The 461,373-nt window shown below is 68.0% G+C and carries 391 protein-coding genes, 2 tRNA genes, 1 other RNA gene, 21 pseudogenes and 1 riboswitch (2 of these 416 only partly in view); of the genes and pseudogenes, 179 read left to right on the top strand and 236 right to left on the bottom strand.

The annotated features are described in order from the left end of the window. The 8 genes in view from G6N56_RS25700 to G6N56_RS25665 are tightly spaced (at most 47 nt apart) and all read right to left on the bottom strand, a layout consistent with a single transcriptional unit that may run on beyond the window. Positions 1 to 867, bottom strand: partial view of a hypothetical protein gene (locus G6N56_RS25700; RefSeq protein WP_085255052.1) — the 5' portion only. Its footprint begins 492 nt before the window's first position; only the first 867 of its 1,359 coding nucleotides appear in the window; its start codon is at positions 865 to 867; its stop codon lies beyond the left edge, outside the window. Continuing rightward, positions 857 to 1,999, bottom strand: a complete 1,143-nt coding sequence (locus G6N56_RS25695) for a sulfotransferase family protein (RefSeq protein ID WP_085255053.1) — start codon at positions 1,997 to 1,999, stop codon at positions 857 to 859. The genes G6N56_RS25700 and G6N56_RS25695 overlap by 11 nt, the downstream gene beginning before the upstream one ends. Positions 2,000 to 2,008: 9 nt before the next feature. Further along, the gene (locus G6N56_RS25690) at positions 2,009 to 2,893 is read right to left on the bottom strand and encodes a TIGR03619 family F420-dependent LLM class oxidoreductase (protein ID WP_085255054.1); all 885 of its coding nucleotides are present in this window, start codon (positions 2,891 to 2,893) and stop codon (positions 2,009 to 2,011) included. Between the two features lie 4 nt (positions 2,894 to 2,897). Next, positions 2,898 to 3,722 carry an IclR family transcriptional regulator gene (locus tag G6N56_RS25685; RefSeq protein ID WP_142280522.1) on the bottom strand — a complete coding sequence of 275 codons (825 nt, stop codon included), beginning with the start codon at positions 3,720 to 3,722 and terminating at the stop codon, positions 2,898 to 2,900. A 12-nt stretch (positions 3,723 to 3,734) separates the two neighbouring features. Next, a complete protein-coding gene (locus G6N56_RS25680) occupies positions 3,735 to 4,613 on the bottom strand; it encodes an LLM class F420-dependent oxidoreductase (RefSeq protein ID WP_085255056.1) in 879 nt (292 codons plus the stop codon). 15 nt (positions 4,614 to 4,628) lie between these two features. After that, entirely contained in the window at positions 4,629 to 4,835 is a 207-nt protein-coding gene (locus tag G6N56_RS25675) for a ferredoxin (RefSeq protein ID WP_085255057.1), read from the bottom strand. Between the two features lie 2 nt (positions 4,836 to 4,837). Next, positions 4,838 to 6,196: a cytochrome P450 gene (locus G6N56_RS25670; protein ID WP_085255172.1), complete on the bottom strand. Its 1,359-nt coding sequence runs from the start codon at positions 6,194 to 6,196 to the stop codon at positions 4,838 to 4,840. A 47-nt stretch (positions 6,197 to 6,243) separates the two neighbouring features. Further along, complete coding sequence (locus tag G6N56_RS25665; protein WP_085255058.1) at positions 6,244 to 6,873, bottom strand: TetR/AcrR family transcriptional regulator; 630 nt, start codon at positions 6,871 to 6,873, stop codon at positions 6,244 to 6,246. Between the two features lie 278 nt (positions 6,874 to 7,151). On the opposite strand from G6N56_RS25665, the gene G6N56_RS25660 reads away from it, so the two are divergent. From G6N56_RS25660 to G6N56_RS25645, 4 genes are all read left to right on the top strand, one after another. Continuing rightward, on the top strand, positions 7,152 to 8,408 hold the full coding sequence (locus G6N56_RS25660; RefSeq protein ID WP_085255059.1) for a cytochrome P450: 1,257 nt from the start codon (positions 7,152 to 7,154) through the stop codon (positions 8,406 to 8,408). Between the two features lie 123 nt (positions 8,409 to 8,531). After that, positions 8,532 to 9,302, top strand: coding sequence for an SDR family NAD(P)-dependent oxidoreductase (locus G6N56_RS25655; protein WP_085255060.1), 771 nt, complete (start codon positions 8,532 to 8,534; stop codon positions 9,300 to 9,302). Between the two features lie 54 nt (positions 9,303 to 9,356). Further along, positions 9,357 to 10,214, top strand: coding sequence for an enoyl-CoA hydratase/isomerase family protein (locus tag G6N56_RS25650; protein ID WP_085255061.1), 858 nt, complete (start codon positions 9,357 to 9,359; stop codon positions 10,212 to 10,214). A gap of 29 nt (positions 10,215 to 10,243) precedes the next feature. After that, positions 10,244 to 11,086: an SDR family oxidoreductase gene (locus G6N56_RS25645; RefSeq protein ID WP_085255173.1), complete on the top strand. Its 843-nt coding sequence runs from the start codon at positions 10,244 to 10,246 to the stop codon at positions 11,084 to 11,086. Between the two features lie 21 nt (positions 11,087 to 11,107). On the opposite strand, the gene G6N56_RS25640 is transcribed toward G6N56_RS25645, so the two are convergent. Continuing rightward, positions 11,108 to 12,298, bottom strand: a complete 1,191-nt coding sequence (locus tag G6N56_RS25640) for a phosphotransferase family protein (RefSeq protein WP_085255062.1) — start codon at positions 12,296 to 12,298, stop codon at positions 11,108 to 11,110. A gap of 135 nt (positions 12,299 to 12,433) precedes the next feature. On the opposite strand from G6N56_RS25640, the gene G6N56_RS25635 reads away from it, so the two are divergent. Further along, positions 12,434 to 13,432: a Rieske 2Fe-2S domain-containing protein gene (locus G6N56_RS25635; RefSeq protein ID WP_085255063.1), complete on the top strand. Its 999-nt coding sequence runs from the start codon at positions 12,434 to 12,436 to the stop codon at positions 13,430 to 13,432. 62 nt (positions 13,433 to 13,494) lie between these two features. Here the strand turns inward: G6N56_RS25635 and G6N56_RS25630 are convergent, their stop codons facing one another. After that, positions 13,495 to 14,142: a TetR/AcrR family transcriptional regulator gene (locus G6N56_RS25630; RefSeq protein ID WP_085255064.1), complete on the bottom strand. Its 648-nt coding sequence runs from the start codon at positions 14,140 to 14,142 to the stop codon at positions 13,495 to 13,497. Positions 14,143 to 14,392: 250 nt separating this feature from the next. On the opposite strand from G6N56_RS25630, the gene G6N56_RS25625 reads away from it, so the two are divergent. Further along, positions 14,393 to 15,016, top strand: a complete 624-nt coding sequence (locus G6N56_RS25625; protein WP_197746645.1) for a TetR/AcrR family transcriptional regulator — start codon at positions 14,393 to 14,395, stop codon at positions 15,014 to 15,016. A gap of 37 nt (positions 15,017 to 15,053) precedes the next feature. Here G6N56_RS25625 and G6N56_RS25620 read toward each other — a convergent pair whose 3' ends face one another. The 6 genes from G6N56_RS25620 to G6N56_RS25595 all read right to left on the bottom strand — a co-directional run bounded on the left by G6N56_RS25620 (position 15,054) and on the right by G6N56_RS25595 (position 21,568). Then, on the bottom strand, positions 15,054 to 16,163 hold the full coding sequence (locus G6N56_RS25620; RefSeq protein ID WP_085255065.1) for an NAD-dependent epimerase/dehydratase family protein: 1,110 nt from the start codon (positions 16,161 to 16,163) through the stop codon (positions 15,054 to 15,056). Between the two features lie 27 nt (positions 16,164 to 16,190). Next, positions 16,191 to 16,688, bottom strand: a complete 498-nt coding sequence (locus G6N56_RS25615) for a nuclear transport factor 2 family protein (RefSeq protein ID WP_085255066.1) — start codon at positions 16,686 to 16,688, stop codon at positions 16,191 to 16,193. A 90-nt stretch (positions 16,689 to 16,778) separates the two neighbouring features. After that, positions 16,779 to 17,720, bottom strand: coding sequence for a DUF7064 domain-containing protein (locus tag G6N56_RS25610; protein WP_142280523.1), 942 nt, complete (start codon positions 17,718 to 17,720; stop codon positions 16,779 to 16,781). 67 nt (positions 17,721 to 17,787) lie between these two features. Then, positions 17,788 to 18,468, bottom strand: coding sequence for a hypothetical protein (locus G6N56_RS25605; RefSeq protein ID WP_085255068.1), 681 nt, complete (start codon positions 18,466 to 18,468; stop codon positions 17,788 to 17,790). A gap of 425 nt (positions 18,469 to 18,893) precedes the next feature. Beyond that, the gene (locus tag G6N56_RS25600) at positions 18,894 to 19,997 is read right to left on the bottom strand and encodes an NAD(P)H-dependent amine dehydrogenase family protein (protein WP_085255070.1); all 1,104 of its coding nucleotides are present in this window, start codon (positions 19,995 to 19,997) and stop codon (positions 18,894 to 18,896) included. A 101-nt stretch (positions 19,998 to 20,098) separates the two neighbouring features. Then, positions 20,099 to 21,568, bottom strand: coding sequence for an aldehyde dehydrogenase (locus G6N56_RS25595; protein WP_085255071.1), 1,470 nt, complete (start codon positions 21,566 to 21,568; stop codon positions 20,099 to 20,101). Between the two features lie 228 nt (positions 21,569 to 21,796). Here G6N56_RS25595 and G6N56_RS25590 point away from each other — a divergent pair, with 228 nt between their 5' ends. Beyond that, on the top strand, positions 21,797 to 22,282 hold the full coding sequence (locus tag G6N56_RS25590) for a polyketide cyclase (RefSeq protein ID WP_085255072.1): 486 nt from the start codon (positions 21,797 to 21,799) through the stop codon (positions 22,280 to 22,282). 27 nt (positions 22,283 to 22,309) lie between these two features. Here G6N56_RS25590 and G6N56_RS25585 read toward each other — a convergent pair whose 3' ends face one another. Next, a complete protein-coding gene (locus tag G6N56_RS25585; protein ID WP_085255073.1) occupies positions 22,310 to 23,056 on the bottom strand; it encodes an SDR family NAD(P)-dependent oxidoreductase in 747 nt (248 codons plus the stop codon). A 91-nt stretch (positions 23,057 to 23,147) separates the two neighbouring features. Continuing rightward, positions 23,148 to 24,302, bottom strand: coding sequence for an amidohydrolase family protein (locus tag G6N56_RS25580; RefSeq protein WP_085255074.1), 1,155 nt, complete (start codon positions 24,300 to 24,302; stop codon positions 23,148 to 23,150). A gap of 210 nt (positions 24,303 to 24,512) precedes the next feature. On the opposite strand from G6N56_RS25580, the gene G6N56_RS25575 reads away from it, so the two are divergent. Both G6N56_RS25575 and G6N56_RS25570 read left to right on the top strand, forming a co-directional pair. Beyond that, the gene (locus tag G6N56_RS25575; RefSeq protein ID WP_085255175.1) at positions 24,513 to 25,358 is read left to right on the top strand and encodes a mycofactocin-coupled SDR family oxidoreductase; all 846 of its coding nucleotides are present in this window, start codon (positions 24,513 to 24,515) and stop codon (positions 25,356 to 25,358) included. A gap of 73 nt (positions 25,359 to 25,431) precedes the next feature. Continuing rightward, positions 25,432 to 26,208, top strand: coding sequence for an SDR family NAD(P)-dependent oxidoreductase (locus G6N56_RS25570; protein WP_085255075.1), 777 nt, complete (start codon positions 25,432 to 25,434; stop codon positions 26,206 to 26,208). Positions 26,209 to 26,544: 336 nt separating this feature from the next. Here the strand turns inward: G6N56_RS25570 and G6N56_RS25565 are convergent, their stop codons facing one another. After that, positions 26,545 to 27,498 (bottom strand): LysR family transcriptional regulator, encoded by a 954-nt coding sequence (locus G6N56_RS25565; protein WP_085255076.1) that lies wholly within the window; start codon positions 27,496 to 27,498, stop codon positions 26,545 to 26,547. Positions 27,499 to 27,619: 121 nt separating this feature from the next. Here G6N56_RS25565 and G6N56_RS25560 point away from each other — a divergent pair, with 121 nt between their 5' ends. The 6 genes from G6N56_RS25560 to G6N56_RS25535 all read left to right on the top strand — a co-directional run bounded on the left by G6N56_RS25560 (position 27,620) and on the right by G6N56_RS25535 (position 33,257). Further along, positions 27,620 to 28,495, top strand: a complete 876-nt coding sequence (locus G6N56_RS25560) for an SDR family NAD(P)-dependent oxidoreductase (RefSeq protein ID WP_085255077.1) — start codon at positions 27,620 to 27,622, stop codon at positions 28,493 to 28,495. A 1-nt stretch (position 28,496) separates the two neighbouring features. Beyond that, positions 28,497 to 29,660 carry a sulfotransferase family protein gene (locus G6N56_RS25555; protein WP_085255078.1) on the top strand — a complete coding sequence of 388 codons (1,164 nt, stop codon included), beginning with the start codon at positions 28,497 to 28,499 and terminating at the stop codon, positions 29,658 to 29,660. Continuing rightward, entirely contained in the window at positions 29,650 to 30,729 is a 1,080-nt protein-coding gene (locus G6N56_RS25550) for a DUF7064 domain-containing protein (protein WP_085255079.1), read from the top strand. Before G6N56_RS25555 ends, G6N56_RS25550 begins: the two co-directional genes overlap by 11 nt. A gap of 65 nt (positions 30,730 to 30,794) precedes the next feature. After that, positions 30,795 to 31,616 (top strand): mycofactocin-coupled SDR family oxidoreductase, encoded by an 822-nt coding sequence (locus G6N56_RS25545; protein WP_085255080.1) that lies wholly within the window; start codon positions 30,795 to 30,797, stop codon positions 31,614 to 31,616. A 27-nt stretch (positions 31,617 to 31,643) separates the two neighbouring features. Next, the gene (locus G6N56_RS25540) at positions 31,644 to 32,414 is read left to right on the top strand and encodes an SDR family NAD(P)-dependent oxidoreductase (protein ID WP_085255081.1); all 771 of its coding nucleotides are present in this window, start codon (positions 31,644 to 31,646) and stop codon (positions 32,412 to 32,414) included. Positions 32,415 to 32,858: 444 nt separating this feature from the next. Further along, the gene (locus G6N56_RS25535; RefSeq protein ID WP_158090709.1) at positions 32,859 to 33,257 is read left to right on the top strand and encodes a nuclear transport factor 2 family protein; all 399 of its coding nucleotides are present in this window, start codon (positions 32,859 to 32,861) and stop codon (positions 33,255 to 33,257) included. 401 nt (positions 33,258 to 33,658) lie between these two features. On the opposite strand, the gene G6N56_RS25530 is transcribed toward G6N56_RS25535, so the two are convergent. The 6 genes from G6N56_RS25530 to G6N56_RS25505 all read right to left on the bottom strand — a co-directional run bounded on the left by G6N56_RS25530 (position 33,659) and on the right by G6N56_RS25505 (position 40,940). Beyond that, positions 33,659 to 34,537 (bottom strand): LLM class F420-dependent oxidoreductase, encoded by an 879-nt coding sequence (locus G6N56_RS25530; RefSeq protein ID WP_085255176.1) that lies wholly within the window; start codon positions 34,535 to 34,537, stop codon positions 33,659 to 33,661. Between the two features lie 60 nt (positions 34,538 to 34,597). Further along, positions 34,598 to 35,845 carry an FAD-binding oxidoreductase gene (locus G6N56_RS25525; RefSeq protein WP_158090710.1) on the bottom strand — a complete coding sequence of 416 codons (1,248 nt, stop codon included), beginning with the start codon at positions 35,843 to 35,845 and terminating at the stop codon, positions 34,598 to 34,600. A gap of 260 nt (positions 35,846 to 36,105) precedes the next feature. Then, complete coding sequence (locus G6N56_RS25520) at positions 36,106 to 36,930, bottom strand: enoyl-CoA hydratase/isomerase family protein (RefSeq protein WP_085255084.1); 825 nt, start codon at positions 36,928 to 36,930, stop codon at positions 36,106 to 36,108. A gap of 802 nt (positions 36,931 to 37,732) precedes the next feature. Then, positions 37,733 to 38,566 carry a mycofactocin-coupled SDR family oxidoreductase gene (locus tag G6N56_RS25515; RefSeq protein WP_085255085.1) on the bottom strand — a complete coding sequence of 278 codons (834 nt, stop codon included), beginning with the start codon at positions 38,564 to 38,566 and terminating at the stop codon, positions 37,733 to 37,735. 257 nt (positions 38,567 to 38,823) lie between these two features. Beyond that, on the bottom strand, positions 38,824 to 40,017 hold the full coding sequence (locus G6N56_RS25510; protein ID WP_085255086.1) for an acyl-CoA dehydrogenase family protein: 1,194 nt from the start codon (positions 40,015 to 40,017) through the stop codon (positions 38,824 to 38,826). An 89-nt stretch (positions 40,018 to 40,106) separates the two neighbouring features. Beyond that, on the bottom strand, positions 40,107 to 40,940 hold the full coding sequence (locus G6N56_RS25505; protein ID WP_085255177.1) for an enoyl-CoA hydratase/isomerase family protein: 834 nt from the start codon (positions 40,938 to 40,940) through the stop codon (positions 40,107 to 40,109). Positions 40,941 to 41,031: 91 nt separating this feature from the next. On the opposite strand from G6N56_RS25505, the gene G6N56_RS25500 reads away from it, so the two are divergent. Further along, positions 41,032 to 41,481, top strand: coding sequence for a winged helix-turn-helix transcriptional regulator (locus tag G6N56_RS25500; protein ID WP_085255178.1), 450 nt, complete (start codon positions 41,032 to 41,034; stop codon positions 41,479 to 41,481). Between the two features lie 548 nt (positions 41,482 to 42,029). Here G6N56_RS25500 and G6N56_RS25495 read toward each other — a convergent pair. Beyond that, complete coding sequence (locus G6N56_RS25495) at positions 42,030 to 42,680, bottom strand: FMN-dependent NADH-azoreductase (RefSeq protein ID WP_085255087.1); 651 nt, start codon at positions 42,678 to 42,680, stop codon at positions 42,030 to 42,032. 125 nt (positions 42,681 to 42,805) lie between these two features. On the opposite strand from G6N56_RS25495, the gene G6N56_RS25490 reads away from it, so the two are divergent. Then, complete coding sequence (locus G6N56_RS25490; RefSeq protein ID WP_085255088.1) at positions 42,806 to 43,321, top strand: TetR/AcrR family transcriptional regulator; 516 nt, start codon at positions 42,806 to 42,808, stop codon at positions 43,319 to 43,321. A gap of 283 nt (positions 43,322 to 43,604) precedes the next feature. Here G6N56_RS25490 and G6N56_RS25485 read toward each other — a convergent pair whose 3' ends face one another. Then, positions 43,605 to 44,261: a CGNR zinc finger domain-containing protein gene (locus G6N56_RS25485; protein WP_085255089.1), complete on the bottom strand. Its 657-nt coding sequence runs from the start codon at positions 44,259 to 44,261 to the stop codon at positions 43,605 to 43,607. A gap of 147 nt (positions 44,262 to 44,408) precedes the next feature. Between G6N56_RS25485 and G6N56_RS25480 the strand changes: the two genes are divergently transcribed. Genes G6N56_RS25480 through G6N56_RS25470 form a run of 3 tightly spaced genes read left to right on the top strand, consistent with a single transcriptional unit; the run spans position 44,409 to position 46,869 of the window. After that, the gene (locus tag G6N56_RS25480) at positions 44,409 to 45,272 is read left to right on the top strand and encodes an alpha/beta fold hydrolase (RefSeq protein ID WP_085255090.1); all 864 of its coding nucleotides are present in this window, start codon (positions 44,409 to 44,411) and stop codon (positions 45,270 to 45,272) included. Then, entirely contained in the window at positions 45,269 to 46,348 is a 1,080-nt protein-coding gene (locus G6N56_RS25475; protein ID WP_197746644.1) for an alpha/beta fold hydrolase, read from the top strand. Before G6N56_RS25480 ends, G6N56_RS25475 begins: the two co-directional genes overlap by 4 nt. A 53-nt stretch (positions 46,349 to 46,401) precedes the next feature. Continuing rightward, positions 46,402 to 46,869, top strand: coding sequence for a nuclear transport factor 2 family protein (locus G6N56_RS25470; protein WP_085255092.1), 468 nt, complete (start codon positions 46,402 to 46,404; stop codon positions 46,867 to 46,869). Between the two features lie 128 nt (positions 46,870 to 46,997). Here the strand turns inward: G6N56_RS25470 and G6N56_RS28595 are convergent, their stop codons facing one another. From G6N56_RS28595 to pgm, 3 genes are all read right to left on the bottom strand, one after another. Beyond that, positions 46,998 to 47,288: a hypothetical protein gene (locus tag G6N56_RS28595; protein WP_158090711.1), complete on the bottom strand. Its 291-nt coding sequence runs from the start codon at positions 47,286 to 47,288 to the stop codon at positions 46,998 to 47,000. A 24-nt stretch (positions 47,289 to 47,312) separates the two neighbouring features. Further along, positions 47,313 to 47,385, bottom strand: a tRNA-Ala gene (locus tag G6N56_RS25460). Between the two features lie 148 nt (positions 47,386 to 47,533). Beyond that, on the bottom strand, positions 47,534 to 49,162 hold the full coding sequence (pgm, locus tag G6N56_RS25455; RefSeq protein ID WP_085255093.1) for a phosphoglucomutase (alpha-D-glucose-1,6-bisphosphate-dependent): 1,629 nt from the start codon (positions 49,160 to 49,162) through the stop codon (positions 47,534 to 47,536). A gap of 139 nt (positions 49,163 to 49,301) precedes the next feature. Here pgm and crcB (G6N56_RS25450) point away from each other — a divergent pair, with 139 nt between their 5' ends. Next, complete coding sequence (crcB, locus tag G6N56_RS25450) at positions 49,302 to 49,700, top strand: fluoride efflux transporter CrcB (protein ID WP_085255094.1); 399 nt, start codon at positions 49,302 to 49,304, stop codon at positions 49,698 to 49,700. Continuing rightward, on the top strand, positions 49,697 to 50,071 hold the full coding sequence (gene crcB / locus G6N56_RS25445) for a fluoride efflux transporter CrcB (protein WP_085255095.1): 375 nt from the start codon (positions 49,697 to 49,699) through the stop codon (positions 50,069 to 50,071). The genes crcB (G6N56_RS25450) and crcB (G6N56_RS25445) overlap by 4 nt, the downstream gene beginning before the upstream one ends. Before the next feature lie 10 nt (positions 50,072 to 50,081). Here crcB (G6N56_RS25445) and G6N56_RS25440 read toward each other — a convergent pair whose 3' ends face one another. The 3 genes from G6N56_RS25440 to G6N56_RS25430 are packed head-to-tail and all read right to left on the bottom strand — an operon-like array spanning position 50,082 to position 52,369. Beyond that, on the bottom strand, positions 50,082 to 50,711 hold the full coding sequence (locus G6N56_RS25440; RefSeq protein ID WP_085255096.1) for a GNAT family N-acetyltransferase: 630 nt from the start codon (positions 50,709 to 50,711) through the stop codon (positions 50,082 to 50,084). Between the two features lie 30 nt (positions 50,712 to 50,741). Continuing rightward, on the bottom strand, positions 50,742 to 51,434 hold the full coding sequence (locus G6N56_RS25435; protein ID WP_085255097.1) for a mycothiol-dependent nitroreductase Rv2466c family protein: 693 nt from the start codon (positions 51,432 to 51,434) through the stop codon (positions 50,742 to 50,744). A 17-nt stretch (positions 51,435 to 51,451) separates the two neighbouring features. Beyond that, the gene (locus G6N56_RS25430; RefSeq protein WP_085255179.1) at positions 51,452 to 52,369 is read right to left on the bottom strand and encodes an HpcH/HpaI aldolase/citrate lyase family protein; all 918 of its coding nucleotides are present in this window, start codon (positions 52,367 to 52,369) and stop codon (positions 51,452 to 51,454) included. Between the two features lie 562 nt (positions 52,370 to 52,931). On the opposite strand from G6N56_RS25430, the gene G6N56_RS25425 reads away from it, so the two are divergent. Then, positions 52,932 to 53,498, top strand: coding sequence for a hemerythrin domain-containing protein (locus tag G6N56_RS25425; RefSeq protein WP_085255098.1), 567 nt, complete (start codon positions 52,932 to 52,934; stop codon positions 53,496 to 53,498). 77 nt (positions 53,499 to 53,575) lie between these two features. Then, complete coding sequence (locus tag G6N56_RS25420; RefSeq protein ID WP_180150609.1) at positions 53,576 to 55,021, top strand: protein adenylyltransferase SelO; 1,446 nt, start codon at positions 53,576 to 53,578, stop codon at positions 55,019 to 55,021. On the opposite strand, the gene G6N56_RS25415 is transcribed toward G6N56_RS25420, so the two are convergent. Then, complete coding sequence (locus tag G6N56_RS25415; protein WP_085255100.1) at positions 54,997 to 55,398, bottom strand: DUF4267 domain-containing protein; 402 nt, start codon at positions 55,396 to 55,398, stop codon at positions 54,997 to 54,999. The genes G6N56_RS25420 and G6N56_RS25415 overlap by 25 nt on opposite strands. Positions 55,399 to 55,639: 241 nt before the next feature. Here G6N56_RS25415 and G6N56_RS25410 point away from each other — a divergent pair, with 241 nt between their 5' ends. From G6N56_RS25410 to G6N56_RS25395, 4 genes are all read left to right on the top strand, one after another. Continuing rightward, complete coding sequence (locus G6N56_RS25410) at positions 55,640 to 56,359, top strand: TetR/AcrR family transcriptional regulator (RefSeq protein WP_085255101.1); 720 nt, start codon at positions 55,640 to 55,642, stop codon at positions 56,357 to 56,359. A 95-nt stretch (positions 56,360 to 56,454) separates the two neighbouring features. Continuing rightward, positions 56,455 to 57,159: a TetR/AcrR family transcriptional regulator gene (locus G6N56_RS25405; RefSeq protein WP_085255102.1), complete on the top strand. Its 705-nt coding sequence runs from the start codon at positions 56,455 to 56,457 to the stop codon at positions 57,157 to 57,159. Between the two features lie 70 nt (positions 57,160 to 57,229). Continuing rightward, the gene (locus tag G6N56_RS25400; RefSeq protein ID WP_085255103.1) at positions 57,230 to 57,844 is read left to right on the top strand and encodes a DUF732 domain-containing protein; all 615 of its coding nucleotides are present in this window, start codon (positions 57,230 to 57,232) and stop codon (positions 57,842 to 57,844) included. Positions 57,845 to 58,006: 162 nt separating this feature from the next. After that, positions 58,007 to 58,522 (top strand): DUF732 domain-containing protein, encoded by a 516-nt coding sequence (locus G6N56_RS25395; RefSeq protein ID WP_142280524.1) that lies wholly within the window; start codon positions 58,007 to 58,009, stop codon positions 58,520 to 58,522. Positions 58,523 to 58,553: 31 nt separating this feature from the next. Here G6N56_RS25395 and G6N56_RS25390 read toward each other — a convergent pair whose 3' ends face one another. Further along, a complete protein-coding gene (locus G6N56_RS25390) occupies positions 58,554 to 58,931 on the bottom strand; it encodes a DUF732 domain-containing protein (protein ID WP_142280532.1) in 378 nt (125 codons plus the stop codon). Between the two features lie 110 nt (positions 58,932 to 59,041). Here G6N56_RS25390 and G6N56_RS25385 point away from each other — a divergent pair, with 110 nt between their 5' ends. Both G6N56_RS25385 and G6N56_RS25380 read left to right on the top strand, forming a co-directional pair. Beyond that, complete coding sequence (locus G6N56_RS25385; protein WP_085255105.1) at positions 59,042 to 60,541, top strand: flavin-containing monooxygenase; 1,500 nt, start codon at positions 59,042 to 59,044, stop codon at positions 60,539 to 60,541. A gap of 35 nt (positions 60,542 to 60,576) precedes the next feature. After that, positions 60,577 to 61,248, top strand: coding sequence for a M15 family metallopeptidase (locus tag G6N56_RS25380; protein WP_085255106.1), 672 nt, complete (start codon positions 60,577 to 60,579; stop codon positions 61,246 to 61,248). A 7-nt stretch (positions 61,249 to 61,255) separates the two neighbouring features. Here G6N56_RS25380 and G6N56_RS25375 read toward each other — a convergent pair whose 3' ends face one another. The 3 genes from G6N56_RS25375 to G6N56_RS25365 form a co-directional block, all read right to left on the bottom strand. Then, positions 61,256 to 62,788, bottom strand: a complete 1,533-nt coding sequence (locus tag G6N56_RS25375; protein WP_232069152.1) for a serine hydrolase domain-containing protein — start codon at positions 62,786 to 62,788, stop codon at positions 61,256 to 61,258. A gap of 139 nt (positions 62,789 to 62,927) precedes the next feature. Further along, positions 62,928 to 64,187 (bottom strand): formamidase, encoded by a 1,260-nt coding sequence (fmdA, locus tag G6N56_RS25370; RefSeq protein ID WP_085255107.1) that lies wholly within the window; start codon positions 64,185 to 64,187, stop codon positions 62,928 to 62,930. Between the two features lie 580 nt (positions 64,188 to 64,767). Next, on the bottom strand, positions 64,768 to 66,234 hold the full coding sequence (locus tag G6N56_RS25365; RefSeq protein ID WP_158090712.1) for an amidase: 1,467 nt from the start codon (positions 66,232 to 66,234) through the stop codon (positions 64,768 to 64,770). A gap of 391 nt (positions 66,235 to 66,625) precedes the next feature. Here G6N56_RS25365 and G6N56_RS25360 point away from each other — a divergent pair, with 391 nt between their 5' ends. After that, the gene (locus G6N56_RS25360; protein ID WP_163645172.1) at positions 66,626 to 67,489 is read left to right on the top strand and encodes a universal stress protein; all 864 of its coding nucleotides are present in this window, start codon (positions 66,626 to 66,628) and stop codon (positions 67,487 to 67,489) included. A gap of 36 nt (positions 67,490 to 67,525) precedes the next feature. Here G6N56_RS25360 and G6N56_RS25355 read toward each other — a convergent pair. Together G6N56_RS25355 and G6N56_RS25350 are read right to left on the bottom strand one after the other, a co-directional pair. Then, positions 67,526 to 68,809: pseudogene (locus G6N56_RS25355) on the bottom strand (IS3 family transposase). Between the two features lie 123 nt (positions 68,810 to 68,932). Beyond that, the gene (locus G6N56_RS25350) at positions 68,933 to 69,313 is read right to left on the bottom strand and encodes a hypothetical protein (protein ID WP_085255111.1); all 381 of its coding nucleotides are present in this window, start codon (positions 69,311 to 69,313) and stop codon (positions 68,933 to 68,935) included. A 153-nt stretch (positions 69,314 to 69,466) separates the two neighbouring features. On the opposite strand from G6N56_RS25350, the gene G6N56_RS25345 reads away from it, so the two are divergent. The 5 genes from G6N56_RS25345 (at position 69,467) to G6N56_RS25325 (ending at position 74,430) form a co-directional block, all read left to right on the top strand. Beyond that, the gene (locus tag G6N56_RS25345; protein ID WP_085255182.1) at positions 69,467 to 69,721 is read left to right on the top strand and encodes an SHOCT domain-containing protein; all 255 of its coding nucleotides are present in this window, start codon (positions 69,467 to 69,469) and stop codon (positions 69,719 to 69,721) included. Positions 69,722 to 69,735: 14 nt separating this feature from the next. Next, the gene (locus G6N56_RS25340) at positions 69,736 to 69,954 is read left to right on the top strand and encodes a hypothetical protein (protein WP_142280525.1); all 219 of its coding nucleotides are present in this window, start codon (positions 69,736 to 69,738) and stop codon (positions 69,952 to 69,954) included. An 88-nt stretch (positions 69,955 to 70,042) separates the two neighbouring features. Then, positions 70,043 to 72,595, top strand: coding sequence for a heavy metal translocating P-type ATPase (locus tag G6N56_RS25335; RefSeq protein WP_085255183.1), 2,553 nt, complete (start codon positions 70,043 to 70,045; stop codon positions 72,593 to 72,595). A 229-nt stretch (positions 72,596 to 72,824) separates the two neighbouring features. Then, positions 72,825 to 73,130: a copper-sensing transcriptional repressor RicR gene (gene ricR / locus G6N56_RS25330; protein WP_085255184.1), complete on the top strand. Its 306-nt coding sequence runs from the start codon at positions 72,825 to 72,827 to the stop codon at positions 73,128 to 73,130. Between the two features lie 556 nt (positions 73,131 to 73,686). Beyond that, on the top strand, positions 73,687 to 74,430 hold the full coding sequence (locus tag G6N56_RS25325; RefSeq protein ID WP_085255113.1) for a YoaK family protein: 744 nt from the start codon (positions 73,687 to 73,689) through the stop codon (positions 74,428 to 74,430). 113 nt (positions 74,431 to 74,543) lie between these two features. Here G6N56_RS25325 and G6N56_RS25320 read toward each other — a convergent pair whose 3' ends face one another. From G6N56_RS25320 to G6N56_RS25295, 6 genes and pseudogenes are all read right to left on the bottom strand, one after another. Beyond that, positions 74,544 to 75,014: a DUF1003 domain-containing protein gene (locus G6N56_RS25320; protein ID WP_232069150.1), complete on the bottom strand. Its 471-nt coding sequence runs from the start codon at positions 75,012 to 75,014 to the stop codon at positions 74,544 to 74,546. A gap of 116 nt (positions 75,015 to 75,130) precedes the next feature. Further along, on the bottom strand, positions 75,131 to 75,784 hold the full coding sequence (locus tag G6N56_RS25315; RefSeq protein WP_085255114.1) for a Bax inhibitor-1/YccA family protein: 654 nt from the start codon (positions 75,782 to 75,784) through the stop codon (positions 75,131 to 75,133). A gap of 221 nt (positions 75,785 to 76,005) precedes the next feature. Beyond that, positions 76,006 to 76,122 (bottom strand): annotated as a pseudogene (locus tag G6N56_RS29325) (enoyl-CoA hydratase-related protein); the annotation flags it as partial. A 254-nt stretch (positions 76,123 to 76,376) separates the two neighbouring features. Beyond that, positions 76,377 to 77,661: pseudogene (locus G6N56_RS25305) on the bottom strand (IS3 family transposase). A gap of 51 nt (positions 77,662 to 77,712) precedes the next feature. Then, positions 77,713 to 78,747 (bottom strand): annotated as a pseudogene (locus G6N56_RS25300) (DUF7802 domain-containing protein); the annotation flags it as partial. An 8-nt stretch (positions 78,748 to 78,755) separates the two neighbouring features. After that, complete coding sequence (locus G6N56_RS25295) at positions 78,756 to 79,685, bottom strand: metal-dependent hydrolase (protein ID WP_085255116.1); 930 nt, start codon at positions 79,683 to 79,685, stop codon at positions 78,756 to 78,758. Positions 79,686 to 79,874: 189 nt separating this feature from the next. Between G6N56_RS25295 and G6N56_RS25290 the strand changes: the two genes are divergently transcribed. Continuing rightward, positions 79,875 to 80,546 (top strand): TetR/AcrR family transcriptional regulator, encoded by a 672-nt coding sequence (locus G6N56_RS25290; protein WP_085255117.1) that lies wholly within the window; start codon positions 79,875 to 79,877, stop codon positions 80,544 to 80,546. Positions 80,547 to 80,590: 44 nt separating this feature from the next. Here the strand turns inward: G6N56_RS25290 and G6N56_RS25285 are convergent, their stop codons facing one another. From G6N56_RS25285 to prfB, 11 genes are all read right to left on the bottom strand, one after another. Next, positions 80,591 to 81,151: an ERG2 family protein gene (locus tag G6N56_RS25285; RefSeq protein WP_158090713.1), complete on the bottom strand. Its 561-nt coding sequence runs from the start codon at positions 81,149 to 81,151 to the stop codon at positions 80,591 to 80,593. A 194-nt stretch (positions 81,152 to 81,345) separates the two neighbouring features. Then, positions 81,346 to 81,713: a transfer-messenger RNA gene (gene ssrA / locus G6N56_RS25280) on the bottom strand. A 152-nt stretch (positions 81,714 to 81,865) separates the two neighbouring features. Further along, complete coding sequence (locus G6N56_RS25275) at positions 81,866 to 82,828, bottom strand: DUF8129 domain-containing protein (protein ID WP_085255119.1); 963 nt, start codon at positions 82,826 to 82,828, stop codon at positions 81,866 to 81,868. Positions 82,829 to 83,052: 224 nt separating this feature from the next. Next, positions 83,053 to 83,898, bottom strand: coding sequence for a maleylpyruvate isomerase family mycothiol-dependent enzyme (locus tag G6N56_RS25270; RefSeq protein WP_085255121.1), 846 nt, complete (start codon positions 83,896 to 83,898; stop codon positions 83,053 to 83,055). A 69-nt stretch (positions 83,899 to 83,967) separates the two neighbouring features. Continuing rightward, positions 83,968 to 84,813 carry an EamA family transporter gene (locus tag G6N56_RS25265; RefSeq protein ID WP_324616557.1) on the bottom strand — a complete coding sequence of 282 codons (846 nt, stop codon included), beginning with the start codon at positions 84,811 to 84,813 and terminating at the stop codon, positions 83,968 to 83,970. Next, positions 84,810 to 85,319, bottom strand: coding sequence for an SsrA-binding protein SmpB (gene smpB / locus G6N56_RS25260; protein ID WP_085255122.1), 510 nt, complete (start codon positions 85,317 to 85,319; stop codon positions 84,810 to 84,812). Before smpB ends, G6N56_RS25265 begins: the two co-directional genes overlap by 4 nt. A gap of 2 nt (positions 85,320 to 85,321) precedes the next feature. After that, positions 85,322 to 86,215 (bottom strand): permease-like cell division protein FtsX, encoded by an 894-nt coding sequence (ftsX, locus tag G6N56_RS25255; protein ID WP_085255123.1) that lies wholly within the window; start codon positions 86,213 to 86,215, stop codon positions 85,322 to 85,324. Beyond that, complete coding sequence (gene ftsE, locus G6N56_RS25250; protein ID WP_085255187.1) at positions 86,216 to 86,905, bottom strand: cell division ATP-binding protein FtsE; 690 nt, start codon at positions 86,903 to 86,905, stop codon at positions 86,216 to 86,218. It lies immediately after the preceding gene. A 44-nt stretch (positions 86,906 to 86,949) separates the two neighbouring features. Further along, positions 86,950 to 87,444 (bottom strand): Rv3103c family proline-rich protein, encoded by a 495-nt coding sequence (locus G6N56_RS25245; RefSeq protein ID WP_085255124.1) that lies wholly within the window; start codon positions 87,442 to 87,444, stop codon positions 86,950 to 86,952. Continuing rightward, positions 87,441 to 88,427, bottom strand: a complete 987-nt coding sequence (locus G6N56_RS25240) for a mechanosensitive ion channel family protein (protein ID WP_085255125.1) — start codon at positions 88,425 to 88,427, stop codon at positions 87,441 to 87,443. The genes G6N56_RS25245 and G6N56_RS25240 overlap by 4 nt, the downstream gene beginning before the upstream one ends. Further along, positions 88,417 to 89,538 (bottom strand): peptide chain release factor 2, encoded by a 1,122-nt coding sequence (gene prfB, locus G6N56_RS25235; protein ID WP_085255126.1) that lies wholly within the window; start codon positions 89,536 to 89,538, stop codon positions 88,417 to 88,419. The genes G6N56_RS25240 and prfB overlap by 11 nt, the downstream gene beginning before the upstream one ends. Before the next feature lie 173 nt (positions 89,539 to 89,711). On the opposite strand from prfB, the gene G6N56_RS25230 reads away from it, so the two are divergent. Then, the gene (locus G6N56_RS25230; protein WP_085255127.1) at positions 89,712 to 91,079 is read left to right on the top strand and encodes an FAD-dependent oxidoreductase; all 1,368 of its coding nucleotides are present in this window, start codon (positions 89,712 to 89,714) and stop codon (positions 91,077 to 91,079) included. Between the two features lie 6 nt (positions 91,080 to 91,085). On the opposite strand, the gene G6N56_RS25225 is transcribed toward G6N56_RS25230, so the two are convergent. The 3 genes from G6N56_RS25225 to G6N56_RS25215 form a co-directional block, all read right to left on the bottom strand. Then, complete coding sequence (locus G6N56_RS25225) at positions 91,086 to 91,289, bottom strand: hypothetical protein (protein WP_085255128.1); 204 nt, start codon at positions 91,287 to 91,289, stop codon at positions 91,086 to 91,088. 48 nt (positions 91,290 to 91,337) lie between these two features. Further along, on the bottom strand, positions 91,338 to 93,053 hold the full coding sequence (locus G6N56_RS25220; RefSeq protein ID WP_085255129.1) for a GAF domain-containing sensor histidine kinase: 1,716 nt from the start codon (positions 93,051 to 93,053) through the stop codon (positions 91,338 to 91,340). A 576-nt stretch (positions 93,054 to 93,629) separates the two neighbouring features. After that, on the bottom strand, positions 93,630 to 93,959 hold the full coding sequence (locus G6N56_RS25215; RefSeq protein ID WP_085255188.1) for a hypothetical protein: 330 nt from the start codon (positions 93,957 to 93,959) through the stop codon (positions 93,630 to 93,632). A 45-nt stretch (positions 93,960 to 94,004) separates the two neighbouring features. Between G6N56_RS25215 and hisN the strand changes: the two genes are divergently transcribed. From hisN to G6N56_RS25200, 3 genes are all read left to right on the top strand, one after another. Next, complete coding sequence (gene hisN / locus G6N56_RS25210) at positions 94,005 to 94,784, top strand: histidinol-phosphatase (RefSeq protein WP_085255130.1); 780 nt, start codon at positions 94,005 to 94,007, stop codon at positions 94,782 to 94,784. Between the two features lie 83 nt (positions 94,785 to 94,867). Continuing rightward, entirely contained in the window at positions 94,868 to 96,271 is a 1,404-nt protein-coding gene (locus G6N56_RS25205; protein WP_085255131.1) for an acyl-CoA dehydrogenase family protein, read from the top strand. A gap of 27 nt (positions 96,272 to 96,298) precedes the next feature. Beyond that, entirely contained in the window at positions 96,299 to 97,510 is a 1,212-nt protein-coding gene (locus G6N56_RS25200; RefSeq protein ID WP_085255132.1) for an acyl-CoA dehydrogenase family protein, read from the top strand. Here G6N56_RS25200 and G6N56_RS29320 read toward each other — a convergent pair. Further along, positions 97,503 to 97,595 (bottom strand): annotated as a pseudogene (locus G6N56_RS29320) (oxidoreductase); the annotation flags it as partial. The gene G6N56_RS25200 and the pseudogene G6N56_RS29320 sit on opposite strands and share 8 nt — an antisense overlap. Positions 97,596 to 97,711: 116 nt before the next feature. On the opposite strand from G6N56_RS29320, the gene G6N56_RS25190 reads away from it, so the two are divergent. From G6N56_RS25190 to nuoN, 27 genes are all read left to right on the top strand, one after another. Continuing rightward, positions 97,712 to 98,710 carry an acrylyl-CoA reductase family protein gene (locus tag G6N56_RS25190; protein ID WP_085255133.1) on the top strand — a complete coding sequence of 333 codons (999 nt, stop codon included), beginning with the start codon at positions 97,712 to 97,714 and terminating at the stop codon, positions 98,708 to 98,710. Between the two features lie 22 nt (positions 98,711 to 98,732). Further along, complete coding sequence (locus tag G6N56_RS25185; RefSeq protein WP_085255134.1) at positions 98,733 to 99,704, top strand: NADPH:quinone oxidoreductase family protein; 972 nt, start codon at positions 98,733 to 98,735, stop codon at positions 99,702 to 99,704. Between the two features lie 206 nt (positions 99,705 to 99,910). Next, positions 99,911 to 101,005: a homogentisate 1,2-dioxygenase gene (locus G6N56_RS25180; protein WP_085255135.1), complete on the top strand. Its 1,095-nt coding sequence runs from the start codon at positions 99,911 to 99,913 to the stop codon at positions 101,003 to 101,005. Further along, complete coding sequence (locus tag G6N56_RS25175; RefSeq protein WP_085255136.1) at positions 101,002 to 102,192, top strand: alpha/beta hydrolase; 1,191 nt, start codon at positions 101,002 to 101,004, stop codon at positions 102,190 to 102,192. The genes G6N56_RS25180 and G6N56_RS25175 overlap by 4 nt, the downstream gene beginning before the upstream one ends. Then, positions 102,192 to 103,397, top strand: coding sequence for a CaiB/BaiF CoA transferase family protein (locus tag G6N56_RS25170; RefSeq protein WP_085255137.1), 1,206 nt, complete (start codon positions 102,192 to 102,194; stop codon positions 103,395 to 103,397). The genes G6N56_RS25175 and G6N56_RS25170 overlap by 1 nt, the downstream gene beginning before the upstream one ends. Positions 103,398 to 103,402: 5 nt before the next feature. Further along, on the top strand, positions 103,403 to 104,287 hold the full coding sequence (locus G6N56_RS25165) for a hydroxymethylglutaryl-CoA lyase (protein WP_085255189.1): 885 nt from the start codon (positions 103,403 to 103,405) through the stop codon (positions 104,285 to 104,287). Then, positions 104,287 to 104,907, top strand: coding sequence for a TetR/AcrR family transcriptional regulator (locus G6N56_RS25160; protein WP_085255138.1), 621 nt, complete (start codon positions 104,287 to 104,289; stop codon positions 104,905 to 104,907). The genes G6N56_RS25165 and G6N56_RS25160 overlap by 1 nt, the downstream gene beginning before the upstream one ends. 10 nt (positions 104,908 to 104,917) lie before the next feature. Further along, positions 104,918 to 106,156 carry an acyl-CoA dehydrogenase family protein gene (locus G6N56_RS25155; RefSeq protein WP_085255139.1) on the top strand — a complete coding sequence of 413 codons (1,239 nt, stop codon included), beginning with the start codon at positions 104,918 to 104,920 and terminating at the stop codon, positions 106,154 to 106,156. Then, positions 106,156 to 107,151 carry a phosphotransferase family protein gene (locus tag G6N56_RS25150; protein WP_142280527.1) on the top strand — a complete coding sequence of 332 codons (996 nt, stop codon included), beginning with the start codon at positions 106,156 to 106,158 and terminating at the stop codon, positions 107,149 to 107,151. Before G6N56_RS25155 ends, G6N56_RS25150 begins: the two co-directional genes overlap by 1 nt. Further along, on the top strand, positions 107,148 to 107,495 hold the full coding sequence (locus tag G6N56_RS29315; RefSeq protein WP_142280528.1) for a DUF6285 domain-containing protein: 348 nt from the start codon (positions 107,148 to 107,150) through the stop codon (positions 107,493 to 107,495). Before G6N56_RS25150 ends, G6N56_RS29315 begins: the two co-directional genes overlap by 4 nt. A gap of 26 nt (positions 107,496 to 107,521) precedes the next feature. After that, the gene (locus tag G6N56_RS25145) at positions 107,522 to 107,911 is read left to right on the top strand and encodes a nuclear transport factor 2 family protein (protein ID WP_085255140.1); all 390 of its coding nucleotides are present in this window, start codon (positions 107,522 to 107,524) and stop codon (positions 107,909 to 107,911) included. A gap of 29 nt (positions 107,912 to 107,940) precedes the next feature. Next, on the top strand, positions 107,941 to 108,477 hold the full coding sequence (locus G6N56_RS25140; RefSeq protein ID WP_085255141.1) for a YceI family protein: 537 nt from the start codon (positions 107,941 to 107,943) through the stop codon (positions 108,475 to 108,477). 30 nt (positions 108,478 to 108,507) lie between these two features. Further along, positions 108,508 to 108,909 (top strand): Rv3143 family two-component system response regulator, encoded by a 402-nt coding sequence (locus G6N56_RS25135; protein WP_085255142.1) that lies wholly within the window; start codon positions 108,508 to 108,510, stop codon positions 108,907 to 108,909. 306 nt (positions 108,910 to 109,215) lie between these two features. Continuing rightward, a complete protein-coding gene (locus tag G6N56_RS25130) occupies positions 109,216 to 109,593 on the top strand; it encodes an NADH-quinone oxidoreductase subunit A (RefSeq protein WP_085255143.1) in 378 nt (125 codons plus the stop codon). Between the two features lie 8 nt (positions 109,594 to 109,601). Further along, positions 109,602 to 110,156 (top strand): NuoB/complex I 20 kDa subunit family protein, encoded by a 555-nt coding sequence (locus G6N56_RS25125; protein ID WP_085255144.1) that lies wholly within the window; start codon positions 109,602 to 109,604, stop codon positions 110,154 to 110,156. Next, positions 110,153 to 110,881 carry an NADH-quinone oxidoreductase subunit C gene (locus tag G6N56_RS25120; protein WP_085255145.1) on the top strand — a complete coding sequence of 243 codons (729 nt, stop codon included), beginning with the start codon at positions 110,153 to 110,155 and terminating at the stop codon, positions 110,879 to 110,881. The genes G6N56_RS25125 and G6N56_RS25120 overlap by 4 nt, the downstream gene beginning before the upstream one ends. Continuing rightward, positions 110,881 to 112,218, top strand: coding sequence for an NADH dehydrogenase (quinone) subunit D (nuoD, locus tag G6N56_RS25115; RefSeq protein ID WP_085255146.1), 1,338 nt, complete (start codon positions 110,881 to 110,883; stop codon positions 112,216 to 112,218). The genes G6N56_RS25120 and nuoD overlap by 1 nt, the downstream gene beginning before the upstream one ends. After that, complete coding sequence (gene nuoE / locus G6N56_RS25110) at positions 112,215 to 112,985, top strand: NADH-quinone oxidoreductase subunit NuoE (RefSeq protein ID WP_085255147.1); 771 nt, start codon at positions 112,215 to 112,217, stop codon at positions 112,983 to 112,985. The genes nuoD and nuoE overlap by 4 nt, the downstream gene beginning before the upstream one ends. Beyond that, the gene (gene nuoF, locus G6N56_RS25105) at positions 112,982 to 114,310 is read left to right on the top strand and encodes an NADH-quinone oxidoreductase subunit NuoF (protein WP_085255148.1); all 1,329 of its coding nucleotides are present in this window, start codon (positions 112,982 to 112,984) and stop codon (positions 114,308 to 114,310) included. Before nuoE ends, nuoF begins: the two co-directional genes overlap by 4 nt. 111 nt (positions 114,311 to 114,421) lie before the next feature. After that, on the top strand, positions 114,422 to 116,836 hold the full coding sequence (locus G6N56_RS25100; RefSeq protein WP_085255149.1) for an NADH-quinone oxidoreductase subunit G: 2,415 nt from the start codon (positions 114,422 to 114,424) through the stop codon (positions 116,834 to 116,836). After that, positions 116,833 to 118,095 (top strand): NADH-quinone oxidoreductase subunit NuoH, encoded by a 1,263-nt coding sequence (gene nuoH, locus G6N56_RS25095; protein ID WP_085255150.1) that lies wholly within the window; start codon positions 116,833 to 116,835, stop codon positions 118,093 to 118,095. The genes G6N56_RS25100 and nuoH overlap by 4 nt, the downstream gene beginning before the upstream one ends. Then, the gene (gene nuoI / locus G6N56_RS25090) at positions 118,088 to 118,633 is read left to right on the top strand and encodes an NADH-quinone oxidoreductase subunit NuoI (RefSeq protein WP_085255151.1); all 546 of its coding nucleotides are present in this window, start codon (positions 118,088 to 118,090) and stop codon (positions 118,631 to 118,633) included. Before nuoH ends, nuoI begins: the two co-directional genes overlap by 8 nt. Further along, on the top strand, positions 118,630 to 119,406 hold the full coding sequence (locus G6N56_RS25085) for an NADH-quinone oxidoreductase subunit J (RefSeq protein WP_085255152.1): 777 nt from the start codon (positions 118,630 to 118,632) through the stop codon (positions 119,404 to 119,406). The genes nuoI and G6N56_RS25085 overlap by 4 nt, the downstream gene beginning before the upstream one ends. Then, positions 119,406 to 119,705 carry an NADH-quinone oxidoreductase subunit NuoK gene (nuoK, locus tag G6N56_RS25080; RefSeq protein WP_008259456.1) on the top strand — a complete coding sequence of 100 codons (300 nt, stop codon included), beginning with the start codon at positions 119,406 to 119,408 and terminating at the stop codon, positions 119,703 to 119,705. Before G6N56_RS25085 ends, nuoK begins: the two co-directional genes overlap by 1 nt. A 10-nt stretch (positions 119,706 to 119,715) precedes the next feature. Beyond that, complete coding sequence (nuoL, locus tag G6N56_RS25075; protein WP_085255153.1) at positions 119,716 to 121,602, top strand: NADH-quinone oxidoreductase subunit L; 1,887 nt, start codon at positions 119,716 to 119,718, stop codon at positions 121,600 to 121,602. Positions 121,603 to 121,666: 64 nt separating this feature from the next. Then, complete coding sequence (locus G6N56_RS25070) at positions 121,667 to 123,247, top strand: NADH-quinone oxidoreductase subunit M (protein WP_085255154.1); 1,581 nt, start codon at positions 121,667 to 121,669, stop codon at positions 123,245 to 123,247. Then, entirely contained in the window at positions 123,244 to 124,860 is a 1,617-nt protein-coding gene (nuoN, locus tag G6N56_RS25065; RefSeq protein ID WP_085255155.1) for an NADH-quinone oxidoreductase subunit NuoN, read from the top strand. Before G6N56_RS25070 ends, nuoN begins: the two co-directional genes overlap by 4 nt. Positions 124,861 to 124,870: 10 nt before the next feature. Here nuoN and G6N56_RS25060 read toward each other — a convergent pair whose 3' ends face one another. From G6N56_RS25060 to G6N56_RS25040, 5 genes are read right to left on the bottom strand one after another with little or no spacing between them, the layout of a single operon-like run. Beyond that, positions 124,871 to 125,323: a hypothetical protein gene (locus G6N56_RS25060; RefSeq protein WP_085255156.1), complete on the bottom strand. Its 453-nt coding sequence runs from the start codon at positions 125,321 to 125,323 to the stop codon at positions 124,871 to 124,873. Then, the gene (locus G6N56_RS25055; protein WP_085255157.1) at positions 125,320 to 126,588 is read right to left on the bottom strand and encodes a DUF58 domain-containing protein; all 1,269 of its coding nucleotides are present in this window, start codon (positions 126,586 to 126,588) and stop codon (positions 125,320 to 125,322) included. The genes G6N56_RS25060 and G6N56_RS25055 overlap by 4 nt, the downstream gene beginning before the upstream one ends. A 7-nt stretch (positions 126,589 to 126,595) precedes the next feature. Beyond that, entirely contained in the window at positions 126,596 to 127,555 is a 960-nt protein-coding gene (locus tag G6N56_RS25050) for an AAA family ATPase (protein WP_085255158.1), read from the bottom strand. Next, positions 127,552 to 128,034, bottom strand: coding sequence for a hypothetical protein (locus tag G6N56_RS25045; protein WP_085255159.1), 483 nt, complete (start codon positions 128,032 to 128,034; stop codon positions 127,552 to 127,554). The genes G6N56_RS25050 and G6N56_RS25045 overlap by 4 nt, the downstream gene beginning before the upstream one ends. Then, positions 128,031 to 128,993, bottom strand: coding sequence for a DUF4129 domain-containing protein (locus tag G6N56_RS25040; RefSeq protein WP_180150413.1), 963 nt, complete (start codon positions 128,991 to 128,993; stop codon positions 128,031 to 128,033). The genes G6N56_RS25045 and G6N56_RS25040 overlap by 4 nt, the downstream gene beginning before the upstream one ends. A gap of 347 nt (positions 128,994 to 129,340) precedes the next feature. Between G6N56_RS25040 and G6N56_RS25035 the strand changes: the two are divergent. Both G6N56_RS25035 and G6N56_RS25030 read left to right on the top strand, forming a co-directional pair. After that, positions 129,341 to 130,406: pseudogene (locus G6N56_RS25035) on the top strand (IS110 family RNA-guided transposase). 14 nt (positions 130,407 to 130,420) lie between these two features. Next, on the top strand, positions 130,421 to 131,806 hold the full coding sequence (locus tag G6N56_RS25030) for a DUF222 domain-containing protein (RefSeq protein ID WP_085254688.1): 1,386 nt from the start codon (positions 130,421 to 130,423) through the stop codon (positions 131,804 to 131,806). 17 nt (positions 131,807 to 131,823) lie between these two features. Here the strand turns inward: G6N56_RS25030 and G6N56_RS25025 are convergent, their stop codons facing one another. Further along, positions 131,824 to 132,690, bottom strand: coding sequence for an SDR family NAD(P)-dependent oxidoreductase (locus tag G6N56_RS25025; RefSeq protein ID WP_085254689.1), 867 nt, complete (start codon positions 132,688 to 132,690; stop codon positions 131,824 to 131,826). Then, positions 132,687 to 133,337 carry a TetR/AcrR family transcriptional regulator C-terminal ligand-binding domain-containing protein gene (locus G6N56_RS25020; protein ID WP_085254690.1) on the bottom strand — a complete coding sequence of 217 codons (651 nt, stop codon included), beginning with the start codon at positions 133,335 to 133,337 and terminating at the stop codon, positions 132,687 to 132,689. The genes G6N56_RS25025 and G6N56_RS25020 overlap by 4 nt, the downstream gene beginning before the upstream one ends. A gap of 55 nt (positions 133,338 to 133,392) precedes the next feature. Here G6N56_RS25020 and G6N56_RS25015 point away from each other — a divergent pair, with 55 nt between their 5' ends. Further along, on the top strand, positions 133,393 to 134,535 hold the full coding sequence (locus G6N56_RS25015; RefSeq protein WP_085254691.1) for a phosphotransferase family protein: 1,143 nt from the start codon (positions 133,393 to 133,395) through the stop codon (positions 134,533 to 134,535). Continuing rightward, positions 134,535 to 135,650: an Rv3169 family protein gene (locus tag G6N56_RS25010; RefSeq protein ID WP_085254692.1), complete on the top strand. Its 1,116-nt coding sequence runs from the start codon at positions 134,535 to 134,537 to the stop codon at positions 135,648 to 135,650. The genes G6N56_RS25015 and G6N56_RS25010 overlap by 1 nt, the downstream gene beginning before the upstream one ends. Positions 135,651 to 135,757: 107 nt before the next feature. Here the strand turns inward: G6N56_RS25010 and G6N56_RS25005 are convergent, their stop codons facing one another. From G6N56_RS25005 to G6N56_RS24995, 3 genes are all read right to left on the bottom strand, one after another. Beyond that, positions 135,758 to 137,116, bottom strand: coding sequence for an LLM class flavin-dependent oxidoreductase (locus tag G6N56_RS25005; RefSeq protein ID WP_142280497.1), 1,359 nt, complete (start codon positions 137,114 to 137,116; stop codon positions 135,758 to 135,760). Positions 137,117 to 137,120: 4 nt separating this feature from the next. Then, entirely contained in the window at positions 137,121 to 138,389 is a 1,269-nt protein-coding gene (locus tag G6N56_RS25000; protein ID WP_232069393.1) for an MFS transporter, read from the bottom strand. Positions 138,390 to 138,490: 101 nt separating this feature from the next. Beyond that, positions 138,491 to 139,489, bottom strand: a complete 999-nt coding sequence (locus tag G6N56_RS24995; protein ID WP_085254695.1) for a TIGR03617 family F420-dependent LLM class oxidoreductase — start codon at positions 139,487 to 139,489, stop codon at positions 138,491 to 138,493. An 86-nt stretch (positions 139,490 to 139,575) separates the two neighbouring features. On the opposite strand from G6N56_RS24995, the gene G6N56_RS24990 reads away from it, so the two are divergent. Further along, the gene (locus G6N56_RS24990; protein ID WP_085254696.1) at positions 139,576 to 140,922 is read left to right on the top strand and encodes a flavin monoamine oxidase family protein; all 1,347 of its coding nucleotides are present in this window, start codon (positions 139,576 to 139,578) and stop codon (positions 140,920 to 140,922) included. Here G6N56_RS24990 and G6N56_RS24985 read toward each other — a convergent pair. After that, the gene (locus tag G6N56_RS24985; protein WP_085254697.1) at positions 140,917 to 141,873 is read right to left on the bottom strand and encodes an alpha/beta fold hydrolase; all 957 of its coding nucleotides are present in this window, start codon (positions 141,871 to 141,873) and stop codon (positions 140,917 to 140,919) included. The two genes, G6N56_RS24990 and G6N56_RS24985, sit on opposite strands and share 6 nt — an antisense overlap. A gap of 161 nt (positions 141,874 to 142,034) precedes the next feature. On the opposite strand from G6N56_RS24985, the gene G6N56_RS24980 reads away from it, so the two are divergent. Continuing rightward, a complete protein-coding gene (locus G6N56_RS24980; protein ID WP_085254698.1) occupies positions 142,035 to 143,378 on the top strand; it encodes a flavin monoamine oxidase family protein in 1,344 nt (447 codons plus the stop codon). A gap of 318 nt (positions 143,379 to 143,696) precedes the next feature. Here G6N56_RS24980 and G6N56_RS24975 read toward each other — a convergent pair whose 3' ends face one another. From G6N56_RS24975 to G6N56_RS24965, 3 genes are all read right to left on the bottom strand, one after another. Beyond that, a complete protein-coding gene (locus G6N56_RS24975) occupies positions 143,697 to 144,086 on the bottom strand; it encodes an STAS domain-containing protein (RefSeq protein ID WP_232069148.1) in 390 nt (129 codons plus the stop codon). A gap of 426 nt (positions 144,087 to 144,512) precedes the next feature. Beyond that, entirely contained in the window at positions 144,513 to 145,610 is a 1,098-nt protein-coding gene (locus G6N56_RS24970) for an AraC family transcriptional regulator (protein WP_085254700.1), read from the bottom strand. 41 nt (positions 145,611 to 145,651) lie between these two features. Further along, a complete protein-coding gene (locus tag G6N56_RS24965) occupies positions 145,652 to 146,833 on the bottom strand; it encodes a glycosyltransferase (protein ID WP_085254701.1) in 1,182 nt (393 codons plus the stop codon). Between the two features lie 179 nt (positions 146,834 to 147,012). Here G6N56_RS24965 and G6N56_RS24960 point away from each other — a divergent pair, with 179 nt between their 5' ends. Beyond that, complete coding sequence (locus tag G6N56_RS24960; RefSeq protein WP_085254719.1) at positions 147,013 to 147,915, top strand: chemotaxis protein CheB; 903 nt, start codon at positions 147,013 to 147,015, stop codon at positions 147,913 to 147,915. Positions 147,916 to 147,953: 38 nt separating this feature from the next. On the opposite strand, the gene G6N56_RS24955 is transcribed toward G6N56_RS24960, so the two are convergent. From G6N56_RS24955 to G6N56_RS24945, 3 genes are read right to left on the bottom strand one after another with little or no spacing between them, the layout of a single operon-like run. Beyond that, complete coding sequence (locus tag G6N56_RS24955; RefSeq protein ID WP_085254720.1) at positions 147,954 to 149,792, bottom strand: CheR family methyltransferase; 1,839 nt, start codon at positions 149,790 to 149,792, stop codon at positions 147,954 to 147,956. A gap of 53 nt (positions 149,793 to 149,845) precedes the next feature. After that, positions 149,846 to 150,604: an STAS domain-containing protein gene (locus G6N56_RS24950; protein ID WP_085254702.1), complete on the bottom strand. Its 759-nt coding sequence runs from the start codon at positions 150,602 to 150,604 to the stop codon at positions 149,846 to 149,848. Continuing rightward, positions 150,601 to 151,614, bottom strand: coding sequence for a chemotaxis protein CheB (locus G6N56_RS24945; protein ID WP_085254703.1), 1,014 nt, complete (start codon positions 151,612 to 151,614; stop codon positions 150,601 to 150,603). Before G6N56_RS24945 ends, G6N56_RS24950 begins: the two co-directional genes overlap by 4 nt. 136 nt (positions 151,615 to 151,750) lie before the next feature. Here G6N56_RS24945 and G6N56_RS24940 point away from each other — a divergent pair, with 136 nt between their 5' ends. Continuing rightward, positions 151,751 to 152,008, top strand: coding sequence for a DUF7218 family protein (locus tag G6N56_RS24940; RefSeq protein ID WP_085254704.1), 258 nt, complete (start codon positions 151,751 to 151,753; stop codon positions 152,006 to 152,008). 6 nt (positions 152,009 to 152,014) lie between these two features. Here the strand turns inward: G6N56_RS24940 and G6N56_RS24935 are convergent, their stop codons facing one another. Then, positions 152,015 to 152,584, bottom strand: coding sequence for a nucleotidyltransferase (locus tag G6N56_RS24935; protein ID WP_085254705.1), 570 nt, complete (start codon positions 152,582 to 152,584; stop codon positions 152,015 to 152,017). 159 nt (positions 152,585 to 152,743) lie between these two features. On the opposite strand from G6N56_RS24935, the gene G6N56_RS24930 reads away from it, so the two are divergent. From G6N56_RS24930 to G6N56_RS24910, 5 genes are read left to right on the top strand one after another with little or no spacing between them, the layout of a single operon-like run. Continuing rightward, positions 152,744 to 153,451 (top strand): glycosyltransferase family 2 protein, encoded by a 708-nt coding sequence (locus G6N56_RS24930; protein ID WP_085254706.1) that lies wholly within the window; start codon positions 152,744 to 152,746, stop codon positions 153,449 to 153,451. Further along, positions 153,448 to 154,389: an acyl-CoA dehydrogenase family protein gene (locus G6N56_RS24925; protein WP_085254707.1), complete on the top strand. Its 942-nt coding sequence runs from the start codon at positions 153,448 to 153,450 to the stop codon at positions 154,387 to 154,389. Before G6N56_RS24930 ends, G6N56_RS24925 begins: the two co-directional genes overlap by 4 nt. 7 nt (positions 154,390 to 154,396) lie before the next feature. Further along, entirely contained in the window at positions 154,397 to 155,170 is a 774-nt protein-coding gene (locus G6N56_RS24920; RefSeq protein WP_085254708.1) for a PIG-L deacetylase family protein, read from the top strand. Then, on the top strand, positions 155,167 to 155,793 hold the full coding sequence (locus G6N56_RS24915) for an SAM-dependent methyltransferase (RefSeq protein ID WP_085254709.1): 627 nt from the start codon (positions 155,167 to 155,169) through the stop codon (positions 155,791 to 155,793). The genes G6N56_RS24920 and G6N56_RS24915 overlap by 4 nt, the downstream gene beginning before the upstream one ends. A 58-nt stretch (positions 155,794 to 155,851) precedes the next feature. Next, positions 155,852 to 156,616 (top strand): endonuclease/exonuclease/phosphatase family protein, encoded by a 765-nt coding sequence (locus G6N56_RS24910; RefSeq protein WP_085254710.1) that lies wholly within the window; start codon positions 155,852 to 155,854, stop codon positions 156,614 to 156,616. Between the two features lie 12 nt (positions 156,617 to 156,628). Here the strand turns inward: G6N56_RS24910 and G6N56_RS24905 are convergent, their stop codons facing one another. Then, entirely contained in the window at positions 156,629 to 156,916 is a 288-nt protein-coding gene (locus G6N56_RS24905; RefSeq protein WP_085254711.1) for a DUF3349 domain-containing protein, read from the bottom strand. Between the two features lie 173 nt (positions 156,917 to 157,089). Then, a complete protein-coding gene (mbp1, locus tag G6N56_RS24900; protein ID WP_085254721.1) occupies positions 157,090 to 157,332 on the bottom strand; it encodes a microaggregate-binding protein 1 in 243 nt (80 codons plus the stop codon). Between mbp1 and G6N56_RS24895 the strand changes: the two are divergent. The 3 genes and pseudogenes from G6N56_RS24895 (at position 157,271) to G6N56_RS24885 (ending at position 159,933) form a co-directional block, all read left to right on the top strand. Then, positions 157,271 to 158,126: pseudogene (locus tag G6N56_RS24895) on the top strand (SDR family oxidoreductase). The gene mbp1 and the pseudogene G6N56_RS24895 sit on opposite strands and share 62 nt — an antisense overlap. Positions 158,127 to 158,344: 218 nt before the next feature. Then, positions 158,345 to 158,743 (top strand): heme-binding protein, encoded by a 399-nt coding sequence (locus G6N56_RS24890; RefSeq protein ID WP_085254712.1) that lies wholly within the window; start codon positions 158,345 to 158,347, stop codon positions 158,741 to 158,743. A gap of 134 nt (positions 158,744 to 158,877) precedes the next feature. After that, positions 158,878 to 159,933 (top strand): DNA topoisomerase IB, encoded by a 1,056-nt coding sequence (locus tag G6N56_RS24885; protein WP_085254713.1) that lies wholly within the window; start codon positions 158,878 to 158,880, stop codon positions 159,931 to 159,933. 104 nt (positions 159,934 to 160,037) lie between these two features. Here G6N56_RS24885 and G6N56_RS24880 read toward each other — a convergent pair whose 3' ends face one another. Next, complete coding sequence (locus G6N56_RS24880; RefSeq protein WP_085254714.1) at positions 160,038 to 160,331, bottom strand: glycosyltransferase family 2 protein; 294 nt, start codon at positions 160,329 to 160,331, stop codon at positions 160,038 to 160,040. Here G6N56_RS24880 and G6N56_RS24875 point away from each other — a divergent pair. The 5 genes and pseudogenes from G6N56_RS24875 (at position 160,330) to G6N56_RS24855 (ending at position 164,363) form a co-directional block, all read left to right on the top strand. Beyond that, positions 160,330 to 161,406: an NAD-dependent epimerase/dehydratase family protein gene (locus G6N56_RS24875; RefSeq protein ID WP_085254715.1), complete on the top strand. Its 1,077-nt coding sequence runs from the start codon at positions 160,330 to 160,332 to the stop codon at positions 161,404 to 161,406. The two genes, G6N56_RS24880 and G6N56_RS24875, sit on opposite strands and share 2 nt — an antisense overlap. Positions 161,407 to 161,414: 8 nt before the next feature. Beyond that, a pseudogene (locus tag G6N56_RS29670) lies at positions 161,415 to 161,531 on the top strand (carbamoyltransferase N-terminal domain-containing protein); the annotation flags it as partial. Continuing rightward, positions 161,527 to 161,769: pseudogene (locus G6N56_RS29310) on the top strand (SDR family NAD(P)-dependent oxidoreductase); the annotation flags it as partial. The pseudogenes G6N56_RS29670 and G6N56_RS29310, both read left to right, overlap by 5 nt. Positions 161,770 to 161,820: 51 nt before the next feature. Then, positions 161,821 to 162,309: pseudogene (locus G6N56_RS29305) on the top strand (UDP binding domain-containing protein); the annotation flags it as partial. A gap of 260 nt (positions 162,310 to 162,569) precedes the next feature. Beyond that, a complete protein-coding gene (locus G6N56_RS24855) occupies positions 162,570 to 164,363 on the top strand; it encodes a thiamine pyrophosphate-requiring protein (protein ID WP_085254716.1) in 1,794 nt (597 codons plus the stop codon). A 12-nt stretch (positions 164,364 to 164,375) separates the two neighbouring features. Here G6N56_RS24855 and G6N56_RS24850 read toward each other — a convergent pair. Together G6N56_RS24850 and G6N56_RS24845 are read right to left on the bottom strand one after the other, a co-directional pair. Further along, positions 164,376 to 165,044, bottom strand: a pseudogene (locus G6N56_RS24850) (UdgX family uracil-DNA binding protein); the annotation flags it as partial. Positions 165,045 to 165,060: 16 nt separating this feature from the next. Further along, entirely contained in the window at positions 165,061 to 165,621 is a 561-nt protein-coding gene (locus tag G6N56_RS24845; RefSeq protein ID WP_085254718.1) for a hemerythrin domain-containing protein, read from the bottom strand. Between the two features lie 582 nt (positions 165,622 to 166,203). On the opposite strand from G6N56_RS24845, the pseudogene G6N56_RS24840 reads away from it, so the two are divergent. Continuing rightward, positions 166,204 to 167,201 (top strand): annotated as a pseudogene (locus tag G6N56_RS24840) (sensor domain-containing protein). A 23-nt stretch (positions 167,202 to 167,224) separates the two neighbouring features. Beyond that, positions 167,225 to 168,196 (top strand): aldo/keto reductase, encoded by a 972-nt coding sequence (locus G6N56_RS24835; RefSeq protein WP_085256361.1) that lies wholly within the window; start codon positions 167,225 to 167,227, stop codon positions 168,194 to 168,196. Positions 168,197 to 168,209: 13 nt separating this feature from the next. On the opposite strand, the gene G6N56_RS24830 is transcribed toward G6N56_RS24835, so the two are convergent. The 5 genes and pseudogenes from G6N56_RS24830 to G6N56_RS24810 form a co-directional block, all read right to left on the bottom strand. Continuing rightward, complete coding sequence (locus tag G6N56_RS24830; RefSeq protein ID WP_085256365.1) at positions 168,210 to 168,968, bottom strand: SDR family oxidoreductase; 759 nt, start codon at positions 168,966 to 168,968, stop codon at positions 168,210 to 168,212. Positions 168,969 to 169,101: 133 nt separating this feature from the next. Continuing rightward, positions 169,102 to 169,293 (bottom strand): hypothetical protein, encoded by a 192-nt coding sequence (locus G6N56_RS24825; protein WP_142280652.1) that lies wholly within the window; start codon positions 169,291 to 169,293, stop codon positions 169,102 to 169,104. 157 nt (positions 169,294 to 169,450) lie between these two features. Then, on the bottom strand, positions 169,451 to 171,601 hold the full coding sequence (gene glgX / locus G6N56_RS24820; RefSeq protein ID WP_085256360.1) for a glycogen debranching protein GlgX: 2,151 nt from the start codon (positions 171,599 to 171,601) through the stop codon (positions 169,451 to 169,453). A gap of 168 nt (positions 171,602 to 171,769) precedes the next feature. Continuing rightward, on the bottom strand, positions 171,770 to 172,951 hold the full coding sequence (locus tag G6N56_RS24815) for a zinc-dependent alcohol dehydrogenase (protein ID WP_085256359.1): 1,182 nt from the start codon (positions 172,949 to 172,951) through the stop codon (positions 171,770 to 171,772). Positions 172,952 to 173,006: 55 nt separating this feature from the next. Continuing rightward, a pseudogene (locus tag G6N56_RS24810) lies at positions 173,007 to 173,561 on the bottom strand (GAF and ANTAR domain-containing protein); the annotation flags it as partial. Positions 173,562 to 173,922: 361 nt separating this feature from the next. Here G6N56_RS24810 and G6N56_RS24805 point away from each other — a divergent pair. Next, the gene (locus tag G6N56_RS24805; RefSeq protein ID WP_085256357.1) at positions 173,923 to 175,245 is read left to right on the top strand and encodes an NAD(P)/FAD-dependent oxidoreductase; all 1,323 of its coding nucleotides are present in this window, start codon (positions 173,923 to 173,925) and stop codon (positions 175,243 to 175,245) included. A gap of 9 nt (positions 175,246 to 175,254) precedes the next feature. Here G6N56_RS24805 and G6N56_RS24800 read toward each other — a convergent pair whose 3' ends face one another. Next, a complete protein-coding gene (locus G6N56_RS24800; protein ID WP_085256356.1) occupies positions 175,255 to 175,800 on the bottom strand; it encodes a DUF1360 domain-containing protein in 546 nt (181 codons plus the stop codon). Positions 175,801 to 175,917: 117 nt separating this feature from the next. Next, complete coding sequence (locus G6N56_RS24795) at positions 175,918 to 176,310, bottom strand: MerR family transcriptional regulator (protein WP_085256355.1); 393 nt, start codon at positions 176,308 to 176,310, stop codon at positions 175,918 to 175,920. 143 nt (positions 176,311 to 176,453) lie between these two features. On the opposite strand from G6N56_RS24795, the gene G6N56_RS24790 reads away from it, so the two are divergent. Together G6N56_RS24790 and G6N56_RS24785 are read left to right on the top strand one after the other, a co-directional pair. After that, positions 176,454 to 176,903 (top strand): Hsp20/alpha crystallin family protein, encoded by a 450-nt coding sequence (locus G6N56_RS24790; protein ID WP_085256354.1) that lies wholly within the window; start codon positions 176,454 to 176,456, stop codon positions 176,901 to 176,903. 91 nt (positions 176,904 to 176,994) lie between these two features. After that, positions 176,995 to 177,687, top strand: a complete 693-nt coding sequence (locus tag G6N56_RS24785; RefSeq protein ID WP_085256353.1) for a PAS and ANTAR domain-containing protein — start codon at positions 176,995 to 176,997, stop codon at positions 177,685 to 177,687. On the opposite strand, the gene G6N56_RS24780 is transcribed toward G6N56_RS24785, so the two are convergent. Beyond that, positions 177,640 to 179,061, bottom strand: a complete 1,422-nt coding sequence (locus G6N56_RS24780; RefSeq protein WP_085256352.1) for a WS/DGAT/MGAT family O-acyltransferase — start codon at positions 179,059 to 179,061, stop codon at positions 177,640 to 177,642. The genes G6N56_RS24785 and G6N56_RS24780 overlap by 48 nt on opposite strands. A gap of 196 nt (positions 179,062 to 179,257) precedes the next feature. Here G6N56_RS24780 and ppsA point away from each other — a divergent pair, with 196 nt between their 5' ends. Then, positions 179,258 to 181,654, top strand: a complete 2,397-nt coding sequence (gene ppsA / locus G6N56_RS24775) for a phosphoenolpyruvate synthase (protein WP_085256351.1) — start codon at positions 179,258 to 179,260, stop codon at positions 181,652 to 181,654. 160 nt (positions 181,655 to 181,814) lie between these two features. Here the strand turns inward: ppsA and G6N56_RS24770 are convergent, their stop codons facing one another. From G6N56_RS24770 to G6N56_RS24750, 5 genes are read right to left on the bottom strand one after another with little or no spacing between them, the layout of a single operon-like run. Continuing rightward, complete coding sequence (locus tag G6N56_RS24770; RefSeq protein ID WP_085256350.1) at positions 181,815 to 182,696, bottom strand: 3-oxoacyl-[acyl-carrier-protein] synthase III C-terminal domain-containing protein; 882 nt, start codon at positions 182,694 to 182,696, stop codon at positions 181,815 to 181,817. Beyond that, a complete protein-coding gene (locus tag G6N56_RS24765) occupies positions 182,680 to 183,780 on the bottom strand; it encodes a 3-oxoacyl-ACP synthase III family protein (RefSeq protein ID WP_085256349.1) in 1,101 nt (366 codons plus the stop codon). The genes G6N56_RS24770 and G6N56_RS24765 overlap by 17 nt, the downstream gene beginning before the upstream one ends. A gap of 25 nt (positions 183,781 to 183,805) precedes the next feature. Then, complete coding sequence (locus G6N56_RS24760; protein WP_232069146.1) at positions 183,806 to 184,834, bottom strand: Acg family FMN-binding oxidoreductase; 1,029 nt, start codon at positions 184,832 to 184,834, stop codon at positions 183,806 to 183,808. Next, entirely contained in the window at positions 184,812 to 186,326 is a 1,515-nt protein-coding gene (locus tag G6N56_RS24755; protein WP_085256347.1) for a bifunctional aminoglycoside phosphotransferase/ATP-binding protein, read from the bottom strand. The genes G6N56_RS24760 and G6N56_RS24755 overlap by 23 nt, the downstream gene beginning before the upstream one ends. A gap of 14 nt (positions 186,327 to 186,340) precedes the next feature. After that, a complete protein-coding gene (locus G6N56_RS24750; RefSeq protein WP_085256346.1) occupies positions 186,341 to 187,222 on the bottom strand; it encodes a universal stress protein in 882 nt (293 codons plus the stop codon). Positions 187,223 to 187,364: 142 nt separating this feature from the next. Here G6N56_RS24750 and otsB point away from each other — a divergent pair, with 142 nt between their 5' ends. Both otsB and G6N56_RS24740 read left to right on the top strand, forming a co-directional pair. Continuing rightward, positions 187,365 to 191,060: a trehalose-phosphatase gene (gene otsB, locus G6N56_RS24745; RefSeq protein ID WP_232069145.1), complete on the top strand. Its 3,696-nt coding sequence runs from the start codon at positions 187,365 to 187,367 to the stop codon at positions 191,058 to 191,060. A 134-nt stretch (positions 191,061 to 191,194) separates the two neighbouring features. Continuing rightward, entirely contained in the window at positions 191,195 to 192,016 is an 822-nt protein-coding gene (locus G6N56_RS24740) for a universal stress protein (RefSeq protein ID WP_085256364.1), read from the top strand. A 107-nt stretch (positions 192,017 to 192,123) separates the two neighbouring features. Here G6N56_RS24740 and fdxA read toward each other — a convergent pair whose 3' ends face one another. The 12 genes from fdxA to G6N56_RS24680 all read right to left on the bottom strand — a co-directional run bounded on the left by fdxA (position 192,124) and on the right by G6N56_RS24680 (position 203,312). Further along, complete coding sequence (gene fdxA / locus G6N56_RS24735) at positions 192,124 to 192,468, bottom strand: ferredoxin (protein WP_085256344.1); 345 nt, start codon at positions 192,466 to 192,468, stop codon at positions 192,124 to 192,126. 81 nt (positions 192,469 to 192,549) lie between these two features. After that, on the bottom strand, positions 192,550 to 193,434 hold the full coding sequence (locus G6N56_RS24730; RefSeq protein ID WP_085256343.1) for a universal stress protein: 885 nt from the start codon (positions 193,432 to 193,434) through the stop codon (positions 192,550 to 192,552). A 13-nt stretch (positions 193,435 to 193,447) separates the two neighbouring features. Beyond that, positions 193,448 to 193,969 carry a GNAT family N-acetyltransferase gene (locus G6N56_RS24725; RefSeq protein ID WP_085256342.1) on the bottom strand — a complete coding sequence of 174 codons (522 nt, stop codon included), beginning with the start codon at positions 193,967 to 193,969 and terminating at the stop codon, positions 193,448 to 193,450. An 85-nt stretch (positions 193,970 to 194,054) separates the two neighbouring features. Beyond that, positions 194,055 to 195,704: a GAF domain-containing sensor histidine kinase gene (locus tag G6N56_RS24720; protein ID WP_180150605.1), complete on the bottom strand. Its 1,650-nt coding sequence runs from the start codon at positions 195,702 to 195,704 to the stop codon at positions 194,055 to 194,057. Between the two features lie 267 nt (positions 195,705 to 195,971). After that, the gene (dosR, locus tag G6N56_RS24715; RefSeq protein WP_085256340.1) at positions 195,972 to 196,643 is read right to left on the bottom strand and encodes a hypoxia response regulator transcription factor DosR/DevR; all 672 of its coding nucleotides are present in this window, start codon (positions 196,641 to 196,643) and stop codon (positions 195,972 to 195,974) included. Between the two features lie 97 nt (positions 196,644 to 196,740). Then, positions 196,741 to 197,574 (bottom strand): universal stress protein, encoded by an 834-nt coding sequence (locus tag G6N56_RS24710; protein WP_085256339.1) that lies wholly within the window; start codon positions 197,572 to 197,574, stop codon positions 196,741 to 196,743. A 14-nt stretch (positions 197,575 to 197,588) separates the two neighbouring features. Beyond that, a complete protein-coding gene (locus G6N56_RS24705; protein ID WP_085256338.1) occupies positions 197,589 to 198,353 on the bottom strand; it encodes a universal stress protein in 765 nt (254 codons plus the stop codon). 63 nt (positions 198,354 to 198,416) lie between these two features. After that, positions 198,417 to 199,421, bottom strand: a complete 1,005-nt coding sequence (locus G6N56_RS24700; RefSeq protein WP_180150411.1) for a 1-phosphofructokinase family hexose kinase — start codon at positions 199,419 to 199,421, stop codon at positions 198,417 to 198,419. A 17-nt stretch (positions 199,422 to 199,438) separates the two neighbouring features. Next, positions 199,439 to 201,490 (bottom strand): erythromycin esterase family protein, encoded by a 2,052-nt coding sequence (locus tag G6N56_RS24695; RefSeq protein ID WP_085256337.1) that lies wholly within the window; start codon positions 201,488 to 201,490, stop codon positions 199,439 to 199,441. A gap of 103 nt (positions 201,491 to 201,593) precedes the next feature. Continuing rightward, positions 201,594 to 201,827, bottom strand: coding sequence for a hypothetical protein (locus G6N56_RS24690; protein ID WP_085256336.1), 234 nt, complete (start codon positions 201,825 to 201,827; stop codon positions 201,594 to 201,596). A gap of 188 nt (positions 201,828 to 202,015) precedes the next feature. After that, positions 202,016 to 202,285, bottom strand: coding sequence for a DUF1918 domain-containing protein (locus tag G6N56_RS24685; protein ID WP_085256335.1), 270 nt, complete (start codon positions 202,283 to 202,285; stop codon positions 202,016 to 202,018). Positions 202,286 to 202,328: 43 nt separating this feature from the next. After that, the gene (locus G6N56_RS24680; RefSeq protein ID WP_085256334.1) at positions 202,329 to 203,312 is read right to left on the bottom strand and encodes an Acg family FMN-binding oxidoreductase; all 984 of its coding nucleotides are present in this window, start codon (positions 203,310 to 203,312) and stop codon (positions 202,329 to 202,331) included. A 229-nt stretch (positions 203,313 to 203,541) separates the two neighbouring features. Between G6N56_RS24680 and acsA the strand changes: the two genes are divergently transcribed. The 7 genes from acsA (at position 203,542) to G6N56_RS24645 (ending at position 210,421) form a co-directional block, all read left to right on the top strand. Continuing rightward, positions 203,542 to 205,350, top strand: coding sequence for an acetate--CoA ligase (acsA, locus tag G6N56_RS24675; RefSeq protein WP_085256333.1), 1,809 nt, complete (start codon positions 203,542 to 203,544; stop codon positions 205,348 to 205,350). Then, entirely contained in the window at positions 205,347 to 206,324 is a 978-nt protein-coding gene (gene pdhA / locus G6N56_RS24670; protein ID WP_085256332.1) for a pyruvate dehydrogenase (acetyl-transferring) E1 component subunit alpha, read from the top strand. Before acsA ends, pdhA begins: the two co-directional genes overlap by 4 nt. Beyond that, positions 206,321 to 207,298 carry an alpha-ketoacid dehydrogenase subunit beta gene (locus G6N56_RS24665; RefSeq protein ID WP_085256331.1) on the top strand — a complete coding sequence of 326 codons (978 nt, stop codon included), beginning with the start codon at positions 206,321 to 206,323 and terminating at the stop codon, positions 207,296 to 207,298. The genes pdhA and G6N56_RS24665 overlap by 4 nt, the downstream gene beginning before the upstream one ends. After that, on the top strand, positions 207,295 to 208,497 hold the full coding sequence (locus tag G6N56_RS24660; protein WP_085256330.1) for a dihydrolipoamide acetyltransferase family protein: 1,203 nt from the start codon (positions 207,295 to 207,297) through the stop codon (positions 208,495 to 208,497). Before G6N56_RS24665 ends, G6N56_RS24660 begins: the two co-directional genes overlap by 4 nt. Before the next feature lie 6 nt (positions 208,498 to 208,503). Next, on the top strand, positions 208,504 to 208,767 hold the full coding sequence (locus G6N56_RS24655; RefSeq protein WP_085256329.1) for an acyl carrier protein: 264 nt from the start codon (positions 208,504 to 208,506) through the stop codon (positions 208,765 to 208,767). Between the two features lie 128 nt (positions 208,768 to 208,895). Further along, the gene (locus G6N56_RS24650; RefSeq protein WP_085256328.1) at positions 208,896 to 209,873 is read left to right on the top strand and encodes an Acg family FMN-binding oxidoreductase; all 978 of its coding nucleotides are present in this window, start codon (positions 208,896 to 208,898) and stop codon (positions 209,871 to 209,873) included. Between the two features lie 128 nt (positions 209,874 to 210,001). Next, the gene (locus tag G6N56_RS24645; protein ID WP_085256327.1) at positions 210,002 to 210,421 is read left to right on the top strand and encodes a pyridoxamine 5'-phosphate oxidase family protein; all 420 of its coding nucleotides are present in this window, start codon (positions 210,002 to 210,004) and stop codon (positions 210,419 to 210,421) included. Between the two features lie 110 nt (positions 210,422 to 210,531). Here the strand turns inward: G6N56_RS24645 and G6N56_RS24640 are convergent, their stop codons facing one another. From G6N56_RS24640 to G6N56_RS24590, 11 genes are all read right to left on the bottom strand, one after another. Beyond that, the gene (locus tag G6N56_RS24640; protein ID WP_085257952.1) at positions 210,532 to 211,938 is read right to left on the bottom strand and encodes a bifunctional lysylphosphatidylglycerol flippase/synthetase MprF; all 1,407 of its coding nucleotides are present in this window, start codon (positions 211,936 to 211,938) and stop codon (positions 210,532 to 210,534) included. A gap of 89 nt (positions 211,939 to 212,027) precedes the next feature. Further along, positions 212,028 to 212,510 (bottom strand): hydrogenase maturation protease, encoded by a 483-nt coding sequence (locus tag G6N56_RS24635; RefSeq protein WP_085257951.1) that lies wholly within the window; start codon positions 212,508 to 212,510, stop codon positions 212,028 to 212,030. Next, positions 212,507 to 213,799, bottom strand: coding sequence for a Ni/Fe hydrogenase subunit alpha (locus tag G6N56_RS24630; RefSeq protein WP_085257950.1), 1,293 nt, complete (start codon positions 213,797 to 213,799; stop codon positions 212,507 to 212,509). Before G6N56_RS24630 ends, G6N56_RS24635 begins: the two co-directional genes overlap by 4 nt. Beyond that, positions 213,796 to 214,563, bottom strand: a complete 768-nt coding sequence (locus tag G6N56_RS24625) for an NADH-quinone oxidoreductase subunit B family protein (protein ID WP_085257949.1) — start codon at positions 214,561 to 214,563, stop codon at positions 213,796 to 213,798. The genes G6N56_RS24630 and G6N56_RS24625 overlap by 4 nt, the downstream gene beginning before the upstream one ends. Further along, the gene (locus tag G6N56_RS24620; RefSeq protein ID WP_085257948.1) at positions 214,564 to 215,418 is read right to left on the bottom strand and encodes an FAD/NAD(P)-binding protein; all 855 of its coding nucleotides are present in this window, start codon (positions 215,416 to 215,418) and stop codon (positions 214,564 to 214,566) included. It abuts the gene before it with no gap. Next, positions 215,411 to 216,526 carry a 4Fe-4S dicluster domain-containing protein gene (locus G6N56_RS24615; RefSeq protein WP_085257947.1) on the bottom strand — a complete coding sequence of 372 codons (1,116 nt, stop codon included), beginning with the start codon at positions 216,524 to 216,526 and terminating at the stop codon, positions 215,411 to 215,413. Before G6N56_RS24615 ends, G6N56_RS24620 begins: the two co-directional genes overlap by 8 nt. Positions 216,527 to 216,602: 76 nt before the next feature. Beyond that, positions 216,603 to 217,181, bottom strand: a complete 579-nt coding sequence (locus tag G6N56_RS24610; RefSeq protein WP_085257946.1) for an Rv1733c family protein — start codon at positions 217,179 to 217,181, stop codon at positions 216,603 to 216,605. Between the two features lie 40 nt (positions 217,182 to 217,221). Then, positions 217,222 to 218,220, bottom strand: a complete 999-nt coding sequence (locus tag G6N56_RS24605) for an Acg family FMN-binding oxidoreductase (protein WP_085257954.1) — start codon at positions 218,218 to 218,220, stop codon at positions 217,222 to 217,224. Positions 218,221 to 218,348: 128 nt separating this feature from the next. After that, the gene (locus tag G6N56_RS24600; RefSeq protein ID WP_085257945.1) at positions 218,349 to 218,621 is read right to left on the bottom strand and encodes an Rv2628 protein family; all 273 of its coding nucleotides are present in this window, start codon (positions 218,619 to 218,621) and stop codon (positions 218,349 to 218,351) included. 135 nt (positions 218,622 to 218,756) lie between these two features. Next, complete coding sequence (locus tag G6N56_RS24595) at positions 218,757 to 219,911, bottom strand: cation:proton antiporter (RefSeq protein WP_085257944.1); 1,155 nt, start codon at positions 219,909 to 219,911, stop codon at positions 218,757 to 218,759. A 127-nt stretch (positions 219,912 to 220,038) separates the two neighbouring features. After that, positions 220,039 to 221,208, bottom strand: coding sequence for a cytochrome P450 (locus G6N56_RS24590; protein ID WP_142280806.1), 1,170 nt, complete (start codon positions 221,206 to 221,208; stop codon positions 220,039 to 220,041). 367 nt (positions 221,209 to 221,575) lie between these two features. On the opposite strand from G6N56_RS24590, the gene G6N56_RS24585 reads away from it, so the two are divergent. Then, positions 221,576 to 222,349, top strand: a complete 774-nt coding sequence (locus G6N56_RS24585; protein ID WP_085257942.1) for an alpha/beta fold hydrolase — start codon at positions 221,576 to 221,578, stop codon at positions 222,347 to 222,349. 7 nt (positions 222,350 to 222,356) lie between these two features. On the opposite strand, the gene G6N56_RS24580 is transcribed toward G6N56_RS24585, so the two are convergent. The 4 genes from G6N56_RS24580 to G6N56_RS24565 form a co-directional block, all read right to left on the bottom strand. Beyond that, positions 222,357 to 224,498: a PPE family protein gene (locus G6N56_RS24580; protein WP_085257941.1), complete on the bottom strand. Its 2,142-nt coding sequence runs from the start codon at positions 224,496 to 224,498 to the stop codon at positions 222,357 to 222,359. A 103-nt stretch (positions 224,499 to 224,601) separates the two neighbouring features. Next, complete coding sequence (locus G6N56_RS24575; RefSeq protein ID WP_197746643.1) at positions 224,602 to 225,480, bottom strand: hypothetical protein; 879 nt, start codon at positions 225,478 to 225,480, stop codon at positions 224,602 to 224,604. Then, entirely contained in the window at positions 225,477 to 227,249 is a 1,773-nt protein-coding gene (locus G6N56_RS29555) for a PecA family PE domain-processing aspartic protease (RefSeq protein WP_163645171.1), read from the bottom strand. Before G6N56_RS29555 ends, G6N56_RS24575 begins: the two co-directional genes overlap by 4 nt. Positions 227,250 to 227,790: 541 nt before the next feature. Then, positions 227,791 to 228,699, bottom strand: coding sequence for an alpha/beta fold hydrolase (locus tag G6N56_RS24565; protein ID WP_085257487.1), 909 nt, complete (start codon positions 228,697 to 228,699; stop codon positions 227,791 to 227,793). Positions 228,700 to 228,974: 275 nt separating this feature from the next. Here G6N56_RS24565 and G6N56_RS24560 point away from each other — a divergent pair, with 275 nt between their 5' ends. Both G6N56_RS24560 and G6N56_RS24555 read left to right on the top strand, forming a co-directional pair. After that, on the top strand, positions 228,975 to 229,409 hold the full coding sequence (locus G6N56_RS24560; RefSeq protein ID WP_085257488.1) for an SRPBCC family protein: 435 nt from the start codon (positions 228,975 to 228,977) through the stop codon (positions 229,407 to 229,409). A gap of 517 nt (positions 229,410 to 229,926) precedes the next feature. Continuing rightward, positions 229,927 to 230,325 carry a hypothetical protein gene (locus G6N56_RS24555; protein WP_085257496.1) on the top strand — a complete coding sequence of 133 codons (399 nt, stop codon included), beginning with the start codon at positions 229,927 to 229,929 and terminating at the stop codon, positions 230,323 to 230,325. Positions 230,326 to 230,376: 51 nt separating this feature from the next. Here the strand turns inward: G6N56_RS24555 and G6N56_RS24550 are convergent, their stop codons facing one another. Both G6N56_RS24550 and G6N56_RS24545 read right to left on the bottom strand, forming a co-directional pair. After that, positions 230,377 to 230,829: a sensor histidine kinase gene (locus G6N56_RS24550; protein ID WP_085257489.1), complete on the bottom strand. Its 453-nt coding sequence runs from the start codon at positions 230,827 to 230,829 to the stop codon at positions 230,377 to 230,379. A 339-nt stretch (positions 230,830 to 231,168) separates the two neighbouring features. Next, entirely contained in the window at positions 231,169 to 232,689 is a 1,521-nt protein-coding gene (locus G6N56_RS24545) for a wax ester/triacylglycerol synthase domain-containing protein (RefSeq protein WP_085257497.1), read from the bottom strand. An 895-nt stretch (positions 232,690 to 233,584) separates the two neighbouring features. On the opposite strand from G6N56_RS24545, the gene G6N56_RS24540 reads away from it, so the two are divergent. The 6 genes from G6N56_RS24540 to G6N56_RS24520 all read left to right on the top strand — a co-directional run bounded on the left by G6N56_RS24540 (position 233,585) and on the right by G6N56_RS24520 (position 240,750). After that, a complete protein-coding gene (locus G6N56_RS24540) occupies positions 233,585 to 234,388 on the top strand; it encodes a transglutaminase-like domain-containing protein (protein WP_085257490.1) in 804 nt (267 codons plus the stop codon). A gap of 173 nt (positions 234,389 to 234,561) precedes the next feature. Then, positions 234,562 to 235,029, top strand: coding sequence for a DUF5994 family protein (locus G6N56_RS24535; RefSeq protein WP_085257491.1), 468 nt, complete (start codon positions 234,562 to 234,564; stop codon positions 235,027 to 235,029). Positions 235,030 to 235,206: 177 nt separating this feature from the next. After that, positions 235,207 to 235,698, top strand: coding sequence for a DUF5994 family protein (locus G6N56_RS29905; protein ID WP_408632650.1), 492 nt, complete (start codon positions 235,207 to 235,209; stop codon positions 235,696 to 235,698). A 1,397-nt stretch (positions 235,699 to 237,095) separates the two neighbouring features. Then, positions 237,096 to 237,488, top strand: a complete 393-nt coding sequence (locus tag G6N56_RS24530; RefSeq protein ID WP_085257493.1) for a hypothetical protein — start codon at positions 237,096 to 237,098, stop codon at positions 237,486 to 237,488. Positions 237,489 to 238,248: 760 nt separating this feature from the next. Continuing rightward, the gene (locus G6N56_RS24525) at positions 238,249 to 239,883 is read left to right on the top strand and encodes a fatty acyl-AMP ligase (RefSeq protein ID WP_085257498.1); all 1,635 of its coding nucleotides are present in this window, start codon (positions 238,249 to 238,251) and stop codon (positions 239,881 to 239,883) included. A 63-nt stretch (positions 239,884 to 239,946) separates the two neighbouring features. Then, positions 239,947 to 240,750, top strand: a complete 804-nt coding sequence (locus G6N56_RS24520) for a GAF and ANTAR domain-containing protein (protein WP_085257499.1) — start codon at positions 239,947 to 239,949, stop codon at positions 240,748 to 240,750. A gap of 5 nt (positions 240,751 to 240,755) precedes the next feature. Here the strand turns inward: G6N56_RS24520 and G6N56_RS24515 are convergent, their stop codons facing one another. From G6N56_RS24515 to G6N56_RS24470, 10 genes and pseudogenes are all read right to left on the bottom strand, one after another. Then, positions 240,756 to 241,514 carry a GAF and ANTAR domain-containing protein gene (locus G6N56_RS24515; RefSeq protein ID WP_085257494.1) on the bottom strand — a complete coding sequence of 253 codons (759 nt, stop codon included), beginning with the start codon at positions 241,512 to 241,514 and terminating at the stop codon, positions 240,756 to 240,758. Between the two features lie 40 nt (positions 241,515 to 241,554). After that, the gene (locus G6N56_RS24510; protein ID WP_085257495.1) at positions 241,555 to 242,262 is read right to left on the bottom strand and encodes a GAF and ANTAR domain-containing protein; all 708 of its coding nucleotides are present in this window, start codon (positions 242,260 to 242,262) and stop codon (positions 241,555 to 241,557) included. A gap of 480 nt (positions 242,263 to 242,742) precedes the next feature. Next, positions 242,743 to 242,976 (bottom strand): hypothetical protein, encoded by a 234-nt coding sequence (locus G6N56_RS24505; RefSeq protein WP_085257500.1) that lies wholly within the window; start codon positions 242,974 to 242,976, stop codon positions 242,743 to 242,745. Positions 242,977 to 243,578: 602 nt separating this feature from the next. Next, a pseudogene (locus tag G6N56_RS24500) lies at positions 243,579 to 244,548 on the bottom strand (IS481 family transposase). A 100-nt stretch (positions 244,549 to 244,648) separates the two neighbouring features. Beyond that, positions 244,649 to 244,798, bottom strand: a pseudogene (locus tag G6N56_RS24495) (IS3-like element IS987 family transposase); the annotation flags it as partial. Between the two features lie 184 nt (positions 244,799 to 244,982). Then, positions 244,983 to 245,059: transfer RNA gene (locus G6N56_RS24490), tRNA-Met, on the bottom strand. Between the two features lie 66 nt (positions 245,060 to 245,125). Continuing rightward, positions 245,126 to 245,740 (bottom strand): DsbA family oxidoreductase, encoded by a 615-nt coding sequence (locus tag G6N56_RS24485; RefSeq protein ID WP_085257910.1) that lies wholly within the window; start codon positions 245,738 to 245,740, stop codon positions 245,126 to 245,128. Further along, positions 245,737 to 246,879, bottom strand: coding sequence for a glycerate kinase (locus G6N56_RS24480; protein ID WP_085257911.1), 1,143 nt, complete (start codon positions 246,877 to 246,879; stop codon positions 245,737 to 245,739). The genes G6N56_RS24485 and G6N56_RS24480 overlap by 4 nt, the downstream gene beginning before the upstream one ends. Then, positions 246,879 to 248,618, bottom strand: a complete 1,740-nt coding sequence (locus G6N56_RS24475) for an L-lactate permease (protein ID WP_085257912.1) — start codon at positions 248,616 to 248,618, stop codon at positions 246,879 to 246,881. Before G6N56_RS24475 ends, G6N56_RS24480 begins: the two co-directional genes overlap by 1 nt. Next, positions 248,618 to 249,988, bottom strand: coding sequence for an FAD-binding oxidoreductase (locus tag G6N56_RS24470; protein WP_085257913.1), 1,371 nt, complete (start codon positions 249,986 to 249,988; stop codon positions 248,618 to 248,620). The genes G6N56_RS24475 and G6N56_RS24470 overlap by 1 nt, the downstream gene beginning before the upstream one ends. Positions 249,989 to 250,294: 306 nt before the next feature. On the opposite strand from G6N56_RS24470, the gene G6N56_RS24465 reads away from it, so the two are divergent. The 4 genes from G6N56_RS24465 to G6N56_RS24450 all read left to right on the top strand — a co-directional run bounded on the left by G6N56_RS24465 (position 250,295) and on the right by G6N56_RS24450 (position 254,696). Further along, positions 250,295 to 251,143, top strand: coding sequence for a hydroxypyruvate isomerase family protein (locus tag G6N56_RS24465; RefSeq protein ID WP_085257914.1), 849 nt, complete (start codon positions 250,295 to 250,297; stop codon positions 251,141 to 251,143). Continuing rightward, a complete protein-coding gene (locus tag G6N56_RS24460; protein WP_085257915.1) occupies positions 251,140 to 252,024 on the top strand; it encodes a 2-hydroxy-3-oxopropionate reductase in 885 nt (294 codons plus the stop codon). Before G6N56_RS24465 ends, G6N56_RS24460 begins: the two co-directional genes overlap by 4 nt. Positions 252,025 to 252,029: 5 nt before the next feature. Beyond that, the gene (gene gcl / locus G6N56_RS24455) at positions 252,030 to 253,823 is read left to right on the top strand and encodes a glyoxylate carboligase (protein ID WP_085257916.1); all 1,794 of its coding nucleotides are present in this window, start codon (positions 252,030 to 252,032) and stop codon (positions 253,821 to 253,823) included. 93 nt (positions 253,824 to 253,916) lie between these two features. After that, entirely contained in the window at positions 253,917 to 254,696 is a 780-nt protein-coding gene (locus tag G6N56_RS24450) for an IclR family transcriptional regulator (protein WP_163645170.1), read from the top strand. Positions 254,697 to 254,702: 6 nt separating this feature from the next. Here the strand turns inward: G6N56_RS24450 and G6N56_RS24445 are convergent, their stop codons facing one another. Genes G6N56_RS24445 through G6N56_RS24435 form a run of 3 tightly spaced genes read right to left on the bottom strand, consistent with a single transcriptional unit; the run spans position 254,703 to position 256,228 of the window. Next, positions 254,703 to 254,867, bottom strand: coding sequence for a hypothetical protein (locus tag G6N56_RS24445; protein WP_158090766.1), 165 nt, complete (start codon positions 254,865 to 254,867; stop codon positions 254,703 to 254,705). Positions 254,868 to 254,900: 33 nt separating this feature from the next. After that, entirely contained in the window at positions 254,901 to 255,551 is a 651-nt protein-coding gene (locus G6N56_RS24440) for an HD domain-containing protein (protein WP_085257918.1), read from the bottom strand. 26 nt (positions 255,552 to 255,577) lie between these two features. Continuing rightward, the gene (locus G6N56_RS24435; protein WP_085257919.1) at positions 255,578 to 256,228 is read right to left on the bottom strand and encodes an HD domain-containing protein; all 651 of its coding nucleotides are present in this window, start codon (positions 256,226 to 256,228) and stop codon (positions 255,578 to 255,580) included. A 140-nt stretch (positions 256,229 to 256,368) separates the two neighbouring features. Here G6N56_RS24435 and G6N56_RS24430 point away from each other — a divergent pair, with 140 nt between their 5' ends. Then, on the top strand, positions 256,369 to 257,343 hold the full coding sequence (locus G6N56_RS24430; RefSeq protein ID WP_180150409.1) for a GlxA family transcriptional regulator: 975 nt from the start codon (positions 256,369 to 256,371) through the stop codon (positions 257,341 to 257,343). A 91-nt stretch (positions 257,344 to 257,434) separates the two neighbouring features. Here G6N56_RS24430 and G6N56_RS24425 read toward each other — a convergent pair whose 3' ends face one another. Continuing rightward, on the bottom strand, positions 257,435 to 260,416 hold the full coding sequence (locus G6N56_RS24425) for a UPF0182 family protein (RefSeq protein WP_085257921.1): 2,982 nt from the start codon (positions 260,414 to 260,416) through the stop codon (positions 257,435 to 257,437). Between the two features lie 71 nt (positions 260,417 to 260,487). After that, entirely contained in the window at positions 260,488 to 261,510 is a 1,023-nt protein-coding gene (locus G6N56_RS24420) for a YlbL family protein (protein ID WP_085257922.1), read from the bottom strand. Positions 261,511 to 261,588: 78 nt separating this feature from the next. On the opposite strand from G6N56_RS24420, the pseudogene G6N56_RS24415 reads away from it, so the two are divergent. Together G6N56_RS24415 and G6N56_RS24410 are read left to right on the top strand one after the other, a co-directional pair. Beyond that, positions 261,589 to 262,963 (top strand): annotated as a pseudogene (locus tag G6N56_RS24415) (zinc-dependent metalloprotease); the annotation flags it as partial. Between the two features lie 41 nt (positions 262,964 to 263,004). Then, positions 263,005 to 263,862 (top strand): cyclodehydratase, encoded by an 858-nt coding sequence (locus G6N56_RS24410; protein ID WP_085257924.1) that lies wholly within the window; start codon positions 263,005 to 263,007, stop codon positions 263,860 to 263,862. Between the two features lie 17 nt (positions 263,863 to 263,879). Here G6N56_RS24410 and G6N56_RS28490 read toward each other — a convergent pair whose 3' ends face one another. Next, positions 263,880 to 264,053: a hypothetical protein gene (locus tag G6N56_RS28490; RefSeq protein WP_169717548.1), complete on the bottom strand. Its 174-nt coding sequence runs from the start codon at positions 264,051 to 264,053 to the stop codon at positions 263,880 to 263,882. Positions 264,054 to 264,159: 106 nt separating this feature from the next. Here G6N56_RS28490 and G6N56_RS24405 point away from each other — a divergent pair, with 106 nt between their 5' ends. Further along, positions 264,160 to 265,503: a macrolide-binding ATPase MABP-1 gene (locus G6N56_RS24405; RefSeq protein ID WP_085257935.1), complete on the top strand. Its 1,344-nt coding sequence runs from the start codon at positions 264,160 to 264,162 to the stop codon at positions 265,501 to 265,503. On the opposite strand, the gene G6N56_RS24400 is transcribed toward G6N56_RS24405, so the two are convergent. From G6N56_RS24400 to G6N56_RS24395, 3 genes are all read right to left on the bottom strand, one after another. Next, positions 265,500 to 265,760: a WhiB family transcriptional regulator gene (locus G6N56_RS24400; protein WP_085257925.1), complete on the bottom strand. Its 261-nt coding sequence runs from the start codon at positions 265,758 to 265,760 to the stop codon at positions 265,500 to 265,502. The genes G6N56_RS24405 and G6N56_RS24400 overlap by 4 nt on opposite strands. 134 nt (positions 265,761 to 265,894) lie before the next feature. After that, complete coding sequence (locus G6N56_RS28485; protein WP_169717549.1) at positions 265,895 to 266,044, bottom strand: hypothetical protein; 150 nt, start codon at positions 266,042 to 266,044, stop codon at positions 265,895 to 265,897. A 178-nt stretch (positions 266,045 to 266,222) separates the two neighbouring features. Then, a complete protein-coding gene (locus G6N56_RS24395) occupies positions 266,223 to 268,322 on the bottom strand; it encodes an ATP-dependent DNA helicase UvrD2 (protein WP_163645232.1) in 2,100 nt (699 codons plus the stop codon). Positions 268,323 to 268,461: 139 nt separating this feature from the next. Here G6N56_RS24395 and mrx1 point away from each other — a divergent pair, with 139 nt between their 5' ends. Then, complete coding sequence (gene mrx1, locus G6N56_RS24390) at positions 268,462 to 268,713, top strand: mycoredoxin Mrx1 (protein WP_085257926.1); 252 nt, start codon at positions 268,462 to 268,464, stop codon at positions 268,711 to 268,713. Positions 268,714 to 268,803: 90 nt separating this feature from the next. Beyond that, on the top strand, positions 268,804 to 269,460 hold the full coding sequence (locus G6N56_RS24385) for a sensor domain-containing protein (RefSeq protein WP_085257927.1): 657 nt from the start codon (positions 268,804 to 268,806) through the stop codon (positions 269,458 to 269,460). Between the two features lie 4 nt (positions 269,461 to 269,464). On the opposite strand, the gene nudC is transcribed toward G6N56_RS24385, so the two are convergent. From nudC to G6N56_RS24360, 4 genes are all read right to left on the bottom strand, one after another. Beyond that, positions 269,465 to 270,388: an NAD(+) diphosphatase gene (gene nudC / locus G6N56_RS24380; protein WP_085257928.1), complete on the bottom strand. Its 924-nt coding sequence runs from the start codon at positions 270,386 to 270,388 to the stop codon at positions 269,465 to 269,467. A gap of 148 nt (positions 270,389 to 270,536) precedes the next feature. Then, positions 270,537 to 271,607: a potassium channel family protein gene (locus G6N56_RS24370; RefSeq protein ID WP_085257930.1), complete on the bottom strand. Its 1,071-nt coding sequence runs from the start codon at positions 271,605 to 271,607 to the stop codon at positions 270,537 to 270,539. Positions 271,608 to 271,700: 93 nt separating this feature from the next. Continuing rightward, positions 271,701 to 275,018, bottom strand: coding sequence for an ATP-dependent helicase (locus G6N56_RS24365; RefSeq protein WP_408632714.1), 3,318 nt, complete (start codon positions 275,016 to 275,018; stop codon positions 271,701 to 271,703). Further along, positions 274,982 to 278,143 carry an ATP-dependent DNA helicase gene (locus tag G6N56_RS24360; protein WP_085257938.1) on the bottom strand — a complete coding sequence of 1,054 codons (3,162 nt, stop codon included), beginning with the start codon at positions 278,141 to 278,143 and terminating at the stop codon, positions 274,982 to 274,984. Before G6N56_RS24360 ends, G6N56_RS24365 begins: the two co-directional genes overlap by 37 nt. Positions 278,144 to 278,308: 165 nt before the next feature. On the opposite strand from G6N56_RS24360, the gene G6N56_RS24355 reads away from it, so the two are divergent. Genes G6N56_RS24355 through G6N56_RS24345 form a run of 3 tightly spaced genes read left to right on the top strand, consistent with a single transcriptional unit; the run spans position 278,309 to position 279,607 of the window. Further along, on the top strand, positions 278,309 to 278,512 hold the full coding sequence (locus G6N56_RS24355) for an Rv3202a family protein (protein ID WP_085257931.1): 204 nt from the start codon (positions 278,309 to 278,311) through the stop codon (positions 278,510 to 278,512). After that, on the top strand, positions 278,490 to 279,302 hold the full coding sequence (locus G6N56_RS24350; RefSeq protein WP_085257932.1) for an alpha/beta fold hydrolase: 813 nt from the start codon (positions 278,490 to 278,492) through the stop codon (positions 279,300 to 279,302). The genes G6N56_RS24355 and G6N56_RS24350 overlap by 23 nt, the downstream gene beginning before the upstream one ends. A gap of 2 nt (positions 279,303 to 279,304) precedes the next feature. Next, positions 279,305 to 279,607: an MGMT family protein gene (locus tag G6N56_RS24345; RefSeq protein WP_085257933.1), complete on the top strand. Its 303-nt coding sequence runs from the start codon at positions 279,305 to 279,307 to the stop codon at positions 279,605 to 279,607. Positions 279,608 to 279,623: 16 nt separating this feature from the next. Here the strand turns inward: G6N56_RS24345 and G6N56_RS24340 are convergent, their stop codons facing one another. Both G6N56_RS24340 and moeZ read right to left on the bottom strand, forming a co-directional pair. Then, a complete protein-coding gene (locus G6N56_RS24340) occupies positions 279,624 to 280,478 on the bottom strand; it encodes a TIGR02569 family protein (RefSeq protein ID WP_085257939.1) in 855 nt (284 codons plus the stop codon). A gap of 146 nt (positions 280,479 to 280,624) precedes the next feature. Continuing rightward, on the bottom strand, positions 280,625 to 281,818 hold the full coding sequence (gene moeZ / locus G6N56_RS24335) for an adenylyltransferase/sulfurtransferase MoeZ (protein WP_232069143.1): 1,194 nt from the start codon (positions 281,816 to 281,818) through the stop codon (positions 280,625 to 280,627). Positions 281,819 to 281,994: 176 nt separating this feature from the next. On the opposite strand from moeZ, the pseudogene G6N56_RS24330 reads away from it, so the two are divergent. Further along, positions 281,995 to 283,198 (top strand): annotated as a pseudogene (locus G6N56_RS24330) (IS30 family transposase). Between the two features lie 106 nt (positions 283,199 to 283,304). Here the strand turns inward: G6N56_RS24330 and G6N56_RS24325 are convergent. Then, positions 283,305 to 284,339 carry a DUF3152 domain-containing protein gene (locus G6N56_RS24325; protein WP_163645169.1) on the bottom strand — a complete coding sequence of 345 codons (1,035 nt, stop codon included), beginning with the start codon at positions 284,337 to 284,339 and terminating at the stop codon, positions 283,305 to 283,307. Between the two features lie 190 nt (positions 284,340 to 284,529). Here G6N56_RS24325 and G6N56_RS24320 point away from each other — a divergent pair, with 190 nt between their 5' ends. After that, positions 284,530 to 285,213, top strand: a complete 684-nt coding sequence (locus G6N56_RS24320; RefSeq protein ID WP_085254192.1) for an HTH-type transcriptional activator FasR — start codon at positions 284,530 to 284,532, stop codon at positions 285,211 to 285,213. Here the strand turns inward: G6N56_RS24320 and G6N56_RS24315 are convergent. Beyond that, positions 285,200 to 285,475: a DUF3107 domain-containing protein gene (locus tag G6N56_RS24315; protein WP_180150407.1), complete on the bottom strand. Its 276-nt coding sequence runs from the start codon at positions 285,473 to 285,475 to the stop codon at positions 285,200 to 285,202. The two genes, G6N56_RS24320 and G6N56_RS24315, sit on opposite strands and share 14 nt — an antisense overlap. Before the next feature lie 201 nt (positions 285,476 to 285,676). Between G6N56_RS24315 and G6N56_RS24310 the strand changes: the two genes are divergently transcribed. Next, positions 285,677 to 286,426, top strand: a complete 750-nt coding sequence (locus tag G6N56_RS24310; RefSeq protein WP_085254193.1) for an MmpS family transport accessory protein — start codon at positions 285,677 to 285,679, stop codon at positions 286,424 to 286,426. Between the two features lie 6 nt (positions 286,427 to 286,432). Here the strand turns inward: G6N56_RS24310 and G6N56_RS24305 are convergent, their stop codons facing one another. Beyond that, positions 286,433 to 287,146: a ferritin-like fold-containing protein gene (locus G6N56_RS24305; protein ID WP_085254194.1), complete on the bottom strand. Its 714-nt coding sequence runs from the start codon at positions 287,144 to 287,146 to the stop codon at positions 286,433 to 286,435. 280 nt (positions 287,147 to 287,426) lie between these two features. Between G6N56_RS24305 and G6N56_RS24300 the strand changes: the two genes are divergently transcribed. Continuing rightward, entirely contained in the window at positions 287,427 to 288,932 is a 1,506-nt protein-coding gene (locus tag G6N56_RS24300; protein ID WP_085254195.1) for a DEAD/DEAH box helicase, read from the top strand. Positions 288,933 to 288,945: 13 nt separating this feature from the next. Further along, positions 288,946 to 290,187 carry an Rv3212 family protein gene (locus G6N56_RS24295; RefSeq protein WP_085254196.1) on the top strand — a complete coding sequence of 414 codons (1,242 nt, stop codon included), beginning with the start codon at positions 288,946 to 288,948 and terminating at the stop codon, positions 290,185 to 290,187. 77 nt (positions 290,188 to 290,264) lie between these two features. Here the strand turns inward: G6N56_RS24295 and G6N56_RS24290 are convergent, their stop codons facing one another. Further along, positions 290,265 to 291,065 carry a ParA family protein gene (locus tag G6N56_RS24290; protein ID WP_085254197.1) on the bottom strand — a complete coding sequence of 267 codons (801 nt, stop codon included), beginning with the start codon at positions 291,063 to 291,065 and terminating at the stop codon, positions 290,265 to 290,267. Between the two features lie 76 nt (positions 291,066 to 291,141). On the opposite strand from G6N56_RS24290, the gene G6N56_RS24285 reads away from it, so the two are divergent. Genes G6N56_RS24285 through G6N56_RS24275 form a run of 3 tightly spaced genes read left to right on the top strand, consistent with a single transcriptional unit; the run spans position 291,142 to position 293,344 of the window. Then, on the top strand, positions 291,142 to 291,753 hold the full coding sequence (locus tag G6N56_RS24285; protein ID WP_085254198.1) for an acid phosphatase: 612 nt from the start codon (positions 291,142 to 291,144) through the stop codon (positions 291,751 to 291,753). Beyond that, complete coding sequence (locus G6N56_RS24280) at positions 291,750 to 292,865, top strand: isochorismate synthase (protein WP_085254199.1); 1,116 nt, start codon at positions 291,750 to 291,752, stop codon at positions 292,863 to 292,865. The genes G6N56_RS24285 and G6N56_RS24280 overlap by 4 nt, the downstream gene beginning before the upstream one ends. A gap of 50 nt (positions 292,866 to 292,915) precedes the next feature. Continuing rightward, a complete protein-coding gene (locus G6N56_RS24275) occupies positions 292,916 to 293,344 on the top strand; it encodes a GNAT family N-acetyltransferase (protein ID WP_142280454.1) in 429 nt (142 codons plus the stop codon). On the opposite strand, the gene G6N56_RS24270 is transcribed toward G6N56_RS24275, so the two are convergent. Next, positions 293,296 to 293,757 (bottom strand): hypothetical protein, encoded by a 462-nt coding sequence (locus G6N56_RS24270; RefSeq protein WP_142280447.1) that lies wholly within the window; start codon positions 293,755 to 293,757, stop codon positions 293,296 to 293,298. The genes G6N56_RS24275 and G6N56_RS24270 overlap by 49 nt on opposite strands. Before the next feature lie 69 nt (positions 293,758 to 293,826). Between G6N56_RS24270 and G6N56_RS24265 the strand changes: the two genes are divergently transcribed. Beyond that, positions 293,827 to 294,801: a diacylglycerol/lipid kinase family protein gene (locus G6N56_RS24265; protein WP_085254201.1), complete on the top strand. Its 975-nt coding sequence runs from the start codon at positions 293,827 to 293,829 to the stop codon at positions 294,799 to 294,801. Positions 294,802 to 295,070: 269 nt separating this feature from the next. Continuing rightward, on the top strand, positions 295,071 to 295,325 hold the full coding sequence (whiB1, locus tag G6N56_RS24260; protein WP_085254202.1) for a transcriptional regulator WhiB1: 255 nt from the start codon (positions 295,071 to 295,073) through the stop codon (positions 295,323 to 295,325). Positions 295,326 to 295,383: 58 nt separating this feature from the next. Here the strand turns inward: whiB1 and G6N56_RS24255 are convergent, their stop codons facing one another. After that, positions 295,384 to 296,898, bottom strand: a complete 1,515-nt coding sequence (locus G6N56_RS24255) for a sensor histidine kinase (RefSeq protein ID WP_085254203.1) — start codon at positions 296,896 to 296,898, stop codon at positions 295,384 to 295,386. A 49-nt stretch (positions 296,899 to 296,947) separates the two neighbouring features. Beyond that, the gene (locus G6N56_RS24250; RefSeq protein WP_073876250.1) at positions 296,948 to 297,163 is read right to left on the bottom strand and encodes a biotin/lipoyl-binding carrier protein; all 216 of its coding nucleotides are present in this window, start codon (positions 297,161 to 297,163) and stop codon (positions 296,948 to 296,950) included. A 191-nt stretch (positions 297,164 to 297,354) separates the two neighbouring features. Between G6N56_RS24250 and G6N56_RS29900 the strand changes: the two genes are divergently transcribed. After that, positions 297,355 to 297,429 carry a 50S ribosomal protein bL37 gene (locus tag G6N56_RS29900; RefSeq protein ID WP_003416889.1) on the top strand — a complete coding sequence of 25 codons (75 nt, stop codon included), beginning with the start codon at positions 297,355 to 297,357 and terminating at the stop codon, positions 297,427 to 297,429. A 24-nt stretch (positions 297,430 to 297,453) separates the two neighbouring features. Here the strand turns inward: G6N56_RS29900 and rsrA are convergent, their stop codons facing one another. Together rsrA and G6N56_RS24240 are read right to left on the bottom strand one after the other, a co-directional pair. Continuing rightward, positions 297,454 to 297,756, bottom strand: a complete 303-nt coding sequence (gene rsrA, locus G6N56_RS24245) for a mycothiol system anti-sigma-R factor (RefSeq protein ID WP_085254204.1) — start codon at positions 297,754 to 297,756, stop codon at positions 297,454 to 297,456. Further along, positions 297,753 to 298,520, bottom strand: coding sequence for a sigma-70 family RNA polymerase sigma factor (locus G6N56_RS24240; RefSeq protein WP_232069142.1), 768 nt, complete (start codon positions 298,518 to 298,520; stop codon positions 297,753 to 297,755). The genes rsrA and G6N56_RS24240 overlap by 4 nt, the downstream gene beginning before the upstream one ends. A 189-nt stretch (positions 298,521 to 298,709) precedes the next feature. On the opposite strand from G6N56_RS24240, the gene G6N56_RS24235 reads away from it, so the two are divergent. Beyond that, positions 298,710 to 299,558, top strand: coding sequence for an SDR family oxidoreductase (locus G6N56_RS24235; protein ID WP_085254206.1), 849 nt, complete (start codon positions 298,710 to 298,712; stop codon positions 299,556 to 299,558). Positions 299,559 to 299,571: 13 nt separating this feature from the next. Further along, positions 299,572 to 300,057 (top strand): aminoacyl-tRNA deacylase, encoded by a 486-nt coding sequence (locus G6N56_RS24230; protein WP_085254207.1) that lies wholly within the window; start codon positions 299,572 to 299,574, stop codon positions 300,055 to 300,057. A 206-nt stretch (positions 300,058 to 300,263) separates the two neighbouring features. On the opposite strand, the gene G6N56_RS24225 is transcribed toward G6N56_RS24230, so the two are convergent. Continuing rightward, positions 300,264 to 301,139: a 3-hydroxyacyl-CoA dehydrogenase family protein gene (locus tag G6N56_RS24225; RefSeq protein WP_085254208.1), complete on the bottom strand. Its 876-nt coding sequence runs from the start codon at positions 301,137 to 301,139 to the stop codon at positions 300,264 to 300,266. A 155-nt stretch (positions 301,140 to 301,294) separates the two neighbouring features. On the opposite strand from G6N56_RS24225, the gene G6N56_RS24220 reads away from it, so the two are divergent. Continuing rightward, positions 301,295 to 302,650: a PE domain-containing protein gene (locus G6N56_RS24220; RefSeq protein WP_085254281.1), complete on the top strand. Its 1,356-nt coding sequence runs from the start codon at positions 301,295 to 301,297 to the stop codon at positions 302,648 to 302,650. Between the two features lie 5 nt (positions 302,651 to 302,655). Here the strand turns inward: G6N56_RS24220 and G6N56_RS24215 are convergent, their stop codons facing one another. Then, positions 302,656 to 303,417 carry an SOS response-associated peptidase gene (locus G6N56_RS24215; RefSeq protein ID WP_085254282.1) on the bottom strand — a complete coding sequence of 254 codons (762 nt, stop codon included), beginning with the start codon at positions 303,415 to 303,417 and terminating at the stop codon, positions 302,656 to 302,658. Positions 303,418 to 303,472: 55 nt separating this feature from the next. Here G6N56_RS24215 and aroA point away from each other — a divergent pair, with 55 nt between their 5' ends. Both aroA and rsgA read left to right on the top strand, forming a co-directional pair. Further along, complete coding sequence (aroA, locus tag G6N56_RS24210) at positions 303,473 to 304,768, top strand: 3-phosphoshikimate 1-carboxyvinyltransferase (RefSeq protein ID WP_232069141.1); 1,296 nt, start codon at positions 303,473 to 303,475, stop codon at positions 304,766 to 304,768. Next, a complete protein-coding gene (gene rsgA, locus G6N56_RS24205) occupies positions 304,765 to 305,751 on the top strand; it encodes a ribosome small subunit-dependent GTPase A (RefSeq protein WP_085254210.1) in 987 nt (328 codons plus the stop codon). Before aroA ends, rsgA begins: the two co-directional genes overlap by 4 nt. 88 nt (positions 305,752 to 305,839) lie before the next feature. Here the strand turns inward: rsgA and G6N56_RS24200 are convergent, their stop codons facing one another. Next, complete coding sequence (locus tag G6N56_RS24200) at positions 305,840 to 306,313, bottom strand: winged helix-turn-helix transcriptional regulator (RefSeq protein ID WP_085254211.1); 474 nt, start codon at positions 306,311 to 306,313, stop codon at positions 305,840 to 305,842. A gap of 97 nt (positions 306,314 to 306,410) precedes the next feature. Here G6N56_RS24200 and G6N56_RS24195 point away from each other — a divergent pair, with 97 nt between their 5' ends. Both G6N56_RS24195 and G6N56_RS24190 read left to right on the top strand, forming a co-directional pair. Further along, complete coding sequence (locus G6N56_RS24195; protein WP_085254212.1) at positions 306,411 to 307,592, top strand: thiolase family protein; 1,182 nt, start codon at positions 306,411 to 306,413, stop codon at positions 307,590 to 307,592. Between the two features lie 4 nt (positions 307,593 to 307,596). Further along, complete coding sequence (locus G6N56_RS24190) at positions 307,597 to 308,088, top strand: DUF302 domain-containing protein (RefSeq protein ID WP_085254213.1); 492 nt, start codon at positions 307,597 to 307,599, stop codon at positions 308,086 to 308,088. Between the two features lie 370 nt (positions 308,089 to 308,458). Here G6N56_RS24190 and G6N56_RS24185 read toward each other — a convergent pair whose 3' ends face one another. From G6N56_RS24185 to G6N56_RS24135, 11 genes are all read right to left on the bottom strand, one after another. Further along, positions 308,459 to 308,842 carry a hypothetical protein gene (locus G6N56_RS24185; protein WP_085254214.1) on the bottom strand — a complete coding sequence of 128 codons (384 nt, stop codon included), beginning with the start codon at positions 308,840 to 308,842 and terminating at the stop codon, positions 308,459 to 308,461. A 39-nt stretch (positions 308,843 to 308,881) separates the two neighbouring features. After that, on the bottom strand, positions 308,882 to 309,418 hold the full coding sequence (locus G6N56_RS24180) for a hypothetical protein (protein WP_085254215.1): 537 nt from the start codon (positions 309,416 to 309,418) through the stop codon (positions 308,882 to 308,884). Between the two features lie 70 nt (positions 309,419 to 309,488). After that, complete coding sequence (locus G6N56_RS24175) at positions 309,489 to 309,641, bottom strand: hypothetical protein (protein ID WP_158090676.1); 153 nt, start codon at positions 309,639 to 309,641, stop codon at positions 309,489 to 309,491. 298 nt (positions 309,642 to 309,939) lie between these two features. Continuing rightward, a complete protein-coding gene (locus G6N56_RS24170; RefSeq protein WP_085254216.1) occupies positions 309,940 to 311,436 on the bottom strand; it encodes a flavin-containing monooxygenase in 1,497 nt (498 codons plus the stop codon). Positions 311,437 to 311,509: 73 nt separating this feature from the next. Beyond that, a complete protein-coding gene (locus tag G6N56_RS24165) occupies positions 311,510 to 312,604 on the bottom strand; it encodes an AraC family transcriptional regulator (RefSeq protein WP_324616546.1) in 1,095 nt (364 codons plus the stop codon). Positions 312,605 to 312,623: 19 nt separating this feature from the next. Continuing rightward, a complete protein-coding gene (locus tag G6N56_RS24160; RefSeq protein ID WP_085254217.1) occupies positions 312,624 to 313,880 on the bottom strand; it encodes an acyl-CoA dehydrogenase family protein in 1,257 nt (418 codons plus the stop codon). A gap of 113 nt (positions 313,881 to 313,993) precedes the next feature. Further along, complete coding sequence (locus G6N56_RS24155; RefSeq protein ID WP_085254218.1) at positions 313,994 to 315,289, bottom strand: fatty acid desaturase family protein; 1,296 nt, start codon at positions 315,287 to 315,289, stop codon at positions 313,994 to 313,996. Positions 315,290 to 315,374: 85 nt separating this feature from the next. After that, entirely contained in the window at positions 315,375 to 316,523 is a 1,149-nt protein-coding gene (locus G6N56_RS24150; RefSeq protein ID WP_085254284.1) for a ferredoxin reductase, read from the bottom strand. Between the two features lie 188 nt (positions 316,524 to 316,711). Then, positions 316,712 to 317,194 (bottom strand): DUF6912 family protein, encoded by a 483-nt coding sequence (locus G6N56_RS24145; RefSeq protein ID WP_085254219.1) that lies wholly within the window; start codon positions 317,192 to 317,194, stop codon positions 316,712 to 316,714. A 32-nt stretch (positions 317,195 to 317,226) separates the two neighbouring features. Next, entirely contained in the window at positions 317,227 to 318,093 is an 867-nt protein-coding gene (gene ppk2 / locus G6N56_RS24140) for a polyphosphate kinase 2 (protein ID WP_085254285.1), read from the bottom strand. Positions 318,094 to 318,135: 42 nt separating this feature from the next. Next, positions 318,136 to 319,554, bottom strand: coding sequence for a WS/DGAT/MGAT family O-acyltransferase (locus G6N56_RS24135; RefSeq protein WP_085254220.1), 1,419 nt, complete (start codon positions 319,552 to 319,554; stop codon positions 318,136 to 318,138). A 191-nt stretch (positions 319,555 to 319,745) separates the two neighbouring features. Here G6N56_RS24135 and G6N56_RS29665 point away from each other — a divergent pair, with 191 nt between their 5' ends. Continuing rightward, complete coding sequence (locus tag G6N56_RS29665) at positions 319,746 to 320,315, top strand: Rv3235 family protein (RefSeq protein ID WP_085254221.1); 570 nt, start codon at positions 319,746 to 319,748, stop codon at positions 320,313 to 320,315. 8 nt (positions 320,316 to 320,323) lie between these two features. On the opposite strand, the gene G6N56_RS24125 is transcribed toward G6N56_RS29665, so the two are convergent. From G6N56_RS24125 to G6N56_RS24090, 8 genes are all read right to left on the bottom strand, one after another. After that, positions 320,324 to 321,481, bottom strand: a complete 1,158-nt coding sequence (locus tag G6N56_RS24125; RefSeq protein WP_085254222.1) for a cation:proton antiporter — start codon at positions 321,479 to 321,481, stop codon at positions 320,324 to 320,326. 3 nt (positions 321,482 to 321,484) lie between these two features. Beyond that, complete coding sequence (locus G6N56_RS24120) at positions 321,485 to 321,967, bottom strand: cation:proton antiporter regulatory subunit (RefSeq protein WP_085254223.1); 483 nt, start codon at positions 321,965 to 321,967, stop codon at positions 321,485 to 321,487. A gap of 83 nt (positions 321,968 to 322,050) precedes the next feature. Further along, positions 322,051 to 322,815, bottom strand: coding sequence for a methanethiol S-methyltransferase (mddA, locus tag G6N56_RS24115; protein WP_085254224.1), 765 nt, complete (start codon positions 322,813 to 322,815; stop codon positions 322,051 to 322,053). Between the two features lie 69 nt (positions 322,816 to 322,884). Next, on the bottom strand, positions 322,885 to 324,441 hold the full coding sequence (locus G6N56_RS24110) for an HD domain-containing phosphohydrolase (RefSeq protein ID WP_085254286.1): 1,557 nt from the start codon (positions 324,439 to 324,441) through the stop codon (positions 322,885 to 322,887). An 11-nt stretch (positions 324,442 to 324,452) separates the two neighbouring features. Then, positions 324,453 to 325,196: a hypothetical protein gene (locus tag G6N56_RS24105; protein WP_085254287.1), complete on the bottom strand. Its 744-nt coding sequence runs from the start codon at positions 325,194 to 325,196 to the stop codon at positions 324,453 to 324,455. Positions 325,197 to 325,287: 91 nt separating this feature from the next. Beyond that, entirely contained in the window at positions 325,288 to 328,119 is a 2,832-nt protein-coding gene (secA, locus tag G6N56_RS24100) for a preprotein translocase subunit SecA (protein ID WP_085254225.1), read from the bottom strand. Positions 328,120 to 328,226: 107 nt separating this feature from the next. Then, positions 328,227 to 328,928, bottom strand: a complete 702-nt coding sequence (gene hpf / locus G6N56_RS24095; RefSeq protein WP_085254226.1) for a ribosome hibernation-promoting factor, HPF/YfiA family — start codon at positions 328,926 to 328,928, stop codon at positions 328,227 to 328,229. A 358-nt stretch (positions 328,929 to 329,286) separates the two neighbouring features. Continuing rightward, complete coding sequence (locus G6N56_RS24090) at positions 329,287 to 329,919, bottom strand: ComF family protein (protein ID WP_085254227.1); 633 nt, start codon at positions 329,917 to 329,919, stop codon at positions 329,287 to 329,289. 144 nt (positions 329,920 to 330,063) lie between these two features. On the opposite strand from G6N56_RS24090, the gene G6N56_RS24085 reads away from it, so the two are divergent. Continuing rightward, positions 330,064 to 330,912, top strand: a complete 849-nt coding sequence (locus G6N56_RS24085) for a TIGR03621 family F420-dependent LLM class oxidoreductase (RefSeq protein ID WP_085254288.1) — start codon at positions 330,064 to 330,066, stop codon at positions 330,910 to 330,912. Between the two features lie 142 nt (positions 330,913 to 331,054). Here G6N56_RS24085 and oxlT read toward each other — a convergent pair whose 3' ends face one another. Further along, positions 331,055 to 332,323 carry an oxalate/formate MFS antiporter gene (gene oxlT, locus G6N56_RS24080; RefSeq protein WP_197746642.1) on the bottom strand — a complete coding sequence of 423 codons (1,269 nt, stop codon included), beginning with the start codon at positions 332,321 to 332,323 and terminating at the stop codon, positions 331,055 to 331,057. Positions 332,324 to 332,890: 567 nt separating this feature from the next. Here oxlT and G6N56_RS24075 point away from each other — a divergent pair. Further along, the gene (locus G6N56_RS24075; protein WP_158090677.1) at positions 332,891 to 333,028 is read left to right on the top strand and encodes a hypothetical protein; all 138 of its coding nucleotides are present in this window, start codon (positions 332,891 to 332,893) and stop codon (positions 333,026 to 333,028) included. Positions 333,029 to 333,214: 186 nt separating this feature from the next. Here the strand turns inward: G6N56_RS24075 and G6N56_RS24070 are convergent, their stop codons facing one another. From G6N56_RS24070 to G6N56_RS24020, 11 genes are all read right to left on the bottom strand, one after another. Continuing rightward, entirely contained in the window at positions 333,215 to 334,123 is a 909-nt protein-coding gene (locus G6N56_RS24070; protein ID WP_085254289.1) for an alpha/beta hydrolase, read from the bottom strand. A 281-nt stretch (positions 334,124 to 334,404) separates the two neighbouring features. Then, on the bottom strand, positions 334,405 to 336,159 hold the full coding sequence (gene lpqB, locus G6N56_RS24065) for an MtrAB system accessory lipoprotein LpqB (protein WP_085254229.1): 1,755 nt from the start codon (positions 336,157 to 336,159) through the stop codon (positions 334,405 to 334,407). 1 nt (position 336,160) lies between these two features. Next, positions 336,161 to 337,846, bottom strand: coding sequence for an MtrAB system histidine kinase MtrB (gene mtrB, locus G6N56_RS24060; RefSeq protein WP_085254230.1), 1,686 nt, complete (start codon positions 337,844 to 337,846; stop codon positions 336,161 to 336,163). Between the two features lie 13 nt (positions 337,847 to 337,859). Beyond that, positions 337,860 to 338,546, bottom strand: coding sequence for a two-component system response regulator MtrA (gene mtrA / locus G6N56_RS24055; protein WP_067925378.1), 687 nt, complete (start codon positions 338,544 to 338,546; stop codon positions 337,860 to 337,862). A 69-nt stretch (positions 338,547 to 338,615) separates the two neighbouring features. Next, entirely contained in the window at positions 338,616 to 339,260 is a 645-nt protein-coding gene (locus G6N56_RS24050) for a dTMP kinase (protein WP_085254231.1), read from the bottom strand. Between the two features lie 93 nt (positions 339,261 to 339,353). After that, the gene (gene ahcY, locus G6N56_RS24045; RefSeq protein ID WP_085254232.1) at positions 339,354 to 340,826 is read right to left on the bottom strand and encodes an adenosylhomocysteinase; all 1,473 of its coding nucleotides are present in this window, start codon (positions 340,824 to 340,826) and stop codon (positions 339,354 to 339,356) included. A gap of 105 nt (positions 340,827 to 340,931) precedes the next feature. Continuing rightward, positions 340,932 to 341,537, bottom strand: a complete 606-nt coding sequence (gene alkX, locus G6N56_RS24040; RefSeq protein WP_085254233.1) for a TetR family transcriptional regulator AlkX — start codon at positions 341,535 to 341,537, stop codon at positions 340,932 to 340,934. Between the two features lie 26 nt (positions 341,538 to 341,563). Continuing rightward, entirely contained in the window at positions 341,564 to 341,746 is a 183-nt protein-coding gene (locus G6N56_RS24035) for a rubredoxin (RefSeq protein ID WP_085254234.1), read from the bottom strand. After that, positions 341,743 to 341,916, bottom strand: a complete 174-nt coding sequence (locus G6N56_RS24030; protein ID WP_085254235.1) for a rubredoxin — start codon at positions 341,914 to 341,916, stop codon at positions 341,743 to 341,745. Before G6N56_RS24030 ends, G6N56_RS24035 begins: the two co-directional genes overlap by 4 nt. Continuing rightward, positions 341,913 to 343,154: an alkane 1-monooxygenase gene (locus G6N56_RS24025; RefSeq protein WP_085254236.1), complete on the bottom strand. Its 1,242-nt coding sequence runs from the start codon at positions 343,152 to 343,154 to the stop codon at positions 341,913 to 341,915. Before G6N56_RS24025 ends, G6N56_RS24030 begins: the two co-directional genes overlap by 4 nt. A 147-nt stretch (positions 343,155 to 343,301) precedes the next feature. Further along, the gene (locus G6N56_RS24020) at positions 343,302 to 344,801 is read right to left on the bottom strand and encodes an amino acid permease (RefSeq protein WP_085254237.1); all 1,500 of its coding nucleotides are present in this window, start codon (positions 344,799 to 344,801) and stop codon (positions 343,302 to 343,304) included. A gap of 90 nt (positions 344,802 to 344,891) precedes the next feature. On the opposite strand from G6N56_RS24020, the gene G6N56_RS24015 reads away from it, so the two are divergent. Beyond that, positions 344,892 to 346,310, top strand: a complete 1,419-nt coding sequence (locus G6N56_RS24015; protein ID WP_232069389.1) for an FAD-dependent oxidoreductase — start codon at positions 344,892 to 344,894, stop codon at positions 346,308 to 346,310. Positions 346,311 to 346,426: 116 nt separating this feature from the next. Here G6N56_RS24015 and manA read toward each other — a convergent pair whose 3' ends face one another. From manA to G6N56_RS23995, 4 genes are all read right to left on the bottom strand, one after another. Then, a complete protein-coding gene (manA, locus tag G6N56_RS24010) occupies positions 346,427 to 347,653 on the bottom strand; it encodes a mannose-6-phosphate isomerase, class I (RefSeq protein ID WP_085254238.1) in 1,227 nt (408 codons plus the stop codon). Between the two features lie 9 nt (positions 347,654 to 347,662). After that, positions 347,663 to 348,754, bottom strand: coding sequence for a TobH protein (locus G6N56_RS24005; protein ID WP_085254239.1), 1,092 nt, complete (start codon positions 348,752 to 348,754; stop codon positions 347,663 to 347,665). Beyond that, positions 348,751 to 350,148, bottom strand: a complete 1,398-nt coding sequence (locus G6N56_RS24000) for a phosphomannomutase/phosphoglucomutase (protein WP_085254240.1) — start codon at positions 350,146 to 350,148, stop codon at positions 348,751 to 348,753. Before G6N56_RS24000 ends, G6N56_RS24005 begins: the two co-directional genes overlap by 4 nt. 76 nt (positions 350,149 to 350,224) lie before the next feature. Beyond that, positions 350,225 to 350,686 (bottom strand): DUF3499 domain-containing protein, encoded by a 462-nt coding sequence (locus tag G6N56_RS23995; protein ID WP_085254241.1) that lies wholly within the window; start codon positions 350,684 to 350,686, stop codon positions 350,225 to 350,227. A 178-nt stretch (positions 350,687 to 350,864) separates the two neighbouring features. Here G6N56_RS23995 and G6N56_RS23990 point away from each other — a divergent pair, with 178 nt between their 5' ends. Further along, the gene (locus tag G6N56_RS23990) at positions 350,865 to 351,287 is read left to right on the top strand and encodes a metallopeptidase family protein (protein WP_085254242.1); all 423 of its coding nucleotides are present in this window, start codon (positions 350,865 to 350,867) and stop codon (positions 351,285 to 351,287) included. Between the two features lie 21 nt (positions 351,288 to 351,308). Here the strand turns inward: G6N56_RS23990 and G6N56_RS23985 are convergent, their stop codons facing one another. Beyond that, a complete protein-coding gene (locus G6N56_RS23985) occupies positions 351,309 to 351,644 on the bottom strand; it encodes a WhiB family transcriptional regulator (protein ID WP_085254290.1) in 336 nt (111 codons plus the stop codon). Between the two features lie 357 nt (positions 351,645 to 352,001). Here G6N56_RS23985 and cofD point away from each other — a divergent pair, with 357 nt between their 5' ends. Genes cofD through G6N56_RS23965 form a run of 4 tightly spaced genes read left to right on the top strand, consistent with a single transcriptional unit; the run spans position 352,002 to position 355,085 of the window. Beyond that, on the top strand, positions 352,002 to 353,003 hold the full coding sequence (gene cofD, locus G6N56_RS23980; protein ID WP_085254243.1) for a 2-phospho-L-lactate transferase: 1,002 nt from the start codon (positions 352,002 to 352,004) through the stop codon (positions 353,001 to 353,003). Further along, entirely contained in the window at positions 353,000 to 354,370 is a 1,371-nt protein-coding gene (locus tag G6N56_RS23975; protein ID WP_085254244.1) for a coenzyme F420-0:L-glutamate ligase, read from the top strand. The genes cofD and G6N56_RS23975 overlap by 4 nt, the downstream gene beginning before the upstream one ends. 2 nt (positions 354,371 to 354,372) lie before the next feature. Then, positions 354,373 to 354,549: a hypothetical protein gene (locus G6N56_RS23970; RefSeq protein WP_158090678.1), complete on the top strand. Its 177-nt coding sequence runs from the start codon at positions 354,373 to 354,375 to the stop codon at positions 354,547 to 354,549. Then, on the top strand, positions 354,546 to 355,085 hold the full coding sequence (locus tag G6N56_RS23965) for an NUDIX hydrolase (RefSeq protein ID WP_085254245.1): 540 nt from the start codon (positions 354,546 to 354,548) through the stop codon (positions 355,083 to 355,085). Before G6N56_RS23970 ends, G6N56_RS23965 begins: the two co-directional genes overlap by 4 nt. A 45-nt stretch (positions 355,086 to 355,130) precedes the next feature. Here G6N56_RS23965 and G6N56_RS23960 read toward each other — a convergent pair. The 4 genes and pseudogenes from G6N56_RS23960 to rfbD form a co-directional block, all read right to left on the bottom strand. Further along, a pseudogene (locus G6N56_RS23960) lies at positions 355,131 to 355,543 on the bottom strand (hypothetical protein); the annotation flags it as partial. A 128-nt stretch (positions 355,544 to 355,671) separates the two neighbouring features. Continuing rightward, positions 355,672 to 356,751, bottom strand: coding sequence for a mannose-1-phosphate guanylyltransferase (gene manB / locus G6N56_RS23955; RefSeq protein ID WP_085254247.1), 1,080 nt, complete (start codon positions 356,749 to 356,751; stop codon positions 355,672 to 355,674). A gap of 1 nt (position 356,752) precedes the next feature. Further along, positions 356,753 to 357,643, bottom strand: coding sequence for a glycosyltransferase family 2 protein (locus G6N56_RS23950; RefSeq protein ID WP_085254248.1), 891 nt, complete (start codon positions 357,641 to 357,643; stop codon positions 356,753 to 356,755). Continuing rightward, positions 357,636 to 358,542: pseudogene (gene rfbD / locus G6N56_RS23945) on the bottom strand (dTDP-4-dehydrorhamnose reductase). The gene G6N56_RS23950 and the pseudogene rfbD overlap by 8 nt, the downstream one beginning before the upstream one ends. A gap of 78 nt (positions 358,543 to 358,620) precedes the next feature. Here rfbD and G6N56_RS23940 point away from each other — a divergent pair. From G6N56_RS23940 to G6N56_RS23915, 6 genes are all read left to right on the top strand, one after another. Beyond that, a complete protein-coding gene (locus tag G6N56_RS23940) occupies positions 358,621 to 360,090 on the top strand; it encodes an LCP family protein (RefSeq protein WP_085254250.1) in 1,470 nt (489 codons plus the stop codon). Beyond that, on the top strand, positions 360,078 to 360,797 hold the full coding sequence (locus tag G6N56_RS23935) for a TIGR03089 family protein (RefSeq protein WP_197746641.1): 720 nt from the start codon (positions 360,078 to 360,080) through the stop codon (positions 360,795 to 360,797). Before G6N56_RS23940 ends, G6N56_RS23935 begins: the two co-directional genes overlap by 13 nt. Before the next feature lie 86 nt (positions 360,798 to 360,883). Continuing rightward, positions 360,884 to 361,165: a DUF1490 family protein gene (locus G6N56_RS23930; protein ID WP_085254251.1), complete on the top strand. Its 282-nt coding sequence runs from the start codon at positions 360,884 to 360,886 to the stop codon at positions 361,163 to 361,165. A 10-nt stretch (positions 361,166 to 361,175) separates the two neighbouring features. Beyond that, positions 361,176 to 363,308, top strand: a complete 2,133-nt coding sequence (gene ctpC / locus G6N56_RS23925; RefSeq protein ID WP_085254252.1) for a manganese-exporting P-type ATPase CtpC — start codon at positions 361,176 to 361,178, stop codon at positions 363,306 to 363,308. Positions 363,309 to 363,356: 48 nt separating this feature from the next. Beyond that, positions 363,357 to 366,485, top strand: coding sequence for a toll/interleukin-1 receptor domain-containing protein (locus G6N56_RS23920; RefSeq protein ID WP_085254253.1), 3,129 nt, complete (start codon positions 363,357 to 363,359; stop codon positions 366,483 to 366,485). A gap of 98 nt (positions 366,486 to 366,583) precedes the next feature. Then, a riboswitch (cobalamin riboswitch) is annotated at positions 366,584 to 366,762 on the top strand. 156 nt (positions 366,763 to 366,918) lie between these two features. Beyond that, on the top strand, positions 366,919 to 368,493 hold the full coding sequence (locus tag G6N56_RS23915; RefSeq protein ID WP_085254254.1) for a PPE domain-containing protein: 1,575 nt from the start codon (positions 366,919 to 366,921) through the stop codon (positions 368,491 to 368,493). Positions 368,494 to 368,497: 4 nt separating this feature from the next. Here G6N56_RS23915 and G6N56_RS23910 read toward each other — a convergent pair whose 3' ends face one another. From G6N56_RS23910 to G6N56_RS23900, 3 genes are all read right to left on the bottom strand, one after another. Continuing rightward, complete coding sequence (locus G6N56_RS23910) at positions 368,498 to 369,154, bottom strand: cation efflux transmembrane domain-containing protein (RefSeq protein ID WP_085254255.1); 657 nt, start codon at positions 369,152 to 369,154, stop codon at positions 368,498 to 368,500. Between the two features lie 182 nt (positions 369,155 to 369,336). Continuing rightward, complete coding sequence (locus tag G6N56_RS23905; RefSeq protein WP_085254256.1) at positions 369,337 to 369,699, bottom strand: YbaB/EbfC family nucleoid-associated protein; 363 nt, start codon at positions 369,697 to 369,699, stop codon at positions 369,337 to 369,339. Continuing rightward, positions 369,696 to 370,013: a hypothetical protein gene (locus G6N56_RS23900; RefSeq protein WP_085254257.1), complete on the bottom strand. Its 318-nt coding sequence runs from the start codon at positions 370,011 to 370,013 to the stop codon at positions 369,696 to 369,698. Before G6N56_RS23900 ends, G6N56_RS23905 begins: the two co-directional genes overlap by 4 nt. A gap of 167 nt (positions 370,014 to 370,180) precedes the next feature. Here G6N56_RS23900 and eccA point away from each other — a divergent pair, with 167 nt between their 5' ends. The 3 genes and pseudogenes from eccA to G6N56_RS23885 all read left to right on the top strand — a co-directional run bounded on the left by eccA (position 370,181) and on the right by G6N56_RS23885 (position 374,027). Beyond that, a complete protein-coding gene (gene eccA, locus G6N56_RS23895; RefSeq protein WP_085254258.1) occupies positions 370,181 to 371,992 on the top strand; it encodes a type VII secretion AAA-ATPase EccA in 1,812 nt (603 codons plus the stop codon). Positions 371,993 to 372,081: 89 nt separating this feature from the next. After that, positions 372,082 to 373,065 (top strand): annotated as a pseudogene (locus G6N56_RS23890) (MinD/ParA family ATP-binding protein); the annotation flags it as partial. An 11-nt stretch (positions 373,066 to 373,076) separates the two neighbouring features. Next, positions 373,077 to 374,027, top strand: coding sequence for an alpha/beta hydrolase (locus tag G6N56_RS23885; protein ID WP_085254259.1), 951 nt, complete (start codon positions 373,077 to 373,079; stop codon positions 374,025 to 374,027). Between the two features lie 55 nt (positions 374,028 to 374,082). On the opposite strand, the gene G6N56_RS23880 is transcribed toward G6N56_RS23885, so the two are convergent. Both G6N56_RS23880 and eccE read right to left on the bottom strand, forming a co-directional pair. Beyond that, a complete protein-coding gene (locus tag G6N56_RS23880) occupies positions 374,083 to 374,868 on the bottom strand; it encodes a DUF5336 domain-containing protein (RefSeq protein WP_085254260.1) in 786 nt (261 codons plus the stop codon). A gap of 19 nt (positions 374,869 to 374,887) precedes the next feature. Continuing rightward, on the bottom strand, positions 374,888 to 376,576 hold the full coding sequence (gene eccE, locus G6N56_RS23875; RefSeq protein WP_232069139.1) for a type VII secretion protein EccE: 1,689 nt from the start codon (positions 376,574 to 376,576) through the stop codon (positions 374,888 to 374,890). 117 nt (positions 376,577 to 376,693) lie between these two features. On the opposite strand from eccE, the gene eccB reads away from it, so the two are divergent. Continuing rightward, on the top strand, positions 376,694 to 378,199 hold the full coding sequence (gene eccB / locus G6N56_RS23870; protein ID WP_085254293.1) for a type VII secretion protein EccB: 1,506 nt from the start codon (positions 376,694 to 376,696) through the stop codon (positions 378,197 to 378,199). A gap of 2 nt (positions 378,200 to 378,201) precedes the next feature. Here the strand turns inward: eccB and eccD (G6N56_RS23865) are convergent, their stop codons facing one another. Continuing rightward, positions 378,202 to 379,692, bottom strand: coding sequence for a type VII secretion integral membrane protein EccD (eccD, locus tag G6N56_RS23865; protein WP_085254262.1), 1,491 nt, complete (start codon positions 379,690 to 379,692; stop codon positions 378,202 to 378,204). 84 nt (positions 379,693 to 379,776) lie between these two features. Here eccD (G6N56_RS23865) and eccCa point away from each other — a divergent pair, with 84 nt between their 5' ends. The 4 genes and pseudogenes from eccCa to G6N56_RS23845 all read left to right on the top strand — a co-directional run. Further along, complete coding sequence (gene eccCa / locus G6N56_RS23860) at positions 379,777 to 383,808, top strand: type VII secretion protein EccCa (RefSeq protein WP_180150405.1); 4,032 nt, start codon at positions 379,777 to 379,779, stop codon at positions 383,806 to 383,808. Next, on the top strand, positions 383,805 to 385,220 hold the full coding sequence (gene eccD / locus G6N56_RS23855; protein WP_085254264.1) for a type VII secretion integral membrane protein EccD: 1,416 nt from the start codon (positions 383,805 to 383,807) through the stop codon (positions 385,218 to 385,220). The genes eccCa and eccD (G6N56_RS23855) overlap by 4 nt, the downstream gene beginning before the upstream one ends. Positions 385,221 to 385,249: 29 nt before the next feature. After that, positions 385,250 to 386,593, top strand: coding sequence for a type VII secretion-associated serine protease mycosin (mycP, locus tag G6N56_RS23850; protein ID WP_085254294.1), 1,344 nt, complete (start codon positions 385,250 to 385,252; stop codon positions 386,591 to 386,593). Between the two features lie 381 nt (positions 386,594 to 386,974). Continuing rightward, positions 386,975 to 388,303: pseudogene (locus G6N56_RS23845) on the top strand (AAA family ATPase); the annotation flags it as partial. A 22-nt stretch (positions 388,304 to 388,325) separates the two neighbouring features. On the opposite strand, the gene G6N56_RS23840 reads toward G6N56_RS23845, so the two are convergent. The 15 genes from G6N56_RS23840 to G6N56_RS23770 all read right to left on the bottom strand — a co-directional run bounded on the left by G6N56_RS23840 (position 388,326) and on the right by G6N56_RS23770 (position 439,465). Further along, entirely contained in the window at positions 388,326 to 426,206 is a 37,881-nt protein-coding gene (locus tag G6N56_RS23840; protein WP_085254266.1) for a scabin-related ADP-ribosyltransferase, read from the bottom strand. A gap of 52 nt (positions 426,207 to 426,258) precedes the next feature. Then, the gene (locus tag G6N56_RS23835) at positions 426,259 to 427,602 is read right to left on the bottom strand and encodes a WXG100 family type VII secretion target (RefSeq protein ID WP_163645168.1); all 1,344 of its coding nucleotides are present in this window, start codon (positions 427,600 to 427,602) and stop codon (positions 426,259 to 426,261) included. A gap of 2 nt (positions 427,603 to 427,604) precedes the next feature. After that, positions 427,605 to 428,078 carry a YbaB/EbfC family nucleoid-associated protein gene (locus G6N56_RS23830; RefSeq protein ID WP_085254268.1) on the bottom strand — a complete coding sequence of 158 codons (474 nt, stop codon included), beginning with the start codon at positions 428,076 to 428,078 and terminating at the stop codon, positions 427,605 to 427,607. 23 nt (positions 428,079 to 428,101) lie between these two features. Beyond that, on the bottom strand, positions 428,102 to 428,863 hold the full coding sequence (locus G6N56_RS23825; RefSeq protein ID WP_163645167.1) for an ESX secretion-associated protein EspG: 762 nt from the start codon (positions 428,861 to 428,863) through the stop codon (positions 428,102 to 428,104). Positions 428,864 to 428,871: 8 nt separating this feature from the next. After that, a complete protein-coding gene (locus G6N56_RS23820; RefSeq protein WP_142280450.1) occupies positions 428,872 to 429,870 on the bottom strand; it encodes a beta-ketoacyl-[acyl-carrier-protein] synthase family protein in 999 nt (332 codons plus the stop codon). Continuing rightward, positions 429,867 to 432,035: a hypothetical protein gene (locus G6N56_RS23815; protein WP_142280451.1), complete on the bottom strand. Its 2,169-nt coding sequence runs from the start codon at positions 432,033 to 432,035 to the stop codon at positions 429,867 to 429,869. Before G6N56_RS23815 ends, G6N56_RS23820 begins: the two co-directional genes overlap by 4 nt. A 17-nt stretch (positions 432,036 to 432,052) precedes the next feature. Continuing rightward, positions 432,053 to 432,433 carry a hypothetical protein gene (locus G6N56_RS28585; protein ID WP_180150403.1) on the bottom strand — a complete coding sequence of 127 codons (381 nt, stop codon included), beginning with the start codon at positions 432,431 to 432,433 and terminating at the stop codon, positions 432,053 to 432,055. A 179-nt stretch (positions 432,434 to 432,612) separates the two neighbouring features. Beyond that, positions 432,613 to 432,897 carry a hypothetical protein gene (locus G6N56_RS23805; protein ID WP_085254273.1) on the bottom strand — a complete coding sequence of 95 codons (285 nt, stop codon included), beginning with the start codon at positions 432,895 to 432,897 and terminating at the stop codon, positions 432,613 to 432,615. 16 nt (positions 432,898 to 432,913) lie between these two features. Beyond that, positions 432,914 to 433,183 carry a hypothetical protein gene (locus tag G6N56_RS23800; protein WP_142280452.1) on the bottom strand — a complete coding sequence of 90 codons (270 nt, stop codon included), beginning with the start codon at positions 433,181 to 433,183 and terminating at the stop codon, positions 432,914 to 432,916. A 66-nt stretch (positions 433,184 to 433,249) separates the two neighbouring features. Beyond that, positions 433,250 to 434,077, bottom strand: coding sequence for an ESX secretion-associated protein EspG (locus G6N56_RS23795; protein ID WP_085254275.1), 828 nt, complete (start codon positions 434,075 to 434,077; stop codon positions 433,250 to 433,252). Continuing rightward, entirely contained in the window at positions 434,074 to 435,165 is a 1,092-nt protein-coding gene (locus tag G6N56_RS23790; protein ID WP_085254276.1) for a PPE domain-containing protein, read from the bottom strand. The genes G6N56_RS23795 and G6N56_RS23790 overlap by 4 nt, the downstream gene beginning before the upstream one ends. Before the next feature lie 52 nt (positions 435,166 to 435,217). Continuing rightward, positions 435,218 to 435,514 carry a PE family protein gene (locus tag G6N56_RS23785; RefSeq protein WP_085254277.1) on the bottom strand — a complete coding sequence of 99 codons (297 nt, stop codon included), beginning with the start codon at positions 435,512 to 435,514 and terminating at the stop codon, positions 435,218 to 435,220. 14 nt (positions 435,515 to 435,528) lie between these two features. Continuing rightward, complete coding sequence (locus G6N56_RS23780) at positions 435,529 to 437,040, bottom strand: hypothetical protein (protein ID WP_163645166.1); 1,512 nt, start codon at positions 437,038 to 437,040, stop codon at positions 435,529 to 435,531. Positions 437,041 to 437,052: 12 nt separating this feature from the next. After that, complete coding sequence (locus tag G6N56_RS29280) at positions 437,053 to 437,229, bottom strand: hypothetical protein (protein ID WP_232069138.1); 177 nt, start codon at positions 437,227 to 437,229, stop codon at positions 437,053 to 437,055. Positions 437,230 to 437,755: 526 nt separating this feature from the next. Then, positions 437,756 to 439,465 carry an AMP-binding protein gene (locus G6N56_RS23770; RefSeq protein WP_085255958.1) on the bottom strand — a complete coding sequence of 570 codons (1,710 nt, stop codon included), beginning with the start codon at positions 439,463 to 439,465 and terminating at the stop codon, positions 437,756 to 437,758. A 136-nt stretch (positions 439,466 to 439,601) separates the two neighbouring features. Here G6N56_RS23770 and G6N56_RS23765 point away from each other — a divergent pair, with 136 nt between their 5' ends. Both G6N56_RS23765 and G6N56_RS23760 read left to right on the top strand, forming a co-directional pair. After that, on the top strand, positions 439,602 to 440,519 hold the full coding sequence (locus tag G6N56_RS23765; protein WP_085255957.1) for a class I SAM-dependent methyltransferase: 918 nt from the start codon (positions 439,602 to 439,604) through the stop codon (positions 440,517 to 440,519). A gap of 14 nt (positions 440,520 to 440,533) precedes the next feature. Next, entirely contained in the window at positions 440,534 to 441,736 is a 1,203-nt protein-coding gene (locus tag G6N56_RS23760) for a CaiB/BaiF CoA transferase family protein (protein WP_085255956.1), read from the top strand. A 112-nt stretch (positions 441,737 to 441,848) separates the two neighbouring features. On the opposite strand, the gene G6N56_RS23755 is transcribed toward G6N56_RS23760, so the two are convergent. From G6N56_RS23755 to G6N56_RS23730, 6 genes are all read right to left on the bottom strand, one after another. Further along, complete coding sequence (locus G6N56_RS23755; protein ID WP_085255955.1) at positions 441,849 to 442,289, bottom strand: response regulator; 441 nt, start codon at positions 442,287 to 442,289, stop codon at positions 441,849 to 441,851. Continuing rightward, positions 442,286 to 443,800 carry a sensor histidine kinase gene (locus tag G6N56_RS23750; RefSeq protein ID WP_085255968.1) on the bottom strand — a complete coding sequence of 505 codons (1,515 nt, stop codon included), beginning with the start codon at positions 443,798 to 443,800 and terminating at the stop codon, positions 442,286 to 442,288. Before G6N56_RS23750 ends, G6N56_RS23755 begins: the two co-directional genes overlap by 4 nt. Before the next feature lie 71 nt (positions 443,801 to 443,871). After that, on the bottom strand, positions 443,872 to 445,062 hold the full coding sequence (locus tag G6N56_RS23745) for a PP2C family protein-serine/threonine phosphatase (RefSeq protein ID WP_085255967.1): 1,191 nt from the start codon (positions 445,060 to 445,062) through the stop codon (positions 443,872 to 443,874). 187 nt (positions 445,063 to 445,249) lie between these two features. Then, complete coding sequence (locus tag G6N56_RS23740) at positions 445,250 to 446,419, bottom strand: acyl-CoA dehydrogenase (RefSeq protein WP_085255954.1); 1,170 nt, start codon at positions 446,417 to 446,419, stop codon at positions 445,250 to 445,252. A gap of 72 nt (positions 446,420 to 446,491) precedes the next feature. Then, a complete protein-coding gene (purE, locus tag G6N56_RS23735) occupies positions 446,492 to 447,013 on the bottom strand; it encodes a 5-(carboxyamino)imidazole ribonucleotide mutase (RefSeq protein WP_085255953.1) in 522 nt (173 codons plus the stop codon). Then, positions 447,006 to 448,250 (bottom strand): 5-(carboxyamino)imidazole ribonucleotide synthase, encoded by a 1,245-nt coding sequence (locus G6N56_RS23730; protein ID WP_085255952.1) that lies wholly within the window; start codon positions 448,248 to 448,250, stop codon positions 447,006 to 447,008. The genes purE and G6N56_RS23730 overlap by 8 nt, the downstream gene beginning before the upstream one ends. 108 nt (positions 448,251 to 448,358) lie before the next feature. Here G6N56_RS23730 and G6N56_RS23725 point away from each other — a divergent pair, with 108 nt between their 5' ends. Next, complete coding sequence (locus G6N56_RS23725; protein ID WP_085255951.1) at positions 448,359 to 449,042, top strand: GtrA family protein; 684 nt, start codon at positions 448,359 to 448,361, stop codon at positions 449,040 to 449,042. Here G6N56_RS23725 and G6N56_RS23720 read toward each other — a convergent pair. Both G6N56_RS23720 and G6N56_RS23715 read right to left on the bottom strand, forming a co-directional pair. Then, positions 449,000 to 449,515, bottom strand: coding sequence for a PH domain-containing protein (locus G6N56_RS23720; RefSeq protein ID WP_085255950.1), 516 nt, complete (start codon positions 449,513 to 449,515; stop codon positions 449,000 to 449,002). The genes G6N56_RS23725 and G6N56_RS23720 overlap by 43 nt on opposite strands. A 19-nt stretch (positions 449,516 to 449,534) precedes the next feature. After that, on the bottom strand, positions 449,535 to 450,350 hold the full coding sequence (locus G6N56_RS23715) for a biotin--[acetyl-CoA-carboxylase] ligase (RefSeq protein WP_085255949.1): 816 nt from the start codon (positions 450,348 to 450,350) through the stop codon (positions 449,535 to 449,537). A 51-nt stretch (positions 450,351 to 450,401) separates the two neighbouring features. Between G6N56_RS23715 and G6N56_RS23710 the strand changes: the two genes are divergently transcribed. The 7 genes from G6N56_RS23710 (at position 450,402) to G6N56_RS23680 (ending at position 457,036) form a co-directional block, all read left to right on the top strand. After that, the gene (locus G6N56_RS23710) at positions 450,402 to 452,051 is read left to right on the top strand and encodes an acyl-CoA carboxylase subunit beta (protein WP_085255948.1); all 1,650 of its coding nucleotides are present in this window, start codon (positions 450,402 to 450,404) and stop codon (positions 452,049 to 452,051) included. Continuing rightward, a complete protein-coding gene (locus tag G6N56_RS23705; protein WP_085255947.1) occupies positions 452,048 to 452,308 on the top strand; it encodes an acyl-CoA carboxylase subunit epsilon in 261 nt (86 codons plus the stop codon). The genes G6N56_RS23710 and G6N56_RS23705 overlap by 4 nt, the downstream gene beginning before the upstream one ends. Next, entirely contained in the window at positions 452,305 to 452,967 is a 663-nt protein-coding gene (locus G6N56_RS23700; protein ID WP_085255946.1) for a Maf family protein, read from the top strand. The genes G6N56_RS23705 and G6N56_RS23700 overlap by 4 nt, the downstream gene beginning before the upstream one ends. Positions 452,968 to 453,198: 231 nt before the next feature. Then, on the top strand, positions 453,199 to 454,092 hold the full coding sequence (locus G6N56_RS23695; RefSeq protein ID WP_085255966.1) for a sulfurtransferase: 894 nt from the start codon (positions 453,199 to 453,201) through the stop codon (positions 454,090 to 454,092). Further along, positions 454,089 to 454,511 carry a SufE family protein gene (locus G6N56_RS23690; RefSeq protein ID WP_085255945.1) on the top strand — a complete coding sequence of 141 codons (423 nt, stop codon included), beginning with the start codon at positions 454,089 to 454,091 and terminating at the stop codon, positions 454,509 to 454,511. The genes G6N56_RS23695 and G6N56_RS23690 overlap by 4 nt, the downstream gene beginning before the upstream one ends. Positions 454,512 to 454,642: 131 nt before the next feature. Next, positions 454,643 to 456,445, top strand: coding sequence for an acetyl/propionyl/methylcrotonyl-CoA carboxylase subunit alpha (locus tag G6N56_RS23685; RefSeq protein ID WP_085255944.1), 1,803 nt, complete (start codon positions 454,643 to 454,645; stop codon positions 456,443 to 456,445). A 159-nt stretch (positions 456,446 to 456,604) separates the two neighbouring features. Next, complete coding sequence (locus tag G6N56_RS23680; RefSeq protein WP_085255943.1) at positions 456,605 to 457,036, top strand: STAS domain-containing protein; 432 nt, start codon at positions 456,605 to 456,607, stop codon at positions 457,034 to 457,036. Here the strand turns inward: G6N56_RS23680 and G6N56_RS23675 are convergent. From G6N56_RS23675 to G6N56_RS23660, 4 genes are all read right to left on the bottom strand, one after another. After that, the gene (locus G6N56_RS23675) at positions 457,007 to 457,795 is read right to left on the bottom strand and encodes an RNA polymerase sigma factor SigF (RefSeq protein WP_085255942.1); all 789 of its coding nucleotides are present in this window, start codon (positions 457,793 to 457,795) and stop codon (positions 457,007 to 457,009) included. The genes G6N56_RS23680 and G6N56_RS23675 overlap by 30 nt on opposite strands. After that, a complete protein-coding gene (locus tag G6N56_RS23670) occupies positions 457,792 to 458,229 on the bottom strand; it encodes an ATP-binding protein (RefSeq protein WP_085255941.1) in 438 nt (145 codons plus the stop codon). The genes G6N56_RS23675 and G6N56_RS23670 overlap by 4 nt, the downstream gene beginning before the upstream one ends. Before the next feature lie 375 nt (positions 458,230 to 458,604). Next, the gene (usfY, locus tag G6N56_RS23665) at positions 458,605 to 458,916 is read right to left on the bottom strand and encodes a protein UsfY (protein ID WP_085255940.1); all 312 of its coding nucleotides are present in this window, start codon (positions 458,914 to 458,916) and stop codon (positions 458,605 to 458,607) included. Between the two features lie 129 nt (positions 458,917 to 459,045). Next, positions 459,046 to 459,429, bottom strand: coding sequence for a hypothetical protein (locus tag G6N56_RS23660; RefSeq protein WP_085255939.1), 384 nt, complete (start codon positions 459,427 to 459,429; stop codon positions 459,046 to 459,048). A gap of 163 nt (positions 459,430 to 459,592) precedes the next feature. On the opposite strand from G6N56_RS23660, the gene G6N56_RS23655 reads away from it, so the two are divergent. Continuing rightward, positions 459,593 to 460,255 (top strand): TetR/AcrR family transcriptional regulator, encoded by a 663-nt coding sequence (locus G6N56_RS23655; RefSeq protein WP_085255938.1) that lies wholly within the window; start codon positions 459,593 to 459,595, stop codon positions 460,253 to 460,255. 34 nt (positions 460,256 to 460,289) lie between these two features. After that, positions 460,290 to 461,373 carry the beginning of an ATP-dependent helicase gene (locus tag G6N56_RS23650; protein ID WP_085255937.1) on the top strand. The gene runs 3,506 nt beyond the window's last position, so only the first 1,084 of its 4,590 coding nucleotides appear in the window; the start codon lies at positions 460,290 to 460,292; the stop codon falls past the right edge of the window.

The following is a 461,373-nucleotide window of genomic DNA, read 5'->3' as shown; positions in this document are numbered from 1 at the left end:
GTTGAAGTCGTTGCGCGGCATGAAGCTGACTCCGTCACCGTTGCGGTCTCCGTGCGCCTCCAGCACCACGTCGTAGAACTTGTTCCAGAACCGGGTTTGGTTGTCGACGATCTCGCCGACGCGGCGCAATGCCGCCACCACGGTGGCCGGCTCGAGCGCGGGCGGGTGCTCACCGACTTGATCCAGGCGGTGGATCAGCAGCTCGGGTGATTCCTCGCGCTCCCAGTCGTGAAACAACGCCCGGACTGTCACATGCTCGGCATAGAACGTCCTACCGGTCCGGCGCGAATTCCGCTGCGTGCCAATGAAGTTGCCTGTGTGCCCCGCCGGCCTCTCCGGCGCCATAAGAATCTCGAAGCGACCGTCCTCCCCCACCACCAACTCCGAGGAGTCAAGCGTGCCGGTGTTGCCGCGCACTCCCGGGCGCAGTTCGGCGAGGTCGCCGCTGTCACCGGCGTAGCCCGTGTGGGCCTCGATGATGAGGTACTGGGGCGCGGTCAGGCCGGCCGGGGCCCGTCTCTGCCCACGCCAGTGCCCCGAGTCCCGCACCCGGCCGGTGATCCGGTACGGATACCTGCCGTCGACGGGCGTCGAGAGGTACAGGGCGTCGGCGTTGTCGATGGTGGCCTTGTCGAGCACCTGCAGGCTGCGGCGGAAATAGGGGAAGGCGGGATCCCCGAAAAAGGCTCGCTCGGCGGCCGAGTGCACGAAGCCGAGCAGGTAGCGGTACCCCTCCGCGAGGTCGCGCGGACCCGCCTCCGGCGGCGCGTGCAACTCAGGGGACTCGAGCGCCTCCCGGGCGCGGCCCAGCCGGTCGATCATCTCGTCCCAGGCGCCGCGCAGCGCGTCGGCATGTTCAGCTGGCACGGCCCGACTCCCATCCGAAACGGTCGAACAGTGGAGCCAGCCGGGTGCGGATCTCGCCGGGCTCGAGCCCGAACTCCCCGAGGCTGTAGGTGTGTCCGGACCGGTATTCGCGGCCCCTTTCGACCGCCAGCGCCTCGTCTTGTTCCGGCACCATGTCGATCCCGATCTCGTCGTACACGCGCCGCATCGTGCCGGCCGGGTCCGTCACGAGGTCGCCGTAGTTCACGATCGCGCTGCGCACCTCGGGGTGGGCAGCCAATACGTCCAGCGGGTGCTGGTAGTAGTGGTACGACGAGTCCACGAACGACCGGAACGACTGCTGCATGTCCGACTCGGACCGCTTGCGGGCGGCCCAGGCGAACTGCATCAGCTTGAGGAAACTTGGAATCGTCTCGTAGGGATTACGCACCGGCACAACGAATTTGGCGTCAGGAAAGGTCCGAATCAAACTTTCTACCCGGCCGCAGTGGATCGGGGCCTTGGAAAGATGCTTCAGCCCAACACCGTTGAGCACCAACTGCCGGCGCACGCACTCCTTATAGAACCGCATGACGCGGCGCCGCTTGCGTTCGGGCCACCGGTCGTCGACATAGTAGAAGTCCAGGTCCTGCGCCTGGGGGTACTGCAGGACCCAGAATCCCGACGCGCACGACGTTGTCAGCAGAAACTCGTCCTCCTCCGGCGCGAAAAGCCCGGACTCGTGCACACTGTTGCTCTTGCTGAACAGGCGCTCATCCAACGCGTCGATCCGCTTGCGGAGCCGACCGCCCAGCCGCTGATCCCACCGCAGCACCGCCCGAAGGATCTTCTTCTCGAGGAGCGAGGGGAAGAACATCTCCCAGAGCAGCACGTAGGAGAAGCGGGGATCGTTGGCCATCATGCGGTGCAGATAGGTCGTTCCGCTGCGGGCGTGGCCCACCACGAAGACGGGCCCGCGGACGTCAGTGCGGCGCAGTGCGGGAAAGACGATCGGGTCAAGCGCGAACGTGACAGTGTGCAAAACGGCCAGGGCCGGTATCACGACGCACAGCGTGCGGTACTGGCGGCGGCGGCGGGCGGCGTCCCGCTCGCGACGGACCAGGCGGACCAGCGTCCACCAGGTGCGCCAATCAAAGTAGAAGAAGTTGTTCACCGTGCCGCCTCAGGGATTGACCTTGCTGATGATCTCGTCCGCGAACCGCTCCAGCCTTGCCAGCTTGTCCGCCAGCGACTGCATGTCATCCCCCTTGACGTAGGGGTTGCGGAAGCCGACCAGCACGTCCGTGACGCCAATGTCTTCCAGGCGCCTGCATCCGTCGACGGTGCGAGCGTCTGGGCTGACGGCATGAATCTCGAAGGCGTCGTTGGCTTTACCCGCCTCGGCGCGAAAGGAGCGCAGCTTCCCGAGCATCGACTCGAGCCCGTCGGTGGGGCCGCCGGCGTGCATCCACCCGTCGCCCCTCGTCGCCGCGCGGCGCAGCGCGGCCCCCGAATGGCCGCCGACGAGGAGCGGAATTGGCCGGCCGGGCACGGGACACACCTTCAGCGAGGGGATGTCGTAGAACCGCCCGTGAAACTCGAAGAACTCGCCGGATTCCAGCCCGCGGAAGATTTCGATGGCCTCGTCCATGCGTGCGCCCTTGTGGGCCGGGTCGACCCCGGCCATCAGATAGTCGTCGGGGTACGGGCTCGTCCCGATCCCGACTCCAAGGCCGAGGCGGTTGCCGGTCATCCGCGCGACCGAGAACGCCTGCTTGGCGGCCAGCACGGGCGCGCGAAGCGGGAACTTCACCACGAAGGTGTTGAAGCGGATGCGCTCGGTGATCGCACCGAGGAATGCAGCGAGGACGAACGGCTCGATGAACTCCTTGCCTTCGAGGAAGCTGCGGTCCCCGTCGGCCGTGTACGGGTAGATGGCATCTGAGTGCTCGGGATAACCGATGGAATCAGGGATCGTGAACCCGTCGTATCCTGCCGCCTCGGCGGCCACCGCGAGGCGCGGCAGGTACTCCGAACGGGTCATCACATCGGTGAACGTGAAGCGCATCAGCTCAACCCCCGCACTTCTCGCCGGGACCGGTGCAACTCGATTCGCGCCAGTCGGGAACGAGGCGGGTGCTTGTGGTCCGCGCGGCCGCAGCTACTACCGGGCCGATGGCCTCCAGCCGCATGTTCCGTCGGGCCGCCACCGAAATAGCGGCGACCACGCCTTGGGAGCCGAGTACTGGTGCAGCCACCGAACTGATTCCCATCGCGCACCCCTCGGCACTCGAGAAGGCCAGGCCGCGCCGTCGTCGCACGAGATCCAGCCGGCGATGTAGCTGCTCGATGCTCATTCCGTCACCGCAGGCCCGTCGGCCGTCGGCGGCGTAGCGCCGGTCGACGTCCTCGGGCGGCAGCTGGGCGAGCAACGCCCGGCCGGTGACGGTCTCCTCGGCGCCCAGCCGGGCTCCCACCTGGGACGGCACGCTGTGCGCTGCAACGCCCCCGACCTTGTCGAGGTAATGCACGAAGCTGCCCTCCAGAACGCCAAGGTGACTTACCGCTCCCGTCGTGAGGTTCAGGTCGGTCAGCACCGGGGACGCCGCCGCACGAACGTCGGTGTAGTCCACCGTGCACCCGTGAAGTTCCCGAAGCCTCGTTCCGAGCCGGAAACCGTCGGGGCCGTGCTCGAGCCAGCCCATTTCCACGAGCTGACGCAGGATGCGGAAGGTGGTCGAGCGGGGCAGTGCGGCGTGCTCGGCGACCTCCTCGAGCCGAGCGGATTGGCGGTGTGGCCCGAAAACCTCCATCACCTGAGTGACTCGTTCGACGACCCCGGACCGCGCCGCCTTGTCCGAGCGACGGACATCCGGTTGGGAAAGCAGCAATGTCATCGTGCGCCGCACCTAATGAGCCGCCGAGGCAGGGTCGAGCGTCGCGAAGGCGTCAAGCTTGTCCGACAGCCTGCCGACGTAAGCCTGTACCTCCGAGGTTGACTCGTCGGGTAGTCCGTACACCACTTCGGACACCCCGAGGTCGGCCCAGTGAGACAAGCGGGAGGCGTCCGGACCGTGGGTGTCGAGCACGACAATCCGCGGCCGTCCGCTGCGGCCGGCCGAATCCCATTCGGCGTGGAGCAAATTGACTGATATTTCGATGTCGGCATCCTGGGGCGTCGACATCCACCCGTCGGCATTCTTGGCGATCCATTTCAGATTCTTCTGGTTGCCCGCGGCCCCGATCAGTATCGGCAGGTGCGCCTGAACGGGCTTGGGCCACGCCCAGCTGGGGCCATAGCTGACGAACTCACCGCTGTACGAAGCCTCTTCCCTGACCCATAGCTCGCGCCTGGCTTCGATGTACTCGCGCAACATGGTTCGGCGTCGTCCCGCGGGCACGTTGTGGTCGGCCAGCTCGTCGAGGTTCCAGCCGAAGCCGGCGCACACCTCGACCCGGCCGCCCGAGAGGTGATCCACGGTCGCGATCGACTTGGCCAGGGTGATGCAATCGTGCTGCACCGGAAGGCAGACCGCGGTGGATAGCCGGATCTCGGTGGTCACCGCGCAGGCGGTGGCCAAGCTGACCCAGGGATCCAAGGTGCGCATGTAGCGGTCGTCGGGCAGGCGGGCATCACCGGTCGCCGGATGGGCGGCCCCGCGCCTGGTCGGTATGTGGCTGTGCTCGGGAACGTAGAACGTGGCGAACCCGCCCTTTTCCGCGGCCGCCGCCGCGTCCGCGGGGGTGATGCCGCGGTCACTGGTGAAGAGAACGGCGCCGAAATCCATGCAGGAGTCCCTTCTTCAGGCTTCCCGGTCATGGATGGACAGCGCACGAGTCGGGCACATGTCGATGGCACGCTCGATTTGGTCGTGCGCACCGTCAGGTGGTGCGGCGTCGAGGATCTCGACCCACCCGCGTTTGGGCACCCGGAAGTAGTCCGGCGCCTCGACTTCGCACATCGCGTGGCCCTGACACAGGTCCAAGTCGGCTTCAACTCGAAAACCCATTGCTATGCGACCTTCCGCCTGCGGTAGCTCACTTTGGCCGGGCGATCCAGCTGCACGACCATCTTCGTGTGATCGTTGCGGTAGGTCTCTGGGGGCTGAGCCATCTCGAACTCGTACTTGCGTAGGAGCACTGAGAAGATTGCCTTGATCTGCATGGTGGCGAAGGCCGCACCCACGCAGCGGTGCCGTCCGGCCCCGAACGGAATCCATGTCCAGCGGTTGACGATGTCGGCTTGTTCGGGCTTGTTGTAGCGGTCGGGAATGAAGGCGTCAGGATCGGGGAAATCCTCCGAGAGCCGGTTCGAGATGGCCGGCGATGTCGCGACGAAGTCACCGTCGCGGATTCCGTAGCCTTGCACCTCGAACTCGCCTTTCGCAACCCGCATCAGGATGATCAGCGGCGGGTGCAGCCGCAGCGTTTCCTTGACCACGTTGTCCAGCAGCGGGATTCGACGCAATGCGTGAAAACTGACCTCCTGGCCGTCGGCATACAACTCATCGAGTTCGGCTTGCACCTCGGCGTAGATGTCGGGATGGCGGATCAGCTCGATCAACGTCCATGATGAGGTGCCGGAGCTGGTGTGGTGACCGGCGAACATCAGCGAGATGAACATGCCGGTGATCTCGTCGGCGGAGAACCGGGGATTTCCCTGTTCGTCTTTGATCGTCACGAGAACGTCCAGCATGTCACGGTCGGCCTTGGTCTTCGGCGGGTCGGCCAGCCGCTGATCCATCGCTTGTTGCACCAGTGCAACGAGTTTCACGCGTGCCTCGTCGCGCAGGCGGAAGCTCTCGATCGGCAGGTACGGGTCGACGTAACACAGCGGGTCGGTGCCGCGCTCGAGCATGTGGTAGTACTCGGCGAATCGGTGGTCGAGTTGCTCGCGGAATTTCAGCCCGATCAGGCAGGCCGTCGACGTGTAGATGGTCAGCTCGGCGAAGAAGTCGAGTAGTTCGATCTCGCCCTCGTCGCCCCAGTCGGCGATCATCTTCTTGACCTCGCCCTCGATGGTGGCCGCATGGCCCTTCATCTGCTCGCCGCGCAGCGCCGAGTTGTGCAGCATCTCCTTGCGCCGCTCCGGGCTGGCGTCGAACACCACGCCCTTGCCGAAGATGGGCGTCATGAACGGATACGCCTCGGCCTGATCCAGATCCTCGTCGGCAGACCGGAAGAAGAACTCGTTGGCACGCGCGCCCGACAACAAGGTCACGTGCTTGTCGACCAGTTGGAACCAGCCGACGTCACCACATTCCTCGCGCACCCGCTGCATCAAACCGATCGGGTCCGTTCGGAATTCTTCGAGGTGGCCGTGCTCTTCCTCGCCACCGGAAACGCGCGGAACGGCTGTCGTCGTGGTCATGGTCAGGCAATCTCCTGTCGTCGAGCCGCGATGGCGGTCGATGTTGGTCATTGGGTCGCCGGATTCGGGTGTGCCGACGGTTCGAGAAGCCGAGAATTCATGACCAGCGCCACCGCGGTGTCGAGTTCGTCGGCGACCTTTCGGTAGCCGCCGGGCGTAGAGCGCGCGTGCATCATCGCCCCGGAGAACGTCATGTGCAGCGTGATCGCGACGTCGGCCGAATGACCCGGCCCCAATGAGGCCGCGATGCGTCGGCCGACCTCGCCGGCAATGCGCGCGCGCACCCCGTCAACCGCGATGTCATCGGCCATCAACGCTGTGGTGCACGCATCCGCGAGGCAGGGGGTGTCCGCAACGAGCAGCACGAGTTCGCGCAACTGCGCTTTGACACGGGTTTCGGCAGCGTCATTCACATCGACGAAGCTGCGCGCGTTGAGCAGAAGTCTCAGATACACCTCGGCGATCAGCGCGTCCTTGGACGGGAAATAGGTGTACGCCGTCGTTGGCGACACCCCGGCCGTCGCGGCGACCGAGCGCACCGTGAGCTCGGCATAGGGAGAGCGCGCGAGTTCCTCGACGGCGGCGTCGAGGAGCTTGCGAACGCTCTGCTCGGACCGCACGTTCTTGTGCCGCCGACCGCGATGGCGGGAAGCGTCGGCGACGGCTATTCCGGACACTTGTCCAGATTATCCTTCGACATTCGACCATGGCAAGACGCATTTAAATACGCTGTCATAAGCCCTAGCTGGATGTGAAGGCATGTGAACAGCGGCCGCTCAACGGGCCCGAGACCGCCGCGTCGCCGGGTTTATCCGAACACTTGTACATGTATTACGGCGCCTCGCCACCCTCGGACCCGCCGACGATTGCCAACTTACCTTACGCTTTGTAATGTAATTTTCAGAGGGTGCTGCGTAATTCGTCACCGTGCATCGAGGGCCAGGAGTGTTCCCGCATGACCACATCACCGAAGCTCCGTGACGGAGTCGCGTTCCCGGAGGGCTTTGACTTCACCGATCCGGCACTGATGGCACGTGGCATGCCAGTGGAGCACTTTGCGGCGCTGCGTCGCAGTGCGCCGGTGTGGTGGAACCCCCAGGAGCCCGATCGCGGTGGCGGCTTCCGCGACGGTGGCTACTGGGTTATCTCGAAACACGCCCACATTCGGGAGATATCCCGCGACCCGCAAGCCTGGTCCTCCCACGACAACGGTTGCGTGATGCGCTACTCAAATGACGTCCCACCAGAGGAACTCGAAGCTGCAAAAGTGCTGCTGCACAACAGCGATCCCCCCGTGCACACACGGCTGCGCAAGTTGATTTCGCGGATGTTCACTCCTCGCAATGTCACCGCCCTCGAGGCGAGTCTGATCGATTCGGCGCGGTTGATCGTGGCCGAGGCGGCCGCCAAGAAGGAGGGCGACTTCGTCGAGGACATCTCGCGTCGATTGCCGATGAAGGCGATCGCCGACCTCGTCGGCTTCCCGGCCGAAGACCATGATCGGTTGTTCGCGTGGTCGGACGCGATGATGGGCAGTGAGGACCCCAAGTATGCCGAGGATTCCAAGCAGGCGATGGTCGAGTTGATCGGCTATTCCTATGTCCTGGCCGAGCAGCGCAAACGAAAGCCGGCCGACGACATCATCACCCGGCTGGTGACGGCGGGCGAGGACGGTGACCAGCTCTCCGAGATGGAATTCGGTTATTTCATCGTCCTGTTGGTCACCGCCGGTAACGAGACGACGCGAAACGCGATCTCCATCGGCATGCAGGCCCTGCTCAACAACCCGGCTCAGTGGGAGCTGTACAAGACAGCTCGTCCCGTCACCGCCGCCGACGAGATCATCCGGTGGGCCAGCCCCGTCAACGCATTCCAGCGCACCGCCAGGCGCGATACCGAACTCGGTGGTGTGGTGATCCGTCGCGGCCAGCGGGTCGGGTTGTTCTACGGCTCAGCCAATTACGATGAGGACGTGTTCGATGATCCGTTCGCTTTCGACATCGAACGAAACCCCAACCCGCACCTCGGATTCGGAGGAACCGGACCGCACTATTGCATCGGCGCGAACCTCGCGCGCAAGGAGATTGCGGTCATGCTCGACGCCATTGCCGATCGGCTCCCCGACATCGAGATGATCGGCGAGCCGACCAGAGCACAGTCAGGATGGATCAACGGGATCGCCACGATGCCGGTGCGGTTCACGGCTGGCTGAGCGGCAGTTGCCCACCTCACCCTTCCGCCTGTTACCTTACACAATGTAAAGTAACAGACCTCCGTCGTTGACCGCTCCGCTTGCGCGGCGCCGCAGGCGACAGCCGACAGGCAGGACAAGGTTTTGCAGAAAAAAGCACTTCAGGCAAAGTTCGATCTGACCGGTAGAACCGCAATCGTGACCGGCGGAACTCGCGGAATCGGCCTGGCGATTGCCGAAGGTTTGATCGGCGCCGGCGCCAACGTCGCCATTGCCAGCCGCAAACCCGATGCCTGCGAAGCCACCGCTCAACGCCTACAGACGATGGGCGGCAAGGCGATCGGTGTGCCAACGCATCTCGGTGACATTCGGGCGATCAATACGCTCGTCGAAGCCACTGCGGGCCAATTCGGGGGTATCGACATCGTCATCAACAATGCCGCCAACCCGTTGGCACAGACCCTCGGCGACATCAGCCCGGAGGCCTGGGAGAAGTCCTTCGCGGTGAATCTGCAGGGTCCGGTCTTCTTGGTGCAGGCCGCACTTCCGTACCTGCGCGACAGCCGGCACGCGGCCATACTCAACGTCGTCTCGGTCGGGGCATTCATCTTCTCGCCATGGGTGTCGATGTACACGGCCGCCAAAGCGGCGATGGTTTCGTTCACCCGGTCGATGGCCGCCGAATTCGCCTCCGCAGGAATACGGGTCAACGCCCTGGCCCCGGGTTCGGTCGACACCGACATGGTTCGCAAGAACCCGCCCGAGTTCATCAAGGCCATGGAAGCCTCCTGCCTCATGCAACGCATTGCCCAACCCGACGAAATGGTGCCGCCGGCGCTTCTCCTGGTGTCCGACGCCGGCAGCTTCATCACGGGTCAGACCCTCATCGCGGACGGCGGCATGGCGGCCCGGTAGGAGTTGGACGAGTGACGACAACCCCGCCCCTGCGAGCCGTAAGAAAGAAGTCGAATGGTCGTCCGCGGAAAGTATTCAGCGTTCAACGTCGAAGCTCTCGACGACGGTGCCATCGCCCTATTGACGATCGACCGGCCACGCCGGGGCAACGCGCTGGATTCGCAGACGCTGGCCGAACTGCACCGCATACTGGACACCGTCAATGGGGATCCCGTGGTCCGTGCGGTCGTTCTCACCGGAACAGGTTCCGTCTTCTGCGCCGGTGCCGACATCAAAGCCACGCCGGGTGACTTCACCGACCATGAAGCAACTCCCTATGCGGCGATACACGCCCGCGCGGCCTCGGCCACGGCCGTCACGATGGCCGCCCAAGAACTCATGGCCTCCGCATTCGAGAAGATCCACCGGCTGCGTCAGCCCGTCATCGCGGCCGTCAACGGTGCCGCCGTGGGCGGCGGCTTCGCGCTGGCGCTGGCCTGTGACATTCGTTATGCCAGCCCGAGCGCCAGCTTCGGAGCGGTATTCATCCGCCACGGGGTATCGGCATGCGATATGGGCACCAGCTACCACCTGCCGCGGTTGATCGGCGCCTCGCGCGCAGCCGAACTCATGCTGACCGGCCGGGTGTTCGATGCCGCCGAGGCCACCCGGATCGGACTGGTCCTCGACCTCGTCCAGAACGAGGCGCTCGTCGAGCGCGCGATCGAAAAGGCCCGCGAAATCGCCTGCCATTCACCACTCGCCGTGTGGATGACCAAGGAGACGATGTGGCAGACCGTCGATGCACCCAGCTTGCGCCATGCGCTCGACATCGAGAACCGCACCCAGGTCATGTGTACCGCCACCGGCGACCTGGCGGATTCGTTCGCCGCGTTTCGTGGCGACGGCGCAACAAGTCCAAAGCCGCTATAGGAACCCCCCCACTAGTCAACGAGGTGAAAATGGCCCCGATCGTCAACTACGACAACAAGGTCGCTGTCGTCACCGGTGCGGCCACCGGCGTCGGCGCCGCTCTGGTCGAGCAATTACGCGCCGCAGGTGCCGCCCACATCGTCGCGCTCGACATCAAACCTTGCCGCGGGCCAGTGGACGAGACCATTCCCGTCGACTTGTCGGACCCGCTGGCCATCGACGAAGCGATCAGCAGGCTGCCCGAAACCATCGATGCGCTGTTCAACAACGCGGGTGTGGCCGCCACGCTGCCGACCGAGATCGTCATGGCTGTCAACGTCCTTGCGCCGCGTCGCCTGATCGATGGTCTGCAACACCGCATGCCGTCCGGCAGCGCGGTCGTCATCACCGCATCCTCCGCGGGGGGTGGCTATCAGCAGCACCTGAGGGATATCCAATCGTTGCTCGACATCGACGATTGGCAGACCGCGCTGGAATGGGTGCGCCAAAACCCCGCTCTGACCAACAACCCCTACGGTTTTTCCAAGGAGTGCGCCCAGGTTCTCACCCTGCAGTGGGCGATTCCCCTTGCCCGCAGGGGGATACGCATCAACAGCGCCTGCCCGGGCATCATCGACACCCCTTTGCTCGTCGATTTCAACACGTCAATGGGTGAACCCATCATCGAATGGATGGTCAGCCAAAGCGGTGGTCGCCGCGCCGCGCCCGCCGAAGTCGCCTCGGTGCTCGCATTCCTGGGTTGCGACGCGGCCGGCTACGTCAACGGCACCAACATGCTCGTCGACAACGGGTTCACCGCCGCCGTCCTGACGAACCAGATCGACTACGCCGCGATGCCACCGGTCGACGCACTGTTGAACGCCGGCCAGTAGCCGGCCCTCGCGGCTCGCCGTTCATGTCTCCGTCAGCGATGCGGTGTCGTGGTTGAAGTAGCTGCCGTCGAGCATCCCTTCCAGAGCGGCACGATGCATGATCATCTCATCCGGGTTTTCCGGCAGCTCCACCTGCCCGAAGGCGCTGGCACGCAATTGGACTCGAATCGTGATGATCGCTTGCCGCAGGGCGGCGTAGACGACGTAGAAATCCAAGTTCACCGGACGGTGGCCGGTGAACTCGGTGTACATGTCGGCGACGCGCTCGGAGCGCAGCATGTCCGGCAGCCCCGGCAGCCCCGCGCTGTGTGCGATGTCTTCGAAGAACCGGTGGAAGAAAATCATCCAGCCGATGTCGAGCTCGCGTGGCCCGAGTGAGGCCATCTCCCAATCCAATAAGGCGACCGGCGCAAAGTCGCGGTAGATGACGTTGCCGAGACGCGCGTCGCCCCAGGACAACACCGTTGCCGCAGCGTGGCCGCCCGACGGAGCCGTATCCGCGGGCCAATGCTCGTATAGCCAGTCGAAAGTGCGGTCGATCAACGGCGCGCCGCTACGACCGGCCCTGGCCCACTCGTAATAGGCGCGGGTGTGGCGGACATGGGCGGCCAGCGCGGTCTCGCCGGCGCGGCAGCGGTCGAGGAACGAGAAGTCGGCCGGGCTGGCTGCGTGCACTCGCGCCAGCTGCTCAATCGTGCCGTGCTGCAACCGTTCACGACTTGCCACGCTCGCCTCCGTGAGCCAAGAGGCGAAGTTGTAGGGCATCACATCGGGCGGAATCTGACCGTCGACATGGTCCATGACAAAGAAGGGAGCGCCCAACGGTTCCGGGTCCTCTTCACACCACAACACCCGTGGCACCGCCGGCGGATGGGGCTGGGCTCGCAGTCGCTGAAGGATCAGGTACTGCTCACCCATGTCGTACCGGGGGAATAATGGGCTGGCATGCGGTTGTGGTGCAATGCGAACCACCATCCGATGCGGCTGTCCGTCCCAGTCGGCGGCCACGACGAGCGTCTCGCTGGACATGCCGTTGGACGACGGCACAGCCGCCTCGACCACCTCGGCGCCGGCATGGCGGCGACGCAGCCAGCGCTCGAAGCCGCCGCGCAGCTGCTCGGGATCGGCTTGCGATGCGCGAGGTCGTGCCTGCTCGGAAGAGTCTCCGCTCACAGTCACATCCGTCCTGTCTTTCGTTTGGCGTCTTGGCATCACGCTCTCTGAGAGCGCACCGAACGGCCGAGTGGATTAGTTGACACCATATAAGGTAAATGTGCGCAAGGCTATAGACGGCGCCCTGCGGCCCGGTTAAAATGTGAGGATATACTCACAATTTGGAGGTGTGGCATGCCGGAAGCCCTGCCGATGCCGTCGGGGTGGTTCGCAATCGGGCTGTCGAGCGACTTTGCCTGCGGAGAGGCGAAACCCGCGCGCTGGTTCGACCAGGATCTCGTTGTGTTCCGCGCCCAGGACGGCACACTTGCGGCGCTCGACGCATACTGCCCCCATCTTGGCGCCCACCTGGGCTACGGCGGAACGGTCAGCGACGGGGCCGTCACGTGCCCGTTTCATGGCTGGCGGTGGGCGGCGGACGGGTCATGCCGATCGGTGCCCTACGGCAACCGCGTCGCGCCCAAGATGCGCATCCGGTCGGTCCCGGTCGCCGAACAGGACGGCGTCGTGCTCCTCTGGCGCGGGCCTGGCGCACCGACATGGCAGATGCCGCGGTTCGACGAGCACCGCTGGACCGCCCCGGTGGTCATGCGGCGCACCATTCGCTCGCACCCTCAGGAAATCCTGGAGAACACAGCCGATTTGGCGCACTTCCGGTTCGTCCACCTCACCCACATGATGGAGCCGACAACCGAAGTGCGGGCCAAGGGCAACGTATTCGAGCTGTCCGTCGAGTCAGCACCCGAAGCGGTCGAGCCCGCTGTCCGTCTGGAGGACGAGGTGCTCGTCGCGGGCGCAGTCTTCTGTCACGGGCCGGGCATGGCGGGAGCAACGATCGCAGCCAAAGAGGTGCCGATCCACGCCCTGCAGCGCCTTTACGCAACGCCGATCGGCAATGGCGAGATCAATCTGCTGGGCGTCGTCAACATTCGCATCGACGACGAATGCGACGAGCCCACCGCCGCGTCGCTGATGGATGTGCTCAGTTCGGCGGTGATCGAGAACTGGGACCGCGACATCGTGATCTGGGAGAAGAAGCGTCACCTGCGGCAGCCGGCGCTCAACCCGAAAGAGCGGGTGATCTGGACGTTCCGGCGCTGGTACGCCAGGTATTACGACAACGAGCTGCCGGCGCCATCCAACGAGGCCCTCGCCCAGGTGGCTCCGGCCTGATCGACCAGAGCGCCGTGATCGTTATCCGCCGGCCGCGGGCCGCAAACCCCCGCAACGCAGACCTATTTCACCACGGCGATGCCGTGCATTACGAGCGAGCACAAGTGGTCGATCAGCTCGGACTCGCTGAGGGCCGTGTTGATCAATGTGTGCAGCATGACGGCGCCCCGGATGGTGTCAAGCAAGGCGCTGCCGTCGACGTCGCGGCGCACAACGCCTTGGCGCTTGCCCCGCTTGATCAGCTGGACGTAGGTGCTGCGCACCGGAGCGATATACCGTTCTTCGATCTGGGCGACCAGGTCCGACCGGTTGTAGAGCTCGGAGGCCAGCCCGGGCAACCCGGCCAGGTAGGCCGGGTCGAGCTGTATGTGAACCATCGCGGTGATCAGGTCACAAAGAGCGACGGAGAATTCCGTGTCGTTGTCGATCTCGGGGGCCGGATAGGCCGCGCCGAAGATGACCTCCTCGACCAGGGCGAACTTGGTACCCCAATTGTCGTACATGTACGGTCGCGACACTCCGGCCCGTCGGGCCACTTCCGAGAGAGTCACCTCGTCATAGCCGCCGGCGATGAGAAGCTCACGGGTCGCCGCGATCACCGCCTCCCGGCGTTGCGTGTCACGGGGGCGACCGCGGCCCACCTCGAGGCTTGGCGAATCATCGGGCGCCGCATCCGCCGACTTCGCCGTAGCGTTCCGCCGTGACGCCATGTGCCCACAATACTCACGACCGGACGCGACTCACGATCCCGGCCGCGCTCGACGGTCCTCCCGCGTGTCGGCATGGGACCGGGATGCCCTTGACAAGACGGGCCGTCGACAATGGAGAGATGAATGCAGTGGCGCGCGTGCGGGTCTCGCCGGCACGCAAGTCGGGTGTTGGCAGGTCCCCGTGACGTCGATGGCTCCGTCGAACAAGTCGCCGCGGGGAACGCGAAGCGCTGCTCCGCGCCCCCGGCGCGTGGACCACGAGGGGCCGAAGCGGGAAGCCACGGCGATGCGCCGACCGGCGCGTCAACAACGGAGCCAGGCCACCCTGGAACGAATCCTGCAGGGGGCCGGCCACTCGTTCGACGAGGCCGGGGTCGACGCGTCGACGATGGATGCAATCGCCGAGCGTGCCGGCACATCGATCGGTTCCGTCTACCGGTTCTTCAAGGACAAGGATGCGCTTGTCATCACCCTGACCGAACGCTGGCGCGAACGGGCCGCCGACGTCTTCACGGACCTGCACTCCGACGAGCGTCTGACCGCCGATGCCGACGAAGTGCTGGCGGACTTCATCGCCCGCTTTGCACGCCTCGTCGCTGAAACACCCGGCGCCCGAGGGCTGCTCGTCTCGACGATCAACGCGGCGGAAACTTTGCCGGACCAGTCGTGGACGCCCCATGTCGAGCGCTTCATCGCCCGGTACGCTCCCGGTCTGCCGCCGGCCAGAAGACGCGCTGCCGCACAGACCTATCAGACCATTACTTTCGCCCTGATGGTCGACGCCGCACGGGCCGGTCGCGCCATGCGCGCGCGGCTCGTGGAGGCGCAGAGCGTCCTGACCGGTTATATCCGCCAACTGGCGGCGGAAAGCTGAGGTTGTGGCTGCCCGGCAACCGAAACGTCGGCGCGGATCAGTACGGGCTGCTGCCGGTGCGAGCCAGTACCTGCGGCCCGTACTTATTGCTGATGAGAGTCCAAGGGTCGGCGTACCGGCCGCGGCGTTCCAGGCGGCGCTGCAGGGACAGGGCCGCCCGCAGGGTCGGGCGGAGGGCGGGTCCCAATAGCGCCATCGTGCGCCGCCAACCTACGGAATCTCCTATCCAGGAGAGAGTTTCAGACCATTCTGTCCGTTGAAAATCAAGCAGCGCCTGCGACTCCGTGGTGTCGAACCATCCGGTGAAGCTCCAGCCGCGGTCGTCGTTGCGGTCACCCGGAAGACCGGCCGACGGACCGAGCCTGCCGAGGCCCATCGCCTCCATCATGTCGTCCTCCATCTGCCGTTGCAGCCCGACGTAGGACTCGTTGCCGCCGATCAGCAGCACCTTTCCGTTGATGGTGCGTCCTCGGTCGACGGCGTTGGCAAACGCGAGCCCGACATCACGCGCATCGGCAGCGTGCAGCCGGTTGTCCGCCGGGGTCGCCCGCATCAACAACAAGTAATCGGAGTTCAAGTTCTTCTGGGCGTCCGGAGACACGACACCGCCGAGCCTGAGCAACGCGTACGGCAGCCCACTGTCGCGAACAACGATCTCGGCCAGCACCTTGTCCTCGCCGTATTGGTCGATCGGATTGGTCGGAGTCTCGGCGGTGATCCGTTCCGGGTAGCGATACGGGTTGCGCGAACCGTACACCGCGGCGCTCGAAGCTTTCACGAACAGAGGCGCCCGACTCAGCTTTCTGGCCGCTTCCACCAGATTGCGGGTTCCCTCGACGTTGACTCGGCGGGCCAGGCCCGGGTTGCGATACGACGCCGGAGACAGCATCGCGGCCAGATGCACGATCGCGTCGGGGCGGCTGGCCTCGACGGCATCGCGCACCGCCGCGCCATGCGTCAAGTCCGCGTACACCGGCAACAGCGCGCCGCCCTGCGCCCGGCTAGCCAGCTCCTCCTCGGCGTGCCGGGACCTGTCGGTGCGCAGATCCATGGCGACAACGGTCTTTCCCCGTTTCAGCAGAATCTCGACGCAGCGTCTGCCCACTTGACCGAATGCGCCGGTTACCAGGACCGTGTCGGCGGCCATCTCAACGCCTCAATGACGGAGCGTCGCTCACTGTGCCCGACGGCCGGCAACCCTTGCGGCGGCCTGTTTCAGTCGCTCGGGGATACGCAGCGCGATCACGGGTGTCACGAGGTCCTCCCGCAGCCGTGTGAGCTTCAAAGTCTTGATGCGCCATTGGCCGTCAGCCTTTTCGTAGGTTTCGTGGTAATGGCCGTAACCGACCAGGTCGATTCCGGGCGCGAGCCGCACCACATCCTGGAGCGCCCAGACTCCCCGCGCCGCGGTTGGTGAGGTGAGCTCGATCTCCGGCGCGTGTACCTGATGGGCCGTGGGCTGCGACGGTTTGCCGATATTGCTTCGAACGAACGCGACGAACGCGTCGGCGCCCACGACCACCCTCCCACCCCCGTCCGTGGTGTCTCCGCGGAAGTCATCGGCGAAGATGCTGCGCCACCGAACCCATTCCTTGGTGTCAAGGTAGCGGCAGTAGCGGGCCTTCAGTCGTTTGATCGCTTCGATGTCCGCCAGCGCGACGGCGTCCTCCATTACGGTCCTTCCACTTGACTCACGCGAACGTGGATGCAGGGCTGGCATTCTGCGCCAACCGACCCACGCGGGGTGTTCGGCGGCTGGCTGTCAGCGCGACTGTACCCTGTTCCACTCAATCCACCCGACGCCCTTGCCTCCATCCGAGGTGGTGACCTTGACCCACGCGCGCGGGAAGTGACTGAGCTGACCGGTTGGCGAGACCAGCCGGACCGGTGCGTGGCCGCCGATCTCCACGGTGGCCTCGACCCCGCCTGGCTCCAAGCGGATCATGCTGGAGATCGGCAATCCGTTGTCGGCAAACGCTTCTTCGACTTCGGCCGCCTCGAGCTCTACCAAACCCGTGTCGGATTGCTGAACGTAACCGATGACCGTGTTGGCCAGGCCCGCCAGACGCGCATCGACGATGTGTAGATGCCGCCCGTCGTCGAGGTGCAATGCACACCACATCCACTCCAGGCCGCCCCACCAGTCGCGGACCCCCCAGGAGTGATCACGTTGTCCGGGAACGGCATCGAGTTCGATCGTGGAGTCGCCCCAGCGCACGGTTCCCGAGACGGTGCACGGGATCTCATAACGGGGGGTAAGCCGGTAGAGGTACGGGATACCGGCCGTCGTCCAGATCAGATCCATCGCAAGATCGATCTCTTCGGCGTCAACTGGGTTGCTGCGCAACAGCGTCGCCGGGTCCCGGTGCGCTTGGCCGCGTCCGCGTACTGATACGCGATATTTCTTGAGCGGCTCAATCGGTTCCAGCGTCAGATCTATGTTGTCGGTCTGTACCTTGGTGGGGTCGGCCGGCAGTGCCGCGTTGAAGTCCAACACCGCGAGCGTAGGCAGGTCGGGCCCACACACCAGCGCACATATCCAGGCAACGTCCTCGTTGGGCATGAGCCCCAGGCGAACCCATCCGCCGATCCCCCGCGTTGCGTCGGCGAAATCGAAGTACCAGCTCTCGTTCCACAGCGGCGCCGTCTCGGCGGGGTGGGGCCGCTCGTCGGATTCATTCGGCTGCAACGGCTCGACGGTCATCGGGTCGACGGCCAATCCTCGGCAGGAGACCGCCGGTCGACGGTCGCGAACCGCGCGTATCGGTTCATCAACAGCTGCTCCTTCTTGTCGTGGTGTCTGACAGCCGGCGTTCCGCGCGGCGCGTGACCGTGCTTTCAGATTTAATCGGGCGGTCGCACGCGACCGACGCAGGCGACGAAGGGCCACATTTGAACGCGCGTCGCGGCATTTGTGAGGACATAAACCCTGCCTCAGGCGATGACGCCGCCGAGTTGCACGTCAGGCACTGGAACCATTCCAACCATTCCGAGGGAGCGGTTGCCCGACCACCGGTCAGGGCTCCTAACGCTTCGGCTTTGAACACGCACGCGGCACGGGTCAGTCGATGGTGCATCTGGCCCATTTTGGGCACCGTGTGCACGACGGGATCGCCGGGCCAGAGCACTACCTCACTGCCGTGCTCCGCCGCGTGGTCGAGGTGACGGCGGACGCCCGCCCGCTCGCGGTAGATGGCCTCGCACACCGCGACCGTGGTGGCGACTCGCCCGCAGTCCTCACCCGGCTCATCATTGAAGGTCGCGACCCGCACGCCGAGGATGCGCAAGGGTCTCGGGTCTGAGCACTCGGGAAGCAGCGCCGTCACGTCCCAGCCGGCCATCACATGGTCGAACAACCACCCGCCCGTATGCTGCACCAAATCGGCCAACCGCGGCGCGATCACGTCAAGCCGATAGCGCGTCGCGGTCGAGACATCCGGCTCAGTGGTCACCAATGCTCCCTTCTACTGTTGGGTCGACTCAGGACGTCAACGAGCACTCGGCCCACAACCCGGTGGACGATCGAATCAGCTCGCGCGGAATGACTTTCGAGTGAGAGACGATCTCACCGGGCGCACTCCTTCTGTTGCCCGCGCGTGGCGAGCGTCGCCATACATTATCACTACAAGACGTAAGAAAAATAGCGATTTCTTTCGACGTCGGGAAGCGACTACGCAGAAAGGCCAGGGTGGGACACGTTGCGATCAGGAACTTCTCGATGCCTGCAGGGAGCACATCGCACGATATAAGCTGCCCAAGGCCTTCATCCTCGTATCGAAGATCGTGCGCTCTCCGGCCGGCAAGGCCGGCTACCGCTGGGCCGAGGCCGCGACGGCTGACGCTTCCTGGGCGCGCTCCGCCGGACGGGTGCGACATGTCAAAGATCTGCCGGCGCGAACCGCCCCGCGAATGCCCGGAGCGGTAGGTCGGCGCTCGTGATGCATCCGGGAGGCGCCTCGACGACCGCGCGGATGGAGTTCAACGCCGGCATGCCGGTGACGGTCATGCCGACCGATGCGAACGCGTCCGGACCGGAGAAGTCGGCGCCGGGCCGCGGGAGGATGAGCTGCTTGCTGTAGATGACCGGGTCGGCGTCAATCTTGGTGATGTAGCAGCCCTTCACATCGATCCGCGGCTCGGTCCGGGGACTCATCGCCAGCTCGATCACCGACTCGATGCGAGGCACGCCGTCGACCTTGCCGATGTAGCGCAACCGGCACGCGCCCAGCGTGCCCTTGGCCATGAAGTACCAACCGAGGTCGATGTCCTCGGTGCATGCGCCAAGGACATATTCGAATTCGGGCGGCCCATCGAGTTCGACGCCGAAGCAGTCGGCAAGCAGGTAGACACCGTCGGCGTAGACGCGGCTGCCGATCTCGAGCATGCGTGGCACCGCCGGATCATCGACGGGCCGGGCGAATCCGCAGTTGTCCCAGGAACCGACCGAGTGATGGCACGACGCGTCCGTCGACTCGGTGACGCTGACATACCTTATCTCGGCGACGTCGCAGCTATGGATGACGCCGAGAATATGGCAGAGGCCGGGGTTCATCCCCGTGCCATAAAACGTTGCGCCACCGCGCCGGCAGGCCTCCTCCAGCACCGTGCTGGGTGCGTTGCCGGACGGGTGCGGGTAGTTCTGGTCACGGTGGTGGCCGGTGATCCAGTCGGCGGTGGTGACGATGTTGATGCCTGACTCGAGGACCCGTTCGTAGAGGCCGAAATCCGGGAACACGCCGTGAAACGTCATCACATCGGGCCGGGCGGCGATGATTTCATCGACCGAACCGGTCGCGATCACGCCGGTTGGCGGCAACCCCACGATCTCGCCGGCGTCCCGGCCGATCTTCTCGGGCGTGTAGCAGTGCAGACCGACGAGGTCCAGGTCGGGATGACGCGCGATGCGGCGGATCATCTCCGTGCCCAGATTGCCTGTGGCGACTTGGAATACCCGGATACTCCGCTGCGTGTGGGATGCCATGCTTGGTGTCTCCTATCGTCGATGAACAGAGCGAGGCCACCTCGCGCGAAGGCCCAGAATCCCTGCGCGACAGCTTATTCGGGTTCCGGCCCAGGGCTGAGTTAGGGTGCGTAACCGGGTGGCAGCAATACGCTCTTCGCCTGGGTGTATTGCTCGATGCCCTCCGGACCGTTCTCCCGGCCGATGCCCGAATTCTTATAGCCCCCGAACGGGGCGCCGGGATCGAAGGCGTACATGTTGACGGCGTAAGTGCCGGTGCGGATCTGCGAGGCGACCTTCAACGCCCTGGCGTTGTCGGTGGTCCAGACGCTGCCGGCCAGCCCGTAGACCGAGTCGTTGGCGATGCGCACCGCTTCCTCCTCGGTCTCGTACGGGATGATCGCCGCAACCGGGCCGAAGATCTCCTCCTGCGCGATGACCATCGAGTTGTCGACATCGGCGAACACCGTCGGCTCCAAGAACCAGCCGCCGTTGAGGCCCTCGGGCCGCCCGCCCCCCGTCACGATTCGCGCGCCTTCTTCGATGCCCTTTCTGATGTAGCCCTCAACGCGCTCACGCTGCTTCTCGGAGATGAGCGGCCCGATCATCGCGGTGGGGTCATCCGGCAACCCGATGCGCATCCCCGCAAAACCGGTCGACACCTTGTCGACGACTTCGTCATAGCGTGACCGTGGTGCCAGGATGCGCGTCTGCGCGACACAGGCCTGCCCGCAATTCATCAAGCAGGCCAACAGCAGCATGGGCATGCTGGAATCCAGGTCGGCGTCCTCCAGGATGATCGCCGCCGACTTGCCGCCGAGTTCCAGCGCACATGGCTTGAGCCTTTCTGCCGCGATCTTGCCGATTTCCCTGCCAACAGCCGAGCTGCCGGTGAACGTGAATTTGTCGACCTCCGGATTGGCGGTCAGCGCCCGGCCCGTATCCGGACCGCCGGGAACGATCGACAACACGCCCTCGGGCAGTCCGGCGTCAGCGAACATGTCCGCCATCGCGCACACCGACAGCGGTGTTTCGGCCGCCGGCTTGAGCACGACGGTGCAGCCCGCGATCAACGCGGGGGCGACCTTGTTGGCCGCCAGGAAGAGCGGCAAGTTCCAGGCGGTGATCGCACCGACCACGCCGATCGGCTCGCGCACGACGAGGGTCCGCCCGTAGATACCGTCGCGTATCTCGCGCCACCTGAAGTTTTCGGCCGCACCCACGTAGTACTCGAACGCCGACATGGCAGCGCCGTACTGCATCATGTCGATCGTCGTCGGGGGCTGACCCGTCTCGGCGGAGAGGAGGAACTTCAGCTCGTCGGCGCGTTCCTCCATTTGCTTCACGGCCGCGGCCAGCACCGCGGCGCGCTCCTGCGGCAGCATATTTGGCCACGGGCCCTCGTCGAAGGCCCCGCGCGCGACGGCGCACGCGGCGTCGACGTCGGCCCGGCCGGCCAGCGGGACCTTGCCCACCACTGCGCGGGTGGCCGGCGAGTGCACTTCGAGGACGTCTGCCGTCGACGGCTCGGTCCATCTGCCGCCGACGAAGAGCTTGTCCCACTCGCTCTTGAAACCGGTGCTCGGCATCATCTCCTCCTCCCAAACGACACGTGGCCCCCCGTATCCAACAACCGAGGCCGCGGCGGAAGGCCGATATGTCCCACCCAGCGAGAGTCCCCCCGCCGCCATCGCAACGGCACCCCTACCTTCGGAGGGGGACTCACGAAGCGCTCTGGTGCGCACAACGACTGCGACGTCACCCGCTTCCGTCCGATACGCGACACCGCTTCAGATAGCCCGATCGATGGGAGAACACGAGTGGGCAAGGACATCTCGCCGGGCGAATTGCAGGAGTTCGTCGCCGGATTCTGGCACCATTACGACGAATGGAACGCTGAGGAAATCGCCGCCCGGCTCGCCGACGGCGTTCACTACACCGGCCGCAGCGATACCGGTGCCAGCCCGTTCGAGGACATGCTCCACGCGGATCTGCGCGGCCGCGACGAAACGATGGCCTGGCTCACCGAGCACCGCACCCAAACCCCGTACCCGTTGCGCCACAACAGCACCAATGTCTTTCGCACCGGACGCGACGGAGACGTCACGAACGCGCGCTGCTACATCTTCGTCACCGTCACCAGTAACTCGGTACCGGTCCCCGCCTCGAGCGGGATCGTCAACTTCGCGGTGACCCCGGGACCGGCCGGATTGCAATTCACCTCGTTGGACGTCGTGCTCGACACCCAGGATTCCGCGATTTTTGGATCCCTGTCCTCCGCTGGCATCGAGACAACGGGCACCTGACGGCGCGGACACCCACCGTCCGGGCTCCTAGATCGCCAATTGCCCGCCGTTGAGACCGATGGTTTGACCGGTGATCCAGGACGCTTCGTTGGAGGCGAGGTACACGGCGAGCGCTCCGACATCCGACGGTTTGCCGAGCCGACCGACCGGAATCATCTGCGCGAGTTCAGCAACGGAAGGGTCATCGAGCACCAGGCCCAGCGATATGGTGTTTGCAGTAATGCCCTTGTCCGCGTTCTCCACCGCGAAGTGCCGCATGAACCCTGCCGCGCCGGCCTTTCCCGCCGCATAGGGCGATACGCCGATGTTCATCCCGGTCTGGCCGGCGCCGGAGGAGATCGTGATCACCCGGCCGAACCCGCGCTTGATCATCGATCCCACCGCCATCCGGCAACAGTTCATCGGCCCAAACAGGTTCACCCGGACGATGGGATCCCAATAATCGGGATCGAGGTCGGCGAACGCCGCCATCCGCATGGGTTCGGTCGGTCCGCCGGTACCGGCATTGTTGACAAGGATGTCGACGGGGCCGAACTGACTGGCCAGGTCGTCAAACCCCGCGCGGACCGCATCGAGATCTGTCACGTCGAACGCCACCGGAATCGCCCGACCACCCGCGGCGCGGATATCTTCGGCCACCTCCTCGGCGCGGTCTTGGTGAAAGTCGTTGACCCCCACCGCGGCCCCCTGGGTAGCCAGGGCCAGAGCGATGCCGGCACCGACGTTGCGCCCAGCGCCGGTGACCAGGGCGACGCGGTCTCTGAGTTCAAACACTTTCGTCTACCCCTCACGCTTGCACCGCCAGTGCGCGGTAACACTACAAACACCGCGGCGCCCCGCTGACCGGACTCTCATTCAATGGGACTCAGACGGGCAGCGGATCTCCCATCCGCGCAAAGCAATCGAGGATGTTGCCGCCCAGGAACTGTTCCTGTTGAGGACTGGTCATCTTGGCCAGCGACGGTGAGAACAGAGCGCGGGGGGCCCGATTGCCCTCGCCGTGCGGATAATCCGAGGAGAACACCAACATCTCGGCGAGGCCGGCGAGATCGTCGCCGATCGGATTGGGGTCGCCCAGACCGGGCAGCGGGGCGGCACGCACCTGCTGGCGCACCATCTCCCCCGGCGTCCGGTCAAAGCACCACGGGCCGGCGAAGCCCAGCAAATCGCAGCGAGTCACGAAATACGGCAGCCAGCCGACGCCGATCTCCTCCGTGATGACCGTCAGCGTGGGGTGCCGCCCGAACACGCCGCCGTAGACCATCGACGCGAGCAGCATCTCCGCCGGCTGGTGTCGCATGGCGTTGGCGAACCGGAAGAACCCGCCCAGCCCGCTGCCCCTCGGGTTGTTCCAGCCCGCGTTACCCCACCCGCCGCTGAAGGCGGCGGGCGTCATGCCGACGTGCAGCACCGCGGCCATGCCCAGATCGGTCGCCGCCGACCACACCTTGTCCCAGTCGGGATGCGCCGGTGACATCCCCGAGTGCGGTTGCGCGCGAAGCCAAAACGCGCGGCTACCCAGCGCGCGCATCCGGGTCAGTTCGGCAATGGCGTTGTCCACGTCGGACCAGTCGACCATCGTCACCGGCGACATCCGGTCCGTGTAGCCGTGCAGCCTCTCGGCGTGAAAGGCGTTGCACAGTCGCATCGCCTCGCCGCTGCGCTCGCCGAGGAAATAGGACAGAATGCCGATGGCACCGGGATTTATCAGCGCGAAGTCGATGCCGGCTTCGTCGAACCAGGCCAGCCGCTGGTCGGGGGTCATCGACTCGAAGGGCGGCTCCGCCACGTTTTCCAGCGTCGCAATCTCGGAACTCGCCCGGTTTTCGGCTGGCAGGAACGCGCCGAACTCTTCTATCGGGGGGACGTCGCCGAGCGGAGTGACGTTGTAGAGGTCGCCCACGAGCGTCTCACACATGTACTGGGCGGCCGTCGGGATCACGTCCCGAAGGCCATACAGGGGATGTTCCTCGGGCGTGACCGCAACCTCGAAATGGCAATCGACGTCGATGACCTTCATGGCTACCTCGCTTCAGCATGAGCGACAGGCCCACAGGTTACATTACACATTGTAAGTTAACTAGTGGCGCGCGTAAGTGCTGACGCGCTGCGCCGGTCGTCCGATACGTCCGAACCGGTGACCATTGCCGAGAAGATCCCTGATATGGAACGGTTCCGGTTGGAACTCGGCCTCGGCAAGGGCTGATCGATGTCGCTGGGAAAGGTCACCATGCAAAACGCCGTTGGCAGGGTCGCGGGCAAGGTCGCGCTCATCACTGGGGCAGCGCGGGGTCAAGGTCGAGAGCACGCGGTCCGACTCGCCGAAGAAGGCGCCGACATCATCGCCATCGACGTGTGCGCCGACATCGACGGCGTCAACTATCCGGGTGCTACGGAAGACGATCTCGACGAGACCGATGCGCTGGTTCGGAAAACGGGCCGGCGCGTCGTGACCGCCCGGGCAGACGTGAGGGACCTCGAGGGCCTCCGCGCTGCGGTGCGGCAGGGAATGGACGAACTGGGCCGCCCCGACGTCGTCGTCGCCAACGCCGGCATCAGCGGCAGTCCCGCACCGGCGGCGCTGATCGAAGAGGCCGCCTGGCAGACGATGCTCGACATCAACCTCACCGGGGTCTGGCACACCGTCAAGGTTTCGGTGCCGCACATGTCGGATGGCCGCGGGGGGTCCATCATCCTGGTGAGCTCGATGCTGGGACTGCGTGGCGGCGGGTACATGGCCCACTACGCCGCGGCCAAGCATGGCGTCGTCGGTTTGATGAACTCACTCGCCAACGAACTCGCGCCGCAACGAATTCGAGTGAACTCGATTCATCCCGGCAACGTCCTGACGCCGATGATCGACAACGAGCAGTTCCGTCGCACCCTGAGGCCGGACCTCGCCGAGCCCACGATGGACGACGCGGCAAAGATCATCGGACAGTTCCACATGCTGCCGGTGCCGGTGATCGAGGCGCGTGCCGTCAGTAACGCGGTGTTGTTCCTCGCCTCCGACGAGTCGGAGTACATCACGGGAGCGGCTTTGCCCGTGGACGCGGGGGCCGTCGCAAAGTTCTGAGCCGGCGCGCCCGCTCGGCGGGCAACCGCCCGTCGACGGGCTGCGACCCCATTGCGGGCTAGGGTTGTCCGCTGTGGATATCAACGGAGGTAGTGCAATCGTCACAGGCGGGGCGTCGGGCATCGGCGCGGCTACCGCGCGTCAATTGGCCGACAGGGGCGCCCGAGTCGTCATCGCCGACCTGCAGGCCGAGCGTGGAGAGCAACTCGCCCACGAGATCGGCGGTGCGTTCGTCACCGTCGACGTCACCGATACTGAGCAGATCAAGGATGCCGTCAACACGGCGATGGACCTCGGGCCCCTACGCGCGCTTGTCAATTCGGCGGGCATCGGGTGGGCACAACGAACCATCGGCAAGGACGGCGAATTCGCCTCGGCACACGACCTGGACGCCTACCGGAAAGTGATCGCGATCAACCTGGTGGGCACGTTCGACTGCATCAGGCTGGCCGCCACCGCGATGAGCCGGCTCGATCCGACCGACACCGGCGAGCGCGGGGCGATCGTGAACATGACCAGTGTCGCGGCGTTCGACGGGCAGATCGGCCAAGCGGCCTACTCGTCGTCGAAGGGCGGCGTGGTCGGGCTGACTCTGCCGGTGGCCCGTGACCTCTCCGCCGTGGGGATCCGGGTCAACACCGTGGCACCCGGCCTCATCGATACGCCGATCTACGGCGAGGGCGAACACGCCGAAGCCTTCAAGGCCAAACTCGGGCAGTCGGTCCTGTTCCCCCATCGGCTCGGCCGGCCCGAAGAGCTGGCGTCGATGGTGATCGAACTGATCACCAACTCGTACATGAATGCCGAGGTGGTCCGCGTGGACGGTGGCATCCGGATGCCACCGAAGTAGCGAAACCGCTCTGCGGTCAAAGGTGGAGCTGAGGGGCTTCGAACCCCTGTCCCCCACACCGCCACGAGCGGGCATACAGAATGACCAGGCAGGATGGGCCGTAAATGGCCCCGCACGCGACGTAGCCGGGTAGCAACTGTCGTCGCCGTTCTCGTCAAGACCGTCGTCGGATCGAGTCACCACCAACGCTAACGATTTGCCGCTGTCCAGGGCCGCCGCCTCGGCGGACTATTCGAGTGACCGCCCGCCTCGCCGGTGACTCCCGTCCGCCTTCGCCGGACCCGATGGCGGACTGAGCGCAGAGAGCGGACACCGTGATGACACCGACTGTCGGGCTTATCCAACGTTTGGGTTCCAGGGTTGTGCGGACGTCAGCTCGGCGGTCCAGTGGCCGGCTTTGATGAGGGCGGCGACTTCCTCGCGGATGGTGTTGCCCAGCTTCACGGTGAGCTCGCGTGGCAGTCCCAACTGTGACGTCGCTGCCACGCCAAGGTGCTGTGTCAGCCGCGGCTCGCAGATCGGAGCGAACCGCAAGCGGGCATCGTCGACTTCGCGACGGCAGGCCGACAGTGGAAGGACGCCGTAGACGAGGCCCGCTTCGATGAGCCTCTTGGCGACTTGCAGCGAGTCGGTGCTGGTGCGGTAGCTAATGTTGACTTTCGTTCGCAAGGCGGCGTTTTGCAGGAGTGTTGCGACACCGGAAGCGGAGCGTGGGATCACGAGCGGCAGTGCGACGACGTCAATGAAGGTAACGGGCCGGGTCGGGTCGAGCTTCGAGTGGGCTCCACCGATGAGAACAAGGTCTTCTGTCAGCATCTCGCGGTAGAAGACTCGCTCGTCGGGCACCGGGTTGATCAGCGCCACGTCGACCGCACCCTTCAACATCGCTTCGACCAGCTGATCGGTGCTGCCCACCGTCACCGAGAAAACAGCGGTGGGAAAGACGGTGTTCAGGCTGTTGATCAGCGGCACCACCAGCACATCGACCGTTGTCTCTGGCAGGCCGAGGAGCACGTTGCGCTCGAGCCGCGCCAGCGGTGACCCCGCGTATTTCACCGCGAGTTCGAGCTGACGCAGCGGCGCGGCGGTCGAGGCTCGTAGTCGTTCGCCCGCCTCCGTGAGCTCCACCCCCCGGCGGGTCCGCCGGAACAGAGCGACTCCCAGGTCGTCTTCGAGCAGTTGGAGCTGCCGGCTCAACGCGGGCTGGGCGATTCCCAGCAGCCCGGCAGCTCGGGTGATCGAACCCTCTTCAGCGATCCGAAGGAAGTACTTCAGCCGGTGGGTGTCCATTGTGCTTCGAGATATACCAGCCATCTGAAAGAGGCATGACTGAACGCCGCAATCGGTATTACCTTCCCAGCTACTCGCCGCCTTATCGTCGGCAGTCAGGTGGACGGTGAGAGGATTCCCCATGACGGTCGAGGACGACGCCGCAGCGATCGCAGCTCTCAATCTGGACAGCTTGCCCAGACACATCGTGGACAAGCGGGTCACCGAGCTGATGGACCTGTCCGGCAAGAAGGCATTCGTCACCGGCGCCGGTGGCGACGGGCTCGGTCAAGCCATCGCCAATCGGCTGGCCGGCCTGGGAGCTGACGTTGCGCTGATCGGGCGGACTCTCGAGAAAGTCGAGCGCCGGGCCAAAGAGATCGAACAGCGGTGGGGTGTGAACGCGTTTCCAGTGAAGGCCGACATGTCCGACTGGGATCAGGTCCACGACGCGGTGCGTGTCGCGCGCGGCGAATTGGGCGGCTTGGACATCATGGTCAACAACCCCGTGATGGTCGTCGGCGGCCCGTTCGAGAACCACAGCAAGGAAGACATCGACCACACCGTGCTGGGCAGCCTGACCATGATGATGTACGGCGCTCATGCCGCATTGGAATTCCTTCTACCCCAGGGCTCGGGCAAGATCATCAACATCGGATCGGTCGGGGGGCGCATCCAACAGCGCGGACTCGTCGTCTACAACGCGTGCAAGTCCGGCGTCATCGGATTCACCCGCAACCTCGCCCACGAAGTGGCGCCACGCGGTGTCAACGTGCTCGGCGTCGCGCCGGGAATCATGATCAAACCGGAGATGATGCAGTACCTGCTCGACCCGCAGACTGACCAGCACCGAGCCGGGCGGGGCGCAATCCTGGAGGCCATCACCACCCAGGTGCAGCTCGGACGGGCGTCACTACCCGAAGAAGCAGCCAACATGGTCGCCTTCTTGGCATCGGAAGCCGCTGACTACCTCTGCGGGCAAACGATCGACGTCGCCGGTGGGCAGTGGATGAACTGAAGTGGCCACCCTCAACGAGATCAAGGACGCGGCCGTCGCCCAAACCGGGCTGAATCACCTCGGCGACGACTCTTTCGAAGAGGGTCTGACGATCCTGTTGACGTCGCTACGTGAGGAAGCACGCCTCAACGCGCGCGGCGAGGCCTTCATCTACGGCCGGATCACTGGATATCTAGGACAGCGTCTGCAAGTCGAGGACTGGTACCGGCGCCATCCGGAGATCGATGACGGGCCGATTCTGGCACCGGTCATCGGACTCGGACTACCCCGCACCGGGTCGACGGCGCTGTCGATGCTGCTGGCACAAGATCCCGGCGTGCGATACGTGCGACGGTGGGAATCGTCGCAGCCCTGCCCCCCACCATCCACCGTGCAGGGCGTCGACCCCCGCATCCCGCCCGACAAAGGCGAAATGTTGGGCACTCGTTATCACGTGCCCGCGGACACCCACGGACCGATGGAGTGTCACGAGCTGATGGCCCTCGACTTCAAATCGCACATCTTCCAGTCGTTCGCGCAGATACCCACCTATTCCGCGTGGTTGGTCGAGAAAGCAGACCTCGAACCCACGCTGGCCTACCAGCGCCGAGTGATGAAGCTTCTGCAATGGGGTGAACCCACCAAAGAGTGGCGGCTCAAATGCCCGTCACACGTACTGTGGCTCAACGCGGTCGACGCCGCCTTCCCAGACGCCCGATACGTGATGACCCACCGTGATCCGACCGATGTCATCCTCTCGGTGGCCGACCTCTACGCCGACATCATCGGCTCCTTCACCGATCACATAGACCGCCCCTACATTGGCCGGCTCAACGTCGATCACTGGTCGCTGGGCATGGACCGGGCACTGGAGTTTCGGGCAAGTCGAGCCGATAAAAACTTCTACGACATCGACTTCCGCGCGATGCAGGCAGACCCCATCGGTGAGGTCACCGGCTTATACCGCTGGCTCGGGAAACCCGTGACCGACGAATTCACGAACAGGATGCAGAGCTGGTGGACCCACGCCGCGGCGGAGCGTGAACCCAGTTCGCGCGCCGACTCCGACGAGTTCGGCATCGACTTCGACCTGGTCCGGCCGCGCTTCGCCCGCTACGTCGAGCACGCCCGCCGCTGGACCACCACTCACCCGCCCGCCAGCCGAGGGGAACGCAATGTCGATTGATCTCACCGGCGGCATCGACCGGTCTCGCGAATACGTGTTCGCGCAGCGCCCCGACAACCCGGAAATGCGTGACTCCGTGAGCTTTTGGACCGTGGACGACCGCGGACAGATCGGTCTGCCGCGCATCGGAATCGAGGCTGTGGCCGCCAATTGGGACAACCACGAAGCGCAGATCAACGTCGCCTTCCCCGACGGCCGCGTGTATCGCCTTCGTGAGAACGGCCCGTCCCTTCCGCCCGAGGCGCTTGACGGTAAGCCCACCGTGTTGGGTGGCGCCGGCCTGGTATTCCACTGCGTCGAGCCGTTTCAGACATGGACCATGAGTTATGAGGGCAAGGCCGTGCAGACCTCGTCGGCCGATCTTCTCACAGGCAAAACCCACGGGCCGCACGTCGATGTCGCATTCCACGTCGAGGCGAAAATGGCGGTGCCGCCGTGGATCCAGGGCACCCTTCAGCGCGACGCGGGCGACAGGATCAAGAATTCGGTTGAGGGTGCCCTGATGGGCGGCCCACGCTACGAACAGCTTTTTCGGGCCACCGGCACGGTATCTATCGCTGGTGACACCCAGGACTTCACGGGAAGTGGCTTACGAATTCGACGGCAAGGTGTGCGCAAGCTGGCCGGTTTCTGGGGCCATGCCTGGCAGTCCGCGCTGTTCCCCAGCGGCAAGGCATTCGGCTTTATCGCCTACCCGCCACGCCCCGACGGCGAACCGACGTTTAATGAGGGCTACATCTTCACCGGCGACGGCGATTTGATCCCCGCGCGCGCCGTGCAGGCCCCATGGCTCACCCGGTTGCAGGCACTTGGCGAGGACGTGTCAGTGGTCCTCGAGACAGCTGACGCCACCGTGCACATTGAAGGCGAGACGGTGTTCTCCACCCACGACATCCACCACAATGACGGCACCTTCTCGGTGCGCGCGATGAAACAAGAGCACTCGAACTTCCCGGCGCTGCAACAGGCGGGCGTCCGCTACCACTGGGACGGCGAACAGACCTACGGCATGCTCGAACGCTCCAACCCCATAGAGAATATCGATCTCGGTGACAGGCATGGTGACTGACCAGCCACCACGGGCGGATTGTCATCGGGCTCAGCACTCGCAACGCCGGAAAGGACACGCTGGCAATGGAATCGCGGTTGGCAGGCAGGGTTGCCCTAGTTACCGGCGCCGCCAGAGGCCAGGGCAGGGCCCACGCGCAACGGCTCAGTGCCGAAGGCGCCGACGTCATCCTTGTGGACATCGCGGGGCCGTTACCGGCCAGCGTGCCCTACGACTCCCCGACGCCTGACGACTTGGCGGAAACCGCACGGCTCGTGACATCCAACGGGTGCCGCGCCGTAGCTGCGAAAGTCGACACCCGCGACCTCGAGACGCTGAGTGCCGCCGTCGATAACGCCGTGGCCCAGCTCGGCGGGCTGGACGTCATCGTCGCCAATGCCGGAATCTGCTGTCCCGCACCATGGGATCAGATCACCGCCCAAGATTTCCAAGAGACCATCGACACCAACGTCGTTGGGACCTGGAACACCGTGATGGCCGGCGCACACCACATCATCGACGGCGGGCGCGGAGGCTCCATCATCTTGATCGGATCGGCCGCGGGAGTGAAGATGCAAGCATTCATGGTGCACTACACCGCCAGCAAGCATGCCATCACCGGCTTGGCGCGGGCCTTCGCCGCCGAACTCGGCCGATGTCGCATACGGGTCAACAGCCTGCATCCTGGTGCGGTCGCAAGCCCGATGACGACACCCCCGATGCGCGCAGCTTTGCAGGCCGCGACGGACGCCTACCCGCATCTGCAAGGCCTGCACAAGCCTCTACTCCCCGAGGGCATCGCCCAACCGGAAGACATCGCAGACGCCGTCGCCTGGCTGGCCTCTGACGAATCGAAATTCGTTACTGCAACCGCCGTTTCGGTGGACCTCGGCGTCGCCTACTGCTGATCCCCCGAACACGACAGAGGGAGTGAAATGCGCGGGCTGAGTGGCAAGACGTTCATCGTCGCCGGGGGCGCCACCGGTATCGGCGCCGGCACCGCCGAACGCCTGGCCAGTGAAGGAGCATCGGTCGCGGTCGCAGACATCAACGTCGCCGGGGCGGACGCCACCGTCGAGCGGATTACCGCGGCCGGTGGGCGGGCGATTGCGGTCGAATTCGACCTCGCCGACCAACAATCCATCGAGAAGCTCGTCGACCGGACCATCGCCGAGTACGGCCCAATTCACGGCCTGCACAACGTCGGTGCAGACCTCTCCGAGAACAACCTGGGCCGCGACACCACCGTGCTCGATACCGACCTCGACGTCTGGCACCGCACGCTGGACGTCAACCTGCTCGGCTACGTCCGCACCATTCGCGCGGTGCTGCCCCACCTCTTGGACCAGGGCACGGGCAGCATCGTCAACACCTCGTCCGGCGGCTCCCTGGGCACCGATCCGATGCACGTTGCCTACAACGCCACCAAGGCGGCCGTCAACCAGCTGACCCGGCACGTCGCCAACAACTGGGGCGCCAAGGGCATCCGGTGCAACGGGGTCATGCCCGGACTGGTGATGGGCGAGACCCAGGTGCGACAAAACGATCAGCAGATGCAGCAGATGTTCCTGATGGCCGCCAAGACCACCCGGCTCGGTCGTCCCGCCGACCTGGCAGCCATCACGGCTTTCCTGCTCTCCGATGAAGGCGAGTGGATCAACGGCCAGGTCTGGTACATCGGCGGCGCATCCCACATGCGCCAATAACCCAAGATTGCGCGAATAGACATCACGCGTCGCCACCCCCAGCCGCGAAAATCCACGCGGGCAAGACTCAGCGTCGTCCATAGCGAGGCCGACTTGATGACAGACTCAGCAACCGTCGACGAGATCACCTGCTCCGCACACATAATCAACAACCGTCACCAACGCGTCGCGCGGGTACAACTAGGCCCTGTGGGCAAGCTTTGCGACCCAGCCGTGGGAATAGACTTGGCGGTTAGTTCGCTTGTACCGGAGGCGGCGACCGGGACCGGATCTGCTTTCAGGAAATAGCAAGAGGCACCGGCACGTGCGGCGCTGTAGCTCGTTAAACCGAAGTTATGCAGTGGATCTTCACGTCGACAAACTTGCGAAGGTGGTAGTTGGCATGATGTTTGACTTCAACGCCCAGTACGTCGCTACGCGGCGGTCATGTGCAAGGAGCGCTGCATGATCAGCGCACGAGAATTGATGCGCGCCCACATTCGTAACCTCCAGAACGACTTCGCCGCGTGGCGCGCGCTCTTCGCCGACGACGCCGTGATGGAGTTTGCTTTCGGCGCGAGCGCAGGTGTGGCTAGTCCTTGCCGGGGCATCGATGAGATTGCCGCGAGCGTCAAAGGCTTTCTAGACTCGGTCCAGGATTTTAAGATTAGCGGAGTGATCATTTATCAGATCGAGGGCGATGACGCTGTCATCGCCGAGTTCTCAGGGACAGCCAACGTCGCCGCAACGGGGCGAACCTATAATCAAGACTATATTGTGTATCTACGTGCCCAAGACGGAAAAATCATCCACGTCCGTGAATATTTCGACCCCGCACGTACTGTCGCCGCATTCAGGGCGTGATCCGACGCTTCGCGTCGGGAACGAGAGACCGATGACGGGCGGTCGTCGTGGCCCCATAGCCGGGAAAGCTTACCGGTTTCCCAGGGGACTGGAGCCAGGTCGCGCTGAGCGCTCGACGATGTTTCGGTGTCCGACTTTCGCTATGTTCCCGACCACTAGGCACAATAATCGCCAGGAGATGCATCGGGCGTCATGAATCATGCTGAGTTATAACATAATTCGGAATAGCGCGCTGACTTCGATGCGATGAAAGTCGCACGGGTTCCGGTTCAGGACGACTCTCGGAAACGACTACAGACTCTCGCGAAGTAACTGACTGAAGGCGTACCGGGGCGAAACCAGGCTGTTAACAGCGAGATTTCGAGCGCATGCCTCCGCTGCACGCGCCCTGATCGATGGTCTCATTCTGACGAGTGGTGGAGGTCGAGAAGGCGCGTGATTGACGCTAGGGCGTCCAAATGTTCATCGGTTGAGCGCAGACCTGCATTCATCGTGTTGATCGTCACGTGACTGGCACCCGCGGCTCGCCACGCCTCGAGCTGACGATCGACATCATGGGGATCGCCATTCCACTGCACGCGTCCTTCCATTCTTATGGTGGTGGGGTCGCGGCCTGCCTCGATGGCGCTGTGCTGGATGACGTCTCGGGCGCTGTTGAGTTCTTGCCCAGGCTGCACGAGCGGGAACCACCCGTCGGCACAGCGGCCGACCCGCCGGTAGGCCCGCGGTGAGGTGGCACCCAGCCAAACCGGAATAGGGCGTTGCGTAGGTTGCGGAGCCAGACCCGCGCCCGTCACCCTGTGGTACTCCTCATGGAATGTGACACTGGGCTGCGTCCACAACGCGCGTAGCAGTCCGATCTGTTCCTCGATTCGACGCCCCCGATTAGTAAAATCGGCTCCGAGAGCCTCATATTCCACAGCGTTCCAGCCCAGTCCGACGCCCAGCCGCAGCCGGCCGCCGCTGAGCACGTCAACTTCGGCGGCCTGCTTAGCCACCAATGCCGTCTGACGCTGTGGCAGTATCAAAACGCCAGTGACCAACTGCAGCTGGGTGGTGAGCGCTGCTATATAGCCGAACAAGACGAACGGCTCGTGAAATGTGCTGTCAACGTCATACACGCCGTCCCAGCCAAAGTGAACTGCCGGATCAGCACCCAGCACGTGCTCGTAGGCCAGCATGTGGTCAAACCCCAGCGCTTCCACCTGTTCGCAGTAGGTGCGAACGCTGAGAGGATCGACGGCAATTTCCGTCTGTGGGAATATCACTCCAACCCGCATGGTCCCTCTCTCTGTCACTTGCGCATCTCTCTTGTGGTCGGTACGCGACGTCAGGTCGCCTCAGCTCCCCGAACGTCGCGGCAGCGGATTTCCAAGGAAAACGAAATCGGGATCGTATCGCTGCTTCAGCTTTCGAAGTCGATCCGCGTTTGGGCCGTACGCGTGAGCAATCTGTTCGTGGTCATCAGGGTTGAGCAGGCTCGGGTATCCGCCGGGCAGCGCCTCTACAGCCAATTCGTTCGCCAAGCGGTCGGCCCAAGCGCGGTGGGGCGCAGGGCTGTCAGCGGGCTCCCATCCCGGGGCAATTTCGACCAAGTGGTGTCTCTGGCGCTGACCAAACGCAGTGGACTCGACGGGAATGCGAGTAGCGGCACCGTGAAAATCATGAATGTAGACACTCGCGGACGAAGAGGGAATGAAGTTCCCTGCATCGATGAGCGCCGCGATGGCACCGGGTGTGAAGGTGCGCAGCGAGCGAGTGCGCACCGCGTAATGACGCCCAGCGACCATGCGGGCGTCGAATGTCGCGATTAGGTCCGCATAGTTCATAGTGGTGACCTGTGACAACAGCGGCGTGCCGAAGTGATGCAGTGTTTCGATGTGCTCTCCGCCACTGGACTCCTCGCCGCTCCAGACCGGGCACAGGAACAGAGTGGGATTACCGTCGGGATCACCGAGAATGCCTGTCGCCACGCTCAATTCGTCCGGTGCCGTCGGCATCACATCGTTGAGCCGGCTCCAGACGTCGGCCGCCTGCGCCCAAGGATAGACAATCAAACCTCCCAGCACCGTTGTCATCTCGTGCAGCTGCAGCGTCGCCGACGTCACCACTCCGAAATTGCCGCCACCGCCACGGATCGCCCAATACAGGTCGGGTTCATGCTGAGCACTGGCCATTACGCGACGCCCGTCGCCTAATATCACCTCGGCGCCAAGCAAATTGTCCAACGCCAATCCGAAACGACCGCTCAGCGGCCCATACCCACCGCCGAGTGTGAGCCCCATCATCCCCACCGTCCCGCAAATGCCGGTCGCGACAACTCCACCCTGCCCGATCGTCGCTGCGATCACGTCGCAGGCAAGAACGCCACCACCCACGTTCACCGCGCCTCCGTTACGGTCGACGTCGACGCGCTTCAGATCGCTCAAATCAATGACCAATCCCTGATCGCGTACAGACCGCCCTGCCACGTCGTGCCCGCCACCAAGGACTGAAAGTCCTACACCGTGCTCCACTGCCGCGCGGACAGTCAACGAGACTTCGTGTGCGGATGCAGGGCGAACAAGGATCGCCGGTGCCGCGGTCACGGCCCCGTTCCAAAGCCGTTGACACACCGCACGTGCCGCCGGCGAGACCACTCGGTCGTCAGGGAGCCGTCGTCGCAACTCCGCCGCACACGCCACGATCGGCGATACGTTAGTCACTCAGCACCTCTTTTGTCCCGCCGTCTAGGCCTTGGCGTCCATCGGCTGATTTGTATCCGCCTCGCTAAAGACGGCCAGCCTGGGCCGTCGGGTCGGTAGTTGCCCACGACCGCGTTTGCACCTCAGTCGCCCGCGGGGCGACTCTACGAACCCAGAAGGCTGCCTAGGTCGTTCTCGAGTTCACCGCGCTGCTGGAGGCCATGCGCAATGAGATCAGCCAGCCGTGAGCGAGTGGCTGGCCACTCGATGGTGCGGTAAAACTCGGCGAGACTGTCGGCGAGATCGCTGCCATCGGACACCGAGGCCCGGTTGTTGACTAACTTCTTGGCAAGGGCCTGAGCACCGGGCGGGAACGACGCTATCCGACGGGCGAGCCGGTCGACGAACGACGAGAGATCGGCGTCCGGGATCGCGCGATTGATCCAGCCGTACTTCTCAGCTAGGACTGCGTCATAGTCATCACTGCCGACGATGACCTCCAAGGCACGTGAGCGGCCCGTCAGCGCGGTTAAAGCTTCGATCCCGCCGCCACCGGGTACCAGTCCGCAACCGACCTCCGGCTGACACAAAATGGCACGCTCGATGCTGGCGAAGCGTAGGTCACAGGCCAATACAAACTCGCTTCCGACACCACGCGCTCGCCCTCGAAGCTCAGTGATGCTGATGAACGGTGCGCGCCGGAGGCGGTAGGCGATATCGGGCCACGCCGGCAGACCCGTCGGGCCCGGGTCGTTTGGCACTTCGTGAGCACGGACTACGTCGAAATGAGCGATGAAGTAGTCCTCATCGGCACTGTCGAACACAACCACCCGCAGGTTCGGATCGGCCTCGAAAGCGTCCATGAGCGTTCGAAGCGCTTTGATCATTTCGGGATCAAGCAAATTGAGCGGTGGGTTGTCGATCGTGACCCGCACGTAACCGGGGGCCGCTTCCGTTAGGCGCAGTGGGCCGTTGTTGTCTATGGACATGACAGCAGGCTACCAGATACGTTCGGACTCGTATCAAGTTGTGAAATAACAGTTTTAGCGGCGTCCATCGGCTTTGAATGACGTCAATTGGCTACTTCGATCGCACCGTTGAGCGTTCACCGCACAACTCCCATCGAGGCACCGATACCACGTATTACATTGCACGGCAGTGCCTTTCGCCAGCCAAGGCAGATCGCACTTCGGTGTCGACACCGGCGCCAATGCGCCGGTCGCCTACCTGACGACGTTGATCCCTTGTAACCCAAGGCTTTAGGGAGCCCGCCCAGGACTTGGGATCAACGGTTACGCCGCACTTACATTTTCTGAGCGGGGTAATCACCATCCGCTATAACTCGCTATGCATGCGAGTTCCGGTGCCGCGTTGCGGTGCCCTTGGCGTCATCGGACGGGAGGCACCTCGGCAGTCGGCAGCGACGTTCGTCAGCACGGCACACGTCGCATGTTCTGTCCGCAGCGCTTTGCACTCGAACCAGGCTTGGTGCCCTTTCAATCGTTGAAGACTTCCTGGAGCTTCTCACCGCGAGTCAGCGGCAAACACGACACTCATCTGCTCAGGTGCTTAAACCATCGTCGAGGCCTCGTTTTCCACCTGGACCAGGTCCTCGGCGCATTCCGCGCTCCCTCGGGCTTTTAACGTGAAGTTGCGCAGCATCCTTGACATCAGCTCGACTTCCGTCACGCCACCCTCTCCGCCGCGCGCGGTGTGAATCTCGTTGACTCGTCGTTCACATCTTTGTGCGCGATCAGCTCCATGGCTGTCCGGGAAGTGTCTCGACGGCGCTCACTTGAGGAGAAGCCCTGCGTCCAATGGCAACGTGGTGCCGGTGACATAGCGACCGGACTGGTTGCATAAGTAGACCATCGCCTCGGTGACATCAGAGGTTTCGATTGCCTCCACCGGAATCAAGTTCCTGAATGCCGCCGCGAATTCTGGATGCTCGGTGGCGTACGTCCCCACCGCGTCGTTTTGGATCATGGTTGTGGCGACCCCCGTCGGGTGGACCGAATTGACTCGGATATTCTTCTCCGCCAAGGTAGTTGCAAAGTAGCGCATCAACCCGATCACACCGTGCTTTGCTGCTGTGTAGCCTGCCAGGCCTGGGTTTCGCGTATTGAAGCTCCGTCCCAGCGATACAAATCCTGCCGCGGAGCTGGTGATGACGATCGCGCCTCCGTCACCGTGCTTTAGCAGCCACGGCAGAGCCGCTTCAACCGTAAAATAGACGCCGTTAAGCATGACGTCGATTGCATCGAGGTAAGCGTGCATCGTCGGCTGCGTGGGGCCGAGACCCGAACCTATGCCCGCGTTGGCGATGACAAAGTCGAGCCGGCCGAGCTCGTCAACAGCGTTGGTGAGCACCGACTGAAGACGTGCGAAGTCCCGCACGTCGGCAGGCTCGGCCACGATCCGGCGTCCCGTCTTCTCGACTAGGTTGATCGTCTCATCGAGATCCTCACGTGTAGCCAAGGGATAGTGCACGGTATCGATCTGTTCACAGATGTCGACAGCGATAATGTCGGCGCCTTCTTCTGCAAACCGCACGGCGTGACTACGGCCCTGCCCCCTTGCAGCGCCGGTGATGAAAGCAACCTTCCCCTCGAAGCACCCTGTCATGAAAAACCCCTTTGCTCGAATTACGGTGAACAACGCAACTTGATGTCCTGATGCGGTCACCTCGTTGGTAGCCTGCGAGCTAAAATCCCTTCTTGGCTCGATCAACGTTTCGATCCAGGCGGTCGTTCAATGCTGCAGAGCTCGTTGCGGCACTTGTCTTCTGAGAAATCCTTGCTGGAGCCGGTCACCCGGCTTGCTGTTCATCCGCTGAGTGCGCGACATGGCACATACCTACTCCCGAGATCATGTGGCGTTTGTCAAACCATCGGCGCCACGCGTTCCTCGATGCCGAGAAGTGCCTTGCCGTACACCTCATAACCGACGACCGCATTGAGGGCGGCATGCCGCGCGGCTGTGTTGGCGTCTCGCCAGAACCGCTGCATCGGATTGGCCTCGGCGAAGCTGGCGGCTCCGTGGACATTGAGTAACGTATTGAGCGCCTTCAGCACTAGCTGAACAGCGTGCGCGCATTGTGCTCGCATGCGCGCGCGTGCGCTGTACCCGACGGAGCGACCTTGGGCCGCCGCAGTGTCGAGCTGATCCGCCACATCGTAAGCGTGCAGGCGTGCGCTGTACAGCTGCATTTTGGCCTCCGCGATCTGGATCTGCACACCGGTGGAGTCGCTTTGGCGCGGAAAGACGGTGTTATGCAGCGGTTTACCTGCCGCATTAGAGCAGACCAAATCTAGTGCCGCTTGGCCCACGCCAAGCAAGGGGCCTACCAGGCCCGACGCCCCGATCGGTCCCAGCGGGAGGCGATATAGCGCCGTGTCGGCGGATGGTGAATTCTCGGTCAGGGCATCCAGGGGAATCATCCTGTGCTTTGGTACGAACAGATCCCGTGTTACCAGGGTGTTGCTCGCGGTTCCACGCATCCCTACCACATGCCAGGTGTCCTCCACCGTGAACTCGCTTGCCGGCATCAGGCAATAGGTGCCGGTGGTTTGGCCGGATTCGTCGGTAGTCGCGGCCGTGACCGAGAACCAATCCGCGTGTGTGCAGCCGGACGCGAAACCCCAGCGACCGCTGACATATATCCCGTTCTGTCCCATGCGAGCCGGAACGGGCTCGCTGCCCCCGGCAAGGCGCGCATCCGGATTAACGCCAAATATCTCGCTTTGCAGCTTCTGTGAACCTCGCGCGACCACCCACGCCGCAGTCGCGTTGACGGTCACCACCCACGCCGCGGACGCGTCCGCCTGGCCGAGAATCTCGGTGACAGCCAGTAGCGTTCGTTGAGTCGCCTCGTAGCCCCCGAACCGCATTGGTTTGTGGATGCGAAACATCCCGGCTTCAGTCAGGGCACTGATCACCCGATCGTCGAGTCTGCGGTTGATCTCCCCGGTCGTAGCGTGCGCTTGGAGCAGCGGCTTCAGCTCTCCTGCTCGGGATACCAAATCCTGGTGAACCGGCACGCCGACGGGGTCGGCGGTCGCTGATTCCTCAATCATGAGACCTCCATCATGTTGCAGTGCACTGAATTTCGGACAGAGATCGACGTTGCAAGCATGGTTTGGTGTTGCGCGATAGTGTGTTTGCCTCAAGTTCGGTTACGGGCATGGATAGCGATCTGCTTTCCAAGGTCGCGCTCGACGCCATCGGCTTGCTGCAAACCGTGTGCGAATAAGTCGCGAATGAGCACTTGGGCGTCCGGCCGGCCAGCCGTCTCGAAGAATGCCGTCAGAGCCGGGGCCAATTCCGCCGATTCAGGCAGGGTGGGGCCGTCGACGAACTGCTTGGTACGAGCTATCGCGGTCTGGTCGAATCCGGCGATACGCCAGGCGAACGCATGAACCTCGTCCTCAATGTCGGCATCGGGTATCACTCGATTGACGTAGCCGTACTGAGCAGCCCTAGCAGCATCGAGGTCCTCGGCGCCCAAAAGGATTTCTAGTGCACGCCCCCGTCCGACAAGACGGCTCAGCCGAGCCATCGGCCCTCCACCGGGCACTGCGCCGACGCCGACCTCGAAGTGCCCGAGAATAGCCCTCTCCGAGGCGAACCGGATATCGGTCGCGAGCGCGAACTCGCTCCCTGCGCCGCGCGCACGACCTCGCAGGACGGAGATTGTCGCGACGGGAAGCTTGCTCAAGCGCACCAGATTGTCGAGATAGGGGTGTAGGCCAGTTGGCCCGGGCGGCATGGCAGCTAGACGTGTCTTGTCTGCCAGCAGATCCCAATGGGCCATGAAGAAATCTGGGTTGTCGCTGCGGAAGACCATTACTCGCAGCTGAACGTCATGGGTGGCGAGATCTACGAGTTCGCCGAGCTGGTGAATCGTGTCAACGTCTATGAGGTTCACGGGTCCATTGTTGAAGGTGATTCGCCAGTATGCCGGCGAGACAGTGTCGATGGAGAACTGGTCGCTGCTCACAACGAACACGATAGGCGACTGACTTTAATTTTGCAATCCAGTAGGTTAGGGTGGTTGATAACACAGCGGCGAGTGAGAGTAGGTGGAGCACATGGCGTCGGCCGTCCTTGGCGACGAGGTGGTCTGTTCGGTGGAGCGAGCAGTCCATGTGCTCGGTGCACGGTGGACGCCGCTGATCCTGCGCGAGCTCTACTACGGATGCACCCGCTTCGATGAGATACGGCAGCGCCTGGGTATCGCCACGAACCTCCTCACGACTCGTCTTGGCGACCTCGTCGAGAGCGGTGTGATTGAACGGGTGCCGTACAAGGATGGGCACGCGCGAACGCGACACGAGTATCGCTTGACCGCTGCCGGTCGTGACACCCTTCTTATCCTCGGGGCATTGCAACAGTGGGGCGATCGGCACCAGCCGCGCACCAAGGGGCCGTCGGTTCTGCGGCGCCGGCGGGGCGGTGGCGGTCAGCTACGTGTGGCGTTTGTGGATGAGGAAGGTCGTGAAGTTGCGCTTGACGACGTTGAGATGGTCCCGGCCAATTGACTTTTCGGAGAGGTGAGGCAGCCTGCTAGGCGGATCCGCCGACTTAAATGGAAGCAGGCTGCACTACGTCAACGGTGGTATGGGCGACCCATTGGCGGTTCTGTCTGGTTAGTCGCGAACCTGGTGGCAGTTTCACAAGATCGTGCCGGCATGCGCCCGGCAGCATCGCGTCATCGCTGTCGAGTTGCACGAAATGGGCGGCCCAACAAACCAGTACCCGCTATGACGGGAAGAGGACGACCCGCGAAGTTTACGAGCTACGTACCTGCCCTCGGCTACGGGGTGGGGATCGCGGTGAGGAGCGGCTACTCGCAGGCGTGTTCCGCTTCCTCATTGACATCCGACGGACCCGCAAAGCGATCCAGCGGTGAGTTCCCTCCCATTCTTTCTCCGTGCTCGTGGGGATGGCCTTGCGCTCCAGGACCCTCTGGCTGAAGTTGCCGCAGGCTTGCCTGTGCCTCGGCAAATCGCCCGATAACGCCGACCCTGCAGAACTTCGACTATGTGCGATCAGTTCTGTTCTCCGCGCACGGGCGATGACCAGATGCTCAGGCCGTCGGTTTCAGCACCTGATGCCTGTCGGCGGTGCCCAGTTCGACCGCGCGCCGGTTGGCCACTTCGAGATCGCCTGCAGGATCCGCGGTGAGCATTGAGGGCTGGAAGCGCAGCTCGTCGATCTCGGTCACGCCGGCCTGATTCAGCCAGGCGCGCAGATAGGTGGAGTGGTAATCCACGCCGAAGGCCGCGGGAACGCCTTGCGCGTAGACGCCGGAGGTCAACACAAGAGTTGCGTGCTTGTTCTCGAGCAGCCCGTAGTAGCCCGTTTGCGGATCGAGCCCCCACAGCAAGCCGGGCTGGTGGATGAGATCGATGTAGTGCTTCAGACGATAGGGGATGCCACCATTCCACATCGGCACAGCAAAAAGATAGCGATCTGCGGAGATGAAACGTTCAGCGATCTCGACAACCTGATCCCATGCCGTCTGTTGCAAATCTGGACCGCGCCCGGCGATGACGTTCATCTTGGCCGCTGCCTTTTCGCCGTCAAAGGCTGGGAGGACGGTGTCCCACAACTCAAGCGTGTCGACTTCGATATCTGAGTTCTTGGCGCGTAAAGCGTTCAGGTAGGAGGTGGCGATCTGGATCGACTCCGAATCGGCCTTGCGCGGCGAGGCCTGGATGAACAGCAGCTTGGTCATTGTAATTCCCTCACGATCGGACATCGGCTCACTATCTATCTATCGATAGATAGTTGACTGGCTCGCTCTCAACGTAGGGGGTGGAGCTACGCTTGTCAACAGCTATCTATCGACAGGGAGGCTGGGTGAGCGACACCGCAGCGCGGCTGATGGATCTTGCCGAAGCTCACATCCGTGATGCTGGCTACAACGGATACAGCTTCCGTGATTTGGCGGCAGAAGCCGGGATCAAAAGCTCCAGCGTGCACCACCATTTCCCCACCAAGGCCGCACTGACCGCCGCTGTCGCACGCCGCTACACCGACAGCGTGCTGGCTGCGGTTGCGGAGGCAGCTGACAAAGAGGGGTCAGATGTCATCTGCGTCTATCGTGACCTCTTTCGGACGGCACTTCTGCGGGACGGACGGATGTGCCTGGGTGGCGCCCTAGGCGCCGAAGCCGGTGGCCTGCCGCCCGAAGTGGCCCATGAAGCTCGCGAATTCTTCAGCCGCCTGGCCGGCGACCTTGCCGCCCGAGTCGGCGGTTCGGACGCCCGGGCACGCGCCCTGCACGTCCTCGCCACGCTCGAGGGGGCCATGATTCTCGCACGCTCCCTCAACGATCCCGGCGCCTTCGACAGCGCCACCGCCGGCTTGACCTGACGCCATCCGCTCGGCATACCCAGACGACGTGCGGCTGCAAATACAGTCAGTCAGGAGAGGCGCGCGGTTGCCCACGCAGGCAAACCTAAGCACCTACACACCCGACCATCTGCGCGCTGTCGAATACGAGGTCAATGACCGCCCCCGCCACATCATCGAAGACCACAGTCCCGCCGAACTTTTCACCGCGCCGCTAATGTCATCAGACCATTAACGGTTGCGACATTGACCAGAAGTCACCCCGGAATTACCGCTCAGGTTTCGGCCGGAACCGGCACGCAATTTAGGATTGCTTCAACTTCTCGCGGTACGCCGACTGCTTGGCGCGGTTCCCGCACACCGCCATACTGCACCACCGGCGCGCACGCGTCTTCGTCTTATCGAGGAAGACCAGCGTGCAGGCAGGTCCTGCGCATCGTTTGATGTGAGAGAAGTCTGCTGAGCAAACGGCATCGGCCACCGCATCAGCAAGCGGCAGCAGTAGCGACGCAGGTGAGTCCCACCTCCGCATCAGTATCCGCTCGAAAGCCACCCCATCGCTGTCCTCCACGTGCGCGGGGCTCTCCGGAGGGGTCTGGCTTCGCATCGCAACCAGGCGGTAACTGTCGTCCCGCTCGAGCAACGCGTTCAACGGCGCCAGGTCGCCCAACGCCGCGCGGGGCAAAGCTGCACCACGGTACTTCTCGACGAAGGCACGGAACCATTCGCGGAGCTCACGCGCCTGCGCCGCGATGTTGTCGAGTTCGCCCGGCCTCGCGATCGTCCGGATCAGCTCCGATGTTTGCGAGTCCAGCAGCTGCGACTGCTCCAGCCAAGCAATCAAGCCTTCGCCATCAGCCAACCACTCAACAACTGTTCCCTTCGGGCTGGCCCGCGAGTTCAAGAAATCGAGTCCCAACGAATCGGCGACGAAGAAGGCGGGAGGACATACGGACGGCATCGGCGAGCTCGCAAGGGTTCGGTAAGGACATCAGACCGCTGAGAGTAACCAGCAAGTCTCGGGGTTGACAAGTTACTATAGCAAAAGTAACCTCTTATTTTCGACCTAGCAGGTTACTCCAACACGTGCATACAAGGACCTCCACCCGTGACCAAACTCCGCTACCGCACCGTCAACGTCGATGGCATCGAGCTCTTCTACCGCGAGGCCGGTAACCCCGACGCGCCCGCGCTCCTACTGCTCCACGGCTTTCCCACCGCGAGCCACATGTTTCGCGATCTCATTCCGCTGTTGGCGCCACATTTCCGCGTCGTTGCGCCGGATCTTCCCGGCTTCGGCCAGACCTCCCGCCCACCGCGCGATGAATTCACTTACACATTCGACGCCCTCGCCGACGTGATTGATCACTTCACCGAGATCGTTGATTTGCCATGCTTCGCGCTCTACATCTTTGACTACGGCTCACCCGTTGGTATGCGGCTCACGCTTCGCCACCCTGACCGCATCACTGCTCTGATTTCGCAAAACGGGAATGTCTACGAAGAAGGACTGAGCGACGAGTGGAACCCGATCCGGACGTATTGGGATGAGCAGAGTCCGGAAAACCGCGCCGCTCTGCGAACGCTTCTGACGCCGCAAACCACCGCATTTCAATACCTGCACGGGGTCGGCGACCCCTCGCTGGTATCGCCGGATAGCCGCACCCTCGATGACTACTATTTGTCTCGACCGGGGGTCGACGACATACAACTCGATCTGTTCCTGGACTACGCCTCAAACGTTGCGCTGTACCCGAGATTCCAGGAATATTTGCGGAACTGGCAGCCGCGAGTCCTCGCAGTGTGGGGGCGCACCGATCCCTTTTTCCTGCCCGCTGGCGCAGCAGCGTTCCGCCGTGATGTTCCTGAGGCCGATGTGCGGTTCTTCGATACAGGTCATTTCGCGTTGGAAACGCACGCCCGGGAGATTGGCCATGCGATTGTGGAGTTTCTGACCAAGGCTCCGGCGTGACCATCCGACCCAGGCGCCGCCCCGCGTGGGGGAAGAAGGCGGCACGCGATTGCGGTGCTACTGGGCCCCCAGCTGCCACTATCCGGCTGTTTGCGCCTCGGCTGCCGACGGTTCTGAAAAATCTTGCCGGGGTCAAGCACGCGCTCATAGCAATAATGGCCTCGGCATTGACAATGTCCGGCTGTGAAGCCGACGTGGCAACGATAGGTCCGACTCAGCCGACGCGGTACCATTCTTCATCCATCGACGGATTGTCGATCTTCTATCGCGAAGCTGGGCCGGCATACGCCCCGACAATAGTGTTGCTTCACGGTTTCCCGTCATCATCCCGGATGTACGAACCGTTATTCGCCCGGCTATCGTCAAGATTCCACCTTATCGCACCGGACTATCCTGGATTCGGTCATAGTTCCACTCCTCCCGCCACGTCGTTCGCGTATACGTTCGATCATATAACCGAGATCGTCGAGAAGTTCACTGAAGGAATTGGGCTGAAACGGTACGTCCTCTATATGCAGGATTACGGCGGCCCCGTTGGTATACGGCTTGCAATTCACCATCCCGAGCGAGTGCAGGGGTTCATCGTACAAAATGCTGTTTTTCACGCGGTAGGTCTCGGCCCCTTGTGGCGTAAGCGCGAAGAGTTCTGGGCTAACCGAGCCGCCAATGAGACCGAATTCCGGGCGACGTTTCTTTCTGCCGAGACGACGCGTCAACGTCATATCGGATCGAATCCGTGTGCCGACACCATCGACCCGGACCGATGGACCGACGAGCTCGAATTTCTATCGCGTCCTGGCGAGGCCGATATTCAAACGGACCTGTTTTATGACTACCGCACCAATGTTGCTAGCTACCCACGCTGGGGTGCATGGCTGCGCCAAAATCAGCCTCGGTCGTTGGTGGTCTGGGGCCGATACGATCCATCGTTCCGAGTCGACGAGGTGTCTGCTTATCAGAAAGACGTGCCAGCGACCGAGACGCGCCTCCTCGATGCCGGACACTTCGCGCTCAACGACCGCCCAGACGAAGTCGCACAGTTGGTTGCCGCATTCCTCGACGGAATCTCGAAGTAGATTGCGTAATGGCGTGAGCCGAAGAGACGAGTCCGCGCTTAAGAGTGTATTAAATGGAAACGTCCCCGACCAATAGCTATCTCGGACAAGAAAAGGACATCATGTCGACAATTACGGACAATACTGCATCCAACAAATCGGTGAATCTGGTACAGCGCTTCTACGCAGCGTTGGCGCATGGCGATACACCCGGGGTACTTACCCTACTTCACGACAACGTTCATTGGACTGAGGCTGAAAGATTCCCGTACTATAGCGGCACCTGGGTTGGACCGCAGGCCGTTCACTACAATTTACTCAAGCGGCTTGCAGAAGATTGGGAAGTATTCGACGCCAAAGCAGACGATTTCATCGTCGAGGGCGCACGCGTGGTGTCGTTCGGGTCTTACTCCGGTGTTTACAAGAAGACCGGAAAATCACTGCTGGCGCCATTTGCCCATCTTTGGGCGGTCCAAGACGAGAAAATCGTTAGCTTTCGTATGTACACAGACACCGCAAAAGTGCTCGACGCCATGCAGTGAATGGTTCTCGGAAGCACGCGGCTCAGATTGTGGTCCTGACGCGGGAGGCAGCATTGGTCGGGTGGCTGGCCAGGTTATGGAAGCGGCAACCCGATGGTTGCGAATCCTGGGCTCGTCTGGCGGAGTGTTCACAACCCAACCCACAGTTCCGCATCCGCCACGACACCATCGACCAATTCGGCAAACTCACCCTGCGCCACGGCAGCCACCTGCACCACCTGGGCATCGGCCGCACCCACGCCGGTACCCCAGTCTTGATCCTGGTCACCGACCACACCGTCACCGTCATCAGCAAAACCGGCCACCACGTCCTGAGCAGCCACACCATCGACCCCAACAAAAACTACTGGCGCAACCAAAACAAAAACCCCGGCCGATGGCCGGGGAATCTGTAACCCATGACGCGACTCATCTGTCACCTATGACTCGACTCATCACAAAAGTGGAGCTAAGGGGATTCGAACCCCTGACCCCCACACTGCCAGTGTGGTGCGCTACCAGCTGCGCCATAGCCCCAAGTCGTGCCAATCGAAGCTACACCACCGGCACCGAGCGTTCAAAACCGCAGGTGAGCGCGCCGACTCGGCGAAGAGCTAGCGCGGGTGATACCGCTGCCCAGAGTCGGTCATGCCTGTCACAGGGGCCGACGTAGCCCGAACGCCCCTCACCCGATGACCTGATTGACCACCTCACGAGCCATCCGCTGCACCTCGGCCAGGTGTTCGGGCCCGTTGAACGACTCCGCGTAGATCTTGTAGACGTCCTCGGTGCCCGACGGGCGCGCGGCGAACCAGGCGTTGGCGGTCGTCACCTTCAGCCCGCCCAGCGGCGCCCCGTTGCCTGGCGCGGCGGTCAGCTTCGCCACGATCGGCTCCCCCGCCAGCTCGGTCGCGGTGACCTGCTCGGGCGACAGCCTGGCCAGCCGCGCCTTCTGGTCACGGTTGGCGGGCGCGTCGACCCGCGCGTAGTACGGCGTGCCGTACTCGGCGGTCAGCTCCCGGTAGCGCTGCGACGGGCTCAGGCCGGTGACGGCCAGGATCTCCGAGGCCAGCAGCGCCAGGATGATGCCGTCCTTGTCGGTGGTCCAAACCGATCCGTCGCGCCGCAAAAACGACGCCCCCGCCGACTCCTCGCCGCCGAACCCGATGGTGCCGCCGATCAGGCCGTCGACGAACCACTTGAAGCCGACGGGCACCTCGACCAGCTTGCGGCCGAGGCCGGCCACCACGCGGTCGATGATCGACGAGCTGACCGCGGTCTTGCCCACCGCGATGCCCTCCGGCCACGACGGCCGGTGGGTGTACAAGTAGTCGATGGCCACCGCCAGGTAGTGGTTCGGGTTCAGCAGGCCCTCGTCGGGGGTGACGATGCCATGGCGGTCGGAGTCGGCGTCGTTGCCGGTGGCGATCTGGTAGCGATCCCGGTTGGCGATGAGCGAGGCCATCGCGTCCGGCGAGCTGCAGTCCATCCGGATCTTGCCGTCGTGGTCGAGCGTCATGAACCGCCACGTCGCATCGACCAGCGGGTTGACCACCGTCAGGTCCAGCCGATGCCGCGACGCGATCTCGGCCCAGTAGTCCACGCTGGCCCCGCCGAGCGGGTCGGCGCCGATCCGCACCCCGGCCGCGCGGATCGCATCGATATCGACCACGTTGGGCAGGTCGTCGACATAGTTGCCGAGGTAGTCGTGCCGCTGGACGGCTCCCAGCGCGCGGGCCAGCGGCACCCGCTGGACCCCCGAACCGTCCCGCAGAATCTCGTTGGCGCGCTTGGCGATTGCGTTGGTGGCGTCGGTGTCGGCAGGACCCCCGTTGGGTGGGTTGTACTTGAAACCACCGTCGGGCGGCGGGTTGTGCGACGGCGTCACGACGATCCCGTCGGCCAGCGCGTGGGTGCGGCCGCGGTTGTAGGTGAGGATGGCGTGGCTGATCGCGGGCGTCGGCGTGTAGCGGTCCCTCGAGTCGACGACGGCCACCACGTCGTTGGCGGCCAGCACCTCCAGCGCCGACACCCACGCCGGCTCGGACAGGCCGTGCGTGTCGCGCCCGATGAACAGCGGCCCGGTGGTGCCGTGCGCAACGCGATACTCGACGATCGCCTGGGTGATCGCCAGGATGTGGGCCTCGTTGAAGGCGCCGTTGAGCGCCGAGCCGCGGTGCCCCGAGGTGCCGAACACCACCTGCTGGGCGACGTCGTCCGGATCCGGCTGGATCGAGTAATAGGACGTGACGAGATGGGGCAGATCGACGAGGTCTTCGGGCTGGGCCGGCTGACCGGCACGCGGGTGGGCCATGGCTACCAATTGTGCCCGGGCGACTGACTTCTGACGTCTCCGGTACGTTACTGACTTCTCAGGTACTTCCCGGGTTCACCGGCTGGTAAGCCTGGCACTTAGGCTGCTTCCGACCGCCCGCACACGAAGGGACCCGCCCGTGGCAAACCGCGACTACCGCGAGTTGGCGGCGGTCTTCGCCGGCGGGGCGGTGGGCACCCTGGCCCGCTCCGCCCTGAACACCGCCGTCGTCCGCGACGCGGAACACTGGCCCTGGTCCACGTTCACCGTCAACATCGTCGGCGCCTTCCTGCTGGGCTACTTCACCACACGATTGCTCGAGCGCCTACCGGCGTCGAGTTACCGGCGCCCGCTGCTGGGCACCGGATTGTGCGGCGGGCTCACCACGTTTTCGACGATGCAGGTCGAGACCATCGAGATGCTCGAACACGGCCACTGGGCCATGGCGGTCGGCTACACGGCCAGCAGCCTGGTGGTGGGACTGCTGGCCGTGCACGTCGCCAGCGCGCTGGTGCGGCGAGCGCGGGTACGCGGATGACGATCACGACGGCTTTCGTCTGGACCGGCGTCGCCGTCGTCGGCGGCCTAGGGTCGGTACTGCGTTTCCTGGTGGACCGCACGGTCGCTCGGCGCGCGGGCCGGTCCTTTCCATTCGGCACCCTGACGGTCAACATCACGGGGGCCGCGCTGCTGGGCTTCCTCGGCGGCCTGGCGCTCAACAAAGAGGCCGCCCTGCTGGCCGGCACCGCGTTCGTAGGCGCGTACACCACGTTCTCTACGTGGATGCTCGAAACCCAGCGTCTGGGCGAGGAGCGCCAGACCTGGGCGGTGTTGGCCAACATCGTCGTCAGCGTCGCGCTCGGTTTGGCGGCGGCCTTCCTCGGGCAGTGGGCCGCGCAGCAGATCTGACCGCGGCCCGTCAGGGCTGGCGCGTTCGGGGCACGTCGCCGGGCGTGAGCGCCAGCGCGTACAGCGCCATCCGGCGATTCGACATGTCGTGCTCGCCGAGGAACACGCAGCCGGCGCGCTCGCAGAACCGCCGCGCGGTCTTGTTGCGGTGGTCGGGGTCGAACATGATCCTGCGGCACAACGGATCCTGCGACAGCACGCTGGCCACGAAGTGCGGCAGCATGAAGCCGGCGATTCCGCGGTTCACGAACTCCTCGTCGGCGATGGCCGCGTGTATTCCGAGGTCGTAAGGGTCGGCCTCGTACCGGGTGGCGATGGAATCCTTTGCCGCGCGGTACAACTCGATGTAAGCGTGGTCTTCGCCCTCCTGGCTGGCCACGAAAGGCCGGGAGTAGTCGCCGTCCAGCTGGGCGCGGAGGTAGCGGCGCCAGCGCTCGGCCGGCCACGCGGATTCCCAGGCCTCGACCAGGACGGGGCGGCTCATCCACTCGGCGATCATCTCGGCGTCGGCGTCCGGGTCGGCGAGGCGGAAAGCGTAGGGTTCCGGCACATCCGCAGCGCTGGGCGGCGGCGGGACACGGCGGACCTCGTCGCTGATATCGGTCAGTTCGCGCGGCAGGATCACTTCGGGGTCGCTCATGACACCGCGGAGCCTACCCAACCCGATCGGTCAGTTGCCGGTGAGGCGCCCGACGTCGACGACCGCGCCGCGATTGATGCTCACCCAGTCGCGCCCGTCGAGGTACGGACGCAGGCTCCGGCCGATGCGCTCGGCGTCGGCGGGCGTCTTGGGTCGCTGAAGCTCGTACACGTGCGGGAGATCGACCATGCCGCTCACCACGTTCCACAGCTTCAGCGCGTCAGGCCCGGTCGGCGGGTCCACCAACACCGGCCCGAAGAGGCACTGCCCCGACACGAACAGCGTCGGCACGCCGTAGCCGCTGGCGTCGACGACCCGCTGGTGGTCGGCGCGGACGTCGTCATGCGTGGTCGGGTCGTCCAGCGCCGCATCGAAAGTTGCCGCTTCGTCGACGATGTCGGTCAGCAGGCGCCGGGCCACCGCGGGGTCGTGCGGCTTGCCGCCCAGGGTGTGCAGTTCATGCCCGATCGCGGCGTACCACCGATCCAGCAACGCCATGTCCGTACGGCGCAGCAGCGCGCCAATCCGCATCAGTGACCAGCCGTAGGACCACTCCCGCTCCCAGGGGTGCTTCTTTCCCTCCGGCCGGTTGATCTCTTCGAGGCTGAAGAACCGCCAGTTGATCGTGATGCCGATCTGGTCGCGAACATCGCGGATCCACACTGACGTCTGGTACGCAAACGGGCACATCGGGTCGAAATGAAAGTCGACGCTGACACTCATCGGATCCGACCTTTCGATCAGTAGTGATAAGTGTCCGAGGGGGCGGGCGAGTGCACTTTCTCGTCCTCGAATTCGGACACCTCGATGCCGTAGGCGCGGGCCAGTTCGAGGATCTTGGTGGCTCGCGCGATGCGAGGCAGGTCGGACCCGTTGCGGATCTCTCCCCCGTCCCGCTCGAACTCGGCGAAAAACTCCTTCGCCCAAGCGATCTCGTCCTGCGACGGCGACAGGCCCTCGTTGACCACGGCGCACTGGTCCGGCGTCAGGCAGATCTTGCCCGTCATGCCGAATTCGACCGAAACCGCCGTGGCCTCGATGAGCTTCAGCGCGTTGGAGCCGATCGTGGGCCCGTCGATCGCACTGGGCAGGCCGGCCGCCTTGGCGGCGATGGTGAAGCGTGACCGCGTGTACGCCAGGGTGGACGGATCCTCCCCAAAACCGGTGTCCCGGCGGAAGTCTCCGATCCCGAACGCGAGGCGAAAGGTGCCCTTGGCCGCCGCGATCTCGGTGATGCGCTCGAGCCCACGCGCCGTCTCCACCAGCGCGACGATCGGCACGTCGGGCAGTCGCTTCGCCGTCTCGGTGACGTGGTCGACCGATTCGACCATCGCCAGCATCACACCGCCGACCGGCGTACCGGCCAGCGCCGCCAGGTCATCGGCCCACCAGGGGGTGCCGAAGCCGTTGATCCGCACCCAGTCGGTGTTGCCCCCGGCGAGCCAACGCACGACGTTGTCACGGGCGCCCTGCTTGTCTTTGGGCGCGACCGCGTCCTCGATATCGAGGACGACGACATCGGCGCGGGAGTGCGCGGCCGACTGGAACCGCTCGGCGTGCGCACCGTTGACCAGCAGCCAACTGCGGGCCAGGACGGGGTCGAGCCGGGAACCGATGTCTTCGGGATCCACGGCGTGACTGTCGACGTGTTCATACATTGCGTGATCTGTGGCCATCTTCATTCCGTCGGTGCTACTCGAGTTCCCTAAACCGTAGTCGCACGGCGAAACGGATGGTCACGACGCCCCGGTGATCAGGGCGAAGCCCCGGCACTGGAGACCCTTGGCGAATTGTCCAAGGCTCGTTCGATCAATTCGCCGGCGGGTAGACCTTGCCCTGCAACGCCGTGGCCGTCAGCCGCGCGTTGTCGCCGCGAGCTACCGGAACCCGGCTCCGAAATCCGTCTCGGTCAGCCGTTTCTGCCGCCGGGGCGCTTTTGTTCGGTGGTGCAGGCGTTGCCAATCCGCCGAGATTGCCGTGAGGGCCGCACTCCGCCGCGGATCACCACCACCACGGCAATCTCGACGGCAACGAAGCTGACGCTAATTCCACTGCTTCTCAATAGGATTCGCCGTCGATCGCCAGCCACTTCACCGTTGAGCCCCTCGCCGCGCCAATGCGTTTAGACCCGGCTCGACCGGGTACTTCTTTGGCGGAGCGGCGCACAGCCCAGCGTCCGCGCATGGCCCCAATCCCCTGATGCAACGGGAGGTATCGGCGATGGCCGAGATGATGATCGAATCGCCCGACGAAGTCGTCGCGTTCCTCAAAGCGCAGCACAACCTGATCGAGGACATGTTCGACGAGGTCCTGCACGCATCGGACCCCCAGGCCCGCGAAGAGCCGTTCGTCAAATTGCGGCAGCTGCTGGCGGTTCACGAGACGGCCGAGGAGATGATCGTGCACCCGCGGGTGCGACGTGAGGCCGACGCCGGTGACGCGATAGTGGACGACCGGCTGACCGAGGAACACCAGGCCAAGGAGCTGCTGTCGCAGATCGAGCAGCTCGACATCGCGTCGCAGGAGTTCGTCGACGAGATCACCAAGCTGCGCGACGCCGTGCTCGACCATGCCCGTCAGGAGGAGAGCGAAGAGTTTCCGGTGCTGTCCCGGAAGCTGGACGATGACGACCTCAAGCGGATGGGAACGGCCGTGCGCGCGGCCGAGGCGATCGCGCCGACGCGTCCACATCCCGGCGTCGAATCGGCGAAGCTGAATTTCGCCGTCGGGCCGTTCGCGTCGATGCTCGACCGCGCCCGCGACCTCATCGGACAGGCGTTCGGCTAACCACTTCGGCGGCGGCCGCGCGTCCGTAGTCTGGGTGAAGCGTCCGTAGTCTGGGTGAAGTGAGCGTTGCACCGGATATGAACCTGGCTCTGCAGGATCGGTTCTTGCGCGACCTGCCGGAGATGGCGGTGCGCTGGCAGGCCGAGACCCCGCCGGACGCGCGGTTGTTGGTGCTCAACGACCGGCTGGCCGCGGAGCTCGGCCTCGACACCGAGTGGCTGCGTAGCCCCGACGGCCTGCGGTTCCTGGTCGGCAGCGCGCTGCCGACCAGCGCCGCCCCTGTCGCGCAGGCCTATTCCGGCCATCAGTTCGGCGGGTTCGTCCCGCGGCTGGGTGACGGCCGGGCACTGCTGCTGGGCGAGCTCGTGGACCCCGCGGGGAGCGTGCGCGATATCAGCCTCAAGGGGTCCGGGCCGACGCCGTTCGCGCGCGGCGGCGACGGCCTGGCCGCCGTGGGTCCGATGCTTCGCGAGTACGTCGTGAGCGAGGCGATGCACGCCTTGGGCGTGCCGACCACGCGTTCGCTCGCCGTCGTCGGCACCGGCCGGGCGGTCCAGCGCGAGGAGACCCTGCCGGGCGCCGTGCTGACGCGCGTCGCCTCCAGCCACCTGCGGGTCGGCAGCTTCCAGTACGCCGCCGCCACCGGCGACGTGGACCTGCTGCGCCGCCTCGCCGACCACGCCATCGCCCGCCATCATCCCGGCGCGGCGAGCGCGGACCGCCCTTACCTGGCGTTCTATGAAGCCGTGGTCGCCGTCCAGGCGTCGCTGATCGCTCGCTGGATGCTGGTCGGGTTCGTCCACGGCGTGATGAACACCGACAACATGACGATCTCCGGTGAGACCATCGACTACGGTCCGTGCGCGTTCATGGAGGCCTATGACCCGGACACGGTCTTCAGTTCGATCGACTTCTGGGGCCGGTACGCCTACGGCAATCAGCCGCTCGTAGCCGGGTGGAACCTCGCCCGGTTCGCCGAGACGCTCCTCCCGTTGTTTTCCGACGACATCGATGACGCCATCGCGCTGGCCGAGGCGGCATTCGGCGTGTTCGAATCCCGGTACGACGCGGTCTGGTTCCCCGGCATGCGAGCCAAGCTGGGCTTGCGGGCCGATGTGGAAGCGGCGGCGGCGATGCCGTTGATCGACGAGCTGTTCCGCCTGCTGAAGGACGGCCGCGTCGACTACACCTCCTTCTTCCGGCAGCTCGGCCGAGCTGCGCGTGGGGACGCCGAGCCGGCGCGCGGGCTGTTCATCGACCTCGCCGGCTTCGACGAGTGGCTGTCCCATTGGCGGGCCCTGGGCCCGGACGCCGCCGCGATGGACCGCGCCAATCCCGTCTACATCCCACGCAATCACCTGGTCGAGGAGGCTCTGACCGCGGCGACGGCCGGTGATCTGCGTCCGCTCCGGCAGCTGCTCCGCGCCGTGACCGGGCCTTACGACGAGCGCTCGGGACTCGAGCGCTACGCCGGTCCGGCGCCGGAGGACTTCGGCGCCTACCGGACCTTCTGCGGCACCTGACTCGGCTGCGGGCCTCGTCGCGCGGCTCCCCAGAGACCAACTCCGATGCCGACGACGGCACCCCCTAGGCCGATGAACCGCTGGGACGGCCTCAACTGGTCATGGACGCTCAGCCCGCCGATCAGGTCGGCCGCGTCCGCGCCTCCGGACGCCAGGAACCAGCCCCGCGTGTTGCGGCCCCGGAGGGCCGCCGCAGCCAGCAGGCCGCCGATCAGCGCGTCGCGGTACCCCATCGATCGCAACAGCAGCCGCGCAGTCGGCGAAGGCGCTTCGGGATCGCCCCAGAGCCGGTTCGCGCCCAACGGGTCGACAAGAAACGAGATGCCCGAGGCGAGCCGAATGCCGCCCGCCAGCAATGCCGCCCGGTCGATTGCCATAGCTGCAGCCTAAGCCCGGCCCGGGCACCCGGGCCGCAGGTTCGGCCCATTTCGCACACCGCGTCGGGATGCTGTCGCCACCCGTTGTGCAAAGTTATCGCCGAGCAGCAAAACCCGGTCCGCAAACTCGAGCACCAGGTGTCGCTGGTTGATCGGTGCCAACCGGCAGCGATCCGAACCTGCCACCCAGTCTTATGAAAGTGCCTATCCGAGAACGGTTCGCCTATTACCTTGATTACCTATGACGGAACAGGGGGATCCGCTCTCTTGTCGGCGTCCGCATGCCGGCCATCCGCCCGGGACGCGACGAAACAAACTGGCTCCAGATCCGGAGGTGCGCCGCGCCATCGTGGCCGCGGCAGCGAAATCCGTTCGCGAACAAGGGGTTCGGGGTCTCAGCATCGCGGCGGTGCTGGAGCACGCGCAGTTGAGCACCCGGGCGTTCTACCGCCATTTCGAGTCGAAGGACCAGCTGGTCGCGGCGGTGTTCATGGAGATGACGCGCGTCGAGGTCCAGCGGCTGAAAGCCAAGATGGCACCGGCGGCCGACCCAGTGGAGGCCGTCACCGCGTGGATCGACGGGCGGCTTGATCTCGCATTCGACGAGACCATCAAATCGGAACAGCGCCAAGCATCTTTGGAGGCTCAGGAGAAGATTTTCTCCTCCCCCGAGCTGGTATCGCCGTCCTACATGGCGATCCTCGACCCGCTGATAGAACAGCTCGAGCGTGGCTTGGACCTCAGGATGTTCCACGACATCATTCCGGCGACCGCCGCCAAGTCGATAAACGGCGTGGTCTGGGCCGCCACGCAACGGCAGTGGGCAAGCGGCCACTGGGAGCCCCAAGAGGTCCGGGAGCGCGCCCTGCGATTCTGCCTGCGCGGCCTGGGCGTGGCACCGCAAACAATCGAGGGCATGACCTCGACGAAAGCATGCGCCGGCCGGGCGCGAAACGAATGAATGCCCGGCGGCGATATGTGAGACGAAAGTCAGCGAACATTTGTCGGCCGTGAAAAAATGATTGCCTGAATGGCTCCGGGGGTAATAGGCATCACATGACGCAGCGGTATGACCGGCCCGATTCCCGCCAGGGTTACCTCGGCGGGGGTGCACCACGTCGACGGGCGAAGCTCGCGCCCGATCCGGACGTGCGGTGCGCGATCCTGGACGCTGCGTCGAAGTCGGTTCGCGAACAGGGCATCCGCGGGCTCAGCGTCGCCGCCGTCCTGGAACAGGCCCGGCTGAGCACCCGCGCCTTCTACCGGCACTTCGAGTCCAAGGACCAGCTGGTCGCGGCGGTATTCACGGAGATGACCCGCGTGGAAGTGCTCCGGCTGAAAAGGAAGATGGCCGCCGCGGACAACCCGGTGGAGGCGGTGACGGCCTGGATCGACGGCCGATTCGACCTCGCCTTCGACGACAACACCGAGTCCGATCTGCGGCGGCTGTTGCTGGAGGCCCAGTCGAAGGTGTTCACCTCGTCCGAGCCGGTGTCGGCCCCATACCCGATGATCTTCGAGCCGCTGATCGAGCAGCTGCAGCAGGGGCTGGATCTCGGCGTGTTCCACGACGTCATGCCGGCAACGGCCGCGAAGTCGCTGCACGGCGTCGTCTGGGCGGCCACCCAACGGCACCGGGGGACGAGTCACGACGAACGCGCCGAGACCCGTCGACGCGCGCTTCGGTTCTGTCTGCGAGGGCTGGGCGTCTCGCCCGAAACGATCGACGCGCTGACCGCGGAGCGGGTGGCCGCGGGCTGACCAGAAAGCGACTCGCCGCGGGCGGCGCGCGGAGACAGACGGATGACTGCCGGATGGCTACCATGGCCCCATGGCCGAGCCGGTCCCGGCTTCTGACGAAACCGCCGCAGTCAACGCTTCCGAGACCGTTGCCGTACCCAACCCGGCGTCGCCGGGTAGTGGTGGCCTCGCGTGGTCACGCGACGATGACGAGGAGTCGCCCCCTCAGCCGGCGGTCGAGCGCGAATCGTGGGTGACGACGTGGCGGAAAGCCGGCGCTTTGCTCCTGGGTGGCCTGGTCCTGGCGGGCGCGATCGTGGTCGGGTTCTGGGTGCTGAGCCCGGACAACAAGGGTTCGCAGGCGCCGCCTAGCGCGTCACCTACGCCGACTGCCGGCGCCTCGCCGACGGCGACCGCTTCGCCGTCGGCGGCCTCCCCCTCGTCGATCCCGTCCACACCAGAGCAGGACAACAAGTACGTCCAGACGTTGAACGACCGGGGCATCTCGTTCGCGAACCCGGAGGCGGCCATCTACAACGGCAAGATGGTCTGCGCCGACATCCGCCAGGGCATGACGGTGCCGCAGATCGTCGATGCGTTTCGGGCCAGCAACCCGGCACTCGGCGCGGATGCCGACGCCTACGTGGCCATTTCCGTGCGCGCCTACTGTCCTCAAAACGGCAACCTGGTCAGCGGAGTGTCCTGACATCGCCTCGCCGGTCGTCGTCGAACGCGTATTGAACTGCGGGAATCAAACCCCGTCGATAATGATTGGACTTGGCGCGACCCGCCCGAGCCGACCTGGTCGGTCGGCATCCACACCAGGCACACTCCGCGCGATCGCACCGCAGCCAAAAGGAGACAGCTCATGACTGTCGGAGACAACAGCGCCCCAGTCGGGTCGGTGCCTCGCCCTCAACCGCGGCCGGTGCGCCCGCCCCCGTCGAGGAACCTCGGCAATGTCGTCGCGGCGGTGTTCCTCGCGATGGCCGTCCTGTTCGCGCTCGGTGTCGTCGCCACCTACTTCCTGCGCGATCGGACCGCGACCTCCCCCGGACCGCAAACGATCACGGTGACCCCGGGGCCAAAGGGTTCGGGCGACGGAGCCGACGGCCGGTTCTTCTCCTCGCTGGCCATCTACGGCATCGCCGACAACGGCAACGACGCCGTACGGCAGCGGTTCATGGAGTTCGGCCACCACACCTGTTTCTCGCTCTTACCGCCGCACCCGCAGGCGCTGGACTCGACCGTCACCGACATCATGACGGCGGAGAACCAGGACGTCGCGTCGGGGAGTCCGTGGTCGCCCCAGTTCACCCACGACGACGCCGAACACCTCGCGGAGGCCGCCATTGGCGCCTACTGCCCCAGCGTCTCGAGGTAGCCGCCCCCCAAGGTGGTCGCTCCAGACGGCCTCAGCCGACAGGTGGCGCCGGCCACGGGAATTCGGGAATGATGGGCGACGACGTCGGGGATGGCGGTGCCTGCGTGACCGGTTCCCCGAGGTGCTGGGGGCAGTAGACGCTGGTCGCGATCGTGGTGAACCGGGCGGCGTCGGGCATCGAAAGCCCCGGGTTGCTCGCCGAGACGTCCTGGATGACGTTGGCTTTGAGCTGACCCTGATCCATCAGGTCGCAGGCCTGCTTGCCGATCGAGATGGCGGTGGGCCCGCTCTGATAGGGGATGCCCGCCTTGTCGAGCGCGGAAAGGAAGCCGGCGTCGGGGCCCGGATCCGCCTGTGCCGAAGCGGCGAAGCTGACCGTGAAGACAAAGCTCGCGAGCACCACAGGCATGCGCACCGTTACATCCTCGTACATGCCGGCGCCCGCGTCTTCCCGACCCCATCAGAAGTCAAGCCGGCAAAGGGATCGCGCCCGAACTGCGCGCGTGCGACAGTTCACCGGTGACGAGACGTGTCGCCGTGATCGGGGCCGGACCCGGTGGACTGGTTGCGGCGCGCTGGCTGCTCTCGCGCCGGCTCGAACCGGTGATCTTCGAGCAGGGACCGATGCTGGGCGGCCAGTGGACGGGGCTCGCCGGCCGCAGCGGGGTGTGGCCGACCATGCACACCAACACGAGCCGGATCCTGACCGCCTTCAGCGACCTCGAGCCCGAGACACGCGCCGTCTTTCCACCGAACCGCGCGATTCTGGACTATCTGCACCGCTATGCCGACGCATTCGGCCTTGTGCCGCGCATCCGGTTCGGCACACGCGTCGACCTTCTCGCGCCGGACGGCGCCAGGTGGCTCGTCCGGCACGGCGGCGTCGAAGAGACCTTCGACAACGTCGTGGTGGCCACCGGTCGCTTCCACGCCCCCGCCATCCCCACCGTGCCGGGGCTCGACACCTTCACCGGCTCGGCGGGAGCGATCGCGACCTACGACTACCGGGGGGCCGACCCGTATCGCGGCAAGCGCGTCCTGGTGGCGGGCGGCGCGATCAGCTCCCTCGAGATCGCCGCCGAACTGGCCCAATTCGGCGCCGCGCGCGTCGTCGTGACCCAGCGGCGGCAGCGGTACGTCCTGCCGAAGTTCGCCGCCGGAGTCCCCTCCGATCACCGGGTTTTCACGCGCTACGGGACGCTGGCGAGCGGGGTGCTGCCGGCCGCCGAAGTCGATCGGCAGCTGAAAGAGATCGTCGTTGAGGCGGGCGGCAGCCCGGAGCAGTACGGTGCACCGGCGCCCGCGGATTCCCTGTCGGCCGCCGGGCTCACCCTCAGCCAGTACTACCTGCCGCTCGTGGGAGAGGGCCGAATCGCTGTGCGGGCGTGGGTGAACGCCGTCGAAGGCACGACCGTGACGTTCACCGACGGCCATGCAGAGCAGTTCGACGGGATCGTGTTCGGCACCGGATTCAAGGTTCGCCTGCCGTTTCTCGATGACGACGTCCGGGCCGTTCTCGACCTGGACGACGCGCATCTGGACCTCGACCGGCATACGTTTCATCCCGACCTGCCGGGGCTGGCGTTCGTGGGCATGTGGGACCAGTCGGGCGGATACTTTGTGCCGCTGGAACTTCAGGCCCGGTGGATCGCGTACGCGTGGGGTGGCACCGTCCCGCCGCCGCGTGAGGCCGACCAGCGGTCGGCCATCGCGGCTCATCGCTCGGCGCGAGGGGCGTCGCAGAAGACCCGGATGAACCTGGTCGCGCTCACCTTTGCGCGAGCCGCCGGGGTCGAGCCCCGGCTGGAGAACTGGCCGCAGCTGCGCCGGGCGTTGCTGTTCGGCCCCTTGGCGCCCAGCAGCTTTCGGCTCGAGGGCCCTGATGCGCTGCCCGACGCGCCGGCCCGGTTCCAGCGTGATGCCGCAGCCTTCCGCGCGATTACGTCGAACGAGCTGACCGATCGGGAACGCAAGCACCTGGCCGCCCTCGCGCAAAGTGAACGGAAGCAACCACTTTGACGCCCTTCGACCGCCAGCGTGCCGTGGCGGTGGCAATGGCCGCCGCCTCGGTCACCCTGGTGCAGTGCGCCCACGGGCCGCCGCCCCGTACCGCTACACCCGCACCGTCCGTCACGGCCTCACCGTCGGCCGGAGCCCCGCCGGCACCAGCCGGAGCGACGGTGGAGCCGGTCACGGCCGCCGAACTCGGCGCGAGCTGGCGGCCGGGTTGCCCGGCCGGCCCGGGGCAGCTACGACGAGTCACTCTCGCCCACCTGGGCTTCGACGGACGGGCCCACCGCGGCGAACTGATCGTGAACGAGGACCTCGTGCCGGAGGTGACCGCGATCTTCGAAAGCCTTTACCGGCTTGGCTATCCCGTCGACAAGATGCGCACGGTCGAGAAGTATCCCGCCGCCGACGACGAGGCATCGATGGAGGACGACAACACGTCGGGCTTCAACTGTCGCGAAATTCCGGGCGCCGGACGGTGGTCCCAACACGCCTACGGCCGGGCGATCGACCTTAATCCCCTTGTCAACCCATGCATCTACACCGGCGGCGCGTTCGAGCCGCACAACGCGTCCGCCTACATCGATCGCCGCCGCGCCGATCCGGGGCTCCTGCACGAGGGCGACGCCGCCGTGCGCGCCTTCACAGACCGCGGTTGGCGGTGGGGCGGCAGCTGGGCGTCCCCGATCGACTACCAGCACTTCGAGCGACCCTGAGGCCGGGTCAGAGATGCAGGGCACGCGCCGTCGCCGTCGCGACCTCGCCGCGCAGGTCGGACATGGGCGGGCTGCCCCGCGTGTGGATCGAATTCGCGAGCAGAACGAGGTAGGTATTCGAACCCGGGTCCATCCACAGCGAGGTTCCGGTGAAGCCGGTGTGGCCGAAGCTGCCGATCGGGAAGATCACGCCCCGCGCCGTGGACTGGCCCGTATCGATGTCCCAACCGAACCCGCGCAGGTTCTGCCCCGGGATCGCGGGGTAGCGCGGCGCGAGTAGCGGATCGGTGGTGTTCGGTCTCTTCGCGGCGGCCGCCCGGGCCGCCGCATTGGCCGCCTCAAGCTGCTGCGGCGTGTGCCCCGGCTGTTGCGGGGTCGTCATCAACGCCAAAGTGTCTGGCGCCAAAGGAAACTGGCTCGGGCGGCCGGCGAGCCGGTCAAGCAGGGCCTGCGCGAAGATGCCGACATCATGCGCGGTCGAGAACACGCCGGCGTGCCCGGCCACCCCACCCATGCGCCGCGCCGTCGTGTCCTGCACGGTGCCCCGCAGCAGGCGGTCGAGGTCGGGGTTCTTGCCGGGGTCGGCCCGGCCCTCCTCGTCGCGTGCCGTCGGTGCGATGCGCGGCAAGAGCGCGGTGCTCCACGTCCCCGCGGGGCAGGCGCCCGGGGCCGTGCCGCTGGATGCGGGAGCCCAGGCGATCGCGGCGCCGACCGTCGTGTGCGGGCCACACGCTTTGTCCGGTGGGAGGTAGTGGGTGTCCGTCATGCCGAGGGGGTCGAAGACGTGCTGCTGAACGTAGACGTCCAGGGTCTCGCCCGTGACCTTCTCGATGAGGGCCCCGAGCACGATGAAGTTGATGTCGGAGTAGTGGAAGCCCTGCCCCGGGCCGGATTCCAGCGGCGTGCTGAGCGCCCGGTGTATGCCTTCGGCCTTGTCGGCTCGGTCGAGTCCCCACGGGTCTCCCAGATTGACGTCCCCCGGTTCCCCCGAGGTGTGCGTCAGCAGCATGCGAACGGTCACCTTGGCGCGACGGGGATCGTTCGCCGCGTTGAAGCCGGGCAGCTGCTGCTGCACGGGATCGTCGATCTGCACCTCGCCTCGTTCGGACAGCTGCATGACGGCCGTCGCCGTCGCGATGGTCTTCGTCAGGGAGGCCAGGTCGAAGATGGTGTCCTCGGTCGCCGGCTCCGCGGGCGCGGGCGTCCCATCCAGCCCCGGTTCGCCCCCGAGCTTGCGCGAGCCGTAGGCCTGGCTGAAGGCGACGTTGCCGCCGTGCCCGATCTCCACCACCGCGCCTGGCAGCTTGCCCGCCGCGATCGCGCGGTCGATCAGCGCGGACACCGGCGCGAATTCGGTTGCGAGAGCGGGGCTGGGCGGTTTGGCTGCCACGGCGACCCGGGGTGCGGGGGGCTGTGGGTTTATGCCCGCCGCGGGACGTCCCGCCGCGCCACGAGAGCAGGCCGTGATGAGCGCCAGGAGGACGGTTCCGGTGGCGACGGCCTTTCGGAGCGGCCTGCCGAGCGAGCTGTCGTCGATCACATGTTCCCCGCCACCGCGTTCACGGCATCTTCAGATGATTGTCCCGACCCGATGCTGTGTCGGGCGGGCCCGGCTTGTCAAGCGATGGGCAACGCGCCACCCCTCACGCGTCGCTCCGACGCGGGCGGCCGAGCGGCTCTCAGTTTCCTGCCGCCGCCGTCGGCACACCGATTCCGGGATCGACTTGTACCGGCCCCTTGGCTGACGGACGGACATCGATGTCGAAGATCTCGGTGGGGATATACACCGTTGAACACGAGTTCGGGATGTCTACCACGCCGGACAGCCGTCCCTCGATCGGCGCCGAGCCCAGAATCATGTAGGCCTGGATCCGGCTATACCCGAACTTGGACAGATAGTCGATGGCATGCAGACACGCCCGCTGATAAGACAGGTGCGAATCCAGGTAACGCTGGACACCGTCGAGCGTGACCGATGTTCCCGAGAACGCCAGCCATTGGCTGAATTGGGGAGCGACGTTGCCGGGCATGAAGATCGCGTTCTCGCTGACGCCATACGTCTCCATTCCGCCCTTGATCAGATCGACGTGCAGATCCAAAAACCCGCCCATCTCGATGGCCCCGCAAAAGGTGATCTCGCCGTCACCCTGCGAGAAGTGGAGGTCGCCCATGGACAGGTTGGCGCCGTCGACAAACACGGGGTAGAACACCCTGGTGCCCTTGGTGAAATTCTTGATGTCCTGATTGCCGCCATTCTCCCGCGGCGGAGCGGTCCGCGCCGCCTCGGCGGCCACGCGGTCGAATTCCGCGCCGCGGAGGCTGCCGAGGATCGCAGAGTCCGGCAGGGGTGGCAGGGCTAGCGGGGGAACCCGGTCCGGGTCGGTGTCGATGAGGGCTTGTTCGCGGACGTTCCATTTACCCAACAGCTCCGCCGAGGGGGCGGTCCCCATCAGCCCGGGATGCACGATGCCGGTGTAGGAGACTCCCGGCACGTGCCGCGACGTGGCCACACCGCCCTGGAAATCCCAGATCACCTTGTAGGCATCGGGAAAATGCTCGGTCAGGAACCCGCCACCGTTTTTTGTCGCGAATACCCCCGTGTACCCCCAGCCCTGCCCCGCCAACGGCCCTGAATCCTCCTGCGGGATGGGCCCGACGTCGAGGATGTCGACGATGAGCAAGTCACCAGGCTTGGCGCCCTCCACAGCGATCGGGCCGCTGAGCACATGAACCGCGGCAAGCGGGGCATTCAGGATGTCCTCGGCGGAGTCGTCGTTTCGAATCGCGCCGTCGAACCATTCGCGGCAGTGGACGCGGAAGGTGTCTCCGGGTTTGACGTGTACCTGCGCCGGGATCGCCCAGTGCCACCGATTGTGTCCGACGATGCGCTGATCGGTGAACTTCTTCGTGGAATCGAGTGGAAACACTACCTGCGGCATAACCCTTCCTGACTGTCGTTGCTTCCGGATACCCGAACGGGCACAACGGGTTTACTTTCGCGGCGAGGCCACCTTTCCCCGTTTACGGCCGTGGCAGGTACCTCCAGGCGGGGTTTTGCGGTAACGGCGGAATGCGATCGCGGACTGGTGTTGGCGGCGGAACCGACACCATGTCTGGCACGTCGCGCGTCTTCTCCGCCCGGTCGATCGCAGCCAGCACAGCACGGGGGGCCAGCGAGAGCATGGGCGCGCGAAAGACCCGAGCCGCCTCGCAATTACACACCGGACACACGAATCTGGTTGGGGCCGTTCCTATTGGGCGGCACACGTCGAAGTCGCCGTCCTGGGCGCACCGGTACCCGTATGTGGCCATCAAACCATTGTCCGTTGGCCGGCGCCTGCCCGCAGCCCACGCCGCGACGCAGGGACGCCGGCGCAAACACGTTCGGCCAGGAACGCCCCGGTAAGCGGCCGAACGCATCGCACGCGGGCAACAAAAAGTCGTGCCCGCCGCATAGCGCTTGGCGCACGCTCAGCACCGGTCACGGGCGGCCTCCTGTTCGCCCTGCCGCCGACACGCCTACCACTTCCTCGTCTCACGTTCGATGGCCGCGGCGGCGCGGAACAACAGCGCCTCGCCGAACTCAGGGCCCACGAATTGCACCGCTATGGGAAGCCCTTGAGCTCCATGGCCGCACGGCACCGAAATCGACGGCAGGTCAGCATAAGTGAACGGGATGGTGTAGCGCCGGCCTCGGGTGAACTCGTCGGAGTGCGTGTCGAGGCGCGGCGCCACGGTCGGCATCGTCGGCGTCAGGAGGAGGTCGACGTCGGCGAGCGTGGCCCGCATGGGTGCCGCGTCCGAGAACCTCCGGGCGACCGCCGCGTCGTAGTCGGCTTGGGTGAGCTTGGTTGCCGCCTCCATGTCGGCGCGCACGGCGGGCCCGAAGATGCTCTTGTCTGGAGCGGGATCGTAGATGTCGCGCATCGCCTGCGCGAACTCCCAGCGCAGGATCGTGAACGCGGCGGCGAAGTCCAGCATCGTCGGAAGGTTCTCGATCCTCACGGTCGTGACCCGTGCGCCGAGGCGGTCGAGGACCGGCAGGGTGCGACGCACCGCCGTTTCCACGTCGGGATCGAGCCCGGTCAAGCTGAAACCCTCGATCAGCCCGATACGCAGGCCGGCGATGCCAAGGTCGCAAGCGGCCAGATAGTCCGGCTTGCCGGCGGGCCGAGAGTAGGGATCGCGCGGGTCCTGGCCCACCATGGCGCCGAGCATCACCGCCGTGTCGCGCACCGTGCGCCCCAGCGGGCCCGCGACATCGAAGCGGGGGGCGCGGGGAAACGCGCCGTAAAGGCTGACCAGGCCGTGGGTCGGCCGGATGCCGACGACACCGTTCCACGCGGCCGGGACTCGCACCGAGCCGCCCGTGTCACTGCCCACGCCGGCGGCGACGATGCCCGCGCCGACCGCCGCCCCCGTTCCGCCCGACGACCCGCCGGCCGACCGCTCCGGCCGCAGCGGATTGTGGATGTCCCCGTAGTAGCTGTTCTTGCCATCGATGCCTGCGGCGAATTCGTTGAGGTTGGTCTTGCCGATGCTGACCGCGCCAGCCTCCGCGAGTCTGGTGATCACGGCGGCGTCCTCGGTGGGGACGCGGTCAGCGAACACGTGCGAACCGACTGAGGTGAGGACGCCGGCGGTGGAGTAAAGGTCTTTGCACGCGATCGGAATGCCGTGCAGCGGGCCACGATCGGCGCCATGAGCGAGCTCAGCGTCGAGCCGCGCCGCCGCGTCCAGCGCCTGCGCGGCGGTCAGGGTGATGAACGCGTTCAGCCGTGCCTGCAGCCGCGCCGCCTCACCGAGGGCTGCGCGCGTCAGCTCGACCGACGTCACCCGGCCGGCGCGCAGCAACGCGCCGGCCTCCGCGATGGTGTGCGGACGCGGCGGGGCGGCGGCCGGAATCATCGAGAGTCCTGTCACGGCGACGGCGCCCGCCGCCGCGCCCCCAACCTTCAGGGCCGTCCGCCGGCTCACACGTTTCATGCCGTCAACGGTCCAGACGGCTCGACGCCCAACCCGCTCTCGGCTGCCGTGGCTGGGCTGCCCGTCGGCACAGCCCGACGAGACATGCTGCAGCGATTCACCATTCCACTCCCTCGTACCAGTCATTCCGCCTCATCGCCGGCAACTCTCGGCAAGGCGAGGCGCAGCCCGGCGTCCTTCGGTGGATCCAGAGTTGCGGGCAGGCACTCTGCCAGCCGGATGTTTCTCGGGTATCACGCCCGGGTGACCGCAGCCCTTCCCCAACGCACGATGTCAACCGGCTTCGCACGGTGCCTTTGGTCCCTCGGCTTGCATCTCTTCGGCCCTGACGGTGGCGGCCGCCCTGAGTGATCCTGCCCCTGGATGACCCAGCCGACCGGAAAGAACAGCAATGTGGCGACCACCACGCGGCGCGATCTTGGCAGGCGTTGACGGCTCGGCAGCCGCACTCAGTGCCGTCCGTTGGGCAGCCCGTGACGCGGCGCTGCGTAGGGCGCCGCTGGCTCTGGTCCATGTCGTCGACGCCCCCTTGCCGGAGTGGTTCACGGTCGCCGCGCCGGCAGGGTTCGGGCAATCACAGGAACGGCGGGCGCGCGATGTGATTGAGTCGGCAATCGAGGTCGCCAAAGAGAGCACCGGTGAGTCCGATCCAATCCCGATCGATAGCAACGTGTTTCGTTCGGCCACCGTCCCGACGCTCGTCGGTCTCTCCGCGGAGGTCGAGATGGTGGTGGTCGGACGTGGCGGTGCGTTGGCCCGCAGCTTCCTCGGCTCGGTGAGTTCGGCATTGGTGTATCACGCGCATTGTCCGGTCGCCGTGGTCCACGACGACAAGGCCGTGACCGACAACGGTGCACGGGCACCCGTCCTGGTGGGCATCGACGGCTCACCGGCATCGGAAGCGGCGACCGCCATCGCGTTTGAGGAGGCCTCGAGGCGAGGCGTCAGCCTGGTGGCCCTGCACGCCTGGACCGATCCCCGGGCCAAGGCGCCGTTCCAGGACGCCAAATGGGACGCTCAGCTCTCCGAGGAGGAGGAGACGCTCGCCGAACGGCTGGCGGGTTGGCACGACCGCTATCCCCACGTGGGGGTGCGTCGCCGAATCGAGATCGGTGATCCGGCACGCTGGCTGATCGATGCGTCCGAACGGACGCAATTGATCGTGGTCGGCAGCCACGGGTGCAGCCGGGTCAGTGGCAGGTTGCTGGGATCGGTCGGGGCGGCAGTCGTCAACAGGGCCAAGATGCCGGTGTGAGCCGTCCCGGTGAGTCCGGAGACTGCATTCGTTGAATCACCCTGCCTTTGGTGGGGTGCGTTTGTGATCGTAGTAGAGCGTCTCGACGGCCTCGGGAGTGAAGTCGTCGAGGTACTCGTGGGGGCGTTCGGTGTTGAACCAGACCACCCATTCAGCGGTCGCCAGCTCGACCTGGTTGACGTCGCGCCACGGCCTTGCCGGCGGATAAGTTCGTTCTTGAACGAGCCGACGGTGGTCTCGGCCAGCGCATTGTCCAGCGCATCGCCAACCGAGCCGACGGAGGGATCCACGCCCTCATCGATGAGCCGCTGGGTGAAGGCCACCGAGGTGTATTGACTGCCCGCGTCGCTGTGCGCAATCAGCCCGTGCAGACTGGTGGTGCCGTCCTGGGCGCGAGTGAAGAACGCATGCTCGATAGCGTCGAGGACCAGATCGGTGGTCATGGATCTGGCGGCCCGCCAGCCTAGGATCCGGCGGCTGTAGGCGTCGATGACGAATGCGACGTAGACGAATCCCATCCAGGTCGACACATACGTAAAGTCGGCCACCCACAACCGATTTGGCGCCGCGGCATAAAAGCGGCGGTCCACCAGATCCGGGTATCGCCGATGAGTGTCGTCGGCGATGGTGGTCTTGTGCTTGGATCCGTACCGCGCGCCCTCCCAACCGTTCTCGCGCATGATCCGCTCCACCGTGCACCGGGCGACATCGTGACCCTGGCTGCGTAGCCAGATCCACAACTTGCGTGACCCCAGCGTCTGGACGAACTTGCCCTTTTCTTGTCTTCCCGCGCCGCGGTGATGATCTCGACCAGCTCGGCGTCATGGATCTGCCGTCGTGTCGGGGTCTTGTTGATCCACTCGTAGTAGGTCGACGGGCTGATCGGCACGCCATGCTCAGACAGCACCGCACACATGGGCTCGACACCCCAGCGCAGCCCGGCCCCGCCGTTGGGGCCGGCCACCTGGTGGTCCTTGTGTTCGGCGATGAACCGGATCACCGTCTCCCGGGCCGGTCGAGCTCGGCCCCGAAGAAAATCGCCGCTGCTTTCAAGATCTCGTTGGCCCGGCGCAGCTCGGCAATCTCCTTGCGCAGCGCCTTGTTCTCCTCGGCCATCGCGGAGGTCACACCCGGCCGCTGGCCGGTATCGACCTCCGAGCGGCGGATCCAGGTCCGCAACGTCTCCGGTGTGCCGATCCCCAACATGCCCGTGACCGCCGTGATCGCCGCCCACTGCGACGGGTACTGCGGGCGCACCTCAGCGACCATGCGCACCGCACGTTCACGAAGCTCGTCGGGGTACTTGCTGACACGTCCCATAACCCAGATCCTCCCAAGATCGGGAGTCTCCGGAAACGCCGGGACGGCTCAGTGATCGTGGCGCGCCAGTCCTAGGGGAGCCGTTCGTTCCCGTCGGCTACCTGCGGTTTCCTTCGGGCGGCCCTATGGGCGCGGCAGGGTCGGCGCCGTCGTCGTAGGCGATTGCTGCGGACCCATCGGTCCACTCGGACCCGTCCCGCCGGGCCCCATCATGCCGCCGGGCCCCATCATGCCGCCGGGTCCCATCATGCCGCCGGGTCCCATCATCGGGCAGCTCCCGTCACGGTCGCCGTAATGGCCCCGGTGCCAGCCATGGTGGCCGTTTGAGGACGAGCCCAAGAAGAACCCGGAGAAGAAGATCACTGCGACAACGAACACGACTCCGGCGACGATGCCAATCCACGCCACCAGTTGACCCAGCCGGCTTGGCCCATCGGGTCGGTCATCCCGGGCTTGCTCGGTCACGGTGGCCGGTTTGGCCTCGGATTCGGGTATTTGCGTCATGTTCGAATGGTGCCATCCGCATACCCAACCGGGGTAGGGACTATTGGCCCTAGAAAGGGCACCACCGTATCTGGTGAGCTTACTGAAGGTGGCCGCAATGGCACGCTGAATTGCCTGGTGTTGCAAGAAAATACGTATCGGAGGATGCGGGCGATGATGTACGGCGGATGGATGTGGGGAAACGGCTGGGTTTGGATGGGCGTTGGGATGGTGTTGTTCTGGGTGGCAGTGGTCACCGCCGTTGTCTTTGCCATCCGCTACTTACTCGACTCGGGCCGCGCGAGCGGCGGCTCGCCTCGTTACGATCTGCCGCGCCCTGAGGACGTGCTCTCCGAACGGTTCGCTCAAGGCGAGATTGATGAAGACGAATACCGGCAGCGGGTTGCGCTGCTGCAGAAACGCCGATAACCACGATGGGCAGCTTGACGCGGCGGGCAGCGTTGGCCACGGTCGACACGTTGGGTGCAGGCGCTATAAGTCTGCAGAGCGTGCAGACGCTGTTGCGTCAGGCCAACAGCTCCCGGCGCCACCTCACCTTTACCCCAACGGGTGTGACCGCCGATGATCCCGCCCTCACCGACGTCATCCGCGCACGCGCGCCTGAAGTCACCGGGTTCGTGCAGCAGGCCGTGCCCGGATGATGGGCGGCTGCACGATGGATCCGGCGGCGGACGGATTGATGTGAGAAAGCCTGATTAAACGCTAGTCTCAGCTAACGAGGAGTTCATGGTGTCCAGCGTTGACATTGCCGTCCTGGTAGGCGCGGCCTTGGCGATCGCCGGGTTGGCGTGGTACTTCTTTGCCCCCCGCCGCGCCCACACGGCTGCGGTCAGCGACGGGGTACAACGAATCCAAGTAACGGTCCGGGGTGGTTACAGCCCCAGCGTCGTCGAAGTGCGCCAGGGCATTCCAGTGGAGATCGAATTCGACCGGCAGGAAACCGGGGATTGCAGCTCCCGGGTGGTTTTCCCCGATCTTCATTTGTCGGCGGCGCTGCCCGCGCACCAACGCACCGCCGTCACTTTTACTCCGCAACAAGCGGGTTCGTTCGGATTTGCCTGCGGCATGAACATGATCCACGGCACACTCGTCGTCACCCCCAACGGCCACGCCAGCGGATCCCCCGAACCTGAACAGCCCGACGCCGCCGCGGGTTACGCGCCAGCGAGCGGCGCCGGGCGGCGGCCGACGGCCGCGGACGTTGAAGCCTCCCAGGCCGAAGAACGGCATGCCGAGGTCGCCGGCCTGACTCGCCGGGTGGTGATCGGGGCGGTGCTCACCGCACCGGTGCTGTATGCGGTGATGGCTCAGCCGTTGGGCTCCCAGTGGGTGCCTGCCGTATTGCTCAACCAGTGGGTGCAGCTGGCATTGATCACCCCGGTGATGTTTTACGTGGGCTGGCCGATCCATCGCACCGGCTGGCTGGCATTGGCACATCGCAGCGCCGACATGAACACCCTCGTCACCTTGGGCACCCTCGCAGCCTACGGTTACAGCCTGCTGGTTATGGTCGCCTCCAGCGCCTTGCCGGCCGAAGCGCGCGACGTGTATTTCGAGGCCGTCGGCGTGATCCTGACGCTGATCATGCTGGGCCGGCTCTTGGAAGCCCGCGCCAAGGCGGGCACGGGTGAGGCCATCCGTGCCCTGCTCGGCTTGCAGGCTCGCACCGCCCGTGTCGTGCGTGACGGCGCCGAAACCGAGCTCCCGGTCGATGAGGTGATCGTGGGCGACGAGATCGTGATCCGGCCGGGCGAGAAAATCCCGGTCGACGCCACCGTCCTGTCCGGACAGTCCGCCGTCGACGAGTCCATGGTGACCGGCGAATCGATGCCGGTCACCAAACAAATCGGCGACACCGTCATCGGCGCAACCATTAACACCACCGGGGCGCTGCGGGTACGCGCGACGAAAGTCGGTTCCGACACCATGCTCGCCCAAATCGTCCGCATGGTCCAGCAGGCGCAGGCATCGCGAGCCCCGATCCAGCGCCTGGCCGACGCGATCTCCGCTTATTTTGTACCGGTCGTAATCGCCATCGCCATCGCCACTTTCGCGGTCTGGTTTGTCGCCGGACCCACACCCACGTTGACGCAGGCGCTGGTATCGGCCGTGGCGGTGCTGATCATCGCTTGCCCCTGCGCACTCGGGCTGGCCACCCCGCTGTCGATCATGGTCGGTACCGGCAAGGGTGCCCGCGCGGGCATACTCATCCGCTCGGCAGAAGCCCTGGAGACCGCGCACAAACTCGACACCGTGGTGCTGGACAAGACCGGCACCATCACAGCCGGCAAACCCGCCCTCACCGACGTCCGCGTCACGGGGACACTGCCGGAGAGCGAACTGCTCACGTTGGTTGCAGCTGCCGAAGCCGACAGCGAACACCCGGTCGCCGGTGCCGTGCTCGCGGGAGCTCGTGATCGCGGCATCATCGTTCCCGCCACGACGGCCTTCGACTCCATTACCGGCAAGGGGGTGCGTGCCACGGTCGCAGGCCATACCCTGCTCGTCGGCACCGCGACATTATTAGCCGAAAATGGCATCGCCTCAGCCGAACTCGACCACATCAGCGCCGATCTCGCGGCAGAAGGGAAGACCCCTCTGCTGGCCGCCGTCGACGGCCAGCCGGCCGGGGTGCTCGCCGTCGCCGATACCGTCAAGGACGATTCCATCGCAGCGATCGCCGCCTTGCGCAAGCTGGGTCTGCAGGTCGTGATGATCACCGGGGACAACGCCCGCACCGCCGCCGCGATCGCCCGCCAGGTCGGGGTCGAGCGGGTGCTGGCAGAAGTCCTACCCGAACACAAAGCCAGCGAGATCCGCCGTCTGCAGGCCGAGGGCCGCAGGGCCGGCATGGTTGGTGACGGCATCAACGATGCACCCGCCCTGGCCCAAGCTGATGTGGGACTGGCCATCGGGACAGGCACCGACGTGGCCATCGAAGCCGCCGACATCACCCTGATTTCGGGGTCACTGGCCGGCGTGGTCACTGCAATCCGGCTCTCCCGCGCCACTATGCGCAACATCCGACAGAACCTGTTCTTCGCACTGATCTACAACGCCATCGGCATCCCGCTCGCCGCAGGAGTTCTGTATCCGCTTCTGGGGCTGCGGCTTTCACCGATGATCGCCGCCGCCGCCATGGCCCTGTCCTCACTGTCCGTGGTCGGCAATGCCAACCGCCTGCGCCACTACCACATTGAGGCGCTGCCTCCGGCCGAACCGTCGACGATCGAACCCCAGGTAGAAACCGTTGCCGCCCATGCCGAATCAGTTGCCGGCTAACGGCGAGGAAGACGTCACATGCTCCGTGTCGGCAAGAGATAGCGTTGCACCCCGCATCCTTGGCTCGTGTCGGCGACCGCCACCGAACGTACGTTCGGCACGAGCTGCCACGCTCGCAAAAGAGCATATGTCATGTGCCCCTGCGGGGTACAGTGGCTGACGAGGCGACATTGGTGGCCAACCATACCCATGACCGCGCTTCAAAGTCGAGAACCACCCGATGACGGGCATGTTGGGGAGTCACGTGGGAGACACATATGGATATGGCGCGCACAAGGAAAGCTACGCCAAGCGACTGCGCCGAATCGAGGGTCAGATTCGCGGCATCGCGAAGATGATCGACGACGACAAGTACTGCATCGACATCCTCACCCAAATCAGTGCAGCCAGCAGTTCTTTGCGCTCCGTGGCGTTGAACCTGCTCGACGACCACCTGGACCACTGCGTAAGCCAGGCAATTGCCGGCGGAGGAACCGAGGCGGACGTGAAGCTGGCCGAAGCCTCGGCCGCTATCGCACGACTTGTTCGCTCCTGATCTGACAGGGCGCGGGCGACCCCTCAAGGCCAATCAGCCCCGGATGCCTGAATTGACGCAGATACCCTACCGGGGTATTGTATTGACCATGGACAAGACACAGATCTGCAACCGCAAATCCACCCGTTGCACATGCGGCGACTCCGCCTGCGCTCAGGCAGCCGGCTGCACCTGCGGTCGCCCCGATTGCAGATGCAACGACTGACCACCGCAGGCCTGGGCCTCGATTCGCCCGTCGGGTGCCAGGTTGACTCCATGGAAACGCCGCGCGCGACTCAAAGCCAGCCGCGCAGATAACCAAACCTCCCTGCGCGCTGATGCCCTCACAATGACCGGTTCCCCAGGGCGCTATGGCCGCGGTCGATCAGCGCAAACGCCAAAAGCTTTACCGCCGAGGCTAAAACGAGAGCAGCGTCGTGGACCAACGCGCGGCGCGACGACATGCCCCGCTCAGGAACCAGCCGACGAACCGAAAGGCCGAGTTGATGAACAACTCAATGCGCCCCACCAGGCTCGGGTCGTGGGTGACCCCTGGTCATTCGTAAGGATCACCCGTATGCGCGAGGGATTCGACAGCGAGACAAGGTTGTCCTGGATTCTGGCCGCCCTGGCCGGGCTAATCGGTGCCGTGGCGTTCACTCACTCCGCCGGGTACTTCGTGACCTTTATGACCGGTAACACCGAACGGGCGGCGTTGGCCTACTTTCGTGATCAACCCTGGCGCGCCATATCGGCGGTGCTGCTGTTGGCGGCCTTCGTCGGCGGCGTGGTGGTTGCGTCATTGTGCAGACGCCATCTCTGGGTTGGGCATCCCCATGGCCCGACGGTCCTCACCGCCTTGTCCTTGGGCGCCGCCACCGCCGTCTGCATCGCCACACACGGGTGGTCAGCAATGGGTGACCTCTCCTTCGCGCCAATTCTCTTTGTTGCGTTCGGAGTTGGCGCCCTCAACACTTCATTTGTCAAGGACGGCGAGGTGTCAACCCCGCTGAGCTACGTGACCGGCACCCTCGTGAAGATGGGCCAGGGCATTGAACGTCATATCAGTGGCGGCTCGGCGGCCGCGTGGCTGGGATATCTTCTGCTTTATATAAGCTTCATCGTCGGCGCAGCTATCGGTGGGTCTATTAGCTTGGTTGCAAACGGATCTCAGATGTTGGCGATCGCCACCATCGTGTGCGCTCTAACCGCCGGGTACACGTTTTTCCATAGCGACCGCCGTGCCCTTTTGAAGGAATCAGCTGGCAGACATCCATCTCGCCATTCATCGCCCAGAATGATCCGGAAGAAGTCGAGTTGACCGTCGGACGCTGAGTTGAAGTCGATGAACCGAACACGTGACCTCGAGCCGGCAATGGCGTCAGCGTCAGGTGGATGTGATTAGGCCCCCACCCAGCGGCGGCATCGATGCCATTAGGTGGCCCCGCCGATGAAGTGTCGATGCAATTCCTCGGTGAGAACCTGGATTTGGCGGGTCAAGTCCGTGTTGGTTTTGAGCTCCAATTCCTGAGCCTCAAAGTCGTGGTCGGCCTGAGCCTGTTGGAAGGCGGCTTGGCGGTTCTGGCCGATCATCACGAACGTCGACAGGAAGATCGCTTCGAGCGAAACCACCAAAGCAAGTATCGGCCACGAGTACTTTTCCAATGCCGCTATCCACACGGCGAAAAGGACCGCGTGAATCCAGACGAAGCTCATCGAGCCCGCGAACGCGGTAATGCGGTCGGCCAGCCGCAGGTGAAGTCTCTCGCTTCGTCTCTTGGCCTCCTCCACCACGGCAGGATGGTGGACTTGACTATCGCGCAACAACCGGTGGGGAATGAGTTGGGGGGTGTGCCGATCGGTGTGGAGGCGTGGGGTTGTCATCTTCGGCTTTTGGGCGTCCATAGGGTTCATTCTGACTCGTTTCGCCGGCCGCCTTTCCAGACGTGAGGGGAGATCGTCGAGAGCCGCGGCGGCCGACGGCGGCGCCTCGACTCGCTGATGTGGTGGGCGGGCGGTTCTCAGTCCCGGCCGCGGCCTCCAAACAGCTGCAGGAAGAACGAGAACACGTTGAGCGCATCCAGGAAGATCGATGCGGCGATCAGCGGCGCCGAGTCCATATCCGTCGATCGCCGGAGGCGCTGGAAGTCAACCATCGTCAGACCTGCGAAGACGACCAGGCCGAGGATCGAATAGATGACCGCGCCGCCGGGAATGTGGACGAAGATCAACACGACCCCGAATCCGATGAGCGCAAGCAGCGCCCAGAAGCCGATACGCGCGATGCCGGACAGGTCGGTGCGGGTGGCGTAACCGAAGGCGCCGCAGCCGGCGACGAACAGGGCCGTCGCACCACCCGCCTCCCACAGCGCCTGCGGGTCGGCCTCGGCGTAGTAGACCAGCGTCGGAGACATCCCCAGCCCCATCAGCAGGCCCACCGACAACAGCAGTGCCATGCTCAAACCCGCGGAGCTGCGGCTGGCGAACCGCATGCCGATCAAGCAGACGAACGCCAGGATGAAGAACACAAATGCCAAGCCGTTGCCGAGGTTGCGGCCAAGATACGCACCGAGGGCGAACAGGCCGGCGGCGGCGGCCACCGACCACATGACCTGACCGAAAAGGGTGCGGGTCCGATTTTGCACCCCGACCGCGCCGTATTCGGCTGAGCTCATGGCATGTCCGTCCTAAGTCGGGAAAATCTTCTCGGAAGAGGCGCGCTTCGCATGCCCGAAGTATGTCGCGATGGCGAGCATCCGTCGATGGCACAGGCGACAACGTCGGCACCTGGCCGGTGCGTCTTTCGAACAATGCTCAGCGCGCCGCACGCCGTTGGCAACTTGGACGGCGAAGACCTGACTCCCCGGCCACGCGATATCTATTGTCGCGGGCGTCGGGCACCGTAGAGGATGGGGACGCGGATGCCATCGTCCGCGTCGATCTCGTCCCAGGCCTGCGCCATCAAAGTGATCATCGCCGGCGTCAGCGCGTCCTTGCGCCGCGGGTTGTTCATTGTGAGCACGACGACGTCGCCGTCACGCTCCACCTTCAAATGCGGTTCGTCCGCATCGACTCCACCATCTATCAAGGCTTCACGGGAACTGACGGGGCCCGTGACCGCAGAGACGACAACGCTCCAGGGGGGCGCGATCGGGGTATGACGGCGGTTCCGGCGGCTGCGATACAAAGGCCGGCAACGATGAAGCAGCCGACCGTATACCAGAGGCTTGAGCCGTCCCGGTGAGTCCGGAGACTGCATTCGTTGAATCACCCTGCCTTTGGTGGGGTGCGTTTGTGATCGTAGTAGAGCGTCTCGACGGCCTCGGGAGTGAAGTCGTCGAGGTACTCGTGGGGGCGTTCGGTGTTGAACCAGACCACCCATTCAGCGGTCGCCAGCTCGACCTGGTTGACGTCGCGCCACGGGCCTTGCCGGCGGATAAGTTCGTTCTTGAACGAGCCGACGGTGGTCTCGGCCAGCGCATTGTCCAGCGCATCGCCAACCGAGCCGACGGAGGGATCCACGCCCTCATCGATGAGCCGCTGGGTGAAGGCCACCGAGGTGTATTGACTGCCCGCGTCGCTGTGCGCAATCAGCCCGTGCAGACTGGTGGTGCCGTCCTGGGCGCGAGTGAAGAACGCATGCTCGATAGCGTCGAGGACCAGATCGGTGGTCATGGATCTGGCGGCCCGCCAGCCTAGGATCCGGCGGCTGTAGGCGTCGATGACGAATGCGACGTAGACGAATCCCATCCAGGTCGACACATACGTAAAGTCGGCCACCCACAACCGATTTGGCGCCGCGGCATAAAAGCGGCGGTCCACCAGATCCGGGTATCGCCGATGAGTGTCGTCGGCGATGGTGGTCTTGTGCTTGGATCCGTACCGCGCGCCCTCCCAACCGTTCTCGCGCATGATCCGCTCCACCGTGCACCGGGCGACATCGTGACCCTGGCTGCGTAGCCAGATCCACAACTTGCGTGACCCCAGCGTCTGGACGAACTTGCCCTTTTCTTGTCTTCCCGCGCCGCGGTGATGATCTCGACCAGCTCGGCGTCATGGATCTGCCGTCGTGTCGGGGTCTTGTTGATCCACTCGTAGTAGGTCGACGGGCTGATCGGCACGCCATGCTCAGACAGCACCGCACACATGGGCTCGACACCCCAGCGCAGCCCGGCCCCGCCGTTGGGGCCGGCCACCTGGTGGTCCTTGTGTTCGGCGATGAACCGGATCACCGTCTCCCGGGCCGGTCGAGCTCGGCCCCGAAGAAAATCGCCGCTGCTTTCAAGATCTCGTTGGCCCGGCGCAGCTCGGCAATCTCCTTGCGCAGCGCCTTGTTCTCCTCGGCCATCGCGGAGGTCACACCCGGCCGCTGGCCGGTATCGACCTCCGAGCGGCGGATCCAGGTCCGCAACGTCTCCGGTGTGCCGATCCCCAACATGCCCGTGACCGCCGTGATCGCCGCCCACTGCGACGGGTACTGCGGGCGCACCTCAGCGACCATGCGCACCGCACGTTCACGAAGCTCGTCGGGGTACTTGCTGACACGTCCCATAACCCAGATCCTCCCAAGATCGGGAGTCTCCGGAAACGCCGGGACGGCTCAGCTGCCGGTGGGATCGCCGTTGGCCGTGATCCCGTTGACGGCACCGAAGTACGCCGGTAGCGACGTCGCCCACAGAATGCTCATGACCGCGAGGTAGGCGGTGGCGTAGCCGAGGATGGCGGGGTTGGAATAGCGCACAGCCTCCGGGTCGTCGCGGCGCGACCGGCGCCATTGTTTGACCAGGACCACGCAGGCGATGACGGCGAGCACCGCCAGTTCAGCGCTGTAGATGATCCCGACCACGGTCGTGCTGTGCGATAGCGCGCCCGCGATCGTGGCGGGTAGCGGTAGCACCGCGGTGCCGATCGACGCCAGGACACCGATAGTGATGGTGCGCCACAGCAGCTGTAACCCGGAAAACGTTATGCCGTCCTCGACTTGACGGCCGACGAAAAGCTGGACGAAAAACGCCAGCGACATCGGCCACAGCGCGGCGAACACCACGACACTGGGGAGGGGCACCGAACCGAAGAACGGCTTGTTCATCGGATTGTCCAGAGTCCATTCCCACCACCGCAGTTGGGGCCCAAGCTGGTCAAAGACCTCGTAGAACGCATGGTGGACAACGCCGACGCAGACCGCGCCGATCAGTGCGCCATAGTGCCGGAAAACCGCAAGCATACGGACGATCTCGTAGGCCACGGTGGCCATCATCGGGTAAACGGCGACGATGTAGAGGGGCAGCCGGCCCCACAGGAAGTCGACGGTGAATACGTTGTGGGCAAACATCGTGTCGACGCGGCTGCCGATCCCGAAGGCAGCTGGGAAGTACAGGGGCGGTTCGATGATGAGCAGATACGTGATCGCCCCGAACCACAGCACCAGATTTGTCGGATCGTGGTGACGACGCAGTCGCACCATGGCGCAGACCAGCGCCAGCAACGCTCCGGCGATCACTGTGACTTCCAGCACGGGCAGAGTCCAGTTCTGCAGTCCGAAAGGATTGCGGAACTCGACGAGGCCCCCCGCGGTCCGACACGAAAAGCCAAGTCTTGCAGCAAGGTCGGCGAACGTCGGTGCACATAGTTCGGACATAGCGGTCCTCACACGTTCTGGTTGGCGGCTGCGGTATACCAGTGAGTGACGTCGTAGCCAGCGTCATAACGCCTGAACCATTCTTCGGCTAAGACGGGCAGTTTCTCGTGTGCGGGGTTGTGACCGGGAATCTGGCTGCGCACGATCCCGGACATGGCGACGAGCTGCCTGCGCAGCGGCAGATGCTTGAAAGCGTTTTCGAGCGGGCCGTCGTACGGCGCATCGAAGAACGGCAGCCTCTGCATCAGCGCCTTTCTCCGACGGTGCGTGCCGAACATCGACATGGCGTCGATGCTGCGCTGCTCGACCGGTACGTGCTTGTTGAACCCTTTGCAGGCTATGCGTAGCACCGACCAGACGTGTCTGAAGATCGACGGCGCCACCCGCATTCGATACCACGGGTCATCGACGACCGAGTTATAGATGATTAGCGCCGAGCTGCGGTGCTCGACCTCCTCGACGAAGTGCCACAAAAACAGTGATGCCACCCGATCGTCCCCGGACGCAAACAGCGAGTCGTCATGATCGAGCATCAGCTTGAACGCTGGCGTGAACGTCGCCTCGAGATCGGCGGTGTACGCGAGCCGGTATTGCAACGGCGTGTTGGCAGTCAGATCGTCGAACGCCGCGACCACCTCGTCGAGGGTCTCTTTGAGCGCCGGATGGCTTTTGATCAATCCCTTCGCGTGTTGGCGGTGAGCCATCGAATGCTGACCCTCTTGGCGGACAAACGCTCGCGCTTCCTCTGCCACCTCCGGATCGGTGATCAATCGGAGGGCCTGGGGGATCATCTGGCCGATCATTTTCTCGAACGCGATCGCCAGAAACGAGACCGCGTTGGCCATGCTGGAAAAAGCGGGGTTTTGCTCGTTCCACAGGAACGGAACGTCGTGGTCGGCAAACGCGAACCGCATCTTGCGCACGATGAGATCCGTCATCAGATGCTCCTCACTTGTCTCACGCAGGCCCGCACCCAACAGCAGCTCTAGCTATCATACGTATGGTTGCTCATCCGTATGATTCATCAACGATCGGCTCTCGTCAATGACATGGGCGAGCAGCCGTTTCTGGCGCGGTTATGCGGAGCCGATATCCTGCGGGAGTGTTGTTGTTTGGGGTTATCGACCGTGGCGCGTAGGCGCGGCTGGAACGGGCAGCCACCGGTCACCGACGAGGAAGCCTCTGAGCGCATTGTCGCTACGGCGGTCACGTTGATCGCCGAAACCGGCTCCGATGTCAGCCTCGCCGAGGTTGCCGAATCCTTGGGAATCATCCGACAGACGGTGTACCGCTACTTTCCGACCGCCGAAGCTCTGATGCGCGCAGCGGCGCTGGCTTCAGTCGACAGCTTTCTCGACAGGCTCACCGAAGCGGTCCGCGGCATTGGCGATCCGGCCGAGGCGATGACAGAAGGAGTGTTGTACGCGCTCGAACAAGTAACGCGCACACCGCATTTGGGTATCCTGCTGTCCGAACAATACCGCAACTCCTATACGCAAAGCCTGGCATCCGATGAGGCCCAGACTTTCGGGATGCGGATGATTACCCGCTTCGACGTCGACTGGGTACGGTACGGCTATGACCAGGCGGCGCTGCGCGAACTGGTGGAATTCACCTTACGCATAATGCTCTCGTTCTTCGTCGCGCCCAACGACCCCAATCGGAGCCGAGAAGAACTGCGACGCTTTATCAAACGCTGGCTGGGGGGCGCTATCTTGGCCCAGCAGCACGGCTCCGTCGTTCCTGTCGCCGACAGCCACCAGGGTCCCGCGGTTGACAGTTTCGAACGGTCTCGCTGAGCCGGCTCGCGCTGAACGCGAACCGCGCACGAGAGGGCCTCGTGTCACACCTTGCCCTTGAGGAGCTCACCGACGACGAGCCGCGAGTAATACCATGCAGTCTTACCAATCGTCGGCGGGTCGAGGGTGCTGAAGACGGCATCAGCGATACCGAAGGGCATCATGCCCGGAATTGACCCGCGCGCGTACTCCAGCATGAACGCCGCGTTTGGCACGGCATAACCCTTTGCTCGGCCTCCCGCCAAATACGCCACATCCCCGGGCCCATACACGCTTCGCTCGAATTGACCCTCCTCGTAGCACCACACCTCGCCGTCAATGATGAAGTCCCACACCTCGCTGGCGTAGCGGCCCGAATGGCCTTCGGTGCCGATCGGGGTGCCGAAAAAAATGAGGTATTCCGACAGTGACGCATGGAGAAGCTTCAGCTGCCCCATCGCGCCACCGGCATTGTTGAACACCCACGGGATGTCATCACGGACGTGGCCGCGATACTCATCTTTCAGATCCTCGATGATCTGCGCAAAAGCCGCGTCCTTGGTGTCCAGCCCTGTCGCGTTCTTTGCGATCGCGTGCAGGATCTTGGCATCAAATATCGCTCCCATGAGAAGGGACGCTATCCCATCATACATCTTCTGTCTATCATGTATGATGACTCCGGCCCTATTGATAGCTCGGTGGAAGCTCGCCCTGCATTGCGCGTTTTACGCCGCAGCTTGATGTGATTGGTCGATATCGCGCCGCCCGGCACCGGGAAAGAAAACTGGCCAGAGCTCATGGCTCTGACCAGTACTTTCAAAAGTGGAGCTGCCGGGAATCGAACCCGGGTCCTACGGCATTCCCTCAAGGCTTCTCCGTGCGCAGTCCGCTATGTCTCTACTCGGATCTCCTGGTCACGCGAACCAGCCAGGATGACGATCCCAGTCGCTGTGAGTGTCCCGATGAGTCCCGCGACCGAACTCATCGGTTGATCCCTCTAGCTGATGCCAGGGTCCGGGCCGAGGGCGGTCCCGGTCTGACAGACTAGCTGTCGCTTAGGCAGCGAGAGCGTAGTCGCGCTGATGTGAATCGGCGCTTATATGGTTGCAACGACGCTTACGGTGGTCTCTTGCCTGCACCGGCACGCTTCCCTTGATTCGATGCGCGAAGTCGAAACCGTTCAGCCCCTTGTCTTTTTCTTCGAGCATCCCTGCCGATTTTCGGCAGGACAATCAATACTACGCCGCCAACAACGGGCGGCCACGGAGATTTGTTCCCCACCAGGCCACAGCCGAGTGCCCCCGGCCTCACGACCAGGGGCACTCGGGCGAAACTGTTGCCTAGCTGATGCCCACCACCTCTTGCGCGATGGCGGCGACGCGGGTCTGCGCCGCCGACACGATCCGCTGGCGGTTCTTGTGCGCCTCTTCGTAAGCGATGATCGTCCGGACGTCGTCGGCATCGGTCAGTTCCTTGATCGCGGCCACCGCGTCGTTGATGTTGAGGTCGTCGTACTTACGGATGGGCAGCTCCTTCGCGTCCAGCACACCGGCTGCGGCGCGACCCGAGTGCAGCGCGTCGGCGGCCTCGTCGGCCCCCTCGGAGCGGGTGACGCGCTCGGCGGCCCGCAGCGCCGCGCTCTGCGAGGCGGACAGCGCCTTCGCCGCGATCTCGCCGGCGCTGCCACCGCGCTTGACCAGGTCGTTGAGCGCGGGGCCGGCGGAGCGCAGGGCATCCACTGTCCTGTCCACGCCTCGCGCCGACCATGCCACCGGCAGGTTGACCAGCTTGACCGCGGTACCGGCGGCCATCTGCAGCGGGGTGCGACGCAACGCGGCCGGGCCGCCGAGGGCGTCCTCGGCCAGCACGGTGGTCAGCCAGTCGACGGTCGCGGAGTGCGCGGTGATCAGGCGGTCGGCCAGGCTCTCGATGTCCTGCCGCTTCGCGGCGACTGCCAACGCCTTGGTGTAGCGGGCCCGGTCCAGCAACTGGTCCTCGAGCGCGAGATCGCCCAGCAGCGCCTCGTCGAACGGCTCGGCCTGCTCGGTCAGCGCCTTGACCACGGCGGCGGCGCGGCCGAGGAAGGGGCCGATGACGTCGGGGTAGCCGCCGAGCTTGCGGATCGCGCCCTCGATGGCCTCGGCGCGCTTGCGGCCGTTGGCGGCGTTCTGGGTGAGCTCACGGCGCACCGCGTCGGTGCGCGCCTGGATGATTCGCGTTTCCGCGATCTGGATCTCGGTGTTGGTCAAGTCGAGCAGCGTGCGCAGTTGCGCAAGCAAACGAGTCGTGTCCGGTGCCGTCATGAAGAATCGACCTCCTGGGCTTCTTGGCTGTGTCGGCGCGAATGCGCCCGTAACAGTTGGCTACCCATCCGGTCCGCCGCGCCAATCCCCTCGACCGGGTATGTGACGCAGCTCGCACTTGCGAATTTCTCGAGGTAGCTGGCGTCCTGATTCCGCCACATCCAGATCGACGTCAGCGTGCCGCGCACTCACACTTCTTCGCGGCAGGGTCGATGTCGGCGGCGCTAGATGACGAAGTTCAGGTGCTCGACAATTCGTGACGCGACCTCTGGGTCGCCGCCGAGCTCGACGCTCTGGGAGCGGGCGGCGCACATGGGCCGCCCCCCGGACAGCCGCGTGAACTGCAGGCCGTCGAGCCGGATCGTCGCCGTTGGTTCCCGGCCGCCGAAATCGTCCACGACCTGAGCCCGGCCGTCGACCACTACACGGATGCTGCGCGCCAGCGGGCCGGTCAGCTCGAACAGGATGCGCGAACCGTCGGGCGCCTTGCCGCGCTTGCCGACGACGTAGCCGATGGTGGAGACGATCTCGTCGACGGAGAGCCGGCCGGCCGGGCCGCCGAGTTCGTTGTCGGCCGAGGGCCGGCCCAGCGCCTCGCGGATGTCCTGCTCGTGCATCCAGCAGTCGAACACCCGCACCCGCATGAACCGCCCGTAGCTCTCCGGGCCCACCGGCGTGACGGTCGGGGCGTTCCACTCCTCCTCGGTCAGCTTGGTCAGCGCCACGCGACGCTCGTCGGTCACCGCGCGGAACCGCTCGAGAACGTGGGCGCCGGGTTCCCCGGCGAGGTGGCGAACCCAGCACTCGTTCATCACGCCGACGTCATTGCGCACATGGCCGAGGGCGGAGACGTCCACATCCGGCCGGGGCGCGGAGACCCCGGACAGGAAGGACTCCGTCCCGATCATGTGCGACACCAGGGCCTTGACGTCCCAGCCCGGCAGCGGGCTGACCGCCCGCCACTCCGTCTCGGAGAGCCCGTCGAGGAGCGCACCGATGTCGTCCCATACCGCAAACAACCCGGCGAGCACCTCGGATTTGTCGAGCTTGGTGACGGGTCGATCGGCCATGGACGGATAGTAGGCCGCTCCCTTACCGATCGACAGGCCCAGGTGTGCTGCCGGGGAGGGTCGCGTGCCTCAACTCGCGGCGATCATGGCAACCGAACCCATGGCCATCACCATGCCGATCCCCTGGCACCGGCTCACCCGTTCGCGGAGCACCACCATCGCCAGTACGACGGTGGCCGCCGGGTAAAGGGAGATGAGGATGCTGGCCAGCGAGAGCATCCACGTGTGCAGCGCGACCAGCATGGTGACGTTGGCGCAGATGTCGAGCAGGGCCACGCCCAGCGCCAGCTTGAGCGGCTTGCCGCGCGGCAGGCGCAGGTTGTTGCTGAACGCACCCATGGCGAGCACGACCACGGTCGCGGACAACCGGGCGAACACCAGCGGCCAGAGCTTGCTCGCGTGCGGCGCCTGGTGCAGGAACACCAGGTTCAGCCCCATCGCCGCTCCCGCCAGGACCGTGAGCCAGGCCACCTTGGGCGTGAACCGATACGGAGACTGCGCGGCATCCGTCGCCTCGCGGCTCACCAGCATGACGGCAATCAGGGCCAGCACGACGCCCACCAGGGCCCCGGGCCCGGGTCGCTCCCCCAGCGCCATCCCGACCGCCACCGGCACCGCGGCGTTCAGCACCGCAGCCAACGGTGAGACCACGGAGATCGGACCGGAGCCCAGGGCCGCGAAGAACGCCCACATGCCGACCGCCATGCCGATGCCGTAGAGGCCGCCCCACAGGAAAGCGCCCGATTGGATGGGTCCACCAACGGCGATGGCCAGCGCGCCGAGCAGCACAGTCTCGAGCGGGTAGACGACCAGCATCACCCGCAGCGCGGCGACCCGTCGGGCGGCCACGCCGCCCACGAAATCGCTCACGCCATACGTGACGGCGGACAGCTCGGCGTACGCGGCCCCGATCAGTTCATGCCCTTGGCTCGGCGGCCTATTTCCCGGACCACTTCGCGATGGGCATCTCGGCGGGCCATGTCCTGGCGCTTGTCGTACGCTCGCTTGCCGCGTCCTAGCGCGAGCTCGACCTTGACCTTTCCTTCGGTGAAATACAGAGACATAGGCACGAGCGTGAGGTTACCATCACGTATCTTCCCGACCAGCCTGTCGATTTGTTGCCTATGTAACAACAACTTTCGGTTGCGACGTGGCTCATGATTGGTCCAGCTACCATGCTGGTACTCGGGTATGTACATGTTGCGCAACCACACTTCACCGTCGTCGACGGTTGCGAACGCGTCGGCCAGGGAGGCGTGACCCTCGCGCAGTGACTTCACTTCGGTACCCTGCAGGGCCACTCCGGCCTCGTAGACCTCTTCGATCGAATAATTGTGCCGTGCTTTGCGATTGGTGGCGATGATTTGTTTGCTGCCACGCCTGCCGCCCGCCGCTTTTCCCCGGCCGGGGTTGTTGGCCACAGCTACCGCCGGATGTAGAGGCGCAGCGTGGCGTAAGCGGTCAATCCGGCCATCGACACGCCGAGCAGGAAGAGGATCGGCGAGATGTAAAGGATGTCGGCGTAGTCCACGCGGGCGATCAAATTGGCTTGGTAGAACTGGTTTAGCGCGTTTTCCAGGAATAACGCCCGGACCAGCACCAGACCTACGACTGCGATCGCCACGCCGAGGGTCGCGGCGACCATCGCCTCCACCAGGAAGGGCAGCTGGGTGTACCAACGGCTCGCACCCACCAGCCGCATAATCCCGATTTCCGTGCGACGCGTGTACGCCGCGACCTGGACCATGTTGGCTATGAGCAGGATTGCCCCGACGGCCTGCACCAACGCCACGGCGAACGCTGCGTTACTCAAGCCGTCCAGCACCGCGAACAGCCGGTCGATCAGGTCTTTCTGGTTGAGCACCGAAAGCACGCCGGGCTGACCCTGCATCGCCGAGTCAAAGTCCTTGTGCTGCTCGGGGTTATCCAGCTTGACAATGAAAGATGCTGGGAACGAGTCCTTTCCGGCGACGTCCTTGTACTGCGGAAACTTCCGGATCGCGTCGTCGTAGGCGTCCTGCCGGTTGAGGAATCGTACCGATTTGACGTCCTGCCGCCCTTCGATCTTCTCCCGCAGCGCCTTGCACGGATTGGTGCCGCAGGACGGATCGTTGGCGGAGACGTCGTCGGTCAGGAACACCTGCGTCTCCACGCGGTCGAGATAGATCGCCCGCGAATGTTCGGCCAATCGCACCACCAGCAGGCCGCCGCCGAACAGGCCGATGGAGATCGCGGTAGTCAGGATCATCGCGACCGTCATGGTGATATTGCGGCGAAGCCCGGTGAGGACCTCGTTCAGGAGGAAGCCAAAGCGCACTTAGCGGTCCATCCCGTAGACGCCGCGCTGCTCGTCGCGAACCAGCCTGCCCAAGGACAGTTCGATGACCCGCTGCCGCATCGAGTCGACGATGTGGTGGTCGTGGGTGGCCATCACCACCGTGGTACCGGTGCGGTTGATCCGCTCCAACAAATCCATGATGTCCTTACTGGTGTCCGGGTCGAGGTTGCCAGTCGGCTCGTCGGCCAGCAGCACCAGGGGTCGGTTGACGAACGCCCGCGCGATCGCGACGCGCTGCTGCTCGCCGCCGGACAATTCGTGCGGCAGTCGGTTGGCTTTGCCCGACAGGCCGACGGTCTCGAGCACGTCGGGCACCACGCGGTTGATCGCGTCGGCGCGCTTGCCGATGACCTCCAGCGCAAAAGCGACGTTCTCGTACACCGTCTTCTGCTGCAGCAAGCGGAAGTCCTGGAACACGCAGCCGATCACCTGGCGCAGCTTGGGGACGTGCCGACCGGGCAGCTTGTTGACGTGGAACTTGGAGACCCGCACGTCGCCGGTGTTCGGCGACTCCTCGCCCAGCAACAGGCGCATGAACGTCGACTTGCCCGAGCCCGACGGGCCGATGAGGAAGACGAATTCACCCTTGTCGATCTTGACGTTGACGTCGTCCAGGGCAGGACGCGCCGACGCTTTGTATTTCTTGCTGACATGGTCAAGGGTGATCATCACGGCACGCCAGTGTAGCGGTGAATTTCGCCGGCAAGCGAAAGTCAGCTGGCCGGTAGCGACGAACTCGGCGCAGGACCGGGCCCCGGCTGCGGCAACTGCGACGGGGCCGTCGGGGATGGTGTGGGACTTGGGCTGGGCGGACAGAAGGGCGGCGGCAGCAGGCACGGCAGTGCCGGCAGCCCGAACGGCGGCGTGGTGGTCGTCGTGGTGGCCGGAATCGGCACCGTGGTCGTCGGCGTCGGCGGCGTCGTGCTCGTCGGGGTGGGGGTGTACGTGACGGTGGCCGGCGGCTGCCGCACCTGGCTGCGCGGCACCCAGGTGTAGTTGGGGTCGGGCACGAAGCCCGGCGGCACCACCTGCTGCGGCGGCGGCTTGGGGGCGGGCTCGGGACGGTACGTGTCATACAGCCACCACACCGCGAAGAAGGCGATGATCAGGACCAGCGTCGAGGTCCGCATCCGTCCGCCGAAGAGATGGCTCCAGCGTCGCTTCGAATCGCCGCTGCGCTTCTCGAGGATGCTCAGCGTCAACTTCACCGGCGCCGCACCGCTGCCGTGGGTTCGTCGCCGGCCCGTTCCTCGGCGGCCTGAGCGGCCGGGACGGCAGGATCCTCGACCAGGCCCACCTTTGCGTCCGCCGCCGTCACAATGCCCGCACGAGCAAGTGCCCGGATGACCAGTACCCGCAATTGCCGGCCGGCCTCGAACTGCTTGCCTGGCAGCGTGCGCGCCACCATGCGCAGCGTAACGGTGTCGACTTCGATGCTTTCCACTCCCATCAGGGTGGGCGCGTCCAACAGCAACTCGCCCAGCACCGGGTTGTCCATCGCATGCTCGCACTCCTGGTGCAAGACCTCATTGACCCGGTTCAGGTCGGCGGCGGTGGAGACCGGAATGTCCACCACCGCGCGCGCCCAGTCCTTGGAGAGGTTGTTCACCTTGACGATCTGGCCGTTGGGCACGGTGAACACCTCGCCGTTCGAGGAGCGCAGCCTGGTCACCCGCAGTGTCACGTTCTCGACCGTGCCGCGCGCGTCGGTAGTCGACCCCGAGATGGTGAGCTCAACCAGATCGCCGAAACCGTACTGCTTCTCGACGATGATGAAGAAGCCCGAGAGCAGGTCACGCACCAGCTGCTGCGCGCCAAAGCCCAGCGCAGCGCCCACCACCGTGGCCGGGGCCACCAGCCCACCCACGGAGAACTGCAGCACGTCGGCGATCTGCAAGACGACCCAGATCGCGATGATGACGATGGAAACCCACTGGATCACCGACGCCACCGCCTGGCGGTGCTTCGTCGCTTCCGATCGGACCAGGGCGTCGCTCTCGGCGAAGCCGACGTCGAGATGGCGGGTCACCTGCTCCGCCACCCAGGTGACGAAGCGGACCGCCAACACCGCCGCGATCAACAGCATGACGACCCGGAGACCCCGGGTGATGATCCATTGACCCATGGCGCCGCGCCAGAAGTCGTGCCAGCCCAACGTCGTCGTCCAAGAAAGAACTGTGTTAGTCGTCATCTTTTCGGTTGCGCCACCGGATTCCCGCTTCCAGGAAGCCGTCGATGTCTCCGTCCAGTACGGCCGCCGGATTGCCCACCTCGTACTCGGTGCGCAAATCCTTGACCATCTGATAGGGGTGCAGCACATAGGAGCGCATCTGGTTGCCCCACGAGCTGCCGCCCTCACCTTTCAACGCGTCGAGCTCAGCGCGTTCTTCTAATCGCTTGCGCTCCAACAATTTTGCTTGGAGCACCCGCATCGCCGAAACCTTGTTCTGCAACTGCGATTTCTCGTTCTGGCAAGTCACGACGATACCCGTTGGGATGTGCGTTAAACGAACCGCGGAGTCGGTGGTGTTCACCGACTGGCCGCCGGGGCCGCTGGAACGGTAAACGTCAACGCGCACGTCGCCTTCAGGGATGTCGATGTGATCGGTGGTTTCCACCACCGGCAGCACCTCGACTTCGGCGAACGACGTCTGGCGCCGGCTTTGGTTGTCGAACGGGCTGATGCGCACCAGCCGATGGGTGCCCTGCTCGACGGACAAGGTGCCGTAGGCGAACGGGGCGTGCACGGCGAAGGTCGCGCTCTTGATCCCGGCCTCCTCCGCATAGGAGATGTCGAACACCTCGACGGGATACTTGTGTTGCTCGGCCCACCGGATGTACATCCGCATCAGCATCTCGGCCCAGTCGGCGGCGTCCACCCCGCCGGCGCCGGAGCGGATCGTGACGAGCGCCTCGCGTTCGTCGTACTCACCCGAAAGCAGGGTGCGCACCTCGGTGGCCTCGATGTCCGCGCGCAGCGACTTCAGCTCCGCGTCGGCTTCGGCGAACGCGGCAACCCCGCTCGGGGCGCCCGCGCCCTCCTCGGCCGCCAACTCGTACAGCACCGGCAGGTCGTCGAGGCGCTGCCGAAGCTCCTGGATCCGGCGCAGCTCCCCCTGGGCGTGGGACAGCTCGCTGGTGACCCGTTGCGCGCGGGCCTGGTCATCCCACAACTGCGGATCGGACGCCTCGTGTTCGAGCTTCTCGATGCGACCGCGCAGACCGTCCACATCGAGCACGCGCTCCACCGTCGTCAGGGTGGCGTCGAGGGCGGCGATATCGGCTTGACGGTCGGGTTCCACAGCGGACAACGTTACCGGGGTCCTCGGAGCACCTCGGCTCCCGGCGAGTGCTCGGGCCACGACCAGGGGTCATGCGTTTAGCATCGAGACACGATCATGTGCACCCCCGCCCCGCGCGCCAACCCAGTTCGGCAGCCCCCGCGCGCGAACCGGGCACGGATAGAAGGTCGAGTATGCGTCCATATCACGTAGCTATCGTCGGCTCCGGGCCGTCGGGTTTCTTCGCCGCGGCCTCGCTACTCAAGGCGGCCGACGCTGCCGCGGACATCGACGTCGCCGTCGACATGCTCGAGATGCTGCCCACGCCGTGGGGGTTGGTGCGATCCGGCGTGGCACCCGATCACCCCAAGATCAAGTCGATCAGCAAGCAGTTCGAGAAGACGGCCGAAGACCCGCGCTTCCGTTTCTTCGGCAACGTGGAGGTCGGCGAACACGTGCAGTCCAGCGAGCTGGCCGAGCGCTACGACGCGGTCGTCTACGCGGTCGGCGCACAGTCCGACCGGGCATTGAACATCCCCGGCGAAGACCTGCCGGGCAGCATCTCCGCCGTCGACTTCGTGGGCTGGTACAACGCGCACCCCAACTTCGCGCAGGCGACACCGGATCTGTCGGGCGCCCGGGCGGTCGTGGTGGGGAATGGCAACGTGGCGCTGGACGTCGCGCGCATCCTGGTCACCGATCCCGACGCGCTGAAGCTCACCGACATCGCCGATCACGCGCTGGAGTCGTTGCGCCCCTGCGGCGTCGACGAGGTGGTGGTCCTCGGCCGCCGCGGGCCCCTGCAGACGGCGTTCACCACGCTTGAGCTGCGCGAGCTCGGGGAACTCGAAGGGGTCGACGTGGTCGTCGACCCCGCACAGCTGGAGGGCATCACCGACGAGGATGCGGCCGCCGTGGGCAAGACGACCAAGCAGAACATCAAGGTGCTGCGCGAGTACGCGGGCCGCGCACCGCGCCCCGGTCACCGCCGCATCGTCCTGCGGTTCATGACCTCCCCCATCGAGATCACCGGCGATGGCAAGGTCGAGCACATCGTGCTGGGCCGCAACGAGCTGGTCACCGATTCCAGCGGGCGGGTGTCGGCCAAGGACACCGGCGAGCGCGAGGAACTGCCCGTTCAGCTGGTCGTCCGCTCGGTCGGTTACCGGGGCGTGCCGACGGCCGGCCTGCCTTTCGACGAGAAGACGGGCACGATCCCCAACACCGACGGCCGGGTCGACGGCCGCCGCAACGAATACGTCGTCGGGTGGATCAAGCGCGGGCCCACCGGCGTGATCGGCACCAATAAGAAGGACTCGCAGGACACCGTCGACACCTTGCTCGGCGACCTGGCCCGCGCCGGCGAGGGCGGGCTAACGGACTTCCCGCCGGACCACCGCGATGCGCTGGCCGAGTGGCTGGCTTCGCGGCAGCCCAGGCTGGTCACGGCCGCGCACTGGGAGGTCATCGACCGCCACGAACGGGCCGCGGGCGAACCGCACGGGCGACCCCGCGTCAAGCTGCCGAATCTGACCGACCTGCTGCGCATCGGCCACGGCTGACCGGCGTCAGCGCCTCATCACGATCAGCCCCGCACCGACCAGCAGGAACACCAGGGCCGACAGGATGGCCCAGCCCGCGCCCGCGAGCCACCAGATCGCGCCGACCAGTGCGAGGGCCGGCGACACCGCGAAGAGCACGAGCACGGGGTGCTGCCTGGTCACTTCCAGGGCGGTCGTCGCGCGGACGCGGTCGATGTCTTTGCGTGGCACGGCCTAAGAATGCCAGCTCCGACGTGCCGGCGAAAGGCCCGGCGGTCACTACAGGGGCGCCGACCACCGAATCAGGGTGTCATCGGCGCCGGGCGCGCTCTGAATGGTCAGCACGCCACCGACCTCCGCCACTCGGCGCCGCAGATCGGCCAGCCCGCCGTCGGCGTCCCGGTCGGGCAGCGGACGGCCGTCGTCGCTCACCTCGATGCACAATTCGTCGACGACGCTGACCCGCACCGACACCGTGGTGGCGCCGGCATGCCGCACCGCGTTGCTGAGCGCCTGGCGGAGCACCGCCTCGGCCGCACCGGCCAGCGCGTCGTCGACCACCGAGAGCGGACCGACGTATTGGACCGTGGTGCGCAACGCCGTGCCGACGAGCTCGGCGATCGCCTCGTCGATCCGCTGACGGAGCCGCAGGGTTCCCTGTGGCGCCGCATGCAGATCGAAGATGGTGGTCTGGATGTCCTGGATGACGCCCTGCAGGTCGTCCACCGCGACGTCGAGTCGGCGGCGCACCTCCGGGTCGTGCGCGCGGGACACCGCGCCCTGCAACGCCAATCCGACCGCGAAGAGCCGCTGGATGACGTGGTCGTGGAGCTCGCGGGCGATGCGATCCCGCTCGGTGACGACGTCGAGTTGCCTGCTTCGACGCTGGGAGGTGGCCAGTTGCAGAGCCAACGCGGCCTGGTCGGCGAACGCGGTCATCATCTCGAAATGGTCGTCGGTGAATGACGCCGCTCCGTCGTGGTGCAGGACCACGACGACCCCGGCGACCGCACCATTCGCCCGTAGCGGCAGGGCGAGCGCGGAGCCGACCTCGACCCCGTCCACGGCGAGCCCGTCGAGCCGACGCGGCGTGGTTCTGGCGATGACGTCACCAAGGGAGGTGCCCGTGACCGCAATGGTTTGTCCGATGGCCGGCGCCGCGGCGTTGCCGACCGTCTGGATCACCATCAGCTCGGACGCGTCGGCCGCCACGTCCTCTCCGAGAGGAACGGCTACCAGGGCGCCGTCGGCCCCGGTCAGCTTGACCGTCTCCTCGGCGACAAGCCGGAACACCTGCGCCGGTTCCGTGCCGGACAGCAATTCGGTGGCGATGTCACGGGTGGCCTCGATCCACGACTGGCGGGACGTCGCCTGCTCGTAGAGCCGCGAATTCGCGACGGCGATACCCGCCGCGGAGGCGAGCGCCTGGACCAGCAACTGGTCGTCTTCGCTGAACGGCTTTCCGTTTGTCTTGTCGGCCAAATAGAGTGTGCCGAACGACTCTTCGCTTACCCGGACCGGTACGCCGAGGAAGCTGCGCATCGGTGGATGGTGCGGGGGAAAGCCCACCGCCCCCGGGTGCTGCGAGAGGTCTTCGAGGCGAAGCGGTTTCGGATGGTGGATCAACAACCCGATGATTCCCCGGCCCGTGGGCACGTGCCCGATGCGGCGCACGGTTTCGTCGTCGATGCCCTCGTGGACGAACTGCACCACGTGACCGTCTTGGTCGTGGACCTCGAGAGCGCCGTAGCGGGCGTCCACCAGGTTCGTCGCGGAGTGCACGATCGAGCGCAGGGTGGCGTCGAGTTCCAGCCCCGAGGCGACGACCAGCATCGCCTCCACCAGCCCGTCGAGGCGGTCGCGGCCCTCGACGATGAGCTCGACCCGGTCCTGCACCTCGGCCAGCAACTCACGCAACCGGAGCTGAGACAAGGCGTGGCGCAGCGGACCCACGCTCGCGTCCCGACCCTCGCCCGCGTGTGCCCGTGCGGTCATGGCGCTCCCGCCCGCGAGCTCCGCGGCACAATGAAAGCCATTGCACACCAATAACTTTGGGGCCGGTCAACCCCGGTGGTAGGCAAGGCCCTAGGAATTCCGCGAGCGCGCGGCCACCGGATCGATGGTGGTCGCGGACCCGCCGACGCCGACGGCGATCGTCTGGGCTGACTTAACCATCACGGTCTCCTGTGCTGGGACGGGCGGGCAACCTCAAACGCTATGGATCGGGCCCCGACCACCGAAGAGACATTGGTCAACAACTGGGCGCCATTGGTCCCTACACATCGACCGGGCGGTCCCGGCACGGCGGAGTCGCGGCATGCACCGCAGTGGTTGTCGACGTCGGACCGGAAATTCGACCGTTCGAGTTGCGGATGCGATCGTTGCGCCGGATCTCCGCCGGCTACACCGAAAACCGTTGAATACGACCGTTTTCAACGGGCGGTCCGGCGAGTTGAAATCTGCCGTGAGCATCCGCGAATGATGCCTGCTCGGGCGTCCTCCCGCGGTACGGGCCCCGGCTCACGGCGATGACGCGACCGCCCGCGGGCGGCTGACCGCGCCCCGGCACGCCTAAGCGGCCGGCGGTTGGGCCGACGCGAGACTCCACCTGTCCGGATTCTTCGGCGAGTACACCACCGGCAGCAGTTGGCCCATGGTCGGCCATTGGTCGACGTTGACCGCGAGGCGCGCGTAGACCTCGTGCTCGTTGACCGTCGGTCCGTTGATGACCCCGGCGATGGTGACGAACTGCTCGCCGGTCGCGTCGGGCCGCGGGCTCACCCCGGTCACGAGCAGCGTGCCGCTCGCCAGCTCACCGCGCGGCCCGCGCGGCAGGAACCGCTGCGCGAGGGCCACGCCCAACACGGCGACGAGCAGGATCAGCACACCGAATTCCCACATTCGGCCATGGTAGGGCGTGTGGGACGGCATGGTAGGACTGCTCACATGAGCCAGGACGATCTGACGCTTGGGCTGGCGCTGGCGGACCGCGCCGACGAGGTGACCGCCGCCCGGTTCGGCGCCCTCGACCTGCGCGTCGAAACCAAGCCCGACCTGACGCCCGTGACCGACGCCGACCGCGCGGTCGAAACGGACCTGCGTGAGGCGCTCGCCCGGGAACGGTCGAGCGACGGCGTCGTCGGCGAGGAGTTCGGGGGCACCACCACTTTCTCCGGGCGGCAGTGGGTGATCGACCCGATCGACGGCACCAAGAACTTCGTGCGCGGGGTGCCGGTATGGGCGAGTTTGATCGCGTTGCTCGAGGACGGTGTCCCGTCGGTCGGCGTCGTGAGCGCGCCGGCGCTGCAGCGGCGCTGGTGGGCCGCGCGCGGCCAGGGGGCGTTCGTCACGGTGGGAGCCGCACCGCCGCGCCGCCTGTCGGTGTCCTCGGTGACCGAGCTGAACTCGGCGAGCCTGTCGTTCTCCAGCCTCTCCGGGTGGGCGCAGCGCGGGCTGCGGGACCGCTTCATCGAGCTGACCGATGCGGTCTGGCGGGTGCGCGCCTTCGGCGACTTCCTGTCGTATTGCCTCGTCGCCGAGGGCGCCGTCGACATCGCCGCCGAACCGGAGGTTTCGGTATGGGACCTGGCGGCGCTCGACATCCTGGTTCGCGAAGCGGGCGGGACCCTGACGGGCCTGGACGGGACCGCGGGGCCGCACCGGGGGGACGCCGTGGCCACCAACGGCCTGCTGCACCGACGGGTGCTCGCGCGCCTCGGCGTGTGAATTCGATAACACTCGGTTCTAGCTATCTTACTCCGGAGTAAGATAGGCTTATCCGCATCGCCCCAACGACCGAGGCTGCAGACATGACCGAAACTCTTTCCGGTTCGAACAAGAATTCCTCCCGCCCCGGGGCCAAGCGCCGCGGCCGCCCGCACGGCGTCGGGCTCGAGCCGCACAAGAGGACGGGCATCAACATCGCGATCGCGCTGCTCACCCCGCTCGTCGGGCAGGAATTCCTGGACCGCTACCACCTGCGCGACCCGCTCAACCGGGGCCTGCGCTACGGGACGAAGACCATCTTCTCCACCGCAACCACCGCGTCCCGGCAGTTCAAGCGCATCCAGAATCTGCGCGGCGGGCCGACCCGCCTGAAGTCGAGCGGCAAGGACTTTTTCGACCTGACGCCGGACGACGACCAGAAGATGATCATCGAGACCCTCGAGGAGTTCTCCGCGGAGGTGCTGCGGCCGGCGGCGCCCGACGCCGACGAGTCGGCGGCGTATCCCCCCGATCTGATCGCCAAGGCGGCGGAACTGGGCATCACCGCGATCAACATCCCCGAGGACTTCGACGGCATCGCCGCGCACCGCTCCACCGTCACCAACGTCCTGGTCGCCGAGGCGCTCGCCTACGGCGACATGGGCCTGGCGCTGCCGATCCTGGCACCCGGCGGGGTGGCGTCGGCCCTGACCCACTGGGGCAGCGCCGATCAGCAAGCCACCTATCTCCACGAGTTCGCCGGCGACAACGTCCCGCAGGCGTGTGTCGCCATCGCCGAACCGCACCCCCTCTTCGACCCCACCCGGCTCAAGACCACCGCGGTGCGCACCCCGAGCGGGTATCGCCTGGACGGCGTGAAGTCGCTGGTGCCGGCGGCGGCGGACGCGGAGCTGTTCGTCGTCGGCGCCCAGCTCAACGGCAAGCCGGCGCTGTTCATCGTCGAGTCGTCAACGAAAGGCCTTACCGTCAAGGCGGATCCGAGCATGGGCATCCGCGCGGCGGCCCTGGGCCGGATCGAGCTGGCCGGGGTGTCGGTGCCGCTTAGCGCCCGCCTCGGTGAGGACGAGGCGTCGGACGAGGATTATTCCGAGGCGATCGCGTTGTCCCGGCTCGGCTGGGCCGCCCTGGCCGTCGGCACCTCGCACGCGGTGCTCGACTACGTCGTCCCCTACGTCAAGGAGCGCGAGGCGTTCGGCGAGCCGATCGCCCGCCGGCAGGCCGTCGCCTTCATGTGCGCCAACATCGCGATCGAACTGGACGGCCTGCGGCTCATCACCTGGCGCGGCGCCTCCCGCGCCGAGCAGGGCCTGCCCTTCACCCGCGAAGCCGCGCTGGCCAAGCGCCTCGGCGCCGACAAGGGCATGCAGATCGGCCTCGACGGCGTGCAGCTGCTCGGCGGGCACGGCTTCACCAAGGAACACCCGGTCGAACGGTGGTACCGCGACCTGCGGGCCATCGGGGTGGCCGAGGGCGTCGTAGTCATCTAGCTTCTCTCCCGAGCCGAAAGAACAGACATGGCAATCAATCTGGAACTGCCCCGCAAGTTGCAGGCGGTGGTGACCAAGACCCATCAGGGTGCCGCCGAGCTGATGCGGCCGATCGCGCGCAAGTACGACCTGAAGGAACACGCCTACCCCGTCGAGCTCGACACCCTGATCAACCTGTTCGAGGGCGCCTCGGAGTCAATCGAATTCGCCGGCGCCGACGCGCTGCGCGACGAGGACGAGGACGAGGACCGCGGCAAGAACCACAACGGCGCCAACATGGCCGCCCTGCTGCAGACCCTCGAGGCCAGTTGGGGCGACGTCGCGATGATGCTGTCCGTCCCCTACCAGGGCCTGGGCAACGCGGCCATCTCCGCGGTCGCCACCGACGAGCAGCTCGAGCGCCTCGGCAAAGTATGGGCGGCGATGGCGATCACCGAGCCCGGATTCGGGTCGGATTCGGCGGCGGTGTCCACCACCGCCAAGCTGGACGGCGACGAGTACGTGATCAACGGCGAGAAGATCTACGTGACGGCGGGTTCGCGCGCCACCCACATCGTCGTGTGGGCCACGCTGGACAAGTCGAAGGGCCGGGCGGCGATCAAGTCCTTCATCGTTCCGCGCGAGCATCCGGGCGTCACCGTCGAGCGGCTCGAGCGCAAGCTCGGGATCAAGGGCTCCGACACCGCCGCGATCCGGTTCGACAACGTCCGCATTCCCAAGGAGAACCTGCTCGGCAACCCCGAGATCGAAGAGGGCAAAGGCTTTTCGGGGGTGATGGAGACCTTCGACAACACCCGCCCCATCGTCGCCGCCATGGCGATCGGCGTCGGCCGCGCCGCGCTCGAGGAGATCCGCAAGATCCTCACCGAGGCCGGGGTGGAGATCTCCTACGACAAGCCGTCGCACGTCCAGAGCGCCGCGGCGGCCGAGTTCCTGCGGATGGAGGCCGACTGGGAGTCCGCCTACCTGCTGGCGCTGCGCGCGGCCTGGCAGGCCGACAACAAGATCCCCAACTCCAAAGAGGCGTCGATGAGCAAGGCCAAGGCCGGCCGGATGGCGAGCGACGTCACCCTCAAGACCGTCGAATTGGCCGGAACCGCGGGGTATTCCGAGCAGTCGATGTTGGAGAAGTGGGCGCGCGACTCCAAGATCCTGGACATCTTCGAGGGCACCCAGCAGATCCAGCAGCTGGTGGTCGCCCGGCGGTTGCTGGGCCTGTCGTCGGCCGAGCTCAAGTAGCGACGGCCAGGTTCTGTTCCAAGTGCGGCACCGACGAGGTCCCCGGGATCAGTAGCACGTTCGGCGCGACGCCAAGCGTCCACGCCGGATACGGGTCGGGCTAACCCCGCGAGCAGACGCAGAATCGCACTGGCACCTGGGCTTTCGTACGATTTTGCGTCTGCTCGCGGCCAAGGGGGGCCCTCAGGCTAGCGTCGAGGGATGGACACCTTTCACGCCCTCGTCGCACGGCAAGACGGCGACCGGATAACCGCCGCCGTCGAGACACTGAGCCACTCCGATCTCCCGCCGGGTGATGTGACCATCCGGGTGCACTATTCGAGCGTCAACTTCAAGGACGCGCTGGCGCTGACGCCGAACGGCGGCGTTGTGCGCGACTACCCCGTCGTGCCGGGCATCGACCTCGCCGGCGAGGTCGTCGAGTCCGATTCCGGCGAGTTCGCCGTCGGCGACCTGGTGTTGGCCCACGGCTACCAGATCGGCACCGGCCATCACGGTGGCTACGCGGAATACGCCCGGCTGCCCGCCGACCAGGTGGTGGCGCTCGGCCCACTGAGCCCGCGCGAGGGCGCCGCGATCGGGACCGCCGGCTTCACCGCCGCGATGAGCGTGCAGGCCTTGATCGACTGGGGTGTCGAACCCGGTGTCGGGTCCGTCGTCGTCACGGGCGCCTCCGGCGGCGTCGGGTCGGTCAGTGTGGACCTGCTCTCCGCCGCCGGCTATCGGGTGGTGGCCTCGACCGGCAAGGCGGGGGCCGCCGACCTGATGAACGAGCTCGGTGCGGCGGAGGTCATCGGCCGGTTGCCCGCCGATCCCGACGCCAAGCCGCGGCCGCTCGCCAAGGCGCGGTGGGCGGCGGCGGTGGACTGCGTCGGCGGCGCGACGCTGGCCGACGTCTTGAGTGCCGTCGACTACGGCGGCGCGGTGGCCTGCAGTGGCCTCACCGGCGGCCCGGCGCTGCACACCACGGTGCTGCCCTTCATCCTGCGCGGGATCGCGCTCCTGGGCATGGACTCCGTTCAGCTGCCGATCGCCAAGCGCCGGAAATTGTGGGCCCTGCTTGGGGATTCGTTGCGTCCGCGGCACCTGGCGGCTCTGACCAGCGAGGTCGACGTGAAGGATGTCGTCGGCGTGCTCGATCAGCTGCGCGACGGCGCCTTCACCGGGCGGGCCGTGGTGCGGGTCGCGGGCGGGTTCTGAGCCGGCAGTAGGCTGACCGGTCATGCGCGCGGCACGAGTGACTCGGCTGGATGGTCCGGATGCGATCGAGGTGTCGGAGGTCGACGAACCCGCCGGCGACGGCATCGTCGTCGACGTGCACGCGGCGGGCGTCGCGTTCCCGGACGCCCTCCTGACCCGCGGCCTCTACCAGTACCGGCCGGAGCCGCCGTTCGTGCTCGGGGCGGAGATCGCGGGCGTGGTGCGCTCCGCCCCCGACGGAGCGCATGTGCGTGCCGGCGACCGCGTCGTCGGCCTGACCATGCTCACCGGCGGCATGGCCGAGGTCGCGGTGCTCACCCCCGATCGCGCGTTCAAGCTGCCCGACAACGTGAGCTTCGAGGCGGGCGCCGGCCTGCTGTTCAACGACCTGACCATGTATTTCGCGCTGACCGTGCGCGGCCGGTTGCGGCAGGGCGAGACGGTGCTGGTGCACGGGGCGGCCGGCGGGATCGGGACCTCGACCCTGCGGCTGGCGCCGGTGCTCGGCGCCAGCCGGGTCATCGCGGTGGTCAGCTCGCGGGAGAAGGGCGAGATGGCGACGGCGGCCGGCGCGACCGACGTGGTGCTGGCCGAGGGATTCAAGGACGTTGTGAAGGAGCTCACCGACGGCCGCGGCGTCGACATCGTCGTCGACCCGGTCGGCGGCGATCGGTTCACCGACTCCCTGCGCTCCCTTGCCCCGGGGGGACGCCTGCTGGTCATCGGCTTCACCGGCGGCGAGATTCCCACGGTCAAGGTGAACCGGTTGCTGCTCAACAACATCGACGTGGTCGGTGTCGGCTGGGGCGCGTGGACCGCGACGCACCCCGGCGCGCTGGCCGAGCAGTGGGCCGGCCTCGAGCGGCTGCTCAGCTCGGGGCAGCTGCCCCCGCCGGAGCCGGTGGTCTACCCGCTGGAAGAGGCCGCGGCGGCGGTCGCGTCCCTGGAAAACCGGACCGCCAGAGGCAAGGTCGTCCTGCGCGTTCGCGGTTGACACCCGCTGACGAGCCGGCCCTGCTCCCGTCCGCGACACATAAACGTCGGCGAAGACACGCCAGGGCACGTCGCGCTGGCTTATATCTCGCGACCACGGCGACGAGCCGAGGAGGAAACTCCGGCCCCTTGTGTGGCCCAGAAAAGAAAAGTAACGTCACTTTTAATTCTGGCCGGACCGTGATCGCATCGAGCCTGGGAGCCGCCATGGAATCTTTCGTGCACCTGCGCAAGGGCCGCACCCCGCGGCGGCTGCATGCCGACCTCGACGGCCTCAAGGATGACGAGCTGGGCCGCGGCGGCTTCACCGGTCGTACCGCCAACATGTACCGGCGCCACGACCCCACCGCCTACCGGGCCGTCGGCCCGCTGCGCCCCTTGGACCTGCTGTCCGGCGAGCTCAAACCCGGCGACGCCACCGACGCCGGCGGCGGTCCGCTGCTGATGTTCGGCAACGCCGACTGCCGGATCATGCTGAGCCGCCGCCACGAGCCGATGCCGTTCTACACCCGGCACGTCGACGGGGACCTGCTGTGCTTCGTCCACCGCGGCACCGGCGTGGCCGAAACCGAGTTCGGTCCGCTGCGTTACCGCGAGGGCGACTGGCTCTACATCCCGAAGGCGTGCACCTGGCGCCAGGCGCCCGAAGGCGAGACCACCCTGCTGATGGTGGAGACCACCGACGAGCTCCGCGTCCCCCCGCCCGGCCAGCTCGGGCGCCACTTCCCGTTCGACCCCTCGCAGTCCACCATCCCCGACCCGGCGCCCATCGAGGATGACGGCCGCGACGAGTACGAGGTGCGGCTCGTCCACGAGGGGGGCCCGACAACGCTTTACTACCAACACAATCCGCTCGACGTGGAAGGCTGGCGCGGGGACAACTTCCCGTTCACCTTCAACATCGCCGACTACAACGTCGTCACCTCCGACAGCGTTCACCTGCCGCCGACCGTCCACCTGTTCATGCAGGCCACCGGCGTCTACGTGATGAACTTCCTGCCCAAACCGGCCGAGAGCGTGCCGGGCACCGAGCGCACCCCCTGGTACCACCGCAACGTCGACTACGACGAGATCGCCTTCTTCCACGGCGGTTCCCTCTACGGCATCCCGATGCCGCCCGGCCTGATCTCGCATGCGCCGCAGGGCGTCCACCACGGGGCGCCGGAGAAGGCGCGGGACCGGGCGCGCCGCAAGTTCGACGAGCATTCCCGCGTCGACTGGCAGGTGATCGCCGTCGACACCCGCCGTCGGCTGACCCCGTCGGGCGAGGTGCTGGCCAACGACCTGGGGCAGCACTCGTGAAGCACGACTACGACCGCATTCCCTATCTCGTTGCGTTCCAGAACGATTCCGGCCTGCGGGACGTCTACGGCGGACTGGCCGAGATCACCGTCCTGGAAAGCTATCTGCTCAAGCCCCGCGACAAGCCGTCGGACACCGTGCTGGTGTTCATGCACCCGATCGGCGGCGGCGCCTACCTGCCGATGATCAATGCGCTGGCCCGCGCGGGACACCACGTCATCTACTGCAACAGCCGGTTCCGCGGCACGGACTCGGCGCTGCTGATGGAGAAGGTGGTCGAGGACCTCGGCGAGTGCATCAAGGATGCCAAGAAACGACTGGGCTACTCCCGAATAGTGCTGGCCGGCTGGAGCGGCGGCGGCTCGCTGTCGGTGTTCTACCAGCAGCAAGCCCAGCACGCCACCATCACGTCCAGCCCGTCGGGCGACGGCCCCGACCTGACCAAGCTGGACCTGCCGCCCGCCGACGGCATCATGCTGCTGGCCGCGCACGTGAGCCGGCACGGCACGCTGACCGAATGGCTCGACGCGTCCATCCTCGACGAATCCGACCCCGGCAGGCGCGACCCCGAGCTGGACCTGTACAACCCCGACAACCCCAACCAGCCGCCGTACAGCCCGGCCTTCCTGAGCCGCTATCGCCAGGCCCAGATCGACCGCAACCGCCGGATCACCGCGTGGGTCAAGGACAAGCTCGGCGAACTGAAATCATCCGGCCGCCCGGACTCAGCTGTTGCAGAGTTCGGATTCGTCGTGCACGGCACCATGGCCGACCCCCGCTGGCTGGATCCGACCGTCGACCCGAACGAACGCACCCCGGGGACGTGCTACCTCGGCGATCCCCGCGTGGTGAACATGGGGCCCGTCGGGTTGGCACGGTTCTGCACGCTGCGCAGCTGGCTCTCCCAATGGAGCTACGACGACGCGCACGGCGACGGCGTCGCCTGCGGGCGGGACATCGCGATCCCGGCGCTCGTGATCGGTAATCTGGCCGACGACGCCTGCACCCCCAGCCACACCCGCCGGCTTTTCCGGGCGATCGGGCACGACGACTTCCACGACAAGGAGATGTACGAAATTCCCGGCGCAACACACTATTACGCGGGACCCGACCAGCGCGACAAGCTGCGGGCCGCGGTCGACATCGTCACCGACTGGCTGACCCGCCACGACTTCGCGAGGCCCTGATGGCGCCGACCGGACCGCTGGAGGGCATCCGGGTGCTCGAGCTGGGCACGCTGATCGCCGGGCCCTTCGCGGGGCGGTTGCTCGGCGACATGGGCGCCGACGTCATCAAGATCGAACCACCCGGCGCCCCGGACCCCCTGCGGACGTGGGGCCAGGCCGAACTGCACGGCCACCACGTCTTCTGGACCGTGCACGCCCGCAACAAGAGGGCGGTCACCCTCGACCTGCGCAAGCCACGCGGCCGCGAGTTGTTCCTCGAACTGGTCGAGAAGTCCGACATCGTCGTCGAGAACTTCCGCCCGGGCACCCTCGAGAAGTGGAACCTCGGCTACGACGTGCTCAGCGAACGCAATCAGCGCATCATCCTCGTCCGCGTCTCCGGTTACGGGCAGACCGGCCCGGACGCGCACAAGGCCGGGTACGCCTCGGTCGCCGAGGCGGTCAGCGGCCTGCGGCACCTGAACGGGTTCCCTGGCGGCCCGCCGCCGCGGCTGGCGCTGTCCCTCGGTGACAGCCTGGCCGGCATGTTCGGCGCGCAGGGCGCGCTGGCCGCGCTGTACCGGCGCAGCGTCACGGGTCGCGGACAGGTGGTCGACGTGGCGCTGACCGAATCGTGCCTGGCCGTGCAGGAGTCCACCATTCCCGACTACGACGCCGGCGGGGTCGTGCGCGGGCCGTCGGGCACCCGGCTCGAGGGCATCGCGCCGTCCAACATCTATCCCAGCGCCGACGGCTCCTGGGTGGTGATCGCCGCCAACCAGGACACCGTGTTCGCCCGGCTGTGCAAGGCGATGGGCCGCCCCGAGCTCGCCACCGACGACCGCTTCGCCACGCACGGGTCGCGCGGACGCAATCAGGACGAGCTCGACCACATCATCGGGGCCTGGGCTGCGGAGCGCCGGCCCGACGAGATCATCGAAACGCTCAGCGCCGCGGGGGTGATCGCCGGGCCCATCAACACGGTCGCGGAGGTGGTCGACGACCCGCAGCTGCGCGCCCGCGGCATGCTGGTCGAACACTTCGATGAACGGGTCGAGCGGAATATCCTGGGGCCCGGTGTCGTGCCGGTCCTGTCGGAGTCGCCGGGCGGCGTCCGCCGCGCCGGCCCGGCGCGCCCGGGCCAGCACAACGACGACGTCTACATCGGTCTGCTGGGCAAGACCCCCGAGGATCTCGAGGAACTGCGGACCGAGGAGGTGCTGTGACGCACGTGGCCATCCGGGAGGTCGCGCTGCGCGACGGCCTGCAGATCGAGGCGCCGATCCCGTTGTCCGCCAAGCTCGAGCTGCTCGAGGCGGTGGCCGCCACCGGCGTCCGGGAGGTGGAGGCCACGGCATTCGTCTCGCCGTCGAAGGTGCCGTCGATGGCCGACGCCGCCGAGCTCGCGGGACACCTGGGCGCCTATCCCGACATCGAATTCTCGGCGCTGGTCGCCAGCGCCGGCGGCGCCCGGCGCGCCGTCGCCGCGGGGCTGCGCTCGGTCGAGTACGTGGTGGCGGCCAGCGATGCCTTCAGCAAGGCCAACGTCGGCCGCGGCAGCGCGGAGGCCACCCAGCAGATCGCCGACGTCGTCGCCATCGCGCACGACGGCGGGGTGACCGTGGAGGTCATCGTCGCCACCGCGTGGGACTGCCCGTTCGACGGCCCCACCCCGCCGCAGCGGGTACTCGACATCGGCGCTGCCGCCAGGGAGCTCGGCGCCGACCGGTTCTCGATCGCCGACACGATCGGCACCACCACCCCGGGACGAGTCAAATCGCTCGTCGCGCAACTGTGCCCGGTGATAGGCGACATGCCGCTCGGCGCGCACTTCCACAACACCCGGGGTGCGGGCCTGGCCAGCGCCTACGCGGCGGTCACCGCCGGAATCACCCGGCTGGACGCCTCGGTGGGCGGCCTGGGCGGCTGCCCGTTTGCTCCGGGCGCGACCGGCAACATCGCCACGGAGGACCTGGTTTACCTGCTGCGCGACAGCGGCATCGACGTCGACATCGATCTGCGGGCCGCCATCGTCGCGGCCGGCGTCGCCAAACGCGTTGTCGGCCATGACCTTCCGAGCGCCATGCTGCGCGCCGGTGACCGGATCCGGACCTGATGCCGGCCGAGAGCCTCACCCCCAAGGGCCGCCAGACCCGGCATGCCATCGAGCAGGCCGCCCGCAAACTGTTCGCCGAGCGCGGATTTCACGGCACCACGCTGGCCGACATCACGTCGTCGGCCGGGAAATCCTCGGCCGTCTTCTACCGGTACTTCACCGACAAGGAGGACCTGCTCGCCGCGCTCGCGGAGTCCTTCCTGCACGACGTCGTGGAACCGTCCGGGCTGAGCCTGCACCTGCCGGAGTCCGCCGATGACGACGCGTTCTTCACCTCGGTGGTCACCGGATACTGGAACATGTTCAAACAGAACATCGGCATCATGATCGCGGTGGCCCAGCTGGCGGCCACCCAGCGGCGGTTTGCCGCCGTGCAGAACGAATTCCGCCGCTTCGGCATGGACATCGTGGCCGCCTCGGTCCGCCGAGCCCAGGAACAGGGATACGGCGCGGAGCTCGAGCCCCGCCATGTCGCGGCGGCGATCGCGCTGCTCTTCGAGAACTTCACCACCGTCTTCGTCGGACCTTCCGGACCCGCGGGGCTGGGCCTGCGGATCAGCGACGAGGATGCGATCAGGACATTGTCGACGGTCTGGAAGAGAACGCTGTACGGCGGCTGAGGAGTAAGAGATGGATTTCACGCTTCCCGAGCACCTTCCCGGCGTCCTCGCCGAGATGGACGCGTTCATCGAGGCCGAGATCAAGCCGCTGGAACGGGAGCACATCCAGTATTTCGACAAGCGGCGCGAACATGCCCGCACCGACTGGGACAACGACGGCATCCCCACGCGGGAGTGGGAGGAGCTGCTCGCCGAGATGCGCCGGCGAGCCGACAAGGCCGGCTGGTTACGTTACGGACTGCCTGCGGCGCTGGGCGGCCGCGACGGCAGCAACGTCGACATGGCCGTCATCCGGGAACACCTGGCGCACAAGGGCCTTGGCCTGCACAACGACCTGCAGAACGAGTCGTCGATCGTCGGTAACTTCCCGCAGGTGGTCATGATGGAGCGCTTCGGCACCGACGAGCAGCGGCGGGAATGGTCGGAGGCGCTGATCACCGGCGAACGCTCGATGGCGTTCGGCCTGACCGAGCCGCAGCACGGCTCGGACGCCACGTGGCTGGAAACCCGCGCCGAACCCGATGGGGACGGCTGGGTGATCAACGGCAGCAAGCGGTTCAACACCGGCGTGCACCGCGCCACCCACGACCTGGTCTTCGCCCGCACCTCCGGTGAGCCGGGACAGGCCCGCGGGATCACCGCCTTCCTGGTGCCCACCGATGCGCCCGGGTTCACCGTCCCGTACTACTGGTGGACCTTCAACATGCCCACCGACCACGGCGAGGTCCAGTTGACCGGCGTGCGGATTGCGGCCGGCGCCGTGCTCGGCGAGGTGGACCGTGGCCTGGAGGTCGCGCAGACTTTCCTGCACGAGAACAGGATTCGGCAGGCGGCCAGCAGCCTGGGCGCCGCCCAATACTGCATCGACCGGGCGGCCGACTACGCGGGTGGGCGCACGGTGTTCGGCAAGCCGCTGTCGGTGAACCAGGCCGTCCAGTGGCCGCTGGCCGAGCTGCACACCGAAGCCCAGATGGTGCGCCTGCTCGTGCACTACGCGGCCTGGCATCTCGACCGCAACCACCACATGGAGGTCTCCGACAAGGTGTCAATGGCCAACTACCGCGCCAACCGGCTGGTCTGCGATGCCGCCGACCGGGCCATGCAGATCTTCGGCGGACTCGGCTACAGCCGTCACGAGCCGTTCGAACACATCTACCGCCACCACCGCCGCTACCGAATCACCGAGGGCGCGGAGGAGATCCAGATCCGGCGGGTGGCCCAGCGGCTGTTCAGGTTCGGCAAGCAGTGATGGCCACCGAGGAACTGTCCGGGAAGCTGGCCCAGGTTCTCGAGCCGGCCCTCGGCGCCGGCGTCGCGGTCGAGAACCTGCGCGCGCTCACCGGCGGCGCCAGCCGGACGACGTGGGCGTTCGACGCCGTTACCGGCCCGAGGCGTCGCCCGCTCATCCTGCGCATCGGGCCACCCGACGACGTGCACGCCGGCATGGAACTCGAAGCCCGGGCGCAGGCCGCGGCGGCGGCCGCCGGAGCGCCGGTCCCCCATATCCTCACGGCGACGAATTCGCCTGCCGCACTGGGCAACCCGTTCCTGGTCTGCGACGCGATCGCGGGCGAGACCATCGTCCGGCGCATCCAGCGGCAATTCGACGCCGCCGGCGGGCAGGCCGCCCGCACGCGACTGCTGCGCCAGTGCGCGCACGCGCTCGCCTGCATCCACCGCGCGGATTCCGACGCGGCGCGGCTGCCAGGGCTGACCCACGAGGACCAGCTGCAGCAGTGGCGCGAGCGGCTCGACGCGATGGGCGACACCACCGCCACTTTCGAGTGGGCATTCCGCTGGCTCGGCGCCCACCGGCCGGCCCCGTCGGCGACCGTCCTGGTGCACGGGGACTTCCGGATGGGCAACCTCATCGTCAAAGGGTCCGACCTCGCCGCAGTTCTCGACTGGGAATTGGTGCACGCCGGCGAGGCCTACGAAGACCTGGCCTGGTTTTGCATCCGGGCCTGGCGGTTCGGCGCCCCCGCCAGCCTGGGCGCCGGGGGCCTGGGCAGCATCGAGACCTTCCTGCGCGGCTACGAGCAGGCCGCCGCGACTAGCGTCGACCGGGTGACGTTCCACTGGTGGCTGGTGCTGGCCACGCTGCGCTGGGGCGTCATCTGCCGGTACCAGGCCGAGCGGCACCTGAGCGGCCAATTCCGTTCGGTGGAGTTGGCCACGATCGGCCGCCGCGTCTGCGAGACCGAATGGGACCTGCTCGACCTGCTCGAGGGGGTCCGGCCGTGATCGGCGCGTACGGCCGCCCGCTGGCCGCCGAGCTGGTGGCCGCGGTCGCCGAGTTCCTCGAGACCGACGTCCGCGCGGCGACCAGCGGGCAGGTCAACTTCCATGCCAGGGTGGCCGCCAACGCGTTGCGGATCGTCGAGCGCGAGCTGCTCGACGAGAGCGAGGAGGAGTCCCGGACGGCGCTGGCCGACTTGGGCTTCGCGGACGAGGAGGAGCTGGCGGCCGCGATCCGCGCCGGCGACCTCGACGGGTGCGCCGACGAGGTGACCGGCTGCCTGCGGACGCTGGTGCAGCGTCGGTTGGCGGTCGCCCATCCCGGATACGACACGGAAGAAGTCGAATAGCCGGCAGGCAGAAGAGGAGCGACGCCATGCCCGCCACCACCGCGGAGACGATCGTCAACATGGCCGACCGCCTGTTCGGCGCGATCGAACGGGGCGATTTCGCGGCGGTCGGCCGGATGTGGAGCGGCGACATCGCCGTGTGGCGCGTCGGCGCCCGCCGGGACAACGACAAGGCCAGGGCGCTGCGGGTCATCGACTGGTTCATCACCGCGACCACCGACCGGCGCTACGAGATTCTCGACCGCCAGCTGTTCGGTGCGGGTTTCGTCCAGCAGCACATCCTGCACGCGACGGGCCATGCCGGGCAATCGATCTCGATGCGCGTCTGCATCGTGATCAGGGTGGGCGAAGACGGCCTGATCGCCCGGATCGACGAGTACTTCGATCCCGCTGAGATCGCGCCGCTGCTCGACTGACGTTAGATTCGCCAACGGAAGGGGGTGTGATGACGACTCTGGAAACGCTGCTGAACGATGCCGACATGGCGGGCGTCTGGAATTTGGTTCCCGACCGCTCGACCATCACGTTCAAGGTCAGGAACATGTGGGGGCTGGTGAACGTCAAGGGCCGGTTCACCGAGTTCACCGGCGACGGGCAGCTCACCGGTAAGGGCGCGGTGTTCGGACGCGTCGACATCCGCGCCGCCTCCCTGAACACCGGCATCGGCCGCCGCGACGAGCACCTGCGCAGCGCGGACTTCTTCGACGTCGAGCGATTCCCCGACATCAGCGTCGTCGTCACCGCGGCCGAACCGACGCAGGGCAGGGCGGCGGACCTTCGGGCGACGTTCACGATCAAAGGCGTCACCGCGCCCCTGCCGCTCCCCGCCACCATCACCGAGCTCGACGACGGCTCGATCCGGGTCTCCGGCCAGACCAAGGTGAACCGGGCCCAATTCGACCTGGGCAAGAACATGCTCGGCATGATCGGCGCGACGGCCACGGCCGCCGCGGAGGCCGTCTTCGTCCGGTCACCCAGGTAAGGGCGCCCCGGCACCAGTACGATCTGCACCGTGTCCGACTCCAGCTCTGCCCTGCGGATCCTCGTCTACAGCGACAATGCCAAAACCCGTGAGGAAGTGATGCGGGCACTGGGCACCCAACTGCACCCCGATCTGCCCGAGCTGACGTACGTCGAGGTGGCTACCGGTCCGATGGTGATCCGCACGATGGACGAGGGCGGCATCGACCTGGCCATCCTGGACGGGGAGGCCACGCCCACCGGCGGCATGGGAATCGCCAAACAGCTCAAAGACGAACTCGACAACTGCCCGCCGGTCGTGGTGCTGACCGGCCGCCCGGACGACGCCTGGCTGGCCAGCTGGTCGCGGGCCGAGGCCGCCGTGCCGCACCCGCTGGACCCCATCGTCCTGGGCCGCACGGTGTTAGACCTGCTGCGCACTCCCACGCGCTGATCCACCGCCGGGCGATCACCCGCCCGCGCCGTCCTCACCTGCGGTGATACCGCAGTCATCGACCTCGGGCCGCCCCCGTTGTGCGCTTGCGCGCGCGGACAGGCCCCCGTGGGCAGTCCTCCGGCCATTCCCCCGCCGGTTGCGCCGACACAAAAAACTGACGAATACCCCGACCCGACCCAACACACCGGCCGTCGCGACGCTATGTTGAAGGTCACTGTGAGGTACTGAAGTCCCAGTGCGTCACAGCAGCCCGGCCACCGCCCAGCCGCCCCAAGCGGCCCGTACGACGGATCATGGAGCGAGTTGAACGTCTACATACCCATCCTGGTACTGGGAGCGATAGCGGCGGCCTTCGCCGTCGGATCGGTCGCCATCGCGAGCCTCGTCGGCCCGTCGCGCTACAACCGCTCCAAACTCGAGGCCTACGAATGCGGGATCGAGCCCACCGAATCCCCCGTCAGCGGCCCGCAGGCGGCAAGCGGCCAGCGGTTCCCGGTGAAGTATTACCTGACCGCAATGTTGTTTATCGTCTTCGACATCGAAATCGTGTTCTTGTATCCCTGGGCGGTCAGTTACGACGCGCTCGGCACGTTCGCGTTGGTCGAGATGGTGGTGTTCGTGCTCACGGTGTTCGTGGCCTACGCCTACGTGTGGCGCCGCGGCGGCCTGACGTGGGATTGAGGTAAGACGTGGGTCTCGAGGAACAGCTTCCCGGCGGGATCCTGCTGGGAACGGTCGAAAAGGTCGCGGGCTATGTCCGCAAGAACTCGCTCTGGCCGGCGACATTCGGGCTGGCCTGCTGCGCGATCGAGATGATGGCAACGGCCGGGCCAAGATTCGACCTCGCGCGGTTCGGCATGGAACGATTCTCGGCGACGCCCCGCCAGGCCGATCTGATGATCGTCGCCGGGCGGGTGAGCCAGAAGATGGCCCCGGTGCTGCGCCAGATCTACGACCAGATGGCCGAACCGAAGTGGGTGCTGGCCATGGGCGTGTGCGCATCGTCCGGCGGCATGTTCAACAACTACGCGATCGTCCAGGGCGTCGACCACGTGGTGCCCGTGGACATCTACCTGCCCGGCTGCCCGCCGCGGCCCGAGATGCTGCTGTACGCAATCCTCAAGCTGCACGAGAAGATTCAGGAGATGCCCTTGGGCGTCAACCGGGAGCAGGCCATCGCCGAAGCCGAGGAGGCGGCGCTGGGCGCCCGGCCCACCATCGAGATGCGCGGACTGCTGCGATGAGCTCACCAGGCCACGACCCGAAGCGGGCCACCAGTGAGGTCGGTGGGACACCACCGGGCCCCGACGAAGAAGTGATCAACGTGCGTCGCGGGATGTTCGGGATCAACGGCACCGGCGACACCACCGGCTACGGGCGGCTGGTGCGTGAGATCACCCTGCCGGGTAGCTCTCCGCGACCCTATGGCGGTTACTTCGACGACGTGGTGGATCGGTTGGCCGACGCGCTCAAGGCCGGCGACGTCGAATTCGAGGACGCCATCGAGAAAGTGGTGGTGTACCGCAACGAGCTCACGCTGCACGTGCGCCGCGAGAGGCTGGTGGCCGTGGCCCAGCGCCTCCGCGACGAGCCCGAGCTGCGCTTCGAGATGTGCCTGGGCGTCAGCGGAGTGCACTACCCGCACGAGACCGGCCGCGAGCTGCACGCCGTCTACCCGCTGCAGTCGATCACTCACAACCGCCGGCTGCGGTTGGAAGTGACTGCGCCGGACAGCGATCCGCACATCCCGTCGCTGTTTGCCGTCTACCCCACCAACGACTGGCACGAACGCGAGACCTACGACTTCTTCGGAATCATCTTCGACGGGCACCCGTCGCTGACCCGCATCGAGATGCCCGACGACTGGCACGGGCACCCGCAACGCAAGGACTACCCCCTCGGCGGCATCCCCGTCGAATACAAAGGGGCGCAGATACCCCCGCCCGACGAGCGGAGAGCGTACAACTGATGAGCACGATCACCGACTCGGCGCACGACGGTGGCGCCGCGGAAAGCCCCGAGACCGTCCTGGTCGCCGGCGGCCAGGACTGGGACCAGATCGTCGACGCGGCCCGAGGCGCCGACCCGGGTGAGCGCATCGTCGTCAACATGGGCCCGCAGCACCCGTCGACCCACGGGGTGCTGCGGCTGATCCTCGAGATCGAGGGCGAGACCGTCATCGAGGTGCGCTGCGGAATCGGCTACCTGCACACCGGGATCGAGAAGAACCTCGAATACCGCTACTGGACCCAGGGTGTCACCTTCGTGACCAGGATGGATTACCTGTCACCGTTTTTCAACGAGACCGCCTACTGCCTCGGCGTGGAGAAGCTGCTCGGCATCACCGACCAGATACCGGAGCGGGTCAACGTCATCCGCGTGCTGATGATGGAGCTCAACCGGATCTCCTCGCACCTGGTCGCGCTGGCGACCGGCGGCATGGAGTTGGGCGCGATGACACCGATGTTCGTCGGCTTCCGCGGCCGCGAGATCGTCCTGACCCTGTTCGAGAAGATCTCCGGCCTGCGGATGAACAGCGCCTACATCCGGCCCGGGGGCGTGGCGCAGGACTTGCCGCAAGGCGCCGAGAAAGACATCGCCGAGGCCCTCAAGCCGCTGCGCCAGGTGCTGCGCGAAATGGGCGAGCTGCTCAACGAAAACGCCATCTGGAAGGCCCGCACCTGCGACGTCGGCTACCTCGACCTGACCGGTTGCATGGCGCTGGGCATCACCGGCCCGATCCTGCGCGCCACCGGGCTGCCCCATGACCTGCGTAAGAGCGAGCCGTACTGCGGCTACGAAAACTACGAATTCGACGTGATGACCGCCGACACGTGTGATGCTTACGGCCGCTACATGATTCGCGTCAACGAGATGTCGGAGTCGGTCAAGATCGTCGAGCAGTGTCTGGACAAGCTGAAGCCCGGCCCGATCATGGTCGAGGACCGCAAGATCGCCTGGCCGGCCGACCTGACGGTGGGACCCGACGGCATGGGCAACTCGCCGGAGCACATCGCCAAGATCATGGGCAGCTCGATGGAGGCGTTGATCCATCACTTCAAGCTGGTCACCGAGGGCATCCGGGTTCCCGCGGGCCAGGTGTACACCGCGGTGGAGTCGCCGCGGGGTGAACTCGGCGTGCACATGGTCAGCGACGGCGGCACCCGCCCCTACCGGGTGCACTACCGGGACCCCTCGTTCACCAATCTGCAGTCGGTCGCCGCGATGTGCGAGGGCGGCCTGGTCGCCGACCTGATCACCGCCGTCGCGAGCATCGACCCCGTCATGGGCGGAGTCGACCGATGACCGGGCCCCAAGGCCAGCCCGTCTTCATCCGACTCGGGCCGCCGCCCGAAGAACCCAACGCGTTCGTCACCGAGGGTGCGCCGCAGTCGTATTCACCCGAAGTGCGGGCCCGCCTCGAGGTCGACGCCAAGGAGATCATCGGCCGCTACCCCAACAAGCGTTCGGCGCTGTTGCCGCTGCTGCACCTCGTGCAGTCGCAGGATTCCTACCTGACCCCGGCCGGACTGGAATTCTGCGGCGAGCAGCTCGGCCTGACGGGGGCCGAGGTGTCGGCGGTCGCCAGCTTCTACACCATGTACCGCCGCGGCCCCACCGGCGAATACTTCGTCGGCGTCTGCACGAACACCCTGTGCGCCGTCATGGGCGGCGACGCCATCTTCGACGAACTGAAAGAGCACCTGGGCATCGGGAACGACGAGACCACCGAAGACGGCTCGGTCACCCTGCAGCACATCGAGTGCAACGCCGCCTGCGACTACGCGCCAGTGGTCATGGTCAACTGGGAGTTCTTCGACAACCAGACGCCGGAATCCGCGCGCGAACTCGTCGACTCCCTGCGCTCCGGCGACCCCAAGCCGCCCACCCGCGGCGCCCCGCTGTGCACCTTCCGCGAGACCTCCCGCATTCTGGCGGGCCTGCCCGACGAGCGCCCCGACCAGGGCCAGGGCGGCGCAGGTGCCGCCACCCTGGCGGGCCTGAAGGTGGCCCGGGAGCGCGGCATGCAGGCGCCCACCCCTTCGCAGGGCGCCGGGGAGGGTGAGCGGTGACGTCTTCCGAGGCAACGCCTTTGACGCCGGTCATCAGCCGGTTCTGGGACGACCCCGAGTCGTGGACGCTACAGACCTATCGCCGCCACGACGGCTACGAGGCGATGAAGAAGGCCCTGGCCATGGCGCCGGACGACGTGATCGCCGCCGTCAAGGACTCCGGGTTGCGCGGGCGCGGCGGCGCGGGCTTCTCGACCGGGACCAAATGGTCGTTCATCCCGCAGGGCGACAGCGGCCCGGCCGCCAAGCCGCACTACCTGGTGGTCAACGCCGACGAGTCGGAACCCGGTACGTGCAAAGACATTCCGCTGATGCTGGCGACGCCGCACGTGCTCGTCGAGGGCGTCATCATCGCCTCCTACGCCATCCGCGCCAGCCACGCGTTCATCTACGTGCGCGGTGAGGTGCTGCCGGTGCTGCGCCGGCTGCAGAACGCGGTCGCCGAGGCCTATGCCGCCGGGTACCTGGGCCGCGACATCAACGGTTCTGGCTTCGACCTGGAGCTGGTGGTGCACGCCGGCGCGGGCGCCTACATCTGCGGCGAGGAGACGGCGCTGCTCGACTCGCTCGAGGGCCGCCGCGGCCAGCCGCGCCTGCGTCCGCCCTTCCCCGCGGTGGCCGGCCTGTACGGGTGCCCCACGGTGATCAACAACGTCGAGACGATCGCCAGCGTGCCGTCGATCATCCTCAACGGCGTCGACTGGTTCCGGTCCATGGGCAGCGAGAAATCGCCTGGCTTCACGCTGTATTCGCTGTCCGGGCACGTCACCCGGCCCGGTCAGTACGAGGCCCCGCTGGGGATCACTTTGCGCGAGCTGCTCGACTACGCCGGCGGTGTGCGGGCCGGGCACCGACTCAAGTTCTGGACGCCGGGCGGGTCGTCCACCCCGCTGCTCACCGACGAACACCTCGACGTGCCACTGGATTACGAGGGCGTCGGCGGGGTCGGGTCGATGCTGGGCACCAAGGCGCTGGAGATCTTCGACGAGACCACCTGCGTGGTGCGCGCCGTGCGTCGCTGGACCTACTTCTACAAGCACGAATCGTGCGGGAAGTGCACGCCGTGCCGGGAGGGCACCTTCTGGCTGGACCAGATCTACGAACGGCTGGAAACCGGTAAGGGCACCAGCGAGGACATCGGCAAGCTGCTGGACATCTCCGACACCATCCTCGGAAAGTCGTTCTGCGCGTTGGGCGATGGCGCCGCCAGTCCGGTGATGTCGTCGATCAAGTACTTCCGCGACGAGTACGTCGCCCACGTCGAGGGCGGCGGCTGCCCGTTCGACCCCAGAGACTCCATGCTGACGCCGAACGGAAGGGCATGACACGCTCGTGACTAGCGACGCGACGATGCAGTGGGGGTACGCCCCCTCGCCGGCGGAGGACGAAGCGATGAGGTGGGGGTACCACCCGTTAGCGGGGGGAGAGCGACGCTCGTGACTAGTGCCGCCAAGACCGAGACCGGCGACGAGGTGCGTCCGCCGGACATGGTGACGCTGACCATCGACGACAACGAAATCAGTGTTCCCAAGGGCACTCTCGTGATCCGCGCGGCGGAGTTGATGGGCATCCAGATCCCGCGGTTCTGCGACCATCCCCTGCTGGATCCGGTCGGAGCGTGCCGCCAGTGCCTGGTCGAGGTCGAAGGCCAGCGCAAGCCGATGGCGTCGTGCACGACGGTCGCGACCGACGACATGGTGGTGCGCACGCAGCTGACGTCCGAGGCGGCAGACAAGGCCCAGCACGGCGTGATGGAGCTGCTGCTGATCAACCATCCGCTGGACTGCCCGATGTGCGACAAGGGCGGCGAATGCCCGCTGCAGAACCAGGCAATGTCCAACGGGCGCGCCGACTCCCGCTTCACCGACGTCAAACGCACCTTCGCCAAGCCGATCAACATCTCCTCGCAGGTGCTGCTCGACCGTGAGCGCTGCATCCTGTGCGCCCGCTGCACCCGGTTCTCCGAGCAGATCGCCGGCGACCCGTTCATCGACATGCAGGAGCGCGGCGCGCTGCAGCAGGTCGGCATCTACGCCAACGAGCCGTTCGATTCCTACTTTTCGGGCAACACGGTGCAGATCTGCCCGGTCGGCGCGCTCACCGGAACCGCCTACCGCTTCCGCGCCCGCCCGTTCGACCTGGTCTCGAGCCCGAGCGTGTGCGAGCACTGCGCCTCGGGCTGTGCCCAACGCACCGACCACCGCCGCGGCAAGGTGCTGCGCCGTCTCGCCGGGGACGACCCCGAGGTCAACGAGGAGTGGAACTGCGACAAGGGCCGGTGGGCCTTCACGTACGCAACGCAACCCGACGTGATCACCACTCCCCTGATCCGCGACGCGGGCGGATCGCTGGTCCCCGCCTCCTGGTCGCTCGCGATGACGACGGCGATCCGCGGCCTCGAGGCGGCCCGCGGGCGCACGGGCGTGCTGGTCGGCGGCCGCGCGACCCTGGAAGACGCCTACGCTTACTCCAAGTTCACCCGAATCGTCCAGGACAGCAACGACATCGACTTCCGTGCGCGTCCGAGCTCGGCCGAGGAGGCCGCGTTCCTGGCGTCGCGCATCGCCGGCCGGCGTGATGTCAGCTACGCCGATCTGGAATCGGCGCCGGCGGTGCTGCTGGTCGGCTTCGAGCCGGAGGACGAGTCGCCCATCGTGTTCCTGCGCTTGCGCAAGGCGGCACGCAAGCGCGGGTTGCCGGTGTACGCGGTCGCGCCGTTCGCCACCAGGGCGCTGGTGAAGATGTCGGGCCGGCTGATCGAAACCGTTCCCGGCGCCGAGGCGTCGGCGCTGGACGGGCTGGCCACCGGCGACCTTGGCGAACTGCTCGGCAAGCCCGGCGCGGTGATCATGGTCGGGGAGCGGCTGGCGGCGGTGCCCGGCGGGTTGTCCGCCGCCGCCCGGCTCGCCGATACCACCGGCGCCCGGCTGGCCTGGGTGCCCCGCCGGGCCGGTGAACGCGGTGCGCTGGAGGCCGGCGCGGTGCCCGGCCTGCTGCCCGGGGGCCGTCCCCTCGACGACGACGACGCCCGCACACAGATGGCCGCGGCGTGGCACGTCTCCGAATTGCCTTCCGCCGACGGCCGTGACGCCGACGGCATCCTGGCCGCGGCCGCTGACGGAACGCTCGGGGCGCTGCTGGTCGGCGGTGTGGAACCCGACGACTTCCCCGACCCGGCCGCGGTCCTGGCCGCGCTGGACGCCGCGCGATTCGTGGTCAGCCTCGAGCTGCGGCACAGCGCCGTCACCGAGCGCGCCGACGTCGTCTTCCCGGTCGCGCCGACAACGCAGAAGGCCGGCGCGTTCGTCAACTGGGAGGGCCGTTTCCGGCCGTTCGAGCCCGCGCTGCGCGGCACCACCCAGCAGGCCGGCCAATCCGACCACCAGGTGCTCGACGCGCTGGCCGCGGAGATGGGCGTCTATTTGGGGACGAGCACCGTCGATGAAGCACGCCGTGAGCTGGCCGGGCTGGGCACCTGGGACGGCGCGCGCGCCGCGGACCCGGGGGTCGAGGCGCCGGAACCGCCCAAGCCCGGCACCGGTGAGGCCGTGTTGACCGGGTGGCGGCTGCTGCTCGACGACGGGCGGCTGCAAGACGGTGAACCGCATCTGGCCGGCACCGCCCGCACTCCCGTGGCGCGGCTCTCGGCCGAGACGGCCGCCGAGATCGGCGCGGCGGACGGCGGCGAGGTCACCGTCAGCACGTCGCGGGGATCGATCACCCTGCCTTTGGCGGTCACCGACATGCCCGACCGGGTGGTCTGGCTCCCGCTGAATTCACCCGGCTCCGCCGTGCACCGGCAACTCGGCGTCACCGTCGGCCAGATCGTGCGGATCGGAGTGAACTCATGACCGCCTTCGGACACGACACCTGGTGGCTGGTGCTGGGCAAGGCGCTGGCCATATTCGTGTTCCTCATGCTCAACGTGCTGGTCGCGATCCTGGCCGAGCGCAAGATCCTGGGCTGGATGCAGCTGCGTCCCGGACCCAACCGCGTGGGTCCGTGGGGCACCCTGCAGAGCCTCGCCGACGGGATCAAGCTGGCCCTCAAAGAGAGCATCACCCCCGCCGGCGTCGACAAGTTCGTGTACTTCGCGGCACCCTGCATCTCGGTGATTCCCGCGTTCACCGCCTTCGCATTCATCCCGTTCGGACCGGTGGTGTCGGTCTTCGGCCACCACACGCCCCTGCAGCTGACCGACCTGCCGGTCGCGGTCCTGTTCATCCTGGGGCTCTCGGCCATCGGGGTGTACGGCATCGTGCTCGGCGGCTGGGCGTCGGGATCCACCTACCCGCTGCTGGGCGGGGTGCGCTCCACCGCCCAGGTCATCTCCTACGAGGTCGCGATGGGGCTGTCCTTCGCGGCGGTGTTCCTCTACGCCGGGTCCATGTCGACATCGGAGATCGTGTCGGCCCAAGATCGGGTCTGGTACGTGTTCCTGCTGCTGCCGTCGTTCCTGATCTACCTGATCTCCATGGTTGGCGAGACCAACCGGGCACCGTTCGACCTGCCGGAGGCCGAGGGCGAGCTCGTCGCGGGGTTCCACACCGAGTACTCGTCGCTGAAGTTCGCGATGTTCATGCTGGCCGAGTACGTCAACATGATGACGGTTTCGTCGCTGGCGACCGTCATGTTCTTCGGCGGCTGGCATGCGCCCTGGCCGCTGAACATGTGGGCGGGGGCCAACACCGGGTGGTGGCCGGTGCTGTGGTTCACCGCCAAGATGTGGACCTTCCTTTTCGTGTACTTCTGGCTGCGCGCCAGCCTGCCCCGGTTGCGCTACGACCAGTTCATGGCGCTGGGCTGGAAACTGTTGATCCCGGCCTCGCTGGTGTGGGTGCTGATCGCGGCGGTCATCCGCACACTGCGCAACCAGGGCTACGCGCACTGGACCCCGGTTCTGGTGGTCAGCAGCATCGTGGTCGCCGTGGCGCTGGTCTTGCTGTTGCGAAAACCATTGACCGCGCCCGACATTCGCGCCATGGACCGACAGCTGCGTCGGGAAGACGGCGAACGGCCCGGTCCCGTGAGCCCCGGGGTGGCATTCCCGACCCCGCCGCTGCCCCAGATGCCGGGCCAGCACGCGAGCAAGGAGAAAGCACGTGCCTAAGTTCCTGGATGCCGTCGCCGGATTCGGCGTGACGCTCGGCTCGATGTTCAAGAAGAGGGTCACCGAGGAGTATCCGGAGAAGCCGGGTCCGGTCGCGCCCCGATACCACGGCCGTCACCAGCTCAACCGCTACCCGGACGGGCTGGAGAAGTGCATCGGCTGCGAGTTGTGCGCCTGGGCCTGCCCGGCCGACGCGATCTACGTCGAGGGCGCCGACAACACCGAGGAGCAACGGTTTTCGCCCGGGGAACGCTACGGCCGGGTGTACCAGATCAATTACCTGCGCTGCATCGGCTGCGGCCTTTGCATCGAGGCGTGCCCCACCCGCGCGCTGACAATGACCAACATCTACGAGATGGCCGACGACAACCGCGCCGACCTGATCTACGAGAAGGACCGGCTGCTGGCCCCGCTGCTGCCCGACATGACGGCGCCGCCGCACCCGCGGGCGCCCGGCGCCACCGACAAGGACTACTACCAGGGCAACGTCACCGCACAGGGCTTGCGCGAGCCGCAGGACGTCGGAGAACCCCGGTGACCACGTTCCTGGCTGCCGACGCCATCGTCCGCACCTCCACCGGCGAGGCGGTGACCTTCTACATCCTGGGTGCGCTCGCGCTGGTCGGCGCGCTCGGCGTGGTGCTCGCGGTCAATGCCGTGTACTCGGCCATGTTCCTGGCCATGACGATGATCATCCTGGCGGTGTTCTACATGGTCCAGGACGCGCTGTTCCTCGGCGTCGTCCAAGTCGTCGTCTACACCGGCGCCGTCATGATGCTGTTCCTGTTCGTACTGATGCTGATCGGCGTGGATTCCGCGGAGTCGCTGAAGGAGACGCTGCACGGGCAGCGCGTCGCCGCGGTGATTGCTGGGGTGGGTTTCGGCATCCTCCTGCTGGCCGCGCTCGGCAACGTCGCGACGGGCGGCTTCGTCGGGCTGACCACCGCCAACGCCAACGGCAACGTCGAAGGCCTGGCCGCGCTGATCTTTTCGCGGTACCTGTGGGCGTTCGAGCTCACCAGCGCGTTGCTCATCACCGCGGCCGTCGGGGCGATGGTGCTGGCGCATCGCGAGCGCTTCGAACGCCGCAGGACCCAGCGGGAACTCTCGCAGGAGCGCTTCCGGGCCGGCGGGCACCCCACGCCCATGCCGAGTCCCGGTGTCTATGCGCGCCATAACGCCGTCGACGTGGCCGCGCTGCTGCCGGACGGGTCGTACTCGGAGTTGTCGGTGTCGTCGATCCTGCGGGGCAGGGGCGCCGACGGCGCCGAGACGCCTGCGGTACCCCAGACGGTGAAGGGCGGCGCGTAGTGAATCCGGCCAACTACCTGTACCTGTCGGCCCTGCTGTTCACCATCGGCGCCGCGGGAGTGCTGTTGCGCCGCAACGCCATCGTGATGTTCATGTGCGTCGAGCTGATGCTCAACGCCGTCAACCTGGCGTTCGTCACCTTCGCGCGGATGCACGGCCACCTGGACGGGCAGATGATCGCGTTCTTCACGATGGTGGTGGCCGCCTGCGAGGTCGTCATCGGCCTGGCGATCATCATGACGATCTTCCGTGCCCGCAAATCGGCGTCGGTTGACGACGCGAACCTACTCAAAGGCTGAGAACGCCAAGATGACTCATCTGACCTGGCTGCTGGTCGCACTGCCTCTGGCCGGTGCCGTCATTCTGCTGTTCGGCGGCCGGCGCACCGACGCCTGGGGGCACCTGCTCGGCTGCGCCGCCGCGCTCGCATCGTTCGGGGTCGGCGTGACACTGCTCGCCGACATGCTCGGCCGGGCCGGTGACGACCGGACCATCCACCAGACGTTGTTCACCTGGATCCCCGTCGGCGCGCTGCGCGTCGACTTCGGGCTGCAAATCGACCAGCTGTCCATGTGTTTCGTGCTGCTGATCACGGGCGTCGGGTCACTGATTCACATCTACTCGGTCGCCTACATGAAAGACGACGCCGATCGCCGTCGTTTCTTCGGCTACCTCAACCTGTTCCTGGCCTCGATGCTGCTGCTGGTGGTTGCCGACAACTACCTGGTGCTCTACGTCGGCTGGGAAGGCGTCGGCCTGGCGTCCTACCTGCTGATCGGGTTCTGGTACCACAAGCCGTCCGCGGCCACCGCCGCCAAGAAGGCGTTTGTGATGAACCGGGTGGGTGACGCCGGCCTGGCGGTCGGGATGTTCGTCATGTTCGCCAACTTCGGCACGCTGTCCTACGCCGGGGTATTCGCCGGCGCACCCGCCGCCGGGCGGGGCGCGCTGACGGCGATGGGGCTGTTGCTGCTCCTGGGCGCCTGCGCCAAGTCGGCCCAGGTACCGCTGCAGGCCTGGCTCGGCGACGCGATGGAGGGCCCCACCCCGGTGTCCGCGCTGATCCACGCCGCCACCATGGTGACCGCCGGCGTCTACCTGATCGTGCGGTCCAACCCGCTCTACAACCTCTCGCCCGACGCGCAATTGGGCGTGGTCATCGTCGGCGCGGTCACGCTGCTGTTCGGGGCGTTCATCGGCTGCGCAAAGGACGACATCAAGCGCGCGCTGGCGGCGTCGACGATGAGCCAGATCGGCTACATGGTGCTGGCCGCCGGCCTGGGCCCAGCCGGCTACGCGTTCGCGATCATGCACCTGCTCACGCACGGGTTCTTCAAGGCCGGCCTGTTCCTCGGCTCCGGCGCGGTGATCCACGCGATGCACGAGGAGCAGGACATGCGCCGCTACGGCGGCCTGCGCAAGGCCCTGCCGATCACCTTCGCCACCTTCGGCCTGGGCTACCTGGCGATCATCGGCGTGCCGCCGTTCGCGGGCTTCTTCTCCAAGGACAAGATCATCGAGGCGGCGCTGTCCACCGGGGACACCAGGGGTTACGTGCTGGGCGGGGCGGCGCTGCTCGGCGCCGGCATCACCGCCTTCTACATGACGCGGGTGATGCTGATGACCTTCTTCGGCCAGAAGCGTTGGGCCCCGGACACTCACCCGCACGAGGCGCCGGCCGCCATGGCGTGGCCGATGATCATCCTGGCCTTCGGCTCGGTGTTCTCCGGCTTCCTGTTCTGGTGGGGAGGGAGCCTGCAGCGCTGGCTCGAACCCGTCGTCGGGAAACACGAGGAGACCGCCCAAGCGCTGCCGGCGTGGGTCACCACCGTCGTCGCGCTGGCTGTCGTCGCCATCGGCATCGCGGTCGCCTACCGGATGTACGCCACGGCGCCCATCCCCCGGGTCGCCCCGCTCGCCGTCAGCCCGGCGACGACGGCCGCCCGCCGCGACCTCTACGGCGACGCCTTCAACGAAGGGGTGTTCATGCGCCCAGGCGCGCAACTCACCGAGGCGCTCGTCGAGATCGACGACGCGGGCGTGGACGGCTCGGTTAACGCGCTGGCGGCGCTGGTGAGCAGGATGTCAAACCGCTTGCGGGGCCTGCAAACCGGCTTTGCGCGTAACTACGCGTTGTCGATGCTGGCGGGTGCGGTCCTGGTGATCGCTCTGATTTTGGCGGTGAAAGTGTGGTGAACGGCGCTGTCGTGGAGCGCGCCGGCGATGGCGCGGTGCGGAGCGATGTGGAGGAGCGACGCTCGTGAATAACGTCCCGTGGCTGAGCGTACTGTGGCTGCTGCCGCTGGCGGGCTCCGTCCTGATCATCGTGCTGCCGCCGGGCTTGCGCCAGCTCGCCAAGTGGGCCGGCCTCCTCTTCGGCGTCCTGACCCTGGCGGTGGCCCTCGTGGTCACGGTCGGCTTCAAAACCGGCGGACCCACTTACCAATTCGTGGAGAGCCACCAGTGGATACCGGCGTTCGGCGCCGGCTACTCCCTCGGCGTGGACGGCATCGCGGTGGTGCTGGTGCTGCTGACCGCCGTGCTGATCCCGCTGCTGCAGGTGGCCGGCTGGAACGACGGTGGCGATCGTAGGCGCAGCGTCCACGCCTACGTCGCCCTCACCCTGGCCATCGAATCGATGGTGCTGGTCTCGGTGGTCGCGCTGGACGTCCTGCTGTTCTACGTGTTCTTCGAGGCCATGCTCGTCCCGATGTATTTCCTGATCGGCGGCTTCGGCCAGGGCCGCGGCAGGTCACGCGCGGCGGTGAAGTTCCTGCTGTACAACCTGTTCGGCGGCCTGATCATGCTGGCGGCGGTCATCGGGCTGTACGTGGTGACGTCGGAGCACGGTTCGGGCACGTTCGACTTCCGCGACATCGTGGCCGGCGTCGCGTCCGGCCGCTACGGCGCCGACCCCGCGGTGTTCAAGGCGCTGTTCCTGGGCTTCATGTTCGCGTTCGCGATCAAGGCCCCGCTCTGGCCGTTCCACCGCTGGCTCCCCGACGCCGCGGTCGAGGCCACCCCGGCGACCGCGGTCCTCATGATGGCGGTGATGGACAAGGTCGGGACCTTCGGCATGCTGCGCTACTGCCTGCAGCTGTTCCCTGGCGCCTCAACCTATTTCCGACCGCTGATCATTGTGCTGGCGGTGATCGGCGTGATCTACGGCGCGATCGTGGCAATCGGCCAGACCGACATCATGCGCCTGATCGCCTACACCTCGATCTCCCACTTCGGGTTCATCATCCTGGGCATCTTCGTGATGACCAGCCAGGGGCAGAGCGGGTCGACGCTGTACATGCTCAACCACGGCCTGTCCACCGCGGCGGTTTTCCTCATCGCGGGCTTCCTGATATCCCGCCACGGCAGCCGCGCCATCGCCGACTACGGCGGTGTACAGAAGGTGGCGCCGATCCTGGCCGGCACCTTCCTGGTGTCGGCGATGGCCACCCTGTCCCTGCCGGGTCTCGCGCCGTTCGTCAGCGAATTCCTGGTGCTGCTGGGCACTTTCAACCGGTACTGGCTGGCTGCCGCGTTCGGCGTCACCGCGCTGGTGCTGTCTGCCATCTACATGCTGTGGCTTTACCAACGGGTGATGACCGGACCGGTGGCCAGCGGCAACGAACGCATCGGCGACCTCCGGGCGCGTGAGATGATCGTCGTCGCACCGCTGATCGCGCTGCTACTCGGCCTCGGCGTCTACCCCAAGCCGGTGCTGGACCTCATCAACCCCGCCATCGAGAACACCATGACCACCATCGGCCAGCACGATCCCGCGCCGACTGTGCCACGCAATGCCCCGGCACAAGCGCCGACGACAGCCGAAGGACCGCACCGATGACCATTCCCACCCCCAGCGTCGAGTACTTCCTGCTGTGCCCGATGCTCATCGTCTTCGGCGTCGCGGTGGCCGGCGTGCTGGTCGAAGCGTTCCTACCCAGGCGGATTCGCTACGTTGCCCAGGTGGCGCTCGCGCTCGGCGGCCTGACCGGCGCGTTCGTCGCGGTGATCGCGGTGAGCCGCTCGCTTCCGGCGGCGGGCCGGTCTGCGGTGCTCGGCGCGGTGGCCATCGACCGGCCGACCCTGTATCTGCAGGGCACCGTGCTCCTGGTCGCGGTGATGGCGGTCGTCTTCATGGCCGAACGGACGCAGGCCAAGGCCGAGACGAAGGTGGCCGTGGCCGCCGGGGCGACAACGGGCACGGGCGGCCCGGGCACGGCCGGCCCGGGCGGCCTGGATTCCTTTACGCCGCAGGCATCGGCGGTGCCCGGCAGCGACGCCGAGCGCGAGGCGCGGCGTGCCGGCGTCGCGCAGACCGAGCTCTTCCCGCTGGCGATGCTCTCCGTCGGCGGCATGATGGTGTTCCCCGCCTCCAATGACCTACTCACCATGTTCGTGGCGCTGGAGGTCTTGTCGCTCCCGCTCTACCTGATGTGCGGCCTGGCCCGTCATCGCCGCCTGCTGTCGCAGGAAGCGGCGATGAAATACTTCCTGCTGGGCGCGTTCTCGTCGGCGTTCTTCCTCTACGGATCGGCCCTGCTGTACGGTGCGACCGGCACGCTCCTGCTGCCCGGGATCCGGGATGCGCTTGCGGCGCATGGGGACACCTCGATGGCGCTGGTCGGCGTCGCGCTGCTGTCGGTGGGCCTGCTGTTCAAAGTCGGCGCGGTCCCGTTCCATTCGTGGATCCCGGACGTCTATCAGGGTGCGCCCACCCCGATCACGGGGTTCATGGCGGCCGCCACCAAGGTGGCGGCGTTCGGGGCGCTGCTCCGCGTCGTCTACGTCGCTCTGCCGCCCCTGCACGATCAGTGGCGCCCGGTCCTGTGGGCGATCGCCATCCTCACCATGGCGGTGGGCACCGTCACCGCGGTGAACCAGACCGATGTCAAGCGCCTGCTGGCCTACTCGTCGGTCGCGCACGTCGGCTTCATCCTGACCGGTGTGATCGCCGACAACCCCGCCGGCCTGTCCGCCACGCTGTTCTACCTGCTGGCCTACAGCTTCAGCACGGTCGGGGCGTTCGCCGTCGTCGGACTGATCCGCAACGCCGACGGCGTCGAGGACGCCACCCTGTCGAACTGGGCGGGGCTCGGTCAGCGCTCGCCCATTGTGGGCGTGATGTTTTCGATGTTCCTCCTGGCGTTCGCCGGCATCCCGCTGACGAGCGGCTTCGTCAGCAAGCTCGCCGTGTTCAAGGCGGCCGCCCAGGGCGGCGCGGTGCCGCTGGTGGTCGTCGGTGTGGTCGCGAGCGGGGTGGCCGCCTACTTCTACGTGCGGGTGATCGTGTCGATGTTCTTCACCGAGGCCACCGAACAGACCCCGCACGTGGTGTCGCCCGGTATCCTCAGCAAGGCCGCCATCGCGATATGCGCCGCCGTCACAGTGGTTTTGGGCATCTTTCCGGAGCCGCTGCTCGACCTGGCCGACCAGGCCGCGCAGCTGCTGCGCTGAGTGACGCGAGTTACCCCAGGAACGGGCGCGCGGCCACCACGTAGATTGCCAGGACGCCCAGCGGCGCCGCGAGAGGAAGCCACGGCACCTGCAGCGGGAACGATACGGCGACCAACCCGGCGAATGTAAAGCCCACGGCCGCAACGATCGTCGGCCAGCTGCCCATGACCACGCCTGGGGCCGTCCCGACCGCGTAACGGCACACCAGGTAGCCGGCCGCGCACAGTCCCGACAGCGCGACGAGCACCAGCGGCGGGCCGGTCAGTGCCACCGTGAGCGTCGCGAGGAGCACCGCGAGCGTGGCGACGGCGCGAACGACCGCCCCGACACCGACCGCGGTCAGCGCCGCCGCGCCGGCGGCGACCGCAAGCCCGTGAGACCCGGCGGCAGCCGATCCCACCATCGCGAGGCCGAATCCGGTGGCGAACACGTGCGCCCCCCAACCCGCGACCGCCGCCGTCATCCCCGGAGCCTTCCCCGCACCCGCCGGTGGCGGTCCGGCAGCACACTCATCGACTGCTCGAGGCTGCGATCCCCTTGCCACGACACGATGTCGACCCCGATGCTCGCCATGTCCCGATACATGGCGGAGCGCTGCAACGCCCACATCCGATCCACGAGCGGATCCTGCTCCCCCTCGAAGGGCGAGCTGTCGAGGATGTCGACGGCGATGACGACGTGGCCGCGCTTGCGCAGGTCGATCAAGGCCAGCGCGAATTCGGTGTCGAGCAGCGTGGAGAAGGCGATGACGATCGCGCCCGCGGGCACGGCGGCGCGGGGCGCCAGTGTGCCGGTGGTGTTTTCGAATTGGTCCCCGGCGCCGAGCACGGTGTCGAGCACGCGATAGAACTGCCGCTGCCCGATGTCGGCACCCAGCCACCGGGGGCGGTTCCCCCCGAGTGCGACGATGCCCGCCCGGTCGCCGTGCCGCAGCGCGGTCTGCACCACCTGCGCCGCGCCGCGCACCACTCGCTCGGTGGCCACGGTCGCCGGCCCCGCCGGCTGCCGGTACGTGTCGATGAGGACGACGATGTCGGCGGCGCGGTCGGTCAGCCGCTGCGTCACGTGCAACCGGCCGCGGCGGGCACTCACGGGCCAATTCACCGCCCGCAATTGGTCGCCCGGTACGTAGGGGCGAATGTCGGCATACTCCACCCCGGGTCCGATGTGCCGGGTGAGATGCGCGCCCAGCCGGTCGAGCAACTCGGTGTGCGGGATGGGCGTCAGCTGCGGGGGCGTCAGCGGGAACACGATGATGTTCCCGGCGTCGACGGTGCCCGTCGCTTCCAGCAGACCCCCGCGCGCGACCGCGTCGACCCTGGCCCGGATCGCGTAGCGGCCCCAGCGATGCGCCGTCGCCGCAACCGTTTTCGCGTGATCCGAATCGGTGTCCAGCGCCTCGAGGTGCATGCCGTCGAGGGCCGGGATCGTGAGGCGGACGGCCGAAGATCCGGCGGTGCCGGGCTCCTCGGTGGCCCACACCTTCAGCCACGCCCGCTCGCCCTCGAAGCAGCGCTGGACGTCCGGCTCACCGTGCACGCGGACCCGCGGCACGGGGCGCTGCCAGCTGATCGAGCAGAGCACGCCGAGCAGCGGCGCGGCGAACGCGACGAGCCGCCACTGAGCGCCGATCACGGCGACGGCGAGCGCAACGCCCGAACAGGTCGCGATGGCCCGCGTCAAACGGGAAGCACGCCAGCGGAATTCGACATCGCGGCTCGCGGTCACGCCGACCTCACCCGTTGGTGCGGGGCACCGGCAGGCGCCGCAACAACTCGTCGACCACGTCCACGCCCTGAATCTTGCGCACCCACATCTCGGGCCGCAGGGTGATCCGGTGCGCGACCGCCGCCGTCGCAAGCGCCTTGACGTCCTCGGGGATCACGTAGTCACGCCCCAGCAACAGGGCCCGGGCGCGCGCGAGCTGGACCAGATCCAGCTCGGCACGGGGGCTTGCTCCGACCGCGACCTGGGGATGATGGCGGGTGGCCGTGGCGAGCGACACCACGTACCGCAGCACGTCTTCGTGCACGGTCACCTGCTCGACCGATTCGCGCATCGCCAAGAGGTCGTGGGCGTCCACCACCTGGCTGACCGTGGGGCGGGCCGATCCCCGGTCGAGGCGGCGCCGCAGCATGGCGGCCTCGTCACGCTCCGAGAGGTAGCGCAGTTCGAGCCGAATCGCGAACCGGTCGAGCTGCGCCTCGGGCAACGGATAGGTGCCCTCGTACTCGATCGGATTGTCCGTCGCGAGAACGATGAAAGGCTGTGGGAGCTGATGAGTTTCGCCGTCGATGCTGACCTGGCCCTCGGCCATCGCCTCCAGTAGCGCGGCCTGCGTCTTGGGCGGAGTGCGGTTGATCTCGTCGGCGAGCAACAGGTTGGTGAAGATCGGTCCGGCTCGGAAGGCGAACCGCCCGGACTGCATGTCATAGATCGTCGAGCCGAGCAGGTCGGCGGGCAACAGGTCGGGCGTGAACTGCACCCGGGTGAATTGCAGGCCCAGCGCCGCGGCGAAGGATCGCGCGATCAGGGTCTTGCCGAGGCCGGGCAGGTCCTCGATGAGGACGTGGCCGCGCGCGAGGACGGCGGTGAGGATCAGCGTGAGCGCGCCGCGCTTGCCCACCACCACTCGCTCGATTTCATCCAGCACCGCTTCGCAATGCGCGGTCGTGGTCGCCGCCGGCAGTGTCATGCCTGCTCCAACTTTCGCAGAATCTCTCCCAGCGCCGCGCGCCCCGGGCCGGGCGAGCGGTCACCGGTGCGGGTGACGTTGTTCGGGTTGACCCATTCCCACAGTTCCGGGCCGAAGAGCATCCGCCCGCTCGCGTGATACGCCGCCCGGTCCTTCGATTGCTTTTGGCCCGTGGTGATCTCGTATCGCCTCGCGAGCATCGGGCGCAGGTGCCGGTCCCAGTCGGCGCGGGTCGATTCCGACCACCGGATCGTCGACTCGGTGGTGGCGAGCCAGCGGCGCAACGAATCGCCCAGATCGTCCGGGGGCGCCTCGTCCTGGAGTCCCGGCCCGCGGCCCAGCACGCGCCGGACGCTGAGCAGCACCAACGCCAAGGCGACGCCGGCCGCCGCCGATACCACCCGGCGGTCGTGCATGATCAGCGCCAGCAGTTCCACGCCAACGATGAGGAAAGAACCAAGGGTGACAAGTCTTTTCATGCGGCGCTCCGGGATCCCAGTTCGTCGAGAACCAGGCGGAGGACTCCGACGGCGACGTCGCGGTGGTTCTCGTTCATGACGTGCGGGCTGAACCGTGCCTCGGCGAAGAGTTGGACCAGCTGCACGGCGTTGTCGGCATGCAGGGCATGGTGTTCGACGGCGCGGGCCAGCACCTCGGTGGGCGTATCGAACTCCTGGGGAACGGCCCCGGGAACGTTCGCCAGCTCGCGCTCCATCGCGGCGTAACACGCGATGATGGCCTCGCGCGGGTCGCGGCCGAGGTCGGCCACTTCGGCCAGTCCGCGTTCGGCCGCCCGCACCAACGAGTCGGACCCCGGCGTCGGCGTTTCGGGGTGGTATTCCGCCACGGCGTCCGGCACGGCCGCGCGCCGGCGTCGCGCCGACATGATGACGGTCCCGACGATGAGCATCAGCAGCATCGGGACGGTGGCCAGGAGCAGTATCCGGAACATGTCCGCGTTGTCGTTCTGCGGATGCGACTGTGGACGCGGCGCGGGGGCCTGCCCGGGCGGCGGCGCGGTGGGGGTCGAGGTGGGCGGCGACGGCGCGACATCGTGCGGCACCCATATGCGCATCACCAACGCCACCATCAGCAGCCACGCCACGATCACCGCGAGCCCGATCAGCAGCACCCGCCAACTGGGCCGGCCCCGGCCAGTGCCGAGCAGTTCGGAGAGCTCGCCGACGTTCGGGGCCACGACCCGCGGGTCTCGCAGCCGCGCCACGACGGCGATCGCCAGCAGCGCCAGCGTGCCCGCCAGGGCGGTGACGACGAACGTCAGCGCCGCCCGGCCGCCCGGCTCGGCGCGGGCCGCATGGTCCTGGGCCGGCAGGTATCCGCGGAGGGCGGCCGCGACGACGATCAGCAACACGATCAGGGCAACGACTCGCCCCGTCGCCTTGTCCACCCCAGGCACTCGACCGGTCACTTTCTTCATAGTCGCACGTCAAACGCGCCTGCCGCCAGGACGGCCGGGCGGTGCGGGCTTGTCCACAGTTGCGCTTTCATCCACACGCCGGGAGTTGCCGCCAACCGGGGACGCCATCGTTGTCGGAGGTGATTCATAGCGTCGCCTCAGTGTCAGGGTGAGGTGCCGCTGATCGCGGTGGTGGGATCCTGATCATCTGGTGCTTGGCTCGTAGCGTCGGTGCCGCCTTCGGGTTGGCGTGCATGCGTTTTGTCGGCACCAGGTGTGAAGGACCGGCCGGCGTGACTTGATAGGAGCGTGGCACCGCCCCCACTGAGGTTTGTCCGCCGACCGGCCCAACCGTCACCTCTCAGTGAATGGAGGCAACCACCATGGTTGTTGTTGGAGCCGATGTACACAAGCGCACGCATACCTTTGTCGCCGTCGACGAGGTGGGCCGCAAGGTTGGTGAGAAGACCGTTACGGCGGTCACCGCTGGGCATGCCGAGGCGGTGATGTGGGCCCGCGAACATTTCGGCGACGACGTCGTCTGGGCCATCGAGGACTGCCGGCACTTGTCGGCGCGTCTGGAACGCGACCTGTTCGGATTTGGTCAGAACGTGGTGCGGGTTCCCCCGAAGATGATGGCTCAGGTGCGGGCTTCGGCGCGCACGCGCGGCAAGTCCGATCCCATCGATGCGTTGGCGGTCGCGCGGGCATTTCTGCGCGAGCCAGATCTGCCCGTCGCCCTCACGACGAGGTGTCACGTGAGTTGAAGTTGTTGGTCGATCGCCGCGAAGTCCTTGTCGCACAACGGACTGCGATGATCAACCGGCTGCGCTGGCGTATTGACGAGCTCGATCCCGAGCGCGCCCCGGTGGCTCGGTCATTGGACCTGGCCAAACACCGGGTCATCCTCGGTGACTGGCTGAACACCCTCGACGGTCTGCTCGCCGAGCTGGCCAGCGACGAGTTGGCCGACATCACTCGACTCACCGAACAGATCAACGCCTTGGCTAAACGCATCGGTGAGCATGTGCGTGCCGTCGCCCCGGTGCTGCTGGCGATGCCCGGATGCGGGGAGCTGACCGCGGCCAAGCTTGTCGGCGAGACCGCTGGCGTCACCCGATTCAAAAGTGAGGCAGCTTTCGCCCGCCATAGCGGTGTGGCGCCGGTGCCGGTGTGGTCGGGCAACACCACGGCCGGGTCCGGATGACGCGTTCGGGCAACCGCCAGCTCAACGCTGCGCTGCACCGCATCGCCGTCACCCAGATTCGCCTCGACGGCCTAGGCCAGACCTACTACCGGCACCGCCTCGCTCAAGGCGACTCCGCCCCCGAAGCTCTTCGTTGCCTCAAGCGCCGCCTCGCCCGCGTCGTCTTTCGCCACCTTCACACCGACCACAACAACCGCCAAAAGCCTTGCCAACTGGCAGCGGCTTGACATAGGAGAAACTCATGGGCCAGTGCCTGAGCGCCGAGGAAGCACGGGAGCGGATCGACTCCGCTCTCTGTGCCATCGACGCCGCGCACGCCGTGCTCCGGGAGACCAGCTCCGACGTGGTCGGCAACGGGTTTCGAGTCGACGTCGCCGCGCGGCTGGAGACGCAGGAACGTACCAACCGGGGTTTGATGTATCGCTTCTTCGCCGAGATCGCCGATCCGCCCGACGGGAGCGGCAGCGTCCCCGCGGTGCGCGACGCGCTGTGGGCCCGGCTTCGCGTGCCGCCCAGGGAACTCGTCCGCCGCTTCAAGCTGGCGGCGCGGATCCGGCCGCGCCGCTCGCTGACCGGTCCCCCGCTCGAGCCCGAGCTGCCGGAGTTGGCCGCCGCGGTCGAAGCGGGCGCCGTCGGCGAGGACCACATCCGGGTGGTGTGCCACGCGGTGGACGTGCTCCCTTCTTGTGTTTCGCCCTCCGACGTGGCGAACGCCGAGCGCAGGCTGGTGCGCCATGCGACCAAACTCGACGCGGGCGTGGTGGGCAAGCTGGGCCAGCGGATCGCCGATCACCTCAACCCCGACGGCCACTTCACCGACGACGACCGTGCCCGCCGCCGCGGGCTGCGCCTCGGGCCGCAGGGCCCGGATGGCATGTCCCGGCTGCAGGGGCTGCTCGACCCGGAGGCCCGCGCTTACTTCGAGGCCATCGAAGCCGCCGTCCGGCCCGGCCGCCACCTGCCGAGCGGGGACGACCCGGCGGCGCGCGACGAGCGCACGCCGGCCCAGCGCTGCCATGACGCGGTCAAGCTGGGCCTCGAGACGGCGATCGCGTCAGGCGGGCTCGGCACGCACCGGGGACACCCGGTGACCGTTGTCGTGACGACGACGCTCGCCGAACTGGATCGGGCCGCCCACGCCGTCGCGAACCCGTCGATCCCGATGCCCGCGCCGGCCACCACGGGAGGCGGCTCGAGGCTGCCGATGCCGGATCTCATTCGCCTGGCCGCCAAAGCGATTCATTACCTGGCGGTGTTCGACGACCACACCGGCCGACCGCTGTACCTGGGCCGCGAGAAGCGCATCGCCACCGCCGACCAGAGGCTTATCTGCTATGCCCGCGACCGCGGCTGCACCCGGCCCAATTGCCTGGAGCCCGGTTATCGGTGCGAGGTTCATCATTCGCCGGACTGGGCGGCCGGCGGCCGGACCGACGCGGATACGCTGCACTTCGCCTGTGGCTGCGACCACGGTGCGGCCAGCCGGGGCGAATGGCGCACCGAGGTCACCGAAAACGGGCGGCTGGGCTGGGCCAAGGGCAGCGGTCCACCCGAGATCAACCACGCGCATCACCCCGACGAACTCCTGCGCGGCGATCCCGACCCGCCCGACACACGCGAGGGATGAGCCATGTCAACGCCGGTTCAACTCAGCTCGAACGGCCGGAAGCTGCCGTCGAGCACCTGGGCGTGACCGATGGTGCGCCCGGTCACCGCAGCGGCGTCGACGAGCGTCAATTCCACGGCAGCGCGGGCGAATTCGTCCGGGGAGGCGGTGTCGTCGAACTCGCGGGCATAGTAGGCGAGCCCGGGCGTGAGGATCGGTTTCGACGGCGACAGCGCGTTGACCGCGATGTTGTGGTCGGCCAGATCGTATGCGGCGCACTGCGTGAGATGCTCGAGCGCCGCCTTGGATCCACCGTAACCGGGCAGCACGCCGCCGCTGCGGTCGGCGTAGGGACCGTTGCCGGGCAACCGCGAGGCCACCGAGCTGATGTTCACGATGGACCCACCACCCGCCTCGATCATGTCGGGGCACACGAGTTGCATGAGCTCGTAGGCCGAGAAGACCGCGATGTCGAAATGCCGGCGATAGGCGGCCAGGGGCGTGCTGACGAACCCCGGCCAGCCGGGCTTGCCGCCGGCGGGCTTCGCGGCTCTCGCGCGCGGCTCGGCGCCGGCCACCGGCGGCCGCCCGGGCGCCGTGAACGCCGCGTTGTTCACCAGAATCGTGATGGCGCCCAACGCATCTCGGGCCGTCGTCACCAGTCCCGCGACGTCGTCGCGCTCGGTAAGGTCCGCCCGCACCGCCACGGCGCGCCCGCCGGCGGCCTCAATGGCCGCGGCGGTTTCGCCGATGGTTCCGGGCAGCCGGTCGTCCCACACCCGTTCGGTGCGCCCGGCGACCGCGACTGCCGCACCCTCGGCGGCGAGCGCCAGCGCGATCGCCCGGCCCAGACCGCGGCTGGCGCCGGTGACGATCGCGGCCCGACCCGCCAGCCGCCCGCTCACCGCGTCACCCCGTGTACGACGATGGCGGTGGTCTGCTCGACCCACGCGTCGTCCAGCGGTTCGTCCGGACGCAGCAGCATGCGGAGCATCGTCGCTCCCCCTATCAGCTCGATCAGTCGGTCGGGGTTCACGTCGGGATGCGCCTCGCCGCGCTCGACGGCCTCGCGCAGCCGGAACCGCACCGCGGTAAACAGGCCGGTGAAGCGCGACATAACCCGGGCGTTCAGCGCCGGATCGGCGGTCATGTCCGCCACCAGGCCGGGCAGCGCGGCCCGCACCACCGGCGTCGTGAACACGGCGCGGGTCGCCTCGATCATCATCCGGAGATCGGCGGCGATGTCGCCGGCGGGGGCATCGAGCGCGCTGGGCGTCGTGGGGAAGGCCGCCTCGTGGACGAGTTCGGCCTTGCTCGACCACCGGCGGTAGAGCGCGGATTTCGTGGTGCCGGCGCGCTCCGCGACGGCCGCCAGGCTGAGGTTCGAATAGCCCATCTCCACAAGCAGTTCCGCCGTCGCCGACAGAATCGCCGAGTCGATGCGCGGATCGCGCGGGCGGCCGGCGCCAGGGGCCCTGTCGAGGGCCTTGTCGAGGGCCCCGTCGAGGGCCCCGTCAAGGGCCTTGTCAAGGGGGGACGGGTCTGCTTTCATAACGCTACCTACCGTATCGTAATTGCCTCACGGAGTCTCAGAGAAGGGGGCACCTGTGCCCAACGAACCGGCCATCGGAGAGATCGACCGACTCCAACGCTCCAGCCGCGATGTCGCGACCCTACCGGCGGTGATGTCGCAATGGTTCTCGACCGTCCTCCCCGGCGGGGCCGATGCCAAGCCCGAGGTGACCGTCGAAAGCGGCATCGACTCGACCGGCATGTCGTCGGAAACCATCATCCTGACCACCCGCTGGCAGGAGGACGGGCAGCCCCGGGAGCAGAAGCTGGTGGCGCGGGTGGCGCCCACCGCCGAGGACGTGCAGGTGTTCCCGACCTACCGGCTCGACCACCAATTCGAGGTGATCCGAAAGGTCGCCGAACTCACCGACGTCCCCGTCCCGCTCGTGCGCTGGCTGGAGGCCACCGGCGACATCCTCGGAACGCCGTTCTTCGTGATGGATTACGTCGACGGCGACGTGCCGCCCGACGTCATGCCGTACACCTTCGGCGGCAACTGGTTCTCCGACGCCCCCGCCGAACGGCAACGCGAACTTCAGGACGCGACCGTCGGCGTGCTGGCGAAGCTGCATTCGATCCCCAACGCGGACAAGATGTTCGGATTCCTGACGGAGGCCGGCGACGGGGACACCGCGCTGCGCCGGCATTTCAACTGGGTCCGGTCCTGGTACGACTTCGCCGTGCCCGACATCGGCCCGTCACCGCTGCTGGAGCGGACATTCGGGTGGCTGCAGGACAACTGGCCGACCGAGGTCGCCGCCGCCGAGCCCGTGTTGCTATGGGGCGACGCCCGGGTCGGCAACGTGTTGTACCGCGACTTCCAGCCGGTGGCCGTGCTGGACTGGGAGATGGTGACGCTCGGCCCCCGAGAACTCGACGTGGCCTGGATGATCTACGCGCACATGGTCTTTCAGGAGCTCGCCGGCCTTGCCACGCTGCCGGGCCTGCCCGGCGTGATGCGCGAGGAGGACGTCCGCGCCACCTACCGGCGGCTCACCGGCGTGGAAATCGGTGACCTGAACTGGTTCTACGTCTACTCGGGCGTCATGTGGGCGTGCGTGTTCATGCGCACCGGCGCCCGGCGGGTGCACTTCGGCGAGATGGAGAAACCCGACGACGTGGAGTCGCTCTTCTACCACGCCGGCCTCATGCGACGTTTGATCGGAGAGGATCAGTGATGCTCGGACCGCTCGACGAATTCCCGGTACACCAACTCCCCCAGCCGATCGCGTGGCCCGGCTCCTCGGACCGCAACTTCTATGACCGGTCCTATTTCAACGCCCACGACCGCACCGGCGACATCTTCGTGATCAGCGGCATCGGCTACTACCCCAACCTCGGCGTCAAGGACGCGTTCTTCCTCGTGCGCCGCGGGGACGCGCAGACCGCCGTGCACCTGTCCGACGCCATCGACTCCGACCGGCTCAACCAGCACGTCAACGGCTACCGGATCGAGGTCGTCGAGCCGTTGCGCAAGTTGCGCCTGGTGCTCGACGAAACCGAAGGAATCGCAGCCGATCTCACGTGGCAGGGCCTGTTCGACGTCGTCCAGGAACAGCCGCACGTCCTGCGCGCCGGCAATCGGGTGACGCTGAACGCCCAGCGATTCGCCCAGCTCGGCAGCTGGAGCGGCCGCATCTCGATCGACGGCGACGAGATCGCCGTCGACCCGACCACCTGGCTGGGCAGCCGCGACCGCTCCTGGGGCATCCGGCCGATCGGCGAACCCGAGCCGGCGGGCCGGCCCGCCGACCCGCCCTTCGAGGGCATGTGGTGGCTGTACGTGCCGATGGCGTTCGACGACTTCGCGATCGTGCTGATCATCCAGGAGGAGCCCGACGGGTTCCGGTCGCTCAACGACTGCACCCGCGTCTGGCGCGACGGCCGTGTCGAACAGCTCGGCTGGCCCCGGGTCAAGATCCACTACCGCTCCGGGACGCGCATCCCGACCGGCGCGACCATCGACGCGACCGCGCCCGACGGCACGCCGGTCCATTTCGACGTGGAATCCAAACTGCCCGTGCCGATTCACGTCGGGGGCGGCTACGGCGGTGACTCGGACTGGCTGCACGGGGTGTGGAAGGGCGAGAAGTTCGTCGAGCGGCTGACCTACGACATGACCGACCCCGCGATCATCGCGCGGTCGGGGTTCGGAGTGATCGACCACGTGGGCCGCGCGGTGTGCCGCGACGGCGACGGCGAACCGGTGGAGGGCTGGGGCCTGTACGAGCACGGCGCGCTCGGCCGCCACGACCCGTCGGGCTTCACGGACTGGCTAACCGTCGCACCATAAAACCGTCGCGCGAACGTCGAGTTGTTGAGCCGAATTTCGAGGTTTGAGCGCAACAAGTCGACGTTCGGGGATGGGGACGGGGCTCGGTGAACCGGGGATGGCACTAGTCAGCGCCGGTACCGCGCGCCCGGGTGGTCGGCCGGCAACAGCGGCCCGCCGCCCCCGAGTCGTTCCCGCAAGGTGGCCGGCGCCAAGCCGTCCGGCACCCGCCCTCGGCGACGCAGCTCCGGAACGACGAGCCTGGCGAAGTCGACGAACGTGCCCGGGGTGACGACGTAGGCCAGATTGAACCCGTCGACGTCGGCCTCCTCGACCCAGCGCTCGAGCTCGTCGGCCACCTCGGTCGGCGAACCGGTCAGCACCGGCCCGCGCCCGCCGATGCCGACCTGCTCGGCCAGTTCCCGGACGGTCCAGGTGCGATCGGGGTCGGCGGTGGTGAACGAGGCCAGCGCGGAGCGGTTGGCCTCGGTCTCGACGTACTTCAGCGGCTCGTCGGGATCCAGTTCGGCCAGGTCCACCCCGGTCCAGCCGCCGAAGAGGGCCATCGCGCCGGCGGGGCTGACGAAGCGGCGGTATTCGGCCAGCTTGGCGACGGCCCGCTCGTGCGTCTCGGCGACGACCGGGGTGACCATCGTGAAAACCTTGATCGACCGGGGGTCGCGGCCCAGTTCGGCCGCGGCCGCGCGCAGGGCCCGCACCGGGCCGCGCACCACCTGCGGCGTCGGTCCCGACACGAACACCGCCTCGGCGTGCGCCGCCGCGAACCTCACCCCCCGCGGCGAGGCGCCGGCCTGGAACAGCACCGGCGTGCGCTGCGGCGACGGCTCGCACAGGAACGGGCCGGGGACGGAGAAATAGCGGCCCTTGTGCTCGATGTCGTGCACCTTGGTCGGGTCGGTGAACACGCCCCGGCCCGGGTCGCGCACCACCGCGTCGGATTCCCACGACGCCTCCCACAGCTTGTAGCACACCTCGATGTACTCGTCGGCGACCTCGTAGCGCTGATCGTGCGGAATCTGCGCGTCCAGGCCAAGATTGCGGGCGGCGCTGTCCAGGTACGAGGTGACAATGTTCCAGGCCACCCGTCCGCCGGTGAGGTGATCCAGCGTCGACAGCCTGCGCGCCAACGAGTAAGGCTGCTCGTAGGTCAGCGACAGCGTGATCCCGAATCCGAGCGTCTCGGTCACCGCCGCCATCGCCGACACGGCCGCGGTCGGGTCGTTGACCGGGAACTGGGCGGCATCCCGCACCGCCGCGTCGCGGGAGCCGCCATAGACGTCGTAGACGCCGAGGACGTCGGCGAGGAACAGCGCGTCGAAGCCGCCAGCCTCCAGTATCCGGGCCAGGTCGGTCCAGTAGCCGAGTTCGCGGTAGCGGTAGCCCTGATCCTCGGGATGGCGCCACAGCCCCGCCGACTGATGCCCGACGCACGCCATGTCGAAAGCGTTCAGAAAGATTCTGCTCACAAGCTCACCCGATTTCGTCCGCATACGTTTCCTTCGCGGCGCAGGCCGCGCCGACCGTGAGCGCCGCCAGCACAGCGAAGTATGCGACGATCAGCCACGGCCTGCCGCCGCCGACGGCCAGCAACAGCGCGGCGATCAACGGCGCGAACCCGCCCGACAGCACCGCCCCGACCTGATAACCCAGCGACGAGCCACTGTAACGCACCCGGGTGGGGAAGAGTTCGGCGAACCATGCCGCCTGGGGACCATACATCGCGTCGTGAACCACGTTGACGCCGAACACGATTGCCAGCACCACCGCGATCGGCGACCGGCTGTCGGCGGCCACGAAGAACAAGGCCAGCGCGACGACTCCCGCCACTGCGCCGAACAAGTACGGCGGCCGACGCCCGATCCGGTCCGACAGCATCGCCCACCACGGGGTGCTGATCAACCCGAGGCCGGACGAGATCAGCACCGCGATCAAGCCGACTTCGCTCCCCTTCCCCAACGAGTCCTGCAGATAGGTGAGCGAATAGGTGGTGAGCAGTACGAACAGCCCGATCTGGGAAAGCCGCAACCCGGTGCTGATGAGGACATTGCGCGGTTGAGCGCGCAGCACCTCCAGGACCGGCAGCCGGGCCAGACCGTCGCCCCGCTTGAGTCGATCGAAGAGTTCGGCATCGGTGAGCCGCAGGCGCACGGCCAGCCCGACGACGACCAGCACCACGCTGAGCAGGAACGGGATTCGCCAGCCGAACGCCAGGAAGCCCGCCGGGCCAGTGGCCCGGCGGGTGAGCCAGAACACGGACGTTGCCAGCAGCATGCCCGCCGGGGAGCCGAGCTGCGTGAAGCTGCCGAACAGCCCGCGCCGGTGTGGCGGTGCGTGCTCCACCGACAGCACGGCGGCACCGCCCCACTCGGCGCCGACGGCAAGCCCCTGCACCACGCGCAGGGTCGCCAACAGCGCCGGTGCCAGCAGCCCCGCCTGGGCATAGGTCGGCAGCAGCCCGATCGCGGTCGTGACGAGGCCCATCACCAGCAACGCGCCCACCAGGACGGCCTTGCGCCCCAACCGGTCGCCGAAGTGTCCCGACAGGATGGCGCCGATCGGCCGGGCGCCGAACCCGGCCGCATAGGTCGCGAACGACGCCAGGGTGCCGGCCGTCGGCGAAACATGCGGGAAGAACAGCGGTTTGAAGACGAGCGCCGACGCGGTGGCGTACAGGTAGAAGTCGTACCACTCGATGGTGGTGCCGATCGTGCTGCCAAGGGCGACGGTTCGGAGGCGCAGTCGCGTGGGGGCGGCCGGGGCGGAGACAATCACGTGATCGCAGGATAGGGAAAGCGCGGGCGACGCCCAACCGTTGCCCTCGCGGTGATGCGAACGCCCGGTCAGCCCAGCTCGTCGACGATCGCGGCGAGCGTCTCCAGCCCGATGGGCGCCGGCTGATAGAGGAACACGGTGTCGGCGACGCCGTCGACGCGATCCCGGATGTGAGCGGCGACCTCTCTGGGCGTGCCGCAGGCGGCGATGGTGTGCATCATCTCGTCGTCGATCAGGCCGCCCATCTCCTGCCAGCGGCCCTGCTTGGACAAGGCGTTCAGCTCAGGCTGCAGATCCTCCCAGCCGTGCGCCGCGAGCACCGGCCGGTAGGCCGGGGTCGACCCGTAGAACGCCAGCAGCCGTCGGGTGCCGTCGTCGGCGCGTTCGCGGGCCTCGTCGGTGTCACCGGCGGACACGATGACTTCCGGGATGATGGCCAATTCGCCGGGCTCGCGACCGCCGGCCCGCAGGCCGTCGCGCACCGCGGGCATCGTCACATCGCGCAGGAACCGGCCGGAACCGAACGGCATCACCAGCAGCCCGTCGGCGTGCTGGGCGGCGGCCCGGGTCAGCCTCGGCCCCAGCGCGCCCACGTAGACCGGCGGCGGACCGAAGGGGTTGGGGCCCGGGTCGAACGTCGGCGTCATCAGCGTGTGCCGATAGAACTCGCCCCGAAAGTCCAAGCGGCCGCCCGTTTCCCACGCCCGGAAGATCGCGCGCAGGGCCGCGATCAGCTCGGTCATCCGGGCCACCGGACGGTCGAACTGCGCCCCGAACCGCTTCTCGATCTGCGCCCGCACCTGGGTGCCCAGGCCGAGGATGAACCGCCCGCCGCTGAGCAGCTGGTGGTCGTTGGCCTGGTGCGCAAGGTGTATCGGGTTGCGCGGAAACGCGATGGCGACGTTGGTCATCAGGTCCAGGCCACCGACCGAGGCGGCGAGCGTGAGCGGAGCGAACACGTCGTGCTGGCCTTCGAAGGTGGCGACCCCGCTGACGCCCGCGTCACGCAGCTCCCGCGCGCGCGGCGCCGCATCCAGGGGACCGTACAGCGACGTGAAGATCCTCAAAGCACCTGCCTGGCGACGTTGGGCGGTTTCGCGGGGGAATCGGGGTTCATCGTATGAAATCCGCGGGATGCTGTTGACTAGGGGACGTGACGAACCGGCCGGCGATTGCGGACGTGGTCGTGGTCGGTGCGGGATTCGCCGGGCTGGCCGCGGCCCGCGAGCTGACGCAACAGGGCCATGACGTGCTGGTGTTCGAGGGCCGCGACCGGGTGGGCGGACGCTCGTTCACCGGCAGCGTGGCGGGGCTGCCCGCCGATCTGGGCGGCACCTTCGTCGGCCCCACCCAGGACGCGGTGCTGGCGCTGGCGGCCGAACTCGGCGTCCCCACCATGCCGACCCATCACGACGGCAAGAACGTCATCCACTGGCGCGGCTGCGCGCGTTCCTACCAGGGCACCATCCCGAAGCTCTCGCTGGCCGGACTGCTCGACATCGCCCGGCTCCGTTGGCAGTTCGACCGGGTCGCGCGCGCCGTCCCGGTGACCACCCCGTGGGACGCGCGCTGCGCGTCCCGGCTCGACGGCCTCTCGCTGGGCGACTGGTTGCGCTCGGTGCGCGCCACCGCCTCGTCCCGCGACCTGCTGGCCATCGTGGCGCGGGTGACCTGGGGGTGCGAACCCGACGACGTCTCGATGCTGCACGCCGCCCGCTACACGCACGCCGCAGGCGGCCTGGACCGGCTCCTCGACGTCGAAAACGGCGCCCAACAGGATCGCTTCCCCGGCGGTACGCAGCAGATCGCGGAGGCGATGGCCGCCGACCTGGGCGACCGCGTGGTGCTGAACGCACCGGTCCGCCGCATCGAGCGGCACGGTGCGGGCGTGACGGTCGTCGCCGGCGCGCATCAGGCGGAGGCCGGCTTCGTGGTCGTCGCGGTCCCGCCCGCACACCGCGCGTCGATCGAGTTCGCTCCCCCGCTGCCCGGCGAATACGGGCAACTCGCCGACCACTGGCCGCAGGGCCGGCTCAGCAAGGCCTACGCCGCCTACGAGACCCCGTTCTGGCGGCACGACGGGTTCTCCGGCCAGGCGCTGTCCGACCAGGGCCCGGTGTTCATCACTTTCGACGTCAGCCCGCACGCCGACGGGCCGGGCGTCCTGATGGGCTTCGTGGACGCCCGCGCGTTCGACTCGCTGCCCGACGAGCGGCGCCGCGACGACGCGCTACGCTGCTTCGCGGCCCTGTTCGGCGACGCGGCGCTCAAGCCGCTGGATTACGTGGATTTCCGCTGGGGCGCAGAGGGTTTCGCACCCGGCGGCCCGACCGCGGCGGTGCCCCCCGGGTCGTGGACGCGATTCGGACGGTGCCTGCGGGAGCCGGTGGGGCCGATTCACTGGGCCGGCACCGAGACCGCAGACGAATGGACCGGTTTCCTGGATGGCGCCGTCCGAAGCGGCCAGCGCGCGGCCGCCGAGATCGTCGCCAGGCTATGAACTGATCCGCAGGTCCCGGGTGACCGATTCGGCGAGCGCCCGCAGGTGGCGGCTCACTTCGTGCGGTTGTTCGAGCATCGAGCAGTGGCCGCCGGGCAGCTCGACGAGGCCGATGACGTTCGGCGCGGTCCGTGCGATCGTGCGGGACTGACTGATCGGGGTGAGCCGATCGCGTTGGCTGCCGATAACCAACGTCGGCACCGTCAGCCCGTCCAGTTTCAGGTGTTTCGACCCCAACGCGTCGACGAGCATCTTCGCGCAACCGCCGCGCCCGGCCGGCGGGGTCTGGGCGAACAGCTCGTAGATGAGGCCCGCCGCGCTGCGGTCGGCCTCCTTTCCGACCGCGAGCATCGCCACGAGGTACCGGCTCGGTATGCGGGCCGCGGCCGGCACGGGAATGCCGCCGAACACGGTGATCAGGCCGCGCGCGGCCAGCACACGGGCCGGCGACAGCCCGCGCGGGACCGGCAGCAGCTTGATTTTGCGAAGCAGGTCCCCGGTGGTGGTGTTGATGAGCGCTACCGCGTCCGCGCGGCGGCGAACCTTGTGGCGGTAGCGCGCCGACCACGCCGCGATCGTCATGCCACCCATGGAGTGCCCGGCCAGCACCGCCCGCTCGTGCGGCGCCAACGTCGCGTCTAGCACCGAATCCAGATCGGAAGCAAGGGATTTCAGGCTATAACCGCCGCGGCGCGGGATCCCGCTTCGCCCGTGCCCGCGGTGGTCGTACGCGATCACCCGGTAGTCGGTGGACAGATCGGCGATCTGGTACGCCCACGCCCGGATGGCGCAGGTGATCCCGTGAGTCAGGACGATCGGGTAGCCGTCGGACGGGCCGAAGACCTCGGCGTGCAACCTGGTGCCGTCGGTGGCCCGGACGGTCAGCACCCGGCTGGGCGGCAACACGTCGGGCAGTGGCTGGGCCGTTCGAGTCGATCGCCGGGCATTCATCGCCGCTCCCCCCTCGACCACAGCACCGTTGCCACAGTCCGGATGTTCCGGGAGTCTAGCGCGAGATTGGTTCCGAACCGCGCGAATCCGGCAAACACGCCCCGCAAAAGAACCCGCCGGGAGCGCGGAAGTGGTGTGAGACGCTTACTCCCGTGTCCCCGATGTCCCGTCGGGCATTCCTCGCGGCAACGACGAGCGCGGTCGGCGGCGGGCTGGAGGGCGCCTGCACGCCGAACCGCCCAGCGCCCGACAGCAAGTCCGTGCTCGTCGTCGGTGCGGGGATGGCGGGTCTGTCGGCCGCGCGCAGCCTGGCCGACGCCGGCTGGCCGGTCCGCGTGATCGAAGCCCGCGACCGGATCGGTGGCCGGGTGCACACCGACCGCGCCTGGGGCGTACCGCTCGACATGGGCGCGTCGTGGATCCACGGCGCGGCCGGTAACCCGCTCGTGGAGCTGGCAAACAAGGCGCACGCACGCTTGGTTCCGACCGACTATTACGGATGGGCACAGCTCGCCGTCGATCCGCGACTGCCACCGCTGGACTACGACAAGAAGACCTGGCGACGGTTCGTGGAGCGGGCCCGCGACCAGGTCGACGACGGAAGCCTGGCGGCCGCAGTCAACGCCGCGGCGGCCGCCGACAGGCTCTCCGACTACGACCGCGCCCAATTGGCGTTCTATGTCGCCACCGAGATTGAGGACGAATACGCGGCCAGCGCGGACCAACTGTCCGCCTTGACATTTGACCAGGGCACCTACACCGCAGGTGACCAGGACGTCATCACCAGCGGCTACGACGCCCTGCCGAAACTGCTTGCCGACGGGTTGCACGTCGTGCTGAATTCTCCGGTGACCGCAATCGTGCGCCGCGACGACTCGGTGACCGTGAGGACCGCGGGCCGGTCCTTCGAGGGGCCCGCCGCGATCGTGACCATTCCCCTCGGCGTGCTCAAAACCGGAGCGGTCACGTTCGATCCGCCGCTCCCGGACGCACAAGCCCGGGCCGTGAACGCTCTGGGATTCGGCGTCCTCTCGAAGAGCTACTTCCGGCTCAATCGGCGAACTTGGGAGGCGGAGAACGCTTTCTACGAATACCTCGGCCCCGAACCCGGGCTCTGGTCACAGTGGTTCGCGCTGCCCGTCGCCGCCGGCCCAATCATGCTGGCGTTCAACGCCGGTGACCGCGGCCGGTCGGTGGAAACGTCGTCGCAGCAGGACCTGATGACCAGCGCCCTTCCCGTCATCAGGCAGCTCTTCGGCGCCGACGTCTCCCCGGTCGAGGTGCGGACCTCGGGGTGGGCCGCCGATCCCTATGCCCGGGGCTCCTACTCGTTCCACGCACCCGGCTCCGGCCTCGACGACCGGCGCCGGCTGCAGGAACCGATCGGCGACCGGCTCTTTCTGGCGGGCGAGGCCATCGGCGTCGACAATCCCGCGACCGTCACCGGCGCCGTCGCCAGCGGACGCCACGCCGCCGGCGAGGTGATGCGCCGGTTGAGCGGCTGACCCAGCCCACGACGACGGCCTAGCCGCCGCCCGCCACGTCCTTCGCGCAGGCCTTCACGATCGAGTCGAAACGCGACGACAGCAACCGAGGGGTGAGCGCCTCCAGCAGCCTGCCCCGCGCCCGGCCCGGGCGCGTCTCTCGCCCAGCGGGACCGAAACACCGGCGGGGCCGCAGCCAGGTTGACCGGGTCGGCCAGCCAGTCGAAGACCCGCTCCACCGGCACGGGGGCCGCCCACAGCAAGTGAATCTGGGCCATCGGACCTCCTGCCTGGCGCTCGTGGTGTCGTCCAGCCACACGCTAGCCACCGGCACGAACCTCAGCCCGCCCGCTGCGGCTCTTCCTGCCGCGGGCCGCCCGAAACCAGACGACGGCGCGCCCGCACGGCGGCGTCGATGTGCGCAAGGGCCTGTGATACTGAATCCACCAGGAGCAGACCATGATCGGGCATCGCCTGGGTGAGTCGACGCAGCGCCGAACCACCGACGACGCTGCAGTGCAGCCCCGCCGACCGGTGCTCGTCGTCGAGCATCTGCAGCGCCGAGAGGCCGGCGGTGCCGATGAAGTCCAGGTGGGTGAGATCGAGGATCAGCGGAGCTTTCAGGCGCGAAAAACGGCGGATCGCCTCGGCCACCAGGTCGGCGTTCAGCGCGTCGATCTCGCCTTCGATGCGCAGGACGGTGGCTACGTTTCGCGCATGAACGTGCAATCGTGCACCAGCGCAATCGATTTCATAGCGACTGCGCGGTTGTCCGCGCAGGTCGGCCGGGCATAGTTCGAGTGAAGCAGTCATGCTGATGTACGCCCTTCGACATGGTAGTAGGCAGGGCGAGCGACAACGGTGTCCTGGAGGCGCCCGTTAGAAACGGCAGCTGGGGACTCAACCTGATGCGAGTCTACCGGCAACGGCGGCGGCCAGAGGGCCGGAAACGTGCCGCGCCGGCCGCAGCGGCCGTCAGAAGGGCCGCTTACCAGGCCGTCTAGCCTATCGGGGACGCCAAGTCTTCTTTTCCTGACCTGGTGCGCCGCTTCCGTTCACATAACGGCCCATCGGCGCCACCGAAGGAAACCAAAGCTTAACGGGGGGATAGCATTTCGACTCGCCGACTCCTCCGCCGCGGCGGTGTTAGATCGGTCACTGCCTGAGCGTGGTATGCGGGCTCTGGCCGTACGTCTGCCGGTACAGCACCGCGAACCGACCGGTGTGCGCAAAACCCCAGCGCAGGGCGATTTCGGCGACCGTGGCGGTCGATGGGGTGCCCGCCATCAGATCCTGATGTGCGCGGGTCAACCGGACCCGGCGTATGTACTCCGTCGGCGTGGTATTGAGCTGGCGCCGGAAGAGGTATTGGACCGCCCTCGGCGTCAGGTGTACCGCGGCCGCGACGTCGTTGATGCCGACTTCGGCGCCGGCGTGACGGCGGATGAATGTCACCGCGTCCTTGAGCGCTTCGGGAAAGGCGGGCTCGGCCGCCGCCTCCTGCTCTGTCACATCCGGCGGGTAACACTCCAGCAGCGCACCCGCCAGCACGGGGCCCATCGCCGCGACGATCAGCGGCTGCTGGGCGGTGTCGGGAGAAGCCAGGGTGGCGGTCACGTAATCCAGCGCTCGGTGCCACGCTCGCACGGCGGCGCGGGAACACGGCCCCCAACCGCGGAATTGCGCTTGCCGGGCCAGCGGCGCCAACCCTTCCGGAGACACCCTCTGCAGTGCGTCGGGTGCGACCCTGACCACGTCGAACCGCGCGCCGTTCACCTGCAGCGCATACGACGTCCCGTGGCCCAACAGGATTGGGCAGTCCGCCACGGGCAGCCGACCGCCCGACACGGTCAGCGTCCCCGCCCGGGGCTGAATCACCATGACGGAGTCGCCGGTCGGCACCTCAAATGCTGCCCGGCCCTGTATCGACACCTCGTCGACCGACACCCACATCGTTTCCCATCGCCGATGACTCACGGCCAAACGGACCGACATCCCGGCGATCCGCCATCCCGGGGTGTACGCCCCGGCAAAGAACCGGCGCGCGGCCTGCGGGTCAACGGAGCGAAATTGTTCCTGGCGGACGGCGGCCGGCGCGCGCTCCTGCTCGACGCCGGGGGCGGCTGACCGGCCCACGGGACGCTGGTCCGCCTGGATCGCGTCAGCCACGCCGATACCGACGGTGCCGCCGGATGCGGCATCGCCGGTGCCGCTCGTCAGGGAAGTCGCGGGTGTCGCGGATGTCGCGGTCATGCCCTACCGCCGCAACCGGACTCGCGACTCGTCGAGGGGCATCATCGTGCCACCGTAGACCGCAGACTCGACGGCGCCAACCCTGGTGAGCCGAGCTGTCGATAGATGCTGAGCGCGTCGAGCGCGATCCGGTCCCAGCTGAAGCGCGACAGTGCCCTGCTGCGCCCGGCCGCCCCCATGCTCTCACGCCGAAATCTCTGCGCGAGAAGGTCTCTGACGGCAGCCGCCAACTCGCCCGGGCCTCCATTCGCAAGCAGAACGCCGGTGACGTCATCCACGACCGCATCGCCCAACACGCCCACGGCGGGGGCGACCACCACCACGCCGCTGGCCATCGCCCGTAACACCGCCGTTGCCCGCGGTGGCTGCCGGGGTGTGCATGCGACGACGTCGGCGGATCGCACCAGCATCGGCAGCTCGGCATCCGCGACCGTGCCGGCAAAGTGCACGCGGTGGGCCACCCCCACGTGCGCGGCCAGACGTCGAAGCGCTGCCCTCGCGTCGTCGTGCGCAGGGTTGCTGGGGCCGGTCTCCGCGATGACCAGCTCCGTCCCCGGGATCCGGGGCAGGGCCTCGATCGCGATGTCGAGCCCGTGGCGCCGCAACGGGTTCGGCGCCATACACAGCAGGCGCCCAAGGTCGGTGCGGGCGGCCACCGGCCCCGTCGGGCTGTACCGATCGACGTCGACGCCGCTGGTCAGGACGGACACTCGCGCCCGGCTCCGACGCAAGCGGGCCAGCGCGTCGACGTCGGCGCTGCACCCAACGGTCACCCAGCTCGCTCCCCGCGCCAGGAGCGGCTCGACGCGTCGCCGTTCGCTCCCCTGCCCGGACCCATGGGCGGGACTGGGATGCGATATCGCCTCGAGGCCGAGGAAGCTCTGCACGGTCGGTATGCGTTGCCGGCGGGCCGCCAGCTGAGCGGCCAGGCCGCCCAGCCAGCCGTGAGCGTGCACGACGTCGGGCTGGTCCTCCGACCACATGCGCTCGAGGGCGGCCGCCCACTCTCCCACGTACGGCAACACGTCGGACGGCGATTCGGCCGCGCGCGGACCGACGGGTATCGGTATGGTGCGGCAGGCGTCCGAATCGGTCTCCGTATGCCGCCGGCCTTGCCGCCGGACGAACACCGTTGCCGCGTGCCCGAGGGCCGCCAGCGCGGCAGACAGCAGATAAGGATCGTCACCGGCGACGTCGTCGCCACTCACGACCGCGGTCTTCACACTCTCTCGCTTTCTCGGACCTCTTCGCGCCCTTGGCTTACCCGGCACCGTCGCGGCGAAACGTCGGACTTTCGTCTGGCGCGCATTTTTTCGCGTACCGGACGGTCGGTGCGGTCAACAAACGAACGATCAGCCAAGTGACCTGCGCGGACGCCCGTGCGGGTGGGACAATTCTCTCCGTGGCGCCGGACACTCGTGGCCCCGCAGTCACGCTGGTCGCCCTCCTGGCTTCGGCGGGTGGTCTGGATGCCGTCTCGACCGTGCTGCGGGACCTGCCCGCCGAGTTTCCAGCGGCGATCATCGTGCAACAACACCTCGGAAACCCTGCCAGTGCGCTACCGGCGATCCTGGGTCGGCAGACGGCGCACCGGGTCGGATGGGCGCAGGAGCACCAGGCCGTCACGCCGGGAGTGGTCCTCGTCTGCCCGCCGGGAAAGTACCTGGAAGTCACTCCGGACGGCCACTGCCACCTGGGCACCCTGGACCGTGCGCGCGAGCGGCGCTTCGACATCTTTCTGCGGTCGATGGCCGACGCGTACGGGCCCCGCGGCGTGGGCGTCGTGTTGTCGGGCTCCGGGCGGGACGGCGCCGCGGGCACCGCCGCCATGAAGCGGGCCGGCGCCATAATGATCGCGGAGAGTCCGGACACCGCCCAGTACCGGTCGATGCCGGTTGCGGCCGCGCGCGCCGGCGCCGACCTGGTGTTGCCGATCCACGAAATCGGCGACACGCTGGCGGGCATCGTGCGCGGAGCGCGACCGCCCGCGCCGCGGGCGACGGGCGCCACGGCCGGGACCGGCGGCCCGGCGAAACCCGCGGTCAGCGAACCCCCGGACGCCGCGCCGCGCGACGGTCTTCCCGACCCGCTGCCGGACCACGCCATGAGCAGCGCGGCGCAACGCGCCGAAATCGCCCGGTTGCGCGCCGGCGAACTGCGGCGCCGACGGGAAGAACTCGCCTCGGGATTCGGCGCGACCGCCCAGACCGTGGCCGCGGCGCGCCTTCGCGCCCGGGAGTCGCGGCGCCGCGCCCAGCTCGCCTACCAGGCGTCGATGGAAGCGGCCGCGCGCTGGGGACATTGAGACCGCAGAGGACCCGCCCCGCGCGGCATGCCGAACGCTCAGCCTAGAACCTCCATGAGCAGCAGCGCTCCGCCCGCGGTGCCCTCCACCGACCTGAACGACGTACATATGACGCGTACGCGGGCCGGGCGGCCGCGCCGGTTGACCGCATCCACCACCACTTCCCCGGAGCTGTCCGGATCGACGAATGCATTGCCGATCAGCGGGCGCACAGTGTCCAACGGCAGCCCGATATCCAGCGCGGTCAACCTGAAACCGGTTGCCTCCTCGGCTCGCAGGCCCCACAGGTCTTCGCAGCCCCGATTCCACAGGACGACCTTCATCTCCCGGTCCACCACCACCATGCCCATCCCGACCGCATCGACGAGCGAATCCAGGAAGTGCTTGGACTCGTCCAGTTCCACGGTGCGTTCGCGCAACATGTCGTTGATGGTGTGCAGTTCGTCGTTCGTCGACTGCAGCTCCTCGTTCATCGTCTCGAGCTCTTCGTTGGTGGATTGCAGTTCCTCGTTGGTCGTCTCGAGTTCCTCGACGGTGGACTGCAATTCCTCGTTGGTGGTCTCGAGTTCCTCATTGGTGGACTGCAACTCCTCGTAGGCCGCCTCGAGCTGGTGGTTGGTCTGGACCACCTTGTCGAGCAGGGCCCGCGTCGCGGTGACGTCGAAGAACGCGATCGACACACCGAGCAGGCCGTTCTCGGCGTCGACGAGCGGATTGACGTGGATCTCGAACCACACCGCCTCGGTGCCCGGCCGCTGCCACTTGACGTCCTGAATCCGCGCCGCACGCCGCTCGACCTTCGCCTGCTCGATGTAGGCCCGCAGTTCGACGGGGCGATAGGACACCTCGAGGTCACGCAGCAATCGGCCGATGTCGCGGGCCGAGAGCCCGAAGACGCTCTCCGCTTGCTGATTGATCATCGCGACGGTGTCCTCGCCGGTGACCACGATCTGCGCCACCGGGCTCGCCCGAAAAGCCAAGTCCCGCACGGTGATCAAGCCCGGCAGCTCGGAAACGCTCCCGTTGGCGCCCGGCGGGTCATAGCGCTCCACGGCGCCGTGGGAACCGATCGCTTTGCGAAAGATCCGATGCTTGAGGTTCAGGGGAGAGAACCGATCACCGAGGCTCAGGAGCATCTCGGCGTGCCCGAGGAACAGCATACCCTGCGGCGCCAAGGCGAAATGCAGGCGGCCCAACACGATTCGTTGGGTCTCGGCGTTGAGATACATCAGGGTGTTGCGGCACACGAGCAGGTCGACGCGCGAGATAGGCGCGTCCTTCACCAGGTCGTTGCGACCGAAGATGACCGCACGGCGCAGATCTTTGTGAAAAACGTAGCGGCCGTTGACCAGATCGAAATAACGCGCCAACAGATCAGCTGGTACCGCCTCGACCGACTTGGCGTCGTAGGATGCGCTCCGCGCCTCGGTGAGTGCATCCTCGTCGACATCGGTGGCGTAGATCTTGACCCGCTGACGGAATGCATCGGGCCCCAGCGCCTCGGCCAGCAGCATCGCCAGCGTGTACGCCTCCTGCCCCGAGGCGCATCCGGCGCTCCACACCCGAATTGGGTCGTTGGGACCGCGCTCGGCCAGCATCCGCGGAATAACCTCCGCGGCGACGAATTCCCATGCCTCCGGGTCGCGGAAAAATGACGTGACGTTGATGAGGATGGTGTTGAAGAGCGCGGTGAACTCGTCCGAACTGGCCTGCAGGAAGTCGAGGTACTGCTCGAACGAGTTGTAGCCGGCTTGATCCATGCGATGACGGACGCGGCGCATCAGCGACGTGCGTTTGTATCCGGTGAAATCGAAGCCGCGGGAGTCCCGCATGTATCGCAACAGAGCTTCGAAGGCCTCGTCCGTCGTGGAGTCCATGCAGTCCCGTCCCGCCAAGAGATCGCCGAAGGACTTGAACACTACCCGCGGCTTTAGAGCCGGTTTTCCCGGCCGATCAGCGCCCAGACCGTCTTGCCGGACGACGTCGGGGTGCTGCCCCACACGCGGCTGAGGGCGGCGACGATGGCCAAGCCGGACATGATTTCGGCGCCGCGCCAAGCGTCCTCGTGCCGGCCCGGCAGGCGGTCGCTGCAATCCTCGACCGCGACCGTGACGCTGCCTTGGCGGCTCTCGACGATCAACACCGGCGCGCTCTCCGTGTGGTCCAGAACGTTCTCGACGAAGACGGTCGCGACGGTGGCGGCGGCAGGAATCAACTCGGAGCTGTCCCATTCGGTGAGCCACTCGGTGATTGCGCGTCGCGCAATGCCCAGGCTGGCGCGGGAACGCGGCAACTGGGTGCGCGCCCGCCGCCGCAGCGGCGGCGGCGGGGAGCGCAGGGCGTCCAGTGCAAGCTTTCGCGTGGCACGCACCGGCACGTACCGCGCCACGCCGGCGGCGGCGATCTCCCGCCGGGCCTGGGGCGCCTCGCAGACCAGCAGGATCGGTACGTCCGGCCAGACACTGACGTGCCAGCGGGCACTGGTGAACACCGCCCACGCCGAGGCGGCCGGGACGCGCAGGCGGTTCACGTCGACGATCACCGCGTCGGGCTCGTCGAGCGCCGCCTTGATCACCGTGTCGCGGATGTGGCGGTACGTGGAGCTGTCCAGCAAACCCTCCGTCGCCAGGACCGTCACATCGTTGAGCGCTTCCGTGTCGATTCGGACGGCCGGCCGCGCCTCATTCACCCGTGCCCCCCACCGGTACCGCTGCTCGCCAGCCGGTCGCTGAGGACGGCCAGCGCCCGCTCGATCTCCTCGGCGGTCGCCGTATAGCGGCGCGACAATGCGCCGGGGCCGGCCTTGTCGGCCAACCCCCGGACCAGCCTGGCCTTCTCCTGCAGGCTGCGCAGCGCGATCCACAGCGCGCCCTCGACCTCGTCGTCCCGCGCGGTGAGCAGGGCCTCGGCCGTCCAGGCGTGGCCAACCTGGCAGCGGAAGTTGCCGTCGCTGACGGCAGCCAGCGAGCCATTGCAATCCGGACAGGTGTAACCGGAGTGCGGACCGAGCTTGCCGGATTCGAAGTTGGTGGAGAAGCGCGGCATCATGGCGATGCGGTTCTCCAGCTCCATCGCAGAGTCGGGCCGCATGCCGGGGTCCGCTATCTCTCGCTGTGACAGCTCTTTGAGGGCCGCGCCGATGTCGGCGGCGGCGGCCTGCCGGTCCACCACGCCGGCATCGATCGCGTTGGTCGGCATGGCCGGGAACAGCGCGTCCCCGGGGGACTGCCCGATGGTGGTGCCGCCGCGTGAGCGGATCGCGGCCAGGCCCAACACGCCGTCGTCGAGCACCCCCGACAGCAGCACCCCTACCGCGCGGGCCCCGAACGCCAGCGCCGCCGACCGGAACAGCGCGTTGATCGCGGGCCGGTACCCGTTCTCGGTCGGACCCTGTGACAGCAGCACGCGACGGTCGGCGACCATCAGGTGACGGTCCGGAACGCTGACGTAGATCCGTCCCGGTTCGAGGGGCGCGCCGTCCTCGGCTGCGACCGCGGGCAGCGGCCCGCTGCGGTCCAGAATGCCGGCCAACACGCTCGGAGCACCGGCGGGAAGGTGCAGAGCCACCAGGTAGGCGTAGGGCACATCGGCCGACAAACCGGCAACCATCCGCGACAAAGCTTCGACTCCGCCCGCCGAGGCGCCTATCGCGACGACGCCGCACAGGTCGTCGGGTTCGTTGGCCGCCCTGATCACCACCTAGGGCTACCCCCACACATCGTCGGTAACCCGTCACGGCGTGTATCGATTCGCCCGTCGGGATGTGCGGGGTTTCTCGCGGTCTTGCCGCGGGCATTCTCGCAACGGTGTTTCTTCGCGCACGGGAGGATGCAAAGTGCCGAATTCGTCGATCAAGAACGAAAAGTTGTACAAGGACCTGCGCAAGCAGGGCGACTCCAAGGAAAAGGCGGCCCGGATTTCCAACGCCTCCGCGGGCGGGGGCAAGTCGTCGGTCGGCCGCAAAGGCGGCAAGGCGGGGTCCTATGCCGACTGGACGGTGCCGCAGCTGAAGAAGCGGGCCAAAGAGCTCGGCATGTCCGGGTATTCCAGCCTCACGAAAGACAAGCTGGTCGCCAAGCTGCGTAACCACTGAGTCTTCTCATCCGGTCAGGCCGAGCCGGTCGGCGAGCACCAGGAAGGAAACCGCGTAGTCGTTGTCCGCGGTTTCCGACTTGATGCGGTCCCAGTCCAGCCGTTCGCGGATCGCCCGCACCGCCGGGAGCAGCGTGGCGAAATCGCAATGGCGCTCGCCGAGAGAACGCAGCTTCTGAATGAGGACCACCGTGGGCGGCAGCACCGGCATCGCGATGGCCAGCACGTCGCGCTGCTCGGCGCAGTCCAACGTCGCCGGCTCCACCCGCACGCCGTTGATGCGGTGCAGTACGTCGACCACCCCGTCCCCGGTGTGCGCCTTGAACAGCCAATCCTCCGGCGGATGTTCGATCCTGAATCCGGCCCCGGTAAGGGTGGCCACCGCGGCGTCGACGTCCGACTCTGCCACCACGAGATCCACATCGTGACTTGGTTCAGGTGCACCGTAGGCCCACAACGCATAGCTGCCGGCCAAGGCGAAGCGCGGCCCGTTCCCCTTCAGTGCGGACGCCGCCCCGCGCAGCGCTTCCCGCAATTGCGCGCGGGATGGATTCGTCGGTGTCTCGGCGCCTGTCATCGTTCCCGAGAGATACCCCGCGTCCCGCGGGGGCAACCCGGCCGGCAATCACATGGCAGCGTTCGGCCCTCCGTGCCGGCAGTCCGTTGTCCTCGTAGTCCGTTGCCCTCCGTGTCGGTAGTCCGTTTAAGAGGCGCAAGACTGGGCAAGTCTTCGGTTATGTCAGCCCCTACCCTGAGCGCCTACGACGGGGCTGCCGTCGTGATTCCAGCCCACAACGAGAGGGCCAGGTTGCCGTCCTGTCTGCGCGCGGTGCTAACTGCGGCCTTGTGCGTGCCGGTACCCGTCACCGTCGTGGTGGTGCTCGACGCCACGCAAGACGGTAGCGCGCAACTGGCGGGCGAGTACGGGCCGGACGTGCACTTCATCAGCGTCGATGCCGGAAACGTCGGTGCCGCGCGCGCGGTCGGCTTCGGCTACGCGCGGTCCCTGGTCGGGCCAGGCGCGCAGTGCTGGTACGCCACCACGGACGCCGACAGCCGTGTCGACCCCGGCTGGCTGGTTCGTCAGCTGGAAACCCGCGCCGACATGGTGCTCGGTGTGGTGCGGGTGACGGACTGGCGCCACCATTCGACCGGCGTCGCGGAGCGTTACGCCCGCGCCTATCAGCAGAGCGAGCACAGGCACATTCACGGCGCCAACATGGGTTTCAGCTCTTGCGCTTACTGGCGGGTCGGCGGATTCCGCGCGTTGGCAACCGGTGAGGACGTCGACCTGGTGAACCGGTTTGAGGCCGCCGGCTACTGCATTCATCGCGACACGGATTTGTCGGTCATCACCTCGGCGCGAACCCAGGGTCGGGCCCCGCACGGATTCGCTCATCACCTCAGGCAACTCGGGAGTGCGGTGGCAGGTGATTGCGCGTGACGGCGGGAGTGGTCAGGCACTGGCTCGACTCGGGGCGACTCGAGATGCCCTTGCCCGCGTCCGGGCGAACGGCCGAACGCTGGCAACGCCTGGCGGAATTGGCCGAGGATGACATCGTTGCCGCCCGGATCGCCGAGGCCCACGTGGATGCGGTCGCCATCCTCGACGAGTTGGGGGGCAAACCGCCGGACCTGGGTCAGCTGTGGGGTGTTTGGGCGGCCGAGTCCGCCGATGCGGTCGTGACGGCCACCAATGCCGGGGGCGCCTTTACGCTGAGCGGGACAAAGGTGTGGTGTTCGGGTGCCGGATTCTGCAGCCACGCGCTGGTAACCGCCCGCCTCGAGGACGGGTCCCGGGGCTTGTTTGCGGTGACCCTCGCCGAGCCCGGTGTCAGGGCGTTGCCGAGCACCTGGTGGAATGCCGGGATGGCTGGCAGCGACACCCGGTCGGTGCAGTTCACCAATGCGCAGGCCGTCGCCGTGGGCGACCCGGGTGACTACCTGAACCGACCCGGATTCTGGCACGGGGCCATCGGCGTGGCCGCTTGCTGGCTCGGCGGCGCACGCAGGGTCGCCGAACCGCTGTACCGGTCCGCGGGGAGCAGATCGGCGGACGCGTATTCCCTGGCGCATCTGGGAGCGGTGGACGCCGCGCTCGCCGCCGGCGACGCGATGCTGGCGGCCGCCGCGGCCCACATCGACTCCGATCCGTTCGACCGGGTCGGTACCGCTCAATTGCTGGCCAGGCGCGTCCGCACCGTCGTGGAACATGCGGTCGACGAAGCCATCACCCGCACCGGCCGCGCCCTGGGCCCCGGTCCGCTGTGCCAGGACGGTCGGCACGCTCAGCGGGTGGCCGACTTGTCCATCTACATACGGCAAAGCCACGCCGAGCGAGACCTCGCCGAGCTCGGGCGGCTGGCCGGGAGTCGGCGTTGACGACGACATGGACACGCTCCCACCCGGCAACACGGCCAGGTTCGCGGCCAAACCGCTGACCCGCGGTGGGACGCCGCTGTCGACGTGGTTGGCCGCTCTCGATCGGAACCCGCTCCCGCCACTGGATCTGAGCGCGTGCCCCGGGCTGGTCGTAGTGGCGCCCCATCCCGACGATGAAACCCTCGGAGTGGGGGCCACGGCGGCGCAGATCGCCGCCTCGGGCGTCGATGTCAAGGTGGTCTCGGTCAGCGACGGCGGCGCCGCTGATCCCGGCTCGACGCCGCGGGACCGAACGCGTCTGGAAATCACCCGAAAGCGCGAACTGCGCAGATCTGCGGGCATCCTGGGACTGACCCCACCGGTGGCGCTGGGGCTTCCCGACGGAGACTTGGCCCGCCACGAGGACGAACTGGCCGAGTCGCTCGTGCAAATCCTGCAAGGCGCTGCGCCCGGAACCTGGTGCGCCGCCACCTGGCGCGGCGACGGGCATCCCGATCACGAAGCCGTGGGCCGGGCGGCAGCCACCGCCTGCGCGCGGACGGGCACCGCCCTGCTCGAATACCCCATTTGGATGTGGCACTGGGCCCACCCCTTCGACCCCGCGGTGCCCTGGAACCGAGCCCGCTCAGCGCCGCTGTCCGACCGGGCGCTCGATCGCAAACGGACGGCGGTGCGGTGTTTTCGCAGCCAGTTCTCGCCCGGTGCCGACGGCTCGCCGCCCGTCCTGCCGCCGTTCGTGCTGGAACGCCTGCTCGCGGTCGGTGAGGTGCTTTTCGGGTGACCGCGCGGCTGCCCGACTCTTACTTCGACCGGATGTACGCCGACGCGGAGGATCCGTGGCAGCTCTCGACGCGGTGGTACGAGGAGCGAAAGTACGCGATCACGACGGCGATGCTCCCCGAACGCCGCTACCAGCACGCGTTCGAGCCCGGTTGTTCGATCGGAACGCTCACCGAGCGACTCGCGCGCCGCTGCGTACACGTGACGGCCGTCGACGTGGCCGACGCGGCAATACGCACTGCTGACGCGCGACTGCGGGAGGCCGGCTGCCGTGACCGCGTGACCCTGGCCCGGTCCTCCCTGGACGGGGCATGGCCACCGGGCCCCTTCGACCTCGTGGTGCTCAGCGAAGTCTGCTACTACCTGCATGCCGACGCGCTGGACGCGGCGCTACGCCGCGAATGCGCGCGGCTACAGCCGGGAGCGACTGTGATCGCCGCGCACTGGCGGCACGCCGTCCTGGACTACCCGCTCAGCGGCGAAGCGGCGCACGCCGTGATCAGGAGAATCCCCGGGTTGGCATCCCTAGCGTCCTACCGAGACCGGGACGTCGTCATCGAGGTGTTCGATACCGGCGACGGCCGTTCGGTGGCGGCCCGCGAGTCGGTCCCGGGAGCGAGCTGACCCGACGGCGGCCAGCCCGCGGCGACTGCACGGCCGGGAAAGTGGGTATCGAGAAGCTATGCGGGTGGCGACGTTCAACATCCTGCACGGTCGCACCGTCGGTGACGGGGTGGATCCGGCGCGCCTGAGCGACGCCGTTCGCCGCCTGAATCCCGACGTGCTGTCCCTGCAGGAGGTTGACTGCGACCAGCCGCGCTCGGAGCTCGCCGACCTGACCGCGGTGGCGGCCGAGGCCATGGGAGCCGTGGAGCACCGGTTCGTCGCCGCGATCTCCGGCACCCCGGGCGCAACGTGGATGGCCGCCACCGGCCACGAGCAACCGGGGACGGCGACCTACGGTATTGCGCTGCTGTCCCGCTTCCCGGCTGCCAGCTGGCAGGTGGTGCGGCTGCCGCGAATCCCGATGCGTTTCCCCATGTACCTGCCGGAACCCGGCCGGGTAATGGTGGTCGACGAGGAACCCCGAGCGGCCGTCATCGCGCAGTTGCACACCCCCAAGGGCGGTCTGACGGTCGCGAACACACACCTGTCGTTCGTGCCCGGCTGGAACCGGCGCCAGTTGCGCCGGCTGGTCCGCGACCTGCGCGGATTTCCCGGGCCACGGCTGCTGACCGGAGACCTCAACATGACGCCGGCCACGGTGCGCCGCTGGTCGGGAATGCGGCCGCTCGCGGTGGCCAAGACCTTCCCGGCGGACGTTCCCGACCGTCAGCTCGATCACATACTGACCGACGACAGCCGATTGCGCGGCGCGGCCGTCAACGCCGAACTCATGCCGATCTCGGATCACCGGCCGCTGGCCGTCGATCTCGAACGCGAGTGATGGCGGGCGACTCTAGGTGTCGGAAGCCCGGTCGGTGGCCAGGCGGCTTTCGACCCGCCCGATGTCGTCCAGTGATGGCATCTCGTCGGTCACCCGGGTGATCTCCACCCCGACGTCGGCGCGGTCCGCCGGACGGTGGGCGGGCGCAAGGAGCTTCTCCGCGATGGCCGACACCTCATCGTCGGACACGCGGCGCGGCAGCAGCGCCAGCAGCGGCGCGTATCCCACCGCCGGCGCCCCATTCGGGTAACCCGCGCGCAGGAAAGCCATCACGCCGGTCACGCGCGCGGCCAGACCCATCGTTCACCTCACTCACCGGACACACCCGCACCAAAGGCGGTGTGCCAGGGATAACCCCACGCGGCGATTTGAAACCATCCCACCAGAGAATTTACGCCGCCGCGCCGCCATTCCCAGCCGCGCACGCCGAAAGGGGCCCGGCCCCACCTGCGGGCCGGACCCCTGAGACGGATTTACTGGTCTTCCTTTTGGCGCTGTTCGGCCGCCTTCGCACCGGCCCGCGCGGACTCGGCTTCAGCTTCCTTCTTGCCCGCATCACGCTGCGCGTCGGCTTTGTCCTGCTGCGCCCGGCCCTCTTCGACCAGGTCGTCGCGCCCGGCGACGGTTCCGCCGACCTCTTCGACCTTGCCCTTGATGCCCTCGACAGCGCCCTTGACCGGGGCGACCGGTCGGGCCGGTTCGCGCGTCGTCGCCAGGCTCAGGGCGCGCGACGTGCCGTGGTCGAGCTCTGTCGCGCACGCGGCGTGGACGTCGTCACCGGGCGAGGTCTGTCCCGGGCACTCCGGGAAGTCGGTGTCGTGATCGACGTTTCCAATCCGATGCCGGCCGATCGCCGGTCCGCCATTGCGGACGTGCTCGCGGCCGCCTCGCGCAACGTCGTCGGCGCCTGCGCCGCTCAGGACGTCCAGCGTCTCGTGATGTCGACCGTCGCGGGCATGGAGGACCCCGTCTTCGATGGGCTGCCCTACTGCGCGGCCAAACGGGCGGCCAGGCGGATTGCGCTCGACGGGCCGGTGCCGACCACGATCGTGAAGTCCACGCTGCGGTACGAATCCGCCACCACCCCGGCCGCGGTGAGCTACCACGACGACGAGGTGATCGTTCAGGACCGGTTGATCCAGCCCATCGCCGCCGACACCGTGGCCGACGTGTTGATCGAGGCGGCCGTCGGACAAACACACCGGCCGCGCACGATTGCCGGCCCGCATCCGGTCCGGCTTCCGGAACTGGCGGCGAACGTGCTCGCATGGGAGGGCGACGACCGTCCTGTTCGCGCGGGGCCATCGGCCGTACCCGTGCTAGGGCCGGGGCGTTGCCGCCTCCCGAGCGGCCGATCATCGTCGGCCCGGACATGGACACCTGGCTCACCACGCGGCCACCGGTGACACGGACGGCGGGGACCGGGCGTCGAGCCCCGGCACGGCGGACTACGAGAAAGTCTGACCGCCTGGATAACGGTTTCGTCACGATCCAGCTTACGATTCCTTAAGATTCCCGGCGCTTTTCTGAGAATTCTCACGGACCCGCCGTCCTTCGGGCTCTCTCGGCCAGCAAACGGCCAGCAAATTGTTCCGCGAAACATCGGACTGCGATTGGGCGGTCGTCGTGAGCGCACGCCGCCTTCGCTCAGGTTCAGCTACTTTGGATTTCGAGGATCGGGAGCCTCTTGAGAAGTATCGATTCGAAAATTCGAAGGACATCACAGACATGAAATTCAGCAGCATTGTCGCGCGTCGGCGGGTGGCCGGCATAAGTGCCGGCTTTCTGCTCGGGGGAATGACCGTGGGCGTCGTCGCTGCGCCCTCGGCGCTGGCCGCACCCGACTGCAGTCCCGGCGGAGTGAACGCCACCGTTTCCTCGGCGCAAGGCTCCGCGCAGCAGTACCTCTCCGCGCACCCGGACGCCAACCAGGTGGTGACGGCGGCCTACGGCCAGCCGCGTCCGGAAGCGGAGTCGAACCTGCGCGGCTACTTCACCGCGCATCCGCAGCAGTATTACGACCTGCGCGGAATCCTGGCGCCGATCGGGGACACGGAACGTCAGTGCAACGTGAAAGCGCTGCCGCCCTACCTGGAGTCGGCCTACCAGGAGTTCATGGCCGGCTGATCGCAGCCCGAGGACGGCCCGCCACGACGTTGTGGCGGGCCGTTTGGCGTGTCGGCTTTGGGCGACGTGTGAACGCTTGCCGCGGTGGGTATTTGTGCAAGCACGTCAGTACCCACGAGTTCGAAGGAGCGGGGATGCGGCTGCGTCGCAGCGACCTCACCAAGCCGGGGATCGCGCGCAAGCGTCGCGGGAAGCACTTTGCCTACTACGGCCCCGACGGGGCTCTGTTGTCCGATCCCCAAGCCCTGCAGCGGATCAAGGAGCTGGTCATCCCGCCGGCGTGGAAGAAGGTCTGGATCTCCCCGTATCCGAACGATCACATCCAGGCGGTGGGAACCGACGCCGCGGGTCGGCGCCAGTACATTTATCACACGGCGTGGCAGCAGGAACGGGCCGAGGAGAAGTTCGACCGCGTGCTGGAACTGTCCACCCGGTTGCCCGAATGGCGGGCCGCCCTCGCCAAAGACCTTAGCCGCAACGGCTTAACGCGGAACCGAGTGCTCGCCGTCGCGTTGCGCATCCTCGATCGAGGATACTTCCGCGCCGGCGGGGAGCAGTACGCCGAGGAACACGAGTCCTACGGGATGGCCACCATGCTCTGCGAGCACGTGACGGTCCGGCGCAACGCCGTCGGTTTCGACTTTCCCGGCAAGAGCGGCGTGCGCAGGTGCGTCGAGATCGAGGACACCGAAGTCGTCCGGGCCGTGCGAGCGTTGATGCGCCGCCCCAATCGGACCGAGCGACTGCTGGTGTGCCGCACCTCCTCCGGATGGGTCGACCTTCGCTCCGACGACCTCAACGCCCGATTCAAGGAGCTGGTCGGCGACGAGTACACGGTCAAGGACCTGCGCACCTGGCACGGTACGGTGCTGGCCGCCACGGCGTTCGCCGACGCCGACCCCGCCGTGTCGCAACGGGTCGCCAAGCGCGTCGAGTCGGCCGTGATGAAGGAGGTCGCCGAGGGGCTGGGCAACACGCCGGCCGTCGCGCGGGGATCCTACGTGGATCCCCGGGTCGTCGCCGGCTACGAGCAGGGGCTGACCATCGCCGCCGCGGCCCGGCGCGCCGAACGCACCCCAGAGCCCGACGCGGCGCAGGAAACGCTGGAGAAGGCCACCCGGCTGCTGATCCGACGGGTGGCCAAGGGCCACAGCGGATCCGGCGGTTCCACGTTGGCCAAGAGTGCGTGAGTATGGCCGCGCAAACTCGAAGGCGTCGCCGAAGCCATGCAGTGCTCGCCATGCGAAGTGTTCGGTGCGCCGGGGTTAGCGCGGGTCAGGAAGCGCGCGTCCGCTCAGCCCGGGTCGACCGGGTCGACCGCGTCGACCGCAGATACGATCTTAGCTTGGGCCACCCCGACATTGCGCGCGACCGCGCCCTCGTTGCGGGGCAGCGGGATGACCGTCACCCGCCCGTCGGATCGATCCGCTATCCGAGCGGCGGCAGGCACAGAGCAGTCTTGGGATGCGTTGTCCACCAAGATGATCGAGCAGTCAAACGTATCGAGGAGCCGATCGAGGACCGCGCAGAGTTCGTCGCAGCGGTCACGGGTCGCGATGACGAATGAGGTACTAGGCTTGGTCGCCATGACTGCAGCGGCTACCCCAAACCCGACGACTGAAACGGAGTTTCATCACCGGGCCAGCGGGCACGAGACGGCGATGCGTTCCGTCTCGCGTGTCCTGGTCACCGGGGGCGCCGGTTTCCTGGGAGCTCACCTATGTGGGCGGCTGCTCGACGCCGGCGCCGAGGTGGTCAGCGTCGACGACCTGTCCACCAGCCCGCCGGGCGCGGCGACCCGGCTGACCCGGCGCGCCGGGTATCACTTTGTGCAGCACGACATCTGCGATCCCGGCGTGATCGGACTGGTGGGTGCCGACTTCGACACCGTGTTCCATCTGGCTTCGCCGGCCTCGCCGATCGACTACCAGAGGTTGCCGCTGGCGACCCTGCGCGCCGGATCGGCCGGCACCGAGACGGCGCTGCAGATCGCCGAACGGGACGGGGCCCGCCTGGTGCTGGCCTCCACCAGTGAGGTCTACGGCGATCCCGAGCAGCACCCGCAACCGGAAACGTACTGGGGCAACGTCAATCCCGTCGGCCCGCGCAGTGTGTACGACGAGGCCAAGCGGTATGCGGAGGCCTTGGCGTTCGCCTATCGCCGACTCGGCCGGGTCGACGTCGGGGTGGCGCGCATCTTCAACACCTACGGGCCGGGCATGCGCGCCGACGACGGCCGCATGGTCCCGACGTTTTGCCGCCAGGCGCTGCGGGGCGAACCGATGACGGTGGCGGGCAGCGGCCTGCAGACGCGTTCCCTGTGCTTCGTCGACGACACCGTCGCGGGCCTGATGGCGTTGGCGCGCACCGACTTCAGCGGCCCCGTCAACATCGGTAACCCGATGGAACTCACGGTGCTGGCCGCGGCCGAGTTGATCCGGGACCTGGCGGGCAGCAAGTCGACGATCCGGCTCACCCCGCCGGCCGAGGACGACCCGCAGCGCCGCTGCCCCGACATCACGCTGGCCCGCGAGCAGCTGGGCTGGCAGCCGCGTGTCGACTACCGCACGGGCCTCGCCACCACCGTCGCGTGGTTCCGCACCACGGTGGCCGACGAACCCGGGCCAGGCCTCTCCCGGGCCCCCCAGCAACTGGCGCAGTAGGAGGTGCGGTGCGGATTCTCGGAGTCAATGCGGTCTTTCACGACTTGGCGGCGGCGCTGGTCGTCGACGGCGAGATAGTGGCGGCCGCCGAGGAGGAGCGGTTCTCCCGGCGCAAGCACGGTCGCCGCAGCCGTCGAGGCGCTGGCCGACCGGGTCGGCGGGCGAATCACCGGCGTCTTCACCGCGGCCGGGATCGACTCGTGCGGGACCCTCGAAGAGGTACCCGCCAAGGAGTGAGAGCAGGTCATCGCGGTCAACCTGGTCGGAACCGCGGCCGTCATCCGCGCGGCGCTGCCCTACCTGAAGTCCACCCGCGGGCGGATCGTCACGTGCGCATCGACGCTGGGCATCAAAGTGGTTGCACCGATGGTGCGAGCTGCTGGAGTAGGCCGGAATCCCCTGTGAACGCGCCTGCACGGCGTCACGTTCGCGGAAGTCCAGGCCGCCCGCCAGACCAACGCCGCGCAGGGGCGGCGGATCGCCGCGGCGCTGCGGCGGACGCTGGGCCGCCCGCTGTCAGGCTGCCGGGTCACCGCGCTCGGCCTGACGTTCAAGGCCGCCACCAGCGACACCCGTGAGTCCCCCGCGCTGGCGGCCTGCCTGGAACTCGCCGGGGCGGGGGCCCAGGTGATGGGTTACGACCCGCAGCTGCCCCACATCGACCCCGGTGTCCTGCACGGCAGCCGGGTGACAGGTGTGGACGATCCGTACCGCGCCGCCAAGGCGGCCGAGGCGATCGTGGTGTTGACCGAGTGGCCGCAATTTCGCGATCTCGACTGGCGGACCGTCGCGCGCGACGCGCCGCTCGCCGTCGTGCTCGACACCCGCAACCTGCTAGATCCGGCCGCGGTGCGTGCCGCCGGGATGCGCTACCTGGGAAACGGTGTGCCACAGGGGTTCTAGCCGGCGCCGGCAGCCCGACATCCTGACAGGCCGCTGAGAATTCGGCGGTGACCGCGCGGAAAGGAATAACGGCGGCCATTTCGGGTAACACCCATCCCTGTGGGAAGTGCCCTCCCCGCCCACGGGCGAGCGGCGGGCACACCGTTGCCCTCGCCCGCGGTGAAAGAACACCGACGGGCGCGACCCACCATCCCGACGGCCCGACGAGCGGTGCGTGCGAACCCGTCCCCGCCCGAGCCGTCTGTCTAGGAGGGAACTCAATGTCGAAGCAAGAGGTCTCGGACTACCTGTTGGAGCGGCTGCGGGCGTGGGGCGTCGAGCACGTCTTCGGCTACCCCGGCGACGGCATCAACGGCATCCTCGCCGCCTGGGGTCGCGCGGACAACAAGCCGAAGTTCGTCCAGTCGCGCCACGAGGAGATGAGCGCCTTCGAGGCCGTGGGCTACGCCAAGTTCACCGGCCGGGTCGGAGTGTGTGCGGCGACCTCCGGACCGGGCGCCATCCACCTGCTCAACGGCCTCTACGACGCCAAGCTCGACCACGTGCCGGTGGTCGCCATCGTGGGGCAGACCAACCGGACCGCCATGGGCGGCAACTATCAGCAGGAGGTCGACCTGCTGAACCTCTTCAAGGATGTCGCCAGCGACTACGTCCAGATGGTCACCGTTCCCGAGCAGTTGCCCAACGTGCTGGACCGCGCCATCCGGATCGCGATGACCCAGCGGGCCCCGACCGCACTGATCATTCCCAGTGACGTGCAGGAGCTGCCCTACTCGCCGCCCGAGCACGCGTTCAAGATGGTGCCGTCCAGCCTAGGGATCGAGTACCCCGCCATCGCCCCCGACGACGCGGCGATCGCGCGCGCCGCCGAGATCCTCAACGCGGGCAAGAAGGTCGCCATCCTGGTGGGCACCGGTGCGCGCGGGGCGCGCGAGGAGCTGGGCCAAGTGGCCGACCTGCTCGGCGCCGGGGCGGCCAAGGCGCTGCTGGGCAAGGACGTGCTTTCCGACGAATTGCCGTGGGTCACCGGCTCCATCGGCCTGCTGGGCACGCGGCCCAGCTACGAGCTGATGCGGGATTGCGACACGCTGCTGACGGTCGGGTCCAGCTTCCCCTACACGCAGTTCCTGCCCGAGTTCGGGCAGTGCCGCGCGGTGCAGATCGACGTCGACGGCCGCTTGATCGGGATGCGCTACCCCTACGAGGTCAACGTCGTCGCCGACGCGAAGACCGCGTTGCGGGCGCTGATTCCGCACCTGCGCCGCAAGGAGGAACGGTCCTGGCGGGAAGGGATCGAGAAGAACGTCGCGCGGTGGTGGGAAACGATGGACATGGAGGCGCACGTCGGCGCCGACCCGATCAACCCGATGCGGATGTTCTCCGAGCTGTCCCCGCAACTGCCCGACGACGCGATCGTCACGGCCGACTCCGGGTCGGCGGCCAACTGGTACGCCCGTCAGCTGAAGTTCCGCGGCGACATGCGGGGGTCGCTGTCGGGCACCCTCGCCACGATGGGCCCGGCGGTCCCTTACGCGATCGGCGCCAAGTTCGCCCACCCGGGGCGTCCCGCCATCGCGTTCGTCGGTGACGGCGCCATGCAGATGAACGGCATGGCCGAGCTGATCACGATCAAGCGCTACTGGCGGGAGTGGGACGACCCGCGCCTGATCATCGCGATCCTGCACAACAACGATCTGAACCAGGTCACCTGGGAGATGCGGGCCATGGCCGGCTCCCCGAAATTCGCGGAGTCCCAGACGCTTCCGGATGTCGACTTCGCGGCGTTCGCGGCGGGGCTGGGCCTCAATGCGATGGCCATCAAGGACCCGGAGGAACTCGGGGACGCGTGGCGCCACGCGCTGACCGCGGACCGTCCCACCGTGCTCGACGTCTTCACCGACCCCGACATGCCGCCGATTCCGCCGCACGCCACCTGGGATCAGTTCAAGGCCGCCACCACCGCGGTGCTGTCCGGGGACGAGGATCGCGTCGGCTTCGTCAAAGTCGGCCTGAAGACCAAGGCCCAGGAGTTCCTGCCGCACCGGAAGAGCTGACCGAGCGCGGGGTCACACCCCGTCGGCGGCGGAGCGTGCGCCACGCAGGTCCTCGACGAAGGATTTATAGGCCTCGTCGTGGCGATCGCTGCGGTCGCGCAGCACCGCCGACGGGTGCACCGTGGCCACGACGACCGGTTCGGGTGTGACCGGCGCGCCCAGCACCGCCCGGGGCAGTCGCAGCTCCTCGCCGCGGTGGGTGGAGACGCGAAAGTCCGCGCCCAACAGCGATTGCGCGGCCGTCGCGCCCAGGCACACGATCACCTGCGGGCGCACCGCGTCGATCTCGGCGAGCAGCCACGGCCGGCACGCGACAACTTCTGTGCGGCTTGGTTTCTGGTGTATCCGCCGCTTGCCGTCCTTGCGGGTGAACTTGAAATGCTTGACAGCGTTGGTCTGGTAGGTCACCGACGGGTCGATGCCGGCGTCCGCCAGGGCGCGGGCCAGGAGCCGGCCGGCGGGCCCGACGAAGGGCTCCCCCGCCCGGTCCTCCCGGTCACCCGGTTGCTCGCCCACCAGCATGATCGGCGCCCCCGCAGCGCCGCGACCGAACACCGCCTGCGTGGCGTCCTCGAACAACGCACAGCCGTGGCAGCCCTGGGCCGCCGCCCGCAACGATTCCAGCCCGTGGTCCTGAGGGACGTAGCGGGCGGCGCCGGCCGTCTGCGCTGTCGCCATGAACCTGGCGCTCTGGCGCCTAGCCCTTCCCGATGATGGCGTCGCGGGCGCGGTCGAGCATGGCCGCGAACGGGCCCGCCGCGAGGTTGGCCACCTGCGACTCCACGCCGGCGTGCGGCCGGGTGGGCGCGACGGCCTCGGCGAGCTTGGCGGCGCGACCCATCCGTTTGAGTTCGTCGGCGCTCAGCTGCTCACCGAGCTTGGCGAATTCCTCCGCTTCCTCGTGATCGGCATGCCTCACCACTGCGTCGCGAAGCTTGCTCAGCTTCTGCGTGAACTCCGCGCTGTCGACGTCGAGCCTCTCCAGCTCGGAGAGCACCTTTTTCGCCTCGCTTTCTTCCTCGAGCCGGGCGCTGACGATGGTCTGGCCGTCGGCGATCTTCCGTTTCGCCCGCGGGTGGACGATCTCCTCCTCGGCGGTCTCGTGCACGGCGAGCAGACGCCGCAGGCCGACGAATGCGCTTTCGCGGTCTTCGCCCGATGCGGACAGCGTCCGCTCGAACAGCGACTTGATCTGCTGGTGCTGAGTGACAAGGAAGTCGACCACGTCGGTGGGCGACTGGATGGCGGTTTCGGCCATGGTGTCCTCCCGGTTCAATCCTCAACGCGTGCCGGGCTGTTGGCGCGCGCTAACCGGAGGTCTACCCATCACCATGTCGACCAAACCCCGTGTAGCCGTGGACATGCGGGCATTGCTGACAAAGAGGAACGCCCAGGGAAGTGACCGTGGCCGCCGGCAGAGGCCCCGGAATCCACCGTGGCGCGTGAATGCGGCACCTGGCGGCAGAAGGACGACCGGCGAGTGTTCGTGCCACACCCCGACCGCGGCAAGGTCGCCGCCGTGGACGTCGCAACACTGCGCCAGGTCCGGGAGTCGCAGCGTCACGGGTCTCTCCTCGCTTTCGGTTCGCCTCGCGTCGACCAACGACAGACAGATGCTACGTATACAAGGGTACTTATGCGTAGCAGCGCAACGTATCCACTGCGATAGCCAGAGGAGTGATCCGCGGTAGATAGGAGTTGACCAGTATATTTGCGTTCGGCACGCTCATCCGGACGCTCGGATGCAACTCACCGCGGCGACGTATATGTGCAGCGCTGCACCCCCTCGAGAGCATCGGCTACATTCGGGGCAGGATCCCCGGACAAGGAGGGCCGAGGCGTGAGCAATCCCCAGGATCCGCTCGGCGGCGGTCCCCTTCCGCCGTTCACCTACGACCCGCTCGGCAGGCCGCCGCCACCGCCCCGCCGGTCTACCTCCCCCCGCCGCCCCCGCCGCCTCCCCCCTCGGTAAATGCGCTCGCGACGCTGTCGCTGGTGTTCGCGTTCGTGTTCGCCCCCGTGGGGGCGATTCTGGGGCATCTCGGGCTCGCGCAGATCCGACGCACCGGCGAGCTCGGCCGCGACCGCGCCGTGGTGGGCATCGTGCTGTCGTACGCATTCATCGCGTCGACCGTGGTCGCGCTGGCCGCGTGGGCGGCCTTCGCGGCGTTCGCGCCCGCGCCCAGCCGGACCGCGGCGCCCGCCCCCACGGCGGCCCCCGCGCCGGCCCCGCCCGCGGTCGCCCCGGCCGCCGTGGCCGCCCTGTTGCCCGGCCTCGACGCGCTCGAGAGCATGACCGCCGACCGGAACCTCGAGGCGGGCCAGACGTGGGACCGCCCCAGCCGGTCCGACCGGGAAGGGACCATCGACCGCGCGGAGTGCTGGGGAAGCATCGCCCCGGGGACCCCGGACGCCTACGCCGCCGGCGTCATCCTCGGCTACCACGCGCAGGAATTCTCCGACACGCGCACGCTGCTCAAGTCGGTACAGGTCATTCAGGCCGCCGCGGCGTTCCGCGACCCGCCCGCCGCCCAATCGCAATTGGATGGGGTGTTGGCCGGATGGCGCCAGTGCGGCGGGACGACGGTGCGGGTGACCATCCCCGGCGCCGGGCCGATCCCCTTCACCTTGAGCGCCCCGGCCGACGGCGGCAACGGCATCAGCACCCTGGACCTGGCGCCCACCGGACTGCAGATTCGCTCCACCCGCGCGATCGCAACCAAAGCCAACGTCGTGGTCGACCTCTACGTCTCCTGCAGCGGTACCACCGACGGCGATCGCCCCCGCCAGGCCGCCGTCAGCATCGCCAACTACGTGCTCGACAAGATCCCCGGCTGACGGGACCGCCGTAGGGTGGGTGCATGAAATATCTCGACGTCGAGGGCATCGGGCGGGTCAGCCGAATCGGCCTGGGCACCTGGCAGTTCGGCTCCCGTGAATGGGGCTACGGGGACCGGTACGCCTCCGGCGCGGCGGGCGACATCGTCCGCCGCGCGCTCGATTCCGGGGTGACGCTGTTCGACACGGCCGAGGTCTACGGGCTGGGGAAGAGCGAGCGGATCCTCGGGGAGGCTCTGGGCAGCCGGCGCGCCGAGGTCGCGGTCGCCAGCAAGATCATGCCCGTCGCCCCGTTCCCCGCCGTGGTCAGGCAGCGCGAGCGCGCCAGCGCCCGGCGCCTCGGCCTGGACCGCATCCCCCTCTACCAGATCCATCAGGCGAACCCCGTGTTCCCGGATTCGGTGATCATGCCGGGGATGCGCGACCTGCTCGACAGCGGGAAGATCGGCGCGGCCGGCGTCTCGAACTACTCGCTCGAGCGGTGGCGCAAGGCCGATGCCGCGCTCGGTCGGCCGGTCATCAGCAACCAGGTGCACTTCTCTCTCGCGCACGCCAACGCGCTGAGCGACCTGGTGCCGTTCGCCGAGCGGGAGAATCGCATCGTGATCGCGTACAGCCCGTTGGCGCAGGGGTTGCTCGGCGGCAAGTACGGGCCGGACAACCGCCCCGGCGGGGTCCGCGCGGTGAACCCGTTGTTCGGCACGGAGAACCTCCGGCGCATCGAGCCGCTGCTGCAGACGCTGCGCGACGTGGCGTCCGAGGTGGGGGCGAAGCCTGCGCAGGTGGCGCTGGCGTGGCTGATCAGCTTGCCCGGCGTGGTGGCCATCCCGGGCGCGTCCGGCGTCGAGCAGCTCGAGTTCAACGTCGCCGCGGCCGACATCGAGCTGCGCCCGGAATCCCGCGATGCCCTGACCGAGGCCGCCCGCGCGTTCCGCCCGGTCTCGAACGGGCGCTTCCTCACCGACCTGGTCCGGGAGAAGTTGGGCCGCAAGTGACCACGGCGCACCGCTAGGACGACGCAAACGCCGCGGGGCCGGCGTCCGCGCCCCGTGCGACGACGACGGGCATCGACGTGGCGGCGTCGGTGCGCAGGATCGTGTGCACCACCTCGACGAGGTCCTCGACGGGCATCAACTTGCCGGGCATGCAGCCCCGCGAGGCCCACAGCGGGACGGCCTGGCGCGCCAGATCCATGTCCCAGCCGACGTTCATCCCGGTCTGACTGTCACCCTCGCCGCCGGCGCACTCGCCGACGATCAACGTGGTGAAGCCGATGTCCGGGTGTTCGGCCCGCCAGGCCTCAACCAGTCGCTCCAGGGCCGCCTTGCTGACGCCGTAGGCTCCCAGACCCGGCCAGGGCGGCCCGAACGTGCCCGCGTCCGAGGAGAGGTAGACCGCCTTGCCCGCGGAAGCCGAAAGGTGCGGCACCGCCGCGGCCGTCACCAGCGCCGCCCCCACGACGTTGGTATCCAAGATGCGACGCCAGGTTGCGGCGTCGGTGTCGACCAGCCGGGCCAGCGGGGCGACGGCCGGCGTATAGACGAGGTTGTCGATGCCGCCGAGCGCCTCGGCGGCATCGCCGATCGCCGCGCGGCACGAAGCCCCGTCGGTGACGTCGCACTCGACCGCGATCGCGGCCGGTCCCGCATCCCGGGCCGCCGACTCGATCCGCTCGCGCCGCCGGGCCAGCAGCGCCACCTGGTGGCCACGCCCGGCGAGACCGACCCCGATGCAGCGACCGAGCCCGCTCGAGGCGCCCACCACCACCGTCCGTGACATATTCGCCCTCTCCTGTAACGCACTGCCGTCGGCAAGAACCTACCGGATCTTCATGCCGCAGGGTGGCGATAGCGCGGCGCTCAATTTGACGACGGTGTTCCTGTTCCCCAACGTGGCCTTATTACGTCGCCGCGTCCGCCCGCGCCGTGATGGTGTCGACGCACTCCTCGGCGAGGGCGAGTGTGGCGCCAACGCTCAGCGTCGTGGAGAACGTCTTGCCCGACACCTCGATGGGGGGCGACCCGACCGGAACAAGATCGCCGCAGCCAGCCCTGCCGATCCCGTCCACGTGAGCGCGGCCAGGGTCGTTCAAGCACGCGTCGGGGCTGGCCGTGTCTGGGCGACTGGTATCGACCGGCTGACCCGGATCGATGCGGCCTGGCCGCAGATGATGCTCCGCGGAGCCCGTTGCGGCTGGCGAAAGGTCACCGATGGCGCTCGATGCCCGCGCCGCAACATGGGCTGACGGTCTAGCCCCCGTCGGGGGCCTGCAGCACCACGGCGGTGTGCGCGTCCACGGTGAGCGCGCCTCCCCCGGGCACCTCCTCCGCCGGCGTCTCCTCCTCGGGCCCGGTGAACACCACGAGCTGCCAGGATGCACCGAATTCCTTTGCCGGCAAGGTGAATTCGATCGGCTCGTGGTGGGCATTGAAGCACAGCAGGAACGAGTCGTCGAGCACTCGCTGCCCCCGCGCATCGCGGTCGGGAATGCCGTGGCCGTTGAGGAACACCGCGACGGACTTCGCGAAACCGGCGCCCCAATCCTCCTCGGTCATCTCCGCGCCGTCAGGGGTGAACCAGGCGATGTCGGGCAATCCGTCCTGTCCCCGGCGGCCCAGCGGCTTGCCGGAAAAGAAGCGGCGCCTGCGGAAGACCGGGTGGTTGGCGCGCAGCGCGGACACCATTCGGGTGAACTCCAGCAGGCCGCTGTCGGCTTTCGACCAGTCGATCCAGGTGAGCTCGTTGTCCTGGCAGTAGCCGTTGTTGTTGCCGTTCTGCGTGCGGCCCAGCTCGTCGCCGTGGCAGATCATCGGCACACCCTGCGACAGCAGCAGCGTGGTGAGGAAGTTCCGCTGCTGTCGAGTCCGCAGCGCGTTGACGCCCTCGTCGTCGGTGGGCCCCTCCGCGCCGCAGTTCCACGACCGGTTGTGGCTCTCGCCGTCGTTGTTGTCCTCGCCGTTGGCCTCGTTGTGCTTTTCGTTGTAGGACACCAGGTCACGCAGCGTGAAGCCGTCGTGGGCGACGACGAAGTTGATCGAGGCCACCGGCCGGCGCGCGGTGTGCTCGTAGAGGTCGGCGGACCCGGTCAGCCGGTAGGCGAACTCGTCGAGCGTCGCGGGCTCACCGCGCCAGAAGTCCCGCACGGTGTCGCGGTACTTGCCGTTCCATTCCGTCCATTGCGGCGGGAAGTTGCCGACCTGATAGCCACCCGGGCCGACGTCCCAGGGTTCGGCGATCAGCTTGACCTGGCTCACGGTCGGATCCTGTTGCACCAGTTCGAAAAACGTCGCCAGGCGGTCCACGTCGAAGAATTCGCGGGCCAGCGTCGCGGCCAGATCGAACCGGAAGCCGTCGACGTGCATCTCGGTCACCCAATACCGCAGCGAGTCCATGATCAGCTGCAGCGCGTGCGGGTGCCCGACGTTGAGGCTGTTGCCCGTGCCGGTGTAGTCCATGTAGTAGCGCTTGTCGTCGTCGACCAGCCGGTAGTAGGCGGGGTTGTCGATGCCCCGCATGGACAACGTCGGGCCCATGTGGTTGCCCTCGGCCGTGTGGTTGTAGACGACGTCGAGGATGACCTCGATGCCGGCCTCGTGCAGCGCCCGCACCATGGCCTTGAACTCCTGCACCTGCCCGCCGGGCGAGGTGGCGCTGGAGTACTTGAAGTCGGGCGCGAAGAACCCGATTGTGTTGTAACCCCAATAGTTCGACAGACCCTTGTCCACCAGGGTGGAGTCGTTGGCGAAGTGGTGCACCGGCATCAGCTCGATGGCCGTGACGCCGATGCTCTTGAGGTGGTCGATGATCACCGGGTGCGCGACGCCCGCGTAGGTGCCGCGCAGCTGCTCGGGGAGGTCGGGGTGGGTTTGCGTCAGGCCCTTGACGTGCGCCTCGTAGATGACCGTGTCGGCGTACTGGCGGTCCGGCGGCCGGTCATTGCCCCAGTCGAAGTACGGGTTGATGACGACCGACTTGGGCATGAAGGCGGCGGAGTCGTCGTCGTTGCGGCTGTCCGGGTCACCGAAGTTGTAGCTGAACAACGCCTGGTTCCACTCGAACGAGCCGTCGATCGCCTTCGAATACGGGTCGACGAGAAGCTTGTTGGCGTTGCACCGCAAGCCGTTCTGCGGGTCGTACGGGCCGTGCACGCGGTAGCCGTAGCGTTGGCCGGGTTCGATGTTGGGGATGTAGGCGTGCCAGATGTAGCCGTCGACCTCGGGCAGCGGGACCCGGCTCTCGGTTCCGTCGGCGTCGAACAGGCACAGCTCCACCCGCTCGGCCACCTCGCTGAACACGGCGAAATTCGTGCCCGCGCCGTCATAGGTGGCGCCCAGGGGGTAAGCCCTCCCCGGCCACACCTCTCCAGTGGGCGTGGGGGCAGGCGTCTCTGCGGTGGTCATGGCGCCATTGATACCCCGCCTGTGCGGTGATCAAACCGGCTGGGCACCCGCGTGGCGCGCCGGCACCCCGCGGCGGCCTGCTGCGGCGATGCCACCACGGTGTGCGCAAAACGCTTGTGTCGCTTATCCTTTTGTGCGGTCGCGCGGTAAGCGGGTGTCAGTCGCTCGTCACGGCTTGAGGATCACCTTGACGGCCCCGTCCTGCTTCTTCTGGAAGATGTCATAGGCGTGCGGCGCCTGCTCCAGCGGCAGGACGTGGGTGGCGAAATTGTCGACGCACAGCGGGTCGTCATCGGTGAGCAGCGGCATGATGTCGCCGACCCACCGCTTCACGTTGGCCTGCCCCATCCGCAGGGTCACCTGCTTGTCGAAGAGGGTGAGCAGCGGGAGCGGATCGGCCATCCCCCCGTACACGCCGATCAGCGAGATGGTTCCGCCGCGCCGCACGATGTCGATCGCGGAATAGAGGGCATGCAGCCGGTCCACGCCGGCGGTCTGCATGAGTCGCTTGGCGACGAAGTCCGGCAGCAAACCGGTGGCCTGCTGGACCAATTGCGCGGCGGGCGAGCCGTGGGACTCCATGCCCACGGCGTCGATCACGGAGTCCGTACCGCGGCCGTCGGTCAGGTCCCGGATCGCATCGCCCAGGTCGGCGTCGAGCCGCCCGAGGTCGACGGTGTGGATGCCGCGCTCCGCGGCGCGGGCCAGCCGTTCGGGCACCAGGTCGACGGCGATCACCCGGTAGCCGAGGTGATCGGCGATGCGCGCGGCCATGTCGCCGATCGGCCCCAGGCCCAGGACGGTGACCGTGCCGCCGTCGGGGATATCGGCGTACGCCACGGCCTGCCACGCCGTCGGCAGCACGTCGGACAGGTATACGAACCGCGAGTCCGGCGGCCCCTCAGGCACTTTGATGTGGGTGAACTGGGCCTGCGGCACACGCAGCAGCTCGGCCTGGCCGCCGGGAACCTCCCCGTAGAGCTCCGAGTAGCCGAACAGCGCCGCGCCCATGCCCTGAGCCCGCACCTGGGTGGTCTCGCACTGGGTGTAGAGCTGCTGGTCGCACATGTAGCAACTGCCACAGGAGATTTGGAAGGGGATCACGACCCGGTCCCCCACCCGCAGGTCGCCCGTTTCACCGCCGACCTCACGCACGATACCCATCGGCTCGTGCCCCAGGATGTCCCCGGGCTTCATGAACGCCCCGAGAATCTCGTAAAGATGCAGATCGGATCCGCAGATGTTGGTCGACGTGACTTCGACGATGGCGTCGGTGGGCTTCTCGATCTTCGGGTCGGGCACCGATTCCACTCGCACATCGCGCTTGCCGTGCCAGGTGACAGCCTTCATGTGCACAGCACATACCCGCCTGGCGCCCGCCGAAACTCCGGCCTGGGCGGCGCCGTCAACCGTGTCGACGCTTGAGCGGATGCTCGCTGTCGATCAGTGATTTCGCGACGTCGACGAGCCTGGTGTTGGATTGTTGCGAGAGCCGGGTGAGCAGTTCGAATGCTTCGACGGCGTCGAGACTGAAGCGCTCCATGATGATTCCCTTGGCCTGGCCGATCATGTCCCTGGACGCGAGGGCACTGCGGAATTGGTCCTGGCGGCGCAACATCGACCACGCCAGCGCGATGTGGGTGGCATGAACGGCGCCCAGCTCCACCGAGTCGTCGGGGAACGCGTGCGGCCGGTCGGCGTAGAAGTTGAGCGCGGCCATGCTGACCCGGTCCACAAACAACTCGTAGGACAGGATGGACCTGATCGGGGTCTCTTCGAGCGCGTGCCGCCGATACCGCGGCCACCGTTCATCTTTGGTGAGGTCGTCGCCGTGCAGCACGTGCTGCCGCCACGCGGCCTCCACGCACAGCCCCTCCCCGTATCGGTTCTGGATCTCGTCCAACAGGACTGGATAACGATGCGTGGCCGCCACGTTGGTCACCGCCCTGCTCCTCTCGGCTGGAGACCAGCTCCGCGAGCTGGGCGACGACGCCCGTACTGGTGTCTTGCACAGCACCCTCTCTCGAAGGTCTGCCCCCGGGGTGACCCCTGGGCGGCGAAATCCGGGCACGCTTCTTCTTGAGACACGCCTCGCTCATTCAAGCGTTCTAACGGTCGGTTTGGTGAGTCAATGCCGCCAAACGAAGTCTAGGAGCCAGAAAACGAAGTGCAGGCTCCGAGCGCCGATACCCTCGCCTTGTCCCACGTCACCGCTGCATACACGAAACACCCTGGGATAGGGTAGTTTTCGCGCCCGTCACCGATGGTTCGCCCGCCGTCGGCCCCGACCCGCCGCCCCTGCCCGTCCTACACTCGGACGGGTGACGTCAATCGTGATCGTGGGCAGCGGTTTCACCGGATTCACCTGCGCGCACCGCCTGGCCCGCATTCTGCGCCGCCGGCGCGCGGAGGTCGACATCACCATCATCTCCCCCGTCGACTACATGCTGTACACGCCGCTGCTGCCTGACGTCGCCGGCGGTGTTGTCGACGCCCGCTTCGTCGCGGTCCCACTGGCGAACACGCTCAAGGGCGTGCATGCCGTCCGCGGCCGCGTGGACGGCGTGGACTTCTCCCAACGCACGCTGACGTATTGCGATCCCGAAGAGCGCAGCCACACCATGTCCTGGGATCGGCTGGTGCTGACCCCCGGCTCGGTCACCCGGCTGTTCGACGTGCCGGGGCTCGCGACGTGCGCGCGCGGGTTGAAGACCACCGCCGAGGCCCTGTACCTGCGGGACCATTTCGTCGAGCAGCTGGAGCTGGCCAACATCGAGGAGAACCCGCGGATTGCGGCGGCACGCCGAACCGTCGTCGTGGTGGGCGCCTCCTATTCGGGCACCGAATTGGTGGTCCAGCTGCGGGCGCTGGCCGACGCGGCGGCCAAGCAGATGAGATTTGATCCGGCCGCCGTCAGGTTCTTGCTCCTCGACCTGGCCGAACAGCTGATGCCCGAGGTAGGCAAGAAGCTGGGTGATGCGGCGCAGAAGGTGCTCCGGCGGCGCGGCATCGATGTCCGGCTCGGCGTCACCCTTAAGGAGGCACACGCCGATCACGTTGTCCTGAGCGATGCCTCGCGCGTCGACACGCACACGATCGCCTGGGTGACGGGCGTGACGGGGGCGCCGTTGATCCAGGGCCTCGGGTTGCCCACGGAACGGGGCCGGCTGAAGGTCGGGGCCGATCTGCAGGTCCCGGACCAGCCGGGCGTGTTCGCGGCCGGTGACGCCGCCGCGGTCCCCGACCTCACTCAACCCGGACAGATCACCCCGCCGACCGCACAGCACGCGACCCGGCAGGGAAAGGTGCTGGCCCGCAACGTGGCCGCCAGCCTGGACCTCCCCCATTTCCGAGGCGCGCCCAAGGACTACAAGCACCGCAACCTGGGCCTGGTGGTGGACCTGGGCCCGTGGCACGCGGTCGCCAACCCGCTGAACGTGCACCTGTCCGGGTTGCCGGCGAAAGTCGTCACCCGGTCCTACCACCTCTATGCGATCCCGCGCGGCGTCAACCGGTGGGCAGTGGCGCTGGCCTACCTGACCGACCTGCTGTTCGACCGATCCGTGGTCTCGATTGGGCTCGCTTCCCAGAAGGATGCGGGGTTCGCGGCCAGCGAGGGCATCCCCATGCCGAAAACGGGATGAGCCGAGCCCTCAGCCCTCGGCCTTCTGCTGCGCCATGGCGTAGACGAGCTGGAGGAAGTCGGCCCCGGTCAGCACGGTGAACACGCCCGCGACCAGCCGGGTGAACCTGGGGGCGAAGACCAGGCCGATGGCGAACCCGGTCGCCACCCACATGTCCAGGCAGAACGGGCAGGTGAGCAACTCCCCGAAGCTGTGGCGCAGCGGGCTCTCCTCCCGAACCTCCTCCATCACCTCCGCCGGGCCGCCGCTGCCCTTGAAACGGGTGAACGGCGCACGCAGCGGGCTCGTCACCGCGTCCTTGGTCAGGGTCCGCGACAGCTTGTGGGTCCCGAGGGTCACGGTGACCAGGTCTTGCAACGGCCACCGCGTCGGCAGCCGGCGGCCGGTGACCACGGCGGCCAGCGTGGCGATCAGCACCACGGCGCCGTAAATGCACAACACCGCCACGTAGCCGCCCAACGGCCGGGGATTGTCCCCTCGGTATTCGTCGGCCTCCTGCCGAGCGCCATCGAGCACCTGGCCGACCGGGGCGCCGGTGTCCGTCACATTTCCCATTCGCAAACTCCTCCAAGGGGCGCTTCGCGGCGCTTCTAAGGCACGTCCAGCGAGTCAGGCACGTCCAGCGAGCTGAATACCCGATGGCGGCAGCCGCAACCCCCTCCGCCGGTGGCGTCAGGACGCCGAATTTTCCACCGGCCGCGCCGCGCCGTCCTCGTCGCCCGCCCTCGCTGTCTTGACCGCCTTGCGCAGGTCGCGGTTGGTGGAGCGCAGATCGGTGTTCGCCGCCGAGAGGGTGGCGTTGTGATCCTCCAGTTCGAGGATCCTGGCGATGCCGGCGAGGTTGACCCCGGACTCGACGAGTTCGCTGATGCGCTTCAGCCGGGCCAGGTCGTCGGCGCTGTAGCGCCGTGTTCCCCCCTCGCTGCGGGCCGGCGTGACTAGGCCGTGCCGCTCGTAGAGGCGCAGCGATTGCACCGCGATGCCGGAAAGCTCGGCCGCCACCGAGATGCCGTAGACGCCGTGGTTGGGCCGCGGGGCACCGGTGTCGCCGCTTGCGTCCGTCATCGCGCCTCCCCTCGTGCTCCGAGTTCAGAAAATCTATCTATCACACTTGCATCGTTATGTCGACGGTGCTATAAGAAATCTATGTCGATAGACATAGCAAATAGGCAATCCGCCACCATAGATTGGAGTGAGAGGTGACTGCCATGCTGATGCGTTCAGACCCCTTCCGTGAGCTCGACCGATTCACCAATCAAGTGTTCGGGACCGCCGCACGGCCGGCCGTGATGCCGATGGACGCGTGGCGCGAGGGGGAGAACTTCGTCGTGGAGTTCGACCTGCCGGGCATCAACCCCGAGTCGCTGGACATCGACATCGAACGCAACGTGGTGACCGTGCGCGCCGAACGGCCGGGCGTCGACCCGAACCGCGAGATGCTGGCCACCGAGCGTCCGCGCGGGGTGTTCAGCCGCCAGCTCGTCCTCGGCGAAAACCTGGACACCGAGCGGATCGAGGCGTCGTACACCGAAGGTGTTCTGCGACTGCACATCCCGGTGGCCGAAAAGGCCAAGCCGCGCAAGATCACCGTCGCGCGCGGCGCCCAACACCGGGCCATCAACGACACCGCCCCCCAGCCCGAGGTCGTCAACGCCTGATCGGTTTCGGGAGGCGGCCCGCGGCGCGCGCCCCTTTGGGCCGCGCCGCGGGCGCCCCTCGTCCCGGTAAGTTGCAAGCGAAGAGCGAGCGATGCGTTGGGATCTCGACGGCCAGACGGCCGACGTCGAGCGGGCCCTCGCCGGCGGGGCGGGGCAGCCGGCGGGCTGGTTCCGGTTCTACTTCGCCGACCAGCACTGGGAATGGTCGGAACAAGTGCAGCGGATGCACGGGTACACGCCGGGCAGTGTCACGCCCACCACCGAGCTGGTGCTTTCCCACAAGCATCCCGATGACCGCGGACACGTCGCGACCACCATCGACCAGATCCAAAACACCCGTGCGGCGTTCAGCACGCGCCACCGGATCATCGATGCGAACGGACGGGTGCGCCACGTGGTCGTCGTCGGCGACCGGCTCCTCGACGACCGGGGCGACGTGATCGGCACACACGGCTTCTACATCGACGTGTCGCCTCCGTCGGAACAGTCGGAACAGGCGGATGAGGACGCCGTCACGGCCCGACTGGCCGAGATCAGCGAGAGTCGCGCCGGCATCGAGCAGACCAAGGGCATGCTGATGCTCGTCTACAACATCAGTGACACCGCTGCCTTCGACCTGCTCAAATGGCTGTCTCAGGAGGCGAACGTCAAGCTGCGGTCGCTGGCCGAGCAGATCGCCGAGGACTTTCGCGGCGCCGGCGTGGCCCTCGACTCCCAGCCGGCATTCGACCACCTGTTACTCACCGCGCACCGGCGCGTGCGCCGCCGGAACGCGACCGGATGAGGTCCGCCTGCGGTGCCTGGCGCGGGCAGCCGCCAGGAGTTGCGCCACCCCGTCCTCGATCCCGGCGGCGAGCACCTCGATGTCGGGTGCGGTGTCATAGTCGGCGGTGATTCCGAACACGAACGTGTCGGCGTAGCTGACCATCGCGATACCGGTGCGCAACTGCAGCGCGATGGGCGGTATCGGCAGGATCTCCAGCACCCGACGCCCCATTAGTGTCTGCTTGCCCCGCGGCCCGGGCACGTTGGTGGCCAGGCCGACGACCGCGCGCTGCGGCAACCGCGATAGGAGCCGAATGGCCCACGCGGACAACGCAAACGGCGCGGCCTTGGCCGCCGACACCGCCGCACTGCCGCCCTGGCTCTGGCCGCTGGCCTTGGCCCGGGTCAGCCGCTCGTGCACCAGGCGCAGCTGTTCGACGGGGTCGCCCTCGTCGACCGGCAGTAGCGGCAGCATCGCCGACACCTGGTTGTCGGCCATCTCGAAGCGGTTGGCCGTGCGGACCGAGACGGGCACCAACGTGCGCAGCGAGTTGCGGCTCGGCCGCTCGCCACGGTCGAGCAGGATCTGGCGATAACTGGACGTGATCGCCGCGAGCGCAACGTCATTGAGCGTCACGTCGAACGCTCGCGCCACCTTACGCAGGTCGGCCAGCGCGACGCGGGCCACGCTGTAGCGCCGCATCGTGGTGACCGGTCCGTGCAGCGACGACCACGGCGCCGGGCGAAGCAGGCTGGCGGTCAGTTCGGCCAGGCCCAGGGCGGCGTGTTCGGCAGCGGCGGCGGCGCCGAGCGCGCCGCGCGCCATCGCGCCGAGGAACGCCACCGGGTTGGGGTTCCACTTCGGCGGCCCGCTCGGGACCGCCCGCGCGCTGCGGTGGATATCGGTCGCGTAGGAACCACCGCCGCCGTTGTCGCTGAACCTCGCCAGCATCTGCGTCGTCGCGATGCCGTCGGCGATGCAGTGATGGATTTTGGTGAGCACGGCCCACCGGTCGTCGCTCAGGCCCTCGATGATCCAGCAGTCCCACAGCGGGCGCTCTCGGTCCAGCCGGCGTTCCATCAGGGTGGCGACCATCTCGAACAGCTCGGCGTCGCCGCCGGGCTTTGGCAGCGCGGCGCGGTGCAGGTGGCGCGACAGGTCGAAGTGTGGGTCGTCCACCCACTCGGGCGGCCGAAGATCGAGCGGGTGGGTCCGTAACACCTGCCGGCAGCGCGGCATCGACTGCACCCGCTCCGCGAACGCCGCGACGAACTCGTCGTAGCCGGGCGCCGGTCCCTCCATGATCGACACCCCACCCACCGCCAGGCTCACGTGCGGGTCGGAGTCCTCCACCTCGAGGAAGCCCGCATCCAGCGCCGTCAGTTGCTCCATCTGGCTACTGTCCTGCCGTGGGTTTCCCGCACATCAGGGCCGGAAGTCCTCAACTTCTGGGGTCAAACGGAGGCAGCGCGCGGGGCGGTGCCGGCCCTATCGTGGGCAGGGTGACGACGGGTGCACGATCGGCGCTGCGAGTACCGCGCGCAGACCCGTTGCGCCGCAGGGCAACACCAAAGCAAGGAAACCGATCATGAGTGGAATGTCCTATATTCGGTTCTTCGAGGAAATCGGCATCGACGACGTCCCGATCGTCGGCGGCAAGAACGCCTCGCTGGGCGAGATGTTCCAGAAGCTGTCCGCCGACGGCGTGCGCGTCCCGCACGGGTTCGCCACCACCGCCGGTGCCTACCGGCACATGCTGGATCAGGCCGGGGCCTGGGACGCCCTGCACGCCGAGCTCGACGAGCTCGACCCGGACGACGTCACGGCGCTGGCGCGCAAAGGCAAGCGCGCCCGTGAAATCGTCTACGGCGCCGGACTTCCCGACGACGTAGCGGCCGAGATCACCGCCGCCTACCGGATGCTGCAGGACGAATACGGCGAGGACGTCAGCCTGGCCGTGCGGAGCTCGGCGACCGCCGAGGACCTTCCGACGGCCAGCTTTGCGGGCCAGCAGGAGACCTTTCTCAACATCAGGGGCACCGAGAGTCTCCTCGACGCTTGTCGTCGTTGCTTCGCCAGCTTGTTCACCGACCGGGCCATCCATTACCGCATCGATCAGGGCTTCGATCATTTCAAGGTCTCGCTGTCCATCGGCGTGATGAAGATGGTGCGCTCGGACCTCGCCTCGTCGGGCGTGATGTTCACCATCGACACCGAATCCGGCTTCAGCGATGTCGTTTTCGTGACCGGCGCCTACGGCCTCGGCGAGAACGTCGTTCAGGGCGCCGTGGACCCCGACGAATTCTACGTGCACAAGCCGACCTACCTGGCCGGTCACCGCGCCGTCTTGCGCCGCCTGATCGGCGACAAGGCCGTCAAGATGGTGTTCGTCGAGGGTGGGACCAAGTACACGACCCGCAACATCCCGACGCCGGAGGGTGACCGCACGCGCTTCTGCGTCACCGACGACGACGTTCTCGAGCTCGCCGGCTACGCCTGCGCCATCGAGCGGCACTACGGGCGACCGATGGACATTGAGTGGGCCAAGGACGGCCTGGACGGCAAGCTCTACATCGTCCAGGCGCGCCCCGAGACGGTGGCCTCCCAGCGCAGCCTGACGACCGTGGAGAGCTACGTCCTCGAGGGCAGAGGCGAGGTGCTGGCCGAGGGCCGGTCAGTCGGCGAGAAGGTCGCCTCGGGGGTGGCGAAGCGGATCACCGACCTCGACCGCCTCTCGGACTTCCAGCCCGGGCAGGTGCTGGTCGCCGACACCACCACGCCGGACTGGGAACCGGTCATGAAGGCCGCCGCCGCCGTCGTCACGAACCGCGGCGGCCGGACCTGCCACGCGGCGATCATCGCGCGCGAACTCGGCATCCCGGCCGTGGTCGGGGCGGGTGACGCCACCACCACGGTGCCGGATGGCGAGGTCGTCACCGTGTCGTGCGTGGAGGGCGACGCCGGGCGCGTGTACCGGGGCGAGGTCGGGTTCCACGTGGACCGCACCGAGGTGTCCGACCTGGCGCGGCCACGGACCCAGGTCATGATCAACCTCGGTAACCCCGACCTCGCGTTCAAGACGTCGTTTCTGCCGAATGACGGCGTGGGACTCGCCCGGATGGAGTTCATCGTGAGCGAGTACATCAAGGTGCATCCGCTCGCCCTACTGCATCCGGACAAGGTTGACGACCCCGAAGCCCGTCGGACGATCGCCCGGCTCACCCAGGGTTACGCCGACGGGGGCGAGTTCTTCGTGCAGCGGCTCTCGGAGGGAATCGGCACCATCGCGGCCGCCTTCTGGCCCAAGCCCGTCGTGGTGCGGACGTCCGACTTCAAGTCGAACGAATACGCCAGCCTGATCGGCGGGACCGGCTTCGAGCCGGTCGAGAGCAACCCGATGATCGGCTTCCGCGGCGCGTCGCGGTACGCGCACCCGGCCTACGCCGAGGGCTTCGAGCTGGAGTGCCGCGCGATGAAGCGGGTCCGCGAGGAAATGGGTCTGACGAATGTCGTCATCATGCTGCCCTTCGTGCGCCGAGTCGCCGAGGCGGACCTGGTGCTGCGGACAATGGCCGACCACGGCCTGCGGCGCGGCCAGGACGGGCTCGAGGTGTATGCGATGTGCGAGATCCCGAACAACGTGATCCTGCTGGACGAGTTCGCCAAGCGCTTCGACGGTTTCTCCATCGGCTCGAACGACCTCACCCAGCTCACGCTCGGGGTCGACCGGGACAGCGAGATCGTCGCCTTCGACTACGACGAACGCGACGATGGGGTCAAGGAGATGATCCGGTTGGCCGTGGAGGGCTGCCGCCGCAACGGGATTCACTCGGGGTTGTGCGGTCAAGCGCCCTCGGATTACCCCGACATGGCCGAGTTCCTGGTCCGCATCGGCATCGATTCGATCAGTCTGAACCCCGACGTGGTGGTGAAGACCACCCGCCGGATTCTCGAGCTGGAGCGGCAGGTCGTGCCTCTGAGCTGATCGGCCGACGGTACACGGCGGCGCTTCCCATCGGCGACTAGCTCCCGGCTTCGCCGAAATTGCCGTGAGGGCTGTCATCACCGACGAGTGCAGCGTGACCGTGGGCGCAATCTCGCTAATCCGCGTGATCCGCGACTAATCCGCGAGTGATCCGTGAGCGTCAGGCGCGCGGCTGGCGATACAGCGCCGCACCGGCGGTGACGCCCGCGCCGGCGACGACGAGCATGATCCGCGCGCCCGTTGGAAGCCTTTCGACCTCCGGTTCGAGCGCCGCCGCCAACGCGGCCGTGTTCATGCGGTGATCGGATGCGGCGCGGATCTTTTCGGTCGGCACGCCGAGCAGCCGGCTCAACGCGTCGCGGTACCCGGGCCGGGCGGGGGCGGCGATGATCAGGTCGATGTCTTCCCACCGCGTGGATTGCTGGTCCAGGCATGCGCGCGCCGCCTCCGCGGCGGCCGCGGCGAAGCGCTCGTCCATGTCGGGCGACTCGATGAACCGCAATACGTTGCGGGCGTCCTTGAATCCCACTGTCGCGGTGAACGCCTCGGAATCTTCTCCGTTGGTGTGCACCCACGAGACGCGGCTGAGGCCGTCGTCGTCATCGGACCATCCGCACAGCATCGCCGCTCCCGCGGCCGAGAAGGGGAAGTGCTCGCTCATCCCGTGTCCGGGGTTGGCATCGCTGGCGACGACGAGCGCGCGCCGGATGGCGTGACTCCGCAAGAAACCGTCCACGATCTGCAGCGCGGTCAGCATTCCGCAGGTGCCGTTGGCGATGTCGAACGAAAAGGTGCCGTGGGCGCCGGCGTGCGGGTCCCCGGGGTTGGCGCCGATGTCGTCCTGGATGAGGGCGGCCAGCGCGGGCTCGCCGAGGTTGCGGTCCCGGTAAATGCCCGCGTTGACGACGAGGTCGAGGTCGGACGCGGCACAGCCGGCCCGCTTGAGGCAGCCCTTGGCGGCGGTGACGGCGAGATGCAACGCGCTGTGACGGCCGCGCAGTCGCGGATGCGAGATGTCGATCCGATCAATCACTGTGCCCATAGCGGCTGACCACCTCCTCGTCCAGGGTCAACAAGACCACGCCGATTTCCAGCCCGGAGGCGAGCGCCAGCAGCGCGATCCTCTCCCCGGGCTTGATCCGCCCCGCCTCGAGTTCCTCGACCAGGGCCACCGTGTGGGTGGTCGACGCGGTGTTGCCGTACCGGTCCACGGTGATCACCGCGTCGTGGCGCGGGCTGTCGCCGAACACCTCGGTCATCCGCGCCATGCCCTTGCGGATCGCGCGGGCCGAAGTCTGGTGGGTAATCACGTGGTCGATGTCGTGGATCGAAAGGCCCACGGTGTCAAGCACTTCGGTCAACAGCAGGGGGGTGTCGGCGATCGCGGCCTTCTGGATGGCGCGGGAGTTGGTGAACATCCGCGCGCCGGGGTCATGGCCCTGCGGATATGCCAGGCAGAGCCGGCTGTAGTCGGCGACCGTCGTGAAGCCGGCCAGCGCGATTCCGGCCGAACCGGCCGGGGCCCGCTCGAGCAGCAGGGCCGCGCCGGCATCGCCGAGGGTCAAGCAGGCGAGTTCCTTGCTCATGATGTTGCGGATGTGCTGGGCGGCGTTGTGGCTCAGCTGCGAGATGTACTCGCCGCTCACGACGAGGCCGCGCTCGACCACGCCCTGCCTGATCCAGTTGTTCAGGATGGTGACGCCGGTGAGCATTCCGGCACACGCGTTGGACACGTCGAACGTCATCGCATTGTCGGCGCCGATCGCGCGCGCCACGGCGCTGCTCATCGTCGGTTCGAGCCATTGGGTCAGGCCGCCGCGAAACTTCGTGATGCTGCAGCTGATGACCACGTCCAGCGAAGCCGGGTCCTGTTTCGCGCCCGCGAGACAGTCCACTGCCGCCGAGGAGGCCAGCGTGAAGGAGTCCTCGTCCCCCGCCGAGATCCGCCGTTCGCGGATGCCGGTCAGCCGCTCCAGGTCGATATGGGTGTGGTGGCGGGTGGACGCCATCAACTCGTCGGTCGTCAGCCGAGTGCCGGGCAGATGACGGCCCGCACCCGCCACCCGCGCCACGAACGGCGCTTCGCCGCCTTCCCCGGTTTCCATCACCAGCCAATGCCGAGTCATCGGCGCCACCTCCTTTGGTTAGCGGTCACTGGCGGATCTCCAGGACTTCGGTCACCGGGCGGCGGGCCGTCCCGCCGACGTGTGGGTCGCGGGCCGGCGACGTGCCGATCCTGATCAATAGTTGTGGCCGCCCGGGGTTTCCGGTCACCTCGCTGATGACGTCGCGGCTGGCCGCCATCTCGGTCATATGGGTCAGCGTGCAGGTGGCCATCCCGGCCACGGCGCACTCAAGCAGGACCGCCGACAGCGCCTCACCGCATCGCAGCACGTCCAGCAGTGCATCGGTCTCGGTGGTGAGGACCACGATCTGGGACTGGTCGTGCTCGACAGTGGCGTGACGGCCGCCTCCGCCCGCAGGGGGAAACGCCCGGCCGATGTCGACACGGGACGACTCCGAGCTGGACACCAGCTCGCTCTGCGGCACACCCATGTCGGAGCTGAACGGCGATGTCCACCAACGCAATTCGTCCTGGTAGGAGGTGTCGTACCGACGCAAGGTCTCGGTGAGCCGGGACGCTTCGGCCAGGGCCGGCCGCGCGTCGTCCGTCACGGTGTCGAGGCTGATCCCGTACGGCGCGACCGCCCGGCGGAGCGCGGCCTCCAGAGCGGGCCAGGCGGCCGGGGCGCGATAAGGCAACCGGTCGGTGTGCCGGCGAAGGATCGCGGCCGCGCGCCGTCGATGCGATTCGGTCACCTCCGCCAGAGGCGAGAACCGCAGACTGGCAAGGTGATCCGGGTCTTTCGGGTCCGGCAGGCGGTGGGTGACGCTGTCCCAGCCGGCCGCCGCCATGGCCACGCGCAGATGGTCGAGGACCGCACCGCAGCTCAGAGTCAATTCCCGGCCCGCCCGGTCCGTCGCGTACACCAGCCGATAGCGGTCCGCCCGGAGCGACAACGCCGGCCCCTCGGCGATCCACCGCCACGGCTGGCTGTTGTGCAGGGAAGGCGCGTGGCAGGCGAGGGTCACGGCCTCGCGGATCACCTGCACGTCCGGCGCGTTCTCTCGCATCTCAACCACTTCGCCCTGCCGATCAGGTCGCTCGACGCCAGACATCAAGCGCCTCCTGCACTCCGACGCCGAGCGGTCGGGACGTGTCGAGCCGGTGCGCGGCCGGCCAGCCCGCGCCGGACTCCTCGCGCCGGGCCGCCAGCACCCCGGCGATTTCCGGGGTCACCTCGGAGCTGCCCGGCGGTCGTGTCGTGATCCGGTCAGCCGCCGTGTCAGGCGTCGCGGAACACAGCAACTCCACCATCGCCGCATGCGTCCGGCCGGCCAGGCGGTGCGCCTCGGCGCGGTTGCGCGGGTCGTGCCAGGTGCCGTCGAGGATCACCGATCGGCCGTCGGCCAGCAGCCGGCCCGCCCGGTGCAGGACGGCCTCGTAGACCGTCGCGACGTTGTTCGGGCTGTACAAGCCGGAGTCCAGCACGCCGGCGTCCCCGCCGATGACGCCCGCGTCACGCAACTCCCGTCGCACGTCGTCCGTGGAAATCACCTGCGCCCCAACTCGTTCAGCGAGCGCCCGGGCGACGGTGGACTTCCCGGTGCCCGGGTTGCCGCCGACGAGCGCCAGTCGGACGGTCCCGGCCTCGAGATGGCGGGTGGCGATAGCGAGGTGGCGCGCGGCGTCATCAGCGGCCGCCGGTGCGCCCTGCGAAACCCGCACGCAATCCACCTTCGCCCTGACCCCGGCCCGGTAGGCGATATAGAAGTCGTGAAGCGCCGGCGGCGCAGCGTCGGCCGCAAGCGCCGCGTGGCGTTCGAGAAAGTAGCCGCCAAGGTCCGCCCGCCCCAGGAACTCCAGGTCCATCGCGAGGAAGGCGGCGTCGTCGGCGCAGTCGACGTAGCGCAGGTTGTCGTCGAACTCGAGGCAGTCAAGCAGGGCCGGCTTGCCGTCGACCCAGAAGATGTCGTCGGCCAGCAGGTCGCCGTGCCCGTCGACGATTCGTCCGTCCTCGCGGCGATGCGCGAAAAGGGCGGCACGCCCGGCGATGAACTGGTCGGCCAGGCGCCGCACCAGGGCTACGGATTCGGGCGAAATCCCCATATCCGGCCGCGCCGCGTAGCGCTCCAGCTCGACCAGGTTGTCGTGCCAGCGTCGCTCGATCGCGACCGGCTCGCCCTGGGCGCTGATGTCGCGGCCCCGTTCGGCGCGCGCATGAAAGCGCGCCAGCACGTCGGCGATGGCGTCCAGCACGCGTCGCAGGGATTCGTCGGAGTCGCGGCCCACCATGGCCGCCAACCGGTCCTCGTCGTGGTAGCGCCGCATCACCACGAGCGGTTCGGCCGGACCCCCGGCGGGATCGGTGAGATGCGCGACACCGAAATAGCTGTCGGGAGACAGGCGGCTGTTGAGCTCGACCTCCCGCCGGCAGGCGCGCTCCCGCTGCTGCGGTGTACGGAAATCGAGAAAGTCGGTCAGCACCGGCTTTTTGGCCTTGAATGCCCGGTCGCCCGCCAAAACCACTATGCCCGTGTGGGTTTCGTGCACGTCGACATAGGGCACGGCAATCCTTGTCGTTGACTCGGTCTCCGTAGCGGTGGACATGTGGCCGCGCGCCCCTAGGACGGCCGGGCCACGATCACGGGCATCCGCACCGCGTGGACGACGGCATTGCTCACCGAACCTAGCAGCATGCCGCTCAAACCGCCCCGGCCGTTGCTGCCCACGATGGTCAGTTGCGCCGATTCGGACTTCTCGATCAGCTGCCGGGCCGGCTGGTCACACACGACGAGCCGGTGCACCGTCACGTCCGGGTAGCGTTCCTGCCACCCCGCGAGGCTCTCGGCCAGACTCCGCTCCGCCTCGGCTTTCACGGCCGACCAGTCCAGTCCCGGTAACTCGAAGACGTCGGCGTCGCTCCAGGCGTGCAGCGCCGTCAGCTCGACGCCGCGGCGCGAAGCCTCGTCGAAGGCGATGGCCGTCGCGAGGTCGGAGGCCGGCGAACCGTCGATGCCCACCAGGACGGGGGCCTGCTGCGGGTGGGGCATGAGCGGGTCCTCGTCGTGGATGACCGCCACCGGGCAGTGCGCGGTGCGCACCACGCTGGAGCTCACCGAGCCCAGGAGCAGCCGCGCAACCGCTCCGCGGCCGTTGCTGCCGACGACGACCATCTCCGCCTCGTCGGACATCGCGACCAGCGTCGGCACAGGCGGCGCGCACCTCAACTCGCTGTGGATTTCGACGGCGCGGTCCGCACTCACGGCCTCACGGGCGATCTTCACGGCGTGCTCGAGGGTTTCGCGGCCCTGCTCCTCCTGCCATACCGCGACGCCGGCGGACACCGGCAGCTGCGGCAGCATCGGCACCATCGCATTGACCATGTGGACCACCGTCAGCGGCACATGCCGCATAGCCGCTTCCCGGGCCGCCCAGCAGACCGCTGCATTCGACGCCCCGGATCCGTCGACTCCGACAACGATCCGGTTCCCAGGTGCAGACATTCGGTTCTCCCTCCGTCAGGGGGAACGCTATTGCCCGGACGGGCGGCGATCATGAGGCTTAAGTCCCCAACCGCATGGTCATCAGGCCCCGGTGCACGCACGAGGGTTGACCCGGTTCATGCGGTGGCCCATCGTCACAAAGGTGACCGAATGGCCCGCGACCATCGACCGGCGTTACCACGATGCGGTGATCCTCTCGCTCTGCAGCCTGGTCACCGAGACCCGTTCGGGTGACACCGAAGTGATCGAGGCCCGCGATTCGACCCTCCCGTTGCTGCGACGCCTGCATGACGCCGGCATCGGCACCGCCGTCTACTCGTCCACCCACGACTGCGCGCAGGCGCTGCGGGCCGCGGGGCTCGGCGACCTCGTCCGCGTGGTCGTCGAGGGGTCCGGGAAGCCCGATGCCGAGGCCTTGACCGGCATGGCAAAGCGGTTGGGCACGCGGCCCGTTCGCTGCGCGGTCATCGACTGCGAGCCGGACGGCGTCGCGGCCGCCCAGGACGGCGGCTTTCGGCTCGTCATCGGAGTCGAGCGCAACGGCGGCGGCGACCAGCTGGCGTCCGCTGGGGCCGACACCGTCGTCGCCGACCTGGCGGAGATCACCGTGCGGACATTCGGCAGCGCCATGTCGACGATCGCCGACGGCCTCCAGGTGTACGGCCAGCTGAAGGCCTTGGCGCTGAACCGACGGCCGGCGGTGTTCCTGGACTTCGACGGCACCCTGTCCGACATCGTCGGGCGGCCGGAGGCCGCGACGCTCGTCGCCGGCGCCGCCGACGCGTTGTCGGCCCTGGCCGCGCTGTGTCCCGTCGCGGTCATCAGCGGGCGGGATCTGCAAGACGTGCGCGCCAGGGTCGACGTCGACGGCGTGTGGTACGCGGGCAGCCACGGCTTCGAGCTCGCCGCACCGGACGGGACCCAGCACGAGAACGCCGCCGCCGCCGGCCTGACCGACGCCGTGTCGCGCGCCGCCGCCCAGCTGGCGGAGACATTGAGCGGCATCCCGGGAATCTCCATCGAGCCCAAGCGCTTTGCGGTGGCCGTCCACTACCGCAACGCCGATCCCCGCAAGGTCGACCGGATCGTCGCGGCGGTGCACCAGCTCGGACGATCGGCGGGACTGCGGGTCACCACCGGCCGCAGGGTCATCGAGCTTCGCCCCGACATCGACTGGAACAAGGGCAGGGCCGTCAACTGGGTTCTCGACAGAATCCAAGGCGACGGAGGACCGGCCGAGGCGCGCGCCGTCCTGCCCATCTATGTCGGCGACGACATCACCGACGAAGACGCCTTCGGCGCGATCCACTTCGATGGGGTCGGGATCGTGGTGCGCCACGACGAGGATGGGGACCGACCTTCTGCCGCACTGTTCAGTCTCGAGAACCCCTCCGCAGTATGTGAATTCATCAGCCGGCTGGCACACGACCTGCAAGCCCGGGCGCCCAGACCGAGCGACCCGTGGGAGCTGATCTACGAGGGCTACGACGCGGAGCACGAGCGGCTGCGCGAATCGCTGTGCACCGTGGGCAACGGGTACGTCGCCACGCGCGGCTGCGCCCCGGAGGCCGGAGCGTCCGAGTCGCACTACCCGGGAACCTACGCCGCGGGGGTGTACAACGAGCTCTCCGATCGGATCGGGGGCCGTACCATCGAGAACGAGAGCCTGGTCAACCTGCCGAACTGGCTGTCGCTGACGTTCCGCATCGACGGCGGGCCCTGGTTTGACATCGACGACGCCGAGTTGCTGTTCTACCGGCAGACCTTCGACCTGCGGCACGCGACGCTGACGCGCGAACTCCGGTTCCGGGACGCGGCCGGGCGGGTCACGGCCCTGACGCAGCAAAGGTTCGTGTCCATGCACTCCCCGCACGTCCTCGCCATGCGGACCACGGTGACGGCCGAGAACTGGTCGGGCACCGTCGAATTCAGATCGCTGCTGGACGGGACCGTGCAGAACACGATGGTGGAGCGCTACCGGTCGCTGTCGAGCACGCACCTCGTCGGGGCGGTGATCGACGAGATAGCGCCCGACTCGGTGATTCTGCGAACGCAGACGTCGCAATCGCACATCTCGATCGCGGTGGCCGCGCGCAGCACGGTGTGGTGCGGCGACACGCCGGCCGATGCGGAATACGCGCCCGTCCGGGAGTCCAACCGCGGCGGTCACGACATCGCGGTCGAGCTGTCCGCGGGACAGGCGGTCACCTGCGAGAAAGTCGCGACCATCTTCACGTCTCGCGACGCCGCCATCTCGGAACCGGCCAGCGCGGCGCTCCAAAGGCTCGGCGCCGCAGGCCGATACGCCGAACTCCATCATCAGCATGCCGGGGTATGGACGCGGCTGTGGGAGCAGTGCGACATTGGGCTCGACGACAACGAAGACGCGGTGCGTGTGCTGCGCCTGCATCTGGTCCATCTGCTGCAGACGATTTCGCCGCATACCGCCGAGCTCGACGCGGGGGTGCCGGCGCGCGGGCTGCACGGCGAGGCGTACCGCGGGCACGTCTTCTGGGATTCGCTGTTCGTGTCCCCGGTGCTGAACTTGCGCATGCCCAACGTGTCGCGGTCACTGCTGCTCTACCGGTACCGGCGACTCCCCCAGGCACGCCTGGCCGCGCGACGGGCCGGCTATCTCGGCGCGATGTATCCGTGGCAATCCGGCAGCGACGGGCGGGAGGCGAGCCAGCAGCTGCACCTCAACCCGCAGTCGGGCCGGTGGAATCCGGACGCCAGCGCGCGCGCACACCACGTCGGGCTGGCAATCGCCTACAACGTCTGGCAGCACTACCAGGTGACCGGCGACCGTCAATGGCTCATCGACTACGGAGCCGAGATGCTGGTCGAGATCGCGCGGTTCTGGGTGGGTTTGGCGAGTCTCGACGACAGCCGTGGCCGTTACACGATCCGCGGGATCATCGGTCCCGACGAGTTTCACTCGGGTTACCCCGGCAAGGAATACGACGGCGTCGACAACAACGCATACACCAATGTGATGGCGGTCTGGGTGATCATGCGGGCGATGGACGCGATGGACCTGCTGCCGCTGCGCGACCGGCTCGATCTCATCGCGAAGGTCGACCTGGCCACCGACGAGCTGGACCGGTGGGATCATGTGACGCGCCGGATGTTCGTCCCCTTCCACGACGGTGTGGTCAGCCAGTTCGAAGGCTATTCGGACCTGGAGGAACTGGACTGGGAGCGGTACCGGCAACGCTATGGGAACATTCAGCGGCTCGATCGCATCCTCGAGGCCGAGGACGACAGCGTGAACAATTACAAGGCGTCCAAGCAGGCCGATGCGCTGATGCTGTTCTATCTGTTGTCGTCCGAGGAGCTGCTGGGGCTCTTCGGCCGGCTCGGGTACCGGTTTGCGCCGGAGCAGATCCCGAAGACGGTCGATTACTACCTCGCGCGCACGTCCGACGGGTCGACGCTCAGCTCGCTCGTCCATTCGTGGGTCGTGGCCCGCGCCAACCGGCGTCATGCCATGAAGTACTTCGTGCAGGTGCTGGCTTCCGACGTCGCGGACATTCAGGGTGGTACGACGTCGGAGGGCATCCACCTGGCCGCGATGGCCGGCAGCATCGACTTGCTGCAGCGGTGCTTCACCGGACTCGAGACGCGCGACGACCGGCTCGTGCTGGCGCCGCACTGGCCGAAGGCCCTGGGCCCGATCGAGTTCGCGTTCGTCTACCGCGGCCAGCGTCTGCACCTTCGCATCAGCGGCCGGGCCGGCGCCTTGACGTCCGAGGCGGGCAATGCCGAGCCGATCCGGGTCGAATGCCGCGGCCGGTTACACCGCCTGGAACCCGGCCACACCATCGAAGTCGCCTGACGCACGGCCATCCGCAGGTGACCATTGCCTTCAAACGGGGGTCGAACGGCCCTGCGCGCACCGGGCCGCGCCGAATAACGTCGGCGGTGGCGGTGCCGGGACTGTCCCGGTAGCCAATGGACTGGGAGGACGCGATGAATCATCCGCAGCCATCGGAGCGGATCGTGGTGGGTATCGACGGCTCGGCCGCCGCGATCAACGCGGCGAAATGGGCGGCGGCCGAGGCGGTCAGCCGGAACGTCCCGCTGCGGCTGGTCCACGCCGTGCCCGAGCGGTGCGCGGACGAGGGCACGGGTGACGAGAGCCTCGAGGTTCAGTACGCCGAAACGTCGCTGCGCGACGCCGACGCGGCGCTGCAGGCCACGGGCGAGCCGGTCAAGGTCGAGTGCGGCATCGTGCGCGGCTCGCCCGAGAGCACCCTGATTGTCGAATCGCGCAATGCCGCAATGATTTGCATCGGATCGGTGGGAATCGGGCGCATCGCCAGCAAGGTCCTCGGTTCGACCGCCGACGCCGTTGCCCGCAAGGCGCACTGCCCGGTCGCGGTCGTCCGCACCGATCACCAGCCCGCAGCGGGCTCAGACGCCGGGTGGGTCGCCGTGGTCGTCGACGAAGCGCCGAGCAACGACGCGGTGCTCGAACACGGCTTCCGGGAGGCGCAGCTGCGGTCGGCGCCGATCCTGGCGATGGGGGTGTGGCGCTGGGGGCTGGGCGAGATTCCCTACCGCCAGCTGGAAGACCGCCTCGGCCCGTGGGTGGCCAGGTATCCACAGGTGCACGTCATGCCTGCGGCCGCCCGTCGCGGGGCCGCCGAATTCCTCACCCACACACAGGAATCCGTGCAGCTCGCCGTGGTGGGCGACGAGGACGCCGACAAGGTCGCGCGGATGGTGGGGCCCACCGGACCGCGCATGGCCGGGCGCGTCGGGTGCTCGGTGCTGGTCGTCCGGCACTGAGCGGCCGGCCTGCCTTCCGCGCGCCGAACGGGATTACGCACTAAGTTCCACGAATGTGGCTGCATGGCACCCACGGCGGATCGATGCACCGAGGGCGACTCACGCCACTAGCCATCCGAGGACGGCATGCCGGCGACGAACGGCGTGTCCACCCCCACCCGGCCGACGCCGGCGGCGCCGCCCGGTGATCCCAGGGGGGTGTCCCGCCCCGGCAACGGTTCGTTGAAGAATGCCGCGTTGTCCGCCAGGTGCCGCAGTTGGTCCTCGGGCAGGTCGCCCTCCCAATAGATCGCCTCGACGCGGCAGGCCGACTGGCAGGCGCCGCAGTCCACGCACTCGTCGGGATTGATGTAGAGGCTGCGCGCGCCCTCATAGATGCAGTCGACCGGGCATTCCTGCACACAGGACCCGTCCACCACGTCTACGCACGCCGCGCCGATCACGTAAGTCATAAGCCGCGACGGTAGCCACCCGACGGCGCCGCATGCGCCTGCCGAACGGCCTCGATACCCGGGACCAAAGGCCCTGCCGGGCTACGCGTTGCGAACGACGATCACCGGCACTTTCACCGTCTGGGCCACGGCGGAACTGACGGACCCCAGCAGCATGCCGGGAAACCCGCCGCGGCCGTGGCTGCCGACCACCACCAGCTGGGCGCGCTCGGATTCCTTGACCAGCCACTGGGATGGCTTGTCGCAGTACAGGAGCCGGTGCACGCGCACGTCCGGATACCGCTCCTGCCAGCCGGCCAGTCGTTCGGCGAGGATTTCCTGCCCTTCCGCCTCGCGGTCGCGCCAGTCCATGCCGAGGATCGGGAACACCCCCACGTCGCTCCACACGTGCAACGCCAGCAGGTCGACCCCCCGGCGCGAGGCCTCGTCGAACGCCAGGGCCGTCGCCGCCTCGGACGCCGGCGACCCGTCGATGCCCAGCAGCACGGGCGCTCCCGGTCCGGGAGCCGTGGCCTCGTCGGAGTGGATCACCGCGACCGGGCAGTGTGCGTAGTGGATCAGCCCGGCGGTCACCGAGCCCAGCAGCAGGCGGCCCAGCGCCCCCAACCCCTGGCTGCCGGCCACGACGATCCACGCATCATTCGAGGCCTCGATCAGCGCCGGCACCACGCCGGAATACACCGTCTCGGTGTGGATCTCGACGTGCTTGGAGTCGACGAGGCTGGCGGTCAGTGTCTTGCGCGCTCGGTCGATGACCTGGCGCGCATCGTCCTGCTGCCACTCGGGCATGTCCGCGTACAGCTGGCCCACCGGCCAACCGACGACCACCGGCGGGACGGCGTGCATGAGCGTGATCGGCAGGCCGCGCAATTCCGCCTCACGGGCACCCCAGGCCACCGCGGCGTCGGACGCCGCGGAGCCGTCGACGCATACCAGCACGCCGTATTTGCCTGCATTCTCTACCATTTCACGCTCCTTGCTACGAAATCTCTTCGGGAAGCTCGATTTCCAGGTGGCGAACCGACCCGTCCGCGGGTTCGCTGTGCCAACCGAGTTCGAAGAAGACGGTCAGCATCAGGTGGTTCTCGCCGAGCACGTCGGCGGCGAAGCGCTCCACGCCGTTGGCCCGGGCGATCCGGCCGAGGTGTTTGAGCAGGGCGGTTCCCGCTCCCTGCGAATGGTCCTCGTGGGCCACCACGACGGCGACCTCCGCGACTCGCGGCTCGTCGCGCATGACCGTGTAGTGCGCGACCCCGATCAGCCGGTCCGCGTCGAAGGCGCCCAGCGCGTACGAACCGTCGGCGGCCCCGGTCAGCTTGCCGACCAACTCGGGCAGGCCGATGGGCTGCAGCGTGAAGAACCGAAAGTACCGGTCGTGGTCGGAGAGGTGCTCATGAAGCGCCAACACGGCCGCCGCGTCGCCGGCGCCCAGGCGCCGCAACGACACCTGCCGCCCGTCGAGCAGTCGGGCGCTGGCCGCCTGCACCGCCTGGTCGCTCATGTTTCATGACGCTATTCCGGAGCGACGCCCTCCGGGAGGGGCCGTTGGGCCTCAGGGGGCGGCCATTGGTCCCGGTGAAGCCCTCTCAGAAATCGGCGAGCGGGGCGACCCAGTGCACGCGGGCGCCGCCCTCGGGGGGATTCGTGATTTCGCAGGTGCCCCCGAGTTGTTCGGCGCGGTGTTTCATGTTGGCCAACCCGCTGTGCCGCGAATTGCCCTCGGGTATGCCGCAGCCGTTGTCGCTGACGTCGAGGATGAACATGTCGGCGACATTGATCTCGACGGTCAGCCGCGACGCACCGGAGTGGCGCAGGGCGTTGCTGATGGCCTCGGCGCTGACGGCTTCGGCGTGCTCGGCCACCTCGCCCCCCACCGCGGTCATCGGTCCGTGGATGCGCAGGGTGGTCACGATGTCCCGGTTCTCGGTGAGGTCGGCGATCACCCGCTGAATCCGGTGCCGGAAGTCGCCGTTCTTCCCCAACGGGGTCTTGAGCTGGAAGATCGTGGTGCGGATCTCCTCGATGATGGTCTGCAGGTCGTCGAGTGTGCGGTTGAGCCGGTCGGCGACCTCGGGGGAACGCGACCGGGCCAGCGTGCCCTGCAGGTCCATGCCGGCGGCGAACAACCGTTGGATGACGTGATCGTGCAGGTCGTGCGCGATGCGCTCACGCTCGGCGAGGATGGTGAGCCGGCGGGCGTCGTCGCGGGCAGACGCCAGGACGAGGGCTATCGCGGCGTGGGTGGCGAAGTCGCTCACCAGGTCGAGGTAGGCCTCGGAAAACGGCGGCTGGTCGACGCCGCGGGCGATCGCGATCACGCCCGCGACCTGGTCGTGGGCGCGCAGCGGCATCAGGATGGCGGGGCGCTGGCCGACATCGGTGAACGCCTCGATCGGGTAGCTCAACGCCTCGGTGATCAGCGGCTCGCCCGAGCGGAACACGTTGCCGCTGGTCGAACCGTCCACCGGGATTCGTTGGCCGAGCACCTCGTCGGCGTGCAGACCGACCGCGGCGGACACCACCAGCGTGTCGACCTCGTCGTCCGGCACGTCGGCGTCGGCGGGAATCAGCACGATCGCCTGCTCGGCGTCGGTCAGCATGCGCGCGCGTTCGGCGATCAGCTGCAGCGGGCGCCGGTACGGCTCGGTGCTGGACAGCAGCGCCGTCGTGATCTCGCGGCTGGCCTCCATCCACTTCGCCGCCGTCCGCTCCCGGTCGAAGAGCCGCGCGTTGTCGATCGCGACGGCGGCGGCGAATGCCAGCGCGCGGGCGGCGACCTCGTCGGACTCGGAGAAGACCCGCTGCGGGTCCACGTGGGTCAGGTAGATGTTGCCGAACACGATGCCCCTAACGGTGATCGGCACCGCGAGGAACGCCCGCATCGGCGGGTGGTGTTCGGGAAACCCGACGGCGGCCGGATGCGCCGTCAAATCGTCCATCCGCATGGCCGCGGCGTCGAAGATGGACAGGCTGAGCAGGCCTTTTCCGACCGGCAGGTGCCCGATGCGCTCGACCGTCTCGGGGTCCATGCCTTCGTGGACGAACGAGAGCAGATTGCCCTCGGGATCACGCACCGCCAGGGCACCGTACGGGGCGGAGGTCAGTTCCCTGGCCGCGGTGATGATCCGGTGCAGCGTGGCATCGAGGTCCAGGTCGGCCCCGATCTCGACGAATACGCGCAGCAACTGCTCCATTTGGTCGCGCGCGGCCAGCAACTCGTCGAGCTGCGCATGCATCGTGCTTACCAGGCCGCGCTGGCCAAGTCCGGCAAAAGCCGAGCTACGTTCGTCGCTAGCCACCGACCCAATACCTCCAAGACACCTTCGGGGTCGCAGTTTCGTCCAGTGAAAAGTCACGCACTCAACCCGGAGGTGCGCATACAGCTTAGCCCCGCCCGAGCCAGGTTCCCACCACCGCACACACGCCGCCCGCCAGGGAATTCCGGCCTCTCCTGAGCAAACGTTGCTAGGACCCGGAGCGCCCCTTTCCGCGGCCCCGCCAGCTCACGCCTGTGGCGCTTCGCTCGCGCTTCCAGAGTGGCCGGAGCGCTGGTCGAGCCTCGAGGCGAACACTGCCGCTTGGGTTCGCCGCTCCATGCCGAGCTTGGCCAGCAAACGCGACACATAATTCTTCACCGTCTTCTCGGCGAGGAACATGCGGGCGGCGATCTGTCTATTGGTCAATCCTTCACTGAGCAGCCCGAGCAGCGTTCGCTCCTGTTCGGTCAGGCCGGACAGCGGATCTTCGCGCTCCGCCGCGCCACGCAGCTTTGCCATCAGCGCGGCGGCGGCCCGGTTGTCCAGCAGGGACTTGCCGGCGCCGACCTCCTTGATCGCGTGGGCGAGCTCCATCCCCTTGATGTCCTTGACGACATAACCGCTGGCACCGGCCAGGATCGCCTCGAGCATCGCCTCGTCGGAGGTGAACGACGTCAACATCAGGCAGCGCAGGTCCGGGTGGTCGGAGACCAGGTCGCGGCACAACTCGATCCCGTTGCCGTCGGGAAGGCGCACGTCGAGCACGGCAACGTCGGGTCTGAGGGCCGGGATCCGGGCTTTCGCCTCGGAAACCGAACCGGCCTCGCCGACGATCTCGAGCTCGCTGTCGGCTGCGAGGAGATCGGCCAGACCCCGCCGGACCACTTCGTGGTCGTCGACCAGGAAAACCTTAATCATGAGGAGCCCTTCCTGCCGGCCGCGCGCGTCGCGAGAGTCATCCCGGCGGCCAGATCAATGCCAACTCAATATTGCATACCTTCATCATCGCCCGGTCTCACAAGTGTTGCCGATTGACGATGAGCAGCGAACAGTCCGCGTCCTGCAATATGGCGCTGCCGGCCGGTCCGACGAGCTCTTCAAGGCGCTGCCGGTTCTGGGAACCGACGACGATCAGGGTCACCGAACGGCGATGGCCGGCCACATACTCCAACAGGCCGCCGTGGATGGCCACCGTCTCAACCTGCAGTGCCGGGTGACGTCGTTTCCAGGTCGCGAGCCGGCGACCCAGGTCCGCGAGTGCCCGCCGATCGCTTTCGGTGTCGCCCACGCCGTTGTCGGCAACCGTTCGCCGGCACACGATCGCCTGGAGGGTGGCGTCGCGCGCCCGGGCCTCGTCCACGGCGGCGCCCAGCAAGACACCGTTGTCGGGCGATCCGTCGAGTTCCACCGCGATCCGTTCCACGGCGTGGCGGAGGTGGCGGACGCCGTCGTCCCGTCCCCGAATGATCGCCACGGGACACCGCGCCGACACCGCCAGCGCCGCCGCCGTCGAACCCACCCGGCCGGGCCGGAAATGCCGCAACCCCACCGCGCCCACGCACACCATGACCGCCGACGCCGAGGCGCGGATCAACGACCCGACCGCCGCCCCGTCGACGATCTGCGTTTCCAGCTTCACCGGCTTGCCGGTGGCCTCCACGGCGCTGCGCGCCTGACGGACCGCCACGTCGGCGGTCGCGTGCGCCTCACCCTGCTCGATGGCGCACAGCAGTCGCAGCGGAACATCACGACTCACGGCCTCCTCGACCGCCCAGATTGCGGCCCGGATCGCCGCCTTGGAGCCGTCGATCCCGACGACCACCGGCTGCGGCTGGGCTGATGGGTTCATGCGGCCTGCGGCTCCTAGTGGCGAACGACGAGCACAGAGCAGTCCGGGTAGCCCACGATCGGATGGCAGTTCGGCGTGACGAGCCCGGCGATCTCGCCGGCATCGGCGCTGCCGACTACGGCCAATTCTATTGCGCTGCCACGCCTCTCACCGTACTTGGCGCCGGTACCCGCGGCCACGGTCTCGACATGGACGTCCGGGTACCGTCGCACCCAGCTGTTCAGGCGACGATCGATCTGGCGTACGATGGCGCGGCGGCGGCGCCCCTCCTCCATCGCGGTGCGCACGACTTCGTCGTTGTCCGGTTCGTCGTTGAGAACCACGGAGATCACGCCCAGCTGGGTCGGTGATCCGTCGGGATCCGTGCGAATGATGGCGACCGGGCAGTGCGCCCGCGCCACCAACCCGGCGGCGGTCGGGCCGAGCAACCCGTCGGATGCCCATCCGCGCCTGGAGGTGCCGACGCACACCAGCGCGGCGCCCAGTGACTCGTCGATCAACACCTGGGCGGGGTCTCCCGAGAGGATCGCGGTCTCGATCTCGACGGGCTTGCGTTCGCTCAGCACCGCACTCTGCGCCTGCGACAGCGCCATTTCGCCGCGCTCGATCTCCCAGTCGGACGGCGGGGTGGCCGCATCGTGCGGGCGGGCGGTGACATAGACGAGGCGCAACGGCAGCTGACGGCCGATCGCCTCGTCGACCGCCCACTTCGCGGCGTTGACCGCGGCCGCCGAGCCGTTGACGCCCACGACCACCGACTTGGCGTCCAGCTCACTCATTTCGGCTCCTGACTGGTTCACTGGTTCAAGGCTATTGGGCCTCGGGGTGGCGCGAAGGGGTCGTTAGCCCTCTCCTGCGATGCCGTTCGTCCCCGGCGCGCCGGTGAGGTCGGTCGGTTCGCCGGCGAGCTCGAACAACTTGTCCACGTCCGCGCGTTCACAGGCCGCCGTGCCGGGCGTCGTCAACATCGCTGCCCCCGCGGCGATCCCGTAGCCGACGGACTTGACCAGGGTCCACCCGCGGCTGAGTCCCACGGTGAGGGCGGCCACCATCGCGTCGCCCGCTCCGACCCCACTCCCTTCGGGCATGGGGATCGCCGAAAAGCGTTGACTCGCATGTCGTGTCGCGAGCAGCGCGCCCTGCGAGCCCAGGGACACCAGGACCACTTCCGCCCGGCCGCTGTCAACGAGCTCGTGGGCGGCGGCCAATTGCTCGGCTTCCGTGGCCAGTGCCCGCCCCATACATTCGCGCAGTTCCCGCACGCTGGCCTTGAGGAGAAACACCCCGGAGGAGACGTGCCGGAGTCCGCCGCCGGAGGTGTCCAGGACCAGGCGAGTTCCCAGCTGAAGGCACATGTCGGCGACCTGTTGGTAGAAGTCGGCGGGTGCGCCGGGCGGCAGGCTGCCGCTGGCCACCACGAAGTCGGCCGACTCGGCCACGGCCCGCAACTCGTCCAGGCAGCCCTCCTGCTCGGCGAACGTCAGCTGCGGCCCGGGAAGGACGAAGCGGTACTGACGCCCGCTGCCCGTCTCGTTGACGGTAAAGCTCTCTCGCGTCGCCGCCGCGATGGCCACGTGCCGGAACGGCACGCCCGCATCCCTGAGGAGCAACAGGACGACTTCGCCCGTCGGTCCCCCGGCCGGGATGACCGCGGTGACCGACGCGCCGAGGATGTGGGCGATTCGCGCGACGTTGACGCCGCCGCCGCCCGGGTCGTATCGCGGCGGGTCGCAGCGCAGTTTGTCGGTAGGCCGCACGACCTCGACGCTGGTCGTGATGTCAAGCGCGGGATTCATGGTCAGGGTCACGATCTGTGACCGGCCGGGGATCGCGGGCGTCTGCATCATCTCGTGGTTCCGTGTGGTTACAGGCCGCTGGGGTAAGTTTCCGGCGTCTCCCCCGCGATCCACCGGCTCGTCACCTCGAGGGGCTCCAGCGCGCGGGTCTGGTCGATGTGGATCATCGCGTCGAACTGATCGGCCGGGCGGACATGGAAGTAGTGGCTCTGCCGCTCGGTTTCGGGCCGGTAGATCACGCCGATGGCGCGGCCCAGCCGCACGGTGCCCAGCGGCTCACCGGCCTCCGGGCTGAGGTCCGCCGACACCAGGAATGCGCTCTCGCCGGCCTCGTGCAGCAGTTCCTCGATGCTCCCGTTGAGCGCGGGCCGCACGGCCTTTCGCTCGGCCACGCCGCCCCAGTCGGTGGCCGCGGTGACGGTGCCCGTGTAGGTGCTGAAGCCGATGAGACGGGACTCGTCGCCGAACCGCTCGCGCGCGAGCTGGCCGAGCGTGAGCTGGCCGTCGGCGAAAACTTCGGTGGCGCGCGCGTCACCGACGTGGGAGTTGTGCGCCCACACAACAATTCGGGCCATCGGGACGTCCGGGACGTCCTTGTAGCGGTCCAGATGATTCAGCAGCGCCTCCAGGGTCTGCGCCATGTGCTTGTCGCGCAGGTTCCACGACGTGACGCGCCCCGCGAACATCGCCCGGTAGTACTCTTCCGCGTCGCGCACCGTCTGAGCATTCTGTTCGGCGTAGAACAGTTCGTCCTCGGCGATCAGCCCGTCCCGGCGCGCGTAGGCCAGGGCGTTGCGCTGGATCTCGACCAGTTGCTCGATGGCCTCTCTTTCGCAGGACGGCCCGGCGCCGAAGGCCGCCGAGAAACCGTACGCCTGGCCGTCGTCGGCCGAGGCGTGGTCGAAACAGGAGTAGCGCTCGCGCGCCCGCGCCGCCGCTTTGGGGTCGATCCTGTCGAGATAGGCGATCACTTCGTGCATCGACCGGTGCAGGCTGTAGAGGTCCAGCCCGTAAAAGCCGGTCTGGCGTTGACCGTTGGACTCCTGGCGCCGGTTGTGATCCCGCAGCCAGCCGACGAAGTCGCGGACGACGACGTTGCGCCACATCCAGGCCGGGAAGCGCTCGAAGCCGCTCAACGCCTCGTCGGGCCCGCTGTCCCCGCCGAGCCCGCGCACGTAACGGTTCACCCGGTAGGCGTCCGGCCAGTCCGCCTCCGCGGCAACGGCGCAGAAACCCTTTTCCTCGATCAGCCATTTGGTGATGGCCGCGCGGGCTTCGTAGAACTCGTGTGTGCCGTGCGAGCTTTCGCCGATCAGGACGACGCGGGCGTCGCCGATGAGCTCCTCCAGCGCCTCGCGCGGCGGGACGCCCCCGGGGGCGTCGATGGCCACCTCCGCGATCACCGCGGCCGGTGTCCGCGACGCGGGCTCGCGCCTCGGGCCGGCGGTGGTGGGCGTGGCCAGCAGCCGGCGCACCTCGTCGTCGGTGACCTGGCGGAAATCCCAGAACGACTCGCCGACGGCGAGGAACGGGGTCGGCATGCTCGCGCACACGACGTCGTCCACGATGCCGGCGAATTCCCGGCAGGTCGATTCGGGGGCGGCCGGCACCGCGATCACGATGGCGGCCGGCTCCGCTTCGCGCAGCGCCTGCACCGCCGCGAACATGCTTGCGCCGGTGGCCAACCCGTCGTCGACCAGGATGACGGTCTTGCCGGTCACGTCGAGGGGTGGACGTCCGTCGCGGTAGGCGGCCTCGCGCCGGACCAGTTCACGTCCCTCGCGCTCGGCGATGGCGCGCAGGTCTTGCGGGGTGATCCGCAAGCCGCGCACCACGTCGTCGTTGACCACGACGCGCCCTCCGCTCGCCAACGCCCCCACCGCGAACTCCTCGTGGCCCGGTGCGCCGAGTTTGCGGACGACGAAGGCGTCCAACGGGGCGTGCAGCGCGGCCGCCACCTCCCATGCCACCGGAACACCGCCGCGGGCCAACCCCAAGACAAGGACATTCCGCCGGTCGCGGTAGGCGCCGAGCAGGTCGGCCAGCACCCGTCCGGCCTCGCTGCGATCGCGGAACACGCGGCGCGGCGAGTGCCGCCTGACATCAGCCGCTCTAGTCATGATGCGACCACCTCCGTCTGCTTGCTTGACGAGTCCATCGGACCAGCCACACCGGAATCGCCGATAGGGACCGAAGTCCCGGGCTCTCGGGTCGTTCGTCGGCTCAGCCGCGCGGGTGAAGCTCGCCGATGTAGGCCATGACGCGGTTGAGGATCAGCTCGTACGCGTCACCGTCCTCGGCGAGGCGGACCAGCCCCCGGTGCCGGAGAAAGCCCTCGACGCGTTGATCCAATGACCAATCCGCGTAGACGTTGGTCGCATACGAAGAGTCCAGAAACTGAAACGCGAGCCCGTCGACATCGGTCAACAGCGGCGAACCGCCTACACGAGTGGGCATTTGACGTCCTCCGGGTTGCTGGGCGGTCTCATCATGGCGGGACCCGGGGTAGCGAAACTAGGGACTGAAGTCCCCTTTTGTCAGCGTGTAAGCGGTCCGCTCGCCCGGCACCGAGATTGCCGCAATGGTCGCGATCAAGCGGCAAAGCACGGCCCGCGCCGCAATTTCGACGGTCGGCGCCCCGGAACCTAAGCGCGGTGGCCGCGCTCGCTGATCGCCGCCTGCACCGCTGCGAAGCGCGACCGAGCCCGCTCGTCGGCGGCCTTCTGCTGGGCGGCGGTGACGACGATCGCGTCCGGTCCGGGATAGACGGTCGCCTCCTCACCGGTGGCCAGCCACTGGACCCGGTAGGGCGGCTCACCGTCCGGCGAGCGCACCACGGTGATCAGCCCGCGCATATCCGGATGGCCGATCGTGCCGCTCTTGATCACGAGCCAGTCCCCGACGTCGGCCTTCATGTGCTTACTCCTATTGCGTGTCGCGAAGGATATTTCGGTCCGACTAGCGGATCTCCAGCACGTCGCACAGGGGCCGCCGGGGCGTCGGCTCCGGGGCCACCTTGGTCGGCGGCGCGCCGCCCACCCGGATGAGGACCTGCGGCACCCCCGACGCGTCGGGCAGCAGGTCGGAGATGATGTCGCGGCTGGCGGCCAGTTCGGTGATGTGGGTCACCGTGCAGGTGGCCAGTCCCGCCATGGTGCATTCCAGCAGCACCGCCGACAGCGCCTGGCCCGCATTGAGCGCGTCCACCCGGGCGTCACCGGCCGTCGACAGCGCAACGATCTTCGCCTCATCCGGGCTGCCGGCAGAACTCTTCCGGGCGTGGGCCTCGGCGGGGAAGCGGCGGTTCAATTCGACGCCGCTGCCCGGCAGGTCGGATGGCAACGCGCTTTCCGGTATCCCCTCGTCATCCCTGGAAGGCGCCGTCCACCAACTCAATTCGTGGTGGTAGAGGTCGTCGTAGCGGCGCAAAGCCTCGGTGAGGCGGGACGCCTCGACCAGGCGGGGTCGCGCATCGTCGGCCAGCACATCGAGGGTGACCAGATCGCTGTCGAACGCGCTGCGCAGCACCGGCTCGAACGAAGCCCAGTCCTTCGGTGCACGAAAAGGGCGCCGATCGGTGCGGCGGCGCGAGATCGCCGCGGCGCGATCGCGCCGGGCCTCGGCGACGTAGTCGGACCAGGCGAAGTCGATCGCGGCGAGGTGGTCGAGGTTATTCGGGTTGGGGAACGCGTCGACGGTGGTCTCCCAACCGTCCGCGGCCATCGCGACCCGGAAGTGATCGAGCACCGCCCCGCAGCTGATGATCGACTGCCGGCCGGAGCCATCCGTCGAGGTCACTATGCGGTGCGGGTCGGCGAACAGGTCGACGGTGGGGCCACCGGCCACCCACCGCCAGGGCTGGCTGTTGTGCAGCGAGGGAGCGCGGCACGCCAATTCCACCGCCCTCTTGACCACCTCGGTATCGACCATCGTCTGCGTCATCGCCTTCCCCTCTCCCGGCTCATGTCCTATCGACCCTCGACCATGCCCGACCCGCGACGCCAGAGTCCTTGGTCCCCCGGGCCGCGTCTTTATGCCCAAGGGACCGAGCAGCCAGGGGACCGAGCACCCAGCGGACAAGCGGCGGCGACTGGTGACTTTCGTCTCTATTGCGCCGTCCCGCGCCCGGCAAACGATGAAGGCGCCAAGCAACAAGGAATCGGGACCAGGTATGGACGTCATCCGCAAGACGCAACACGACCTCGGCGTCCCGCCCAACCTCACCGACTATGCGCAAGCCCGGGCGCAGTTCCGGTGGGCCGACGTGCCGGCGTTGTGCGAGGGCATGGGGCCCGGCAGGTGCAACATTGCCTACGCGGCGGTCGACAGACATCTCAGCAAGGCGGCGGGGCCGGGGGCCACCCGTGCCGCACTGCGGTTCGTCGCCGACCAGGGCTGGGATGGCTCCGTAACCACCCGCGACATCAGCTACGGCGAACTCGGCGGGCTCACCAAACGCTTTTCAAGCGTCCTGCGCTCGCTGGGCATCAACAAGGGCGACCGGGTCTTCACGATCATGGGCCGCTGCCCCGAGCTCTACATCGCGATGCTCGGCGCGTTGCGCAACGGCAGCGTCGTCTCGCCGCTGTTCTCCGCCTTCGGCCCCGAGCCGATCGCCACCCGGGTCAACATCGGGCAGGCCGACGTCCTGGTGACCACGAGGGCGATCTATCAGCGCAAGATCGCGAAGATTCGCGACCGGCTGCCGTCGGTGCGGCACGTCCTCGTCGTCGACGACGACAAGGCCGGTGATCCCCCGACCGGGACGCTGAACTTCTGGCGTCGGATGGACGCCGCGGACGAGAACGCGCCGATCGAGCCGACCACCGCCGACGACCCGGCCCTGCTGCACTTCACCAGCGGCACCACCGGCACACCCAAGGGCGCCATCCACGTTCACGGCGCGGTCGCGATGCACTACGTCACCGGCCTCTACGCGCTCGACCTCCACCCGGACGACATCTATTGGTGCACGGCCGATCCCGGCTGGGTGACGGGCACCTCCTATGGCATCATCAGCCCCCTGCTGCACGGGGTCACCTCCATCGTCGACCAGGCCGAGTTCGACGCCGAACGGTGGTACCGCATCCTTCAGGATCAGGCGGTGTCGGTGTGGTACACGGCGCCGACCGCGATCCGGATGCTGATCAAGGCCGGCCCGGAATTACCGGCGCAGTACCGCTTTCCGCGGCTGCGCTTCATCGCCAGCGTGGGGGAACCTCTCAACCCGGAGGCCGTGTGGTGGGGGAAGCGGGTGCTGGGACTGCCGATTCACGATAACTGGTGGCAGACCGAGACGGGCGGCATCATGATCGCCAACACCCCGGCGTTCGACATCAAACCGGGCTCGATGGGTCGGCCGCTGCCGGGGATCGACGCGTACATCGTGCGCCAGACCGATTGCGGTGCAACGGAAGTCGTCGACGAACCGGACGTCGAGGGTGAGCTTGCCCTCAGGCCGGGATGGCCCTCGATGTTTCGCGGCTACCTGAATGCCGCGGAGCGCTACCGGAAGTCGTTCGCCGACGGGCTGTATCTGACGGGCGACCTCGCGAAGAAGGACGCCGACGGTTACTTCTGGTTCGTCGGGCGCAAAGACGACGTGATTAAGTCCGCCGGACACCTGATCGGGCCGTTCGAGGTCGAAAGCGCGCTGACCGACCATCCGGCGGTGGCCGAGGCGGCGGTCATCGGCAAGCCGGATCCGACCGTCGGCGAGATGATCAAGGCCTTCGTCATGCTCAAGAACGGAGTGGTCGGCGACGACGACCTGCGGCTGGAGCTGATCGGCCACGCGCGCAAACGGCTCGGGGCGGCGGTGGCGCCCAAAGAGTTGGAGTTCGTCGACTCGCTGCCCCACACCAGCAGCGGCAAGATCATGCGGCGCCTGCTGAAGGCCCGCGAACTCGGGCTGCCAGAGGGCGATACCTCCACGATCGAGCGACAGCCCGCCCAACACGCCGAAGGTGTTCCGTCGTGACCGACACGAAACTGGCCCACGAGCTGTTGTCCGACATGATCCGCGTCCGCCGCATGGAAGAGAAGTGCGCGGAGCTCTACAGCGCGGCCAAGATCCGCGGATTCCTGCACCTCTATGTCGGTGAAGAGGCCGTCGCCGCCGGGTCGCTGCGAGCGCTCGCCGACGACGACGCGGTGGTCGCGACCTACCGTGAGCACGCCCATGCGCTGCTGCGGGGCATCCCGATGACGTCGATCATGGCTGAGATGTTCGGCAAGCAGGAGGGGTGCTCGCGCGGCCGCGGCGGGTCGATGCACCTGTTCGACGCGTCCAAGCGGTTCTACGGGGGCAACGCGATCGTCGCCGGCGGCCTGCCGCTGGCGGTCGGCATCGCGCTGGCCGACGCCATGCTGCGGCAAAAGCGGGTCACCGCCTGCTACTTCGGCGACGGGGCGGTCGCCGAGGGCGCGTTTCACGAGTCGTTGAACATGGCCGCGCTATGGCACCTGCCGGTGTTGTTCTGCTGCGAGAACAACCTTTACGCGATGGGCACCGCGCTGGACCGCGCACAGTCGCAGACCGATCTCACCGTCAAGGCGGCGTCGTACCGCGTCCCGACCCTGGCCGTCGACGGCATGGACGTCGAGGCCTGCCACGCCGCCGCGCAAGAGGGCGTCGACCACGTCCGGGACACCGGCGGACCGTTCTTCATCGAGTTCCGCACCTATCGGTTCCGCGCGCACTCGATGTTCGACCCGGAGCTGTACCGCGACAAGGACGAGGTGGAACGGTGGCGCGAGCGCGACCCCATCCGATCCTTCACCGAGCGCAGCCTGGCCAACGGCACGCTCTCGGAGTCCGACGTGAGCCAGATCGAGGACGCCGCCGCGGCCGAAATCGAGGCGGCGGTGGCGTTCGCCGAGGCCGGAACGTGGGAGGACGCCGCGGACCTCGAGCGGGACGTGCTGACACCCGCGGCGGAGGTGACGCGATGAAGACCACCTACCGGACCGCCGTGCACGACGGGTTGCGCGATGCCCTGCGCGACGACCCGCGCGTCCTGCTGATGGGTGAAGACGTCGGCCGGTACGGCGGGACCTATGCCGCATCCAAGGGCCTGCTGGAGGACTTCGGTCCCGATCGGGTTCGCGACACCCCGCTGTCGGAGCTGGGCTTCGTCGGCATCGGGATCGGCGCGGCCCTGGGCGGGTTGCGGCCGATCGTCGAGGTCATGACGGTGAACTTCAGCCTGCTCGCGCTCGATCAGATCGTCAATACCGCTGCGGCCCTTCGCCACATGTCCGGCGGGCAATTCTCCGTCCCCGTCGTCGTGCGGATGGCGACCGGCGCGGGCCGCCAGCTCGCCGCCCAGCACTCGCACAGCCTGGAGCCGTGGTACGCCCACATCCCCGGCATCAAGGTGGTCGCCCCGGCCACCGTCGAAGACGCGTACGGCATGCTGGGCCCCGCCCTGGCGGACCCCGACCCGGTGCTGATCTTCGAGCACGTCCAGCTCTACAACACCTCCGCCGACGTCGAGGCCCTCGCCCCCACCGACATCTCGCGGGCGGCGGTCCGGCGCAGCGGCACCGACGCGACGATCATCGCTTACGGCGGATCGCTCTGGAAGGCCCTCGACGCGGCCAACGAGCTGTCGCTGGCCGGAATCGACTGCGAAGTCATCGATTTGCGGGTACTACGCCCGCTCGACGACGACACCGTCCTCGGGTCCGTCCGCAAAACCCACCGCGCCGTGGTCATCGACGAGGCGTGGCGCAGCGGGAGCCTGGCCGCGGAGGTCAGCGCGCGGGTGATGGAGGGCGCCTTCTACGACCTGGACGCGCCGGTGGCCCGGGTGTGCAGCGCCGAGGTCCCCATGCCTTATGCGAAGCATCTGGAGCAGGCCGCCCTGCCCCAGACCGCGGCCATCGTCGCCGCCGTGCACGGGTTGTTCGGTGACCCGTCATGATCGAATTCACCATGCCCGCACTCGGTTCCGACATGGACGAGGGCACCCTGAACGAATGGCTGGTCAAGCCGGGCGACAAGGTTGCGCGCGGCCAGATCGTGGCCGTCGTCGAGACCACCAAGGCCGCCGTCGAGGTCGAATGCTGGCAGGAGGGCACGGTCGGCGAGCTACTCGTTCCGGTCGGTGAAACCGTCCAGGTCGGAACGCCGTTGGCCATCCTGCTGGCACCCGGCGAGCGCGCCGAGAAGCGGCGGCCCCGGGCGGCGGCGCGCGCCGCCGCGAAGGCACCCGCTGCGCCGGCGCCGTCCGCACCCGTCGGCCGCCCGGGTACCCCCACCGCGCCCGGGCATCGCCGCTGGGTCTCGCCGGCGGCACGCCGCCTGGCGCAGAGCCTGAGCGTCGATCTCGGCGCCGTGACAGGCACGGGTCCGCAGGGGGCCGTCACCATCAACGACGTCGAGCACGCCGCCGCCGTCCGGGAACCGGCCAAGCCGGCGACCACTGCGGCGACCAGATCGGGCGCCGATCGAGCGGCGCAGATGCGCAAGTCGATCGCCGCCGCCATGAGCCGGTCCAAGCGGGAGATACCGCACTACTACCTCACTGACGAGATCGTGCTGGAGAAATCGCTGACCTGGCTGACCGCGCGAAATGCCCAGCGCTCCATCGATGAACGGGTCCTGCCGGCGGTTCTGCTGCTCAAGGCCGTCGGTCTCGCCGCGCAGCGATTTGGCGAATTCAACGGATTTTGGCGGGAAGACGGGTTCGAGCCCGCGACCGGCGTGCACGTCGGCGTCGGGATCTCGCTGCGCGGAGGCGGCCTCGTGGCGCCGGCCATCCACGATGTGCCGGACAAGAAGCTCGACGAGTTGATGGACGACCTCACCAATCTCGTCGCGCGGGCGCGCTCCTTCTCGCTGCGGAGTTCGGAGATGTCGGACCCGACTATCACCGTCACCAACCTGGGCGACAAGGGCGTCGACGCGGTCTTCGGGGTGATCTACCCGCCGCAGGTCGGCATCGTCGGGTTCGGCCAGCCGGCCCAGCGCGTCCGGGTCATCGACAACGGCATCCGGATCGTCCCGACCGTGCACGCCACCCTGGCCGCCGACCACCGGGCCAGCGACGGACACCGCGGCGCGCTCTTCCTCGGCGCCATCAACGAGTTGCTGCAACAGCCCGACCTCTTGGAGAAGTGATGTGCCATGACGACGACGAATGAAGACACCCGGTCGGTGGTGCTGTCCGTTTTGACCAGCATCGCACCGGAAGTCGAGCCCGATGACATCAGCGATGACGTGCTGCTGCGCGACCAGGTCGACCTCGATTCCATGGACTGGCTCAGCTTTCTGCGCGGCATCCACAAGCGGTTGAACGTCGACATTCCCGAGGCGGACTACGCCTCGCTGCGGACCCTGGCCGATGTCGTCGGCTACGTGGACAAGAACGCGTCCCGGCCCGGCGAGTGAGCGGGCCGCCATTGGACCCGTCGGGGGCTTTTGCAGCCGAACGGCCCTGCCGGCGGGGACGAACGGCCCTTGGCCCGAAGTTTGCTGCGCCGTACCGTGGATGACAAACCGGAAGGCAGGTTGAGCTCATGCAGACGACGGTGGAGACCCGAGTGCTGCAGAAGGTGGTGCACCTGGCTTGCCGGGCCCCGTCGGTGCACAACAGCCAGCCGTGGCGGTGGGTCTTCGAGGGTGGGGTTCTGCACCTCTTCGTCGATCGTCATCGCACGGTGCCGGGCACGGACAGGTTGGGACGGGAAACGATCCTCAGTTGCGGCGTCGTGCTGGACCACCTTCGCGTCGCCATGCTTGCCGCCGGATGGGATTCGGTGATCACCCGGTTTCCCGACCCGCATGACCCGGACCACGTGGCATCGATCGAGTTCCGGCCCACGGCTGGTGTGACCGGCGCCCAGCGCGACCGCGCTCGGGCGATTCTGCAGCGCAGGACCGACCGCCTGCCACTGGGACGGCCCACCTACTGGGACCTGTTCGAGCCCGTCCTGCGCGAAGCCTTCAGCGACGGCCCGGTGGCATTGGACGTGCTCTCCGACGACGTGCGGCCGCTGCTGGCCAAGGCCTCCCAACTGACCGAGATAATTCGCGGCGACGACGCCTCTTATCACGCCGAACTCGAGTGGTGGACCTCACCTTTCGCCCTGGCCGACGGCGTGCCGCCGAGCGCGCTCGTATCCGACAAGGAACGCCACCGGGTCGACGTGGGGCGCGAGTTCCCGGTCCGGGGTCACCAGGATCGGCGGCCCGCGGTCAAGGCGGACTGGTCGAAGATCCTCGTCCTGTCCACCCCGGACGACACCCGGACAGACCTGTTGCGGTGCGGCGAGGCACTGTCCGCGTTGTTGCTCGAGTGCACGACGGCATTCATAGCGACCTGCACCCTGACCCATCTGATCGAGGTGGACGAGAGCCGGGACATCGTGCGCAGCCTGCTCGACGAACGCGGGCAGCCGCAGGTGCTGGTCCGCGCCGGAATAGCGCCGGCGACGGAACGCCCGCCGGCGCCGACCCCGCGGCGTCCGCTGCGCGATGTCCTCGAGATTCGCTAGGTCCGGTCCGTGGTCGAACAACTTTGGTCCCTGCGGGGCATGACCTTCGGCCGGCGTCTTTGCCAGGCCGTGCCAATAAACTGGTTGCATATCAATGGCTTTCACAAACCTTCACAAGGGGACGGTTGATGTCGATAATCGATGACGGAATCAATATCCTGCCGGTGAGCGAATGCTGGGACTTGATCTCGGGGGTGACGTTGGGACGGCTGGTCACCAGCGTCGACGGTCATCCCGAGATATTCCCGGTCAACTACGCCGTCCAGCGACGCACCGTGCTGTTCCGCACGGCGGAGGGCACCAAGCTGGTCAGCACCGCGATCAACAATCACGTGCTGTTCGAGGTCGACGACCACAACGTCGCGGAGGGCTGGAGCGTGATCATCAAGGGCACCGCCCGTTCGCTGCATACCTTCGAGGAGCTCGAGGACGCCGAACGCGCCCAGGTTCTGCCCTGGACCTCGACGGAGAAGTCCCACTTCGTGCGGATCATCCCAGAGACGGTCACGGGCCGGCGGTTCCGATTCGGCGTGCCGCAAGAGCAGTAAGCAGCTCGACGCCGAGAGCGCCCATTCGGCGCCGAGATTGCCGCGGTGGTCGCGATTCGTCGAAAAGCACGACCCGCACAGCGACCTCGGCGCTGGCGCCACCCTAGCGGCTAGCTGATCGGCCGCAGGTGGCGTGGGCGCGGGACGAACTCCAGCGACAGCAGCACCATGAGCGCCGCCGGGATGTGGTGGGCGCACAACACCACGTATCGCCGGTCCGACAATGCGTGGAACTTGCGCAGGTACCGGTACAGCGACTCGAGCCGGATCAGCGGGTCGAGCAGGTGGATCAGCCGCAGCGCGACCCGCTGCGGCAGGCCGGGGTCCGCGGCCTCAAAAATCTCCGGGAACGCCGCGAAGGCCAGCGAAACGCGCTCCGCACCAAGGTCTTTCGCGTTCGTTATCATATCGACGGTGAGCCGCTCGTCGACGCCGTTGGGGGCCTCTGGGCGGCGGAACGGCACGTCGAGGCTGACCTCGGAACCCTGGCCCGCGGTCGCGTACCGGTGAAAGGCGACCACCCGCCCGGACCGGTCGCGGGCGATGGCCAGCCTGACGCCGGGGAAGCGGCCCTGCAGGGCCCCGTCGAGGTTCATGCAGAAGCCGCGCTCGGTGCGGGCGGCGCGGTGGGCGGCGTACAGCACCTCGGTCAGCTCGGCGGTCAGCGCGTCGCCGAGGCGCTGCTCGTCGACGATTTCCGTTGTCACCCCGCAGTTATGGGTGCGCTGCACCGCCTGGCGCAGGTTGCGATAGCGGCGGCCCTTCAGCGTGAAGTGGCGGACATTGACCACGACGTCGCGCCCGATCGGCACGGCCAGCATCGGCTGCCCCACCGTCTCCTTGCGCCACAACCGCAAGTGGCGCTCACCGCCGGCCAGCACGATGATCTGCCAGCCCCGGCCGCGGCACATCCGGACGAAATCGGCGGCCAGCTCGTCGAAGCGGGACGTATCGCCGATCGGGTCACCGCTGACGACGGCGAACCCCAGCCGGGTGCGGTAGGCGATCGCCGCGGTGTTGTCGGCGTTGAAGTGGTAGCTCTTGCTCGAATGCATGGCAAACGGCGCCAGCGCATCGGATCGGGTGGCGTCGACCAGCGCCCACACCCGCTCGAGCAGCTCGGGCTGCGGCCGCGCCGTGGTGGGTGACATGAGCGCGAGCCCACCGGCCGCGACCAGCACGTTGCCGACCAACGGGAAAGCCAGGAAATGGGCGAACACCCCGGCGCCCAGCGTGGCGGCCGCGATCACGGCGTGCCCGATGGTCACCGGACGGCCCAGGAAGATGCCCCGCGCGATGAGACCCACCGCGGCGAGCAAGGCCACCGACCAACCGAACCGGCCGGGCGCCACCTGGTCGTATCCGAGGTGCTGGCGCGCGACGAGGACCGTCAGCCAGCCCAGCACGCACAGCAGCAGGAACACGCTGGCGAAGCGGATCATCGGGGCGTCGCCGCGGACCAGGACGCGCTCGCGGCCCCGCGCTGCGACGGCGCCGCCGCGCCGGTTGGCATTCATATCCGCCCACTTTCGGTCGGCCGCATCATAGGCAGGCTAACCGCCGCGCCCACGCGCCCGCGAGTGCCGTTCGTCCCCGGGTGACGACCCTAAATGCCCGCGTTCCGGCGGCCCTCGAGGGCGACGTCGATCTCCCGCCGGGCCAGGCGAACCGCTTCCGGCACGGCCCGCGCGACCGGCGGCGTCAACCCGGTGCCATGCCCCGTGTCGGCCACCTCGACGGCCAGCACCACGAGGTCGTCGGGCAGCCGCCCCAGCGCCGCGCCGAGCCCGTGGGTGTGTGCGACGTCGACACCGTGGGAACTCAAACCGACGTTCTCGGCGGTCAGGTCGGCGAGGGTGCAGCGGCGTACGCGTCCGGGCCTCGGCGGGGAGGCGACGGCGGCGTCGATCACGATGGCCAACCCGGCACCGGTCCACGCCTCCAGGAGGCTCAACGGATCAGCGATCCCCGTCACCACGACGACACCGGGCAGGTCGAGGGAGTCGAGCGCCGCGGCGACGGCCGGTCCCACGCCGTCGTCGCGCCGATGGTCGTTGCCCAGCCCGACCACAACGACCGGGCCGGTCACCCCCGGTCCACGGTCAGCGTGAGGAAATGCGCCGAGCAGGAGATGCACGGATCGTAACTGCGGATCACGCGCTCGCACAGGTCGGTCAGTGCGCCGTCGTCGAGCGAGAGGTTCTCGGACACCAGACGGGCCAGGTCGGCCTCGATGGCCGCCTGGTTCTGCGACGTCGGCGGGATGAGCGTCGCCGCCGTCACCAGCCCGTCCGGGTCGATTTCGTAGCGGTGATACAGCAGGCCCCGGGGCGCCTCGCTGACGCCGTGCCCGACACCCGCGCGGGCCGGCACCTCGACGAAGGGCCGCACCGGCCGGTCGTACGCGTCGATGATGCGCAGCGCCTCCTCGATCGCGTACACCACCTCGACCGCACGAACGATGATGCTGCGAAACGGGTTTCGGCATTCGCTTGAGAGCCCGGCCGCGGCGGCCGCCTGTGCCGCGATCGGCGAGAGGGACGCGGAGTTGAGGCAGTAGCGGGCCAACGGCCCGGTGAGGTAGCGGCCGCCGTCGAGGGTCGCGTGCAGCGCGGTGGAATGGGGCACCTGCGCCTCCCGCACGTGCGCGAGGAATTCGGACACGGCGAACTCCGGCCCGGCGCTGCGGGCGATGACGCCGTTTTCGATCGGGTACCGGCCGTCCTGGCGCAGCGCGAACATCTCGTGGTCGAGCTCGAGGTCGGGGAAGTCGAAACTGGCCACCCACTCGACCGTCGCCACCGCGTCGTCGAGGGCGCGGCGCAATTGCTCTGCGACCGGCGCGAATTGCGAACGCGTGGGCACCGAGTAGAAGCCACCGAGTCGCACGTTGACCGGGTGGATCGCCCGCCCGCCGACGAAGTCCATCAGCCGGTTGCCCGCCTTCTTCAACCGCAGCCCGCGCTCGACGACCTCGCGCTCGTCGCGGGCCAGCGCGATCACGTCGGGGTAGCCGAGGAAATCCGGAGCGTGCAGCAGGTAGATGTGCAACATGTGGCTGTGAATCCACTCGCCGCAGTACAGCAACCGGCGCAGCGCGACGAGCTCCGGGTCCACCTCGACGCCGCAGGCACTTTCGATCGCGTTGCAGGCGCTGAGCTGGTAGGCGACGGGACAGATCCCGCACACCCGGGCCGTGAGGTCCGGCGGCTCGAAGTGGGCGCGCCCGCGCAGAAAAGCCTCGAAAAACCGTGGCGGCTCGTAGATGTTCAGCTCGACGCTGTCCAGCGCGCCGTCCTTGAGCGTGACGTGAAGCGCCCCTTCACCTTCGACGCGGGTGAGGGTGCCGACGCTCAGCGTTCGCGTGCCCTGCGTCACCGCGTTTCCCCCTCGCCGCTGCGCTCCTGCGCGAACGCCGCGACGTTGAAGGTGGAGAACACCCGGTCGACGCCGCCGTCGGACATCCCGCCGCGGCGCAGCAGCGGGATCAGCGTCGCGGTGCGCGGCGCCGCGGACGGTCCGAAACACCCGTAGCAGCCGCGACGATGACTGGGGCACAATGCCCCACACCCGGCGTGGGTGACCGGGCCCAGGCACGGCGTGCCGTCGGCCACCAGGACGCAGGTCACGCCCCGCATCTTGCACTCGGTGCACACCGTCTTGGCCGGCAGCCGCGGTTTGCGCCCGATCAGCAGCGCCGCCAGGGTGTCGAGCAGCTGACCGCGGTCGATGGGGCAGCCCGGAACCTGGTAATCGACCTTGACGTGCGCCGAGGCGGGCGTGGACGTCGCCAGGGTGTCGATGTATTCCGGTCGGGCGTAGACGACGGAGACGAACTCGTCGACGTCGGCGAAGTTGCGCAGCGCCTGCACTCCCCCGGCCGTCGCGCACGCCCCGATGGTCACCAAAACCTTGGACTGTTCCCGGATTTCGCGGATGCGCTGCTCGTCGTGGCGGGTGGTGACGGAGCCCTCGACCAGCGACACGTCATAGGGACCGCCGACCATCGCGCTGGACGCCTCGGCGAAGGTGGCGATCCGCACCTGGTCGGCCAGCGTGAGCAGCTCGTCCTCGCAGTCGAGCAGGGTGAGCTGGCACCCGTCGCACGAGGCGAACTTCCACACGGCCAGGCTGGGGGTCATTCACAGCTCCTTGACTCGCAGTAGCGGCCCGGCGACGTCGTAGCCGACGACCGGGCCGTCGCGACACACCAGCAGCGGACCCAGCTGGCAATGGCCGCACAGCCCGATCCCGCATTGCATGTTGCGCTCCAGAGACACGCGCACGTCTTGCGCGGCAACGCCTTTGGCGACCAGCGCCTCGGCGGCGAACCGCAGCATCGGCTCCGGCCCGCACAGGAACGCGGTGGTGCGTCCCGGGTCCAGCGCGAGCCGGCGCAGCGGCTCGGTGACCAGCCCGACTTCGCCGCGCCAGCCTTGCACCGGGACGTCGACGGTGACGTGCAGCTCGATCTGCGGGTCGTCGGCCCACTTCTCGAGCTGGGCGGCGAACACGAAGTCCGACCGCGAGCGGGCGCCCACAATCAGCGTCAGCTTGCCGTAGCGGGAGCGCTGGGCCAGCGCACCCAACACCGCCGGCCGCAGCGGGCACAGGCCCACGCCGCCGGCGACCATGACCAGGTCCCGCCCAGCGGCCTCGTCCAGTCCCCAGGTGGTGCCGAAGGGGCCGCGGACGCCGATGATCGCGCCCGGTGCCGCGTCGTGCAGCGCTCGGCTCACCGCCCCGACCGCGCGCACGGTGTGGGTGATCGATCCGTCGGTGACGGTGGGGTCGCCGCTGATCGAGATCGCCGCCTCTCCCACGCCGAAGGCGTAGAGCATCATGAACTCCCCCGGTTGCGGCGTCCGCAGGACGTGGCGGAGCGGCTCGAGGCACAGCGTCGCCGAATCGGGACTCTCCACGACGCGGCTGCGGACCCGGTACGGGACGGGCGCCATGGCCGACGGTGGCGGCGCGACGCCGATCGTCTCAGTCATCGCGGGCCATCTTGTTCATTTCCTCGGTGATGTCGATGCCGGTGGGACACCAGGCGATGCACCGGCCGCAGCCCACGCAACCGGACATGTCGAACTGGTCGTGCCAGGTGCCGAGCTTGTGGGTCAGCCAATGGCGATATCGCGAGGCGCCGGACTGGCGGACGCTGCCGCCGCCGTGCACGAAGGTGAAGTCGAACTCGTAGCAGGACGCCCAGTTCTGCCAGCGTTCGGCGTGCTGACCGGTCAGGTCGCTGACGTCTTCGGTGCTGGTGCAGTAGCAGGTGGGACAGACCATCGTGCAGTTGCCGCAGGTCAGGCAGCGGCTCGCCACCTCCTCCCATTGCGGCGATTCGCGGGAGGAGATCAGCAGGTCCCGCAGGTCGGTGTCCGGCATCTGGCGGCCCATCCGCTCCGAGGCCGCCGCCACGTCGGCCCGCGCGGAGGCGGCCTCGGCGTCGTCGGCGGGCCGGTGCGGGACGGCCGCCAGTACGTCGGCGCCCTCGGGGGTGCCGACCTCCACGAGGTACCGCACCGCGTCGGCGTCGACGCGCTCGGTGAGCGCGAGGTCGTAGCCGGGGCCGGCCGCGGGGCCGGTGCCCATCGACGCGCAGAAACACAGCCCGCCCGGTTCCGTGCAATTCACGGCCACCACGAAGATCTGGCGATGCCGCCGGACGAAGGAGGTGTCCGGGTACTGCCCACGGCCCAGCACCCGATCCAGCGTCGCGATCGCGGCGAGGTCGCAGCCGCGCACGCCCAGGAAGGCGTAGCGCGGCGGATCGGGCTCGGGCCCGCCGAAGCTCTCTGGGGTGCCGTCCCGGTCGCCCGACCACAGCCGGCGCCGGGGCGGGTGCAGGAACTGCTTCCAGGACTGCGGCCCCGACGAGTGCCCGAACGCCGCGTCGTCGTCGCGCCGGCGCAGCCGGTACTGGCCGGGCGCCACGTCGACGCCCCAGCCGCGCGGCAGGTCGCCGGCCGACTCGAGCTCGTCGAGCACGATCGCGTTGTCCCGCAGGGTCGGCCCGACCACACGGTAACCGCGCTCCATCAGTACCTCGACAAGCCGGTGCAGTGCGGCCGCATCGAACACCGCGGCGTCGGAGGTCATCGGCACATCATCCGCCTGATTCGACTGCGCTGTATAGGGTTACTGCATAGGGCTACTGCGTGCGACCCGGCGGTGCTCATTGCCGATTGGTCCGGCCACCGTCTTCCACCAGGGATCGGATCTCGCGCTCCCATGCCGCGTCACGCACCCGATTCAGCCGCGAATACACCGCCCCCAGGAGCGACGTCATCACGAAGGCCACGAGCAGTAGCGACACCATGGCCACGCCGGCCGCATCGGCGACGGCATGCCAACCCGGCGTGGGCGGCAACGTCGACTTGCCGTCCTTGTCGACCCAGATGTCGACGGTCTGGCCGGTCTTGGCGGGCGTCAACAGCTCCAGCGTGCCGGTGCGCTCGCCCGACGGTATCGGCCAGCTGGCCTGCACGACGGTCGTACCGGACTCCTGGAGCAGGGTGTCGGTGACGGTGGCGACGACGCGATGCCGCTCGTACGCCTCCTGGGCGTAGACGCGCTCCCGCGCGCCGTGGACGACGGCGCCCACCACACCGATGAGCGGTATCGCCAACATGGCCACGAGAAGCGCAACCAGCACGACGAAGGCTTCGATGCGGTCGCTGCGTCGCAGCAGCGGGTTGCGGCCAACGATGCGGGCCACCTGCCACCGGCGGGGGTCCAACGTGAACGTCTCCATCCCAATTCCCTTGCGCGTCAGCGATTTCAGGTTTCTCAACCTAGTGGACAACGTGCCGATCGTGATCCACGAGCCACTCGACGAAGTCGGGAAGTTCGCGGCGCGGGGTCGCCGGCAACGGGTCGGCGTTGATGGGTGCCCAGCCCACCCGCAGCAGCATCTGTGGATATTCGCTGTCCCCGAAGATGTCCGAGCGGACGGCCTCACGGGTCCCGGCCGTCTCCAACGGTTCGGTGACGGGGCAGCTGGCCAAGCCCATCGACGTCGCGGTGACGAGCACGACGCTGGTGGCCTCACCGGCGCGCAGCCGTGCCAAGCGGTCGTCGTTGCGCGTTCCCAGCGCGAGCACTACGGCGTTGTCCTCGTCCGGTGACGAATCCGGCGGCATGGGTAGCACCGCTCCGGCGAAGTACCGGCCCGGTATCTTCGCGTTCGGGTCCGGCACCGGCGTATTGCGCGCCGGGACGCCCGCGACGGATGCGTAGCGCCCGCTCCACGCCGTGAGTTCGGCGAGATAGTCCTCGGTCCGGTGGTCCCGGACGGACTGGGCGACGACGTCGTGCAGCTTGTCCACGTCATCGACCCGGCACAGCGTCACACCGTTTCGGGCCGCCCGGGCCGCCATCAAGGCGATGTCAGCCACCGGCACCGGCCAGTGACTGTAGTAGCGCCGGTCGGTGCGCCGCCGCGGTATCGCCGCGGCGAGCGCGATGTCGACGGGGTCGGCCGGATACGGGGCGAGCTCGATCGCGGCGAGGTGATCCGGATCGGCCGGGTTCGGCAGCCGGTGCACCTTGGACCGCCAGCCGACCGCGGCGAAGGCGACCAGGCAATGATGCAGCGCCGCGCCGCAACTCAGGATGAGGTCGCGGCCGTCAGGGTCGGTGTTGGGCAGTTGTCGGCTCGCGTCTGCGTAGAGGTGCAGGCTCGACTCGTCCACCCGCCACCGCCAGGGTTGCGTGTTGTGCACCGACGGCGCCCGAGATGCCAAAGTCAGGGCCGTCCGGATGGTGCCTGCATCCGGAAACCGCGCGTTCATGACCATTGATCCCTTCGGTAAAGCTCTGTGTCGTCCACGATCGCGGAACGGTCCGCCTCGGCGCGAGAGCACGACGGCACTAGCCGAGAGGACTTTGTTCCAATGCCGCCAGACATGGTGATTTGCGCTTATGCCGCAGCCGCGAGGGTCACGTCGACGGACAGCCGCTCGCCGACGGCATACGCCGCCGCCCAGTCGCCGATGCAGGCCGCTCGCGCCAGGTCGTCGACCAGTGGGCTGTGCACGCCCAACTCCGCCAGCCACGCCGACACGATGGCGGCGATCTGATGGCCGGGCACCTGAACGGTGCGCTCGCTGTGCAGGCGGTCGGTGATGCGGTACATCGGCACCGACGATGCAATCGGCCGAGGTTCGCGTCGCACATGTGCCGAAAACCTCATGATGGCCTCCTCGCTCAGCCTGAAAGGTTCATCCGACCATGAGACCGCGCGGCGCCGTAGGGCCGAACGAAATGCGCTGGGGGTGCTTCGGTCGCACGTCCGACGTGCCGAGGTCCCCGGCCGGAAGGTCTTTGGTCACACGGGACCCGGGTGGGCGTCGCGGGTCCGGGCGGCCAACGCCCCCGCGCCCGAGGTGGTGATGAGCGTCAGCAGCGCGCCGAGCATCAGCGCAGCCGACTCCCCGACTGCGAGAAGGTGTTCCTCGGTCCCGATGGTCGCCGCCGCCACCGGCACGCCGAGCTGGGCGGCCGAGAGCACCGCGAACGTCAGCGGCTGTCCGAGCAGCCGCCCCGCCGCGTGCGCCAGGACGGCGCCGAGCCCGAGGGCCAGCCCCAGTGCGACGAACTTGGGGTGCTCACCCAGTTCACGAACCTGCAGTGAGGCGCCGAGCCAGACGAAGAACAGCGGGCTGAAGAAGCCCTCGGTCATGCCGAACAGCTGGCGCGCCAGCCGTCGTGGCTCCCCGACCACCGAGACCACCAGACCCACCGCGAAGCCCGCCAGCATGATCGAGACATGGGACGTCAACGCGAGCGCCGCCAACGCGAAGACGACGATCAGGTTGGTCCGCAACTCCAGCGCGAACCGGTGGTTCTCGGAATAGACGTGCATGCGCCGGCGCCAACCCCGCCGATCGACAGCCCGCATCGCCACGAAAAACGCCGCCGCGCACACCGCGACCGCCAGGGCGCCCACCGCCGCCGCGGGCGCGCGGCGGATGTCGATCACCAACGGCAGGAGGACGACCGACGCGGTATCGGCGACGGCGATCTGGGCCGTCACGGACAACACGGCAGGCCCCTGCAGCCGCAGCGAATCGATGACCGGCAGCGCCAGCGCCGCCGACGACGAGGCCATCAAGACGGCGTACAGCGCCACGTGGCCGGTGCCGAACCCGGCGGCCACCACGACCCCGAGCGCCGCCGCGACACCGCCCGCCAGGGCCGCACGCGCGAGCGCCGCCGGCAACGCCGAGCGCAGGTCCATCCCCCGGACCGGCACGTGTGTGCCCACGACGAACATCACCAGCGCGAAGCCGATGTTGGCGAACAGCTGAAAGGTCGGGTCGGTGACGTCGACGAGGTGAAGGCCGGTCCGGCCGACCACCAGCCCCGCGATGAGTTCCCCGATGATGACCGGTATCCGCAGGCGCGGCAGCGAGGCCAGCAGCGGCCCGGCCAGGCCGATAGCGGTCAGCAGCGCCAGCGTGTGGAAGCCGAACCCGTGCACGTCAGAAAGCCCCGGAGTCAGTCTTCACGGAGTTATTCTGCATCGGTGGCCCCCTCGGCCCAACGTCGACTTGTTGCGCGGCAAACGGGCATTTCGCCGCAACAACTCCACGCTCGGCGATGGGTTGCTAGCGAGGCAGCCCGCTCCCCCACTGCAAAGGCAGACTGGCCGGCGTCATGGAGCCGCCCTGAGTGAAGAGGAAACGAGGGATGAATCCCTCTTCCAATGCGAAATCCGGTATCGCGCGCAACCATTCGGACACGACGACACTCAGTTCCATGCGAGCCAGGGCCTTACCCAGGCAACGGTGGACGCCGGCCGCAAAGCTTCGGTGCGACTTGGGGCGGATCCGGCCGTCTTCGGCCACCGTCACCCATGGCTCCTCGCTGCCGTCGAGATTGGTGGACGCCAGGCACAGGCGCACCACGCAGCCCGCCGGTATGGTGACGCCGGCGATGGTGACGTCTCGCGTGGTGAACCGGCCGATGAAGGGAAGCGGCGTCTCCAGCCGCAGGAGTTCCTCGACGAAAGCCCACATTTGATCGGGCTCGCGACGAAGCAGGCTTTGCAATTGGTGGTCACACGCCAGGTGAAGCAGAGCCGAGCCGATTGCCGCCTGCATCCCGTCCTGTGCAAAGCACAGCAGGGCATAGAACCCGATCACCTCGTCTTCGGTGAAGGGGTCGGCGCCGGCGAGCAGGTGCGCCGCGAGGGCCGGTCTCTGGTCGCCTTCGATCGCGGCCACGAGATAGTTGAGCAGTTCCGTCGCGGGCGCCGATCCGGGAATGTCCCAGTCGACGGCTTCGGCCCACGCGGCCAGCATCTCTCGGTCTGCCCACGGCAGCCCGCAGAGCGTCACCAACACCCCGAACGGGAACGGGTTGGCGATGTCCCGGATCCCGTCACACACGCCGTCGGGCGCTACCGTCCCGATGAGCTCCGCCGCCTGCTGGCGCAGCGCGGGCATGAGCTCATCCACCGCCTGCGGGCTGAAGCACGGATGGAGCAATCGGCGGAAGCGCGAGTGCTCGGGAGGGTCATAGCCGATTGGGACCGGGATCGGCAGTGTCCGCACCCCGGGGCGCGGCCGCGCCATTTGCCGCCGGCGGGATGCGAAGGTGGCATAGTCATGCAGCGCCGCAAGCACGTCCTCGCGGCGGGTCACGTAGTAATAGCCGCTCGCGTCGAGGAACACGGGGCTCTCCTGCAGCGCGCGCCAATGGGCGCGGGGGTTCGCCGCGATGAGTGACCTGTCGGCGTCCACGAACGGGGGCGGCGGCGGGGCGAAGTATTTCACCAACTCACCGCGGCACAGCGGAATTGATGTCGATCATGGCGAGATCGTAGAGCAGGATCCCGGTGTGGGACGCGTGCGGTGTGCCACACGACATGCCCCCGCCGCGGCCGACGAACGTCCCGCGTTCGGCCGGAAAGCGGTGTTGGCGGGGGCTTCCCGGGCACGGCCCACGGCCGTCTGACAAGTGGATGTGCGGGCATGACAACGCATGTTGCCACGCCCGTCGCCGGAAGGCGGCCCCAAAACAACGCCGGCACAACCATTCCCGGTTGAACATTCCCGGTTGAACATTCCCGGTTGAACCAAAACCCCTTGGCCGCCGTCAGTAGTGGCAAGCAACGGCGCAAACTCACCCCTGGAGTAGTCGATGAAAACCCATTCCGCGGAGCAGTTCATCGACGGCATCCGCATCGAGGCATATGGCACCGCGTCGGACTCGCCGCCGTTGCTGTTCGTCCACGGCGGGTGCCAGGGCAGTTGGGCGTGGGAAAAGGTCGCGCCGCGACTGGCCCAAAATGGCCGGCATGCGGTGTGCCTCAATTGGTACGGCCACCACGGCTCGAGGTCTCTCGGCAAGTCGCGCGCGCTCAGGCGTTCGCTGCTGGACGTCACAACTGAGATCGACATCGTCGCGCGCTCGCTGGACAGCGCACCGGTACTCGTCGCCCACGGCATGGGTGCCGTTCCCAGCCTCGCTTACGCCGCGGAGAACCCCGTCGCCGCGTTGGTGCTACTCACGCCGGTGCTGCCGGCGGGGTTCGGGGGTGGGTCCATCGACCTCATGGTCGACGGTGCGTCGATGTGGTTGCCGCCGCGTGGACTGATCAAGCCCCTCTGGTGGGCGGGCGTGAGCGACGAGGAGGCCCGGCGTTACGCGTCGCTGCTGGTCCCCGAATCGCCCCGCGCCGTCCTGGAGGCGACGCGGTGGCTCTGCAGAGTGGACACCGACAAAGTTCGGGTGCCCGCGCTGGTGATCGCCGGCGGCGCCGACCCGCTGATCCCCGCCGAGGTGAAATCCCTTGCCGAAGCGATCGGTGCGACCTTCCTCCTGCACGAGGGGGAAGGGCACGGGATGCCCCTCAATCCGGTCTGGTCGGAGGTCAGCGCGGAGATCGACGAGTGGCTCGGTGCCCTGAACTGAGCGGACATCAACCCCCGTTGAAGAAGCCGGATTGATAGTTGCCGGGGTTGAATCCGCCCGAGCTCCTGCTGCCCGAGTTCGCGAAACCGGAGTCGTGGTCGCCGGAGTCGTAGAAGCCCACGTTATGGCCACCGCCGGAGTTGAGGATGCCGGTGCTTTCGCCCTCGGTGGGGTTGGAGTCGGTGTTGAAGAGGCCGACGTTGCCACCGCCGGTGCCGGAGTTGCCGATGCCAATGTTGTTGCCGCCGTGGCCCGAGTTGAACAGGCCGACGTTGAAGCCGGTGTCGCCCGAATTGAAGAATCCCATCTGAGTGCCGCCGCCGGAGTTGGCGAAGCCCGAGCTGAAGCCCCCGGCGGCCGCGTTGAAGAACCCGGAATTGTGGTCCCCGCCGGTGTTGAAGAAGCCCGAGCTGCCCGTGCCGGTGTTTCCGATGCCCGAGTTGCCGGTGTAGCTGGTGGTGCCGAAGAAGCCGGTGTTCACGTCGCCCGAGTTCCAGAAGCCGGTGTTGCTGTCACCGGAGTTGAAGAAGCCGGTGTTGGTGTTGCCCGAGTTGAAGAAGCCCGTGTTTCCCGCGCCGTCGATGGTGCCACCGGAGTTGAAGGCGCCCGTGTTGCAGCTGCCGGCGTTGAACGCGCCGACGTTGGCGAAGCCCGAGTTGCCCCAGCCGACGTTGCTCAGACCCGAGTTGAAGTCACCGGCGTTAGCCGTTCCGGCATCGAAGGAACCGACGTTTCGGGTGCCGGCGTCCAGGATGCCGAAGTTGTTGGAGCCGGAATTGAACAGGCCGGTGCTTCTGCTGCCGGCGTTCCAGAGCCCCGTTTCGGTGCTGCCGGTGTTGCCGATGCCGGTGTCGGTCGCACCGGAGTTGAACATCCCCCAGTTTTGGCTGCCGGTGTTCCCGACGCCCCAGTTGCCGGTGCCGGAGTTGAGGAATCCGGTGTTGCCGCTGCCCGAGTTGAACAGACCGGTGTTACCGCTACCGGAGTTCCAGCCGCCGAACCCGATCTGGTGGTCGCCAGTCAGTCCGATGCCGATGTTGTTGTTGCCGGTGTTGGCCAGGCCGAGGTTGAAGTCCCCGGTGTTGGCGAAGCCGAAGTTGAAGCTGCCGTTGTTGCCCAGGCCGATGTTCCATCCGACGCCGTTGGCGTTGAGCCCGCCGAATCCGATCTGATTGTTGCCAGTGAGTCCGATGCCGATGTTGTTGTTGCCGAGATTGCCCAGGCCGATGTTGTTGTTGCCGAGGTTGCCCAGGCCCCAGTTGCCGTTGCCGAGGTTGCCGATGCCGAAGTTGTAATAGCCGGGCGCCGGGTTGTCGTGGGAGTAAGCGCTGCCGTTGCCGAAGCCGATGTTGCCGCCACCGATGTTGCCGAAGCCGAGGTTGAACTGCCCGATGTTCGCAAAGCCCGCATTGAAATAGGAGGTCGCTTCGCTGAAGAGCGAGTTGCCGTTGCCGGCACCGAGGTTGAAGGACCCGAAGTTGGCGAAGCCGAAGTTCAGGTTGCCGCCACCGGTGGTCACCGGGCCGCCGTTGCCCCCGCCGAAGTTGTACGAACCGAAGTTCCCGCTGCCCAGGTTGAAGCTGCCGAGGTTGCCCAGCCCCAGGTTGATACCCGCGAGGCTCGGCAGGCTCTGCAGCGCCTGCTCCCACGGCGCCAGCGCCGCGACCGCCGCCGACGCCCCACCGTGATAGCCGACCATCGCGGCCACGTCTTGCGCCCACATCTGCTCGTATTCGGCCTCGGTGGCCGCGATAGCGGGCGCGCTGAGCCCCAGCAGGTTTGAGTTGATCAGCGCCACCAATTGATTGCGGTTTGCCGCCACCAGCCAGGGGTGCACCGCGGCCGCCTGCGCGGCGTCGAATACCGCCGCCGCCGTCTTGGCTTGAGCGGCGACCATCTGCGCTTGAGCCGCGGCGGCAGCCAGCCATCCGGCATACGGCGCGGCCGCGCCGGCCATCGCCTGTGCTGCCGCCCCCTGCCACGCCGCTGCGGACAGGCCCGAGGTGACCGACCCGAACGAGCTTGCGGCCGAGTCGAGTTCGGCAGCCAGTCCGTCCCAGGCCGCGGCGGCGGCCAGCATCGGTTCCGATCCCGGACCGCTATACATCCGGATCGAATTGATCTCTGGCGGCAACACTAAGAAACTCACCGCATGCGTCCTTCCCGTCGCAGGTCCTGAAGTAAGGGTAGGCTACACACAGTTAGCTGAATAAAGCTAGCCTCGCCTAACTATCGTTGGTGCGGGTGATGGCTTACGAGGCGGACCGCGGAACGGGCAACACGAGACGGAGGACCCGGGCCGCCGCCCGCGGCGTTTGCCGCCAGCCCTCGGTGTCGCGGCAGTCCCAGGCGTAGGCCGGCACAGCGTCTCGCACCAGAGTGGTCGCCGCGGGGATGCCGAGTTCGACGGCGGACCACGCACACAGCGCGTCGAGCCGGGGCGTGATCACCCCGATGTCGAGGAGGCGGCCAATCCTGTTCTCGTTCGTGACGTACTGACTGAGATCTCCGTGGAGGGGATACCGGTCGGGCAGGACCCGCGACAGGGACATGAAGATGCCGGTCATCATCAGGCGCGGGTCACCGAGCGATGGGGCCACCGGCCACAACCAGCTCATCGCCAGGCGGGGTGCGGCGACCAGAGCGTGGGCATACAGCACCCTGACCAGGACCAGGTTGATGAAGAACCTTTCCACGCGGGTCTCGGCTTCGGCCAGGTCGCGATGGTCGAGGTAGCCCTGGACGATGCTCGCGTTGTGCGCCCGGTACCACGCCCGCACGGACGGATGGCGGGCGAATTCGAACGAATGGGCCGCACTTGCGGACGACGGCGCACCGGCAAGACCTGCCAGGAGCGCGCGCGCCTCGGCGGTGTCGCGCAGCAAGCGTTCGTTGATCGCGCGCCACCACGGACTGCCCGGCCTGGGCCCCGTCACGGGCTCCAACAGCCCGCGCCGCAACTCCCACGCCATGAACGCCATGGCCGCGCGCCGATAGGGCAAATGCCGCTCGGGCCTTCCGGGAGGCGCTTCATAGAGCGATTCCATCAGGGCAAGCCGCGCAGCGGGGTCGTCGCGCACGGCGGCGACCTGCGCGTCGGCGTGTTCAGCGGCGCTGGGCACGGTGCTCACACACTGGGCGGGTAATCCCAAATTGCCGTCCCCAGGCCGGCGGGACTGTACGAGAAGTAGATCGGCCCCTGCAGGAATGGGTAAAAACCGGTGCTGAAGCCGTCAGCGATAGACCCGATGTTGGTGGCATTGCCACCGGTCGCGGTCGTGACCGTCGTCGTATAAAGCTCCGTCCCGTCGGGCGTGAAGACCGAGATCATCGTTCCCAGCGGCAGGTTGTCACCCTCGGAGTACCCCGACAGGGTCGACGGCAGAACGAAGTTCTTCGGCAGGTCTCCGCCCAGGCCGCCGGAATCGATGATCGCGTTCCCACTGCCCTCATACGTGATCGGTTGGATGGCCGATTGGGCACCGTCGTAACTGATCTGCACGTCCAGAGTGGTGGAATACCATCCGCCGTCGACCGAGGTGACGGCCGGCAAGGGATTCGGACCGAACTGGAGCTGGCCCGCCGGCTCGTTCATGAGGAACCCCTGACCAAGGCCGCCCGGCAGGTCGCGCAGCGGGCTGATGAGCCCCTGGTCGTCCGCGGCGCCGATGCCGACGCCCATATCCGCGCTGATCGCGTATTTCGGATTCGACCAATCGGACTGAGGAATGTTCACCCAATTCCCGTTGCCGTCAATCTCTTCCACCCTGGTGAAGACGCCGATGGTGGTCGGGGCCGTCGAGATGCCATTGCCGAAATTCACCGGCGTCTTGTATTCGGTGTAGTAGAACTTGCCCCAACCGCCGTAGTCGACTTCGCCCGTACCGGTTGCCGGCCCGAGGTTTTGCAGGACCTCCGGGCTGAGCTGGGTGACGGGGATGACCAGGCCCCCGGACCCGGTGTCCACCTCCGTGGTGATCGGCGGACCGCCGCCCACGGAGATCTGCACGGTCGAGAAATCGTTCTCCGTTGTGTAGGTCAGCGCCACACTGGCCGAGCCGCCGTTGGCACCGGTTAGCCCGGCGGCCCCCACGAGGCCCGCTTTCCCGCCGAACCCACCGCTACCGAGGATGCCGCCGGGGCCGCCGGGGCCGCCGTTGCCGATCAGGTAACCGCCGTTGCCGCCGGCGCCCCCGGGGGCAAGTTCGCCGCCGGCCCCGCCGGCGCCGCCGCTGCCCCACAGGATGGCGTTGCCGCCGAGACCACCGACGCCGAGGGGCCCGCCCGTCCCGCCGGGCCCACCGTTGCCGAACAGCAAACCCCCAGGGCCCCCCGCGCCGCCGAGCGCGCCCCACCCGCCCGCGCCGCCGCTGCCCCCGTTGCCGATCAGCCCGGCCGCGCCACCGGCACCGCCGGGCGCTCCGGTGGCAGTGCTGTTCCCGCCACTACCGCCGCTCCCGTACAGCCATCCCCCGGCTCCCCCTGGCGTGCCCGCCCCTTGGGCGTCGGTGGTGCCGTTGACGCCGTTGCCGATCAGGGGACGTCCCGTCAGGTACTTCACCGGCGAATACGCCGTGAGGGCCTGCAGGTCGGACTGCAGCGTCTGCAACGGTCCGGCCGCGGCCGCCTCGGCGGCGGCATACGCGCCCTCGGCCCCGTATACCGCCTGCACGAACTGCCCGTGAAATGCCGCCGCCTGCGCGGTCAGCTCCTGGAAGAGCTTGGCCTGTTCAGAAAACAGCGACGCGACCGCCGCCGACACCTCGTCGTCCGCGGCAGCCAGCACCTCGGTGGTCGGGGCTGCTGCCGCCGCGTACGCCTCACTGAGCGACGAACCGAGGCCCGCCACGTGTGTTGCCGCCGACCCCAGCAGGTCCGGCGCCGCGATCACATACGACATGGCTGAACTCCCATCCGCGCGCTTTTTGAGCGTCGAGCGATATGAATTTGGCCATAGATAGCACGGTGATGTGGCGATTTGCCATTTCGCGGAGCCTTAATTTCGAGTTAAATCTGGCCCCGGGCTCAGCGCGTCGGTCTGGCGTCAGTGCAAGCGGGTCCCCGAGGTTCGCGGGAACATCGTGGACATGGTGCGGGGGCGACAAGGTCGGCGTCGCACGCCGTGTCGGGTCGCTACCCAATCCCGACGTCTTCGCCGACGGCGATCTCGAGCTGGACCACGTCAACCCGCCGTTGTGGGGTTACAACGTCATCGCCGCATCCAAATCACTCTGGGCCGTGAGCCTCGCGCCCGCGGATTCGCCCGCGCCTCCCGAGGATCCGGTGTCCTCTACCGCGTGGCCAAAGAGGGTCTACACATCTTCAGAGAGGCGCCGCTGCCCGGGGAGCGCCGACGGCCGGCCCCCCGGCCGGGCGCTGGCCGACCTCGGATATGAGGTCAAGTCCGGCGGGGACTGACTCGGGAGTGCGCACACCCTTGCCTATTCGTTCGTCCCGGCGATCCGGTCGATGTGGGCAAGGAAGTGTGTCAGGACCGCATCGGGCGCCTCGAGTTGCGGCCAGTGACCGATGTCGTCGGCGAGCATGACCACGTCCGGTTCAGGGATTACCTCGGCATAGCGGCGCGCCATGTGGGCGCCGGAGTTCGGGTCGACGGGCCCGTCGATCAGCCGCATGGGAACCGCGGTTTGCCGCATCGCGCGCACCCACCGATTGCGGTGTGTGTAGCGATCATTGATGAACCGGCCGACCTTGTGCAGCACCCGGCGTCCGTCGTTGTAATCCAAGATCTGGTTGAACACCTCCATCATGTGCCGGGTTGGCTTGGTGTTGGGCCCGAACATCTCGCGCAGCGTCGGTTCCAGCAGCCGACGGGACAGCGGATTGTCCTGCACATGACTGAGGATGTCGCCCAATGGAGTTCGAGACATCAGCTTCTGTGCCGCCCTGGGCGTGTAGGCCTCGATGAACATCCCGCCGTTGAGCCAGGTAATCGAATCGATGTGCAGCGCACCGGAGGATTGCTGCCCGAATTCGTGCCGGGCCAACAGTTCCTGACCCACGGAATCACCGATGTCGTGGGCCAGGATGTGGGCGTTGCGGACGTTGAGGTGTGCCAGCAGCGCCTCGTGCATGTCGGCGTGGTCAGCCACGGTGTATTCGTAGGCCACGGGCTTGGCGGAGAATCCCATGCCCATCATGTCCGGTGCGATGACGGTGAACCGCTGCGACAGCGCTGGCCACATCGGCGCCCAGTCGAACGAATTGAACGGATATCCGTGGATCAGCAGCAGCGGAGGGCCGCTACCCTCGACGCGGTAGAAGATGTCGAAACCCAGGTAGTCGAAGTAGTTTCCGTCGGCCAGCCAGCGTTTGAGTTCAGCGTCCATTGCGGTCATTCTCCATTGGGGTCAGATGCTTTACGGGGCGCCCGACTGGATGGGAGCAGCCTGCGGGACCCCCCTACATTGTGGGCCGCGCTGTTCCCAGCCTCTCGACGGGTTGCAGGGGCGACCAGTTCGGGTGCATTGCCTTGGCGCCAGCGGGCTTTGCCGCCTGGGTGCGCGCTGCAGACCATGGGCTATGTTCACTGTACCGAGAGGGGACCAATCATGACGGCGGGCAATTCGATGCCAGCAGCGCGCATCGGCAGCATGGACCGCGGATGATCGAGTTCACCCTCACTCGGACCTCGACGGCGCCGATCGAGACCGTGTTCGACGCCATGACCGACCACCGCGCGATCGCGGACTTCGTGTGGGCTTGCCGGCGCAGCACACTCGACCGCGAGGGAATACCCGCGCCCAATGGCGTTGGCGCGGTCCGGCGTCTGGTGGTCATCGGACCCCCGTTCGTCGAGGAGATCATCGAGTACGCGCGACCCACCCGCTACGCGTACAAGATGCTCTCCGGTGCACCGACCCGAAATCACATCGGCACGATCCAGCTTCGTGAAACGGACGCGGGGACCAAGGTCAGCTGGCAGCTACGGTCGACGCTCAAGATCCCCGGCGCGGACCGCCTGATGCTGCCGGTGCTCAAGAAGGTCATCGACGAGTTCCTCAAAGGCGGCATCGCCGCCGCCGAAAGCCGCGCCTGAACACGGTTCTGCTCGTTGCCCGGATGCGGCTTTAGCGATTGCCAACGCCGTAGACTGAAGCAATTGTCTGCAGTAACGATGTGGCCGATGTGGCCGAGGAATGCCCGCGCCCTGATCGAACGTCTCGCGCGTTCCGCGTCCCATGCGGCCATCCAAGCCAGGGTCAGCCCACGCCAATCGAGCTATTCGGTCTAGCTGGATGCGGAGCGGATGAAAACCCAAGCCGTGATCCGTAGCACGAGCGGCCGCAATTACCGCATCTGCGGCTCAAACATCCGTTTCGAACCCACGAGCCGGCCGTATCTCGCCGACTTGATGGTTCCTCCGCGTCACCGCCCGGACGTCTCTCCCGCGCAGCGTTAAGGTCCATCGGCCCTTTAACGGCGTTGGCCCGCGGTGTAGGGGTTAACAAGGGGAGGTCCGGACCTATCGTCAGCACGGTTCCGATACCACGAAGACCGAGCGTCGACAGCGCATACAAGTCCGAGAACGGCTCGTGAAGAGGAGAGAGCGATTGATCGGCAAGGAACATGCCGACACGCACGGTGAGCTCGATCGCCGGGCTGCCGAGCTCGATGAGCGCGAAGAGGCTTTCGTGCAGCGCGAGGCCGATCTACGAAGACGCGAGTGGATCGCTGGCGAGCGAGACCGGATCGCTGAGGAGCGAGACCTGATCGCTGAGGAGCGAGACCGGGTCGCCGACGAGCGAGAGCGGGGTGCAGACACACGAGAGCGGATCGCTGATGAGCGAGAGGGCACGGCCGCGGAGCGCGAACGCGAGCGGCTCCGCCGCGCCGACGACCACGTGAACCGCTCGGCAGCCGGTGGCCGACGGCAACGCGCCGAATACTTCCGCGAGCAAGCCGAAATCTCGCGTGAGATGGCCGCAACCAAACGACTTCCCGCCGAAGAGTAACTCTCCCCGGAGGAAGGGCGCGGTCGAAATCGCGACCAGCATCCAGGCTGTCTAAAGCGTGGCCACCGCGGCCGTATGGCGGTACGGGTTCTGCAGCGGTATACGCCAGAAGGCGTGGATGCCGCCGTCTGGTGGGCTAGTGATCATGCAGTGGCCGCCGAGGTCTTCAGCGCATTGGGCAATATCGGCCAGGCCAATTCGGCACTGGTCGTCCGAGGGGATTCCGCGTCCGTCACCAGTGATCTCGATGAGTCGTTCGTCGCTGACACTGACCTCGACGGTGATGTTCGCGACCCCAGATCGCCACACCGCGTTGCTGAGCACTTCGACGACAACGGCTTCGGCGTGGCCGGCGAGTTCATCGCTCACGACGGTCATCGGCCCAACCATGCTCAGCGTGGTGACCACGTCGTGGTCGTCACTGAGGTGCGCGACCGCGTCTTGGAGCCGCTGGGCGAAACTGCACCGCCCGGCCGGGCGGTCTTGCCTCCCAGTCGGCCACATTCCGCACTCCCCCGGCCCAGGTCAGGCACACAACCCTGCGAACGCGCAGGCGTTGGCGCCATCCGGACCGTGAATGCGATGGACCCTGAGCATGGACAAGGCCGGCACCGCTGTAGCGAACCGGCCTCTAACTCCCCAAGTGGCTTCTACAGAGACCCAGGGAATCAGTCAAAACCCTACCGCATGCCGGCCAGAGGCCGCAATCACGATGAAAGACCCTCCGGATTCCCAAGATCCGAGCCAACCTCCCGACGGGCCGCCACATTGTGTACTTGTCTGCACATCGCGCGGTCATTGCAGCCCGGTCATAGCGACCGCGCGGGGACCTACTCGAGACCGTCAATAGGGCTGGCCGCGTGAACGATTCGCGGGATGTGACGTCATCTCTGTGACGACTGAACGGCCTTGCCCGCGAGGAGATTCCTGTGCGGCCGCCACCAGAATATCGACGGACTGCATGATCCCCGTAGCGATGTCATCGATCGCAGGCACATTGTCGGGGCACGCACACACGCTCACATCCAGGTCGTCACCATGCGAGGTCAGCGCGATGCTTAACCCACTGTCTTCGGCTAGTGGCGCCACGCTGTGCATGCCGACGATCTTGGCGCCGGCACAGTATGCCTGCACCGACTCACCGGCAGTATGGGAGACAGTATGGGTGACACTGCCATGACAGATCGGCTTGAGCTGGCGCCGCAGGCCTGATCGGGTGTAGAGCCGCATACCCAGGCGAGCCAGGGTAGGCGGGGTAAGCGATGCCACGGTCGCTAAATCGACTGTTGCAGAGCCGGTTTCGCTACTACGGCTGCGGATTGCGTTCAACCTTTCGGTGGCGGTATGGAGGTTGGCGAGGACCTGCACCGGGTCGTCGAGGTGTACCGGGATGCGAAGCCGCCCCATGGCCAACGCCCTACCAGACCTAGGGGGATCCGCGGCGGGCAGCTCGAACGGCATCCGCATCAGCAGCGGGTCGTCTGGCACTTTGTCATGCCGTTGCAGCCATGCGCGCAATGACAGTGTGCAGGCGGCTAGGACAACATTGGTGATGCTGCCCCCGAACGCGTTGCTGACCGTCTTCACGTCTGCCAGCGGGATCGAGGCCAAGGCCACTGCACGTCGTTTCGTCAGCAGCGCGTTGAACACCGTGTGCGGCACCGGCCCGCTCATCGACGGTGCCACCGGGGCCATCGGGGCCCCTACGCGCATGCGGAGCAGCCGACCGCTTACGGCCTGCAGCACACCAGATACCGTCTCGGCGATCAGCCACATTCCGGCGACATGGTTTTCGACGATCTCGGTCATCACATCGGTAACGAGGTCGCCGACGGACGGCGCCGAGCCCAGGCCCGGCTCGGCCGGGAGGTTGTTGGCCGGGTCGGCGTGCGGTCCGGTGGTCAGCAGACGGGGCCACACGGACGCCGCCCCCGCGGCCCCGTCGTTCAGTGCGGGCGACATCTTCACCGCCAACGCCCAGCGGCCTCCTGCCAGTCCGTCGATACTCCACGCTTCCCACAGCCGGCTAAGGCCATCCTGTCGCCCGGCACTCAACTCCGCGATGAGATCGGCCAGCTCGCGCCGACCGCCGGGAGCGCGAACCGTTGCGCGATGAATTTGCGGAGAAGGGTCATAGTCGTCAATCTCGGCCCACACTGGCTGCCCCACGCCCAGCGGCTTGGTCACCAGGCGGCTGCGGAATCGCGCCAGTTGCGGCAGTGACGTGGCCACCAGTTGGTGTAGCCGCTCGTGGCTCAGCTGATCGGACGCATCGATGATCACCAGCGTAACCGTGTGCGCAGGCGTCCTCGAACTCTGTGTGTGCAGCGACAGCGCATCGGTCCCCGACAGTCGCACAACCATCAGCATCCCCCTTTGTGCAACGAAAACTCTTGAGTGACAACCTCTACCAACATGTGCCAACGGTGAGTCAGTCCGCTAGTGGTGTCGTCTTCATCGGTGACTAGTTGCGCACTTCGCTTGCGCCAGTTGCTCCTTCAATGCGATGAGTGGGCCCTCGAGTTCGAACAGCATGTGCGACGACGCCGGACGCCAAGGCGGCGCTCGCAGCCGCGGTGGTCGGCCCGGGGGTCGTCGAATTATCGATGTCGTCGAGTCGCCGAAGCATGCGCCGCGAAACTGGGTCGTCATGACCCAGAGCAATCTCACCGGGATACCGCCGACACGTTGTCACCCTACTCCGATCTGGCTGGGATAAAGCGACGCGAAACAACCCCCGCTCTGCCGGCCCGATGCCTGCTACATCAGGCCGCCGCGCCATGGATCGAGCAACCCCTAACGAAAGTGATTCACCCGCAAAGGACTATCAAGACCGAAGGTCCACGCCAAATTACCGGCTCTATCGAAGAGACGTGCTGCGTTTGTACACACAGTGAAGAGTCGACGGCGGCCAGCCTGATGCTGACTGCTTAACACCACAGTTGCGCACCAACGGCCATCTAGCAACGGACTACGAACGCAACCTGCCCAAATCGGTCGCTGGCTCCCAGGGTATGCCATATGCGGCACAGATAGAAGATTGAACGTGAACCACTGCCGGCGGTGTTGCTGGGCAACGTGAATCCTGGCGGGGCGGACGCGCTGACGATCCACTGGGGTGGCACCGACGATTTCGGCATCTTGGCGGCGCCAGGGGCCCCGTTCGGGTCTGGCGGACGCATGTGCAGGGAGCACGCCAAACCGACCCGGCGCCGCTGCACGGCTGGCGGATCCGGAACGACTGGCGCATGATCACGCCATGAGACGCGAAGTGGGCGCCGAAATGGAGGTCGAAATCACCGCACCCACGACGCTGGAGTTTCAGATTGCTGTTGCCCCGCATCCGGGCGCCGAGGTCTTGGAATCGCTGCGCTTCGTCTTGAACGGACGGCCCGTCCAGCCCTTGGAAGTCAGCGGTGTACATGGCAACCGCATCCATAAGTTCGACGCGGCGGTGGGCACACTGAAAGTCGACTACGCGGCGACGATCGTGGGTCGGACTGATCCAGCTCCGGTGATCGAATACGACCTGTCGATGTATCTGCGACCTAGCCGCTACGCCGAGGCTGATAAGTTCTACGGTTTCGCTGCAACCGAATTCGGCACCTACGGTGATTCGGCGACGCTGTTGGAGAACGTCAGCTCGTGGGTGGGAACCAGACTGAACTATGTGCCTGGCTCAAGCGATCCGATCGACGGGGCGGCGGACACCCTGCTCTCCGGTGCCGGTGTGTGCCGCGACTACGCGCATCTGGTGGTGGCGCTGCTGCGTGCGGTCAACGTCCCGGCCCGCCTGGTGTCGGTGTATGCGCCGGGCTTGTACCCGATGGACTTTCACGCGGTAGCCGAGGCGTTTGTCGAGGGGCAATGGCGGGTGGTCGATGCGACGCTGCTAGCGCCGCGGCAAACCCTGGTCCGCATCGCCACCGGTCGTGACGCCTCCGACACCGCCTTTCTCGATAATCACAGAGGCGCGATCACGCTGAACCAGCTGGTGGTGACCGCCGTCGTTGACGGCGACTTACCCCGAGATTCGATCGACCAATTCGTCTCCATCCGTTGAGAACGCCGACCGGCTGATTGCGACGATCAACCAACATGCCGTCACTCGTTCTTTCTGGACCATCCGAGTAGTGTGGGAATCATCGGCGATATTTCGTACCTGACTATTCAAAGCCATGTCGTCGTCGATCCGAACGATTTGACCGGTATCGCGGTCAAGACGGGAGCGTCGCCATGACGCTGAAAAAAGACCAGATGAATGCTGGGCACCGGCATACCCCACCCACGCACACGCCCCGCTTGAGGCTAAAGCCCAAGGCGCCCCAGAGCGGGTATGTCGACGGTGCGTGGTGGCCCCACAGTGAGGACCTCACGGCGGAGCTACCGGATCTGCTGTCCGTACTGTCAGTTCGACTCGGCCCGATTGCCCGCGTGATCTACAACATCAACGAATGGGCAAAGGCGCCCGCAAAATTGGCGACAGGGGGACGAACGGTACGACTCGACGGATATCGTCTCCAGCCGGTCAACACCGTCGAAGTTCTTGGGCTCAATCGCGAGAAAATCGTCCTATTGGTGGTTTCCCCGCACGCCGACCCGGACCATGCACACACGATCATGATGACCGCAGCCGGCCCAAGCAATGCCTCGACCGTCGAGGGGCTCATGATCAGCACGGAAGAAAGGGAGACCCGGGTATAGACCCGCGCAGGGCAGTCATCGCGCAAAACCACTGGGAATCAAAAAGGCTCACCCGATGCATTGCCACTCCTGATTTCGTACGTCGTCACGCCCCACAACGGGGCTATGCTGTAGATATCGTGTGCCGCCCGTTCAGTAGCCATCTGCGATAGCAAAATTAGTAGATCGGAGCGTCACGTGGCTCTTGCTTCGCCAGCCCCTTCAGGCACGACCCGATTAGCGCTATGTGGACGCGACAATACAAGCGGCGCCGTAGACGGCGCCTGGTGGCCAAAGAGCTTGGACCTGAGCTCAGAGCTACCCGACTTACTTACTGTATTCGGTTTATGGATTGGCACAGTGCACCGAGTCGTTTACGACCCGAGCGGGTGGTTGCCCGCGCCTACACGAATTATTCGTCGGACCGAGATGGTTTCACTCAATCCATACCGCCTGGTTTTCAGCGACACCATCTATCTAGCGGGTACCCATTCTCGCAACGCGGCGCTGTTCGTGCTATCGCCTTCGAGCTCTACAGAGGAGGCCCGACACCTTATGTGTGAGGTTTGCACTTCAGCAGAACCGATGAATGCGGGACGGTTGCGCCAACTCCTCCGCAAATGCGCCTCAGGGTTCGGGAGCTCGGAGCAATCGGCACCGTTAAATCCACACGAAAATTCCTTGCGCTGATCGGTCATCGTCCTCCTAGGCGACAAGGCTCCTGTTGTTTGTCGGCTCTTAGGTTTTACATGCTAGAAAGCGCTGTCCCGACCCCGGGTATGTCGACGTGCCTCGAATCGGGCTAAGAACTCGCGGTCATCGACTTGCTGTTCCGCGTAAACCTCCGATTTGTAACGATGCCGACCCTTCCGACGGGTCAGCTCGCCAGTTGTCCCGAAGCGTTGCGGCCTCCGTAGATGCCATACTCATGCTGGGTGACGGCGACGTCGCCCCGGTTCAGCAACCCGGCGCATGCTGCGACGGATACCGCTGAGCCGTTGACCAGCTGTCCGACGACACGGACATTCGAGGACGGCGGGCCGTCGGACAACCGCACGACGGTACTCAGAATCCAGAAGCCCGACGCGTCAGAAAATCACTGTGCCCCGGGGTAATCCATGAAAGATAAAATTAAAACAAGGCCTTCAAGGTGATCCCAACCAGAGGTGGTCACCTTGGGTGCCCGGCGTGAGCGGTTGCTCGATGCGATCAACGGCATATGGCCGACTCAGCCCGGACTGCCTGGATTTCCAACTACTTTGAGGATACACGCCCAAAGGTGTCGGTGCGACCGTGGAAGGTCCCACTAACTCCCGGCCGTGGCGTACAGTCGGAGAATCGGGACCAACCAGGGCCCCCATAAACAAAAGGGCCAGCGATGTCCGATAAGTCTCCTCGACAAGCAATGAGCAAGAAGTCCGGAAAGTCATTGAAGGAAAAACGGGCCGCCAAGCACGTCAAGGCCGCGCGCCGCGCTGCCACCACCGAGGCATTGGTTCGTGACGAGAAACGCTGAGGTGTAACACCGTTCGTTCGCGCGAAGTGGACAGCATCAAAGCCACGACGAGTCGCCGTTCGCCTGAGGAGCCACGTCGGCATGCCAACGCCGCTGAACGCCTTGGATTCTGACTCAGCCAGTGCGGCCTGCCGCTTAGTTAAAACCAGCAACAACACACCCGATCGCGGCGGATGCGGTGCACGCGGCGGTCGCTTATTCCTTCTCATCGCCTGGCTTGCTCAGCACGCGGTCGGGTGGCGATGGCGATGTCGGTAAGGCACCCGGGATGGGGACTTACGGCCCTAGCCATGTTGTGAAACATCCGGGGATCATTGGATCCGGGTCAGGCGAAAGACCAGCGGTGAAGCCACGAATAGATCTCGCTGCAGCGGTATGCGGCATATGGTTGCGGCCGAATCCTCCAGCTCGCACCAGTGCGGTCGTCCGTCGAGGACATGACATCGCTGAATGGGCCATACCTGCCAGACCTATCGGCAGCAAATCGGCAGCACCTGAAAGCTGCCGTCATGCGTCAACTTCTCGGGTCGGACCAGTGCAGCGAGCTTCCAACGGCTGACCAAGGAGCGGAATGAAAAAAGACCAAGCAGACCAATTTGAGCACGAGCTGATGCAGCCCCTCGCGCAGGCCCTTCGGACAAGACTGGGTGCTGCAGGGGAGGTCCACGTCAACAACGAGCCGCACCTGATCAGTGGTGATTGGGTTGTGTATGCCACTTGGCTCGAAGTCGTCCTCAAAGATGCACGAACCGAAGTCATCTTCAGGCCCCTCGGCCGCGAAGACTTCTCTGCGGTCTGGCAATGGGGCAAGAACGGCCGATTCATTTTCCCGATTCCGCAAGGCGGCGTCAATGGCGGCGACAGCGCTCGAGCGTCCATTGACGCTGTCGCCGAACGCATCCTCCAAACCGCGAGTATGTGGCACGAGGAGCCGCCCGAGTCGTTTGGCTGGTCGGTCACCTGAAAGCAACTTTCCGCCAAGGCAAACTTCGACGTCGACGGGGCGAAACGGGGCACGCCGTGACCGCGGTGCCAGAGTCGCTCATGATCAACGCTTCTGCGGTTCCCTCTGCGGGCGCAGGTCTGGCGGCCCTACGGATTTCCAGCATGATGAGCGAGGTGGGCATGCTGTCTCGAACGAAAAGGGTAGACACCCGTATTAGCCAAACTCACTTCCTGACGAGCTAATGGGGTCAGCAACAACAACGCTGCGCCTCCCGGGCTAGTTACCCGCCCAGGGCGGTGTGGCCGCGGCGGTAACTGAGCGGCCGGAGCGGTGACCACCTCCGGCGCCCGCCACGTGGCAGTCCGTACGGTCACCGCGTTCAGCATTCCGAGTACGCCCCATGGGGTATGGTTTATTGCGGTTGACTCCGCAGCCTCCCGGAAACGTCCGGTGGCGACCGGTACCAGGTCCCCGCCGTAACGTGTCTGCAGATACGGTTAATCCGACAGTCAAAGGGTTGTACGTTCGCGCTGCCCGTGACAGATTCCGCTGCTGAGGGGGCACGCTCTGCCGCTGCAGTCACAGTCGGCCTGCTTCCGGGCGGGCGGCATCGTGTCGCAGTGGCACCAGCGGTGTTGGCGCTCCCGCAATCTCGGTCCAAGCCTCGCGGCTCGACACCGACGCACAGGCTTCACTCGTGCGTGCGCGTCCCTCACTCGACGCCGCGATTCACGGCCGGAGGCCAATTGCGGCGCCGCGCCGGAGAAAAGGAATGGTCTTGAGCAGATTCACCGAAACGATGTACGGCACCGCCCAGTCCAGTTCGAAAGGCCTGGTCACCGGGGAGCCGAACTGTCCCGTCCGGCATACCTGGGGCGAGGTGCACGAGCGGGCCCGTCGGATCGCGGGTGGCTTGGCCGCAGCCGGCGTCGGGCGCGGTGACGCCATCCCTGTGCTGGCCGGCGCCCCGGCCGAGATCGCACCGGCGGGGCAAGGTATCTGGATGCGCGGCGCCAGCCTGACCATGCTCCACCAGCCCACGCCGCGCACCGATCTTCAGCGCTGGACCATGGAAACCACCGCCGTCATTGGAATGATCGGCGCCAAGACAATGGTCATCTCCGACCCGTTTATGGCCGCGGCCCCATTGCTGTCTCAGCTCGGTGTGCGAGTGCTGATCGTCGAGCAGTTACTCGACAGCAGCCCGGTCGATCCGGTCGAGACCGATGACGACGACATCGCGCTGCTGCAGTTGACGTCGGGGTCCACCGGGTCGCCCAAGGCCGTACAGATCACCCATCGCAACGTGGTATCCAACGCCGAGGCAATGTTCATCGGCGCAAGCGTCGACATCGACACCGACGTGATCGTGAGCTGGCTGCCGTTGTTCCATGACATGGGCATGACGGGCTTCTTAACCGTGCCAATGTATTTCGGCGCCGAGCTGGTCAAGGTAACTCCGATGGACTTCCTGCGCGACACCCTGCTGTGGGCCAAGCTCATCGACAAGTACAAGGGCACGATGACGGCGGCGCCGAATTTCGCCTACAAGCTGTTCGCCAGACGCCTTCGCAAGCTGGCCCGGCCCGGCCAGTTCGACTTGTCCACGCTGCGATGGGCACTGTCGGGCGCCGAACAGGTCGAACCCGCCGACGTCGAAGAACTCTGCGAAGCCGGCAAGCCGTTCGGGTTACGCCCGGAGGCGATCCTGCCGGCTTACGGCATGGCCGAGACGACCGTGGCGGTGTCTTTCTCCGAGTGCGGCGAAGGCCTGGTGGTCGATGAGATCGACGCCGACCTGCTCGCCATGCTGCATCGAGCCGTTCCGGCGACCAAAGGAAAAACCCGTCGGCTAGCCACGCTCGGCCGTCTGCTGAGGGGGCTGGAGGCCCGCGTCGTCGACGAAGATGGCGACATCCTGCCGGCCCGGGGTGTCGGGGTGATTCAGGTGCGCGGCGAACCAGTGGCGCTGGGCTATGCGACGATGGGCGGTTTCGTTGCGGCGCAAGATGACCAAGGGTGGTATGACACGGGCGATCTGGGCTACCTCACCGAGACCGGACGTGTCGTGGTCTGCGGCCGGGTCAAGGACGTGATCATCATGGCCGGCCGCAACATCTACCCGACCGACATCGAACGCGCCGCCGGGCGCGTCTCGGGGGTCCGCCCCGGCTGCGCCGCGGCCGTGCGCCTGGATGCCGGACACCCACGAGAGACGTTCGCTGTCGCTGTGGAGTCCAATAACTGGCAGAACCCCGCCGAGGTACGCCGTATCGAGCATCAAGTGGCCCACGAGGTGGTCGCCGAGGTCGATGTCCGGCCCCGCAACGTGGTCGTGCTCGAGCCGGGAATGATCCCCAAGACGCCGTCGGGGAAGCTGCGGCGCGCACACGCGTTGGCGCTCCTCGACTGACTACTCGGAGGCGGCGAAGAGTAAGTTTGTCGGTTACCAAGGGTGCACGGGGAGGAGGGGATGTTGGCCGACTTCGACGCCCAGCCCGGTCGCAAAGCGCCGGCACAATCCGAACCCTCCCCCACCCAACGGGAAGCAGACGAGGCCGAATTGTATGCCGGGCTCCGCGGAGTGTCCGGGATTGTGGCCGGCGCCCAAGGAGTGATCGACATCCTGGGGGACGTGGCGGAATTCGCCGCCCAGGCGATTCCCCGCGCAGACGGTGTGGGCGTGGCATTGATCGACCCGAGGTGCGGCATACACAGCGTCCAGACCTGGGCGGCGACAGCGGTACTCGTGCACGAGATCGACACCGTTCAGTACGACGAACTGCACGAGGGGCCATGCATAACATGCATGCAGTCGGGGCGGCCCGCAGTGAGCGGATCGCTTGGCAGTGACAATCGTTGGCCGCACTTCGGTGGCCGGGTAGCCCGGATGCACGTGCATTCCGCGCTCGCGCTGCCGTTGATCGTCGGCGACCAGGTGATCGGTGCGATCAATGCCTACGCCAAAAGCCGCGACGCCTTCGGCGAGCACGCGGTGCGGTTGGGGTCCCAGTTCGCCAGGCCCGCCGCGGTATCGGTGCGCAACGCGCAGTTGCTAGCCAACGCCCAGGAACGGACGATGCGATTGCAGCGCGCGTTGGACAGCCGCGCAGTGATCGATCAGGCGATCGGCATCATCCGCAGCAGATCGGGCAGCAGCGCCGAGGAGGCCTTCGGCCGGCTCGCCCATATCAGCCAGACCGAGAACGTCAAGCTGAACGTCGTCGCCGAACGGCTGGTCGAAGAGGCCGTGCGGCGCGCCCGCGCACGGCATCGCTGAACCGGTTATCGCGGTGGCGCGGCCGCGAGTTCGGTCAACTCCGCCAGCAGCAGCGGGCGGGAATCCCGATCGGTCATCAAGCTGCGGGCGACGTCGGTCAAGTGTTTGCGTTTGGCCCGCGCGTAGGTGCGCAACAGGTGGAACGCCTCCTCCACGGACACACCCAACGCTTCACGGAGGAAGCCTTTGGCCTGCTCGATGATCACGCGGCTGGTCAGTGCGGAGCGTAGTTGCGGCATGACGGTAGCGGGTGTGGGCGGATGTTCCGCCAGGATCGCGACGCATGCGATGTGAGTCAGGGCCTGGCCGACGAGCAGGTCGGCCTCACTGAGCTCGCCCGGGCGAGTACCGAACAAACCCAGCGCGCCCAAGACGATGCCGGCGGCGCGCATCGGAACGGCGTGCACGGAGGCGAAGCCCGCCCCGATCGCGGCGGGGACAAACCGCGGCCACCGCCCCGCGACCCGTTGGACGTCGGCGACGGAAACCGGTCGACCCGTGACATAGCAGTCCACGCATGGGCCTTCGTCGGCTTGCAGCTGGAAGAGTTCGAGTTCGCGGGCCTGCTCCGAGGTGGCGGCCAGCAACCGGAGCTGGTGCAGCGGGTCGGCGAGCAGAAATCCCGCGGCCTCGATGTCGAGCAGCTCGGCACATCGCTCGGTGAGGTCGGTCAGCAGGTCGACGACATCGAAGTCGTCGAGCAGGCTGTCCACGAGCGAGACGACGGCGTCCAGCACGCGGGTTTCACGGGGAGTGTCAGTCACAGTGCCTCCTTCCCGGACTGTTCCTGCCTATGCGAGCGCATCAGTCGGCCTCGAGCTTCACCCGGCGCTCGAGGATGTCGCGGGCGACGTCGGTGGCGCTGCGGCCGGTGGCGTAAGCGTGAGCGCGCAGGCGGACAAGGGCCTCGGCCGGCTCGACCCCCAGCTGGGCGACGAGCATTCCGGTGGCCTGGCTGACCTCCGAACGGCTCAGCATGTTGAGTTCGGCCCAGGCATTGCTGTTGGGGTCAGCCACGGCCGCCTGCAGGTCGGCGTCCAGGAGGTCGAGGAGTGGGATGCCCGCAAGCTCCGCGGCGGCGACCGCGCCGACCAAATCCTCGTCCGGCAGTGGGCCGGGCTGCGCACGAAACAGGTCGAGGGCGCCGACGAATTCGCCGGCCACGACGACCGGTATCGCATAAACGCTTCTGATGCCATGAGCGAGCATGGCGGGCCCGTAGGCGGCCCACCTAGCCTCGCCGGGATCGGCGAGGTCGACGACCAGAATCGGAATCCGCCGCGTGACAGAATCCAGGCACGGTCCCTCGCCGAGCGTGAACTGCAATTCGTCGTATATGCGCGCGGACGGGCTGCTGGATCCCAGTGTCCCGCTGTTAGCGCCGTCGAAGACGAGCGAAATAGCCGCTGCGTCAACCTCGAGGAAGACCACGCAAGCGTGGCACAGAGAGTCGGCGGCTTCTACCCCGTGCCGACCGTCAACGGCGGCGAGCAGCTGCTCGTGGCCCGCCACATTTAACCGAACACGGTTCGGCCCGATGCTGAAGCGCCAGGGGGTCTCGGCATTAGCATCCCTCCACCTTTTCTAGTTCGAGGGCTTTGACGAGCGTACCGCTGCTGCCACAGGACCGTTCCGCTCTCATGGGGCAGAGCGGAGAGAGCAACCGCGAGAGCCCACGTAGCCAGGCGCGAACGCTAAAGAAGTTCGGTTGTGCCGCAGCATGACCGGCGACGTTGCCATAGGGCCGACCGCGGTTGGCTGATGCACCGGGGCGCTGATGGGACGAAGCGGGGCTCTCGCTCCATACGGGCTAAGCGGCGGTCCGATTGCTCTCAAAGCTCGGCCGATAGCCGACTCGCGTCGCGGCCTTCACGGCTATCTCACAAGCGTCAAAGCGAAACGACGGCCCGGACGGCCGTTGAACCCACGACCCATCTGACCCATGCGTTGTAGACCTGGAAGCACTGGACCCGGGTGGGTTCGAGGGCGTTGTCATGATGCTTTGGCATACCTGCGAACTAACTCGTCTTCTCCGTACGTCCCCGTGTGCTGCTGGCCCTCGTTGTCGCGGCCGAAAAATGTCCACTGCCGTGGAGTCGTCTGCGGGCCGCTGATGAGCTTGACCGTGTAGCGCAAATCTGTGGCCTTCATCGTGCCGATTACGTCGCCAACCCGGATCTGCGACGGATGAATTTGGGGTGCGTCACGCCAGTTCTGTATGCCCATGCCACCGGTCCCGTCTGTTGTCATCACAGTACCCTCGATTCGCGCCCCGCGCCGAAAGTTGGGGTCAGATAGGCAAGTGCCGCCCCCTTTAACACGGCTTGTGCATGTCCTCGAGCAGCGCCGTGTCCCGCCGTTTTCGCCCCGTCATAGGCAGCGGCGTAGTTGTTCCCACGCTCTACGGTGCGATCATGTGCGCGGCGCGCTGTCGGAAAGCGGTATTCCGCGATGTGCCGATCCAGAGTGCGGCGGATCCTACGCAAGGCGCCACTGCCGATGGTGCGCTTGACGGTGATGCCCAAGAACGACTTTGGTGGCCCGGCTGCACCGCGCCGGCCTCCCTCGATTGCGGGTGACCAACAGCGAGCTCATCGAGAGCAGCCGACCGTGACGATCGATTTAACGATTTTGACCGACCGATGCGCCGCTTCCGCCCTAGCTGGCTGACGAGTGCGACATCACCGTCATCGGCTGAATAGCCAAGGTGCACAGGCGTTTTAAACATCCTTCGATACACCCTCGCCGAGGGCCGCCCGGGTAAGTCGGAGACTTTGGGATCTGAGAACTCAGCCGGCGGCTAGTTGTCGTGACCTGACACGTTGTTGTCAGGCAGCGAGTCGGCTGATCGGTGGTTGTCCGCCGAGGGCGGAGTGGCCTCGTCGAGTGTTGTAGTGGCGAAGGAATTGGTCAAGGCCGCGTCTGCGCAGGGTGTTGTTGGTCCAGGGGCGGGCGTAGGCCCATTCGTTGAGCAGGGTGCGGTTGAAACGTTCTGCTTTGCCGTTGGTCCAGGGACAGCCGGGTTGGGTGAATCGGCGTTTGAGTTGCCAGGCCGAACAAACCCAGCCCCAGTCGGTGCCGCGTCGGTAGACCAATGCGTTGTCGGTCAGTAGCCGACGCACGCACGCCGTGGGCGGTGAACCAGGCCAGTGCCCGGTGGAGAAACCCAGCGCACGTCGGGTCCTTCTCATCGGGGAGCACTTCGCTGTAGGCCAGCCGGGTGTAGTCATCGATGGCAGTGTGGACGTAGTCGTAGCCGATCTTGGTCTTCTTGTGCCGGTGGGCTACTGAGACCGCGGCGTGGCGGCCGTGCAGCCGCCACCCACCACCGGGGGGGATGCGGCCGAGCTTTTTGACGTCGACATGAACCATGGCCCCCGGCGTGGGGTGTTCGTAGCGGTTGGGGCTGCGTCGAGAGCAGCGCACCGCCGCGCCGGTGATCGGGTCGATCGCACTCAGATGCGGCATCTGGTGGCGCGCCAGGATCCGCCCAACCGTCGAAGGAGTCAGACCGAGTTCGGCGGCCAGCACCACAGCGCCGCGCTTACGGCGTCGGCGGGCGGCGAGCACCTTCTGCTCGACCTGATAGCTCGTGCGGTTGGGCATCCGGATCGGCCGTGACGAACGGTCGGCCAACGCAGGATTGCCGCCCTGGGCATATCGGCGCAGCCACTTGTACACCGTTGCCCGCGAAATCCCCAGTTGCTCAGCCACACGCGCGGCCGGCCACCCAGCGGCGACACGCTCAACGATCAACCGACGAGCGAACACATTGGTACGGGCGTTAGCGTGAGACACAAGGACCTCCTACGGGTGAATGCCAGACACATCCACTCCGTCAGGAGGTCCTCCCACTTTCAAGCAGGCACGCCGTTAACAACCTCCCGGGTCACGACAGCTAGTTTCTGGTGTTGTCGATGGGTGGGATGTCGCCGCGGTATTCGTAGAGCCGGCTGTGGTTGAACCGGTGGACCCATTCGGCGGTGGCGAGTTCGACTTCTTCGGCCCTGCGCGAGGCTTGACGCGGTTTGATCAACCCGGTCTTGTACGGCCGATGCCCACGTGATCCGAACCGATGACCGCGACGCCGCCGAGCAGGCCGCGGCCTTTGATCGGTGACCCCTGACCCCAGCGAACACGACAGCTGACGATTAGCGGTGCTAATGCTCCCGAAAGTGTTCGCGACGGCGATGAAAATGGCCCCCGGAGTCTCCTCCGAGGGCCATTTCCGCTGGTAGCGGGGACAGGATTCGAACCTGCGACCTCTGGGTTATGAGCCCAGCGAGCTACCGAGCTGCTCCACCCCGCGTTGGGTAAATGCCAGGTTACCGAACCTTGGTCGCGGCGACCAAATCGCGCGCTGACCAGCGCCGTCTCACCAACATGCGCGCGCGGTCGCCGGGGCGAGGCGCCGAAACGCCTCCGCCGGCTGCAGACCGATGATCGGACGCCCGTCGACCATCCACGCGGGGGTGCCGTCGACGCCGGCCTGACGGCCCACCCACTCGGCCTGGGCGACCGCCGCCACCGCGCTGCCGTCGGCCAGGGCGGCGCGCAGCCGGCCCACGTCGACCCCGGCCATCCCCACATGTCGATCGATGACCGCCGGATCGTCGATGTCCTCGCCCCGGACGAAGTGGGCGTCGAACAGGGCGCGGCGGACGTCGTCGAACGCATCGAATTGATGGCGCCGGACCCACTCGGCGGCCGCCAATGCGCGTCGGCTGTGCGGTATCCGCCGCGGCCAGCGCAACTCGAACCCCACCGCCTCGGCCTCGCGCTCGATGGCGGTGTGCCTGGATCCGTACCCCGGCCGCACCGGGAGACCGCCGCGGGGCATGGCCGGATGCGCTTGGAATGGCAACTCCACGACGTTGAAACCCGCCTCGGCGAGCAGCGGTGTCCTGGCTTGCCCGATGTAAGAGAAAGGACAGACGAAGTCGTACCAATGCAACACCGTGTACCGCTCGTCGTAATAGATCTCACTCATGTGTTCTCTCCCTCGTGCGGCGTGGATTCACGGATCAGCCGTTCGGTCACGATGCTGAGCAGGTCGGCGGCATGCGTGGTGCAGCGCTGCAGATCGGGCTCGATCTCGTGCAGGGTGCGGACGGCCGCGAAGCGAGCCGCGCGGGCCTGAGTGCTGGTGAGTGTCGAGACGCCGGCGACGGCGAAGGCGGGGACGCCATGCTTGTGGGCGCGCCGCGAGACGCCAATGGGTGCCTTGCCGCGCAGAGACTGAAGGTCGAGCGATCCTTCGCCGGTCACGACGACCTTGGCACCCAGGAGGTTTCGGTCGAGCCCCACAAGATCGAGCACCATCTCAATGCCCGGCCGCATGCGTGCGCCCAGCACGGCCACCGCGGCGAACCCGACCCCGCCGGCGGCCCCGGCGCCGGGTGCTTGCCGGCAGTCGGTTCGTGTCGCGACGTCGACGACGTCCGCCCACCGGCACAGGGCGCGGTCGAGCGCCACTACCTGGTCCCCCTCGGCGCCCTTCTGCGGCCCGTAAACGATTGCGGCGCCGTGCGGTCCACAGAGTGGGCTGTCAACGTCGGCGGCGAGCGTGAAGGCGCATTCGCTGACGGCCGGGTGCAGCCCACTCAGGTCCAGCCGGGCGGCCTCGGCCAAACCGCGACCGCCCGGGCCGACGGGGCTGCCGTCGTCATCGAGTACCCGCGCGCCCAGGGCCATCAGCATGCCGGCACCGCCGTCGGTGCTCGCGCTGCCACCAAGGGTGATCACAATATCGCGGCATCCGTCGTCGAGCGCCTGCGCCACAACGCTTCCCAAGCCGTAGCTGGTAGCGGTCATGGGCGCCGGAGTCGCCGAGGGCAGCCGCTGCAGCCCGCACACGTCGGCCATCTCGACGATCGCGCGCACGCCCATCCGGGCGTAAGCGGTGTCGACCGCCGCACCAGTGGGACCCGCGACACGGGCGGGGACCCGTTCGAATCCCGCCGCCACCACGGCATCGAGGGTCCCCTCCCCACCATCGGCCACCGGACAGGCGATCGCGGTTGCCGTGGGGTCTGCGCGCCACACGCCCTGCGCCATCGCCCGCGCGGCCTGCTGGGCCGTCAGCGAGCCCTTGAACTTGTCCGGCGCCAGCACGATGTGGCCTGCCATCAAACGACCATCCACCCGAGCCACGACGTGCTTTGCAGGTACACCAGGATGCACATCAGGGCAAGCAGGAGCATGCTCCACTTGAAGACCTTGCGGAACAGGTCTCCCTCCTTACCCTTCATCTGCACCGCGGCGGTCGCAATGACCAAACTCTGGGGCGAGAGCATCTTTCCGATCACCCCTCCGGACGAGTTCGCCGCCGCCAGCAGCACGGGGTTGAGGCCGGCGGCGTTGGCTGCGCTGACCTGTAGCGCGCCGAAAAGCGAGTTCGCCGAGGTGTCGGAACCGGTGATGGTCACCCCGATCCAGCCGATGATCGGCGAGAACACCGCCAGCAGACTACCGGCCCCGGCAATCCATAGACCCAATGTCGTTGTCTGGCCGGACAAGTTCATCAGGTAGGCGAGCGCCAGCACCAGCCCGACGGTCAGCGTGGCGGTGCGCAGCTGGGTCACAGCGCGTACGTAGGCCTGCACCCCCTGGCGAGCCGAGGCGCGTAGCACGAGCATGCTGAGCAGCCCGCACAGGAGCAGCAATGTGCCTGCGCTGTAGAGGAAGTCGAATTTGAAGACGGTCACCGCGGAAGCTTTGTGTGCGGCGTTGGCGATGTGTAGCCCGGGCCATCGGAAACTGGTGCCGCCGTGCTTGAGGGCGGTGCCGACCGGTCTCCACACCGACAGCGCGAACACCGCGACGATGATCAGATACGGCGCGTAGGCCACCATGACGTCCCTCGGCTTGTCGACCACGTCCTCGGCCGCCGCCCCGTTGACCGCGGCGGCCGTCGGCGACAAGACATCGACCCGGCCGTTGCGCGGGTGACCCGAAGCCACCGGCGGCTCAGTCACCTTCGCCGTGTCCCTGACCTGCCCGGTGCCCGCGACATCTCCGGCCTCTTCGACTTCATCCCCGGTCGTGACCAACGGGACCTTGGGTTGCCACACCCGCAGTAGGGCCACGATGGCGCCGGCACTGAGGATGGACGCGGCGATGTCGGTGAGTTCCACCGAGAAGTTGGACAAGACAAACTGGGCGACGGCGTAGGTGACGCCGCCGACCGCGGCCGCGGGCCAGGTCTGCCTGATGCCGTTTCGCCGATCAACCATGAAGATGAGGATGAAGGGCACGACGCAGGCCAGGATGGGGGTCTGCCGACCGACCATCGCACTGAGCTCAGCGACGGGCAGACCGGTGACGCCGCCCAGCGTGATGATCGGGATTCCGACGGCACCGAATGCCACCGTGGCGGTGTCGGCCACCAGCGCCAACGCCGCCGCCCTCAGCGGCGAGAATCCCAGAGCGATCAGCATCAACGATGTGATTGCCACCGGTGTTCCGAAGCCCGCCAACCCCTCGATGAGGGCGCCGAAACAAAAGGCGACGATGAGGGCCTGAATCCTCCGGTCGGGCGAGACCGACGCCATGGACCGACGCAGCACGCCGAGATAGCCGGTCGCCACCGTCAGGTTGTAAACCCAGATTGCGTTGAGTACCAACCACATAATCGGGAACATGCCGTACGCGAAGCCGAGAACTGCCGAGTCCGCGACCTGCCCCACGGGCATGTGGTAGACGAGCCCGGCGATCAGGGCGGCAGTCGCGACGCCGAAGGCGGCGGCTAACGGCGCGCGCACCTTCAGCCCGCCGAGGAGCACGAACACCACGAGCAGCGGCAGCGCGGCGACGGCGGCGCTCCAGCCCAGCGAATGCGCGACGGGGGTGAAGTCGGGCTGGAACATCACAGCACCGCCCCGGGATTGAGGATGTTCTGCGGATCCAGCGCGCGCTTGATGCGCCGGCTCAGGTCCATCACGTCGGGACCCACCTGTTCGGGCAGCCAGGCCTTCTTGAGCCTGCCCACGCCGTGCTCACCAGTGATGGTGCCGCCGAGTTCGATTGCCAGTTCCATGATTTCACCGAAGGCGAGGTGTGCGCGCCGTGATTGGTCGGCGTCGGCCGGGTCGTGCACGATCATCGGGTGGGTGTTGCCGTCGCCGGCGTGCGCGATGACCGCGCACACGATGTCGCGCCGTTCGGCGATCGCCTCGATGCCCTCGATGAGCGCTGGTAGCGCGGGCAGGGGCACCCCGACGTCCTCCAGCAGGAGGTGGCCGAGCCGCTCGACGGCCGGGATGGCGAATCGCCTTGCCGCGGTGAAGGCTTCGCCCTCCTTGGGGTCGTCGGTGGTGAAGACATCGGTGGCGTGGTGGCGCTCGAACGCCTCCGCCATGAACGCGATCTCCTTATCGCGCTCGCCGGTAGCGTCCGACTGGGCGATGAGCATCGCGTGGGCCTGTAGGTCCAGGCCCATCTTGAGGTGGCTCTCCACTGCGGAGATGGAGGCGTGGTCCATGAATTCGAGCATCGCCGGCCGCATCACCCGCGTGACGGCGCAGACCGCCTCCGCGGCGTCGTGCACCGACGAGAACGACGCCACCACGGTGCTTGCGGGCGGCTGCGGCGGCAGCAGGCGAAGCGTCAGTTCCGTGATGACGCCGAGCGTTCCCTCGCTTCCCACGAAGAGCTTGGTGAGCGACAGTCCGGCCGAGTCCTTGAGCCGGGGTCCGCCGAGCCGCACCGTCGTTCCATCGGCGAGGACGACCTCCAGGCCAAGGATGTAATCGGTTGTCACCCCGTACTTCACGCAACAAAGACCGCCGGCGTTGGTCGCGGCATTACCGCCGATGGAGCAGAATTCGAACGAGGATGGATCCGGCGGGTACCAGAGGCCGTACTCGGCGACCGCCCGCTTCACTTCCGCGTTCATCAGCCCGGGCTGGACGACAGCGGTGCGCGTCACCGGATCGACCTCGATGTCGCGCATCAACTCCGTGGTCAGCACGATGCTTCCGTCGACGGCGGTGGCGCCCCCCGACAACCCGGACCCCGCGCCGCGCGGCACCACCGGCACATCGGCCGCACTGGCCCAACGCATCACCGCCTGCACGTCTTCGGTGCTCCTGGCCCGCACCACGGCGAACGGCCGTCCCGCATCCGGATCCATCGCCCGGTCTTGCCGATAACTTTCGATCACGTCCGGATCGGTGACGACCGGCACGTTCGGAATGCTGGTGACGAGATCGGTGCTGCGTTCGTCTAGTGCCGTCATTGGCAATCCTTTTCTTGCGCGGGCAACGTCGCGGCGGGTGATTCGATTTCGGATCGTGGAATACGTGTTTCGCTTCTGGCCATAGTGGCATGGGTCACGTTCCACGGTCAAAGACAACATTCGTTGTCACAGTAAAACCCCTGGAAAGGGCGAGTGCCAAGCGCTATTCGGGGCGATCCAGGTGCACAGACGCTTGACAAGAACCCCGCGTTCGGCGTTCACTCGTTTCATAATTTGATGTTGTATTTCCGTATCGCGGAATATCAATGGGCGTCAGAAGCTCCCAACCGCCCAGGAAGGACTCCCGTGGCATCTGCGACTTACACGGTGAACTGCTCGATTCTGTTCACCGACCTGCCCGTACTGGACCGGCCGGCCGCGGCCCGAGAGGCCGGGTTCGAGGCGGTGGAATTCTGGTGGCCCTTCCCGGAGCCGACACCCTCCGATGCCGACGTCGACGCGTTCGTCCGCGCCATCCGTGACGCCGGAGTACAGCTCAGCGGGCTGAACTTCGCGGCGGGCGACATGGCGGAGGGTGACCGCGGTATTCTGTCGAATCCCGCGTATGTCAAGGTCTTTCGTGACAATGTAAGTATCGCAGTCGGCATCGCCGAGGCGTTGGGCACCAAGGCCTTCAACGCGCTCTACGGCAACCGCATTGCCGGGGTGGCCGACGTCATACAGGACGACGTGGCCGCCGACAACCTCGCGTATGCGGCACGGGCCGTGCAACCCATCGGCGCCACCGTACTCGTCGAACCGGTCAGCGGCGCGCCGCGCTACCCGATCAAGTCGTTGGCGGACGCCGTCAAGGTCGTCGACCGGGCGGGAGAGGGCAATCTGCGCGTTCTTGCCGACCTGTATCACCTGTACGTCAACGGCGACGACGTGACCGGCGCACTCGGTGCCTACGCCGACCGCGTCGGGCATGTGCAGATCGCGGACGCGCCGGGACGCGGCGAGCCGGGAACCGGCCAGATCCCACTCGGCAGCTACCTCGCGATGCTGCTCGACCGCGGGTACGGCGGCTACATCGGACTGGAGTACAAGGCGACCACGCCGGACCCCTTCGACTGGTTACCCCGGGCCGAGCGCGGTCGCGGCGGCGTCGACACTTCATCCTTGGCGGCACTCGCGGGAACGAGGGAGCAATGAGCACGATCGCGTTCATCGGCCTGGGCATCATGGGCAGCCCCATGGCGTGCCACCTGGTCAAGGCCGGCCACTCCGTCGTCGGGTACAACCGTTCCCCACAGCGCACCGCTGCGCTGGTCGAGGCGGGCGGTGTCGCCGCCGAATCGATCGAGGAGGCGGTGAAGGGTGCCGACGTGGTGGCCATCATGGTGCCCGACTCGCCGGATGTGCAGGATGTATTGCTTTCCGAGAGAGGTGTTTTCGCACACGCCCAGCCCTCCACCCTGATCATCGACTTCTCGTCGATCCGGCCCGACGTCACGGCGCAGTTGGCCGAAGAGGCGACACGGCGGGGTTTGCGCCTGATCGACGCCCCGGTCTCGGGCGGCGAGGCCGGCGCCAAGAACGCGTCGCTGTCGATCATGGTCGGCGCCACGGACGACGACTTCGCCGCAGCAAAGCCCATATTGGAGGCCGTGGGCAAGACGATCGTGCACGTCGGCCCCAACGGGGCCGGACAGACCGTCAAGGCCGCCAATCAGCTGATCGTGGCGGGCAACATCGAACTCCTCGCGGAGGCGATCACGTTCCTGCGCGCCTACGGTGTCGACCTCGACGCCGCGGTCAAGGTGCTCGGCGGCGGCTTGGCCGGCTCGGCGGTGCTGGATCAGAAGGCTCCGAAGATGTTGGGCCGCAACTTCGAGCCGGGATTCCGGATCGAACTGCACCACAAGGACCTGGGCATCGTGACCAGCGCGGCCCGTGAGGCGGACGTCGTCATCCCACTGGGCGCGGTCGTCGCTCAGCTGATGGCGTCCGCGCTGGCCAACGGCGACGGCGCCCTCGATCATTCCGGCCTGCTGCTCGGTGTCGAGCGGTTGTCCGGACGCGGGGAGGGCTAGGCGCGATGACGCGGATGCGCACGGTCGACGCGGCCGTCAAGATCCTGGAAATTGAGGGCGCCACACAGGCATTCGGCCTGCCGGGCGCCGCCATCAACCCCTTCTACTCGGCCATGCGCGCCCACGGCGGGATCCGGCACGTTCTGGCCCGCCACGTCGAGGCGGCCAGCCACATGGCCGAGGGCTACACGCGCGCCGCCCCGGGCAACATCGGCGTGTGTATCGGCACGTCCGGCCCCGCGGGCACCGACATGATCACGGGCCTGTACTCCGCCAGCGCGGATTCCATCCCGATCCTGGCGATCACCGGCCAGGCGCCGGTCAACAAGCTGCACAAAGAGGACTTCCAGGCCGTCGACATCGCTGCCATCGCGGCGCCGGTGACGAAGATGGCAATGACGGTGCTCGAACCGGGCCAGGTGCCCGGCGCGTTCGCGCAGGCCTTCCACCTGATGCGTTCGGGACGACCCGGCCCGGTGCTCATCGACCTGCCCATCGACGTCCAGATGGCCGAAATCGACTTCGATCCAGCGACATACAATCCCCTGCCCGTCTACAAGCCCGCGGCCAGTCCCGCGCAGATCGACCGGGCGCTCGACATGCTGGTGACGGCCGAGCGACCGCTCATCGTCGCCGGCGGGGGCATCATCAACGCCGACGCGTCCGATCTGCTTGTCGAGCTCGCCGAACTGCTCAACGTCCCGGTGGTGCCCACGCTGATGGGATGGGGCGCCATCGCCGACGACCATCGGCTCGCCGCTGGGATGGTGGGCCTGCAGACCGCCCACCGCTACGGCAACGCGACCATGCTCGAATCCGACTTCGTCCTGGGCATCGGCAACCGGTGGGCCAACCGCCACACGGGCGGACTCGACACCTACCGGCGCGGCCGCCGCTTCGTGCACATCGACATCGAGCCGACGCAGATCGGCCGCGTATTCACCCCCGACCTGGGCATCGTCTCCGACGCCAAGGCCGCGCTGGAGATGCTGGTCGCCAAGGCCGCGGAACGAGTCGCCGAGAGCTCGCTGCCGGACTGGAGCGGCTGGGTCCGCGACTGCCAGGAGCGGAAGAGAAACCTGCACCGCAAGACGCACTTCGACGACGTCCCGATCAAGCCGCAGCGCGTGTACGAAGAGATGAACCGGGCTTTCGGACGAAATGTCCGGTACGTCACCGCAATCGGGCTTTCACAGATTGCCGGCGGCCAGTTCCTGCAGGTGTTCAAACCCCGGCACTGGATCAACTGCGGCCAGGCGGGGCCGCTGGGGTGGACGGTGCCCGCTGCGCTGGGGGTGGTCACCGCCGAGCCGGACGCCACCGTGGTCGGGCTCTCGGGTGACTACGACTTCCAGTTCCTGATCGAGGAGCTTGCCGTGGGAGCGCAGTTCAACCTCCCGTACGTCCATGTCGTGGTGAACAATTCGTACCTCGGGCTGATCCGCCAGGCGCAGCTCAACTTCGACATGAACTATTTCGTCTCCCTCGCATTCGACAACATCAATGCTCAGGAGTCCGGCGACACCGACCTCCCCAAGGGCTACGGCGTCGACCACCGCAGCGTCGTCGAAGGCCTGGGGTGCAAGGCCATTCAGGTCACTGAGCCGGACGGGATCGGGCCCGCGCTCACCCGGGCGCAACAGCTCGCCCGCGAGCACAAGGTCCCCGTCGTGGTGGAGATCTTCCTGGAGCGGATCACCAACATCGCGATGGGCACCGACATCGACAAGATCACCGAATACAACGAACTATCGGCATCCGTCGACGACTCGCCGACCGCCGCGCTGCTCTACGACTGACCGCCAGCGCTCCTTGCTGCCGGAGTTCGTTTCGTGATACGAAAAAGCCCAGGCAGCATGGACGGGCCCCGCGGGGCTGGATCGGAAGCGGTGATGGCTCGCGGAACTCGCGGAATTGCAGGCACGGGCGGTGTCCAGTCGGTGGAGCGGGCGTTCGAGCTGCTGGAGATCCTGGCCACCATGGGCGGGACGGGGGCGCTCGGGGATCTCGCGGCGCACGCGGACCTGCCGGCGCCCACGATTCATCGGCTCGCCCGCACCCTCCTGAACATGGGATACCTGCGGCAGCTGCCCAACAGGCACTACTCGTTGGGGCCCAAACTGATCCGCCTTGGTGAAAGTGCGGGCCAGCTCGTCGGCATGTGGTCACGGGGGCACCTGCTCGAACTCGTAGAACGCACCGGTGAGACGGCGAACATGGCGCTCATGGACAACGACATGGCCGTCTATGTCGCGCAGGTGCCGTCGCCGCACTCGATGCGGATGTTCACCGAGGTCGGCCGCCGCGTGTATCCGCACTGCACCGGCGTGGGCAAGGCGCTGCTGATGCAACTCCCCAACGACGCGGTGCGCGCCCTGGTGGCCCGGACGGGCATGCCGCCCTCGACCGAGAAGTCCCACACGACGCCCGACGAATTGATCCAGGATATCGAGCTGTGCCGCTCCCGCGGCTACGCCGTCGACGAGGGCGAGCAGGAAGTCGGCGTACGCTGCTTCGCCGTGCCGGTGCCCGACGCGCCGTCGCTGACGGCGATCTCGATCTCGGGCCCCGCGGCGCGAGTCACCCTCAAATCCGCCTCGGAGATCACGCCCCTGCTCAAGCGGGTCGCGCGGGATATCGCGTCGGAGTTCGACAAGGAAGCCGCAGGCTGAGGGCGTTCAGTGGATCGGCGGATTCAGGCCATATCGCTGCACGATGTCATCGCACCAGCCGGATGACCCGTAGGTGAGCCCGTATTTGCCGGCGAACTCACGGAATTCGGGCCTTTCGCGCACGACCTGCGCGATCGGGTCGTCCGCCCGGTCGGCGAGCAGCTCACCCAACTCGCGGAAGTAGCTTTCGAATCCGCCTTTCCGCTATTCGGGCCACGTGCTGTTGAGGATGAGGTCGACCAGGTTGCCCGGCTTGAAGGTGGGGTCGAAATGCGCCAGCACGTCGTCGTTCATGGTGCCGAATGTGGTCTCCGGGCGGTGCTCCATGCCGTCGTAAAAGACTGTGAGGATGCGGTTTTTGAAATCGGGGCGCGGGTGGGCGGCGGTCACCGCGGCGACGGCTTCCGGGGCGAGGGATTCCCGTCCGACGCCAACCACGTCGGTCTTGACACCGGCCGCGAGCAGGGCGGTTTCGGGGTCGAGGCGCGCGGGAACCTCGGGCGTCGAGTGCAGCGCGATGCCCAGCCACACCTTGTCGGCGTCGGCTTCTCCGATGCCCCGCTCGAGCAGGAAGTAGCGCGCCGCGTCGGCGCCGTCGATCTCGAAACGCTGGGTGGAGGTTCGATAGCGGGCGGTCAGGCCGAGGTCGTGAAACATCGCCCCCACGTACAGCAGTTCCGGATCCGCGTGCAGCCCGAGGCGGCGCCCGTGCAGCGCACCGAAGAGGAACACGCGCCGGGAATGGTTGAAGAGCACCGCGTCTTCGGCACCGCGAAGGAGCTCGGTGGCCTCGCGAGCCAGCGCGGTGTCAGGGATGGCAACGCCCGCAATGGTTTCCATCGATTGCATGGCCATGATCACTGCCCCCTCCCGAGGCGGCGCTATTCCGGCCAGCTGTTGGTGAGGATGATGTCGACGAAGTTGTCGCGGACGAACGTCGCGTCGAAGTGCTGCAGCACATCGGCATTGACCGTGCCGAAGGTGCTGTGCGGGCGGTGCTTCATGCCGTCGTTGAAGGCTGTGAGGATGCGCCGCTTGAAATCCGGCCGCGGATGGACGGCAGTGACCGCGGCGAGGGCCTCGTCAGACAGGTCCGCGCGGCCGATACCCAGCACGTCGGTCTCGACGCCCGCCGTGACCAAGGCGATTTCGGGTCCGAGGAACTCCGGGATGCCGGGCGTCGTGTGCAGCGCGATGCTCAACCACACCTTCTCGGCGTCCGTGGCGTCGACGCCGTGGTTCACGAGGAAATCGCGGGCCGCGTTGGCGCCGTCCACCTCGAAGCGCAGGGTGGACGTGCGGTAGCGCTCGGTGAGACCGATGTCGTGAAACATCGCCCCGGCGTAGAGCAACTCGAGGTCCGGTTGCAGTCCGCGGCGGCGGCCCTGCAGCGCCCCGAACAGGAACACCCGGCGGGAATGGTCGAAGAGCAGGTCCTCTTCGGTGTCGCGGATGTACTCGGTGATATCGCGCACCAGTGGGGTGTCCGGTATGACGATGTCGGCGATGGCTTCGATCGGCTGGGTGACCATGGTCCTTCTCCTGGATTGGGCGGGCAGAATCAAGTTTGCGCGCGCCCGGCCGCATCCACCCACGGCCATTGCGACGTCTTCTCCACAGAAAGCGACGCGTCCCGCGAGACACATTTCCCACGAGTTGCGACAATCGGCCGGTGGCTGAAGGCGGTGCGCGGTCGCGGGTGGTGGTCATCGTCGTCTTCGACGACGTGACGATGCTCGACGTGGCCGGGGCGGGCGAGGTCTTCGCCGAGGCCAACCGCTTCGGCGCCGATTACCGGATCAAGATCGCCTCGGTGGACGGTCGTGACGTCACCACCTCGATCGGCACTCGATTGGGTGTCACGGACGCCCTTGCGTCGATCGAGTCCGCCGACACCGTCATGGTCGCCGGGAGCGATCAGTTGCCGCGGCGGCCGATCGACCCGGCGCTGGCCGACGCGATCACGTCAGTGGCGAGCCGCACCCGGCGGCTGGCCTCGATCTGCACAGGGTCGTTCATCCTCGCCCGGGCGGGGCTGCTCGACGGCCGCCGCGCCACCACGCATTGGCACGAGATCAAGTCGTTTGCCAGGGCATTCCCCGCCGTCATCGTCGAGCCCGACGCGATCTTCGTGCGTGACGGCGACGTCTTCACCTCGGCCGGAGTGTCGGCGGGCATCGACCTGACGCTGGCGCTGGTCGAACAGGACCACGGCACCGAGCTGGTCCGCGAGGTGGCCCGGTGGCTGGTCGTCTACCTCAAGCGCGCGGGCGGCCAGTCGCAGTTCTCAGTGCTGGTGGAGGCTGATCCCCCGCCGCAGTCGCCGTTGCGCAAGGTCACCGACGCGATCTCGGCCAATCCGGCGGCGGACCACAGCGTGAAGACCCTCGCCGCCCGGGCGTCGTTGAGCACGCGACAGCTGACCCGGCTATTCCAGTCCGAACTCGGCACGACACCGGCCCGCTACGTCGAGATGGTGCGCATCGACGCCGCCCGCGCGGCGCTCGACGCTGGCCGCACCGTCACCGACACCGCCCGCGTGGCGGGGTTCGGCAGCCCCGAAAGCCTGCGGCGGGTGTTCGTCGACCACCTCGGCGTCTCGCCGAGGGCGTACCGGGAGAGGTTCCGCACGGCGGCCCGCGGCTGACGGCCGTCGCGTCCCGGCGAGCGTCCGCAAAATGCCACCGTTGACGGCGTGTCGTTGTACAGACACGGTCGCTCGCGGCAGAAAGAGGGGGCTACTTGGTCGCGTTGTACTTGTTGATCGCGTCGTCCAGGCGCTGCAGAGCCGCGCCGTAGGCGGCGAAATCGCCCTTCTTCTGGGCGTCTTTCGCCGCGCCGATCGCCGCCTGGACCTCCTGCAGGGCCGCGGCCTTGGCCGGCGACAACGTCACCGACCCGTCCGGAACCGGCGGCACCGCCGCCGTCGGCTGCGGCGAGCCCGGCGTCCCCGCGGGCGGCGGCGGGCTGGCGGGCTGGTTCGGGGGCACGCCCGCGTCGGTGGGCTGGATGCCCGTCGCGGCGGCCCCCGCACCCGGGCCGAACAACCCGGTGAGGGCGTCGGAAACCGTTGGCCCGTAACCGATCTTGTCGTTGTACATCATCGCCACCCGGATCAGGCGGGGATACGACGAGGCGGCGTCGCTGGCCCCGGGTGAGGCATAGACGGGCTCGACGTAGAGCAGCCCACCCTGGCCCACCGGAAGCGTCAGCAGGTTGCCCCACCGGATGCGGTTCTGGTTGTCCCGCCCGATCACACCGAGGTCCTGCGACACCGCCGGGTCGGTGGTGATCGCGTTGTTGGCCAGCTTCGGCCCGTTGACGTTGCCCGGGATGGTCAGCACGGTGATCTTGCCGTACGTCGCCGGGTCGGAACTGGCGCTGATGTAGGCGGCCAGGAAGTCCCGCTTGAACCTGTTCATCGCGCTGGTGAGCTGATACGACGGCGAATTGTCGTTCTTCAGAATGTTTTTCGCGACGATGTAGTACGGCGGCTGATAGCTGCTGGCGGTCGGGTTGGGATCCAGCGGCACGTCCCAGAAGTCCGACGAGGTGAAGAACGTCCCGGGGTCGTTGACGTGGTACTTCGCCAGTAGCATCCGCTGCACCTTGAACAGGTCCTCGGGATAGCGCAGATGCTCCGCCAGCTCGGGCGTGATATCACTCTTCGGCTTGACCGTTCCGGGGAAGACCTGCATCCAGGCCTTGAGCACCGGATCCTGCTCGTCCTGCTGATAGAGCGTGACGGTGCCGTCGTACGCGTCCACGGTGGCCTTCACCGAGTTGCGGATGTAGGACACCTGCTTGTCCGGCTGCAGCCGATTGAACGCCACCTCGGTGGAGTCGGCGGTCGCCGACGACAGCGACGTGAGCTCGGAATACGGGTAGTTGTCCAGCGTGGTGTAGCCGTCGATGATCCACACCAGTCGCTTGTTGACGATCGCCGGATACACCGCGCTGTCGGTCGTCAGCCAGGGCGCCACCGCCTCCACCCGGCGCGCCGGGTCGCGGTTGAACAGGATCCTGCTGTTGTTGCCGATCACGCTGGAAAACAGGAAGTTTCGTTCGGCGAACTTGGCGGCGAACACACTGCGGGACAGCCAACCGCCGATCGGCACGCCACCGGCGCCGGAGTAGGTGTAGCGCTTGGTTTCGGTGTTGGTCTCGTAGTCGTATTCGCGGTCGTCCCCGTTCTTCCCGACGATCGCGTAGTCGGCCGTCGTATTGGAGATGACCGGTCCGAAGTAGATCCGGGGCTGGTCCAGCGGTGCCGGCCCGTCGGAGACCACGGTGCCATTGGCCCCCACGACGTTGGTCAGGAACTCCGGGTAGCCGCCATTCTGGTTGGGATCGTTGGCGATACCCCGCACCGTGTTGGCCGGTGAGGCGATGAACCCGTTGCCGTGGGTGTACACGGTGTGCCGGTTGATCCAGTCCCGCTGGTTTTCGATCAACCGGTCCGGGTTGAGTTCGCGGGCGGCGACGACGTAGTCGCGCAACGCGTTGTTGCGGTCGCGGTACCGGTCGATCGACAACTGGTCGGGGAAGTAATAGAAGTTCTTGCCCTGCTCGAACTGGGTGAATGCGGGGCTGACGATCGTCGGGTCGAGCAGCCGAATGTTGGAGGTGGTGGCGCGGTCGGTCGCGACCTGCTGGGCGTTGGCCGGCGAATCCCCGGTGTAGTTGCGGTAGGTCACCACGTCGTCGGTCAGGCCGTACGCCTGCCGTGTCGCGGCGATGCTGCGGCTGATGTAGTCGCTTTCCTTGCGCTGGGCGTCGGGCCGGACGATCAGCTGCTCGACGATCAGCGGCCACCCCGCGCCCACGATCATCGACGACAGCAGCAACAGCACCAGGCCGATGGCCGGAATCCGCAAGTCCCGCAGGGTGATTGCGGAGAACACGGCGACCATGCAGATCAGCGCGATCGCCATCAGGATCAGCTTGGCGGGCAGCACGGCGTTGATGTCGGTGTACCCGGCTCCGGTGAATGGCTTGCCGCCCCGCGTGTGCGACAGCAGCTCGTAGCGGTCCAGCCAATAGGCGACGGCTTTGAGCAGCACCAGCAATCCCACCAGGGTGACCAGCTGGACCCGCGCCGAACGGCTCAGCGCGCCGGTCCGCCCGGACAACCGGATGCCGCCGAACAGGTAGTGCGCCAACAGGTTCGCCGCAAAAGCCAGAAACACCGCGACGAACATGTAGCTGAGCAACAGGCGATAGAACGGCAGGTCGAAGGCGTAGAAGCCGAGGTCTTTGCCGAACTGCGGGTCCCTGATACCGAAGTCGCCGCCGTGCAGGAACAATTGGACCCGCACCCAGTAGCTCTGCGCGATGATTCCGGCCAGCAGGCCGACCGCCACCGGTACCCCGACGCCCACCACCCGCAGCCGGGCCATGACGACGGTGCGATACCGGGCCACCGGATCGTTGTCGTTGTTCGGCACGAACACCGGCCGGGTGCGATAGGCCACCGCCAGCCCGGTGAAAACGATCCCACCGACGAGCAGACCGGCGATCAGAAACACGAGGATGCGCGTGACCAGCACGGTGGTGAACACGGAGCGATAGCCGAGCTCCCCGAACCACAACCAGTCGACGTACGCGTCGACCAGGCGCGGGCCGGCGAGCAGCAACGCGATCACACCCAGTGCGATCAGGATGAGGATCCGGCTACGCCGTGTCAGCTTCGGCATCCTTGCGGTGGGCCGCATTCCCACTGGCTACGCTCCCTGATCGATTCCCGGTCGGTGTCAACTGTACGCATCGCGCGACCGCCATCCCGTGCAGCTCAGCAGCTCGGCGGCTGCCCGCCCGAGGTGATCGCATGCAGCGCGTCGACCGCCTCGCCGAGCGTCTCCACCTTGACCAGCTTCAAGCCGGAGGGATTGTCGGAGTTCGCCTCGTAGCAGTTCTTCGCGGGGACGAGGAACACCGTGGCACCGGCGGCGTGCGCGGCCGCCATCTTGTGGGTGATGCCGCCGATCTGGCCGACCTTGCCGTCGACGGAGATCGTGCCCGTGCCGGCGACGAACATCGAGCCCGCCAGCCCCCCGGTGGTGAGCTTGTCCACGACCGCCAGGCTGAACATCAGTCCCGCCGAAGGCCCACCCACGTTGGCGAGGTTGAAGTCGACGACGAACGGCGCCCAAGGGGCGTCGAGCACCGCCACGCCCAGGAATCCGTAGTCGCGATCCTTGTTGGTGCCGAGGGTGATCTGCGCCACGCCCGCGGGCTCGTTCTTGCGGCGGTAGTCGATCGTCACCACGTCGCCCGGCTTGGTGCTCTTCAACAGGCCCGTGAACTGCTCGACGTTGGCCACCGGCTTGCCGTTCACGGCGTCGAGGGCGTCGCCGGACCTCAGCTTGCCCGCCGACGGGCCGGGATCCGTCACGGCCGCGACGGTGACCGCCGGCTGGTACTTGAGGTACCCGAGCGCCGCGTACTCGGCGCTGTCCTCGGAGTTCTTGAAGTCTTCGTTGTTGGCCTTGTCGACGTCCTCGCGCGACTTGCCGGGCGGGTACACCAGGTCGCGCGGCACCAGCTGCTCCTGGCCGGACAACCACAGCGTCAGCGCCTCGCCGAGACTCAGGCCGTCGCGCTGCGACACCGTCGTCATGTTGAGGTGGCCCGTGGTCGGGTGGGTCTGGGTGCCCTCGATGGCCACGACCTGCTTGCCGTCCACCTCGCCGAGCGTGTCGAAGGTGGGGCCCGGGCCCAGCGACACAAACGGCACCGTCACCACCGCGAGCAGCACGCCGAACACCACGATTGGGACCAGCGCGACCATCAGGGTCGCAATCCTCCTGTTCACGCCGCTTACCCTAACCGGGGCCCGCCGGGTGCCGTTCAGCTACGAGCTTGACCCGAGGCCGCACGTCCCACTCCGGCGGTGAGTACCGTTGACGGTATGCCTGACCAGCCTTTCGGCTTCTCCAGCGGGGAAGACCCCGAGAAACGCGGGAAGAAAGATCCCGAGGCCGGCGCGTCCGACCCCTTTGGCGCGTTCGGCCTGGGCGGCGAGTTCGGCATGGGTGACCTCGGCCAGATCTTCACCCAGCTGGGCCAGATGTTCAGCAGCGCGGGCACCATGACCGCCGGGGGTCAATCGTCGGGACCGGTCAATTACGAACTGGCGCGGCGGGTCGCGTCGAGTTCGATCGGATTCGTCGCGCCGATCCCCGCCTCGACCAACAAGGCGATCGCCGACGCGGTCCACCTCGCCGAGACCTGGCTCGACGGTGTGACGGCGTTGCCCGCGGGCACCACGAAGGCGGTGGGCTGGAGCCCCGGCGACTGGGTGGACAACACCCTGGAAACCTGGAAGCGACTGTGCGACCCGATGGCCCAACAGATCTCGACGGTGTGGGCGTCCTCGCTGCCGGAGGAGGCCAAGGGCATGGCCGGCCCCCTGCTGGCGATGATGTCGCAGATGGGCGGGATGGCATTCGGCTCCCAACTGGGCCAGGCGCTGGGCCGACTCTCCCGTGAGGTGCTCACCTCCACCGACATCGGCCTGCCGCTCGGCCCCAAGGGGGTGGCCGCGATCCTGCCGGACGCCCTCGAATCGTTCGGCGCCGGGCTCGAACAGCCGCGCAGCGAGATCCTCACCTTTCTGGCCGCCCGCGAGGCGGCGCACCACCGCCTGTTCAGCCACGTGCCATGGCTCGCCAGTCAACTGTTGGGTGCGGTCGAGGCCTACGCCATGGGCATGAAGATCGACATGAGTGGCATTGAGGAGTTGGCCCGCGACTTCAACCCCGCGTCGCTGTCCGATCCGGCGGCGATCGAAAACCTCTTGGGCCAGGGTGTGTTCGAGCCCAAGGCAACGCCGGCGCAGACCCAGGCGCTGGAACGGCTCGAGACACTGCTCGCCCTGATCGAGGGCTGGGTGCAGGTGGTGGTGACGGCCGCCCTGGGCGACCGCATTCCGGGCGCCGCCGCGTTGAGCGAGACGCTGCGCCGCCGCCGCGCCAGCGGCGGGCCGGCCGAGCAGACATTCGCCACCCTGGTCGGCCTCGAGCTGCGGCCCCGCAAGATGCGCGAGGCTGCCGCGCTGTGGGAGCGGCTGACGCAGGCGGTTGGCGTGGACGGCCGGGACGCCGTCTGGCAGCACCCCGATCTGCTGCCGTCCGCGGAGGACCTCGACGAGCCCGCCGGCTTCATCGACGGGGCGGTCGGCGGGGACACCAGCGGCATCGACGAGGCGATCGCGAAACTCGAAGAAGAGGGCGACGCGGGCACCGACTCCTAGCCCTGTGGATAACGGAACCGGGCCGCCACCGGGCGCGTGGCACAGTGTCGGTTCATGTCGCCAGCCGCAGTCTCCCGGTACGCGCTGGACCCGGCGCTGCCGGTGCTGCTACGGCCCGACGGCGCCGTCCAGGTCGGCTGGGATCCCCGCCGCGCCGTGCTCGTTCGCCCGCCGAGCGGCCTGGCCGCCGCCGAGCTCGCCACCTTGCTGCGGTCCCTGCGGTCGCCGACGCCGATCGCGGAGCTGCAACGGCATGCCGCCGACCGCGGGCTGCGGGACGCCGCCGGCCTGACCAACCTCGTCGACCAACTCGTCGGCGCCGGGGTGGTGACCGAGTGCGGGCGACCCCGCGGCCGCGCGGCATCGATCCGGGTCCACGGCCGCGGCCCGCTGTCCGAACTGCTCACCGACGCGCTGCGCTGTTCGGGGGCCCGCGTCGCGCACAGCAGCCAACCGCACGCGGGGGTGTCACCGACCGCCGTCGACCTGGTGGTGCTGTCCGACTACCTGGTCGCCGACCCCCGCCTGGTGCGCGAACTGCACGGTCAAGGTGTGGCGCACCTTCCGGTGCGCGTCCGCGACGGCACCGGGCTGGTCGGCCCGCTGGTCATCCCCGGCGTGACGAGCTGCCTCGGCTGCGCGGACCTGCACCGCCGCGACCGGGACGCCGCCTGGCCGGCCATCTCCGCCCAGCTGCGCGAGACCGTCGGGGTGGCCGATCGTGCGACCGTGCTGGCGACCGCCGCGTTGGCCCTCAGTCAGGTGAACCGCGTGATCGCCGCCGTTCGCGGCCACGAGGGCGTCCCGGACCCCGGCCCACCCCAGACGCTGAACACCACCCTGGAGTTCGACCTCAACGCGGGTGCGATCGTCGCTCGGCGGTGGACGCGGCACCCGCTGTGCATGTGCTGACGGACGGCTCTGGGGGCTTAACCCAGGCGTCCCGGCTCGGGCACGCTCGTCGCCACCGATGCATACGCCCGCGACAGCTCCTCGAGAACCGCCGCCGTCAAGGTGCCGTCCTTCCGGCTCTTGTCCAGCGTCTCGATGATCGCCCGGAACAGAGAGTCCGCGGCCTCGTGCTGCGATTGCTTTGCTGACATGGCTTTGTCGGTACCACCCTTCCGGTGCGCGATTCGGTGTGTTGGGGCCCGACCGGGTGCCGGGTTCGACTGTTGCGAAGATCAATACCACGGCCAGGTGACCGTCATGGATGATGGTTGTGTGGCAGACATCAAACGCGGCCGTGCTGCGCGCAACGCGAAGCTGGCCAGCATCCCGGTCGGCATGGCCGGCCGGGCGGCCCTCGGCTTCGGTAAACGGCTGACGGGCAAGTCGAGAGACGAAGTCCAGGCCGAGATGCTGGAGAGGGCCGCCAACCAGTTGTTCACCGTTCTGGGTGAGCTCAAGGGCGGGGCGATGAAGGTGGGCCAGGCCCTGTCGGTGATGGAAGCCGCGATTCCCGAGGAGTACGGCGAGCCGTACCGCGAAGCGCTGACCAAGCTGCAGAAGGACGCGCCGCCGCTGCCCGCCAACAGGGTGCACCGGGTGCTCGACGCGCAGCTGGGCACCAAGTGGCGCGAACGGTTCGCGTCGTTCGACGACACGCCGGTGGCCTCGGCCAGCATCGGCCAGGTGCACAAGGCGGTGTGGTCCGACGGCCGCGACGTGGCCGTCAAGATCCAGTATCCGGGCGCCGACGAGGCGCTGCGCGCCGACCTCAAGACCATGCAGCGGATGGTCGGTGTGCTCAAGCAGCTGTCCCCGGGCGCCGACGTCCAGGGCGTCGTCGACGAGCTGATCGAGCGCACCGAGATGGAACTCGACTATCGGCTCGAGGCCGACAACCAGCGCGCGTTCGCCAAGGGCTACGACGACCACCCGCACTTCGTCGTGCCGCGCATCGTGGCCAGCGCGCCCAAGGTGGTCATCCAGGAGTGGATCGACGGCATCCACATGGCGGACATCATCCGCAACGGCACCCCCGAGCAGCGCGACCTGATCGGCACCCGGCTCACCGAGCTCACCTTCGACGCGCCCCGCCGGGTCGGCATGATGCACGGGGACGCCCACCCGGGGAACTTCATGCTGCTGCCCGACGGGCGGATGGGCGTCATCGACTTCGGCGCCGTGGCGCCCCTGCCGGGCGGCTTCCCGATCGAATTGGGCATCATCATGCGCTCGGCCCGCGACAAGGACTACGACGTGCTGCTGCCGACGATGGAAAAGGTCGGCTTCATCCAGAAGGGCCAGCAGGTGTCGGTGCGCGACATCGACGAGATGTTGCGCCAGTACGTGGAGCCCATCGAGGTCGACGTCTTCCACTACACCCGCAAGTGGCTGCAGAAGATGACGGTCAGTCAGATCGACCGGTCGGTTTCGCAGATCAAGACCGCGCGGCAGATGGACCTGCCGGTGAAGCTCGCCATTCCGATGCGGGTCATCTCGTCGGTTGCCGCGATCCTGTGTCAGCTCGATGCGCACGTGCCGATCAAGGAGCTGTCGGAACAGCTCATCCCCGGGTTCGCCGACCCCGACACCGCGGTGGGCTAGGCCGCTACCCCATCCTTGCGAGGGCGCCCGCGCGGACGCTTGAAACCCACAACCGCTCCCCGGTCGAAGATCTCGCCGCCCCACACCCCCCACGGTTCGGCCCGCTCGACGGCCGCGGCCAAGCACTGACGCCGGACGGGGCAGCCCGCGCACAGTGCCTTGGCGCGCTCGAGGTCGGCCGGGGTTTCGGCGAACCACAGGTCCGGGTCGCCAGCGTGACACGGCAGGGGCTGTCTTCGAACGGTCGGTGCCGGCATGTGTTGCTCACCTGCTTCCTGATCGGTGTGACCTTTTGCGGTGATCCGGACCAGGGAGGCTGCCGAAGGCGATGGCCACGGATCCTTGACTTCGGGTCCGTGGCCATTCGGTGAAACCGGGCTGTGGGTGGGGCCTAGCTGTGGCCCCGATCCACGGACGCGTCAGTCGCGGCGGCGAAACGGTGCTTGACCGCTGCCGCCGGCACGGCGGCGTGGGAAGCTGGCGCGGTCAGTACCGCGCCGGCCACGCCCGCAACAAACGCGTCGTTGATCATCGTGGCCACCCCCTCTCCTGGCGACTGCCGGTCCGACCTGAGGGTAGACGGCGGGCACCCGTGGTCACAACCGATTTTCCGAGCTGCGCGTTTCAGCCTGCCGCCGGGCGTCGAGTGTGGGCCCTGTGGATGCCGCGCCCGGGTGAATTCGCCAGAGGCCCCACACTCGGCGGCGAGGAGCCGCCCGTCAGCGTCCGCTGACCAGCCGGAGCACGTCCGGCCCGTACTGTTCGAGCTTGCGCGCGCCGATGCCGGGGATCGCGACCAGCGCCTTCTCGTCGGCGGGCAGCAGCTCGGCGATCGCGATCAGGGTGTTGTCGGTGAAGACGACATACGCCGGCACCTTCTGCTCCTTGGCGACCTCCAGCCGCCACGCCTTGAGCCGCAGCAAGAGGTCCTCGTCGATGTCGGCGGCACAGGTTTCGCAGCGGCGCAGCATGACGGCCGCCGGCGTGGTCAGGTCCTTGTTGCAGACCCGGCAGCGGTTAGGGGTACCGCGGTTGCGCCGGGACTTACCCGGGGCCGGGTCGGGGCGCGTCTGCGGCGCGATGCCGTTGAGGAAGCGCGACGGTTTACGGCCCTGCCGGCCGCCCGGGTTTCTGGCCAGCGCCCAGCTCAGCGTCAAATGCGTTCGGGCGCGGGTGATCCCGACATAGAGCAGCCGACGCTCCTCCTCGACGGCCTCGCTGTCGGGGCCGTGCGCCAACGCGTGCGAGATCGGCAGCGTGCCGTCGGCCAGCCCTACCAGGAACACCGCGTCCCACTCGAGCCCCTTGGCCGCGTGCAGCGACGCCAGCGTCACGCCCTGGACGACGGGCGGGTGCCGCGCGTCGGCGCGCACCCGGAGTTCGGCCAGCAGCCCGGGGAGATCGAGCTGCGGGCGCTGCGCCACCTCGTCGTCGACCAGCGCGGCCAGCGCGGTCAGCGCCTCCCAGCGGTCCCGCGCCCGGGTGCCGGTGGGCGGTTCCGCCGTCAGCCCCAGCGGCTCCAGCACGGCGCGTACGACCTCGGGCACGGGAGCGTCCGCGCCGTGTTCGGAGCCCCGCTCGCCCGCACGCCGCAGCGCCAGCAACGCCTGCTTGATCTCCTGCCGGTTGAAGAACCCTTCGCCGCCGCGGACCTGGTAGGCGATGCCCGCCTCGGTCAGGGCCTCTTCGTAGACCTCCGACTGCGCGTTGACCCGGTACAGCACAGCGATCTCGGAGGCCGGGGTGCCCGACTCGACCAGCCGGGAGATCGCCGAAGCGACCGCGGCGGCCTCCGCGGCCTCGTCGGGATGCTCGTGAAACGACGGGGCCGGGCCCGGCTCGCGCTGCCCCACCAGGTGCAGCTTGCTGCCGGCGACGCGGCCGCGGGCCGCGGCGATCACCTGGTTGGCCAGGGACACCACCTGAGGCGTGGATCGGTAGTCACGCTCGAGCCGCACCACGGTCGCGTCGGGAAACCGGCGAGAGAAGTCCAGCAGGAAGCGGGGCGAGGCCCCGGTGAACGAGTAGATGGTCTGGTTGGCGTCGCCGACGACGGTCAGGTCGTCCCGGTCGCCCAGCCACGCCGCCAGCACCCGCTGCTGCAGCGGCGTGACATCCTGGTACTCGTCGACGACGAAGCAGCGGTAGCGGTCGCGGAACTCCTCGGCCACGGCGGGGTCGTTCTCGATGGCCGCCGCGGTGTGCAGGAGCAGGTCGTCGAAGTCCAGCAGGGTGACGCCGTCGCCGCGCGCCTTAAGGGCCTCGTACGCGGCGTAGACACCGGCGATCTGCGCGGCGTCCAGCGGAGCGTCCCGGCCGGAGCCGGCGACGGCGGCCGGGTACCCTTCGGGGCTGATCAGCGACGCCTTGGCCCACTCGATCTCGCCGGCGAGGTCGCGCACGTCGTCAGTGCTCGCGTTCAGCCTCACGCGGTTGGCCGCGCGGGCCACCACGGCGAACTTGCTGTCGAGCAGTTGCCAACCCGTATCGCCGACGACCCTGGGCCAGAAATACCGCAGCTGGCGGTGGGCGGCAGCGTGAAAGGTCAAGGCCTGCACCGCGCCGACCCCCGCCCCGGCGTCCAGGGCGCGCAGGCGACTGCGCATCTCCCCGGCCGCGCGCTGGGTGAACGTGACCGCCAGCACCTGCCCGGCGGCGACGTGACCACCAGCGACGAGCTGAGCGATGCGGTGCGTGATCGTGCGCGTCTTGCCCGTTCCCGCACCGGCGAGCACGCAGACCGGTCCGCGGGGGGCAAGCACGGCCTCGCGCTGCTCGTCGTCCAGCCCGGAGGTCAGGGGGTCGGCGACCATCGGCATGGCGTCCATCTTGGCAGTGATCGCCGACAAACCGCCGCCCCGCCCGACGCGCGTCGGCGAGTTGTCGGCGCGTCGCGGTTCCCCGTGCGGGCTGCGCCCCTGCGTGGAATGCGGGGACGACGGACTACGTTAACGAGGCATGACCAACGCTGCGCTCACGGTGTACACGACGTCCTGGTGTGGGTACTGCCACCGGCTCATGACCGCTCTGAAGTCCAACGGCATCGCCTACGACACAGTGGACATCGAGCACGACGCGGACGCAGCCAATTTCGTCAGCTCGGTCAACGGGGGCAACAGGACGGTGCCGACGGTGAAGTTCGCCGACGGGTCCGCCCTGACCAATCCGAGCCTCGCGCAGGTCAAGGCCAAGCTGGCGGAGGTCGGCTGACGGTTGCGGACAGGGCCTGGCCGCCCGCGACATGCGGAGACCCGAAACTCACTCTGCGGCAACGCGTCTTGACGGCTTACGATACGGGCTATGGCATGGCGTCGGCCGCCCCGGGGCCGCAATGGCGTGATCCGGCGGGCCGGAGGTCTGTGCTGTGCGGTGACGCTGCTGGCGGCCTGCTCGCATTCGAGCACTCCGGCCGCGCCGAGCAAGACGCCGGGGGTCGACGACATGATCGTCAGCGTCCAGGACGTGCGGCGCATCGCCGACGCGGACAGTCTCTCGCCACACTCCGAGGCGGACCTGCACAAGCCGCCGCCCGCGGACGCGAACGCACCGGGACCGTGCCGGGCGGTCGGCCACAACGACATCACCTTCGGTAGCGGCTGGTCGGAGTTCCGCAGTGCGGGCTATCACGGCGTCACCGACGACATCGAGCCGGGCGGCAACTCGATGATCAACGGGGTCACGCAGGCGGTCGGCCGCTATCCGAACACTGACGCGGCGCTCGGCGCCTTCCATCAGCTGGAAACAGCCGTGCAGGCTTGCAGCAACCTGCACGACCCGAACTACCAGTTCAACCTGGACAAGCCGGATCCCTCGACCCTGCGGATCACCGCCGACCAATGGACCCATCTGTATCGCACCAAGTCGGCGGTCATGGTCTCCGTGGGCGTGGTGGGACTGCAATCGGCGGACCAGATCGCCAACACCATCCTGCGGATGGTCACCGACCGCGTCAGCTAGCGCCTCAGCCGGCCGCGGCCCATGATTCGATGATCACCCGCGCAATCGAAATGGACCCCGGTAACAGCAATTTCGACTCTGACGAGCTGCTCCAATCCCCGGCCGCCAGCGCGGCGCGCACCTCGTCGCGCGTGAACCAGTGCGCCTCGGCGATCTCCCCGTCGTTGAACGAGAAGTCCTCGGCCGGGTCGCCGACGGCGTGGAAACCGACCATGAGCGAGCGCGGGAACGGCCACGGTTGGCTGCCCAGGTAGCGGACGTCATGGACGGTCAGGCCGATTTCCTCGCGGATCTCCCGGGCGACGCAGACCTCGAACGACTCGCCGGCCTCGACGAAGCCGGCCAGCAGAGAGAACATTCGCTCGGGCCACACCGCCTGGCGGGCCAGGACCGCGCGGTCGCCGCCGTCGTGCACCAGGCAGATCACCGCCGGGTCGATCCGCGGAAACTCCTCGTGGCCGGTGACCGGGTTGACCCGCGACCAGCCCGCCCGGGCGGGCCTGGTGGGTGAGCCGTCCACCGAGCTGAACCGCGCCCTGTCGTGCCAGTTCAGCAGCGCGATCGCCGACGACACCAGCTGGCTGCTGGTGTCGTCGAAGATCGGGCCAAGGCTCCGGAGGTTGACCACCTCGGCCTGCACGCTCGGATCCTCCGGCGCCTGTAGCGCCCCCCGGACGGCCCACACGTGCCGCCCGTCCTCGATGCGGCCGAGGAACACCGCATCCGGCGGCGGCTTGTCGGCGAGGCTGGCCGCCGAGCCGAGCACCACGCGGCCGTCGGCGACGAGTACCTGGTTGCGCGAATCCACCCGCAGCAGCGCGGCCTCCGCCCAGCCGGCGGTGGCCGCGTCGACGTCGGTGCGCAGTTGGTCGGCCCTGTCCGCACCGACGCGCGACAGCAATGGAATCTCGCGGAGCTGAAAGTCCACGGTCAGCCTTGCTCCGCCGCGCTTGCGATCGCCACTGAAACCGACCCGTGCCGACCCGCCGCGCCCGGCACCGCCGCGCTTGCGATCGCCACTGAAACCGACCCGTGCCGACCCGCCGCGCCCGGCACCGCCGGGCTTGCGATCGCCACTAGTGCCCCGCCGTCTTGATGTACAGCAGCCGGTCGGTCGGCTCGATGGCATCCACCTCCGGCGCGCCGATGCGCAGCAGGTGACCGTCGCGGACCACGCCGAGCACGATGTCACGCAGATGCCGAGGGGAGCCACCGATCTCGGCCTGCTCCACCTCCCGCTCGGCGATGGCCAGCCCGAAGTCGGGGGTCAGCAGGTCCTCGATCATCTCGACGACGCTGGGCGTGGTGGTGGCCAGGCCGAGCAGCCGGCCGGCCGTCTCGGAAGAGACCACCACCGAGTCCGCACCCGACTGCTGCAGCAGGTGCTGGTTCTCGGCCTCCCGGATCGATGCCACGATCTTGGCCTTGGGCGAGATCTCCCGCGCCGTCAACGTCACCAGCACCGCGGTGTCGTCGCGGTTCGTGGCGACGATGATCGACGCCGCGTGCTGCGCCCCCGCCAGCCGGAGCACGTCGAACTTGGTGGCATCACCGTGGACGGTGACCAGCCCCGCGGCGGCCGCGTTCTCTAGGGCGGTCCGGTCCGTGTCGACGACGACGATCTCGCCCTGAGCGGCCTCGTCACCAAGGATGGCGGCGACCGCCGTCTTTCCCTTGGTGCCATAGCCAATCACGATCGTGTGGTTGCGCACTCTGCTCCTCCAACGCTGAATCTTCCACGCCTGCCGGGACCGCTCCGAGAGCACCTCGAGCGTCGTGCCGACCAGCACGGCCAGGAACGCGATCCGCAGCGGCGTGAAGATCACCGTGTGCGTCAGGCGCGCGGTTTCAGTGTAGGGAGTGATGTCGCCGTAGCCAGTCGTCGACAACGACACCGCCGCGAAATACACGCAATCGAGGAAGGTCAGCCGCTCGCCCCGAACGTCGCGATAACCGTTGCGATCCAGGTAGACGATGACCGCGGCGGCGAACAACACCACCAAGGCGATGGCCACCCGGCGAGCGATGACGCGAAACGGACTGGCGTGCTCTTCCGGGATGCGCACGACGCCGACCAGCTGGTGGCCGGGCTGGGCGGCCAGCGTTTCATTCAGCCCCGCGAGTTTGCGCGACCTACCGTTGCCCACGTCGGCCCGTCATCGGCTTAACCGCAGTGGCGGAGACACGCACGTGTCATATGTAACCACGCTCGCGGGCCCGGCAGCAGCTGGGCGGCAGAGTCACACCTCGGCGGGCCGGTTACCGGCCGGGTCCGCCAGGAGCTCGGCCAGTTCCGCTTGACCCGGCAGCGCATCGGGGGCGACCGTCGTGCGGGTTCGCACGTAATAGAAGGCGGTGCGCACCGCCGACTCGGGGATCGCGGACAACGCGGCCCACGCCATGCGGTAGACGGCGAGCTGGACGGCGGCGTGCCGCAGGGCTTCGGCTCCGCGCGGGGGCTCGCCGGTTTTCCAGTCCACCACGGTGAAGCCCCCGTCGGGGTCGGCGAACACGGCGTCGATGCGGCCGCGCACCACGCGATCGCCGATCGGCATCTCGAACGGCACTTCGACCGCGGTCGGAGTCCTTGCCGCCCAGGGCGATTCGGTGAATGCCGCCTGCAACGCCGCCAGTTCCGTCGGCTCGCCGACCTCGGAGTCTGCTGCGCCCGGGAGATCTCCGAGGTCGAACAGCCACTCGGCGCCATAGAACTGTTGCACCCAGGCGTGGAAAGCACTGCCCAACTGTGCGTGCGGGTCGGGACGTGTCGGCAGCCGGTACAACAACCGTTGCGTGGCGGCCGCGGGGTCGCGGGCCAGGTCGACCAGACCGCTGACCGACACCTGCCCGGGCAGGCTGTGCACGGGCGGCGCGGCGGACCGTGCCCGCTCCGCCAGCAGCGCGTCGACGTCGGCGGCCCAGCCGTCGACGTCCTCCCCCGGCCCGGTGTCGCCGACCGACATCGCCTGGGCCACCAGCGCCGCGCCACGCTCGACGGCACCGCGACGCGCAGCCAACGGATCTGCCGGCCAGACCGCCTCGATCACGTTGTCCCGCAGCGGGTTCGGCTCCGCATCCGCAGGCGCAGGCGCCCATTGCTCGACCACTCCGCACGCCTCGCCGTCCGCAGCCGACTGGTCGATGACGTCCTTGAGCTCGCACAGGAAGTCCGACGGGCCGCGCGGCTTGGCCCCGGTGCCACCCCAATGGTGGCCGGACACCAGCAGGGTGTCTTCGGCCCGGGTGGCGGCCACGTAGAGCAGTCGGCGTTCCTCGTCGACACGGCGCTGGTCCAGCTGGCGGCGGTGCTCGGAGATCGTGTCCGACAACTGCTTTCGATTCGTCACCGAGGAAGTGTCCAATACCGGAATCCCGAGTGCCCCCGCCGAGGCGCGGTCGCCGCGCAACAACGGCGGCAGCTCGCCGGGATCGGTGAGCCAGCTGCTGCGCGACGCCGTGGACGGGAAAACGCCTCCCGACAAGTGCGCGACCGCCACCACCTGCCACTCCAGGCCCTTCGCCGAGTGCACGGTGAGTACCTGGACCCGGTCGCGTGCCACGGCCGCCGGCGCGGGAGGCAAGCCATTCTCGACGGTCTCCGCGGCGTCGAGGTAGGCCAGCAGGGCGGCCACCGAGGCATCGGTCCCACCGGCACCCGCCCGCTCGGCGTACCCGGCCACGACGTCGGCGAACGCGTCGAGGTGCTCGGCGCCGCTCCATCCGGCGTCGACGCCGGCCGCGGCCCGGGCCTCGCAGTCGACGCCCAGCACGCGGCGCACCTCAGCGACCAGGTCGGGCAGCGAATGGGCGAGGTGGCCACGCAGCGCGGTCAACTCGCCGGCGAGCGCCGCGATGCGCTGGTATCCCGCGAACGAGTAGGCGTCCGCGGCGCCCGGGTCGCTGATCGCGTCGGCCAGGCACACAGCGTCGGCGTCGGGACCCGCCGCCATCGCGATCGCCTCCGGCGACGCGGTGTCATCCGGGCCGCGTCGGCCGCCGAGTGCCTGCGCGCGACGCCACAGCGCGGCCACGTCCCGCCCGCCCAGCCGCCACCGCGGTCCGGTGATCATCCGCATCGCGGCCGCGCCCGCCGTCGGATCGGCGACCAACCGCAGCATCGCCACGACGTCGGCGACCTCGGGGATGGACAGCAACCCGGAAAGCCCCACCACTTCGACCGGGACGCCGCGGGCGGCGAGAGCGGCCGCGACGGGCGCCGCGTCGGCGTTGCGGCGCACCAGGACCGCGGCGGTGGGCGGGGCGACCCCTTCGGCACGGGCACGCTCGTACTCGCGGTGCACGTGGTCGGCGATCCAGTCCCGCTCGGCCTGAATATCCGGAAGAAGCGCGCACCGGACGGTGCCGGGGGGCGCGTCCGGGCGGGCGCGGAGAGCATGCACGGCGACCGAACGGCGCCGCGCCTCCGCCGAGATCGCGTTGGCCACGTGCAGGGTGCTCGGCGGATTGCGCCAGCTGGTCCGCAACTCCAGGATCGGCGCCGGGCTGCCGTCGGACTTCGGGAAGTCGGTGGTGAACCGCGGCAGATTGGTCGCCGAGGCACCACGCCAGCCGTAGATCGACTGGATGGGATCGCCGACGGCCGTCAGCGCCAGCCCGTCGTCGACGCCGCCGCCGAAGAGAGCCGCCAGGGCGATGCGCTGGGCATGCCCGGTGTCCTGGTACTCGTCGAGCAGCACCACCCGGTAGCGGTTGCGCAATTCCTCGCCGACCTGCGGAAAGGCCGCCGCCAATCGCGCCGCGGACGCCATCTGGGCGCCGAAGTCCATCACCTTGGCGGCGCACATGCGCTCCTGCAGCGCATCAAGCAGCGGCACCAGCTCGGCCCGTTCGGTCTGGGTGGACAGCAGCCGCAGCAGCCATTGACTCGGGCCCCGGTCGCGCTGATAGGGGCCGGCAGGCAGCGTGTGCACCAGGCGTTCGAGCTCGCCGTGGGTGTCGCACAGCTGGCCGGTGTCCACCAGGTGCTCGGCCAGCGCCCCCCAAAGCCGCAGCACCATCGAGGTGACCGCGGCCGGTGACTTGTCGGTGCGCAGCGCCCCGCCGTAGCGGTTGACCACGTCGAAAGCCAGTTGCCACAGCTCGGTTTCGCTGAGCAGCCGGGTGTCGGGCTCGACCGGCAGCAGGAGGCCGTGGTCGCGCAGCAGCGAACCGGCGAAGGCGTGGTACGTGCTGACCACCGGCGTTCCCGCCGTGTCCGCCGCCACCGCGCCGGCCGTCGTCAGGCCGATGCCCGCCAACCGGGCCAGCCGGGACCGGACGCGGCGCAACAGCTGACCGGCCGCCTTGCGGGTGAACGTCAACCCCAGCACCTGGCCGGGTTCGGCGTAACCGTTGGCGACGAGCCACACCACCCGCGCAGCCATCGTCTCCGTCTTGCCGGCGCCGGCGCCGGCGATCACGACCAGCGGTCCCGGCGGCGCGGCGATGACGGCGGCCTGCTCCGCCGTCGGCGCGAAAAGCCCAAGGGCGTCGGCCAACTCGGTCGGCGTGTAGCGCGGTTTCACAGCGGTCTCCTGTCCTCGGTGTGCGCCGGGCAACACGGCCGTATCGGGCAGTGCGTGCACCCGTCGTTGCGGCGCGCGACGAACTGCGGGCCCGCCGTCGCGTCGGCCGCCGCCCGGACGAGGTTGCGCCACTCGTCGCGGCCGGCCTCGGTCAGCGGGTCCTGCTGGCGTTCGGTGGCGCCCGCCGCCCCGGTCTTGCCGAGGTAGACCAGCCGCGCGCCGCCGGGCTCCGCATCGCGGGACCCGTCCGGAAGGAGACCCTCGGCCACCGCCAGCTGATACATGGTCAACTGGGCGTGTCGCTGCGCGTCGTCCTTGCTGACCGGCGTCTTGCCCGTCTTGATGTCGACGATCACCAGCCGGCCCGCCGCGTCGCGCTCCAGCCGGTCGACCCGGCCGCGGACCCGAACCTCGCCGCCGTCGTCGCGAACACTCGCCAGCGCCCCGTCAATGTCGACCTCGACGCCGACCTCGGTCAACTCGCCGCGGGTCCGGCGCCGCCACTCGACGAAAGCCTCGATCATGGCGCGGTGACGGGCCAACTCGTTGGCCGAGTGCCATTGGGCATCGAACGGCAGGTGCTTCCAGGCCCGCTCCAGCCCCGCCAACAACTCCGCATCCGCCCTGTCGGTTTCGGCGATCAGCGCGTGCACCACCGAGCCGATCGTGGACCGCAGGTCGCGCGCGTCGGTGCCGCCGTGCCGCTCGGCCAGCCACCGCAGCGGGCAGTCGTTGAGCGTCTGCAGGCTCGACGGGGTCAGCGTCACCGGGTCCTCCGGGGACCTCAGGGGTTCGTTGGTGCTGACCGGGACCAGGCCCTGCCATCCGGCCGGGTCGGCGCCCGGCACACCGGCCTTGGCCAACCGCGCCAATTGCGTTGCGGCGCAGCGGCGGGCGTCGTCGTCCACCGCCCCGTCAGGCGCACTCACGACGCCGCGCAACCGGCCCACCAGCGCCGCCGCCGAGAGCACCCGCGGGGCCGAGACGGGTTCCGGGGCGGGCGAAGCCGGGTCGTCCTCGGCCAGTTGCGCAAGCTCGTAGAAAAACTTCGACGGCAGCGCGGACTCCCCGTCGGCGCCGACGGCGTCGCCGTCGACCGCCGTCACCACCAGCCGGCGCCGGGCCCGGCCCATGGCCGCCACCAGCAGCCTGCGTTCCTCGGCCAGCAGCGGGGCCCGCACCGACGCGTCGTCGGTGACACCGTCCAGCACGTCGAGCAGCCGTTGGGTGCGCAGCACGCCACCGCGCGGAACGGTGTTGGGCCAGAGGCCTTCCTGCAGGCCGGCGATGACCACCACGTCCCATTCGTGCCCGAGCGCGGCGTGTGCGCTGAGCACCCGCACCTGCTCGGCCGCGCTCACCGGGTCGGGGTTGCCACTCGGCAGCCGCAGCGCCGAGACGTGTTCGACCAGACCCCGCAGCGACGCGCCGGGCGTGCGAGCGACGTAGTCGTCGGTGACGTCGAACAGCGCCGTCACCGCCTCCAGATCCCTGGCGGCCTGGGCGCCCGCCGGCCCGCCCCGCTCGGCGGCCGACAGCCAGCGGCGCTGCAGCCCGGAGCGCTGCCACGCGGCCCACAGGGCGTAGCGCGGATCGCCCCCGACGGAAGGGGCGCCCGGCTTCGCGACGTCCGCGGCCGCGGTGAGCACCGCCCGCACCCGCTGCAGCGCGCGGGCCTGGGCACCCGCGGGCGTCCGGTCACCGGTCAGCGCCTCGACCAGCAGGCCGCCGAAGTCGCCCGGTGAGCGATCGGGGTTGGCGCGCTGCAGGGTTCGGCGCAGCTGCCGCAGGGAAATCGGGTCGACCCGGCCGATCGGTCCGGTCAGCAACGCCAGCGCCCGGTCACCGTCCAATCCGTGAACGGTGGCCGCCAGGACGGTCAGCAGCGCCCGGGCCGCCGGCTCAGCCGACAGCGCTCCCCCGGCGGCGGGCGCCGCCACCGGGACGCCGGCGGCGGCCAGGGCGCGGGGCAACCGAGCGGCGGACCGCGGCACCGAGCGGACGAGCACCGCCATCCGCGACCAGGGCACGCCATCGATCAGGTGGGCACGAAGCAGCGTGTCGGCGATCACCGCCGCCTCCGCGTGGGCCGACGCGGCCAGGCGCGCGACGACGGACCCCTCGTCGTCGCCGGTGCCCTCGATCCGCTTGCCACCGCTGCCGCCGGGCAGCCGGCGCGCGACGGCGGTCACGGCGCGGGCCACCGCCGGAGCGCAGCGATGCGACAGCGTCAGCGTCACCGAGGGGGAATCGTCGGCGAGCAACCCGCTCAGCTCCCCACCCCGGAAGCCGAACACCGCTTGATTGGGATCACCGGCCAGCAACGCGAGGTCGGCGCCCGCCGCGAGCACCCTGACCAGCTGGGCCGCCTGCGGGTCGAGTTGTTGCGCGTCATCGACCAGCAAGACCCGGACGCGGGCGCGCTCGGCGGCCAGTAACTCCGGTTCGATCGCGAAGGCTTCCAGCGCGGCGCCGACGAGTTCGGCGGCGCCGAGCGCCGGCGTCGTGGCCTCCGGCGCCGCCGTCCCGACCGCCGCCCGCAGCAGCATCACCTGCTCGTACTGGCGCGCGAACTGGCCGGCGGCGACCCATTCCGCGCGCCGGCAACGCCGGCCCAGCCGCTCGAGGGCCTGCGGATCCACCCCGCGTTCGGCGCAGCGGGCCAACAGGCTGCGCAGTTCGGTGGCGAACCCGGCGGTGCTCAGGGCCGGGCGCAGATGCGCCGGCCAGGCGACGGCGGCCCGCGGTCCGTCTTCGAGGTCGCCGGCCAGCAGCTCCCGGATGATGGCGTCCTGTTCGGCGCTGGTGACCAACCGCGGCGGTGCCTCACCGCCCCGCTGGGCGGCCCGCCGCAAGACCGCGTACGCGTAGCTGTGCACGGTGCGTACCAACGGCTCGCGGACGGCGGTCCGCGCCGATCCGGCGGCGCTCGCCCGCAGCAGCGCCGTCGTCAAGGCAGTACGTTCCCGCGTCCCGATGCGGCCCGACCCGGTAAGCAGCAGAACCGATTCCGGTGGGGCCCCGGCCCGGATGCGGCCGACCGCCGCGTCGACCAGCAGGCTGCTCTTCCCGGTGCCGGGGCCGCCCAGCACCCGCACCAACCCGCGAACGCCGGGCGCCAGGAGGGTGGCCGCCCCGTCGTCCCAGGTGTATGACATGGGCTGCATGCAACCACTGCGGTACGACAAGTCGGCCCACGATGCGCCGCTCCCGGTGGATCCTAGGGTGGAGGGGTGCACGTCGTTAGTGCAGTCGTTAGGTCAGTGGCCAACTCAAGGCCTGAAGAAAAAGGCCCGAGGAATGGGTAAGGAGGGATTCTGATCGTGGAGAACGTCGATCGCGGCTTTCCCGACGACGACGCGCCGGAAGGCGACGCCGTCGAGCAACAGCAACCCGTCGATCTGGACGACGAGGTGGGCTTGGACACCAGTTATCTGACCGCGGGGGAACGCGAGGCCAACGAGGCCGACGTGATGGAGCAGGCGTTCATCGTTCCGGCGGAGGATGATTGGGACGACAATCGCTGAGCCGGGGGCCGCGGGCCTGCACGTGCATCGCTATGGTCCGCCGGGCGCGGTGCACGTCCTCGCGATCCACGGCCTGACCGGCCACGGGCAGCGCTGGGAGCACCTGGCCGGCTACCTGCCCGGGCTGGCCATCGCCGCGCCGGATCTGCTCGGTCACGGTCGGTCGTCGTGGGCTGCGCCGTGGACGATCGACGCCAACGTCGCCGCGCTGGCCGCGCTGCTCGACGAGCAAGCCGAGGCGCCCGTCGTGGTGGTCGGCCACTCGTTCGGCGGTGCGCTCGCGATGCACCTGGCCGCGGCCCGGCCCGAACTCGTGGCGGCCCTGTTGCTGCTCGACCCCGCGGTGGGGCTGGACGGCGGTCGGATGGGCGACATCGCCGAGGCGATGCTGTCCTCCCCGGACTACCCGGACGCCGGGGAGGCCCGCATGGAGAAGGCGACGGGCTCCTGGTCGGATGTGGACCCGGCGCTGCTCGACGCCGAGATCGATGAGCACCTGGTCCAATTGCCCACCGGGCGGTACGGCTGGCGCGTCAGCCTGCCGGCGATGATGTCGTACTGGAGCGAGCTGGCGCGGCCAGTCGTGCTGCCCCCCGCCGGCACGACGACGACGCTGGTGCGAGCGAAGCAGACCACGCCGCCCTACGTCAGCGACCAACTCGTCGCGGGGCTGCACGAGCGCCTGGGATCCGATTTCACGGTGCTCGATTTCGACTGCAACCACATGGTGCCCTACGCGAGGCCCGCCGAAGTCGCCGCGCTGGTCCGCGAGTTGGCCGGGGCAGGCTGACCGTGGCGCCGGTGACCGAGCAGCAGGTCGAGCGCGTGCGTTCGCTGGTCGCGTCGATTCCGGCCGGCCGGGTCGCCACCTACGGCGACATCGCCGACGTGGCAGGGCTTTCCAGCCCGCGCATCGTCGGGTGGATCATGCGGACGGACTCCTCGGACCTGCCGTGGCACCGCGTGATCACCGCATCAGGGCGCCCGGCCCAGCACCTGAGAACCAGGCAGCTGGAGTTGTTGCGGGCCGAAGGGGTCCTGGCCGTTGACGGCAAGGTGGCGCTGCACCAAGTCCGTCACACGTTCGCGGACTGAGGGCGTCCGCCGCCTCCTAGAGGATCAGCCGGACGAGGGCCGCCGTGCGCGCCAGACCGGGAAACGCCTCGGCGGTCGAGCGCGGGTGCAGCGCGTGGACGGCCAATCGAAACATCAACGCCCGCAACAACATCTGTGGCCATTCCGGCAGCGCGCTCCAACGCTCGATCAGCCCGTCGTCGGCCTCGCCCCACGAAAGGGCATCCACGACAACCACCCCGGCGGCCCAGGAGGCCGGCCGCCAGTAGGGCGTGATGTCGGTGATCCCGGGCGCCGCTGTACCGACGAAAAGCACTGTGCCGTAGAGATCACCGTGGACCAGCTGGTTGGGGCTCCTGGTCGGCTTGCGCAACGTGGCGAGTTGGTTGATCAGCTCGACGGATCGCTCGGCGTCCGCCGACGGCGGGGCGGTCCGCGCGCCCGGCGGCACCGACGCCAGCGGCCGCTCCTCCCACGCGGCACGGTCGGCGGCGATGAAGACGTCGACCTCTCCCCACGGCGCGGTCGGGCCCTGCGTCAGGAAGCGGGGCCGTTCGAGTTTGCCTGTCGCCTCGTGCAGCCGCACCGCCGCCGAGACCACTTCGTCGTGTCGGGGTTCGGGGACGCCCGCGACGAACGTGTCCGCCCGCCAGCCCGACACCACATAGCGACCGTCGGTCGAGCGCACGGGCCGGGCCAGCCGAACCCCGTCGACGAACAGCGTCTCGCGCACCCGGGCCGACCAGGCCGCACGCGCGTGATCGGCCACGATGGACAGGACGACTTCGCCGCATCGCCAGCCGCCCTCCCAGCCGGGCCCCAGCGCGACGGGCTGCACACCTTTCAAGCCGAACGCCGACAGGACATGCTCCGGCGGTGGCTCGACAATCACATGCGTAGCGTAATAGAGGGCCACCACGGCGACCGCAAGCGCGGCGGAGCCGGGCGCGGCGGGTCGCCGCCAGCCAACCAGCGGCGACCGCAAGCGCGGCGGAGCCGGGCGCGGCGGGTCGCCGCCAGGCAAGCCCGCGGGCCGGATCAGTACATGACCATGTCGGGCTGCATTTGCTCGGCCCAGGCGACGATGCCCCCCTGCAGATGCACGGCATCGCTAAATCCGGCCTTCCTGACCGTGGCGAGCGCCTCGGCCGAGCGGACGCCCGTCTTGCAGTACAGGACTGCCATGCGGTCCTGCGGCAGCCTTGCGAGCCCCTCCCCGGTGCTGAGCAGCGACGAGGGAACGAGCTGGGCGCCGTCGATGTGCACGATGTCCCACTCGGCGGGCTCGCGCACGTCGATCAGGGCCAGCTGGGTGCCGGAATCCAGCAACTCGCGCAGCTCCCGCGGGGTGATCGACGAGCCGCCCTCGGGGACGCCCGTGCCGGCGGTGGCCACACCGCAGAGTTGCTCATAGTCGACGAGCTCGGTGATCTTGGGCCGGAACGCGTCGGACGGGTCCCTGCGGATCGCGATCGTGCGGTACGTCATCTCCAGGGCGTCATAGATCATCAACCGGCCCAGCAGCGATTCGCCGAGCCCGGTGATGAGCTTGATCGCCTCGGTCCCCATCACAGAAGCGATGGAGGCACAGACGATCCCGAGCACGCCACCCTCGGCGCACGACGGCACCGAGCCGGGCGGGGGCGGCTCCGGGTAGAGGTCGCGGTAGTTCAGCCCTCGCCCGCCGGGCGCGTCCTCCCAGAACACCGACACCTGGCCCTCGAATCGGAAGATCGACCCCCACACGTAGGGCTTCCCGGCCAGCACCGCGGCGTCGTTCACCAGGTACCGGGTGGCGAAGTTGTCGGTGCCGTCGATGATCAGGTCGTACCGCCCGAACAGCTCCACCGCGTTGGTCGCATCCAGCCTGACCTCGTGCAGGCGCACGTCGACCAGCGGGTTGACCGCCGCGATCGAGTCGCGCGCGGACCGGGCCTTGGGATGCCCGACGTCGGCCACCCCATGGATGATCTGCCGCTGCAGGTTGGACTCGTCGACGACGTCGAAGTCGACGATGCCGATGGTGCCGACGCCGGCGGCGGCCAGGTACAGCAACGTCGGCGCCCCGAGACCGCCCGCGCCGATCACCAGCACCCGGGCATTCTTGAGGCGCTTCTGCCCGTCCACCCCCAGGTCCGGGATGATCAGATGGCGGCTGTAGCGGGCCACCTCCTCGCGGCTCAGCGCGGCCGCGGGTTCCACCAGCGGCGGCAGCGATGTCTGGGGTTTCACACCGAACATCTCCCGGTTTCTCTAGCGTTCTCTGCGCCCGTTCACAATCCATCTCAGCAGGACTCCGAATGCGCGGCAACGAGGCTGCGCTGGCTGCGGCGAGCCTGCGCACAGATCGTGGCTCACCCGGGCAGATTCATACGGTCAGTGCAACATCCCTAGTTTTGGAGGTTGCAATGCCGACTGGATATCGGGCTCCGCGGGAGTTGCGCTGGCTGTTTTTTGATCTCGTCTGCTCGGGGACGTCGGTGTGGGAGGCCGAACGGCAGCTGGGCGTGTCGCGCAACGTCGGGGCAGCGTGGTGGCGCAAGGCTGGGGCAATGAAGGTGCAGATTGGCGGACGGGGTCGACGTGGTCTACTCCAACCGGGCAACATGTCGTTGCCCGGTGGCCGAGGTCATCGGCTCAGTGTCGAAGAACGTGTCGAGATCATGCGTGCGCGCGATGCCGGCCTCAGTGACGCCGAGATCGCTGAGCGGCTCGACCGCGACCGATCCACGATCTACCGCGAGACGCGGCGTAATCGCAACGCCGACGGGGATTACCACGCCCTGATGGCTCATGCGCGGGCCGCTGAGAAGGCTCGCCGGCCGAAGAATTTCAAGCTCATTGACAACCCGTTATGCGCAGCGATCGAGGCCTGGATGGACCAGGGGTGGAGCCCGAAACTGATCGCTGATGTGTTGGCCCGCGATCATCGCGATGACAAGCTGGCAACAGTGAGCCACGAAACCATCTACCAATGCCTGTATGTGCAGACCCGTGGCAGTCTGCGCGCTGATCTGCACCGGTGTTTGTCCACTAAGCGGTCGGCCCGCAAGTCGCGCGGTCACGTCGATAGCCGCAGCGGGTCTACAGCAGCGGTGAGGAGTTCACCATCGCCGAGCGGTCGCCGAAGCCGAAGACCGGGCGGTTCCCGGGCATTGGGAAGGTGATCTGATCGTCGGCCCGAACAACAGCGCTATTGGCACCCTGGTCGAACGCACGACCCGGTTCACCTTGCTGCTGCACCTGCCTGGCGACCACACCGCCGAGACCGTATCTACCGCGATGATCGCCGCGATGAGCCAATTGCCCGAGCATCTACGCCGTTCGATCACCTGGGATCGCGGCTCGGAGATGGCCCGCTGGAAAGACATCCACCTCCAGCTAAAAACTCCGGTGTATTTCTGCAATCCGCATTCGCCCTGGCAGCGCGGCACCAACGAGAACACCAACCGGCTGCTGCGGTTCTGGTTCGAAAAGGGCAGCGATCTCAGCGGCTACACCCCAGCCGACCTCAAACGCATCCAAGACACCCTTAACCGACGACCTCGACCCACCCTCGACCTCGACACGCCAGCTCAGCGGCTGGCAGCCCTCCTCGAGCAGGCAGCCTGAACACCCTGTTGCACTAACCACTTGACTTTGAGCCGCAGTTGTACGCCGAGGCCGCAGGCTTGACGCCAGAGCCGCAGGCTCGGCGCCCGGGATGGGAAAAGCGGGGTCAGGCGATCGGGTAGGGCCAGGGGTTGAAGCGGCAGGTCTTCCCGTCGGCCTTGACAACGTCGGGGTCGAACTTGGCGGCGTCATCGTTGGACGTGGAGAACGTCTGCTGCATCATGACCGGCGCCAGCCCGCCCTGCACGTCGCAGGCCTCGTGGCGCACGTACCCGATGGCGTGGCCGACCTCGTGGTTGATCACGTACTGCCGGTAGGAGCCGACGTCTCCCTCGAACGGCACGGCCCCGCGGATCCAGCGCGCCTCGTTGATGAAGACGCGCGATTGGCGGTCCGCCCCGAACGACGGGTTGTAGCAGGACGTTTCGAGCCGGAACTCGTAGCCGCACCCTTCGCGGACGGTCACCGGGGACACCAGCGAGATGCGGAAGTCGGGCTTCCCGCCGGTGCTGTCGTCGATGCGGATGAACGCGAACTGCGGGTTGTGCGTCCAGCCCTTCGGGTTGGCGAGCGTCTGATCGACCATCTGGCCGAATGCGGGATCGCCGCCGAACATCGTGGCATCGATGCCGTTTTCGACCTCGACGGTGTACCGGAAGACCTTGGCCGTGCCCTGGCCGAACTGCGGGGTCGTCCCGGGGACGACATGCCAGGTCTTGTCGCCCGCCTCGGTGAAGGGGCCGCCGTCGGGCAGGGTTCCGGCGGGCAGGTTGGCGTCGAACGCCGCGAGCCCGCGCGGCGGCGCGTCGATGATCGCGGTGCCCACCGCGCCGATGGCGGGCGGGGCCTGGATGGACCGGGTCGCCGCCGGTTTCGTCGCGCTGGTGCCGGTGACCGTCTGGTAGATCACGACGGCGGTGAGCACTGCCAGCACGGGCAACGCGTACGCGCGCCAGCCGTACGTCGAGACGAACCGGCCCAGCCACGTTTGCTTGCGCCACTGGCGCGGCCGCTCGCGGTCGGCGCGCACCCGTCCCCCGTCCCGCCCGATCGGGTCGCGCAGCGCGCGCAGTGGTTCTCGCCACTCGTCGCGTAGCACCGGCACCCGACCGGTGCCGCGCACAGGTCGCTGCGACGTCATTTCCCCAGGATGGCACAGCTTCGACGGCCGCCGCCCTTGGCGCGCCCGAGCGGGCCGCACGACACCCCTTCTGCCAGCGGAGACGGCTTCCATAACGATCGTCAGCACGCCGCGAGTAGTAAGGTCGGTGCGACGAGCGCGGCTGGCCCCGACGGGAAACGGTCAGTCGCCAGGACCGGATGGGGACTCGATGAGCGATCTCGCCAAGACGGCGGCGCGCCGTGCCGTCAGAGCGAACGACCGCGTCCGGCCCGAGGGTGCGTCGGCCCAGAACCGCCGCGGCAACCGACTGCCCCGCGACGAGCGCCGCGGCCAGCTGTTGGTGGTCGCCAGCGACGTCTTCGTGGACCACGGTTACCACGCGGCCGGAATGGACGAGATCGCCGAGCGCGCGGGCGTCAGCAAACCCGTTCTGTATCAGCACTTTTCCAGCAAGCTCGAGCTGTACCTGGCCGTTCTTGCCCGGCACGTCGAGAATCTGGTGTCCGGGGTGCAGCAGGCACTGCGCACCACGACCGACAACCGGCAGCGGCTACACGCCGCGGTCCAGGCGTTCTTCGACTTCATCGAGCACGACAGCCAGGGCTACCGCCTGATCTTCGAGAACGACTATGTCACCGAGCCCGAGGTCGCCGCGCAGGTGCGCGTGGCCACCGAATCCTGCACCGACGCGGTGTTCGCGCTGATCAGCGCCGACTCCGGCCTCGATCCGCACCGTGCCCGGATGATCGCCGTCGGGCTGGTCGGCATCAGCGTCGACTGCGCCCGCTATTGGCTCGACTCCGACCGCCCGATCTCGAAGTCGGACGCCGTCGAGGGCACCGTGCAGTTCGCTTGGGGCGGGCTGTCACACGTGCCGCTTACTCGCTCTTAGCGACCTTGGCGGCCAGCCGCGCCGCCTCCGCACCGATGCCGAAGCCGACCCGCCGCGCGTCCGGGGCGCCGATCTCGACGTAGGCGATCTTCTTGCTGTCCACCAGGAAGCGACGGCCCTTCTCGTCGCTGAGACTGAGCAGGCCGGACGCCTGGCTCAGCGCGGCGGTCACCAGTTCCTCGACTTCGGCCGGCGTCTGCGCGCTGGAGATGACCAGCTCGCGCGGACTGTCCGTGATACCAATCTTGACCTCCACGGTCACCCCTCTTCCAATGGCGTTTGAAGTCGCAGACCCGTCAGCAGCAGGCTAGTGGACGGGGATACCCCGCGCCGCGCCCCGGCCCCACCGCATGGTTCGCGGTAAGCGAAACGGGGTCGCGCGCAGGTAACGATTCGCTTGCAGGTGGGTCGACAGTCGCGCGCAGCGCCGCACCCCTGGTTTCACATCATTACCTTCGGCACCATGGGTACCACACTGCCCCGCCTTGACGAGCCTCGCCGCGACGACCGATTCCGGGACTACCCCGACGACGACGCCTGGGAGACCGACGACACCGACTCCTTGCCAGCCGACGACTACGACTGGACGGGCTGGCCCGCCGAGTTTCGCTGGCGCTCCGTCGCGGCGCTGCTGGGCGCCGTGGTGGCGATCGGCGCCATCGCGACCGCGGTCATCGTCAACAGCGGCGACAGCGCGTCCACCAAGGCCACGGTGGTTCCGCCGATACCGCAAACGTCGACCTCCGCTCCCCCGTCACCCGGGGCCACCAACCCGCCCAGCGCGTCCGCGAGTCCCAGCCCGGCGTCGCAGCTGCCGCCCGAGACGGTCACCACCGTGCCGCCGCGCAGCGCGCCGACGAACACGCTGCCCCCGCAGGCCCTGGTGCCGACGGCGACCGCCGCGCCGGCACCGGCCGTCCCACCGCCGACCGCCGCGATCAACCCACGCACCGTCGTCTACACCGTGACCGGCTCGAAGCAGCTCCTGGACCTGGTCAACATCGTCTACACCGATGCCCGCGGCTACCCGCAGACCGAGTTCAACGTGTCGCTGCCCTGGTCGAGGATGATCGTGCTGAACCCCGGGGTCCAGACGGTGTCGGTGGTCGCGACCAGCTTCTACGGCCAGCTGAATTGCTCGGTGGTCAACGCCGCCGGTCAAACGGTGGTGGCGTCCGCGAACAACAGCAATCTGGCGACCTGCACGCGCTGAGCGGCTTTACGCCAGCCCCAGCTCGTTCATTCGCCGGTCGTGGGTCTGCTGTAACCGGTCGAAGAACGCGTGCAGCTGGCCCAGCCCTCCGGCGCCCGACAGGACCAGGTCGACCAGCTCGTCGTGGTCGGCGAGCACGTACTGGGTCTGGGTGATCGCCTCACCGAACAGCCGGCGCGACCAGAGCGCCAGCCGGCTGCGCTGCTTGCCGCTCGTGGTCACCGCGGCGCGCACCTCGGCGACGACGAACTGCGAGTGCCCGGTCTCGGCCAGCGCCGCCCGCACGACGTCGGCCACCTCGTCGGGCAGCCCGTCGGCGATCTCCAGGTACAGGTCGGCGGCCAGCGCGTCGCCGACGTAAGTCTTCACCAAGGCTTCCAGCCACGTACTCGGCATCGTCAGCCGGTGGTAATTCTCAAGCGCGGAAACGTATTTCGACATCGCCACCACAACGTCGACGCCACGGCGCTCCAGCGCGTCGCGCAGCAGCTCGTAGTGGCCCATCTCGGCGGCGGCCATGCTCGCCATCGAGATCCGGCCGCGAAGGTCGGGCGCCATCCGCGCCTCGTCTGTGAGCCGGTAGAACGCCGCGATCTCGGCGTATGCCAGGACGGCGAACAGCTCATTGACGCCGGGATGATCGGCCGTCAGCAGTAGCGGGGCGTCCGCCCGGTCGGCTTCCAGATCGGCTTCGGAGGGCTGCCAGGAGGACCGGGTCATGGCAACACTCTAGTCGGCGAATCCGCCGGTTCATGGGGGCCGGCTGTCGACCAGCTATCATGGGCTTAGGTATTGGCATGCCCGTTACCGCCATTACCGGCGAAATGTGCGTGCACGTGCTGGCCCGCCTGGATTGGGCCCGCTCAGATCGAACCTCGGACTGAGCGAGGGGCCGGCGACTCGGCGACGTTTTCGGAGTCGGAACTCGTGCGCGCGTGAACCGCGACCGAGAAAACACCGATACACGACGGAACGTCACCGAAAGGTTTCCCACCCCCATATGACCGCAACAAATACGACTGAACTCAGCTTTGCCGAACTCGGCGTCCGCGACGAAATCGTGCGCGCGCTGGCCGAAAAGGGCATCGAGCATCCCTTTGCCATCCAGGAACTCACCCTGCCGATGGCCCTGGCCGGTGACGACGTGATCGGCCAGGCCCGCACCGGCATGGGCAAGACCTTTGCCTTCGGGGTGCCGCTGCTGCAGCGCGTCACCAACGGCGAGCGGCCGCTGACTGGTGCGCCGCGCGCGCTGGTCGTGGTGCCCACCCGTGAGCTTTGCATGCAGGTGACCGAGGACCTGGCCACCGCCGCCAAGTATCTGACCGCCGAAGACGGCCGACCGCTGTCGGTGGTGTCCATCTACGGCGGGCGGGCCTACGAGCCGCAGATCGAGGCGCTGCGCGCCGGCGCCGACGTGGTGGTGGGCACTCCGGGCAGGTTGCTCGACCTCGCCCAGCAGGGCCACCTGCAGCTCGGCGGGCTCTCGATGCTGGTGCTCGACGAGGCCGACGAGATGCTCGACCTGGGCTTCCTGCCGGACATCGAGCGCATCCTGCGCCAGATCCCCACCGACCGGCAGGCGATGCTGTTCTCGGCGACCATGCCGGGACCGATCATCACGCTGGCCCGCACGTTCATGAACCAGCCGACCCACATCCGCGCCGAGGCGCCCCATTCGTCGGCCGTGCACGACAAGACGGAGCAGTTCGTCTACCGTGCCCACGCGCTGGACAAGGTCGAGCTGGTCAGCCGCGTGCTGCAGGCCGAGGGCCGCGGCGCGACCATGATCTTCACCCGCACCAAGCGCACCGCCCAGAAGGTCGCCGACGAGCTGGCCGAGCGGGGCTTCAAGGTCGGCGCCGTGCACGGCGACCTGAACCAGGTCGCCCGGGAAAAGGCGCTCAAGGCGTTCCGCGCCGGCGACATCGACGTGCTGGTGGCCACCGACGTGGCCGCCCGCGGCATCGACATCGACGACGTCACCCACGTCGTCAACTACCAGATCCCCGAGGACGAGCAGGCCTACGTGCACCGCATCGGGCGTACCGGGCGGGCCGGCAAGACCGGTGTCGCGGTCACCCTCGTCGACTGGGACGAGCTGCCCCGCTGGACGATGATCGACAAGGCGCTGGGACTCGACACCCCCGAGCCTGCCGAGACGTACTCCAACTCGCCGCACCTGTACGCCGAACTCGGCATCCCCGCCGAGGCGCGCGGCAGCGTCGGCTCACCGCGCGGCACGCAGACCAAGCGTCGTGACGACGGCCGGGACGGCCAGGCGGAGAAGTCGGACAAGCCGGCCCGGAAGCGCTCCGGCACCCGGCGCCGCACGCGGGGCGGCCAGCCCGTTACCGCGCACCCCGCCGGCAACGCGGCGGCCGGCCCCGCCACCGGCGAGCCCACCGCCGAGGCCGCGTCGAGCTCCCCGTCGGCCAATCCCGGCGCCAGCCGGCGCCGTCGCCGGCGCCGCAAGCCGGCTGAAGCCAGCGCGCCCGCCAACTAGCGCGCGCCGAGGCATGGTCAAGCCCGAACGCCGGACCAAGGGCGACATCGCCGCCGCCGCGGCGATCGCGGTCGCCGTCGCGGCGGCCGCGTCGCTGATCTGGTGGACCAGCGACGCGCGGGCCACCATCAGCCGGCCGGCCGCCGTCCCGGCGCCCAACCCGACCACCGCCCGGGAAGTGCCGGCCACCCTGCATCAGCTGTGGAGCGCGGCCAGCCCCGCGACCACCACCCCGGTCGTGGTGGGCGGGACGCTCGCCACCGGCGACGGCCGCCGGGTCGACGGTCGCGACCCCGGCACCGGGCAATCCCGCTGGAGCTACGCCCGTGACACCGACCTGTGCGGCCTGTCCTGGGTGTACCACTACGCGATCGCGGTCTTCCGCGACGACCGCGGGTGCGGCCAGGCCAGCGCGCTCGACGCGTCCACCGGACGCCGCGGACCCGCCCGCAGCAGCTACGCCGACCCGCGCGTGCGGCTCTCCTCTGACGGCACGACCGTGCTGTCGGTGGGCGCCACCCGTCTGGAGCTGTGGCGCTCGGACCTGGTCCGGATGATGTCGTACGGCGAGACCGACGCGCGGGTCAAGCCGTCCGCGCGGGGTCTGCACTCCGGGTGCACCCTGGTCTCGGCCGCGGCCAGCTCGTCGGCGGTCTCGGTGCTCGAAAGCTGCGGAAACCAGGCGAACCTGCGGCTGGTGCTGTTGCGGCCGGGCAAGGACGACGACGAACCCCAGCAGCAGATCGTCCCGGAGCCCGGCATCCCGGCCGATTCGGGGGCCCGGGTGCTGGCCGTCTGGGAGAGCAACACGGCGGTCTATCTGCCCGGAATCCCCGGCGCGCAGGCCGGGAGCCCGGCCGCCCAGCCCCGCGTCGACGTGATCGACGGGACCGGCACAACGCTGTCGAGCACGCTGCTGCCCAAGCCGCCGTCGCAGTCGGTGGTGTCTCAGTCCGGCAGCCTCGTGACCTGGTGGACCGGCGACTCGGTGATGGTGTTCGACGCGAACAACCTGACGCTTCGCTACACCATCGCCGCGGGCCAGACGACGGCGCCGCTGGGGCCGGGGGTCATGATGGCCGGCCGGCTGCTCGTGCCGGTGACCGGTGCGATCGGCGTCTACGACCCGATCAGCGGCGTCAACGAGCGCTATCTCCCGGTGGACCGGGCGCCGAGTACCGCGGCCGTGGTGCCGGCCGTGTCGGGGTCCCGGGTGTTCGAGCAGCGCGGCGACACCGTCGTGGCGCTCGGCTGACCTTTCTCTGCCGAGCAGACGCAAGATCGTCCGAAACCGGCCGTCTTCGTGCGAGTTTGTGTCTGCTCGCGCCGGAACTACGCCTCGACGGCGAACGTCGGCAGCGGTTTGCCGGTCTTCCAGTGTTTGAGCAGCGCCTTCGCCAGCTCGCCGTAGGCGGACGCGCCCTTGTTCTTGCGCCCGGACATCACCGACGCGCCCGAGGCGCTGGCCTCGGCGAAGCGCACCGTGCGCGGGATCGGCGGGGCGAGCACGGGCAGGTCGTAGCGGTCGGCGACGTCGAGCAGCACGTCGCGGGTGTGGGTGGTGCGGGAGTCGTACAGCGTCGGCAGCGCGCCCAGCATCCGCAGGTCGGGGTTGGTGATCTGCTGGACGTCGGCGACGGTGCGAAGGAATTGGCCGACCCCGCGGTGGGCGAGGGTTTCGCACTGCAGGGGCACGATGACCTCGTCGGCCGCCGTCAACCCGTTGAGGGTGAGCACGCCCAGCGACGGCGGGCAGTCGATGATGATGACGTCGAACTGGTCGGAGAGTTTCGCCAGCGCTCGCTTGAGCGCGTACTCGCGGCCGGCCCGCATCAGCAGCATCGCCTCCGCGCCCGCGAGGTCGATGTTGGCGGGCAGCAGCGTCATGCCCTCCATCGTGGTCACCAGCGCAGCGCTGGGCTCGACCTCACCGAGCAGGACCTCGTGGACGGACACCGGCAGCTTGTCGGGATCTTGACCGAGCGAGAAGGTCAGGCAACCCTGCGGATCCAGGTCGACGAGGAGCACCCGCCGTCCCTCGTCCGCAAAAGCCGCGCCCAGCGAGGCGACCGTCGTGGTCTTGGCCACGCCGCCTTTCTGGTTGGCAACCGCCAAAACCCGGGTCTTGTTCACAGTGCCATCCTGGCATGTTCCCCCGCCGCACGCGCCGGGCAGTGAGTCGGCATGTCGTCGGGCAGAATCAGTCGATATGGGCATACACGACCACCGGCTGGTGCTGCTCCGGCACGGCGAGACGGAATGGTCCAAGTCCGGCCAGCACACGGGCCGGACCGACCTCGAGCTCACCGACACCGGCCGGGTCCAGGCGGAGCTCGCCGGGCGCGTGCTGCGGGAACTGGACCTCGCCGACCCGCTGGTGGTCAGCAGCCCCCGCATCCGGGCCCTGACCACGGCCAAGCTGGCCGGGCTCGCCGTCGACGAGGTGTCGCCTCTGCTCGCCGAATGGGATTACGGCTCCTACGAGGGTCTGACGACTCCCCAAATCCAGGAATCGGTGCCGGATTGGCTGGTCTGGACGCACGGCTGCCCGGGCGGCGAAAGCGTGGCGCAGGTCAGCGACCGGGCCGATCGCGCCGTCGCGTTCGCGTTGGAGCACATGGCCTCGCGCGACGTGGTGTTCGTGGGCCACAGCCACTTCTCCCGTTCGGTGATCACGCGCTGGGTCGAGCTGCCGCTCGTCGAGGGCAGCCGCTTCTGGATGCTTGCCGGCTCCATCGCCGTGTGCGGTTTCGAGCACGGCGTGCGGCAGCTGTCCGCGCTCGGCCTGACCGCCACGCCGCAGGCGATCACGCCCGGGTGAGTAGTCCCGAGCAGCTCCGCACCGAGCCCCCGTTCGTACTGTGCGGGCCGGACCGGACCCTGACTGCCGACGGCGTGCGGCGACGCTACTCCGACGTGCGGGCCGCCCAGGCGGCGCTGCGCTCGGGATCGGCCTCAATCGTGTTGGGCGCCTTGCCCTTTGACGTTACCCGGCCGGCCGCACTGCTGACGCCGGACGCCGTGCGTGTGACCGCGGGGCCGCCGGACTGGCCGACGCGTCCGTCGCCGCCGGTGCGCATCGCCGCCGCCGTCCCGGCGCCGGCCGACTACCGCCGAATCGTCAGCCGGGCGCGAGACCAGCTGGCCGCGGCCGGCAGTCCGCTGAGCAAGGTGGTGCTGTCCCGCGCGCTGCGGCTGGCCGCCGACGCGCCACTGGACGCCCGCGTCATCCTGCGCCGGCTGGTTGCCGCGGACCCGGCGGCGTACGGCTACCTCGTCGACCTGACCGCGGCCGGCGAGGACTACGCGGGCGCGGCGCTGGTCGGCGCCAGCCCGGAACTCCTGGTCGCGCGCAGCGGTGACCGCGTCGTCTGCCAGCCCTTCGCCGGGTCGGCCCCGCGCGCCGCCGACCCGGAACTCGACGCCGCCAACGCGGCCGCCCTGGCGGGCTCGGCCAAGAACCGCCACGAGCACCGGCTGGTCATCGACAGCATGCGGGACGCGTTGGAGCCGCTGTGCGACGAGCTGACGATCGCGCCCGAGCCCCAATTGAGCCGCACCGCGGCGGTGTGGCATTTGTGCACGCCGATCAGCGGCCGGCTGCGCGAACCGTCAACCACCGCAGTCGATTTGGCGCTGGCGCTGCACCCCACCCCGGCGGTGGGCGGGGTGCCGACGAAGGCGGCGACCGAGCTGATCGCCGAGCTGGACGGTGACCGGGGTTTCTATGCGGGCGCGGTGGGCTGGTGTGACGCAGACGGCGACGGCCGTTGGGTGGTGTCCATCCGCTGCGCGCAATTGTCCGCGGACCGCCGCACCGCCCTCGCGCGCGCCGGCGGCGGCATTGTCGCGGAGTCCGATCCGGACGACGAAGTCGCGGAAACCACAACGAAGTTCGCAACAATACTGAAGGCGTTGGGTGTCCAGCCGTGAGCGCGCACATTCGCGGTGTCATTCCGCAGGACGCCGCCGATATCACCGACATGATCCACGCGCTGGCAGAATTCGAACACGCCGCCGATCAATGCACCGTCACGGAGACGCAACTCGCCGCCGCGCTTTTCGCCGAATCGCCCACGCTGCACGGGCATGTCGCGGAAATCGACGGCGAGATCGCCGCGATGGCGTTGTGGTTCACCAATTTCTCCACCTGGGACGGGGTCGCGGGCATCCACCTCGAGGACTTGTTCGTACGCCCCAGGTTTCGCCGTCTCGGCGTCGCCCGCGCTCTGCTGGCCACACTGGCGGGTGAATGCCTCGCCAAGGGCTACACCCGATTGTCGTGGGCGGTGCTGAACTGGAACTCCGACGCCATCGCGCTCTACGACGGTGTCGGCGGGGAGCCGCAGCGCGAGTGGACGACCTATCGGCTGTCGGGCGCCCGGTTGGCCGGGCTGGCCGGACCACCCTGACCGGCGGCCGCGGCCCAGCGCACCGCGGCCGGAGTGAACAGCAGGATCAAGACCGTCAGCGCGACCGCGGCGGCCGGGACGCCGGCGGCCGGTTGGTGCGAGCCCGTGACGAGATACCACGCCACCGGCAACAGCAGGAGTTGCGTGATGACGGCCAGCCCACGGCCCCAGCGCCTGCCGACCGTCAGCGCGCGCCCCGCCGCGAGCACCGCGGCGCCGACCAGAACGAAGAACGCTGCCGTCCCCAGCCCGTTGACGATGCGCTGGTCGGCCCCCGCGAGTCCCCGCACGCCCAGGATCACCGCGACGACCAGCGCGGCCGCGCCCTCGATCGCGACGATGACGCCCGCGGCGCGCACGGGGGCCGGCAGCGCGGGGTTCGTCGATCCGGCCGGATTGCGGGGCTGCGTCACAGCGCCAGCGTAGTTGGGCCCCCGGCTGCCACAGCGAGGCCATAACCGCCGCGCATAAGCTCGTGCATCATGCGCGCCGTGCTGATCGTCAATCCCACCGCCACCTCGACCACTGCGGCAGCCCGCGACCTGGTCGCGCACGCGCTCAAGAGCCGCCTGCAACTCACCGTCGAGCACACCACCCATCCCGGTCACGGCGCCGAGCTCGCGCGGGCCGCCGTCGCGGACGGGCTCGACCTGGTCGTCGTGCACGGCGGTGACGGCACCGTGAGCGGGGTGGTCAACGGTTTGCTGGGCCAGCCGGGTTCGACTCCGCCGGAGCGCATGCCCGCCGTCGCGGTGCTACCGGGCGGCTCGGCGAATGTGCTGGCGCGGTCGCTGGGCATCTCGACCGACCCCGTGGCCGCCACCAATCAGCTCATCCAATTGATCGACGACTACGGCCGTCACCAGGCGTGGCGCCGTATCGGGCTGATCGACTGCGGCGAGCGATGGGCGGTGCTCAACGCGGGGATGGGCGTGGACGCCGAGGTGGTGGCCGGGGTGGAGGCCCAGCGCGACAAAGGCGTCAAGGTCAACGCGCTGCGCTATTGGCGGGTGGCGGTGCCAACGACGGTGGCCTTCAGTCGCCGGGCACCGCGGCTGACGCTCGAACTGCCTGGGCGCGAGCCGGTCTCGGGTGTGCATTTTGTATGGGTGTCCAACACCAACCCGTGGACGTACAGCAACAACCGTGCATTGCGGCCCAACCCGGGCTGCAGCTTCGAAACCGGCCTAGGGGTGTTCGCCCTGACCAGCATGAAAATCTTTCCGACACTCCGAATGGTGGGACAGATCCTGTCGAAGCGGGGGAATCCGCATGGGGAGCAACTCATCCGCGACGACGATGTCGCGTGCGCTAGGGTCACCTGTCCAGGGGAGCCGATCGCCTGCCAGTTCGACGGCGACTACCTGGGCCTGCGGGGCGCCATGACGTTCCGGTCGGTTCCCGACCTGCTCCCGGTGGTTGCGCCCCCGGCGAAAACGCGACGCGACCTGCGGTAACGCGCACACGAACCGGCCCCCGAGGAAAAAATTCCGGGAAGTAGTCGCTCAGTGTAGTACAACGGAGTAAGGGCTCGGCGACGAAACGGTCGAAGTGAGATAGCCCACGAGCGAACTCACGCTATTGACTTCTGTTGAGCCTGTGAAACGATCGAAAGGTTGCATGCAGAAATTTATGTAGGGGCACGGACCCTTTTCTAGTGCACGCTTAACAGCCGAAGAAAAATGGCCGTGCGCCTTGCTGCGCACTCAGTGAGGAGTAACAACGTATGGATTGGCGCCACAAGGCGGTCTGTCGCGACGAGGACCCCGAGCTGTTCTTCCCGGTAGGGAACAGCGGCCCGGCTCTCGCGCAGATTGCTGACGCGAAACTGATCTGCAATCGGTGCCCGGTGACCACAGATTGCCTGTCCTGGGCCCTGAACACGGGCCAGGACTCGGGCGTCTGGGGCGGCATGAGCGAAGACGAGCGGCGCGCGCTGAAGCGTCGCAACGCCCGGACGAAGGCCCGTAGCGGAGTCTGACCCAGTCAGCACACAGTGCGGCCCCGACATTCGTCGGGGCCGCACTGTTGCGTCTGGCCTACAGCAGCAACCGCGCCCGGCGGCCGATCGGAACCCGCAGCACCACGTCGGTGCCCTTGTTGCCTCCCGGGCCCGGGGCCTCGCGCATGCCCAACGTCCCGTCCAGCTCGGCCGACACCAGGGTCCGCACGATCTGCAGCCCCAGGCTGTCGGACTTGTCGAGGCTGAATCCCTCCGGCAGGCCGCGACCGTCGTCGTGCACGACGACGTCCAGCCAGCGCGCCGAGCGCTCGGCGCGGATGGTCACCGATCCCTCCGGGGCGCCCGGGTCGAAGGCATGCTCGATGGCGTTCTGCACCAGCTCGGTGATCACCATGATCAGGGCCGTCGCGCGGTCGGAGTCCAGGACGCCGAGGTCCCCGACGCGGTTGATCCTGATCGGCCGGTCCACCGACGCCACGTCGTTCATGATCGGCAGGATCCTGTCGATCACCTCGTCGAGGTTCACCTGCTCGTCCACCGACATCGACAGCGCGTCGTGGACCAGGGCGATCGACGACACCCGGCGCACCGACTCGATCAGGGCCTCGCGGCCCTCCACGTTGACCGTGCGGCGGGCCTGCAGGCGCAGCAGCGCCGCCACGGTCTGCAGGTTGTTCTTGACCCGGTGGTGGATCTCGCGGATCGTGGCGTCCTTGGAGATCAGCGCCCGGTCGCGGCGCTTCACCTCCGTGACGTCGCGGATCAGCACCGCCGCACCGGCGCTGACGCCCTTGACGACCAGGGGCAGCGTACGCAGCAGCACCGTGGCGCCGCCCGCGTCGACCTCCATGCGCATGCTCTTCCCGCCGGCCAGCAGGTCGAGCACGTGTTCGGCCAGCTCCTGGGCCTCGAACGGGTCGGAGATCAGCGGCCGCGTCACCTTGATCAGGCTGCGGCCCTCCAGCTCGCTGGTCAGCCCCATGCGGTGGTAGGCGGACAGCGCGTTAGGGCTGGCGTAGGCGACGTCGCCGTTGACATCCAGCCGGATGAAGCCGTCGCCGACCCGCGGGGTGGAGCGCGACATGGCCACGTCCCGCACGTCGGGAAAGGTGCCCTCCGACAGCATGTGCACGAGATCCGTGGCGCAGTCGCGGTAGGCGGTCTCGAGGTGTCCGGACATGTGGTCGGCCGCGTGCGCGGTCTGGTGCCGGGTGAGCACCGCGACCACCTGGTCGCCGTAGCGAACCGGCGAGGCCTCGACGTGCTGGCCCGGCAGCGGCCACGACGGGTCGTGCGGGCCATGGTCTTCCAGCTTGGGGCTGCCGGAGGCGAAGGTTTCGGCGACGAGCGGCAGCCGGTCGGCGGCCACGACGCTGCTCACGGCGTCGGTCTGCAGCACCGTCGGCGCGGTCGTCGGCCGGCACTGCGCCACACACACCAGCGCGCCGTCGTCACGGCGGACCCACATCAGGTAGTCGGCGAAGGAGAGGTCGGCCAGCAGCTGCCACTCCCCTACCACCGCGTGCAGGTGGTCCACCGCGTTGCCCGGCAGGACCGTGTGTTCGGCGAGCAGATCACCGAGGGTCGACATCAACTACTCCCGAGTCGTTTTCCCGGCGCTGTGTGCCGGCGTGCAACCGCTAGCTGATGACGGCGATGAGGTCGCCCGCCTGGATGACATCGCCCACCGACACGCTGACCTTGCTGACCGTTCCGTCGACCTCGGCCAGGACGGGGATCTCCATCTTCATGGACTCCAACAGCACCACGACGTCGCCCTTGCCGATCTGGTCGCCCTCGCTGACTACGACTTCGAGCACGCTGGCCACGATCTCGGCCCGAACATCCTCGGCCATCTTCACCTCGTTTCGGCCATTTGCGCAGGCTGCCTGCGAATCCGTCTAACTCATGTATATCGAACCACAGCGCCGGTTCGGCTTCGCGCCGCGCGGGCCGTTGGCGAACCGTGGCATCTCACATGAGAGACTGGTGTCAAGCCAACGGGCGTCACCGCCCGGTGCCACGAACGATCAACGGAGGTTCCACCATGGCCAAGCGTGGCCGTAAGAAGCGCGACCGCAAGTACAGCAAGGCCAACCACGGCAAGCGCCCGAACAGCTAGCCACGCCGACCGGCCGGCCGGGCCCTAGTCCAGGCCGCGGACGATGCTGGTCCGCCGGATCTCCAGCCGGAGACGCTCCTTGAGCCCCTCGGGGGCCCGCTCGCCTCGGCATTTCGTGGCGATCAACGCCTTGATCCGCTCTTCGATCCCGTAGTGCTTGAAACATCCCGGGCACGCCTCGAGGTGTTGACGCAGCCTCTCCCGCGATTCGGGGGTGCACTCGCCGTCGAGCAGCGTCCATACCTCGGCGATCACCTCGGCACAGCCGACGCCGCCGTGGGCGTGGTCGTTGGGGCACCGCTCGGCCGGGTCCGCGAACTCGCTCATGACGACACCTCCTCGTGCGCCTGCTGACCACGGGTGAAACCCCGTTCCTTAGCGACGTCGGCCAGAAGGCCACGTAGCTGACGCCTGCCGCGGTGCAGCCGCGACATTACCGTCCCTATCGGCGTATCCATGATCTCGGCGATCTCCTTGTATGGGAAACCCTCGACATCGGCGTAGTACACGGCCATTCGGAACTCTTCGGGCAACGCCTGCAGCGCTTCCTTGATCTCCGTGTCCGGCAGCGCTTCGAGCGCCTCGACCTCGGCGGACCGCAAACCGGTGGAGGAATGCTCGGCGTTCGACGCCAGCTGCCAGTCGGTGATCTCCTCGGTGGGGTATTCCGACGGCTGGCGCTGCCTCTTGCGGTAGCTGTTGATGTACGTGTTGGTGAGGATCCGGTAGAGCCACGCCTTGAGGTTGGTGCCGGCCCGGAACGAGCGGAAGCCCGCGTAGGCCTTGACCATGGTCTCCTGCAGCAGGTCTTCGGCGTCGGCGGGATTGCGCGTCATGCGCAGCGCTCCGCCGTAGAGCTGGTCGAGCAGGGGGATCGCGTCCCGCTCGAAACGCGCCGTCAGTTCCGCGTCCGTCTCCTGCGGTGCGGGCTCGGGAATCTCCGTTCCTGCCGCACCGTCGTGGGCAGGATCAGGGCCATGCTCAGAGTCGGCCATTTCGATTAACCCGGTCCCTTCTGCTGCGGTGTCGCCGGACGGCAACGCGATCGCCGTCGGGCTCGCAAGGAGGCATGCCAACTCCTCGGTGCCCATCGAGCTGCCCCGTAGGGCCGTCGCCGTTGACACCAGACTGCTCCTCCCAATCTAGAGGCAGCCCACGACAGTGTCTGCCCGGGATTGCCACCGCATCTGTATTAGAGACCGATTTCATCAACAGCGTCAGCCGACGCGCTATTTCCAGGGCGCAATCGGCGCCGGCCCGGCGGGCGTTAGGGTGACGCCATGTCCCTGAACGGCAAGACCATGTTCATCTCCGGAGCCAGCCGCGGCATCGGCCTCGCGATCGCCAAACGGGCCGCGCAAGACGGCGCCAACATCGCGCTGATCGCGAAGACCGCCGAGCCCCACCCGAAGCTGCCGGGCACCGTGTACACCGCAGCCAAGGAGCTGGAGGAGGCGGGCGGGCAGGCCTTGCCGATCGTCGGGGACGTCCGCGACCCCGACTCGGTCGAGTCCGCCGTCGCCAAGACCGTCGAACAGTTCGGCGGCATCGACATCTGCGTGAACAACGCGTCGGCGATCAACCTGGGGTCGATCACCGAAGTGCCGATGAAGCGCTTCGACCTGATGAACGGCATCCAGGTGCGCGGGACCTACGCCGTGTCCCAGGCATGCATCCCGCACCTGAAGGGCAGCGAGAACCCGCACATCCTGACGCTCTCGCCGCCCGTGCTGCTGGAGAGCAAGTGGCTGAAGCCGACCGCCTACATGATGGCCAAGTTCGGCATGACGCTGTGCGCCCTGGGGATCGCCGAAGAGATGCGCGCCGACGGCATCGCGTCGAACACGCTGTGGCCGCGCACCCTGGTCGCCACCGCCGCCGTGCAGAACCTGCTCGGCGGCGACGAGGCGATGGGCCGCGCGCGCAAGCCCGAGATCTACTCCGATGCGGCGTACGTCATCCTCAACAAGCCGTCGAAGGAGTACACCGGCAACATGCTGCTGTGCGAGGACGTCCTGCTGGAGTCTGGCGTCGAGGACTTGTCGGTCTACAACTGCGTGCCGGGTGGAGAGCTGGGCGTCGACTTCTGGGTCGACGGCGTCAATCCGCCGGGCTACACCGGCCCCTAGTCGGGCAACCGCCGTGCCTCGCGCCGCGACGCCCGCGCTGGCCGCGTTGGCGAAAGCCGGTGTGCCGCACGAGGTCGTCAAGTTCGGGCACGACCCCCGCGAACGCTCGTTCGGCGCGGAGGCGGTCCATGCGCTGGCGGAACGCGGCATCGCCCCCGAGCAGATCTTCAAGACCCTGCTGGTCGCGGTGCCGAACGGCCTGGCCGTCGCGGTGCTGCCGGTGCCGGCCCGACTCTCGCTGAAGGCGGCCGCGACCGGGCTGGGGGTCGCGAAAGCCGACATGGCCGATCCCGCGGCCGCCGAGCGCGCCACCGGTTACATCGTCGGCGCCATGTCGCCGCTCGGGCAGCGCAAAACGCTGCCCACCGTCGTCGACTCGTCGGCGCTCGGCTGGGAGCGGGTGTACTGCAGCGCCGGCCGACGTGGCTGGGATGTCGGCGTCGCGCCGCACGACCTGATCCGGCTGACCGGCGCGACGACCGCGGATCTCCGGGCCTAGGCCGCTCCCCCGTTCGCGGGCGTAACGCCACGGCGAAAACGCGACCGATTTTTCGCCGTGGCGTTACGCTCGCGCCGCGGTGTTCGCCGCAGGGCCGGGTGCGAAGGCCACGACGCCGGGCAACTGGAACGACTCTGGTGCGTGCCGGATCGCGTGACCGCCGGCAGCTGGCGCCTGGTGCTGAGCAACTGACACCCGCGCGCCGTTCACGGCGCCGGGTATTTGTAGAACCCCTCGCCCGTCTTGACGCCCAGCTTCCCGGCGTCGACGTAGGACTCCAGCAACTCCCGCACGTGGCCGGGCAGGTACGGGAACTCCTCGGCGTAGTGGTTCTCGATGTCGAGCACCACGTCGAGGCCGACGAGGTCCATCATCTGAAACGGCCCGGCCGCCACGCCCCAGTTGACCCTGAACATGCCGTCGACGTCCTCGGGGCCGGCGACACCCTCGGCGACCACGGCCAGCGACTCCCGCTTGATGGCCGCCCAGATGCGGTTGAAGATGAAGCCGGTGGACTCGCGGCGCGCCTCGAAGGGGTGGACGCCGAACTTGGGCAGCACCGCGAGCAGCGTGTCGAGCAGGCCGCGGTCGGTCTCTCCGTCGGACATCAGATCGACGGCGTTGACCTCCGGCGGCATGTAGAAATGCGTGTTGCACAGCCGCCGTTTGTCGCGCACGCTCTGCGCCAGCAGCCGCGACGGGAACGACGACGAGTTGGTGCCGAAGATGGTGCCGGGTGGGGCGGCCCGGTCGATCTGGCCCCAGAGCGGAACCTTGACGTCGAGCCTTTCCGGCACGGATTCGATTGCGAGCCAAGCATTGTCCAATGCCTCCTCGAGCGAGCTCGTCTCGACCACGCTGCCGATCTCGCCGAATCCCCTGGACTGCACCAGTCTTGGCAGGGTCTCGGTCACATACCGGCTCGCGGCGGCCAATTGTTCGGCGCGACGCGCGAAGATCCGGACCGTCCCACCGCGGCTGGCGAACATCAGCGCGATCCGTCGTCCCAGCGTGCCCGCCCCGATAATGGCGACGGGACGGGTGCGGATGTCGTCGAACGTGTACGCGTACGAACCGGTCACCCACGCATGTTACGGTCGCGCCGCCGATTCACCGCCCAAAAGGCCCTCGCGAGAACGCGGATTGACCTACCGTGTGGCTGCCACCAATGGCCACCGATTCGGACGAGCGCCGAATAACCGGATGGCCGGAGGTCTTTAGCCGCGGGGGTGGGGCGATGTCTTTTGTGAATGTGGCGCCGGAATTGTTGGAGACGGCGGCCTCCGATGCGGCGCAGATCGGCTCGGCCGTCGGGGCGGGCAACCTGGCCGCGCTCATCCCGACGACCGAGCTGGCGACGGCGGGCGCCGACGAGGTGTCGGCCGCGATCACGGCGGTGTTCGGCGCGCACGCCCAGCAGTATCAGGCGGCGGCGGCACAGGCGGCGACGTATTACGAGCAGTTCGTCCAAAGCCTGAGCGCCGCGGCGGGCGCGTATACCGCCACGGAGGCGAGTATCGCCACCGGGCTGCAGGCGTTCGCCAACGATCCGCTCCGCGCCGTCGGCGAAGCCTGGGTCGGCAGCCCGCTGGGCCGGGTGCTCGATCCCCTCATCAATGCGCCCACCGATGTGCTGCTCGGGCGCGATCTGATCGGAAACAGCGCCATCGGGAGGGCGCCTCCCGCCACCCAGATCGTCATCGACTTCGTGCGACACGGGCAGTCGGTCGGCAACGCGATGGGCTTCATCGACACCGCGGTGCCCGGGACGGGGCTCACCGCGCTCGGCGAGCAGCAGGCCCAGGCCATCGCCGCCGTCCTCGGCGGACGGGGCCCCTTCGCCGGAATCTTCTCCTCGCAGTTGCTCCGCGCGCAGGAGACCGCCGCGCCGCTGGCCGGCATGCTCGCCGTGCCGGCCCTGCCCGGCCTCAACGAGATCGACGCCGGCATCTTCAGCAGCTTCCCGGAGATCCCCGCGGGCCTCCTCTACATCCCGGCCCCGCTGGCGTGGACGCTCGGATTCCCCCTCGTGCCGATGCTGACGCCGGGATCCGTCCACTTCGACGGCGTGGTGTTCGACCAGGGCTTCACCAATGCGCTGCAGACGATGTACTCGACCGCGATGGCGAACCCGGTGGTCGCGCAGAGCGGCCACATCACCGACGTCGCGTTCTCCAGCGAGTTCGCGATCGAGGTCGGCACGCTGATGAACGTCAAGAATCCCGACCTTCTGCTGATGCTGACACACCCGCTGTCCAACACCGGCGTCGTCGTCGTGCAGGGCGACCCACAGGACGGCTGGAACCTGGTCAGCTGGGACGGGGTGCCCGTCGCGCCGGCGTCCTTGCCCACCCAGCTGTTCGTAGACGTGCGCGATCTGGTCACGGCGCCGCAGTTCGCGGCCTACCACAGTTGGCAGTCGATGTTCACCGGGGATCTCACCGCGATCGCGACCTCGATCCGGGACGGCATCGACGAGGTCGGCAACGCGGCGCTGAACTTCCCCGGCGCGGTCACCCACGACCTGGTCGGCGCCCTCGGCGCCGGATCGGGGGTCTCTGCGCACCCGATCATCGACGTGGCCGCGCTGTAACCGCCCTACAGCAGCCGCGCCTGCTCGGGTTGCGGTTCGGCCGGCTCGACCAGTTCCGGGCCGTTGTTGCGGACGTTGTTGACCAGTGTCGACACCTCGCGCATGCCGATGCCGCGCACGTCGGGCGGGCGGGCCAGCAGCTCCTCGTCGACCGGGGCGTCCGGGTCGAGCCAGCGATCCCAGTCGCTCTCCGGCACCACCAGCGGCATCCGGTCGTGGATCTCGCCGAGCCGGCCGGGCGCGTCGGTGGTGATGATCGTGCAACTGAGCAGCGGCTGCCCCTCCTTGGTCGGCCGCCAGACCGACCACAGGCCCGCCATGAACAACGGCTCCCCGTCCTCGCGGTACATGAAAAACGGCGTCTTGCGGGATTTCTTCCCCGCCTCCGCGTCGTTCACGCGCCACTCGTAGTAGCCGTCCATGGGGATCAGGCACCGCTTCGACTTCGCGCTGGAGCGAAACGCGGGCGAGGTGGTGACCTTGTCGGCGCGCGCGTTGATCAGCATCGGCCCTTTCGCCTCGGGCGCGCCGTCGGCACCGGCCTTCGCCCACGGGGGGACGAGACCCCAGCGCATGAGCCGCACCCGCCGCGTCGGCTCGTCGTCGGGCTCGGCGTGCCTGCTGACCACGGTCGCGATGCTCGTGGTCGGGGCCACGTTGTAGTTCGGGGCGCCGGCGTTCGGCGCCGTCGCGGTGGCCTCGTCGATCGCCTTGATCTTCTGGGCCAGTAGGGCCGGGTCGGTGGTGACCGCGAAACGTCCGCACATGGCTTCCATCGTGCCGAATACCCATGACACTCGCCGACACGGCAGGATTAGGCGCGTGAGCACCGAACCCTGGGCCGCCCCCCGCGCCACGGCACCGGTGCATGCCACCGTGACGGTCCCGGGCTCGAAGTCGCAGACGAATCGGGCGCTGGTGCTGGCCGCGCTCGCGGCGGCGGGCGGAGGCACGTCGACCGTCGGCGGGGCGCTGCGCAGCCGCGACACCGACCTGATGATCGCGGCGCTGCGCACGCTTGGGCTGCGCGTCGACGGCACCGGGCCGGAGTTGACCGTCGGCGGCCGCATCGCGCCGGGGCCCGACGCCCGGGTGGACTGCGGCCTCGCCGGCACCGTGCTGCGCTTCGTTCCCCCGCTGGCCGCGCTCGCCGACGCGGTGGTCGAGTTCGACGGCGACGAGCAGGCCCGGGCGCGGCCGATCGCCCCCCTACTCGAGGCACTGCGCGGCCTCGGCGTCCGCATCGACGGCGACGGCCTGCCGTTCCGCGTGCGGGGCGGCGGCTCGGTCGCCGGCGGCACCGTCGCGATCGACGCCTCGGCGTCGTCACAGTTCGTGTCGGGACTGCTGTTGTGCGCGCCGTCGTTCGCCAAGGGCCTGACCGTGCAGCACACCGGCGCGGAGCTGCCCTCGGCGCCGCACATCGCGATGACGGTGGCGATGCTGCGACAGGCCGGCGTGAACGTCGACGACTCGGTGCCCAACCGGTGGCGGGTGCAGGCCGGCCCGGTCGCGGCCCGGCACTGGGACGTCGAGCCCGACCTGACCAACGCCGTTCCGTTCCTGGCCGCGGCCGTGGTCACCGGCGGGACGGTCCGCATCACCGGCTGGCCGGCGGCCAGCGTGCAACCCGCCGACCACATCCTGGAGGTCCTGGGCAAGCTGAATGCGGTTGTCACACAGGGTGACTCATACTTGGAGGTGACCGGTTCCGCGGGCTATGACGGCTTTGACGTCGACCTGCGCGCCGTCGGCGAGTTGACCCCGTCGGTGGCGGCGCTGGCGGCGCTGGCCAGCCCCGGATCGGTGTCGCGGCTGTCCGGGATCGCGCATCTGCGCGGCCACGAGACCGATCGACTCGCCGCGCTGCGGACCGAGATCAACCGGCTGGGCGGAAACTGCGCCGAGGCGCCAGACGGGCTGGTGATCACCGCGGCGCCACTGGGACCCGGCACCTGGCGCGCGTACGCGGACCACCGGATGGCGATGGCCGGCGCGATCGTCGGCCTGCGGGTGGCCGGCGTCCAGGTCGACGACATCGGTGCCACCAGTAAGACGCTGCCGGAGTTTCCGCGGCTGTGGGCCGACATGCTGGGCGATCCGGAGGCCACCGTTTGAGGCCTGGCGACTATGACGAGTCCGACGTCAAGATCCGCTCCGGACGGGGTTCGCGCCCGCGAACCAAGACCCGTCCCGGGCACGCCGACGCCGAACCCGCCATGGTGGTCAGTGTCGACCGCGGCCGCTGGGGCTGCGTGCTCGGCGGCAAGCCCGATCACCGCGTCACCGCGATGCGTGCCCGCGAGCTGGGCCGCACCCCCATCGTCGTCGGGGACGACGTCGACCTGGTCGGCGACCTGTCCGGACGGCCCGACACCCTGGCACGCATCGTGCGGCGCGGCGAGCGTCGAACGGTGTTGCGGCGCACCGCCGATGACACCGATCCGACCGAACGGGTGGTGGTGGCCAACGCCGACCAACTGTTGATCGTGGTGGCGCTGGCCGACCCGCCGCCCCGCACCGGCCTGGTCGACCGGGCCCTGATCGCCGCCTACGCCGGCGGGCTGGAACCCATCCTCTGCCTCACCAAGACGGACCTCGCCCCGCCCGAGCCGTTCGCCGAGCAGTTCGTCGACCTGGATCTGACGGTGGTCGTCGCGGGCCGCGACGATCCCCTGCTGGCGGTGGCCGACCTGCTGGTCGGCAAGATTACCGTGCTGCTCGGCCATTCCGGGGTCGGCAAGTCGACGTTGGTGAACCGCCTGGTGCCCGACGCGGCCCGGGCCGTGGGCGAGGTGACCGACATCGGCAGGGGCCGCCACACGTCGACCCAGTCGCTGGCTTTGCCGCTGGCCGGCTCGGGCTGGGTCATCGACACCCCGGGCATCCGCTCGTTCGGATTGGCGCACATCCAGCCCGACGACGTGCTGATGGCGTTCTCGGATCTGGCCGAGACGATCCAGGACTGCCCGCGCGGCTGCGGACACCTGGGCCCGCCCGCCGACCCCGAATGCGCGCTGGACGCGCTGTCCGGGCCGGCCGAGCGCCGCGTCGCCGCGGCCCGCCGGCTGCTGACGGCGCTGCGTTCGGCCGAGCCGTAATCGCCCTGAACGTGCCGTCCCGACCGGCGAACGCGCGTGTTTGCACGCCGACACGCCGGCCGAGGCGCAAGTTTGCGGCCGCTCGCGGTCAGCCCGACCTCGCCAGCCGCATGCCCAGCTCCTCCGGTGGCACCAAATGCCCTTCGGTGCAGCGCATCTGGACCTCCGCGTCGGCGCCGCAGCCAAGGTGCGTCAGCCGCAGCCGGTTGCGTCCAGGGAGGTGGCGCCGGCCCCACTCGAACATCGACCACACCACCGGCATGAAGTCGACGCCCGCCTCGGTGAGCACGTACTCGTCGCGGCTGCGCCGCCCGGGCTCGCGGTAGGGCTGGCGGCGCAGCAGCCCGAGGTCCACCAGTTCGGCCAGCCGCGCCGACGTGGCGGCCTTGGTGATGCCGACGCGGCGAGCGAAGTCGTCGAACCGAGTGGTGCCGTAGTACGCCTCTCGCATGATCAGCATCGCGGACTTGGTGCCGACGACGGACATGGTCTTTTCGATCGCGCACTCACCGACCGCCGACCACTCGTCACGGTGCGCCAGCGGCCCTTGCAGAAATGTCATGCAGATCACCTCCCAGCCTGGGTTGCACTAAGGATACCTAGATGTTTACCTAGGTATAGCGATGGATACTTAGCCTCGCGGGACTCAAGGAGGAGCCATGGTTCAAGGGCGCGACGCCGTCATCGTCGGAGCCGTCCGAACCCCCATCGGCAAGGGCAAGGCCAGTGGCGCGCTGCACGATGTGCTGCCCGCAGACCTGCTGGCGCACAGCCTGCGCGAACTGGTGGCGCGGACGGGTGTCGACCCGGTGCAGATCGACGACGTGATCGCCGGGGCCGTCACGCAGGCCGGCGACCAGGCCGTCAACATCGCGCGCAATTCCCTGTTGGGAGCAGGCTTCCCGGAGTCGGTTCCGGGCGTCACGATCGACCGGCAGTGCGGCAGCAGCCAGCAGGCCATCAGCTTCGCCGCCCAGGGCGTGCTCGCCGGGGCCTACGACCTCGTCGTCGCCGGCGGCGTCGAGTCCATGGGGCGCGTCCCGATGGGCAGCTCGGTGCTCCCGGGCAGCAACCCGTTCGGCGAGGACATGACGGGCCGCTACCCCGACGGCCTGGTGCCGCAGGGCATCAGCGCCGAGCTGATCGCGGCCAAGTGGGGCTTCTCGCGCACGCAGCTCGACGAGTTCTCCGCGAATAGCCACGACAAGGCGGCCCGCGCCACCAAGGACGGTCTCTTCGACAACGAGCTGATCCCGATCGCCGGGCTCGCAGCCGACGAGATCGTCCGGCCGGGCACCACGGTCGAGACGCTGGCCTCGTTGCAGCCGGCGTTCTACAGCGACGCCATGAAAGAGCGCTTCCCGCAAATCCATTGGTCGATCACGCCGGGCAACTCGTCGCCGCTGTCCGACGGCAGTGCCGCTGTGCTGATCACCACCAGCGAGGTCGCCGCGAAGCTCGGCCTGCGCCCCCTGGCCCGGATCCACACCACCACCGTGGTGGGCTCCGATCCGCTCTACATGCTGACCGGCGTCATCCCGGCCACCGAAAAGGTGCTGCGACGCGCCGGCCTCACGCTGGCCGACATCGATCTGTTCGAGGTGAACGAGGCTTTCGCGCCCGTCGTGCTGGCATGGGCGCACGACACCGGGGCGGACCTGGCCAAGACCAACGTCAACGGCGGGGCCATCGCGATCGGCCACCCGCTGGGTGCCAGCGGTGCGCGCATCATGACCACACTGGTCAACGCTCTCGAACAACGCGGCGGGCGGTACGGCCTGCAGACCATGTGCGAGGGCGGCGGCATGGCGAACGCCACCATCATCGAGCGGTTGGGCTAGCCCGGTGACCGAGACCAAGTTCGAAGGCGTGCGGGTGCGCTACGACAGCACCAAGAGCTACGACGAGCTGCTAGCCGCGCTGCTCGCCGACATCGGCGACAAGCCGGTGCCGATCAACGACATCGCGACGACCAGCGGCAACTGGGAGTCTTACCGGGAGCGTGTCGAATCCCACGTCGGACCAAGCGGATTCATGCTCTTCGTGCTCATCGACCACGGCGCCTGGATCACGAAAGCCGACATCGACCGCAAGGCGATCCGCGTCGTCTTGGGCAACCCGCTTATCGCCATCACGATGTTGCGCCACGACGTGACCGCGGGCCTGTTCGCCCCGGTGGAGCTGCTTATCCTGGATGAGCCCACCGGCAGCAGCCTGACCTACGTCAAGCCGTCGTCGCTGATGGTGGTCGAGCCGAACCCCGAACTCCTCAGCGCCGCTGAGGAACTCGACGCCAAGCTGGCAGCGCTGGCCGAAAAGGTGACCGGCGGCTCATGACGCAACCTGCTCGGCGCGGTGGTTGCGGGAGATACTGCGGACGATTGGCGTTGGCAGCTCCGGTCGCCAAGTAGTCTTTCGCTATGTATCGCAAGACCGCCCGGGAGTTCGAGAAACGCTGCCGCGGCGGAAGCGCTGGGCATGGCGTGCTGCATCGCGCCTAGCCGACGGCCCGATGGGGAAAGTGGTGATCGAGGTAAAGCCTTGAGGCTCCGTCGCGTGGGCTTCGAGTTCACCGAACCCAGTACGGAATGCCGGCGGGTAACGAGGCGTTAGCCCCGTCGTGCTCGCGTGGGCACTCGGCACCGGGGCAGACCTGGCCAAGAGCGACGGCGACGGCGCGGCAAGGCTCATACTCCTTCGACCCAAATCAGTGCGAAGGTTTCACCGCGGCGACGAAGCTCCCCGGATCTTCGAGGCTGAGGTAGAGGCAGCGGACCTCGCCCCACGTGGAACTCATCAGCTGTACGGACTTCGAGGTCACGGGCCGGGAGAACCTGAGTTCGACGATCCCCTCCCGCGAGCCGTTGACCATCCAGGCGTCCCCCATCGGATGGACTCCCCAGGCCAGCGGCCGGCCGGACATCACCCGAACCGACCGAATGTCGTTCAGCGGCAGGTCGATACGAAACATCCAGCCGTGCTTGACGTGCAGCGCGCCCTGGTCCACCCGGATCGTCGTCCGCTTCGGCCCGGCGCCCAGAAGGGTCGCCAGCGGGCGATACCACCGGTCGTAGCGCATCCGGAAGTCCATCTCGACATCCTCACGGGACCGCCGCGCCGGGGGGAAGAATCAGAGCCAGCCGGTGCGGGCGGCGGCGACGGGCTCGGGGGGCGCCGGGGCCAGCTCCCCGTCCCGCACGCCGTCGAGCATCCGCTTCACGGCGGCGACGATCTCCGGCGCGGCCGCGGCGAGCCCGGCCTTGTCGGCGGCCGGAATCTCATCCGGATCGACGCCCGCTCGTTCCAGCACGGCGGCCGGGTCGGCAAGCTGACCGGCCAGCCATGCCACGGGGTCCGCGGACAGCTCGGGAACGAAGTGCCGGCGCCCCGGCTCCCACCCGTCGAACCGCGGGTGGTGATGGGCCCGGTCGAGCGTCCCCGGCGGGCTCTCGGTGGAGCCGAACAGGTCCACCCGCCACACCGGGCGGTTGAAGCCGATCGGCACGCCGGCGTAGATCGACCCCTGCGGCTCGTCGCGGTCGACCAGGCGCAGTTCCAGCCTGACCCCACGCTCCGGGGTTTCCTGACCTTCGAGCGGGCGCGGGTCGACGAAGAACATGTCGCCGACGACCACGCCCAGTGTTTCGAATCCAAACGCTGCGAGCATGTTTCCGACTGTAGACCTACCCGCTGCGCGTGGCATCGGCCCAGGTCGGCGGCGATCGTCGAGCCGTCGATCACGTGCTGACCCGGATATCCGTGCATGTGGCGGTAGGGGTCCTCGGGATGTCCGCCAGGTCCACCCCGGCGCCGTCGGAGATGCCGTCCAGGGTATCCGGCCGCGCGCCGGGCCACCTCGTGCCGACCGGGATCCCCGTCGGATTCGGCACGCCCACACCCCGACGCGTCAGCACGCGCCGGCCGAACAGGCCGCGCCGGGCTCGTAGAGCGTGAGCGCACGACGGCATCGGAGAGCAGGTCCATCCGCTGGAAGCCCCAGCAGCCGGGGGAAGGTTTGAACGGGTAATCCCGCACGTGCCAGTTGTTTTTGGCGAAGTCCTCGCCGCGGAACCGGCGCCCCGCTGCGAGAACGCGGACCCGGCAGCCCTTTTCGCTCAGGCGCAGTGCGGCGGTGACACTGCCGCCCAAACCCGAGCCGACCATCAGCACGCCGTAGTCGAAAACGTGTTACGCGTTAACCGCTTTCGCCGCGGACCGGGGCCGGACTTCCATGTAGTCCGCGAGCGCCACATCCGCCGTGCGGCGCTGGTATTCGTGCACCAGCCCCGGCCAGTTGGTGGTGACCCGGCCGGACGCCGTGCGGTACCACGACTGGCAGGTGGTCCACACACTCCTGTCGAGGCGGGATTGGACGTCCTCGTCGTAGGCCTGCTCGACCTCGCGCCGGACCTCGAACGCGCGGGCCGCGCCCCCGCGTGCGAGTTCTCGGGTGAGCTGGCGGATGTACCGGGCCTGCTGCTCCATCATCAGGATGATCGAGCTGGTACCGAGATTGGTGTTCGGGCCGTAGATCAGGAACATGTTCGGGAAACCCGGCACCGCCATGCCGAGGTGGGCGCGCGCCCCCTCGGCCCATTCGGCATGCAGGTCGCGGCCGTCGCGGCCGGTGATCGTCATCGGCGCGAGGAACTCGGTGGCCTTGAACCCGGTGCCGTAGACGACCACGTCCGCCTCGTGCAGGCGGCCGTCGGCGGTGCGCACGCCGGTCGGAGCCACTTCGGTGATGGCGTCCGTCACGACCGAGACGTTCTCGCGGGCCAGCGCCGGGTACCACTCGCTGCTGAATAGCACCCGCTTGCAACCGATCTGGTAGTCGGGGGTGAGCTTCGCCCGCAGCACCGGATCCTTGATGTGGCGCTTGAGGTTCAGCGACGCGGCTACGCCGATCAGCTGGGCGAGTGGGGCCACCCGGGTCAGCGCGAGGCCGAAGAACTCGCTGATCTCCCAGATCAGCGTGCGCATGGCGGCGGCGAACCCCGGCACCCTCCGGAATGCGGCGTGGTGCGCGTCGGTGTAGGCGCGATCCGGCTTCGGCACGACATACGGCGCGGACCGCTGAAAGACGGTGACGTGCTTGGCCGTTTCGCGGATGCGCGGCACGAACTGGATCGCCGACGCGCCGGTGCCCAGAACCGCGACGCGCTTGCCGGCCAGGTCGACGTCGTGGCGCCACTGCGCCGAATGGAACGACGGGCCCGCGAAGGTGTCGAGTCCCGGGATCGCCGGCAGCGCCGGGCGTGACAGCTGGCCCACGGCGGGCACCAGCACGTCGGCCTCGTAGACCTCGCCGCCCGACGTCGCCACGCTCCACGTGGCGGTGCTGTCGTCGTAGGCCGCCGAGGTGACCTCGACCCCGGTCCGCACCAGGTCGCGGAGGCCGAGCCGGTCGGCGGTGTCGTGGATATAGCCGAGGATGTCGGGCTGCTCGGCGTATCGCCGGCCCCAGTCGGTCTTACGGGCGAACGAGTACGAATACAGATTCGACGGGACGTCGCAGGCGGCACCGGGATAGGTGTTTTCCCGCCAGACGCCGCCGATGTCGGCGGCCTTTTCCAGCACGGTCACGTCGGCCAGGTCGTCCCGGGACAACTCGTGGGCCGCGGCCAGGCCGCCGAAGCCGGCCCCGATCACCAACACGCGCGGGCGACGAAGAGGCGAAGTCATAGTCACAAGTTAGGAGGGAGCGGCACGCGCCCGGCAGCCGATTGCGGACGGCAAATCCATGATTCCGGCCAGATCAGACGGCCAGCAGCCGTGCTCGCGGCGCCGCCGCACGCTGGTAGCGGGCGGGAGTCGTGCCCGTCCAGCGTTTGAACGCGGCGATGAAGCTGGTCGCCTCGGCGTAGCCCAGCCGCAGCGCGACGTCCTCCACCGACAGGGCGCCCGTCGCCAGTAGCTCCTCGGCGAGGACGCGGTGGACCTCCTCGACCAGTTCGCGGAAGCTCGTGTTCTCCTCGGCCAGGCGCCGCCGCAGCGTCCGCTCGCTCATCGCCAGTTGCCGCGCGACGACGGCGATCGTGTGCGGTTCGCCGTCGATCGATGCCAGGCGCTCGCGGACCCGCCGGGCGACACCGGTCCGTTGCCGACGGCGCTCCAAGAGGTCGTGGCACTGCTGCTCGCACATCGCCGCGCTCATCTCGCTGGCCTGGGGCAGCCGGCTGTCCAGCAGCGCGGCCGGCCAGCGGGCAACATTGGCCGGCGAGCCGTAGCGCGGCGTCACGCCGAACGCCTCGCGGGCCTCGGCGTCACCCGACGACGGCTCCGGACCGGCGAATTCGACCGCGGTGAAGGGGATGGGGCGGCCCAGCAACTCCGCCATCACCCGGGCGATCGCCGCCAGGTCGCGCCGCACCAGGAAATCCGCAACGGGGCCCGTCAGGTCCGGCAGGTCGAGCCGCAGCGCCGCGACGGGCCCTTCCACCGTCACGCTCGGCAGGCAAAACCCGTAGCTGAGCTCGTAGAACCGCGCCGCGAACCGGACCGCGTCGCCGAGGGTCGAACTCGTCAGGCAGGCGAAGCCGAAGATGCCGAACGATCCGACGTAGTAGCCGCGGCCGACCCGCATCCCCAGGTTGGCCGGGTCGCCGAGCCGGTTCACCAGGTTCGTCGCGACCGCCAGCTCCTGGCGCCCCATGATCATGCGGTCGTGGTCTTGCAGCGCGCCCTCGGACAGGCCGGACCCCTCGAGCGCGTCCGCCACGGCGAGCCCGTGCTCGCGCGCGAATTCGGTCATCAGGGCGACGCTGGCGATGTTGCGCGGGAAATCCCAGTGCGACACCTGCTGCCCGGCGAACACCTGCACGCATCCCAGTATGGCGAACGCCGAGGTCACGCGGGCGCCGTCGACGCCGTCAGCGGCTGGCCCCGTGCTTGCCGAGCTCGACGCGGGCGACGACGTTCTTGTGCACCTCGTCGGGACCGTCCGCCAGCCGCACGGCGCGGGCCGCGGTCCAGGCGCCCGACAGCGGAAAGTCGCTGGACAGGCCGGCGCCGCCGTGGATCTGCATGGCGAAGTCGATCACCTGCTGGGCCACGTTGGGCGCGGCCACCTTGATCGCACTCACCTCGCTGAGCGCCCCGAGCGGGCCGACGGTGTCCAGCTTCCAGGCCGCGTCCAGGATCAGCAGGCGGGTGGAGTCGATCGCGATCCGGGCCTCGGCGACGCGCTCCCGGTTACCGCCGAGGTTGATGATCGGCTTGCCGAACGCCGTCCGGCTCAGGCCTCGCTCGCAGGCCAGATGCAGTGCCCGCTCGGCCAGCCCGACCATGCGCATGGCGTGGTGCACCCGGCCGGGGCCGAGCCGGCCCTGGGCGATCTCGAACGCGCGGCCCGGGCCGGCGATGACGTTGGCCAGCGGCACCCGCACATCGGTGAACGACACCTCGCCATGACCGAAGGGCTCATCGAGGAACCCCATCGTGTCGAGCATCCGCTCGACCTGCACGCCCGGGGCATCGCGCGGCACGAGCACCATCGAATGCCGCGCGTACTTGCTCGCCTGCGGGTCGGTGAGCCCCATGACGATCAGCACGGCGCAATCGGGATGCCCGATTCCGGTGGTCCACCACTTGCGTCCGTTGATGACCACCTCGTCGCCGTCCACCACGGCGGTCAGCTGCATGTTCGTGGCGTCCGAGGACGCCACGCCCGGCTCGGTCATCGCGAACGCCGATCGGATGTCGCCGGCGAGCAGCGGCTCGAGCCACCGGGACTTCTGCTCCTCGCTGCCGTAGCGCAACAGCACCTCGGCGTTGCCGGAATCGGGTGCGTTGGAGTTGATGACGTAGGGGGCCAGGAACGACCATCCGGTCGCCTCGGCGATGGGCGCGTAGTCGACGTTGCGCAGGCCGACGCCGTCACGGGTGCCGAACCGCTCGGCGTACGGACCCTCGTGCCCGGCCGGCAGGAACAGGTTCCACAGGCCCCGCGACCGGGCCTCGCGGCGCAGCGCGTCCACTTCCGCGGGCACCTGCCAGGGGTCGTCGCCCGGGCGCGCCTCGCGCCGTCGCCGATGCAACGCCTCTTCCACCGGCAGGACCTCGTCGGTGACGAATGCGCGCACCTCGTGGGTCAGTTCGGCCGCGCGCGGGGAAGGGGAGAAATCCATGCCACGAAGGTACGTCGTGGCGGCCACGCGACACCGGTCCGGCGCCGAACGTGCACTGTGGGCGAAAATCGGAGGAGCGGAATCTCGCCCTCAGCGCACGCTCGGTGCGAGGGTTAAGCCGCCAGGCCGTCAGCGTCCTTGACCACCGGAGCGGCCTGGCGCTTGGCGCGCCGGTCGCGGCGCCAGCCCCGCACGGTGGCGATGGCCGTCTTCAGCCCGCGCCGGCGTCCGGTCGCCTGGTCGGTGCCGGCGAAACCCGGCCCCAGTTCGGCGAACATCCGCTCGCTGCGGGTCTCCGGCGCGTTGTCGGCGTCGTCGCGCAGGTACGAGTTCGGCAACGACAACTTGGCCAGCGTCCGCCACGTCTTGGCGTACTGGAACAGGAACGAACCTGTGGTGTACGGCAAGTCGTATTTGTCGCAGACCTCGCGCACGCGCACCGAGATCTCGTGCAGCCGGTTGCTCGGCAGGTCCGGGTACAGGTGGTGCTCGATCTGGTGGCACAGATTGCCACTCATGAAGCGCAGCGCCGGCCCGGCCTCGAAGTTGGCGCTGCCCAGCATCTGCCGCAGGTACCACTGGCCCTTGGTCTCGCCGATCATGTCGGTCTTGGTGAATTTCTCGGCGCCGTCGGGGAAATGCCCGCAGAAGATGACGGCGTTGGCCCAGACGTTGCGGATCACGTTGGCGACGGCATTGGCCTTCAACGTCGAGGTGTACGTCGCGCCGGGCGACAGCGCGGTCAACGCCGGGAAGGCGACGTAATCCTTGAGCACCTGCCGGCCGGCCTTGGCCAGGAACTCGTCGACCCGCTGTCGGGCGTCGTCCTGATCCATCCGCTTCTTGGCGATCTTGCCGAGCTCCACGTGCTGCAGGCCGACGCCCCACTCGAAGAGAAGCGCAAGCAAGGTGTTGTAGAGCAGGTTGAACATGTTGAAGCGCTTCCAGCGCTGGTCGCGCGTGACGCGCAGCAGGCCGTAGCCCACGTCGTCGTCCATGCCCAGGATGTTGGTGTACTTGTGGTGCACGAAGTTGTGGGTGTAGCGCCAGTGCTTGGACGACCCGCTCATGTCCCACTCCCACGTTGAGGAGTGGATCTCCGGGTCGTTCATCCAGTCCCACTGGCCGTGCATGACATTGTGGCCGATCTCCATGTTCTCGACGATCTTGGCCACGCCCAGCGCGACGGTCCCGGCCCACCAGGCGGAACGCCGAGAGCTGGCGGCCAGCGTCACCCGGGCGGCCACCTCCAGCGCGCGCTGGGCCGCGATGGTGCGCCGGATGTACCGGGCGTCGCGCGCCCCACGAGAGTCTTCAATGTCCTGGCGGATCGCGTCGAGCTCAGTGGCCAGGTTTTCGATATCGGCGTCCGTCAAATGGGCGAATACGTCGACGTCGGTGATCGCCATCGTCTTTTTCTCCCTGCGGTCGATTGTGTTGGTACTACCTACGCTATCGTAACCTACGAATCCGTAGGTTACCTGTGAGTAGCCTTTAGATGTCGAGCGTGCAATCGCCCGAGGCGGCCGACACGCACGTCTGGACCCGAGTCCCCGGGTCGTGCTCCTGGCCGGTTCGCAGGTCACGGACGTGCCCCTCCGCGAGGACGACCACGCAGGACTGACAAATGCCCATCCGGCACCCAAACGGCATCTGCACGCCGGCGCCCTCCCCCGCGTCCATCAGCGATGTCGCGGCGTCGGCGACCGCGGTGCGCCCGCTTCGGGCGAAGGTGACCGTTCCGCCGGCGCCGGCCGGCGCGGCCTTGGTCACCGCGAACCGCTCCAGGTGCAACCGGTCGCCGATGCCCTCCGCCGTCCACGTCTTCTCGGCCTGCGTCAGCAGGCCCTCGGGCCCGCAGGCCCACGTCTGGCGGTCGCGCCAGTCCGGCACCTGCTGGTCGAGGGAGGCGAGGTCGAGCCGGCCCTGCGTGCGGGTCTCCCGCAGCAGCAGGCGGTAACCCGGCTGGTCGGCTGCCAAGGCGGCCAACTCCGCCCGGAACATGACGTCGGCCTCGGTCGGCGCCGAATGCACGTGCACGACGTCGCCGATCTGGTTGCGCCGCTGCAATGTTCGCAGCATCGACATCACCGGGGTGATCCCGGACCCGGCGGTGAGGAACAGGATCGACGGCGGTGCGGGATCGGGCAGGACAAAATTGCCCTGCGGTGCGGCCAACCGGACGATGGTCCCCGGCGCGACCCCCGCCACGAGGTGGGAGGACAGGAAGCCCTCGGGCATCGCCTTCACCGTGATGGTGACCGTGCGGCGTGCGCGCGAACCGGCGGGGGCCGGGCTCGACGTCAACGAATAGGATCGCCAGCGCCAGCGGCCGTCGACCAGCAGCCCGATCCCGATGTATTGGCCCGGCTGGTAGTCGAAGTTGAAGCCCCATCCCGGCTTGATCACCAGGGTCGCGGAGTCTTCCGTCTCCCGGCGGACCGAGAGGATGCGGCCCCGCAGTTCGCGCGCCGACCACAGCGGGTTCGCCAGGTGCAGGTAGTCGTCGGGCAGCAGGGGTGTGGTGATCCGCGCGGCGATCGTGCGCAGGGCGTGCCAGCCGGGATGCCGGTCGCTACCGGCGACGACGGGTCGGGTGGTGTCGACGACGTCGCCCTTGATCGCGGGATTGCGCTTGCCCAGCGGAAGCTCCTGGTTGCGGCGTGGCTTCTGGCTTACGTTCACATTCTTGTCGATTCCGTAGGCTTCACAAAACCTACGGTACCGTAACCTACGGTCCCGTAGCTAGCTCCATCTGGCACCGAACGCCGACTTGTTGCGGCCCAGTGCCGCGAATTCGCACAACAAGTCGACGCCGGGCGCGAGTTCGGCTACAGCAGTTCCAGCAGGAAGGGCAGCTCCTGGTTGGCGTACCACGCCAGGTCGTGGTCCAAGGCGTCGCCGACCACCAGCTCGGCGTCCTCGTCGCCCAGGTCGGCGGCGTCGATGGCCTCCATGGCCTTCAAGACGTCGGCCTCGGCGGCCGCGGTGTCGACGTAGGCGGCGATCACCCGCTCCATCGAGACGGGTCCCGCGATCCTGACGACGGCGTCGTCGAGGTCGGGGCGGGCGGTGACCACGCCGGCGTCGGCGTCGACGGCGAGCACCGCGCGCCGGGGCGGCAGGGACGTGGCGGGAGCATCTACGTCGGCGGCGAGCAGGCGCAGCGACGCCAGCGCAGCCTCGCGAATGGCGACCTCGGCGAGTTCCTCCTCATCGCCTTCGGCGTAGGCCTCGCGCAGCGTCGGCGTCACCGCGAAGGCGGTGCCGTTGACCGGCTGCACCGAGCCGTCGGTGACCAACTCCTGCAGCATCGCCAGGGTGACGGGGATGAAGACCTGGATGGTCAGCCCCCGATCAACGTAGACACGTAGTCGTCGACATAGGTCGACAACTCACGCGGCGGCCGGTGGTAGTTGTCGCTGACGACCGGATGCTTGGGCAGCGTGACCTTGGGCCGTCCGACGTCGTAGTAATCGATGGTGGACAGCAGGTGCGACATCATATTCAGCCGCGCGTGCTTCTTGATGTCGGATTCCACGACGTACCAGGGACTGACCGGGGTGTCGGTGTGCACCATCATCTCGTCCTTGGCGCGCGAATAGTCCTCCCACCGATATACCGATTCCAGGTCCGTCGTGCTCAGCTTCCATTGCCGCACAGGGTCATTCAGCCGCGACTTGAATCGTCGCAGCTGTTCGCCCTCGGAAACCGAGAACCAATACTTGCGCAACAGAATCCCGTCGTCGATGAGCATCTGCTCGAAGATCGGCGTCTGCCGGAGGAACAGCACATACTCCTGCGGCGTGCAGAATCCCATGACCTTTTCAATGCCGGCGCGGTTGTACCACGACCGGTCGAACAGCACGATCTCGCCCTTGGCGGGCAAGTGCGCGATATAGCGCTGGTAGTACCACTGCCCGCGTTCGCGTTCCGTGGGCACCGGCAACGCGGCGACTTGCACGACGCGGGGGCTCAGGTACTCGGTGATCCGCTTGATCGCGCCGCCCTTGCCCGCGGCGTCGCGACCCTCGAAGATCACCACGAGCCGGGACCCGGAATGCCGCACCCATTCCTGAAGCTTCACGAATTCCGTTTGGAGCCGGAACAACTCGGCCGCGTATGCGGAGTCGGAGATCTTGCGTGTGCCCGTCGAAGCCGGTCTCTTCTTCTTCGCCTTGGGCGACGCGCCGTTGTTTGTCTCGGTTCTCACCACCGAATGATAGATCCCGGCGGCGATTCGGACGCCCGACTGCTAGCGAGAGGCCTCCAGGAGCTCCTCCAGCGATTGGCTCAACAAACCCGGCAGCAGGTCGACGTCGCTCATGGCCTCGCGGTCGGCATTGATTCCGAAGTACAGCATGCCGTTGTACGACGTCACGCTGATGGCCAACGCCTGGTCTTGCAGCAGCGGTGGCACGCCGTAGCTCTCCAGCAACTTGGTGCCGGCGATGTACATCTGCGACTGCGCCCCGGGGGCGTTGGTGATCAGCAGGTTGAACGTTCGCCTGGAGAAGCTCGGGAAGTCGGTCGCGACGCGAATACCCATGGCGTGCAAGGTCGGTGGCGCGAAACCCGAGAGGGTAACGATGGTCCTGGCGTCCACCAGAGATCCGGCGGTCGGGTTCGATTCAGTCGCGTGGGCGATCTGCGACAGGCGAACGACCGGGTTGGGCTCCCCCACCGGCAGGTCGACCAGAAACGGCATCACCTGGCCGATCTTCTGGCCGGGCCCGATCGCGTCGAGTTGGCCGTCGGCGTAGACCGACAGCGGCGCCATCGCCCGGACCGTCGCGGTCGGCGACACCGCCACCCCGCGCGACATCAGCCAGTTGCCCAGCGCGCCGGCGATCACGGCGAGGACCACGTCGTTGACGTCGCAGTCATATCGCGCGCGCACGGCGCGGTAGTCCTCCAGGCTGCCGCGGGCAACCGTGAACCGGCGGTGGCGCGACACAGGCGCATTGAGCGGGCTGCTGGGGGCGGTGCCGCGGGCGACGTTGCGCGCGAAGTCGACGGCCCGGCGGCCGGCGTCGAGGAGTTCGCCGTAGTTGGTCGCCAGCCCCGCGACCGCTGACCCGACCGCCCGCAGCTGCGCGCCCGGCGTCGCCAACCAGTCGCCGATCGCACCAAGCACCAGCCGGGTGCTGCCCGGGTCTCGCTCCGGTACCCAGATGTCCTCGGGAAAGGGGGGCGGCCGCTTCGTGCGGTCGGCGATGACGTGGTTGATCTCCAGCGCCCTCATGCCTCCGATGAGCGCCTGGTGGGACTTGGTGTAGAGGGCGACCCGATTCCTGGCCAGGCCCTCGACCAGATACATCTCCCAGAGCGGACGCGACTTGTCCAGCGGCCGCGCCGCCAGCCGGGCGACCAGCTCGTGCAGCTGCTCGTCGCTGCCGGGCGAGGGCAGCGCCGAGCGCCGCACGTGGTAGGTGATGTCGAAGTCACGGTCGTCGATCCACACGGGCCGGGCCATGCCGATCCGCACCTCGCGAACCTTCTGCCGGTACCGCGGTATCTGGGGGAGCCGCTGTTCGACGGTGGCGAGCAGCGTCTCGTAGCTCAAGCCGGCACGCGGCCGCCGCAGGATCGACAGCGACCCGACGTACATCGGGGTGGCGGTGTTCTCCTGCCGGTAGAACGACGTGTCCGAGGGGGACAACCGGGTCACCATTACGGCGCTGCACTCCTCGTCATTTCACGCTGTCTACCCATGCCGCCGCCCACGGTAACCGCCCGGCCGGCACCCGGCTCAGCGCGGGTACGCGGGGACGCGAGTTGTGCCATGATGACCACTGATCGAACACCGTCTGCCCCTCTCCAGCAGGCCGCCCTTTAAGGATCGAGCACGTTGGAGAGTGCGCGTTGACAACAAGTCCTGTCGTAAGCCGTGCCGGCCGTGGCGCTTTCGCCGTCCTCCCCGTCGTCGATTACGAGCCGCCCGCGCAGGACGTGCCGCGCGACGGTCCCCAGCGCCGGACGCCGCCGGCGCGCCGGCGGACGCCGCCTCGCGCTCCACGACGGCCTTGCACCGGGCAACCCGGCGCGGGGCCACCGCCGCCGGAACCCGCCACCGCCATGTCGGCGCCGATGCGCCAGGCGGCGGAGTTCGCCGACGCCGCGCTCCGCCGGGTGCTCGAGGTGATCGACCGGCGCCGGCCCGCCACCCAGCTGCGGCCCATGCTGGCGCCCGCGCTGGTCGACTCCGTCGTCTCCGCGGGCCGATCGCTCGCCGGACCCGCGCCCGGTCAGGGCGCCGCCGTGCTGCGCAGGATGCGGGTGCAACCCGCCGGGCATCGCGACCCGGACAGCGCGGCGGAGGTCTTCGGCTCCTACAGCCGCGGGGAGCGGATGCACGCCATCGCCTGCCGGGTGGAGCAGATGCCGGCCGGCGTCGCGCCGCGATGGCGGGTGGTGGCGCTGCACATCGGCTGAGCGCCGGACTAGCCCGGAGGTTCGGCGTTGGCCGGCAACGGACCGCCCGTGTAGCGGGCCAGCACGGGGCCCAGGATCGCCATGACGAACACGTAGGAGGTGGCGAGCGCGGCCACCGCGGGGATCGAGGTGCCGGCGAGCCCGATGATGATCAGCGAGAACTCGCCGCGGGCGACGAGCGCGGTGCCGGCGCGCAGCTGGCCGCGGCGCGCGACGCCGTCGCGCCGGGCGGCGAGCATTCCGGTGAGGACCTTCGTCGCAGCGGTGACGGCTGCCAGGGCCAGCGCCGCCGGGAGCATCGGGACCAGCTCGTGCGGGTCGACCGACAGGCCGATCGCCAGGAAGAAGATCGCGGCGAACAGGTCGCGCAGGGGGCCCAGCACTTTGCGCGCCCGGTCGGCGGTGTCACCGGTAAGCGTCAGCCCCACCAGGAACGCGCCCACGGCCGCGGACGCGTGCAGGCTCTCGGCCACCGCCGCCACCATCAGCGTGATGCCCAGCACCCGCAGCAGCAGTTGTTCGGAATCGGGGTGTTCGACCAGGCGGCCGACATGGTGGCCCCAGCGGTAGGAGGCGGCGAAGGCCGCCAGCAGGGCGCCCACCGCGACGGCCATGCCGCCCACGGCGTGCAGCCACCCGCCTCCCGAGGCCAGCACGGCGAACAGCGGCAGGTAGGCCGCCATCGCGAAGTCTTCCAGGACCAGGACGGACAGCACCGAGGGCGTCTCGCGGTTGCCGAGCCGGTTGAGGTCCTCGAGCAGCCGCGCGATGACTCCGGACGACGAGATATAGGTGACACCCGCCAGGCACAGGATGGCGACGCCGTCCAGGCCGAGCAGCCAGCCCGCGATCGCGCCGGGTGTCGCGTTCAGCACGATGTCGACCCCCGCCGACGGCAGGTGGTGCCGCAGGCTGCTGGCGAATTCGGTGGCCGAGAACTCCAGCCCGAGCGTCAGCAACAGCAAGACGACGCCGATGGGGGCGCTCGTCGCGACGAAATCCCCGGCGGCGGCCACTGGAAGGATCCCGCCCTTGCCCAGGGACAGGCCCGCCAGCAGGTACACCGGTATGGGCGACAGCGCGAATCGGCGGGCGGCGGCCCCCACCAGCGCGAGCATCGTCAGGAGGGCGCCGAGTTGCAGCAGCAGCGCCCCGGAAACCTGCACGGCTCAGCCCTTATCGATGATCTGCTCGACACCGGCGATGCCGTCTTCGGTGCCGATGACGATCAACACGTCCCGGGCGTGCAGCATTTCGGCCGGTCCGGGTGAGGCGAGCACTTGCTCGTTGCGCACGATGGCGACGATGGACGCCCCGGTGCGGGTGCGGGCGTGCGTGTCCCCGAGCGGATGCCCCACGAAGGGGCTGCCGGCCAGGATGTGGACCTGTCCCGTCTCGAGTCCGGGTATCTCCCTGGCCAGCTCCGTGAACCGCTCGGCGATCCGCGGCGCCCCCAGGATCTGGGCCACGGCCTCGGCCTCTTCGTCGCTGAGGTGAAGGAGCTGTCGGGCCTCATCGGGGTCCTCGCGGGCGTAGACGACGACGTCGAATTCGCCGCTTCGCCGCGCGATGATCCCGATCCGGTCGCCCTTATGGTCGGTGAATTCGTAGCGGAGGCCGACGCCGGGCAGCAACACCTCCTTGACGTCCATACCGGCAACATACCGGGACGGCATGCGGGAAGGGCGGGCGGTTGCGCGCGATACGGGCCAAATTCATAGGGCTTCGGCGGGCGTCAATTCTGACGAGCGGCCTGGGCGGGCTTCCGGCGCGGAGGCCGCTTGAGCGGGACCAACATCGGCACATCGCTGCGGTACCGGCAGTATTCGTCGCCCAGGGCCGCGACCAGGTCGCGCTCTTCCAGCTGCAGAGCCAGCGCGATGTAACCAGTCATGCCGATCGAGAAGAGGGCGTGTCCCGCTGTCATGGTGGGAGCCGCCCAGAACGCGATGAGGAAACCGAGCATCAGCGGGTGGCGCACCAGCCGATACAACAACCGCGCGTGAAAACCGATGTGCGTATACGGTTTTCCGCACCAGGCAAGGTACACCTGCCGGAGACCGAACAAGTCGAAATGGCTGACCATGAAGGTCGATGCCAAGGCAATCGCCCACCCGAGCCAGAACAACGCCCACAGCGCAAGCCGCCCTGCCGGCGGCCGCACATCCCAGACGACGGCGCCCATCGTCCGCCATTGCCAGTAGAGCAGGACCAGCACCGCGCTGGACAGCAGCACGTAGGTACTGCGCTCGATCGACGGCGGCACGATTCGCGTCCACCAATCTTTGAAAGCCGGCCGTGGCATGACGCTGTGCTGGACGCCGAAAGCCCCCACCAGCAGCACGTTGACCAGCACCGCCCGGGTGAGCGGTGCGGGCAGCCCGTGATCGACGGTTCGCGGCACCAGGATGTTGCCCACGAAACCGACGAGATACAGGAAGGCGCCCAGGAACAACAGGTACGCCGCGGCGCCGTAGGCGATGGTCAGGTAACGCTTCATGGGCTAAGTGTCCGCCGCGCAGCGGCTTTGGGATATAGGTCATTTGCCCCAACTCGGCCCGGCGGGCAATCAGTCAGAATTGACTAGTCCGTGCCGCAGCGCATACATGCTGGCGCCGATGCGATTGGACACGCCGATCTTGGCGTAGGTGCGCTCCACGTGATTGCGGGCCGTCTTCTCGCTGATCACCAGCGACGCGGCGATCTCCTTGTTGGACGCGCCGCGGGCGACGAGGCGCAACACCTCGACCTCCCGCGGGGTCAGCCCGTCGGGGCGAAGGTTGGCCCGTCGCGCCGGTTGTCCCGCCGCGTGCAGCACCGCCTCGACGGCAATGGGGTCGAGCTGGCCCGATTGCGCCCTCCCGCGCAACCGCCGGGCGGCGGCTCCCGGCGGCATTTCTTCGCGATACGGTCTTGGCTCGCAGGCGGATTGGTAGCCGACGGCGGCGGCCAGGATGCGGTCCGGCAGGCCCAGCGCCCCCGCGTCCAGGCCGCGCGGGTACCCCGAACCGTCGAGGCATTCGTGGTGGTTTCCCGCCAGTCGCGCCAGCCGTCGCAGTCCGGGCACCTGGTCGAGGATCCGCACCGTCAGGTAGGGGTGCAGACGGACGCGTTCAAACTCGGCCGCCGTCAAAGCGTTTCGGCTGGACCAGATTTGGTTCGACACCCCGATGCGCCCCAGATCGTGGACGTGGGCCGCCCGGCGGGTGAGCGCCGCGGCCTCGGAATCGAGGCCGGCGGCCAGCGCTGCATCGCCCGCCAGCCGGGCCACGGCCCGCGAATGCCCAAGTGTGAATGGGCATTTCAGATCAACGAAGTCGCCCAACGCGACGAGCAGCGCATCAAGCGACTCGGCATCGAGCCGCCGCTGGTCGTTCGGCGCGGCGCGCAACGCCGCCGCCCACGCGTCGCCCGCCTGCGGCCCGGCCAGCACCTCCTGGGCATGGCGCAGCAAGACGTCGACAATCCGGGGGTCGAACTGGCCGCCGCGCCGGCCGCGGACCATCGCCACCGCCCCCGCGAGGCCGTAGGCGCGGTGGTGCACCTCCACCATGTCGGCGACCTGCGCGATCCGCATGTGGACCGGGATCTCGTCACCCTGGGCGCCAGCGGGCAGGCCTCCGCCGTCGTAGCGCTCGAACGTGAACGCGAGCGCCGCCTGCACGCCGGGGTCCAGGCCGATGCGGGCCGCGAGCAGCGCCGCCGACGTGCAGTGCGAGTGAATCAGCCGGGAGATGTGGCCGCGCGCGTTGACCAGCAGCGATGCCATCACGCTCAGCCGGTGCACGAGCGGCTGGCCGCGGCCGACGTTGCCGGCCAGGAAACGCAGGTACGGCAGCCCGGCCCAGTCGACCAGGTAGGAATCGTGGCGCACGGCGATGTCGTCGCCGAACCACCGCGCGTACTCGTGCGAGTCGGCGTGGCAGCCGATCCACATGACCAGTGTCGTGTAGTAGGCGCAGTCCCGTTGCTGAACGCTCAGGCCCAGCCGGTCGGCGAGCCTGGTCGCGATCAGCGCCGCTCTGAGCATGTGCTCGGCCGGCTGGCCGAGGCCGAGGTCGATCGCGACCGACAGCGCCGCCAGCAGCTCCGTGCGGGTCGGCGGTTCGGGTGCCTCGGGCGGCATACGCCACATTGTCACCTGTTCGAGGTGCACCGAACAGCCTGGTGACGGTTCTCGTCGAAGGTCTCGAAGCGTCCCGAGCCCACCACGAACAGCCCGCGCTGCGGCGGCCGGAAGCCGGCCAGCCGCGGCTGACGCGGCAACGGCCCGACGGGTCCGAGGTCCGCGTCGCGCCACACCGCGCGCGAGTGCGTGACCGCCCACAGCTGCGCGGGGGCGATCATGAATCGCTGGCCGTTGGGCGCCGTCCCGGCGAGCCGGACGCGGCCGGCACGCAGGGCCGGCCCCGCGACACGACCCATGGCGGCCAGTACCGCCCGGTTCGTCCACGCGCGCGCCGGCAGCCGCCCGCCGACCGCGCTCATCAGCCGCGTCGACGGGGCGGTGCCGATCTCGATGTGCCACGCGAGCAGTCCCGGCATCTCGACGAGCAGGGACCACGGGGTGACCCAGGCGACGTCGATGTCGCACTGCACCGCGTCGTTGAGGGTCGCCGAGCTGAAGAACCGGGCGCAGCTCTGCGGGCCTGGCGTCGTCGCGTAGAAGGTCCAGACGCCGTCGGGGTCACGGTGCCACACCGAGCGGTAGCCGGGTGAGAACGACGTCGCCGGGAACTGCCGCAGCGCCAGGTAGTGGCCGCCGGCGAAGGGGAGGCCCATCACACCGAAGCCGACGAATCGCTCGTCATCGCCGGCGGGCAGGTGCGGGTCCTGCAGGACGGCGGTGACGGCGTCCAGCGGGGTGCGTGCTGTGCTCATTCGAGAATGGTCCACGCGCGCCGGCACCCGCCGCATGGGGCGGCTGCCTCAAATCGATCGGCCGAATGCGCGGCCAGAAGCGCGCGGCCGGCTAGCGCTTCTTGACCGATTTGGCCGGCTTGGCGCCGCGGCCTTGCTGCCGCGCCGCCGCACGCCGCTCGCGACGGCTCGCGCCGCCGGGGACGCCGGCTGGCGTCTTCGATGAACCGCCGCCGTTACGCTGCAGCTGTGCCGAGCCGTCCTCGGACGGGCCGGAGTAGGTCAGGGCCGGCGCCTCGTTGTCGATCCCCTTGGCGTGCACCATGTTTCGTGGCTCTTCGCGGGCGGGCTCCGGTTCGGCCGGTTCGGCCGGCTGGGACGGCTTACCCAATTCGGCCAACCCCTCCGGAGCCGGCATCGGGGCGACCTGCGGGGCGGGCACCGCCTCGACCGTCACGTTGAACAGGAATCCGACGGACTCCTCCTTCATGCCGTCGAGCATCGCCATGAACATGTCGTAGCCCTCGCGCTGGTATTCGACCAGCGGGTCGCGCTGCGCCATCGCGCGCAACCCGATGCCCTCCTTGAGGTAGTCCATCTCGTAGAGGTGCTCGCGCCACTTGCGGTCGATGACGTTGAGCAGCACATTGCGTTCCAGCTGCCGCATCGCGCCCTCACCGGCGAGTTCCTCGAGCTCGGCCTCCCGCACGCCGTAGGCCCGTTCGGCGTCCTTGAGCAGCTCGTCGAGCAGCTCCTCGCGGGTCAGGTCGTCTCGGTCGTCATCGTCGTCCAGCCGCGCGAGCGTCTCGTGGCTGATCCCGACCGGGTACAGGGTCTTCAGCGCCGTCCACAACGCTTCCAGATCCCAGTCCTCGGCGTAGCCCTCGGCCGTCGCGCCGTTGACGTACGCGGTGATCACGTCGCGGACCATGTCCAGCGCCTGCTCCTTGAGGTTCTCGCCCTCCAGGATGCGGCGGCGCTCGGCGTAGATCACCTTGCGCTGCTGGTTCATCACCTCGTCGTATTTCAGGACGTTCTTGCGGACCTCGAAGTTCTGCTGCTCGACCTGGGTCTGGGCGCTCTTGATCGCCCGGGTGACCATCTTGGCTTCGATCGGCACGTCGTCGGGCAGGTTGAGCCGGTTGAGCATCGCCTCCAGCGCGGCCCCGTTGAACCGGCGCATGAGCTCGTCGCCGAGCGACAGGTAGAAGCGCGACTCCCCCGGGTCGCCCTGCCGGCCGGAGCGGCCTCGCAGCTGGTTGTCGATGCGGCGCGACTCGTGCCGCTCCGTGCCCAGCACGTACAGGCCGCCGGCCTCGATCACCTCGGCGGCCTCCTTGGACGCCTCCTCCTTGACGATCGGCAACTCGGAGTGCCAGGCCGCCTCGTACTCGTCGGGTGTCTCCACCGGGTCGAGGCCGCGCTCCCGCAGCCGCTGGTCGGTGAGGAAGTCGACGTTGCCGCCCAGCACGATGTCCGTGCCGCGGCCGGCCATGTTGGTCGCGACGGTGACCCCGCCGCGCCGGCCCGCCACGGCGACGATGCCCGCCTCCTGCTCGTGGTACTTGGCGTTGAGGACGTTGTGCGGGATGCGGCGCTTGGTGAACTGCCGCGACAGGTACTCGGAGCGCTCGACGCTGGTGGTGCCGATCAGCACCGGCTGGCCCTTCTCGTACCGCTCGGCGACATCGTCGACCACCGCGATGTACTTGGCTTCCTCGGTCTTGTAGATGAGGTCGGACTGGTCGGTGCGGACCATCGGCTTGTTCGTCGGAATGGGGACGACGCCCAGCTTGTAGATCTCGTGCAGCTCGGCGGCCTCGGTCTGGGCGGTTCCGGTCATGCCGGAGAGCTTGTCGTAGAGCCGGAAGTAGTTCTGCAGCGTGATGGTGGCCAGCGTCTGGTTCTCGGCCTTGATCTCGACGTGCTCCTTGGCCTCGATGGCCTGGTGCATGCCCTCGTTATAGCGGCGGCCGTAGAGCACGCGGCCGGTGAACTCGTCGACGATCAGCACCTCGCCGTCGCGGACGATGTAGTCCTTGTCGCGGACGAACAGCTCCTTGGCCTTCAGGGCGTTGTTGAGGTAGCTGACCAGCGGGGAGTTGGCGGCCTCGTAGAGGTTGTCGATGCCGAGCTGGTCCTCGACGAACTCCACGCCCAGTTCGTGCACGCCGACGGTGCGTTTGCGCAGGTCGACCTCGTAGTGGACGTCCTTTTCCATCAGCGGTGCCAGCCGCGCGAACTCGGAGTACCAGTTGGAGGCGCCGTCGGCCGGGCCGGAGATGATCAGCGGGGTGCGGGCCTCGTCGATGAGGATGGAGTCGACCTCGTCCACGATGGCGAAGTTGTGGCCGCGCTGCACCAGCTCGTCGAGCGAGTGCGCCATGTTGTCGCGCAGGTAGTCGAAACCGAACTCGTTGTTGGTGCCATACGTGATGTCCGCGGCGTAGGCGGCCCGCCGCTCGTCGGGCGTCATCTGCGCGAGGATCACGCCGACGTCCAGGCCGAGGAAGCGGTGCACGCGGCCCATCCACTCGCTGTCGCGTTTGGCCAGGTAGTCGTTGACGGTGACGACGTGCACACCCTTGCCGCCGATGCCGTTGAGATAGGCCGGCAGCACCGAGGTCAGGGTTTTGCCCTCACCGGTCTTCATCTCGGCGACGTTGCCGAAGTGCAGCGCCGCCGCGCCCATCACCTGCACCTCGAAGGGACGCTGGTCGAGCACCCGCCAGGCCGCTTCCCGGGCCACGGCGAACGCCTCGGGCAGCAGGTCGTCGAGGCTTTCGCCGTCGGCGTGCCGCTTCTTGAACTCGTCGGTCTTGGCCCGCAACTCGGCGTCGGTCAGCTTCTCGACGTCGTCGGAGAGGGTTTCGACATAGTCAGCGACCCGCTTGAGACGCTTGAGCATGCGACCTTCGCCGAGGCGCAGCAACTTCGACAGCACGGTGTTGTCCCCTTTTGGGATGTTCCCCTGTTGGTAGGAGTCTCTCTATCAGGCGACTCCCATGGTAGGTGACAACCCCGCGATGGCCGCCGAACCTCAGGAGGGCATCAGGCCAGCCGGATCAAGCCGTAGTCGTAGGCGTGCCGCCGGTAGACGACACACGGCCGCTCGGTCTCCTTGTCGTGAAATAGGAAGAAGTCGTGCCCAACCAGCTCCATCTCGTAGAGGGCGTCGTCGACCGTCATCGGCGTGGCCGGGTGCTCCTTGGTCCGGACGATCCGCCCCGGCTCGTGGTCCGCAAGCGGGCCGTCAGCGCCGTTGGGGGCCCCGCGCTCGAGCGCGTCGGGCGAGCTGGGCTGCCCATCGGCCGGCGGCACGACCGCGGTCGCGGCGGCGAGCGACACCGGCGTCTTGTCCCCGTAGTGGACCTTGCGGCGGTCTTTGACGCGGCGCAGCCTGTTCTCCAGCTTGTGGACCGCGGACTCGAAGGCCGCATAGAAGCTGTCGGCGCACGCCTCCGCCCGGCTCACCGGCCCGCGACCGCGCGCGGTGATCTCGACGCGCTGACAAGACTTGCGCTGACGCCGATTGGGGGCGTGTTTGAGCTCGACGTCGAAGAGATAGATGGAGCGATCGAACCGCTCGAGACGGGCGAGTTTCTGCGAGACGTAGAGGCGGTAGTGCTCGGGGATTTCCACGTTGCGGCCCTTGAACACGACGTCGGCCGTGAGTATCGGTTCGGGCTGCGCATCGGTTTCTGCCGGGGGTTGGTCCAGAATCTGACCGGACAATACGGTGTTCCTTGACATACGGGACAGCTCGTTTCTCTCGTCACGTCGCACGCGCCCTGCGTGCCGGGCTTTCACAACGCACCGACGGGGTGGGAGCAGTGCTCACAGGAGTCACCGCCGCAGGCTGCCCGCCGGAGCAAGGTGCCGAATACTCACCCCTTCCCGTCAGCGGGTCTCTGGAAACGACCAGTGAGCCAGACCAATGAGTCATTGAAGGTTGTCCTCGACGTTAGCTCGTGTTCGCCTGGGGATGCCAGTGATTTCCCGGACCCGTAGCGAGTTCTTCACACGCGCGGGACGGCCTAGCCGCCGAACGTCGACTTGTTGTACCGGTTGCGTCATTTTTTCGACAAGAAGCCGACTTTGGCCGCGCTCGTCACGCCGACGCCACCGCCAGCACGGCGGTGACCGCCACCCCCGCCGCGCGCAGAACCCGGACCGACTCGCGGGCCGTCGCCCCGGTGGTGACGATGTCGTCGACCACCACGACCTCGGTCTGCGGCCGCGGGCCGCGCAGCAGCACGCGGCCGGCGATGTTGCGCTCGCGGGCGGCGGTCCCCAGGCCCACCGAGTCGCGGGCCAGCGCCCGCATCCGCAGCGCCTGGGCGACGACGATGTCCGGGTGTCCGGCCACCGCGGCGCGGGCCAGCCGGGTGACGGGGTCGCCGCCGCGCCGGCGCGCGGCCGATCGCCGTGTCGGTGCGGGCACGACGGTCAGCGGGGCGTCGACGATGCCCCACGTCAGCAGCCGGTGCATCCCGACGGCCAGGGCGTGCGCCAGCGGTTCGAGCAGGTCGCCGCGGCCGCGCTCCTTCAGCGCCAGGAGCGCCGCGCGCCGCGCGCCGGCGTAGCGGCCCAGCGCGAACACCGGCACGCCTGGATCGACGCGGGGGTCGATCACGTGCGGCTCGTCGGCAGCCACCGACAGTTCCCGGGCGCAGGCGCCGCACCAGCGGGTCGACGACGCTCCGCAGCCGCCGCACTCCAGGGGCAGGATCAGGTCGAGCACGCTCGCAGTCTCGCGCGCGGGGCCGACAACTTCCGGACGGCGTCGCGCCGGAAAGCCGTTCGGTGCCCGATTCACTCGGACCGCCGCGCCTGAAGCCGACGGCCGGGCGCTGAACCGAAGCCGACACACGCCCGTGTACTGGTGGTGACCGCGCGTCCGATCCGGCTGGGGATCAGCTTCGGATGGCAAGGCCGGGTCGACAGGTTGGTCGCCCAGGCCCGCCGCGCCGAGCACGCCGGCTTCGACACCGTCTTGCTGACCGATCACCTCGGCTATGCCGCGCCGTTGCCGCCCCTCGTCGCGATCGCCGCGGCGGTACCCTCGGTGCGGGTCGGCAACCTCGTCATCAACGCCTCGTTCCACCGGCCGGCCCTACTGGCCCGTGACCTGGCGAGCGTGGATTCGGCCACGGGCGGCCGACTCGAGATCGGCCTCGGTGCCGGCTATGTCGCGGAGGAATTCGCCGCGGCCGGTGTGCCTTTCGCCGACTACAACGCACGCGTCCGGTTGTTGACCGAACATGTTCTCGCCCTGCGCGGCTGGCTGGCGGACCCCGGCTACACTCCGCCGGCCTTCCAGCAGCCGCCGCCCATCCTGGTCGCCGGCATGGGCACGGGGGTCCTGTCGGCGGCGGCAGAGCACGCCGACATCGTCGCTATCGGCACGCTGGCCGACGAAGACCGCCTGGTCGAGCAGGTGAACCACGTCAAGCGCCGGGCCGGGTCGAGGCTCGACGAGATCGAGCTGTCGTTCGGCTTCTTCCAAGTGTCCATGGACCGGCCCGACGACCTTTCGGAGCTGCGCCAGATACGCCCCGACGCAACGGATTCCGAGCTGCGCAGGATGGCATGCCTGCTGGAGGGATCGGTGGACCAGGCCGCTGATCGCATTCGGCGCCTGCATCAGGAACTCGGTATCAGTTACTTCACGTTCAGCAAGACCGCCGCGACGTCGTGGGCGACGCTAGAGCGGCTGGTCGACGCGCTGGGGTGACAGTACGTCTCCCGCCCACGACAACGGCAATGCCACCGATAGTGGCCCGTCCGGCAGGCATCGGCAACGCGCGTGCGGGGCCGGCACCGTTCACCGGCACGGCCAATTCGGGCTCGCCCCGCGCCACCGCTGGTGACCTGGGCTATGCCGCGGGCGAGTCGGCTCGCTCAGCAGCTCCGGCGCCGAGGAATCGTTGACGCGCAGGCTTCAACACGAACACGGCCAGCGCCGCGGTCGTTAGGTCGAGCGCAATTGCGCACCCGAACACCGGAATCCAGCTTCCGGCTTCCTCGTGCAGCAGCGCGGCGAGCGGACCACCGAATATCGAACCGATCCCAAATGAGATGTAGAGCCAGCCGTAATTTGCTGTGGCGTAACGAGCCCCGAAGGTATCGGTCAACGTGGAGGGAAACAGCGAGAAGATCTCGCCCCACCCGAAAAACACCAAGCCGGAGAGGAGGACGAACAGCACGGCGTCGCTTCGCGTCAGCAACCAGAGCGTCATGGCTATGCCCTCCAGCGCGAAGGCGAACCCCATGGTTCTCTCCCGGCCCAGTCGATCCGATACCCAACCGAACAACGGTCGGGTAAGGCCGTTCGTGAAGCGGTCGATTGTCAGCGCCAGCGGCAAGGCCGCGAGGCCGAACACCAAGACCTTGCTCACGCCGAAGTCGGTCGCGAACGTCGCCATCTGGGATGTGACCATCAAGCCCGAGGTGGCCATCATCGCCATCATCAGGAACATCAGCCAGAACAGTGGCCGTTTGAGCATTTCGGATGGCCGGTAATCGCGCCGGGTGTCGGGGGTTCGGGCGCTGAGCACGCTGGGCACGAAATCCGCAGGCGGGACCCGCAACCCTTGCGCGGCAGCGAAACCGACGGCGGCGAAGACCAATCCGAAAAGCCACAGCGTGTACTCCACCCCGTGGGCGGCAAGCGACGAAGCAATCGGGAAGGTCGTGAGGATCGCGCCCATGCCGTAGCCGGCCGCCACCACCCCGGCGGCGAAACCCCGCCGGTCTGGAAACCACCGGACCATGAGTCCGACCACGCCGACGTACACGATCCCCGTGCCGACGCCACCGACACCGCCATAGGTGAGGTACAGCACCGGCACGCTGTGCGCGTGGGCGGCGAGCGCCCAGCTCGCGCCCGCCAGCAGCGTGCCGATTGAGATCAACCGGCGCGGCCCGAAGCGGTCGACCAGCGCTCCCTGAAACGGCGAGAAGAAGGCCTGCAGCACCACGAGGATCGAGAAGGTCACCTGCACTTCCGGCAAGGCAATGCCGAGCTTGGCGGCAAGTGGCTTGGTCATCAGCGTCCACACGTACTGCGGACTCGATATCGCCATCATGCAGACAAGACCAAGACCGAGCTGAAGCCAGCGGCTGCGCGCGATGGTCGGCGCCAAGAGCGCCGGCGCGCCTTTCAACGTCTCCGTGCGAGCAGTCACTGTGGTCCTCCGTTTCGATTACGCCCTGGGTGACCGCCCCGCGGCCAACCGATCCCAGGCCGCGGCCGCCGCCATCAGCCACCGCATTCGTCCGCGCCGCTCCGCTCGGCGGCAACACCGCGAATCCCAACTTGCGACTAGTCATCCAGTTGATTACCGCGGCGAGGGGCCAATACGACCGCTCCGGCCGTACTCGGTTAATTCGAATTTGATGCCACACCAATGTGCGCCGCCAACAATAAGTTTGGCATGTTACCCAGAGATTACCCACAGTAGCCGGCACGTCAACATCGGCTCACGGCCGTGGGCTCACGCCATGAATCATGCTCTGCTACAAGCTATTTGGCTCACGTCCTCACCATGGGGGCATGGTGATAGATTGCGTGGATCACGTATTGGACAACGGTGGATGTCATCCGCTCCGCGGATTACCCGCGTTAACTTATCCGACGTTATTATTTGGCATCCCAACGGATATCGGAGAATCTGTTTGTCTGCCTGTCCGGGCACCATAATGATGAAAGCATGACACTTCTGTCATTCATCGGCGCAATGGCGCTCGCGAGCGGGCCGCCCGGCGATGCGCCGGCAACGGGCGAAGCGGGACAAGCCGGCTCGCGTTGTGACAGCAACGATCTGCTCGGCCACGGCCGCGGCCGCTAGCGGCCCGGACGGCTACGGGCTGTCGCCCGAACCCGGCAGGTACGGCAGGACCACCGTGTGCGATTTCGCCAGTTCATCCACGCACTCCCCCCAGGTCCCGGCCGGTGTGCTGCTGGTCCCGCGCATCAGCACCAAACCGGGGCCTGAACCCCTCACGTCAAAAGCGAGGTCCAGCAACATCGGGCGTCACTTGCCAAGGTGCGAAACGAAGAAGTCGCGGGCCGCCGCCTTGGCCACTTCGCTGTCCGGACCCGAGTAGACGCCGAAGTGCCCGCAGTCGATCGTCACCAGCTGCTTGGGCTGGTTGGCTCGCTCGTAGGCCGCCAACGCCAGCGCCGCATCCGTCAGGCTGTCCCGCAGGGCTATCACCATCAGAAGCGGCGTCGGGGCGATGCGCGGCAGATACCAGCCCGGCTCGTAGCCGAAGCAGTTCTCCATGCTGCGCGCGGTGACGCGGTTGGTGAAGCACGAATCCCGTTCGGCCACACCGCCTGGACCCATGAAGTATTGGTAGGCGTCGGGGTTGGGCAACGCCGAAGTCGCCAAGGGATCTTTGTCCACTATCGGTAGGTACGTCGGTTCTTTACCGAGCGCCCTGGCGCGCCGATCGTCCGCGAACGACGCGTGAACCGAGTCGCGCAGGTCCACCCGGGTCATGTCACCGAACGTGCGGCTGCCGCTGATGAACGGCGACTGCCCCACAACGGCCTTCACCCGCCGGTCGATCGCTCCCAACACGTACACATGACCGGCGGACAGGCTGGTGCCCCAGGCTCCGATCCGCTCGGCGTCCACGTCGGGGCGGTTCTGCAGGTACGTCACCGCGTGCTGGTAGTCCCGGATCTGTTGAAATGGTTCGCTTTCATTGCGCGGCATGCCGGGCGCCGTGTCGGACCGACCCCAGTTGCGGTGGTCGTACAACAGGGCGGAAATACCTGCGGCGGCAAGCAGTTCGGCGTAGTCGGTGATGAAGTGCGTCACCTCACCGCCAAGCCCATGTGCCATGACGACCGCTGGGGCCGGGCTATCCGACGCGGGGAAGAACAACCCGCGCAAGGTGACACCCTCGGCGTCGAACTCAATCTGCTCTGCCATGCTCATCCTGTCCTTTCACCACGAAGCGTGGCGTCGATGAGATGAGGCGGTGACGCCGCCGAAGAGAGCGAAGTCACGCACCGCGACGCCGTGGGCCATGCGCACCGCTTCGCCCAAGCCGACCTCGCACTCACCGAATGGCGTTGCGCCACATGGCCCGGGGAAACCGGCTCCGCTCAGGTTTGTCAGATTGCGCACACCATTAAAGCTATGCACGTCGGCTGCGATGATCGAGCCGATCCACGCGCCCTGCTAGCCGAAAAGCGCGCGGCCGTACGTCCTCAGCCCGGCAGCACCGGCGCCGCGCCCGCCATCATCAGGCCGGAAACCTCCGCCCAGCCCTGGCCCTCGGCCGCCGACGCCGAGTACTGCACCACGCCCTGCGGTGCCGCGACGTAGATGGTCGACGGGTTGGCCGCCACCGTCGACACCGGCAGCTGCACGCCGTGCGCGGGCGCGTCGGAGTTGACCCCGTCCAGGTTGACGTACGACACCGGGTGGCCGCCGTCGGTCCGCGTCACCACGATGTCGTCGCCGGTTCGCCAGGACAACGACACCACTGACGTGCCCAGCCCGAAGCCCAGCCGCCGCGGGTAGGTCAGGGCGAACTGCCCGGCCTGGGTCTGCTCCACGCTGGCGAGGATCACCTGGCCGTTGATCACCATCGCGGCACGGGTGCTGTCGCGGGACAACTGCAGATCGGTGATCGGCCCGGGGAACCGGCTCGCCACCGCCACGGAATCCACTGGGATGCGGGCGGGTTGGCCCGACGCAGGTTCCTGGATGGCCCGCAGCACGTTGTTGCCGTCGACCACCGTCCAGACCGCGTCGTCCAGCGACCAGCTGGGTCGCGTCAGACTGTGCCCGTCGGCCGACTGGACCGCCTCGCCACCCAAGTCCCCGATCCACAGCGACGCCGCCTGGTCCGGGGCAGCGCGGCGCAGGGTCACAACGGAAGCCACCTGCCGTCCGCTGCGGGACAGCGCGGCGCCGGTCTGATCACCCATCCGCCCGAAGGCGCCGGGCACGGTGGTGACGTGCTGCCCGTCCAGCCCGACCAGTGACCCGTTCACCAGGGCGTGCAGCCCGGCGCCCGCGCCGTCGGCCACGCCGGGGTCGGTGGCGGCGACGTCGGACGTCGTCCAGCCCTCGGCGAATCGGTCGTCCAGCGGGGCGCCGTCGGCGTTGATCACGTATGGGCCCCGGATGTCGGCCCGGGCCAGCGTCCAAATGATTTGCGCCGCAACCAGTGCGCGGCTATGCGGATCGGTGGTGGACAGCTTCTCCAGCTCGACGCGCGCGCCGCCGTAGCCGCGCCCGATCCCGTTCTTGCCGCCGTCGGCCCGGGTCACCGGCCCGCGCAGCCGCAGCGGCGGGGCGAGCAGGTTGCGCACCGTGTGGGCCATCTCGGGGCGGGGCCCGGCGATCAGCTTGGAGATCAGCTCGGTGGCCAGCTGGTCGTGGTCGGGCACCGCGACGTAGCGCGGGTCGGGCACCACCGTCTTGCCGGTCGGGTCGGCGAAGTACAGCGTGTTGCGTTTGTAGGTCGCCTGGAACTGTTGCCAGTCCAGGAAGACACCGTTGGGCAGCCGGTCGATGCGCCAGCCGCCAGAGGTCTTGACCAGTTCGATCGGGCCCGGGTCGGGCAGCACGCCTTCGGCCGTCTCGAACACGCCCACGTCGGACAGCGAGCCCAGCATATCGGCACGCATGGTCGCCGAAACGCGCTCGGCGCCACGGGTTTCCACGAACACCACGTGGTCGATCAGCAACGCGCTGCCGGCGTCGTCCCAGGAATTGGACGCCGACTGGGTGAGGAACTGGCGCGCGGCCAGGTGCCGGTTCGCGGGATCGGCCGTCGCCTTGAGGAATTCGCGCAGCAGCACGTCGGGATCCATGCCGGGGGTCGGCTTGGGCAGGTTCGACGGGGCCGGCCGCTCGACGGTGCCGATGGCCTGCGGGGCCGACGAATTGGGCACCCCCGCGCAGCCGGCCAGGACGACGGCCAGCAACAACAGACCCAGCAGCCGCCGCACGCTACCCGCTCCTCTCGGCGTGCTCGCGCGGACGCTGGCGTTCCCTGCCGTGTTGCGGTGCGGCCGCGGGCGCCGCCGCCTGTTGCGGGACCGGCTTGAGCGGCAGCGGACTGGTGGTGACCTTGTGGCCGCGAACCAGCGGGAGGGTCAGCCGGAAGCACGCCCCCTGGCCCGGCTCACCCCACGCCTCCAGCCGCCCCTGGTGCAGCCGGGCGTCCTCGATGCTGATCGCCAGGCCCAGCCCGGTGCCGCCCGAGCGACGCACCCGCGACGGGTCCGAGCGCCAGAACCGGCTGAACACCAGCTTCTCCTCGCCCGGCCGCAGCCCCACGCCGTAGTCCCGGACGGTGACGGCGACCGTGTCTTCGTCGGCGCCCATCCGGATGTCCACGGGCTTGTGCTCGGCGTGGTCGATGGCGTTGGCGATCAGGTTGCGCAGGATCCGCTCGACCCGGCGCGCGTCGACCTCGGCGATCACCTCGTGGTCGGGCATGTCGACCTGCAACTCGATGCCGGCCTCCTCGGCCAGGTGGCCGACGTTGCCGAGCGCGCTCTGCACGGTGGTGCGCAGATCTACGGCCTCGACGGACAGCTCGGCCACACCGGCGTCGTGCCGCGAGATCTCCAGCAGGTCGTTGAGCAGGGTTTCGAACCGATCCAGCTCGTTGACCATCAGCTCGGTGGAGCGGCGCAAGGTCGGGTCGAGGTCCTCGCTGTGGTCGTAGATCAGGTCGGCGGCCATCCGCACCGTCGTCAGCGGGGTGCGCAGCTCGTGGCTGACGTCGGAGGTGAAGCGGCGCTGCAGGTTGCCGAATTCCTCGAGCTGGGTGATCTGCCGCGACAGGCTTTCGGCCATGTCGTTGAACGAGACCGCGAGCCGCGCCATGTCGTCCTCGCCGCGCACCGGCATCCGTTCGGACAGGTGCCCCTCGGCGAACCGCTCGGCGATCCGGGACGCCGAGCGCACCGGCACCACCACCTGCCGCGACACCAGCAGCGCGATACCGGCGAGCAGCACGAGCAGCACGGCGCCGCCGGTGATCATCGTGCCGCGCACCAGCGTGATGGTCGCCTGCTCGTTCTTCAGCGGGAAGATCAGGTACAGCTCCAGGTTGGCCACCTGCGCGGAGGCGGGCGTGCCGATGATCAGCGCGGGACCCGAGAACCCGTCGGTGTGCACGGTGGCGTACTGGTAGGCCGCCTGGCCCGCCTTGATAAAGCCGCGCAGCGAGTTGGGCACCTGGTCGACGGGCCCGGCCGTCGTCGCGGCGCGCGGCCCGTCGCCGGGCACCATCAGCACCGCGTCGAAGGCGCCGGCCAGCCCCGCCCCAGAGGCGGGGTCGGTCTTGGAGGTCAGCGTGTTGCGGGCGAGCTGGAGACTGCTGTCCAGCGAGCGGGTTTCCTCGCCGTTGACGATGCCGCCGACGGTGGTGCGCGCCCGCTCGATCTGCTCGATGGCGGCCCTGACCTTGACGTCCAGCACGCGGTTGGTGACCTGGCTGGTCAGCACGAAGCCGAGCGCGAGGATCACCGCGAGCGACAGCCCGAGGGTCAGCGCCACGACTCGCAGCTGCAGCGAACGGCGCCAGGCCGTTCCCACGACACGGCTCACCGCACCCATGCCGCGAGTCATGGGACCCGAGCGCCCCCAGCGACTTCTAGTACGTTGCCGCGAGCCCCAGATCACCTACACCGTCCGGTCACGGAGGTCCGGCCTTGTATCCCACTCCTCGAACGGTCAACACCACTGTCGGGTTCTCCGGGTCCTTCTCGACCTTGGCCCGCAGGCGCTGGACATGCACGTTCACCAAACGGGTGTCGGCGGGGTGGCGGTATCCCCACACCTGTTCGAGCAGCACATCACGAGTAAACACCTGCCGCGGTTTGCGCGCCAACGCGACGAGCAGGTCGAACTCCAGCGGCGTCAGCGAGATCTGCTCCCCGTTGCGGGTGACCTTGTGTGCCGGCACGTCGATCTCGACGTCGGCGATCGACAGCATCTCGGCGGGCTCGTCGTCGTTGCGCCGCAGCCGGGCCCGCACCCGGGCCACCAGTTCCTTCGGCTTGAACGGCTTCATGATGTAGTCGTCGGCGCCAGACTCCAAGCCGAGCACCACGTCCACGGTGTCGGTCTTGGCCGTCAGCATGACGATCGGAACGCCGGAGTCGGCGCGCAGCACGCGGCAGACGTCGATGCCGTTCATGCCGGGCAGCATCAGGTCCAGCAGCACCAAATCGGGGCGCAGCTCGCGCACCGCGGTCAGGGCCTGGGTGCCGTCCCCGATGACTGCGGTGTCGAAACCCTCCCCGCGCAGCACGATGGTGAGCATCTCGGCCAGCGAAGCGTCGTCATCGACGACCAGAATCCTTTGCCTCATGGCGTCCATGGTGTCACCAGATCGGGATAAAACTCCGACACCACACGGGCGTTTCTTGCCGCAAGGGCCGAATCTGGGTCAAAACGCTCCTTCCGGGGCCGTCAAAGTGGCCGCAAGGCGCGCCGGGTCGACGTCCGCGTCGGCTACCAGCCACCGGCCGCCCCAGCCCTCGGCGGCCAGTTCGGCGTACACCGCGCCGGTCCGCCGCTGCAGGCCGTCGTCGCGCTCGTAGCTGTCGCGGGCCCGGTCGGGCTCGGTCTCGGCGCGGTGGCGGGCCCGCTGCCCCGCCAGCTCGGCCGGCACCGCGAGCAGCACCTGGAAGTCCGGCCGCGGCAGTCCGAGCCGCCCGAACTCGAGGCGGCCGACCCAGTCGACGGCCGGCCCGGCCGCGTCCTCGTGCAGGCGCGCGGCGCTGTACGCGGCGTTGGAGGCAACATAGCGATCCAGGATCACGACGTCGTGGGTGCGGCCCAGCTCCTCGATCTCCCCGACCGCGTCGGCGCGGTCGAGCGCGAAGAGGGTCGCCATCGCATACACCGACGACGCCAGGTCTCCGTGCGCACCGTGCAGGGCCTCGGCGGCGATGTCGGCCGTCACCGAGCGCCCGTAGCGCGGGAAGTCAAGGGTGGCCACCGACTTCCCGGCCCCCTCGAAAGCCGCGCGCAAGCCTTCGGACAGGGTCCGCTTGCCCGCGCCGTCGACGCCTTCGATCGCGATCAGCACGGCGCGAAGCCTAGTCCCTCGTCGAGCGCCCGGCTGGAAGGGCGCTCGGTGCCGCACGCCCGGCTGGCCGGGCGTGCGGCCACCACAAAAGACTCAGTAGCGGTAGTGGTCGGCCTTGTAGGGGCCGTCGACGTCGACGCCGATGTATTCGGCCTGCTCCTTGGTGAGCTTGGTCAGCTTGCCGCCGAGCGCCTCGACGTGGATGCGGGCCACCTTCTCGTCGAGGTGCTTGGGCAGCCGGTAGACCTCGTTGTCGTACTCGTCGTTCTTGGTCCACAGCTCGATCTGGGCGATCACCTGGTTGGAGAAGCTGTTGCTCATCACGAACGACGGGTGGCCGGTGGCGTTGCCCAGGTTCAGCAGCCGACCCTCGGAGAGCAGGATGATCGACTTGCCGCTGTCGGGGAACGTCCACACGTCGACCTGCGGCCGGATGTTCGTCTTGGTGGCGCCGGAGCGCTCCAGCGCGGCCACCTGGATCTCGTTGTCGAAGTGCCCGATGTTGCCCAGCACCGCGTAGTCCTTCATCGCCTTCATGTGCTCGAGGGTGATGATGTCCTTGTTGCCGGTGGCGGTGATGACGATGTCGGCCTGGCCGATCGCGTCCTCGACCGTCTCGACGTCGTAGCCCTCCATCAGCGCCTGCAGCGCGTTGATCGGGTCGATCTCGGTGACGACGACGCGCGCGCCCTGGCCCTTGACCGACTCGGCGCAGCCCTTGCCCACGTCGCCGTAGCCGCAGACCAGCACCTTCTTGCCGCCGATCAGCACGTCGGTGCCCCGGTTGATGCCGTCGATCAGCGAGTGTCGGCAGCCGTACTTGTTGTCGAACTTGGACTTGGTCACCGAGTCGTTGACGTTGATCGCCGGGAACGCCAGGTCGCCGGCCGCGGCGAACTGGTACAGGCGCAGCACGCCGGTGGTGGTCTCCTCGGTGACGCCCTTGACCGACTCCGAGATCTTGGTCCACTTGTCCTTGTCGGTCTCGAAGCGCTTGCGCAGCAGCTCCAGGAAGACCTTCCACTCGGTGGGGTCGTCGTCTTCCGCCGGCGGCACCACGCCGGCCTTCTCGTACTGCGCGCCACGCAGCACCAGCATGGTGGCGTCGCCGCCGTCGTCGAGGATCATGTTGGCCGGCTCGTCGGGCCAGGTCAGCATCTGCTCGGCGGCCCACCAGTACTCCTCCAGCGTCTCGCCCTTCCAGGCGAACACCGGGACGCCCTTGGGCTCCTCCGGCGTGCCGTGCGGGCCGACGACCACCGCGGCGGCCGCGTGGTCCTGGGTGGAGAAGATGTTGCAGGACGCCCAGCGGACCTGCGCGCCGAGCGAGACGAGGGTCTCGATGAGCACCGCGGTCTGCACCGTCATGTGCAACGAACCCGAGATTCGGGCGCCCTTGAGGGGCTGCACGTCGGCGTACTCACGGCGCAGCGACATCAAACCCGGCATCTCCTGCTCGGAGAGCTCGATGTCCCGGCGACCGTAGTCCGCCAGCGACAGGTCGGCGACCTTGAAGTCGATGCCGTTGCGGACGTCGGGGGTCAGCGATTGTTCGGTCGTCGTCATGGAAGTTTCATCCTTTTCAGGGCTCACCGGTCAGCGGTACTTAGCTTAGGTATGTTCTTGCGCCACTGTAGTCGCCGATCTGTGGGCCCCGGGCGTCGGGAACACTCAGGGCACGTTGGCGACGCCGTGTCGTTCGGCGAACGGCGTCATCAATCGTGCCAGATCGGCCGCGACGTCATGATCGGCCTCCGGAGGCATCGACACGTAGCTCAGGCACAGCCGCACGATGGCGCGCGCCAGCACGCCCGCGTCTTCGTCGCTGGTGGCGACCCACGTCTGGGTGAGCGCCGACGCGAGCCTGCCCGACGCGCGGGTGATGATGGGGCCGCTGTCGGTGGTGATGAGCTGCAGCAGGTCCGGCTTGGCCACCCCGCTCAGCAGCGAGATCACGAGCGGGTCGGCCTGCGATTCTGCGAAGAAGTCGCGAAAACCCTGCAGGAATGCGTCGTAGATGTCCCCCACGTTGGCGTCCAGGGCCGCGTGGACGGTGTCGACCAGGCGGTCGGCCAGGCGCAGGGCGTACCCCTGCGCCAGGCCCTGCCGCGAGCCGAACTCGTTGTAGATGGTCTGCCGGCTGACACCCGCGGCGCGCGCCACGTCCGACAGCGTGATGGCCGACCAGTCGCGGCCGCCCAGAAGCTCCCGCATCGCGTCCAGCACGGAGTCGCGCAACAGGGCCCGCGACGCCTCGGCGTACGGCATCCGCTTCATAGGCGCGACGATAGTTGTTGGGGCGCTCACGAACGAGCTATCTCCACCATCTCGAAGTCGGACTTCGCCGCACCGCAGTCCGGGCAGCTCCAGTCATCGGGGATGTCGTCCCAGCGGGTGCCGGGCGCGATGCCGTCTTCGGGCCAGCCCTTGGCCTCGTCGTACTCGAAGCCACACTGAACACACACGAAGAGCCTGTAGTCGCTCATCGGTTGACTCCTATCTTCTCGAAATCGACCTTCTCACGCACCGCGCAATCGGGGCAGCACCAGTCTTCGGGAATGTCGCTGAAGGACGTACCCGGGGGAAAGCCTTCCCGCGGAGCGCCTTTCGATTCGTCGTAGGTGTAGTCGCATCCGGGGCAGCGGTAGGCGATCATGCGGGCACCCCGTACCTGGCCAGCATCTTGTCGCGCAGCCGGGGCTGCACGTTGACCTTGGTGATGTCGCCGTCATAGTGCTCGAGCACCCGATGATCCATGACCCTGCGCCACAGCGGCGGGAAGTAGGTCAGCGAGATCATCGACGCGTATCCACTCGGCAGGTTCGGCGCCCCCTCCATGCTGCGCAGCGTCTGGTAGCGGCGGGTGGGGTTGGCGTGGTGGTCGCTGTGCCGCTGCAGGTGATAGAGGAACAGGTTGGTGACCACGTGGTCGGAGTTCCAGCTGTGCACCGGCGCGCAGCGCTCGTAGCGCACCTTCCCGGAAGGCGAGTCGAGCTTCTGCCGCAGCAGCCCGTAGTGCTCGAGATAGTTGACGGCCTCCAGGAGGGAGAAGCCGAAGACCGCCTGGATGACGACGAACGGGATCAGGCCGGGGCCGAAGACCGCGATCAGCGCACCCCACAACACCACCGACAGCGCCCAGGCATTGAGCACGTCGTTGGACAGGTAAGTCGTCGGGTTCCAGGGGCTCTTGCCCATCCTGCGCACCCGCTGCGCCTCCAGCCGCACCGCCGAGCGCAGGCTGCCGAACACGCTGCGCGGCAGAAACTCCCAGAAGGTCTCCCCGAAGCGGGCCGAGGCGGGGTCTTCAGGGGTGGACACTCGCACGTGGTGGCCGCGGTTGTGCTCGATGTAGAAGTGGCCGTAGCAGGTCTGCGCGAGGGTGATCTTGGACAGCCACCGCTCCAGCGAGTCCTTCTTGTGGCCCATCTCGTGCGCGGTGTTGATGCCGACGCCGCCGAGGACGCCGACCGACAGCGCCAGCCCGAGCTTGCCCGCCCAGCTCAGCCCGCCGTCGAACCCGAGCCAGCCGAGGTGGGCGGCGGTGAACAGGTAGGCGCCGAGCACCACGCTCAGGTACTGGAACGGGATGTAGACGTAGGTGCAGTACCGGTAGTACTTGTCGTTTTCCAGCCGCTCCATCACCTCGTCGGGGGGATTCTGGCCGTCGGGACCGAAGCGCAGATCCAGGATCGGCAACAGCACGTAGAGCAGGATCGGGCCGATCCACAGCGGCACCTGCGCGGCCGCGTGCCAGCCGAGGCGGTTGAGCCCCCAGATCAGGGGCAGCATCACGAACAACGCCGTCGGGGCGATGAGCCCCATGAGCCACAGATGCCGTTTCTTGTCCCGCCAGGCCGGCGCCTCGATCGGCTGGGGCCTCAATGTGGTCATATGCCAAACCTCCTTGTGAGTCATGCCACGTTGGAGTTGGACATTACCGCTCATTGCGTCTTTCGTCTAGACACGGAAGGGCATTTTGTAAAGCTGTTTGCGCGTCGAGTGTCGAGTTGTTGTTGGATCTCGGGCGCTACCGGCCCATCAACTCGACGTTCGCCAAGCGGTCTGGCGCGCCTCGAGCGCCTGTCGGTGGCCCTGCACCGAATGCCCGTACCCGTAGCCGACGTAAATCGCCGTTCCGATCACCAGCCAGATCGCGAAGCGGACCCAGGTCAGCGCCGTAAGGTTCACCATCAGCCACACGCACGCGCAGATCGAGGCGATGGGAAGCGCCGGTACCCACGGGGCCCGAAATCCCCGCTCCAGGTCCGGGCGGGTGCGCCGCAAAACCATGACTCCGGCCGAGACCAGAGCGAAGGCGAACAGCGTCCCGACGTTGACCATCTCCTCGAGCTTGTCGATCGGAAACACCGAGGCCGTCGCGCCCACCAGCACCGCGACCAGCACGGTGATGCGGACGGGAGTGCCTCGCGAACCGGTCTTGGCCAGCTGCCGCGGCAACAGGCCGTCGCGCGCCATCGCGAACAGGACCCGGCACTGTCCGAGCATCAGCACCATCACCACCGTCGTCAGCCCGGCCAGCGCGCCGATGGAGATGATCTCGCTGGCCCACGCGATCCCGTTGTCCTGAAACGCGGTCGCCAGGTTGGCGTGGCCGCGACCCGGGACCGTCTTGAGCTTCGTGTAGGACACCATCCCGGACAGCACCACCGAGACCGCCACGTAGAGCACGGTCACGACCGCCAGCGACACCAGAATTCCCCGCGGCACGTCGCGCTGGGGGCGCTTGGTCTCCTCGGCCATGGTGGCGACGATGTCGAAGCCGATGAACGCGAAGAACACGATCGATGCCCCCGCCAGCACGCCGTACCAGCCGTAGTGGCTGCTGTGCGCCCCGGTGAGCAGCGACAGCACCGACTGATTGATACCCGAGGCCTCGTGCCCGGCCTCGGGCGGCGGGATGAACGGCGAGTAGTTGGAGCCCTTGATGTAGAACGCACCGACGACCACGACGAGCAACACCACCGACACCTTGATCCCCGTGACCACCGCCGAGAACCTCGACGACAGCTTGGTACCCAGGGCGATCAGCGTCGCCACCACCGCGACGATCAACAGGGCACCCCAGTCGAGCTGGGCGGAACCGAACCTCAGCGTGCCGCCGGCGAACCCGAACACCGAGCCGAGGTAACTCGACCAGCCCTTGGCGACGACGGCGGCGCCGATGGCCAATTCCAGCAGCAGGTTCCACCCGATGATCCAGGCGAGGAACTCGCCGAAGGTCGCATAGGAGAAGGTATAGGCGCTGCCCGCCACCGGAAGCGTCGAGGCGAATTCGGCGTAACACAACGCCGCCAGCGCGCAGGTCACCGCGGCGATCACGAAGGAGATCCAGATCGCCGGGCCGGTGATGTCGCCGGCCGTCGACGCGGTGACGGTGAAGATACCGGCGCCGATCACCACCGCGACCCCGAACACGACGAGATCGCGCCACGTCAGCTCCTTGCGGAGGCGGGTGTCCGGCTCGTCGGTATCGGCCATCGATTGCTCGACCGACTTCGTGCGCCATCGACTGGCCATCCGCGCCGCCCCTTCGTCAGTAGCTGACCGCACAGTACTGGGTACTCTGCGGAGATGCCGGACAGCGGGAAGAACACAAGAGACCACGCGGTGGTCATCGGGGGGAGCATCGCCGGCCTGTGCGCTGCTCGGGTCCTGTCGGACTCCTTCTCCCACGTGACGATCTACGAACGCGACGAGTTGCCGACCACCCCGACGAACCGGGCGGCGGTGCCTCAGGACCAGCACCTGCACATGCTGATGGCCCGCGGGGCGGCCGAATTCGAGAGCCTGTTCCCCGGCCTGCTGAAGGACATGGTGGCCTCGGGCGTGCCCATGCTCGAGAACCGGCCGGACTGCATCTACCTGGGCGCCGCCGGCCACGTCCTGGGCACGGGGCACACCCTGCGCGACGAGTTCACCGCCTACGTGCCCAGCCGGCCGTATCTCGAATGGCAGCTGCGCACCCGGGTGCAACAGATCGACAACGTCGACATCGTCCGGCGACCGGTCTCCGAACCGCGGTTCGACCCGGCGCGCCAGCGGGTGACCGGCGTCCTGTTGGACCCGCCGGAGGGCGGCGAGCCGGAGTTCGTGCCGGCCGACCTCGTTGTGGACGCCGCGGGCCGGGGCACCCGGCTGCAGGTCTGGCTCGAGCAATGGGGGTTCGAAAAGCCCGTCGAGCAAACCATCGACATCGGCATCCACTACGCCACCCACCGCTTCCGCATGCCCGAGGGCTTGATCGCGGAGAAGGTGGTGGTCGCCGGGGCCTCTCACGACCAGTCCCTGGGGCTCGGCATGCTGTTCTACGAGGACGGTACCTGGGTGCTGACGACGTTCGGCGTGGCAAACGCCAAGCCGCCCAGGACATTTCCCGAGATGCTGGTGCTGGCCGGCGAGCTGCTGCCCGACCACTTCTCGGCCGCGCTGGCGCATGCCGAACCCATCGGCGAGCCGGCCTACCACGCGTTCCCGGCCAGCAGGTGGCGGCGCTACCACAAACTGAAGCGATTCCCCACCGGGATCGTCCCGTTCGGCGACGCCGTCGCCAGCTTCAACCCCACCTTCGGACAGGGCATGACGATGACCTCGCTGCAGGCCGGCCACCTGAAGTGGGCGCTGCGGTTCCCGGACGACCAGCTGGCCGCGGCACTCAACGGCGCGACGGCCAGGACCACCTACCCGGTGTGGATGATGAACGGCATCGCCGACGTCAACTTCCACCATGCCGGCGCCAAGGCGCCGGTGCCTTGGTGGTGGCGGCCGTCAGCTTCGCTGTTCGACCAGTTCCTCGGGGCGGCCGAGACGGAACCCGTTCTCGCCGAATGGTTTCTGCGCCGGTTCTCGCTGCTCGACAGCCTCTATATGGTGCCGCCGCCGCGGATCGTCGGCCGCGCCATGGGGCACAACCTGCGGTTGTGGCTGCGCGAGCGCCGGGAGGGCGCCCGTGGCGATCGCGAGCGCGGCGAAGCCGCGCGACGCGGGTCGCCACCGTCGGACCGACGGGCCATGGCGGTCGCCGAATAGCTACAGCCGTTTGTTGAGCGCCGAGATTGCGGGGGTGGTCGCGATCCCTTGAAACCGCCCGGCAAGGCACTACCGTGAGGGCGATATCGGCGGTTGGCGCCCACCCGAGGGAGTGGCTACAGCCCGACGGTCGCCCGGAACAGCTTGGTGGGCTCGCGCGCGACCAGCCGGATCGGCCCGTCGTCGGCCCCCACCCAGGCGGCCATCCCCCGTTGCAGGGTGAGCGACCCGGACTTCCCGTGGACCGTCGTGCTGCCCTCGGTGCACAGCAAAATCTGCGGGCCCTCGTGGCTGCACGACGCGTCGACCTCGTGGCCGAGATAGTCGCCGTCGAGCGCCAGCAGCGCGACCGCGAACTCGTCGGCGGGGGTCTCGTAGATCAGGGCGAATCCCTCGCGATGGACGTGCGGCCGCAGCTGCGCCTCGGCGCTCGGGTTGAAGTCGAGCACCCGCAGCAGCTCGGGCACGTCCACGTGCTTGGGGGTCAGTCCCCCGCGTAAGACGTTGTCCGAGTTGGCCATCACCTCCACGGCGAACCCGCGCAGGTAGGTGTGCAGGTTGCCGGCCGGCACGAAGATCGCCTCGCCAGGGTCCAGGGTGATGCGGTTGAGCAGCAGGGCGGCCAGCACCCCGGCGTCGCCGGGATACCGCTCGCCCAGCTCGAGCACGGTCTTCGCCTCGGCGGCGAATTCGGTTGCCCCGGAAGTGATGTACTGGATTGCGCCGTCGAGCACCGCAGACACCAGGACGTCGATGTCGGGCTGCGGCGCGGTGATCCAGGTGGTGAACAGGGCGCGCAGGCCGTCGGCGTCGGACTGGTCGCTCAGCAGCTCGATGAAGGGGTCGAGGTCGGAGACGGCCAGCGACCGCAACAGCTCGGTGGTCCGCGCCGCCTGCCGGAAGCCGGCCAGCGCCTCGAAGGGCTGCAGCGCCACCAGCAACTCCGGCTTGTGAGACGTGTCGCGGTAGTTGCGGATCGGTGAGTTCACCGGGATCCCGAGCCGCTCCTCACGGAGGTAACCCTCGAGCGCCTGCTCGGCGCTCGGGTGCGCCTGCAGCGACAGCGGTTCGTCGGCCGCCAGCACCTTGAGCAGGAACGGCAGCACGTCGCCGAACCGGGAGCGCGACCCGGGCCCCAGCTGCCCCTCGGGGTCCGCGACCAGCGCCTCCAGCAACGAGATCTCGCCGTCGTCGGTCTCCAGCCACGCGGGGTCCCCGGGGTGAGCGCCGAACCAGAGCTCAGCCTCAGGGTGCGCCGCCGGCACCGGGCGCCCGGTGAACTCGGCGATTGCCGTACGCGATCCCCATGCGTACGTCCGTAAGGCCCCGCGAAGCAGTTCCACTGTGAATGTCTATCCCCGCACCAGTCGCATGTAAACAGCGGCCATCTCCACCCGAACGGCCAATACTGCCAGTTGCTGCTCCGGGCTGACGGGGCCCCCCGGCGCCGGCGAGACCTCGGCGCCAGTCGAGCCTCCGGGCCCGTCGGTCTCGTCCTGCGCGGCGATCAGGTGGGCGTCGTCGAGGCCCGCGACGCGGGCGGCGACCACCGTGCGCTCGTCGGCCAGCGTCAGCACCAGCACGTGCAGCCGCTCCGGCAGCGGGCCGTCGATCTCCTCGTCGTGGAACAGGGCGTCGACCGAAGAACCGGCGGCCGACCCCCGCAGCGCCGTCACGGCGTCCGCGAGCCCGGAGGCGGCGACGACCTCGTGCGCGATTCGCAACAACACCGAGCTGCCGTGGCGCGCCAACGCAAGCGTCGCGGCGCAGTCGCCGGCCAGCGCCACCCGGCGACCGGCCATCCGCGCCGCCATCGTCTTGGCGGGATTGGTGAACAGGTCGCGGCCCGCGCTGTTGCTCAGCGTCTCGGCGTCCAGCCCGTCGGCGAGCGACGCCAGATCAATGCTCGGCCTGGGGTCCACGGCTTGCAGCGTCGCCAGGCCGGCGGCCAGGTAACGGCATAGCGCGAACTCATCGGAACCCCAGAGCCGCGGGGCCAGGACCGCCACGCGGCCCGCCGTGGAATCCCGCAGCGGCCCCTCATAGGGCGCCACGATGACCACGCGTGCACCGCGGCGCACCCCGGTCGCGGCAGCGCTCACCAGGGCCGGATCGCCGGGGTCGTCACCGGCGACGATCAGCACATCCAGCGGGCCGATCCAGGGCGGCGCCTCGGCGAGGAGCGCGATGGGCTCCGAGGCCGCGCCCCCCGACGTCGCGGCCAGGATGGCCCCGGCCGTCTCGGCGGTGCCCCGCCCGGCCACCCAGATCACGCTGCGGGGGCGGCCGTCGCCCCGCAGCGACTCGAGCGCGCCCTCCTCGACCGCGGCGGCGATCGCGCGCACCTGCGCGCCGGCCGACGACGCCGCCCGCAGCAGTCCCTCCCGGTCGGCGGCCAGCAGGCCTTCGGCGTCTTCCAGGTCGATCGCCCGCGCGGCGCTCATGGCGCCGCTTCCGCGTGGGCCGTTTGCGCGGCGATCTCGCCGCTGATCTGGGCAACCATCGCCTCGACGTCCTCGGCGGTGCGGGCCTCGACATTGAGCCGCAGGAGCGGCTCGGTGTTGGAGCTGCGCAGGTTGAACCAGCTGCCATCGCCGAGATCGGCCGTCACCCCGTCGATGTGATCGATGGACTGCACCCGGCCGCCGAACGACTTCAGCACGGCGTCCACGCACCGGGATGCGTCGGCCACCTTGAAGTTGATCTCGCCGGACGATTCGTAACGCTGGTAGTCGGCGGTCAGCTCGGAAAGCGGCCGTTCCTGTTCGCCGAGGGCGGCCAGTACGTGGAGTGCGGCCAGCATGCCGGAGTCGGCGCCCCAGAAGTCGCGGAAGTAGTAGTGCGCCGAGTGCTCCCCGCCGAAGATCGCGCCGGTCTCGGCCATCAGCGCCTTGATATAGGAGTGCCCCACGCGGGAACGCAGCGGTGTGCCGCCCCGCTCGGTGACCAGTTCGGGCACCGCACGCGACGTGATCACGTTGTAAATGATCGTGGCGCCGATCTCGCGGCCCAGCTCGCGGGCGGCCACCAGGCTGGTCACCGTCGACGGCGACACGACCCGGCCGCGTTCGTCGACCACGAAGCACCGGTCGGCGTCGCCGTCGAAGGCCAGGCCGATGTCGGCGCCGGTGTCGCGGACGTACTTCTGCAGGTCCACGAGGTTGGCCGGGTCCAGCGGGTTGGCCTCGTGGTTGGGGAAGGAGCCGTCGAGCTCGAAGTACAACGGCAACAGTGTGACCGCGCCGATCGCCCCGAGCACCGCCGGCGCGGTGTGGCCGGCCATGCCATTGCCGGCGTCGACTGCCACCCGCAGCGGGCGCAGGCCGGAGGTGTCGACCAGCGAACGCAGGAAGGCGCCGTAGTCGTCGAGCACGTCACGGTCGGTGACGGTCCCGGGTCGTCCCCGATAGGGCTCTACCCCGGCGATCACGTCGTCACTGATGGTGCGCAGGCCGCTCTCGGCGCCGACGGGCTTGGCCCCGGCCCGGCACAGCTTGATCCCGTTGTAGGCCGCCGGGTTGTGGCTTGCGGTGAACATCGCGCCGGGGCAGCCGAGTGATCCCGACGCGAAGTACAGCTCGTCGGTGGACGCCAACCCGATCCGCACGACGTCGAGGCCCTGGCCGGTCACCCCGGCGGCGAACGCGGCCGCCAGCGTCGGCGAGCTGTCGCGCATGTCGTGGCCGATCACCACCTGCGCGGCGCCCTCGCCGCGCATCAGCTTGGCGAACGCTGCGCCCAGGTCGGTGACGAGCGGCTCGTCGAGCTCTGCGCCGACCAGCCCGCGCACGTCATACGCCTTGACGACACGGTGGACGATCGCGGCGGGCCGAGACATGCCTTGGGCCTCCTGACGCCTGGGATCCTTACCTCTTGGCCGTCAGCCTATCGGCCCGCGGAAAACACGCGGAGCGTCAGTCGGCAGGATCGGGCAGCACGCGCAGATGGCCGCGGCGGCGTCCGGAGCGGTGCTCGGGCGGCGCGAGCACGCCGCCGCTCGGCGCAGTGGCGTGGGCGCCGGTGGCATGCAGGTGCGGATCACCGAAGGTGTCGAAACCCTTCAGCGGCGAACCGGTGCCGCCGCGGGCCACGGCCCGTTCGACGGGAGCGCCTTCCCGAACCGCGTCCGCCAGCGCGACGAGGTCGTCCTCGTCGGGGTTGCTGGGGATGGGCAGCGGGCCGGCGTGCCGCACCAGATCCCACCCTCGAGGGGCGGTGATCCGGCCGGCGTGGCCGACGCACAGGTCCCATGAATGGGGCTCGCGCGCGGTGGCGAGTGGGCCCACGACCGCCGTCGAGTCCGAGTAGACGAACGTCAAGGTCGCCACGGCGTAGTGCGGACACCCGGGCCGGCAACAGCGACGGGGAACGTTCACGCCGAAAGGCTATCGTGCGCAAACGCCGCCGAAGCGCCGGACACGCGCATCCGTTCGACCGGCGATGTCCAACCGTTACCATCGGCGCGTGGGCGATTCACGCAGCTCTCCGCGGAGCGATCGATCGGCGTCCGGTCGACGACCGGCCGCGCTCTGGCCGTCGCGGCGACGCCGGGAGATGCGGGGCCCGCTGCTGCCGCCGACCGTGCCGGGGTGGCGCAGCCGCGCGGAGCGTTTCGACATGGCGGTGCTCGAAGCCTACGAACCCATCGAGCGGCACTGGCAGGACCGGCTGTCCGAACTCGACGTGGCGGTGGATGAGATTCCGCGGATCGCGGCGAAGGATCCCGAGAGCGTGCAGTGGCCGCCCGAGGTCGTCGCCGACGGGCCGATCGCGCTGGCGCGGCTGATCCCGGCGGGCGTGGATGTCCGAGGAAACTCCACTCGGGCACGAATTGTGTTGTTCCGAAAGCCAATCGAGCGACGGGCTAAGGACACCGTCGAACTCGGCGACTTGCTGCACGAGATATTGGTGGCGCAGGTGGCCATCTACCTCGACGTCGACCCTTCGGTCATCGACCCGACGATCGACGACGACTGACCCCGTTGCCGGGGGCGCGTGTCAGATGATGCCGCGCTTGAGGCGCCGGCGCTCGCGCTCGGAAAGCCCGCCCCAGATGCCGAAGCGCTCGTCGTGTTCGAGGGCGTACTCAAGGCATTCGTGGCGCACCTCGCAGCCCAGGCAGATCTTCTTGGCCTCGCGGGTGGAGCCGCCCTTCTCGGGGAAGAAGGCCTCGGGGTCTGTTTGCGCGCACAGGGCCCGGTCCTGCCATTGGTCGGCGGGGGTCGGCTCCGGCTCGGGCTCGAAATCGACTGGGGCATCAGGGACCACAGTCAAGTGCGGCCGGGGAAGCGCGACGGGCGCTGGAGTCATGGTCGTCAGGGGAGTGTTTGCCATAACGCCCCGAAGGTGCTCGTAAGACATGCGGTCGTCCGCCTCCTCAGGTGGGTGGAGAGAGTGAGTAAGTCGCTCTGTTCTGATGTACAGACAATTCGAACAAGTGATCGAATCTCGGCCTGCGACACCGGAATCGGCCGGCCAACCGGGAAATGACACTGTTGTGATTAGACACGGGTTGACCTGCCGGGTCAAGCACTTCGGCGCATTTCCATATCATCTCGTGACCGATTTTCGGCGTTTCCGTTGTTTTGTAAATTCGGCGTGTCCATCACACCGGTCGCGTACCTTCCGGCGTTGCCGGAACGGCCCGCCGCGCCTGTGGCCGAACGGTGCCGAACGGTACTGTCATCCGGTGTGAAGGTCACCGTTCTGGTCGGCGGCGTCGGCGGCGCCCGTTTCCTGCTGGGTGTTCAACAGCTGCTCGGGCTGGGGCAGTTCGCCGAGCAACAGGGTCCGGATACGGTAGCCAACGGCCACGAGCTGACGGCGGTCGTCAACGTTGGCGACGACGCCTGGATCCACGGGCTGCGGGTCTGCCCGGATCTGGACACCTGCATGTACACCTTAGGTGGAGGTGTTGATCCACAGCGAGGGTGGGGGCACCGCGACGAAACCTGGCATGCCAAAGAGGAATTGGCGCGCTATGGTGTACAGCCGGATTGGTTCCAGCTGGGCGACCGCGACCTCGGGACGCACCTCGTGCGCACGCAGATGCTCAACGCCGGCTATCCGCTGTCGCAGATCACCGCCGCGCTGTGCGACCGCTGGCAGCCGGGCGCACGGTTGCTGCCGGCGAGCGACGACCGCTGCGAGACACACGTCGTGATCACCGACCCCGCCGACGGCGGCCGCCGGGCGATCCACTTCCAGGAGTGGTGGGTGCGCTACCGCGCGCAGGTGCCGACCCACAGCTTCGCGTTCGTCGGCGCCGAGAAAGCCAGCGCCACAAGCGAAGCGCTGACCGCCATCGCCGAAGCCGACGTGATCATGCTGGCCCCGTCGAACCCGGTGGTGAGCGTCGGGGCCATCCTCGCGGTCCCCGGCATCCGCGGCGCGCTGCGCGCCGCTCGCGCCCCGATCGTGGGCTACTCCCCCATCGTCGGCGGAAAGCCGTTGCGCGGCATGGCCGACGAGTGCCTCACGGTCATCGGCGTCGAGTCCACCGCGGAGGCCGTCGGCCGGCACTACGGGGCGCGCCGCGCCACCGGGATCCTGGACTGCTGGTTGGTGCACGAGGGCGACCACGCCGAGATCGAGGGCGTCGCCGTGCGCTCGGTGCCGTTGCTGATGACCGACCCGAAGGCGACGGCCGAGATGGTGAGCGCCGGGCTCGACCTTGCGGGCGTGACGGCGTGACCGGTCCCGGTCCAACGACGCCGCCGGGCGGCGAACACGGCACGGCCGCGACCATCGAAATCCTGCCCGTGCCCGGGCTGCCCGAATTCCGGCCCGGCGACGACCTGGGCGCGGCCATCGCGGCGGCCGCGCCCTGGCTGCGCGACGGGGACGTCGTCGTGGTGACCAGCAAGGCGGTATCCAAGTGCGAGGGCCGGCTGGTCCCGGCGCCGCGCGACGCCGAAGAGCGGGACGCCCTGCGGCGCAAGCTGGTCGATGACGAGGCGGTGCGGGTGTTGGCCCGCAAGGGCAAGACCCTGATCACCGAGAACCGGCTGGGGCTGATCCAGGCCGCCGCCGGCGTGGACGGATCCAACGTGGACCGCGACGAGCTGGCGCTGCTCCCGGTCGATCCCGACGCGAGCGCCGCGGCGCTGCGCGGCGTGCTGCATGAGCGGCTCGGCGTGCAGGTGGGCGTCGTCGTCACCGACACGATGGGCCGCGCTTGGCGCAACGGTCAGATCGACGCGGCCATTGGCGCCGCCGGTGTGGCTGTGCTGCACGGCTATTCGGGGGCCGTGGACCGGCACGGCAACGAACTTCTCGTCACCGAGGTGGCGATCGCCGACGAGATCGCGGCCGCCGCCGACCTGGTGAAGGGCAAGTTGACGGGCGTGCCGGCGGCGGTCGTGCGCGGACTCGCCGTGACCGACGACGGCACCACCGCCCGGCAGTTGTCCCGTCCCGGCCCCGAAGACCTGTTCTGGCTCGGGACCGCCGAGGCTGTCGACATGGGGCGGAGGCAGGCCCAGCTGTTGCGCCGGTCGGTGCGCCGGTTCAGCGACGAGCCGGTCCCGCCGGAGCTGATCACCGGCGCCGTCGCCGAGGCCCTGACCGCACCGGCGCCCCACCACACCCGGCCCGTCCGGTTCGTCTGGCTGCAGACCCCCGAGATTCGCGCCCGGCTGTTGGACCGCATGAAGGACAAGTGGCGTGCCGACCTCGCCGGCGACGGCCGGCCCGCCGACGCCGTCGAACGGCGGGTGGCGCGCGGCCAGATCCTCTACGACGCACCCGAGGTCGTCATCCCGTTCCTCGTGCCCGACGGCGCCCACACCTATCCCGACCCGGCGCGCACCGCCGCCGAGCACACCATGTTCACCGTCGCGGTGGGAGCCGCCGTCCAGGCCCTACTGGTCGCCCTGGCGGTGCGCGGGGTGGGCAGCTGCTGGATCGGCTCGACGATCTTCGCGGCCGACCTGGTGCGCGCGGAGCTCGGACTGCCCGCCGAGTGGGAGCCATTGGGCGCCATCGCCATCGGCTACGCCGCCGAGCCGGCGGGCCCTCGCTACCCGGCCGGCCTCACCGACCTGTTGATCCGGAAATAGCCATGACGGCGTTCGCGGGCAAGGCGGCGGCTCCCGCCGACAAGGTCCGCGGCGGCTACGACTCGCCGGCCCCGGTGGTCCGCTGCATCGCCCCGTTCGTCGTCGCGAGCACGGTGGCCCACTGCCGCGCGGCCTGGCGTGCGCTGCGGGACCGCCGGAAACGGCGGGGCGCCCGGTGAGCGTCAGGGATTCGGCGATCGCGCTCCTCGCCGGCTGGGCCGCGCCGGACCCGGCGCAGGATTCGCTGCGGCACGCCGTCCTGGCATTCGTGCACGCCCGCCCCGACGCCTGCCGCCGTGACTGCGTGCCCGGCCACGTCACCGCGTCTTCGCTGGTCCTCGACCACACCGGCACCCGGGTGCTGCTGACGCTGCATCCGCGCGTGGGCCGCTGGGTGCAACTCGGCGGACACTGCGACGACGGTGACCGCGACATCGTCGCCGCCGCGCTGCGGGAGGCCACCGAGGAGTCGGGCATCGACGGCCTGCGGATCGATCCGGAGCTGGCGGCCGTGCACGTGCACCCCGTCACCTGCTCGCTGGGCGTGCCGACGCGGCACCTGGACCTGCAGTTCGTGGCCCACGCGCCGGCCGGGGCGCGGATCGCGATCAGCGACGAGTCGGACGACCTGCAGTGGTGGCCGGCCGGCGCGTTGCCGCCCGGGACCGATCACGCGCTGGAGTATCTGGTGGGCCGGGTGACACGTCGTTGGTGACCGACGGAGCATCGAAAAGTGCGAGTGGCTCACGGGCTAATCTCGGCGGTCGGTGCGGTGTTGGTCACCGTCGTACTCGAGTGCGACGAAGTAGTCCTCCCGGCCCATGTCCAGAACCCCGACCGTCCGCCCACGTCCTGGACCGGTATCTGCGTCGCCGGTCTCGGGAGACCGGCGCCGACGAACAGCAGACGCAGCCAGCTTTCCTTCGGCGGCGGGTCGCCGCCGTCCACCAACGGGAGCAACTCCCCGAGCCGCCGCACACCCCGCGCACCGCGGTGCCGCTTGGCCAGCAGTCTCGCCCACAGCCAGGCACCGCGGATGCAGTCTTCGAGTGACGGGTCGGCGAACCTGGGGGCGTACACGTCACGAAGGACCTTCCGGTACCACCGGCGCAGCTCGCACTCGCTCAACGCGTGGGCCACCATCGCTTCGCTGCCTAGAAAGACCTCACCCATGCGGAGATGGTGAGCCGGGCCACCGACATGGTCACCGAAATCGACGGCAACGCGGAAAAGTGCGAGTGGGAGTCACGGTGCGAGTCGATCTCGGCGATCAGACGCTGGCGCCAAGGCCCGCCAGACCCCTACACGTCGCTCGAGTAGCGGATGCCGCCGTCGGGAATGGACACGCCGGGCCACACCCGGGCGCCGCGGAGCAGCTCGCAGCGGGCGCCGATGTCGGCGCCGTCGCCGATCACCCCGTCGCGGATCAGCGCGCGCGGGCCGATGCGGACGCCGAAGCCGATGATCGAGCGCTCGATCACGCTGCCGGCCTCGATCTTGACGCCGTCGAAGATCACCGCGCCGTCCAACCGCACGCCGGGCCCGATCTCGGCGCCGCGGCCGACGACCGTCCCGCCGATCAGCACCGCGCCGGGCGCCACCGCCGCGCCGTCGTGCACGAGTTGCTCGCCGCGGTGGCCGTGCAGGGCGGGCGACGGGGCGATCCCGCGGACCAGGTCGGCCGAGCCGCGCACGAAGTCCTCCGGCGTGCCCATGTCGCGCCAGTACGTGGCGTCGACGTAGCCGCAGATCTTGACCTCGGGGTCCGACAGCAGGGCCGGGAAGATCTCGCGTTCCACCGACACCTCGCGGCCACGTGGGATGCGGTCGATGATTTCGCGCCGGAAGACGTAGCAGCCGGCGTTGATCTGGTCGGTCGGCGGGTCCTGCGTCTTCTCCAGGAAGGCGGTGACGCGGCCGTCTTCGTCGGTGGGCACGCAGCCGAAGGCCCGCGGGTCGCCCACGCGCACCAGGTGCAGGGTGACGTCGGCCCGGCGGTCCCGGTGGAAGTCCAGCAGCTGGCCCAGGTCGGCGCCGGAGAGCACGTCGCCGTTGAACACCATCACGGTGTCGTGGCGCAGGTGATCGGCCACGTTGGCGATGCCGCCGCCGGTGCCCAGCGGCCGCTCCTCGGTCACGTACTCGATCTGCAGGCCCAGCTTCGACCCGTCGCCGAACTCGGCCTCGAACACCTGGGCCTGGTACGAGGTGCTCAGGACGACGTGCTCGATGCCGGCCGCGGCGATCCGCGACAACAGGTGGGTGAGGAACGGCAGGCCGGCGGTGGGCAGCATCGGCTTGGGTGCCGACAGCGTCAACGGCCGTAGCCGGGTGCCCTTGCCGCCGACCAGGATCACCGCGTCGACTTGGTGGGTTGCCAACTCAGTGCCGCCCTTCTGCCAGTTTCTGCCTTGCCGATGCGCGCAGTGCGCTGCGCACCATCAGGCGGGACCGCGCCGCCAGCGAGGCGCGCAGCGTCCAGCGCAGCGGAGCCCGCCACCATCCGGTGTGCCGGTCGGCCAGGAAGAGATAGGTGCTCCGGTGGTGGGCGGCCAGGTGGCTGGCCGGGTCGTGCCCGGTGGAATGCCCTTTGTGGTGCAGGACCTCGGCCGACGGCACGTAGACGCTCTGCCAGCCGGCCCGGCCGAGCCGGTCACCGAGGTCGACGTCCTCCATATACATGAAGTAGCGCTCGTCGAAGCCGCCGATCTGGGCGAAGGCCGACCGGCGCAACAGCAGGCACGATCCGGACAGCCAGCCCACCGGCCGCTCGGTCGGCTCGAGCCGCTCCTGTCGGTAGGCCGCCGTCCACGGGTTGCGCTTCCAGATCGGCCCGAGCACCGCGTGCATGCCGCCGCGGACCAGGCTGGGCAGGTGGCGCGCCGACGGATACACCGACCCGTCGGGGTCGCGGATGAGCGGGCCCAGCGCGCCGGCGCGCGGCCAGCGGCCGGCCGCGTCCAGCAGGGCGTCGATGCTGCCCGGGCCCCATTGGACGTCGGGGTTGGCGACGATCACCCAGTCGTCCGCCTGGTCGAGCTGTTCCACCGCGCGGTTCACCGCGGTGCCGTACCCGAGGTTGGACCCCGTCTCGAAGAGGCGCACGTTCGGGTACCGCTGGACCGCCGCCTGCGGCGTCCCGTCGGTGGAGCCGTTGTCGGCGAGCAACACGCTCACCGGGCGGTCGGTGGCCAGCGCCAGCGACGCCAGGAACCGCTCCAGATGCGGGCCCGGCGAGTAGGTCACCGTCACGACCGGCAGGACGTCAGTCACGCGTTGAGGGTAACGGTCGGTTGGATGCGACGTTGACGTCAGATGGCGTGAGCATCGGCCAGCGCGGCCGCGAGCGCGGTGCGCCAGTCCCGCAGCGGCGTCAGGCCGGCCGCCGCCGACTCGCGGCCGCCCAGCGCGGAATAGGTCGGCCGCGGCGCCGGCCGCGGGAACTGCGCGGTGCTCACCGGGTGGACGCGCGCCGGGTCGGCGCCGCACTCCTCGAAGACCGCGCGGGCCAGCTCGAAGCGGGAGACCGCCCCCTCGTTGGCGGCGTGCAGGATGGGACCGGCCACGTTCGCGTCTGCGACCTGCAGCAGCGCGACGGCCAGGTCGCCGACGTAGGTGGGCGACCCGACCTGGTCGTCGACGACGTCGACCGGCCCGTCCCCCGCGGCCAGGCGGCGCATGATGGCGACGAAGTCCCGCCCGGTGCCGCCGGTGTACACCCAGGCAGTGCGGACGACGACCGCCCCGGGCGACGCGGCCAGCACGGCCCGCTCGCCGGCGAGCTTGCTTTGCGCGTACACGCCGCGCGCGTCGGTGTCGTCGCTGGGTTCGAAGGGGCGTGGGTCGGCGCCTCCGCTGAACACGAAGTCGGTGGAGACGTGGATCAGCCGGGCCCCGACGCGGTCGCAGGCCTTGGCGAGGTGCCCGGGCGCGGTGGCGTTGACGGCGTACGCCGCCGCCTCGTCGCTTTCGGCGGCGTCGACGTTGGTGTAGGCCGCGCAGTTGATCACCACGTCGCCGCCCCTGATCACCCGCTCCGCGGCGGCCGGGTCGGTGATGTCCCACTGCGATGACGTGAACGCCTGCGCGTCCCTCCCCTGCTCGGCGGTCAGCGCCGCGAGGCGGCCGCCCAGCTGGCCGCCCGCGCCGGTGATCAGGATCCTTGCCGACATGGTGTCGAGTGTGGCACGGCCGGGGCACGCCGAACCTCGCTACCCGCGAAGCGCATGTGCCGCAAGTAACCTATTGGGATGCCTGTGCAACATGTGGTTCGTGTGATTGCCACTGCGCTGACGCTCGCGATCGTGCTCGGCACCGGGCTGGCGTGGAGCAACGTCCGGTCGTTCGAGGACGGCATCTTCCACATGTCCGCGCCGTCGCTGGGCAAGGGCGGCGACGATGGCGCGATCGACATCCTGCTGGTCGGCCTCGACAGCCGCACCGACGCGCACGGCAACCCGTTGTCTGCCGAGGAGCTGGCGACGCTGCGCGCCGGCGACGAGGAAGCGACCAACACCGACACCATCATCCTCATCCGGATCCCCAACAACGGGAAGTCGGCGACCGCGATCTCGATCCCCCGGGACTCCTACGTCTCCGCTCCCGGCCTGGGCAAGACCAAGATCAACGGCGTCTATGGCCAGACCCGCGAGGCCAAACGCGTCAACCTGGTGAAGGCCGGCGACTCCGCCGAGCACGCCGCGGCGGAGGGCACCGAGGCCGGACGCGAGGCGCTGATCAAGACCGTCGCCGACCTCACCGGCGTCACCGTCGACCACTACGCCGAGATCGGCCTGCTCGGCTTCTCGCTGATCACCGACGCGCTCGGCGGCGTGGACGTCTGCCTGAAAGAGCCGGTGTTCGAGCCCCTTTCCGGGGCCGACTTCCCGGCCGGCCCGCAACGCCTCGACGGCCCGGAGGCGCTCAGCTTCGTCCGCCAGCGCCACGAGCTCCCGCGCGGTGACCTCGACCGCGTGGTCCGCCAGCAGGTGGTGATGGCGTCGCTCGCCCACCGCGTCATCTCGGGCAAGACGCTGTCCAGCCCGGCGACCGTCCGGCGGCTCGAGGCCGCCGTGCAGCGCTCGGTGGTGATCTCCTCGGGCTGGGACGTGATGGATTTCGTCCAGCAGATGCAGAAGCTGGCCGGCGGCAACGTCGCGTTCGCCACCATCCCGGTGCTCGACGGGGCCGGCTGGAGTGACGACGGCATGCAGAGCGTGGTCCGGGTGGACCCGCACCAGGTTCAGGACTGGGTGGCCGGGCTGCTGCACGACCAGGATCAGGGCAAGACCGAGGAACTGGCCTACACCCCGGCCAAGACCATCGCCGACGTCGCGAACGACACCGACATCAACGGGCTGGCCACCGCCGTGTCCCAGGTGTTGACCGCCAAGGGGTTCGGCGCCGGCACGGTGGGCAACAACGAGGGCGGGCACGTGAAGGGCAGCCAGGTGCGCGCCGCCAAGACCGACGACCTGGGCGCCCAGCAGGTCGCCAAGGAGCTGGGCGGCCTGCCAGTCGTCGCCGACCCGTCGCTCGCGGCGGGTTCGGTGCGCGTGGTGCTGGCCAACGACTACACCGGCCCCGGCTCGGGCCTGTCCGGCGGCGGCACCGTGATGGCCGCCCGGGCGTCGAACCCCGGATCGGGCGCCGACCCGAACGTTCCGCCGCCGTCGCCCATCCTGACCGCCGGCTCCGACAAGCCCGAGTGCATCAACTGAGCACCCTCAGCGCGGCCATCCTCGATCCGATGCTGCGGGCGGACCCGGTCGGCCCGCGCATCACCTACTACGACGACGCGACCGGCGAGCGCATCGAGCTGTCCGCCGTCACGCTGGCCAACTGGGCCGCCAAGACGGGCAACCTGCTGCGCGACGAGTTGGGCGCCGGGCCGGCCAGCCGGGTGGCAATCCTGTTGCCGGCGCATTGGCAGACCGCGGCGGTCCTGTTCGGCGTGTGGTGGATCGGCGCCGAGGTCGTCCTGGAACCGGGAACGGCCGATATCGCGCTGTGTACGGCCGCGCGGCTCGACGAGGCCGACGAGGTCGTGGCAGGGGGCGAGGTGGCGGTGCTGTCGCTGGACCCGTTCGGCCGCCCGGTTCCCGACCTGCCGATCGGCGTGACCGACTACGCGACCGCGGTGCGGGTGCACGGCGACCAGATCGTGCCCGAGCCGCGGCCGGGTCCCGCGCTGGCCGCGCACTCGGTCGACGAGGTGCTTGCCGAGTGCCAAACCGCCGCCGCGGCACGGGGTTTGACGTCGGCCGATCGGGTGCTCTCCAGCGCGTCGTGGGACCGGCCCGGCGACCTGGTCGACGGCCTGCTGTCGATCATGGCGGTCGGCGCGTCGCTGGTGCAGGTGGCCAATCCCGACCCCGGCGCATTGGAGCGACGGGTCCAGACCGAGAAGGTCACCCGGGTTCTCTGAGCCGTGATCCCTGCTCGATACATATTGATATCGCAATATTTCGATGTTAACGTCGGGCAAATACGACCGGACGGGAAGGGTGAACGATGGCGGCGTACGGGCTCTTGGGCAAGGCGGCGACGACGGTGGTCACCGGGCTGGCCGGGGTGACGGCCTACGAACTCCTGCGCAAGGCCGTGGCCAAGGCGCCGCTGCACGAGACGGCGGTTTCGGCGGCGGAGCTCGGGCTCCGCGGAACGCGCAAGGCCGAGGAGGCCGCCGAGTCGGCGCGGCTGAGGATCGCCGACGTCATGGCCGAGGCCCGCGAGCGTATCGGCGAGGAGGCCCCTACGCCGTCGGTCACCCCGGTTCACGACCACGAGCACTGATCGGGCGGGCATGTCCCCCGACCAGGTGATTTCCGATGCCGCCGGGCGTATGCGGGTGTCCGTCGACTGGGTGCGGCGCGATCCCCGGCGCGCGGTCGCGGTCGAAGAGGCCGTCGCCAAGGAGCCCGGGGTGCGCGCCGTGCACGCCTACCCGCGCACCGGATCGGTCGTCGTCTGGTACTCGCCCCGGCGGTGCGACCGCTCGGCGGTGCTCGCCGCGATCGGCGCCGCGGCCCGCGTCGCCGCCGAGCTGATCCCGGCGCGCGCGCCGCATTCGGAGGAGATCCGCAACGGCGACGTGCTGCGCATGGTGATCGGCGGGGCGGCGCTCGCCCTGCTGGGCGTGCGGCGCTACGTGTTCGCGCGCCCGCCGCTGCTGGGTCCGAGCGGCCGGCTGTTCGCCACCGGCGTCACCGTCTTCACCGGCTACCCGTTCCTGCGGGGGGCCCTGCGTTCCCTGCGTTCCGGCCGGGCCGGCACCGACGCGCTGGTCTCGGCCGCGACCGTGGCGAGCCTGGTGCTGCGCGAGAATGTGGTCGCCCTGACCGTGCTGTGGTTGCTGAACATCGGCGAGTACCTGCAGGACCTGACCCTGCGCCGAACCCGGCGCGCCATCTCCGAGCTGCTGCGCGGCAGCCAGGACACCGCATGGATCCGCTTGGCGGACAGCGAAGTTCAGGTCCCCATCGACAGCGTGGAGATCGGGGACGAGGTGATCGTCCACGACCACGTCGCGATACCGGTGGACGGGGAGGTGGTCGACGGCGAGGCGATCGTCGACCAGTCGGCGATCAGCGGGGAGAACCTGCCGGTCAGCATCACGGTCGGATCGCACGTGCACGCCGGCTCGGTCGTGGTGCGCGGGCGCCTGGTGGTGCGCGCCCACGCCGTCGGCAACCAGACCACCATCGGGCGCATCATCAGCCGCGTCGAGGAGGCCCAGCACGACCGGGCTCCCATCCAGACTGTCGGCGAAAACTTCTCCCGGCGTTTCGTTCCCACCTCGTTTGTGGTGTCGGCCCTGACCCTGCTCGTCACCGGGGACGTCCGCCGCGCGATGACCATGCTGCTGATCGCCTGCCCGTGTGCGGTCGGCCTGGCGACGCCGACCGCGATCAGCGCCGCGATCGGCAACGGCGCGCGCCGCGGCATCCTGATCAAGGGCGGTTCACACCTCGAGCAGGCGGGCCAGGTCGACGCGATCGTGTTCGACAAGACCGGGACGCTGACCGTCGGTCGTCCGGTGGTCACCAATATCGTTGCCATGCACAAGGATTGGGAACCCGAGCAGGTGCTCGCGTATGCGGCCAGCTCCGAAATCCATTCCCGTCACCCGCTGGCCGAGGCGGTCGTCCGCTCGACCGAGGAGCGTCACATCAGCATCCCGCCGCACGAGGAGTGCGAGGTTCTGGTGGGCCTGGGCATGCGCACCTGGGCCGACGGACGCACCCTGCTGCTGGGCAGCCCGTCGCTGCTGAGCGCCGAAAAGGTCAGGGTCTCCAAGAGGGCACAGGAGTGGGTGCACAGGCTGCGGCGCCAGGCCGAGACGCCGCTGCTGCTGGCCGTGGACGGCAAGTTGGTGGGGCTGATCAGCCTGCGCGACGAAGTGCGGCCCGAGGCGGCCGAAGTGCTGAAAGAGCTGCGCGCCAACGGGATTCGCCGAATCGTGATGCTCACCGGCGACCATCCCGAGATCGCCGAGGTGGTAGCGACCGAGCTCGGCATCGACGAGTGGCGCGCCGAGGTGATGCCGGAGGACAAGCTCGAGGTGGTGCGCGAGCTGCAGGGCGAGGGTTTCGTCGTCGGCATGGTCGGCGACGGCATCAACGACGCACCCGCGCTGGCCGCCGCCGACATCGGGATCGCCATGGGTTTGGCCGGAACCGACGTCGCCGTCGAGACCGCGGACGTAGCGCTGGCCAACGACGACCTGCACCGCCTGCTCGACGTGCGCGACCTGGGCGCCCGGGCCGTCGACGTCATCCGGGAGAACTACGGAATGTCCATCGCCGTCAACGCCGCCGGGCTGATCATCGGCGCGGGCGGCGCACTGTCCCCCGTCCTGGCCGCGGTCCTGCACAACGCGTCGTCGGTGGCGGTCGTGGCCAACAGTTCGCGGCTGATCCGCTATCGGCTGGACTAGACTGACCTCCCAACCCACGTCGCGTGCCCACGTTAGGGATTGACCAGCATGCCGCGGATCTTCCTGAGCCATTCCAGCAAGGACAACACCGAGGCGGCGGCGCTACGCCAATGGCTGATCGATCAGCGCCCCGAGCTGGTGAGCGAGATTTTCCTCGATATCGCCGAAGACTCGGGTCTGGCGCCGGGCCGGCGGTGGAAGGACGCGCTGCGCCAGGCCAACGAGCGCTGCGAGGCCGTCATCTGCCTCGTATCCCATGCCTGGGGAAGCTCACCCGAGTGCAAGACCGAATACCGCACCGCCGAGACGCTGGGCAAGCAGATCCTCGTCGCGCGACTCGAGGACACCGGCGACTCGGACATCACCGCCGAGTGGCAGCGCTGCGACCTGTTCGCGCCCGGCCCGACGACCGAGATCACGACCGCGGCGGGTGCTCCGGTGCTGTTCAACGCCGCGTCGCTCGACCAGCTCAAGAAGGCGATCGAGGGCACCGGGATCGGGCCGGAGAACTTCGTCTGGCCGCCGCGCAGGGACCCCGACCGCGCCCCGTATCGCGGCTGGGAACCCTTCGAAGACATCGACGCAGGCGTGTTCTTCGGGCGCAACGCCGCGATCATGCACGGCACCGACGAGCTGCGCAAGATGCGCTTCGCCGGCGTCAAGTCGTTGTTCGTCGTCCTGGGCCCCTCGGGCAGCGGCAAGTCGTCGTTCCTCCGCGCGGGGCTGATCCCCCGCCTGCAGCGTGACGACCGCAACTTCGCGGTGCTGGGCATCGTGCGCCCGGGACGCAACGCGCTCACCGGTGAGAGCGGTCTGGCCGCGGCGATTCACACGGCGCGCCGGGAGCTGGGCCTGGCCGGCGCCCCGACGTTCGGCGAGATCAAGACGATCTGCCGCGAGCCGGACGTGGGTCGGGTCTGCGAGCTGTTGCTCGAGATACGCGACGCCGCCGCCGCGCGGCTGGCCTACAAAGCCAACGCCAAACACCAGGCGCCGACGCTGGTGCTGCCGCTGGATCAGGCGGAGGAACTCTTCTCGGCCGAATCCGTGTCCGCACAGACCGCGCAGGAGGCGGCACGCTTCCTCGAGCTGGTGGCCGCCGTGATCGCCCGCATCAACACCGACGACGGCCGGCTCATCGTCGCGGCCACCATCCGCACCGACCGCTACGAGGCGATGCAGAGCCATCCGGCCCTCGACGGCATCGGCACCGACCTGTTCAACGACCTCAAAACGATGCCGCAGCACCACTTTCCGGGCGTCATCCGGGGTCCCGCCGCCCGGGCGTCCGAGGCGGGCGATCACCTCGCCATCGCCGATGACCTGGTCGATCGGCTGGTCACCGACGCCGGCGGGGGTGCCGACACGTTGCCCCTGCTGGCGCTCACCCTGCAGCGGCTCTACACCGATTACGGCACCGCCGAGGAGATCACCTCCGACCATTACCAAGCGATGGGCGGGATGCCCAACGTCGTCAACAACCAGATCGAAGACATCTTGTCGGCCGACCCCCGCGATCGCGACACCGCTCTGGAGTTGCTGCGTTCGGCGTTCATCCCCTGGCTTGCCTCGATCAACCCCGACAACGACAAAGCGCTGCGCCGGGTGGCGTTGGAGTCCGAGTTGCCCGCCGAAAGCCGTTCCCTGATCGACGCATTCGTGGAGAAGCGGCTGCTTGTTCGCGACCGCCGGGGCAGCGAGGTGGTTGTGGAAGTCGCGCTGGAAAGCCTGCTGCGCCAATGGGACGAGCTGTCCCACTGGCTGGAGGACGAGCGCCAGAACCTCGCGGCCGCAACCGATCTCGAGCGATCGGCTGCCGCATGGGACCGGCACGGACGCGACGAATCCTGGCTGCTGGGCGGATCGCGGCTCGCGGCGGCCGAAAAGGTGGCCGTTAGGCCAGGTTTCGCCGAGCGGCTCGCCGCCGCGGCCGAGTACCTCGCCGCCTCCCGGCATTGCGAGGAGGACAAACTCGAGATCGAGCGGCGCCGCCACTACGACGCGGTCGCGCGCCGGCTCGTCATCGAGGCGAAAGCGATGATGGCGCAGACCATCCCGGGCGGTGATGCCGGCGCCTTCCAACAGCTGCTCGCTGCCCGCGCCATCGCCTCGGAGCCCGACAACGTCCCGATCGCCGAGGCGCTGGCGCTGCGGCCCGGGACGCTGAAGATCATGGATGCCGGCAAGCCGTTGCTGGGCCTGGCGATCCGGCCCGACGGACAGCGCATCGCCGGCGCCGGCGACGACGCACTGATACGGATCTGGGACGCGGTCACCGGCCAGCCGGTCGGCCGGCCGCTGGCCGGCCACGACGTGCGGGTGCAGGGTGTGGCGTTCAGTCCGGACGGGCGCTGGCTGGGAAGTGCGGGCGGTGACCGGACGGTGCGCGTGTGGGACGCGGAAACCGGCGAGCCGGTCGGCCGGCCGCTGACCGGCCACGCCGGCGTCGTGTACGGCGTCGCATTCAGCCGCGACGGACGATGGGTGGCCAGCGCAGGCGACGACCGGACGGTGCGGGTCTGGGACGTGGCGACCGGTGAGCCCATCGGCGACCCGCTGACCGGCCACGCCGGCATCGTCTACAGCGTCGCATTCAGCCCCGACGGGCTGCTGGCCAGCGGTGGCGGGGACCGGACGGTGCGGGTCTGGGACCCGGTCAGCGGCTGCGCGGTTGGCAACGCCCTGACCGGGCACGGCGAAACGGTGTGGGTGGTGGCGTTCAGCCCCGACGGCCGACGGCTGGCGAGTGGGAGCCGCGACCAGACGGTGCGCTTCTGGGATCCGCTCAGCGGCGAGCCGCTCGGAGACCCGCTCGCCGGGCACACCGACGTTGTGCGCGATGTGTCGTTCAGTCCCGACGGGCAGCGCCTGGCCACCGCCAGCTACGACGGCACGCTGCGCATCTGGGAGGGGGCCACCAGCGAGACGCTGCGCGGGCACACCGACGCGGTGTACGGTGTGGCGTTCAGCCCGGACGGCCGGCGCCTGGCCTCGTGCAGCCAGGACGGCACCTCGCGGCTGTGGTGCGCCTCCGACGTGCGCGACGACCCGCCCCCGGACGCCGCCGAGGCGATGTGCGCCATATTGACCACCAACATGAGCAAAGAGCAATGGCCCGTCTGGGTTTCGCCGGACATCGAGTACATCCCGGCTTGCCCGGACCTGCCCATCCCCTAGCGGCACCGGTCGCGCCGCTAGGGCGTCGTCGAGATCGCCGTCAGGGTCGCCGAACCCGCCCGACCGCTACCACTGCGGCAATCTGGGCGGCGGGATCTACGGTCACCGTGCGATACTGTCGCCCGTAAGGCGACGACGATGCAGGAAGCCGGTGTGAATCCGGCGCGGTCCCGCCACTGTCATCGGGGAGCGACCCTCATCTGCCACGGCGCAAGCTGGAAGGCGAGGCGAGCGGCGATCCGAGAGCCAGGACACTCGCGTCGTCGCATCCTGCGACCCGGGGCGGAGTACCCCGAGAGAGCTGACTCACCCCCATGCCGCATCCGCCATGGGTGGCCGCCCGGCCGCGCCTTGCCGCCGCCGCGCCTGGGGTGTTCGCACCCGGCCGCCGCCGCAGCGTCTGCCGACGTACCGAGCCCGGCCGGTGGTCGCAATGACCGCCCCGATCTGGATGGGCTCACCCCCCGAGGTGCATTCGGCGCTGCTGAGCGCCGGCCCGGGGCCGGGCCCGATGCTGGAGGCCGCCCAGGCGTGGAACGCGCTCAGCGGCGCCTATCTGCAGGCGGCCGACGAGCTGGCCGCGCAGCTGGCCGCCGCCCGCGCCGCCTGGGCCGGGCCGGCCGCCGAGTCCTATGTCGCCGCGCACGGGCCGTACCTGGCGTGGCTGACGCGGGCGGCCGCCGACAGCGCGGGGACGGCGGCGCGCCACGAAACCGCGGCCGCCGCCTACACCGGCGCGCTCGCGGCGATGCCGACGCTCGGCGAGCTGGCCGCCAACCACGCCGCCCATGCCGTGTTGGTGGCCACGAACTTCTTCGGCCTCAACACGATTCCGATCGCGGTCAACGAGGCGGATTACGGGCGGATGTGGGCCCAGGCGGCCACCGTGATGGCCACCTATCAGGCCGTTGCGGCCGCGGCGGTGGCGTCCGCGCCGCGGACCGCCGCGGCTCCCCCGATCCTGAGATCCGCCGCGGCGTCGGCCGGCTTCGACCCCACCGCCCTGTTGGATCCGGTGTTCGATTTCTTCACCTGGCTGGACACGCTGATCCAGCAGCTCCTCGGGCCCGACCTCACGAACTACCTCGGCAGCCCTTTCTGGACCTTCGAGAACGTGGGAAACCTGCAGTCGATCGTCGACTACATCCTCAGCCCGCCCGCCGATTTCGCCACGGGACAACCGCTGACCCTGCTGGGCGCGACCCAACAGCTGTTCTCGTTGCCGGGACTGTACGCGGCCGGATATCCGGGCCTGGTGGCGGCCGCCGGGAACAACACTCCGCTGCTGATCTTCGCGACGATCGTCTACCTGATCGAGTGCGTCCTCGACCTGACCAACCAGATCCTGCAGTACGTGTACTTCGTGGCCACCACGACGCCGCTGTTGCTGTCGACCGCGCTTCCCCTGCTGGCCGCCCCGGTGGGCGCGCTCGGCGGCTTGGCCGGACTGGCCGGACTGGCCGGGTTGGCGCACCCGGCGCTGGTGCCGGCCACGGCGCCGCCCGCGGCGTTCGCGCCTGTGCCGAGTCCCGCTCCGCCGCCGCACTTCTCGGCCCCGGTCCCCGCAGCGGCGGCTGGGGCACCGGCCCCGGCGCCCACGCCCGCCCCGGCCGCGGCGCCGACCGCCCCGGCCACGCCGCCCGGGCCCGGTCCGGCGCCGTTCCCCTATCTGGCGGGCGGTTTCGGCATGCCTGCTCCGGCGCCTGCGAGCACCGGCGCCAAGAGGAAGGCGCCCGAACCCGACGTCGCCGCCGCCCCAGCCGCCGCTGCGGCCGCCGGCGAGCGGACGCGGTCCCGCCGGCGAAGGCGCGCGCAGTTCAGCCGGCCCGGCCGCGGCTACGAGTACATGGATGCCGAACCCGCGTCATGGGAGGCCGATCGGGGCGCGGGCGCACCGGGTCGCGCCGGGATCGTGCGCGGCCGGACCGCTGCCGCAGCGCGGGGGCTCACCACCCTCCCCGACGACGGGACCGGTCCGCCCATGCCGATGATCCCGGCCCCTGGCTGACGCCTCAGCAGCCGCAGCCGTGCCCGCGCCAGGCGCGGACACCCTCCCAGGCCGCGACGCCGGCGATCCCGAGACCCACCGCGGGATCGACCCACCAACCGCCCGGCCAAAACCCCGTCAGCGCAAGGGTGATCAGCACGCCGGCGGCCTGCGCGCCGCACAGGTAGTTCTGCATTCCCTCGGCCTCGGTGGCTCCCGAGTCCAGTTGCGCGCCCAGGCGGCGGTTGGCCCGGCCGAGAATTGGCATGAGCAGCAAGCCGGCGACCGTGAGCCCGATGCCGATCAGCGACGTCTCGGCGTGGTGCCGACCGGCCAGCTCGCGAACGGATTCGACCGCAATGTACGGGGCGGTCAGCCAGAACGACACCGCGACGCCCTGTTGCGCGCGCCGCTCGGCCAGCGGCGAAGCGGCCCGCGTTCCGGTGAAGCGCCACACCACCATCGCGCTCGCCAGCGCCTCGGCCGCACCGCCGAGCGCCCATCCGGTCAGTGCGACGGACCCGACGGCCATCCCCTGCCACAGGCCGACGACGCCCTCGACGAGCACCACGCCCAGGCCGATCCAGGCCAGCCGCCGCGCCCACTCGGCGCTGCGCTGCCAACCCGCGTCGCATGCCGTGGCGATGGCGCGGTCGTCGTCAATGAGGGGGAAAGTGGTCATGGGGCGAGGCTAGTGGCGGCTCGGTGCGGCCGCCGGCCGCCACACGCCGACGTAACACAACCGTGTCCGGCCACTTGCACACGGCACTCGCTGGAGCACGCCGACCCCTGGGCCAGGACCACTTGTGCTGAGCGGTCGGCAAATCCGCACGAGTCATCCCCTTACCCCGCGGGGGAAGCGGCCTACTCCGATAGGCCCGGTTCGAAGCTCGTACCGTCGCGACCCGTGAGCGGCGCCCGTTGCAGCGCAGACATTTGCTCGGTGAACTCCTTCACCAGGTAACTCTGCCGTTCGGCGGCTTGCGTCGCAGCGACTTGTGCGGTTGCGGTGATCAGGTTCGCCAGCGCGTCGGCTCCACGGCGATACGCGAAATCCGCCAGCCACAACCCCGTCATCTCCCCCGACCCGTCGACTTCGACGCTCACCGACCTGTCGCCGCTGGTGACGCGCACCGAAATACTCCGGCAAAGCTCATCCATGGCGTTGAGCAGGTCACGCTGCTTCTTGATGCGGGCCAGCAACGAATCAGCAAGTCCACCGGTCATATTGGAGTCAACCATGTGTCGGGCCGCGCATCGGGGTCGCGCCGCAGCGCCGCCTCGGCACGGGCCATGTCGTCCTCCGTGGCCAGCTTCAGCCGGCGGAGCACGGCCGGCCTCACCCCCTGCGCCATCAGGGCGCGCCGCCGCGCGACCTGCATGCGCAGCGCAGACAGTTGGCACAGCAAAACGATGTCCTTCGCCAATTGCGCTGGGGACTTGGATAACTCACGCTTATCAATCCGGAGCGCAACCGGCAGCCCACGCTCGGTCGTACGTACCGCCAGCCCGCCGTTACGCGCGACCGATGACCCGTCCATGTGATTACTTTCGCCGAACGATAGCGCAGACGCTTGAAAACCTCTGGCCCACAGCTTAGTACAATCGCAGGCGACCCGGCAGTGTCCGTCTGTCCCGCAAACGCGGGCGTTCACGTGTCGGCCGTTGCACGAACCTGGCCCGATTGGCTGGGAGTTAGGGGCCACTGATGAGTGGTGACAACAGAAACGCGCAGCGTGTATTCGACGCGGGAGTGCTCTCCCTCGGGATCCAGATCGACGGGTTGGAGGTGGAACGCGACATCGGCTACGCCGTAAAAGCATTCCAGCGGGCAACCGAATACGACCCGGACATGTGTGACGCGTGGCTCGGTCGCGCGGCCGCCGGCGAAACCACCGCGGAGGTGATTCACCACCTGCACCGCACCAGCGCGTTATTGGGGCGCGAGCAACGCCGGCTGGGCCTGGCCCCGCGGGCGCTGTGTGGTCGTTTCGAGACGGGCCTTTACGTCGACTACACGTTGAGCTCGGCCACCGAAATCAAACTGGCCTACGTGGCCAGCCTGATCCAGGGCAAGGATTACGACGAGGCCGAGGAGACCCTCGACGAGCTCGCCGCCGCGCGAGCCGCTACGCCCGATCCGGCCACCGACGAGGTGCGGGCCTACATGCGTGGCATCCTGCACTTCACCACCCAGCGGTGGCCGGATGTGCTGGCGGCACTGGCTCATTCCGCCGCGTTCGCCGACGAGTACCTGGCCGCGGGGGCACACCTCATGGTGGGATCGGCGTGTGCGCAGATGGGGCTGTTCGGCGAGGGCCTCCGCCGGCTCGACCAAGCGCTCGAGGGCCCGATCCCGGCGGCGCGCCGCGCCGCCGAGTTCTGCAAGGGTCTGACGTTGCGGGAAATGGGCAACGAGGCCGAAGCGCGGAAGATCTTCGAGCGGACCTACAGCGAAGAGCCCGGCTTCGAGGCCAATTACGCGGCCCTCAAAGATCCCAAATATCGACTTGTCATCACGACTAATGAAGCGATCGAAGCCCGGACCAATCGATGGGATCCGGCCAGCTCGCCGACGTCAGCCGACCTGGACGCCGAAAGCCTGACCGAACGCGGTAACGAACACCTGCGGGCTGCACAACAGGAGCTCGACCGCCAGGTCGGTCTCGCCGATGTCAAATTGCAAGTGGCAAAACTGCGTTCCGCGGCGCGCCTGGCGAAGATGCGTGAGGACAAGGGGCTCAGCACCGGTTCGCGCAGCCTGCACTTGGCGTTCACCGGCCCGCCAGGAACCGGTAAGACGACGATCGCGCGGGTAGTCGCCAAGACTTACTGCGGCCTCGGCCTGCTGGAGTCACTCAACGTCGTCGAGGCGAAACGGCAGGACTTCGTCGGTCAACACCTGGGCAGCACCGCGATCAAGACCAGCGCGTTGATCGACACCGCCATGGGCGGGGTGCTTTTCATCGACGAGGCCTACACGCTGATTCAAACCGGCCTGTCGGGCGGCGACGCCTTCGGGCGCGAGGCGGTCGATACGCTGCTTGCGCGGATGGAAAACGACCGTGACCGCCTGGTGGTGATCATCGCCGGCTACGACGCGGAGATCGACCGCTTCCTCGCGTCCAACGAGGGCCTCTCGTCGCGATTCACCAAGCGGATTCGGTTCCCCTCCTACAGCCCGACCGAGCTGGGCGACATCGGCCGCCTGATCGCCAAGTCACGCGACTCCGAACTGTCACCCGACGCATACGACGAGCTGGTGAACGTGTGCACGCGGCTGTGCGCCGAGGAGTCCACCGACCATGACGGAAACGTCCGGAAGAGCATCGATTTGGCCGGCAATGGGCGCTTCGTACGCAACGTGATCGAGGCGGCCGAAGAGGAGCGCGCCTACCGGCTCACCGAGGGCCTCGACTCGGGCCTGCCCAGCCTGGATGAGGACGACCTGGTGCGCATCGAAGGAAGCGACGTGAAAGCGGCGCTGGCCGGCATTCTGCAGACGCTGAATTTGAACTAGCAATCGCTGGAGATCGTGTGACATACCGTGACCACACCGACGGGGCCGGCGTGACCGATCGATTCGCGACCGGTGGGCCCGCCGGTTCACCGCTCAGGACGCACTTCACCAGCGCGACGCCCGACGACTCGTCCCGCCAACACGCCATGAGCGGGCCCGCCGCCGACGAACTCGGCCTGATCCGCCCGACGAAGCCCGCGCCGCGGCACGGTTGGCGAAAAACGCTGCATCGCATGACCGCCGGCACGGTGAACCTGGGCGAGTCCCGTGCCGAAGAGAACTTCCGGATCTTGGCCGACCGCGCCAACCAACCGGTGCGGGGTTCGTACAGCATCGCGGTGCTCTCCCTCAAGGGTGGCGTCGGCAAGACCACGACGACCGTTGGATTGGGGGCGACCTTCGCGTCGTTGCGGGGAGACCGGGTGATCGCCGTCGACGCCAACCCCGATTTCGGGACCCTCGCCCAGCGAGGGCCGAACGAGACCCCGTCGACGGTGCGCGACCTGCTCACCGACGGGGACCTCCTTCGATACCCGGACATGCGGCGCCACACCTCGCAAAGCCCCAGCCGTCTGGAGTTCCTGGCCTCCGAGCGGGATCCGGCGGTCTCGGAAGCGTTTTCCGAGGACGATTATCGCGCCGTGCACCGAATACTGGACCGCTTCTACAACATCATCCTCATTGACTGTGGCACGGGCATGACGCATTCGGTCATGCGCGGCGTCCTCGACACCGCCGACGCGCTGATCGTGGTCGCCGCACCGGCGATCGACTCCGCCCGAAGCGCGCTGGCCACACTGGATTGGCTGCAGCATCACGGCTACGCGAACTTGGTGCCCGACGCCAGGGTGGTCTTGAGTTCGGCCCGCCCCGGTGTGATGCCGATCGACCTGGACAAGCTGACACAGCATTTCCGCTCGCGCGTGCGTTCCCTCTTCGTCATCTCCTACGATCAGCACCTCGGCGAGGGCGGCGAGATCTCCTTGGACCTGATGAAACGCAGAACTCGAGTGGAGTACCTGGAGTTGGCCGCTTCGGTGGCCGACGGATTCGGCCGGAAGAATAACCCGTAAGGCGATGCGACATGGACTATTTGCTCGACCCGGAGCTAGCCGCGGTGGCGGGGGCCCTGCCTAAGGTGGACCTCGCCGACCTTGCCTCCGCGCGCGAGACCGAACGGTTGCTGTTCACTCAGCTGCCGAAATATCAAGCGGGGACACCACTCACCGTTCAGGACGTCGTCGTCGGGGAGCACCATGGGGCGGAAGTGCCGGTCCGAATCTACGCGCCCGCTAGTCGGTCGGCCCCCGGGCCCGCGCTGCTGTACCTGCACGCTGGCGCCTACGTGATGGGCGGGCTGCCCGCCGCGGACGTCACCGCTCCAATGCTCGTCGAACAGGCCGGCGTCACCGTCGTGGCCGTCGATTACCGGCTGGCACCCGAGCATCCCTACCCCGCGGGCCTGGACGACAGCTACGCGGCCCTGCAGTGGGTCGCCGAGCGCGGCAAAGAATTCGGCATCGATCCCGACCGCATCGGTGTGTTGGGCGAGAGCGCGGGAGGCGGCCTTGCGGCGGCGCTGGCAATGCTGACCCGAGACCGCCAGGGTCCCCGGTTGACGGCTCAGATCCTCGATGCACCCACTGTCGACGATCGCCTGGATACCCCTTCGATGACGACGCTCGTCGATACACCCTCATGGCAATCCGTCAATTCCCCGCCCACCTGGCGCTATTACCTGCAAGGCACCGCGGAACCGGGCAGCGCCGAGGTCCCGCTCTATGCCGCACCGGCCCGCGCCACGGTCGACGACCTGGCCGGGCTTCCGCCCGCGTTCGTCACCGCCTACCAAGTCGATCCGACACGCGACGAGGGCCTCGACTACGCGCGCATGCTCATCCAGGCCGGGGTGCCCACCGAGGTCCACCACTATTCCAACGCGTTTCACATGGCCCACATCGTTCCGGGGACCACCATCGGGGCACGGATGATGGCGGATCGAATTGCGGCGATCCGGCGAATGCTGGACGTATGAGACGACGAGACCAGTCGTATCGGCCGCGTCCGCAAGCCTCTTGGCGCCCGACAGGCTAGGGGCCGGTGGGTTCCACGGTGCCCTTGCCCGGGTTCTGCCGGTAAGCACGGTACGGGTCGGGTTCGGGTGCGCCGCGGTTCGCGCCGGGCATGCCGGGATCGGTCGGTGGTCCCGCAAAGCGGGCACCGCTCGACCCGCGCGATTGCTGAGGCGGGGTGCCTACACCATGCTGGGCGTATCTGGCCTGCAGTTCCGCGAATGATTCCGCGGCGCCCGCCTCTGCGGCGTGGGCGTTCGTGCTGGCCCGTTCCTGTGCCGTCGCGTGTCCGGTGGCGGCATACGACTCCGCGGGCGACTGCTGGTACTGCGCCGCATACGCCTGATACATCTGGACCATGCGTGCGTACGCCGAATAGTCCGGTGCGACAGCGCCGCCGGCCGACCGAAAGACCCTGGCCTCGCGCAAAAGCGCGCCCACCGCGGAGAGGGCCTGCAGCGCAGTGAGCGCCATGACGACGGTCAGCGCCCAGTGGGGATTTCCGGCCCTGACCCAGCTGAGCAGGGCGTCGGAGAATCCGGTGACCGCCAGCGCGACGACGAGCCAGCCACGGCTGGGCTGGCGCCTTAACAGGCCCACCGCCGCCACGGTTGCGGCCAGCACGCCGAGCCGCACCGGGAAATCGGGGGCGACCGGTGAGCCGACACTGACCGCCAAGATCACCGGCCCCAAGAACGCGACGGCGATCCACAATGCCCGACCCACCCGGTCCGCCGTGTCGCCGAAGGCGGAGCCCGCCGGTGAATTTTCCGAATAAGCCGCGCGTCCCGACCAGTCGGTCATCGAAGACCCTTTCGTCTCGTCAGTCGGCCATGTCGAACGATGATCTGATGTAACGCATCTCATCATCGGTGGCCACCATGGTCACGACGGCCGACTCCGACCGGGTTTCCACGCGCACCAGGTCCCGATCGTGGTCGAGCAATTGCAATGTCACATCGGCATTCTCGGTGGGTCGGGCATGCGATGGTCTGACCACCATCGTTGTCACCGCGTCCCGGACTCTCCGCTCGGTCGCCCCGTCGAACAGTTCCACCGCATAATGGGTAGTCTGGTCGGGCAGAGCGGCTTCCGCGTTGTGGCCGTTGATATTCAGCAGTTCGTGATCGGCGATCTGCCCGACCATCGCTTGCCACGCGACGGGCCGGCCGGTGTGGACCCGGACCCGGGCGCCCAGCGCGATGGAGCGCAGCACGACCTGCTGGGCCAAATGCAACGTGCCACACAGTTCGACTCGTCGCACCCGCGGACCGAAGAGCGGCAGTGCCACCGCCCGCCCGAGCTCGTCGGCTCCGATCAGCTGGCCGCATCCGCAGGCCGGCACCGCGAGAGCCCCGATCGAGTCAGGTCCGTCGCCGAACACCCACTGCGGCAACGGCCGTCGCGGCAACGGCACCGGCAGGGTCGACATCAACGCGGCGTGCTGCCTGCCGGGCAGCTCCCCGAGGCCGTCCAGCCGGGTTCGGACGGGTCCGAACGTCTCGAACCGGACCAGGCCACGAAGCTTGATGCGGCCGGCGCGCCCCTCGCGGCGCAGCGAGACGCAAACCGTCGTCGCCTGAGTCGGCACGGTCCACAACTGTCCCAGCCCCGCCGCGGTGAACATCGACGGCCGCAGAAAGCACGTGCGCAGTTCGAACCGGCCCCTGCGGCACGCCGGCCAGGTCTCCTGCAGGTCGTGCGGGTCAAGACCAGCGCACAATTCGTCTGTGAGCGTCGCGATCTCGGCCTTCGTCAGGATGCGCGGCCGCAGGCCCGCCTCGACCAGCCGGTTGGCTACCCGGCTGGTGGCCGTCGCGGCGGTCCGGATCACACCGCCCCACCCCCCGCCCCGGTGGCGGACGGCATCGGGACACCGGGTCGGATCCAAGCGGATCACCACGCAAACCGTGCGCGCGGCGATCGCCGGCAGCGGTCCCAGCACGGCGTCGTAGACCGCGCCGATGGCGTTGTGGCTCGGGGAGCGAACACCGCGGCTGATCACATCGATGGAATCCAGCGAGATGTCGAATTGGTGCAGGCAATCGGCGAGCAGGCGCAGCGAAATCGTCTCTCCCGAGACCAAGGCGCCGGGTTCCATGACCGTCATCGCCTGCGGATTCTGTTCGATTCGGACCACAGACATCACGACTTCTCCGTCCCAATGGAAACCCATCGGAGCGCCCTCGGGTGGCTCGGTGTCGAACGCGTCGAATCGCCGCGGCCGGCGGCGACGCTTGTCATGCCAGAAACCGAGCCGCCCCACCGCGCGGTGCGATAACGACCCCCCTCGGATGGGAACCAGTAGCACCAGCGCAACCGCCAAACCGATTGCGGCGCCGTACCACCCCGGCCGGTGCTCCAGCGCCCCACCGGCGATACCCAGTGCGACGAGGGTTTGCGCCGCCAGCAGGGCCGACATCGGCAGCGCGCGCTGCGGGAGGATCGCCGTCGTCGCCGACAGCTCATCCGCTCGGGCACGGTCCGCGCGAGTAGCGCTACGAATGGTCACCTGCAGCCATCCTTGGTCCGGCCGACGAGTGAAATGGGTTCGGCGGCAGTGCCTGTCGTGGAGGGGTAGGCTCGTCCTCGACTTCTTGTCCTTCCTCGAGCCTTGATGGGGGCCGCGATGCCGGCGCAAGTGACGACGCGCGCGCAGGTCAACGGGTATCGGCTCCTGGTCCGCCGGCTGGAGCACGCGTTGATCCGCGCCGACTCGCGGATGATCCACGACCCGATGCGCGGACAGGTGCGCGCGCTCCTGGTCGGCCTCATCGTCGCCGTCCTCATCTGTGGCGGCGCCGGGGTCCTGGCATTCTTTCGGCCGGCCCCGAATTTCGGGGATTCGACAATCATGCTCAGCAAATCAAACGGCACACTGTTCGTGCGCATCGGTGACCGTCTGCATCCCGTCCTCAACCTCGCGTCCGCCCGGCTGATCGTCGGAAAGAGCGATTCCCCAAAGCAAGTCGACGACAAGTTCCTTAACACCGTTCCGTTAGGCCCGGCGGTCGGGATCGTCGGGGCCCCCAGCAGTATCCACGGCGCGGCGGACCCGGCCGTTTCGTCATGGACGGTGTGTGATTCCACACAGCTTGCCTCCGCCACCGAGCAGACCCGTACGCCGGTCGTCGAAACCACGGTGCTGGCCAACCAGCCTGTGCTGGGTGAGGGCATTCGCGAGGCCTCGCCCGAGCAGATGATCCTCACCAAAGCCGGGGGTTCCACATACCTTGTATACAACGGGGTGCGGGCCGCCATCGACCCGGCCGACCCGACCCTGTACAACGCACTGCACCTGAACGACAGCGAAATTCGAGATGTCTCACCGGGGTTGCTGAACTCGTTCCCGCTGGTCGATCCGATCGTGCCGATCACCATCCAGGGGGTGGGCGAGCAGGCCGGCTATCTGCCCGACACCTACCGGGTGGGCACGATCGTCAAAGCGGTCGATTCTCGGGGTGAGCAGCTCTACGTGGTGCTGCGCGAGGGACTGCAACCGATCTCCGCGGCCGCCGCGGACATCATTCGGTACGGCAACCAGGAGCCCGCCGCCGCGGCGCCGGTCGCGGTCTCCCCGGCGTTGGTCAGCGCGGCGCCCGTCGTCCACAGCTTGCGGGTCGACCGCTACCCGGTGACCCCGACGCGCTTCGTCCACGCCGATCCTGACCGGGTGGTGTGTATGTCCTGGCAGCGCAACGACTCCGGGGCCGGCCCGACCACCCGCATGCTGGTGGGCAATCGCCTCCCGTTGCCCGAGGATGCGCAACCGGTGCGCCTGGCCACCGCGGACGGCGGGGGTCCCGGCCTGGACAGCGCCTACCTTCGGCCGGGGACCGGTGAATACGTGCGCGCCACCGGTGACGAGCCCGACAGCCGGAACATGGGGCCCTTGTTCTATGTCGACGACGTGGGGGTGCGTTTCCACGTCGCGGACGAGGCCTCCGCGGCAGCCCTCGGGTTGGAGGGGATCAAAGCGGCGGGTGGCTCCGGCGAACAGCCTCGACCCGCGCCATGGCACGTGCTGGCGCTACTGCCGCCGGGGCCGGAGCTGTCCGCGCAGGCGGCGCTGGTCGCCCACGACGGAATAGCCGCCGACGCGAAGGGTTTCAAAGTCACACCGCCAAGGGGCTGAACTCAGATCCGCAGTTCGCGGAAGAACGTGTACAACCGAATGATCGAGCACGCCAGCGGGAAGATCGTCCCGATCGCAACGTACTCCTGGACCTCGACCCAGCGTCGCAGCACCGGCGAGAACTCGACCTGGGGCGCCACCAACCCACAGACCACCATCAGCAGGCTCAGGGCGACCAGGGCAACGGCTGCATTGACCTGCCACCCGTCCACGAAGGTGGCGGTTTTGACGATGAGGGCCAGCGCGATCAGCAAGCCACCGCCGATCAACACGGCGGACTGCACCAGATCGTGGTGGCTACGCCCCCGCAAACACAGCACCACCGCAACGGCGACGTCGAACAACGTTCCCTGCCAGAAGAATCCGCCACCGACGTCCAGCGCACAGTAACAGCCGACGACGGCCAGGATCGCGGCCGCCGTCACAATCCCGGTCAGGTGGTCCCTGGCCCGCCGGACCTGTTCGGCCACCCCTTCCTCGGTCGGGATGACCTGCTTGCCGATGGCGTTGACGCCGTCGACCGCTGTCCCGCCCTGGGTTTCGATATCGTCGAGCGGCTCACCGGCGGTCGGAACGCGCGGCACGGGGAGCCTGGAGAGCAGGATTGTCGCCCGCGGCGCGAGGTACACGACGATGACCGCCGCCGTGGCCAGCAGCGCCCCCACCGAGCGCGGATCCGGGTGTAAGAGCAGCTGCGCGAGCGCGGCCGGCGTGCCCAACACGCCCAGCGCAACAACGGCGCTGTACAGCGGCCGGCCCCGCCGCGAGGTCAGCAGCCCCAGCAGCGCCACCAGAGCCGTAAGCGCCAAGGCGACGGGCATCGCGTCCAATCCGTGTGCGCCCGGGACCGCAGACCAAGAACCCCCGAAGATCAAGAGCAGCGCGATGCCGGCGACCCACGCGCTGCCGTCCGCGTCCCCGGAACGCGGTGAGCCGAGGAATGCTACGACGACACAGCCGATTCCGGCCAGCAATACCGCCACGGCCGGTATCGGCATGCCGAGGACCGAGGGCGCGCCGACCCCCAGGCGAAGCAGGAACACGGTCGCCACGGAGAGCGCCGCCCCCACCCCGAAACGAGCCGCCGTCCGGCCGTGCTTGGCGGCCCAGCGGTCGTCGGCGGATTCGGCCATGCCTTCGACGTCGTCGACCAAAGGCGTCGGGCTGGGCCGGCCGGTTAGCCGCACCAGCAGGAGCTCGCCGTCGTAGACGCCGGCGTCGCTCAACGACCGATCCGGGTCCAGGACCTCGCCGGTGAGCCGTGACAACGTCCATTTCCCTTCGGCCTCATCGAATTTGACGCGCGGTTCGCGCCGCACGGTAAGCTGGTCGTCGGCCAACCGGATGACGTCACCGACGATCGCCGCGACGCTGGCGTTGTCGGGCGCACCCACGTCCAGCAGCAGCCGGCCGACCACCACGGTGATCCGGCTCAACCCTTGTTCGTCGTCGAATGCGGGGTCCGGGTCGGCCAACGGCAGCGCTACCGCCATCGCGCGCGGCCTGCCATGTGGGACATGGTGGAAACACTACCTGGGGCTCGTGACGCCGGTCGGGCGTCGGCACGGGAGGCAAGCTTGGCTAGGCAAGGTTTCGTCCGCCGCCTGCGCGTCGCGCCGCCGCGGATGCCCGGAGGAGAGGTTGCGCTCCAGTCACCGCCGGAGGTGCCCCGCGTCATTCCGGGCAATCTGCTGACCAAGCTGATGCCGCTGATGATGGTCGTCGCCAGCGTCGGCATGATCGCGCTGATGATCACGGTGGGCGGTCGCGACGTCACCCGTAACCCGACGTTCCTGATCTTTCCCATGATGATGGTGATGTCGATGGCGGGCATGTTCATGGGAGGCGGCGCCGGCAGGGGGGGCAAGGCCGCCGCCGAACTCGACGAGGAGCGCAAGGATTTCTTCACCTACCTGTCCGGGCTGCGTGAGGATGCCGAAGCAACCGGTGGCGCCCAGCGCGCCGCGTTGGAGTGGAGCCACCCCGATCCGCGGACCCTCATCGACATAGCCGGCACGCGTCGCATGTGGGAACGTCGGCCCACCGACCACGATTTCTGTCACGTTCGTGTCGGAGTCGGCACTCACCGGCTGGCCACCCGGCTGATGGCGCCCGAGACCGGCCCGCCGGAGGACCTGGAGCCGGTGTCCACCAACGCCCTGCGGCGCTTCGTCAGCACGCATTCGGTGGTTCATTCCCTGCCGACTGCGGTGTCGCTGCGCGCGTTCCCGACGGTCAGCCTGCAAGGCGACCGGGAGCTCGGCCGACAGTTGGTGCGTTCGATGCTCTTGGAGTTGTGCACCTTCCACGGTCCGGATCACCTGCACGTCGCGGTGGTGACCGCCGACCCGGACGATGCCAACTGGAGCTGGGTGAAGTGGTTGCCGCAAGCACAGCACGCGACCGCGCGAGATGGTTGCGGCAGCATGCGGCTGCTCTTCCCGTCGCTGGAGCTGCTGGAGAACTCACTGGCCTCGGACCTGGCGGAACGCGGCCGATTCAGCCGAAATGCCGCGCCGGGCCAGGGTGTTCGCCAGCTGGTCGTCGTCATCGACGACGGCCGCGTCACGGGCGACGAGAGGCTGGTCACCGACGCCGGCCTGGACAGCGTCACCGTCCTGGACCTCAACGGCCCGCGCGAGGGTGCAGCCGCCCGGCGCGGGCTGCAATTGGTCGTGGAGGACGACGACGTCGGTGCGCGCACGGCCGCGGGCACCGAACGCTTTGCCACGCCGGATCGGATCACGCTCGCGGAAGCCGAGGCCACCGCGCGCGCGTTCAGCCGTTACCAGCTGGGCGGCGCCGCCCACATCGTCAACTTGGAATCGGATGCCCGCGCAACCGATCCCGGCTTGATGGCGTTGCTGAACATTCCCGACGCCGCCACGATCGTCCCCGAGGAGGTGTGGCGCCAGCCCGGCCCGCGCAATCGCCTCCGGGTGCCTGTCGGCTACACGCCCGCCGGTCAGCCGCTCGAATTGGACATCAAGGAGTCCGCCGAGGGCGGCATGGGCCCACACGGCCTGTGCATCGGTGCCACCGGCTCGGGCAAGTCGGAATTCCTGCGCACCCTGGTGCTGGCCATGATCACGTCACACTCGCCGGAGGTCCTGAATCTGGTCTTGGTGGACTTCAAGGGCGGGGCAACGTTTCTCGGGCTCGACGGTGTCCCGCACATCGCCGCAATCATTACCAACCTCGAAGACGAGCTCACGATGGTCGACCGGATGCGCGATGCTTTGGCCGGGGAAATGAACCGCCGCCAGGAGCTGCTGCGTTCGGCAGGCTTTCCCAACGTGACCGAGTACCAGCGGGCCAGAGCCAACGGGGCTGAGCTGGACCCACTGCCCGCCCTGTTCATCGTGGTGGACGAGTTCTCCGAACTGCTTTCGCAAAAGCCCGATTTCGCCGAACTGTTCGTCATGATCGGAAGGCTCGGCCGGTCACTGCACATTCATTTGCTGCTGGCGTCGCAACGCCTCGAGGAGGGCAAGCTGCGGGGGCTCGACTCACACTTGTCTTACCGGGTGGGCCTCAAGACGTTCTCGGCCGGCGAGTCTCGCAGCGTGCTCGGTGTGCCGGACGCCTACCATTTGCCGAGCGTCCCCGGCTCGGCGTTCCTCAAATGCGACGCCGACGAACCGATTCGGTTCAACTCCTCCTACGTGTCGGGTGAGTACGTCAGCCCCCGGCTGACGTCCCGGACCGGGCGGACGTCGCTGCTGGGCGCCCGGGCGCCGAAGCTGTTCACCGCGACGCCGGTCGACAAGGATGCCGCGCCGGCCGCACCGATCGAGAACGCCACCGACGCGGCCGATGCGGAAACTTCGTCGGCGCCCACCAAGACCACTTTGCTCGACGTCGTGGTGGACAGGCTGCGCGGGCACGGGCGTCCCGCTCACGAAGTGTGGCTGCCCCCACTGGAAGCGAGCCCGGCGGTCAACGTGCTGCTGCCCAATCCGAGGTGGAGCGATCCGGCGAACCGCAACGGACGGCTCTGGCTGCCGATCGGAGTGGTGGACCGGCCCTACGACCAGCGCCGCGACTCCCTGGTGATCGACCTGTCCGGTGCGCAGGGCAACGTCGCGGTCGTCGGCGGACCGCAGTCGGGCAAGTCGACGGCGATCCGCACCATCATCATGGCCGCCGCCGCCACCCACACCCCCGAGCAACTGCAGTTCTACTGCCTCGACTTCGGTGGGGGGACCCTGGGCAGCCTGGTGAATCTGCCGCACGTCGGCAGCGTCGCAGGACGCATGGACGCCGACCGCATCCGCCGTACCGTCGCCGAGGTCAGCGGGCTGCTGCGCGAGCGCGAGCTGCGATTCAGGGATCTTGGAATCGAGTCGATGCGCGACTTCCGGCAGCGCAAGGCGCAGCTGGCCGGGATGCCGCCGGACGACGCGGCCCGGGACCCGTTGAACCAGGACAAGTTCGGCGACGTGGTTCTGGTGGTCGATGGTTGGGCCACCATCAAAAGCGACTTCGAAATGTTGGAACCAGCATTGCAGGCTATTGCGATCCAGGGGCTCTCGTACGGCATTCACCTGGCTGTCACCGCCAGCCGTTGGATGGAGATCCGTCCGGCCGTCAAGGACATGCTGGGCACGCGTGTCGAGCTGCGGATGGGTGACCCCGTCGACAGCGACATCGGCCGCAAATGGGCCGAACTCGTTCCCGTCGGCCGCCCGGGCCGCGGAATGAGCCCGGAGCGTCTGCACATCCTGATCGGGTTGCCCCGCCTCGACTCCAGTTCCGACGTCGAGGACCTGCCCGCCGGCGTCTCCGGTGCCTGCGCCGAGGTCCGCCAGGCCTACGGCGAGAGGCAGGCACCGCGGGTGCGGATGCTGCCCCACAGCATCGACCGTCTCGCTGTCGTGGATGCCGCGCGCCACGCCGGTGCACTGGACGGGAAGGCGAAGGTGGCCATCGGCATCAACGAAACGGAATTGGCGCCCGTGGTCCTCGATTTCGACGCCCAGCCGCACCTGGTCGTGTTCGGTGACGGCGAATGCGGTAAGACCGGTTTGCTGCGCAACATCGCCGAGGGCCTGATGGAGAAGACCTCGCCGCGGGACTGCAAGATCGTCCTGGTCGACTTCCGGCGCACTTTGCTGGGAGTCGTCGACGACGAGCACCTCGGCGGCTATGCGACGTCCGCTCAGTCGTGCGCCGAACTGATGGCGGCGCTGGCGGGTTCCATGAAAGACCGGCTGCCCCCGGCCGACATCACCCAGCAACAGCTCAGAGAGCGCTCGTGGTGGCACGGCCCGGACGTGTACGTGCTGATCGACGACTACGACCTCATCCCGGGTGGTTCGCTCAATCATCCCCTGGGTCCGCTGGTCGAATACCTGCCGCAGGCAAGGGACATCGGATTGCGCGTGGTGGTCGCCCGCCGAATCGGCGGCGCCGCGCGCGCCATGATGGATCCGATCGTCGGGCGCCTGAAGGACCTGTCCTGCAACGCCCTGGTGATGAGCGGCACCAAGGAGGAAGGCGCGCTGTTCGGCTACAAGGCCCAGCCCATGCCGCCGGGGCGCGGCATGCTCGTGTCCCGGACGATCAGAAGCGACGTCGTCCAGCTGTCGCGAATGCCGGACGTATGACCGGAACTCGCGAGACCGAGGAGGCCGCGCGGGTCTCGCCGGCGCCCCCACAGGTGCGATTGTCGTTGCTGGCCAGCCGCACTCAGGTGGACGTGTCGCTGCCGCTCGATGTGCCGCTCGCATGGTTGACCCCGGAGCTGGTCAAACTGGCTCGGGTGCGTGAGGCCGCGGACGCCCAACCGGCGGACGAGCCGCCGAAGGAGGCCAACCGCACCGTGTGGGTGCTGAGCCGGCACGGCGGCGACACGCGGCTGGCACCCGACGCCACGCTGCGCGAGGCCGGAGTGGAAGAGGGCGAGCTGCTGCGGCTGACCGCGCAACCGGCGCTGTCGGCGCCGACGCTCTTCGACGACGTGGTGGATGCCGCCGCGCGTCTGAACAAGGCCGGCTACGCGGGTTGGGACGGCGTCGCGGCCCGCTGGATGACATTCGGCGGCGTGTACGGCGCCACGGCGGTGTGGGTGTATTTCCTGCTGGCACCGGCGTTCACCGCGAATCGCCCCGCGCTGCTCGGGCTGTCCGCGGTGGCGGCACTGGGGCTTGCGGGAGTGGCCGCGATGGCCCAGCGCTCATATGGCCGGTCGGATGTCGGCGCCGCGCTGGGATGGGCGGTGATTCCCGTCGTGGCCGCGATCGCCTGGGTGACGTCGCACGCGTGGGGTGGTTACGCCGTGGCCGCCGGATGTGTCGCCGTCGCAACCATTTCGGTCGCGCTGTGCTACGGCATCGGCACCGGACGCTGGGGTTACCTGACCGCCGGAGTAATCGCGATCCTCACCGGGCTCGCGGTGGCGGTGCACACCGCGGGGATCCCGGCCCCGGTGGTGGGTGTCGGTCTGGCTGTCATAGGCACGCTCGGGTGCCGCGCGGTTCCGCCGGCGCGGTTCACGCGTCGCGGTCCCCGGCCCTCCGCCGAACCCACCGACGAACCCAACGGCGCCCCGGGGGAGGATCTTTTTGCCCGCGTGCGCTCGGATGACCTGACCCGCGCGGCGTTTCGTGCAGGCCTGGCGTTCAGCGCGGGGCTCGGAGCGCTGGCCGCCCTCGCGCCGCACTGGCCGGTGCAGCCGGTGAACTGGCCCGGACTGGCCTTCGCGCTGGGGTGCGCGGTGACGCTGGGACTTTACGCGCTCGAGCCGGTCACCGCGGTGGAACGCGCCGCGGTGACCGTGCCCGCGGCCGCTCTCGCGGTGACCAGTTGCGCACTGGCGCAGGGCGGTAGCCAGCCGTTGCGCCTGGCGGCGTTCGGGCTGCTGCTGGCGACCACCACCGCGATCGCCGTGGCGGGGTCGGCCCGCGTGCGCGGCCGGCTGGCAACCGCGGCGGCGTATTGCAGCTACCTGAGCACCGCGGCGCTGATCCCGCTGGCGCTGTGGGTAGCGGGGGCCTACCCGCGACTGGGCATCTCGTGACGCGCTGGGCGGCGGTGCTGGCCGTCGTGATGTCCGCCGCGGCCGCGCTGCTGGCACCCGCGACGGCACTGGCCGTCGAGCCGCCGGCGGTGCCGCCGGGCGATCCGCCGATCGGGCCCGTCGCGCCGCCCGAGCCCACCGAACAACGGACCGCGTGCGGGATCGGCACGGTGTTCCCCGGCAGCCGCTTTCAGCAACGTCCCGCCGCCGATACCATGCTCAATTACTCGGCCGCGTGGGCCTTTTCGCGGGGTGCCGGGCAAAAGGTCGCGGTGATCGACACCGGCGTGGCACCCAATCCCAGGCTACGCGCGCTCGAACCGGGCGGCGATTACGTCTCGTCGTCGGATGGCTTGGTCGACTGCGACGCCCACGGCACCCTGGTCGCCGGGCTGATCGCCGCCGCGCCCGACCCCGACGACGCCTTCGCGGGCGTCGCACCGGACGCGGCGATCTTGTCGATCCGGCAGAACAGCGATTTGTACGCGGCGCACGGACCTGCGTCGGCACAGAACGACCCGAACGCGGTGTCACCCGGTTACGGAAATACGCGCACGCTGGCGCTGGCCATCGTCCACGCGGTCGACATGGGGGCGACGGTGATCAACCTCTCCGAGGCGGCCTGCGCCCCGGTGGGTGCGGCCTTGGATGACGGCGCCGTCGGCCAGGCCGTTCGATACGCATTCGAGCGCAACGTCGTGGTGGTCGCGGCGGCGGGCAACGTCAGCCCGCAGGGGCTGTGCAGCGCCCAGAACGACGTGCGCGATCCCAATCTTCCCCTCGCCGATGCGTGGCGCGCGGTGCGCACCGTCGCCAGCCCGGCGTGGTTTCGCGACTATGTACTCACGGTCGGTGCGGTGGCGCCGGACGGGAAGCCCAGTGATTTCTCGTTGCATGGCCCATGGGTGAGCCTGGCCGCGCCCGGCGAGCAGCTGACATCATTGAGCCCCAACGGTCCCGGATTGATGAACGCCTGGCAGGACCCCCAGCACGGCCCGGTCGCGGTCAACGGCACCAGCTTCGCCGCGCCTTTCGTCTCGGGCGTTGTCGCCCTGGTCCGGTCGCGGTTCCCCGGCCTGTCGGCCAGGGAGGTGATCGAACGCATCGAGCGCACCGCGCGGACCCCGGACGCCGGACCGAACGCAGCCACCGGCTACGGGGTCGTCGACCCGGTCGCCGCGTTGACCGATGAGATACCGCCGCCCGCCGACAGGGTCGACCCCTTCGCCGGTCACGCGATCAGCGTTCCGCGACGGCCGGATCCGGCGAGCCATCGGACCCGCGACATCGTGCTCGCCGTCCTGGCGGCGTGTACGGCCGTGGCGGCGATCACCGTTGTCGTCACCCGCGGGAACGCCGGAAAGCCACAGTGATCGCGACACCGCGCCAGCTACACGTTGCCCCGAAAGTCGAGGTGTGATACCGCCATGCATCCCCACCACGAGCGCCCGGCCGCCGAGCCGTCGGCAGAGTACGACGAAATCGAAGGCAGGGCAGCTCGATTACTCGCCCAGATGGCCGCCCAACGCTCGCGGCGGGACGAGCAGCACCAGGACCTCGGGGACCCGGACGACGATTCGTTTCCCGTCGCGGATCGGCCGGAAGCCGAGACGGCCGGCGGGCCATTGCGCGAACCGAACCCCGAGCCCGGCGATGGCGACGACTCAGAGCTTCAGCGTCGGCCGGAGCCGGAGCCCGACGACGGCGCCACTCCCGACGAGCCGACGCCGCCGCGCTCTTCGCGGCGCATGGCGCCACCGCCGTGGCAGACGTCGCCGCCTTCGCTGGCCAGCGACTTCGACCCGGAACCGGATGCCGGCAACGGTTTTGCGGAAGCTCACTCGTCCGGGAACGGACACGACGAGCGCGCGGCGAGCCCGGCCCCGGCGTTCCTCGACGCGCTGCCGCCGGGGTGGCCTCCCGGTCTGCCCCTGCCCGAGCCCGGTTGGCAGGGGGCGCCTCCGGGATGGCCTCCGGCACTGCCGCCGCCACCACCGCCCGGATGGCAGGGTGTTCCGCCTTGGGTGCCAGCACCCGGCCGGCTCCCGCGGGAGGCGCAGGGGCTCGACGGCCCGGCGTCTCCGCCGGCGTCGGCCGGTCCGCGCCACCGCCGTCCCGCATCGGTTGCGGCGCAGGCATATCGGATGCCGCCGTCACTCGATGAAGCCGAAATCTTGAGCCGCGATCCGCATGCACCGGAATCGGGCTGGCGGCGCGCGCTGTACAAAGTCACGGGCGGACGGATCAACCCCGGCATCTCACGCAAGGAACGCGAACGCGCCGAGCTGTTCGAGCAGATCCGGCAACCTATCACCGGGGACTTTCGGATCGCAGTTTTGTCCATCAAGGGCGGGGTCGGAAAGACCACCACCACACTGGGATTGGGCTCGGCGCTGGCGATGGTGCGCACCGACCGGGTCATCGCCGTGGACGCCAACCCTGATCGCGGCACCCTGGCCGAGCGGGTCCTGGACACATCGACGTCGTCGACCGTGCGCGACCTCCTGCGGGATCCCGACATCAGGCGGTACGCGGACGTCCGCAATCACACCCGGATGGCGCCGAGCCGGCTGGAGGTGCTGGCCAGTGAGCAGGACCCGGCTGTCGCAGAGGTTTTCGGCGAGACCGACTACCGGCAGACGATGGACATCCTGCGGCATTACTACAACATCATCCTCACCGACTGCGGCACCGGCATCATGCATTCGGCGATGGCCGGAGTGCTGGACCTGGCCAATGCCATCGTGCTGGTGAGTTCGCCCGCCATCGACGCGGCGCGCAGCGCCTCGGCGACGCTGGACTGGTTGAGCCAGCACGGGCACGGGGCGCTGGTGCGCGACGCCCACGTGGTGTTCAGCGCGTCGAAGCCCGGCTCGGCGGCGCTGAAGCTCGACAAGGTCGTCGACCACTTCGAGGCGCGGTGCAAGTCGATCCATATCGTGCCGTTCGAGCCGCACCTGGCCGAGGGCGCCGACTTCGACTTCGCCGCGCTCAAGCCCGCGACCGCGCGGGCCTACCTGGAACTGGCCGGTGCGGTGTCGGAGAAGTTCTCCCGGATGGCCTGGCCCTACGAGGCTCGCTGACGGCGGCTCCCGCGGGCTGCACCTAAGCGTCGGAATCCTCGTCGGGTTCGCGCCGAGAGGGATTGCCGTCTTCAGGTTCGGAGTCGCTGTCGGTGTTGTACTCGGTGGTCGTCCGGCCGTCGCGCGTCTTGGTGACATAGCTTGCGACGCGATGGCGCCTGTTGCGCTGGATGATCGCGGCGGAGTCGAGGTAGGCGCTGGCTCCGTTGGTCAGCCAGAACGGCCCGCGTGTGCGGTGGTCTTCGAATCCCAAAGCGGCGGCGCAGTGGCCGCACGCCCGCATGGTGCCCGCCAACAAGTCGAGGTCGATGTGCCCGCCCAGGGCCTCATGAATGCGGCGTTCGGCGTGCAACTCCAGGGCTCTCCTGTCTCCTTCGTGGAAGCTTTGCGGGGGAACGCTGAAGCGCCCGGCGGCGATCGCCTGCAGAATTTCATGGGCCAAAGGATCGTCGTGGTTGCTCAAGTGCGCTAGCGCGTGGGCCAGTTTGCGCCGGTGACGCGCCTCCCGGCCGTCCGCGCCCTGTCTCTCGCCACCGCTGAGCTGTAGACCCGAATTATTGAGGTTCTGGCGCATCTCCCTGTTGACCCTGTTGACGTTGGACGACACGTGAATCGTCTGGCTGTCACGGTCGAAGTACGCTTGCACCTCTCCCCACTGCGCATGCTGGCCGAGCAACTCGGTGGATAACCAGCGCAGCACCTGGGCTGCGCGGTCGTTGACATAGGGTCGCGGGCTGCGCACCAATGCCGGATTCTGCGAATAGATGTCCCCCAGTTGTGACCTGGTGCGTCCGGCCAAAGGCTCGTGCTCGACGAGATACAGACGGTCCGGAGTGAATCCGCCGCCGCGAATGCGCGCCTCGATCAAGTCGGCCGCGCCGCTGTCGCGGCCTGACGCCAAGCTGTTGAGACCATGAAGAACTGTCGTGATCCCGGCCTGCAAATGGGGTCGCAGGCCGTGCAACTCGGCTTCAACCGTGGATTGGTCGCGGATCGTCGGCCCGACTGGGCCGGCTGTTACGGCTATCGCGAATGCCCGTTCAGGCGCCCCAGCACGGCGCGCGGCCTCGTGGGCCGACAGTGCTGGATTGCTGCGCATCTGCTGGATGGCAACGGCAACCTGCGGCGCGTGGCTTCGTAGAGTGTCGAGGAACTCAACTGCACCAGTCGGTTGCGGCAAGAAGTCTGCCTGTTCGGACAGACCCATTCTCCTCAGCGAGTCAGCGATCGACTCTCGCCATTGCGTGTAGTCGCTCAACCTGAGCAATGCATGCGGGCGAGTCAATCCCTGGGAACCAGAAAGATAACGCGAGAGCGCGTGTGTAGAAATGCCGGCATCCGCGGCGATGGTCGACAAGTGCGTCGTCGGATCATTTGCCAGCTGTGTTAAGGCTTGGGCCAGAATTGCGGCCGTCACTGGGTCTCTCGCCTCGAGGTCGCCCGGCTGGGGCAGGCTGTCCGCCTGGTGGGGGTGGCCCATCGTCATGAGCGAGTCGGCGATCGAGTCCCGCCACTGCTCATAATCGGGCATCGTCACCAACGACTCGGGCTTGACGAGCCCCTGGGCGCCCCTCGCAATATGACCCAAGAGAGAGCTTTGAGGAACCCCGAGATCGGAGGCAAGGCGCGCCGGTGGTGTTTTCGGGTCTGCCGCTAGACGTTGCAAGGCCTCGGCCACGACACGCGCGGTGATCGGCTGTCTCCGGGGGGCTCCTTCGTTCGGGCCGGGGAGGCGCCGCGCCATATCCCGCTGGCCGAGCCGCTCCAAGGCAGTGACCATTCGTTCGCGGTGCTGAGCGAAGCCCGGCATCCGACTGAGGACCTCCACGCCAATCTTGGGAACACCGTCCTTGTCGATCCACAAACGGATCTGGGAAGCTGAAATTCCCGTCCTCTCCGCCAACGCGGAACTGCTTTGGCCCCCCCTACGGCCCTCCCTTCGCGCCGCGGCCAACGATTCCAGTACCTGGACGAAGTCCTCAGCCGTGTACGTTCTCGGCACGGCTCTCGGGGCGGGGAGTTGTCCTTCGTGCACTCCTTGCTGGTTGACCAGCTGCTGGATCTCGTCGCGGTATGTCGGATAGTCCGGCATGCCGGCCAGTGTGTGCGCGAGTTTCTTTCTCGCCCAACCGCTGCTGCGCAGCCAGTCAGCAATGCGCCCCAAGTGCGACGAATTCGCGTCAGGCTTTTCGAATCGTGCGGCTGTTGCTCTCGCCGCGCCACCGTGCTGCGCTCGCCATCGCAGCATGTGCAACAGCTTTTCTGCTGTCATGGGCGCACCGCGCTCGGGGCGAACCGATGTCGTCGATGTCTCGGTAGCGGCCGGCTCCAGTCTCTGACGCTTGACTTCGGGGCCCAGGCCGCCAGTTTGCTTACCACGAGGCCGCTTCGACAGAGGCGGGCCAGTTTTCGCCTCCGACTCGCTGGTGCTCGCCTCGCTTTCGGTCAGCTCCGACAGTTCGCTGGGGGCTCTGGACTGCCCGAACTCGCTCTCGGCGCGGGCGCTGCTGCCCTCGTAATGATCGAGGCCATTGTGGAAGACCGTGATCAGTCGTCCATTTTCGGGACCTACGACGTCGAGCACATTGGTGTCGCCGGTCCCACCCACGATACGGAGCCGCACCCCGATGGCGTGGGCGAGTAGCGCCGGAAACATCTCGCCCTCATCGGCCGCCCAGCCGTCACTGCCCGGAGTCCAGTTTTGCAGCGCTCTGATCAACCTGCGGTGTTCATCACCAGACAGCGTCCCTCGCTCATAGACCGCCTGCGCTGCGGCGTCCAGCAAGTCATCGCGGCTTGCCGTCCGGTTGACGAGACCCCTCACATCGACACCCACGTCAAGCAGTCGGGCGCCAAGTGCGTCGTAGCTGCGTTCCCTTGCCAATTGACGACGGATTTGCGGCACTCGATTGCCGTGGTAACGGCGGGCAATTTCGATCGGCAACGCGGAACGATCGGTGTTGCCGACCCAGTCCAACACCCGTCGATGGAGAACCGCCGCCGCGGAACTCAGGACATCTCTTGCGCCCGCATCGCCGGGCCGACCTCTCTGCAGATCGCCCCGAGCGGGCCACTCGTCAGTGGGCATGCTGACTAGTACCGAGTACAGCAGGCACCATCCGTCGGGAGCCACCCAAACCCGCTGCAACGAATGTGGTTCCGCCTCATTGCCGTGACTGGAGGAAGGCCCTTGGTCGCGCGGCGGTGCGGAAGTCGAATGCGCAGGACTTCGAGGGCCGGAACCGCGGCTGAACCCGCTGACCGCGGACTGACCATCGGCTCGACTCCGGCTGGCCCCAGAACCGGCCTGGACTCCCCCCGGGTTGAGACTGTTCGTGCGGCGCGATGCCCTGGAAGGCCCCGCCTCGGCGTTCACATGCCCGCGAGATCCCGAAGCGTGCGAGGGCACTCGGATTCCCTGGGCGACGTATCTTGCGGCCAAGTTTTGCGGCGGGACGACTTGACCGCTTTCGATCATCCGGATCACGCGATCGTCATCGGGGCCCAGGCCCTCCGTCTCTTGGCCTGGTGACCGTCGCTCCAACCGCTTCACCGTGGTGGTTAGCTCGTGTTCGTCCGGCTTGGGATTCCATCCGCGCCTGCCGCTGCCGCCGCGCGGCCCCACGTAGCTTCGGCCCTCCAGCACCTGGTGACTCACCGTATGCGCCACGTCCACGGTGTTGCGCGCCCGCTCGTCCGGGGTCAGCCGCCCGAAGGCCCGTTGGATGGCCGCGTCATCGATGTCCTCAATCCCGCTGTGCGACAGCATTGCTGCGGCGCGGTCGCGGATCATGTCTGCGCGCACCGGATCGTCGGCAACCAAGCCGCGCCAGGCTTCCGTCCCACCCGAGACGTCGGCCTCGCCCCGGGCGATGGGAAGCCCGGCGGGAGCCACCGACCGTGGTCCGGCAAAATTTCCGTCGGGTTCCACGGGCACCGAAAGCATTGCGCGCGAGGCGACATCGGGCGCGCCACCCGAGTGCCGCGGCCCGACGGCTCCAGCGAACCCCTGCGTCGATGTCTGCGGCCCGTCGACGCGTCCGGGTACGGAACCCCAGCCCTGTTCGGCGGCACCGATTTCGTCGGGTGTCGGCGGTGGGTCGAGGTCGATCGGCCGCGCCCGCGGGGTGTTCGTCGGGGTGAGGTCATCATCGGCATCGGAGTCCGACCAATGCGGCTCCTCGTCGTGAACCGCCGCCGGGAAATGCGGATTCGGCGCGCCGGGATCGAAGTGCGGATTGTCGATAAAGCGCCCAAGGCGAAGTGCCCCAGGACCACCGGAAAGAACTTCCTCGGCGCCCACGATGTTTTCCCGCCGAATCCCACCGGGGAACACGATCTCGCGTCCATGCACGTCTTGGTGATGAGACACCGTCGCATTGATGTCAATACCACCCGGCGCCTGGATGCGGTAACGAAACACCCTGGGACGGCCCTCCGTCGGCGGCCCAAGATGGTTCAGGTCCGGATCACGCGTCGTCGACACAAACGCAGCCGGACGGCCACGACCAAAGCTCTCCAGGTTCGCATTGGACGGATCCACAGGCTCAAAACCCGACTCGAAAACCTCAAACGGTTCGCGAGTGTCATCGCGGAACAGCGGGTCGTCATCGGTGCGCACATGCACGCCGGCCCCATCGACCAAACCCGTGACATTCCGCGGATCAACGGAGGGGTCCAATTGAGCACTCGGCAAAGCGAAGTCCTCGTCACCGGCCCCACCCCGCAGCCGCAACACCCCAGCATCACGATCAGCCGACCCATCACCGCCACCCCCAAGCACAGACGACCCCTCGCCCGACCCACCCGGATCACTTGCGCTGGCTGCTCTTTGGGCGCCCGTACGGTCATGCTGCGACGACTCCGGCTCCGCATCCGCCATCTCAACATCGCCACCCTCGGACGACAGCCGGTCAGCCATCGCCACATCCGGCGACTCACCTCCCGCGCCGGCGCGGTCCATGCGGGCGCGATACTCACCCCACGTCTCATACAAGTCATCGCCGTCGTCATCGGGACCGTCGGCCGTCGGTGGAGGTGGAGGAGCCGAGGCCGTCGATTGGCCCTCCCCTTCGGACTCCGCACCGGCGGCGCCACCGCTGCGCCGGGCGGGACGCTGGTGCTCGGCTTGGTCGCCGACATGCCGGGACAGCTCGCCCTCCCGTGCGGTTGACGCGCCCAAGGGCATGGCGACGCCGGGCGTCACGTCCGCGGCAGCGACATCAGCCGAACGCCCTTCGGCGTCGATCGCCGGCTTGTCGGGGCCCACGCCCGTCCGTACCGGTTCTGGCGCCGGGCGGGCCACAACGGCGTCCCCCCGGAGCGACTGGGCGTGCACATCGTCGGTGTCGCCTGCTCGCCCGCGAGGCTGATCGGCCGCGGCCTCCGCGGCACCCGCCCGCGTGTGGTCGATGTGGTCCGCGGGAATTGGCGGCGTCTTGTCGCTCACCGATCGCTCTGCCGGTTCCGACGACCGCGCGGAACTCCGTGCAACGGGCAAGCCAGGCGGGTGAGCGGCCGGCGCGCCGGCAGGGGTCCTCGACAGCGAAGTTAAGGGATCCGAGTGACCGGTGGCAGTGCGCTGCGCGTGTGACCCCGACGTGAGCGCCCCGGCGATCGACTCCGCCCGGGAACTGAGATTGAGCCAGCGTTGGAACACCGGCAACGCCGCCTCTGCCCGCCTCACCACCGCGGGTTCGGGCCGGGAGCCCATCTGCCGGCCCACGGCGTGGGTCAGCCGGGCTAGCTCGGCGTCTGTCGGAGGCGGTGGCGCGACAGGCTCCGACGCGCGGTCCGGCAGCGGCCCGCCCAGTCCGCGGTAGAGCTCTTCCAGCCGAACCTCTGTCTCGGGGTTGTCGTAGCGCCGACCCAGCAGGTGACCCGCGCCGTATTCGGCTACGAACTCGTGGGGATTGGTGAGGGCATATTCGCTGACCGCCTCGACGTGCCGAACGTCGTTGGTACGGAAGCGGGTCTCGACTTGGTCCGCAAAGACACGCGGATCACCCGCGTAGTGCAACGCGTGGATCAGCTCGTGAACGACGGCTCCCAGACCCTGGTCGTGCATCCTTTCGGCGAGACCGATGGCGGTGGGTGACGGGTGCCCCGGGCGTTCCGCGACCGCCCAGGAACTCACGTAGATGTGGTTCGGCGGAGTGAAGACGGCGACCGCGCCCGAGCCCCACTTCACCGCGGACTCTTTGATGGACAGCGCCCGTGTGCCACCGCGCGCCGTGACGGGCTCGATGACGAGCGCCCGGTGGTACCGGGGAAGGTGCACGTCGAGGTCCCGCGGCAGCCGGTAGCCGCGTTCACCAAGGAGGGACAGAGCTCGCTGCACGAGTTCGCGACGCGGTTGGGCTAACGGGTCGCTCTCGGAGAAATGAAACCGCAGGGCCACCCGTTCGTGCGTGACCTCGTGGACGGTCGGCGCGTAGTCGTTGGTGTCGGTTTGCGTTGTGTGGTCGGGTCGTTGGAGGTAGGTCGTCAGCTCGGGGTAATCGACCAGGTGGGCCGGATGTTCGTCGAGCCTGTCCCTTAGCGCGTCATCGCTCATGTTCCGGACGCTGATCCGTGCGCGGTCCCTCACCGTTTTGAGCCCGTCGTAGAATCTGCGCTCGGTTTCGCGCGTGAAACTGCGCAGCGATTGGTCGGTCAACCGCCCGTCGGGCGCACGCGCGGCGAGGATGGCCGAATACCAGCTGGGCTCGTCGGGCAGTCGGACGATGAGATTTCGCAGGTCGGGCGCCATCATCTGGAGGTGGCTGAGCGCCTCGGCCACCAGCGGCTCCCGCGAGCTGATCCTGCGCCAGCGATCGAATGTCGGCAGCGCCGCCTCGGCCGCTTTCACCGCGTCGGCTCCGACCGGGACCCGAAGCGCCGCAGTCACTTTGTTGACCAGTCTGGTCAGCTGCCTGTCGGTCGGCGGCGGGGGCTCGACGGGTCCGCCCCGACGATCTGTCGGTGGGCCGCCCAGCCCGCGGTAGAGCTGCTCGAGCCGGGCTGCGGTGGCCGGGCTGTCAAAGGTCCGGCCCATGAGGCGGCCGGCGCCGTATTCCGCCACGAAGTGACGGGGGCTCAGGGTCGCCAGGTGACTGACCTTTTCCACATGCGCGACGTCGTCGGGCCGGAATTCTGTGTGCACCAGGTCGGCGAACAGGCCCGGCCGGTTGTGGTAGTGCAGCCAGTGCATCAATTCAGCGACCGCGGTGGCCAGTCCCGGGTGCTCCGTCAGGTCGGCGACGGTTTGACCGCGGAACGGCGGCCGTTGGGCCGCTTCCGGGCTGACGAAGACGTGATCGGGCGCCGTGAATTGGACGAGACGCCTGCTGTCGCCAACCGTACTCACCGAGGTCGTCTTGACCCGCAGTTCCGCGGTGCCGCCGCGATCGGTGACCGTACTGACGTCCAGCGCCCGGTGGTATCGGGGAACGTGGACGTCCAGGCTCGCCGGCAGGGTGTGTCCGCCGTCGGACAACAGTGCGAGCGCCTGCAGGATCACGTTGCGACGCGACCGCGCCGTCGGGTCACTCGATGAGTCGTCGAATCGCACGGCCACCGCGGCGTGTTGTACGACCTCGATCGTGTGATCGGTGCTGTTGCCGTCCGTGAATGACGTGTGGTCGGGCCGCTGGCTGTAGGTCTTCAGCTCGGGGTACTTGGCCAGGAAGTCCGGGCCTTCCTCGGCGATCAGATCGGCCAGCGTGCGATCGTCAATACTCGTCACAGTGACGCGAGCGTTAGCAGTGATTTCGTTCCAACCCCGCTGCCAAGCATCTTCTTGACCGCGCGTATAGCGTTGCACCGCTTCATCACTCAGCTCGCCATCGGGCGTGCGCGGCAGTCCACTGAGGTGGGCCATGCCGGGCACTTCCCGGCCCGCCGGCGGGCGGTGACGCACGACCAAGCCGGTCAAAGCCGGTGCGAGGGCCTCAGATGCATCGACGGGCCGCGACGCCGGGGTGAAGAGTTGAATGAACCGGTTGAACAAACTGGTCGATGGGGTCTCGTGCGGGGGCGCGGCGATGCTTGCGCCGCGCGACGCGGGCAGGTCGCTACGATGCCCGGTGGCCGGGGGGTCCGCCTGTGGGGTTGGCTCACCGTTGGATGAGCCCAAAGGTCGATCGCCGACCGCAGTTTCGGTGACCACGTTGCGGGTCGGCGATGCGGGGCGGATGCCAGCCTCCGCGGGCACGGCCGCGGGCGCGCCTTCTGGAGCGGGGTCTGCCGCCACGACGGGCAGGGCGCTCTCCGGCGAAGGCGGCTCGGCCGGAGGGGTCTCGGCTGGAGGGGTCTCGGCTGGACGCGTCTCGGACTGCGGGATGAGGACCCGGCTGTGGAGGTCCAGCCCGGGCAGCCGCTGGGCGGTGTCGCCGTCGTGCACCACCAAGGTGACCTCGGCGGAGGCGTCGAAGACGGCGTACGGACGGGGGAACTTTCCGTTGGCGGCGACCCTGACCGCTTGCGCGAGGGATTCCCCGAAGCGCTGGCGACCGATGCGGCCGCCGCCCACCAGCGGAGCCGCCTGGAGCCCCCCGATCCGCCAGTGCGGCCCGGCCATGAAACGACCACCCAAATCGCTAGCCCAAGTTGACCGCTCGACGCGGATTTGGTTGACGGCATTGAGCACATTGGCGTTGGCGGCCTCTTGCTCGATGGCTACGAAGTCGAGGCTTCGGACGTCGGCTTCGGCGGTGATGCGCAGCGTGTGGTGCCGCACCAGTTCCACTCCGCCGTTTCCGCCCTGGCGGGTCATCTCACCGAGGAGGCCCGCCAGACGGGTGTCGGTCAGGGACGCGGTCAGGTGTTCGCTGATCTGCCGCATCTCGGTCGGGCTCAGCAGTCCGTTGAGGCTCTCCAAGGCACGGGCACGGAAGTCGTCGCCGTCGGTGATCTTGCGGACAACCGTGTCCTGGCTCAGCCCGCGCGCGGGCAGTCCGTCTTTTGCAGAGTCGGCCCGATCGTCTCGCTCGGCACCGGCCACGACGTCATTGCTATTGCGGACAGCGGACGGCCCATCCGGATCCGGTCCGTTGCGGACGATGCCGTCGCGCGGAACGAACCGCGTGCCGGCCGGGGCGCCGGGGGGAGGCTCATGTGTCAGGAATTCGACTCGGGCGGTGCCGCCGCGGGTGATGGATGCTGCGGTGCCTTCCGCCGATCCCGCAGGCCGGCTCATTTCCGCTCGCACCGTGGCCATCCCGACGTGCGGGGAGGCGGGCACCTTGGCCCGGAACAGCAGGCCCGTGGCCGTGCTTTCGATGCGGGTATTCAGAATCTCCCCGCCGAGACCGCCGTCGACCCGGCCGAATAGGGACAGGTTGGCGGTATCGCCAATCGGTAGTACGTCGCTTTGGCCTTGGACGTAGGACTGCCAGTTGCTGCTGATGGTGTTGCTCACGCCGGCAGTCTTGGCTTCCAGCCCACCCCAGTAGATCTCGCTCGTGCCGACCGAGTCCGCCGGGTTGAGAGTGTCGACGCTCGCGCCGAGTACGACTTTGCCGCCGGGCACCGACTTCAGGTGGATGGTGGTGGTGGCGCCGCGACTGAAGTCACCGAGCTTCCGCTGGATCGCCATCGTCTTGACGTGCGGCACGAGTTCCGCCCGCACCGCCGGTGAATCATCGCCGAAGACCACTTCTGATTGGGCTGCAATGGAATCGAGCACGTGGGTAGCCAGCAGGTCCTCGTCGGGCAGGCGCTCCTGATCACGCTGCGGACGAGTGTCATCGGCCCGGTTCGGCGCCAGGTGAGGTCGAACCTTGACCACGACCTGGTTGACGTCGATCCGCGGGGTTTCCCGATTGCCCTCGTGCTCGGCCCGGGAGGCGGCGGCGATTTCCGGGGTGTGCTGGGGATACGAAAACACACCGCTGAGCCGGACCGGTTGTGGGTCCGCCGGCAGGCCCGTCACGCTTCGGCTGCCGTCGGACTGTTCGTAGCTGATCTCGAAACGGATGGGCTGACGGAACAGGTTGTGCGGCTGGGTCATTCGCACCCGCAGGGGGGTCCGCTGCTCGCTGCCGCCGGCGATGCTGTGGCCGGCCGGTTGGGCTAGCCGACCGCCCAGGGCGACCGGTCCGTCCGGAGAAGGTCGTGCACCGCTGTGGGTCAGCTGGATGGTGACCGAGGCGGGCGGGACGGGGATCTGCGCCCGGCCGCCGGTGACCGACAGCGTCTCGTCGCCGTGGGTGTGCGAGGTGCCGGACTGCGACGCGGTGGAGACATCGGTCTCGAACTTTCCCGACACGCCGACGTATTCGTGCTGCGGTTCGCGCACCGGCCGCACCTTCACTGCGAACGCTCTGCCGCGGACGGATATGTCGTGGCGCCATTCTTGACCCGACTGATGGGCGAGTCGGGCGGCCAATACCTGCGGGCCGAACTGCTCGGTCACTCCGACCATCGCCTCGTCCAGGCGATCACCCAGCGCCGGCGCCAGGTCGCTACGGATCGCTTCCACCAAGCCGCTGGCCGGGTCGACCCCGACGAGCAAATCGGTCGGGTGCCAGCTCCCCTGCAGGGCATGCGCGGGCGGTTCGGGCGGATTGTGGTTGGGCGGCGGAGATGCCCAGTCCAGCGGAGGCGGGGGTGGCGTCGGCGACTGCGCGTCGGCGCGCAGCGGGGTTTCGGTGTCGACCGGTTCGGAATGGGAGGTACTCGTCGCCTGGTAGGCGACAGTATGGTCGCGCAGCAGTGGCGTTGTGCTGTCGACGGAGTCCCGGCGACTGCGGGAGGCCGATGCGTTGCCCGCGTTGTCCGCGGCGGGCCGCGCGAACCGGCTGAGAAGTTCGCGGAAACTCAATCCTGCGGAGCGGCCCGGCAGCTGGCTGTGCGAGCCGAACGACGTGGGTGTGTTGGGGTTTTTCGGCAGCGGCGCCAGGTCGAGTGGATCGACCGGATCTCGGTCCGGCTTGGGGCGTGGGATGTCGACGAAGCCCGCCGGCTGGTCACGGGTGAAGGTGGGCGGCAGGGCCGAGTCGTGCACCCGCGATCCGTGCAGTTCCGTGAGCGGAATCGCGATTTCGACCGGGAACAGCCCAGATTCGTGCACCGTGGCCTTGGAGCCGACCATCGCCGCGTCTAGGCGCACCCAGCCGTCGAACACGGCCATCGGCTGGTCGAACTTGGCCGCCGCCACCAGCCGGTCCTGCCCGCGCACCTGGTCTCGGTCGCGAACGTTGCGCGTGCCGCCCCTGTTGAATTCGAGCTGCCCCGTGTTGCCGGCGATGTCACCGCGGGCACCGACAACGCCCTGCCCGAAATTCTGCCGGCTGCGTGTGGTTCGCGTGACCGAGCCGTCGGTCATCTCCATGCTCGGGCTGGATGTCGGGTTGATCACCCGCCGGAAGGTGAGGCGCTCGATGTCGGCGGTCAGCATGGCCTTCGTGCTCGAACCGGGGCCGGACAGCTGAGCGCGCGTGAGGGGGTGGTGCTGCGTCATGGCCGGCAGCGCGGCGCGGACCCGGTTGAGGTGGTACCACGAGGAGACGTCGGCGCGAATCGTGTTCCAGCTGCCGCCGAATGCCCGGCGGCCCATGGAGTCGAGCATGCCGCGAAGGCCGCTGATGTCCAAGTTGGTGACCCGGTCCATGCTGCCCAGACCGCGCAGCGCCGCGGCCTGGGTCGCGCCGCGCGGGATCGCCGGACGCGGCGACTGGAAGGCGGGACGGGAGGCTGCGCCGTCGCCGCTGTCGCGCACGGCGCGATGCTCGGCGCCGGGGCGCCACCAGGGAGACGTGGCCGTCGAGTTGCGCTCGGCCGGGCCCGTTTCGCCCCAGATGCGCTGCGGCGGTGCCCACACCTTCTGGCCGGTGTAGTCGCCGGGCGGTGAGGTGGCGGATTTTTCGGCCAATACGTCGAAGCGAGCGCGGGTCTCGTGCACGGCGCCCTCGAATGGCACGTCACGACCACGCGGCGAGACCGAACCTGACGTGTGCATCTCAAACCGCAGCCGAACCTGGCCGTGCCAGCCCTGGCCCGGGACCGTGTCCTTGATCGTGCTGCGCACTCGGAATTGGCGACTCGACAACTCCTGGTGTGCGCCGCCGACGGTTGTGGTGCTGTTGGCACCGAGGACCGGCTGAATGGGTTCGCCCGAAAGTTGTGCGCGGATCCGTCCCGGTAGCGGCACCTGGGTCGACCCCGCCACCGTCGTACTGGCGCTCCGGGAGGTGTCGGTTTCGGTGCCGTAGTGAAACTCCGTCTGCTTGGTGTCGCCGGTGAGCCGCATCATCGGCTGCGGCCCGTCCGCGTCCGGGCCGGACGCGACCTCGGACCGGGCGCCGGCGGGCGTGCCGAGCGGCTCGAGGAACGCGTGGACTTCGAGCCAGGCGCCGGGGATGCGTTCAAAGTGCAGCTCCAACGGCTGCTTGTTGGTCATCCCGTGCAGGCTTGCTTGCAACAGCTCCACGGTCAGCCAGCCGCTGGTTTCGCTCATCGCGCGCTCGGCCTGCGTGCCGAAGGCCTTGGCGAACGCCGCTTGCATGGGTGCGCTGGTAACGAAATCGGTGACACTTTGCGGCCGCGGATCCGCATCCGCGTCCGCATCCGCGTGCGCGGGGGCCGTCGGCCGCGAGCCGTCGGCGCCAGGACTGGGCGGCGCCGCCGCGTCGTCCAGCAGCCAGAGGTTGGTGACGGTGTCGGCTCCGCTCAGCGCCCGGGTCGACGCGACATGCGCCGGGCCGCCAGGCCCGGACGGCGTGGGCGTCCCCGTGACGTCGCGGGTCGGAACGGCCACCTCGGCGTGAAAGTCGACGTCATGTGCCTCCGATGCGTGGGGCGCGCTGCTCAGCCGGTGGGTGATCACCGCGTGCAGGCTTCCCTCGAAGCGAGTGGCAGGCTCGACGGTCTTGGTGCGGCTGAGTTGGCGGTCGCCACGTTGAGCGGTCAACGCCGACTCCCCGCTCCGGGAGCCGTAGAGGGGCGCCGTGTCGCTGCCGTGCGGACCACTGAAGTTCGCCCGCAGGCCGCCCACCAGCGTGGTGCGCTCGCTGGTTCGCGAGCCGACGCTGCTGGTGGGGTCGGAGTTGTATTCGAACTCGTAGGTTGGGAGATGCTCCTTGAAATTGAGTTGCGAACGCTGCGACGCGCCCACGAGTTCCAGCTCGAACGCCAGCGTTCGGCCGTGACCGAGGTCGACCACATGCCGGATCGGGCGGTTGCCGCGCAGCAGACCGGTCACCTTCGGGCGCACGGCATCGTCGGAGAACAGCGCCGTGAGAGCCTCCCGATGGTTCTCCCACGCTGTCGTGCCGCCCTCGCGCTGCACGACAGTCTTGATGTGGTCCAGCCCCTCGTCACCGGAATCGAACTTCTCGACGACGTCCATTCCGCCCAAGGTCAGACTGTCGCCGACCCGCGCCGGTAGCTGTGGGCCGGCGGGCCGGCCCGCGTCGCCGGCATGCCGGCCGCTGTCCTGCTTCGCCGTTTCGGCTGCACCCCCGGCGGGGGCGGGCTCCTGGGCGGCAGTCTCGGGGGAGGGCGACGACCACGGGTCCCAACGGGCGCGGTGTTCGGCCATCAGCGCGTCGGGATCGAGACCCAGACGGGCCAGGTTTCGGTGCGCCGCGGCCAGCCGGCGAGCGGTCGTCTCGCTCGGGGCCGCTTCATGCGCTTCGGCTCGTTTGAGGTAGTTGCTCCAGGCTTGCGACCGATCTCGGGGCGCGCCGGCCCGAAGCTCGCCCTTGGATGCCGGCGCGCCGACGCTCTCGGCGCGGCGTTCCAACTCCTCAGTCCAGGCCTGCGGCCGCATATCGTCGAGACCGATCGCCAAGTCCCGTTGTTGCCCCCACCGCAGTGCGGTGGCGATGTGGTCGAGCGAAAACCCGCCCGAGAACAAGTGCGCCATCGCGGGTGCGACGACCGGCCGAAAACCGTTGGCCTGCAGCAGCCTAGGCAGCAGCAGGTAGATGTTCGTGCGGCCGTTTCCGTCACGGAACGGGTGCATGACGTGCAGTGCACGCACCGCCCGGCCGATCGCGCGCAGCCGTTCGTGCTCCGTGTGCGCCTGCGCGATGTCGTCGTGGTACCGGCTGAATACCGCGTCCACCAGAGCCGGGACATCGGCGGCCCCGTAGGCGGTGGTGAGCGCCAGGTCCCCGTCGGGGTCCGGGGCCAGCGTGACGATTCGATCGGGACGCAGCTGCACCGGGGTGTTGGGACCGCTACGCACCGCCAAGGCACGCCCGCCGATGCGCTCCGCCAGCAGATCCTCGGCCGGCGCCTCGGCGCCGAGGTAGTGATGCGCGAAGTCGTCGGCGGCGTTGATCAAAGTCGGGAACTGCACGCGCAGCCACGACGGCCCGACAAGCCCGTGCCCCCCACGCGAGTTAGCCGTCACGAGCGCGTGCATACCGTCGTACTCACGCCAGGTCAGGGGCCGGCGCAGCACGGCTGGGTCGTCCAGAACGGCCCGATACGCGCGCTCCATGCCCGCTTGGAATCCGGGCGTGTCGTTGGCGTCGTACCAGCCGCCGGGATTGTTCCGGTCGGAGTTCAGCGCGTCGGCGTGGTCGTTGCTGTCGAGATACATCCGCCACCAGAGTTCGGGGGACAACACCTCGCTGAGGGCGATTGGCTCACCGCGCGACACATCGGGCCGGGCGCGGTTACCGATCCGCTCGAGCCAGTCGCGGACAAACCGGTTGAGGCCGTATGGAAGTTCGCTGTCCTGTGCCGGCCGGTCCGCGGCGATGCGTTCGTGGTCTCCAGGTGCGGGCGGCGGTTCGTCACCCGTCCCGGGTGTCGGTTGGGCTGGTTCGGTTGCCGGTTCCTCCACGGGGCGCGAGCCGTGGGCGGCGCCGTGTCCGGAGGGTCCCGGTTCGGCGTTGGCGCGTCCGCGCACGGGCGGTACGTGCGACGGGACGAAAACGCCCCGCTGGGTGAAACGCTCGGCCTGGTCGGGGGTCGGTACGACATCGCCGCGCTCCACGGCAGCGATCCAGTGGACCGCGCCGCTGCTGAGGTCTTGCCCGGGCTCCAGCGATTCCAGCTCGACGAGCGCCGATTCGGGGTCCGTCGCGTGTGATGTCGACGCGTCACCCGGGTGACCACTGCCACCGAGCAGGCGGCCGCGTGCGGGCCTGTCGATCGACGTTTGCGAGTCCGCGGCACTTGACCGCGCCGGCGACGTGCCTGGGGGCGAGTTTTCGTCCGCCTCGCTGGTTGATGGTCCAGGCCGGTTGGGTCGCGGCTGCGGTACCGGGTCACCTACGGCACCCGGCTCCGAGGAGTCGGGTGCCAGTGGCACTGGCCGAGTCCTGGGTGTGTTCATGGGAGTGAGGTCGTCGTCGAGCTCGTCGCCCGTGAGTAGCCGCCCACCTCTTGGGATCCCGATACCCTCGGTCAGCGGCAGCATCGCCAGGGTCGTCGCCTCGATCGGGTCCGTGGCCAACGTGCCGCGTTGGGGATCCAGGAAACTCACCCCGAGATGGTCGACCACCCCGACGTAGACATGGTTGATTTCGGGGCCCTCACCACCGACGGCGATCAGCGCCATGGCACCGGGCCCGGCATCGGCCAGCGCGTCCGCCGCCGAATCGAAACCCGGAATCAACGAGACCTGATGCTCGTCGTCGCCGAGTCCGAGCGACTGGCGATGGAAGTTGACCAAGTCCGAGCCGGGCAGGCGGTCGGTATGCGGCACTTCGAACGAGCTGCCTTCGCGCTCGGAAACGACGAATCCGATCGCGCTGATAACGCAATTCGTCGCCGCCTCCTCCGAATCGCGCTGGGGGTTCAGCCCGGCCAGCCACGGATAGCGCTGCGCCAATGACTCGGGGGTGTGCCTGCTCGGCAGCGACGGCCCCACCGGCTCGACCGGCGCCGCGCCGAACCGGCTGCGCGCCAAGGCCCACGGTCGGGTGACAATCCTTGCCGCCCGCCCGAATGCGCTCGCCCGGTGCCTTCCCTGAGGGCCACCGTCCTCACCGGGACGATCCGTCGGCGCGTCGCCCACCGGGACCGGCCCGTCATCGGTTTGTGCAGGAGGCGGGTCGGGTCGATCGTCGCGGTCGGTCGCGCCGTTGGCGAGCGCTTCGTGTTCGGGCGCCCTACCGACCGTTGCGGGCGCATCCCGGCGCCTGCGCCGCGAGAAAATGCTTGGCCTCGCCGGCGTTGGCGGCAGCAGCCGCTCACGCACCCGGTAGTAGATCTCGTCTTCGATAGCGCTCCTGCTTGCGCCCCGCGCATACCGGTCACGCAAACCCTCGGGTAGCTCCCGGTAGCTGCTGATGATGTGGTTTGCAGCATCATCGCGCAGCTCGAGACCGGACTGCGTCAGCCGGTCCCTGATCCTGTTGACCATCGACGTGAACGCGTCTGGGTGCCGCCGGTAGGGGGCGGGCACGATGTCCGGATACTGCGGGAGCGGCTCGTTGTCGTCACCCGGGCCCCTCCGTTCCGGGTCGTCCCAGTCGAAATCCGGATCCGGGTGCGCTTGACCGTCGTAAGGCGGGGGCAGGTTGGGGTCTTCGGCAATTGGAGCGCCGGGATCCGAGTCGCCGGCACCCTGCCTCTCGGACAACCCGCCGGGTTCAGCCTCATCCGCCCGCTGCCGCGACGGACCGGCCTCGGCGCTGGAATGTCCCGGCAGGTGAGGTACCCGGGACGGCACGGACACGCCCTGGCGCATCAGACGCTCGGCCTGCTCAGCACTCGGCACGACATCTCCGCGTTCCGCCGCGGCGATCCACTGGACTGCGGGGCTGCTGAGCTCCTCTCCGGGCGGCAGCGACTCCAGCTCCGCCAGCGCCGAATCCATGTCCATCGGGTTCGACATGGCCGCGTCATCAGGCCGGCGGCTGCCACCGGGCAGACCACCGCCCTGCGGGAATCTCGCCATGCCGCGGCCCTGTGGCGGACCACTGGTGGTGTTCGCCGTCTCGGTCGGGCCCTCCGTGGCTTCGTCGCCTGCGCCTTCGGGGCGCCCCACCCCTTCCGGCGAGGCGGTGTCGGCGATGTCGGCGCTCCGCGTGATACCCAACCTCGAAAGTCGTGTCCTGGCCGCGCCCGCCTCTGGTCTCCATAGGGTCGCCGGGCCGCGGTCGGCCGCGACGGCGGAGCCGGCGTCCGCCGTGTCCTCCCTCGGCGGCTCGGCTGTGCGTATCTCGGGCGACCGCGCCCCCGTACCGTCGCGGGAGATGTTCCAGGGTCCGCTCATCATGCGGGCGAATCGCCGACTCAGCGTGGCGATGGTGCCGGGCTCCGCCGTTTGTACCGCATCGCGCACGATCGTGGTCAGTTCGTCGTACTGCGCCCGGAGTTGATCGGGCGTGATGAGGCGTTGGCCGTCGTTGCGCAGTTCCAGCAACAGCAGTCCGCGTTCACCGGCGCGCGCCCGGTCCAGGTCGTCGAAGTGCGTGCGCACACCGAACGCCTCGTCTTGGTTGACGGTAACGGCGGGGTCGTGCAGAAGCATGGTGTCGAGATAGTCCCCGACCCTCAGGGTGTCTCGACCGTGGGTTTCGGGTAGGCGCGCGTAACGCACCGCTCGCAACGGCCGGACCTCTTCGTCCTCGGCGAGTCGGGGCGGCGCGCTGTGATAGCGCGGGGAATCGGCGTGCCTGTCGTGGGCGAGGTTGCGGGCGTTCACATAACGCGTGCTGAAGTCGCGTACACGACTCAAGAGATGGCTTTCGAAGGTCACCCGAACGAGGTCTGCGTTGTCGTGAAGGAAATCCTGTGCCGCCGGCGACAACTCGCCACGCAGGGACCGCAGGCTCTGCCGCATCGCCACCGCGCTGAACGCCTTGCCGCCGATGCTTTCCACCGTGGTGGCCATCGCCAGTCCGGCGACGTGGACATACGTCAGCCACATCGCCCCCTCGAGATCGCGCACTTCGCTTGGATCCGGGGCCCGTGACTCCGCGGGGCGCGCCCCCCCGTCGTCGGCCGGCGACCCAGTTGCGGCGCGGAAGTTCGCCACCACTGACGCGGCGAATTCCGCTCCGTCGCGGTGCAGTTCGCGCGCCTGCGGGGCCCAGATCCGCTCGCGGACGCCGCGCATGAAATCCGCAACCGCACCCAGGGGCACACCTTTGGTGTGGTGCATCGCCGTCGTCGCCGAGTCGCCGACCGAAACCGGAACGAAGTTGAAATCGGTGGCGTTCGGATGCAGCGTCCACCCCTCCGACTCGGGGAAAATGTCCGCGAGCCCGTGCGCCCGGTGGTCAACCGGATCCGCCGAGCGGGCAAGGCCGTCGAGCCGAACCAACGCCCGCTGAGCCACCGTCAGCGCGGAGGTGGTGTTGGTCGGGGGGTCGTTGCGCAGCTCAGCCAACGGACGCTCGGTGACGACTTCCAGGATCGGTTCGGTGGTGAAATCGACCCGGTCGTGTGCGGTTCCTCCCATGGCGACACCACCGTCGCCCGTCAGGTCGAAGGTGCCGACGTCGAGCACCACCTTGAGCCCGTGACGGTCATTCCTTGCCAGCCAGGGAACGTGGTGTTCCAGGTCGGCCACCGGAGTGAGCGAATCGGGGTCCACCAGTTCGTCGGGGTACTCGAGATAGCCTCCGTGGAACTCGGCTTCGACCCCGCCCCGCCCGTACCTCGGATCACCCGGCGGGTCGATCAGCGCATCGACGACCGACGAGTGTCCTGCCGCCTGCGGCCGCACCTCGTTGGCGGCGCCGTCGAGGACCACCATCGAGGCGCGCGCCAGGCCCACCTCGGGCGACTGATCGACCATCACCCGCTGCCCCGGCTCTTCGTGCAGATCGAAATACGCGATCCGCCCGTCCGCGAAACGGTGGGCACCCAGCGCATGACCCACCCCATTGGCGTGGCTGACGAGGACCAACGCGGTGCTACGGCCGGTTTCGCCGGCCGCATCGTGCAGCCGATCCGCCACATCGTCCCAGGAATTGACCGGCACCGGCTCCGCAACACCGATGAGCCGATCGACCGGTCGCCCAGCGAGCACCGAGTCATCCAGCGTCCGGCCGGTCGCCGGGATGGCGGCCAACCGGTCGGGATACAACGCCTCTACCATTTCGGCGAGCAGAACGGTGCAGGCGATCGGGTCGGTGTGCGGATCGTCGCCGGGCACGACCCGATCCGGACCGGCGATCTGCTCGACGGCGCGCTCCAGGTCATCGGGCGTATCGATCCTGTCGCCGCTCGACTCGCGCACCGGGCGGGCGACGCCATCGACACCCGGGCGGGCGGTCTCGGCGAACGGGCGGGAAACGCGATTGCCCTGGTCGCCCGGAATAGTGGGCGTCTCTTCGATTACGTCGGGTGTCGGCGGTGGGTCGAGGTCGATCGGCCGCGCCCGCGGGGTGTTCGTCGGGGTGAGGTCATCATCGTCATCGGAGTCCGACCAATGCGGCTCCTCGTCGTGAACCGCCGCCGGGAAATGCGGATTCGGCGCGCCGGGATCGAAGTGCGGATTGTCGATAAAGCGCCCAAGGCCAAGTTCCCCAGGACCACCGGAAAGAACTTCCTCGGCGCCCACGATGTTTTCCCGCCGAATCCCACCGGGGAACACGATCTCGCGTCCATGCACGTCTTGGTGATGAGACACCGTCGCATTGATGTCAATACCACCCGGCGCCTGGATGCGGTAACGAAACACCCTGGGACGGCCCTCCGTCGGCGGCCCAAGATGGTTCAGGTCCGGATCACGCGTCGTCGACACAAACGCAGCCGGACGGCCACGACCAAAGCTCTCCAGGTTCGCATTGGACGGATCCACAGGCTCAAAACCCGACCCGAAAACCTCAAACGGTTCGCGAGTGTCATCGCGGAACAGCGGGTCGTCATCGGTGCGCACATGCACGCCGGCCCCATCGACCAAACCCGTGACATTCCGCGGATCAACGGAGGGGTCCAATTGAGCACTCGGCAAAGCGAAGTCCTCGTCACCGGCCCCACCCCGCAACCGCAACACCCCAGCATCAGAGTCCTCGTCGGCTACGGAGTCAATGGACTCCGACGGTGAACGTGCGGCAGCCGATGCCGTAGCTTCGACGCGCGGCGGCGAGGCCGCCAGCCTGTCGTGCGCCCGTCGCTCCGAGCCGCCGAACGCCTCGCGTGATGGCGTGCGCGACACATCCGACCCCGTCGCGGGCGAGCGCTTGCCCGGACTGCCCTGGCCCGGCTCGTCGTCGGGCGACCTCGTGATGCTGTGGTCTTGCTCTCGTCGTTGCGCGGCCGCCGCGTTCAGTCCCTCGCTGACATAGTGGTACAGGGCCAGCTCGACGCGCCGTTCCGAACCGCTGCGCTGCTCCGGCGTCAGAGATGCATAGGTTCGCTTGACCTGTTCGTCGACGCCGGTGAAGCCATGGCTGTTCAGGGTCTGGACCACCCAATCAAGGATCCTTTCGGCGCTCTCCGGGTCGCGAGCCGCGAAATCGTCCCAGGTGCGCGACGCAAGGCGGGCACCGATGGGTTCGGCCCGGCTCTCGAGGGTGCGCCACCGGTCGAACGGCGGCAAGGCCGCTTCGGCAGTGCGGACCTCGTCGCGGGTAACCGAAGACAGGCCCGTCATCTGCCGCACGACGTCGGTCAGATGAGCCAGTTCCTCACCGCTCAGCCCCGGGGGCTCTGGGGTCTGGTGGGCATCGCTGGAGCTGGGAAGCGGCCCCCCAAGGCCCGCGTAGAGGGCTTCGAGCCGGGCCTCGACCTCGGGGTCTCCGTACCTGCGGCCCAAGAGCCGGCCCAGGCCATACTCCGCAACGAACTCGTGTGGATTTTCGCGTGAATAAGCGCTGACACTTCCCACATGGGTGACGTCGGCCGGCCGGAACGATGCCCACGTCAGGTCCACGAACCGGTCCGGCCGCCCCTGAAAATGCAGCCAGTGCATCATCTCGTGCAGCACGGCGCCAAAGCCTGTGTCGAGCATTTGGTCGTCGACCGTGTGCGTGCCCTGGCGCTTCTCACCCACGAATCGGTGCGCAACGGGGCGAGCACTGACGAACATCTGGTTGGGAGGGGCGTACGAGGCCCAATCCCTGGTACCGACCAGGTTACTTACTGACCTAGTGGATATCTCGATTGCGCGCTGTCCGCGACTATCGGCGACGCTGCGGACGATCAGCGAGCGGTGGTATCGCGGCAGGCCGACGTTCAGGTCTGGCGGCAGCACGTAGCCGGCGCCCCGCAGGACGGACAGCGCACGCAGCACGAGTCTCTGGCGGGGCGCTGCCATGGGGTCGCCATCCGAAAGCCAGAAGGTGACCTGGACGCCTTCGTGCCCCACGCCCTCGGGCCTGAGGTCGACGTTCGCATCGATCTGTGTCGTGCGATCGGATCGCTGGAGATAGGTCGTCAGCTCCGGATACTGCGCGCTAAGAGCCGGTTCCCGCTCGATCTGGGCTGCCAGCTCCGCGTCGTCGACGCCGTGGATGGCGACTCCGGCGCGCCGCATGACGTCCGCCATGTTGTCCGAAACTTGGGCTCCCATCGTGTCGAGGTAGTCCAGAATCGCTTGCTCGGACAGCCGGCCATCTCGGTCGCGGGGGAAGTCAGTGAACGGCCGGTGCCCACGACCGCCGAGCTGGCCCGACGTCCCCGTACGCGTGACAAGGTGCGCCAGATCCGGCGCGATCATCTGGAAGGCGGCCACCTTGCCGGGATCCGGCGAGGTGATAGCCGATTCAGGCGGGGTGTCCTGCTCCGGTGCACGGCTTTCGTCATGCGGATCTCCCGCGCGAGGGCCGGCCGTCTCCGTGGTCCGGTCCGCCGCTGCGTCCTCCGGCGACAGCCCGCGGGAGACGCTCCGTGGCGCGGACGCAGCCGAAGGCTCGGAAAGCAGCCGCTCCGAGGCTATGTCGCCCGCGCCTCGAGTGCGCGGATCCCCACCAGGCACGACCCGATCGGGACCGGCGAGCCGCTCGGCGACGCGCTCACGCTCATCGGGCGTGGCTGCCTCGCTACCGTTTGACCCATGGATCTCTAGGGAATCGTGCTCGCGCAGAACCCCTGCCCGGCCGACCACGGGATCCTCCGGCGGCAAGCTACTTGGGACGCCCAACGACGAGGACCCGGCTAGCCTCTGCGGATGCTGCTCGTGCTCAACTGGGCGCTCGCCCGCTGGGATAGGCTTAACCTTCCACCAGACCATGACCTGGCGCCGGTTGTCGACCCCACCCGCCACTGGGGCGGCGGTGGCGTCCCTGCCGCGGTTAGTCGGTGGGTGCCACGTGATCTTCGCATTACCCACCTGGTCGATCAGCTGCTGGCGGACCCAGGTGGCCCTGTCCATCCCGGCGTCGCCACCACGGCGGGCTCCGCCCCCTTCGACCCAGACCTCCACCTCGCGCGACTCGGACGCGTTTGCCAAGCTGCGAAGGTGCTTACCCAGTGCCTCCATGCCTGGAGTAGCCGCCAAAAGGTTGCGCTGTCTGGTCTCGAAGTCAACGCTCAGATACGACCGGTTACCGGACCAGACCTGCGCTTCCTCAGTCGGGACATCGGTGAGCCGTACATCTTCCAGATGTGGCGGCGCGGGCGCCAGATCGCGCAACCCGAACGGATCCAGACCGAACCGGTCCTCAGCGACCCCTTCCCGACCCGAACGGTCCCGCGCTTGTCGCACCAGCTCAGCCCGATCATCAAGGCTATCCAGCGGGGCCCCGGCCGCGGGACGTCTCCGCAAGAACGCCCACGGGTTTCGCGCCCCTGCCGGTATATCTTCACCCACATCGTCGCCAGCGGCGCGTCCCGCGGCATCCGGCAACGCCCCATCGTGCGCGAAAACCGTCCATGCCCGGACACGGTGGTCGCCCTGGTCATAATTCGGCGGCCACACCCGCATCGTTCCCGCCTGGCCATCAAGGACATACACCTCCCGGCCATCAAACAACGCGTTGAACACGTGCGCCGGCGCCGCCGTGCCATCGCCCGACCCACGTTCAACATGGACAACCGTGTGCGCACCAGGACCGTGTTCCCGCAACAACCGGGAGATCTCCTCAGGCGTAGCCCGGAAGGCAGTCAAACCAGTGACCGCCTCCAACTCACCACGGGTGACCCCGCCCTCGTCCAAATCGGTGACCAGCCCCGCGGTGCGGAATGTCGGGCGCCCAGACAACCGGTCAAACACCGCGATCGTGGCCTGCCCACAATTCAGCGCACGCCCCTGCTCATCCGCGTCGGCACCGTCACGGTTGACCTCGCTTAACCAGCCGGCCACCTCATCCAAAGTGGCTTCGGTACGGGGCAATTCATTCAACCCAGAGGCCCGGTTCGGGTCTGCGATGCCGGCCGCTGCGCCCTCCGCGTGGTCGGGCACCCCGTCGGGATGCACCGCCGGGCCAGCTGTTGGTTTGCCGTGCAGCTCTTCGGGCGCCGGAGCAACTGGTTCAGCGGCCCCCTCTCCGCCATCACCGGCATCTCGCGCCGGTCGAACCTCATCGGCGGTCAACAGCCTTGCACCGTGCGGCATTTGGACATTGGGCGTTAGTGGCAGCATGACCAAACCGGTCGCGTCCGCCGGATCGACGGCCAACGTTCCCCGCTGCGGATCGACAAAGCTGACCCCGGCCTCATCCGAAAGACCAACGAGCACGTGGTTGATGACCGCATCGTCACCGCCACGCACCGCGATCAGCGCCATCCCACCCTCACCGGCAGCTGCCAACGCGGCCGAAGCGGTCTTGAAGTCGGGAATCGCGTACGCACGGTGCTCGTCATCACCGAGATCCAACGACTGCCGATGGAAATTGAGCAGGTCCTCACCCGGCAGGGAATCTGTCAACGGTGCCTCGAATGGGCCCTGCTCGCGTTCGGAGATGACGAAAGCGAACGCCGAGATGACGCAATTCGACATCGCCGAAACGGAATCCCGCTCCGGATTCACCTGACCCAACGACGGATACCGCCGTGCAACCGATTCCGCCGTGTGGCCGCTGGGCAAAAGCGGCCTGTCCTCGTCGGCCGCAACCTCACCGAACTGACTGCGCGCCAACCTCCAAACGCGGGCCACTCGCTGCCGCAGCGTCGAGCTGTCACCCGGCTCGGCGTGCACGACCGCAACGGGGTCGGTTCCTTCTTCTCGTACCGACGGGTCGGGCTCCCCGTGTTCGCCATCGTTCAACGTGGCCAGGTATTGCTCCCATGCGTCGGGCCGATCGCTCGCTGACGACGACGCGGAACCGACATCACTGACGCTGTCACGCGGCGCATGCACCCCACCAACGGGTCCTCGCGGCATCGGAGGCGCGTCATCGTTTGGCAGGTCCGGGTTGAAACGCGGGTTCGCCACGAAAGATCCGTACTTGGGAGTCGTGGGCTCGCGCGTTCCGTCGGCGTTGGTCCGGTACTGCTCTCGTGGCGGAACCTCGACGGCTCCGACGACGTTTTCGCTCCTGATGCCGCCGCGGAAAGAGATCTCCTTCTGGTAGGCGGAAGCGTCGAGGCCTTCGGTCCGATTGACGTCCACGCCGCCGGGAGCATCTATGGTGTACCGGAAAACCCGGCCAGGCACCCGGAACCTGAGATAGTTCAAATCGGGATCTCGAGTCGTGGAGATGAACTCGCTTCTCGCAACGCTATCCCGGAACTCGGCTTGCGGCGCGAAACCTTCGTTGAAAATCACCTCGGGCGGGCGGCTGTCCTCACGGTAGAGGAGGTCATTGTCCGTGCGGAAATAAACCGCGCCGGCGGGGTTTCTGATGGTGTAGACGCCGGTGACATCGGTGGGATCGACGGTGGGGTCAAGTTGGGCGCTGGGACGCAACGCGGGCACCGGGTCATCGGTCATCGCGGTTCGTAATCCCTGCCAACTGGCCGCGAAACCCGGATGCAGGTTCAGGCGGTCCACCTCGTCCTCGTCGACCCAGCGCAGTTCCGTTCCCTCTTCATTGGGCACCGTTTCCAGCAGGTAGGGCGCGTCGGCAATGACGGTCGTGTAGCTCCAGTCGGTGCCCTCGGCGGTGGCCGTCACGAGGGGTTTACGCACGGTGACGTCGTCAGCGCGCAGACCGGTTTCTTCGTGCGTCTCACGCACCGCGGCCTGCTCAACCGTTTCGTGGCGGTCGCGGGCCCCGCCGGGTAGAGCCCACGTCCCGCCCTGGTCGGTCCATGGCGCGCGCCGCTGCATCAGCACCGCTATTGAACCGTCGGGTTTGCGTGCTCGCAGCAGCAGTCCGGCCGCGCCGTGACGACCCCAATAACGTTTACCGTCAGCAGCTGTAACCCAGTCGTCGCCGTCATCCGACGGTGAGTCCGGCCGCGCTTCAACCGGATGGGTCTCCGACTCGGGGATCAGGATCGACCCGTGGACGTCGACTGCGGGTAGCTCGGACCGCTTGTCGCCGTCGAACAGAGTCAAGACAACGCGGGCTGTGCTGTCGAACACGGCGTACGAGCGGGCGGACTTTGAGTTGGCCGAGACTCTGGCGGCTTCGGAAACCGAAGCGCCTTGGCGCTTTTGGAGGGTGGCGCCCCCGCCGAACAGCAGGGAGCCCTGAACATTCTTGTGGAGTTGCGCCAGCGGGCCGCCGAGCAAACGCATTCCGACCTGACGGTTCACGATGTGCTGACGCCCCGTGGCCTCGACCACGTCGTTGAGCACATAGGCGTTCCCGCCCTCGTGCTCGACCTCCTTGAACTCGAGATTGCTGACGTCCGCGCGACCGGTGATGCGCACTTTCCCATGTCGGAACACTTCTATCCCGTCCCGGTCCTCGGTGCGGGTCATCGCGGTGAGGTCGCGCGCCAGGGCATTGTCGCTGAAGGATGCCGTCAAATGGTCGGCGATCTCGCGCATCTTCCCCGCGCTCAGTCTTTCGCTCAGGCTCTGGCGTGTATCGGCACGGAAGTTCGCACCATCGGTGATCTTTCGGACGATGGTGGCGTCGCTGAGTCCTCGCGCGGGTAATGCGGCACGATCGGATTCCGACAGACCGTTCCGCGCGACATCGACCTCCGGGCCATTCGCCGTGTGTCCCTGGTCTGGTCGCTCGTCGCTTCTGATGATCCCTGGGCGAGGGGCATACTGCGCGTGTTGTTGGACATCCGTTGGTGATTCACGCGTGACGAAGTCGACGCGGGCGGTGCCGACTCGGCCGACACGGTCGCCGGCCGAGCCCGCCGGCCGACTCATATCTACCTCAATGGTGGCTGTTCCCACATGGGTCAGCGTGGGTACCTTCTTGCGGAAAACCACGCCGGCGGAACTGGTCTCGGTACGCGTGTTGATCGTCTCGTTGCCCATACCCGCGTTCAGGCGTCCGAGCAGCGACAGATTGACGGTGTCGCCGGTGGGTAGGGCATCGGCCTGAACCTGAACGTAGCCTTGCCAGTTGCTGACTTCGGTTCTGGATACGGCCGCCGCCAAGGCCTGCTGGCTGCCGGTGTAGAACTCCGTCGTTGCCGTGGAGTCCGATGGATCGATGGCGTCAAGCCGGGCGCCGAGAACGACTTTCCCACCGCGCACCGACTTCAACTCGACAACAGTGGTGCCACCGCGACTGTAGTCGTTGAGGCTGCGCTGGATGGCCATCGCCTTGACATGCGGGACGAGCTCGGCGCGCACCTTGGGCCACTTGTCGCCGAACACTTCCGCGGCGGGACCGTCCAAGGAGTCCAAGACGTGGGCCGCGACCATGTCCTCGCCGGAGGTGCGCTGAGAGCGATCATTACCGGGGTCAACGCTGTCGGCGGAGTCGTGGTCGGGGCCGTGATGCGGACGTATCTTGACGACCGCCTGGTCGACCTCCAGGTGCAGGCGCTGGTTGGGCTGCGCGTCCCGGTCCGGGCGCTCCGTGGTGATGGTCGGTCCGGAGGCGGTTGCCGCGTCCTCGGGGTAGGAAAAGACGCCACTGAGGCGAACCGGCCGTGGCTCTTGGGGAACGCTCGTCAACAGCTTGGCACCCAGGTGCCGTTCGTAGCTGATGTCAAAGCGGATCGGCTGGCGGAACAAGTTGTGCGGTTCAGTCGTGCGCACCCGAGTCGGCAACCGGAAGTCGCTCTCACCGACGACGTCCGGAATGTTTACGTCGCTGGGCCGCGTCACACCGCGATCGGCGTCGGCGCCGACGTCCTCCTTGAGCCGCGCAGCCGTGGTGTGGGTGAGTTGTGCGCTCACGGTGCCGTGGGGGACTGGGACCTGAACACGGAAGCCTTTGACGGCGCGCCACGCCGCACCGTGTGTGTGAGTGATCGAGGACTCCGACTCGCTGGACACATCGGTCTCGAACTTCTTGGAGGCGCCGACGTATTCAAATCGAGGCTCACGGACCGGCCGCACCTTGACGGTGATGCTGCCGCCGGCCACGCGTATCTCATGGCTCCACTCGGTGCCCGATTCGTGGGTAAGCCGCGCGGCCAGCACACGCGGGCCGAACTGATTCGATAGGGCGGCCATTTCATCGTCGAGGTGTCCGCCCAGCGCCTGGGCTAGATCGTCACGGATTGCCTCCACCAGGCCGGTATTGGGGTCTAGGCCGACCAACATGTCGGACGGATGCCAACTGTCTTGCAAAGCATGCTCGGGTGGCTGTGGGGAGCCTTCCGGTTCCGGTCGGTTCCACTCCCATTGGGTCGGAACGGGGTCCGCTTTCCGCACCAAGGACGCCGCGCCATCCGCTGCCGCGGAAGTGCTCGGCATGGGGGTCTCGTCGAACCCACCGGAAAGGGACCTCTCGGCCCGCGGAGGCACGTTCCCAGCGATGTGGCGGGGCTTTCGCAGGCGCCTGCTCCCCTGGGCGCCCCGCATTGTCCGCGAGGTACTTTCAGCACGCTCGTGGGACGAGGGTCCCCCGTCGACCACCCCGTGCCGCGGAGGAGCCTCGGTGGGCCGCGGCACTCCGGTAGGCGCCTCACCGGCAATGTGACGCGGCTTTCGCAGGCGCCTGCTCCCCTGGCCATCCCGCATTGTCCGCGAAGCGCTTTCAGCACGCCCGCGAGACACAGACCCGCCGTCGACGATGCCGTGCCGTGGAGGAGCCGCAGTGGGCCGCGGCACTCCGGCGGGCGCCTCACCAGCAATGTGGCGCGGCTTTCGCAGGCGCCTGGGCGGGTCGGGAAGCAGTGGTCCGTTGCTCAGCGCTCTGGGGGCGAAAGGATTCCGAGGGAGAGGTGCCTTGTCGACCGGGTCCGGACCAGGCTTTGATCGCGGGTGGTCGATGAAGCCTGCGGGGGTGTCTCGGTTGAAGGTCGGTGGCAAGTCAGCGTCGTGGACCCGGGAGCCTCGGAGCTCGGTCAGCGGAATCGCGATCTCCACGGGGAAAAGCCCGGACTCGTGGACCGTCGCCCTGGAGCCGGTCATTGTGCCATCGAGCCGTACCCAGCCGTCGAAGATTGCCATCGGCTGATCGAACTTGGTCGCCACGGCCACGCGTTGCTGGCTGCCGACGCGCTCGCTGTCGCGCGTGACGCGCTGACCTCCGGCGATTACCTCGCCCAACACCGTGCTGTTGTAAACGTGGCCGCCGCGGCCGCCAAGCGCCGTCTGGGCGTTGTACTGCCGGGTGTGCTCGGTTGTCTTGGCCGAACTCTCGACGGCTTCGGTACTCGGACTGGACAGCGTCTCGATCACTCGCCGGAACGTGAGTTGCTCGAAGTTGGCGGTAAGCGAGGTTCTGGTTTTCGAGCCGGGCCCGGATAGCTGCGTGCGACTCAGCGGACTCTTCTGGGTCATGGCGGGCAGCGCATCGCGGACCCGGTTGAGGTGGTACCAGGACGAGACGTCCGAGCGGACGTTTTTCCAGTCGCGACCGAACGCCCGGTGGCCCATCGAGTCGACCATGCCGCGGAACCCGCTCAGGTCAAGATTGGTGACTCGGTCCATGCTGCCGAGACCCTGCAGCGGCACGGTGTCGTTCGCGCCGCGCGGGATTGCGTCGCGCTTGGGCGCGAAGGCGGGCTGAGGGCCATCGCCGCCGTTCTTCGCATTCCGTATGGTGCGGTGGCTGGTTCCGGGCCGCCACCACGGGGACTTGGCAACCGAGTTGCGCTCCGCGGCGGGCGGATCGCCCCAGATCCGCTGCGGCGGGGCCCACACCGTCTTGCCCTCGTACGTCTCAGCCGGCGATGTTTCCGAATGCTCCATCAGTACGTCGAAACGGGCACGCGTCTCGTGCACTGCGCCCTTGAACGGCGCCCCTCGCCTCGACGGCGAAACCGAACCCGGAGCGTGCATCTCGAACCGGAGCCGAACCTGACCATGCCAGCCCTGGCCGGGCGCGGGGTTCTTCAGAGTGTTGCGGATGCGGAAGCGGCGGGACTGCGATTCGCTGTCTGTCCGGGCCGGTATCACATTCGCGTCGACGCCAGCGGAAACCAGACCCGTGTCGGTACCGCCCTGCCCTCGCGCCCGGCTGGGCGTCGGCAGCTCCGACGACCACGTGATCGACTCCTGACGCGTCCTCGTGGTATCCGTCTCGGTGCCGTAATGGAACTCGGTCTCCTTGGTCTTGCCGGTGGCGCGCATCATCCGGGTGGCGCGCGGCATCCCGTCCGGTCGCACGTCGGCGTGCCCCACGTGACCAGGCCGGGCCGGGCGTGTGACGGCCGGGGTGCCGATTGGTTCGACAAAGGCATGTACTTCCAGCCGGGCGCCGGGGATGCTCTCGAAACGCAGGACCAGGGGCTGCTTGTTGGTCATGCCATGGAGGTTGGCCTGCAGCCGCTCAGCGGTCAGCCAGTTGTCCGTCTCGCGCATCGCCCGCCCGGCCGACTTGCCGTAGGCCTTGGTGAAGGCGACTCGCATAGCGGCGCTGGTGACGAATTCGGGAATCGTCTGCACCGACGGTCCCCGGGTCGGTGATTGCGGCCCCCCGTCCCGCGAGGTGTGTTGCTCGTCGCCTTGCGCACTGGCGTCAAGGTGCGATCCGACGCGATCCGGTCGCGCCGGCCCGGCGGTGCCACCCCCGGCGCTCGGCCGATCGTCCGGGAGCAACCACAAATTGGTGACGACATCAGAGCCGTTCAACGCATGGGTGCGCTGAACCCGCGGGGGTCCGCCGGACTCTGATCCCCGGTCCGCGGGCCCCGGTAGCGGAGCCAGCGTGTCCCGAGCCTCCGAGGCCTCCGTTTCGTCGGCCTCCTGATCGGTCACGTCGCGCTTGGGAACGACAACCTGCATGTGGTAGTCGACGTTGTGGGGGTGCGGCTGGTCACTGGCGAGGCCTGGGACCAGATCGGTGAGGCGGTCCACTTTGTGCGTGATGATTGCCCGGAGTGTGCCGTGGAAACGGACGCCGGGCTCCGCCGTCTGGGCTCCACTGACCTGCCGGTCGGCAACCACTTCGGTTCGCGCCGCATCGTGCGTCCGGAGTCTGAGCGCGGTCGGCGTGAAGGTTCCGTTCGGTACGGTGACGTTGGCTTGGGCGCCCCCGTAGAGCACAGTCCGGTCCTGGTCAGACGCGCCGACTACGTTCGTCGAATCAGATGTGTGCTCGAACTCGTACTTGTCGATCTCTTCCTTGAAGTGCAGTTCCGACTTCTCTGAGGAACCGTCGAGCCGCAGGTCAACCGTCAAGGTACCTACCAGCCCGAGTTGGAAGACCCGCTTGATCGCCCGGCCGCTGCGCAACATTCCGGGAACCTTGGGGCGGAGGCCGTCGTCGGAGAACAACGCGGTGATCTGCTCCTCGTTGTGCCTCCAAGCTTTATCGCCGCCCTCGCGAAGCACCAGCTGGCGGATGTGCTCAAGACTTTGGTCTCCCGAGTGGAACTCCTCGATGACGTCGGTGCCACCGAGGATCAGGTGGTCTCCGATCCGCGCGGGCAATTCCGGGTTCGGCTGCGGCTCCGGAGATTCCGAATCATCCTTCGGCTTGGGGATCGTGGGCTTATCGTCTGCCGGCCTGATGCGTATCGGTTGCGGCGCGTGTTGGGGTTGCTTTGCGAAGCGAGCACGGTACTGCCTCACCAGCGTTTCGGCGTCGAGACCATGTTGGGCTAATTGCCGGCGCGCGCCCTCCAGCTGCTCACGCGTGGAAGCGGTGGAGTGTTCCTCGTGCGCGTTGAACGTCTCGAAGTAGCGGTTCCACGCGCCCATCCGCGTGCTCGGGTGCTCCTCCGCCCGCTGTTTGCCCTTGGCCGCCGCGAGAATGTCAGGTCGGACATGTCGATCCAACTCCCGGATCCACTCGCCGTGCTGGCCATCCCGCAGCGTTGGCAGTGGTTCCTGCTGCTCCTCACTGCCGTGGGAGGGGGCGCCCGAGTCGGTATCGGTAAACGGCGGTTCACCGTGTGTGTCGACGGGCGGATCATCGGAGCGGATCGTCGGCGCGGGACCGTCAGCCGACCGCACCGAGTCGTTGCCGTGCTCGAACGGGCGCGCTGCAGGAGCGGGAACACGCGTCTCGCTCGACGGCGCATCCCCTGGAACCGCACCCCGCGCTGAGGGGGGCAGCGTCACCGTGTCGTCGTGCGCCACTTCCCGCTCGGAGGTCGTCGAGGAGGACTGGGAACTCGGCGACGACGGTCGCGACGGGTCCCCCAGAGATTGCCGCGCCGAGTGGTATTCGACGTCGGAATCGTCCGAGTCCGATTCGAACGAGAAGTAATCCGAGGACGACGACCCGTCATCGTCGTCACCCGGCATTCTCGCCGGCCCGGCGTCGCCCTCGCCGGCAGACCCGGGCATCACGGGAGCAGCGTGCACCGGCGCCGCATCGTCTGGGGGCAAGGTGCCCAGCACGATTCGTGCTGGATGTTGAAGCGAATTGTTTGAATCTCTTGGTGCGGCCGTGACTTCGGACTCGGTCGCAGTGCCCCGGTCATCGCCGGTCGATGATTCATCGGGACGCACGCCCGACGGGAGTCGTTGGGCCAGTTCCGCGTTCCACGCGTCGCGTCGGTCAGGTGACAGCGCCGGAAGCGGCCGTTCCAAATCGTGACCATCGACAGGATGAGCGACGGATTCGCGCGGCGGCCCGTCGACCGGGCGGCGCTCCGAATTCGGTAGTGGCCGAGGGTCGTCGAGGCCTCGGGTCAGGTAGTCGGCGACGTGTTGGTTTGGCAGGTCCCCGTGGTGGTCGAGCGGCGGTGGGGGTGCCGCGGCGTCGCCGTCCGGAAGCGTATTGGCAGGCGCATCGGGGGACGGCGGAGGTTCGGGCGGCGAATCACTGGGGCCGTCTTCTGAGTGCGTTCGCCCCGATGACCTCCCGCCGCCGTCGTTAAGCGGAGGAGCGGTGCCCGGGTCAAGAACTGCGTCGTCGCCGAGGCCATGACCGAAGCGTGACACCACATTGGTCCCGTAGTCGGACTCCGACCCACCAGTCAGCGGTGACTCGGCTATGCCGATGTGTCCCGCGGGATCGTCACCGATCAGTGCCTCGTTTTCGGGACGAGGCTCGGTTTCGATGCCGGTCGTCCCGGGCGACGCCACGTCGTGGCTACTCGCGCCACCGTGTTCGTCGACCATTCCGGCAGACCCGAAGTCTCCCGCTTGTGCCGGGTGCGGGGACCCCTCCGAATCGTCAGTGGGGAAGCCCCCCAGGACCTGTCGGGACGGCTGAGGTGCCGGTGAGGCGGAGTCGTCGAAAAACGGATCGAAGTCGTCCGAAGGCTCCCTGGCATAAAGACCGCTGGAGACAGGCGCGAAAGATATCGAACCTATGCTGCTCGGCGATGGTGGAACGCTGGCGTCGCGCACCGGGCCCAGCGGCGCGTGTGGCGCTGCGTTCGGCAGATCCGGGTTGAAGTGCGGGTTCGGCTCGAACTCCCCGAACTCAGTGGGAAGATGCACATCAGGGTCGTCGGATTGGGCCGGCAAACGCAGAACCCGCTGCACCCCAACGATGTTCTCGCGCCTGATGCCGCCCGGGAAGGCAATCTCCTGCTGATAGGCGGCGGAATCAAGACCCTCTGTCCGGTTGAGGTCCAGGCCGCCGGGCGCATCGATGGTGTAGAGAAACACCTGGGACTCGTCAGGCTGCAAGAAGTTCAGCACGATGTTCGGGTGCCGGGCGGTGGACACCAAGCTTGTTGGTGCCAACATGCCTGGAACGATCGGTGCACGCGACGCGAATCCCTCGCCAAAGATGACCTCGGGTGCGCGGGTGTCATACCGAAAGAGCAGGTCGTCGTCGGTGCGAAAGAACGTAGTGCGGGTGGAGGTGGTGCTGTATAAGCCGATCGCGTCGAGAGGATTGACGTTGGGGTCGTGCTGGGCGCTGGGTCGAGGCGGTGGGAGGGGATTGTCGGCCAGTTGGGAACGTAATCCATCCCAGCTGGCGGCGAACCCGGGATGCAGCGCCAGGTCGCTCACCTCGTCGATCGGGACCCAGCGCAGCGCCCCTTCGTCGTTGGCTTCCGTCTCCAGGGCGTAAGGCGCATCGGCCATCACCGTCGTGTAGGTCCAGTCGATGCCGGGAGCCCTGGCGGTGACGATTGGCGCGCCTACGTTGACCAGGTCCGTGCTCAGCCCGGCTTCTTCGTGAGCCTCGCGAAGCGCTGCCTGCGCGGCGGTCTCTCCGAGGTCTCGGGCTCCGCCGGGCAAGCCCCAGGTGTCGCCCTGGTCCGTCCAGGTCGCGCGATGCTGTAACAGCACGGCCATCGACCCGTCGGGGCGTTGTGCCCGTAACAACAACCCGGCCCCGCCATAGCGCCCCCAATAATGCTCACCGTCGGCGGCGACCACCCAGTCATCACCGCTGACCGGCAGGCCATGAGTGCCTTCGCCCGCGCCCTGCGTGTCAGGCGACGCGCTGGGCGCCGGTGGTGAGTCCGGCTCCCTCCCCTCGGCGCGGGCCCGGTAGCGGGCGACCAGTTCCTCGGGATCGGCCCCCCACCGACGCAGATCGTGTTGGGCCACCGCCAGATGCGCGCGAGTGACCCCCCGCGTCTCCATTGCCGACGGGTCAGACCCGACAGCCTGGTGGGCGTTGAACGCCGCGGCGAATCGATCCCACGCCTCCGCCATGGTGGCCGGCGCCCCCGGCCGGAATCTCGCCCTGGCGCCGCCATCCAATGAGTTACCGTGATTGTTGTCCAGCTCTGCCTGCCACGCATCGCGTTGGTCAGGCTCCAATTCCGGAAGCGGCCGTGCGCGGGCGTCCTCTGTGTCTTCGGGAGCGACCGGTTCACGATCTTCGTGGGTGACCGGTTCTTCGTCGGCGACGGGTTCACTGTCGAGGTCGTTGACATGGTCGGGCCCGAACCTCGACACCGGCTCGCCTCCGAAGCTGGAGATCGAGGAGTCCGAGGACTGACCGGACTGCGGGCGAGGCCGCGCGCGTTGCAAGGGCCTGTGCCCAGCAGGCGGGGCCGGCGACTGACGATCCCCCCCGCTCGAGCTACTTTCACCACTTCGGCCGCCGCCGGCGTGCCCGGACGGGCCGGCCTCGTCGCTTCCTCCGTGCAGCACCGAGCCGCCAACGCTCGCTTCCTTCCCGGGGTCGGCTCGCGACTCCGAGCCGGCCGCATGCGTGTGCTGTCGTGTCGGCGCGGCGGTGGAGGCGTGTCCAGTAGAGGCGGCCCCCACGAACCACTCGACCACCGGATTGCCGGCCCGATCCAACTCTGGCGGCCACTCCTTGACGGTTCGGTGCTGCCCGTCCAGGGCGTAGACCTTCTCGCCGTCGAAGAACACGTTGAAACTGTGTGCCTGCCCCTTGGCGTACTTGATGGCCACCACCGTATGGGCACCCCGTCCCGCAGTGCTCAACCGCTGACCAATGCCTTGGGGTGTGTCGAAAACCCAAGACAGGCCGGTGAATCCGCTCAGGTCATCACTGGTCAGTTGAGCCAGATGCGCCCGCCCGAAACTCGGCGTGCCAGAAAGCCTGTCGAACACCACCATCGTGACCGGCGCGCAGTTGAGGAGGCGATCGCCCGTGGGCACCACCCGCGGATCCCCGTCATTGTTGACATCCCGAATCCACGTCCGGATCTCTCCGATGGTGTGGTCAGAGCGGGGAAGACCACCCAGCGGCGGTTCATCTCGCGACGGCTCCGCCGCCTGCCGGCCGGGCACGGGTCGCCCGGATTCATCAACCTCGGTGTGCGGGCTGGAGGCCGCCCCATCATCTGGGTCGTGCGGGTCGTGAACGGAATCCTCGTGTGGGCCATCAACGCCGGCTCGGCTTGCACCTGCCGTCGGAGAGTTAACCGGCCTCGCCGGCAAATCACCGTCACGCCCTTCGCCCCGGTCGCCGACCGAGGCCCCCGAGTCCGCGGGATCGGGGACACCGTGCAACGCCGCGCCGAACGGCTTCGGCCGCTCAAATCCACCCCGTGCCGGGAACTTGGGCCGTTCGTCGGTGTTCCCGCCCGGACGGCGCCTCGACGCGGATGACGGGGGGGATGGTCGCTCGTCGTCGGAATGGGTGCCGGGCACCGGTCGCTTCGCCGCATCCGGATCGGGCGCGGCAGATTCCTTCGGCTTGGCAGCCGGTGCCTTCTCCGCGTTGCGTGCGACTGCCTCCGCGTTGGCACCAGACTCGGTCGAGAAGCTCGCCGAGGCCCGATTGGGTTGGTCGGCTGCCATTGGGCGCGTCGGACCCTCGGCGGCCTCGGTGGGCGGCCGGCTCGCGCTTGCCCCCGCCTCCGGCTTGGTGCCTGCCGACGGCGGCCCGTCGGCGGAATCCCCTCCGGATTCGCCCACACGAACAACCGGATCCCCGCTGGCACCGGGCACGGGCCTGTCGGCCGACAACGCCTCCGGCGGCCCCGGCTCGGGGCTCTGTCGATCACCGGTCGACATGTCGGATTGTGGAACCGGCTCTTGACTGACATCCGCACGCCCGGCGGCGGCCGATGGCTCGCTGCCGACACCATGAAACTCGCTGTCTAAGAACATGTCTGCGTCACGGCTTGGTGGAGTTGTGACGTCCGGCGGAAGACCGGTAGCCGACGACGGCTCAGCGTTGCGAGCGGTCGACGGGTCGTCTGCGGACCGCGCCGCCGACGATTCCCCGTTGCCGGTGGCCGCGTTCGATGCCCTGGCATCATTCCCCGAGCCCTCACCGATGCCGATCTCGTTGCTGGGGGACGTGATTGCGTCGCGGCTCAATACCGTGGTGTCGGCGGGTGGCGGACCGGGTGTCCTGGACGGCTCGACGGTGCGCGTGGCCGGCGCGTCTTCCGCGGACCTTGTCGCGGTTGGTCCTCCGCTGTCGACGCTTACGTTCGCGGTCCTCGCATCTCCCGGAACGTCGCCGCGACCCGAGTGTGGAACATCGGCACCGGAGTCGGGCGGCTTTATGGAACCAACGGCGGGGCTGTCCGCGGTCCGCGCCACAGCCGTCGGCTTAGACAGGGACGACCGCTCGGCAGCTGCGGCGCCCGACTGCGAATTACTGGGTGTCTCCGTCAGCGTCGCGCGCGACCTATCGTCCGTGGCCGACGGAGGCGCGGGCGATCTGCCGTTGGACGCGGCCGAAGACGACGTGGTCACCGCACCGCGCGAGTTCGTGACCTCGGCGTGCGGCTCGGCGCCCACGGAGTTCCGGGCGCCCGCCGGAGCGGGGGCTCCGGTTGATGTCGCCGGCGGCTTGACCGCACCGGAAGGATCAACCGGGACGTCCCCACTCGACCGCACGCCCGGCCCTTGTTCAGCACCCGCTCCCGGTCCGCCCAACTCATGGCGGTCGCCCGGTGCCCCGGAACCGTTGTCCGAGAAGCCGGCGGTTGACGAGCGGGGCGTCGCTGGACTCCCCGCTGCTGATCCCGGCCCCTGCGAGGCGAGGGTTTCCGACACGGGCGACTGAGCGCCGGTGTCTGCGGGCGTCGTTGGCGGCGTAGTGGTTTCGTCACCGAACGAGGGATGGCCGTTTGCGCCATCGGGCGGCGGCGTGCTCACTCTGGGCGCATCGCCCGGTGCGCCCGACACTTCGGTTGTCTCGCTGAAGGCCGATGGCTGCGTAGGCCCGGAGCGCCCGCCGTCGCCCGGAGTTACTCGGGCGTCGTCACCTGGCGCGCCGTTGAGATTGAGTGACCCGTGTCCTGGCGGGGTGTCGACGAAGTGACCGGCGGTCGGCGCCCCGTTGGAGTCCGTGGGTTTATCGTCGCCATTGGTCGAGTCGCCGTCGCCCTTGTGCCCTTCATCGTCCGGATGCTCGGACCCGCCGTGGATTCCTCCGGAAATGGCACCGCCACCGGCTCCCCCGAAGATGTCCGCCGCATCGAGGCCACCCCCGGTGGCCACCCCACCCGCGACGTTCCCGACCACCCCGGTCCCGAAGTGGCCGAGCGCGCCCTTAACGGCCTTCGAAGCGATATCGGTGGATTCTCCAATGACTTTGGCAATGGCACCGTGCGCGAGAGGACTCACGGCCCCACCTATCACCGCGCCGACGGCGATTTCAAAAACCTGCTGCAAATCGAGGCCACCGTCGCGGAACCCGTGCTGAATTTGCCACTCCTCGATGGCGACGTCTTGAACCACCCCTATGGCCGCTCCTACCGCCGCCCCCTTGGCCATCTCCGGTGCCAACTTCATCGCCGTCACCGCGGCCTTCTTGCCGAGCTGCTGGAGTCCCTTCTTGGTCAGTGTCTCGGCCAAGTAGGTCAGAATCCGGCGCACCAACGCCGTGACGAGCTCGCGCACCGTCGCCATCGTGATTGCTTCGATGGGCGGGATCCAGGCCATCGACGCGCCGAAGGTCCATTCGACCGATGCGAGTGCATACGCAATCTCTGCGGCGGCGATCGCCAATGAGCTCAAGATTTGCAGCTTGGTGTACTGAATGTCCGTGCCGGTCTGCCGGGCGAGGCTGCCCAACGACGACATCTGGTCGGCCAGATTCTGGATGGACGAATCACCGGAGAGCAGCGACTGGAATTGCGCTGCCACCGCACTGGCCGTCTGGCCCGAGACCGCCGACATCGTGTCGGACTGCGCCTGTTGCAATTTGGGTATCAGCGCTGACAACTGTTGCGACGAGTTGTTCCAGTCGTTGCCGATTTCGAACATGGCGGTTTCGTCGCCCTTGGGCCACTGCTCACCGGCCAGGTACGCGACCCATTGCAGGCCGGGCGGAATTTCAATACCCATCCGAGATCCTCATGCTGCCAGTACAGCTCCGAACGCGGGTCGCATAAGGGCGCTATTCGGTCGCGGTGGCCGGACCCGGGGGGTGGCCGGGTGTGGTTGGGCTAGGCGGGGCGCCAGGGTCCGGCTTCGAGCCGGATTGGATGGCTTGCATTGCGGCACTGACACCTTCACCCGCCGGCTCGGTCAGGCCCTCGAGGATCTGGAGGAGGGAGTCGGAGTTGATCGGCAAGGCTGTCGCGCCCGCCGGCAGTGCGCTGGTCAGGAGATTACCGACATCGACGGGCGACCCGGGGGGCGGCGGCGTCACCGTAGCCGGAGGTGCGGTCGTGCCCGGCTGAGGCGGAACCGCCGACGCCAACACCGAATTCACCGGCGCCCCCGCCACGGCCGGCTGCGCCGGCACCGCAGAAGCCGTCGGCGACAACCCCGTCCCCGGCGACCCAGCCGACAACGTCGTCGGCGAAACCGGCAACCCCGACGCCAACACCGAATTCACCGGCATCCCCGGCACGGCCGGCTGCGCCGGCACCGCAGAAGCCGTCGGCGACAACCCCGTCCCCGGCGACCCAGCCGACAACGTCGTCGGCGAAACCGGCAACCCCGACGCCAACACCGAATTCACCGGCGCCCCCGCCACGGCCGGCTGCACCGGCACCGCAGAAGCCGTCGGCGACAACCCCGTCCCCGGCAACCCAGCCGACAACGTCGTCGGCGAAACCGGCAACCCCGACGCCAACACCGAATTCACCGGCATCCCCGCCACGGCCGGCTGCACCGGCACCGCAGAAGCCGTCGGCGACAACCCCGTCCCCGGCAACCCAGCCGACAACGTCGTCGGCGAAACCGGCAACCCCGACGCCAACACCGAATTCACCGGCATCCCCGCCACCTCCGGCTGCACCGGCACCGCAGAAGCCGTCGGCGTCGACGTGCGCGGCAGCTCAGGCAGCAGCTGAGTCTGCATCGTCGTGAGCACTTGTCCGCTTCCGCCGGAACCGCCGGATCCGTTCCCGCCGTCGCCACCCGATCCAGATCCGCCGGAACCTCCGGAGCTTCCTGGCCCGTTGGTGAGCAGGACGTTCCCCGTGCCACCAGACCCGGGCTGGCCGTCCAGATTTTGGAAGTTGCTTGCGGACGCCGTCAAAGATTGTGCGATGCTGTCCAACTGCTCGGCCGCATCCTTGATCGCCTCGTTGACTTCGTCCACCTGTGCGAGGTAGCCGCTGGAGCCATTGGCGAATTGGTGGCCGATCGAATCGTCCCCCCAAGACGAACCGAGAGCGCCCAGCTGACCACTCAGTGAGGTCAGCACCTCCTTGATCTCCGTAGCGACGTCCTCGACATTGGCGGCTGCGGTCCGCATGCTGTCCGGATTGACGCTGAGCGAGTCAGCCACGGCTATCTCCTCACCGATGGATACGACGAGAAGTCGTCGATGCCGTCATTGTCGCCGTCGACACGACGGTGTTGTGGCGCGGCCGACGACAGTGGGTTCGGCCCGGAGATGAGATCTCCAAATTGTGGGATGTCGACAACCAGGTTTGACAGCGATGAGATCTCTTGGCGCCGTTCATTCAGGGGCGCCATCAAGGCGGCCGCCTGTCTCTCGATCTCCTGTACGGCCTCTTGCGCCGCGGTCGTGATGTGATCGCCGAGATCGGTGAACTCATAGTCCTCCAGATACGACTCGTCGATCACCGTCCTGGTCACCATACGTTGCGCGTCAACGGTCACCTGGACGGTCCCGTCCGCGGCAGTCGCCGTCGCGGAGAGTGCCGCCCGCTTTTGTTGCATCACTGAGAGCTCGTGCATCTGGTCCTGCACCAACGACAGCACATGAGCGAAGTCATGGCCTACGGCGTCGTTGTCCACGTCAACCCCTTTCCCTTGCACATCTAGTCACGTCGGAACTCCCGCAGGATCGCGACGTCATCGGCGATGAGTCGGTCGATTTCTTCACGCAGTGCCGGCCTGGTCATGGGCCGCGCATGGGACTGGTCCGACACATACATGTACTCGCCGTCATCGTTGACCCGCACCCACACCAGGGCGCGTTTACCCCGGTCAAGTCCCCACCTTCGTGTCGGGCGCCAATGACTCTGAACCGTGGCATAGGCGGTCACTTCGCTTGCGGGAACGGTGACACCGAGTTCGGACGCCGGCCTGTCGTGCACCATGAAGTCCCCGCGGTCGTACTCGACTTTCCCTCGCGGCACATATTCGGGAATCACGATCGCGGAATGCATGCCCGGTTGGCTCAACGAGACAGCGTCGGCAATCGCTTGACCCAGGTCGTATGGCGACACGGTGTAGACGTCGATCAGATCAGCGTCCGGGTGTTGGGAGGCGAGAAAGCCGAGATGGCCTGCCCTATAACCGATCAAACGCAGGCTCGGCGTGTCCGCCGGTATGTATTGCACGCGGCACTCCACCCGGATATCGGCGGCGTCGTAGGCGATCAGGCATTCCAAGAAGCGATTCAGGTCTCCATGGAGAAGCCGGTCGGGAACCGCCCCCACATATGCGGCGGCCTCGTCCCTGGTGGCAAAGCGGGGCCCCTGGGTGAACATGAAGGGGTACGGCAGGAAGTCACGACCGTGAAACTCGCTGATCGCATTCACATCGAGGAGATCGAGGGTTCCGACCTGGCCCGTCAACACCCCGCTCATGAGATCACCTGCATCATTCCCTCCGCCGCCACCTGGGGAGGGCTGACGACTCCCAGGACAACCGCCGTGGCGCTCAACTGGTACTCGGCGGCCAGCAACAAGACGATCGAGTCCTTCTTGAGCCCGCCGGTGCGGGCCAGGAAGACAAGTCCGTCCGCCTGGGTGCTCACGCCCAGATACCCGTGGTCGAGGGTGTGCCGGTGCAGTTCTTCCGACCACGGCAGCCCGAAGATGTTGGCGAGCGACCGGAACGGCTGCCCGGTGTCCGACCCTTGCGGCACAAAGTAATCGACGTATTGCGCGCTGATCCCCGCGTCGGCCAACGCGCAATTGATCGCGTGCCCGAACATCTGAAACGACTGGCGCAGTGACTCATCGGATCGCAACGCGGTCGCGCGCGTATATGCATTGTAAAAGTCGTCCGTCCCGGTGTTCTGCCAGAACGAATCGTGTATCCGCCAATCATCGGCCAAGTCAGGGCAACTGGCGGTTCCACTGCCCATCAGTCTCGCGAACCCCCCACGCCGCGAGATGACGGTCGCATAAGCGACGTCAGAGAAGGGTTCACCTCCGACGGCTCTGCACGTGGCCAATCGGTCGCTCCACGACCAGTTGTCAGCGCCGGTGCAGATCGCATAGCCGGACCCGTCGAGCAACCGCGAGGCCAACAACCAAGAGGTGAGCCCGCCGGCGCAGTTCTGCTTCAGTTCGAGCGCATTGCCGTGGCCCCCGACGACGCCATTCTGAATGTGGTGGTGCACCGGCCAGCCCTGGCTCCCTTGCGGCCCGACTCCCGCGTGCAGCAACCATCGGGCGCTATCGACATCGGCGTCCGCCGCCGCGAGTGCAGCCTTTCCCGCCTCCACCGCCATGTCCGCCGGAGTGGCACCGGGATATTCACAGACGGCGCGCCAGTAGCAGTCCGGCCCCAGATCACCCTCCGCGATAGGTCGGGGAGTAGGCCGAAGCACTGCCACCGAGCGCAGCGATGTCACCAACCGACCTCCGTCCGTTGTTCGGACGCAGGCCGACGGGGGGCACCCGCCGATGCCGGCCGAGGCGTCTGAGGCACCGGTGGCGCCGGGGCGCGCTGGGGCGGTTCGGCCTCGTCCGGACCATCGTCGCCGATGACGGGGACGACGGCATCGACGTCGCCAAGGACGAATTCACCGTTCTTCTTGCGGCGCAACGCCTTATTGGGCTTGTGCTCCTTACCGCCGGGCCCGCGCTGTCCTCCCCCGCCACCACCGCCCGGCGGCGCTCCACCGGGCGAACCACCGGCACCCAAGGGCACACCACCCGGACGCGCCAAAGCGTTCTCCGATGGCGGAGTTCCCTTATTCGCGGCGGCCACGGGCGCACCTGCGGGCGCCAGGGTGTCGTGGCCGTTCGGGCCGAGACCGGCGCCCGCGCCTGCGCCGTGACCACCGCCGCCCCCGGGCTTACCGAGCGCATCGAGATCTTTGGGGCCGGGACCGGGCATGCCGCTGCCCGGCATGCCACCCGGGTGGCCCTGCGCTGCGCCCAGCGCCTGCTGCAGGGGTTCTCCCAGCCCCTCGGCTGCTTGACCCAACCCGCTGAGCCCGGATGCTGGGTTCCCCGAGCCGCCAGCAGCGCCGGACGATCCGCCGAACGGGCTGCTGGCGCCGGATCCGTTGGGTGGCACAAGGTTCCCGGAACCTGCAGAGGGCTCACTGATGTCGCTGAGAGGAGCCCCATTCCCCCCCGCGCCATTGGGCGTTGTAGGACCGCCAAGGCCCGCACCGGGACTGCCGGATCCGCTGAAGGCACCGCCGGACCCGCCGAGCGAGTTGGACAGGCCCGCCGCGCTGGGCAATGGGAAATTGCCGCTACCCGCAGCCGAATCACCGCTGGGCAGTGCGAAATCGCTCGACCCCGCCCCCGGAACGCCACTGGGCAAGGGGAAATCACCCGAGCCCCCCGCGGAGGGATCACCGCCGGGCAACGCAAAGCTACCCGATCCGTCACCTGGAACATCAGTGGGCGACGGGAAATCACCCGACCCATCAGATGAATCACCACCAGGCAACGCAAGGTCACCCGACCCATCGCCCGGAACACCACTGGGCAACGGGAAATCACCCGACCCATCAGATGAATCACCGCCAGGCAACGCAAAGTCGCCCGACCCGGCCCCCGGGACACCAGTGGGCAAGGCAAAGTCGCCCGACCCGGCCCCCGGGACACCAGTGGGCAGGGCAAAGTCGCCCGACCCCGCCCCCGCGGCACCGGTGGGAAGCTGAAAGTTCCCGGATCCCCCGGCGGAATTGCCCGACCCCCCGGCCAGATCGGTGTTCCCCGAATCGCCGAGAGGGTCTCCGGGTGGCGGGATCGCCCCACCGGATCCGGCGTCGTTGGTGACTAGAGGTGGTGGCGTAGGGGGCGGAGGGGTAGGCGGCGGAGTAGGAGCAGGGGTAGGCGTTGGAATAGGCGGTGGCACCGACGAGGAGTCGGTCGAGGACGCGGGCGTCGAGAAGCCGGGGTTGTTGCTCGCGATGCTCGTGATGTTTGGCGCGTAGACGGTGTTCATTACGTCTTGGGCAAACGAGTCGTAGACCTGGTTGATCTCGTCGATCTCGTTCGGCCACCTACTAACCGACTCGTTGTAGCCGCCGGCGTTCTTGAGCAAATACCACTGAGTCTGGAAGATCGTGTGAGAGAACGCGTCTATCAGAAGGCCCAGAGCGTTCGCGCCCATGGCGATGTTGGTCACATCCGGGAGCGACTGGTTGATGTTCTGTATGGCCGCGTCATGCGTCTTGCCCACCCACTGGTTCAGCGCGTCCTGCGTCGCGAGATCTTGCTGGAAGGCATCAGACGCGTTGACGATATTGGCCGAGATCTGCTGCAGGGCAGCGCCGTTGCCGTTGTCGAGGGTTCCGGAGGCACCCTGGAAATCGTTGAGCATGGAAGTAAACGACACGCCGGTGAAATCTTCGACGGCAACGGCGGCAGGGTTACTTGTCGTTCCGGTGATGTCCTGCAGCTCATCCTGCGAGGTGGTCAGCGACGAAACATCGCTGTTCGTGAGACTTTCGAACAAACTCCAGTCCGCTCCGGGGGTGTTCTGCGGGAGCTTGCCGGAGTTGATCATGTCGTCGATCTGCTCGGCTGTGAGCGCTTTCTTGTGGTGAGACACCGCCGTATCCCCCGGCCTTATCCGGATTGCAGGAGACGATCGGCGGCCTTCTTCACCGTCGTCGAGAATTCGTCCAGGTAAGACAAGTATTGGTTTATCGATTGTTCGATACCGTCGAGGCCCGAGACGTCCATCTCGAGGTTGTTCTTGGTCTGGTTCGCCGACCCAAGGGAGCCCGGGCTCCCCAGGGAACCCAACTTGCCGATGGCGGTGAGCTGAGCCTGTAGCTGACCGCGAAACGTACTGATGATGTTGAGATAGGCGTCCCGGGTTTCGGATGAGAGCTTGACATCGGCCGGCCCGCTGTCCTGGAGTTGCTTCAGGCCGTCCACCAGATCAGGGATGTTGAACCCGCCGGACCCACCCGAACCGCCGGACACACCCGAACCGCCGGACACACCCGAACCGCCGGACCCACCCGAGCCGCCGGACCCACCCGACCCGCCGGAATTATCGTTGTTCGAACCGCTGCTCGCCATTGTCGGTGAATCCCTTCTGTTCAGTGCGGGAAATGTCTAGTCAGCGCGGGAACGCCCGGGCTCGCCGGCTGGACAAGCCCGGGCCTCCCCGGCGGTCCTCAGAACGCGGAGGCGTTCTGCTGGTCCAGAGCCTGCATGGCGGCCTGCTGATCCTGCGCTTGCTGCTGCGTGATGGACATGTTGTTGAGCATGTCGTCCAACATCGAGTCGATGTTCTGGTGGGCTTGGTTCAGCGCGGTCGCGCCGGCGCCCTCGTACACGGTCGCCAGCACGCTGAACAGATTGTTGATGTCGGAGCGGACTTCTTGAATGCTGTTGATGTTGCTGTTGACATCGTCCAACGAGGCGTTGTTCGCGCCGAAATTGTAGAGAATTTCACTCATGGTGTCGCTGCTCCTCTTAACTGTTGTCCATGTTGGCGACGCTGCGGATCTGCGCTGATCCCGTGTCGACGATCTGGTTGAGGTAGTTGATGATCTGCTGGGCGTCTTCCTGCTGTTGCGAGGACGTGTTGCCGTAAGTGGTTGCGCTGCCGCCCTTCCAGCTCGCACCGAGCATGGACTGCTGCGTGTCGGCGATCTTCCCCAGTATCGCCACCGCCTGATTGCGGGCGTCCTGGATCTGGGAAAGCTTCGACTGCGCTTCCGCCTGCGTAAGGGACAGTGTCATTTTGTTTTCTTGTTCCTTTCTCATTTACCTGTTTGCTACACCCGCGGGAATGCGAATAGCGTTGTGTCAAAATTCATTCCCGCCGAGAGTCGACCAGCCCTCATCGGCAAGCTCGACCAGTTGACCGAGCGCCTGCGCCAGTGCATGGTCGGAGCCGCCCTTCAGCGTGCTCCACAGTTGACCTGTAGGGGAGACACTCGGCACCCCGATGACGCGTCCACGTTTGGTGTAGAACACCGCGACCGCCGCGGGCCCGCGGGAAATCCGATCCTCGGCCCCGGCGAGCGCGTAGTAGACGATTTCGCCAAATGCCTGCCGCGACGACAACGCCGCACCGAGCAGCATCGCGACATGCGGTTCGGCGCCCAAGGCCCGGATTCGGTCCGCGAGCTCCACGCAATCATGTGTGCCGGAGAGGCTTTCCGCCATCTCCTGCAATGGTGCCGCCACCGGATGGACATCGGCCGGCCCGGCCTGGGGCAGCTCGGCAAGTAATGCCGAAGCCACGTCGTGCCATTCGATCCCGTGTCCGACGGTTCGCAATAAGATCTCATCGGCGATCCGGCGCGCGAGCACGCACAGGGCGCCTCGCCGTACGACACTGATACGCGCCGTGCCGTCGGGAGTCACCACCCGCATGGCGAGTTCGCGCTCCGGCCGGTGCAGTGCCTGCAATACCGGCACCAGTTCTGGATGCACGGCGCCGCCGACGATCAGGTTGTGCGCGAATAGTTGCCGAGCGGCCCGCTCATACGCCGCCTCCCGAACGGCGACTGTCGCGTGACGAGGCCGCGACGCCAGGACCGCCGGAAGGTCGTGCATGCCAATGCGGGTCGCCACCACCCGTAGTTGATCGTCGGTGAGGGTCACTTGGTGTGACAGCGCCGTGCTCACAGCGTCAACCTCTTGTCCACCCCGATCACCGGCGGCGACACCCAACGATCGGACACCTGCTCGAGAGTCGGTTGCGGCGCGTCGGCGAACTGCGGCGGCTCCGGCTCGACAGGTTCTGGGAGCTGGTCGAAGACCGAAGTGCTCGGGCCCCAGCTGACATGAGACACGGTGAACGGCACGTCGCTTTGTTGCGTTGCGGGTAACCAGGACGAGTCCGTGGAGGACAGCCCCGCGCCCGGCTCTCCGCCGCCATCGAGAGTAGCCGCCAAAGAGGGCTGGTGCTCACGAGCGCTGTTGCCACGCCCGAGCGCGGCCATGGGACCGTATCCGCCGCCCATGGGAGCCGCGCCGGAGGTCCCGGAGGTGAGTTCAGCGTGGCGCGAGGCCTTCGAGTTGCCGGTCGACTTCACCTGTCCGGCACGGAATGGCGCCAGCGGCGGCGGCGCAACCGCCGTCCCCGCACCGCCAGTCCCGTTCGGCATGGCCCCACCGCTCTTGGCTTCGCCGGCGCCTTTGGCGTCGCGCTCGGCTTCGAGCGCAGCGCCGCTACAAACCTCGGGCGGGATTGGCTGTTCCCATGGCGCGGCTATCTCCGCACACGCCTGCTCGTACTGATACATCGCCGCCGACGCGGTGGCTTGATGGGCCGTCACCGACTGGTCGAACTCGGCGAATTGCCCGTTGAGGATCGCCCCGTTGTAGGCGGCCAGGGAAGCCATGATGTCGTGAGTGGTCCGGGCCTCGACGGCCTCCGAAACAGTGGGCATCGCAAGGACGGCGACGCTGTAGGCAACGGCCGCCTCCTCGGCCCGTTCCCCATTGGCCGCCGCGCTCAGGCTGACCGATTGCAGCCACTTGCCGAACTCCTCCAGCTTGCGCGCCGCCTGATCGGCGCCCTGGCTGGCGAACGAACCCTTGATCTTTTCGACGACCTTGTCGTATTCCTCAGAGATGCTGGCCCATTCGTCGGCCAGTCGCACCCAGGCGGCGCCGGACTCTCCGACTGACATGGGCCCGGGGCCGTCGGTGAGATCGCGGGCAAGCTGCTCCGCGCTTCGCGATTCCCAGGCCACGTTGGTGAACCCCATGCCTTGACCTCCTTTCCGACGAAGGGGCTGACGGTGCAGCCGAGCCGGCTAGTCAGACAGCGAAATCCTGCTCGGCCGCAACGACGTTGTCGGTGTGAGCGCGCAAAGTCGCCGAGATTTGCCGCATTTGGTTGGTGGCCTGGTCGGTGGATTTCCCGAAGGCCGCGTGGACGTCGTTCAGTGTCGAGGCGACCCGTTCGGACACCTCGTCGCGCCCCGCCGCAGTGACCGCGAGGTTGGGCGCCTCGGCCTGCATCAGCTTTTCCGCCCGCGTGGCCAAGTCGTCAAGTTGCCTGGTGGCATCGGCCACCTCCGCGGGCTCCATCCGGAAACCATCGAAGCGTGTCATGCGAAACTCCCTTTCTAGATTCTCAATTCAATATCCGGGCTGGCACCGCTATCGAGGTCCCCGATGACCGACGGGGCAACGCTGCCGAGGTCGCCGACGATCTCATCGCCTTGGTCCGAGGTGTGCAGGAACGCCGCGGCAGTGTGGCTTTTCCCCGCACCGGCCCGCGCGCCCAATCCCATCGGGGCGCCGCCCATCATCGGCGCTCCACCCATGGCCCCGGAAGTGGCGGCGTCAGCGGTTGACGCAATCGGTGCCGGGTCGGTCCCGGGAACCAGCGGTTCGGCCAGCCGCGACTCGATGGTCTCGGGCAAGGCACCGCCGGCCGCGCCACCCCCGCCACCCCCGCCGCCACCGAACCCCGGTCTCCCCGCACCGGCCCCCGCGCCGGGGGACCCGCCCGCCCCGTGGTCCGTTGCCGGGGGCGCGGCAGACGGAGACGACGCGGGCGACCCACCGCCCTGTAGGGCTCCGGTTGCCGCGCTCACCCCACTCATCGCCGGCATGGCGACGGCCTGCAGCATCGTGGGTGCGAACGACGACGGAAGGGATGCCGCGGCGGCCGGGGCGCCAACCGCCGGAGCTCCGACCGCCGAGGCCGGGGCTGCCGCCGCCGCGGCCGGTGCGAGCGCGAAATTCTCCCCGAACTGCGATGCCGTAGTCGCCGATGTCGCCGTCGCGCCGGAAGCGGCGAGGTTGCCGCCTGACTGCGCCGAGGTCACCGAGACCGGCGCGCCGATCGCGGTCACGTTGGCCGCCTCGGCGGCCAACGAACTCTGCAACTCGGTCATGACCGCGGTGGCCATCGTGACCGCGTGGTTGGCGGCCGCGATGGCCTCTGCGATGCCCCACGGGAAGATGATGTTGGGACCTATCGCCGCTATCGTCGCAAAGAATTCGTTGGCGATGGCGACCAGCTGAGCCCCGGCCTCCTGCACGTTCGCGGCTACCGTGGACAGGCTGGCACCCAGCGCGGCCGCCTGATTGGCGACCTGAGTGCCGTCCGACAAGGCAGCGTTGGTCTGCGCGCTCGCGGCGGAGGCCGCCGCCCCTTGCCACACACCGTCGATTTCGCTCAGGGCTTGCTGCACGGGCTGGCTGGCAGACTCGAGTGCTTGCGAAATCCCACCGAACATCTGTGTCGGATCCAGGTTTTCGAACATTCCGGGCCCCAGCATCCCGAGCGCGTCGGTCACCGGCTGAATCATTTCCGTCAACAGCCCGGCCAGCATGCCAGGTACTTGGCTGGCCGCCCCCGATGCGGGCGAGGCATTGGGATCAGCCGGGTTCGGGTCCGCCGGCGGCGCCGCTTGCGCCGGCGGCGCACCCGGCAGCCCGAGACGCGCGATGATGTTGTGGACCGGCTGATTCAGGTAATCGGCGAGCCCTGACTCATGCGCATCGATGGTGGGCCCGGCGTCGAATCCGGGCAGTGTCTGGGCCAGTTGACCCGTCGGGTTGACGGGTGCTGTCGAAGTTGCCGGGGCCGGTGGCGGAACCAGCGCGGCTTGGGGTGCCAACGACATTGCCGGCCAACGTCACAACTCGTCGGCGGCGGCGAATGACGCATTCGCCGCCTCCGTCGCGGCACCAATCGCCTGGTGCACGTCGCCCACGAGCAGAGTCGCCGCCAGGTTGTTAGCCTGCGCGGGCCCGTAGGCCGCGAGGTAACTCGCACCGATGGGTCCGATGGCCGCAGCGGCGGCCGCCATCATGGCTGCCGAATCGGCCGATCCGGCGGCTGAGATTGACTCTCCTGCAGCCGCGTTCGTCGCGGCGAAAGCCGCAAGAACTGGGGGAACAACTGACAGAACCACTTTGAGACCCCTCCCTAAACCGCTATCGGCATCCCTGGTGCGACCGACATTAGCGGCGCCGGGTTACCCCGAGATGAACTCTACGCGCCCAACGCATCGAAAACGAGGGCGTGGCAATTACGGAAGCCTTGTAGTGCAATCTCATTCACATGTCATAGTGCGGGAAGCCCGGTTAACACGAGGAGACCGCCCAGCCCCGTCCAACCACGACAGAAGCCCTGGTCGTACCACCCTTCGCCAAAGCTAGCCGCGTTAAGTCAGCTATCCCGGGATGACCTGAGATGGGGAACATCCTTGTAGCACAGGAATATTCGCGCTGTGCCGCCCATCGTGAGCCAGTAAACGACAGGCACCTGGTCGTCTCGTCCCCATGGCAAGAAACCACCTGGTCCGCCCCACCCTCACCATTGCTAGCGGTGTTAAGTCAGTTAATTCCATTGCTATGTGGGCGATCGCTTGAGAATCTGCTCACCTCAAGCTTTTTCGTGCAACCGCTCAGCGACCCCGACCGGTCGGTGACCGCCCCCCCGTTCAGCAGGCGCTTGAGCACCTTGCCACCCGCGTTACGCGGCAACGCATCGACGAAAAATACATCGCGCGGAACCTTGAAGCGAGCCAGCCGGTTTCGCACGTAGTCCCTGACATCCTGCTCGGTCAGCGCCGCGCCGGGACGCGGGACGATGTAGGCGCGCAGGCGCTGCCCGAATTCCTCGTCTTCGACGCCGATGACCGCGACATCGAACACTCCCGGATGGTGGGCCAGCGCCTCTTCGACCTCGCCCGGGTAGACGTTTTCCCCGCCGGAGACGATCATCTCGTCGTCGCGGCCGTCGATGAAGAGCCTGCCGTCCCCGTCGAAATGACCGACGTCACCGGTGGACATCAGGCCCCCGATCGACTCCTTGGTGCCGCCGCCGGTGTAGCCCTCGAAGGCGAGCACGTTGCCGACGAAGATGCGGCCGGGCGTGCCCGCGGGGGCTTCGCGCCGGTCTTCGGTGAACACCTTGACGATCGATCCGGGCACCACCGCGCCGACGGACCCGGGCGCGACGGCGAGGTCGGCGGGCGTGGCGATGGTGGCGTAGGCGACCTCGGTGGAGCCGTACATGTTGTAGACGATGGGCCCGAGCGCCTCCAGTGCGCGGGTGGCCAGGGCGGCACTCAGCTGGGAGCCACCGACGAATACGATGCGCAATGCGGAAAGGTCCTGCGCCGCAAACGCTTCGGGGCCGAGATCGAGGATGCGTCGCAGCATGGTCGGAACGACGACCATGGCGCTGGCCCGGTGTTCGGCCACGCTCGCCAAGGCCTGCTCGGGGTCGAAGTGGCGGCGCAATACCAGCGTCGAACCCAGCACCATCGCGTACATCGCGTGGCTGAACCCCATCGAATGGAAGAGCGGCACGCAGCATTCGGTCACTTCCCGGCCGTGGAACGGCACCTTGCCGAGCAGGCCGCCGACCGGTATCAGCGAGTAGGGCTCCGAGCGGGCGGCGCCCTTCGGGACTCCGGTCGTGCCGCTGGTCGAGATGACGATCTTGGGCCGGCCGCCGGAGCGCGGCGGCGGGGTGCGATCGCCGCGCGCGATCAGCGCGTCGAGGGTGTCAGGGGCGGGCACGTCGCTCCAGGCGCGGATGCGGCCCAGCCGCGGGTGGACGTCGGCAACCACCTCGCCGTACTCGTCGTCGTAGACGAGGAGATCCGCCCCTTCGCGGGTGACCATCTGGGCGAGCTGGGTGTGGCCGAAGCCGGTGTTGAGCAGTAGGACGCCCGCACCGCACTTGCCGGCGGCGAAGACGGCTTCCAGGAAGCCGCGGTGATTGCCCACCAGGATGGCGACACTGGCGCCGGGGCCAAGGCCCAGGCGGCGCCATTCGTTGGCCAACGCGTTGGTCCGCGCGTCCAGCTCGGCGAAACTCAGCGGCCCGCGCTCGTCGATCAGCGCCAATCCCCTCGCATCCCGCCCGGCGGTGATCGCCGTCGCCGCCCCCAGCAGCCCGTAGCGTTCCACCGCGCGCAGCACGGGCAGCACCTCACCGGGCGGCAGCAGCCGCATGCCGCCGGACCGCACGTACAGCAGTAGCGAATACGCTTCCAGCGCCACGCGCCTGACCAAACCCGAAGTCGTCGTCACACGTCGATGCTGCCGTCGAGAACCCGCGCGGTGAAGGGCGCAATGCCACTACCGGGCGGGTCTTTGGTCCCCGTGAGTGCGCGCGCTCGGTGTCGTTATTCTGGCTAATCAGTAGACCGGAAGGGGACTTGCCGCAATGGGCCGCACCGAAAATGACACCTGGGATCTCGCGACGAGCGTAGGAGCCACCGCCACCATGGTGGCCGCCGGGCGGGCCCGCGCCACCCGCGACGCGTTGATCGACGACCCGTTCGCCGAGCCGCTGGTGGCAGCCGTCGGCGTCGACTTCATGACCCGCTGGGCCCGCGGCGAACTCGACTCCGCCGACGTCGACGTCCCCGGCGCGCCCTGGGGCATGCAGCGCATGACCGACATGTTGGCCGCCCGCACCCGATACATCGACGCGTTCTTCGCCGAGGCAGGTGCCGAAGAAGACCCCGCCATCCGCCAGGTGGTGATCCTCGCCTCGGGCCTGGACGCGCGCGCCTACCGGTTGCCGTGGCCGGCGGGCACCACCGTGTTCGAGATCGACCAGCCCGAAGTCATCGAGTTCAAGACGACCACCATCGCCGAGCTCGGCGCCCGGCCCACCGCCGAAGTCCGGTTCGTGCCGATCGACCTGCGCAACGACTGGCCGGCGGCGCTGGCCGACGCGGGCTTCGACACCGGGCGGCCCACGGCCTGGGCCGCCGAGGGCCTGCTCGGGTTTCTGCCGCCCGAGGCGCAGGACCGGCTGCTGGACCAGATCAGCGCGCTCAGCGCCGACGGCAGCCGGCTGGTGGCCGAGGTGTTCCAGAATTCGGGCACGAACGGGGACGCGTTGAACGCCGCCAGCGAGAAGTGGCGGGCAAACGGCCTCGACATCGCCCTCGGCGACCTGGGCTTCCCCGGCGAACGCAACGACGCCGCAACCTTCCTGGAGGAACGGGGCTGGCGGACCGTGCGCACGCCGCTCAACCAGCTGCTGGGCGACGCCGGATTGCCGTTGCAGAGCGACGCCCCCGACGCGCCATTCGCCACGAATTACTACTGCATCGCGGTCAAATCGGGTTAGGGGGAAGGCCCCGCATGCCAGACGACAAGGCGCCCAGGCCGCTTGACGGATTCCGGGTCCTCGACTTCACCCAGAACGTCGCCGGGCCGCTGGCCGGACAGGTGCTGGCCGACCTGGGCGCCGAGGTGATCAAGATCGAGGCGCCCGGCGGCGAGGCCGCCCGGCATATCACCGCGGTCCTGCCCGGGCGCCCGCCGCTGGCGACGTACTTCCTGCCCAACAACCGCGGCAAGAAGTCCGTGACGGTGGACCTGACCACCGACGAGGGCAGGCAGCGGGTACTGCGGCTGGCCGACACGGCCGACGTCGTGCTGGAAGGGTTCCGGCCGGGCGTCATGGAACGCATGGGCCTGGGCCCCGACGAGCTGCGGTCCCGCAACCCGCGGCTCGTCTACGCGCGGCTGTCGGCCTACGGCGGCAACGGCCCGCACGGCAGCCGGCCGGGCGTCGACCTGATGGTCGCCGCCGAAGCGGGCATGACCACCGGGATGCCCACCCCCGACGGCAAGCCGCAAATCATCCCGTTCCAGCTCGTCGACAACGCCAGCGGCCACGTGCTGGCCCAGGCGGTGCTGGCCGCCCTGCTCAACCGCGAGCGCCACGGGGCGGGCGACGTGGTCCGGGTCGCGATGTACGACGTGGCGGTGGGGTTGCAGGCCAACCAGCTCACCATCCACCTGAACAAGCCCAGCGCTGCCCCCAAGCCCGATGCCGGCCCGAAGCCGAAGCGGCGCAAGGGCGTTGGCTTCGCCACCCAGCCGTCGGACGCGTTCAAGGCCGCCGACGGCTACCTGGTGATCAGCGCGTACGTGCCGAAGCACTGGGCGAAGTTGTGCGAGATCATCGGCCGGCCGGACCTGCTGGACGACGAGCGGTTCGCCGACCAGCGCTCCAGGGCGCTGAACTACCCCGAGCTGACGGAGGAACTCGAGTCGGCGCTGGCCGCCAAGACCGCCGCCGAATGGGTCGAGCTGCTGCAGGACGGCGGCCTGATGGCCTGCCTCGCCTACAGCTGGAAGCAGGTCGTCGACACCCCGCTGTTCGCCGAGAACGACCTCGCCCTGCGCGTGGGGGGCGGCGACCCGGAGACCGAGGCGGTCACCGTCATCCGCACCCCGGCGCGGTATTCCAGCTTCGACGCCGTCGCCACCGAGCCGCCACCCGCGCCGGGACAGCACAACGACGAGGTCCTGGCCGAGCCGCGGGTCGCAACATAGGGCTGCACCGGCGTCAAATCGCCGCGACACATGAACGTCTGCGACGACACGCCGAAACTGTTCGCGCTCGTTTATGTTTCGCGGCTACAAGCCGGTGCCCGCCTCGTGACCCCTAAATCCCCGGAAGCCGTACGACCTGAATGAAGAACTCGTCGATCTGCCGGACCGCGTTGATGAACTGGTCGAGGTCGACGGGCTTGGTGACGTAGGCGTTGGCGTGCAGCTCGTAGCTGCGCAGGATGTCCTCCTCGGCCGACGACGTGGTGAGCACCACGATCGGGATGCGCGACAACTCGGGGTCGGACTTGACCCTCTCGAGCAGCTGACGCCCGTCGTATTTGGGCAGGTTCAGGTCGAGCAGGATCAGGTCGGGCCGCGGGGCGCCCTCATACTCGCCGCGCTTGTAGAGGAAGTTCAGCCCCTCCTCGCCGTCGTGCGCGACGTGCAAGTTGTTGTTGAGCTTGTTGTGCTCGAACGCCTCCCGGGTGATGAGCTCGTCCCCCGGGTCGTCCTCGACGAGCAGGATCTCGATGGCTCTACCGGCCGATGTCATTCGCGCGCTCCTTCCAAAGCGGGGGCGGGTTCAGCCACCGGCGCGGGGGCCGGGATGGTGAACACGAAACGGGTCCCTTCGGTGTAGGACGCGTCGATCCAAATGGTGCCGCCGTGGTGCTCGACGATCTTCTTGACCAGCGCCAGCCCGACACCCGTTCCGGAGTACACGTCCCGGCCGTGCAGGCGCTGGAAGATGACGAAGACCTTGTCGGCGAACTCCTGGGGGATGCCGATGCCGTTGTCCGACACCCGGAACAACAACTCGTCGGCGCCCCGCTCACACTCGATGACGACGCGCGGCGGGCGGTCCTTGTGCCGGAACTTGACCGCGTTGCCGATGAGGTTCTGCCACAGCATCGTGAGCAGCATCGGATCGCCGACGATTCGTGGGAGGGGCTGCGAGGGGCGCACGACCTCCGCCCCCGCCTCCTCGATCGCGGCGGACAGGTTGTCCAGCCCGGCGTCCAGGACGGTGTCGAGCTGCACCTCGGTCTGCAGGGTGTTCAGCCGGCCGACCCGGGAGAAGGTGAGCAGGTCGTTGATCAGCACCTGCATGCGTTTGGCCCCGTCGACGGCGAACGCGATGTACTCCACACCGCGCTCGTCGAGCTTGTCGCCGTAGCGCTTTTCGAGCAGCTGGCAGAACGACGCCACCTTGCGCAGCGGCTCCTGCAGGTCGTGCGACGCGACGTAGGCGAACTGCTCGAGCTCGGTGTTCGACCGCCGCAACTCGACGGCCTGCTCGTCCAGCCGCTCCCGGGCCGCGCGGGACACCTCGAGCTCGTCGACGATCCGCTTGCGCATGTTCTCCACGTCGATCGCCATCTCCCGCACGTCGCGTGGCCGCTTCGGCGGCACGATCTGCTCCTCGAAGTTGCCCTCGGTGATCCGGCGGCACGCGGCGGCGAGCGTCGCCAGCGGCCGGGCGACCATGTCGCGCACCAGGAAACCGAGCAGGGCGGCCGTGCCGAAGAAGACGAACACCATGGCGATCAACACCCGGTTGCGCCACCCATCGGTGTGGTTAAGTTCCTCGGCGGCGTCCGCCCGGGCCGCCGACAGGTCCGCATTCTGCTTGTCGAAAAGCGAACGCAGATGGTCGAATTCGGCCTTGCCACGCTCCGTCGCCGGCCGGTTGGTCAGATTGCGGCCCTCGGGCGCCACGCTCGCGATCGCGGGCTCGGCATAGTTCGCCCGCCAGCTCACGGCGGCCCGCTCGATCGCGTCCAGGTCGGCGATCAGGTCGTCGCGCCCGGAGAGGCGGCGCCGGATGTCGTCGGCCGCCGCCCGTTCGGTGTGCTGGCCATCGTAGTAAGGCGTCAGGAACTGCCGGTCGGCGGCGATCAGGTAGCCCCGGATGCCGGTCTCCTGGTCGCGCAGCGCCGCCTGCAGCTGGCCGGCCGAGACCCGCGCCGGCTGGATGCCGTCGGTGAGTTCGCGCGTCATCGCGTCGGTGTGCCGCAGCAGCACCGCGCCAACCACCGCACCGGCGAGCACCGTCGCCCCCATTACGAGCAACGTCAGCGCCTGCCAGCCCCGCACGGTGAGCTGCGACGGCCGCAGCCGGCCCAGGAGAGCGTTCACTCGCCGGTCCGCTCGATGCGCAACACGGCGATGTCGTCGGTCAGCCCCCCGCGCGGCTGGGCGAGCTCCTGCGCCCCGTCGATGAGGGCGTCGACGAACTCCGGACCGGGGCGGTGCGCGTGCGTCCGGGCCAGCGCGAGCAGGCCGTCCTCGCCGAGGCGTTCAATGCCGCGGCCCGAATACCCCTCGAAGAGCCCGTCGGTCAGCAGCAGCAGGCCCTCGCCCGCGGCCAGTTCCAGCTCGTGCTGCGGCCAGTCACCGGCCCGCAGCCCCAGCGCAGGCCCGGCCGGCGGCTCGATCCAGTTCACGGTGCCGTCGCGCTGCAGCAGCATCCCGGGATGCCCGGCGCGCACCGCGGTCATGCGGGGGCTGTCGGGCTCGATCTCCAGGCTGAGCACCGTCGCGAACACCGCGGTATCGGTGCGCTCCGAGTGCAGCACCTGTTCGAGCTGGCGCATCAGTGCGACGCCGCGCACGCCCGCGAGGGTCAGCGCGCGGAACGCGATCCGCAGCGCCGCGCCCAGGGCCGCCTCGTGGGGCCCGTGACCGGCGACGTCGCCGATCAGGACGTGCACGACCCGGTCGGGGGTTTGCACGACGTCGTAGAAGTCCCCGCACAACAACGCGTCCTCGCGACTGGGCCGGTAGCGCGCGACGATGTCCAGGCCGGGGTTGTCGAGGAGCAACGGCGACGGCAGCAGGCCCCGCTCGAGCAGCGCATTCTCACGGGCCCGGAGCTGGCTGGCGTGCAGGTCGGCGGCGATCAGCTCGGCGCGTTTGCGCTCGATTGCGTACAGCAGGGCGCGCCGCAGCATCTCGGGTTCGACCCGGCCCTTGACCAGGTAGTCCTGCGCGCCGGCCGCGACGGCCGACGCGCCGAAGTACTCGTCGTTCAGGCCGGTCAGCACGACGATGGGGACGGTGGCGTCGTGTTTGGCGATCCGGTCCAGCGCATCGATCCCGTTGGCGTCGGGTAGGTGCAGGTCCAGCAGCACGCAATCGGGGCGGGCCGTGGCGAGTTCGCGCTCCGCGTGGGCCATCGACTGGGCCCAGACCACGCGGATGTCGGTGACCGCGTTGGCGATCAGGTCCTCCACCAGCACCGCATCGGCACGGTCGTCCTCGACCAACAGCAAGGACAGCGACCGCCAGTGGGCGGCCGGGGTGACTGGAGCGCGCACCGGCATCAATTCCCGGTCAGCCGTGGACACAACGGGACGCCATGTCGGTCAATGGACACCCCCTGGCCGCGATATGACCCTTTGCTCTGTGGCGACGTGCCGGCCGGATGGCCGGTGCGCCGACGCTGACTCGCTGACTTTACGTGTGGCCCACCACCCCGAATGGTTGCCCTGGGGAATCTTATCGCTGCGGTCAGCGCAGGAGTGCCCGCGACATCACCACGCGTTGAATCTGATTGGTGCCTTCGTAGATCTGGGTGATCTTGGCGTCGCGCATCATCCGCTCGACCGGGAAGTCGGAGGTGTAGCCGTACCCGCCGAACAGCTGGACGGCGTCGGTGGTGACCTCCATCGCCACGTCGGAGGCAAAACACTTCGACGCCGCGGAGATGAAGCCCAGGTTGCCCTCGCCGCGCTCGGCGCGCGCGGCCGCGTGGTACACCATCAACCGCGCGGCCTCGACCTTCATCGCCATGTCGGCGAGCATGAACTGCACCCCCTGGTTGTCGCTGACCGGGCGGCCGAACTGCTTGCGCTCCTTGGTGTAGGCGATCGCGGCATCCACCGCGCCCTGGGCGATGCCCACCGCCTGGGCGCCGATGGTCGGACGGGTGTGGTCCAGCGTCGCCAGCGCCGTCTTGAAGCCGGTCCCCGGCTCGCCGATGATCCGGTCCCCCGGGATCCGGCAGTTTTCGAAGTACAGCTCGGTCGTCGGGGAGCCCTTGATGCCGAGCTTCTTCTCCTTCGGGCCGACGGTGAACCCCTCGTCGTCGATGTGCACCATGAACGACGAGATGCCGTTGGCGCCCTTGTCGGGGTCGGTCACCGCCATCACCGTGTACCACGACGACTTGCCGCCATTGGTGATCCAGCACTTGGCGCCGTTGAGGATCCAGTCATCCCCGTCGGCCTTGGCCCGGGTCCGCATCGCAGCCGCGTCGCTGCCGGCTTCCCGCTCGGAAAGCGCATACGACGCCATCGCCGCCCCGTCGGCGATCGACGGCAACACCTGCTTTTTCAGCTCATCCGAACCCCGCAGGATCAGGCCCATGGTGCCCAGCTTGTTCACCGCCGGAATCAACGAGGCCGACGCATCCACACGCGCCACCTCCTCGATGACGATGCACGCCGCCACCGAGTCCGCGCCCTGACCGCCATACTCCTCGGGCACGTGCACCGCGTTGAACCCCGACGCGTTCAACGCATCCAGCGCCTCCTGCGGGAACCGCGAATTCTCATCCACATCAGCGGCATACGGAGCGATCTCCTTCTCCGCCAGCGCACGGATCGCCGCCCGCAACTCCTGATGCTCCTCGGGCAACTGGAACAAATCAAAGGTGGGGTTTCCGGCCCAACCAGCCATCTCAAGCCTCCTCGTGCGCTTCCATCGTGCCCGGCTCCCCGGCGGCCGCAAACCGGCCGCGTCGTCACCGCGCTACTGACCGGTAACTTTACCGTGCAGCTCCTGCACCGCCTCATCCTTGGCCCGGACGCTTTCGGCCAGCTGGGCCTGAAACTCCGCTATGCGGGCCCGCAGGGCGGGGTCGGACGAACCGAGGATGCGCACGGCCAGCAGGCCGGCGTTGCGGGCGCCGCCGATGGACACCGTCGCCACCGGGACACCCGCGGGCATCTGCACGATCGACAGCAGGGAGTCCAGACCGTCCAGCCGCGCCAGTGGCACCGGCACCCCGATCACCGGCAGCGGCGTCGCGGAGGCCACCATGCCGGGCAGGTGCGCGGCGCCGCCGGCGCCCGCGATGATCACCTCGAGGCCGCGGTCGGCCGCGCCGCGCGCGTAGTCGAACATCACGCCCGGGGTGCGGTGCGCCGAGACCACCCGCACCTCGGCCGGCACGTCGAACTCGGCCAGCGCCGTCGCGGCGTCGGCCATCACCGACCAGTCGCTGTCGCTGCCCATGATCACGCCGACCCGAGGCCGGTCAGCACTACCCATGCGGGTCCCATCCGTCCGTCCATTGCCCGTGTGACAACCAGTGTGCCGCCAGCTCGGCACGTTCACGCAGCGCGGGCAGCTCGGCCATGTCCGTGCCCAGGAAGTTGGCGTGGCCCACCTTGCGCCCCGGCCGCTCGACCTTGCCGTACAGGTGCACCCTGGCGTCGGGCATCCGCGCGAACAGGTGGTGCAGCCGTTCGTCGACCGTCATCGCCGGCTCGACCGGCGCACCGAGCACGTTGGCCATCACCGTTACCGGCGCGATCGCGTCGGTGCTCCCGAGCGGGTAGTCCAGCACCGCGCGCAGATGCTGCTCGAACTGGCCGGTGCGTGAGCCGTCCATGGTCCAGTGGCCGGAATTGTGCGGCCGCATCGCCAGCTCGTTGACGAGCAGGTCGCCCCCGGGCGTCTCGAACAGCTCCACGGCGAGCACGCCGACCACGCCGAGCTCGGCGGCCAGGCGCAACGCCAGGTTCTGCGCGGCCGACGCCACGTCGCCGGACAGCTCCGGGGCGGGCGCGATCACCAGCACGTTGATGCCATCCCGCTGCACCGTCTCCACGACCGGCCACGCGGCGCCCTGCCCGAACGGCGACCGGGCCACCAAGGCCGACAGCTCGCGACGCAGCTCCACCCGCTCCTCGAGTAGCACCGGCACCCCGGCGGCCAGGTACTCGCCCGCGATGTCGCGGGCGTGCGCCAGGTCGCGGGCCCTTCGCACGCCCCGGCCGTCGTAGCCGCCCCGGACCGCCTTGACCACGATCGGCGCCCCGACCCGGGCGACGAAGGCGGCCACACCATCGGGACCGTCCAGGTCGTCGAGGCTCGCGATGCCGACGTATCGCGGTACCGGTGCGCCGAGCGCCTCCAATCGCCGCCGCATGACGAGCTTGTCCTGGGCGTGCACCAGGGCCTGCGGCGGCGGCGCCACGTTGACGCCCTCGGCGACCAGCTTGTCCAACAGCTCGGAGGGCACATGCTCGTGGTCGAAGGTCAGCACGTCGGCCCCCGCGGCGACCCGGCGGAGATCGTCCAGCTCGGTGTGCGAGCCGATCACCACGTCGGGGGTGACCTGCGCGGCCGGCTCGTCGGCGGCGGTCGCCAGCACCCGCAGCGTCTGCCCCAGCGCGATCGCGGCCTGGTGCGTCATGCGGGCAAGTTGGCCGCCGCCCACCATCGCCACGACGGGGGCGACGGGAGCGACCGCGGGAGTGCGTTGATCCGGCACGGGCTTCATGGTGTCATGGCGGCGGTTGTCCGCTTTAGGCGTGTTGACCGGCGGTGACGCACAATCGTTATGTAAAATTTTGCGTCGTTTTTGTGTCCAACCGTATGCTGACGTGTTGTGTCCTTCGCCGAAGCCGCAATCGCGCGTCTACCCGAGGCCATTCAGCCCTATTTACTGCGCCACCACGAACTGATCAAATTCGCGATCGTCGGTGGCACGACGTTCGTCATCGACTCGGCGATTTTTTACACTCTGAAGCTCACGGTTCTGGAGTCCAAGCCGGTCACCGCCAAGGTCATCGCCGGGATCGTCGCGGTCATCGCCTCCTACGTGCTGAACCGGGAGTGGAGCTTCCGCGACCGGGGCGGCCGCGAGCGTCACCACGAGGCACTGCTGTTCTTCGCGTTCAGCGGCGTAGGCGTGCTGCTGTCCATGGCGCCGCTCTGGTTCTCCAGCTACGTGCTGCAGCTGCGGGTGCCGACGGTGTCCCTGACCGTGGAAAACATCGCCGACTTCATCTCGGCGTACATCATCGGCAACCTGATGCAGATGGCGTTCCGCTTCTGGGCGTTTCGGCGCTGGGTGTTCCCCGACGAGTTCGCGCGCAACCCCGACAAGGCGCTGGAGTCCGCGCTCACCGCGGGCGGGATCGCCGAGGTCTTCGAGGACGCCTTAGAGGGCGAGTTGGAAAATGGCAACGTCACCCTGCTGCGGGCCTGGCGGAACAAGGCCAGCCGGCGGTCTCAGCTGGGCGACGCTCAGGATCCGGGCGAGCCCAGGGTGTCGTCGAAAACCTCGTGATACAGCAGCGCATGCACTTCACGCAGGCGCGGAATGTCGTAAAACTCCAATGGGTCTTGTGACGCGGATTCGATAATCAGCGTCCCCGTTCGAAACATTCGCTCGAAAAGCCGGTCGCGGAATTCCACACTGTTGATTCGGGCCAGCGGGATGTCGATCCCGGTGCGGGTCAGCACGCCGTGCCGGAACATCACGCGCCGGTTGGTGACGACGAAATGGGTGGTCAGCCAGCTCAGGAACGGCCACAGCGTCAGCCAGCCGACGATCACCAGCCAGATCCCCCAGATGACACCGTGCAGGATGTTCTTCGCCATCTGCTCCCAGTGCGTCGAGTTGACGTAACCGGACCCGAACGACGCCAGCGCGGTGGTCAGGATGAGGACCGCGACCGGCCAGATCAGCCGCTTCCAGTGCGGGTGGCGGTGGATGACCACCTGCTCGCCGGCGGCCAGGGCGTTGTCCGGATAGCTCACGGCACGAAGCTACCGCTTCCTAACGTAGATGCACGACGTCACCGGCCGAAACGACGACGGTTTCGCCGCCGGCGTCCAGGCACAACCGCCCCTGGTCGTCGATGCCGGTCGCCGACCCGACGACCTCCTTGCCCCCGGGGAGATGGGCGCGGACGCGGTTGCCGATCGTCAGGCTGCGCGCGCGGTAGTCGGCGGCCAGCGCCCAGTCCGCCCCGCGGGCGGCGCGCCAGGCGACGATACGCCGGCCGAGCTCGCGCAGCAGCACGCACACCAGCCAATGGCGGTCCGGCGCCACCACGCCGAGGTCGACCAGCGACGTCGCCCCGTCGACATCCTCGGGCGCCTGAAACACGTTGAGCCCCAAGCCGATCACCACCACCGGCCGCGACACCTCGGCCAGGATGCCGGCCAGCTTGCCGCCCGATCCCGCCGGGCCGGCCAGCACGTCGTTCGGCCACTTCAGGCCCACCGACATCCCGGTCCCGTCGAGCAGGGGGGCGACCGCATCGACGACCGCCACGCCGGCGGCCAGCGGCAGCCAGCCCCACCCGGCGACGGGGACGTCGACGACGCTTACACCGACCGACATCGTGACCTGGGCCCGGGGGGCGGCCACCCACCCTCGGCCGTGCCGCCCGCGGCCGGCGGTCTGGTGCTCGGCGATGAGCACCGACCCGGCGATGTCGGTGCCTGACGCCGCGCGCGCCAGCAGGTCGGCGTTGGTGGAACCGGTCTGCCCGACGACGTCGAGCTGTCGCCAGCCCAGCCCGGTCCCGATCAGCTCGGCGCGCAGCGCGGCCTGGTCCAGCGGCGGTGTCAACCCTTCGGAGTCCATCACCGCCCAGCCTAAGAGCCCCGCCGGGGACAGCCGATACCATCGACTCCCATGACAAGCGTTACCGACCACTCCGCTCATACCGCAGAGCCCGCAGCCGAGCACACCATCGACATCCACACCACGGCGGGCAAGCTGGCCGAGCTGCACAAGCGCCGGGAAGAGTCGCTGCACCCGGTGGGTGAAGAGGCGGTCGAGAAGGTGCACGCGAAGGGCAAGCTGACCGCCCGCGAGCGCATCCTCGCCCTGCTCGACGAGGACTCGTTCGTCGAGCTCGATGCGCTGGCGCGGCACCGCAGCACGAACTTCGGCCTGGAGAACAACCGCCCGCTCGGCGACGGCGTGATCACCGGCTACGGCACCATCGACGGCCGCGACGTGTGCATCTTCAGCCAGGACGCCACGGTGTTCGGCGGCAGCCTCGGCGAGGTGTACGGCGAGAAGATCGTCAAGGTCCAGGAGCTCGCGATCAAGACGGGCCGCCCGCTGATCGGCATCAACGATGGCGCGGGCGCCCGCATCCAGGAGGGCGTCGTCTCGCTCGGCCTGTACAGCCGGATCTTCCGCAACAACATCCTGGCGTCCGGCGTCATCCCGCAGATCTCGCTGATCATGGGCGCCGCCGCGGGTGGGCACGTCTACTCCCCGGCCCTGACCGACTTCGTGGTCATGGTCGACCAGACCAGCCAGATGTTCATCACCGGGCCCGACGTCATCAAGACCGTCACCGGCGAGGACGTCACCATGGAGGAGCTGGGCGGCGCCCACACCCACATGGCCAAATCGGGCACGCTGCACTACGTCGCGTCCGGTGAGCAGGACGCCTTCGACTGGGTGCGCGACCTGTTGAGCTACCTGCCCCCCAACAACGCCACCGACCCGCCGCGCTACGCCGTGCCCGCCCCCGAGGGGGCAATCGAGGAGAACCTCACCGACGAGGACCTCGAGCTGGACACGCTCATCCCGGACTCGCCCAACCAGCCCTACGACATGCACGAGGTGATCACCCGGATCCTCGACGACGACGAGTTCCTGGAAATTCAGGGCGGTTACGCGCAGAACATCGTGGTCGGGTTCGGCCGCATCGACGGCCGGCCGGTCGGGATCGTGGCGAACCAGCCCACCCAGTTCGCCGGCTGCCTGGACATCAACGCGTCGGAGAAGGCCGCCCGGTTCGTGCGGACCTGCGACTGCTTCAACATCCCGATCATCATGCTGGTCGACGTCCCGGGCTTCCTGCCGGGCACCGGCCAGGAGTACAACGGCATCATCCGGCGCGGCGCCAAGCTGCTGTTCGCCTACGGCGAGGCGACGGTCCCGAAGATCACGGTGATCACCCGCAAGGCCTATGGCGGCGCCTACTGCGTCATGGGCTCCAAGGACATGGGCTGCGACGTCAACATCGCCTGGCCCACCGCGCAGATCGCGGTGATGGGCGCCTCGGGCGCGGTCGGGTTCGTCTACCGGCAGCAGCTCAAGCAGGCGGCCGCCGAAGGCAAGGACGTTGACGCGCTGCGACTGCAGTTGCAGCAGGAGTACGAGGATACCCTGGTCAACCCGTACGTCGCCGCCGAGCGGGGCTACGTCGACGCCGTCATCCCGCCGTCGCACACCCGCGGCTACATCGGCACGGCGCTGCGCCTGCTGGAACGCAAGATCTCCCACCTGCCCCCGAAGAAGCACGGGAACATCCCGCTGTGAGTGAGGACGCTGTGGCCAACGAAAATGGTTCCGCGCCAACCGAATCCGCACACGAGCCGCACATCCGCATCCTCCGGGGACACCCGACGGACGCGGAGCTGGCCGCCCTGATCACCGTGCTGGGCAGCGTTGGCGGCGGGCCCGAGCCCGCCCAGCCGGAGAGCACCCGCTGGGGGCTTCCCGTGGACCGGCTGCGGTACGCCATGTCGAACTACCAGCGGCTCACCCTGCAGCAGATGACGCACATGAAGCAGTGACCCGGCTGGTCCTCGCGTCGGCGTCGGCGGGCCGGCGCGCCGTGCTGCGCCAGGCCGGCGTCGACCCGCTGGTCAGGGTGTCGGGCGTCGACGAGGACGCGCTCACCGCCGCCCTCGGGGCGGACCCCTCGCCGGACGCCGTGGTGGCGGCTCTGGCCGAGGCCAAGGCCGAGCGGGTGGCCGGCGACCTGGAGCCCCCCATCGCCGCGGATTGCGTGGTGATCGGCTGTGATTCGATGCTGTCCATCGACGGCCGGCTCTGCGGCAAGCCCGGATCGGCCGAGGCGGCGCTGGACCAGTGGCGCCTGATGGGAGGCCGCTCCGGGCGGCTGCACACCGGGCACTGCCTGCTGCGGATGTCCGGCGGTGCCGTCACCCATCGCTGGACTCAATCCGCCTGCACCACAGTCCATTTCGCCGAGCCCGACCCGGCCGAGCTGCGGGCCTACGTCGCGCACGGCGAACCCCTGCAGGTGGCCGGCGGGTTCACGCTGGACGGGTTGGGCGGCTGGTTCGTCGACCGGATCGAGGGCGACCCCTCCAACGTGATCGGGCTGAGCCTGCCGTTGCTGCGCAGGATGCTGGCGCGGTCCGGGCTGTCGGTGGCCGCGCTGTGGGCGGCCACTTCGGAAGCCGACGCCGCCCACCGCGAGACATAAACGTCTGCGAGCCCGACCGGCGCGTCGTCGCAACCGGTTATGTGTCGTGGCCGCGGACGCCGGGCCGATGGAAGCCGATGAAGCCGGTGGAAGCCGGTGGAAGCCGATGAAGCCGATGTCGAACGTCGACTTGGTGCGCCGATCGGGTCGACGGCGCTACATCTTGTCGACGTTCGGCGGCAACGTGGGATGAGCGCCCGGCGGCAACTTGCGATGGGTAGGCTCGGCAACGTGCCTTTACCCCCCGATCCCGACCCCTCGCTGTCGGAATACGCCCACCCCGAACGACTGGTCACCGCCGACTGGCTGTCGGCCAACATGGGTGCGCCCGGTCTCGCGATCGTCGAATCCGACGAGGACGTCCTGCTCTACGACATCGGCCACATCCCGGGCGCGGTGAAGATCGACTGGCACACCGACCTCAACGACCCGCGGGTCCGCGACTACATCGACGGCGAGCAGTTCGCCGACCTGATGAACCGCAAGGGCATCTCCCGCGACGACACCGTGGTGATCTACGGCGACAAGAGCAACTGGTGGGCTGCCTACGCGCTGTGGGTCTTCACGCTGTTCGGACATCCCGATGTCCGCCTACTCAACGGCGGGCGCGACCTCTGGCTGAGCCAGGGCCGGGAGACCACCCTCGACGTCCCGACCAAGACGAGCACCGGATATCCCGTGGTGGCGCGCAACGACGAGCCCATCCGGGCGTTCAAGGACGATGTGCTGGCCATCCTGGGCAGCCAGCCCCTGATCGACGTCCGCTCGCCCGACGAGTACACCGGCAAGCGCACCCACATGCCGGAATACCCCGAGGAGGGCGTGCTGCGCGGCGGCCACATCCCCACCGCCCGGTCGATCCCGTGGAGCAAGGCGGTCGACGATTCGGGGCGGTTCCGCAGCCGGTCGGAACTCGAGGAGCTCTACGACTTCATCGACCCGGACGACAAGACCGTCGTGTATTGCCGCATCGGCGAGCGGTCCAGCCACACCTGGTTCGTGCTGACGCACCTGCTGGGCAAGCCTGGGGTGCGCAACTACGACGGGTCTTGGACCGAGTGGGGCAACACCGTGCGCGTCCCGATCGTCGGCGGTGAGGAGCCGGGGGCCGTCCCCGCCCGATGAGCATGCCCGCGCCGCTGGCCGAGGTGGTCTCCGACTTCGCCGAAGTCGAGGGCCAGGACAAGCTGACGCTGCTGCTGGAGTTCGCCAACGAGCTTCCGGCCCTGCCCCCCGACCTGGCCGAGGCGGCCATGGAGCCGGTGCCCGAATGCCAGACGCCGCTCTTCCTGCACGTCGACGCCAGCGACCCGGACCGCGTGCGGCTGTACTTCAGCGCGCCCGCCGAGGCGCCCACCACCCGCGGCTTCGCGTCCATCCTGGCCGCCGGCCTCGACGAGCAACCGGCCGCCGACATCCTCGCGGTGCCCGAGGATTTCTACACCGAGCTGGGCCTGGCCGCTCTGATCAGCCCACTGCGGCTGCGCGGCATGTCGGCCATGCTGGCCCGCATCAAACGGCACCTGCGGGCTACCGCCGAGTAACCCCGAAACCCGACACCGCCTCATCGCCCCTACGGCGCGGCGCTTAAACTTCCCGAGACAAAGCGGTAAGAAATTCTCTTAGAGAAGCGCGCAGAACATCGTCTGCGACAGAGGCCAACCAGGGAGGCGCAGTGGCCAGTCACGCCAGCTCGAGGATCGCCAAAGTGCTCGTCGCAAACCGCGGCGAAATCGCTGTCCGGGTGATCCGCGCGGCCCGCGACGCGGGCCTGCCCAGCGTGGCGGTGTACGCCGAGCCCGACGCCGACGCGCCGCACGTGCGGCTGGCCGACGAGGCGTTCGCCCTGGGCGGTCAGACGTCCGCGGAGTCCTACCTGGATTTCGGCAAGCTCCTTGACGCCGCGCGCAAGTCCGGCGCCAACGCCATCCACCCCGGCTACGGCTTCCTCTCCGAGAACGCCGACTTCGCCCAGGCCGTGATCGACGCCGGCCTGATCTGGATCGGGCCGAGCCCGCAGTCCATCCGCGACCTCGGCGACAAGGTCACCGCCCGCCACATCGCGGCCCGCGCGCAGGCGCCGCTGGTGCCCGGCACCCCCGACCCGGTCAAGGACGCCGACGAGGTGGTGGCGTTCGCCGAGGAGTACGGCGTGCCGATCGCGATCAAGGCGGCGTTCGGCGGCGGCGGCAAGGGCATGAAGGTGGCCCGCACCGTCGCCGAGATCCCCGAGCTGTACGAATCGGCCGTGCGCGAGGCGACGGCCGCGTTCGGCCGCGGGGAGTGCTTCGTCGAGCGCTACCTCGACAAGCCCCGCCACGTCGAGGCCCAGGTGATCGCCGATCAGCACGGCAACGTCGTCGTCGCGGGCACCCGCGACTGCTCGCTGCAACGCCGCTTCCAGAAGCTCGTCGAGGAGGCTCCGGCGCCGTTCTTGACCGACGCGCAGCGCAAGGAGATCCACGAGTCGGCCAAGCGGATCTGCAAGGAGGCGCACTACTACGGCGCCGGCACGGTCGAGTACCTCGTCGGTCAGGACGGCCTGATCTCCTTCCTCGAGGTCAACACCCGCCTCCAGGTCGAGCACCCGGTCACCGAGGAGACCGCGGGCATCGACCTGGTGTTGCAGCAGTTCAAGATCGCCAACGGCGAGAAGCTCGACCTCACCGAGGATCCGACGCCGCGCGGCCACGCCATCGAGTTCCGGATCAACGGCGAGGACGCCGGCCGCGGCTTCCTGCCGGCCCCCGGCCCGGTGAGCAAGTTCCACCCGCCGGCCGGCCCCGGCGTGCGGCTGGACTCGGGCGTCGAGACCGGCTCGGTGATCGGCGGCCAGTTCGACTCGATGCTGGCCAAGCTGATCGTGTACGGCGCCGACCGCAACGAGGCCTTGGCCCGCGCCCGGCGCGCGCTCGACGAGTTCGAAATCGAGGGCCTCGCCACGGTCATCCCGTTCCACCGTGCGGTCGTGTCCGACCCGGCGTTCATCGGCGACGAGAACGGCTTCGCCGTGCACACCCGCTGGATCGAGACCGAGTGGAACAACACCGTCGAGCCGTTCACCGCCTCCGAACCCCTCGACGAGGACGACGCCCGGCCCCGCCAGAAGGTCGTCGTCGAGGTCGACGGCCGCCGGCTCGAGGTGTCGCTGCCCGGTGACCTGGCGCTCACAGATGGTTCAGCCGGCTCCGCTGGCCAAGCCGGCGTCATCCGCAAGAAGCCGAAGCCGCGCAAGCGCGGGTCGCACGCGGGCGCGACGGCCTCCGGTGACGCGGTGACGGCGCCGATGCAGGGCACGGTCGTCAAGGTCGCGGTCGAGGAGGGCCAGGAGGTGTCCACCGGCGACCTCGTGGTGGTCCTCGAGGCGATGAAGATGGAGAACCCGGTCACCGCGCACAAGGACGGCACGATCACCGGACTCGCCGTCGAGGCGGGCGCCGCCATCACTCAGGGCACGGTGCTCGCCGAGATCAAGTGAACCTGATCTGAATCGTTGTCTCACCCGTCCGACAGCGAGTAGCGTTGAAAACAGGTTGAGTTCACAGCCGTCGGATCACGTCAGGACGTGTGGAGGTGAACTTCCTGCATCGGCGCACTCGGCGCCCTGACGTTATCCACAGCACATCCTCCGCTACTGATGGAGAAAGCAATGTCTGTGGCTCAATCCTGGCCGCAAGGCCGCACCGCTCAGTTCGGGGCCCGCTTCGACGCGGCGGGCACGGTGATCACCGTCGACGGTGAGCTCGACGCCTCCAACGCCGATCAGCTCGCCGCGTACGTGCAGCACAGCGTGAGCCGCTGCCGCCGCGTGATCCTGGACCTGCGAGGCCTGGAATTCATTGGCACCGCGGGCTTTTCGTCACTGCACCGGATCAACGTCGTATGCTCGGGCGCGCAGGTCCAGTGGGCCATGGTGCCCAGCCCGGCCGTGTCGAGGTTGTTGCGCATCTGCGACCCGGACGGCACCCTGCCGGTGACGACGCCCTCGCAGGAGCCCCTGCTGCCGAAGGTCCGGGCCGAGTTCGGGCAGCAGGACACGCTACTCGAGCTGGTCCCGCAGGCGCGTTAGCGATTTGGCCAGCAGCCGCGACACGTGCATCTGGGAGATCCCGACCCGTTCGGCGATCTGCGTCTGAGTCATCGACTCGAAGAACCTGAGCACCAGCACCGTTCGCTCCCGCTCGGGAAGCGCCTCGAGCATCGGGCGTAGCGACTCGCGGTCCTCGATCCGGTCCAATCCGGTGTCAACGTCGCCCAGGGTGTCGGCAATGGCCCGGACCTCGTCGTCGTCGCCCCCGCCCCCGCTGTCGATGGACAGGGTGTTGTAGGAGCTTCCCGCCACCAGGCCCTCGACGACCTCGGCGCGGTCCATACCCAGCTCCGCGGCCAGCTCCGTCGCGGTGGGCGCGCGGCCGAGCCGCTGCGACAGCTCGGCCGTGGCGGTGCCCAGCCGCAGGTGCAGCTCCTTGAGTCGCCGCGGCACCTTGACCGACCAGCTGTTGTCGCGGAAGTGGCGGCGGACCTCCCCCATGATCGTCGGCACCGCGAAGGACACGAAGTCCGTGCCGGCGCCGACGTCAAAGCGGACCACCGCGTTGACCAGCCCGACGCGCGCGACCTGGACGAGGTCGTCGCGGGGCTCCCCCCGGCCCTCGAAGCGGCGGGCGATGTGGTCGGCCAGCGGCAGGCACCGCTCGACGATCTTGTCCCGCTGGCGCTGGAATTCCATCGAGTCGGGTGCGACAGTGGCCAACTCCCGGAACATGTCCGGGACGTCGGCGTACTCGTTCGGTCGTGAGACCGAACCTCCGGCAGCTCGCGCCGTCACCTGCTGGAGGCCGCCCGTCGCGCCGTCAGCTTGATACCGAAGATGCTGCCGGTTTCGTTGGGTTCGCGCCCGTCGTGGAAGGTCTGGACGTCGTCGGCCAACGAGGTCAGGACGTGCCAACTGAAGCTGCCGGGGGCCACCACGTCGTGGGTGTCGCACGCCGCCGACGCCTCGACGATCAGTTCGTCGTCATGCGGGTCCACCACGACGACGAGCGTGGCGTCCGGGGTTGCCGAGCGGATGAGCCGGGTGCACACCTCGTCGACCGCGAGGCGGAGGTCGGCCACGGCGTCGAAGTCGAGGTCCTCGAAGGTGCCGATCGCGCCGACCAACGTGCGCAGCATCGCCAGGTTCTCCAGCCGTGCCGCGACATGCAGCTCGACGGCCCGGTGGCCGCGTTGACGTTGGTTGGCGCGCGATCCCGCATCGGTCATATGGTCTCCCGGCGACGTTTGACTGACAGTATTACTGCTTTGCAGCCTGCCGTGGACCGTAGGCTCCAATCGGTTAGTCATGATGGCCGCCGGGTATCCGGTCCGGTATGGAGCGCTCGGAGGCCAGCCGCGACACGCCGGTTGCGGCGGGTCGCGGTGATCGCCGGGATCACGCTGGTCATATTGCTCGTTTCGCGGTAGTCGTCTTCTCGCGGTCGTCGTATATGCCGGTGTCGTCGTGATTCTCGCCCCGATGATCGGGAGACCACGCTGACGCAATCCTTACGACACTCATCATGGTCTAGCTCTTGTACCCACTCGCGTGCGCAAATAACCCAGTGATCCGGGGTTATGGCGAGGGTCACGCCGCTCGGCTCAGCTGGCCAGGCGCTGCCGGGGAACCTCGGGGTGCTCGGCATACCAGCGATCCGCGATTTTGCGGATTCGCCGGTGTTCGACCGTCACCCACAGCAGGCCCAGCACGGTGACGACGATCGCGATCAGGCCCGCGGTCATGCCCTCGTGCCCATGCCCGCTGCCGAAGCCCGCCAGGCTGGCACAGGTGCCGGTCACGCCCGTCACGACGAGCAGGTAGCCGGGCCAGTGCAGCACGTCGATCAGGGACTCGCCGGCGAGCGGACGCGTTGTTCGCAGATGGTCGATGGGGTCGTGATACGTGTCTCCCATGGCTGCTCCTATCGCAGATCTTCGGAGGCCTTCATGCAGCTTTGTGCAGCTCAGAATGGGTCGCATCTCTAAAGGTAGACCTCGCGGAGCGGTTTGACGAGGGCGCCGGGACCGGGAGTTTGCCGACGCCTAGCGCGGCAGGACCGGGCCGGCGATGCGGGACACGCCGAGCGAAACCGTCACCACCATCAGCGTGAACAGGAACCAGCCGGCGCCGTGCCACGCCCACCAGGTGCCCGCCGCCTTCCACACCCGGTAGGTGCGCAGGAAGGCCCAGAGTCCGGCGACCAGCAAGATCAGCGGGCCGCCGCAGGCCAGCAGCGTCCGCTGCGGGGCGCCGCAGGCGACCGTGTCGACGGTCGTCCCCGGGCAGGTGCTGACCCACAGGGCGGCCATGACGAGGAAGCCGAGCCCGGCGGCCGCCGCCAGGACGGCGAACCGGATCGCCGCGTGTACCTCGCGGTCGTCGTGTCCCAGGTGGTCCCCGGGCGATCGCTCGTCCGCCCTCTGCATGGGCGCCCTCCCATCCCCCAATCCGGCCGTGAGCGTGCCTGCTCTGGGTGTTCATCGTTCGCAGCGTCGCTTTAGTTACCGGGCCGAGACTCGGATAAACCCGAGTCCGCGGGTTCGACGCGGCGGGGCGGGCCGCATGACCTGCGTGAGTACTATCTGACACATGCCAACAGCCAGGAGGCGGTTATCCCCCGAGGATCGACGCGCTGAGCTGCTCGCTCTGGGGGCGGAAGTATTCGGGAAACGGCCCTACGACGAAGTCCGTATCGACGAGATCGCCGAACGCGCCGGGGTGTCCCGCGCGCTGATGTACCACTATTTCCCCGACAAGCGGGCGTTCTTCGCCGCGGTGGTCAAGGACGAGGCGGATCGCCTCTACGCGGCCACCAACAACCCGGTTCCCGAGGGCATGACGATGTTCGAGGAGATCCGGACCGGCGTGCTCGCCTACATGGCGTATCACCAGCAGAACCCCGAGGCCGCGTGGGCCGCCTACGTCGGCCTCGGCCGGTCCGACCCGGTCCTGCTCGGCATCGACGACGAGGCCAAGAACCGCCAGCTCGAACACATCATGTCGCGCATCGAGGACCTGGTGCGCACGGTGCCCGGGCGGGAACTCACGCCAACGGTCGAGCGGGACCTGCGGGTCATCATCTACGGCTGGCTGGCGTTCACCTTCGAGATCTGCCGCCAGCGGATCATGGATCCGACGACTGACGCCGACCGCCTGGCCGACGCGTGCGCGCACGCGCTGCTGGACGCCATCGCCCGGGTGCCGGACATTCCGCCGGAGTTGGCCCACGCGATGGCCACGGCGCGACTCTAGGCTCCTTGTCGGCGCCCCTTGGCACCATGGTGGGGTGAGCGCTCACAGTGATCCCGCGCCGACCGACCCGCTGGGCCGGTTCAGCGCGGTCACGCGGGAGTGGTTCGCCAGCACCTTCACCCAGCCGACCACCGCACAGGCGCAGGCCTGGAAGGCCATCGCCGACGGCGACAACACCCTCGTCATCGCGCCGACCGGATCGGGCAAGACGCTGGCGGCGTTCCTGTGGGCGCTCGACAGCCTCGCCGCCGCGCCCGACCGGCCGGCCGGCACCCGCGTCCTCTACGTGTCCCCGCTCAAGGCACTGGCCGTCGACGTCGAACGCAACCTGCGCACCCCGCTGGCCGGCCTCACCCGGATCGCCGAGCACCGAGGTGTGCGGCCGCCCGCCATCAGCGTCGGGGTGCGCTCCGGGGACACCCCGCCCGCCGAGCGCCGCCAGCTCATCGCCCGTCCGCCCGACGTGCTCATCACCACGCCGGAGTCGCTGTTCTTGATGCTCACCTCCGCCGCGCGCGAAACCCTGGCCGGCGTGCAGACGGTGATCGTCGACGAGATCCACGCCATCGCCGGCGGCAAGCGGGGCGCCCACCTGGCCCTCTCCCTCGAGCGGCTCGACGAGCTGCGCCACACAATGGCGCAGGCGCGGCCCGCCCAGCGCATCGGGCTGTCGGCGACCGTCCGTCCGCCCGAGGAGCTGGCCCGGTTCCTGTCCGGCCAGCAACCCACGACCATCGTCGCTCCCGCCTCCGCCAAGACCGTCGACCTCAGTGTCCAGGTGCCGGTGCCCGACATGGCCAACCTGGCCGACAACAGCATCTGGCCCGACGTCGAGGCGCGCCTGGTGGACCTGATCGAGGCGCACAACTCGACCATCGTGTTCGCCAATTCGCGCCGGCTGGCCGAGCGGCTCACCGCCCGCCTCAACGAGATCCACGCCGAGCGCAACGGGCTCGGCCCCGGGGCCGAGCCCACCAATCCAAAGGTGGCCGGCGGCGCGCCGGCCCACATCATGGGCAGCGGGCAGACCTACGGCGCCGAGCCGATCCTGGCGCGCGCCCACCACGGATCGGTCAGCAAGGAGCAGCGCGCGCTGGTGGAAGACGACCTCAAGCGCG

The organism is Mycobacterium saskatchewanense, assembly GCF_010729105.1.
Taxonomy (GTDB): domain Bacteria; phylum Actinomycetota; class Actinomycetes; order Mycobacteriales; family Mycobacteriaceae; genus Mycobacterium; species Mycobacterium saskatchewanense.
This window is presented reverse-complemented; position numbering and strand designations above follow the sequence as displayed.

Bases quoted from the DNA above. Each gene is read 5' to 3' on its own strand.
- G6N56_RS25390 (WP_142280532.1), bottom strand. From the start codon at position 58,931: ATGCCTGTGGTGCTCGCGAGCTTTGTCTTCACGGTCAGCTTCGCCGCT.
- G6N56_RS24665 (WP_085256331.1), top strand. From the start codon at position 206,321: ATGAAGACCACCTACCGGACCGCCGTGCACGACGGGTTGCGCGATGCC.
- G6N56_RS25010 (WP_085254692.1), top strand. From the start codon at position 134,535: ATGCTCGGACCGCTCGACGAATTCCCGGTACACCAACTCCCCCAGCCG.
- G6N56_RS24155 (WP_085254218.1), bottom strand. From the start codon at position 315,289: ATGGCGATCACCGACGTCGACGTATTCGCCCATTTGACGGACGCCGAT.
- G6N56_RS23785 (WP_085254277.1), bottom strand. From the start codon at position 435,514: ATGACACGCTTCGATGGTTTCCGGATGGAGCCCGCGGAGGTGGCCGAT.
- G6N56_RS23915 (WP_085254254.1), top strand. From the start codon at position 366,919: ATGACCGCCCCGATCTGGATGGGCTCACCCCCCGAGGTGCATTCGGCG.
- G6N56_RS24725 (WP_085256342.1), bottom strand. From the start codon at position 193,969: ATGAGCGACCAGGCGGTGCAGGCGGCCAGCGCCCGACTGCTCGACGGG.
- G6N56_RS25485 (WP_085255089.1), bottom strand. From the start codon at position 44,261: ATGCCGTCCGTATGTCCTCCCGCCTTCTTCGTCGCCGATTCGTTGGGA.
- G6N56_RS24480 (WP_085257911.1), bottom strand. From the start codon at position 246,879: ATGGCAGGCCACATCGTGCTGGCGCCGGACAAGTTCAAGGGCTCGCTG.
- G6N56_RS25180 (WP_085255135.1), top strand. From the start codon at position 99,911: ATGGAATCTTTCGTGCACCTGCGCAAGGGCCGCACCCCGCGGCGGCTG.
- G6N56_RS25550 (WP_085255079.1), top strand. From the start codon at position 29,650: ATGTCGATTGATCTCACCGGCGGCATCGACCGGTCTCGCGAATACGTG.
- G6N56_RS25275 (WP_085255119.1), bottom strand. From the start codon at position 82,828: ATGACGGCACCGGACACGACTCGTTTGCTTGCGCAACTGCGCACGCTG.
- G6N56_RS24845 (WP_085254718.1), bottom strand. From the start codon at position 165,621: ATGGCCGAAACCGCCATCCAGTCGCCCACCGACGTGGTCGACTTCCTT.
- G6N56_RS24585 (WP_085257942.1), top strand. From the start codon at position 221,576: ATGAAAACCCATTCCGCGGAGCAGTTCATCGACGGCATCCGCATCGAG.
- G6N56_RS25120 (WP_085255145.1), top strand. From the start codon at position 110,153: ATGAGCTCACCAGGCCACGACCCGAAGCGGGCCACCAGTGAGGTCGGT.
- G6N56_RS25320 (WP_232069150.1), bottom strand. From the start codon at position 75,014: ATGGACGCCCAAAAGCCGAAGATGACAACCCCACGCCTCCACACCGAT.
- G6N56_RS25405 (WP_085255102.1), top strand. From the start codon at position 56,455: ATGACGCAGCGGTATGACCGGCCCGATTCCCGCCAGGGTTACCTCGGC.
- G6N56_RS24980 (WP_085254698.1), top strand. From the start codon at position 142,035: ATGTCCCGTCGGGCATTCCTCGCGGCAACGACGAGCGCGGTCGGCGGC.
- G6N56_RS24305 (WP_085254194.1), bottom strand. From the start codon at position 287,146: ATGACCCGGTCCTCCTGGCAGCCCTCCGAAGCCGATCTGGAAGCCGAC.
- G6N56_RS24285 (WP_085254198.1), top strand. From the start codon at position 291,142: ATGGGCATACACGACCACCGGCTGGTGCTGCTCCGGCACGGCGAGACG.
- G6N56_RS25365 (WP_158090712.1), bottom strand. From the start codon at position 66,234: ATGAAACGTGTGAGCCGGCGGACGGCCCTGAAGGTTGGGGGCGCGGCG.
- G6N56_RS25360 (WP_163645172.1), top strand. From the start codon at position 66,626: ATGTGGCGACCACCACGCGGCGCGATCTTGGCAGGCGTTGACGGCTCG.
- G6N56_RS25545 (WP_085255080.1), top strand. From the start codon at position 30,795: ATGGAATCGCGGTTGGCAGGCAGGGTTGCCCTAGTTACCGGCGCCGCC.
- hisN (WP_085255130.1), top strand. From the start codon at position 94,005: ATGAGCCAGGACGATCTGACGCTTGGGCTGGCGCTGGCGGACCGCGCC.
- G6N56_RS23985 (WP_085254290.1), bottom strand. From the start codon at position 351,644: ATGGCAAACACTCCCCTGACGACCATGACTCCAGCGCCCGTCGCGCTT.
- G6N56_RS23840 (WP_085254266.1), bottom strand. From the start codon at position 426,206: ATGGGTATTGAAATTCCGCCCGGCCTGCAATGGGTCGCGTACCTGGCC.
- G6N56_RS23740 (WP_085255954.1), bottom strand. From the start codon at position 446,419: ATGGCTGGTTGGGCCGGAAACCCCACCTTTGATTTGTTCCAGTTGCCC.
- G6N56_RS25670 (WP_085255172.1), bottom strand. From the start codon at position 6,196: ATGACCACGACGACAGCCGTTCCGCGCGTTTCCGGTGGCGAGGAAGAG.
- G6N56_RS25185 (WP_085255134.1), top strand. From the start codon at position 98,733: ATGCGCGCGGCACGAGTGACTCGGCTGGATGGTCCGGATGCGATCGAG.
- G6N56_RS24220 (WP_085254281.1), top strand. From the start codon at position 301,295: ATGTCTTTTGTGAATGTGGCGCCGGAATTGTTGGAGACGGCGGCCTCC.
- G6N56_RS25595 (WP_085255071.1), bottom strand. From the start codon at position 21,568: ATGATGCCGAGCACCGGTTTCAAGAGCGAGTGGGACAAGCTCTTCGTC.
- G6N56_RS24770 (WP_085256350.1), bottom strand. From the start codon at position 182,696: ATGGGCACAGTGATTGATCGGATCGACATCTCGCATCCGCGACTGCGC.
- G6N56_RS24625 (WP_085257949.1), bottom strand. From the start codon at position 214,563: ATGACCCCCAGCCTGGCCGTGTGGAAGTTCGCCTCGTGCGACGGGTGC.
- G6N56_RS25420 (WP_180150609.1), top strand. From the start codon at position 53,576: ATGAACCTGGCTCTGCAGGATCGGTTCTTGCGCGACCTGCCGGAGATG.
- G6N56_RS25040 (WP_180150413.1), bottom strand. From the start codon at position 128,993: ATGAAGAAAGTGACCGGTCGAGTGCCTGGGGTGGACAAGGCGACGGGG.
- G6N56_RS23790 (WP_085254276.1), bottom strand. From the start codon at position 435,165: ATGGGGTTCACCAACGTGGCCTGGGAATCGCGAAGCGCGGAGCAGCTT.
- eccA (WP_085254258.1), top strand. From the start codon at position 370,181: ATGAGTGGTGACAACAGAAACGCGCAGCGTGTATTCGACGCGGGAGTG.
- G6N56_RS23670 (WP_085255941.1), bottom strand. From the start codon at position 458,229: ATGACCGATGCGGGATCGCGCGCCAACCAACGTCAACGCGGCCACCGG.
- G6N56_RS23660 (WP_085255939.1), bottom strand. From the start codon at position 459,429: ATGCAGAGGGCGGACGAGCGATCGCCCGGGGACCACCTGGGACACGAC.
- eccB (WP_085254293.1), top strand. From the start codon at position 376,694: ATGCCGGCGCAAGTGACGACGCGCGCGCAGGTCAACGGGTATCGGCTC.
- G6N56_RS25400 (WP_085255103.1), top strand. From the start codon at position 57,230: ATGGCCGAGCCGGTCCCGGCTTCTGACGAAACCGCCGCAGTCAACGCT.
- G6N56_RS24250 (WP_073876250.1), bottom strand. From the start codon at position 297,163: ATGGCCGAGGATGTTCGGGCCGAGATCGTGGCCAGCGTGCTCGAAGTC.
- G6N56_RS25510 (WP_085255086.1), bottom strand. From the start codon at position 40,017: ATGATTGAGGAATCAGCGACCGCCGACCCCGTCGGCGTGCCGGTTCAC.
- G6N56_RS24720 (WP_180150605.1), bottom strand. From the start codon at position 195,704: ATGCATGCGCAGCTCGACGAGTTGCTGGCCGCGCGCGACCAAATGGAG.
- nuoD (WP_085255146.1), top strand. From the start codon at position 110,881: ATGAGCACGATCACCGACTCGGCGCACGACGGTGGCGCCGCGGAAAGC.
- G6N56_RS24020 (WP_085254237.1), bottom strand. From the start codon at position 344,801: ATGGCCAGTCGATGGCGCACGAAGTCGGTCGAGCAATCGATGGCCGAT.
- G6N56_RS25635 (WP_085255063.1), top strand. From the start codon at position 12,434: ATGCCGGAAGCCCTGCCGATGCCGTCGGGGTGGTTCGCAATCGGGCTG.
- G6N56_RS25580 (WP_085255074.1), bottom strand. From the start codon at position 24,302: ATGAAGGTCATCGACGTCGATTGCCATTTCGAGGTTGCGGTCACGCCC.
- G6N56_RS24135 (WP_085254220.1), bottom strand. From the start codon at position 319,554: ATGGTGACCCGGTTGTCCCCCTCGGACACGTCGTTCTACCGGCAGGAG.
- glgX (WP_085256360.1), bottom strand. From the start codon at position 171,601: ATGACCACCGCAGAGACGCCTGCCCCCACGCCCACTGGAGAGGTGTGG.
- ricR (WP_085255184.1), top strand. From the start codon at position 72,825: ATGTTGGGGAGTCACGTGGGAGACACATATGGATATGGCGCGCACAAG.
- G6N56_RS23755 (WP_085255955.1), bottom strand. From the start codon at position 442,289: ATGACATCGGCCGGTAGAGCCATCGAGATCCTGCTCGTCGAGGACGAC.
- G6N56_RS23920 (WP_085254253.1), top strand. From the start codon at position 363,357: ATGCCGCGGATCTTCCTGAGCCATTCCAGCAAGGACAACACCGAGGCG.
- G6N56_RS25620 (WP_085255065.1), bottom strand. From the start codon at position 16,163: ATGGCCGCCGACACGGTCCTGGTAACCGGCGCATTCGGTCAAGTGGGC.
- G6N56_RS24920 (WP_085254708.1), top strand. From the start codon at position 154,397: ATGGACACGCTCCCACCCGGCAACACGGCCAGGTTCGCGGCCAAACCG.
- gcl (WP_085257916.1), top strand. From the start codon at position 252,030: ATGACGCGGATGCGCACGGTCGACGCGGCCGTCAAGATCCTGGAAATT.
- G6N56_RS24890 (WP_085254712.1), top strand. From the start codon at position 158,345: ATGAAATTCAGCAGCATTGTCGCGCGTCGGCGGGTGGCCGGCATAAGT.
- G6N56_RS24705 (WP_085256338.1), bottom strand. From the start codon at position 198,353: ATGAGTGAGCTGGACGCCAAGTCGGTGGTCGTGGGCGTCAACGGCTCG.
- G6N56_RS24235 (WP_085254206.1), top strand. From the start codon at position 298,710: ATGTCCCTGAACGGCAAGACCATGTTCATCTCCGGAGCCAGCCGCGGC.
- G6N56_RS23765 (WP_085255957.1), top strand. From the start codon at position 439,602: ATGGGCCGCACCGAAAATGACACCTGGGATCTCGCGACGAGCGTAGGA.
- G6N56_RS25395 (WP_142280524.1), top strand. From the start codon at position 58,007: ATGACTGTCGGAGACAACAGCGCCCCAGTCGGGTCGGTGCCTCGCCCT.
- G6N56_RS25650 (WP_085255061.1), top strand. From the start codon at position 9,357: ATGGTCGTCCGCGGAAAGTATTCAGCGTTCAACGTCGAAGCTCTCGAC.
- G6N56_RS24485 (WP_085257910.1), bottom strand. From the start codon at position 245,740: ATGAGTGAGATCTATTACGACGAGCGGTACACGGTGTTGCATTGGTAC.
- G6N56_RS25495 (WP_085255087.1), bottom strand. From the start codon at position 42,680: ATGACCAAGCTGCTGTTCATCCAGGCCTCGCCGCGCAAGGCCGATTCG.
- usfY (WP_085255940.1), bottom strand. From the start codon at position 458,916: ATGGGAGACACGTATCACGACCCCATCGACCATCTGCGAACAACGCGT.
- G6N56_RS24105 (WP_085254287.1), bottom strand. From the start codon at position 325,196: ATGAGCACAGCACGCACCCCGCTGGACGCCGTCACCGCCGTCCTGCAG.
- G6N56_RS23905 (WP_085254256.1), bottom strand. From the start codon at position 369,699: ATGACCGGTGGACTTGCTGATTCGTTGCTGGCCCGCATCAAGAAGCAG.
- G6N56_RS24180 (WP_085254215.1), bottom strand. From the start codon at position 309,418: ATGCTCGCAGCGTTTGGATTCGAAACACTGGGCGTGGTCGTCGGCGAC.
- G6N56_RS25560 (WP_085255077.1), top strand. From the start codon at position 27,620: ATGACGGTCGAGGACGACGCCGCAGCGATCGCAGCTCTCAATCTGGAC.
- G6N56_RS24035 (WP_085254234.1), bottom strand. From the start codon at position 341,746: ATGAGCGACTACAGGCTCTTCGTGTGTGTTCAGTGTGGCTTCGAGTAC.
- G6N56_RS23800 (WP_142280452.1), bottom strand. From the start codon at position 433,183: ATGACACTGTCCCTTACGCAGGCGGAAGCGCAGTCGAAGCTTTCCCAG.
- G6N56_RS25690 (WP_085255054.1), bottom strand. From the start codon at position 2,893: ATGCGCTTCACGTTCACCGATGTGATGACCCGTTCGGAGTACCTGCCG.
- G6N56_RS24475 (WP_085257912.1), bottom strand. From the start codon at position 248,618: ATGTTCCAGCCCGACTTCACCCCCGTCGCGCATTCGCTGGGCTGGAGC.
- G6N56_RS25030 (WP_085254688.1), top strand. From the start codon at position 130,421: ATGGGCCAGTGCCTGAGCGCCGAGGAAGCACGGGAGCGGATCGACTCC.
- ahcY (WP_085254232.1), bottom strand. From the start codon at position 340,826: ATGACGACGACCGAACAATCGCTGACCCCCGACGTCCGCAACGGCATC.
- G6N56_RS24835 (WP_085256361.1), top strand. From the start codon at position 167,225: ATGAAATATCTCGACGTCGAGGGCATCGGGCGGGTCAGCCGAATCGGC.
- G6N56_RS24535 (WP_085257491.1), top strand. From the start codon at position 234,562: ATGACGCTGAAAAAAGACCAGATGAATGCTGGGCACCGGCATACCCCA.
- G6N56_RS25230 (WP_085255127.1), top strand. From the start codon at position 89,712: ATGCGTCCATATCACGTAGCTATCGTCGGCTCCGGGCCGTCGGGTTTC.
- G6N56_RS25240 (WP_085255125.1), bottom strand. From the start codon at position 88,427: ATGACGACTAACACAGTTCTTTCTTGGACGACGACGTTGGGCTGGCAC.
- G6N56_RS24645 (WP_085256327.1), top strand. From the start codon at position 210,002: ATGTCGATAATCGATGACGGAATCAATATCCTGCCGGTGAGCGAATGC.
- G6N56_RS24145 (WP_085254219.1), bottom strand. From the start codon at position 317,194: ATGCTGCAGGAGTTGGTCACCGACGGCTCGGTGCAGCCGGTCAACGGC.
- G6N56_RS24650 (WP_085256328.1), top strand. From the start codon at position 208,896: ATGCAGACGACGGTGGAGACCCGAGTGCTGCAGAAGGTGGTGCACCTG.
- G6N56_RS24320 (WP_085254192.1), top strand. From the start codon at position 284,530: ATGAGCGATCTCGCCAAGACGGCGGCGCGCCGTGCCGTCAGAGCGAAC.
- G6N56_RS24435 (WP_085257919.1), bottom strand. From the start codon at position 256,228: ATGGTCACCCAGCCGATCGAAGCCATCGCCGACATCGTCATACCGGAC.
- G6N56_RS25325 (WP_085255113.1), top strand. From the start codon at position 73,687: ATGCGCGAGGGATTCGACAGCGAGACAAGGTTGTCCTGGATTCTGGCC.
- G6N56_RS25425 (WP_085255098.1), top strand. From the start codon at position 52,932: ATGGCCGAGATGATGATCGAATCGCCCGACGAAGTCGTCGCGTTCCTC.
- G6N56_RS25285 (WP_158090713.1), bottom strand. From the start codon at position 81,151: ATGGGAGCGATATTTGATGCCAAGATCCTGCACGCGATCGCAAAGAAC.
- G6N56_RS25430 (WP_085255179.1), bottom strand. From the start codon at position 52,369: ATGTATGAACACGTCGACAGTCACGCCGTGGATCCCGAAGACATCGGT.
- G6N56_RS24905 (WP_085254711.1), bottom strand. From the start codon at position 156,916: ATGGGTCTGGCCGCGCGCGTGACCGGCGTGATGGCTTTCCTGCGCGCG.
- G6N56_RS25435 (WP_085255097.1), bottom strand. From the start codon at position 51,434: ATGAGTGTCAGCGTCGACTTTCATTTCGACCCGATGTGCCCGTTTGCG.
- G6N56_RS29555 (WP_163645171.1), bottom strand. From the start codon at position 227,249: ATGTCGTATGTGATCGCGGCGCCGGACCTGCTGGGGTCGGCGGCAACA.
- G6N56_RS23730 (WP_085255952.1), bottom strand. From the start codon at position 448,250: ATGAAGCCCGTGCCGGATCAACGCACTCCCGCGGTCGCTCCCGTCGCC.
- G6N56_RS25675 (WP_085255057.1), bottom strand. From the start codon at position 4,835: ATGGGTTTTCGAGTTGAAGCCGACTTGGACCTGTGTCAGGGCCACGCG.
- acsA (WP_085256333.1), top strand. From the start codon at position 203,542: ATGGACGTCATCCGCAAGACGCAACACGACCTCGGCGTCCCGCCCAAC.
- G6N56_RS24955 (WP_085254720.1), bottom strand. From the start codon at position 149,792: ATGGACTCCACGACGGACGAGGCCTTCGAAGCTCTGTTGCGATACATG.
- mtrA (WP_067925378.1), bottom strand. From the start codon at position 338,546: ATGGACGCCATGAGGCAAAGGATTCTGGTCGTCGATGACGACGCTTCG.
- G6N56_RS24505 (WP_085257500.1), bottom strand. From the start codon at position 242,976: ATGGGCATACAGAACTGGCGTGACGCACCCCAAATTCATCCGTCGCAG.
- G6N56_RS24385 (WP_085257927.1), top strand. From the start codon at position 268,804: ATGGCATGGCGTCGGCCGCCCCGGGGCCGCAATGGCGTGATCCGGCGG.
- G6N56_RS25145 (WP_085255140.1), top strand. From the start codon at position 107,522: ATGCCCGCCACCACCGCGGAGACGATCGTCAACATGGCCGACCGCCTG.
- G6N56_RS25645 (WP_085255173.1), top strand. From the start codon at position 10,244: ATGGCCCCGATCGTCAACTACGACAACAAGGTCGCTGTCGTCACCGGT.
- G6N56_RS24450 (WP_163645170.1), top strand. From the start codon at position 253,917: ATGGCTCGCGGAACTCGCGGAATTGCAGGCACGGGCGGTGTCCAGTCG.
- G6N56_RS24765 (WP_085256349.1), bottom strand. From the start codon at position 183,780: ATGACTCGGCATTGGCTGGTGATGGAAACCGGGGAAGGCGGCGAAGCG.
- G6N56_RS24565 (WP_085257487.1), bottom strand. From the start codon at position 228,699: ATGGACGCTGAACTCAAACGCTGGCTGGCCGACGGAAACTACTTCGAC.
- G6N56_RS23880 (WP_085254260.1), bottom strand. From the start codon at position 374,868: ATGACCGACTGGTCGGGACGCGCGGCTTATTCGGAAAATTCACCGGCG.
- G6N56_RS24295 (WP_085254196.1), top strand. From the start codon at position 288,946: ATGGTCAAGCCCGAACGCCGGACCAAGGGCGACATCGCCGCCGCCGCG.
- mrx1 (WP_085257926.1), top strand. From the start codon at position 268,462: ATGACCAACGCTGCGCTCACGGTGTACACGACGTCCTGGTGTGGGTAC.
- G6N56_RS24640 (WP_085257952.1), bottom strand. From the start codon at position 211,938: ATGAATGCCAACCGGCGCGGCGGCGCCGTCGCAGCGCGGGGCCGCGAG.
- G6N56_RS25535 (WP_158090709.1), top strand. From the start codon at position 32,859: ATGATCAGCGCACGAGAATTGATGCGCGCCCACATTCGTAACCTCCAG.
- G6N56_RS24605 (WP_085257954.1), bottom strand. From the start codon at position 218,220: ATGAACGCGCGGTTTCCGGATGCAGGCACCATCCGGACGGCCCTGACT.
- G6N56_RS25220 (WP_085255129.1), bottom strand. From the start codon at position 93,053: ATGACCGCACGGGCACACGCGGGCGAGGGTCGGGACGCGAGCGTGGGT.
- G6N56_RS25045 (WP_085255159.1), bottom strand. From the start codon at position 128,034: ATGAAAAGACTTGTCACCCTTGGTTCTTTCCTCATCGTTGGCGTGGAA.
- G6N56_RS24185 (WP_085254214.1), bottom strand. From the start codon at position 308,842: ATGGACTTCCGGATGCGCTACGACCGGTGGTATCGCCCGCTGGCGACC.
- G6N56_RS25350 (WP_085255111.1), bottom strand. From the start codon at position 69,313: ATGACGCAAATACCCGAATCCGAGGCCAAACCGGCCACCGTGACCGAG.
- G6N56_RS24910 (WP_085254710.1), top strand. From the start codon at position 155,852: ATGCGGGTGGCGACGTTCAACATCCTGCACGGTCGCACCGTCGGTGAC.
- purE (WP_085255953.1), bottom strand. From the start codon at position 447,013: ATGGGTAGTGCTGACCGGCCTCGGGTCGGCGTGATCATGGGCAGCGAC.
- G6N56_RS25295 (WP_085255116.1), bottom strand. From the start codon at position 79,685: ATGACGGATCTCATCGTGCGCAAGATGCGGTTCGCGTTTGCCGACCAC.
- G6N56_RS23930 (WP_085254251.1), top strand. From the start codon at position 360,884: ATGGCGGCGTACGGGCTCTTGGGCAAGGCGGCGACGACGGTGGTCACC.
- G6N56_RS25170 (WP_085255137.1), top strand. From the start codon at position 102,192: ATGGCGCCGACCGGACCGCTGGAGGGCATCCGGGTGCTCGAGCTGGGC.
- G6N56_RS24410 (WP_085257924.1), top strand. From the start codon at position 263,005: ATGTCGCCAGCCGCAGTCTCCCGGTACGCGCTGGACCCGGCGCTGCCG.
- G6N56_RS24730 (WP_085256343.1), bottom strand. From the start codon at position 193,434: ATGGTAGAGAATGCAGGCAAATACGGCGTGCTGGTATGCGTCGACGGC.
- G6N56_RS25410 (WP_085255101.1), top strand. From the start codon at position 55,640: ATGACGGAACAGGGGGATCCGCTCTCTTGTCGGCGTCCGCATGCCGGC.
- G6N56_RS24550 (WP_085257489.1), bottom strand. From the start codon at position 230,829: ATGTGGCCGACTGGGAGGCAAGACCGCCCGGCCGGGCGGTGCAGTTTC.
- G6N56_RS24700 (WP_180150411.1), bottom strand. From the start codon at position 199,421: ATGATGCAGACGCCCGCGATCCCCGGCCGGTCACAGATCGTGACCCTG.
- G6N56_RS24195 (WP_085254212.1), top strand. From the start codon at position 306,411: ATGGTTCAAGGGCGCGACGCCGTCATCGTCGGAGCCGTCCGAACCCCC.
- G6N56_RS24930 (WP_085254706.1), top strand. From the start codon at position 152,744: ATGTCAGCCCCTACCCTGAGCGCCTACGACGGGGCTGCCGTCGTGATT.
- G6N56_RS24970 (WP_085254700.1), bottom strand. From the start codon at position 145,610: ATGACCGCGACATCCGCGACACCCGCGACTTCCCTGACGAGCGGCACC.
- nuoE (WP_085255147.1), top strand. From the start codon at position 112,215: ATGACCGGGCCCCAAGGCCAGCCCGTCTTCATCCGACTCGGGCCGCCG.
- G6N56_RS25520 (WP_085255084.1), bottom strand. From the start codon at position 36,930: ATGTCCATAGACAACAACGGCCCACTGCGCCTAACGGAAGCGGCCCCC.
- G6N56_RS24660 (WP_085256330.1), top strand. From the start codon at position 207,295: ATGATCGAATTCACCATGCCCGCACTCGGTTCCGACATGGACGAGGGC.
- G6N56_RS24110 (WP_085254286.1), bottom strand. From the start codon at position 324,441: ATGCCGCCCGAGGCACCCGAACCGCCGACCCGCACGGAGCTGCTGGCG.
- G6N56_RS23805 (WP_085254273.1), bottom strand. From the start codon at position 432,897: ATGAGTGAAATTCTCTACAATTTCGGCGCGAACAACGCCTCGTTGGAC.
- G6N56_RS24935 (WP_085254705.1), bottom strand. From the start codon at position 152,584: ATGACAGGCGCCGAGACACCGACGAATCCATCCCGCGCGCAATTGCGG.
- G6N56_RS24785 (WP_085256353.1), top strand. From the start codon at position 176,995: ATGCGTTGGGATCTCGACGGCCAGACGGCCGACGTCGAGCGGGCCCTC.
- G6N56_RS24610 (WP_085257946.1), bottom strand. From the start codon at position 217,181: ATGGAGACGTTCACGTTGGACCCCCGCCGGTGGCAGGTGGCCCGCATC.
- crcB (WP_085255095.1), top strand. From the start codon at position 49,697: ATGACGATCACGACGGCTTTCGTCTGGACCGGCGTCGCCGTCGTCGGC.
- G6N56_RS23655 (WP_085255938.1), top strand. From the start codon at position 459,593: ATGCCAACAGCCAGGAGGCGGTTATCCCCCGAGGATCGACGCGCTGAG.
- G6N56_RS24395 (WP_163645232.1), bottom strand. From the start codon at position 268,322: ATGCCGATGGTCGCCGACCCCCTGACCTCCGGGCTGGACGACGAGCAG.
- G6N56_RS24755 (WP_085256347.1), bottom strand. From the start codon at position 186,326: ATGTCCACCGCTACGGAGACCGAGTCAACGACAAGGATTGCCGTGCCC.
- G6N56_RS25345 (WP_085255182.1), top strand. From the start codon at position 69,467: ATGATGTACGGCGGATGGATGTGGGGAAACGGCTGGGTTTGGATGGGC.
- G6N56_RS24000 (WP_085254240.1), bottom strand. From the start codon at position 350,148: ATGTCTCGGCCCGCCGCGATCGTCCACCGTGTCGTCAAGGCGTATGAC.
- fmdA (WP_085255107.1), bottom strand. From the start codon at position 64,187: ATGCCGCAGGTAGTGTTTCCACTCGATTCCACGAAGAAGTTCACCGAT.
- G6N56_RS23710 (WP_085255948.1), top strand. From the start codon at position 450,402: ATGACAAGCGTTACCGACCACTCCGCTCATACCGCAGAGCCCGCAGCC.
- G6N56_RS23745 (WP_085255967.1), bottom strand. From the start codon at position 445,062: ATGCCGGTGCGCGCTCCAGTCACCCCGGCCGCCCACTGGCGGTCGCTG.
- G6N56_RS23990 (WP_085254242.1), top strand. From the start codon at position 350,865: ATGCGGGGCCCGCTGCTGCCGCCGACCGTGCCGGGGTGGCGCAGCCGC.
- G6N56_RS25020 (WP_085254690.1), bottom strand. From the start codon at position 133,337: ATGAAAGCAGACCCGTCCCCCCTTGACAAGGCCCTTGACGGGGCCCTC.
- G6N56_RS25685 (WP_142280522.1), bottom strand. From the start codon at position 3,722: ATGACATTGCTGCTTTCCCAACCGGATGTCCGTCGCTCGGACAAGGCG.
- rsrA (WP_085254204.1), bottom strand. From the start codon at position 297,756: ATGAGCGAGTTCGCGGACCCGGCCGAGCGGTGCCCCAACGACCACGCC.
- G6N56_RS24790 (WP_085256354.1), top strand. From the start codon at position 176,454: ATGCTGATGCGTTCAGACCCCTTCCGTGAGCTCGACCGATTCACCAAT.
- G6N56_RS23680 (WP_085255943.1), top strand. From the start codon at position 456,605: ATGGAGAAAGCAATGTCTGTGGCTCAATCCTGGCCGCAAGGCCGCACC.
- G6N56_RS25050 (WP_085255158.1), bottom strand. From the start codon at position 127,555: ATGACACTGCCGGCGGCGACCACGACCGCGCATTGCGAAGCGGTGCTG.
- G6N56_RS24690 (WP_085256336.1), bottom strand. From the start codon at position 201,827: ATGCCCACTCGTGTAGGCGGTTCGCCGCTGTTGACCGATGTCGACGGG.
- G6N56_RS23970 (WP_158090678.1), top strand. From the start codon at position 354,373: ATGACGGCGTTCGCGGGCAAGGCGGCGGCTCCCGCCGACAAGGTCCGC.
- G6N56_RS23910 (WP_085254255.1), bottom strand. From the start codon at position 369,154: ATGACCACTTTCCCCCTCATTGACGACGACCGCGCCATCGCCACGGCA.
- G6N56_RS25270 (WP_085255121.1), bottom strand. From the start codon at position 83,898: ATGGCCGATCGACCCGTCACCAAGCTCGACAAATCCGAGGTGCTCGCC.
- G6N56_RS25200 (WP_085255132.1), top strand. From the start codon at position 96,299: ATGGCAATCAATCTGGAACTGCCCCGCAAGTTGCAGGCGGTGGTGACC.
- G6N56_RS25630 (WP_085255064.1), bottom strand. From the start codon at position 14,142: ATGGCGTCACGGCGGAACGCTACGGCGAAGTCGGCGGATGCGGCGCCC.
- G6N56_RS24215 (WP_085254282.1), bottom strand. From the start codon at position 303,417: ATGTGCGGACGTTTCGCGGTCACCACCGACCCGGCCCTACTGGCCCAG.
- G6N56_RS25155 (WP_085255139.1), top strand. From the start codon at position 104,918: ATGGATTTCACGCTTCCCGAGCACCTTCCCGGCGTCCTCGCCGAGATG.
- G6N56_RS24680 (WP_085256334.1), bottom strand. From the start codon at position 203,312: ATGACGCAGACGATGGTCGATACCGAGGTGGTCAAGAGGGCGGTGGAA.
- ctpC (WP_085254252.1), top strand. From the start codon at position 361,176: ATGTCCCCCGACCAGGTGATTTCCGATGCCGCCGGGCGTATGCGGGTG.
- G6N56_RS24530 (WP_085257493.1), top strand. From the start codon at position 237,096: ATGAAAAAAGACCAAGCAGACCAATTTGAGCACGAGCTGATGCAGCCC.
- G6N56_RS24760 (WP_232069146.1), bottom strand. From the start codon at position 184,834: ATGTCTGGCGTCGAGCGACCTGATCGGCAGGGCGAAGTGGTTGAGATG.
- G6N56_RS24620 (WP_085257948.1), bottom strand. From the start codon at position 215,418: ATGACTGAGACGATCGGCGTCGCGCCGCCACCGTCGGCCATGGCGCCC.
- alkX (WP_085254233.1), bottom strand. From the start codon at position 341,537: ATGAAGCGGATGCCGTACGCCGAGGCGTCGCGGGCCCTGTTGCGCGAC.
- eccD (WP_085254262.1), bottom strand. From the start codon at position 379,692: ATGGCGGTAGCGCTGCCGTTGGCCGACCCGGACCCCGCATTCGACGAC.
- G6N56_RS25150 (WP_142280527.1), top strand. From the start codon at position 106,156: ATGGCCACCGAGGAACTGTCCGGGAAGCTGGCCCAGGTTCTCGAGCCG.
- G6N56_RS24440 (WP_085257918.1), bottom strand. From the start codon at position 255,551: ATGGCCATGCAATCGATGGAAACCATTGCGGGCGTTGCCATCCCTGAC.
- G6N56_RS24800 (WP_085256356.1), bottom strand. From the start codon at position 175,800: ATGGGAAATGTGACGGACACCGGCGCCCCGGTCGGCCAGGTGCTCGAT.
- G6N56_RS25530 (WP_085255176.1), bottom strand. From the start codon at position 34,537: ATGCGGGTTGGAGTGATATTCCCACAGACGGAAATTGCCGTCGATCCT.
- G6N56_RS24560 (WP_085257488.1), top strand. From the start codon at position 228,975: ATGATCGAGTTCACCCTCACTCGGACCTCGACGGCGCCGATCGAGACC.
- G6N56_RS25610 (WP_142280523.1), bottom strand. From the start codon at position 17,720: ATGACCGTCGAGCCGTTGCAGCCGAATGAATCCGACGAGCGGCCCCAC.
- G6N56_RS25140 (WP_085255141.1), top strand. From the start codon at position 107,941: ATGACGACTCTGGAAACGCTGCTGAACGATGCCGACATGGCGGGCGTC.
- G6N56_RS25565 (WP_085255076.1), bottom strand. From the start codon at position 27,498: ATGGACACCCACCGGCTGAAGTACTTCCTTCGGATCGCTGAAGAGGGT.
- G6N56_RS25440 (WP_085255096.1), bottom strand. From the start codon at position 50,711: ATGAGCGACCCCGAAGTGATCCTGCCGCGCGAACTGACCGATATCAGC.
- G6N56_RS28490 (WP_169717548.1), bottom strand. From the start codon at position 264,053: ATGTCAGCAAAGCAATCGCAGCACGAGGCCGCGGACTCTCTGTTCCGG.
- whiB1 (WP_085254202.1), top strand. From the start codon at position 295,071: ATGGATTGGCGCCACAAGGCGGTCTGTCGCGACGAGGACCCCGAGCTG.
- ppsA (WP_085256351.1), top strand. From the start codon at position 179,258: ATGAGTGGAATGTCCTATATTCGGTTCTTCGAGGAAATCGGCATCGAC.
- G6N56_RS24880 (WP_085254714.1), bottom strand. From the start codon at position 160,331: ATGGCGACCAAGCCTAGTACCTCATTCGTCATCGCGACCCGTGACCGC.
- G6N56_RS23900 (WP_085254257.1), bottom strand. From the start codon at position 370,013: ATGGACGGGTCATCGGTCGCGCGTAACGGCGGGCTGGCGGTACGTACG.
- G6N56_RS24300 (WP_085254195.1), top strand. From the start codon at position 287,427: ATGACCGCAACAAATACGACTGAACTCAGCTTTGCCGAACTCGGCGTC.
- fdxA (WP_085256344.1), bottom strand. From the start codon at position 192,468: ATGACTTACGTGATCGGCGCGGCGTGCGTAGACGTGGTGGACGGGTCC.
- G6N56_RS24875 (WP_085254715.1), top strand. From the start codon at position 160,330: ATGACTGCAGCGGCTACCCCAAACCCGACGACTGAAACGGAGTTTCAT.
- G6N56_RS25190 (WP_085255133.1), top strand. From the start codon at position 97,712: ATGGACACCTTTCACGCCCTCGTCGCACGGCAAGACGGCGACCGGATA.
- G6N56_RS25615 (WP_085255066.1), bottom strand. From the start codon at position 16,688: ATGGAGGACGCCGTCGCGCTGGCGGACATCGAAGCGATCAAACGACTG.
- G6N56_RS24030 (WP_085254235.1), bottom strand. From the start codon at position 341,916: ATGATCGCCTACCGCTGCCCCGGATGCGACTACACCTACGACGAATCG.
- G6N56_RS29280 (WP_232069138.1), bottom strand. From the start codon at position 437,229: ATGATGGCGGCCGCCGCTGCGGCCATCGGACCCATCGGTGCGAGTTAC.
- dosR (WP_085256340.1), bottom strand. From the start codon at position 196,643: ATGATTAAGGTTTTCCTGGTCGACGACCACGAAGTGGTCCGGCGGGGT.
- G6N56_RS25415 (WP_085255100.1), bottom strand. From the start codon at position 55,398: ATGGCAATCGACCGGGCGGCATTGCTGGCGGGCGGCATTCGGCTCGCC.
- G6N56_RS24540 (WP_085257490.1), top strand. From the start codon at position 233,585: ATGAGACGCGAAGTGGGCGCCGAAATGGAGGTCGAAATCACCGCACCC.
- G6N56_RS23760 (WP_085255956.1), top strand. From the start codon at position 440,534: ATGCCAGACGACAAGGCGCCCAGGCCGCTTGACGGATTCCGGGTCCTC.
- G6N56_RS24750 (WP_085256346.1), bottom strand. From the start codon at position 187,222: ATGTCTGCACCTGGGAACCGGATCGTTGTCGGAGTCGACGGATCCGGG.
- G6N56_RS23940 (WP_085254250.1), top strand. From the start codon at position 358,621: ATGCCTGTGCAACATGTGGTTCGTGTGATTGCCACTGCGCTGACGCTC.
- G6N56_RS24780 (WP_085256352.1), bottom strand. From the start codon at position 179,061: ATGGAGCAACTGACGGCGCTGGATGCGGGCTTCCTCGAGGTGGAGGAC.
- G6N56_RS23780 (WP_163645166.1), bottom strand. From the start codon at position 437,040: ATGTCGTTGGCACCCCAAGCCGCGCTGGTTCCGCCACCGGCCCCGGCA.
- G6N56_RS24075 (WP_158090677.1), top strand. From the start codon at position 332,891: ATGACACTTCTGTCATTCATCGGCGCAATGGCGCTCGCGAGCGGGCCG.
- ftsE (WP_085255187.1), bottom strand. From the start codon at position 86,905: ATGATCACCCTTGACCATGTCAGCAAGAAATACAAAGCGTCGGCGCGT.
- G6N56_RS24985 (WP_085254697.1), bottom strand. From the start codon at position 141,873: ATGAATGCCCGGCGATCGACTCGAACGGCCCAGCCACTGCCCGACGTG.
- G6N56_RS24470 (WP_085257913.1), bottom strand. From the start codon at position 249,988: ATGACGGCACTAGACGAACGCAGCACCGATCTCGTCACCAGCATTCCG.
- G6N56_RS24070 (WP_085254289.1), bottom strand. From the start codon at position 334,123: ATGGCAGAGCAGATTGAGTTCGACGCCGAGGGTGTCACCTTGCGCGGG.
- G6N56_RS24655 (WP_085256329.1), top strand. From the start codon at position 208,504: ATGACGACGACGAATGAAGACACCCGGTCGGTGGTGCTGTCCGTTTTG.
- hpf (WP_085254226.1), bottom strand. From the start codon at position 328,928: ATGTCAAGGAACACCGTATTGTCCGGTCAGATTCTGGACCAACCCCCG.
- G6N56_RS24120 (WP_085254223.1), bottom strand. From the start codon at position 321,967: ATGGACGTCAAGGAGGTGTTGCTGCCCGGCGTCGGCCTCCGCTACGAA.
- G6N56_RS24710 (WP_085256339.1), bottom strand. From the start codon at position 197,574: ATGAACCCATCAGCCCAGCCGCAGCCGGTGGTCGTCGGGATCGACGGC.
- G6N56_RS24240 (WP_232069142.1), bottom strand. From the start codon at position 298,520: ATGGGCACCGAGGAGTTGGCATGCCTCCTTGCGAGCCCGACGGCGATC.
- G6N56_RS25205 (WP_085255131.1), top strand. From the start codon at position 94,868: ATGACCGAAACTCTTTCCGGTTCGAACAAGAATTCCTCCCGCCCCGGG.
- G6N56_RS24615 (WP_085257947.1), bottom strand. From the start codon at position 216,526: ATGACCTCCGACGCCGCGGTGTTCGATGCGGCCGCACTGCACCGGCTT.
- nuoN (WP_085255155.1), top strand. From the start codon at position 123,244: ATGACCATTCCCACCCCCAGCGTCGAGTACTTCCTGCTGTGCCCGATG.
- G6N56_RS24265 (WP_085254201.1), top strand. From the start codon at position 293,827: ATGCGCGCCGTGCTGATCGTCAATCCCACCGCCACCTCGACCACTGCG.
- G6N56_RS25680 (WP_085255056.1), bottom strand. From the start codon at position 4,613: ATGGATTTCGGCGCCGTTCTCTTCACCAGTGACCGCGGCATCACCCCC.
- G6N56_RS25515 (WP_085255085.1), bottom strand. From the start codon at position 38,566: ATGACAGGGTGCTTCGAGGGGAAGGTTGCTTTCATCACCGGCGCTGCA.
- G6N56_RS24025 (WP_085254236.1), bottom strand. From the start codon at position 343,154: ATGACCACATTGAGGCCCCAGCCGATCGAGGCGCCGGCCTGGCGGGAC.
- mddA (WP_085254224.1), bottom strand. From the start codon at position 322,815: ATGAAGCGTTACCTGACCATCGCCTACGGCGCCGCGGCGTACCTGTTG.
- G6N56_RS24795 (WP_085256355.1), bottom strand. From the start codon at position 176,310: ATGACGGACGCAAGCGGCGACACCGGTGCCCCGCGGCCCAACCACGGC.
- G6N56_RS25500 (WP_085255178.1), top strand. From the start codon at position 41,032: ATGGCGTCGGCCGTCCTTGGCGACGAGGTGGTCTGTTCGGTGGAGCGA.
- nuoH (WP_085255150.1), top strand. From the start codon at position 116,833: ATGACCGCCTTCGGACACGACACCTGGTGGCTGGTGCTGGGCAAGGCG.
- G6N56_RS24460 (WP_085257915.1), top strand. From the start codon at position 251,140: ATGAGCACGATCGCGTTCATCGGCCTGGGCATCATGGGCAGCCCCATG.
- G6N56_RS24360 (WP_085257938.1), bottom strand. From the start codon at position 278,143: ATGTCATACACCTGGGACGACGGGGCGGCCACCCTCCTGGCGCCCGGC.
- G6N56_RS24695 (WP_085256337.1), bottom strand. From the start codon at position 201,490: ATGACTAGAGCGGCTGATGTCAGGCGGCACTCGCCGCGCCGCGTGTTC.
- nuoL (WP_085255153.1), top strand. From the start codon at position 119,716: ATGACTCATCTGACCTGGCTGCTGGTCGCACTGCCTCTGGCCGGTGCC.
- G6N56_RS25215 (WP_085255188.1), bottom strand. From the start codon at position 93,959: ATGTGGGAATTCGGTGTGCTGATCCTGCTCGTCGCCGTGTTGGGCGTG.
- G6N56_RS23885 (WP_085254259.1), top strand. From the start codon at position 373,077: ATGGACTATTTGCTCGACCCGGAGCTAGCCGCGGTGGCGGGGGCCCTG.
- G6N56_RS24275 (WP_142280454.1), top strand. From the start codon at position 292,916: ATGATCCACGCGCTGGCAGAATTCGAACACGCCGCCGATCAATGCACC.
- G6N56_RS25575 (WP_085255175.1), top strand. From the start codon at position 24,513: ATGCAAAACGCCGTTGGCAGGGTCGCGGGCAAGGTCGCGCTCATCACT.
- G6N56_RS24855 (WP_085254716.1), top strand. From the start codon at position 162,570: ATGTCGAAGCAAGAGGTCTCGGACTACCTGTTGGAGCGGCTGCGGGCG.
- G6N56_RS25315 (WP_085255114.1), bottom strand. From the start codon at position 75,784: ATGAGCTCAGCCGAATACGGCGCGGTCGGGGTGCAAAATCGGACCCGC.
- G6N56_RS25160 (WP_085255138.1), top strand. From the start codon at position 104,287: ATGCCGGCCGAGAGCCTCACCCCCAAGGGCCGCCAGACCCGGCATGCC.
- G6N56_RS24685 (WP_085256335.1), bottom strand. From the start codon at position 202,285: ATGAAGGCCGACGTCGGGGACTGGCTCGTGATCAAGAGCGGCACGATC.
- eccD (WP_085254264.1), top strand. From the start codon at position 383,805: ATGACCGGAACTCGCGAGACCGAGGAGGCCGCGCGGGTCTCGCCGGCG.
- G6N56_RS24545 (WP_085257497.1), bottom strand. From the start codon at position 232,689: ATGGTTGTGCGACTGTCGGGGACCGATGCGCTGTCGCTGCACACACAG.
- G6N56_RS25600 (WP_085255070.1), bottom strand. From the start codon at position 19,997: ATGGCATCCCACACGCAGCGGAGTATCCGGGTATTCCAAGTCGCCACA.
- G6N56_RS23690 (WP_085255945.1), top strand. From the start codon at position 454,089: ATGAGCATGCCCGCGCCGCTGGCCGAGGTGGTCTCCGACTTCGCCGAA.
- G6N56_RS24600 (WP_085257945.1), bottom strand. From the start codon at position 218,621: ATGAGGTTTTCGGCACATGTGCGACGCGAACCTCGGCCGATTGCATCG.
- G6N56_RS25060 (WP_085255156.1), bottom strand. From the start codon at position 125,323: ATGACGGCGGCGGTCGCGGGTTGGGGGGCGCACGTGTTCGCCACCGGA.
- G6N56_RS25470 (WP_085255092.1), top strand. From the start codon at position 46,402: ATGGAAACGTCCCCGACCAATAGCTATCTCGGACAAGAAAAGGACATC.
- G6N56_RS24255 (WP_085254203.1), bottom strand. From the start codon at position 296,898: ATGTCGACCCTCGGTGATCTGCTCGCCGAACACACGGTCCTGCCGGGC.
- G6N56_RS25380 (WP_085255106.1), top strand. From the start codon at position 60,577: ATGGCCGCCGCCTCGGTCACCCTGGTGCAGTGCGCCCACGGGCCGCCG.
- G6N56_RS24400 (WP_085257925.1), bottom strand. From the start codon at position 265,760: ATGCCGGCACCGACCGTTCGAAGACAGCCCCTGCCGTGTCACGCTGGC.
- G6N56_RS25640 (WP_085255062.1), bottom strand. From the start codon at position 12,298: ATGCCAAGACGCCAAACGAAAGACAGGACGGATGTGACTGTGAGCGGA.
- G6N56_RS24350 (WP_085257932.1), top strand. From the start codon at position 278,490: ATGATTGGGACGACAATCGCTGAGCCGGGGGCCGCGGGCCTGCACGTG.
- G6N56_RS23715 (WP_085255949.1), bottom strand. From the start codon at position 450,350: ATGGACTCCGAAGGGTTGACACCGCCGCTGGACCAGGCCGCGCTGCGC.
- G6N56_RS23750 (WP_085255968.1), bottom strand. From the start codon at position 443,800: ATGGGGGCGACGGTGCTCGCCGGTGCGGTGGTTGGCGCGGTGCTGCTG.
- G6N56_RS25540 (WP_085255081.1), top strand. From the start codon at position 31,644: ATGCGCGGGCTGAGTGGCAAGACGTTCATCGTCGCCGGGGGCGCCACC.
- G6N56_RS24160 (WP_085254217.1), bottom strand. From the start codon at position 313,880: ATGGATTTCTCCCCTTCCCCGCGCGCGGCCGAACTGACCCACGAGGTG.
- G6N56_RS24325 (WP_163645169.1), bottom strand. From the start codon at position 284,339: ATGACGTCGCAGCGACCTGTGCGCGGCACCGGTCGGGTGCCGGTGCTA.
- G6N56_RS24310 (WP_085254193.1), top strand. From the start codon at position 285,677: ATGGGTACCACACTGCCCCGCCTTGACGAGCCTCGCCGCGACGACCGA.
- pgm (WP_085255093.1), bottom strand. From the start codon at position 49,162: ATGGCCCACCCGCGTGCCGGTCAGCCGGCCCAGCCCGAAGACCTCGTC.
- G6N56_RS25660 (WP_085255059.1), top strand. From the start codon at position 7,152: ATGACCACATCACCGAAGCTCCGTGACGGAGTCGCGTTCCCGGAGGGC.
- G6N56_RS24405 (WP_085257935.1), top strand. From the start codon at position 264,160: ATGGATGATGGTTGTGTGGCAGACATCAAACGCGGCCGTGCTGCGCGC.
- G6N56_RS24815 (WP_085256359.1), bottom strand. From the start codon at position 172,951: ATGAAGGCTGTCACCTGGCACGGCAAGCGCGATGTGCGAGTGGAATCG.
- G6N56_RS24170 (WP_085254216.1), bottom strand. From the start codon at position 311,436: ATGACTTCGCCTCTTCGTCGCCCGCGCGTGTTGGTGATCGGGGCCGGC.
- G6N56_RS24740 (WP_085256364.1), top strand. From the start codon at position 191,195: ATGAATCATCCGCAGCCATCGGAGCGGATCGTGGTGGGTATCGACGGC.
- G6N56_RS24200 (WP_085254211.1), bottom strand. From the start codon at position 306,313: ATGACATTTCTGCAAGGGCCGCTGGCGCACCGTGACGAGTGGTCGGCG.
- mycP (WP_085254294.1), top strand. From the start codon at position 385,250: ATGTCCGCCGCGGCCGCGCTGCTGGCACCCGCGACGGCACTGGCCGTC.
- G6N56_RS24885 (WP_085254713.1), top strand. From the start codon at position 158,878: ATGCGGCTGCGTCGCAGCGACCTCACCAAGCCGGGGATCGCGCGCAAG.
- G6N56_RS24005 (WP_085254239.1), bottom strand. From the start codon at position 348,754: ATGAGCGCCGCGCGGGCGATCGACCTGGAAGACGCCGAAGGCCTGCTG.